The 461,373-nt window shown below is 66.7% G+C and carries 424 protein-coding genes, 6 tRNA genes, 5 pseudogenes and 1 riboswitch (2 of these 436 only partly in view); of the genes and pseudogenes, 138 read left to right on the top strand and 297 right to left on the bottom strand.

The features are described from left to right. The 4 genes in view from tal to pgl are tightly spaced (at most 19 nt apart) and all read left to right on the top strand, a layout consistent with a single transcriptional unit that may run on beyond the window. Positions 1–285 carry the 3' end of a transaldolase gene (gene tal / locus ERC79_RS22450; RefSeq protein ID WP_131580540.1) on the top strand. 849 nt of this gene lie to the left of the window's left edge, so only the last 285 of its 1,134 coding nucleotides appear in the window; its start codon lies beyond the left edge, outside the window; it ends in the stop codon at positions 283–285. 3 nt (positions 286–288) lie between these two features. Next, positions 289–1,830, top strand: a complete 1,542-nt coding sequence (zwf, locus tag ERC79_RS22445) for a glucose-6-phosphate dehydrogenase (protein ID WP_131580539.1) — start codon at positions 289–291, stop codon at positions 1,828–1,830. A 19-nt stretch (positions 1,831–1,849) separates the two neighbouring features. After that, entirely contained in the window at positions 1,850–2,758 is a 909-nt protein-coding gene (opcA, locus tag ERC79_RS22440) for a glucose-6-phosphate dehydrogenase assembly protein OpcA (protein WP_131580538.1), read from the top strand. Beyond that, positions 2,751–3,497 carry a 6-phosphogluconolactonase gene (gene pgl / locus ERC79_RS22435; RefSeq protein WP_131580537.1) on the top strand — a complete coding sequence of 249 codons (747 nt, stop codon included), beginning with the start codon at positions 2,751–2,753 and terminating at the stop codon, positions 3,495–3,497. Before opcA ends, pgl begins: the two co-directional genes overlap by 8 nt. Before the next feature lie 279 nt (positions 3,498–3,776). On the opposite strand, the gene ERC79_RS22430 is transcribed toward pgl, so the two are convergent. Continuing rightward, positions 3,777–4,649 carry an alpha/beta fold hydrolase gene (locus ERC79_RS22430; protein ID WP_131580536.1) on the bottom strand — a complete coding sequence of 291 codons (873 nt, stop codon included), beginning with the start codon at positions 4,647–4,649 and terminating at the stop codon, positions 3,777–3,779. Between the two features lie 80 nt (positions 4,650–4,729). Here ERC79_RS22430 and ERC79_RS22425 point away from each other — a divergent pair, with 80 nt between their 5' ends. Together ERC79_RS22425 and ERC79_RS22420 are read left to right on the top strand one after the other, a co-directional pair. Beyond that, positions 4,730–5,224: a MarR family transcriptional regulator gene (locus ERC79_RS22425; protein WP_242676688.1), complete on the top strand. Its 495-nt coding sequence runs from the start codon at positions 4,730–4,732 to the stop codon at positions 5,222–5,224. Between the two features lie 673 nt (positions 5,225–5,897). Next, complete coding sequence (locus tag ERC79_RS22420) at positions 5,898–8,012, top strand: LuxR C-terminal-related transcriptional regulator (RefSeq protein ID WP_165497191.1); 2,115 nt, start codon at positions 5,898–5,900, stop codon at positions 8,010–8,012. Between the two features lie 15 nt (positions 8,013–8,027). On the opposite strand, the gene ppc is transcribed toward ERC79_RS22420, so the two are convergent. The 4 genes from ppc to ERC79_RS22400 all read right to left on the bottom strand — a co-directional run bounded on the left by ppc (position 8,028) and on the right by ERC79_RS22400 (position 13,698). After that, positions 8,028–10,823 carry a phosphoenolpyruvate carboxylase gene (gene ppc, locus ERC79_RS22415; RefSeq protein ID WP_131580533.1) on the bottom strand — a complete coding sequence of 932 codons (2,796 nt, stop codon included), beginning with the start codon at positions 10,821–10,823 and terminating at the stop codon, positions 8,028–8,030. Between the two features lie 112 nt (positions 10,824–10,935). Next, entirely contained in the window at positions 10,936–11,169 is a 234-nt protein-coding gene (gene secG, locus ERC79_RS22410; protein ID WP_131580532.1) for a preprotein translocase subunit SecG, read from the bottom strand. A gap of 121 nt (positions 11,170–11,290) precedes the next feature. Then, positions 11,291–12,469 (bottom strand): hydroxylase, encoded by a 1,179-nt coding sequence (locus tag ERC79_RS22405; RefSeq protein WP_131580531.1) that lies wholly within the window; start codon positions 12,467–12,469, stop codon positions 11,291–11,293. A gap of 302 nt (positions 12,470–12,771) precedes the next feature. Further along, positions 12,772–13,698, bottom strand: a complete 927-nt coding sequence (locus ERC79_RS22400) for a LysR family transcriptional regulator (RefSeq protein ID WP_131580530.1) — start codon at positions 13,696–13,698, stop codon at positions 12,772–12,774. A 118-nt stretch (positions 13,699–13,816) separates the two neighbouring features. Here ERC79_RS22400 and ERC79_RS22395 point away from each other — a divergent pair, with 118 nt between their 5' ends. Continuing rightward, positions 13,817–14,935: an FAD-dependent oxidoreductase gene (locus ERC79_RS22395; RefSeq protein WP_131580529.1), complete on the top strand. Its 1,119-nt coding sequence runs from the start codon at positions 13,817–13,819 to the stop codon at positions 14,933–14,935. Positions 14,936–15,014: 79 nt separating this feature from the next. Then, complete coding sequence (locus tag ERC79_RS22390; RefSeq protein WP_131580528.1) at positions 15,015–16,175, top strand: NAD(P)-binding protein; 1,161 nt, start codon at positions 15,015–15,017, stop codon at positions 16,173–16,175. A 72-nt stretch (positions 16,176–16,247) separates the two neighbouring features. Here the strand turns inward: ERC79_RS22390 and tpiA are convergent, their stop codons facing one another. The 14 genes from tpiA to ERC79_RS22320 form a co-directional block, all read right to left on the bottom strand. After that, a complete protein-coding gene (gene tpiA, locus ERC79_RS22385) occupies positions 16,248–17,033 on the bottom strand; it encodes a triose-phosphate isomerase (protein WP_131580527.1) in 786 nt (261 codons plus the stop codon). Positions 17,034–17,036: 3 nt separating this feature from the next. Continuing rightward, on the bottom strand, positions 17,037–18,296 hold the full coding sequence (locus ERC79_RS22380; RefSeq protein ID WP_131580526.1) for a phosphoglycerate kinase: 1,260 nt from the start codon (positions 18,294–18,296) through the stop codon (positions 17,037–17,039). A 20-nt stretch (positions 18,297–18,316) separates the two neighbouring features. Then, positions 18,317–19,336, bottom strand: coding sequence for a type I glyceraldehyde-3-phosphate dehydrogenase (gene gap, locus ERC79_RS22375; protein WP_131580525.1), 1,020 nt, complete (start codon positions 19,334–19,336; stop codon positions 18,317–18,319). A gap of 210 nt (positions 19,337–19,546) precedes the next feature. After that, a complete protein-coding gene (whiA, locus tag ERC79_RS22370; protein WP_131580524.1) occupies positions 19,547–20,530 on the bottom strand; it encodes a DNA-binding protein WhiA in 984 nt (327 codons plus the stop codon). Continuing rightward, the gene (yvcK, locus tag ERC79_RS22365; protein WP_131580523.1) at positions 20,521–21,555 is read right to left on the bottom strand and encodes a uridine diphosphate-N-acetylglucosamine-binding protein YvcK; all 1,035 of its coding nucleotides are present in this window, start codon (positions 21,553–21,555) and stop codon (positions 20,521–20,523) included. Before yvcK ends, whiA begins: the two co-directional genes overlap by 10 nt. Next, positions 21,552–22,418, bottom strand: coding sequence for an RNase adapter RapZ (gene rapZ, locus ERC79_RS22360; protein ID WP_131581483.1), 867 nt, complete (start codon positions 22,416–22,418; stop codon positions 21,552–21,554). The genes yvcK and rapZ overlap by 4 nt, the downstream gene beginning before the upstream one ends. Before the next feature lie 29 nt (positions 22,419–22,447). Further along, positions 22,448–24,613, bottom strand: a complete 2,166-nt coding sequence (gene uvrC / locus ERC79_RS22355; RefSeq protein WP_131580522.1) for an excinuclease ABC subunit UvrC — start codon at positions 24,611–24,613, stop codon at positions 22,448–22,450. A 32-nt stretch (positions 24,614–24,645) separates the two neighbouring features. Then, positions 24,646–25,104 carry a PH domain-containing protein gene (locus tag ERC79_RS22350; protein ID WP_131580521.1) on the bottom strand — a complete coding sequence of 153 codons (459 nt, stop codon included), beginning with the start codon at positions 25,102–25,104 and terminating at the stop codon, positions 24,646–24,648. Continuing rightward, positions 25,101–25,598, bottom strand: a complete 498-nt coding sequence (ribH, locus tag ERC79_RS22345; RefSeq protein ID WP_131580520.1) for a 6,7-dimethyl-8-ribityllumazine synthase — start codon at positions 25,596–25,598, stop codon at positions 25,101–25,103. The genes ERC79_RS22350 and ribH overlap by 4 nt, the downstream gene beginning before the upstream one ends. Next, complete coding sequence (locus ERC79_RS22340; protein ID WP_131580519.1) at positions 25,595–26,842, bottom strand: bifunctional 3,4-dihydroxy-2-butanone-4-phosphate synthase/GTP cyclohydrolase II; 1,248 nt, start codon at positions 26,840–26,842, stop codon at positions 25,595–25,597. Before ERC79_RS22340 ends, ribH begins: the two co-directional genes overlap by 4 nt. A gap of 106 nt (positions 26,843–26,948) precedes the next feature. After that, complete coding sequence (locus ERC79_RS22335; protein ID WP_131580518.1) at positions 26,949–27,560, bottom strand: riboflavin synthase; 612 nt, start codon at positions 27,558–27,560, stop codon at positions 26,949–26,951. A gap of 56 nt (positions 27,561–27,616) precedes the next feature. After that, entirely contained in the window at positions 27,617–28,615 is a 999-nt protein-coding gene (gene ribD, locus ERC79_RS22330) for a bifunctional diaminohydroxyphosphoribosylaminopyrimidine deaminase/5-amino-6-(5-phosphoribosylamino)uracil reductase RibD (protein ID WP_131581481.1), read from the bottom strand. A gap of 37 nt (positions 28,616–28,652) precedes the next feature. Continuing rightward, positions 28,653–29,336, bottom strand: a complete 684-nt coding sequence (gene rpe, locus ERC79_RS22325) for a ribulose-phosphate 3-epimerase (RefSeq protein WP_131580517.1) — start codon at positions 29,334–29,336, stop codon at positions 28,653–28,655. Between the two features lie 102 nt (positions 29,337–29,438). Further along, positions 29,439–30,440 (bottom strand): zinc-binding alcohol dehydrogenase family protein, encoded by a 1,002-nt coding sequence (locus ERC79_RS22320; RefSeq protein WP_131581479.1) that lies wholly within the window; start codon positions 30,438–30,440, stop codon positions 29,439–29,441. Positions 30,441–30,731: 291 nt separating this feature from the next. On the opposite strand from ERC79_RS22320, the gene ERC79_RS22315 reads away from it, so the two are divergent. Next, positions 30,732–33,047, top strand: a complete 2,316-nt coding sequence (locus tag ERC79_RS22315) for a phosphoketolase family protein (protein ID WP_242676924.1) — start codon at positions 30,732–30,734, stop codon at positions 33,045–33,047. A gap of 24 nt (positions 33,048–33,071) precedes the next feature. Here the strand turns inward: ERC79_RS22315 and ERC79_RS22310 are convergent, their stop codons facing one another. Next, a complete protein-coding gene (locus ERC79_RS22310) occupies positions 33,072–34,529 on the bottom strand; it encodes a transcription antitermination factor NusB (RefSeq protein ID WP_131580515.1) in 1,458 nt (485 codons plus the stop codon). Beyond that, the gene (fmt, locus tag ERC79_RS22305; RefSeq protein ID WP_131580514.1) at positions 34,526–35,449 is read right to left on the bottom strand and encodes a methionyl-tRNA formyltransferase; all 924 of its coding nucleotides are present in this window, start codon (positions 35,447–35,449) and stop codon (positions 34,526–34,528) included. The genes ERC79_RS22310 and fmt overlap by 4 nt, the downstream gene beginning before the upstream one ends. Positions 35,450–35,773: 324 nt before the next feature. Between fmt and ERC79_RS22300 the strand changes: the two genes are divergently transcribed. After that, positions 35,774–35,980 carry a hypothetical protein gene (locus tag ERC79_RS22300; protein ID WP_131580513.1) on the top strand — a complete coding sequence of 69 codons (207 nt, stop codon included), beginning with the start codon at positions 35,774–35,776 and terminating at the stop codon, positions 35,978–35,980. Between the two features lie 8 nt (positions 35,981–35,988). On the opposite strand, the gene ERC79_RS22295 is transcribed toward ERC79_RS22300, so the two are convergent. Continuing rightward, complete coding sequence (locus ERC79_RS22295; protein WP_242676923.1) at positions 35,989–36,936, bottom strand: alpha/beta fold hydrolase; 948 nt, start codon at positions 36,934–36,936, stop codon at positions 35,989–35,991. Between the two features lie 390 nt (positions 36,937–37,326). Between ERC79_RS22295 and corA the strand changes: the two genes are divergently transcribed. Further along, on the top strand, positions 37,327–38,343 hold the full coding sequence (corA, locus tag ERC79_RS22290; protein ID WP_131580512.1) for a magnesium/cobalt transporter CorA: 1,017 nt from the start codon (positions 37,327–37,329) through the stop codon (positions 38,341–38,343). 25 nt (positions 38,344–38,368) lie between these two features. On the opposite strand, the gene ERC79_RS22285 is transcribed toward corA, so the two are convergent. From ERC79_RS22285 to ERC79_RS22205, 17 genes are all read right to left on the bottom strand, one after another. Further along, positions 38,369–39,283, bottom strand: coding sequence for an SMP-30/gluconolactonase/LRE family protein (locus ERC79_RS22285; protein ID WP_131580511.1), 915 nt, complete (start codon positions 39,281–39,283; stop codon positions 38,369–38,371). 413 nt (positions 39,284–39,696) lie between these two features. Continuing rightward, positions 39,697–41,718: a primosomal protein N' gene (locus tag ERC79_RS22280; protein ID WP_207390551.1), complete on the bottom strand. Its 2,022-nt coding sequence runs from the start codon at positions 41,716–41,718 to the stop codon at positions 39,697–39,699. A gap of 22 nt (positions 41,719–41,740) precedes the next feature. Then, positions 41,741–42,952, bottom strand: coding sequence for a methionine adenosyltransferase (metK, locus tag ERC79_RS22275; protein WP_131580510.1), 1,212 nt, complete (start codon positions 42,950–42,952; stop codon positions 41,741–41,743). A gap of 197 nt (positions 42,953–43,149) precedes the next feature. Next, positions 43,150–44,415 carry a bifunctional phosphopantothenoylcysteine decarboxylase/phosphopantothenate--cysteine ligase CoaBC gene (coaBC, locus tag ERC79_RS22270; RefSeq protein ID WP_242676687.1) on the bottom strand — a complete coding sequence of 422 codons (1,266 nt, stop codon included), beginning with the start codon at positions 44,413–44,415 and terminating at the stop codon, positions 43,150–43,152. Positions 44,416–44,429: 14 nt separating this feature from the next. After that, positions 44,430–44,735 carry a DNA-directed RNA polymerase subunit omega gene (rpoZ, locus tag ERC79_RS22265; RefSeq protein ID WP_131580508.1) on the bottom strand — a complete coding sequence of 102 codons (306 nt, stop codon included), beginning with the start codon at positions 44,733–44,735 and terminating at the stop codon, positions 44,430–44,432. A 65-nt stretch (positions 44,736–44,800) separates the two neighbouring features. Beyond that, positions 44,801–45,367 (bottom strand): guanylate kinase, encoded by a 567-nt coding sequence (gene gmk, locus ERC79_RS22260; RefSeq protein WP_131581473.1) that lies wholly within the window; start codon positions 45,365–45,367, stop codon positions 44,801–44,803. A 77-nt stretch (positions 45,368–45,444) separates the two neighbouring features. After that, the gene (gene mihF / locus ERC79_RS22255; protein WP_007535578.1) at positions 45,445–45,765 is read right to left on the bottom strand and encodes an integration host factor, actinobacterial type; all 321 of its coding nucleotides are present in this window, start codon (positions 45,763–45,765) and stop codon (positions 45,445–45,447) included. A 531-nt stretch (positions 45,766–46,296) separates the two neighbouring features. Further along, positions 46,297–47,133, bottom strand: a complete 837-nt coding sequence (gene pyrF / locus ERC79_RS22250) for an orotidine-5'-phosphate decarboxylase (protein ID WP_131580507.1) — start codon at positions 47,131–47,133, stop codon at positions 46,297–46,299. After that, positions 47,130–50,519, bottom strand: coding sequence for a carbamoyl-phosphate synthase large subunit (gene carB / locus ERC79_RS22245; protein ID WP_131580506.1), 3,390 nt, complete (start codon positions 50,517–50,519; stop codon positions 47,130–47,132). The genes pyrF and carB overlap by 4 nt, the downstream gene beginning before the upstream one ends. After that, positions 50,519–51,679 (bottom strand): glutamine-hydrolyzing carbamoyl-phosphate synthase small subunit, encoded by a 1,161-nt coding sequence (gene carA, locus ERC79_RS22240; protein ID WP_131580505.1) that lies wholly within the window; start codon positions 51,677–51,679, stop codon positions 50,519–50,521. Before carA ends, carB begins: the two co-directional genes overlap by 1 nt. Continuing rightward, on the bottom strand, positions 51,676–52,218 hold the full coding sequence (locus tag ERC79_RS22235) for a transporter (RefSeq protein WP_131580504.1): 543 nt from the start codon (positions 52,216–52,218) through the stop codon (positions 51,676–51,678). Before ERC79_RS22235 ends, carA begins: the two co-directional genes overlap by 4 nt. After that, positions 52,218–53,558: a dihydroorotase gene (locus tag ERC79_RS22230; protein WP_131581471.1), complete on the bottom strand. Its 1,341-nt coding sequence runs from the start codon at positions 53,556–53,558 to the stop codon at positions 52,218–52,220. Before ERC79_RS22230 ends, ERC79_RS22235 begins: the two co-directional genes overlap by 1 nt. A gap of 41 nt (positions 53,559–53,599) precedes the next feature. Next, a complete protein-coding gene (locus tag ERC79_RS22225; RefSeq protein ID WP_131580503.1) occupies positions 53,600–54,541 on the bottom strand; it encodes an aspartate carbamoyltransferase catalytic subunit in 942 nt (313 codons plus the stop codon). Further along, positions 54,538–55,179, bottom strand: coding sequence for a bifunctional pyr operon transcriptional regulator/uracil phosphoribosyltransferase PyrR (gene pyrR, locus ERC79_RS22220; RefSeq protein ID WP_131580502.1), 642 nt, complete (start codon positions 55,177–55,179; stop codon positions 54,538–54,540). Before pyrR ends, ERC79_RS22225 begins: the two co-directional genes overlap by 4 nt. A gap of 157 nt (positions 55,180–55,336) precedes the next feature. After that, positions 55,337–55,867 carry a transcription antitermination factor NusB gene (gene nusB / locus ERC79_RS22215; protein WP_131580501.1) on the bottom strand — a complete coding sequence of 177 codons (531 nt, stop codon included), beginning with the start codon at positions 55,865–55,867 and terminating at the stop codon, positions 55,337–55,339. Continuing rightward, positions 55,868–56,431: an elongation factor P gene (gene efp / locus ERC79_RS22210; RefSeq protein WP_131580500.1), complete on the bottom strand. Its 564-nt coding sequence runs from the start codon at positions 56,429–56,431 to the stop codon at positions 55,868–55,870. Positions 56,432–56,447: 16 nt separating this feature from the next. Beyond that, positions 56,448–57,548, bottom strand: a complete 1,101-nt coding sequence (locus ERC79_RS22205) for a Xaa-Pro peptidase family protein (protein ID WP_207390390.1) — start codon at positions 57,546–57,548, stop codon at positions 56,448–56,450. Positions 57,549–57,710: 162 nt separating this feature from the next. Between ERC79_RS22205 and ERC79_RS22200 the strand changes: the two genes are divergently transcribed. Continuing rightward, positions 57,711–58,346, top strand: coding sequence for a B-4DMT family transporter (locus ERC79_RS22200; protein ID WP_131580498.1), 636 nt, complete (start codon positions 57,711–57,713; stop codon positions 58,344–58,346). A 31-nt stretch (positions 58,347–58,377) separates the two neighbouring features. Here the strand turns inward: ERC79_RS22200 and aroQ are convergent, their stop codons facing one another. The 11 genes from aroQ to ERC79_RS22145 all read right to left on the bottom strand — a co-directional run bounded on the left by aroQ (position 58,378) and on the right by ERC79_RS22145 (position 70,456). After that, positions 58,378–58,806: a type II 3-dehydroquinate dehydratase gene (aroQ, locus tag ERC79_RS22195; RefSeq protein ID WP_131580497.1), complete on the bottom strand. Its 429-nt coding sequence runs from the start codon at positions 58,804–58,806 to the stop codon at positions 58,378–58,380. Continuing rightward, positions 58,803–59,912 (bottom strand): 3-dehydroquinate synthase, encoded by a 1,110-nt coding sequence (gene aroB / locus ERC79_RS22190; RefSeq protein WP_131580496.1) that lies wholly within the window; start codon positions 59,910–59,912, stop codon positions 58,803–58,805. Before aroB ends, aroQ begins: the two co-directional genes overlap by 4 nt. A gap of 4 nt (positions 59,913–59,916) precedes the next feature. Then, positions 59,917–60,480 carry a shikimate kinase gene (locus ERC79_RS22185; protein WP_131580495.1) on the bottom strand — a complete coding sequence of 188 codons (564 nt, stop codon included), beginning with the start codon at positions 60,478–60,480 and terminating at the stop codon, positions 59,917–59,919. Positions 60,481–60,484: 4 nt separating this feature from the next. After that, the gene (gene aroC, locus ERC79_RS22180) at positions 60,485–61,672 is read right to left on the bottom strand and encodes a chorismate synthase (protein ID WP_131581469.1); all 1,188 of its coding nucleotides are present in this window, start codon (positions 61,670–61,672) and stop codon (positions 60,485–60,487) included. Between the two features lie 61 nt (positions 61,673–61,733). Next, positions 61,734–62,324, bottom strand: coding sequence for an A24 family peptidase (locus tag ERC79_RS22175; protein WP_242676686.1), 591 nt, complete (start codon positions 62,322–62,324; stop codon positions 61,734–61,736). A gap of 93 nt (positions 62,325–62,417) precedes the next feature. Beyond that, complete coding sequence (locus ERC79_RS22170) at positions 62,418–63,233, bottom strand: shikimate dehydrogenase (protein WP_207390388.1); 816 nt, start codon at positions 63,231–63,233, stop codon at positions 62,418–62,420. Positions 63,234–63,238: 5 nt separating this feature from the next. Continuing rightward, positions 63,239–64,693: an endolytic transglycosylase MltG gene (gene mltG / locus ERC79_RS22165; RefSeq protein WP_242676685.1), complete on the bottom strand. Its 1,455-nt coding sequence runs from the start codon at positions 64,691–64,693 to the stop codon at positions 63,239–63,241. Beyond that, a complete protein-coding gene (gene ruvX / locus ERC79_RS22160; protein WP_165497190.1) occupies positions 64,690–65,226 on the bottom strand; it encodes a Holliday junction resolvase RuvX in 537 nt (178 codons plus the stop codon). Before ruvX ends, mltG begins: the two co-directional genes overlap by 4 nt. 2 nt (positions 65,227–65,228) lie before the next feature. After that, a complete protein-coding gene (gene alaS, locus ERC79_RS22155) occupies positions 65,229–67,901 on the bottom strand; it encodes an alanine--tRNA ligase (RefSeq protein ID WP_131580492.1) in 2,673 nt (890 codons plus the stop codon). A 140-nt stretch (positions 67,902–68,041) separates the two neighbouring features. Continuing rightward, the gene (locus ERC79_RS22150; RefSeq protein WP_131580491.1) at positions 68,042–69,451 is read right to left on the bottom strand and encodes a replication-associated recombination protein A; all 1,410 of its coding nucleotides are present in this window, start codon (positions 69,449–69,451) and stop codon (positions 68,042–68,044) included. A 324-nt stretch (positions 69,452–69,775) separates the two neighbouring features. After that, positions 69,776–70,456, bottom strand: a complete 681-nt coding sequence (locus tag ERC79_RS22145; protein WP_131580490.1) for a PIG-L deacetylase family protein — start codon at positions 70,454–70,456, stop codon at positions 69,776–69,778. Positions 70,457–70,519: 63 nt separating this feature from the next. Between ERC79_RS22145 and ERC79_RS22140 the strand changes: the two genes are divergently transcribed. Then, the gene (locus ERC79_RS22140) at positions 70,520–71,272 is read left to right on the top strand and encodes a TetR/AcrR family transcriptional regulator C-terminal domain-containing protein (protein WP_242676684.1); all 753 of its coding nucleotides are present in this window, start codon (positions 70,520–70,522) and stop codon (positions 71,270–71,272) included. Positions 71,273–71,284: 12 nt separating this feature from the next. On the opposite strand, the gene ERC79_RS22135 is transcribed toward ERC79_RS22140, so the two are convergent. Together ERC79_RS22135 and aspS are read right to left on the bottom strand one after the other, a co-directional pair. After that, complete coding sequence (locus tag ERC79_RS22135; protein WP_131580489.1) at positions 71,285–72,460, bottom strand: kinase; 1,176 nt, start codon at positions 72,458–72,460, stop codon at positions 71,285–71,287. Between the two features lie 209 nt (positions 72,461–72,669). Then, positions 72,670–74,451, bottom strand: coding sequence for an aspartate--tRNA ligase (gene aspS, locus ERC79_RS22130; protein ID WP_131580488.1), 1,782 nt, complete (start codon positions 74,449–74,451; stop codon positions 72,670–72,672). Between the two features lie 143 nt (positions 74,452–74,594). On the opposite strand from aspS, the gene ERC79_RS22125 reads away from it, so the two are divergent. After that, entirely contained in the window at positions 74,595–75,548 is a 954-nt protein-coding gene (locus ERC79_RS22125) for a neutral zinc metallopeptidase (RefSeq protein WP_131580487.1), read from the top strand. Between the two features lie 36 nt (positions 75,549–75,584). Here the strand turns inward: ERC79_RS22125 and ERC79_RS22120 are convergent, their stop codons facing one another. Continuing rightward, the gene (locus ERC79_RS22120) at positions 75,585–76,613 is read right to left on the bottom strand and encodes an Rv2578c family radical SAM protein (RefSeq protein ID WP_131580486.1); all 1,029 of its coding nucleotides are present in this window, start codon (positions 76,611–76,613) and stop codon (positions 75,585–75,587) included. A 108-nt stretch (positions 76,614–76,721) separates the two neighbouring features. On the opposite strand from ERC79_RS22120, the gene ERC79_RS22115 reads away from it, so the two are divergent. Further along, positions 76,722–77,087 (top strand): RidA family protein, encoded by a 366-nt coding sequence (locus tag ERC79_RS22115; protein WP_131580485.1) that lies wholly within the window; start codon positions 76,722–76,724, stop codon positions 77,085–77,087. Positions 77,088–77,165: 78 nt separating this feature from the next. On the opposite strand, the pseudogene ERC79_RS23665 reads toward ERC79_RS22115, so the two are convergent. From ERC79_RS23665 to ERC79_RS22090, 5 genes and pseudogenes are all read right to left on the bottom strand, one after another. Then, positions 77,166–77,549, bottom strand: a pseudogene (locus tag ERC79_RS23665) (M23 family metallopeptidase); the annotation flags it as partial. Positions 77,550–78,018: 469 nt separating this feature from the next. Next, positions 78,019–80,004, bottom strand: coding sequence for a 5-oxoprolinase/urea amidolyase family protein (locus ERC79_RS22105; protein ID WP_131580483.1), 1,986 nt, complete (start codon positions 80,002–80,004; stop codon positions 78,019–78,021). Continuing rightward, complete coding sequence (locus ERC79_RS22100; protein ID WP_242676683.1) at positions 80,001–80,675, bottom strand: urea amidolyase associated protein UAAP2; 675 nt, start codon at positions 80,673–80,675, stop codon at positions 80,001–80,003. Before ERC79_RS22100 ends, ERC79_RS22105 begins: the two co-directional genes overlap by 4 nt. Beyond that, positions 80,672–81,559, bottom strand: a complete 888-nt coding sequence (locus ERC79_RS22095; RefSeq protein ID WP_242676682.1) for an urea amidolyase associated protein UAAP1 — start codon at positions 81,557–81,559, stop codon at positions 80,672–80,674. The genes ERC79_RS22100 and ERC79_RS22095 overlap by 4 nt, the downstream gene beginning before the upstream one ends. A gap of 1 nt (position 81,560) precedes the next feature. Further along, positions 81,561–83,081: an amino acid permease gene (locus tag ERC79_RS22090; protein ID WP_131580482.1), complete on the bottom strand. Its 1,521-nt coding sequence runs from the start codon at positions 83,079–83,081 to the stop codon at positions 81,561–81,563. 246 nt (positions 83,082–83,327) lie between these two features. Between ERC79_RS22090 and ERC79_RS22085 the strand changes: the two genes are divergently transcribed. The 4 genes from ERC79_RS22085 to ERC79_RS22070 are packed head-to-tail and all read left to right on the top strand — an operon-like array spanning position 83,328 to position 87,213. Next, complete coding sequence (locus tag ERC79_RS22085; RefSeq protein ID WP_242676681.1) at positions 83,328–84,749, top strand: putative nucleotidyltransferase substrate binding domain-containing protein; 1,422 nt, start codon at positions 83,328–83,330, stop codon at positions 84,747–84,749. 10 nt (positions 84,750–84,759) lie between these two features. Continuing rightward, on the top strand, positions 84,760–85,458 hold the full coding sequence (locus ERC79_RS22080; protein ID WP_131580481.1) for a TetR/AcrR family transcriptional regulator: 699 nt from the start codon (positions 84,760–84,762) through the stop codon (positions 85,456–85,458). Positions 85,459–85,501: 43 nt separating this feature from the next. After that, positions 85,502–85,852: a type VII secretion target gene (locus ERC79_RS22075; RefSeq protein ID WP_242676680.1), complete on the top strand. Its 351-nt coding sequence runs from the start codon at positions 85,502–85,504 to the stop codon at positions 85,850–85,852. Further along, the gene (locus tag ERC79_RS22070; RefSeq protein ID WP_131580480.1) at positions 85,849–87,213 is read left to right on the top strand and encodes a hypothetical protein; all 1,365 of its coding nucleotides are present in this window, start codon (positions 85,849–85,851) and stop codon (positions 87,211–87,213) included. The genes ERC79_RS22075 and ERC79_RS22070 overlap by 4 nt, the downstream gene beginning before the upstream one ends. 64 nt (positions 87,214–87,277) lie before the next feature. Here ERC79_RS22070 and ERC79_RS22065 read toward each other — a convergent pair whose 3' ends face one another. The 4 genes from ERC79_RS22065 to ERC79_RS22050 form a co-directional block, all read right to left on the bottom strand. Next, a complete protein-coding gene (locus tag ERC79_RS22065; protein ID WP_131580479.1) occupies positions 87,278–89,881 on the bottom strand; it encodes a LuxR family transcriptional regulator in 2,604 nt (867 codons plus the stop codon). An 85-nt stretch (positions 89,882–89,966) separates the two neighbouring features. Next, positions 89,967–90,548 (bottom strand): hypothetical protein, encoded by a 582-nt coding sequence (locus ERC79_RS22060; protein ID WP_131581453.1) that lies wholly within the window; start codon positions 90,546–90,548, stop codon positions 89,967–89,969. Between the two features lie 34 nt (positions 90,549–90,582). Then, a complete protein-coding gene (hisS, locus tag ERC79_RS22055; RefSeq protein ID WP_131580478.1) occupies positions 90,583–91,863 on the bottom strand; it encodes a histidine--tRNA ligase in 1,281 nt (426 codons plus the stop codon). A gap of 15 nt (positions 91,864–91,878) precedes the next feature. Next, entirely contained in the window at positions 91,879–92,559 is a 681-nt protein-coding gene (locus ERC79_RS22050) for an MBL fold metallo-hydrolase (RefSeq protein WP_131580477.1), read from the bottom strand. Positions 92,560–92,719: 160 nt separating this feature from the next. On the opposite strand from ERC79_RS22050, the gene ERC79_RS22045 reads away from it, so the two are divergent. After that, the gene (locus ERC79_RS22045; RefSeq protein WP_131580476.1) at positions 92,720–93,583 is read left to right on the top strand and encodes a peptidylprolyl isomerase; all 864 of its coding nucleotides are present in this window, start codon (positions 92,720–92,722) and stop codon (positions 93,581–93,583) included. Continuing rightward, positions 93,583–94,377, top strand: coding sequence for a peptidylprolyl isomerase (locus ERC79_RS22040; protein WP_131580475.1), 795 nt, complete (start codon positions 93,583–93,585; stop codon positions 94,375–94,377). Before ERC79_RS22045 ends, ERC79_RS22040 begins: the two co-directional genes overlap by 1 nt. A 152-nt stretch (positions 94,378–94,529) precedes the next feature. Here the strand turns inward: ERC79_RS22040 and ERC79_RS22035 are convergent, their stop codons facing one another. The 10 genes from ERC79_RS22035 to ERC79_RS21990 all read right to left on the bottom strand — a co-directional run bounded on the left by ERC79_RS22035 (position 94,530) and on the right by ERC79_RS21990 (position 105,880). After that, positions 94,530–96,881: a RelA/SpoT family protein gene (locus ERC79_RS22035; protein ID WP_131580474.1), complete on the bottom strand. Its 2,352-nt coding sequence runs from the start codon at positions 96,879–96,881 to the stop codon at positions 94,530–94,532. A gap of 82 nt (positions 96,882–96,963) precedes the next feature. Next, positions 96,964–97,530, bottom strand: a complete 567-nt coding sequence (locus tag ERC79_RS22030) for an adenine phosphoribosyltransferase (RefSeq protein WP_131581451.1) — start codon at positions 97,528–97,530, stop codon at positions 96,964–96,966. A gap of 8 nt (positions 97,531–97,538) precedes the next feature. Next, on the bottom strand, positions 97,539–99,284 hold the full coding sequence (locus ERC79_RS22025) for an ABC transporter substrate-binding protein (protein WP_131580473.1): 1,746 nt from the start codon (positions 99,282–99,284) through the stop codon (positions 97,539–97,541). Position 99,285: 1 nt separating this feature from the next. Then, positions 99,286–100,473 carry a protein translocase subunit SecF gene (secF, locus tag ERC79_RS22020; protein ID WP_131580472.1) on the bottom strand — a complete coding sequence of 396 codons (1,188 nt, stop codon included), beginning with the start codon at positions 100,471–100,473 and terminating at the stop codon, positions 99,286–99,288. Between the two features lie 4 nt (positions 100,474–100,477). Then, positions 100,478–102,187, bottom strand: coding sequence for a protein translocase subunit SecD (gene secD / locus ERC79_RS22015; RefSeq protein ID WP_131580471.1), 1,710 nt, complete (start codon positions 102,185–102,187; stop codon positions 100,478–100,480). An 89-nt stretch (positions 102,188–102,276) separates the two neighbouring features. After that, positions 102,277–102,627, bottom strand: coding sequence for a preprotein translocase subunit YajC (gene yajC, locus ERC79_RS22010; RefSeq protein WP_131580470.1), 351 nt, complete (start codon positions 102,625–102,627; stop codon positions 102,277–102,279). A 127-nt stretch (positions 102,628–102,754) separates the two neighbouring features. Then, entirely contained in the window at positions 102,755–103,861 is a 1,107-nt protein-coding gene (gene ruvB / locus ERC79_RS22005; RefSeq protein ID WP_131580469.1) for a Holliday junction branch migration DNA helicase RuvB, read from the bottom strand. Beyond that, positions 103,858–104,460, bottom strand: coding sequence for a Holliday junction branch migration protein RuvA (gene ruvA, locus ERC79_RS22000; RefSeq protein WP_131580468.1), 603 nt, complete (start codon positions 104,458–104,460; stop codon positions 103,858–103,860). Before ruvA ends, ruvB begins: the two co-directional genes overlap by 4 nt. Further along, positions 104,457–105,032 (bottom strand): crossover junction endodeoxyribonuclease RuvC, encoded by a 576-nt coding sequence (gene ruvC / locus ERC79_RS21995; RefSeq protein WP_131580467.1) that lies wholly within the window; start codon positions 105,030–105,032, stop codon positions 104,457–104,459. Before ruvC ends, ruvA begins: the two co-directional genes overlap by 4 nt. 95 nt (positions 105,033–105,127) lie before the next feature. After that, entirely contained in the window at positions 105,128–105,880 is a 753-nt protein-coding gene (locus ERC79_RS21990; RefSeq protein ID WP_131580466.1) for a YebC/PmpR family DNA-binding transcriptional regulator, read from the bottom strand. A gap of 290 nt (positions 105,881–106,170) precedes the next feature. Here ERC79_RS21990 and ERC79_RS21985 point away from each other — a divergent pair, with 290 nt between their 5' ends. Beyond that, positions 106,171–107,151, top strand: coding sequence for an alpha/beta hydrolase family protein (locus ERC79_RS21985; protein WP_131580465.1), 981 nt, complete (start codon positions 106,171–106,173; stop codon positions 107,149–107,151). 27 nt (positions 107,152–107,178) lie between these two features. On the opposite strand, the gene pdxT is transcribed toward ERC79_RS21985, so the two are convergent. Further along, positions 107,179–107,784 (bottom strand): pyridoxal 5'-phosphate synthase glutaminase subunit PdxT, encoded by a 606-nt coding sequence (pdxT, locus tag ERC79_RS21980; RefSeq protein WP_131580464.1) that lies wholly within the window; start codon positions 107,782–107,784, stop codon positions 107,179–107,181. Between the two features lie 280 nt (positions 107,785–108,064). Between pdxT and ERC79_RS21975 the strand changes: the two genes are divergently transcribed. Beyond that, complete coding sequence (locus tag ERC79_RS21975; protein ID WP_131581449.1) at positions 108,065–109,858, top strand: APC family permease; 1,794 nt, start codon at positions 108,065–108,067, stop codon at positions 109,856–109,858. Here ERC79_RS21975 and ERC79_RS21970 read toward each other — a convergent pair. The 9 genes from ERC79_RS21970 to ERC79_RS21930 all read right to left on the bottom strand — a co-directional run bounded on the left by ERC79_RS21970 (position 109,751) and on the right by ERC79_RS21930 (position 118,711). Next, positions 109,751–110,569: an acyl-CoA thioesterase II gene (locus tag ERC79_RS21970; protein ID WP_131580463.1), complete on the bottom strand. Its 819-nt coding sequence runs from the start codon at positions 110,567–110,569 to the stop codon at positions 109,751–109,753. The two genes, ERC79_RS21975 and ERC79_RS21970, sit on opposite strands and share 108 nt — an antisense overlap. A gap of 112 nt (positions 110,570–110,681) precedes the next feature. Beyond that, a complete protein-coding gene (pdxS, locus tag ERC79_RS21965) occupies positions 110,682–111,530 on the bottom strand; it encodes a pyridoxal 5'-phosphate synthase lyase subunit PdxS (RefSeq protein WP_242676922.1) in 849 nt (282 codons plus the stop codon). Between the two features lie 233 nt (positions 111,531–111,763). After that, positions 111,764–112,780, bottom strand: a complete 1,017-nt coding sequence (locus tag ERC79_RS21960) for an NUDIX domain-containing protein (protein WP_131580461.1) — start codon at positions 112,778–112,780, stop codon at positions 111,764–111,766. After that, a complete protein-coding gene (locus ERC79_RS21955; protein WP_131580460.1) occupies positions 112,777–113,904 on the bottom strand; it encodes a glycosyltransferase family 4 protein in 1,128 nt (375 codons plus the stop codon). Before ERC79_RS21955 ends, ERC79_RS21960 begins: the two co-directional genes overlap by 4 nt. Further along, positions 113,901–114,836 carry a phosphatidylinositol mannoside acyltransferase gene (locus ERC79_RS21950; RefSeq protein ID WP_131580459.1) on the bottom strand — a complete coding sequence of 312 codons (936 nt, stop codon included), beginning with the start codon at positions 114,834–114,836 and terminating at the stop codon, positions 113,901–113,903. Before ERC79_RS21950 ends, ERC79_RS21955 begins: the two co-directional genes overlap by 4 nt. Beyond that, complete coding sequence (pgsA, locus tag ERC79_RS21945) at positions 114,833–115,480, bottom strand: phosphatidylinositol phosphate synthase (RefSeq protein ID WP_131580458.1); 648 nt, start codon at positions 115,478–115,480, stop codon at positions 114,833–114,835. The genes ERC79_RS21950 and pgsA (ERC79_RS21945) overlap by 4 nt, the downstream gene beginning before the upstream one ends. Before the next feature lie 85 nt (positions 115,481–115,565). After that, a complete protein-coding gene (locus ERC79_RS21940; RefSeq protein WP_131580457.1) occupies positions 115,566–116,126 on the bottom strand; it encodes an HIT domain-containing protein in 561 nt (186 codons plus the stop codon). Further along, positions 116,123–118,183: a threonine--tRNA ligase gene (gene thrS / locus ERC79_RS21935; RefSeq protein WP_131580456.1), complete on the bottom strand. Its 2,061-nt coding sequence runs from the start codon at positions 118,181–118,183 to the stop codon at positions 116,123–116,125. The genes ERC79_RS21940 and thrS overlap by 4 nt, the downstream gene beginning before the upstream one ends. A 117-nt stretch (positions 118,184–118,300) precedes the next feature. Next, positions 118,301–118,711, bottom strand: a complete 411-nt coding sequence (locus tag ERC79_RS21930) for a TIGR02611 family protein (protein WP_207390549.1) — start codon at positions 118,709–118,711, stop codon at positions 118,301–118,303. 222 nt (positions 118,712–118,933) lie between these two features. Between ERC79_RS21930 and ERC79_RS21925 the strand changes: the two genes are divergently transcribed. Next, positions 118,934–119,668: an SIMPL domain-containing protein gene (locus ERC79_RS21925; protein WP_131580455.1), complete on the top strand. Its 735-nt coding sequence runs from the start codon at positions 118,934–118,936 to the stop codon at positions 119,666–119,668. Between the two features lie 52 nt (positions 119,669–119,720). Here ERC79_RS21925 and ERC79_RS21920 read toward each other — a convergent pair. Continuing rightward, positions 119,721–119,792: transfer RNA gene (locus ERC79_RS21920), tRNA-Val, on the bottom strand. Positions 119,793–120,108: 316 nt separating this feature from the next. Between ERC79_RS21920 and ERC79_RS21915 the strand changes: the two genes are divergently transcribed. The 5 genes from ERC79_RS21915 (at position 120,109) to ERC79_RS21895 (ending at position 120,594) form a co-directional block, all read left to right on the top strand. Further along, positions 120,109–120,181 (top strand) — tRNA-Gly (locus ERC79_RS21915). A gap of 25 nt (positions 120,182–120,206) precedes the next feature. Next, positions 120,207–120,277: transfer RNA gene (locus ERC79_RS21910), tRNA-Cys, on the top strand. Position 120,278: 1 nt separating this feature from the next. Continuing rightward, a tRNA-Val gene (locus ERC79_RS21905) sits at positions 120,279–120,353 on the top strand. A 43-nt stretch (positions 120,354–120,396) separates the two neighbouring features. Then, positions 120,397–120,472 (top strand) — tRNA-Gly (locus ERC79_RS21900). Between the two features lie 50 nt (positions 120,473–120,522). Then, positions 120,523–120,594: transfer RNA gene (locus ERC79_RS21895), tRNA-Val, on the top strand. A gap of 183 nt (positions 120,595–120,777) precedes the next feature. On the opposite strand, the gene ERC79_RS21890 is transcribed toward ERC79_RS21895, so the two are convergent. After that, positions 120,778–122,172, bottom strand: coding sequence for a GH1 family beta-glucosidase (locus tag ERC79_RS21890; protein WP_131580454.1), 1,395 nt, complete (start codon positions 122,170–122,172; stop codon positions 120,778–120,780). A gap of 58 nt (positions 122,173–122,230) precedes the next feature. On the opposite strand from ERC79_RS21890, the gene ERC79_RS21885 reads away from it, so the two are divergent. Together ERC79_RS21885 and ERC79_RS21880 are read left to right on the top strand one after the other, a co-directional pair. After that, the gene (locus ERC79_RS21885) at positions 122,231–123,430 is read left to right on the top strand and encodes an MFS transporter (protein ID WP_242676679.1); all 1,200 of its coding nucleotides are present in this window, start codon (positions 122,231–122,233) and stop codon (positions 123,428–123,430) included. 64 nt (positions 123,431–123,494) lie between these two features. Next, positions 123,495–124,025, top strand: a complete 531-nt coding sequence (locus tag ERC79_RS21880) for a GNAT family N-acetyltransferase (protein ID WP_131580452.1) — start codon at positions 123,495–123,497, stop codon at positions 124,023–124,025. Positions 124,026–124,050: 25 nt separating this feature from the next. On the opposite strand, the gene zapE is transcribed toward ERC79_RS21880, so the two are convergent. Next, a complete protein-coding gene (gene zapE / locus ERC79_RS21875; RefSeq protein WP_131580451.1) occupies positions 124,051–125,064 on the bottom strand; it encodes a cell division protein ZapE in 1,014 nt (337 codons plus the stop codon). A gap of 34 nt (positions 125,065–125,098) precedes the next feature. Between zapE and ERC79_RS21870 the strand changes: the two genes are divergently transcribed. The 4 genes from ERC79_RS21870 to msrB are packed head-to-tail and all read left to right on the top strand — an operon-like array spanning position 125,099 to position 129,214. Next, positions 125,099–125,884 carry a pyrimidine reductase family protein gene (locus ERC79_RS21870; protein WP_131580450.1) on the top strand — a complete coding sequence of 262 codons (786 nt, stop codon included), beginning with the start codon at positions 125,099–125,101 and terminating at the stop codon, positions 125,882–125,884. Between the two features lie 22 nt (positions 125,885–125,906). After that, on the top strand, positions 125,907–127,451 hold the full coding sequence (locus ERC79_RS21865; protein WP_131580449.1) for an alpha/beta fold hydrolase: 1,545 nt from the start codon (positions 125,907–125,909) through the stop codon (positions 127,449–127,451). Then, positions 127,448–128,752, top strand: coding sequence for a glycosyltransferase family 87 protein (locus ERC79_RS21860; protein ID WP_131580448.1), 1,305 nt, complete (start codon positions 127,448–127,450; stop codon positions 128,750–128,752). Before ERC79_RS21865 ends, ERC79_RS21860 begins: the two co-directional genes overlap by 4 nt. Positions 128,753–128,773: 21 nt before the next feature. After that, positions 128,774–129,214, top strand: a complete 441-nt coding sequence (msrB, locus tag ERC79_RS21855; protein WP_131580447.1) for a peptide-methionine (R)-S-oxide reductase MsrB — start codon at positions 128,774–128,776, stop codon at positions 129,212–129,214. A 72-nt stretch (positions 129,215–129,286) separates the two neighbouring features. Here the strand turns inward: msrB and ERC79_RS21850 are convergent, their stop codons facing one another. From ERC79_RS21850 to hemE, 6 genes are all read right to left on the bottom strand, one after another. Beyond that, on the bottom strand, positions 129,287–130,294 hold the full coding sequence (locus ERC79_RS21850) for a DUF1648 domain-containing protein (RefSeq protein WP_131580446.1): 1,008 nt from the start codon (positions 130,292–130,294) through the stop codon (positions 129,287–129,289). Further along, positions 130,291–130,641 (bottom strand): GntR family transcriptional regulator, encoded by a 351-nt coding sequence (locus ERC79_RS21845; RefSeq protein WP_131580445.1) that lies wholly within the window; start codon positions 130,639–130,641, stop codon positions 130,291–130,293. Before ERC79_RS21845 ends, ERC79_RS21850 begins: the two co-directional genes overlap by 4 nt. A 37-nt stretch (positions 130,642–130,678) precedes the next feature. Next, positions 130,679–132,949, bottom strand: coding sequence for a molybdopterin-dependent oxidoreductase (locus ERC79_RS21840; RefSeq protein ID WP_131581445.1), 2,271 nt, complete (start codon positions 132,947–132,949; stop codon positions 130,679–130,681). A gap of 216 nt (positions 132,950–133,165) precedes the next feature. Then, the gene (hemQ, locus tag ERC79_RS21835) at positions 133,166–133,861 is read right to left on the bottom strand and encodes a hydrogen peroxide-dependent heme synthase (RefSeq protein WP_131580444.1); all 696 of its coding nucleotides are present in this window, start codon (positions 133,859–133,861) and stop codon (positions 133,166–133,168) included. A 5-nt stretch (positions 133,862–133,866) separates the two neighbouring features. Then, the gene (locus ERC79_RS21830) at positions 133,867–135,231 is read right to left on the bottom strand and encodes a protoporphyrinogen oxidase (RefSeq protein ID WP_131580443.1); all 1,365 of its coding nucleotides are present in this window, start codon (positions 135,229–135,231) and stop codon (positions 133,867–133,869) included. Beyond that, entirely contained in the window at positions 135,228–136,295 is a 1,068-nt protein-coding gene (gene hemE, locus ERC79_RS21825; RefSeq protein WP_207390548.1) for a uroporphyrinogen decarboxylase, read from the bottom strand. The genes ERC79_RS21830 and hemE overlap by 4 nt, the downstream gene beginning before the upstream one ends. Positions 136,296–136,413: 118 nt before the next feature. Between hemE and ERC79_RS21820 the strand changes: the two genes are divergently transcribed. Both ERC79_RS21820 and ERC79_RS21815 read left to right on the top strand, forming a co-directional pair. Then, on the top strand, positions 136,414–137,013 hold the full coding sequence (locus tag ERC79_RS21820) for a DUF3000 domain-containing protein (RefSeq protein WP_131580441.1): 600 nt from the start codon (positions 136,414–136,416) through the stop codon (positions 137,011–137,013). A 245-nt stretch (positions 137,014–137,258) separates the two neighbouring features. Then, the gene (locus ERC79_RS21815; RefSeq protein ID WP_131580440.1) at positions 137,259–139,025 is read left to right on the top strand and encodes an HNH endonuclease signature motif containing protein; all 1,767 of its coding nucleotides are present in this window, start codon (positions 137,259–137,261) and stop codon (positions 139,023–139,025) included. A gap of 3 nt (positions 139,026–139,028) precedes the next feature. On the opposite strand, the gene ERC79_RS21810 is transcribed toward ERC79_RS21815, so the two are convergent. Continuing rightward, positions 139,029–140,306 (bottom strand): alpha/beta hydrolase, encoded by a 1,278-nt coding sequence (locus ERC79_RS21810; protein WP_242676678.1) that lies wholly within the window; start codon positions 140,304–140,306, stop codon positions 139,029–139,031. A 69-nt stretch (positions 140,307–140,375) separates the two neighbouring features. Between ERC79_RS21810 and ERC79_RS21805 the strand changes: the two genes are divergently transcribed. Beyond that, positions 140,376–141,803, top strand: a complete 1,428-nt coding sequence (locus tag ERC79_RS21805; RefSeq protein WP_207390387.1) for a wax ester/triacylglycerol synthase family O-acyltransferase — start codon at positions 140,376–140,378, stop codon at positions 141,801–141,803. Here the strand turns inward: ERC79_RS21805 and ERC79_RS21800 are convergent. Further along, positions 141,748–142,599: an alpha/beta hydrolase gene (locus ERC79_RS21800; protein WP_131580439.1), complete on the bottom strand. Its 852-nt coding sequence runs from the start codon at positions 142,597–142,599 to the stop codon at positions 141,748–141,750. The two genes, ERC79_RS21805 and ERC79_RS21800, sit on opposite strands and share 56 nt — an antisense overlap. A 240-nt stretch (positions 142,600–142,839) precedes the next feature. Between ERC79_RS21800 and ERC79_RS21795 the strand changes: the two genes are divergently transcribed. The 3 genes from ERC79_RS21795 to ERC79_RS21785 all read left to right on the top strand — a co-directional run bounded on the left by ERC79_RS21795 (position 142,840) and on the right by ERC79_RS21785 (position 147,558). Further along, positions 142,840–144,072, top strand: coding sequence for a ribonuclease D (locus tag ERC79_RS21795; RefSeq protein ID WP_131580438.1), 1,233 nt, complete (start codon positions 142,840–142,842; stop codon positions 144,070–144,072). Positions 144,073–144,192: 120 nt separating this feature from the next. Next, entirely contained in the window at positions 144,193–145,419 is a 1,227-nt protein-coding gene (locus tag ERC79_RS21790) for a thiolase family protein (RefSeq protein WP_131580437.1), read from the top strand. Then, positions 145,420–147,558 (top strand): 3-hydroxyacyl-CoA dehydrogenase NAD-binding domain-containing protein, encoded by a 2,139-nt coding sequence (locus ERC79_RS21785; RefSeq protein ID WP_131580436.1) that lies wholly within the window; start codon positions 145,420–145,422, stop codon positions 147,556–147,558. A gap of 116 nt (positions 147,559–147,674) precedes the next feature. On the opposite strand, the gene ERC79_RS21780 is transcribed toward ERC79_RS21785, so the two are convergent. Further along, positions 147,675–148,484 (bottom strand): pentapeptide repeat-containing protein, encoded by an 810-nt coding sequence (locus ERC79_RS21780; protein WP_131580435.1) that lies wholly within the window; start codon positions 148,482–148,484, stop codon positions 147,675–147,677. A gap of 219 nt (positions 148,485–148,703) precedes the next feature. After that, entirely contained in the window at positions 148,704–150,635 is a 1,932-nt protein-coding gene (dxs, locus tag ERC79_RS21775) for a 1-deoxy-D-xylulose-5-phosphate synthase (protein WP_131581439.1), read from the bottom strand. A gap of 119 nt (positions 150,636–150,754) precedes the next feature. Here dxs and glsA point away from each other — a divergent pair, with 119 nt between their 5' ends. The 3 genes from glsA to ERC79_RS21760 all read left to right on the top strand — a co-directional run bounded on the left by glsA (position 150,755) and on the right by ERC79_RS21760 (position 154,533). Continuing rightward, on the top strand, positions 150,755–152,578 hold the full coding sequence (gene glsA, locus ERC79_RS21770) for a glutaminase A (protein ID WP_131580434.1): 1,824 nt from the start codon (positions 150,755–150,757) through the stop codon (positions 152,576–152,578). 138 nt (positions 152,579–152,716) lie between these two features. Continuing rightward, a complete protein-coding gene (locus ERC79_RS21765; RefSeq protein ID WP_131580433.1) occupies positions 152,717–153,706 on the top strand; it encodes an ATP-binding cassette domain-containing protein in 990 nt (329 codons plus the stop codon). Beyond that, positions 153,703–154,533, top strand: coding sequence for an ABC transporter permease (locus tag ERC79_RS21760; RefSeq protein WP_131580432.1), 831 nt, complete (start codon positions 153,703–153,705; stop codon positions 154,531–154,533). Before ERC79_RS21765 ends, ERC79_RS21760 begins: the two co-directional genes overlap by 4 nt. A gap of 18 nt (positions 154,534–154,551) precedes the next feature. Here the strand turns inward: ERC79_RS21760 and ERC79_RS21755 are convergent, their stop codons facing one another. The 3 genes from ERC79_RS21755 to ERC79_RS21745 all read right to left on the bottom strand — a co-directional run bounded on the left by ERC79_RS21755 (position 154,552) and on the right by ERC79_RS21745 (position 159,595). Further along, complete coding sequence (locus ERC79_RS21755; RefSeq protein ID WP_242676677.1) at positions 154,552–156,168, bottom strand: MDR family MFS transporter; 1,617 nt, start codon at positions 156,166–156,168, stop codon at positions 154,552–154,554. Between the two features lie 153 nt (positions 156,169–156,321). Continuing rightward, entirely contained in the window at positions 156,322–157,587 is a 1,266-nt protein-coding gene (locus tag ERC79_RS21750) for a TRAM domain-containing protein (protein ID WP_131580431.1), read from the bottom strand. Positions 157,588–157,600: 13 nt separating this feature from the next. Next, positions 157,601–159,595 carry an APC family permease gene (locus ERC79_RS21745; protein ID WP_131580430.1) on the bottom strand — a complete coding sequence of 665 codons (1,995 nt, stop codon included), beginning with the start codon at positions 159,593–159,595 and terminating at the stop codon, positions 157,601–157,603. Between the two features lie 183 nt (positions 159,596–159,778). On the opposite strand from ERC79_RS21745, the gene ERC79_RS21740 reads away from it, so the two are divergent. Together ERC79_RS21740 and ERC79_RS21735 are read left to right on the top strand one after the other, a co-directional pair. Further along, positions 159,779–160,444: a TrkA family potassium uptake protein gene (locus ERC79_RS21740; RefSeq protein WP_131580429.1), complete on the top strand. Its 666-nt coding sequence runs from the start codon at positions 159,779–159,781 to the stop codon at positions 160,442–160,444. A 57-nt stretch (positions 160,445–160,501) separates the two neighbouring features. Further along, positions 160,502–161,158, top strand: a complete 657-nt coding sequence (locus tag ERC79_RS21735) for a TrkA family potassium uptake protein (protein ID WP_131580428.1) — start codon at positions 160,502–160,504, stop codon at positions 161,156–161,158. Here ERC79_RS21735 and ERC79_RS21730 read toward each other — a convergent pair. Continuing rightward, positions 161,135–161,833 carry a DUF3159 domain-containing protein gene (locus ERC79_RS21730; protein WP_207390386.1) on the bottom strand — a complete coding sequence of 233 codons (699 nt, stop codon included), beginning with the start codon at positions 161,831–161,833 and terminating at the stop codon, positions 161,135–161,137. The genes ERC79_RS21735 and ERC79_RS21730 overlap by 24 nt on opposite strands. Positions 161,834–161,882: 49 nt before the next feature. Beyond that, on the bottom strand, positions 161,883–162,260 hold the full coding sequence (locus ERC79_RS21725) for an OB-fold nucleic acid binding domain-containing protein (RefSeq protein WP_131580426.1): 378 nt from the start codon (positions 162,258–162,260) through the stop codon (positions 161,883–161,885). A 137-nt stretch (positions 162,261–162,397) separates the two neighbouring features. Between ERC79_RS21725 and ERC79_RS21720 the strand changes: the two genes are divergently transcribed. Then, entirely contained in the window at positions 162,398–163,114 is a 717-nt protein-coding gene (locus ERC79_RS21720; protein ID WP_131580425.1) for an alpha/beta hydrolase, read from the top strand. On the opposite strand, the gene ERC79_RS21715 is transcribed toward ERC79_RS21720, so the two are convergent. Both ERC79_RS21715 and dut read right to left on the bottom strand, forming a co-directional pair. Beyond that, the gene (locus ERC79_RS21715; protein WP_131580424.1) at positions 163,111–163,932 is read right to left on the bottom strand and encodes a DUF3710 domain-containing protein; all 822 of its coding nucleotides are present in this window, start codon (positions 163,930–163,932) and stop codon (positions 163,111–163,113) included. The two genes, ERC79_RS21720 and ERC79_RS21715, sit on opposite strands and share 4 nt — an antisense overlap. A gap of 2 nt (positions 163,933–163,934) precedes the next feature. Next, positions 163,935–164,471, bottom strand: coding sequence for a dUTP diphosphatase (dut, locus tag ERC79_RS21710; protein ID WP_207390385.1), 537 nt, complete (start codon positions 164,469–164,471; stop codon positions 163,935–163,937). Positions 164,472–164,496: 25 nt separating this feature from the next. On the opposite strand from dut, the gene ERC79_RS21705 reads away from it, so the two are divergent. Further along, complete coding sequence (locus tag ERC79_RS21705) at positions 164,497–165,009, top strand: DUF3093 domain-containing protein (protein WP_131580422.1); 513 nt, start codon at positions 164,497–164,499, stop codon at positions 165,007–165,009. A gap of 25 nt (positions 165,010–165,034) precedes the next feature. Here the strand turns inward: ERC79_RS21705 and ERC79_RS21700 are convergent, their stop codons facing one another. Next, a complete protein-coding gene (locus tag ERC79_RS21700; protein ID WP_131580421.1) occupies positions 165,035–165,337 on the bottom strand; it encodes a DUF4193 domain-containing protein in 303 nt (100 codons plus the stop codon). Between the two features lie 473 nt (positions 165,338–165,810). On the opposite strand from ERC79_RS21700, the gene cei reads away from it, so the two are divergent. Then, positions 165,811–166,491, top strand: a complete 681-nt coding sequence (gene cei / locus ERC79_RS21695) for an envelope integrity protein Cei (protein ID WP_131580420.1) — start codon at positions 165,811–165,813, stop codon at positions 166,489–166,491. A gap of 38 nt (positions 166,492–166,529) precedes the next feature. Here the strand turns inward: cei and ERC79_RS21690 are convergent, their stop codons facing one another. After that, complete coding sequence (locus tag ERC79_RS21690; RefSeq protein ID WP_131580419.1) at positions 166,530–167,432, bottom strand: inositol monophosphatase family protein; 903 nt, start codon at positions 167,430–167,432, stop codon at positions 166,530–166,532. A 115-nt stretch (positions 167,433–167,547) separates the two neighbouring features. On the opposite strand from ERC79_RS21690, the gene ppgK reads away from it, so the two are divergent. Next, on the top strand, positions 167,548–168,300 hold the full coding sequence (gene ppgK / locus ERC79_RS21685) for a polyphosphate--glucose phosphotransferase (RefSeq protein WP_207390547.1): 753 nt from the start codon (positions 167,548–167,550) through the stop codon (positions 168,298–168,300). Between the two features lie 123 nt (positions 168,301–168,423). Beyond that, on the top strand, positions 168,424–169,800 hold the full coding sequence (locus ERC79_RS21680) for an RNA polymerase sigma factor (RefSeq protein WP_131580417.1): 1,377 nt from the start codon (positions 168,424–168,426) through the stop codon (positions 169,798–169,800). Between the two features lie 6 nt (positions 169,801–169,806). Here the strand turns inward: ERC79_RS21680 and ERC79_RS21675 are convergent, their stop codons facing one another. Genes ERC79_RS21675 through ERC79_RS21665 form a run of 3 tightly spaced genes read right to left on the bottom strand, consistent with a single transcriptional unit; the run spans position 169,807 to position 171,894 of the window. After that, the gene (locus ERC79_RS21675) at positions 169,807–171,012 is read right to left on the bottom strand and encodes a cation:proton antiporter (protein WP_131580416.1); all 1,206 of its coding nucleotides are present in this window, start codon (positions 171,010–171,012) and stop codon (positions 169,807–169,809) included. 24 nt (positions 171,013–171,036) lie between these two features. Continuing rightward, entirely contained in the window at positions 171,037–171,519 is a 483-nt protein-coding gene (locus tag ERC79_RS21670; RefSeq protein ID WP_131580415.1) for a cation:proton antiporter regulatory subunit, read from the bottom strand. Positions 171,520–171,540: 21 nt separating this feature from the next. After that, positions 171,541–171,894 (bottom strand): DUF952 domain-containing protein, encoded by a 354-nt coding sequence (locus ERC79_RS21665; RefSeq protein ID WP_131580414.1) that lies wholly within the window; start codon positions 171,892–171,894, stop codon positions 171,541–171,543. Between the two features lie 239 nt (positions 171,895–172,133). On the opposite strand from ERC79_RS21665, the gene ERC79_RS21660 reads away from it, so the two are divergent. Next, on the top strand, positions 172,134–172,337 hold the full coding sequence (locus ERC79_RS21660; RefSeq protein WP_131580413.1) for a hypothetical protein: 204 nt from the start codon (positions 172,134–172,136) through the stop codon (positions 172,335–172,337). Positions 172,338–172,441: 104 nt separating this feature from the next. On the opposite strand, the gene ERC79_RS21655 is transcribed toward ERC79_RS21660, so the two are convergent. Next, positions 172,442–174,175: a DEAD/DEAH box helicase gene (locus ERC79_RS21655; RefSeq protein WP_131580412.1), complete on the bottom strand. Its 1,734-nt coding sequence runs from the start codon at positions 174,173–174,175 to the stop codon at positions 172,442–172,444. Positions 174,176–174,417: 242 nt separating this feature from the next. Between ERC79_RS21655 and ERC79_RS21650 the strand changes: the two genes are divergently transcribed. Continuing rightward, positions 174,418–175,521: a YhjD/YihY/BrkB family envelope integrity protein gene (locus tag ERC79_RS21650; protein ID WP_131580411.1), complete on the top strand. Its 1,104-nt coding sequence runs from the start codon at positions 174,418–174,420 to the stop codon at positions 175,519–175,521. Here the strand turns inward: ERC79_RS21650 and ERC79_RS21645 are convergent. Further along, complete coding sequence (locus tag ERC79_RS21645) at positions 175,494–175,730, bottom strand: DUF3039 domain-containing protein (protein ID WP_131580410.1); 237 nt, start codon at positions 175,728–175,730, stop codon at positions 175,494–175,496. The two genes, ERC79_RS21650 and ERC79_RS21645, sit on opposite strands and share 28 nt — an antisense overlap. A gap of 59 nt (positions 175,731–175,789) precedes the next feature. Here ERC79_RS21645 and ERC79_RS21640 point away from each other — a divergent pair, with 59 nt between their 5' ends. The 3 genes from ERC79_RS21640 to ERC79_RS21630 all read left to right on the top strand — a co-directional run bounded on the left by ERC79_RS21640 (position 175,790) and on the right by ERC79_RS21630 (position 178,794). Then, positions 175,790–176,146 (top strand): DUF3099 domain-containing protein, encoded by a 357-nt coding sequence (locus ERC79_RS21640; protein WP_131580409.1) that lies wholly within the window; start codon positions 175,790–175,792, stop codon positions 176,144–176,146. A gap of 47 nt (positions 176,147–176,193) precedes the next feature. Further along, the gene (locus ERC79_RS21635; RefSeq protein WP_131580408.1) at positions 176,194–177,672 is read left to right on the top strand and encodes a methyltransferase; all 1,479 of its coding nucleotides are present in this window, start codon (positions 176,194–176,196) and stop codon (positions 177,670–177,672) included. 153 nt (positions 177,673–177,825) lie between these two features. Continuing rightward, on the top strand, positions 177,826–178,794 hold the full coding sequence (locus ERC79_RS21630) for a sigma-70 family RNA polymerase sigma factor (protein ID WP_114719924.1): 969 nt from the start codon (positions 177,826–177,828) through the stop codon (positions 178,792–178,794). Positions 178,795–178,885: 91 nt separating this feature from the next. Here ERC79_RS21630 and ERC79_RS21625 read toward each other — a convergent pair whose 3' ends face one another. Next, the gene (locus tag ERC79_RS21625; protein ID WP_242676676.1) at positions 178,886–181,570 is read right to left on the bottom strand and encodes a bifunctional GNAT family N-acetyltransferase/acetate--CoA ligase family protein; all 2,685 of its coding nucleotides are present in this window, start codon (positions 181,568–181,570) and stop codon (positions 178,886–178,888) included. Beyond that, the gene (locus tag ERC79_RS21620; RefSeq protein WP_131580406.1) at positions 181,563–182,837 is read right to left on the bottom strand and encodes an acetoin utilization protein AcuC; all 1,275 of its coding nucleotides are present in this window, start codon (positions 182,835–182,837) and stop codon (positions 181,563–181,565) included. Before ERC79_RS21620 ends, ERC79_RS21625 begins: the two co-directional genes overlap by 8 nt. A 111-nt stretch (positions 182,838–182,948) precedes the next feature. Between ERC79_RS21620 and ERC79_RS21615 the strand changes: the two genes are divergently transcribed. Further along, complete coding sequence (locus ERC79_RS21615; RefSeq protein WP_131580405.1) at positions 182,949–183,635, top strand: metal-dependent transcriptional regulator; 687 nt, start codon at positions 182,949–182,951, stop codon at positions 183,633–183,635. Positions 183,636–183,680: 45 nt separating this feature from the next. Then, entirely contained in the window at positions 183,681–184,676 is a 996-nt protein-coding gene (gene galE / locus ERC79_RS21610; protein WP_131580404.1) for a UDP-glucose 4-epimerase GalE, read from the top strand. Here galE and ERC79_RS21605 read toward each other — a convergent pair. Beyond that, positions 184,656–185,720 (bottom strand): DUF4192 domain-containing protein, encoded by a 1,065-nt coding sequence (locus ERC79_RS21605; RefSeq protein ID WP_242676675.1) that lies wholly within the window; start codon positions 185,718–185,720, stop codon positions 184,656–184,658. The two genes, galE and ERC79_RS21605, sit on opposite strands and share 21 nt — an antisense overlap. Before the next feature lie 238 nt (positions 185,721–185,958). Next, a complete protein-coding gene (locus tag ERC79_RS21600) occupies positions 185,959–186,651 on the bottom strand; it encodes a sensor domain-containing protein (RefSeq protein ID WP_242676674.1) in 693 nt (230 codons plus the stop codon). 297 nt (positions 186,652–186,948) lie between these two features. On the opposite strand from ERC79_RS21600, the gene ERC79_RS21595 reads away from it, so the two are divergent. From ERC79_RS21595 to ERC79_RS21580, 4 genes are all read left to right on the top strand, one after another. After that, entirely contained in the window at positions 186,949–187,899 is a 951-nt protein-coding gene (locus ERC79_RS21595; RefSeq protein WP_131580402.1) for a PAC2 family protein, read from the top strand. Between the two features lie 163 nt (positions 187,900–188,062). After that, positions 188,063–189,100 (top strand): alpha/beta hydrolase, encoded by a 1,038-nt coding sequence (locus ERC79_RS21590; RefSeq protein WP_131580401.1) that lies wholly within the window; start codon positions 188,063–188,065, stop codon positions 189,098–189,100. 48 nt (positions 189,101–189,148) lie between these two features. After that, positions 189,149–191,683: a DEAD/DEAH box helicase gene (locus ERC79_RS21585; protein ID WP_131580400.1), complete on the top strand. Its 2,535-nt coding sequence runs from the start codon at positions 189,149–189,151 to the stop codon at positions 191,681–191,683. Between the two features lie 93 nt (positions 191,684–191,776). Beyond that, entirely contained in the window at positions 191,777–192,415 is a 639-nt protein-coding gene (locus tag ERC79_RS21580; protein ID WP_131580399.1) for a DUF4203 domain-containing protein, read from the top strand. A gap of 81 nt (positions 192,416–192,496) precedes the next feature. Here ERC79_RS21580 and ERC79_RS21575 read toward each other — a convergent pair whose 3' ends face one another. Beyond that, on the bottom strand, positions 192,497–192,919 hold the full coding sequence (locus ERC79_RS21575; protein WP_131580398.1) for a DUF5997 family protein: 423 nt from the start codon (positions 192,917–192,919) through the stop codon (positions 192,497–192,499). A 62-nt stretch (positions 192,920–192,981) separates the two neighbouring features. On the opposite strand from ERC79_RS21575, the gene ERC79_RS21570 reads away from it, so the two are divergent. Beyond that, entirely contained in the window at positions 192,982–193,731 is a 750-nt protein-coding gene (locus tag ERC79_RS21570) for a LysR substrate-binding domain-containing protein (RefSeq protein WP_131580397.1), read from the top strand. Here the strand turns inward: ERC79_RS21570 and ERC79_RS21565 are convergent. Both ERC79_RS21565 and ERC79_RS21560 read right to left on the bottom strand, forming a co-directional pair. Then, positions 193,728–194,741, bottom strand: coding sequence for an alpha/beta hydrolase family protein (locus ERC79_RS21565; protein WP_242676920.1), 1,014 nt, complete (start codon positions 194,739–194,741; stop codon positions 193,728–193,730). The genes ERC79_RS21570 and ERC79_RS21565 overlap by 4 nt on opposite strands. A 132-nt stretch (positions 194,742–194,873) precedes the next feature. After that, positions 194,874–195,809, bottom strand: a complete 936-nt coding sequence (locus tag ERC79_RS21560) for a hydrogen peroxide-inducible genes activator (RefSeq protein WP_131580395.1) — start codon at positions 195,807–195,809, stop codon at positions 194,874–194,876. Positions 195,810–196,007: 198 nt separating this feature from the next. On the opposite strand from ERC79_RS21560, the gene ERC79_RS21555 reads away from it, so the two are divergent. Continuing rightward, entirely contained in the window at positions 196,008–196,595 is a 588-nt protein-coding gene (locus ERC79_RS21555; RefSeq protein WP_131580394.1) for a peroxiredoxin, read from the top strand. Positions 196,596–196,598: 3 nt separating this feature from the next. Then, positions 196,599–197,126 carry a carboxymuconolactone decarboxylase family protein gene (locus tag ERC79_RS21550; RefSeq protein ID WP_131580393.1) on the top strand — a complete coding sequence of 176 codons (528 nt, stop codon included), beginning with the start codon at positions 196,599–196,601 and terminating at the stop codon, positions 197,124–197,126. A gap of 206 nt (positions 197,127–197,332) precedes the next feature. Here the strand turns inward: ERC79_RS21550 and ERC79_RS21545 are convergent, their stop codons facing one another. Continuing rightward, positions 197,333–197,905: a transglycosylase family protein gene (locus ERC79_RS21545; RefSeq protein ID WP_131580392.1), complete on the bottom strand. Its 573-nt coding sequence runs from the start codon at positions 197,903–197,905 to the stop codon at positions 197,333–197,335. 351 nt (positions 197,906–198,256) lie between these two features. After that, positions 198,257–198,961 (bottom strand): hypothetical protein, encoded by a 705-nt coding sequence (locus ERC79_RS21540; RefSeq protein ID WP_131580391.1) that lies wholly within the window; start codon positions 198,959–198,961, stop codon positions 198,257–198,259. A gap of 17 nt (positions 198,962–198,978) precedes the next feature. On the opposite strand from ERC79_RS21540, the gene ERC79_RS21535 reads away from it, so the two are divergent. Then, complete coding sequence (locus tag ERC79_RS21535) at positions 198,979–199,233, top strand: hypothetical protein (RefSeq protein WP_131580390.1); 255 nt, start codon at positions 198,979–198,981, stop codon at positions 199,231–199,233. A gap of 9 nt (positions 199,234–199,242) precedes the next feature. On the opposite strand, the gene ERC79_RS21530 is transcribed toward ERC79_RS21535, so the two are convergent. Continuing rightward, positions 199,243–200,469 carry an aminotransferase class III-fold pyridoxal phosphate-dependent enzyme gene (locus ERC79_RS21530; protein WP_131580389.1) on the bottom strand — a complete coding sequence of 409 codons (1,227 nt, stop codon included), beginning with the start codon at positions 200,467–200,469 and terminating at the stop codon, positions 199,243–199,245. A gap of 153 nt (positions 200,470–200,622) precedes the next feature. Here ERC79_RS21530 and hrpA point away from each other — a divergent pair, with 153 nt between their 5' ends. Beyond that, positions 200,623–204,537, top strand: a complete 3,915-nt coding sequence (hrpA, locus tag ERC79_RS21525; protein WP_131580388.1) for an ATP-dependent RNA helicase HrpA — start codon at positions 200,623–200,625, stop codon at positions 204,535–204,537. Positions 204,538–204,588: 51 nt separating this feature from the next. On the opposite strand, the gene nrdR is transcribed toward hrpA, so the two are convergent. Next, a complete protein-coding gene (nrdR, locus tag ERC79_RS21520) occupies positions 204,589–205,080 on the bottom strand; it encodes a transcriptional regulator NrdR (protein ID WP_131581433.1) in 492 nt (163 codons plus the stop codon). 234 nt (positions 205,081–205,314) lie between these two features. Then, positions 205,315–205,833 carry a LysM peptidoglycan-binding domain-containing protein gene (locus tag ERC79_RS21515; RefSeq protein WP_242676673.1) on the bottom strand — a complete coding sequence of 173 codons (519 nt, stop codon included), beginning with the start codon at positions 205,831–205,833 and terminating at the stop codon, positions 205,315–205,317. 268 nt (positions 205,834–206,101) lie between these two features. Here ERC79_RS21515 and lexA point away from each other — a divergent pair, with 268 nt between their 5' ends. Further along, positions 206,102–206,896, top strand: coding sequence for a transcriptional repressor LexA (gene lexA, locus ERC79_RS21510; protein WP_131580386.1), 795 nt, complete (start codon positions 206,102–206,104; stop codon positions 206,894–206,896). Positions 206,897–206,991: 95 nt separating this feature from the next. Here lexA and ERC79_RS21505 read toward each other — a convergent pair whose 3' ends face one another. The 7 genes from ERC79_RS21505 to ERC79_RS21475 form a co-directional block, all read right to left on the bottom strand. Beyond that, positions 206,992–208,134: an acyl-CoA dehydrogenase family protein gene (locus ERC79_RS21505; RefSeq protein ID WP_131580385.1), complete on the bottom strand. Its 1,143-nt coding sequence runs from the start codon at positions 208,132–208,134 to the stop codon at positions 206,992–206,994. Positions 208,135–208,300: 166 nt separating this feature from the next. Then, positions 208,301–209,554, bottom strand: coding sequence for a solute carrier family 23 protein (locus tag ERC79_RS21500; RefSeq protein WP_131581431.1), 1,254 nt, complete (start codon positions 209,552–209,554; stop codon positions 208,301–208,303). Between the two features lie 166 nt (positions 209,555–209,720). Beyond that, complete coding sequence (locus ERC79_RS21495; protein WP_131580384.1) at positions 209,721–210,860, bottom strand: hypothetical protein; 1,140 nt, start codon at positions 210,858–210,860, stop codon at positions 209,721–209,723. Beyond that, positions 210,844–212,337, bottom strand: coding sequence for a GTPase HflX (gene hflX / locus ERC79_RS21490; RefSeq protein WP_131580383.1), 1,494 nt, complete (start codon positions 212,335–212,337; stop codon positions 210,844–210,846). Before hflX ends, ERC79_RS21495 begins: the two co-directional genes overlap by 17 nt. Positions 212,338–212,417: 80 nt before the next feature. Next, the gene (gene dapF, locus ERC79_RS21485) at positions 212,418–213,287 is read right to left on the bottom strand and encodes a diaminopimelate epimerase (protein WP_131580382.1); all 870 of its coding nucleotides are present in this window, start codon (positions 213,285–213,287) and stop codon (positions 212,418–212,420) included. A 5-nt stretch (positions 213,288–213,292) separates the two neighbouring features. Beyond that, positions 213,293–214,210, bottom strand: coding sequence for a tRNA (adenosine(37)-N6)-dimethylallyltransferase MiaA (gene miaA, locus ERC79_RS21480; RefSeq protein ID WP_207390546.1), 918 nt, complete (start codon positions 214,208–214,210; stop codon positions 213,293–213,295). Positions 214,211–214,221: 11 nt separating this feature from the next. Continuing rightward, positions 214,222–214,968: a hypothetical protein gene (locus tag ERC79_RS21475; RefSeq protein ID WP_131580381.1), complete on the bottom strand. Its 747-nt coding sequence runs from the start codon at positions 214,966–214,968 to the stop codon at positions 214,222–214,224. 155 nt (positions 214,969–215,123) lie between these two features. Here ERC79_RS21475 and ERC79_RS21470 point away from each other — a divergent pair, with 155 nt between their 5' ends. Beyond that, on the top strand, positions 215,124–216,464 hold the full coding sequence (locus ERC79_RS21470) for a DUF349 domain-containing protein (protein ID WP_131580380.1): 1,341 nt from the start codon (positions 215,124–215,126) through the stop codon (positions 216,462–216,464). Between the two features lie 86 nt (positions 216,465–216,550). Here ERC79_RS21470 and ERC79_RS21465 read toward each other — a convergent pair whose 3' ends face one another. After that, positions 216,551–217,159 carry a hypothetical protein gene (locus ERC79_RS21465; protein WP_131580379.1) on the bottom strand — a complete coding sequence of 203 codons (609 nt, stop codon included), beginning with the start codon at positions 217,157–217,159 and terminating at the stop codon, positions 216,551–216,553. Next, a complete protein-coding gene (gene miaB, locus ERC79_RS21460; RefSeq protein WP_131580378.1) occupies positions 217,156–218,673 on the bottom strand; it encodes a tRNA (N6-isopentenyl adenosine(37)-C2)-methylthiotransferase MiaB in 1,518 nt (505 codons plus the stop codon). The genes ERC79_RS21465 and miaB overlap by 4 nt, the downstream gene beginning before the upstream one ends. 187 nt (positions 218,674–218,860) lie before the next feature. Here miaB and ERC79_RS21455 point away from each other — a divergent pair, with 187 nt between their 5' ends. The 4 genes from ERC79_RS21455 to ERC79_RS21440 are packed head-to-tail and all read left to right on the top strand — an operon-like array spanning position 218,861 to position 222,071. Further along, on the top strand, positions 218,861–219,589 hold the full coding sequence (locus ERC79_RS21455) for an amino acid ABC transporter ATP-binding protein (protein ID WP_165497226.1): 729 nt from the start codon (positions 218,861–218,863) through the stop codon (positions 219,587–219,589). Positions 219,590–219,608: 19 nt separating this feature from the next. Next, entirely contained in the window at positions 219,609–220,454 is an 846-nt protein-coding gene (locus ERC79_RS21450) for a glutamate ABC transporter substrate-binding protein (RefSeq protein WP_131580376.1), read from the top strand. A gap of 16 nt (positions 220,455–220,470) precedes the next feature. Continuing rightward, a complete protein-coding gene (locus ERC79_RS21445; protein WP_131580375.1) occupies positions 220,471–221,154 on the top strand; it encodes an amino acid ABC transporter permease in 684 nt (227 codons plus the stop codon). Then, entirely contained in the window at positions 221,151–222,071 is a 921-nt protein-coding gene (locus ERC79_RS21440) for an amino acid ABC transporter permease (RefSeq protein ID WP_131580374.1), read from the top strand. The genes ERC79_RS21445 and ERC79_RS21440 overlap by 4 nt, the downstream gene beginning before the upstream one ends. Before the next feature lie 44 nt (positions 222,072–222,115). Here ERC79_RS21440 and recX read toward each other — a convergent pair whose 3' ends face one another. The 4 genes from recX to ERC79_RS21420 all read right to left on the bottom strand — a co-directional run bounded on the left by recX (position 222,116) and on the right by ERC79_RS21420 (position 225,425). After that, a complete protein-coding gene (gene recX / locus ERC79_RS21435; protein ID WP_207390545.1) occupies positions 222,116–222,643 on the bottom strand; it encodes a recombination regulator RecX in 528 nt (175 codons plus the stop codon). A gap of 166 nt (positions 222,644–222,809) precedes the next feature. After that, positions 222,810–223,847, bottom strand: coding sequence for a recombinase RecA (gene recA, locus ERC79_RS21430; RefSeq protein ID WP_131580372.1), 1,038 nt, complete (start codon positions 223,845–223,847; stop codon positions 222,810–222,812). A 194-nt stretch (positions 223,848–224,041) separates the two neighbouring features. After that, positions 224,042–224,236: a DUF3046 domain-containing protein gene (locus ERC79_RS21425; protein ID WP_131580371.1), complete on the bottom strand. Its 195-nt coding sequence runs from the start codon at positions 224,234–224,236 to the stop codon at positions 224,042–224,044. A 40-nt stretch (positions 224,237–224,276) separates the two neighbouring features. Continuing rightward, positions 224,277–225,425 (bottom strand): nucleotide disphospho-sugar-binding domain-containing protein, encoded by a 1,149-nt coding sequence (locus ERC79_RS21420; RefSeq protein ID WP_131580370.1) that lies wholly within the window; start codon positions 225,423–225,425, stop codon positions 224,277–224,279. A 324-nt stretch (positions 225,426–225,749) separates the two neighbouring features. Here ERC79_RS21420 and ERC79_RS21415 point away from each other — a divergent pair, with 324 nt between their 5' ends. The 3 genes from ERC79_RS21415 to ERC79_RS21405 all read left to right on the top strand — a co-directional run bounded on the left by ERC79_RS21415 (position 225,750) and on the right by ERC79_RS21405 (position 229,975). Then, the gene (locus ERC79_RS21415) at positions 225,750–226,838 is read left to right on the top strand and encodes a hypothetical protein (RefSeq protein WP_131580369.1); all 1,089 of its coding nucleotides are present in this window, start codon (positions 225,750–225,752) and stop codon (positions 226,836–226,838) included. Positions 226,839–227,957: 1,119 nt separating this feature from the next. Continuing rightward, positions 227,958–229,076, top strand: coding sequence for a helix-turn-helix domain-containing protein (locus tag ERC79_RS21410; protein ID WP_131580368.1), 1,119 nt, complete (start codon positions 227,958–227,960; stop codon positions 229,074–229,076). An 83-nt stretch (positions 229,077–229,159) separates the two neighbouring features. After that, positions 229,160–229,975, top strand: coding sequence for a mycofactocin-coupled SDR family oxidoreductase (locus tag ERC79_RS21405; RefSeq protein ID WP_131580367.1), 816 nt, complete (start codon positions 229,160–229,162; stop codon positions 229,973–229,975). Here ERC79_RS21405 and ERC79_RS21400 read toward each other — a convergent pair. Next, complete coding sequence (locus tag ERC79_RS21400; RefSeq protein ID WP_131580366.1) at positions 229,910–230,605, bottom strand: HAD family hydrolase; 696 nt, start codon at positions 230,603–230,605, stop codon at positions 229,910–229,912. The two genes, ERC79_RS21405 and ERC79_RS21400, sit on opposite strands and share 66 nt — an antisense overlap. Before the next feature lie 227 nt (positions 230,606–230,832). On the opposite strand from ERC79_RS21400, the gene ERC79_RS21395 reads away from it, so the two are divergent. Then, positions 230,833–231,516: a MaoC family dehydratase gene (locus tag ERC79_RS21395; RefSeq protein WP_207390384.1), complete on the top strand. Its 684-nt coding sequence runs from the start codon at positions 230,833–230,835 to the stop codon at positions 231,514–231,516. A gap of 8 nt (positions 231,517–231,524) precedes the next feature. On the opposite strand, the gene ERC79_RS21390 is transcribed toward ERC79_RS21395, so the two are convergent. After that, the gene (locus tag ERC79_RS21390) at positions 231,525–232,484 is read right to left on the bottom strand and encodes a GDP-L-fucose synthase (protein ID WP_207390383.1); all 960 of its coding nucleotides are present in this window, start codon (positions 232,482–232,484) and stop codon (positions 231,525–231,527) included. Beyond that, positions 232,475–233,734 carry an acyltransferase domain-containing protein gene (locus ERC79_RS21385; RefSeq protein ID WP_131580363.1) on the bottom strand — a complete coding sequence of 420 codons (1,260 nt, stop codon included), beginning with the start codon at positions 233,732–233,734 and terminating at the stop codon, positions 232,475–232,477. Before ERC79_RS21385 ends, ERC79_RS21390 begins: the two co-directional genes overlap by 10 nt. On the opposite strand from ERC79_RS21385, the gene ERC79_RS21380 reads away from it, so the two are divergent. Then, on the top strand, positions 233,720–234,433 hold the full coding sequence (locus ERC79_RS21380) for an AAA family ATPase (RefSeq protein WP_207390382.1): 714 nt from the start codon (positions 233,720–233,722) through the stop codon (positions 234,431–234,433). The two genes, ERC79_RS21385 and ERC79_RS21380, sit on opposite strands and share 15 nt — an antisense overlap. Positions 234,434–234,460: 27 nt before the next feature. Here the strand turns inward: ERC79_RS21380 and ERC79_RS21375 are convergent, their stop codons facing one another. The 17 genes from ERC79_RS21375 to ERC79_RS21295 all read right to left on the bottom strand — a co-directional run bounded on the left by ERC79_RS21375 (position 234,461) and on the right by ERC79_RS21295 (position 251,430). Beyond that, on the bottom strand, positions 234,461–235,576 hold the full coding sequence (locus ERC79_RS21375) for a hypothetical protein (protein WP_131580362.1): 1,116 nt from the start codon (positions 235,574–235,576) through the stop codon (positions 234,461–234,463). Further along, positions 235,569–236,831 (bottom strand): MFS transporter, encoded by a 1,263-nt coding sequence (locus tag ERC79_RS21370; protein WP_131580361.1) that lies wholly within the window; start codon positions 236,829–236,831, stop codon positions 235,569–235,571. Before ERC79_RS21370 ends, ERC79_RS21375 begins: the two co-directional genes overlap by 8 nt. A 52-nt stretch (positions 236,832–236,883) precedes the next feature. Continuing rightward, positions 236,884–237,975 carry an inositol-3-phosphate synthase gene (locus tag ERC79_RS21365; protein ID WP_131580360.1) on the bottom strand — a complete coding sequence of 364 codons (1,092 nt, stop codon included), beginning with the start codon at positions 237,973–237,975 and terminating at the stop codon, positions 236,884–236,886. Between the two features lie 59 nt (positions 237,976–238,034). Next, positions 238,035–239,018, bottom strand: a complete 984-nt coding sequence (locus ERC79_RS21360; RefSeq protein ID WP_131580359.1) for a Gfo/Idh/MocA family oxidoreductase — start codon at positions 239,016–239,018, stop codon at positions 238,035–238,037. Continuing rightward, on the bottom strand, positions 239,015–240,301 hold the full coding sequence (locus ERC79_RS21355) for a nucleotide disphospho-sugar-binding domain-containing protein (protein WP_131580358.1): 1,287 nt from the start codon (positions 240,299–240,301) through the stop codon (positions 239,015–239,017). Before ERC79_RS21355 ends, ERC79_RS21360 begins: the two co-directional genes overlap by 4 nt. 30 nt (positions 240,302–240,331) lie before the next feature. Beyond that, the gene (locus ERC79_RS21350; RefSeq protein WP_131580357.1) at positions 240,332–241,075 is read right to left on the bottom strand and encodes an SDR family NAD(P)-dependent oxidoreductase; all 744 of its coding nucleotides are present in this window, start codon (positions 241,073–241,075) and stop codon (positions 240,332–240,334) included. Then, complete coding sequence (locus ERC79_RS21345; RefSeq protein WP_131580356.1) at positions 241,072–242,112, bottom strand: hypothetical protein; 1,041 nt, start codon at positions 242,110–242,112, stop codon at positions 241,072–241,074. The genes ERC79_RS21350 and ERC79_RS21345 overlap by 4 nt, the downstream gene beginning before the upstream one ends. Beyond that, on the bottom strand, positions 242,109–242,405 hold the full coding sequence (locus tag ERC79_RS21340) for an acyl carrier protein (RefSeq protein ID WP_131580355.1): 297 nt from the start codon (positions 242,403–242,405) through the stop codon (positions 242,109–242,111). The genes ERC79_RS21345 and ERC79_RS21340 overlap by 4 nt, the downstream gene beginning before the upstream one ends. 13 nt (positions 242,406–242,418) lie before the next feature. Continuing rightward, positions 242,419–243,783: a class I adenylate-forming enzyme family protein gene (locus ERC79_RS21335; protein WP_207390381.1), complete on the bottom strand. Its 1,365-nt coding sequence runs from the start codon at positions 243,781–243,783 to the stop codon at positions 242,419–242,421. Next, positions 243,780–244,436 carry a hypothetical protein gene (locus ERC79_RS21330; RefSeq protein ID WP_207390380.1) on the bottom strand — a complete coding sequence of 219 codons (657 nt, stop codon included), beginning with the start codon at positions 244,434–244,436 and terminating at the stop codon, positions 243,780–243,782. The genes ERC79_RS21335 and ERC79_RS21330 overlap by 4 nt, the downstream gene beginning before the upstream one ends. 95 nt (positions 244,437–244,531) lie before the next feature. Then, complete coding sequence (locus tag ERC79_RS21325; protein WP_131580353.1) at positions 244,532–245,707, bottom strand: beta-ketoacyl synthase N-terminal-like domain-containing protein; 1,176 nt, start codon at positions 245,705–245,707, stop codon at positions 244,532–244,534. After that, positions 245,704–245,961: an acyl carrier protein gene (locus ERC79_RS21320; protein ID WP_131580352.1), complete on the bottom strand. Its 258-nt coding sequence runs from the start codon at positions 245,959–245,961 to the stop codon at positions 245,704–245,706. Before ERC79_RS21320 ends, ERC79_RS21325 begins: the two co-directional genes overlap by 4 nt. After that, positions 245,958–247,193, bottom strand: coding sequence for an aminotransferase class III-fold pyridoxal phosphate-dependent enzyme (locus tag ERC79_RS21315; RefSeq protein ID WP_131580351.1), 1,236 nt, complete (start codon positions 247,191–247,193; stop codon positions 245,958–245,960). The genes ERC79_RS21320 and ERC79_RS21315 overlap by 4 nt, the downstream gene beginning before the upstream one ends. 43 nt (positions 247,194–247,236) lie before the next feature. Further along, positions 247,237–248,979 (bottom strand): amidohydrolase family protein, encoded by a 1,743-nt coding sequence (locus ERC79_RS21310; RefSeq protein WP_131581423.1) that lies wholly within the window; start codon positions 248,977–248,979, stop codon positions 247,237–247,239. 2 nt (positions 248,980–248,981) lie between these two features. Further along, a complete protein-coding gene (locus ERC79_RS21305; protein ID WP_131580350.1) occupies positions 248,982–249,881 on the bottom strand; it encodes an FkbM family methyltransferase in 900 nt (299 codons plus the stop codon). Continuing rightward, entirely contained in the window at positions 249,878–250,867 is a 990-nt protein-coding gene (gene gmd / locus ERC79_RS21300) for a GDP-mannose 4,6-dehydratase (protein ID WP_131580349.1), read from the bottom strand. Before gmd ends, ERC79_RS21305 begins: the two co-directional genes overlap by 4 nt. A gap of 29 nt (positions 250,868–250,896) precedes the next feature. Next, positions 250,897–251,430 (bottom strand): hypothetical protein, encoded by a 534-nt coding sequence (locus tag ERC79_RS21295; RefSeq protein WP_131580348.1) that lies wholly within the window; start codon positions 251,428–251,430, stop codon positions 250,897–250,899. 1,054 nt (positions 251,431–252,484) lie between these two features. Here ERC79_RS21295 and ERC79_RS23225 point away from each other — a divergent pair. After that, a complete protein-coding gene (locus tag ERC79_RS23225) occupies positions 252,485–253,102 on the top strand; it encodes an AraC family transcriptional regulator (RefSeq protein WP_165497186.1) in 618 nt (205 codons plus the stop codon). Positions 253,103–253,675: 573 nt separating this feature from the next. Here the strand turns inward: ERC79_RS23225 and ERC79_RS21285 are convergent. Both ERC79_RS21285 and ERC79_RS21280 read right to left on the bottom strand, forming a co-directional pair. Continuing rightward, the gene (locus ERC79_RS21285; RefSeq protein ID WP_131580346.1) at positions 253,676–255,187 is read right to left on the bottom strand and encodes a glycerol-3-phosphate dehydrogenase/oxidase; all 1,512 of its coding nucleotides are present in this window, start codon (positions 255,185–255,187) and stop codon (positions 253,676–253,678) included. 26 nt (positions 255,188–255,213) lie between these two features. After that, on the bottom strand, positions 255,214–255,810 hold the full coding sequence (locus tag ERC79_RS21280; protein ID WP_131580345.1) for a TetR/AcrR family transcriptional regulator: 597 nt from the start codon (positions 255,808–255,810) through the stop codon (positions 255,214–255,216). Between the two features lie 20 nt (positions 255,811–255,830). Here ERC79_RS21280 and ERC79_RS21275 point away from each other — a divergent pair, with 20 nt between their 5' ends. Next, complete coding sequence (locus tag ERC79_RS21275) at positions 255,831–257,459, top strand: FAD-binding oxidoreductase (RefSeq protein ID WP_131580344.1); 1,629 nt, start codon at positions 255,831–255,833, stop codon at positions 257,457–257,459. Then, the gene (locus ERC79_RS21270; RefSeq protein ID WP_131580343.1) at positions 257,456–258,346 is read left to right on the top strand and encodes a diacylglycerol kinase; all 891 of its coding nucleotides are present in this window, start codon (positions 257,456–257,458) and stop codon (positions 258,344–258,346) included. Before ERC79_RS21275 ends, ERC79_RS21270 begins: the two co-directional genes overlap by 4 nt. Here the strand turns inward: ERC79_RS21270 and ERC79_RS21265 are convergent. Continuing rightward, on the bottom strand, positions 258,343–259,056 hold the full coding sequence (locus tag ERC79_RS21265; protein ID WP_131580342.1) for a PIG-L family deacetylase: 714 nt from the start codon (positions 259,054–259,056) through the stop codon (positions 258,343–258,345). The genes ERC79_RS21270 and ERC79_RS21265 overlap by 4 nt on opposite strands. Positions 259,057–259,277: 221 nt before the next feature. Between ERC79_RS21265 and ERC79_RS21260 the strand changes: the two genes are divergently transcribed. Continuing rightward, the gene (locus tag ERC79_RS21260) at positions 259,278–260,258 is read left to right on the top strand and encodes a DUF389 domain-containing protein (RefSeq protein ID WP_131580341.1); all 981 of its coding nucleotides are present in this window, start codon (positions 259,278–259,280) and stop codon (positions 260,256–260,258) included. A gap of 176 nt (positions 260,259–260,434) precedes the next feature. Here the strand turns inward: ERC79_RS21260 and ERC79_RS23220 are convergent, their stop codons facing one another. Then, positions 260,435–260,611 (bottom strand): hypothetical protein, encoded by a 177-nt coding sequence (locus ERC79_RS23220; protein ID WP_165497185.1) that lies wholly within the window; start codon positions 260,609–260,611, stop codon positions 260,435–260,437. Positions 260,612–260,846: 235 nt separating this feature from the next. Here ERC79_RS23220 and ERC79_RS21255 point away from each other — a divergent pair, with 235 nt between their 5' ends. The 3 genes from ERC79_RS21255 to ERC79_RS21245 are packed head-to-tail and all read left to right on the top strand — an operon-like array spanning position 260,847 to position 262,755. Then, complete coding sequence (locus ERC79_RS21255) at positions 260,847–261,458, top strand: biotin transporter BioY (protein ID WP_131580340.1); 612 nt, start codon at positions 260,847–260,849, stop codon at positions 261,456–261,458. Positions 261,459–261,472: 14 nt separating this feature from the next. Then, positions 261,473–262,153: an ABC transporter ATP-binding protein gene (locus ERC79_RS21250; protein WP_131580339.1), complete on the top strand. Its 681-nt coding sequence runs from the start codon at positions 261,473–261,475 to the stop codon at positions 262,151–262,153. Further along, positions 262,150–262,755 (top strand): energy-coupling factor transporter transmembrane protein EcfT, encoded by a 606-nt coding sequence (locus ERC79_RS21245; RefSeq protein WP_131580338.1) that lies wholly within the window; start codon positions 262,150–262,152, stop codon positions 262,753–262,755. The genes ERC79_RS21250 and ERC79_RS21245 overlap by 4 nt, the downstream gene beginning before the upstream one ends. A 19-nt stretch (positions 262,756–262,774) precedes the next feature. Here the strand turns inward: ERC79_RS21245 and ERC79_RS21240 are convergent, their stop codons facing one another. The 5 genes from ERC79_RS21240 to pgsA (ERC79_RS21220) all read right to left on the bottom strand — a co-directional run bounded on the left by ERC79_RS21240 (position 262,775) and on the right by pgsA (ERC79_RS21220) (position 266,160). After that, complete coding sequence (locus ERC79_RS21240; RefSeq protein ID WP_242676672.1) at positions 262,775–263,644, bottom strand: hypothetical protein; 870 nt, start codon at positions 263,642–263,644, stop codon at positions 262,775–262,777. Positions 263,645–263,674: 30 nt separating this feature from the next. Continuing rightward, entirely contained in the window at positions 263,675–264,499 is an 825-nt protein-coding gene (locus tag ERC79_RS21235) for a PspA/IM30 family protein (RefSeq protein ID WP_131580337.1), read from the bottom strand. Positions 264,500–264,677: 178 nt separating this feature from the next. After that, positions 264,678–265,019 carry a helix-turn-helix transcriptional regulator gene (locus tag ERC79_RS21230; RefSeq protein ID WP_131580336.1) on the bottom strand — a complete coding sequence of 114 codons (342 nt, stop codon included), beginning with the start codon at positions 265,017–265,019 and terminating at the stop codon, positions 264,678–264,680. A gap of 71 nt (positions 265,020–265,090) precedes the next feature. Next, positions 265,091–265,579, bottom strand: a complete 489-nt coding sequence (locus ERC79_RS21225) for a nicotinamide-nucleotide amidohydrolase family protein (RefSeq protein WP_131580335.1) — start codon at positions 265,577–265,579, stop codon at positions 265,091–265,093. After that, positions 265,576–266,160 (bottom strand): CDP-diacylglycerol--glycerol-3-phosphate 3-phosphatidyltransferase, encoded by a 585-nt coding sequence (pgsA, locus tag ERC79_RS21220; protein ID WP_242676919.1) that lies wholly within the window; start codon positions 266,158–266,160, stop codon positions 265,576–265,578. Before pgsA (ERC79_RS21220) ends, ERC79_RS21225 begins: the two co-directional genes overlap by 4 nt. A 225-nt stretch (positions 266,161–266,385) precedes the next feature. Here pgsA (ERC79_RS21220) and ERC79_RS21215 point away from each other — a divergent pair, with 225 nt between their 5' ends. Then, positions 266,386–266,874 (top strand): amino-acid N-acetyltransferase, encoded by a 489-nt coding sequence (locus ERC79_RS21215; protein ID WP_131581419.1) that lies wholly within the window; start codon positions 266,386–266,388, stop codon positions 266,872–266,874. A 56-nt stretch (positions 266,875–266,930) separates the two neighbouring features. After that, the gene (locus ERC79_RS21210; protein ID WP_131580333.1) at positions 266,931–267,215 is read left to right on the top strand and encodes a YciI family protein; all 285 of its coding nucleotides are present in this window, start codon (positions 266,931–266,933) and stop codon (positions 267,213–267,215) included. On the opposite strand, the gene ERC79_RS21205 is transcribed toward ERC79_RS21210, so the two are convergent. The 3 genes from ERC79_RS21205 to ERC79_RS21190 form a co-directional block, all read right to left on the bottom strand. Continuing rightward, positions 267,212–268,207, bottom strand: a complete 996-nt coding sequence (locus ERC79_RS21205) for a TerC family protein (protein WP_131580332.1) — start codon at positions 268,205–268,207, stop codon at positions 267,212–267,214. The two genes, ERC79_RS21210 and ERC79_RS21205, sit on opposite strands and share 4 nt — an antisense overlap. Before the next feature lie 211 nt (positions 268,208–268,418). Next, positions 268,419–271,133, bottom strand: a complete 2,715-nt coding sequence (locus ERC79_RS21200; protein ID WP_207390379.1) for a DNA translocase FtsK — start codon at positions 271,131–271,133, stop codon at positions 268,419–268,421. 92 nt (positions 271,134–271,225) lie between these two features. Then, on the bottom strand, positions 271,226–271,849 hold the full coding sequence (locus tag ERC79_RS21190; protein WP_131580331.1) for a TIGR03085 family metal-binding protein: 624 nt from the start codon (positions 271,847–271,849) through the stop codon (positions 271,226–271,228). A 96-nt stretch (positions 271,850–271,945) separates the two neighbouring features. Between ERC79_RS21190 and ERC79_RS21185 the strand changes: the two genes are divergently transcribed. Beyond that, complete coding sequence (locus ERC79_RS21185) at positions 271,946–272,377, top strand: pyridoxamine 5'-phosphate oxidase family protein (protein ID WP_131580330.1); 432 nt, start codon at positions 271,946–271,948, stop codon at positions 272,375–272,377. A 58-nt stretch (positions 272,378–272,435) separates the two neighbouring features. On the opposite strand, the gene ERC79_RS21180 is transcribed toward ERC79_RS21185, so the two are convergent. The 3 genes from ERC79_RS21180 to thyX all read right to left on the bottom strand — a co-directional run bounded on the left by ERC79_RS21180 (position 272,436) and on the right by thyX (position 276,058). After that, the gene (locus ERC79_RS21180) at positions 272,436–274,334 is read right to left on the bottom strand and encodes a ribonuclease J (protein ID WP_131580329.1); all 1,899 of its coding nucleotides are present in this window, start codon (positions 274,332–274,334) and stop codon (positions 272,436–272,438) included. Continuing rightward, the gene (gene dapA, locus ERC79_RS21175) at positions 274,331–275,239 is read right to left on the bottom strand and encodes a 4-hydroxy-tetrahydrodipicolinate synthase (RefSeq protein ID WP_131580328.1); all 909 of its coding nucleotides are present in this window, start codon (positions 275,237–275,239) and stop codon (positions 274,331–274,333) included. The genes ERC79_RS21180 and dapA overlap by 4 nt, the downstream gene beginning before the upstream one ends. Before the next feature lie 66 nt (positions 275,240–275,305). After that, entirely contained in the window at positions 275,306–276,058 is a 753-nt protein-coding gene (thyX, locus tag ERC79_RS21170) for an FAD-dependent thymidylate synthase (RefSeq protein ID WP_131580327.1), read from the bottom strand. Positions 276,059–276,210: 152 nt separating this feature from the next. Between thyX and ERC79_RS21165 the strand changes: the two genes are divergently transcribed. Continuing rightward, positions 276,211–276,672: a toxin-antitoxin system HicB family antitoxin gene (locus ERC79_RS21165; protein ID WP_131580326.1), complete on the top strand. Its 462-nt coding sequence runs from the start codon at positions 276,211–276,213 to the stop codon at positions 276,670–276,672. 106 nt (positions 276,673–276,778) lie between these two features. Further along, the gene (locus ERC79_RS21160; RefSeq protein WP_131580325.1) at positions 276,779–277,213 is read left to right on the top strand and encodes an SRPBCC family protein; all 435 of its coding nucleotides are present in this window, start codon (positions 276,779–276,781) and stop codon (positions 277,211–277,213) included. 68 nt (positions 277,214–277,281) lie between these two features. Here the strand turns inward: ERC79_RS21160 and ERC79_RS21155 are convergent, their stop codons facing one another. The 8 genes from ERC79_RS21155 to kdpF all read right to left on the bottom strand — a co-directional run bounded on the left by ERC79_RS21155 (position 277,282) and on the right by kdpF (position 285,053). Next, positions 277,282–277,767 (bottom strand): flavodoxin family protein, encoded by a 486-nt coding sequence (locus tag ERC79_RS21155; protein ID WP_131580324.1) that lies wholly within the window; start codon positions 277,765–277,767, stop codon positions 277,282–277,284. A 5-nt stretch (positions 277,768–277,772) separates the two neighbouring features. Beyond that, positions 277,773–278,240, bottom strand: coding sequence for a hypothetical protein (locus tag ERC79_RS21150; RefSeq protein WP_131580323.1), 468 nt, complete (start codon positions 278,238–278,240; stop codon positions 277,773–277,775). Then, positions 278,237–278,995 carry a 4-hydroxy-tetrahydrodipicolinate reductase gene (gene dapB, locus ERC79_RS21145; protein ID WP_131580322.1) on the bottom strand — a complete coding sequence of 253 codons (759 nt, stop codon included), beginning with the start codon at positions 278,993–278,995 and terminating at the stop codon, positions 278,237–278,239. Before dapB ends, ERC79_RS21150 begins: the two co-directional genes overlap by 4 nt. 124 nt (positions 278,996–279,119) lie before the next feature. Further along, positions 279,120–279,992 carry an SAM-dependent methyltransferase gene (locus tag ERC79_RS21140; RefSeq protein WP_131580321.1) on the bottom strand — a complete coding sequence of 291 codons (873 nt, stop codon included), beginning with the start codon at positions 279,990–279,992 and terminating at the stop codon, positions 279,120–279,122. Positions 279,993–280,206: 214 nt separating this feature from the next. Then, positions 280,207–281,142, bottom strand: a complete 936-nt coding sequence (locus ERC79_RS21135) for a potassium-transporting ATPase subunit C (protein ID WP_131580320.1) — start codon at positions 281,140–281,142, stop codon at positions 280,207–280,209. A 1-nt stretch (position 281,143) separates the two neighbouring features. Further along, complete coding sequence (gene kdpB, locus ERC79_RS21130) at positions 281,144–283,294, bottom strand: potassium-transporting ATPase subunit KdpB (RefSeq protein WP_131580319.1); 2,151 nt, start codon at positions 283,292–283,294, stop codon at positions 281,144–281,146. Then, positions 283,294–284,964 (bottom strand): potassium-transporting ATPase subunit KdpA, encoded by a 1,671-nt coding sequence (gene kdpA, locus ERC79_RS21125; protein ID WP_131580318.1) that lies wholly within the window; start codon positions 284,962–284,964, stop codon positions 283,294–283,296. Before kdpA ends, kdpB begins: the two co-directional genes overlap by 1 nt. Next, positions 284,961–285,053, bottom strand: coding sequence for a K(+)-transporting ATPase subunit F (gene kdpF, locus ERC79_RS23660; RefSeq protein WP_131580317.1), 93 nt, complete (start codon positions 285,051–285,053; stop codon positions 284,961–284,963). Before kdpF ends, kdpA begins: the two co-directional genes overlap by 4 nt. A 21-nt stretch (positions 285,054–285,074) precedes the next feature. Here kdpF and ERC79_RS23800 point away from each other — a divergent pair, with 21 nt between their 5' ends. Beyond that, positions 285,075–285,200, top strand: coding sequence for a hypothetical protein (locus ERC79_RS23800; RefSeq protein WP_278249714.1), 126 nt, complete (start codon positions 285,075–285,077; stop codon positions 285,198–285,200). Positions 285,201–285,254: 54 nt separating this feature from the next. On the opposite strand, the gene ERC79_RS21110 is transcribed toward ERC79_RS23800, so the two are convergent. The 5 genes from ERC79_RS21110 to ERC79_RS21090 form a co-directional block, all read right to left on the bottom strand. After that, a complete protein-coding gene (locus ERC79_RS21110) occupies positions 285,255–287,579 on the bottom strand; it encodes a universal stress protein (protein ID WP_165497184.1) in 2,325 nt (774 codons plus the stop codon). 125 nt (positions 287,580–287,704) lie between these two features. After that, complete coding sequence (locus ERC79_RS21105; protein WP_131580315.1) at positions 287,705–289,045, bottom strand: pitrilysin family protein; 1,341 nt, start codon at positions 289,043–289,045, stop codon at positions 287,705–287,707. Positions 289,046–289,201: 156 nt separating this feature from the next. Then, complete coding sequence (locus ERC79_RS21100) at positions 289,202–291,472, bottom strand: polyribonucleotide nucleotidyltransferase (RefSeq protein ID WP_131580314.1); 2,271 nt, start codon at positions 291,470–291,472, stop codon at positions 289,202–289,204. Between the two features lie 293 nt (positions 291,473–291,765). Then, positions 291,766–292,035: a 30S ribosomal protein S15 gene (rpsO, locus tag ERC79_RS21095; RefSeq protein WP_131580313.1), complete on the bottom strand. Its 270-nt coding sequence runs from the start codon at positions 292,033–292,035 to the stop codon at positions 291,766–291,768. A 134-nt stretch (positions 292,036–292,169) separates the two neighbouring features. Then, positions 292,170–293,141, bottom strand: a complete 972-nt coding sequence (locus ERC79_RS21090) for a bifunctional riboflavin kinase/FAD synthetase (protein ID WP_207390377.1) — start codon at positions 293,139–293,141, stop codon at positions 292,170–292,172. 145 nt (positions 293,142–293,286) lie between these two features. Between ERC79_RS21090 and ERC79_RS21085 the strand changes: the two genes are divergently transcribed. Then, complete coding sequence (locus ERC79_RS21085; protein WP_131580311.1) at positions 293,287–293,997, top strand: metal-dependent transcriptional regulator; 711 nt, start codon at positions 293,287–293,289, stop codon at positions 293,995–293,997. Between the two features lie 88 nt (positions 293,998–294,085). Here ERC79_RS21085 and truB read toward each other — a convergent pair whose 3' ends face one another. From truB to rimP, 11 genes are all read right to left on the bottom strand, one after another. Continuing rightward, on the bottom strand, positions 294,086–295,015 hold the full coding sequence (gene truB, locus ERC79_RS21080) for a tRNA pseudouridine(55) synthase TruB (protein ID WP_131580310.1): 930 nt from the start codon (positions 295,013–295,015) through the stop codon (positions 294,086–294,088). A gap of 25 nt (positions 295,016–295,040) precedes the next feature. Continuing rightward, positions 295,041–295,709 carry a 4'-phosphopantetheinyl transferase Npt gene (npt, locus tag ERC79_RS21075; RefSeq protein ID WP_131580309.1) on the bottom strand — a complete coding sequence of 223 codons (669 nt, stop codon included), beginning with the start codon at positions 295,707–295,709 and terminating at the stop codon, positions 295,041–295,043. Between the two features lie 47 nt (positions 295,710–295,756). Beyond that, positions 295,757–296,680 carry a metallophosphoesterase gene (locus tag ERC79_RS21070; protein WP_131580308.1) on the bottom strand — a complete coding sequence of 308 codons (924 nt, stop codon included), beginning with the start codon at positions 296,678–296,680 and terminating at the stop codon, positions 295,757–295,759. 4 nt (positions 296,681–296,684) lie between these two features. Next, on the bottom strand, positions 296,685–298,034 hold the full coding sequence (locus ERC79_RS21065) for an MATE family efflux transporter (protein WP_131581413.1): 1,350 nt from the start codon (positions 298,032–298,034) through the stop codon (positions 296,685–296,687). A gap of 25 nt (positions 298,035–298,059) precedes the next feature. Continuing rightward, on the bottom strand, positions 298,060–299,061 hold the full coding sequence (locus tag ERC79_RS21060) for a bifunctional oligoribonuclease/PAP phosphatase NrnA (protein ID WP_131580307.1): 1,002 nt from the start codon (positions 299,059–299,061) through the stop codon (positions 298,060–298,062). A 13-nt stretch (positions 299,062–299,074) separates the two neighbouring features. Beyond that, positions 299,075–299,560, bottom strand: a complete 486-nt coding sequence (gene rbfA, locus ERC79_RS21055) for a 30S ribosome-binding factor RbfA (protein WP_131580306.1) — start codon at positions 299,558–299,560, stop codon at positions 299,075–299,077. Between the two features lie 108 nt (positions 299,561–299,668). Next, a complete protein-coding gene (locus tag ERC79_RS21050; RefSeq protein ID WP_131580305.1) occupies positions 299,669–299,959 on the bottom strand; it encodes a DUF503 domain-containing protein in 291 nt (96 codons plus the stop codon). 96 nt (positions 299,960–300,055) lie between these two features. Continuing rightward, positions 300,056–302,947 (bottom strand): translation initiation factor IF-2, encoded by a 2,892-nt coding sequence (gene infB, locus ERC79_RS21045; protein ID WP_131580304.1) that lies wholly within the window; start codon positions 302,945–302,947, stop codon positions 300,056–300,058. Between the two features lie 206 nt (positions 302,948–303,153). Beyond that, complete coding sequence (locus ERC79_RS21040) at positions 303,154–303,489, bottom strand: YlxR family protein (protein WP_131580303.1); 336 nt, start codon at positions 303,487–303,489, stop codon at positions 303,154–303,156. A 44-nt stretch (positions 303,490–303,533) separates the two neighbouring features. After that, a complete protein-coding gene (gene nusA / locus ERC79_RS21035) occupies positions 303,534–304,565 on the bottom strand; it encodes a transcription termination factor NusA (RefSeq protein WP_131580302.1) in 1,032 nt (343 codons plus the stop codon). Continuing rightward, complete coding sequence (rimP, locus tag ERC79_RS21030; protein ID WP_131580301.1) at positions 304,562–305,125, bottom strand: ribosome maturation factor RimP; 564 nt, start codon at positions 305,123–305,125, stop codon at positions 304,562–304,564. The genes nusA and rimP overlap by 4 nt, the downstream gene beginning before the upstream one ends. A gap of 219 nt (positions 305,126–305,344) precedes the next feature. Here rimP and ERC79_RS21025 point away from each other — a divergent pair, with 219 nt between their 5' ends. The 3 genes from ERC79_RS21025 (at position 305,345) to ERC79_RS21015 (ending at position 306,864) form a co-directional block, all read left to right on the top strand. Continuing rightward, a complete protein-coding gene (locus ERC79_RS21025) occupies positions 305,345–305,845 on the top strand; it encodes a hypothetical protein (RefSeq protein ID WP_242676671.1) in 501 nt (166 codons plus the stop codon). Then, a complete protein-coding gene (locus ERC79_RS21020) occupies positions 305,842–306,288 on the top strand; it encodes a ferritin-like domain-containing protein (RefSeq protein ID WP_131580300.1) in 447 nt (148 codons plus the stop codon). Before ERC79_RS21025 ends, ERC79_RS21020 begins: the two co-directional genes overlap by 4 nt. Before the next feature lie 87 nt (positions 306,289–306,375). After that, positions 306,376–306,864 carry a nuclear transport factor 2 family protein gene (locus ERC79_RS21015; protein ID WP_131580299.1) on the top strand — a complete coding sequence of 163 codons (489 nt, stop codon included), beginning with the start codon at positions 306,376–306,378 and terminating at the stop codon, positions 306,862–306,864. 78 nt (positions 306,865–306,942) lie between these two features. Here ERC79_RS21015 and idi read toward each other — a convergent pair whose 3' ends face one another. From idi to ERC79_RS21000, 3 genes are read right to left on the bottom strand one after another with little or no spacing between them, the layout of a single operon-like run. Beyond that, on the bottom strand, positions 306,943–307,506 hold the full coding sequence (gene idi, locus ERC79_RS21010; RefSeq protein WP_347563577.1) for an isopentenyl-diphosphate Delta-isomerase: 564 nt from the start codon (positions 307,504–307,506) through the stop codon (positions 306,943–306,945). 34 nt (positions 307,507–307,540) lie between these two features. Further along, positions 307,541–308,458: a UbiA family prenyltransferase gene (locus tag ERC79_RS21005; RefSeq protein ID WP_131580298.1), complete on the bottom strand. Its 918-nt coding sequence runs from the start codon at positions 308,456–308,458 to the stop codon at positions 307,541–307,543. 3 nt (positions 308,459–308,461) lie between these two features. Next, entirely contained in the window at positions 308,462–309,895 is a 1,434-nt protein-coding gene (locus ERC79_RS21000) for a cytochrome P450 (protein WP_242676670.1), read from the bottom strand. Between the two features lie 628 nt (positions 309,896–310,523). Here ERC79_RS21000 and ERC79_RS20990 point away from each other — a divergent pair. The 3 genes from ERC79_RS20990 (at position 310,524) to ERC79_RS20980 (ending at position 313,359) form a co-directional block, all read left to right on the top strand. Then, a complete protein-coding gene (locus tag ERC79_RS20990; RefSeq protein ID WP_131580296.1) occupies positions 310,524–311,621 on the top strand; it encodes a helix-turn-helix domain-containing protein in 1,098 nt (365 codons plus the stop codon). Between the two features lie 52 nt (positions 311,622–311,673). Further along, the gene (clpX, locus tag ERC79_RS20985; RefSeq protein ID WP_131580295.1) at positions 311,674–312,966 is read left to right on the top strand and encodes an ATP-dependent Clp protease ATP-binding subunit ClpX; all 1,293 of its coding nucleotides are present in this window, start codon (positions 311,674–311,676) and stop codon (positions 312,964–312,966) included. A 180-nt stretch (positions 312,967–313,146) separates the two neighbouring features. After that, a complete protein-coding gene (locus ERC79_RS20980) occupies positions 313,147–313,359 on the top strand; it encodes a hypothetical protein (protein WP_131580294.1) in 213 nt (70 codons plus the stop codon). Positions 313,360–313,435: 76 nt separating this feature from the next. On the opposite strand, the gene nuoN is transcribed toward ERC79_RS20980, so the two are convergent. The 26 genes from nuoN to ERC79_RS20850 form a co-directional block, all read right to left on the bottom strand. After that, positions 313,436–315,055, bottom strand: coding sequence for an NADH-quinone oxidoreductase subunit NuoN (nuoN, locus tag ERC79_RS20975; RefSeq protein ID WP_131580293.1), 1,620 nt, complete (start codon positions 315,053–315,055; stop codon positions 313,436–313,438). Beyond that, on the bottom strand, positions 315,052–316,692 hold the full coding sequence (locus ERC79_RS20970; protein WP_131580292.1) for an NADH-quinone oxidoreductase subunit M: 1,641 nt from the start codon (positions 316,690–316,692) through the stop codon (positions 315,052–315,054). The genes nuoN and ERC79_RS20970 overlap by 4 nt, the downstream gene beginning before the upstream one ends. Next, positions 316,692–318,584, bottom strand: a complete 1,893-nt coding sequence (gene nuoL / locus ERC79_RS20965) for an NADH-quinone oxidoreductase subunit L (RefSeq protein WP_131580291.1) — start codon at positions 318,582–318,584, stop codon at positions 316,692–316,694. Before nuoL ends, ERC79_RS20970 begins: the two co-directional genes overlap by 1 nt. A 1-nt stretch (position 318,585) precedes the next feature. Further along, entirely contained in the window at positions 318,586–318,885 is a 300-nt protein-coding gene (gene nuoK / locus ERC79_RS20960) for an NADH-quinone oxidoreductase subunit NuoK (RefSeq protein ID WP_131580290.1), read from the bottom strand. After that, entirely contained in the window at positions 318,882–319,697 is an 816-nt protein-coding gene (locus ERC79_RS20955) for an NADH-quinone oxidoreductase subunit J (RefSeq protein ID WP_131581405.1), read from the bottom strand. Before ERC79_RS20955 ends, nuoK begins: the two co-directional genes overlap by 4 nt. Before the next feature lie 25 nt (positions 319,698–319,722). Then, positions 319,723–320,244 carry an NADH-quinone oxidoreductase subunit NuoI gene (gene nuoI, locus ERC79_RS20950; protein WP_131580289.1) on the bottom strand — a complete coding sequence of 174 codons (522 nt, stop codon included), beginning with the start codon at positions 320,242–320,244 and terminating at the stop codon, positions 319,723–319,725. Continuing rightward, the gene (gene nuoH, locus ERC79_RS20945) at positions 320,237–321,514 is read right to left on the bottom strand and encodes an NADH-quinone oxidoreductase subunit NuoH (RefSeq protein ID WP_131580288.1); all 1,278 of its coding nucleotides are present in this window, start codon (positions 321,512–321,514) and stop codon (positions 320,237–320,239) included. Before nuoH ends, nuoI begins: the two co-directional genes overlap by 8 nt. Continuing rightward, on the bottom strand, positions 321,511–323,955 hold the full coding sequence (locus ERC79_RS20940; protein WP_131580287.1) for an NADH-quinone oxidoreductase subunit G: 2,445 nt from the start codon (positions 323,953–323,955) through the stop codon (positions 321,511–321,513). Before ERC79_RS20940 ends, nuoH begins: the two co-directional genes overlap by 4 nt. Next, a complete protein-coding gene (gene nuoF, locus ERC79_RS20935) occupies positions 323,952–326,051 on the bottom strand; it encodes an NADH-quinone oxidoreductase subunit NuoF (RefSeq protein ID WP_131580286.1) in 2,100 nt (699 codons plus the stop codon). Before nuoF ends, ERC79_RS20940 begins: the two co-directional genes overlap by 4 nt. Continuing rightward, entirely contained in the window at positions 326,048–327,382 is a 1,335-nt protein-coding gene (nuoD, locus tag ERC79_RS20930) for an NADH dehydrogenase (quinone) subunit D (RefSeq protein WP_131581403.1), read from the bottom strand. The genes nuoF and nuoD overlap by 4 nt, the downstream gene beginning before the upstream one ends. Positions 327,383–327,390: 8 nt before the next feature. After that, positions 327,391–328,074 (bottom strand): NADH-quinone oxidoreductase subunit C, encoded by a 684-nt coding sequence (locus ERC79_RS20925; protein WP_242676918.1) that lies wholly within the window; start codon positions 328,072–328,074, stop codon positions 327,391–327,393. Positions 328,075–328,139: 65 nt separating this feature from the next. Further along, complete coding sequence (locus tag ERC79_RS20920) at positions 328,140–328,727, bottom strand: NADH-quinone oxidoreductase subunit B (protein WP_131580284.1); 588 nt, start codon at positions 328,725–328,727, stop codon at positions 328,140–328,142. Between the two features lie 25 nt (positions 328,728–328,752). Then, a complete protein-coding gene (locus tag ERC79_RS20915) occupies positions 328,753–329,136 on the bottom strand; it encodes an NADH-quinone oxidoreductase subunit A (RefSeq protein ID WP_131580283.1) in 384 nt (127 codons plus the stop codon). Positions 329,137–329,354: 218 nt separating this feature from the next. Then, positions 329,355–329,798: a response regulator transcription factor gene (locus tag ERC79_RS20910; RefSeq protein WP_131580282.1), complete on the bottom strand. Its 444-nt coding sequence runs from the start codon at positions 329,796–329,798 to the stop codon at positions 329,355–329,357. 64 nt (positions 329,799–329,862) lie between these two features. Continuing rightward, a complete protein-coding gene (locus ERC79_RS20905) occupies positions 329,863–330,873 on the bottom strand; it encodes a methyltransferase (protein ID WP_131580281.1) in 1,011 nt (336 codons plus the stop codon). 30 nt (positions 330,874–330,903) lie between these two features. Next, on the bottom strand, positions 330,904–331,776 hold the full coding sequence (locus ERC79_RS20900) for an alpha/beta hydrolase (protein WP_207390374.1): 873 nt from the start codon (positions 331,774–331,776) through the stop codon (positions 330,904–330,906). A gap of 28 nt (positions 331,777–331,804) precedes the next feature. Beyond that, positions 331,805–333,040: a cytochrome P450 gene (locus ERC79_RS20895; RefSeq protein ID WP_131580279.1), complete on the bottom strand. Its 1,236-nt coding sequence runs from the start codon at positions 333,038–333,040 to the stop codon at positions 331,805–331,807. A gap of 45 nt (positions 333,041–333,085) precedes the next feature. Beyond that, entirely contained in the window at positions 333,086–333,280 is a 195-nt protein-coding gene (locus ERC79_RS20890; RefSeq protein WP_131580278.1) for a rubredoxin, read from the bottom strand. Then, positions 333,277–334,116, bottom strand: coding sequence for an alpha/beta hydrolase (locus tag ERC79_RS20885; protein WP_131580277.1), 840 nt, complete (start codon positions 334,114–334,116; stop codon positions 333,277–333,279). The genes ERC79_RS20890 and ERC79_RS20885 overlap by 4 nt, the downstream gene beginning before the upstream one ends. Continuing rightward, entirely contained in the window at positions 334,113–335,150 is a 1,038-nt protein-coding gene (locus ERC79_RS20880) for a fatty acid desaturase (protein WP_242676669.1), read from the bottom strand. The genes ERC79_RS20885 and ERC79_RS20880 overlap by 4 nt, the downstream gene beginning before the upstream one ends. 75 nt (positions 335,151–335,225) lie before the next feature. Next, positions 335,226–335,516, bottom strand: a complete 291-nt coding sequence (locus tag ERC79_RS20875) for an acyl carrier protein (RefSeq protein ID WP_242676668.1) — start codon at positions 335,514–335,516, stop codon at positions 335,226–335,228. A gap of 11 nt (positions 335,517–335,527) precedes the next feature. Continuing rightward, complete coding sequence (locus ERC79_RS20870; protein ID WP_131580275.1) at positions 335,528–336,514, bottom strand: fatty acid desaturase; 987 nt, start codon at positions 336,512–336,514, stop codon at positions 335,528–335,530. An 8-nt stretch (positions 336,515–336,522) separates the two neighbouring features. Beyond that, on the bottom strand, positions 336,523–337,413 hold the full coding sequence (locus ERC79_RS20865) for an acyl-CoA desaturase (protein WP_131580274.1): 891 nt from the start codon (positions 337,411–337,413) through the stop codon (positions 336,523–336,525). Continuing rightward, a complete protein-coding gene (locus ERC79_RS20860) occupies positions 337,410–339,110 on the bottom strand; it encodes a fatty acyl-AMP ligase (RefSeq protein ID WP_131580273.1) in 1,701 nt (566 codons plus the stop codon). Before ERC79_RS20860 ends, ERC79_RS20865 begins: the two co-directional genes overlap by 4 nt. A 91-nt stretch (positions 339,111–339,201) precedes the next feature. Then, entirely contained in the window at positions 339,202–339,981 is a 780-nt protein-coding gene (locus ERC79_RS20855; protein WP_131580272.1) for a thioesterase family protein, read from the bottom strand. 175 nt (positions 339,982–340,156) lie between these two features. Next, positions 340,157–341,320 (bottom strand): steroid 3-ketoacyl-CoA thiolase, encoded by a 1,164-nt coding sequence (locus ERC79_RS20850; RefSeq protein ID WP_131580271.1) that lies wholly within the window; start codon positions 341,318–341,320, stop codon positions 340,157–340,159. A gap of 874 nt (positions 341,321–342,194) precedes the next feature. Between ERC79_RS20850 and ERC79_RS20840 the strand changes: the two genes are divergently transcribed. Then, positions 342,195–343,349 carry an acetyl-CoA C-acetyltransferase gene (locus ERC79_RS20840; RefSeq protein WP_131580270.1) on the top strand — a complete coding sequence of 385 codons (1,155 nt, stop codon included), beginning with the start codon at positions 342,195–342,197 and terminating at the stop codon, positions 343,347–343,349. Between the two features lie 127 nt (positions 343,350–343,476). Here the strand turns inward: ERC79_RS20840 and ERC79_RS20835 are convergent, their stop codons facing one another. After that, positions 343,477–344,646, bottom strand: coding sequence for a thiolase family protein (locus ERC79_RS20835; protein WP_131580269.1), 1,170 nt, complete (start codon positions 344,644–344,646; stop codon positions 343,477–343,479). A gap of 61 nt (positions 344,647–344,707) precedes the next feature. Further along, positions 344,708–346,171 carry an MFS transporter gene (locus tag ERC79_RS20830; RefSeq protein WP_131581399.1) on the bottom strand — a complete coding sequence of 488 codons (1,464 nt, stop codon included), beginning with the start codon at positions 346,169–346,171 and terminating at the stop codon, positions 344,708–344,710. Between the two features lie 53 nt (positions 346,172–346,224). On the opposite strand from ERC79_RS20830, the gene ERC79_RS20825 reads away from it, so the two are divergent. Then, a complete protein-coding gene (locus ERC79_RS20825; RefSeq protein WP_131580268.1) occupies positions 346,225–346,752 on the top strand; it encodes a helix-turn-helix domain-containing protein in 528 nt (175 codons plus the stop codon). Between the two features lie 183 nt (positions 346,753–346,935). On the opposite strand, the gene ERC79_RS20820 is transcribed toward ERC79_RS20825, so the two are convergent. Further along, the gene (locus ERC79_RS20820) at positions 346,936–348,660 is read right to left on the bottom strand and encodes an acyl-CoA dehydrogenase family protein (protein WP_131580267.1); all 1,725 of its coding nucleotides are present in this window, start codon (positions 348,658–348,660) and stop codon (positions 346,936–346,938) included. Positions 348,661–348,865: 205 nt separating this feature from the next. Here ERC79_RS20820 and ERC79_RS20815 point away from each other — a divergent pair, with 205 nt between their 5' ends. The 5 genes from ERC79_RS20815 to ERC79_RS20795 are packed head-to-tail and all read left to right on the top strand — an operon-like array spanning position 348,866 to position 354,167. Next, positions 348,866–349,801: an oxygenase MpaB family protein gene (locus ERC79_RS20815; RefSeq protein WP_131580266.1), complete on the top strand. Its 936-nt coding sequence runs from the start codon at positions 348,866–348,868 to the stop codon at positions 349,799–349,801. 8 nt (positions 349,802–349,809) lie between these two features. Next, positions 349,810–351,153, top strand: a complete 1,344-nt coding sequence (locus ERC79_RS20810; RefSeq protein WP_131580265.1) for a cytochrome P450 — start codon at positions 349,810–349,812, stop codon at positions 351,151–351,153. A gap of 21 nt (positions 351,154–351,174) precedes the next feature. Continuing rightward, the gene (locus tag ERC79_RS20805; protein WP_131580264.1) at positions 351,175–351,765 is read left to right on the top strand and encodes a TetR/AcrR family transcriptional regulator; all 591 of its coding nucleotides are present in this window, start codon (positions 351,175–351,177) and stop codon (positions 351,763–351,765) included. 28 nt (positions 351,766–351,793) lie between these two features. Then, on the top strand, positions 351,794–353,323 hold the full coding sequence (locus tag ERC79_RS20800; protein WP_131580263.1) for a succinic semialdehyde dehydrogenase: 1,530 nt from the start codon (positions 351,794–351,796) through the stop codon (positions 353,321–353,323). Between the two features lie 28 nt (positions 353,324–353,351). Beyond that, positions 353,352–354,167, top strand: coding sequence for an SDR family NAD(P)-dependent oxidoreductase (locus ERC79_RS20795; RefSeq protein WP_131580262.1), 816 nt, complete (start codon positions 353,352–353,354; stop codon positions 354,165–354,167). Between the two features lie 40 nt (positions 354,168–354,207). Here the strand turns inward: ERC79_RS20795 and ERC79_RS20790 are convergent, their stop codons facing one another. From ERC79_RS20790 to ERC79_RS20770, 5 genes are all read right to left on the bottom strand, one after another. Next, the gene (locus ERC79_RS20790) at positions 354,208–354,522 is read right to left on the bottom strand and encodes a hypothetical protein (RefSeq protein ID WP_131580261.1); all 315 of its coding nucleotides are present in this window, start codon (positions 354,520–354,522) and stop codon (positions 354,208–354,210) included. Positions 354,523–354,965: 443 nt separating this feature from the next. After that, entirely contained in the window at positions 354,966–356,207 is a 1,242-nt protein-coding gene (locus ERC79_RS20785) for a transposase family protein (protein ID WP_242676667.1), read from the bottom strand. Positions 356,208–356,540: 333 nt separating this feature from the next. Continuing rightward, positions 356,541–356,933, bottom strand: coding sequence for a hypothetical protein (locus ERC79_RS20780; protein WP_131580260.1), 393 nt, complete (start codon positions 356,931–356,933; stop codon positions 356,541–356,543). 46 nt (positions 356,934–356,979) lie between these two features. Then, positions 356,980–357,186: a hypothetical protein gene (locus tag ERC79_RS20775; protein ID WP_131580259.1), complete on the bottom strand. Its 207-nt coding sequence runs from the start codon at positions 357,184–357,186 to the stop codon at positions 356,980–356,982. A gap of 177 nt (positions 357,187–357,363) precedes the next feature. Next, entirely contained in the window at positions 357,364–357,864 is a 501-nt protein-coding gene (locus ERC79_RS20770) for a TetR/AcrR family transcriptional regulator (RefSeq protein ID WP_131580258.1), read from the bottom strand. A gap of 45 nt (positions 357,865–357,909) precedes the next feature. Here ERC79_RS20770 and ERC79_RS23795 point away from each other — a divergent pair, with 45 nt between their 5' ends. Further along, positions 357,910–358,035 carry a hypothetical protein gene (locus tag ERC79_RS23795; RefSeq protein WP_278249713.1) on the top strand — a complete coding sequence of 42 codons (126 nt, stop codon included), beginning with the start codon at positions 357,910–357,912 and terminating at the stop codon, positions 358,033–358,035. A 215-nt stretch (positions 358,036–358,250) separates the two neighbouring features. Here the strand turns inward: ERC79_RS23795 and ERC79_RS20765 are convergent, their stop codons facing one another. Further along, entirely contained in the window at positions 358,251–359,996 is a 1,746-nt protein-coding gene (locus ERC79_RS20765) for a proline--tRNA ligase (protein WP_131580257.1), read from the bottom strand. A 315-nt stretch (positions 359,997–360,311) separates the two neighbouring features. On the opposite strand from ERC79_RS20765, the gene ERC79_RS20755 reads away from it, so the two are divergent. From ERC79_RS20755 to yaaA, 3 genes are all read left to right on the top strand, one after another. Then, entirely contained in the window at positions 360,312–362,384 is a 2,073-nt protein-coding gene (locus tag ERC79_RS20755) for a hypothetical protein (RefSeq protein WP_165497014.1), read from the top strand. Positions 362,385–362,575: 191 nt separating this feature from the next. Continuing rightward, positions 362,576–363,496 carry a hypothetical protein gene (locus tag ERC79_RS20750; protein WP_131580254.1) on the top strand — a complete coding sequence of 307 codons (921 nt, stop codon included), beginning with the start codon at positions 362,576–362,578 and terminating at the stop codon, positions 363,494–363,496. A 149-nt stretch (positions 363,497–363,645) separates the two neighbouring features. Continuing rightward, positions 363,646–364,389 (top strand): peroxide stress protein YaaA, encoded by a 744-nt coding sequence (yaaA, locus tag ERC79_RS20745; RefSeq protein ID WP_131580253.1) that lies wholly within the window; start codon positions 363,646–363,648, stop codon positions 364,387–364,389. Between the two features lie 9 nt (positions 364,390–364,398). On the opposite strand, the gene ERC79_RS20740 is transcribed toward yaaA, so the two are convergent. From ERC79_RS20740 to mqo, 9 genes are all read right to left on the bottom strand, one after another. Continuing rightward, positions 364,399–366,927 carry a polynucleotide kinase-phosphatase gene (locus tag ERC79_RS20740; protein ID WP_131580252.1) on the bottom strand — a complete coding sequence of 843 codons (2,529 nt, stop codon included), beginning with the start codon at positions 366,925–366,927 and terminating at the stop codon, positions 364,399–364,401. After that, positions 366,928–368,364: a 3' terminal RNA ribose 2'-O-methyltransferase Hen1 gene (locus ERC79_RS20735; RefSeq protein ID WP_131580251.1), complete on the bottom strand. Its 1,437-nt coding sequence runs from the start codon at positions 368,362–368,364 to the stop codon at positions 366,928–366,930. Between the two features lie 17 nt (positions 368,365–368,381). Further along, positions 368,382–369,785, bottom strand: a complete 1,404-nt coding sequence (locus ERC79_RS20730) for a DHA2 family efflux MFS transporter permease subunit (protein ID WP_242676917.1) — start codon at positions 369,783–369,785, stop codon at positions 368,382–368,384. Between the two features lie 86 nt (positions 369,786–369,871). After that, positions 369,872–371,098 (bottom strand): uroporphyrinogen-III C-methyltransferase, encoded by a 1,227-nt coding sequence (gene cobA, locus ERC79_RS20725; protein ID WP_131580250.1) that lies wholly within the window; start codon positions 371,096–371,098, stop codon positions 369,872–369,874. A gap of 33 nt (positions 371,099–371,131) precedes the next feature. After that, positions 371,132–371,515 carry a cobalamin biosynthesis protein gene (locus ERC79_RS20720; RefSeq protein ID WP_242676666.1) on the bottom strand — a complete coding sequence of 128 codons (384 nt, stop codon included), beginning with the start codon at positions 371,513–371,515 and terminating at the stop codon, positions 371,132–371,134. Further along, a complete protein-coding gene (locus tag ERC79_RS20715) occupies positions 371,508–372,890 on the bottom strand; it encodes a cobyrinate a,c-diamide synthase (protein WP_242676665.1) in 1,383 nt (460 codons plus the stop codon). The genes ERC79_RS20720 and ERC79_RS20715 overlap by 8 nt, the downstream gene beginning before the upstream one ends. After that, positions 372,884–373,498, bottom strand: a complete 615-nt coding sequence (gene cobO / locus ERC79_RS20710; protein WP_131580249.1) for a cob(I)yrinic acid a,c-diamide adenosyltransferase — start codon at positions 373,496–373,498, stop codon at positions 372,884–372,886. The genes ERC79_RS20715 and cobO overlap by 7 nt, the downstream gene beginning before the upstream one ends. Positions 373,499–373,534: 36 nt before the next feature. Next, on the bottom strand, positions 373,535–375,445 hold the full coding sequence (locus ERC79_RS20705; protein ID WP_242676664.1) for a magnesium chelatase subunit D family protein: 1,911 nt from the start codon (positions 375,443–375,445) through the stop codon (positions 373,535–373,537). A gap of 60 nt (positions 375,446–375,505) precedes the next feature. After that, a riboswitch (cobalamin riboswitch) is annotated at positions 375,506–375,582 on the bottom strand. Between the two features lie 72 nt (positions 375,583–375,654). Then, complete coding sequence (mqo, locus tag ERC79_RS20700) at positions 375,655–377,127, bottom strand: malate dehydrogenase (quinone) (RefSeq protein ID WP_242676916.1); 1,473 nt, start codon at positions 377,125–377,127, stop codon at positions 375,655–375,657. Between the two features lie 232 nt (positions 377,128–377,359). Here mqo and ERC79_RS20695 point away from each other — a divergent pair, with 232 nt between their 5' ends. The 4 genes from ERC79_RS20695 to ERC79_RS23790 all read left to right on the top strand — a co-directional run bounded on the left by ERC79_RS20695 (position 377,360) and on the right by ERC79_RS23790 (position 380,648). After that, a complete protein-coding gene (locus ERC79_RS20695; RefSeq protein ID WP_131580247.1) occupies positions 377,360–378,382 on the top strand; it encodes an alpha/beta hydrolase in 1,023 nt (340 codons plus the stop codon). Next, positions 378,379–379,782: a mycothione reductase gene (gene mtr / locus ERC79_RS20690; RefSeq protein ID WP_131580246.1), complete on the top strand. Its 1,404-nt coding sequence runs from the start codon at positions 378,379–378,381 to the stop codon at positions 379,780–379,782. Before ERC79_RS20695 ends, mtr begins: the two co-directional genes overlap by 4 nt. Positions 379,783–380,183: 401 nt before the next feature. Continuing rightward, positions 380,184–380,426 (top strand): hypothetical protein, encoded by a 243-nt coding sequence (locus tag ERC79_RS23295; RefSeq protein ID WP_207390371.1) that lies wholly within the window; start codon positions 380,184–380,186, stop codon positions 380,424–380,426. A gap of 87 nt (positions 380,427–380,513) precedes the next feature. Beyond that, the gene (locus ERC79_RS23790) at positions 380,514–380,648 is read left to right on the top strand and encodes a hypothetical protein (RefSeq protein ID WP_278249712.1); all 135 of its coding nucleotides are present in this window, start codon (positions 380,514–380,516) and stop codon (positions 380,646–380,648) included. A gap of 217 nt (positions 380,649–380,865) precedes the next feature. Here the strand turns inward: ERC79_RS23790 and ERC79_RS20680 are convergent, their stop codons facing one another. The 10 genes from ERC79_RS20680 to map form a co-directional block, all read right to left on the bottom strand. Next, positions 380,866–381,276 carry a hypothetical protein gene (locus ERC79_RS20680; RefSeq protein ID WP_131580245.1) on the bottom strand — a complete coding sequence of 137 codons (411 nt, stop codon included), beginning with the start codon at positions 381,274–381,276 and terminating at the stop codon, positions 380,866–380,868. A gap of 155 nt (positions 381,277–381,431) precedes the next feature. Continuing rightward, positions 381,432–382,952, bottom strand: a complete 1,521-nt coding sequence (locus ERC79_RS20675; protein ID WP_242676663.1) for an HNH endonuclease signature motif containing protein — start codon at positions 382,950–382,952, stop codon at positions 381,432–381,434. Between the two features lie 249 nt (positions 382,953–383,201). Then, the gene (locus ERC79_RS20670) at positions 383,202–383,870 is read right to left on the bottom strand and encodes a methionine ABC transporter permease (RefSeq protein ID WP_131580243.1); all 669 of its coding nucleotides are present in this window, start codon (positions 383,868–383,870) and stop codon (positions 383,202–383,204) included. Further along, positions 383,867–384,886, bottom strand: coding sequence for a methionine ABC transporter ATP-binding protein (locus tag ERC79_RS20665; RefSeq protein ID WP_131580242.1), 1,020 nt, complete (start codon positions 384,884–384,886; stop codon positions 383,867–383,869). The genes ERC79_RS20670 and ERC79_RS20665 overlap by 4 nt, the downstream gene beginning before the upstream one ends. Then, positions 384,886–385,719, bottom strand: coding sequence for a MetQ/NlpA family ABC transporter substrate-binding protein (locus ERC79_RS20660; protein WP_131580241.1), 834 nt, complete (start codon positions 385,717–385,719; stop codon positions 384,886–384,888). Before ERC79_RS20660 ends, ERC79_RS20665 begins: the two co-directional genes overlap by 1 nt. Before the next feature lie 30 nt (positions 385,720–385,749). After that, positions 385,750–386,748 carry a 2-oxoglutarate and iron-dependent oxygenase domain-containing protein gene (locus ERC79_RS20655; RefSeq protein ID WP_131580240.1) on the bottom strand — a complete coding sequence of 333 codons (999 nt, stop codon included), beginning with the start codon at positions 386,746–386,748 and terminating at the stop codon, positions 385,750–385,752. Between the two features lie 354 nt (positions 386,749–387,102). Then, entirely contained in the window at positions 387,103–387,669 is a 567-nt protein-coding gene (locus ERC79_RS20650) for an alpha/beta hydrolase (RefSeq protein ID WP_131580239.1), read from the bottom strand. Between the two features lie 41 nt (positions 387,670–387,710). Continuing rightward, positions 387,711–388,958 (bottom strand): serine hydrolase domain-containing protein, encoded by a 1,248-nt coding sequence (locus ERC79_RS20645; protein WP_131580238.1) that lies wholly within the window; start codon positions 388,956–388,958, stop codon positions 387,711–387,713. A 112-nt stretch (positions 388,959–389,070) separates the two neighbouring features. Beyond that, entirely contained in the window at positions 389,071–390,591 is a 1,521-nt protein-coding gene (locus ERC79_RS20640) for a cobyric acid synthase (RefSeq protein ID WP_207390543.1), read from the bottom strand. A gap of 8 nt (positions 390,592–390,599) precedes the next feature. Next, positions 390,600–391,457, bottom strand: a complete 858-nt coding sequence (gene map, locus ERC79_RS20635) for a type I methionyl aminopeptidase (RefSeq protein ID WP_131580236.1) — start codon at positions 391,455–391,457, stop codon at positions 390,600–390,602. 104 nt (positions 391,458–391,561) lie between these two features. Here map and ERC79_RS20630 point away from each other — a divergent pair, with 104 nt between their 5' ends. After that, positions 391,562–392,620, top strand: a complete 1,059-nt coding sequence (locus ERC79_RS20630) for a helix-turn-helix domain-containing protein (RefSeq protein WP_131580235.1) — start codon at positions 391,562–391,564, stop codon at positions 392,618–392,620. Between the two features lie 82 nt (positions 392,621–392,702). Here ERC79_RS20630 and ERC79_RS20625 read toward each other — a convergent pair whose 3' ends face one another. The 8 genes from ERC79_RS20625 to ERC79_RS20590 form a co-directional block, all read right to left on the bottom strand. Next, positions 392,703–393,974 carry an MFS transporter gene (locus ERC79_RS20625; RefSeq protein ID WP_131580234.1) on the bottom strand — a complete coding sequence of 424 codons (1,272 nt, stop codon included), beginning with the start codon at positions 393,972–393,974 and terminating at the stop codon, positions 392,703–392,705. Between the two features lie 46 nt (positions 393,975–394,020). Continuing rightward, positions 394,021–395,139, bottom strand: a complete 1,119-nt coding sequence (locus ERC79_RS20620) for an NAD(P)-dependent alcohol dehydrogenase (protein WP_131580233.1) — start codon at positions 395,137–395,139, stop codon at positions 394,021–394,023. Between the two features lie 45 nt (positions 395,140–395,184). Next, positions 395,185–396,669 (bottom strand): aldehyde dehydrogenase, encoded by a 1,485-nt coding sequence (locus tag ERC79_RS20615; RefSeq protein WP_131580232.1) that lies wholly within the window; start codon positions 396,667–396,669, stop codon positions 395,185–395,187. Between the two features lie 35 nt (positions 396,670–396,704). After that, positions 396,705–397,745, bottom strand: a complete 1,041-nt coding sequence (locus ERC79_RS20610) for an alcohol dehydrogenase catalytic domain-containing protein (protein WP_131580231.1) — start codon at positions 397,743–397,745, stop codon at positions 396,705–396,707. Positions 397,746–397,768: 23 nt separating this feature from the next. Then, complete coding sequence (locus ERC79_RS20605; protein WP_131580230.1) at positions 397,769–399,190, bottom strand: NAD(P)/FAD-dependent oxidoreductase; 1,422 nt, start codon at positions 399,188–399,190, stop codon at positions 397,769–397,771. A gap of 40 nt (positions 399,191–399,230) precedes the next feature. Beyond that, the gene (locus tag ERC79_RS20600; protein ID WP_131580229.1) at positions 399,231–400,379 is read right to left on the bottom strand and encodes a serine hydrolase domain-containing protein; all 1,149 of its coding nucleotides are present in this window, start codon (positions 400,377–400,379) and stop codon (positions 399,231–399,233) included. A gap of 426 nt (positions 400,380–400,805) precedes the next feature. Continuing rightward, complete coding sequence (locus ERC79_RS20595; protein ID WP_131580228.1) at positions 400,806–401,315, bottom strand: hypothetical protein; 510 nt, start codon at positions 401,313–401,315, stop codon at positions 400,806–400,808. An 80-nt stretch (positions 401,316–401,395) separates the two neighbouring features. Beyond that, complete coding sequence (locus tag ERC79_RS20590) at positions 401,396–402,019, bottom strand: TetR/AcrR family transcriptional regulator (RefSeq protein ID WP_131580227.1); 624 nt, start codon at positions 402,017–402,019, stop codon at positions 401,396–401,398. 107 nt (positions 402,020–402,126) lie between these two features. Between ERC79_RS20590 and ERC79_RS20585 the strand changes: the two genes are divergently transcribed. Then, positions 402,127–403,008 carry an alpha/beta fold hydrolase gene (locus tag ERC79_RS20585; protein WP_131580226.1) on the top strand — a complete coding sequence of 294 codons (882 nt, stop codon included), beginning with the start codon at positions 402,127–402,129 and terminating at the stop codon, positions 403,006–403,008. A gap of 210 nt (positions 403,009–403,218) precedes the next feature. Then, a pseudogene (locus tag ERC79_RS23655) lies at positions 403,219–403,365 on the top strand (transposase); the annotation flags it as partial. Positions 403,366–403,643: 278 nt separating this feature from the next. Here the strand turns inward: ERC79_RS23655 and ERC79_RS20575 are convergent. Next, positions 403,644–404,000, bottom strand: a complete 357-nt coding sequence (locus tag ERC79_RS20575; RefSeq protein WP_131580224.1) for a hypothetical protein — start codon at positions 403,998–404,000, stop codon at positions 403,644–403,646. A 207-nt stretch (positions 404,001–404,207) separates the two neighbouring features. Here ERC79_RS20575 and ERC79_RS23650 point away from each other — a divergent pair. Further along, positions 404,208–404,309, top strand: a pseudogene (locus ERC79_RS23650) (ATP-dependent DNA ligase); the annotation flags it as partial. Positions 404,310–404,355: 46 nt separating this feature from the next. Next, a complete protein-coding gene (locus ERC79_RS20565) occupies positions 404,356–405,150 on the top strand; it encodes a transposase (protein ID WP_131580223.1) in 795 nt (264 codons plus the stop codon). Between the two features lie 32 nt (positions 405,151–405,182). Here ERC79_RS20565 and ERC79_RS20560 read toward each other — a convergent pair whose 3' ends face one another. From ERC79_RS20560 to ERC79_RS20540, 5 genes and pseudogenes are all read right to left on the bottom strand, one after another. Beyond that, positions 405,183–405,632 carry a hypothetical protein gene (locus ERC79_RS20560; protein ID WP_131580222.1) on the bottom strand — a complete coding sequence of 150 codons (450 nt, stop codon included), beginning with the start codon at positions 405,630–405,632 and terminating at the stop codon, positions 405,183–405,185. Positions 405,633–405,865: 233 nt separating this feature from the next. Further along, the gene (locus ERC79_RS20555) at positions 405,866–406,399 is read right to left on the bottom strand and encodes a DUF1109 domain-containing protein (RefSeq protein WP_242676662.1); all 534 of its coding nucleotides are present in this window, start codon (positions 406,397–406,399) and stop codon (positions 405,866–405,868) included. A 104-nt stretch (positions 406,400–406,503) separates the two neighbouring features. After that, positions 406,504–407,735 (bottom strand): annotated as a pseudogene (locus tag ERC79_RS20550) (IS110 family transposase). A 521-nt stretch (positions 407,736–408,256) separates the two neighbouring features. Continuing rightward, positions 408,257–408,757, bottom strand: a complete 501-nt coding sequence (locus ERC79_RS20545; protein ID WP_131580220.1) for a hypothetical protein — start codon at positions 408,755–408,757, stop codon at positions 408,257–408,259. A 200-nt stretch (positions 408,758–408,957) separates the two neighbouring features. Then, on the bottom strand, positions 408,958–409,335 hold the full coding sequence (locus ERC79_RS20540; protein WP_242676661.1) for a hypothetical protein: 378 nt from the start codon (positions 409,333–409,335) through the stop codon (positions 408,958–408,960). Positions 409,336–410,119: 784 nt separating this feature from the next. Between ERC79_RS20540 and ERC79_RS20535 the strand changes: the two genes are divergently transcribed. Then, a complete protein-coding gene (locus ERC79_RS20535) occupies positions 410,120–410,665 on the top strand; it encodes a flavodoxin domain-containing protein (protein ID WP_242676660.1) in 546 nt (181 codons plus the stop codon). A gap of 69 nt (positions 410,666–410,734) precedes the next feature. On the opposite strand, the gene ERC79_RS20530 is transcribed toward ERC79_RS20535, so the two are convergent. Both ERC79_RS20530 and ERC79_RS20525 read right to left on the bottom strand, forming a co-directional pair. Next, entirely contained in the window at positions 410,735–411,436 is a 702-nt protein-coding gene (locus tag ERC79_RS20530; RefSeq protein WP_131580218.1) for a GntR family transcriptional regulator, read from the bottom strand. Further along, positions 411,433–411,978 (bottom strand): HD family phosphohydrolase, encoded by a 546-nt coding sequence (locus tag ERC79_RS20525; protein WP_131580217.1) that lies wholly within the window; start codon positions 411,976–411,978, stop codon positions 411,433–411,435. Before ERC79_RS20525 ends, ERC79_RS20530 begins: the two co-directional genes overlap by 4 nt. Before the next feature lie 98 nt (positions 411,979–412,076). On the opposite strand from ERC79_RS20525, the gene ERC79_RS20520 reads away from it, so the two are divergent. From ERC79_RS20520 to ERC79_RS20485, 8 genes are all read left to right on the top strand, one after another. Further along, positions 412,077–413,204, top strand: a complete 1,128-nt coding sequence (locus ERC79_RS20520; RefSeq protein ID WP_131580216.1) for a TIGR03364 family FAD-dependent oxidoreductase — start codon at positions 412,077–412,079, stop codon at positions 413,202–413,204. A gap of 88 nt (positions 413,205–413,292) precedes the next feature. Next, complete coding sequence (locus ERC79_RS20515) at positions 413,293–413,946, top strand: phosphonatase-like hydrolase (protein WP_242676915.1); 654 nt, start codon at positions 413,293–413,295, stop codon at positions 413,944–413,946. Between the two features lie 40 nt (positions 413,947–413,986). Then, positions 413,987–415,048 carry a 2-aminoethylphosphonate ABC transporter substrate-binding protein gene (locus tag ERC79_RS20510; RefSeq protein ID WP_131580214.1) on the top strand — a complete coding sequence of 354 codons (1,062 nt, stop codon included), beginning with the start codon at positions 413,987–413,989 and terminating at the stop codon, positions 415,046–415,048. A gap of 1 nt (position 415,049) precedes the next feature. After that, positions 415,050–416,246, top strand: coding sequence for an ABC transporter ATP-binding protein (locus ERC79_RS20505; protein WP_131580213.1), 1,197 nt, complete (start codon positions 415,050–415,052; stop codon positions 416,244–416,246). Then, on the top strand, positions 416,243–417,148 hold the full coding sequence (locus tag ERC79_RS20500; protein ID WP_131580212.1) for a 2-aminoethylphosphonate ABC transporter permease subunit: 906 nt from the start codon (positions 416,243–416,245) through the stop codon (positions 417,146–417,148). Before ERC79_RS20505 ends, ERC79_RS20500 begins: the two co-directional genes overlap by 4 nt. Next, positions 417,123–417,920: an ABC transporter permease subunit gene (locus ERC79_RS20495; RefSeq protein ID WP_131580211.1), complete on the top strand. Its 798-nt coding sequence runs from the start codon at positions 417,123–417,125 to the stop codon at positions 417,918–417,920. Before ERC79_RS20500 ends, ERC79_RS20495 begins: the two co-directional genes overlap by 26 nt. A 313-nt stretch (positions 417,921–418,233) precedes the next feature. Beyond that, the gene (helR, locus tag ERC79_RS20490) at positions 418,234–420,438 is read left to right on the top strand and encodes an RNA polymerase recycling motor ATPase HelR (protein ID WP_131580210.1); all 2,205 of its coding nucleotides are present in this window, start codon (positions 418,234–418,236) and stop codon (positions 420,436–420,438) included. Positions 420,439–420,574: 136 nt separating this feature from the next. Next, positions 420,575–421,393 carry a dienelactone hydrolase family protein gene (locus tag ERC79_RS20485; protein WP_131580209.1) on the top strand — a complete coding sequence of 273 codons (819 nt, stop codon included), beginning with the start codon at positions 420,575–420,577 and terminating at the stop codon, positions 421,391–421,393. Between the two features lie 133 nt (positions 421,394–421,526). Here ERC79_RS20485 and ERC79_RS20480 read toward each other — a convergent pair whose 3' ends face one another. Next, positions 421,527–423,149, bottom strand: coding sequence for an AMP-binding protein (locus ERC79_RS20480; protein WP_131580208.1), 1,623 nt, complete (start codon positions 423,147–423,149; stop codon positions 421,527–421,529). Positions 423,150–423,245: 96 nt separating this feature from the next. Here ERC79_RS20480 and ERC79_RS20475 point away from each other — a divergent pair, with 96 nt between their 5' ends. Together ERC79_RS20475 and ERC79_RS20470 are read left to right on the top strand one after the other, a co-directional pair. Continuing rightward, on the top strand, positions 423,246–424,121 hold the full coding sequence (locus ERC79_RS20475; protein ID WP_131580207.1) for a LuxR C-terminal-related transcriptional regulator: 876 nt from the start codon (positions 423,246–423,248) through the stop codon (positions 424,119–424,121). A gap of 76 nt (positions 424,122–424,197) precedes the next feature. Then, on the top strand, positions 424,198–424,998 hold the full coding sequence (locus ERC79_RS20470) for a nuclear transport factor 2 family protein (RefSeq protein ID WP_131580206.1): 801 nt from the start codon (positions 424,198–424,200) through the stop codon (positions 424,996–424,998). A gap of 27 nt (positions 424,999–425,025) precedes the next feature. On the opposite strand, the gene ERC79_RS20465 is transcribed toward ERC79_RS20470, so the two are convergent. From ERC79_RS20465 to dxr, 5 genes are all read right to left on the bottom strand, one after another. After that, complete coding sequence (locus ERC79_RS20465) at positions 425,026–426,828, bottom strand: penicillin-binding transpeptidase domain-containing protein (protein WP_131580205.1); 1,803 nt, start codon at positions 426,826–426,828, stop codon at positions 425,026–425,028. 30 nt (positions 426,829–426,858) lie between these two features. Then, positions 426,859–427,695, bottom strand: a complete 837-nt coding sequence (locus tag ERC79_RS20460) for a GNAT family N-acetyltransferase (RefSeq protein ID WP_131580204.1) — start codon at positions 427,693–427,695, stop codon at positions 426,859–426,861. A 141-nt stretch (positions 427,696–427,836) separates the two neighbouring features. Further along, complete coding sequence (gene ispG, locus ERC79_RS20455; RefSeq protein WP_131580203.1) at positions 427,837–429,000, bottom strand: flavodoxin-dependent (E)-4-hydroxy-3-methylbut-2-enyl-diphosphate synthase; 1,164 nt, start codon at positions 428,998–429,000, stop codon at positions 427,837–427,839. Between the two features lie 77 nt (positions 429,001–429,077). Continuing rightward, the gene (locus tag ERC79_RS20450) at positions 429,078–430,295 is read right to left on the bottom strand and encodes a site-2 protease family protein (protein WP_131580202.1); all 1,218 of its coding nucleotides are present in this window, start codon (positions 430,293–430,295) and stop codon (positions 429,078–429,080) included. A 6-nt stretch (positions 430,296–430,301) separates the two neighbouring features. Next, positions 430,302–431,459 carry a 1-deoxy-D-xylulose-5-phosphate reductoisomerase gene (gene dxr / locus ERC79_RS20445; RefSeq protein ID WP_131580201.1) on the bottom strand — a complete coding sequence of 386 codons (1,158 nt, stop codon included), beginning with the start codon at positions 431,457–431,459 and terminating at the stop codon, positions 430,302–430,304. A 150-nt stretch (positions 431,460–431,609) separates the two neighbouring features. Between dxr and ERC79_RS20440 the strand changes: the two genes are divergently transcribed. Next, positions 431,610–431,879 carry a DUF2631 domain-containing protein gene (locus ERC79_RS20440; protein ID WP_131580200.1) on the top strand — a complete coding sequence of 90 codons (270 nt, stop codon included), beginning with the start codon at positions 431,610–431,612 and terminating at the stop codon, positions 431,877–431,879. Positions 431,880–432,085: 206 nt separating this feature from the next. Here ERC79_RS20440 and rlmN read toward each other — a convergent pair whose 3' ends face one another. Then, positions 432,086–433,195, bottom strand: a complete 1,110-nt coding sequence (gene rlmN / locus ERC79_RS20435; RefSeq protein WP_131580199.1) for a 23S rRNA (adenine(2503)-C(2))-methyltransferase RlmN — start codon at positions 433,193–433,195, stop codon at positions 432,086–432,088. 80 nt (positions 433,196–433,275) lie between these two features. Between rlmN and ERC79_RS20430 the strand changes: the two genes are divergently transcribed. Both ERC79_RS20430 and ERC79_RS20425 read left to right on the top strand, forming a co-directional pair. Beyond that, positions 433,276–433,656: a lipopolysaccharide assembly protein LapA domain-containing protein gene (locus ERC79_RS20430; protein WP_131580198.1), complete on the top strand. Its 381-nt coding sequence runs from the start codon at positions 433,276–433,278 to the stop codon at positions 433,654–433,656. A 74-nt stretch (positions 433,657–433,730) separates the two neighbouring features. Next, a complete protein-coding gene (locus ERC79_RS20425; protein ID WP_131580197.1) occupies positions 433,731–434,573 on the top strand; it encodes a CoA ester lyase in 843 nt (280 codons plus the stop codon). Positions 434,574–434,576: 3 nt separating this feature from the next. On the opposite strand, the gene ERC79_RS20420 is transcribed toward ERC79_RS20425, so the two are convergent. From ERC79_RS20420 to rpsB, 7 genes are all read right to left on the bottom strand, one after another. Beyond that, positions 434,577–435,860 (bottom strand): lipase family protein, encoded by a 1,284-nt coding sequence (locus tag ERC79_RS20420; RefSeq protein WP_131580196.1) that lies wholly within the window; start codon positions 435,858–435,860, stop codon positions 434,577–434,579. 51 nt (positions 435,861–435,911) lie between these two features. After that, a complete protein-coding gene (locus ERC79_RS20415; protein WP_131580195.1) occupies positions 435,912–436,649 on the bottom strand; it encodes a class I SAM-dependent methyltransferase in 738 nt (245 codons plus the stop codon). A gap of 13 nt (positions 436,650–436,662) precedes the next feature. Continuing rightward, positions 436,663–437,526: a phosphatidate cytidylyltransferase gene (locus ERC79_RS20410; RefSeq protein WP_242676659.1), complete on the bottom strand. Its 864-nt coding sequence runs from the start codon at positions 437,524–437,526 to the stop codon at positions 436,663–436,665. A gap of 2 nt (positions 437,527–437,528) precedes the next feature. After that, entirely contained in the window at positions 437,529–438,086 is a 558-nt protein-coding gene (gene frr, locus ERC79_RS20405) for a ribosome recycling factor (protein ID WP_131580193.1), read from the bottom strand. A 52-nt stretch (positions 438,087–438,138) separates the two neighbouring features. Further along, positions 438,139–438,867 (bottom strand): UMP kinase, encoded by a 729-nt coding sequence (pyrH, locus tag ERC79_RS20400; RefSeq protein ID WP_131580192.1) that lies wholly within the window; start codon positions 438,865–438,867, stop codon positions 438,139–438,141. A 280-nt stretch (positions 438,868–439,147) separates the two neighbouring features. Next, positions 439,148–439,972 (bottom strand): translation elongation factor Ts, encoded by an 825-nt coding sequence (tsf, locus tag ERC79_RS20395; protein WP_131580191.1) that lies wholly within the window; start codon positions 439,970–439,972, stop codon positions 439,148–439,150. Between the two features lie 119 nt (positions 439,973–440,091). Then, positions 440,092–440,955, bottom strand: a complete 864-nt coding sequence (rpsB, locus tag ERC79_RS20390) for a 30S ribosomal protein S2 (protein WP_131580190.1) — start codon at positions 440,953–440,955, stop codon at positions 440,092–440,094. A 302-nt stretch (positions 440,956–441,257) separates the two neighbouring features. On the opposite strand from rpsB, the pseudogene ERC79_RS20385 reads away from it, so the two are divergent. Then, positions 441,258–441,776: pseudogene (locus ERC79_RS20385) on the top strand (M23 family metallopeptidase); the annotation flags it as partial. Positions 441,777–441,830: 54 nt separating this feature from the next. Here the strand turns inward: ERC79_RS20385 and ERC79_RS20380 are convergent. Continuing rightward, positions 441,831–442,772 carry a tyrosine recombinase XerC gene (locus tag ERC79_RS20380; RefSeq protein WP_131580189.1) on the bottom strand — a complete coding sequence of 314 codons (942 nt, stop codon included), beginning with the start codon at positions 442,770–442,772 and terminating at the stop codon, positions 441,831–441,833. 85 nt (positions 442,773–442,857) lie between these two features. Here ERC79_RS20380 and ERC79_RS20375 point away from each other — a divergent pair, with 85 nt between their 5' ends. Continuing rightward, entirely contained in the window at positions 442,858–444,015 is a 1,158-nt protein-coding gene (locus tag ERC79_RS20375; RefSeq protein WP_131581384.1) for a multidrug effflux MFS transporter, read from the top strand. A gap of 77 nt (positions 444,016–444,092) precedes the next feature. Here the strand turns inward: ERC79_RS20375 and ERC79_RS20370 are convergent, their stop codons facing one another. After that, positions 444,093–445,226, bottom strand: a complete 1,134-nt coding sequence (locus ERC79_RS20370; protein WP_131580188.1) for a GIY-YIG nuclease family protein — start codon at positions 445,224–445,226, stop codon at positions 444,093–444,095. A gap of 171 nt (positions 445,227–445,397) precedes the next feature. Between ERC79_RS20370 and hadA the strand changes: the two genes are divergently transcribed. Next, a complete protein-coding gene (hadA, locus tag ERC79_RS20365) occupies positions 445,398–445,931 on the top strand; it encodes a (3R)-hydroxyacyl-ACP dehydratase subunit HadA (RefSeq protein ID WP_131580187.1) in 534 nt (177 codons plus the stop codon). 15 nt (positions 445,932–445,946) lie between these two features. Here the strand turns inward: hadA and dprA are convergent, their stop codons facing one another. Genes dprA through ERC79_RS20350 form a run of 3 tightly spaced genes read right to left on the bottom strand, consistent with a single transcriptional unit; the run spans position 445,947 to position 448,932 of the window. Then, positions 445,947–447,071, bottom strand: coding sequence for a DNA-processing protein DprA (dprA, locus tag ERC79_RS20360; protein WP_131580186.1), 1,125 nt, complete (start codon positions 447,069–447,071; stop codon positions 445,947–445,949). Further along, positions 447,068–448,576 (bottom strand): YifB family Mg chelatase-like AAA ATPase, encoded by a 1,509-nt coding sequence (locus ERC79_RS20355; RefSeq protein ID WP_131580185.1) that lies wholly within the window; start codon positions 448,574–448,576, stop codon positions 447,068–447,070. The genes dprA and ERC79_RS20355 overlap by 4 nt, the downstream gene beginning before the upstream one ends. Further along, positions 448,576–448,932 carry a YraN family protein gene (locus tag ERC79_RS20350; protein WP_131580184.1) on the bottom strand — a complete coding sequence of 119 codons (357 nt, stop codon included), beginning with the start codon at positions 448,930–448,932 and terminating at the stop codon, positions 448,576–448,578. The genes ERC79_RS20355 and ERC79_RS20350 overlap by 1 nt, the downstream gene beginning before the upstream one ends. Positions 448,933–449,161: 229 nt before the next feature. On the opposite strand from ERC79_RS20350, the gene ERC79_RS20345 reads away from it, so the two are divergent. Beyond that, positions 449,162–449,992: a MerR family transcriptional regulator gene (locus ERC79_RS20345; RefSeq protein WP_131580183.1), complete on the top strand. Its 831-nt coding sequence runs from the start codon at positions 449,162–449,164 to the stop codon at positions 449,990–449,992. Between the two features lie 81 nt (positions 449,993–450,073). Here ERC79_RS20345 and ERC79_RS20340 read toward each other — a convergent pair whose 3' ends face one another. The 12 genes from ERC79_RS20340 to rpsP all read right to left on the bottom strand — a co-directional run bounded on the left by ERC79_RS20340 (position 450,074) and on the right by rpsP (position 460,292). Beyond that, positions 450,074–450,391 (bottom strand): DUF2469 domain-containing protein, encoded by a 318-nt coding sequence (locus tag ERC79_RS20340; protein WP_131580182.1) that lies wholly within the window; start codon positions 450,389–450,391, stop codon positions 450,074–450,076. A 37-nt stretch (positions 450,392–450,428) separates the two neighbouring features. Next, complete coding sequence (locus ERC79_RS20335; RefSeq protein WP_131580181.1) at positions 450,429–451,133, bottom strand: ribonuclease HII; 705 nt, start codon at positions 451,131–451,133, stop codon at positions 450,429–450,431. Next, positions 451,130–451,888, bottom strand: coding sequence for a signal peptidase I (gene lepB / locus ERC79_RS20330; RefSeq protein WP_242676914.1), 759 nt, complete (start codon positions 451,886–451,888; stop codon positions 451,130–451,132). Before lepB ends, ERC79_RS20335 begins: the two co-directional genes overlap by 4 nt. A gap of 109 nt (positions 451,889–451,997) precedes the next feature. Beyond that, positions 451,998–452,339, bottom strand: a complete 342-nt coding sequence (gene rplS / locus ERC79_RS20325; RefSeq protein WP_131580179.1) for a 50S ribosomal protein L19 — start codon at positions 452,337–452,339, stop codon at positions 451,998–452,000. 75 nt (positions 452,340–452,414) lie between these two features. Then, positions 452,415–453,299: a hypothetical protein gene (locus ERC79_RS20320; protein WP_131580178.1), complete on the bottom strand. Its 885-nt coding sequence runs from the start codon at positions 453,297–453,299 to the stop codon at positions 452,415–452,417. Beyond that, entirely contained in the window at positions 453,292–454,272 is a 981-nt protein-coding gene (locus ERC79_RS20315) for a formylglycine-generating enzyme family protein (protein WP_131580177.1), read from the bottom strand. Before ERC79_RS20315 ends, ERC79_RS20320 begins: the two co-directional genes overlap by 8 nt. 191 nt (positions 454,273–454,463) lie before the next feature. Further along, entirely contained in the window at positions 454,464–456,812 is a 2,349-nt protein-coding gene (locus tag ERC79_RS20310; protein WP_242676658.1) for a Tex family protein, read from the bottom strand. Positions 456,813–456,862: 50 nt separating this feature from the next. After that, on the bottom strand, positions 456,863–458,248 hold the full coding sequence (locus tag ERC79_RS20305; protein WP_131580175.1) for an FAD-dependent oxidoreductase: 1,386 nt from the start codon (positions 458,246–458,248) through the stop codon (positions 456,863–456,865). 54 nt (positions 458,249–458,302) lie between these two features. After that, a complete protein-coding gene (gene trmD / locus ERC79_RS20300) occupies positions 458,303–459,001 on the bottom strand; it encodes a tRNA (guanosine(37)-N1)-methyltransferase TrmD (RefSeq protein WP_131580174.1) in 699 nt (232 codons plus the stop codon). Between the two features lie 10 nt (positions 459,002–459,011). Next, positions 459,012–459,578, bottom strand: a complete 567-nt coding sequence (rimM, locus tag ERC79_RS20295) for a ribosome maturation factor RimM (RefSeq protein ID WP_131580173.1) — start codon at positions 459,576–459,578, stop codon at positions 459,012–459,014. 7 nt (positions 459,579–459,585) lie between these two features. Beyond that, positions 459,586–459,828, bottom strand: coding sequence for an RNA-binding protein (locus tag ERC79_RS20290; RefSeq protein WP_003939023.1), 243 nt, complete (start codon positions 459,826–459,828; stop codon positions 459,586–459,588). Next, complete coding sequence (rpsP, locus tag ERC79_RS20285) at positions 459,828–460,292, bottom strand: 30S ribosomal protein S16 (RefSeq protein WP_131580172.1); 465 nt, start codon at positions 460,290–460,292, stop codon at positions 459,828–459,830. Before rpsP ends, ERC79_RS20290 begins: the two co-directional genes overlap by 1 nt. 333 nt (positions 460,293–460,625) lie before the next feature. Between rpsP and ERC79_RS20280 the strand changes: the two genes are divergently transcribed. Both ERC79_RS20280 and ERC79_RS20275 read left to right on the top strand, forming a co-directional pair. Continuing rightward, on the top strand, positions 460,626–461,039 hold the full coding sequence (locus ERC79_RS20280; protein ID WP_131581382.1) for a transcriptional regulator: 414 nt from the start codon (positions 460,626–460,628) through the stop codon (positions 461,037–461,039). Then, positions 461,036–461,373, top strand: the 5' portion of a protein-coding gene (locus ERC79_RS20275) for a DUF3817 domain-containing protein (RefSeq protein WP_131580171.1). It continues 22 nt past the right edge of the window; only the first 338 of its 360 coding nucleotides appear in the window; it begins with the start codon at positions 461,036–461,038; the stop codon falls past the right edge of the window. The genes ERC79_RS20280 and ERC79_RS20275 overlap by 4 nt, the downstream gene beginning before the upstream one ends.

Below are 461,373 nucleotides of genomic sequence, written 5' to 3'. Positions count from 1 at the left end.
TCCGACACGCTGTACGTCACCGACCTCGTCGCCCCGAACACCGTGAACACGATGCCGGAGAAGACGATGGAGGCCGTCGCCGATCACGGCATCGTCAACGGTGACACCATCTCGGGTACCGCCGAGGCGTCGCAGGCCGTCTTCGACCAGCTCGCGGCCGTCGGCATCGACATCCCCGCCGTCTTCGACAAGCTCGAGACCGAGGGCGTCGACAAGTTCGAGGTCTCTTGGATCGAGCTCCTCGAGGCGATCGCACAGCAGCTCGCCGCTGCTCGAGAGAGCTGATCCGTGAGCGGACCCGCGGCGGACGGTTGGATCAACCCACTTCGGGACCACAAGGACCGGCGACTGCCTCGCATCGCCGGCCCCTGCGGGCTGGTGATCTTCGGTGTCACCGGCGATTTGGCTCGTAAGAAGCTGATGCCCGCGGTGTACGACCTCGCCAACCGAGGTCTCCTGCCGCCCGGGTTCGCTCTGGTCGGGTTCGCCCGGCGTGACTGGGTAGACCAGGATTTCGCACAGGTCGTGCACGACGCCGTGCGCGAGCACGCCCGCACCCCGTTCAGTGAGGACGTGTGGGAGCAGCTCTCGAAGGGCATTCGCTTCGTGCAGGGCAGTTTCGACGATGACGATGCCTTCGCCGAGCTGTCGAACACCCTCGATGCGCTGGATCGTGAACGCGGCACCCGCGGCAATCACGCTTTCTACCTGTCGATTCCGCCCGCGCAATTCCCCACAGTGTGCGAGCAGCTGTCGAAGTCGGGACTGGCGAAGTCCGCGGACGGACAGTGGCGCCGGGTCGTCATCGAGAAGCCGTTCGGGCACGATCTCGAGAGCGCACAGGAACTCAATGCGGTGGTGAACAACGTGTTCCCCGAGGACACCGTGTTCCGCATCGACCACTACCTGGGTAAGGAGACGGTCCAGAACATCCTGGCGCTCCGTTTCGCCAACCAGTTGTTCGATCCGATCTGGAACGCACACTACGTCGACCACGTGCAGATCACGATGGCCGAGGACATCGGTCTCGGCGGCCGCGCCGGGTACTACGACGGTATCGGTGCCGCACGGGACGTCATCCAGAACCACCTGCTCCAGCTGTTGGCATTCACCGCGATGGAGGAGCCCATCAGCTTCGAACCGTCCGAGCTGCAGGCCGAGAAGATCAAGGTACTCTCGGCGACCCGGCTCGCGGAACCACTCGACGAGACCACCGCGCGCGGTCAGTACGCAGGCGGCTGGCAGGGCGGACGCAAGGTTGTCGGGCTACTCGACGAGGACGGGTTCGCACAGGACTCCACCACCGAGACCTACGCGGCGATCACACTCGAGGTGGACACGCGGCGCTGGGCCGGGGTGCCGTTCTATCTACGCACGGGAAAGCGGCTGGGTCGCAGGGTCACCGAGATCGCCGTCGTGTTCAAGCGGGCGCCGCATCTGCCGTTCGACGCGACCATGACCGAGGATCTCGGACAGAACGCCCTCGTGATCCGGGTCCAGCCCGACGAGGGCGTCACCATGCGATTCGGCTCCAAGGTTCCGGGATCGAGCATGGAAGTCCGGGACGTCAACATGGACTTCAGCTACGGGCAGGCGTTCACCGAGTCCTCCCCGGAGGCCTACGAGCGACTGATTCTCGACGTGCTGCTGGGTGAGCCGTCCCTGTTCCCCGTCAATGCCGAGGTCGAGCTGTCGTGGCGAATCCTCGATCCGGTCCTCGAACACTGGGCGAAGCAGGGCAGGCCCGAGCCGTACGAGGCCGGCACGTGGGGTCCGCCGTCCGCTCAGGAGATGTTGCGGCGCACCGGCCGTGAATGGAGAAGGCCGTGAAGAATTTGGAGACCCTCCAGTGATCATCGACCTGCCGGAGACCACCACCGGAGAGATCAACAAGCAGCTGGTCTTACTGCGCGAATCCGGTGGCGCCGTGACATTGGGCCGGGTCCTGACGCTCGTGGTGTGCACGCGGGACAGCAAGAACTCCGAGGTGGTGATCGACGCGGCAAACGAGGCCAGCCGCGAACATCCGTGCCGGGTGATAGTGGTTGCGCGCGGACCGCGGAGCGCCGAGCCGCGCCTCGACGCCGAGATCCGAGTCGGCGGCGACGCAGGCGCTTCCGAAGTGGTGGTACTCCGTCTGTCCGGCGAGCTGGCCGATCACGAAAGCAGTGTCGTCGTACCGTTCCTGCTGCCCGACACGCCCGTGGTCGCATGGTGGCCGGAGGACGCTCCCACCGTCCCCGCGCTGGATCCGGTGGGCCGGTTGGCGATCCGCCGCATCACCGACGCGACGGGCGCCGAAGATCCGACCGCAACGATCAAGAGCCGGCTCGGGTCGTACACCGCCGGGGACACCGACCTGGCATGGAGCCGGATCACGTACTGGCGCGCGCTGCTCACATCAGCACTCGATCAGCCGCCGCACGAGCCGATCGTCTCGGCGACGGTATCGGGGCTGGCGGACGAGCCGGCGCTGGACATCCTGGCAGGATGGCTGGCTAGCCGGATCGACGGCCCGGTGCGCCGCAAGACCGGCGGACTACACGTCGAGCTGCAGTTGACCGGCGACACCATCTCGATCAGCCGGCCCCAGACCGAGACCACCGCCACGCTGCGCCGGACCGGGCAGCCCGATGCCCTGGTCGCGCTGGCCCGGCGGGAAACCCGGGACTGTCTCGCCGAGGAACTTCGCCGGCTCGATCCGGACGAGATCTACGAGGCCGCATTGGCCGGACTGACGAAGGTGGAATATGTCTGACGTCGAGCTGCACCAGTATCCCGACACCGACGCGCTGGTCCAGGCGGCGGCAACCCGGTTCGTCGACGCGGTGGTCGCCGCCCAGCAGTCACGCGGTTCGGCATCGGTGGTCCTCACCGGCGGGGGCACCGGCATCGCACTGCTCGAGCACATCCGCCGAAACCCCGGTGCGATCGACTGGGCCGCGCTGGACGTCTTCTTCGGCGACGAACGCTTCCTGCCCGGTGGCGACCCCGAGCGTAACGAGGTACAGGCGCACCAGGCACTGCTCGACCATGTCGCGGTCGACCCGTCCCGCGTGCATGCCGTGGCGGCGTCGGACGGCGCCTACGGCAGCGACCCGGTGACCGCGGCCGCGGCCTACGCCGAGGTGCTGGCCGTGCACGGCGAATCCACCGCCGGCCCACTGTTCGACATCCACCTGCTCGGCATGGGCGGCGAAGGCCACGTCAATTCGCTGTTCCCCCACACCGATGCGGTCCGTGAGGAAGAACAGCTCGCCGTCGCGGTCACCGACTCCCCCAAGCCACCGGCGGTTCGCGTGACCCTGACGCTGCCCGCGCTGCGGTCGGCGCGCGAGGTGTGGCTGATCGTCTCCGGGGAGGCCAAGGCCAAGGCCGTCGCGGCAGCCGTCGGCGGTGCCCGTCCGGACGAGATCCCGGCGGCCGGCGCGCAGGGCCTCGAGCGAACCGTGTGGCTGCTCGACGACACCGCGGCGAGCGAACTGCCCCACGCCTGAATCAACCGGCCGTCGATTCGTCGTCATCACGCGGCCAGACCACGCGCGGGGGCGCGTCCGGGTCGGCGGCCACAAGCCGAGCTTGGCACACGACCGCCATCCGGATCCGTCCGTGATAGCAGTTCGGCCCCCGCAATCGACGACGCCAGGCCGCCGCACTGTTGACGCAGTACTCCATCGCCGCACACACCTTCCGCTCCGTGAACCCGCCATATTTCGCTTGTTCGAGAGGTATGACGTGAGCCGGGTCGGATCGGTTCCCCGGCTCGGCGGCTTCCGCTACCCCAACGCGTCCAGGACGATGCGGCCGAGGCCTGCCGGCGACGCCATCGGCAGCGTGTAGTGCGATTCACCGGGGAGGACAACCGTCCGGGCGCGTGGCATGAACGCATCGATCTTCCGACCCACCCGCTCGACGTCGTGCACCCGACTCCGCCCCGCGAGCACGACCGTCGTGTCGGTGCGGACGTCGAGCAGTTCCGGCCGTCGAGGACGCCTCGGAACGACCGTTTTCGAAGCCGGGAAATGCTCGGCACCGTATGCGGCGAGCGCGAGCCAGTCCGGATCCACTTGCAGCCCAGCAGATTCCCACTCCACCAGCGCCCGCAGCCGCGCACCCGTAGGCCGCACCAACAACGGCACCGCCCGGGCGAGATACCGCGAGCTCATTCCGGCGAAGCACGCGTTGGGGTCGAGCAGAACCAGTCGCTGAACCTGGCCGGGACGCCGGACCGCATAGGCGAGCGCGACCATCGCACCGTACGAGTGGCCGACGATCGCGGGGGCATCGAGTCCCAGTTCCGCGGCGACGATACCGAGCCACTCCATCAGATCATCGACGTCGCGGATTCCGGCGGTCCCGGTGCTGCACCCGACGTCGCCGAGGAGGTCCACCGCATGGACTCGGTGCCGCTCCGTCAATGAGGCGGCGAGGCCGAACCACACTGCGGACGTGGCGCCGCCTCCCGAAAGCAGAATTACCGGCGCCCCATCGACAGGCCCACAGATGTTGACGCGGGTGATGCCGTGCGGGCTCCGCACGTCGACCTTCTCGACCTTGACGGGCCATCTGCTCAGTACCCGGCCGTAGAGCTCGCGGAAGGTCTCTCCCGCCGATGTTTCGGAGAAATCGGACGCGGTCGTTCGATTCATGCGCTACCTCCGGTGTGCTGCCGTGGACAATTCCCTCGATAGTCGAGATACTAGACAGGCGAGCCAAATTCCGTCGAGCGTTGGAGTCCGAATTGCACGGGAACACCGGACACGAACAGAGCAGCGATGGGCTTCAGACGGTGCACCGACTGCGCGGGCTGACGGTAGAGCTGAACGTCTTCGCGGCCGAGTTCGCCCGACGGAACGGTCTGAACCCCACGGATCTGCGCGCGGTGATAGTCCTGCTCGACGCCCACCGCGCGGGTGCTCCGGCCACACCCGGACTGCTTGGTGAGCAACTCGGGATCAACTCGGCGTCGACCACAGCGTTGATCGATCGCCTGGAAAGGGCCGATCACATTCGGCGCGTCAGGGATTCGGTCGACCGACGGCGTGTGCTACTGGAGGTCACGCCGTCGACCGTCGATCTCGGATGGTCGTTCTTCGGTCCACTGATCGCATCCGCCGTCGATGCCCTCGAGAGCTTCTCACCGGCCGAACGGGACACGATCGAAGAATTTCTCCAGCGGATGCTCAGCGCCGTCACGGCGGTACGCGCCACTGCCGGGCAGTGACCGAACACCCTGATCATGCGGTGCCCTGCCGCCGAGAGGCTCCAGTCTCTCACCGATCGAGAGGACGGGCACACCACACCGACCGTCGTCGGCAGCCGAAGATTCCAGTCAGACCAGGCAGTGCCCTGATCGGGTTCGTGAGACGAAACGTCGATGAGGCAGAGACGCTAAGCGCTCCCGGACGGGCGGGGACTGGGATACGTTCGGGAACATGCGTGCACACGAGAACAGCCGGGTGCCGCCGATACCGGGATGTGTGCACTCCGATGACGGGCGGCCACGCCTGACCCGAGGACGCACCTCACTGCCTGCTCGAGCGCGGCTCCTCAACCGACTCGACGACCGGCACCGGCGGATCACCCTCATCCACGCCCCTCGCGGATTCAGTGCTGCGGATTTGCTCGCATCGTGGATACAGACTGTGGAATCCGCCGGGCACCGGGTACTGCACATACCGGATCCGTTCGCCCACACAGATCCTGAGAGCCAATGGCACAAGATGTTCGGAGCCGAATCGGCGGACAACGGTGACACTTCCCCGACCACGCTGGTACTCGATCATGTCGATACCGTTTCGCCTTCCACATTCAGACGAGGAGGAGAACGCGTTCGCCGACTTCTCGCGAACTGCCCCCACATCGATGTCGTATCGACGGTGCGCCACCGTGAATCCTTGCACTTTGCAACCGAACTCGGCCTCGATACCGAATGGATCTGTGCGCGGGAGCTGCTCTACACCCGCGACGAAGCGGAAATCCTGTTCGCCAGCGTCGGCGTCGAACTCCCGCCGATCGATCTCGACCATGTGCATCGACAGGTTGCGGGGATTCCGGATCTGATGGTCGTCGCGGCGTCGGTGGTCAAGTCCCTTCCCGAAGGATCCCGACATCGGGAGCAGATATCCCGGTCACTCGCGCGCGCAATGGACAGCCGCATGCGGACCAGAATGCTCGCCGGGGATGGCTCTGACGCAGCAGACTTCGCCCTCACCCTCTCCGCCGCATCAATCGTCACGCCGCCGATCGCACGCCTGCTGACCGGCGCCGAGGAGGTGCAGGAGAAGCTGTCGGCTCTCGAGGCCTCCGGACTCCTGGTCCGCACCACGGAATCCGAACGGTCAGCAGATCCAGAATGGGCGTTCGCACCGGCGGTCCGCGACGCGCTACTCGCCATCCGGGTCGCATCGGGGACTCGCCCCGCGCCCGCGATGGTCGCCCTCGCCCGCCATTGCCTGAGCACGCGCGACTACGCGGCTGCGGTCCGCTACGCCGTGGAGGCGAAGGCGTGGCCGCTCGCGATCGAACTCCTCGAGCAACACTGGGACCAACTCGTCCCGGACGACCTCGACCTACTTCGCGACACCGTGGCCGGCATCCCCACCGCCCTGCTCGACGGACACCCGGCACTCCAGGCTGCACGGGCGGTGTTCACCCAGCGCCCGTCCACTCCACCGCCGCTCCCCGACGACCCAGCAGAGTTACGAGCGCTCGGCGCGACGTCCGCCGCATGGAATCACCTCACCGTAGGAACCGCCAATGTCCTGATCCTTCGCACGATGGGTGACCGGCCCCGGGCGGCAGAGCTGGCACGTCAGCTGTCCTGCCTCGCGCAGGGCGCTCTCGATGGGCAACGCGCAGACATCCTGCGGCAGTTGCCGATCCTGCGCCTCACCTGGGGCGTCACCCACCTACTGGCCGGCGACTTCGTCGCGGCGCTCGCCGAGCTCCGGTGCGCGTACACCGAGGCCCTCCGGAAGGATTCCCACTTCGCGGCCCGCACTGCAGGGGCCCTCACGGCCATGACCTGGGCCGTCCTCGGCGGACGGGACCAGGTGGCGGAGTGGCTCGAACTCGACGCCACTGAGCAGGCCCCGGAGCAGCCTGTTCGTGGGCACGGATCCGTGTCGCATACCGCAACGCAGGTGGCAAGGGCGCTGACGGCGCTGGATCGACTCGACACCACGGCCGCACGCCGGACACTCGACGAGCTGGGCGAGGCGTCGGGGTCCGACGAACTGTGGGAGTTCGTCACCTACGCGCACGCTCGGTATGCCTCGATCATTGGCGACGCCTATGCCGGAATGGTCGTGTTGCAGCGAGCGACCTCCGGCCAACCACAGCACGCTGGGCGGCCGGGACACACCTGCTCGCTTCTGACTGCGGCCGAGATGGACCTGCGTCTCGCGCTCGGCGAAGGCACCCGGGCCTTGGCGCTGAGCGACTCAGCCCGCACGGGCGGACCCATGACCCTGGTATCCGCGGCGCGCGCACACTTGCTCACCGGATCCCCGGCACGGGCAATCGCGATGTGCCGCAGCATCAGCTGGAAAGCGGGGCCGTTCGCACGCGCGCACCTCGAGTCGATGCTGATCGAAACCGCGGCACACCGGACTCTCGGCGAGAACCGCGAAGCGGCACGCATCTGGTCGAGGGTGTGTGCCGCGGTCGACCGCACGGGCATGACTGCAGTGCTCGCAACGGTGCCACAGGACCTGGTCAAGATGCTCCACGCCGAGGGCAGGACGAACTCGCCCGCCGTCGCGGCCTTCCTCGCATCAGACGTGCGCGAGGTATTTCCACCTGCGGTGTCCTCCGCGGCGCTCACCAGGCGAGAGCGGGAGTTGCTGGTCGAGATCGTGCGTGGCCTGTCCTCCACCGAAATCGCGAAGAAACTGTTCGTCTCCCCCGACACCGTCAAGAGTCACCGCCGCAGCCTCTACCGGAAACTCGGAGCACACTCGCAGGACGAGGCCATCGCCGCGGCGCGACGACAGGGCCTGCTGAGCTGACCGGACGAAGCGGTATCACCCACTGTTACGCAGCGCAGTGGCGAGTCCGTTCATCGTCAACTGAATTCCACGCCGCACCGCGTCGGAGCCGTCGCCGGCACGATATCGGCGAAGCAGCTCCACCTGAAGGTGATTGAGCGGTTCCAGATACGGGAAGCGATTGTGCACCGACCGTTCGAGTGCCGGATTGTCCTCGAGCAGATTCTCGTGACCGGTGATCGCGCGGTACATCGCCATCGTGCGGTCATGTTCGGCGGAGATCTTGCCGAACACCTCCTCCCGCAGCGCTACGTCCGGGACCAGTTCGGCGTACCGGCGGGCCAGCCCCATATCGGACTTCGACATCACCATCGCCATGTTCGACAGCACCGTTCGGAAGAACGGCCACTTCTCGTACAGCGCCGTCAACGTCGAAAGGCGATCGTCATCGTCGGCGATCCATCGCTCGAACGCGGATCCGGTGCCGTACCACCCGGGCAGCATCACCCGGGACTGACTCCACGACAACACCCACGGGATCGCGCGCAGATCGGCGATCGACTCCGTCGGCTTCCGAGACGCCGGACGGCTGCCGATGTTGAGGGCCCCGATTTCCGCGACGGGGGTCGACGCCTTGAAATACTCGACGAAGCCGGGGGTGTCGTGCACGAGGTCCGCGTAGGCATCGCGGGCCAGTGCGGCGAGCTCGTCCAAGATCGAGTAGGCGGGTGCCGCATCGTCGCCGAGGCCCTCGACGTCGAGCAGAGTCGATTCCAATGTCGCGGCGAGCAGCGCCTCGAGGTTGCGCCGGGCAAGTCGCGGATCCGCGTACTTTGCTGCGATCACCTCACCCTGCTCGGTGATCCGTAGCGAACCCGCGACCGCGCCGGGCGGTTGTGCGAGGATCGCATCATAGCTGGGGCCACCTCCGCGACCGACGGTGCCACCACGACCGTGGAAGAGCCGCAACCGAATTCCCGTTTCGCGGGCGGCTCGCACCAGATCGAGCTCAGCCCGGTACAGCGCCCAGTTGGCCGCGAGGTAGCCGCCGTCCTTGTTCGAGTCGGAATAGCCGAGCATCACCTCTTGCCGGTGCCCGCGGGATGCGACGAGCGCCCGATACACCGGCACATCGAGCGTCGCCGAGAGCGTCGCGGCTCCGTTCTGCAGATCCTCGATTGTCTCGAAAAGCGGCACGATCCCGACCGGGCACGTCGGGCCGTCCACACCGTCCGGATCGAGCAAACCGACCTCGGCGAGCAGGATTGCCGCCTCGAGCATGTCGCTGACCGATGTGCACATGCTGATGATGTAGTTCGGCACGGATTCGGGCCCGATCCGGCCGACCACGTCCGCGGCAGCACGCAGGATTCCGAGCTCCTTCGTCGTCTGTTCGCCGAACGTGGCGTTCGGTGCGGCCAGCGGACGGCGATTGGTCAGCTCCCGGGAGAGCAACGCAACGCGTGCCTCCTCCGACAACGACCGGTAGTCCGGGTGCACACCGGACCACGCAAGGAGTTCCGCAACCACCGACTCATGGACATCGGAGTTCTGCCGCATGTCCAGCCCACAGAGATGGAATCCGAAGACCTCCACCGAATTCCGCAGCTGCGCTAGTCGGTCATCGGCGACCGCTGCATCCCCGTGAGAGCGGAGGGAACTGTCGATCACCTGCAGATCGGCGGCAAGTTCCCCGGGCCCCGCATAGCCCGGAAGGTCGCCGATCGCACGGTGCGCCGGCGGATGACCGAGAATCCGTTCAGCAGCGGCGGTCAGCCGAACCCGCATCCCCCGAACGGCTCGCCGATACGGTTCGTCCGCCCGGAAAGCGGAATCGTCACCCGACGCTTCCGCGAGCCGGTCCAGCCCAGCTGTGACGGTGACCAGTCGCGCCGACATCGACAGCTCCCGTTCGAGCACCTCCAGTTCGGACAGATGATGCTCGAGGGCGGTTTCCGCGGCGCGATGCGTCGCGCGATCGACCACCTCGGCCGTGACGAACGGATTCCCGTCCCGGTCGCCGCCGATCCACGAACCCGGGCGCAGCATCGGCTCCGGCAACAGGTCGACTCCGGGCCAGCGGCGGCGCAGCGAATCACGCAGTTCTGCGTTGAGCCGTGGTACCACCTCGAACAGCGAGGCGTCGTAATACCGCAGCCCGACCTCGATCTCGTCCTGAATCCGCAAGCGGGACAGGCGGATCAACGCGGTCTGCCATAGTGTGAGAATGTGCCGGCGCAGCCGGGAGTCGACATCCGCCGTCTCCAGCGCGTCCTCCCGGACGTGCTCGCGGTACCGCATCAGTTCCATGATCCGGTTCTGCGTCTCGAAGATCGTCCGCCGCCGCGTCTCGGTTGGGTGGGCCGTGATCACTGGAGCTACCAACGCACCGGCAAGAGCCGCCGCTGCAGTTTCGGAATCAGGCAGTGCCGCATCGAGTTTTACGTACGTGGCCGCGAGACTGCTGTCCTGAGGAGGCTCTCCCGCGCGAACGTGGATTGCGCGACGCCGCTCACGATGGATGTCCTCGGCCACATTGGCCAGCAGCGCGAAATGACTGAACGCCCGGATCACCGGAATCGCCTCGGCGGTATCGATTCTCGCGAACATCGCTGCCAGATCAGCGCGGTCTATCTCGGACCGGCGGACGCGGAACGACTCGACCCGGGCCTGCTCGACGAGTGCAAAGACGTCGTCGCCCGCCTGCTCCCGAACGATCTCCCCGAGAATGCCGCCGAGAAGCCGGATGTCCTCGCGCAGCGGTTCAGTGGCCGCGCGCGAGGACACCGATGCGGGCGAGGTCGCTGTCGAGGAATCCGAAATCCCGGTCATCACCCGATTATCGGCCGACCAGCCGAGACCCGCACGTCAAGCGCGGGAAGATGCTTCGATCAGCGCCGCCGCAGCATCAGGAATACAGGTGGACCGTGGTATCCGTGTGCATTCAGCTGAACTTGATCTCGAGTCCGATGCCGAGGATCGCAATCAGCCAAATTGCCGCGGTGAACACCGTCAATCGGTCGAGGTTCTTCTCGACGACGCTCGAGCCGGCGAGGCTCGACTGGACACCGCCACCGAAGAGACTGGACAGACCGCCGCCCTTACCGCGATGCAGCAGGACAAGCAGGATCAGCACCAGGCTGGTGATGACCAGCAGGATGTCCAGGAACAGTTCCATATCGGTATTCGCTGCCCTTCACACATGACGGATTCGGCCACTAGCGGGCCCAGCTTACCTGCTACCTGGGCGATCGGGGGCACACCGGCCCGTCGTGGCGCACTAATCGAGTAATCGAATCTCAGATCATCGCGCGGTGGATGCCCTTCGGCTCACCGCCGAGCTCGCTCAGCGAGGAAGCGTAGAAGATCGACCCGGGCACATGGATGGCGTGCACCAGGCCGGCGTGGGCGTCCCGCCAGAACCGCTGCATGGGCGTCTTCATCTGTAGAGCGCCGCCACCGGAGCGAGCGAAGATCTCGTCCACGGCACGCACCGCGCGCCAGGCGGACGCGGTCTGAGTGCGCCGGCCGACGGCCCGCTGTTCGAAGGTGACCTCCTGCCCCTTCTCGGTCATGTCCCAGAATCGATCCACGGTCGAGAGAAGCGCGGCCCGCGATGCGGCGATTTCGGCGGCCGCTTCGCCGATCGCGAACAGCACGTGCGGATCCTCCTTGATCGCGGTACCAGCGACCGTGATCCGGTTCCGCTGCGCCGCCAGGTGGCAGGCCAGTGCACCCTCGGCGATACCGATCAGGGAGGAGGTGATTCCCAGCGGGAAGATGCACGAGAACGGGAAGTTGTACAGCGTCTCGGTCCGGCCAGCCTCCTTCGGGGCCGTGCCGTCGAAGACCTTCGCGGCGTCGAGCGTCCGATATGTGGGAATGAAGGCGTTCTCGACGATCAGGTCCTTGCTGCCGGTGCCACGTAGTCCGACCACATCCCAGCTTTCGTGGTCGATCTCGTAGTCGCTGCGTGGCAGCAGCACGTGCAGGATCTTCGGCGGCATGATCCGGTTCCCGTCCCGGTCACCGACGGCAGCACCGATCATCACCCACTGGCAGTGGTCGGTACCCGAGGAGAACGACCAGCGGCCGCTGAGGATGTAGCCGCCGTCGGTCGGGGTCGCGACACCCATCGGTGCGTAGGGCGAGGCCATCCAGGTGTCGGGATCCTGACCCCACACTTCTTCCTGGGCCTGCGGGTCGAAGAACGCGAGCTCCCAGGAATGGACGCCGACGATGCCGCCGACCCAGCCGGTCGCGCCGTCCATCGCGCCGATCGACATCGCGGTCTCCGCGAACTCGCGCGGGTGCACCTCGAGCCCACCGTGGGTCTTGGGCTGCAGCATCCGGATGACACCGGCCTCCCGCAGTCGCTTTGCATTGGCGTCGGTCAAACGCATCAGTTTGTCACCCTCGACACCGTCCGCACGGATCTCGTCCGCGTACTGCTCGATCCGATCCAGGACCTGCCCCATGACTGCTCCTCGTCTCCGTCAGAGTTCCCACCTCGCCAATGCCCACAAAACTAGAACACGTTCATTCCAATTGCAATGGGGTTCTAGACGGCACTACGCGCGTTGAGGTGATCATGTCTTCGACCGCTCGGTAGCGGATCCAAGGAACTTGAATGCCGTCCAACAGGGCCTATATCGCAGTTCTCCCCCGCCGGCGATCGAGCTGAGCCGATCACAGGACCGGCGAACGACACCGAACACCGACGGGGTCTGCGGAACAAACTGTAACAAGTTGAACAGCTTCTAGATGGACGCGACGGGAACTATCCGTCCCCACGCAGGCGAGCAGTCGCACGCGTGGTGACCTCTGCGACTGCATCATCGAGCAGAGCGTGAAAGGCGACTGCCGCTGGACTCGGCGCGTGGTTCGCGCGACGCGCGAGGCTCACGGTCCGGTTCAGTTGCGGCTCCGTCAAGCGCGTGGTCCTGAGGCCGGGATAGTGCAAGGCCGCCATCACGGGCGCGACGCTCACCCCGATTCCGCAAGCGACGAATCGCAGAACCGCGTCCAGCTCGGCACCTTCCACGACCGTGTGCGTGTGCAGTCCGGCCGCAGCGAAGGCCTGATCGAGAGCGATGCGCAGATCGTAGTTGTCGTGGCACGCCACGAGATCCTCACTTGCGAGTTCCGCGAGCGTGATCGACCCGCGCCTGGTCAGCGGCGGCTTGTCCACCGAGGACACCACGACGAGCTCCTCACGCAACAGTGGCGTCAGGGACAGGCCTGTGCTGCCGTGGGTCCGTTCCGCCACCACCAATGCCAGGTCCAACTCGCCCTGATCGAGTTTGGTGACGAGGGTGCGTGATCCGGCTTCAGTCACATGCAACTCGACACCCGGATGGTCGGCGTGGAATCGGCTGAGGACGTCGGCCACGAGACTGATGCACAGACTCGGAGTAGCACCAAGCCTGAGCCGGCCTCTGGTCAACCCGTTCAGTTCGCCGACCTGGCGATACGCCGCCTCCCGGTCCTCGAGCATGCGAGTCGCGACAGGCAGCAGGGCCTCACCCGCATCGGTGAGGGTGATGGCTCCGGTCCCCCGGTCGAAAAGCCGGGCACCGACGTCCTTTTCGAGGGCAGCCACCTGACGGCTGAGCGACGGCTGAGCGATGCCGATCTCGTCGGCGGCCCGCGTGAAATGCCCGACTCTCGCGACAGCAACGAAGCACGCCAACTGATCCAATGTCACATCGATAGCATAAGTGCATTAGGTCGATGATTTGAATGCATTGGAGTTATCGAAACTTGCCCTCTAGCGTCGGCTGCCATCGGTGTTGTCGCAATCGACTCCGGAAGGGGTGGAGGACATGAATGCACATGTGGTCGTGGCCGGTGCCGGGTATGCGGGCGTCGTGGCCGCCAAACGCTTGCTGTCGAGGAAGCCGAGCCTGCGCGTGACAGTGGTCAACCCTCGTCCCGAATTCGTCGAGCGCATCCGCCTGCATCAGCTTGCTGCGGGGAACCACCCGGCGACCCAGCCCCTATCGGCGACTCTGCATCCACAGGCGCAGCTGGTGATCGGCGTGGTGGCATCGATCGATGCCCTGGGCCGAGCGGTCCGGGTGGCCGACGGAGACGCGATATCGTACGACTATCTGATCTACGCAGTCGGTAGTAATACCCGCCTCGATCACATAGCCGGCGCGGGAGAACACGCCTTCACTGTCGGCGAATACGGGTCCGCGCAGGCTTTGCGGCTGCGGGTGGCCGACCTGGCCGTCGGCACAGCGATCGTGGTGGTGGGCGGCGGGTTGACCGGTATCGAGACCGCCGCGGAACTGGCCGAGCAACTGCCAGAGCTCTCCCTCACGCTCGTTTCCAGCGGCCGGATCGCAGATGGGCTCCACGACAAGGCCCGCACGCGAATCCTGCGCGCACTCGCGGCCCACTCGGTCGATGTCGTCGAGGGTGGCCGGGTGATTCGAGTCGACCGGCGCACTGTCGAGCTCGCCGACGGACGGATCCTGGATTCCGCATGCACCATCGTCGCGACGGAATCGACAGCACCCGCGCTGGCACGAAGGAGTGGACTTCCGACGGACGAGAACGGTCGACTGCTGGTCGACGTCACGTTGACGTGCCCGGACTGGCCGAGCATCGTCGGCGCCGGGGACGCCATCGCGATCGACGGCAAGCCCCTGCGAATGAGCTGCCAAGCCGCCATCCCGCTGGGCGTACACGCGGCCGACACACTCCTTCGGCGCATCGAGGGCACGGCGCCCACGCCGGTCGATCCCACGTTCGTAGCCCGATGCGTCAGCCTCGGTCGCCGGGCCGGTGTCATCCAACGAACCGACGCCAGCGACAACCCGCGCAACACCGTGATCAGTGGCCGCATGGGCGCACTGATCAAGGAGCAGGTCTGCGCCTCCACCCTGAACTGGGGGGTCAACCCGCGTCGGCCGGTGCTGTCCACGTGGTCGTGACTTCATGGTTCCTCGATGCCCGGGGCACACGATGCCCGGAATCCACACCACAGGCGGAAACCACACACCGAGGAGTCGCATGTCCGAGCACATCAGCGTCATCGGCGGCGGAATCGCCGGCCTCACCGCGGCGATCGCCAGCGCCGAGGCCGGGAAATCCGTTCGCCTGTACGAGGCGCACCGCACACTGGGTGGCCGGGCCCGCGCGACACCCCCTCCCTATGTGGCACACGACGGGGCACACGTGTTCTACGCCGACGGACCGCACTATCCATGGCTGCGGCGGCGCGGCTTCGTGCGGGACCTGGGCTGGCCGTCGCCCACCGACCTGACCCGGATCGGCTTCCGCGTGGACGGCCGCATCAGGCACCTCCCACCCACCCCGATGCTGCGGGCGCAGACCCGACGATGGCTTACCGCGCCTGTCGATCTGGACTTCCGCACCTGGGCGGCCGGACGCTGGGGCGATATCGCCGCCGAGCAGATGGCGAATGCGATCAGCGTCACGACATACGACGCAGACACCGGTCGGCTGTCGGCCGCATTCGTATGGGAACTGTTCCAACGGGTGTTCGGTCCCCGCATCCCCGGCATCCGATGGGTTCGCGGAGGATGGCAGGCCGTGATCGACCGGATGGCTGCGCACGCGACGGAGCTGGGCATAGGCATCGAGACCGGCGCCCGGGTCGACGAACTGCCCTCGAACGGGCCGACGATTGTCGCCACAGACCTCGCATCTGCGCGCAGACTACTCGGTGACGAGTCGCTGACGGGGACCAGCGGCCACAGCATGCTGCTCGACATCGCGGTCGACTTTCGCCGCTGTGATCGCACCAGCACCTTCGACCTCGACGAGGGCGGCTTTCACGAGAGCTACACCATGCAGGACGCCACCGTCGCACCGTCCGGCGAATCGCTGTTCCAGCTTCAGATGCCGGTTCGCACAGGCGAATCTCACGACGACGCCGGCCGGCGCCTGGCCGACTTCGCGGAATCTGTCATCCCCGGGTGGCGGGTTCGCGCCACGTTCCGGCGGACCGCCGTCGCGAAGGGCCGGACCGGCGCGCTCGACCTGCCCGGCCACACGTGGCGGGACCGCCCCGCGATCGACCGCGGCAACGGAATCTACCTCGTCGGCGACATGGTCGCCGCACCCGGCATGCGCGGTGAGATCTCCGTCAACAGCGCTCTGGAGGCCGCACGATCCGCTGTCGCCGCGCTCTCCCCCACACACCGCTGACGGCAACGAAAAACGCTGGGCGCGTGACCAATTCGGTCACACGCCCAGCGTGGCTCCCGGAGTGCTACCGAATCACGGTAGCGGGCCGCCGGCCGCGATGGCCGACAGCGTCGCGAACTCGTCCGCCTTGAGCGAGGCTCCACCGACCAGGCCGCCGTCGACGTCGGGCTGAGCAATGAGCTCGCCGACGTTCTTGGCATTGACCGAGCCGCCGTAGAGCACCCGCACGGCCTGCGCGATCTCGGGCGAGGCCAGCTCGGCGATCGTGTCACGCACTGCCTTGCAGACTTCCTGCGCATCGGCGGCCGAGGCCACCTTGCCGGTGCCGATCGCCCACACGGGCTCGTACGCGACGACGATCTTGGAGATCTCGTCGGCCGACAGACCCGCGAGCGAACCCTTCAGCTGCGCGACGTTGTACGCCACGTGCTCGCCGGCCTCGCGGATGTTCAGGCCCTCGCCGATGCACACGATCGGGGTGAGCCCGTTCTCGAGCGCCGCCTTGGTCTTGGCCGACACGGTCTCGTCGGACTCCCCGTGCAGCGTGCGCCGCTCGGAGTGGCCGACGACGACGAACGTGCACCCGAGCTTGGCCAGCATGGATCCGCTGATCTCGCCGGTGTAGGCACCCGAATCGTGAGCGGAGACATCCTGCGCACCGTAGGTGAGCAGGAGCTTGTCGCCCTCGACCAGCGTCTGCACGCTGCGGATGTCGGTGAACGGCGGAATCACCGTCACGTCGACCTTCTCGAAGTACTTCGCGGGCAGCGAGAATGCAATCTTCTGCACCAGAGCGATGGCCTCGAGGTGATTGAGGTTCATCTTCCAGTTGCCCGCGATCAAGGGCTTACGTGCCATGCGTCAGCCCTCCAGCGTTTGGTCGTCGAGTGCACTGATGCCGGGCAGCGTCTTGCCCTCGAGGTATTCGAGGGACGCACCGCCGCCGGTCGAGATGTGCGAGAAGCCGTCCTCAGGGAGACCGAGCTGACGCACCGCCGCCGCGGAGTCGCCGCCGCCGACGACACTGAACGCGCCCTTGCCGGTGGCCTCGATGATCGCCTCGGCGACGCCCTTGGTACCGGCCGCGAACTTCGGGAACTCGAACACGCCCATCGGACCGTTCCAGAACACCGTCTTGGCACCCGAGAGAATCGCCGCGAAGCGCTTCACCGACTGCGGTCCGATATCCAGGCCCATCCAGCCGTCCGGAATCTCGAGGACGGAGACCGTCTTCGACTCGGCATCGGCCGAGAACGAATCCGCGATCACGACGTCCTGCGGGATGTGGATGACGTCCGCATACCGCTCGAGCAGTTCCTTGCAGGTGCCGATCATTTCTTCCTGGCACAACGAGTTACCGACCGAGATGCCCTGCGCCGCAAGGAACGTGTAGTACATGCCGCCACCGATGACAAGGGTGTCGACCTTGGGAGCCAACGCCTCGATCACCGCGAGCTTGTCCGACACCTTCGAGCCGCCGAGCACGACCGCGTACGGCCGCTCGGAGTCCTGCGTCAGCTTCTGCAGGACCTCCACCTCGGCCGCGACCAGGTTGCCCGCGTAGTGCGGGAGCAGCTTGGCCACGTCGTAGACCGACGCCTGCTTGCGGTGCACGACACCGAAGCCGTCGGAAACGAAGGCGCCGTCACCGTCGACCAGGTCGACGAGAGCCTTGGCGAGTGCCTCGCGCTCGGCATCGTCCTTGCTGGTCTCGCGCGGGTCGAAGCGAATGTTCTCCAGCAGGAGCACATCGCCGTCCGTCAGGCCCTCGGAGCGTGCGAGCGCGTCCTGACCGACGACGTCACCGGCGAGCTGGACATTGCGACCCAGCACCTCGCCGAGCTTCGCGGCAACCGGCGCGAGCGACAGCGCCGGATCCCAGTCGCCCGCAGGAGCGAAGCCTGCGGAGCGACCCGAATGCACGGGTCGGCCCAGGTGCGCCATCACGATGACCTTGGCACCCGCCTCGGCCAGCGCCGAGATGGTCGGCGCGGACGCGATGATGCGGCCCGGATCGGTGATGGTTCCGTTGTCCAGCGGGACGTTGAGGTCCGAGCGCACCAGCACGGTGCGGCCCTCGACCCCCTCGCCGAGCAGGTCCTCGAGAGTCTTGACAGCCATAGTGGTCGTCTGGCTCCCGATCAGAGGGACTTGGCGACGAGGCCGATGAGATCCGCGAGGCGGTTCGAGTAGCCCCACTCGTTGTCGTACCAGGAGACGACCTTGACCTGATCGTCGATCACCTTGGTCAGACCCGAGTCGAAGATCGACGAGTGCGGATCGGTGACGATGTCCGACGAGACGATCGGCGCATCGGTGTACTTGAGGATGCCCTTGAGGGGGCCCTCGGCAGCAGCCTTCATCGCGGCGTTGATGTCCGCGGCGGACGCCGACTTGCGCAGGTTCGCGGTGAGGTCGGTGACCGAGCCGGTCGGGATCGGCACGCGCAATGCGTAGCCGTCGAGCTTGCCGAGCAGCTGCGGAAGTACCAGGCCGATGGCCTTCGCGGCACCGGTGCCGGTCGGGACGATATTCAGGGCCGCGGCGCGCGCGCGACGCAGGTCGCTGTGCGGGGCGTCCTGCAGGTTCTGATCCTGGGTGTACGCATGGATCGTGGTCATCAGGCCCTTGACGATGCCGAACTCGTCGTCGAGCACCTTGGCGATCGGGCCGAGGCAGTTGGTGGTGCACGAGGCGTTGGAGATGATGTTCTGGGTGCCGTCGTACTTGTCGTCGTTGACGCCCATCACGATCGTGATGTCCTCGCCCTTGGCGGGCGCGGAGATGATGACCTTCTTGGCGCCGGCCTCGAGGTGGCCCTTGGCCTTGGCCGCGTCGGTGAAGATGCCGGTGGACTCGACGACGACGTCGACGCCCAGCTCGCCCCAGGGAAGTTCACTGAGGGGGCCGCGGTGCGCGAGCGCCTTGATCTTGGTATCGCCGACGACGATGGTGTCCTCGCCCTCGAGCGAGACGTCGTACGGCAGACGACCCAGGATCGAGTCGTACTTGAGCAGGTGAGCCAGCGTCGCATTGTCGGTGAGGTCGTTGACCGCCACGATCTCGATGTCGGTGGTGCCGAGCGCCTTCTGCGCATCGACCGCCCTGAAGAAGTTACGCCCGATACGACCGAAGCCGTTGATGCCTACCCGGACCGTCACAGTTAGCTCCTTTGCCCATCTACTCTGGTGTGCCAGTTTGCGCCCGCGAGAACTCCGCGAACATGTCGATACCCACGACGATCGAACCGAATCGCAGGACTCATCGGCCGATGTGCCTCCCACCCTAGTGCGCGCCCTCACCGAACCGCGCATCTGCCCCGGTCACCGGGATCGGAACCGGGCGCGCTCAGCGGAAGATCGCGTACCTCGTCACGCCTCGTCGAGAAGTTCAGCGGTGACAGCCGATTCGGTGTCCGGAATTCCGACGTCCTTGGCCTTCCGGTCGGCCATCGACAGCAGCCGACGAATCCGGCCGGCCACCGCATCCTTGGTCATCGGCGGATCCGCGAGCTGGCCGAGCTCCTCGAGCGAGGCCTGCCGGTGCTTGACCCGCAGGGTTCCCGCGGCGGCGAGATGGTCGGGTACATCCTCGCCGAGGATGTCTAGTGCCCGCTCCACCCGGGCTGCCGCCGCGACCGCCGCACGCGCGGACCGCCGCAGGTTCGCGTCGTCGAAGTTCGCCAGCCGGTTCGCAGTTGCCCGGACCTCGCGCCGCATCCGGCGTTCCTCCCAGGTGAGCCGGGTGTCCTGCGCGCCCATCCGGGTGAGCAGAGCGCCGATGGCCTCGCCGTCGCGCACCACGACACGGTCGGCACCCCGCACCTCGCGAGCCTTGGCCCCGATCCCGAGCCGACGCGCGGCGCCGACGAGCGCGAGCGCGGCCTCCGGGCCGGGGCAGCTGATCTCGAGGGCCGACGAGCGGCCGGGCTCCGTCAGCGAACCGTGCGCCAGGAACGCACCCCGCCATGCCGCCTCGGCGTCGCCGACACTGCCGCCGACCACCTGCGCTGGAAGCCCGCGGACGGGACGGCCGCGCATGTCGAGGAGCCCGGTCCGGCGAGCGAGCGCCTCACCCTCCTTGGCGACGCGGACGACGTAGCGGGAGCTCTTCCGCAGCCCACCTGCGCTGAGCACGTGCACGTCGGAGGTGTAGCCGTACAGGTCGAGGATCTCGCTCCGCAGCCGGCGCGCGATCGATCCGAGATCGACCTCGGCCTCGACGACCACCCGACCACCCACGATGTGCAGTCCGCCAGCGAACCGCAACAGCGCAGAAACCTCCGCCTTACGGCAGCTCACCTGCGTGATCGTGAGCCTGCTGAGCTCGTCCTTGACCTCGGCTGTCATCGCCACGTGGTGCTCTCCCTTCCCCCTGATGTCCGTTCGGCGGGCGCCGCGCCCGCCTGCTGCTCCGTGGCGAGTCGTTCCAGCACGGCCGCGAGCTTGCCCGCGTGGTGTTTGTGAGTTCCGTCCTCGGCAACGTCGGCGTAGACCACGTCCGCGCCGAGTTGCTTCGCGGCGCGGCACAAGTGGTCACGCTCCCGAGCGGATGGGACGGACGCCGAGTCGACCACGACGTGATCGACTCGGAATGCGGGTGCGTGTTGGCAGAGTACGTGCAAATGGCGCTCCGCGGAGAATCCCGCTGTCTCGCCGGGCTCGGGCGCGAGATTGAGCACCAGCACCTTTCGAGCCGATGCCCGTGACAACCCGTCGAGCAGTTCCGGAACGAGGACGTGAGGAATCACACTCGAGAACCAGGATCCGGGGCCGAGGACCACTAGGTCGGCGCCGTCGATCGCCTGCAGCGCGTCCGGACAGGCCGGCGGATTCGCAGGCAGCAGGCGCACCCGGCGTACCTTGCCGGGCGTCGTCGCGACCGCGACCTGACCGCGGATACAGCGGCTGACGCGGGGATCGCTCTCGAGTCCGACGACATCGGCTTCGATGTCGAGTGCGACCGGCGACATCGGCAGGACCCGTCCCTGGATCTCGAGGAGCCGGGCCACCACGTCGAGCGCCGCGACGGAGTCACCGAGCACCTCGGTCAGTCCCGCGAGGATCAGATTTCCCACCGAATGACCGGCGAGCGCACCCGTGCCGCCGAACCTGTGCTGCACGGTGTCGGTCCACGTCTGCACGTGCGGTTCGCGCGCCGCCAGCGCCGCGAGCGCCATGCGCAGGTCGCCGGGCGGGATCACGCCGAGTTCGCCCCGCAGCCGACCCGACGAGCCCCCGTCGTCGGCAACCGTCACCACCGCTGTGACGTCGGAACTCAGCCGTCGCGCCGCACTGAGCGTCGCGTACAGGCCGTGTCCGCCGCCGAGCGCGACGATCCTCGGCGCCCTGCCGTCTCCGCTGAGTAGATCGTCACTCATTCGCGCCCCACATCACGGTGCACGACGCGAACCGCAAGTCCGTCGTCGGTACGTAGCCGGACCGCGAGGGCCTCCGACATCGCCACGCTGCGGTGCTTGCCGCCGGTGCACCCGACCGCGATAGTCATGTACCGCTTTCCCTCCCGGCGGTATCCCGCCGTCGTCAGTTCCAGGAGCCGGACATAGGTGTCGAGGTACTCCTCGGCGCCGTCGCGGGACAGGACGAAGTTCCGCACCGCCTCCTCGAGGCCGGTGTGCTCGCGCAGCTCCGGAATCCAGTGCGGATTCGGCAGGAACCGGACGTCGCACACCATGTCCGCATCCATCGGCAGACCGTGCTTGAAGCCGAAGGACTGCACGGTCACCTGAATCGCACCACTGCTCTCACCGCCGAACGCCGTCTCGATCTTCTCGCGCAGTTCGCGCACCGCCAGTGACGACGTGTCGATGACCAGGTCCGCCGCCGCCTTCACCCGTGCCAGCTTCGAACGCTCGGACGCGATGCCCTCGGAGAGCGTGCCGTCCTTACTGTCGCTCTGCAGCGGATGGCTGCGGCGGACGTGCTCGAACCGGCGGATGAGGACCGAATCGGTGGCCTCGAGATACAGCACCCGGATCTCCACCGGCATCGCCTCGAGCGCCGCCACGACCCGGCCGAGATCGCCCGTGAACGGCCGGCTTCGCACGTCCATCACCACCGCGAGCCGGCGGATCGGCGGATCCGACTCGAGACCGAGATCGACCATGCGCGTGATCAACTCGGGCGGCAGGTTGTCCACCACGTACCACCCGAGATCCTCGAGCACCTTGGCTGCAGTGCCCAACCCGGCCCCGGACAAACCGGTGACGAGTGCAACCTCCATGGCATCCCGGCCCCGCACCTGCTGGTCGTTCACTCGCGACTCTGTCCTGTTCGTTCCGATGCAACCTGTTCGGATCTACCGATATCCGTCACATCATCCCCCACCGCGTGGTCTCCCGCAGTGGCATCGACGCCGGCGGGAGTGGCGGCCTCAGGCCCCGCCAGCGCCGACAGCACCGCCTTCGCCGTCGCCACGCCGATCCCGGGTACCGCGGTGATCTCCTCTACCGTCGCGTTGCGCAACCGGGCCACCGACCCGAAATGTGTGACCAGTGCCGTGCGCCGGGTCTCGCCGAGCCCCCGGACCGAGTCCAGAGCGGACGCCGTCATCCGTCGCGAGCGCTTGCTGCGGTGGAACGTGATCGCGAACCGGTGAGCCTCGTCCCGCACCCGCTGCAGCAGGTACAGCGACTCACTGGTCCGGGGCAGGATCACCGGATCGCTCTCCCCTGGCACCCACACCTCCTCGAGCCGCTTCGCGAGCCCGATCACCGCGACATCGGTGATACCGAGTTCGTCGAGAACCGCCGCCGCCGCCGTGACCTGCGGGGCACCTCCATCGACGACGTACAGGTTCGGTGGGTAAGCGAACCGGCGCGGGCGTCCGGTCTGCGGATCGAGGGCCGCCTCCGGCGCGAGATCGCCACCGTCACCGTCGTTGCGGTCGGCTCCCGCAGCCACATCCCGGTTGTGCCGCAGGAACCGGCGGCGGGTGACCTCCGCGATACTTGCCACGTCGTCGGAACGTCCTTCTCCCGCAGCCTCCTTGATGGAGTAGTGCCGGTAGTCCGACTTCCGGGGCAACCCGTCCTCGAACACCACGAGCGAAGCCACGACGTCGGTGCCCTGGACGTGGCTGATGTCGACGCACTCGATCCGCAGCGGAGCCGAATCCAGATCGAGCGCCTCCTGGATGCCCTGCAGCGCCGCGGACCGCGACGTGAAGTCGCCGGCGCGCTTGAGCTTGTGCTGGGCCAGCGCCTCCTTCGCGTTGCGCTGCACAGTCTCGGCGAGGTCCTTCTTGTCGCCCCGTTGCGGCACCCGGAGTGCCACGTTCGACCCGCGCAGACCGCTGAGCCATTGCTGCACTTCATCGGCATTGCGCGGCAGCACCGGTACCAGCACCTCGCGCGGGACGGCGTTGGCGGGCTGGTCTGCCGGCCCGCCACCCTCGGCCAGCGCGGCCTGCTCCCCGTAGAACTGGGTGAGGAACTGCTCCACCAGAATCGACAGTTCGGCGTCGGTGTCTGTCTCGCCCTCCCCCGCGGTGCCCTCGATGATCGCGTCCTCGATCACGGCGTCGCGTTCGATCGCGTCGCCCGCCTTCTCCACCACCCATCCGCGCTGGCCGCGGACGCGACCACCACGCACGTGGAAGACCTGCACCGCGACCTCGAGTTCGTCCGCGGCGAACGCAACCAGATCGGCGTCGGTGCCGTCGCCCAGCACGACAGCCTGCTTCTCGAGCGCCTTGCGCAGCGCGCCGACATCGTCGCGCAGCCGGGCCGCCGTCTCGAAGTCCAACTCCTCCGCCGCGTCCTGCATGCGTGCCTCGAGCTGGCGGACCAGCCGGTCGGTGCGACCGGACAGGAAGTCGCAGAAGTCCTCGACGATCTGCCGGTGTTCCGCCGAACTCACCCGGCCGACGCACGGTGCCGAACACTTGTCGATGTAGCCGAGCAGGCAGGGCCGGCCGATCTGATGGTGTCGCTTGAACACTCCCGCCGAACATGTGCGGGCCGGGAACACCCGGAGCAGCAGGTCCAGCGTCTCGCGGATGGCCCACGCGTGCGCATACGGGCCGAAGTAGCGAACACCCTTGCGGCGCGGACCGCGGTAGACGAACAGCCGCGGGAACTCCTCGTTCAACGTCACCGCCAGGACGGGGTACGTCTTGTCGTCCCGGTAGCGGACGTTGAACCGCGGATCGAACTCCTTGATCCAGTTGTACTCGAGCTGGAGCGCTTCGACCTCGGTGCTGACGACGGTCCACTCGACGCTGCCCGCCGTCGTCACCATCTGGCGGGTGCGCGGATGCAATGACGAAACGTCCGCGAAGTACGAGTTGAGCCGCGACCGCAGGCTCTTCGCCTTGCCGACGTAGATCACCCGGCCGTGCGGGTCTCGGAACTTGTAGACGCCCGGAGCCACCGGGATGGTTCCGGGCGCGGGACGATACGTCGAGGGATCGGGCACGTAACAAGGTTAGTCGGCGGTACCGACGGTACTCAGCGAGCCGCGGGGCTCGTGTACTTCGCTTCGAGCTCCCGGAACCTGCGCACCGCCTGCACCGCGTGCTCGCGGTCGTTCGCCTGGATCGCCATCACGGGCACGTACTCGTCGTCGGGCAGCTCGATCCGTGCCCAAGACGCTCCCTCCGGGAACGACATGCCCTGATCCAGATCCCACTCGACGATCCGCTCGCCGAGGACGTTGCGCACCCCGATCCCCTGCGGGCCGACGCGTAGGCGGGGACGAGTGAGCAGCAGCACACCTCCGGCAAGCAGACAGCCGATGCCCGCCATCGCGAACTGGTCGACGGTCCGGAAGTACACACCGGTTGCCGACGACCGCAGCAGCACCGCGAGGGTGACGTGCACCAGCACGAGCACCCCGGCCGCCATCATCGCGTACCGCGCAGACTTCTTGGAGCGGACCTCGAACTCCCAGTCGCCGTTGCCTGTCATCGGGATGCCGTCCCCGCCCGCTTGCGCCGCAGCTGTGCAAGAGTCACCGCAGTGTCGATAGCTGCGGCACACGCCTCACCGCCCTTGTCCTCGACCGACCCGGGCAGACCCGACCGGTCCAGCGCCTGCTGCTCGTTGTCCGTGGTGAGGACACCGTTGCCGACCGGCGTGTTCTCGTCCAGCGAGACCCGGGTCAGACCGGCGGTGACGGCATCACACACGTACTCGAAATGCGGTGTGCCACCACGGATCACGACACCGAGTGCCACGACAGCATCGTGCGACTTGGCAAGTTCCTGCGCGACGATGGGCAGTTCGATCGCACCCGCCACGCGAACCAGCGTCACATCTTCGATCTGCGCCTGCTTCGCGACCCGGCGGGCACCGGCAATCAGCGCCTCGCTGATCTCCGGATGCCACTGACCCGCCACGATCGCGAGCGTGAGGCTCTTGGCCATGCCCAGCTGCAGATCGGGGCGTCCCTCGCCGCTCACAGCGCGTCCCCGGCCTCGAACTCGTCGAGCCCGATCAGGTCGTGACCCATCCGGTCCCGCTTGGTGCGCAGATAGGTCAGATTCTCGGAATTCGCACGCAGCGGCATCGGCACGCGATCGGTGATCTGCAGGCCGTAGCCGTCCAGTCCCACCCGCTTGGCTGGGTTGTTCGTCAGCAACCGCATCGACTTGATACCGAGATCCACCAGAATCTGCGCGCCGATGCCGTAGTCCCGCGCATCGGCGGGCAAGCCCAGCTGGAGGTTGGCGTCGACGGTGTCCGAACCGGCGTCCTGCAATTGGTACGCCTGCAGCTTGTGCATCAGGCCGATGCCGCGACCCTCGTGCCCACGCATGTACAGGACCACACCACGGCCCTCCTGCGCGACCATGTCGAGTGCGGCGTCGAGCTGTGGGCCGCAGTCGCAGCGCAGCGAACCGAAAACGTCACCGGTGAGGCATTCGGAGTGCACCCGCACCAGCACATCGCTGCCGTCGTCCGCGCTGATATCGCCCTTGACGAGGGCAACGTGCTCGACGTCGTCGTAGATGCTGCGGAAGCCGACAGCAATGAAGTCGCCGTGGCGAGTGGGGATCCGGGCCTCGGCGACGCGCACCACATGCTTTTCGTGCTTGCGGCGCCATGCGATGAGATCGGCGATCGAGATCAGGGCCAGATCGTGGTCGTCGGCGAAGACGCGCAGTTCCTCGGTCTGGGCCATATGGCCCTCGTCCTTCTGACTGACGATCTCGCAGATCACGCCCGCCGGGCGCAGATCCGCCATCCGGGCGAGATCGACTGCGGCCTCGGTGTGTCCGGGGCGACGCAGTACGCCGCCCTCCTTCGCCCGCAACGGCACGACATGACCGGGACGCGTGAAGTCCTGGGCGCCACTGTCCGGATCTGCGAGCAGACGCATCGTCGCCGCGCGGTCGGAGGCCGAGATGCCCGTGCCGATGCCATCGCGCGCATCGACGGTGACCGTGTACGCGGTGCCGTGCTTGTCCTGATTGGTCGCGTACATCGGCGGCAGGCCGAGACGGTCGCAGTCCTCACCGTCGAGCGGGACACAAAGGTAGCCCGAGGTGTAGCGGACCATGAACGCCACCAGCTCGGGGGTGGCCTTCTCGGCGGCGAAGATGAGATCACCTTCGTTCTCACGGTCCTCGTCATCGACGACGACGACCGCCTTACCGGCGGCGATATCAGCGACTGCGCGCTCGATGCTGTCGAACCTGGTCACGTGCTTGGGCTCCAAAATCTTGAACTGCGTGCTCGAGTAAGTCCCGGCGCATCGGTTCGGATGCACCTCAACAGTACGACCCCGCGATACGAGGTCGTTATTCCGGCTAGCGGCCGGCGACGGTGTGCAATCGCTCGACGTACTTGGCGATCACATCGACCTCCAGATTGACCCGGGTGCCCGGTTCGGCCGAGCCGAGCGTGGTCAGCGCCAGGGTCGTCGGGATCAGCGAGATCTCGAAGTACTCGTCGCCCGGCTCCCCGCCCAGCGCGGAGACCGTGAGGGAGACACCGTCGACGGTGATAGAGCCCTTCTGCACGACGTAACGCGCAATGCTCGCCGGCAGCGAGATCCGCACGACGGTCCAATTCTCGGACGGCTCGCGGCAGATGACCGACCCGACAGTGTCGACATGGCCCTGGACGATGTGCCCGCCCAGTCGGCTGTTCACCGCGGCGGCGCGCTCCAGGTTGACCCGGCTACCGATGTCGAGCGCGCCCAGGCTCGAGCGAACCAGGGTCTCGCGCATGACGTCCGCAGTGAACGCCCCATCGTCGACCACGTCGACGACCGTCAGGCACACACCGTTGACCGCGATCGAGTCGCCGTGGCCCGCGTCGGAAGTGACGACGGGACCCCGCACGGTGAAGCGGGCGGCATCCGCCAGCTCCTCCTTGGCCACGATCTCGCCGAGCTCCTCGACGATTCCGGTGAACATGTCTCGCTCACTCCTTCGGATCCCGGAGGATCGGTTCAACGGTGATCCCCGCGGGATCACTCCACTGACGATCCCAGCGGGATCAGGTTCAACAACAGGTCTTCGCCGATCGGCTCGACGCTCTCCCGCCGAAACCGTAGCGCCTCGGCAATGGTGCGGACGCCGGCGTCTTCCACTGCGTGGGACCCCGCGCCGAGAACCACCGGTGCGAGGTACGCCTGTATCCGGTCGATCCGGCCCGCGGCCAGGAACGCCCCGGCAAGCCGCGGCCCACCCTCGACGAGAACATCGTCGCGGTCCGCCAGGGCCGCGAGGACCTCGTCGACGTCATGGGTGCGCAGGATCAGCGTCGGGGCCGCACCGTCCAGAACCCTTGCAGTGGAGGGGATCTCTCGGGTTCCGACCACGACACGCAGCGGCTGGTGCGCAGCGAGCGAGCCGTCGGGTAGCCGCGCGGTCAGCCACGGATCGTCCGCCAGGACCGTTCCCGTGCCGACGACGATCGCGTCGAGACGCGCACGGTCGGCATGCACCCGAGCCCGCGCCTGCGGCCCGGTGATCCACTGGCTGGTGCCGTCGGCGGCGGCACTGCGGCCGTCCAGCGTGGCGGCGAGCTTCCAGGTCACGTGCGGTCGCCCGGTCCGCTGCCGGTGCAGCCAGGCGCGCAGCGGCCCCTGTTCGACCTTGTCGGCAAGTACACCCGACGACACGTCCACCCCTGCCTTCCGCAGGGTGTCGGCGCCACCCGCCGCGGCGGCGTTCGGATCGACGACCGCGAAGTGCACCGCTGCGACGCCCGCCTCGATCAGCGCCTGCGCGCACGGGCCGGTTCGCCCCCGGTGGTTGCAGGGTTCGAGGGTCACCACCGCAGTGCCGCCGCGGGCCCGGTCGCCGGCCGCGGCGAGCGCGACCACCTCGGCATGCGCACCGCCGGGCGGCCGGGTCGCACCCACGCCGACCACCTCGCCGGACGCGTCCAGGATTACTGCACCGACAGGCGGATTGGGGCTGGTGGTGCCACGCACCCCGTGCGACGCATCGATCGCGAGCCGCATCGCGGGCTCGTAGGCAGACGTCGCCACGGCCGACTCGTCAGATCGCCAGCGTCAGGTGCGGCGACGCCTTGGCCGCCTGCTCGCGCAGCCCACGCACCGCGGCCGCGGGATCCGCGGCGCCGTACACAGCCGAACCAGCGACGAAACAGTCGATGCCGGCCTCGGCAGCCTGCTCGATGGTATCGACGTTGATGCCGCCGTCGATCTCGACGAGCAGTCGCAGCTCACCGGCGTCGACCAGCCTGCGCACAGCGCGGGCCTTGTCGAGGACGGAAGGAATGAACGACTGACCACCGAAGCCGGGCTCGACGCTCATGACGAGGAGGGTGTCGAAGTTCTTCAGGATCTCGAGGTACGGCTCGATCGGGGTGTTCGGCTTGATGCTCAGGCCCGCCTTGGCACCGGCCGCGCGGATGTCGCGGGCGACCCCGATCGGATCGTCGGTGGCCTCGGCGTGGAACGTGACATTGTGCGCGCCGGCCTCCGCGTACGGCGGCGCCCAGCGACCGGGATCGTCGATCATCAGATGGCAATCGAGTGGGATGGCGGTGGCCTTCAGCAGACTCTGCACGACCGGCAGGCCGAGCGTGAGGTTCGGCACGAAGTGGGCGTCCATGACGTCCACGTGCAGCCAGTCGGCGCCGGAGACCGCATCGGCCTCCTCGGCCAGGCGCGCGAAATCGGCGGAAAGAATGGACGGTGCGATCATCGGGGTTGCCACGCGGGCGAGTTTAGTCGGCGGGAATTCGCGACGCTCCGCTGCCGGGGCGCCGCCGTTCCCACCCCGTGGGCTGGGTGAACTCCACCTGGTCCACCGTTCGCGTCACGGCACCAGGACTGCTGCACCTCCGAACACGCCCCCTGCCAGATCCGCGAGCGCGCGGTCTGCGGCGTCGAGCGAATAGCGGTGCGCGGTGACCCGCAGCCGATGCTGCTGCGCGAATGCGAGGAACTCACGGGCGTCGCCCCGAGTGTTTGCTGTCACGCTGCGGATCTGCCTTTCCCGGAACAGGTGTCGCTGATAGTTCAGCGACGGAATGTCGCTCAGGTGAATACCCGCCAGTGCCAGCGTGCCACCCGCGTCCAGCGCTTCCAGCGCCGGCGGGACGAGGTCACCGATGGGAGCAAACAGGATCGCCGAGTCCAACGGCTCCGGCGGTGGATCGGTGGCGCCCTGCACCGATGTCGCGCCGAGGCTGAAGGCGAGCTCCCGCGCCTGTTCGCCACGGGTCATCACATGCACGCGGGCGCCGCGCGCCAGCGCCACCTGCGCGGTGAGGTGCGCGCTGCCGCCGAACCCGTAGATCCCGAGGCGGCCACCCTCCGGCAGGTCCGCACGCAGTAGTGAGCGGTATCCGATGATCCCCGCACACAGCAGTGGCGCGAGTTCGACGATCGGATAGCCCGTGGGGAGTTCGAGTGCATAGTCGACGGGCACGGTCGTGTATTCGGCATACCCGCCGTCCGCATCCCATCCCGTGTAGCTCGAGTACGGACACAGATTCTCGTCGCCACGGATGCAGTACCGGCAATGCCCACAGGTCCCGCGCAGCCACGCGACACCGACCCGCTGTCCTATCTCGAACCGATGGCCTGCGTCCGCACCTGCCCCGACGACCTCACCGATCACCTCATGGCCGGGAATCACATTGAGCCGGTGCGGCGGCAACTCGCCCTCCACGACATGCAGATCAGTGCGGCACACTCCACACGCGAGGACCTTGACGAGCAGCTCCGACCGCGTCGGACGCGGCAGCAGTTCCCGGCCCATCTGGAGTGGGCGATCGGACAGCGGGCCGGGTCTGGTCGTCCGCCAGGCACGCATCGTGGTGGTCGGCATCGTGATTCGTGTCGTCTCGGTCCGCATGGCCTCGGTCCGCAATATCGTCATCGTCGGCGCCGGCTGCAACCGGGGCGCCGTGCCCGCCGAGGTGAAATGGGGCGCCTCCTCCAGCATGCCTGGTTCGCCACGCTCGCAACAGGGGGGCAACGGCTGGCTCTGGTCAACCGGGCGGCCAACCGTCAGGATGGAGGCACCCTTCGCTGCAACGGCAGGAGTCGCCCGGTGGAAGACAGCTCGACGAACGACGACCTCGATCTGCTCAACCGATACTGGATGGCAGCCAACTACCTCACTGTCGCGCAGATCTATCTCCGGGACAACGTCCTGCTGCACCGCCCGCTCGTGCCGACCGACATCAAACCCCGACTTCTCGGGCACTGGGGCACCAGCCCGGGGCTCTCGCTCGTCTACGCGCATCTGAACCGGTTGATCACCCGCACCGGCGCGAACGTGATGTTCGTGGCCGGGCCCGGCCACGGCGGACCGGCGGTCGTGGCCAACGCATATCTCGAGGGAACATATTCGGAGCTGTATCCGGAGGTGACCCCGGACGAGGCGGGTCTGCGACGGCTGGCCCGCCAGTTCTCGACCCCCGGCGGCATTCCCAGCCACTCCGGAGTCGAGACACCCGGCTCGATCAACGAGGGCGGTGAACTCGGTTACTCGCTCGCACACGCGGCCGGCGCGGCGATGGACAATCCGGATCTCATCGTGGCATGCGTCGTCGGCGACGGCGAGGCCGAAACCGGGCCGCTGGCGGCGTCGTGGAAGGCGCCGTTCTTCCTCGACCCGGCACACGACGGTGCCGTTCTGCCGATCCTGCACCTCAACGGATACAAAATATCCGGACCGACGGTTCTCGGCCGCCGCTCCGACGACGAGGTCGCGAGTCTGCTGCGCGCGCATGGCTGGGATCCGACAGTGGTCGCCGGTGACGATCCGACCCAGGTGCACCGGGACCTCGCCGAGGCTCTCGACCGCGCGAACTCCACCATCACCGCGATCCGGCGCAGCGCCCGCGAGTCGGGTCTCGCCGAGCGGCCGCAGTGGCCGGCGATCATCCTGCGCACACCCAAAGGCTGGACCGGACCGGACCAGGTCGACGGCGTCCAGGTGGAGGGCACGTTCCGGGCACACCAGGTGCCGATTGCCGACGTGCGCAACGATCCCACGCACCTGCGGATGCTCGAGCAGTGGATGCGGTCCTACCGGCCGGAGGAGCAGTTCGACCCGCAAGGTCGTCTGGTTCCCGAGCTCGCCGCGCTGGCGCCGACCGGGGACCAGCGCATCGGATCGAACCCGCATGCCAATGGCGGCAAGCTCCTCCGCCCACTGAAGCTTCCCGGTGTGCAGAACTACGCGGTGACGGTCACGAGCCCCGGTGGGGTCCACCACGAGACGACCCGTCCGCTCGGAGACCTGTTGCGCGACGTCTACTCCGCCAATCCCAGCACCTTCCGCCTGTTCTCCCCGGACGAGACCAACAGCAACCGGCTCGGCGCAGTGTTCGAGGTGACCGACCGCGGCTTCATGGGCACGATCCTCCCCGGCGACGATCACGTCGACCATCACGGACGTGTGATGGAAGTACTCTCCGAGCACCTGTGCCAGGGCTGGCTCGAGGGCTACCTCCTCACCGGCCGGCACGGACTGTTCGCGACCTACGAGGCATTCGCCATGGTGAGCGCGTCGATGACGATCCAGCACACCAAGTGGCTCGAGCGGTCCCGCTCCCTCGACTGGCGGGCTCCGGTGGCGAGCCTGAACATCTTGCTCACCTCGACGTGCTGGCGCAACGACCACAACGGGTTCTCCCACCAGGGCCCCGGGCTGATCGACACGATGCTGTCGCTGTCCGGCGGTGTCACGCGGGTGTACCTGCCGCCGGACGCGAACTCGCTGCTGATGGTCGCCGAGCACGTGTTCGCGACCCGTGACTGCGTCAATCTGCTGGTCGTCGACAAGCAATCGCATCCGCAGTACCTGACGCTCGAGCAGGCGCGGGCCCATGTCGGCGCGGGCGCCTCGGTATGGGACTGGGCCGGCACGGAGAACGGCGCCGCGCGCGAACCCGACATCGTGCTCGCGTGCGTCGGAGACGTTCCCACCGAGGAGACCCTCGCCGCGGCGGCCCTGCTCCGCGGCCACGTACCCGACCTGTGCGTCCGGGTGGTCAACGTCGTCGATCTGATGTCGCTCGCGCCACCGGACGTGCACCCCCACGGAATGCCCCACGAGCGATTCGCCGCATTGTTCACCGAGAACGTCGACGTCGTCGTCGCATGGCACGGTTACGCACGAGCGTTCCATCAACTCCTGCACGGGCGGGTGCACCCGGACCGATTCCACGTCCGCGGGTACACCGAGCAGGGATCGACGACAACGCCGTTCGACATGGTGGTGCTCAACCGGATGAGCCGCTACCACCTCGCGGCGGAAGCGCTGAACCGCAGCCGCCGCGAGTACCCGGGCGCAGCAGAACTCGCCGGATACTGCGAGCGCATGCTCGACCGGCACCACGGCTACGTGCGCGAACACCTCGAGGATATGCCCGAGATTCGCAACTGGGCCTGGCCGGAGCCGGTCTAGGCCCCGCCCAGGCCCCGCCCCAAGTCAGGCGTCCAGCGGCCGTCGCAATGCCGCCATGAACATGGCATCGGTGCCGTGCCGATGCGGCCACAACTGCACCCCCGGACCGTCGCCCAGGTCAGCAACGCCGGGCACCAGCTCGCGGGTGTCGAGCGGGACCGCACCGTAGCGACGCACCGCATCGGCGACCACTCCGACGGTCTCCGACACGTGCGGTGAACAGGTCGAATACAGCACGACGCCACCGGGGCGCACGAGCTCGAGCGCCGATGCGAGTAGCTCACGCTGCAACTTGACCAGTCCGGCCACATCCGACGGCTGCCGCCGCCAACGTGCCTCCGGCCGGCGGCGCAACGCCCCCAGACCGGTGCACGGCGCATCGACGAGGATGCGGTCGTAGCCGCCGTCGAGTCCGGGATCACGACCGTCCGCGACATGCACGTCAACCGGTAGCCCGCGGGTGGTCTTGCGGATCAGTTCGGCCCGGTGCTCCACGGGTTCGACCGCGTCGAGACGACCGCCTTCGATTCCGGCGAGCGCGCCGAGCAACGCGGCCTTGCCACCCGGTCCCGCGCACAGGTCCAGCCACCGTCCGGAGTCGGGGCCGTCGAGCGGAGCCAGTGTGAGGGCGCGCGCCACCAGCTGACTGCCCTCGTCCTGCACACCCGCGAGCCCCTCGCGGACCGCGTCGAGCAACCCCGGATCGCCGCCGTCGAGGTGCACCGCGTACGGCGAGTACGGACCTACCTCGCCGCCGGTGATGAGCGCGAGCTCCTCCGCAGAGATCTCACCGGGCCGGGCCACCAGATGCACTGCCGGACGAGAGTCATCTGCGATGAGTACATCCTGCAGCTCCGCTGCGTCGGCGCCGAGCGCGTCCGCGAACGCCTGCGCGATCCACGTGGGGTGCGCGTACTTGAACGCGAGATGACCCACCGGATCCTTGTCGGTGTCGGGCGCGAGCTGGGCCACCCACTGATCCTCGGTCTGTTCCGACACCCGGCGCAGGACCGCATTCACGAAACCGGCCTTGCCGGAACCGAACTCCGCACGCACCAGATCGACCGACGTCGCGACGGCCGCGTGCGGGGCGACGCGAGTGCGCAGCAGCTGATAGGCGCCCAGCTGCAGCACGTCGAGCAGCGGACCATCGATGTCCTCGATCGGCCGTCCCGCGCACGACGCGATCACCGCGTCGAGCAGACCGCGCGCACGAGCGGTGCCGTACGCAAGTTCTGTCGCCAGGGCCGCATCGCGGCCGTCGAGCCGACGCTCCCGGAGCAGTCCCGGCAGAACGAGATTGGCGTAGGCGTCGCGTTCCCGGACTGCGCGCAGCACGTCCCGGGCAGCACGGCGCGGCTGATCGATCGACGCCTGCGCCGGATCGGGTCGCTTGGCCTGCCGCGGCTTGTTGTTGCTGCGTTCCCCTGCCCCACCCGGCCGCCGACCGGAACCGCGTGCCGGACGCCTCGACTCGCTCACTGTGCTCGCACCTCTCCGTCGAGGCGCGCACCGCGCGCCCAGTCCACTGCTGCCATCTGTTTCTTGCCCTGCGGCTGCACCTGATCGAGCCGCACAGCAGTCGTCGACGTCCCGATGTAGAAGCCGTCCTTGCGAATCTCGATCCGTCCGGGTGGCAGCGTGTCCTGCGCGAGCGTGACGGGACCGACCTTGACGCGGAGGTCGCCGATCATCGTCCACGCGCCGGGTGCCGGAGTCACCGAGCGGACGTGCCGGTGCACGGCCAGCGCCGGCTGGTCCCAGCGAATCCGAGCGGACTCGACGGACACCTTCGGTGCGTGCGAGACGCCCTCGGCCGGCTGCGGCACAGCGTGAACCGCACCGTCCTCCACCCCGTCGAGCACCGACTCCAGCAACAGAGCACCACTTTCGGCGAGCCGGCTCAGTAGGGCCCCCGCGGTGTCGGTGTTGCGGATGGTCTCGGTGACGACTCCGTAGACCGGTCCGGTGTCCATGCCCTCGTCGAGCGCGAAGACGGTGGCGCCGGTCATCTCGTCGCCGGCGTTGATCGCCGCCTGAACCGGTGCGGCACCGCGCCACGCCGGAAGCAGCGAGAAGTGCAGGTTCATCCAGCCGTACTTCGGCACGTCCAGTATCGGACGCGGCAGCAGCGCACCATAGGCAACCACCGGGCAGGCGTCGGGTTCGAACTCGGCCAGCCGAGCCAGGAATTCGGGATCCGACGCCGAGGGCGGCGTGAGCACCTCGATTCCGTGCTCGTCCGCGAGCTCACCTATCGGCGACCGCGCGAGCTTTCGCCCGCGGCCCGCCATCGCATCCGGCCGGGTGACGACGGCGACGACCTCGTGCCGCTCGGACGCGATCAGACGCCGCAGCGACGGCACTGCCGGTTCGGGAGTTCCCGCGAAGACGATGCGCATCAGCGTAGGACCTCCGGGCAGATGGGTCGGCTGGGCGAGTGGTACACGAGGGCGGCTCCCGGAGCATCGAATCCCGGCGGTGCCGGAAGAGGGTTCACCAGGGATTCTACGGAGCACGCCGGCATCGGCTCAGCGCCGCCCGGAACCGGACCTCGGCGCAGGCAAAGCTGAGGCCTTGACTGGACAAACCCGGACATACGACGTGACAGCGCGACGGATCCACCCCGAACCCTCACGGAGACGACCACCCATGCGCTCTACTTCGGAGGGGCGCCCTCGCTGCGCTCCACCACTGCATCCGCAGAGAATCGATCGGAGGTAGAAATGTCCGGCATCGCACACAAATTCGACAAGGCATTCGAGTCTCGTTCAGTCGACGACCTGGCCGACGCACCCGTCTCGGCGCTACAGGGTGTCAGTGATTCGGACGCCGAACATCTCGAGGCCGCCTTCAACATCAAGACGGTCCGTGACCTCGGCACCAACAAGTTCTTCCTGTGGGCACAGGCGGTCGCCAAGCTCGCCGAATAGCCGGCCGTTCAGGGTGATCCGTCGTCGAGAATCGCCCGAAACGGCCGGGAATGACTCTGAACGATCATCTCCGGGATCCCGGTACCGAGCGGCACCTCACGACAGATCGGCGCCGGCGCTCCCGGGTCGAGCGCGCGCACCACCAGCCCCAGGGCGAACGGGTCGTAGACCATGTTGAAGTGCCCGCCCTCGTTCGCGGGGCACAGGTCCTGGATCACGATGTTCTCCGCGCCCGTGCCGCGCAACGCGACATTCGTGTACGGCTGGATCATCTCGTCGTAGCGGGAGCCGATCGTGGTGTACCGCACGCCGGGAACCGTGTCACCACCCGCGTTGAGCGCACGGAGGAACGATGACCCCTGCATCTGCTGGCTGACTGCCTTCGACGTGAGCTCCTCGGCCACCGCGTCCGAGTCCAGGTTGGGCAATGATCTGATCAGCGGCACCAAACCGAACATCACCCCGCCGTAGGTCGGTGAGGCCAAGCCGATCCATCGGTCGACCACGTCGGCGCCGCCGAGCCGGTTGACGAAGTACCTGTTGACCGTCGCGCCCTGCGAGTAACCGATCAAGTCGACCCTTGCGGCGCCTGTCGCACCGCGGACCCGCGTGACGAAGTCCGACACCGCACGGGCGCTGTCGGCGATGTCGCCACGGGCATACTTCCCCGGCGTGCCGTCTCCGCCATAGTTGAGTGCAAACACACAGAATCCACGTCCGGCAAGGTCGGGAGACAGCGCCGCCCAGTCGGTGTACGAGTCCGAATCGCTGCCGTGCACGAGAACCACCGGATTCGGATGCGAGCCGCCGGGTCGGCAATGGAAATCGTTCGCCCCCAACGGCGCCGAGTCCGGGTACCGCTCGGCATAGGCAGCGGCGCCGGCATGACGGACCTGGACCGGTCCCGATGTCGTGGGCACGGTCGACGTCCCCGTCCGGCCGGCTTCCGCGGGGATGGCCGCGGCAGAAGCCGTGACCACCAGGGCCAACGCGAAGGCACCGAGCCCGCTCACGACCACACCTGAGAAACGACCCACTGCGCACCTCCGTTGGTGTGCGGAACCTTTCGCAGTGTCTATCAAGATCACCGCGAGTTCTCAGCGGGAGTGGGCCGACAGGGACATAACGATCGCGGAACGATAGCGAGCAGGACGCGACCCGCGAACACAGATCGATTCCGATGCCGGCCGTCCGTCCAGACACCATCGGCGGAAGCGAAGGTGCCAATGCCGCCCGGGAAGCCGACTACATGATCCAATGAGGCGTCTCCTCGACCATACGAGTCCGACCGCACGAGTCCGACCGCACGAGTCCGACCGCAGGAGGCCGGACAGAACGGGGCCGGAATGACCATCGTGGACAACGCCGTCTATGTCGAAGGCAAGCGCGTCGACAATCCCGAGAACCTCGACAGCACCTACGAGACGATGCGCCGCTTGCAAGGTATGGCATGGATCGGTCTCTACCGCCCGGACACCGACGAGGTTCAATCGGTGGCACGCGAATTCGACCTCCACCACCTTGCAGTCGACGACACCGTTGCCGCACACCAGCGCCCGAAGCTCGAAAGGTACGACCAGACCCTGTTCGTCGTCCTGCGACCGGCGCGCTACCTCGACGACGTGGAGAAGGTGGAGTTCGGTGAGGTACACGTGTTCGTGGGCCCCGACTTCGTGGTCACCATCCGCCATGCGGAGTCGCCGGATCTGGGACGGGTCCGTCGACGGCTCGAGGACTCGCCCGAGTTGCTCCGGCTCGGCCCTGAAGCAGTGTTGTACGCAATCCTCGACCAGGTGGTCGACGAGTACCTACCGGTCGCGGCGGGACTGGAGAACGACATCGACGAGATCGAGGACCAGGTGTTCACCGGGGACCCCGCCGTGGCCCGGCGAATCTACGACCTGACGGGCGAGGTCATCGACTTCCAGAGGGCGACGCATCCCCTCCAGTCGATCCTCGAGGCACTCGAACGGGGATCCGACAAGTATCACGTCGATCTCGAGCTGCGCCGCCATCTGCGCGACGTCCTCGATCACACGATTCGAATAATCGAACGGGCCGACTCGTCGCGGGCGCACCTGCAGACGGCACTCTCCGTGCACGCCACATTGGTGGCTCAGCAGCAGAACGAGGAGATGCGCCGCCTGACATTGACGAGCCTCGCGCAGAACGAGGAGGTCAAGAAGGTCTCAGCCTGGGCCGCAATACTTTTCGCGCCCACTCTCGTCGGGACCATCTACGGGATGAACTTCGAGAACATGCCTGAACTGAACTGGACTTTCGGCTACCCGATGGCCCTCTTGCTCATGGTGGCGACCTCGGTGACGCTGTTCTTCGTCTTCAAACGCCAGCACTGGTTGTGACACCAGTACGCGAGCCCTGCCGAGGTCAATGACTCCGAACCGGAGCGAGATCGACGCCGGCCGGAGGCACCACGCGGCGCAGAGTGCCATCGAAGGCAGTGACATAGAGCGCCCAGCCGTCGCCGTCCGGGCCGATGCGCACCGAACTCGGCCCGGTCCACCCGCTCGACAGACCCGACGCGATGACGCATGCCGCTCCGGTATCCGGGTCGACGCGGTAGATCGCACCCTCGAGGTGGGCGGCGACATAGAGCGCTCCGGCCCGCGACATGGTCAGATCGTCGGGCCCGGGGACCATGCCAGGCAGTCTCGCAACGACCGTCCATTGGTCGGGATGCTCCAGCGGGACTCGGAGAATCTCGCCGGTGAACAGGTCGTCCGTGTACACGGCGCGGTGGTCCGGGCTGAGCGCCAGCCCCTCCGAACGCGGAACCATCGACCAGTTGGGCGCGACAACTCCGGCTTCATGGAGGTAGCGCGACAGCCCCTTCGACGGACCACCCTCCGTTCCGACCCAGGTTGTCAGCAGATCGCCGTCCGGCAGACGCAGCAAGCCGTTGCCCGCGAAGGACGCCCGTGAGGTCAGCTGGCCAGTCGTGGTATCCAGTTGCCACAATGTGCTGTCCTGCCGGGTGAGGAAGGACAGGGTCGAACCGTCGAGCTGCAAGCCACCCGGGGCAGCCATCCGATCGAGCACCGTGCGAACCTGTTCCGCGGCGTCGACGTGATAGACCTTCGACTCCCCGGACAGGTAGAACCCGCCCTTGCCGTCGGGTTCGAGATTCTCGAGCTGCTCCAACCCCTGCACGACCGTCTCCACCTGCCAGTCGCTGCACCCGGACGGAGCCGCAGCCTGAGCGGGCGCCGCCGCAGTGGTGGTTCCTGCCGCAATCGCGACGGCGACCAGCAACGCTCGGGTTCGATTGCTCAGCGTCTTCATCCCGCACAACCTACGTCAATCGCCGCGTCATTTGCCGCGTTTACGAGCCTGCGATGCTCCGAAGTTGCCGGGGTGATTCGATACCCCGAACTTGTCGTACCTCCGAACCAGCATGGAAACATACGTTCGAAAGAAGGTGGAGCAGCGCAAGGGCAGGTGAGCACACATCTGACCGACCTCGACGACGCCCTCCGCCAGCTCGAAACCGCAGTCCGGACAGCTGCCTCCCGAACGGATCCTCGCCGAATCGGCCCGCCACGCCACGCCCCGGGACGTCACCAAAGCCGGCGTCGAACTCCTGGCCCGACTCGAGCCCGACGGCAACCTCACCGACGCCGCCGCACGCACACGCAACCACTCAGACGTGGACGACGATGTGCCCTAGCGGTTGATGCACCAGCAGCTCACAACTTCTAGCCGATCCGGATCGGATCGATCTGCACCCGCACCGGATGCCCGGACCTGCGGGCGCTGCGGACGGCCTGCGCCTCGGCGAGGGCCTGCGCCATCGGCCGACCGGCGCTGCGCGGCACACGAATCAACATGCGCTCCACCTCTTCCGGTTCGGCACCATCGCCGGAGAAGGGCAACCGCTCCCCCGGCGGAAGCGGCACCGGACCGAGGATCTCGGCGGACTCCGGCAGACCGGCAAGCTCCAGTAGTTCGACGATCGAAGCACCGGTGCCGTCCACGGCTGCCAGGTGCACGGCCGGAGGAAAACCGACCTCTCGTCGCTCGTCGAGCTGAGCCTGCGCGTGCCACAACGGATCCCATCGGACCAGTGCCTGCACGGTGGGGATCCCGGAATCGGCGACCACCACGACCTCCCCTCCGTCGCGATGTGATCGCACCATTGCGGACGCCGTCATCCACCGCCGCAGTGTCTCCTCCGCCGCCCGCAGGTCCGCGCGACCGAGCAGTGCCCAGCCGTCCAGCAACAGCGCGGCGCCGTATCCCCCGGGCATCACCGGTTCGGCCCCGACGGTGGCGACCACCAACCTGGCACCTGGTTCGACCTGCGCCTTGACCTCGGTGCCGCCCGACGTCTGGATCGGGACGCCGGGGAAGGCCCGGCCCAGCTCTTCAGCCGTGCGGCCCGCCCCCACGACCACGGCGCGCAGCGCCCGCGCGCCGCACGCATGACAGCGATGCGCGGCATCCGCGACACCGCACCACCGGCAGGTCGGGGTGCCCGCGCCGTCCGGACCTGCAGCCGCCGGCAACGACAACGGGCCGTTGCAGCGACGGCACCGTGCCGGGGCGCGACACTTCCCACACGCCAGCGACGGCACATAGCCACGGCGCGGAACCTGAACCAGCACACCACGTCCCGCGGCGAGAGACTGCCGGGCAGCGGCGAACGCTATTGCGGGCAGGCGGGCCGCTCGAGCTCCTGGATCGCGGGCGAGGGCGTGGTCGCTGTCTGCCAGAGCGGTCACCTTGGGGGCTCGGGCTCGGACGACCTCACGCGCGGCGACCAGATCGTGGGCCCAACCGGATTCGACGAGCGACTGCCCCTCCGCGGTCCGCGAGTGGCCTGCTATCACCAGACCGCAGCCGGTGCCGTGTGCCCGGAGGAGGGCCACCTCGCGCGCGTGCGGATAGGGCGAACGTGGTTCGGAGAGACTGTCGTCGCCGTCGTCCCACACAATGGCCAAGCCCAGATCCGGCGTCGGCGCGAAGACCGCAGCACGAGTCCCGGCCACGACGCGGGCCGTCCCCCGCAGCGCGGCGAGCCAGCGCCGATAACGCGCAGATGGACCGAGCCCGGCGGCCAGCCCGACGACGTGATCGGCGCCGATCACCTTCTCGCAGGCGGCGACGACCCGGTCCAGGTCCCGTTGGTCGGGCACCACCAGCACGACGCCGCGCCCCGATGCCGCGACGACGCCCGCGAGCTCCGCCAGCCGCACGGGCCAGTTCTCACCGGGGAGCGCCTGCCACACTGCCCGGGGGTTGCGTCCCGACCCGAGTGCCTCGACGAAGTGCGTGCCGTGCACATAGGCCGACCACGCCTCGAGGTCTATCTCGGGAGCCGGCGGCGCCGCATGCTCCGCGGCCTTCTCGGACTCGACCTTTGCGTGTCGGGGCGGTATCGCCAGACGCAGGACATCCGCGCGCGTACCTGCGTACCGCTGCGCGACGGCATCCACGAGATCCCGCACATCCGGGGTCAACACACGCTCGTCCGAGACGACACGATCGAGCCAGCCGAGTTTGCCGGTGTGATCGCTGGTATCGGCACGCTCGAGCAGGAAACCGTCCACGAGCCGCCCAGCGAACCGGACTCGGACCCGGACACCCGGCTGAGCCGCTTCGTCGAGATCCGCCGGGACCAGGTAGTCGAACTCCCGGTCCAGGTGCGCGAGAGGAAGCAACGGCAGCACCCGCGCCACAGGCGCGTGTGCTGCCGCCGTCTTGTCGGTGCCGGTCAGCGAACTGACTTCTCGGTGACGGTCAGAGACCGGCCGCCGCGCGAAGCTTCTCGGCGCGGTCGGTGCGTTCCCACGGCAGGTCGACGTCGGTCCGTCCGAAGTGACCGTACGCTGCCGTCTGCCCGTAGATCGGGCGCAGCAGATCCAGATCGCGGATGATCGCGCCTGGACGCAGGTCGAAGACCTCACTGATCGCGGTCTGAATCTTCACGGGATCGGTCTTCTCGGTGCCGAAGGTCTCGACGAACAGACCCACCGGGGCAGCCTTGCCGATCGCGTACGCGACCTGGACCTCGATGCGGTCGGCGAGGCCGGCCGCGACAGCATTCTTGGCGACCCACCGCATCGCATAGGCCGCGGACCGGTCCACCTTCGACGGATCCTTGCCGGAGAACGCGCCGCCACCGTGGCGGGCCATGCCGCCGTACGTGTCGACGATGATCTTCCGGCCGGTCAGACCGGCGTCGCCCATCGGACCACCGAGGACGAACTTGCCGGTCGGGTTGACCAGCAAGCGCACGTCCTCCGTGTCGAGCGGGATGTCGATATCGGCGAGGACTGCACCGAGGACCTTCTCACGCAGATCCGGGGTGAGCAGGTTGTCGAGGTCGATGTCGGCAGCGTGCTGGGTCGAAATGACGACGGTGTCGAGGCGGACCGGACGGTCGCGGTTGTACTCGATGGTGACCTGGGTCTTTCCGTCCGGGCGCAGATAGGGCAGCACGCCCGTCTTGCGAACCGCGGTCAGGCGGCGCGAGAGACGGTGCGCGAGAGCGATGGGCAGCGGCATCAGTTCCGGGGTGTCGGTGCACGCGTAGCCGAACATCAGGCCCTGGTCGCCCGCTCCCTGACGATCGATCTCATCGTCGGAGACACCGTCGACGCGCGCCTCGTGCGAATGGTCGATGCCCTGGGCAATCTCGGGTGACTGCGCACCGATTGCGATGTTGACACCGCACGAGTTGCCGTCGAATCCCTTCGCCGACGAGTCGTAGCCGATCTCGAGGACCTTGTCACGGACGATCTTCGGGATATCGACGTAGGCGGAAGTGGTCACCTCGCCGGCAACGTGGACCTGTCCGGTCGTCACCAGCGTCTCGACCGCGACGCGGCTGTACGGATCCTTCGAAAGCATCGCGTCGAGGATGGAGTCGCTGATCGCATCACAGATCTTGTCCGGATGACCTTCGGTCACGGACTCACTGGTGAATAGCCGCTTGCCGGACGTGCTCACAGATCTCCCTCTCGACGTTCTGTCCAAGGGCCGACGTCCCTCGAAATCCGAGTTGGACGAAATCGTGTGGCCCCGCTACGACACCTGAGCTGTAACTTCGTACTTCTATTCAATACCGCCGACGACCCTAGTACCAGAAACCCGGCCCCGGTGGGTGACCCGCTCGAGCAAATATCGCCCTTGCGGGAAGAACCCGGTCAGTCCTGCGTGAGCAGAGCCGACAGCGCGTCGAGCACCCGACTCGCCATCAATGACTTCGATCCCGGCTCGATCGCCGATTCCGCGCCATCGGCACCGAGAAGCCAACCGTCGTTGTGGTCGACTTCGAACGCCTTGCCGTCACCGACTGCATTGACCACCAGCAGGTCGCATCCCTTGCGCGCCAACTTCGCGCGCGCATGATCGAGCACGCTGCCGTCGGCATCGCCGGTCTCGGCCGCGAATCCGACAATCGCGGTCGACGGGTCGATGGTGCCGTCCCGCCGAGCCTGGACCAGTCCCGCAAGAATGTCATCGTTTCGGATCAACGGAATCGAATCGGGTTCGTCCGCGCCCTTCTTGATCTTGCTCGTCGCCACGGTTGCCGGACGGAAGTCCGCCACTGCGGCCGACATGATGACCGCGTCCGCACCGGGGGCATGCTTCATGACGGCCTCCCGCATCTGCTCTGCGGTCCGCACATGTACGACATCGACGGCAGCCGGATCAGCCAGCTCGGCGGTCGCGCCGGCGATCAGCGTAACCTCGGCGCCCCGCTGGACAGCGAGACGTGCGATCGCATAGCCCTGCTTGCCGGAACTCCGGTTGCCCAGGAAGCGAACCGGATCGAGCGGCTCACGGGTGCCTCCAGCGGAGACCACGACGCGCCGGCCCTCGAGGTCCCGCGGCAGTGCGTCCGAGCGCTCCAACAGCATCGACGCCAACGCGACGATCTCGTCAGGCTCCGGCAGCCGACCGGCACCGGTGTCCTTACCCGTCAGCCGGCCGGACGCCGGTTCGATGACGATGGATCCGCGCTGGCGCAACATGGTCACATTCGCCACCGTGGCGGGATGTTCCCACATCTCGGTGTGCATAGCGGGGGCGAACACCACGGGACAGCGGGCTGTCAACAACGTGGCGGTCAACAGGTCGTCGGCGCGGCCGGCGACGGCGCGGGCCATGAGATCCGCGGTCGCCGGTGCGATCACGACAAGCTCTGCATCCTGCCCCAGGCGGACGTGCGGCACCTGCGGCACATCGGTGAACACGCCGGTGTGCACCGGATTGCCCGACAGCGCCTCGAAGGTGGCGCGACCGACGAACTCCAGCGCCGACTCGGTCGGAATCACGCGCACATGATGACCGGCCTCCGTGAAGGCACGCACGATCGCACAGCTCTTGTAGGCGGCGATACCGCCACCGACACCGACGACGATGCGCTTCGGTCCCCGGATTGCCGAGCCCTCTTCCTGCTCAGCCACGGGCGTCTCTCCGCTCACTCGCCTTCGGTGTGCTCGAGCAGATCGGCGTGGATCTCGCGCAGTGCGATGGAGAGGGGCTTCTCTTGGAGACCGGGCTCGACCAGGGGTCCGACGTACTCGAGGATGCCGTCACCGAGCTGGTTGTAGTAGTCGTTGATCTGCCGGGCCCGCTTGGCCGAGTAGATGACCAACGCGTACTTCGACGAGGTGCGCTCGAGCAACTCGTCGATCGGCGGGTTGGTGATGCCGAGCGGGGTGTCGTATGCAGGCAGGGCGCCACGACCGGCGGTGTCGGACACTACTGCGTCAATGCTGCTCACTCGGATTCTCCTGAAACTGGGCTGGATAGTGCGAAATTGAATGTCGGAATTAGGGATGACTGCAACTAGAACCGTCGTCCAGCCAACAAGGATACCAACTCATCGCAGGACTGGCTGACATCGTGGTTCACAATGACGGCGTCGAACTCCTCCTGCGCTGCCAGTTCCACCCTCGCTGTTTGCAGGCGTCGCTCCACCACGTCTGCCGGTTCGGTACCGCGGCCAGTCAGCCGGGACACCAGCACCTCCCAGCTGGGCGGTGCCATGAAGGCCAGCAAAGCCTCCGGCATCGCGGCTCGTACCGACCGCGCACCGGCCAGATCCACCTCGAGGAGCACCGGCCGCCCCTCTGCCAGCGCCCGACGGACGGGTGCGGCCGGGGTGCCCGAGCGCTGCAGGCCACCGTGGATCTCTGCCCACTCGAGCAGTTCCCCGCGCGCAACCATGCCGTCGAATTCGTCGCGGGAGATGAAGTGGTAGTCCTGCCCGTCCACCTCACCGGGCCGCGGATCACGAGTCGTCACCGAGACACTGAAGACCACCTCGGGCGCGCGTTCACGGAGCAGGCGCACCACACTCGACTTACCCACGGCCGAGGGGCCGGCCAGTACTACCAGCCGGCCCCTCCGCACTGCGCTACTGCCGTCGGCTGACGCCGTGGTGGCCTTGCTCTCTGACACCAGTTCTGCGTCAGCACTCACTTTTGCGCTCAGGCCTCGAAATCGAACCTGGCGAGCAGGGCCTTACGCTGCCGATCACCGAGGCCACGAAGGCGACGGGTCGGAGCGATCTCGAGCTCGGTCATGATCTCCTGCGCCTTGACCTTGCCCACCTTCGGCAGGGCCTCGAGCAACGCCGAAACCTTCATCTTGCCGAGGATCTCGTCCTCTTCGGCGTCCTTGAGGACCTGCTTCAGGTCCGTGCCGCCGCGCTTGAGGCGCTCCTTGAGCTCAGCCCGGGCCTTGCGGGCAGCAGCCGCCTTCTCCAAAGCAGCAGCACGCTGCTCGTCGGTCAACTGGGGAAGGGCCACGGTTCCTCCGTCTCGTCGTGTGCAAATGGTCTACAACCCCCGGATAACCAGGGGCGATAGCGACCGTACTCACGCCGAGCGCCGATTGCTAACCCACCCCCCGCCATCACTGTCCGATTCGAGTGGGTTATGCACTCATTCGACGGTGCGTTCGAGTGGCGCCCGCGCGGTCGACGGGATCGGTGCACATCCCCGAAACAGACCGAGTGAAATTCGACATACTCCCTGGTAGGAGCCAATTTTCGAACAACGGGACCAAGGGCACTCCGACAATCCGACGTGGCGTGGCGCACAGTTGGCACAGCCGAGCGCACCCCCGCGGAAAAATTCGCGAAATCTTCCCTCCGGCAGCGCGTGTCGCGGGCGAAGACAGATACGTGAGCGCCCTGAACACGACGGCACAAGGCCGGGCTCGGGTCCATGAACCCGAGCCCGGCCTTGCCGGATCCTGCACAGCAACGACGCTCGAACGCCGAATGCAGCGCGATCTCCCAGAGCAACAGCGGCACCGCGAATCAGCGCTGAAGCGAGCTACGCCCGCAGGAACGCGAACGACTCGACAGAACGCCCCAGCGCCTCCTGGAGGGCCCGCACCGACGGTCCGGCACGCAGAACCTCCCGCGAGACGCTGGGCACCACGGATCGCAGGCAGCCGTCCGCCAGCCTCCGCACGTCGTCCGCAGTACCACCCTGATGACCCACACCGGGCATCAGGATGGGCCCGTGCAGCGCGCTCAGGTCGGGCGCGTCGGTCAGGGTCGCGCCCACAACCACACCGACCGAGCCGAGGACGTCGGCGCCGGCGTTGCGCGCCGCCGCCTCGTCGACCATCACCTGACTGAGCTTCCGCCCGTCCCCCGAGGTCGCCAGCTGAACCTGGGCACCCTCGGGGTTCGACGTCGCCGCCAGCACGAACACACCCCCGCCGCTGCGCTCGGCCAGGCCCAGCACCGGATCCAGCGAACCGAAGCCGAGATACGGCGAGACCGTCACAGCGTCCGACTCGAGCGGCGAACCCGCACCGAGCCAGGCCCGCGCGTACGCGCTCATGGTCGAGCCGATGTCGCCTCGCTTGGCGTCCGCCAGAACCAGCGTTCCGGCCTCCCGCAAGACCGTGACGGTCCGTTCCAGGACCGCCAGGCCGCCGGAGCCGTACGCCTCGAAGAACGCGACCTGCGGCTTCACCAGCGCCACGCGACCGACAAATGCCTCGACACAGATCTCACTGAACTGTTCGAGACCCTCGACGCTGTCGGGCAGACCCCACGCCTCGAGCAACTCGGGGTGCGGGTCCACACCGACACACAGCGGACCGTGATGGCCCAGCGCCGTGTGGAGCCGCGAACCGAACGTCTCCCGCGATGTCACTGCCGCGAGTCCCCGGAATCACGCAGGCGCGAGTGCAGCTCCTGCAACGACTGGACACCGATGTCACCACGGATGACCGACTCGATGCCCTGCACGGCGGCGGACGCACCCTGCACCGTGGTGATGCACGGGATGTTCTTCGACACCGCGGCGCTGCGGATCTCGTAGCCGTCGACACGCGGGCCGGAATTGCCGTACGGGGTGTTGATCACCATGTCGACATCGCCGGCCCTGATCTGCTCGACGATCGTCCGCGCTCCCTCGGGCAAGTCCTCACCGGACTGCTTGTACACCTGCTCGCAGGTGATGCCGTTACGGCGCAGAACATCGGCGGTGCCCTCGGTCGCCAGGATCCGGAAACCGAGGTCCGCGAGACGCTTGACCGGGAAGATCAACGAGCGCTTGTCCTTGTTGGCCACAGACACGAACACCGAACCGCTGGTCGGCAGCGAACCGTACGCGGCGGTCTGGCTCTTGGCGAACGCGGTACCGAAGTCCGCGTCGATGCCCATGACCTCGCCGGTGGACTTCATCTCGGGGCTCAGTAGCGTGTCGACGCCGGTGCCGTCGGCGCGACGGAACCGGTTGAACGGCAGCACAGCTTCCTTGACCGCCACGGGCGCGTCCATCGAGACGGTTCCACCGTCGCCCTCCGCGGGCAGCAGGCCCTTGGTGCGCAGCTCGGCGATCGACTCGCCCAGCATCACCCGCGCACAAGCCTTCGCCAGCTGCACCGCGGTGGCCTTCGAAACGAACGGCACCGTCCGGGAGGCGCGCGGGTTGGCCTCGAGAACGTACAGGATGTCATCCTTGAGCGCGTACTGCACGTTGAGCAGGCCCTTTACGCCGATGCCCTTCGCGAGCGCCTCCGTCGACCGGCGGACGTTCTCGAGGTCGGCGCGGCCGAGGGTGATCGGCGGCAGCGCGCACGCGGAGTCACCGGAGTGGATACCGGCCTCCTCGATGTGTTCCATCACGCCGCCGAGGTACACCTCGGTGCCGTCGCACAGCGCGTCGACATCGATCTCCACCGCGTCCTCCAGGAAGCGGTCGACCAGCACCGGCCGGTCGTCGGAGATCTCCGTGGCGCGGGAAATGTAGCTCTCGAGCGACTTCTCGTCGTACACGATCTCCATGCCGCGTCCGCCGAGGACGTACGACGGACGCACCAGCACCGGATAACCGATGCCGGACGCGATGTCGCGCGCACCCTCGAACGTGGTGGCGGTACCGAACTTCGGCGCGGGCAGACCGGCCTCGGTCAGCACGCGACCGAACTCGCCGCGGTCCTCCGCGAGGTCGATGGCCTCGGGGCTGGTGCCGACGATCGGCACCCCGGCAGCCTTGAGCCGCTTTGCCAGACCCAGCGGCGTCTGGCCACCGAGCTGGACGATGACGCCCGTGACGGTGCCGGACTCCGACTCGGCACGGTACACCTCGAGCACATCCTCGAAGGTCAGCGGCTCGAAGTACAGGCGGTCGGCGGTGTCGTAGTCCGTCGAGACGGTCTCGGGGTTGCAGTTGACCATGACCGTCTCATAGCCGGCCTCGGACAGCGTCTGGGCGGCGTGCACACATGAGTAGTCGAACTCGATGCCCTGACCGATGCGGTTGGGACCGGAACCCAGGATCAGCACCTTCGGACGCTCCGTCTGCGGCGCCACCTCGGTCTCGGCCTCAGGATCGAGCTCGTACGTCGAGTAGTGGTACGGGGTCTTCGCCTCGAACTCGGCGGCGCAGGTGTCGACGGTCTTGTAGACCGGGCGCACCTTCAGCTCGTCACGCAGAGCACGGACCGCATCCTCGCCCTCGCGACTGTCGCCACCGAGCTCGGGGCGCAGTGCCGCGATCTGACGATCCGACAGGCCGTGATACTTGGCCTGACGCAGCAGCTGCTCGTCGAACTTCTCCGCCGCACGGATCTGCTCACCCAGCTCGTGGATCTGTTGCATCTGATCCAGGAACCATGGGTCGATCGCGGTCGCGTCGAACAGTTGCTCGATGGTCGCGCCCAGTGCGAAGGCCTTCTCGATGCCGTACATCCGGCCGTCATGCGGGACCTTCAGCTCCTCGAGCAGCGTCTCCAGGTCGGTCGCCGCCACAGCGCCGTCCCCCGTCGCTCCACTCGTCCATTCGGGGCCCGTCCAGTAACCGGCCCGCTTGGTCTCGAGCGAGCGCATGACCTTGCCGAACGCCTCGGTGAAGTTGCGGCCGATGGACATCGCCTCACCGACCGACTTCATCGTGGTGGTCAGCGTGCCGTCGGCGCCCGGGAACTTCTCGAACGCGAACCGCGGCGCCTTGACGACGACGTAGTCGAGCGTCGGCTCGAAGCAGGCGGGGGTCTCGCCGGTGATGTCGTTGACGATCTCGTCGAGCGTGTAGCCGATCGCCAGTTTCGCCGCCATCTTGGCGATCGGGTATCCGGTCGCTTTGGACGCCAGCGCCGACGAGCGGGACACGCGCGGGTTCATCTCGATCACGACGAGGCGACCGTCGGTCGGGTCCATCGCGAACTGGATGTTGCAGCCGCCGGTGTCGACGCCGACCTCGCGCAGGATGTCGATCGAGAGGTCGCGCATCTTCTGATACTCGCGGTCGGTGAGCGTCATGGCCGGGGCCACCGTCACCGAGTCACCGGTGTGCACACCGACCGGGTCGACGTTCTCGATGGAGCAGATGATCACGACGTTGTCGCGACCGTCCCGCATCAGCTCGAGCTCGTATTCCTTCCAGCCGAGGATGGACTCCTCGATGAGGACGTTCGCGGTCGGTGAGGCCGCCAGGCCGCCGCCGGCGATGCGCTCGAGATCCGCCTCGTCGTACGCCATTCCGGAGCCCAGACCGCCCATCGTGAACGACGGGCGCACCACGACGGGGTAGCCGAGCTCGGCTACCGTGGCCTTGACCTCGTCCATCGTGTAGCAGACGCGCGAGCGTGCCGACTCGCCGCCGACCTTCTCGACGATGTCCTTGAACTTCTGGCGATCCTCGCCGCGCTGGATGGCGTCGAAGTCGGCGCCGATCAGCTCGACGTCGTACTTCTCCAGAATTCCCTGCTCGTGGAGCGCGACCGCGGTGTTGAGGGCGGTCTGGCCCCCGAGGGTCGCCAGCACGGCATCGATCTTGTGGCCTTTCTCCGCCTCCCGGGCGATGACCTTCTCGACGAACTCGGCCGTGATCGGCTCGACGTAGGTGGAGTCCGCGAACTCGGGGTCGGTCATGATCGTGGCCGGGTTGGAGTTCACGAGGGAGACGCGCAGGCCCTCCTCTCGGAGAACCCGGCAGGCCTGGGTGCCCGAGTAGTCGAACTCGCAGGCCTGTCCGATGACGATCGGCCCGGAGCCGATCACCAGGATGTGCTCGAGATCTGTACGACGTGGCATTACTTCTTGACTCCCTCGAGCAGGTTGGCGAAACGGTCGAACAGGTACGCGGCGTCATGCGGGCCGGCCGCGGCCTCGGGGTGGTACTGCACCGAGAACGCGGAGTCGTCGAGCAACCGGACGCCCTCGACGGCGCCGTCGTTGGCGCACGTGTGGCTCACGACCGCGCGGCCGAACGGAGTGTCGAACTCCTGACCGGCCTCGCCCTCGAGCGCGAAGCCGTGATTCTGTGCCGTGATCGCGATGCGGCCGGTCTCGTGCTCGATGACCGGGATGTTGATTCCGCGGTGGCCGAACTTCATCTTGTAGGTGCTCAGGCCCAGCGCGCGGCCCAGGATCTGGTTGCCGAAGCAGATGCCGAACAGCGGCAGCCCCTGGCCCAGCACCTCTTTGGTCAGGTGCACCGCACCATCCGCAGTGGCCGGGTCTCCCGGACCATTGGACAGGAACACGCCGTCGGCCTTCAGATCCAGAATGTCGTGCAGCGTCGCCGTGGACGGCAGTACGTGCACCCGGATCCCGCGCTCGGCGAACATGCGCGGGGTGTTGGTCTTGATGCCGAGGTCGATGGCCGCGACGGTGTATCGGGCCTCGCCGCCGGTCGGCTCGACGATGTAACCGTTGGGGGTGGACACCTCACCGGCCAGGTCGGCGCCGAGCATCGTCGGCTGGCTCTTGACCCGCTCGAGCAGGACATCCACGTCGGCCAGCGCATCGCCCGAGAAGACACCGGCGCGCATCGAGCCGCGAGTGCGCAGGTGCCGGACCAGAGCGCGGGTATCGATCCCGGCGATACCGACGACGCCCTGGCGGACGAGCTCGTCCTGCAGCGAACCGGTGGCACGCCAGCTCGACGTCCGGCGCGAGGGATCGCGCACGACATAGCCCGCGACCCAGATCTTCGCCTCGGAGGACTTGCCCGTCGGTCCGACGGACTCGTTGTCCTCGTCATTCCAGCCGGTGTTGCCGATCTGCGGTGCCGTCGACACCACGATCTGACGGTGGTAGCTGGGATCGGTCAGCGTCTCCTGGTAACCGGTCATACCGGTGCTGAAGACTGCCTCGCCGAGGGTCTGTCCCTTGGCACCGAACGTGGTCCCACGGAAGAACCTGCCGTCCTCGAGAACCAGAACCGCCGTATTGGTATCAAAGTCGCTCATGCGTCTTCTCCGTTCTGCTCGACCTCACCAGAGCCCGCCGCATTAGCTGTGTCATCACTGTCTGCTTCGCGTACCCACTCCGGGTACACCGTCTTGTCGTCTGCACGGAAGCCCGTGTCGATCTCGGTGCCGGTGGGCAACTCCCACCTGATCACCAGGACCCCGTCCTTCGTCATCACCTTTCCGGCCAGTCCGCGTTCGGTGCGGATCGCCCGAATGGATCCCTCGGGAATCCAGATGGCCGACGCGCCGTCCCGCTCGAGCAGGACGCCGCCCGTCCAGCGGCTGATCTCGCCTGTCGCCCGGTGGCCGATGTCGCCGACCGCGACGCGGTCCTGCCAGCTCGGGGCGAGGGTGCTACCGACGTACAGTCCGGTGCTGGGGGCGATCAGCTGCGTACCGAGATCCGACGGCACCTTCGGCAGTTCGCCGATCCGCTCGGCCTGACGCCGCGCCCGGCCCTTCCAGCCGCGGTACATCAGGAAGACCGCCAGACCCCAGACGGCGATGCAGCCGACGACCCACAGAATGCGCTCCATCAGTACACCTCTCCGCGCGGCCGGACCGTGCCGTGGCGGGCAGTGACGCGACCGCGCAGCACTGTCGTCGTCACCTTCGCGGGCAGAGTCATCGACTCGTAGGGCGTATTACTCGCGACACTCGCGAGGTCCGGGCCGTGCACGGTCCATTCGGTATCGGGGTCCACGAGCACGAGGTTCGCCGGCTCCCCCACCTCGATCGGCCGACCCTGATCGTCGAGGCCGACGATCTCGGCGGGCCGCTCGCTCATCACGCGGGCCACGCCGCGCCAGTCCAGCAACCCCGGGCGCACCATCGTCTCCACGACGATCGACAGCGCCGTCTCGAGCCCGAGCATGCCCGGGCGTGCCTGCGAGAACTCACAGCACTTGTCCTGCTCGGCGTGCGGCGCGTGATCGGTGGCCACGCAATCGATGATCCCCTCGGCGAGACCCTTGCGCAGCGCGGCGACATCCGACGCTTCACGCAGCGGCGGGTTCACCTTGTTGACCGCGTCGTACGTCTCGAGACGAGAGTCGTCGAGCAGCAGGTGGTGCGGGGTCACCTCGGCCGTGATCGAGATGCCCTGGCCGCGTGCCCACTTGACGAGCTCGACGGAGCCCGCCGTGGAGGCGTGGCAGATGTGCACGCGGGCACCGGCGTCGCGGGCCAGTAGTGCGTCGCGGGCAACGATCGACTCCTCGGCAGCGCGCGGCCAGCCGGTCAGGCCCAGCCGGGCGGCGGTGGGGCCCTCGTGCGCCACCGAACCCTCGGTGAGCCGCGGCTCCTCCGCGTGCTGCGCGATGAGTACGCCGAGCGAGCTCGAGTACTCCAGCGCGCGACGCATGATCAGCGGATCGGCAACACAATGACCGTCGTCGGAGAACATCTTGACCCGGCCGACACCGGCGGCCATGGTCGCCATCTCGGCGAGCTGCTTGCCGGCGAGACCGACGGTGACAGCGCCCACCGGATGCACGTCGACGAGGCCGACCTCCTGGCCACGCCGCCACACGTGATCGGTGATGACGACCGAATCGGCGACCGGGCTGGTGTTCGCCATCGCAAACACCGCGGTGTACCCGCCGAGCGCGGCAGCTGCCGAACCGGAGTCGATGGTCTCGGTGTCCTCGCGGCCGGGCTCGCGCAGATGCGTGTGCATGTCGACGAAGCCGGGCAGCAGGATCTGTCCCGCACCGTCGATCACCTCGGCGCCGTCGGCTGCCTCGAGTCCAGGGCCGATCACGAGGATCTGACCGTCACCGAGCAACAGATCGGTGGGCTCGCCCTCGCCGTACACGAGAACGTTCCTGATCAACACGTTCCTGCTCGACCCTGCGCTCTCACTGCCGACGGACATCTGCGGCGCCACCTTCTCGTATCTCGTTGTATTCAGGTCGCTCACGCGACCTCTTCCGTACCCACCAACAGCCGGAACAGCACCGCCATCCGAACATGGACACCGTTCGTGACCTGCTGCAGCACAGCCGCTTTCGGCGAATCGGCGACCGAGGACGCAATCTCCATACCGCGCAGCATCGGACCCGGGTGCAGCACCACCGCGTGATCGGCGAGCAGTCCCAGACGCTTCTCGGAGAGCCCGTAGGTGATCGAGTACTCGCGCGGCGACGGGAAGAACCCGCCGTTCATCCGCTCGGCCTGCACTCGCAGCATCAGGACCGCGTCGAGCCCGGGCAGTTCCGCGTCCAGCGAGTGCGACACCCGCACCGGCCAGGTTTGCACGCCCACCGGAAGCAGTGTCGGCGGCGCCACCAGGACCACCTCTGCGCCGAGCATCGACAGCAGCAGCGCGTTCGAGCGAGCGACCCGGCTGTGCAGGATGTCACCGACGATCGCGATGCGGCGACCAGCGATATCGCCTAGGCGCTGACGCAGCGTCAACGCATCGAGCAGCGCCTGCGTCGGATGTTCGTGGGTTCCATCGCCCGCATTGATCACGGCCGGTCCGCCGTCGTCCGCGGCACCGGTCCAGGCCGCGATCTGGTGCGCGGCGCCGGACGCCGGATGCCGCACGATCAGCGCGTCGGCGCCCGCCGCGCGCAGTGTCATCGCGGTGTCGCGGAGCGACTCGCCCTTGGACACCGACGAGCTGGACGCGCTGACGTTGATGACATCGGCGCTCATCCACTTGCCGGCGACCTCGAACGACACCCGGGTGCGGGTGGAGTTCTCGAAGAACACGGTCATTACGGTGCGTCCGCGCAGTGTCGGCAGCTTCTTGACCTCGCGGCCGAGCAGCGCCTGCTCGAAACGCTCGGCTTCGTCGAGTAGCTCGGTCGCGGAGTCGGAGTTCAGGTCCGCGATGGAGAGCAGGTGCTTCACTTCTCGTTCCCCCCGGCGACATCGGTGTGACCGCTCGACAGCACGACACCGTCGCGGCCATCGTGCTCAGCGAGCAGGACCGCGACATCCTCCGTACGGGCGGTGGGCACGTTCTTACCGACATAGTCGGCGCGCAGCGGCAGTTCGCGATGACCGCGGTCGACCAGGACCGCCAGCTGAACGGCCCGCGGGCGGCCGAGGTCGCGCAGCGCGTCGAGGGCGGAGCGGACCGTTCGGCCGGAGAAGAGGACGTCGTCGACGAGGACGACAAGCGAGTTGTCGACGCCGCCCTCGGGGACCGACGTGCGCTCGAGCGGGCGGTGCGGTTTGGTCCGCAGATCATCGCGGTAGAGGGTGATGTCGAGGGAGCCGACCGGCGGCCGAACGCCCGTGAACTCTTCGATCTTGTCGGCGAGGCGTGCGGCGAGCGTGGTGCCGCGGGTCGGGATGCCGATCAACACGACACGCGGCGCGGAGCCGGCGACGGCGGTGCCGTCAGTTACTTCGGTGGCGTCGAGTGCGGTCTTCTCGATGATCTGATGCGCGATCCGCGCGATGGTCCTACCGACATCAGCCGGGGACAGCAGCTCGCGAGCGTTCGCGGGGGAACCTGATGAGGGCCCTTCGGGCATACGCATACAGCGACCTCCTTCTCCGCCTCTCTGGACGGATCGTTAAAGGATGTCTGACGCGGGTCAGCGTATCAGCGGCCGGCGCCGCGCCAGATTCCGGGTAGGCCGAGGTCCGAAGCGCTTTCCGTCCGGCCCTCGAGGACCGGACGGAAAGCGACTGGTTTCAGGACTCGGAATCGGTGCCGCCGGCAGTGCCGGCAGGCGCGTCGGTGTCGTCGGCCCGCTTGCGCTGCGACGTTGCTGCGGCCGCGGCCCGCACCTGCGGCGCCACCAGCACGACCTGGCCGAGCACGCCGTTGACGAACGACGGCGAATCGTCGGTGGAAAGCTCCTTGGCGAGCTCGACGGCCTCGTCGACTGCCACCACCGGTGGCACATCCGTCGCATGGAACAGCTCCCACACCGCGATCCGCAGGATCGCCCGGTCCACCGCAGGCAGACGATCCAGCGTCCAATCCTGCAGATGCGACTCGATCACCTGATCGAGCCGGTCCAGGTTCTCCGCGACGCCCTCGACAACCGTGACGGTATAGGGCGCGACCGGCGCCACCGAATCGTCCCGGGTGGCGAGCTGGGCACGGTCAGCGGCGAGGTCGACCGGATCGACGTCCCGCGCCTCGGCCTCGAACAGGAAGTCCACGGCCCGCTTACGGGCCTTGTGACGTGCTCCGAGTTTCTTATGGGTGCCCGACACTCAGGAATTCACACGCCCGAGGTAGTTGCCGTCACGAGAGTCGACCTTGAGCCTGTCACCGGTGTTGATGAACAGCGGGACCTGAATCTCGGCGCCGGTCTCGAGCGTCGCCGGCTTGGTGCCACCGGTCGAACGGTCGCCCTGCAGACCGGGATCGGTGTGCTTGACCTCGAGCTCGACCGTGACCGGGAGCTCGACGAACAGCGGGGAATCCTCGTGGGTGGCGACCTGGACCTGCATGTTCTCGAGCAGGAAGCGCGCGCCGTCGCCGACGGTCGCCTCACTGATCGGGACCTGGTCGTAGGTCTCGCCATCCATGAAGATGTAGTCGCTACCGTCGTGGTACAGATACGTCATGTCACGACGGTCAACCGTGGCGGTCTCGACCTTCACGCCGGCGTTCCAGGTCTTGTCGATCGTCTTGCCGGAGAGCACGTTCTTGATCTTCGTACGTACGAAGGCCGGACCCTTGCCGGGCTTGACGTGCTGGAACTCGAGGATCTGCCACAGCTGGCCCTCGATCTTCAGCACGAGCCCGTTCTTGAAATCACTAGTGTCTGCCACTTACTTCGCGTCTCCTTCAGACGATTGCGAAATCCTTGCTGGTGAGAGTGAGAAGCTCCGGCCCCTGCTCACGAACCACGAGTGTGTCCTCGATCCTGACGCCTCCACGCCCGGAGAAGTACACACCGGGCTCGACGGTCACCGCCGCACCGCAGAGAAGTGTACCGGCCCCGAGCTTGCCGATTCCCGGTGCTTCATGGATCTCGAGCCCCACACCATGCCCGAGCCCGTGCAGGAACAGGTCCCCGTGGCCGGCATCCTCGATCACGCTGCGCGCAGCCGCATCCACAGCTGCAACCTCGGCACCGGGCACGAGCGCATCACGACCGGCGGCCTGAGCCCGGGCGACGAGGTCGTAGATGTCGCGCTGCCACTGCGACGCCGACTCGAGGACGTACGTGCGGGTCATGTCGGAGTGGTATCCGCCGATCTGCGCGCCGAAGTCGAGCTTGACGAAATCTCCGGATTGCAGCACCGCCGACGTCGGGCGGTGGTGCGGCACCGCCGAGTTGGCTCCGGTCGCGACGATCGTCTCGAATGAAATGCCGTCCGCACCGTGATCGAGCATCAACGACTCGAGTTCGCGACCGACCTCGCGCTCGGTGCGACCGGGGCGCAATCCCCCGCCAGCGATCAGCGCAGCGAGGGCATCGTCCGCGGCCGCGCACGCCCGGCGGAGCAACTCGATCTCACCCTCGTCCTTGACCATCCGCAACTGCTCGACCAGACCGGGCGCGCGAACCAACTCGATCGTCGGGGCCGATACCTCCCATGCGGCGTGCTGGTCGAACGTGACGACGTGGCTCTCGAATCCGAGCTTCGCAGCGCCCCACGCGGCCGCCAGTTCCACCAGTCGCGCCGCGCTGGCACGCGCGATCTCGGCCCGCAGATCCGGGACCTGCTCGGCGACCTGGATCAGGTACCGGCCGTCGGTGCAGACGATGGTGCGGTCCTCCGCGCCGTCGTCATCTGCGTGCACGACGAGCGCCGCGTTCGAACCGGTGAATCCGGTGAGATACCGAACGTTGAGCAGATCGGTGACCAAGAGCGCGTCGAGGCCGCTCTCTCGCATGCAGACGCGCAGCCGCGCGCGCCGAGCGGCCGTAGATGTGGGCATCTGATCCTGTGACATTCCCCGAACGTACCGCGCGAAACGGTCACGCTGTGGGTACGCACCGTGTCGAACGACCCGTGCGACCAATCGTGTCCGAGGACTCTTTCGAACCCTTTGTGTGGGTTAGGACACAAGCAGCGGACCTCGGTGGTTACCCTGTGTCACATGAATGGGTGGGTCGTACGCGGTCTCGGTCTGGCATTGGTGCACGTCGTCGTGCGAACTCTTCTGGGAGCGGCTGTCGCACAGTGGCCCCAGCAGGGTGGCCTGATGCGATGGTTCTCGCTGGTCGTCGTGATCATCGCGGCGCTCCTCTGGGGCGGCTTCGACGGCATTCGCGATCGGCGCGCACATCGCGATCCCGAAGACGGTGCGGATCTGACGATGATGTGGCTGAAGGCTGCTCTGCTCGGCGGCGTCCTCGCGGGGGCGGTCGCGTGGCTGGTCGGCTTGATCCTCGACATCACGGTCACCGACGGAAGCCTGCTCTTCGAGGTCACCTCGGGCGCGGCGTTCACCGTCCTGCTGATCTTCATCCCGGCGATGATCGCGGTGGCGCTCGGACGCTTCCTCGTGGGGCGCGAATCGGAACAAGCCCACGACCATTCTGGGGCGTACGCGCACAACGCAGATCTGCAGGCGGAAGAGGATGCCGCGGAGAACTACGAGGGCGCCGAATGGTCGTATGAACACGGCGCCGGGCGCGATCAGGCGAACCCGGAGGCGGACAACACCGAGACCGAGGTGTTCGCACCGGTGGATCCCGACGGGCAGCGCGGGGGCACGCACCGCTCCGAGTGACCGGCGAGCAATTGAGTTCCGGTGCCGGGTATCAGCCGCGTTCGGCGAGAAACCGCAACGCGAGCGGGTACCCGGCCACGCCGAGGCCGACGATGCAGCCCGTCGCGACAGCACTGAGGTACGAGTGGTGCCGGAACTCCTCGCGCGCGTGGACATTCGAGATGTGCAGTTCCACCAGGCCCGCGGTGAGTTCCGCACACGCGTCCCGCAGGATCACCGACGTGTGCGTCAGGCCACCAGCGTTGAGCACGACGGGTTCCCGCGCGTCGGCGGCCTCGTGGATCCAGCCGAGCAGCTCCGCCTCGCTGTCGCTCTGCCGGACCACGACCTCGATCCCGAGGTCGGCGGCGGCCCGCTCACACAGCGTCACGACGTCGTCGTGGGAGGTGGACCCGTAGACCTCGGGCTGACGCTTGCCGAGCCGTCCCAGGTTCGGCCCGTTGATCACCTGGACCCTCACAGCAGCACCGCCCCACCGCTGGGCGTCTCATCGCGCGCGATGGCCGAGTAGGCGGCCACCAGCAGCGACGGATCCGGGCCTTCGAGCCGGCCAGGCTTCGCGAGACCGTCGAGGACGACGAAGCGCAGCAGGCCCGCGCGGTTCTTCTTGTCGGTCTGCATGCCCTCGAGCAACTGTCCGAACGCGTCCCCGTCGTACGTGGTGGGCAGACCGACCAGCTGCAGGATCGAGCGGTGCCGATCCGCGGTGGCATCGTCGAGGCGGCCGGCCAACCGGCCCAGCTCGGCCGCGAACACGAGGCCGACGGCCACAGCGGCGCCGTGGCGCCAGCGATAACGCTCGCGGCGCTCGATCGCGTGACCAAGTGTGTGCCCGTAGTTGAGGATCTCGCGTAGGTTCGACTCGCGCAGGTCCGCGGCCACCACCTTCGCCTTGACCTCGACAGACCGCCGGATCAGTTCCGGCAGCACGGTACCGGTCGGATCAAGCGCTGCTTCCGGGTCGGTCTCGATGAGGTCGAGGATCACCGGGTCGGCGATGAAACCGGTCTTGATGACCTCCGCCATGCCGGCCACGAGCTCGTTGCGCGGCACGGTCTCGAGTGTCGCCAGGTCGATCAGCACCGCCGACGGCTCGTGGAAGGCACCGACGAGGTTCTTGCCGGCCTCAGTGTTGATGCCGGTCTTACCGCCCACTGCGGCGTCGACCATGGCCAGCAGCGTGGTGGGCACGTGCACGATCCGCACGCCGCGCATCCAGGTCGCGGCTACGAAACCGGCGAGGTCGGTGGCGGCGCCGCCGCCGAGGCTGACGATCGCATCGCTGCGGGTGAGACCGATCCGGCCGAGCACCTCCCAGCAGAAGCCGGCGACCGCAAGATCCTTGCCGTCCTCGGCGTCCGGGATCTCGATCCGGTGCGCATCGATCCCCTTCTCGGCCAGCGCGGCCCGCACTGCCTCGGCCGTCTCCGCAAGCGGCGGCTGGTGGAAGATCGCCACGGTGCGGGTGCCCGCGAGCTCGTCGACGAGCTCGCCGAGCAGTCCCCGCCCGATGATCACCGGGTAGGGATCGGCAGTGGCCACCTGGACGCGTACCGGTTCGGTCACTTCTCTACTGCTCCGCTTCTGTGTTGTGGGGAACGGATCGGTCCGAGCTGTCCGGCACCGCCCCGTCGGTCAGTTTCGCGACCAACTGCTGCACTACTCGGGATGGACTACGAGCGTCCGTCCGTACCCGAATCGTCGCGACCTGCCGGTACAGCGGCCGGCGCCGGCGCATCAGCGCGTGGTACTTGGCCTTGGGGTCGGCGCCCGCCAGCAATGGCCGGCCACTGGAGGCGCCCGTCCGCTTGAGCCCCTCGGCGACACTGATCTCCAGGTACACCACCGTATGCCCCGCCAACCGAGACCGGGTCCGTTCGGAGAGGATCGCGCCGCCGCCGAGGGACAGGATCCCGTCGTGCGACTCGAGTGCCTCGCCGACGACCCGCTCCTCGATCTCACGGAAGTACGACTCGCCGTCAGTGGCGAAGATGTCCGGAATCGTCCGGCCAGTCTCGCGCTCGATCTCTGCGTCGGTGTCGAGCAGGTCGAGTTCGAGCGCCTGTGCCAGGCGACGACCGATCGTCGACTTCCCGGCGCCCGGTGGCCCGACGAGGACGGCACGTGGCGTCATCGGATCACCGGGGCGGACGAGCCGCGATGCCGTCGACGTAGCGCTGGAAGTTCGAGCGTGTCTCGGCGATCGAATCGCCACCGAACTTGTCCAGAGCTGCCTGGGCCACGACGAGAGCAACCATCGCCTCGGCCACCACGCCGGCGGCAGGGACGGCGCACACGTCGGAGCGCTGATGGATGGCCACCGCTTCCTCACCCGTCGACATGTCGACGGTGGACAGTGCCCGCGGGACAGTGGAGATCGGCTTCATCGCGGCTCGTACGCGCAGTGCCTCGCCGTTGGTCATGCCGCCCTCGAGCCCGCCCGCGCGGTTGGTCGAGCGGAGGATGCCGTCCGGACCGGGACGCATCTCGTCGTGCGCGGCGCTGCCCCGGCGGCGGGCGGTCTCGAAGCCATCGCCGACCTCGACCCCCTTGATGGCCTGAATACCCATCAACGCGGCGGCGAGTTTCGAATCGAGTCGATCGGCGCCGCTGATGAACGAGCCGAGACCGACGGGGAGACCGTGGATGATCACCTCGACGATGCCACCCAAGGTGTCGCCATCCTTCTTCGCGGCCTCGATCTCGGCGATCATCGACTTCTCGGCGGCTTCATCGAATGCCCGCACCGGGCTCGCGTCGATCGCGTCGAGATCGGCAGCCTCCGGGGCCGGACCGACATACGGATCGGAGGCGCCGATGGAGATGACGTGCGAGACGACCTCGACACCGAACAGCTGACGCAGGAATTGACGAGCGACCGTACCGGCCGCGACGCGGGCTGCGGTCTCCCGGGCGCTGGCGCGCTCGAGCACAGGGCGAGCGTCGTCGAAACCGTACTTGAGCATGCCCGAGTAATCGGCATGCCCGGGGCGCGGACGGGTCAGCGGCGCATTACGCGCCTGACCGGCAAGCTCCGCCGCGTCCACCGGGTCGGCGGACATGATGGTCTCCCACTTCGGCCACTCGGTGTTTCCCACCTCGACCGCGATCGGACCGCCCATCGTGAGACCGTGCCGGACGCCACCGATGATCGTGACCTTGTCGGCCTCGAACTTCATCCGGGCTCCGCGACCGTAGCCGAGGCGGCGGCGCGCAAGCTGCGCCGCGATATCGCCGGACGTCACCTCGACGCCGGCGACCATCCCCTCGAGCATGGCGACGAGAGCGGGACCATGGGACTCTCCAGCAGTTATCCAGCGCAACACATCCAGCATCTTTCCACGACCGGGCGGCCCGGTACGACATCGGGCCGCCCGGTCGCTCCCGTCACACCGGCCACAGGACCAACCCGGTGGCGGCACACATGGACGGCCCGTGGGCGATCGCAGTGTTCGTCCGCCCCCTCACCAGCCCGGCCACGGCGGTCAGCAGCGGCGCCAGCGCGGCCGCAACCAGCCACGGCTGCGCCCCCGCGAGCCCAGCGGCAGCGCCCACACCGAGCGCGAGTTTGACGTCTCCCGCACCCATCGCCGCAGGCAAGACCAGGTGCGGCACCAGGTACAGGGCCGCCAGCATCACGCCGCCGACGAGCGCGGCCCGCAGTTGACCAGTCATTGCCGCGTACCCGACCACCACCGCCGCCCCTGGAACACTCAGTAGATTCGGCAGCCGGCGAACCCGCAGGTCCACGACGCTCACCGCGAAGCACCACCACACGAAGGCGAGCGCGGGCACCAGGGTGGCGGTCCAGCCGAACCGCAGTGCCACGGCCGCGAATCCGATCGCGCATGCGCTCTCACACCACCGACGCGGGATCGGCGACTCCGGAACGAATCCGTCGAGGACCGGACGCGAGCAGGCACCGACGACAACCCCGACCACTGCGCTCAGTACGCCCAGGACACCCATCCACCACATGGGCCCACAATGCCGTCGGCGGCCGACGCAACCGTCACCCCGACCTGGCCCGAGAACTCGTCTGTGGACGGAACAGAGGCTGTGGACTACTACTTACTGCTGCAGCGCGGCCGCCATCGCCGCACGCGGCGCCGGCATACCGGTGAACTGTTCGACTTGGCCGAACGCCTGATTGAGAAGCATTGCCAGTCCCCCGACGACGGTGCCGCCCGCCTGCTCGACCGCGGCGGCGAGCGGCGTCGGCCACGGATCATAAATAGCGTCGAGCACGAACGGAGCGCGCCCCACCGACGCGGCGTAGGGCGCGACCGCTACGGCCGGAACCGTGCTCACCAGTACCGCAGACGCCGCGCACACGTCGGCGAGCCGGTCATCATCGAACGTCATGTACGTCACACCCAAGCCCACCTTCTCGGCGCAGTCGAGCGTGCTGCGGGCCCGGTCGGCGTCGCGGGCGACGACGGTCACCGAGCGCACCCCCAGATCGGCCAGCGCCACCAGCGCGGGACGCGCGGTACCACCGGCGCCTACGACGACGGCCGCCGTGCCCGCGAGGTCGCCGACCCCGCCCTCGACCAACGCGCCGCGGACGCCGTCGACATCGGTGCAGTCGGCCCGCCACCCGTCCACAGTCCGGACAAGCGTGTTGGCCGACCCGATGGTGACGGCGCGTGCGGTGCGCTCGGTCGCGAACTCGAGCGCGGCCACCTTGCCTGGCATGGTCACCGACAGTCCCACCCATTCCGGGCCGAGACCGGAGACGAGACCGGGCAGCTGCTCGCCGGTGCACTCGATCCGCTCGTACGTCCAGTCGGTCAGCCCCAGCGCGCGGTACGCGGCGAGGTGCAGCTGCGGAGACTTCGAATGCGAGATCGGACTGCCCAGAACTGCGGCCTTACGCGCAGGCACGTGGATCACCTTCCACTGTCGAGAATGCCACTCTTGCGAGCCAATTCGATGTTCGCGAGGTGTTCGTCGTAGCTGCGGGTGAAGAGCGTGCTGCCCTTCTTGTCGATAGTGACGAAGTACAGATAGTCACCCGGGGCTGGGTTCTCCACCGCGCGAAGCGCATTGATGCTCGGTGATGCGATCGGGGTCGCGGGCAGGCCGGACATTGCATACGTGTTCCACGGCGTGACCCGGGCCCGGTCGGCGTCGGTCGTCGCGACCTCGGTCTCGTCCAGGGAGTAGTTCACGGTCGAGTCGAACTGCAGCGGCTGGTCGACCGCGAGCCGGTTGAGGACCACCCTGGCGACCTTGTCGAAGTCCGCAGGCAGCGCCTCGCGCTCGACCAGCGATGCCACGATCAGCATCTGGTAGGGGTCGAGGCCGACATTGGCGCCGGCGGTCTTGATGCCTGTCGCCTCATAGTTCTCCGCGCTCGAGCTGACAAGGTGACGGAGGATCTCCACGGGCGGATCAGTGGGATCGAAGTCCCAGCTCCCGGCCGCAATCAGTCCTTCGAGCTGGCGGTCGCGGTCGGGGACGTTCGCGACCCGGGCCGACGCCCAGTCCGGCACGCCGAGTGCGGCGAGGTTCGATCCCGAGCCGGCCTTGTCGAGTTCGTCATAGGTGATGCACTTCTGCGCGCCGACCGGACCCAGGCAGCTGGCCTCGGAAATAAGCGTGTAGATCCCCTTCTTGACCGCGCCGGTCTGCACATCGCGAGTGTCGTGGAGCTGACGCCCCTCGGAAATCACGATCGCACCGACCCGTGAGGACGGCGAGACCAGCGTCGAGACCGCTTCGGACGCAGGGATTCTCGTCGCGACGGCGTAGAAGCCAGGCTGGACCGCACTCATCGAGTCGTTGCGCAGGGCCGCCTTGTAGAAGGCGGACTCGCTGGCGACCACGTCCTTCGCAGCCATCGCGGTGGCGATCTGTTCGGCCGTGTCGCCGGCGTGGACCTCCACGACCACCTCGGGGCCGCCGGGTCCCGCATAGTCTGCGGACGAGCCTCCGCTGAGCTGGTCGTACACGGCGATCGCCGCGGCACCGATTCCGCCGAGCAGTACCGCCCCGGCAAGCACGCCGATGATCCGGCCACGACGCTTACGGCGCGCCGCCTCGCGGATTCGCCGAGCGTCGCCGCGACTCAGGCGTGGTACACCGACCGCAGTCGGCATCGCACGCGGACCGGACTCGTCGTGACGCCCGTAGCTGTCGTACTCCGGTTCATAGCCGAAATCCGACTCCTGCCGGTACTCGGACCGATGGCCGTCGCCCCGGTCGGCGTAGTAGCCGGCATCACGGTACGGGTCCGAGCGGTCACTGCGATAGCCGTAGTCGGGCTGCGTGTAGAGATGCTCGTCGTAGTCGGAGATCGAATCCGGTTCACGACTGCCCGGTGGCCGCCGATCCTCGGTCACCGCTCGTGCTCCGCCGGTCGGGCGCTGCCGTCTGCGTCCGCTGCTCTCACCGCTGTGCTCCGCTCGTCCAACCATCCCTGCAAGATCGCCACCGCTGCGGCCTGATCGATCATCGGGCGCTGTCCCCTCGCACTGACACCGCTTTCGCGGAGCGCCCGGGAGGCAGTAACCGTCGTGAGTCGTTCGTCGGCCATCCGCACGGGGAGCGGATCCAGGCTGCGCCGCAGGCGCTGCGCAAACGCAGACGCGAGGGACGCGGCCTTGCCACGCTCGCCGCGCAGAGTCTGCGGCAGACCGACGATAACCTCGACAGCCTCGTACTCCTCGACAAGCGCGACAATCCGCCGGATATCCGGCGCGTCGGGTCCCTTCTCCTTCGACCGGGGAACCGTCTCGACCGGAGTGGCGAGGATGCAGTCGGGGTCACACGAGGCGACCCCGATCCGCACGCTCCCCACATCGATGCCGATGCGGCGACCGCGTCCGGGGTCGTCGATACCGGGTCGATCGGGACCCGGCTGGACAGCGGGCACCGCTAGGAGTTCCCGGCCAGTTCGGCAACCCGCCCCCGGACGCCCTCGAGCGCCGCCGAAATCCCCGACACATCGGAACCAGCACCCTGCGCCATATCGGCCTTGCCGCCGCCGCGGCCACCGATCTGCGGGCCGAAGCTCGACACCAGCTCACCGGCCTTGATACCGAGATCCTGCGCGGCCTTGGTGGCGGCCACCACGAACGGCACCTTGCCATCGGCGCTGCCGAGCAGCACCACCACGGCGGGCTGCGTCCCGAAGCGGCCGCGGATGTCGGTGACCAGGCCGCGCAGGTCGTTGCCCGCGACGCCGTCGGGCGCCTGCTCGGCGACCAGCAGCACCTCACCGAAACGGCGGGCCTTGTCGACGAACGTGCCCGCGGACGCGAGGACCGCGGCCGCCTTGGTGGCCTCGAGCTCCTTCTCGGCGGCCTTCAGGCGCTCGACGAGCGCCTCGACCCGGGCCGGGACCTCCTCCGACGGCACCTTCAGCGACGACGCGACACCGGCGAGCAGCGCGCGCTCCTTGGCCAGGTAGCGGTACGAGTCGAGGCCGACGAACGCCTCGACGCGGCGGACACCGGAACCGACCGAGGACTCGCCGAGCAGCGTGACCGGACCGATCTGCGCCGAGGTCTGCACGTGCGTGCCGCCGCACAGCTCCATCGAGAACGGCCCACCGATCTCGACGACCCGTACCTCGTCGCCGTAGTTCTCGCCGAAGAGCGCCATCGCGCCCATCTGCTTCGCGCGATCGAGATCGGTGACGAAGGTGTTGACGGGATGGTTCGCAGCAACGGCCTCGTTGGTGACAGATTCGATGTCCTGCTTCTGCGCCTCCGACAGCTGGCCCTGCCAGTTGAAGTCGAAGCGCAGGTAGCCCGGCTTGTTGAGGGATCCGGCCTGAACCGCGTTGGGGCCCAGCACCTGTCGTAGCGCGGCGTGCACCATGTGGGTGCCCGAGTGCCCCTGCGTGGCACCCTTGCGCCACTCGGGGTCGACCTGCACGAGGACGACGTCGCCCTCGGTGATCTGGCCCTCCTTGACGGTGACCTTGTGTACCCACAGCTTCTTGGCGATCTTCTGCACATCGTTGACCTGCACCCGGAGGCCAGTGGCGGTGATGGTGCCGAGGTCCGCGATCTGGCCGCCGGCCTCCGCGTACAGCGGGCTGCGGTCCAGAATGACCTCGACCGCCTCGCCCGCTTTCGCGGTGGGCACCCGGACGCCGTTGGAGACGAGCGCCAGGACGTGCGCCTCCGAGACCAGCTCATTGAAGCCGGTGAACTCGGTGGGACCGCGGTCCAGGAACTCCTTGTAGATCGTCAGGTCGGCGTGCGCGTGCTTGCGTGCCTGCGCGTCGTCCTTGGCACGCTGACGCTGCTCGGCCATGAGCGAGCGGAAGCCCTCCTCGTCGACGCTCAGTCCAGCCTCGGCGGCCATCTCGAGGGTGAGATCGATCGGGAAGCCGTAGGTGTCGTGCAGCGCGAAGGCCTCGCTGCCGCCGATCGTGTTCCGGCCCGACGACTTCACCTCGTCCGCCGCGACCTCGAACCGCTTGGAACCGGAGTCGAGGGTGCGCAGGAACGCGGTCTCCTCGCCGACCGCAACGGTGGAGATGCGGTCGAAGTCGGTGTCCAGCTCCGGATAGGACGGCGCCATGGTGTCGCGGACGACCGCCATGAACTCTCCCATCGACGGCTTCTCGGCGCCCAGCAGGCGAGCCGAGCGGACGATGCGGCGCAGCAGACGACGCAGCACGTAGCCGCGACCGTCGTTGCCGGGATTGACACCGTCGGCGATGAGCATCGCGGCGGTGCGCGCGTGGTCGGCGATCACGCGGAAGCGCACATCGTCCTCGTGGTTCTTGCCGTACGCGCGGCCGCTGAGCTCCTCGGCCCTGGAGATGACCGGGCGGACCAGGTCGGTCTCGTACACGTTATCGACGCCCTGCAGCAGGAACGCGACCCGCTCGACGCCCATGCCGGTGTCGATGTTCTGCTTCGGCAGCGGGCCGAGAATCTCGAAGCTGTCCTTGCCGGAGCCTTCGCCCCGCTCGTTCTGCATGAACACGAGGTTCCAGATCTCGAGGTAGCGGTCCTCGTCGGCCTCGGGCCCACCCTCGGCGCCGTACTCGGGGCCACGGTCGTAGTAGATCTCCGAGCACGGGCCGCACGGTCCGGGGACACCCATCGACCAGTAGTTGTCGGCCATACCGCGGCGCTGAATGCGCTCGTCCGGGATGCCGGCCTCTTCCTTCCAGATGTCGCGGGCCTCGTCGTCGTCGAGGTAAACGGTGACCCACAGCCGCTCGGGATCGAAGCCGTAGCCACCGTCCTCGACACTGTTCGTCAGCAGCGCCCACGCATGCTTGATCGCACCGCGCTTGAAGTAGTCACCGAAACTGAAGTTCCCGGCCATCTGAAAGAAGGTGTTGTGGCGGGTGGTGACGCCGACGTTCTCGATGTCGCCGGTGCGCACGCACTTCTGCACGCTGGTCGCGGTCTCGTAGGACGGCGTTTGCTGACCGAGAAAGAACGGCTTGAACTGCACCATGCCTGCGTTGACGAACAGCAGGTTCGGATCGTCGAGAATCAGCGAGGCGCTGGGCACCTCGGTGTGGCCCGCCTTGACGAAATGGTCGAGGAAGCGCCTGCGGATCTCGTGGGTCTGCACCTGAGTTCGTCCTTCACATATCACAGTGTTCGGCCGCCAATATCGCCTCCGAAGTGCGAATCAGCCATTGGCAAGCTTAACGCCCTCGGGCGAGCCCGTTACTCGGGTCGCCCTCCTCGACCGATCCGCGCACCGGCGGCTCAGCTCCCCCGGACGATCCGCCGCAGCTTCGGCACCCGGCCGGCCAGCTCACGCTCGGCTCCATGAGTGGTCGGCTCGTAGTAGTCCACGCCGACCAACTCGTCCGGCGCGTACTGCTGCGGCAGTACCCCGTCCGGGTGGTCGTGCGGGTACCGGTAGCCGACGGCGTTGCCGAGCTGGGTGGCGCCCGCGTAGTGGCCGTCACGCAGGTGCGGCGGCACCAACCCGGACTTGCCTGCCGCGACGTCGGCCATCGCGGCCCCGAGGGCGGCGATCACCGCACCGGACTTCGGCGCGGTCGCAAGGTGGATCGTCGCCTGTGCCAGCGCCAGCCGGGCCTCGGGCATGCCGATCAGCTGCACCGCCTGTGCGGCCGCGGTCGCGGTCTGCAGCGCCGTCGGGTCCGCCATGCCGATGTCCTCGCTGGCGTGGACGACCAGGCGGCGGGCGATGAACCGTGGATCCTCCCCCGCGGTGAGCATGCGGGCCAGGTAGTGCAGTGCGGCATCGACATCGGAACCGCGGATCGACTTGATGAACGCGCTGATGACGTCGTAGTGCTGATCACCGTCGCGGTCGTAGCGGACCGCAGCCTTGTCGACACTGGCCTCCACGGTCTCGAGGTCCAGCACGGCGGGCCGCTCGTCCGTCTTGTCGAGCGCGGTTCCGGCGGCCGCCTCCAACGCAGTCAAAGCTCGACGGGCATCACCGGCAGCAAGACGGACCAGATGCTCGAGCGCCTCGTCGGTGAGTTCGACGTCACCGCCGAGTCCCCGTTCATCGGCACGCGCCCGCTCGATCACAACGCGGATGTCGTCCGCAGTGAGCGACTGCAGTTGCAGCACCAGCGAACGCGACAGCAGCGGCGACACCACCGAGAAGGATGGATTCTCCGTGGTGGCTCCGACCAGCAACACGATCCGGTTCTCTACTGCGGCCAGCAGCGCATCCTGCTGGGTCTTGGAGAATCGGTGCACCTCGTCGATGAAGAGCACGGTCTGCTCGCCCTGCAGGAGGCGTCGACGCGCGAGCTCGATGACGCCGCGCACCTCCTTGACACCGGCAGAGAGCGCGGAGAGCGCCTCGAACCTGCGGCCGGTCGCACCCGAGATCAGCGATGCGAGTGTGGTCTTGCCGGTGCCGGGCGGGCCGTAGAGCAGAACTGACGACGCTCCGGATCCCTCCACGAGACGCCGCAATGGCGCTCCCGGCCCGAGCAGATGTTGCTGACCGACCACCTCGGACAAAGCGGCCGGACGCATCCTGACCGCCAGCGGCGCGCCCGGGTTCGAGGCAACAGGGCGACGCGGTACCGATGTCAGCGGTTCCGCCTCGGACGAAGCGGGCGGAGCCTCGAACAGCCCCGTAGCTCCGTCCGCCTCATCCGTGTCGCCGAAGAAATCAGTCACGTCTCGACGCTACTAGTCGCCGCCGACGCCGGGCGATCACTCGGCGGTCAGCGGTCAGCGACCGAACAGCGACTTGAAGAACCCCGGCTTCGCCGGCTTCTCGCACTTGCAGCGCTCTGCAGAGGGCACCGAACGCATGACGCTGTCAACATGCTGGCCGCAGCCTCCCCACGTGGTCTTGGCACAGGTTCGGCAGGTGACGGGGTAGCACACGATGATCTCCTCGAGGATGGGCTTGCAATTCCCATCACGATACCCCCTGGGGTATGTACGGCAATGTGCCGATCCCCACACCATCGAGACGCGGAGCGAAACAGCCGGGCCCTACCCTCCGGGTCGACGCAACCGGATGCGATCGACGGGCCCGGAGATCTCGAGCCGGCGAACTAGCACCGGATTGTCGGTGGACTGACTCTCATGACAGGCAATCGCCTCCAACTGCACTGTGCGATCGACCTCAATGTCGCTCGCCGAGTCGCCCGTCAACCCGGCGAAAGTGGTGCCGAGTTCGGCGTTCAGCACCTCCGCAACCGCCGGAGAGACGCCCCATTCGAGTACGTGCAGACCCTGGTCCATCGCCACCCGCAGTGCTGCTGCCGTCGCCGCACGATGGTCCGGATGGCCGGTGACGCCGTCGGCGTCGAACCCGATCAGCGTCGCCGCCGAACCGAGGACGTCGAGCACGACGCCGTCCAGGACCGCGGGATCGATCGCGTCGAGTCCGCCGTCGGGAAAGTCGTGCAGAACCACATCGCTGACGCCCAGGCGCTCCGCCGCAGTGGCGAGTTCGTCACGCCGCACCGCGGCGAGATCCTTCGTTGCACCGAGCGTGCTCGCCTCGCCATGCGTCAGGCAGAGCACCCGGACATCGACACCGGAACGGGTCAAGGCAGCGAGCACACCCCCCAGACCGAAGCTCTCGTCATCGGGGTGGGCAACCACCACCAGGGCCGAACCGAGCGATGCCACCTCGTCCAGCACGGAGCCACGATCGATCTCAGCCATGCCCACTCCCCTTACGTTGTATAGTCGTCTGAACTGGAACTATACAGCGTAAGGAGAGGATCGGTGGCTCCCATCGCCGGGCGCAGCGATGCGGCAAGGACCATGGCACTGCTGTGGGAACCGCCCACGGCCCGATCGGATTCGGACACGGGGCTGACGCTCGACGCCATCCTCGGGGCGGCAACCACGATCGCCGACGAACGCGGCGACGCGGCGGTACCCCTGCGTGCGATCGCCGAACGACTCGGATGCACCGCAATGGCCCTGTACACATACGTGGGCGGCAAAGCCGAACTCCTCGATCTCATGTACGACCGCGCTTACGCGGGCTTCGCGGCAAGGCGTCCGACCGTGGTGACCGAGTGGACCGAGCGGCTGCTCGAACTGTATGTGGCACATCCGTGGATGCTCGACCTGGCACATGCGCGTCCTGTCCTGGGCCCGCACCAGCAGGACGCGTTCGAATCCCTGCTCGGCACACTTCGGCCCGCCGGCTTCCACCATCGCGATGTGGTCGCGATCGCGTCGTCCGCCTTCTCGCTCGCCGCGGCAGCAGCCCGCACCATCGTCGATGCCCGCCGGGCACCGACCGTCACCGGCGAGGACGACGGGACACGGTGGGCCGAACGAATGGACGCACTGGCCACGGCCGCCCCGGACTTCGCCGACCGATTCCCACTCGCGACCGCACTGATGCACAGCGAAGGTCACGGCGCTCCGCAGAACGACCCGATCCCCGTCATGGAGCGCGCAGCGCGGGACAATCTGCGGCGGGCCGTCGAACTCCTGCTGGCGGGTGCGGCCGATTCCCTCTAGGGACGAGAGGGGCTACTGAGCCCGATCACGCAGCCGCGCCAGTACCGCCGACGCATGCTGGGCGACGGCGTCGCTGCCGGACTTCTCGGCGAACCGCGCGAGACTCTCCCAGCGGGCCGACAGTGCGTCGGCACGCGGCGCAGACAGCTGATGTCCACGCACTGCAGCGATTCGTGCGTAATCCTCCGGCAGGAACAGGGAGGTACTCAGCCACACCCACACCAGCTGAGCGTCGAGCACCCGCTCGGTGAGGAAGTCGTCGTCGGCGAATACTGGCCACATTCCGACGACCTCGGCACGCCATGCCTCGGTCATCGCGCGCGCACGCTCGTAGGACAGCTCGACGCTGCACAAGCACGCGGGGAACGACACCAGCGCATACGCCAGGTCCAGCGTCGCGTCCCGGAAGCCACCCCACTCGTAATCCAGGAAGCGCACGCCCTCGTCGTTGACGATGATGTTGTCCGGGCACAGGTCCGACGGGCTGAAGGCGCGGAACCGACCGCCGCCGAACAGCCTCTCCGCGCGTGCAGCGACCTCGAGCACCTCGGACGAAACCTCGATCCCGAGATGCTCGGCGAGCATCGACGGGACGGTCTCGAGCGACGCCGCGGCCTGCTCGGCGACGACGTCGCCACAGTGCGCCACCTCGGCCCGCCGCAACAGCGCAGTGAAGTCATCCTCGCGGCCGACGGTGGCGGCATGCATCCGGCCGAGCGCTTGCGCCATGGCCATGAGCGAGTTGGTCACCGTGTCCGGATCGGGATTCTTGAGTAGCGACGCGAACGGTGTCGAGTCGCCGAGGTCACCCAGCACCAGCAGGCGCGCATCGAAGTCGTAGGCCAGCAGATCCGCTCCGGGCCGGTTCTCCGTTGCCAGCGCAGTCGCGAACTGGTAGGAGACAGCCTCCCGCAAGAACGCCACATCGACGTTCGCGACCTCGGGCACGTCGAACTCGATGCGCCGAGCATCAGACTTGCGGGAGGATTCACGAACCTGCTTGATCACCAGCGTCCGTGGAAGCGAAAATTGGTTCTCGGCCACTCGGACCCGGAGAACGATGGTGCGGCCGCTTCCCCCGAGATCGACCGGATCGACGAGTCGGACCGGTGCCCCGATCCGGCGGGTGAGCAGTTTCTCGGCTGCGGCAACTACCTCGGAGAGGGGTTCCGCCAATGTTGCGGTCATCGCTCCCCAACCTACCTGGCCGTACCGACGACGGCCCGCCAATAATCTGGTCCGAGGCACAATCGAGCCCTGTGAACTGGGTAAATCACGAAATGGGACTCGATTACGACCGCAATTGTCAGGATCGCGAGAGATGCACTCTCGTCCGAGCACGGCGCCGATGGGAGCGGCGGGTACCAGCGCCCCGCCGCTCCCGAGAGTCGGCGGGACTACTTGGACTCGGCCGAAACGAACTCCGGCTTGACGTCGATGCCCGCCTCCTTGCGCTGTAGCGCGGTGATCGGCGCCGGGGCATCGGTCAGCGGATCGACGCCACCGCCGGACTTCGGGAACGCGATGACCTCACGGATGGAGTCCACACCCGCGAGCAGCGCGGTGATTCGGTCCCAGCCGAAGGCGATGCCGCCGTGCGGCGGGGCGCCGAACGCGAAGGCGTCGAGCAGGAAGCCGAACTTCTCCTCCGCCTCCTCCTGCGAGATACCCATCACCTTGAAGACACGTTCCTGAACGTCCTTGCGGTGGATACGAATGGAGCCGCCACCGATCTCGTTGCCGTTGCAGACGATGTCGTATGCATAGGCCAGGGCCGAGCCCGGATCGGTGTCGAACGTGTCGATCGACTCCGGCTTCGGTGACGTGAACGCGTGGTGCACGGCAGTCCAGGCGCTGTAGCCGAGAGCGACGTCGCCGCTGGCGGTGGCGTCGGCAGTGGGCTCGAACATCGGGGCATCGACCACCCACACGAAAGCCCACGCGTTCGGGTCGATGAGGTTCTGCTTACGCGCGATCTCACCGCGGGCAGCGCCGAGCAGCGCCCGCATCGGCTTGGTCGCACCGGCGGCGAAGAAGATACAGTCGCCCGGCTTGGCACCGACGTGCGCGGCCAGACCGTCACGCTCGGCGTCGGTGAGGTTCTTGGCGACTGGGCCGCCGAGAGTGCCGTCCTCGTTGACCAGCACGTACGCCAGACCCGGCGCGCCCCGCTGCTTGGCCCACTCCTGCCACGCATCGAGCTGCTTACGCGGCTGGCTCGCGCCGCCCGGCATCACGACCGCGCCGACGTACTCGGCCTGGAACACCCGGAACGTGGTGTCCGTGAAGAAGTCCATGCACTCGACGAGCTCGATGTCGAAGCGCAGGTCCGGCTTGTCGGATCCGAAGCGGCGCATCGCCTCGGCGTAGGTCATCCGCGCGATCGGCGTGGTGATCTCGTGCCCGATCAGCTTCCACACCGCGTGGAGGATCTCCTCGGCCAGCAGGATGACATCCTCCTGAGTCACGAAGCTCATCTCGATGTCGAGCTGCGTGAACTCCGGCTGGCGGTCGGCGCGGAAGTCCTCATCGCGGTAACAGCGCGCGATCTGGTAGTACCGCTCGATGCCTCCGACCATGAGCAGCTGCTTGAACAGCTGCGGGCTCTGCGGCAGTGCGTAGAAGCTGCCCGGCTGCAGACGTGCCGGCACCAGGAAATCACGGGCGCCCTCGGGAGTGGACCGGGTCAGGGTCGGGGTCTCGACCTCCACGAACTCGTGGTGCGCCAGGACGGAACGGGCCGCGGCGTTCGCCTTCGAGCGTAACCGGATCGCGTGGCCCGGCCCCTCACGGCGCAGGTCGAGGTAGCGATACTTGAGACGCGCTTCCTCACCGGCCTGGTCGTCGAGCTGGAACGGCAACGGAGCACTCTCGTTGAGCACCTCGAGTTCGGTCGCGTTGACCTCGATGGCTCCGGTGGGGATCTCGAAGTTCTGGTTACCCTCGGGCCGCACCTCGATGACGCCGGTGACCTTGACGCAGTACTCGGCGCGCAGCCGGTGCGCCTGCTCGAGTACGTTGCCGGCGCGGAAGACCACCTGGGATACTCCCGAGGCGTCGCGCAGGTCGATGAAGATCACCCCGCCGTGGTCGCGCCGCCGAGCCACCCAACCGGTGAGAGTGACGGTCTGCTCAGCGTGCTCGGGTCGAAGCGAGCCGGCCAGGTGGGTGCGCAGCACGGGATTCCTTTCACAAACTTCCAGCACAATGTGTCGTTGGCTGAGATCCTACGGAGGCACGCCGCCGTACCGGAAACGCACACCCTCATCACCGGATTGCTGGATCGACCAGCACAGTCGGTTTCTGACCTGGAGGGAACACCATGACCTTCGACGACGGAGCCCATGTCGACGTCGGCCGGGTGTCTGTCGGCAGTGGCCCAGGCGGAGGCCCAGGTGGAGGCCCAGGTGGAAAGTTCATGCTCGGCGGTGGCGCCGGAGGCCTGATCGTGTTGATCCTCGCGCTCCTACTGGGCGGCGATCCAGGATCCGTGTTGGGCGGCCTGAGCGGGGCAACGGGCACTCCGCTCGACTCCGGAACCAGCGCGGTCGACACCTCGCTCGCCGAGAGATGCAAGAGTGGCGCTGACGCAAACCGTGACGTCGGATGTCGGGTCACCTACACCGTGGGAAGCCTCGACCAGGTGTGGGGCGCCCAGCTCCCCGCACAGACCGGCGTCGAGTACGCCGCACCGAGGGTGCGCCTTTTCTCGGGTGCCGTGAACACCGGCTGCGGCAACGCCACCAGCGACGTCGGGCCGTTCTACTGCCCAGCCGACTCCACAGCCTATTTCGACACCAGCTTCTTCCAGCTGCTCGTCGACCAGTTCGGCGCCAGCACCGGCCCGCTCGCACAGGAGTACGTCGTGGCGCACGAGTTCGGGCACCACATTCAGAATCAGCTCGGCGACATCAGCCGCGGGCAGCAGGATCCGCGCGGCGCAACGTCCCAAGCGGTGCGGACCGAACTGCAGGCCGACTGCTACGCCGGCATCTGGGCGCACTACGCCTCCACTCAACCGGGACCGGACGGGGCGGCACCCCTGCTCGAGCCGCTCACCGCGAACGATGTCCGCGATGCGCTCTCTGCTGCCGCCGCGGTGGGCGACGACCGGATCCAGCGGTCGGCGGGCGCGAAGATCAACCCGGAGGGTTGGACACACGGCTCGTCCGAGCAGCGGCAGAAGTGGTTCCTGACCGGCTACCGCACCGGGCAGATCGAGGCTTGCGATACCTACTCGGCCCGCGATCTGAGCAATCCTCCGATGCTGCGCTGAACACGCCAGCTCAGCCCTGCCGGCAGACGCATCGGCTCAGAACAGCATCAGCGCCGGCGCCGCCCCCGCGCTCACTAGCTCACGTGGCGGCGCAGCAGCAGCCTGCATATCCCGGACGGATTCGCCCCCGAGCGAGTACTTCTCGACCATCGGCTCGACCCGCGCCTTGAGCCAAGCCTTGTACTCGGGCGTGACGTAGGCGCCACGACCGTAGAGTTGCCGGTACCGCCGCACCAGTGCGGGATGCTCCGAGGCGAGCCAGTTCAGAAACCAGCCGCGCGTGCTGCCCCGCAGGTGCATCGGAAAGATGGTGACTCCGGTCGCGCCGGACTCAGCGATCGCCGACAGCAGCCCATCCAGGTGCGCCGCGGAATCAGTGAGGAATGGGATCACGGGAGCCACCATCACAGTGCAGGGCAGCCCGGAATCGGCAACGGCCCTGATCAGGTCCAGCCGGGCACGTGGCGACGGTGTACCGGGCTCGACAGCCTTCTGTAGTTCGGGGTCGTGGATCGCCAGCGACACACCGATGCTCACCGGAACCCGTTCGGCCGCGTGCCGCAGCAGCGGCAGGTCACGGCGCAGCAGCGTGCCCTTGGTGAGGATCGAGAACGGCGTACCCGACTCCGCGAGGGCCCCGATAATGCCTGGCATCAATCGGTACCGCCCTTCGGCCCGCTGATACGGGTCGGTGTTGGTGCCGAGTGCGACGTGTTCGCGTTTCCATGACCTGCGCGCCAATTCCTTCCGCAGGACGGCGGCGATGTTCATCTTCACCACTACCTGCGTGTCGAAATCGCGGCCGGCATCGAGATCCAGGTACTCGTGCGTGGGTCGCGCGAAACAATAACGGCACGCGTGGCTGCATCCGCGGAAAGCGTTGACGGTGAAGCCGAACGGCAACGATCCTCCGTCCGGCACCTTGTTCAGGGCGCTCTTGCACAGCACCTCGTGAAAGGTGATGCCCTCGAACTCCGGCGTCTGGACACTGCGGACGAGACCCGCCCGCTCCAGTCCCGGGAGTGCGCCGTCGTCCGCGTCGAGCGTCTGACCCTGCCACCTCATGAACCCAGTCGAACATGCGTACTAACCCATGTCAACAGGAGAATCGAAATTTCGTTCGAACACCTCGCCTGACAACCAAGGGGTGGACAGCTGACAGAATCTGTGCCCATGACCAGAAAGAACATCACGTCCGGGTCCGATTGGGAGCCGAAGATCGGCTACTCGCGCGCCGTGCGCATCGGAAACCAGATCGCCGTATCCGGTACCACTTGTCCCGGCGCCACGCTGGAGGAGCAGACGCGCGGGGCGCTGCGCACCATCGCCGCCTCGCTCAGCGAGGCCGGCGCGTCACTGTCCGACGTCATCCGTACCCGCATGTACCTCACGGACATATCGCAATGGGAGCAGGCCGCGCTGGCACACGGCGAGATCTTTGGCGAGATCCGTCCCGCCAGCACGATGGTGGAGGTCAACGCGCTCATCGATGCGGAACTGCTGATCGAGATCGAAGCGGACGCCGTCGTCACCGAGTGACCGAGCCGCACCGACGGCAGCCGGGCCGCACCACGAGACACCTCAGGTGCGGTCCGAAAGCGCCGATCAGAACAGCACCTACATGAACACGCCCCGTGCGCGGAGCCATCCGAGGGGGTCGACCTTGATACCGCCGGGCGCATCGACCTCGAAGTGCAGGTGCGGACCGGTCGAGTTACCGCGGCTGCCTACGTTCGCGATGCGCTGACCGGCAGTCACCTGCTGCCCGACCGAGACGAAGTTGACGTCGTTGTGGCCGTACGTGGTGACGAAACCACCGTTGTGACGGATCCGGATCCACAGACCGAATCCCTGCGCCGGGCCCGCATTGATCACGACACCGTCCGCCACCGCCCGGATGGGCGCGCCCCTGTTTGCCGCGATGTCGATGCCCATGTGGCCACCGCCGAAATAGGTGGTGATCGGACCCGACGCGGGCGAGACGACGCCGCCCAGACCCAGGCTGCCCAACGGCAGTCCCGAGCTCGAACCCAAGTCGAGGTTTTGCAGCATCCCGGCAGCGGTCGAAACGGCGGACGTCGCATCCCGGAGGAGTTGGGTGGCCTCAGCCGATCCGATCGGTAAGGGTGGCAGCGAAGGTGCCGCCGAGGCCGTGGAGCCGGAGCCGACCACGAGTGCGGCCGCGAGGCCCGCCGCTGACACGACGCCGGCGATCAACCGCCGCACTCGCCTCCCCTGCTTCGCACGTCCCATGCCTGAACCTTCCGTCGGGTATTCAACATCACATCTGGAGATTGGGGGACGGTAGCAAATGCTGGGGTCCACAATGCAAGATTCGTGCCACACACTCGGGAACAGCGGGGAAAGAGAGGGGAAATCCCCCTATGTGAAGGAGGGCGACGGGCACAGGTGGCACCGGCGCGCGGCAGGCCCGGGGCGCTGCGTATGCCGAGCGTCGCGGGCCAACACGTCAGGTCCGCTGGAACTCACCCGCATCCGCCCACCGCCCCCGCTCCGCCCCGAATGCGACGGACTGCGCTGCCCGGAACCTCGTGATGGACTCGTCGTTCGCAGCGAGAAAGGCCTGGTGGTCGGCGAGCGAGAAGGTGCCACCGGCGATCTCGATACCACCGCCGCTACGTCCGGCAGCCAGGTCGGCGCGCAGGTCCAGCAGTTCCTCAGGATCGACCGGGTACCAGGAGATCCGATCGAAGAAGCGCAGCAGCCACGGTGTCCCTTCCTCGAACGGCCCCGACGACTGCGGGTGCCGGTGATTCCACACCTGAGTGGTGCGGCCGACGAACTGGTAGCCGCCGGGCCCCTCCATCCCGTAGATGCACAGGTACGCGCCGCCGATGCCCACCGCATTCTCCGGCGTCCATGTGCGCGCCGGGTTGTACTTGGTGGTCACCAGCCGATGCCGCGGATCGAGCGGGGTGGCGACCGGCGCACCGAGGTACACATCACCCAGCCCCAGCACCATGTACTCCGCACCGAACACGGTGTCGAACACGTCGCCGACCGAGTCCAGTCCGTTCACCCGGCGGATGAACTCGATGTTCCATGGGCACCATGGCGCGTCCGCACGGACACCGTGCATGTACCGCGCGATGGCCTCACGCGTTGCCGGGTCGTCCCAGGACAGCGGCATCCGCACCGTCCGGCTCGGCACCACCAGTTCGTTTGCGGCGGGAATCGTGTCCTCCACCTCGGCCAGCAGCCCCAGCAGGGTCGACGCGGGCAGCACGTCCGGGTCGATCCGAACCTGCAGCGACCGGATTCCCGGTGTCAGGTCCAGCAAGCCCGCCGGCCGATCCTGTTCGAGCCGTTGGTGCAGCGCGTGTACACGCGCCCGCAGCCCGAGATCCAGCGACATGTCGCCGTACTCGACCAGGACGTTGTCGTCACCGGACCGGCGGTAGGTGACCTCGGTGTCACCGTCGCGGCGGGCGATGACGCCGTCGTCGCCGTCCCCGCCCGTCGAGAGAACGGTGGGCAGGGACGCCCGCCTGCCGACCCCGAGTTCGCGGGCCGACGCCGCGTGGGCGGTCCGGACCGGCACGAACCGCACCGTGTTGCCGGGCGCGAGCTGGCCGAGCTTCCACCGGTCCGCCGCGACCGCCGTCACCGGACACACGAACCCGCCCAGGCTCGGTCCGTCCGGTCCGAGCAGGATCGGGGTGTCGCCGGTGAAGTCGAGGGAACCGACCGAGTACGCGTTGTCGTGGATGTTCGACGGGTGCAGCCCCGCCTCGCCGCCGTCGGTTCGTGCCCACTGCGGCCGCGGTCCGGTAAGCCGGACACCGGTGCGATCGGAGTTGAAGTGCACCTCGTAGTCGGTGCGGTAAAGCGTGTCGATATCGGTGCGGGTGAAGAACTCCGGTGCCCCGTGTGGGCCCTCGGTGACCGCGATCTCCCACCGCACCGACAGCGCCGGCACGGACTCCGACGGAACCGGACGCGATGGACCGGCCGGCGCGTCGCCGAGCGCCAGAGCGTCTCCCTCACGCAGGGCCCGCCCCTCGTGCCCGCCGAAGCGGCCGAGGGTGAACGTCGATGCGCTGCCGAGGAACTCGGGTACATCCAGGCCTCCTGCGACCAGGACGTAGATGCGCATTCCAGGGCCGGCGACCACGCCGACGTCGAGCACTCCTCCGGCCGGTACCCGCACCGGACGCCACTGCGGCACGATGGCTCCGTCGACGGTCACCCGCGTCGGCGCACCCGTCACGCACACCTCGGTGGCCTCGTCGAAGCACAGGGCAGGACCGGCCATGACGGCCTCGAATCCCGCTGCCCCCTCTGGATTTCCGAGGGCGACATTGCCCAGCCGAAACGACAGGTCGTCCATCGGTCCCGACGGCGGGACCCCGATCTGCCAGTAGCCGGTACGTCCCGGGTAGTCCTGGACCGTCGTCCCCATTCCGGGCCGCAGTACGGTGCACTTGACGGTCACGGCCGCACCTCCGTGGTTCGGGTGGGCCGAGTCACGATCATCCGGACCGCGGTGGGATCGAAGCCGTTGCACGGGTTGTTGATCTGCGGGCAGTTCGAGACGAGCACCAGGACGTCGACGTCGGCCCGGAGCGCTAGCCGCTTGCCCGGCGCGGACAGCCCGTCGACGATGCCGAGGGCACCGTCGGGATCGACCGGGACATTCATGAAGAAGTTGATGTTCGAGACGAGGTCACGTTTGCCGAGACCCCACCGCGCACCCTCGATCAGGAAGTTCTCGACGCACGCGTGCTGATGCCGGGTGTGATGGCCGTACCGCAGGGTGTTCGACTCCTGCGAGCATGCGCCGGCGACCGTATCGTGATTGCCCACCTCGTCGGCGACGATCGTCATCAGCGCGCCGCCGTCGTCGGCGCGTAGCACGGTACCCGTGGTGAGAAACAGATTGCGCTGTGCGGCAACAGTGACCGCGGCCGAGTACCTGCGGGCGTGGTCGGCGGCGTCGTAGATCAGAGTGTCGACGGCCTGATTGCCGTGCAGGTCGACGATCGTCAGGGTGTCGCCCGATGCGACGACGGTCGACCACGGCGCACGCGGGTCGACGATCTCGTCCAGCACGACCGTCCCAGGAAACAGCGCCGACGAGTCGGCGGTCGGTGTGGGGATCATCATGAGTCCTTTCCGGGGTTCAGCGCGACGCCAGGGTTCAGTGCGACGCCAGGGTTCAGTGCCCCCCAGGCGTCGTCGGTGTTCAGGACCGCCCGGTGGTGTTCGGGATCGGCGCTCGGCAGCGAATCGAGGTTCTCGGCGGCAGACCACGCGAGCACTTCGAGCGCGGATGTCGAGAATTCAGGGGCGGGATCGAGCGGATGGGCGGTGTTGGCGATCAGCACGATCAGCGGCAGATGCAGGAGCAGTTCCACGTAGGCTCCGGCAGCGGCACCACCGATACTCGTCAGCGCTCCGTCGGACTCCACTCGGACACCGTGGAAGAACGACACCGACGCGGGCAGATCCCGCGGTTCGAGTCCATGCTTCGCGGCGGCCAGCGTGAACAGTTCCCGCCCGGCCGGCGACGCCGAGTGCACTGCTCCGGCGCCGTACTTCGCGGTGTTTGCGGCGATGTTGGTGGTCCCGCACAGCGCATCGTGTCGGCCGGAGGTGTCGGCCACGACGGTCGCGAGAACGCGTCCGGCGTCGGAGAGCAGCGGGTGCCCAGCGCCGATGTACGCCTGCCACGGCACCTTGACGGTGTCCGCGACGTTGATCCGCTCCCACGGCGCGTCCGCCCGGTAGAGCAGCAGGTTCGCGCAGGCGGCGCCGTCGATGTCCCGCAGCCGGATCCGGGTGCCGCGCGCGAGCACCTTCGAGGTGTACCGGCCGCCGGGAACCGTCTCGGCCCAGGTCAGGCGATCGGATGCGACCCCTTCCGGCGGTGTGGGCCACGCCGACGCCGGCAGGACCGGCATCGAGTCGGTACGAGTGCCCGCCTGGGCACGCGCGTGGGCACGGGCTCCGGACGTGCTCGAGGTGGTGGAGTGGTCGGTGGTGGTCACATCAGGCTCCGATCGTGACGGGGTTGGGAACGGCCTTGCCGCGGGGGTAACAGAGGGCTCCGACGACCACCGCGGCCACCACGGTGATCGGTGCGGCCCACTGCAGGATCGGGAATTCCCCGGTGGGGTTGAAGATTTCGGCACGAGGCCAGGACAGGTTGACGACCATCGCGATGCCGTACGCCACCGCGGCGATGTTCACCGGGATCGCGAAGATGCCGAGCGAGAACAGCTTTCGTCCTTCGGCGTCGACCTGCGGACCACCGTTCGGCCAGCCCTTCAGGCGTCGCACCAGCAGCGGTACGGTCACCATCAGGTACGCGAGGTAGATCAGCACGATGCATACGCTGGACAGGGTCGTGAAGATCGCGGAGTTGCCCACGTTGACCGCGAGAACCGCGACACACAGCACTCCGATCAGCACCGACGGCGCGATGGGGGTGCCGGTGCGGCCGTTGACCTTCGACAGCACCCGGCTGGCGGGGAGCCGGCCGTCGCGGGCCATCGAGAACATCAGGCGTGAGGCGGCGGTCTGGATCGCAAGGGTGCAGACGAACACCGCGATCGCGACATCCACCAGTAGCAACGTTCCCCACGGCGAACTCAGGATCGAGGTGAGGACGTAAGGCAGTCCCTCGACGGCAAGGTGTCCGTCGGTGAGGCTAGGCGCCGCCATCAGCGCGCCGACGATCATCAGACCGCCGCCGAGCGCCGACACCGACAGCGCCAACCGGATCGTGCGCGGCGCGACGCGGCGTGGGTTGCGGGTCTCCTCGGCGAGTTCACCGGCCGACCCGAAACCGACCATGACATATGCGGCCATGAGGCCCGAGACGATCCACGCCCAGATGTAGCCGGGTTGGGTGCCCGCGACGCCGGTATCGAACACGACGTCCGGACCTCGCTGCGCATGGGTGAAGAACATGCCCACCACCGCGATGACCCCGATGATCTCGCAGGTCACGCCGATGTTGTTGATCCGCGACATCCAATTCACGCCGACGCAGTTGATCGTGGTCGTGAGCACCAGCAGAACGGAACCGAGCAGGACGGCGTTCGCGGCGCCGCTCGGCGACGTCAGCGCCGGATCGTCTCCGACGATCTGGAAGCCGCTCCAGATGGACGGGAGCACCACCTGTAGTGCGATTGCCGCGGCCGACGCCGTCACGATCTGCGCCAGGATCATGAACCAGCCGGAGAACCAGCCGACGATCTCGCCGCCCATGCGCCGTGACCACTGGTACACCGCACCCGAAATCGGATAGCGCGCAGCGAGTTCGGCGAAGCAGAGCGCCACCATGAACTGGCCGAGGAAGACCACCGGCCAGGTCCAGAAGAAGGCCGGTCCGGCGAATCCGAAGCCCAGGCCGAAGAGCTGAAAGATCGTGGTGAGAATCGAGACGAACGAGAAGCCCGCCGCGAACGAGGCGAACTTCCCCAAGGAACGATGCAACTGCTGTTCGTAGCCGAACTCGGCCAGGTCGCCCTGGTCGGTCGACGGTGTCGTCACGGTGGTCGTCATGAGCTCTCCTGCAAGCGGCGGAAGCGGCACCGTCCGGCTGCCCCGGGATCCGGTTTCTGTCGATTGACAGTTTTCCGGCGGAGATCGCGCTGCCGATGTCGTGCACGTTGCCAACGTGAGTCCAACCAGCCGCTTCCGATTTCGTGCCCGTGTCGTTCGTTACGGCGTCATCACCGACGACTCACACCCCCTGGTCCCGGGCCCGGCACACGCCCGTCCCGGTCCGACGCTGGCAGGATGAACACCATGAACGGACCCCGGATCACGCCCCCGGCACGGGTGGTGCAGGATCCGTCGATGCGCCCCGTGGGCGACCTTCTTCGCGGTCCCACCCCCATGTGCCCGGCCCATGCCACCGTCCGTGACACCGCCGAGACCATGGCCAGCTCACGCCGCCGGTCCGTTCTGATCCCGCTCGGCGACGGAACGCATGGGATCGTCACCCAAGGCGATCTGACGCGGCGGGTACTTGCCGCAGGTCGCGGTCCCACGACGCCGGTCGGCGCGGTGATGACCGCTCCGGTACGGACCTGCCGCGCCGACCGACTCGGCGCCGACGCTCTGATGGACATGCTCGAGCACGGAGTCCGGCAGCTACCGGTGCTGTCGGCACGCGGAGAGTTGCTCGGTGTGGTCGAGGATGCCGACCTGCTCGGGACCGCTGCACGCGGAGGATTCCTGTTGCGTGGCAACATCTCCCGTGCCACGGATACCGATGAGCTGGTTACGGTGGCGACACGGATCCCCGCACTCGTTCTGGGGCTGCGGCAAACGCGAATGGCTCCGCTCGACGTGAGCGCAATCCTGTCCGTCATCATCGATGCCACCGTCACGCGGGCACTCGACCTCGTCACCGAGGCGGCCGACTTCACCTGGCTGAGTCTCGGCAGTGTCGCTCGTCGCGAGGCGCTGCCCGCATCGGACCTCGACACGGCGATGATCCGCCCCGACCGATCGGACTTCGCGGAGTTTGCCGAACTCGCCCAGCGACCACATGCACTGCTTGTTCGCTGCGGGCTGCGATCGGACGCCAACGGAGCGGTCGCCACCCGGCGACGGTTCTCCCGCACCCAGGACGAGTGGATTCGGGCCACGGAAGCGTGGATTCGAGACCCGTTCCACGATCGCGGCTTGGTCATGCTCTCCTTGCTGCTCGACAGCCGAGCGGTGGGCGGCGACGCGGATCGATCGCTCACCGAAGCCGTCGCGGAGAAGCTGCGCGCGCATCCGCGAGCGATGCGCCTGCTGCTCCGAGAGGCGGTAGCCGAACCGGCCCGCCCGCACCCGCTGCGCCAGATCCTGTCGCGGCGCAGCGGACCGGTCGACCTCAAGGCACACGGCGCAATGCCGGTCATGAACATCGCACGGTGGGCCGGCATCTGTGCCGGGGTCACGGACCGGTCGACCATCGTCCGTTTGCAAGCGGCCGCCGGCACCGGTCTACTGCTCGACGACGACGCGCGGGTGCTGTCGGAGTCGTTCGACGTCGTGCAGCAGATCCGCCTGCGCCACCAGTGCGAACAGCTCGAGCAGGGACTCCCGATCACCGACGAGGTCGATGTGGACACCCTCACACCGCTGTACCGCAGCCTTCTGTCCGAAGCGGTCCGCGAGATCGCCGGAGTCGGGCGCCGGCTCTCCTACGCGGAATCAGCCGGCGCCTGGTAGTGATGGACACATGACGACAACGGGAGCCGGACGCCCGAGACTGTCGACGCGAAAGCGCCCGGGAGCCACCGCACGGGACGAGATCCTCGACGCAGCGGCCGAGTTGTTCACCACCCGCGGATTCACCGGGACCTCGACGAGGACGATCGCCGACGCTGTCGGCATCCGGCAGGCGTCGATGTATCACCACTTCGCGACCAAGGACGACATCCTTGCCGCGCTCCTGATCGGGACGGTCTCGGCACCAGCCGCGTGCGCCGATCTGCTCCGCGAGCGATGCGACGATCCCTTCGTCCGCATCTACGCGCTCATCCTGTTCGACGCCGGACAACTGGCCCGTTCCCATTGGAATCTCGGTGCGCTGTACCTGATGCCCGAGGTGCGCACCGAGCGGTTCGCCTCGTTTCGAACGCAACGCGGGGATCTGATGCAGCGCTACGCCGACTTCGCCCGCGATGCACTCGCCGCAGTCGGAGCGTCCGACGTCAGTTCCGGTGTCCTGGAACTGCCCTTCCGGCTGGCCGAGTCGATGATCAGTGCGCGCTCCGACGCCACGGCAACGTCGTCTGTTCCGGCGCTGACCCCGACCGCCATCGCGGACGCGGCGTTGCGAATCCTCGGGTGGACGTCGCCCACGGCAGAGATCGCCGACCGCGCGAATGCCCTGCTCGCAGAGCTGCAAGAGAGTTGTCCACAGCCCGGAACGTGACCATGTCGAGCCTGACCGCCATTGGGCTACAGTGGAATCCGAGTTGACTGATTGGGGGGTCATCATGGACGGGTTTTCAGCCGTACCCGATGAGATTCGCACGTACGGGGACATCGCAACCGAGGCTGCCGGACAGATCGCGGCCGCAGGAGGATTGGATATCGCGACGAGCGTCGCCGCGCTGACACCGGTGTTCGGCGCGATCGGCGCCGACTTCCTGACCACGTCAGCGGCCACGCAGACGGCACACGTGCAGTCCGTTGCCGCGCTGGCGAACGTGTACGCCGGAACCGGTTCGGTGGCACATGCCGTCGCCGCCGCATACGACACGGCCGAGCACGGAACCGGCTCGATTCTCAGTGCCGCACGGAATGCATTGGGGGGCAATGTATGACAACATCACCGACCGATTCCGGCGAAACCGATCGGCCGACGGTTCTGGATCTGCTCCAGGCCTCACCTGTCGGGCCGGTACTCGATATGCCGGTGCCGCGCACACCCATGGAGGCGCTCCAGAACTCGGCTCTCGGCCCGATACTGGAGACACCGTTCACCGAGATCGCGGCGGGCGCCCTACCATCCCTTCCCGACCTACCACCCCTTCCCGCGCTACCACCCCTTCCCGCGCTGCCTCCGCTCCCGGGTATCGAACAATTGCTGCAGCCGATTTCCGACCTCGCGAGCGCCTTCGGCACCGGCACAATCGGCGGGTTCGATCCCACATCGCTTCTCCAGCAATCGTCCTCCATCATCGACACGGCGCTCTCGATGAGTGTGGCGGGCCTGAACGCCCTCGATCAGGCGTGGCAGGGACAGGCGGCGATCGCCGCACAGTCACAGGGCCGGCAGGCCCAGGTCAGCGGCGAACAGCTCAGTCAGCGCGGCCGGGACATCGCGGCCGTCACCCAGGACGCGGCCGGTTCGGTCTCGCGCGGGAACGCCAAACTGGCGGCGGTCGCCGAATCGTTTGCGGCGACGGTGGTCGCCGCTGCCCCGGTGGCACTGACACCGCCCGGTCAGACCCTGCTCATCGCGGCGGCGGCCGATCACCTGCAACGCGCCCTCACCGTGGTGGCCGAGACCCGGGCAGAGCTCGCCGGACACACGTCCGCAATGGCCGCACTCGGCGCGGAGATACCCCTTCCGATCGCACCGAGTCCGGCGGCGGGACTCGCCCCGACCGGACCGCCCGCACCGATCTCGGTCGCGAGTGCACTGCTCGAGTCCGTCGGCAAACCGCTGATCGCCTCGGTCACACAGGGATTGAGCGATACGGTCCCGGACCAGACCCGGGCCGCTGGAGCGTCAGGATTCGCCGCCGGAGCCGCGGACCTCGGGTCTACCGTTCCCGCAGTCCACCCGGGTGGTGGCGCTGGAGCGGCCGGCACCGGTTCCGCACTACCCGGTTTCCTCGCAGGCGCGGGTGGCATGGCCGTCGCGGCGGATTCCCCGAAGGCGTCGTCGGCATCGCAGCCATCCGTCGGCGGAACAACCACGCCAACACCCCTCACCTCGCCGAACGCCTCGGGCACAGCCACAGCGACAACGGGACCTTCGGGGCTCGGTCCCGGCGCGATGACGGGCTCCGGTTCGCGCGGCGGGTACGACGACAACGTCGACCGCGCCGCGCCGGACTACCTCCTCAGCACGACGGCGACCAACGCGGTGGTCGGCGACCTGCCGTTCGTCGCGCCAGCGGTGATCGGCGGCCTCGAACCCGACGAGTTCGACGACACGGACTTCACGAGCCGCTGATCTGCGCGGTCGTGACGAATTCGGCTGCCGGAACAGGGGCTTCGTCACGATCGGTCCGTCGCAGTCACACCTGGATCAGTTTCGCCAGTTCGCTCCGGTGGCTGAGGGCAAGCTTCTCGCACGCCCGGTAGATATGGCCCTCGACGGTGCGTACCGACAGCACCAGCCGGCGCGCGATGTCCTTGTTCGACAGCCCGCGGCCCACCAGAGTTGCGACCTCACGCTCGCGGTCGGTGAGAGGCAGCGGACGTGCGGCCTTCGCGAGCGCGGGCGTCGCCGCTCCGTCACAGCGCGACGACAGCCAATGCGCCTTCGCAGCGGCAACGAGTTCGCCGCGGCGATCGTTCGACCGCGAGTACGCGGTTGCTGCCTGTGCGTACATATCGGCCGAGGCGAGCAGAGCCCCCACCCGCTCGAACTCTGACGCCAACCGGTCGAGCGCCGGCCCGTCGGCCTTCGCGAGCGCCCGCGCTCGACGCGCGGCCACCCTCGAGAAGGGCCCGTCGACGAGGGTGGCGAGTTCGTCGAGACGGGCGATCGTCGAGTAGTCGCCGAACGTGGTCGCGACGTCGAGGGCGATGGCCTCGACTGCGAACTGCCCCGATTGGGCCGCGAGATCCGCCGCCCGGCGGGCCGCGTGAACGGCTGCCGACACCTCCCCCTCGGCTCCAGCCACCCAGGCGCGCGCGACGTCGAGCAGGGGATCGAAGAAGGCGAGTTCGGGTCCTGCCTGCCGCTCCGCGATAGTCAGGGCGTCGGCTGCCTCAGCGGCCTTGCCCTGTGCCGCACGGACCTGACACAGGCTCACCGCGGCAAGCAGCATCCATTCCGAACGCGTCTCGCGATCGAGGACCGCCAACGCCTCGGTGAGGTGTTCCGCAGCGTCGTCGAGCCGTCCACTGGTCAGCTCGACCACCCCGGAGGCGACATCCGCGAGGGCGGCGCTGTTCGGTTGTCCGGCGGCGAGCGTGCGATACCGATCCGCGGTGGCCTGTGCCACATGGATCCGCCCGACCAGTGTCAGTGCCAGTACCTCGAAGTAGCCAATATGGAAACGCAGCAGACCGTCACCGTGCGAGATCGCCTCCCACGCTGACGCCGCGAGCGCTGCAACCTCGTATCCTCGCCCCGACACTGTCAGCGCCGCGACTCCGGCGAACACACCACTCGCCCTCGCCCACGGGTGCGCCTCCGGAGCGGCCTCGACCTGACGGGCCAGCGAGATCGCCTGGACCGGTTGCCGGTCGTACAGGCGCAAAACGGCGTCGAGCGCCACCACCGAGACCGCGAGCACCGAATCGGTGATCCGTCCTCGCTCGCGCTCGAACAACTCGACAGCCTCCCGCGGGCGGCCCGCCTCCAGGTACAGGCTCGCGACGCGGGTCAGCAGCCAGCGCGCCACGTCGTACTCGCACAGATCGTCGGGGTCGACGGCGTCGAACACCTCCTCGGCCTCGTCGCCGCGGCCCTGCCACATCAGTGCCCGCCCCAGCGCGAACGACGCGTCGAATCCGCCGCCCAACCGGACAGCTGCGCCCGCGAGCCGCGCGCCCAGTTCGAGACTGGCCATCGCAATCGCGTCCTCTGCGCCGCGCACCAACAGTTCCGGATCGGGCTCGATGCCCGACTCGATCGCGAGCTCAGCGATTCGCATCGACGTCACTACCCCCGGATCCGGCGATTCCCGCAACACCTCGACCAGCCGACGCTTGATGCGCTGCGCCGCGAGCACCCCGGCACGGTCGCGGATCACCTCGCCGAACAGCGGGTGCGCGAGGCGAACCACGTGCGCATTGCCGACATCCCGGATCCGAACCAGATCCATACGCTCGGCTTCCTCGATCGAGCGGCGGCTCACCAACTCGCTCAGCGCCTCGAGCTCGAGCGGCTCACAGAACGCCAGGTAGTCGACCACCTCGAGCGCATCCGGCGGGGTGCGTGCAAACCTCGTCTCGAGGAGCGATGCCAGGGCAGGTGACACCGCAGGTCTCCCCCGCAGCTGCCAGATTCCGCCGGACTGCCGGAGCGTTCCGCCGTCGAGCGCACCCTCGACGAGATGGCGCAGGAACAGCGGGTTGCCCTCCGACGCCTCCCAGATGGCGTCGGCGCTGAAACGTTCGACCGGTGCGCCGAGCACCGCGCCCAGCTCGTCGTCCATCTCCGCGCGGGTGAACGGCTGTACGACGACAGGAGTGAGATGACCGTCCTTCCAGAGTGCTTCGATCGCACTCGGGACCGCCGCCCCACTGCGCACTGTGACGACCAACCGCGCGTCGCGGCCGACCGCCAGTTGATGGACCAGCCCAGCCGAGAACTCGTCGAGCAGATGCGCATCGTCCACCCCGACGATGCCGACGCCGCCGTCGGCGGCGACGCCGTCCGCGGCCAGCACCTCCCGCACCGCCCGCAAGGCGACAACCGGGTCGCGTGATGTCGTGCGCGCCAGATGCGGCGCGAACGCACCGAGGGGGATGCCCTGCGTGGACTCGGTGCCGACGATCCACCGCGCATCGCCGGCGAGTGACCCCACCAGCTCCCGGGCCATCGTCGTCTTCCCGACGCCCGCCGCACCGACGAGCACCACTCCGCACGACGTGCCGTCACGGAGCAGTTTCTCTGCGTCCTCGAACGCAGCCTTACGGTCCAGGACGGGCCAGAGACCGACCATACTTCGAACGATAATCCTGCAACCGGGCGCTGCGAAGGGAACAGCCGAAGCCGCAACCGGGGAGTTACCGCACGGTCAGTCCGTGTCAGGTCGTCAGTGACGCGACTTCCTGATCCGTGAGCGTGGTCTGCGGCACCCGACCCGCATCCCGCGCCAACTCGACCGCCCGGTACAGCGGGCGCTCGACGCGTCCCGCACCGCGCGCCTCGGCGCGGAGCTGTTCGATCAGCACCGAGGCCGCCGCTGCCGCAGGAACCAGCTCACTCGCGGACAGGGCATCGGCCAGCTTCCGCAGCCCGAGCACCTCGATCTCACGCCCACCGCCGTCCGTGTACAGCGCCAGAGGCACCGTCACCGACTTCCGCCCGTCGCCGATGCGGATCGCGACCTGGCTGATTCGAGCCGACCGCACCGCCAGCTCGACAGTGGCCGCCTCGGCAACCTCCACCGCTCTGTGACGGATCCCGTTCGACGCGTGGATCCGGGTGCCGTCCAGCCAGATTCGACGACGCGTGGCAAGCATCGCCGACACTGCGGTCGGCAGGCCGATCACCGCACCTACCACCACGGCGATCGACGGAGCGGCGAACAGCGCCACCACGCCGCCGACCACAACGCCGAGCAGGATCGAAACCACTGCAATCCTGCGCATACGAGGCGCCAGCATCGAGGCTGGGATCAGGTCGATAGCGTACTCGCCCTCACTCGCTGGCAAGAATCGAACCGATCTGCGCGACAACACCTTCCATGGACATCGACTGCTGCTCTCCGTTCCGGAGGTCCTTCACTGCGATGGTTCCCGCAGCGAGGTCCTCGTCGCCGAGCACGAGGGCGAGCACGGCACCCGAGCGGTCGGCCGCCTTCATCGAGCCCTTGATGCCGCGATCGCCGTACACCATGTCGACGCGGATACCCGCAGTACGCAGCTGGTGCGCGAGCTTCACCATCTCGGCCTTCGCGGTCTCGCCCAGCGGCACCCCGAAGACCTCGCAGCGCGCCGGGTTTCCGGCCGTCTTACCCTCGGCCGCCAGCGCGAGCACCGTCCGGTCCACACCGAGACCGAATCCGATCCCCGACAGCGGCTGACCGCCGAGCTGCGCCATGAGGCCGTCGAAGCGTCCTCCGCCGCCGATGCCGGATTGGGCACCGAGGCCGTCGTGCACGAACTCGAACGTGGTCTTGGTGTAGTAGTCCAGGCCGCGCACCATGCGCGGGTTGATGACGTACGGCACACCGAGCGCGTCGAGGTGCGCGAGCACCTGGTCGAAGTGCACCTTGGCGCTCTCGGAGAGGTGGTCGAGCATGAGCGGCGCGTCAGCCGTCATCTCCTTGATGTGCGGACGCTTGTCGTCGAGCACGCGCAGCGGATTGATCTCTGCGCGGCGACGGGTGTCCTCGTCCAGATCGAGCCCGAACAGGAACTCCTGCAGGCGCTCCCGATACTGCGGACGGCAGGTGTCGTCGCCGAGCGAGGTGATTTCGAGGCGGAATCCGTCGAGTCCGAGTCCGCGGAAACCGGCGTCGGCGATGGCGATCACCTCGGCGTCCAGTGCCGGATCGTCCACGCCGATCGCCTCGACACCCACCTGCTGCAGCTGCCGGTAACGACCCGCCTGCGGGCGCTCGTAGCGGAAGAACGGGCCGGCGTAGCTGAGCTTGACCGGAAGCTGGCCGCGGTCGAGGCCGTGCTCGATGACCGCGCGCATCACACCGGCGGTGCCCTCGGGACGAAGCGTCACCGAACGGTCACCCCGGTCGGCAAACGTGTACATCTCCTTCGAGACGACGTCGGTGGACTCGCCGACACCGCGGGCGAACAGCCCGGTGTCCTCGAAGATCGGCAGCTCGATATGCCCGTAGCCTGCCAGACGCGCCGCGCGGGTCAGCCCGTCGCGCACGGCGACGAACTCCGCGGACTGCGGTGGAACGTAGTCGGGAATGCCCTTGGGGGCCGAGAAGGTGCTGACGCCTGACTTACTCACGATGCTTACTTTTCCTTACTGGGAGGCGGTCAGTCCAACGAGGAACGGGTTGGCGGCCCGTTCCTGACCGATCGAACTCGAACCACCGTGCCCGGGCAGAACCGCGGTCCTGTCGTCGAGCACGAGCAGCTTGCGCGCGATCGAGCTCAACAACTGCTCATGGTTTCCGCCGGGGAGATCACTGCGACCGATCGACCCCTGGAACAGCGTGTCCCCGGTGAGCGCCACCTGTAGCGGGCCGTCATCGGTGAGAAGTTCGGTGCGGAACACGACCGAACCCTGGGTGTGGCCAGGGGTGTGGTCGACGACGAATTCGATTCCGGCGACCTCGAACTCGTCACTGTCCGCGAGCTCGATCACACTGCTCGGCTCGCGGAACTGCATGCCGGCAATGAACTGATTCATCTGCGGGCCGATGCCACGGCTGGGGTCGCTCAGCATGTACCGGTCCTCAGGGTGGATGTAGGCCGGGATCGCGTACCGCTCGCACACGGGCTCCACCGACCACGTGTGGTCGAGATGGCCGTGCGTGAGCAGCACCGCCTTCGGCTCGAGCTCGGACTCCGCGAGGAACTGCGCGAGCGGTTCCGCCGCGTCCTGGCCGGGATCGACGACAACGCACTCTTTCAAGTCGTCCTGAGCGAGGATGTAACAGTTGGTCTGGAACATCCCTGCCGGGAATCCGGTGACGAGCACGGCGACAGCTCCTAAAGTACGGGTCCTTACGGGTCAATACAGCCTAGGCTGCCGTCCCGCCAGGATGTTCTCAGGTTGGAGTGGCAGACTCGAGCCGGCTCACCGGCGGTGACGGGCGCCACTGAACGCAGCGATCGAAACATACGGGAGGACGACTGCAGTGCCGAGCAATGAGCAGCGCCGTGAGGCGGCTAAACGAAAGCTGGAACGCCAGCTCGAACGGCGCGCCGCACGCGCTCGCAAGCGCAAGCAACTGACGATCGCCGGGTCCATCGTCGGTGTCATCGTCGTTGTGGCCGTCGGAGCGGTCGTGGTGACCCTCAGCGGCAAGGACGACACCAGCTCCACCGAGAACACCGCGGCATCCGAGACACCGCAGCCGGGCGTCCTGCCAGCGGGCCGCGCAGAACCGCTGCCGAACCTCGTCAACTGCACATACACGCCCGGCGGCGACCCGGCTCGCCCCAACACACCGCCGCGCACCGAAGGCATCGACACCACCGTCGCCACGGTCAGCGCCAGTGTCGAGACCACTCAGGGCAACATCGGGCTGACGCTGGACAACGCCGCCGCGCCCTGCACGGTCAACAGCTTCGTCAGCCTCGCATCCCAGGGCTACTTCGACAACACCCCCTGCCACCGGCTCGTCACCAGCCAGGGCCTGCAGGTCCTGCAGTGCGGCGACCCCAGCGCCACCGGCGCCGGCGGCCCCGGCTACCAGTTCGCGAACGAGTTCCCCACCGACCAGTACGCGCCGGGCGATCCGGCCGCCCAGATGCCGGTCACGTACCCGCGCGGCACCATCGCGATGGCCAACGCCGGCCCCGACACCAACGGCAGCCAGTTCTTCCTCGTCTACGGCGACTCGCAGCTGCCACCGCAGTACACCGTCTTCGGCACCATCGACGAGACCGGCCTGCAGACCATCGAGAAGGTGGCCGCAGCCGGAGACGACGGATCCGTTTCCGCAGGCGGCGGCAAGCCGAACCTGCCCATCGACATCAAGAGTGTGAGGCTCGACTGATGAAGCGCACAACACTGGCAATCACCGGCCTCGCTCTCGGCGCGGCACTCGTGCTGACGGGCTGCTCGAGCGACAACGAAAGCTCCGAATCGGCGAGCACGAGCTCGTCGAGCATGTGGACCACTCCGGCCGCGCCCAAGATCGACATGTCGCAGTACGCGGCACTGCCCGCCGTCCCCACACCGGCGTCGCCGACGGTCGACTGCGGCTACGCACCCGCAGGCCAGGGCGCGAAGACGGTGAACGTCCCGAACGCGACCGGAGTCTCCGACGAGGGCACCGTGAACGTCGCCCTCACCACCACGGCGGGACCGATCGGGCTCACGCTCAATCGCGTCGCGGCCCCCTGCACCGTCAACAGCTTCGTGAGCCTTACCGAACAGGGCTACTTCGACAACACCCCCTGCCACCGGCTCGTCACCGGCCAGGGCCTGCACCTCCTGCAGTGCGGCGATCCGACCGGTCGCGGCAGCGGCGGGCCGGGGTACCAGTTCGCCAACGAGTACCCCACCAATCAGTTCGCCCCCGGTGAACCCGCCGCGCAGAGCGCAATGGTCTACCCGCGCGGCACCGTCGCGATGGCCAACGCCGGCCCGGACACCAACGGCAGCCAGTTTTTCCTCGTCTACGAGGACTCGGTGCTACCCCCGCAGTACACGGTCTTCGGCACCATCTCCGACGAGGGCCTGGCCACCATCGGGAAGGTCGCCGCGGCTGGTGACGACGGATCTATGCCGGCGGGCGGCGGCGCCCCCAACATGGCAGTGAACATCGAGACCGCCAAGGTCGGCTGACACACCACGAAAGCTGAAGGTGCCCTTGATGCGCGCACAGCGCATGAAGGGCACCTTCAACCGTTCTCGGGAACGGCGGCTCCACAAGCTACGCCGCTGGCCGAACGGCGGCTCCGCAAGCTACGCCGCTGGCCGAACGGCGGCTCCGCAAGCTACGCCGCTGACGTCACGCGGTAGACGTCGTAGACGCCCTCGACGTTGCGCACCACGTTCAGCACATGACCCAGATGCTTCGGGTCTCCCATCTCGAACGTGAACTTGCTGACCGCAACCCGGTCGCCCGATGTCGTCACCGACGCCGACAGGATGTTCACCTTCTCGTCGGCGAGTGCCTTCGTCACGTCCGACAACAGCCGGTGCCGATCCAGTGCCTCGATCTGGATGGCAACCAGGAACACCGACGACGGCGAAGGCGCCCACTGGACATCGATGATCCGCTCCGACTGCTGCCGTAGCGAGCCCGCATTGGTGCAATCCGTGCGGTGCACGCTCACCGCGCCTCCGCGGGTCACGAAGCCCATGATCTCGTCGCCCGGAACCGGGGTGCAACACTTCGCGAGCTTGGCGACCGTACCCGGCGCACCGGGCACCAAGATGCCTGCGTCACCGGAACCAGCGCGGGGCCGAGTCGGGATGGTCGACGGGGTCGACCGCTCCGCCAGCTCCTCCTCGACGTCGCCCACACCACCGAGGTGCGCGACCAGCCGCTGCACCACATGTTGCGCCGAAGCGTTGTGCTCACCCACCGCGGTGTAGAGCGCCGAGACGTCTGCATAACGCAACTCGAGCGCAATCGAGGACATCGACTCGGCATTCATCAAGCGCTGCAAGGGAAGACCGCCGCGGCGAACCTCTTTGGCGATGGCATCCTTGCCGGCCTCGAGTGCCTCCTCGCGGCGCTCCTTGGCGAACCACTGGCGGATCTTGGTCTTCGCCCGCGGCGAGACCACGAAGGTCTGCCAGTCGCGGCTCGGTCCGGCATTGGCTGCCTTCGAGGTGAACACCTCGACGACCTCACCGTTCTCGAGTGTGCGTTCCAGCGCGACCAGCCGGCCGTTCACCCGGGCACCGATGCACCGGTGTCCCACCTCCGTGTGCACCGCGTACGCGAAGTCGACCGGGGTCGATCCCGCCGGCAACGTCACCACATCCCCCTTCGGGGTGAAGACAAAGATCTCCTTGACCGCCAGGTCGTAGCGCAGCGACTCGAGGAACTCCCCCGGATCCGCGGCTTCTCGCTGCCAGTCGAGCAGCTGGCGCATCCACGCCATGTCGTCGACCTCGGCCGAATCCTGCTTGGCCGAGTTCTTTCCGCGGAGCTCCTTGTACCGCCAGTGTGCGGCGATGCCGAACTCCGCGGTGCGGTGCATGTCCCGCGTGCGGATCTGGACCTCGAGCGGCTTGCCCTCGGGACCGATGACCGTGGTGTGCAGGGATTGATACACCCCGTAGCGCGGCTGCGCGATGTAGTCCTTGAACCGCCCCGCCATCGGCTGCCAGAGGGAGTGCACGACGCCGACGGCGGCGTAACAATCGCGGATCTCGTCGCACAGGATCCGCACCCCGACCAGGTCGTGGATGTCGTCGAAGTCGCGGCCCTTGACGATCATCTTCTGGTAAATGGACCAGTAGTGCTTGGGCCGGCCCTCCACGACCGCGCTGATCCGCGATGCCGCCAGCGTCGCGTTGATCTCCGCCCGCACCTTCGCAAGGTAGATGTCCCGCGACGGCGCGCGATCGGCGACCAGGCGGACGATCTCGTCGTACTTCTTCGGATGCAGGATCGCGAACGAGAGATCCTCGAGCTCCCATTTGACCGTCGCCATGCCGAGGCGATGGGCCAGCGGCGCAATCACTTCCAGTGTCTCGCGGGCCTTGCGGGCCTGCTTCTCCGGCGGCAGGAAACGCATCGTGCGCATGTTGTGCAGCCGGTCTGCCACCTTGATCACCAGGACGCGCGGATCGCGCGCCATCGCGATGATCATCTTGCGGATCGTCTCGCCCTCAGCGGCCGAGCCGAGGACGACCTTGTCGAGCTTGGTGACGCCGTCGACGAGGTGCGCCACCTCGTCACCGAACTCGTCGGTGAGCTCCGCGAGCGAATACCCGGTGTCCTCGACGGTGTCGTGCAGCAGCGCTGCCACCAGTGTCGTGGTGTCCATTCCGAGTTCGGCAAGGATGCTCGCCACCGCAAGTGGGTGCGTGATGTACGGATCGCCGGACTTGCGGAACTGGGTCGCGTGTCGCTGCTCGGCGACGTCGTACGCGCGCTGCAGCAGTGTGAGATCCGCCTTCGGGTACAGCTCCCGATGAACCGTCACCAGAGGTTCGAGAACCGGACGAATAGGCGTGTTGCGCTGACCGGTGATCCGGCGCGCCAGCCGGGCACGCACCCGTCGCGATGCCGATGTCGGTACCGACGCGGGCGCAGACTTCTCGACAGGAGGCGTCGCACCTGTTTCCGTCGCACCTGTGTTCTGGGACCGGTCAAGATGCTGGGTCAAGCCGTCACCTCCTGCCGCCGCGATGCGGGCGGTCCCTCGGGACCCGGTGGCACTGCAGCACCACCAGGCACAACTCTAGTCCTCAGACCCGCACGAGCGATGTCAGCGGGTACCGGTCGAACCGGGCGCGACCGCCCAGCTCCTCGATCTCGAGCACGACGGCGACACCGACGACCTCAGCCCCGGCACGAGTCAGCAAATCTGCCGCCGCGAGCAGTGTCCCACCGGTCGCGAGTACATCGTCGATCACGAAGACCCGTCGGCCCGCGAGGTCGGGCGCATCGCACGGGATCTCCAACGTCGCGGCACCGTACTCGAGTGAGTAGCTCTCCGAGTGCACCGGCGGCGGCAACTTGCCGGCCTTGCGGACCGCAAGAACGCCGCAACCCAACTCGAGCGCCGCACCGCCACCGAGCAGAAATCCCCGGGCATCGACGCCGGCGACGACGTCAGCCCCGGTCCCGGCCGCGGCCAGGCCATCGATGACGGCCCGGTAACCCGCACTGTCCGCGAACACCGGGGTGAGGTCGGCAAACCGGACACCGGACGTCGGGAAATCCTCGCACCACCGGGTTAGCCGGGACACGGCCTCACCGGCCCTGTCCAACGCTGCAGCAAGCTCCGGTGTCGACACCCCTGGCGTATCCATCCGCGAAATCACCTGAGCAGTATCCACCTGTCCATGTTCCATCCCGCACCGGACCTCGTCGGATTGGGCACCACTGCGTGCATACCGCTTGTGTGGGCCGTCGTCCGCGGCTGGTCGAACAGCGGCACGGTGGGCATGTCGTCCCACAGGATCGCCTCTGCTTCTCCGGACAGCGACATCCGCGCCGAGAGTGACGCGTCGACCGCCAGCTGGTCGATGATCCGGTCGAGGCGGCCGTTGGCAAAGCCCCCGAAATTGGTGCCGTTACCCGAGTGCAGCGCGTACGCGGCGTCCGTCTCCGCCGCCGTGCCCGCGGTACCGGCCGCCGATGCCGTTCCCGCGAGCACCGCGTCCACCTGCCCGGCACCGAGTGCCGTCGGGGAGAAAATCGGCGAGCTCGCGTCCTCGACCGTGATGCCGGCCGGGGCGCAGGACGCAGCGATCATCTGAACGGTCCGTGCCCGGCGGTCATCCGGCCCGAGATAGCCGACGCGCACTGTCAGGTTCGGTTGTCCCGCGCGTTCACGTGCAGCGACGGCGCCGGGGATGTCGGGGTCGGTGTAGATCCCGCCTTCCGCGGCGACCGCGGACGTATAGAAGAGGGTGTCCGGCGCCGTCATCCGAGAATCGACGACACCCGATCCGAGGCCGACGGGTCGGTCGAATCCCGGGTGACCCAGCTCGTCGAACAATTGCTGCCGTGGCAGGCACAGCGCGAGCGCACGGCGGGCGTCGACGGAGCCGAGTGTGCCGCGGGTCGCCAACACGAGCTGCTCCAGGCTGCGCGACGGCTCGTCCGTCACCTCGAAGCCGCCGAGGTCGAGCCCGCCGATCGAGCCTGCACCGATGTCGACAACCTCGACATCGCCGTCGGCGATGCGGGACTGGACGTCAGTACCCTTGGGCCACACGACAATCCGGGAAGTGGCTGGCTTGTTTCCCCACCAGCGCTCGTTCTCGACGAGCACCAGACCATCGTCCTCGGTGTAGGAGTCGATCCGGTACGGACCCGACGACGGGAACCGCGCGAGATCGAGCTCCCCGGGTGTGAGACTCCAGCCCGAGTTCCAGAAGTCCGCGATCCGGGCGACCGCATCGCCGTCGCCGGATCGGACCGCGCCGACCAGGTCCGGCACGCCCGCAGCCTGCGCAGCCACATGTGCCGGCATGACCTCGGTGGCGCCGAACAGCGACCGCCAGTCGAGGAATCCGCGCCCCGGTTTGAACACCACGGTGGCGTCCTTGGACCCGGGCTGGCAGTCGACCCGGTCGATGTCGGCATAGCCGGCACGCGTGGCGGATGCGAACAACGAAACGGGCGCCCCGCCGTCACCCGGACGAGTGAAACGCCCACTACCCGCGGCCCACGCCAGCACCAGATCATCGCAGGATACGGGCACCCCGTCCGAGTAAACCGCCGAAGGATTGAGACGGTATTGCACGGTGAACACATCGCCGGGCAGCACACTCGCGGTCCCGAAATCGGTGTCCGCGACGGGGCTGCCCGACGGTCCTGTGTAGCTCATACCCGTCAGCACCCGGCCCAGCGCCTGCACCGCGCCGGTGGCCGCACCGTCAACGGTGTTGCCGTTGTACGTGGTGACCACGTTGTCGATCGCATAGCCGAGGGACGGAACCTGATCGGCACTGTTGCCGCATGCTGCGGTCGCACCCACCGCTGCCGTGGCGGTCAGGGCGACGAGCGATCTGACGGCACGGCTGCGGTTCCGGCGGGGCGTCTTCGCTTCCGGCATGTCAGTGCCTCTTCTTGTTGCGCTTTCCGGTCGGCGCGGCGCCCGGCGCCGGTGCCTTGCCTGCGGACGGCCGAGTCCTCGCCTCCACTAGCTCTCCAACTCCGCCGTTCGACCCTGACGCTGCTGCCCGCTTGGCCAACACCTTCTTGGTGTGCGCGGCCACCGGCCCCCAGCGCTCCTTGATGCTGACGAGCATCGGTGTCGCCGTGAAGATCGAGGAATACGCGCCGACCACGATGCCGACGAGCTGCACGAGCGCCAGGTCCTTGAGGGTGCCGACACCGAGCAACCACACCGCGACCACCATCAGGGCCACCACCGGCAGGATCGAGATCACCATGGTGTTGATCGAGCGCATCAGAGTCTGGTTGACGGCCAGGTTGGCCTGCTCGGCGTAGGTTCGCCGGTTCAAGTGCAGGATTCCCCGGGTGTTCTCATCGACCTTGTCGAAGACCACGACCGTGTCGTACAGCGAGAAGCCGAGAATCGTGAGCAGACCGATCACCGTCGCCGGTGTGACCTCGAATCCGACGAGCGCGTAGATGCCTGCCGTAATGATGATGCCGAAGAACAGCGACACGATCGCGGCCACCGCCATGTCCCGTTCGAACCGTATCGCGATGTAGATACTGACGATGACCAGGAACACCAACAGCGCGATCAGCGCCTTCTCGGTGATCTGACCACCCCACGTCTCGCTGACGTTCGCGACACTGATCGCGTTTATCGAAGGTATGCCGTTGCTGTCCTCGGGATGGAAGGTGTCGAACAGTGCGTTCTGCAGCGTCCTGACCTGTCCGGGATCGAGCGCCTCCGAACGGATGTCCATCGACGACCCGGCGCCCGACCCGACCGCCTGGACCGACACCGGCGCGGAGCCGAGACTGTCCGAGTACACCGTCTCGACCTGCTCGGTAGTGACGCCCGCCGAAGCCGGGAACTGGATTCGAGTACCGCCCTCGAACTCGATTCCGAGGCTGAAGCCGCGCACCAACATGCTCAGCAGCGACAGCACCACGAATGCACCGGTCAGCAGGTAGCAGAACCGCCGCCGGCCGATGATGTCGAATCCTCCGGTTCCCGTGTACAGGCGCTGCAGCCAGCTGCGATGCGGCATCAGCGCCTGGTTGACACCGGCGTCCGTGGTAGCTGCACCCTTGTCGACTGCGGAAGTGTTCGATTCGCTCATTGCTTTATGCCTCCATGTCGGACGATGCCGAGGTCGACGCGGCGACGGTCCTGCGTTCCCGAGCGATCTGCTGGACCGCACCGAATCCGTTGACGCTGGGCTTCGCCCAGAAGCGGGACTTCGAGGCCATGTAGACGAGCGGCCACGTCACCAGGAACACCACGACCACGTTGAGGATCGTCGACAGGCCGAGAGTGAAGGCGAAACCGCGCACCTGGCCGACTGCGAGGACATACAGGACGGCGGCGGCGATGAAACTGACCGCGTTACCGGTCAGGATGGTGCGGCGCGCACGGGCCCAACCGCGGGGCACGGCAGACCTGAAGCTTCGGCCTTCACGTATCTCGTCCTTGATCCGCTCGAAGAACAACACGAACGAATCCGCGGTCATACCGATACCGATGATCAGACCGGCGATTCCCGCCAGGTCCAGAGTGAAGCCGATGTACCTGCCGAGTAGCACCATCACCGCGTAAACCATGATTCCCGACAACACCAGCGACAGCGCGGTCAGCACACCCAGCATCCGGTAGTACACGAGGCAGTAGATGAGGACCAGCACCAGGCCGACGGCGCCGGCGATCAGGCCGGCCTCGAGGGAGGCGAGCCCCAGGGTCGCGGACACCGTCTCGGCCTCCGACGCCTGGAACGACAGCGGCAGCGAGCCGTACTTGAGGGTGTTCGCGAGCTCCTGGGCCTGCGTCTGGGTGAACTGGCCGGTGATCGACGTCGAACTTCCGACCGGCGTCGCGCCCTGCACGACCGGTGCGCTGACCACCTGCGAGTCCAGCGTGAACGCCGCCTGCTTGCCGATGTTCGACGACGTGAACTGCGCCCACGTGGAGCTGCCGCTGGACTTGAAGCTCAGGCTCACCTCGTGGCGAGACTGCTGGCTGTTGAATCCGGACGACGCGTCGGAGATCTCCTGCCCGTCGATGATGGTCGGTGCCAGGAGGTAGACAGTGGTGCCGTCAGTGGAGCACGCCACCAGCGGCAGCGCCGGATCGTCGTTGCCCTGGAGCGGGTCGGGCGCCGAACAGTCGAGCGTGGCCATCGCCTGTTGCTGAACCGCGGGATCCTCGCTTTGACGGGTGGCCTTGGCCTTCGCAATCTCGGCGGCCGCGGCCTCGGGCGAGCCGGGAGCCGGCTCACCCGACGGCGCGGGCGCGGCAGGCTCCGGCGTGGGCGTCGGAGAGGGCACCAGAGAGGGCTCAGACGGGTCTTGCGCCGGAAACGGACGCTCCTGCACCTGAGGTGTCGCGGCAGGTTCCGACGGCACCGGCGCCTGAGTGCTCGGCGCCTCGACGGGAGCCTGTGCCGCCCCCGGCGCGGCCGCGGCCTGCGAACCGATCACCGGACGGATGTACAGACGCGCGGTCTGGCCCAGCGAACGGGCCTGCGCGCTGTCGTCACCGGGCACCGTGATGACCAGGTTGTCGCCGTCGATGACGACCTCGGAGCCGGACACACCCAGGCCGTTGACACGTGTCTCGATGATCTGCTGCGCCTGTCGCAGGCTTTCCTGGCTCGGCGTGCTGCCGTCGGGAGTCCTAGCGGTGAGGGTGACTCGTGTCCCACCTTGCAGGTCGATCCCCAACTCGGGTGTAGGGGACTTGTCTCCGGTGAAGAAGACCAACGCATACAGCACGCCCACGATCACCGCGAACACGGTGAGCGAGCGCAGCGGATGCACCGATCCTGTCGAAGGTGTCACGATCTGTCTGTCTCCTCAGTACGTGCGGATCAGGTGATGACGTATGGGTGATGACCCAGCGGTGATACGGCGGGCGGGAACTCGCGCCGCTACTCGCCGTTCAGACGGCGCTGGGTGTCATCAGGGGTCTCGTCCGTGCCGTCGACGACATCACCCTCGGCATCAGCACCGGCACCGTCAGATTCTTCGTCAACGATGTGCTCGCGGATGACCAGGCGCGACCAGGTGGTCACGACACCGGGCGCAATCTCGAGATCGACGGTCGTCTCTGCGAGACTTGCGACGGTCGCATGCAGCCCCGCGGTAGTCATGACGCGGTCACCGACCGCCAGCGAGTCCTGGAGTGCGGTGGTCTTCGCCACCTCTTTCTTCTGGCGCCGAATGCCGAGGAACATCGGCACGAGAAGAGCAAGAATCAGAAGTGGAAACAGGAATTCCATCGGGAAGTCAGTCCTCGGGTTGGTCACATAGAGCGTTACACAGAGCTACGCGCACGGAGCCAGGTCGGTGCCGCGCTGCTCCCAGTGTGCCATTAGCTCAGCGATCGACGTGGCAATCCTCGCCGAGTCAAATTTCGTCCTCGGCGAACAAGCCCGGATCTAACGGCACGATCGCCTCCCGTGCCCGGACCTCGATCCCGCCGGCGACGGCGTCAGGTGGGGGCGTCAGACCGAGCTGCGCCCATGCCGCCGCTGTCGCGACACGGCCTCGCGGCGTGCGCGCAATCATGCCGGCGCGCACCAGGAACGGCTCGCACACCTCTTCGACCGTTGCGGGCTCCTCACCCACCGCGACGGCGAGGGTCGAGACTCCCACTGGTCCGCCGCCGAAGCTACGCACGAGGGCGCCCAGCACCGCACGGTCGAGGCGGTCCAGCCCGAGAGCATCGACGTCGTACACCGCCAGGGCCGCGTTGGCGATGTCCCGCGTCACCACACCGTCGGCGCGGACCTCTGCATAATCTCGTACGCGGCGCAGGAGGCGATTGGCAATGCGTGGCGTGCCACGCGAGCGCCCGGCGATCTCGGCACCGGCGTCCTCCCGGAGCTCGACACCGAGAATGCCCGCCGATCGGAGCAGAATCTGCTGCAGCTCTTCCGGTTCGTAGAAGTCCATGTGCGCGGTGAATCCGAATCGGTCCCGCAACGGTCCGGTCAGGGCCCCGGAGCGAGTCGTCGCACCAACCAACGTGAAGGGCGCGACATCGAGTGGAATCGACGTGGCGCCCGGCCCCTTACCGACGACGACATCGACCCGGAAGTCCTCCATCGCCAGGTAGAGCATCTCTTCGGCCGGCCGTGCCATCCGATGGATCTCATCGATGAAAAGCACATCGCCCTCGACCAGATTGCTCAGCATCGCGGCGAGGTCCCCGGCTCGTTCGAGCGCAGGGCCCGAGGTCAGCCGAAGCGACGTGCCGAGCTCTGTCGCGATGATCATCGCCATGCTCGTCTTACCGAGTCCGGGCGGGCCGGACAGCAGGACATGGTCCGGCGTGCTGCCGCGCAACTTCGCTCCGGTGAGCACCAGCTGGAGCTGTTCACGCACGCGTGGTTGACCAACGAAATCGGCGAGGCTCCTCGGCCGCAGACTGGCCTCGATATCGCCGTCGGAACCAACGAAGTTCGCGGTTACCGCAGACTCGTCTCCGGCCTCGTCCGGCTCGCCGATCATCGGTTCTTACCGAGCAGCGCCAACGCGGAACGCAGCACCACTGAAGTCGTGGCCGCAGGATCGGCAGCCACCACCGCATCGGTCGCCTGTTCGGCCTGCTTGATCGGGAAGCCGAGTCCTGTGAGCGCTCCGACAACATCCTCCCGCACCACTGCGGCCGGCGACGCCACCACACCCGGCAGACCCGCCGCCAGGGGAACCGACTCCACCTTGTCGCGCAACTCGACGACCATGCGCTCGGCACCACGCTTGCCGATCCCCGGTACCTGGGTCAGCGCAGTCACATTTCCCTCCGCGAGCGCCTTACGCAGCGCTTCCGGCTCGAGCACCGCGAGGGTCGCCATGGCCAGCCGCGGACCCACTCCAGATACCGTCTGCAACAGTCCGAACAGATCGCGCGACTCTGCGTCGGCAAAGCCGTACAGCGTCATCGAGTCTTCGCGCACGATCATCGCAGTGACCAACCGGGCATCGTTCCCCCGATGAAGCGTCGCGAGTGTCGCCGGGGTGGCATTGACGCGATAGCCGACACCCGCCGCCTCGATCACCGCATGGTCGAGTCCGATCTCGAGAACCTCGCCTCGCACCGATGCGATCACCGTGCACCCGCCTTTCCGGCCGCAATCTCCCTCAGCCGTATCTCGTATCGCCGCTTCTGCTCGGCCGCGGCGGCTTCCGCGACAGCCATTCGCTCGAGCATCGGTGCGCGCCAACAATGGCAGATCGCGAGCGCAAGGGCATCGGCGGCATCGGCGGGTTTGGGCGCGGCGGCCAGCCCGAGGATCTTGGTGACCATCCCGGTCACCTGCTTCTTGTCGGCATTACCACTCCCCGTGACTGCAGCCTTGACCTGACTCGGAGTGTGGAAACACACTGGAATCCCCCGTTTGGCCGCGGCGAGCGCGACGACGCCACCGGCCTGCGCGGTACCCATCGCAGTCCGCACATTGTGCTGCGAGAACACCCGCTCGACGGCTACGACGGTCGGCTGGTATTCGTCCAGCCACCGGTCTGCCGCCTCGGATATGCCCAGCAGCCGCGACGCGAGATCCATGTCGGGTGGCGTCCGGACGACATCCACCGCGACCGGCGTCACTGTGCGCCCGCGGCCGGAATCCACGACACCGAACCCGCACCGCGTCAGACCGGGGTCGACTCCCAGAACACGCACGCGCCCACCTCTCGCAATAACCCGAACAGCTGTTCGAGCATAGCGGGAGATGGGCGCAAGTGGTGCAGCGACACGCAGCCGAGGCTGGGCCGCGATCAGGCGTCGAGCTCCGCGAGGATCTCGTCCGAGATATCGATGTTGGTGTAGACGTTCTGGACGTCGTCGGACTCCTCGAGGGCGTCGACGAGCTTGAAGACCTTGCGCGCGCCCTCGACATCGACCGGAACCTCGACCGAGGCACGGAAGTCCGGATCGGCGGACTCGTAGTCCACCCCCGCCTCGACCAGCGCGGTACGCACGGGGATCAGATCGCCTGCCTCGCAGACGATCTCGAACTCCTCACCGAGATCATTGATCTCCTCGGCACCCGCTTCGAGCACGATCTCGAGCAGATCGTCTTCGGTTCGCCCGTTCTTCTCGAGCACCACGACGCCCTTGCGGGAGAACAGGTACGAGACAGATCCCGGATCCGCCATGTTGCCGCCGTTGCGGGTCATCGCGGTGCGAACCTCGCCGGCTGCACGATTGCGGTTGTCGGTGAGGCATTCGATCAAGACCGCGACGCCATTGGGCCCGTAACCCTCGTACATGATGGTCTGCCAGTCCGCGCCGCCCGCTTCCTCGCCGGCACCACGCTTGCGCGCACGCTCGATGTTGTCGTTCGGGACCGAGGTCTTCTTGGCCTTCTGGATCGCGTCGTGCAGCGTCGGGTTGCCCGTAGGATCGCCGCCACCGATACGAGCCGCCACCTCGATATTCTTGACCAGCTTCGCGAAGGCTTTGCCGCGCTTGGCGTCGATCACAGCCTTCTTGTGCTTGGTGGTGGCCCATTTGGAGTGGCCGCTCATGTGTGGGAGCCCCTTCCTGCAGCCTGCCACGGGTAGATGGGGGCAAATCCCAGGCGAATCGGCTGCACAACTGTCGGATCGTCGATGCTACCTGTACACCGCCCCCAGTACACGCATCCAGTACACCGGACTCCCCGGAAAGGTCACGATCCGATAGATGTTGCCGCATTCGGCGGACACTCCGTCTGCGGCAATGGACCCTTCCTAGAACATCGACGACGACGTGACGGCACAGTGCGCGGGGGCGCTACAGGAACGATGCCGCATCGTTGGGGGAAAGAGGCGAACCTATGCGGATCCATCGGCCGAGGCTGTCGAAGCGACTCAAGCAACGACTGGCCGGTATCGCCGTGGCGGCGCTCACGCTGCCCATGTTCGGCACGTTCGCCGGGACCACGGCCGCATCGGCAGCGCCCGCCGGCGGCTACGAGGAGGTCTTCGTCACGTCCAGCATGGGGCCGATCAAGGTCCAGATCCAGTGGGCGGCACGCGGTGGCAACGCAGCGCTGTACCTGCTCGACGGACTACGCGCCCGCAACGACCGCAACGCCTGGTCGTTCGAGACCAATGCACTGGAGCAGTTCCGCAACGACGACATCACCCTGGTGATGCCGGTCGGCGGGCAGTCCAGCTTCTACTCGGACTGGTACGCGCCCAGTAACTTCAACGGTCAGCAGGTCACCTACAAGTGGGAGACGTTCCTGACCCAGGAACTCCCCGCCTACCTCGCGACGCGCGGCGTGTCCCGCACCAACAACGCGGTGACCGGCCTGTCGATGGGCGGCTCGGCGGCACTGACCCTCGCCGCGTACCACCGGGACCAGTTCAGATATGCGGGCTCGTTCTCCGGTTACCTCAACATCTCGGCGCCCGGCATGCGCGAGGCGATCCGCATCGCGATGATCGACGCGGGTGGTTTCAACGTCGACTCGATGTGGGGTCCGCCGTGGAGCAAGGCGTGGCTGCGCAACGACCCGTTCGTATTCGCCCCGCAGCTACGCGGGCTCTCGCTCTACATCTCTTCAGGGAACGGACTGCTGGGCGAGTTCGACCGACCGGTCGGCTCTGTCGGCTCGTTCAACACCTCCAACGCGATGGGGCTCGAGGCGCTTGCACTGGCGAACACGCGGGCGTTCCAGCTACGGCTGAACTCCCTCGGAATCCCCGCGACGTTCGATTTCACCAACGCCGGAACCCACTCGTGGGCCTACTGGTCCGAGGAGCTGTGGAAGTCCCGGCCGCAGATCCTGGACGCGCTCAACGCGTGGTGACGCTCGACAACCCTTCGCAGTGCGAGGTCAGTTCCGCCGCACCATGTCCACGAACAACCCGTGTACGCGTCGGTCACCGGTGACCTCCGGGTGGAACGAGGTGGCCAGAACAGGTCCTTGCCGCACGCCGACGATGTGTCCGGCAGCGGGGCCTTCCGGCACCCGGGCAAGAACCTCCACGTCGTCACCGACGCGTTCGACCCACGGCGCGCGAATGAACACGGCCCGCACCGGGCCGCCCTCGATACCCGCGAACTCCAGGTCCGATTCGAACGAATCGACCTGACGACCGAATGCGTTGCGGCGCACAGTGATATCGAGTCCGTCGAGATGTTGCGCATCCGGGCGGGTATCGAGGATCTCGCTCGCCAGAAGGATCATGCCCGCACACGAACCGTACGCGGGCATGCCGGCCTTCAAACGGGCCCGCAACGGCTCGAGCAGATCGAACACGGAGAGCAGGCGGCTCATCGTCGTCGACTCCCCGCCCGGAATGACCAGGCCGTCCACAGATTCGAGTTCCGACAGCCTGCGCACACCGATCCCCCGAGCCCCACTGGATTCGAGCGCTGCGAGATGTTCACGAACGTCGCCCTGCAGTGCGAGCACGCCGATTGTCGGTTGATTTGCCACGAGTGAGAATCCTGCACTGTTCGACGGTGTTGAATTCGCAAAACGCTATCAGCTGCCGATCCGGCGACCCCTGCCGCATCGGCTCCGTTCCGGAACCGTATGGACATTCCGAATCGGCGTCAACGACTCGTCAACGGTATCGACCCGATGCCACCGCACTACCGACGATAGCGCCGTGACCACTACCGATCCCCTTCCGAACCTGGTGTCGGCCGACCGCCGATCCATCAAGCAGAAACTGACTGTGGCCACTGGCCTCTCCGGTCTGTCGCTCGACGCCATGGCGTCGGTGTCGTACGGTCCGGAGGCCGTGGTCCTTGTCCTCGCCGCCGCCGGAAGTGCGGGCTTGGGCTTCACGGTCCCCGTCACCATCGCGATCGCCGTCCTGCTCGCGTTCCTCGTCGCCTCCTATCGGCAACTCATTGCCGCCTTCCCCCAGGGCGGCGGCGCATACGCTGTCGCCAAGGCGCGGCTCGGGCACCGCGCCGGTCTCACCGCCGCGGCGTCCCTCGTCGTCGACTACATCCTCAACGTCGCGGTCTCGATCGCCGCCGGCGTCGCTGCGCTCACATCGGCTGTCCCGGAACTGCTGCCGTACACGACCTGGATCTGCATCGGCATCCTCGCCGGGGTGACCGTGCTGAACCTGTACGGCATCTCCTACAGTGCCAGGGCGTTCATGCTGCCGACCGTGATCTTCGTGCTGAGTATCGCCACGGTGATCGTCGCCGGACTCCTGCGTTCCGAGCCGCTCACGATCGCCCAGGGCGACGCGATTGCCGCCAACACCACCACAGTGGGAGTTCTGCTGCTGCTCAAGGCCTTCTCGAGCGGGTGCGCGGCCCTCACCGGCGTCGAGGCGATCGCGAACGCGGTACCGAGTTTCCGGAATCCCGTCCGAACCGCACAGCGCACCGAGGTCACGCTCGGCGTGCTACTCGGCACCATGCTGCTCGGCCTCGCCGTGCTCATCGAGAAGTTCGACATCCACCCGGTCGAGGGCAGCACGGTGCTCTCCCAACTGGCCGAGGCCTCGCTGGGCAGTGGGATCCCCTTCTATGTAGTGCAATTCGCGACGGTGGTGCTGCTCGCACTCGCGGCGAACACATCGTTCGGCGGACTGCCGACGCTGCTGCGCCTCCTGGCAGATGACGACTGCCTGCCGCACCGTTTCGCGGCGCGCTCACCACGTGAGGTCTACCGGTTCGGAGTCCTCACGCTCGCCGTCTTCGCGGCCATCCTGCTGGTCGGCGCCGGCGGCAGTATGAACGCCCTGGTGCCCTTGTTCGCAATCGGCGTCTTCGTTGGATTCACGCTCGCGCAGTTCGGGCTCGTGCGTCACTGGCGCGCAATCCGGTCACCCGGTTGGCGCCTGCGCACCGCGCTCAACGGCTTCGGCGGCGTCCTCACCGCTGTCGCAGCCGTCGTCACGGCATCGATGAAGTTCACCGAGGGAGCCTGGCTGATCGTCGTCGCGCTTCCGCTGCTCGTGCTGATGATGGAGCGTGTCCGGATGGACTACCGCCGCGGCGACGACCTGCGCCGGCGCGGAACGACACCCCCGCAGCCGACATCACAGGACACGGTCGTGATTGTGCCCGTGTCGGAGGTTTCCGAACTCAGCCGCGAGGCACTCGGCGCCGCGATCTCGATGGGACGTAACCTGGTCGCCGTCCACGTCTGCGGAGAGGGCGACTCCGCACGCGCCTTCGCAAAGGCATGGGACGCATGGCATCCGGATGTGGCCTTGGTGATGCTCGAGGGACCGGACCATTCGGTGGGACGCACGATCGCGGATTGGATCCGCAGGCGGTACACGGACCATCGAGTCGTGGTGGTCATCGGGGCGCTGGATCCGCTGGCCGCATGGCAACGCGTCCTACCCGGACGTCGGGGTACGGATCTGGACCGGATCCTCACCCGCGAGACCGATGCTGTCGTGTGTCACGTCCGCCTGCGCAGGCAATCAGTGCCGAAGCTGCCTGGTGAGGCCCTCCTGCACGACTGCGGCGACAAGGTCGCCGCGCCGGTTGAAGATCCTGCCCTGGGTGAGCGCGCGCCCGAACCCCGCTGACGGCGAGGACTGATCGTAGAGCAACCAGTCGTCAGCTCGGAACGGACGCATGAACCACAGCGCGTGATCGAGCGAGGCGCTCTGAAGCGGGGTATCCGGGTGAATCGTGCTGGCCGACGCAAGCAACGTCATGTCGCTCATGTACGCAAGGGTGCAGATGTGGAAGACAGGATCGTCGGGAAGAGCCTCCCGAGACCGGAACCACACCTGCTGCTGCACCGGGACACCCCGGCGCCGCGGGATCTGCGCTGCCGGCACGTAGCGCAGATCCCAGTCGGCCCACTCCCGGAACTCCCACGACTGTTCCTCCGAGGCGAGCGCCGACGCGTCCGGCAACTCGTCGGGATCCGGAACCGGCGGCATCTCGTCCTGGTGCTCGATTCCTTGGTCGAGGACGTGGAAGGATGCGGACATCGTGAAGATCGCCTGGCCGTCCTGGACAGCCGTGACCCGCCGGGTGACGAACGAGCGGCCGTCCCGGACCCGGTCCACCAGGTACACGATCGGCATCACCGGAATGCCCGGGCGCAGGAAGTATCCGTGCAGCGAATGGACGTGGAACCGTTCATCGACTGTCCGCACCGCAGACACCAGAGCCTGGCCGGCCACTTGGCCACCGAATGTTCGCGGAAGCATCGTCTCGGTTGCGATGCCCCGAAAGATGTCCCTCTCGAGTCGCTCGAGTTCCAGAATCTGCTCGATCTTTGCCATGACTGTCCCTTTCACCGATGGCTCAGGCTAGCAACGGGAGGGCAAATGAAGACGCGGTGAGGGCCGCATCGGGTCCTCACCGCGTCAGGGGTCTCAGTCGACCGGGTTCAGCTCACCAGCCACGCTCGGCGAGACGGTGCGGCTGCGGGATGTCGTCGACGTTGATACCGACCATGGCCTCGCCGAGTCCGCGGGAGACCTTCGCGAGCACGTCCGGGTCGTCGTGGAAGGTGGTGGCCTTGACGATCGCGGCGGCACGCTCGGCCGGGTTGCCGGACTTGAAGATGCCGGAGCCGACGAACACGCCCTCCGCGCCGAGCTGCATCATCATGGCGGCGTCGGCCGGGGTGGCGATGCCACCCGCGGTGAACAGGGTGACGGGCAGCTTGCCCGCCTTGGCGACCTCGACGACGAGATCGTACGGGGCCTGCAGCTCCTTGGCGGCGACGTACAGCTCGTCCTCGGGCAACGAGGTCAGGCGGCGGATCTCCTGGCGGATCTTGCGCATGTGGGTGGTGGCGTTGGAGACGTCACCGGTGCCGGCCTCGCCCTTGGAGCGAATCATCGCCGCGCCCTCGTTGATACGGCGCAGTGCCTCACCGAGGTTGGTGGCGCCACACACGAACGGAACCGTGAACGAGAACTTGTCGATGTGGTTCTCGTAGTCGGCCGGGGTCAGAACCTCGGACTCGTCGATGTAGTCGACACCGAGGGACTGCAGGATCTGCGCCTCGACGAAGTGGCCGATGCGGGCCTTCGCCATGACCGGGATCGACACGGCCTCGATGATGCTGTCGATCATGTCGGGATCCGACATACGAGAAACGCCACCCTGGGCGCGGATGTCGGCCGGGACGCGCTCGAGCGCCATGACAGCGACGGCGCCGGAATCCTCGGCGATCTTGGCCTGCTCAGCGGTGACCACGTCCATGATGACGCCGCCCTTGAGCATCTCGGCCATGCCCCGCTTGACGCGCGCCGTGCCGACCTGGGCGAGCGAAGCGACGGGGGACGATCCCGTGGGGGTGGTGTCGGGGGTGCTCACAGCAAACTCCTGGGTTCTGGCCGGCTTCGGGTGAATGTCTGATGCATGCGGGCCTCGTGGCGTCGCAGCACACGGGCAATTCTATGACGCCGACACCTCATCGCCGATAGCCAATGTCCGATAGCTGGCCTTCTGTGGCGACCGTCATATCAGCGGATCGCGCGGACCTCGGGATCCTGCACACGGACCACTGCGAGATTGGCCTCCTCGAGCAGATCGGCGAGATCCTGCGGATATACCGCCTCACCGCTCTCCTGAATCGCGCGGATCTCCGGTCCGGTGCACCAGCGATGCTCGGTGATGGTGCGCTGTTCGAGCTCGGTGAATCCGCCGCCGTGTGGCACGAACTCCTCCGTCTGCATCGCGAAGAACAGTTCCTCGGAACGGATCAGTTCCCCCGCGAATGGGAAGATCGCGACCCGGCGCCACAGTGGCCCGCGCAAGTCATTCGGTGCGACCGTGCGACCGGTCTCCTCCGCGATCTCTCTGACCGCGGCGGAGCGCAGGTTCTCCCCCGTCTCGACGGCGCCGCCGATGGTGAACCAGAACGACACGTCCGGAACCGCCGGATCTTGGCCGCGCACCAGCAGGACCCGTCCGCGCTGGTCGAGCATCACCACCCGGGCCGATGTCCGCATCTCGTCGAGTTCCAGACCGGACGGGTCCGAACGCTCCGCGATTTCGAAGTAGGTGGGCAGCGGTGCGGTACCGCCGAGGTGCAGCCACCGCACCGGGCGCCGGGTCCGCAGCGCGAGAGTGTCCCGGACGGCGTCGTTGTGGAACCGCCGAGCGATGAGAACTCGCGCCTCGGCATCGGCGAGCTCCGCGACCAGCTGAGGCGGTAGCCGGTCCAGGTCCAGGGCACTCAGCGCCCCGGACAGCGCATTCTCGGCCCGCTCCCGCTGCCCGCGCTCGGCGCGTTCCGCTTGGGCGGCCAGCTGAGTCAGCCGACGTCCGTCCACCGATGTCGACGTCAGCGACGATGCGATGGCCCGCACCACGACCGCACGCCGGGCCAGCGCCGAATCGAGCGCAAGCCACGACAGGTCCGAGCGCACGTGCAGGCGGTCCAGCCGATTGGCCGTTCCGTAAGCCCAGGCCCCGGTCACGGCGATCACCGCGGCGACGAGCGCGAGAATCAGGATCGTCATCGCGGAGAAGGTCACGAGCGAACCCCGCTCACTCCGGAGCCGCCGACAGTGACGGTTTCGTAGACTCGGAGGATCTGCTCGGCGACCACCGGCCAGTCGTACTCGGCGACAACGATGCTCGCCGCATCGGTCAGCGCCCGCCGACGGCCGACGTCCCCGAGGACTCCGTCGAGGGCCGCGGCAAGGGCAACCGAATCTCCGACAGGCACCAACAGTCCGGCTGTCCCGTCGCGCAGCACCCTCCGGAATGCGTCGAGCTCGCTGGCGACGACCGGGGTCCCGGCCGCCATCGCCTCGACGAGCACGATGCCGAAACTCTCGCCGCCGAGATTCGGCGCGCAGTACACATCGGCACTACGCAGGGCCGACGCCTTCTCGGCGTCACTTACCTGTCCGAGCAGCCGCAGATGCTCGGCGTAGCGGCCGGCATCTTTTCGGAGCCTGTCCTCGTCACCGCGGCCCACCACGAGGATCTCGAGGTCGGGGTACTTCTCGGCCAGCGTGGGTAGCGCGCCGAGCAGTACTGCCATGCCCTTGCGCGACTCGTCGTAGCGCCCCAGAAACAGCACGGTCTTGCCCGGGCGCGGATATCCGGGTAGCGGTTCGGCATTCGCGAATGCCGGCACGTCGACGCCATTCGGGATCTCCACCGCATCGGAGCCGAGCGACTCGACCTGCCACCGACGGGCCAGCTCGGACACCGCGATCCGCCCGCTGATCTTCTCCAGGTATGGCTGCAGGACCCCTTGGAAGGTGCTGAGCACCAAGGATTTCGTCGTCGACGTGTGGAAAGTGGCGACGATGGGCCCCTCGGCGATCTTCATCGCAAGCATCGACAGGCTCGGCGCGTTGGGCTCGTGAATGTGCAGGACGTCGAAGTCGTTGTCGGCAATCCAGCGGCGCACCCGAGCGTAGGAGACCGGACCGAAGGTCAGGCGAGCCACCGAACCGTTGTAGGGGATCGCAACCGCACGCCCCGCCGAGACCACGAAGCCGGGCAACTCGGTACCCTCCGACGCCGGCGCGAGCACACTCACCTTGTGGCCTCGCTCGATCAGCACCTCGGCAAGTTCGACGACGTGCGCCTGTACACCCCCGGGCACATCGAACGAGTACGGGCAGACCATGCCGATCTTCATTGCGACTCCATCCGGGCCCGACGAGCCTCGGACAAGTCGTCCATCCACAAAGGCTGCAGCATGTGCCAGTCCGCCGGGTGCGCCGCGATGTTCGCCGCGTACCGGTCGGCCAACGCCTGCGTCGCGGCGTCGAGCCCGACCGACACGTCGATCGGCGGGCCGACCGAGAAACCCCAACCGCCGTCGGTGAACCAGCAGTGCGCGGGCAACAGCTCCGCACCGGTCTCGATCGCGAGCTTGGCCGGACCGGCCGGCATCCGCGTCGGCTCGCCGAAGAACGTGACCGGCACGCCCTTCGCCGCCAGGTCTCGTTCGCCCAGCAGACAGACGATTTTGTTCTCGCGCAAGCGCTTCGCCAGTTCGGCGAACGGCGGCTGCTCACCGCCGCTGAGTGGGAAGATCTCGAAGCCGAGGCTTTCGCGGTACTCCACGAACCGGCGATACAAGGACTCGGGCTTGAGGCGTTCGTTGACCGTCGAGAGCCCACCCCAGTTCTGGGTACACCACACACCGGCCATGTCCCAGTTGCCACTGTGCGGCAGCGCGATCACGGCGCCCCGGCCACGGGCCATCGCGGCCTCGAGATACTGCTGGCCTTCCACGCTCGCGTCGAGCGCGGCCGCGGTGGCCGCCAGATCCATCGACGGCAGCCGGAACGCCTCGCGCCAGTACCGGGCATAGGACCGGAGGGAATCTCGGACCAGATGGGCCGGCACATCCTCGGTCGGCACGCCCAGCACACGGGCCAGATTGCGGCGCAGCTGCTGCGGCCCACCGCCCCGCGAGGCGGCCAGGTCGGCCCCAGCGTCGAACAGCGCGGTGGCTACGCGATCGGGCAGCGCGCGCACCAGTCGCCAGCCCGCCGCGTAACCCTGGTCCGTCGCCCACTCCGACACGTTCCAGTCGGAGAACCTCCAACCCCGAAGATTCACTGGGCCTCGCCCAGCAGGTCACGCGCGCCGGCCGAGCTGCGGACGGCCAGTACCCGCTGAAACACTGTGATGATGCTCGCGACCGCGAGAATCCACATGGCGACGTACACCGCCCAGTGCAGCCACCCGATGCCGAAATGCCCTGCGATGCCGGTCAAACCGGAGCCGACGAGCACGATGACGAGGCGGTCCGGACGCTCGATCAGTCCGCCGTCGGCAGACAGTCCACTCGCCTCCGCCCGCGCCTTGGCATACGAGATCACCTGCGAGCTGACCAGGCAGATCAACGTCGCGATCAGCAGGCTTTTGCTTCCCTCGTGATAGATCGCCCACCACGCAAGTCCGGCGAAGATCGCGCCGTCTGCAATCCTGTCGCAGGTCGCATCCAGCACTGCGCCGTATCGCGTTCCGCCGCCACGCGCCCGCGCCATCGCGCCGTCGAGCATGTCGAACATGACGAAGAACCAGATGAAGACAGTTCCCCAGAACAAATGACCGGACGGGAACAGGGTCAGGGCACCGGCAATGCTCGCGACAGTCCCGATCACGGTGACCGCGTCGGGGGTCAGTCCCGTTTTCACCAGTGCGCGGCCCATCGGCGCCGTCACCTTGGATACAGATGCGCGACCGAAGAAGCTCAGCATCCCACTCCCCCCTCCCTTCCCTCATGGAAGATGCAGATCGCAGTCGACCCGGTTCCAGATACTGCCATGACGCGTCCTCGGCAGATCACTCGTTCCAGGCCCCAGCGAGCAGCGACCGCGTCTCGCGGAGCAGCTGCGGCATCACCTTCACACCCCCGAGGATGGTGATGAAGTTCGCGTCACCGCCCCAGCGCGGAACGACATGCTGGTGCAGGTGCTCTGACAGTGAACCACCGGCTGGCGCGCCGAGGTTGAGCCCGACATTGAACCCATCGGGCTGCGAGACCCGCTTGATCACCCGGATCGACTGCTGCGTGAACGCCATCAGCTCGGCGCCCTCCTCCGGTGTCAGATCCTCGAGCGCCGCCACCCGCCGGTACGGCACCACCATGAGGTGCCCCGGGTTGTACGGATACAGGTTGAGGACCGCGTACACGAACTCACCGCGAGCGACGATCAGGCCTTCCTCGTCGCTCATCTTCGGAATCTCGCTGAACGGACCCTCGCTCGACTTCGACGCCTTGGGCGCCTCGGCGATGTACGACATCCGGTGCGGCGACCACAGCCGCTGCAATCGATCGGGATCCCCGGGGCCGGTGTCGACGAGCGCACCGACGTCGTTGTTGCCGCCCGGCTGCTCGGTCACTGCGCACCGCCGAAGAGTTCGGCTGTGGGCGAGGCATTCTCGCGCCGCGCAATCCACTCACCGATCAGCCGGATCGCATTCTGGACCGGCACACCGTTGACCTGCGTGCCGTCGCGGAAGCGGAAGCTCACCGCGCCGGCCTCGACGTCACGCTCCCCCGCGAGCAGCATGAACGGCACCTTCTGGGTGGTGTGGTTGCGGATCTTCTTCTGCATGCGGTCGTCGCTGGCATCGACCTCGGCCCGCACGCCGGCCGCCTTGAGCTGCTTGACGACGTCGAACAGGTGATCCTCGAAGGCCTCGGCGACCGGGATCCCCACCACCTGAACGGGTGCGAGCCACGCCGGGAACGCACCCGCGTAGTGCTCGGTGAGGACGCCGAAGAACCGCTCGATCGAGCCGAACAGCGCGCGGTGAATCATCACCGGCCGCTGCTTGGTGCCATCCGAACCGGTGAACTCGAGGTCGAACCGCTCGGGCAGGTTGAAGTCGAGCTGGATCGTCGACATCTGCCAACTACGACCCAGTGCATCCTGAACCTGGACGGAGATCTTCGGGCCGTAGAAGGCAGCTCCGCCCGGATCCGGCACCAGATCCAGCCCGGACGCAACGCCGACCTCGCGCAGCGTCGCGGTAGCTTCCTCCCACAGCGCGTCGTCGCCGACGAACTTGTCGGGGTTCTTCGTCGACAGCTCGAGGTAGTAGTCGTCGAGGCCGTAGTCCCCGAGCAGGCCAAGCACGAAGTTCAGCGCGGTGGTCAGCTCATCGCGCATCTGCTCCTTGGTGCAGTAGATGTGCGCGTCGTCCTGCGTCATGCCGCGGACGCGCGTCAGTCCGTGCACGACGCCGGACTTCTCGTACCTGTACACCGAGCCGAACTCGAACAGGCGCAGCGGCAACTCCCGGTACGAGCGGCCGCGTGAGCCGAAGACCAGGTTGTGCATCGGGCAGTTCATCGGCTTGAGGTAGTAGTCCTGGCCCGGCTTGCGGACCGTGCCGTCCTCGTTGAGTTCCTCGTCGATATGCATCGCCGGGAACATGCCGTCCTTGTACCAGTCGAGGTGACCGGAAACCTCGTACAGATGCCCCTTGGTGATGTGCGGGGAGTAGACGAACTCGTAGCCCTCCTGCACGTGACGCTGACGGGAGTAGTTCTCCATCTCCTGCCGGATGATGCCGCCCTTGGGGTGGAACACCGGCAGGCCCGAGCCCAGCTCGTCGGGGAACGAGAACAGATCGAGTTCGGCACCGAGCTTGCGGTGGTCGCGGCGCTCGGCCTCCGCCAGCAGCTCGAGGTGCCTTTCGAGCGCCTCGGTCGACTCCCACGCGGTGCCGTAGATGCGCTGCAGGTCCTCACGACTCTGATCGCCGCGCCAGTAGGCCGCTGAGCTGCGGGTGATCTTGAACGCCGGAATGTACTTGGTGGTCGGGATGTGCGGACCGCGGCACAGGTCCTTCCAGATCACCTCGCCGGTGCGCGGGTTGAGGTTGTCGTAGATCGTCAGCTCGCCTCCGCCGACCTCCATGACCTCGGGATCGTCAGATAGCGACTTGTCTGCTTTGTCGCTGATGAGTTCGAGTTTGAACGGCTCGTTCGCGAGTTCGGTGCGAGCGTCCTCGAGATCGTCGACGACGCGGCGCGAGAAGCGCTGCGCATCCTTGACGATCTTCTTCATCCGCTTCTCGAGCTTCGCGAGGTCCTCCGGTGTGAACGGGCGCTCCACTCGGAAGTCGTAGTAGAAGCCATCCTTGATCGGTGGGCCGATACCCAGCTTCGCCTCGGGGAACTCCTGCTGGACGGCCTGAGCCAGGACGTGTGCAGCCGAGTGCCGGATGACGCTGCGACCCTCCTCGGTGTCGGCGGCTACCGCCTCGACCTCGACGTCGACGTCGGGGATCCAGGTCAGATCCTTGAGCTGGCCTTCGGCGTCCCGGACGACGACGATGGCGTCGGGCCCCTTGCCGGACAGGCCGGCCTCGCGCACCGCCGTGCCCGCAGTCGTCCCGGCGGGCACCAGGACACGTGCGGCTGGGGTAACGGATGCGGGCGTGGTCACGGCGATGCGCTCCTAGATATGTGGGTGTGCGGCGCCACGGGGGACGCGGGGCGCTCTCATGCTATCGGCACCGCTCGCGCACCCGTGGATCCGTCCCGCCGACGGAGCAACTGCCGGCTACAGCGGGCTCTCCAGCCAGGGCTGCTCGAGGCCCACCCACGTCCCGATCAGACCGAAGGTGCCGAGAAACCACAGAGTGGCAATCACCACGATCGCCGTGAACACCACTCCGATGGACTTCACAGCCGCGGACTGCCGCGAGAACCACACCATGAAACTGTCATACCTCGCACGGACGCGATGCAACAGTCGGTGTGCCCACCCGAACTCCGACGCGAGGATCCCCAGACCGGCAAACACGATCAGCCATCCCGGGCCGGGATACGGAATCGTGACGATCCCCGCCGCAAGGACGAGCGCTCCGACGGCCCCGACCCCGATGCGATACGCGAGGTTCAGAGACGGATTCGCCGCGATGCGGGCCCGCCTGCGACGCCACCGGTTCTCAGCTTCCTCGAGCGCCTCGATCGGATGGAACCCGTCCTCGGCCTTGTCACCGGCGAGATCGCCGTCGTTTCCGGTTGTTCGACCACTCACAGATTCGATTCCCCTGTCGTGTCGAGGTTCCACACCGATTGAATTGCCGCCAGTCCCAGAGTACCGACGCCCCACCCGTCGGGGCTGACCCGAACGCGAAAGGATCCGGACGATCCGGGCACACGAGCCGCCCCGCTGCCTCATAGTGACCTGATGCACCTACCACGAACGAACCGACTGCTCGGCGCGATCGGCGCCTCCACTCTTTGCGTACTCACACTCGTGGGCTGCTCGTCATCGGACGCCCCGGCCAGCACCACAGACAGCACCGGCATCACCACTCGCGGCGTCGGCAAGGTGACCGGAACGCCCGACACCCTCACCGTCGTCCTCGGAGTCGAGACTCGGGGGCCGGAGGCGAACGGCACACTGGCGGCGAATGCCGAGAAGGCCAGCGCTCTGATCGAGACCCTGAAGGGACGCGGTGTCGCGCCAGAGGATATCCAGACGAGCGGACTGTCGGTCCAGCCGACGTATGAGTCCGGGTCCGGCCGAATCAACGGTTACCAGGTGACCAACCAGGTCACCGCAACGCTCCACGACCTCGGTGGGGCCGGCAGCCTCATCGATGCGGCGGCATCCGCGGCCGGCGACGCCGTACGGGTACAGCAGACGACCTTCTCGATCGACGACGACAGCGATCTGCGCGCGCAGGCCCGGGCCGCCGCGGTGCAGCAGGCCCAGGCTCAGGCAAAGCAGATCGCGGACGCGGGCGGGGTGAAGCTGGGCAGCATCCGGTCGATCACCGAAGTGCCGCCGAACCAGATCCAGCCCGACCCCTTCATGCGGACACCGTCGCCCAACATGGCGTTCGACATGGCCACGCCGGTGGCGGCGGGCAGCCAGGAGCTGTCGGTGAACGTCGCGGTCGTCTACGACATCGACTGAGAAGAACCAGAAGAGGCCCTGCCCGAATGAACGGGCAGGGCCTCTTTCTCTGTGGTCCCGGCTGGGATCGAACCAGCGACCTCCCCGGTGTGAACGGGACGCTCTTCCACTGAGCCACGGGACCGAACCGCGCTGACTACTCGCGGTCGAACGAGACGAAACACTAACATGGCCTTACTGCGAACACGAATCCCCTGGTTGTCATTCGTTTCGGGTGCGGACCGGCCTCGCCGTACACCGGACCCACGTCCCTCCCGAGGGGATACCGATTCGTCCGCAACACACCTCCGTTGCACGCCTCCGGGGCTGGCTTCAGCACCTGGTCGATCGCCCGCTCATATCCCCCGTCTTACCCCTGACCTGGTGATTTGTGCCTTTCTCAGATGGTCCGCTAATGTTCTCACCGCACCAGGGAGAACAAGCACTGCCCCGGTGCGAATGCGGATGTAGCGCAGTTGGTAGCGCATCACCTTGCCAAGGTGAGGGTCGCGGGTTCGAATCCCGTCATCCGCTCGAGAGGTTGGACTCGACCTTTCATGGTGGAGTGGCCGAGTGGTGAGGCAACGGCCTGCAAAGCCGTGCACACGGGTTCGATTCCCGTCTCCACCTCGCGCGATTAGCTCAGCGGGAGAGCGCTTCCCTGACACGGAAGAGGTCACTGGTTCAATCCCAGTATCGCGCACCAAGTTTCGAGGCAACACGCTGAGTGTCTCGAGACTTTTGCACATGCGGATGTAGCGCAGTTGGTAGCGCATCACCTTGCCAAGGTGAGGGTCGCGGGTTCGAATCCCGTCATCCGCTCCACGGTCGATGTCACCGTCGATCAGGAACTCTCGGGTTCCGCCTCCACACCCGCGCGATTAGCTCAGCGGGAGAGCGCTTCCCTGACACGGAAGAGGTCACTGGTTCAATCCCAGTATCGCGCACCGAACAGAAGTGGCACCTCCCATACCCGGGAGGTGCCACTTCTGCGTTCCCGAACAGGTTCGCAACGATTCGAACCTGAGTAAATCCTCATGTATTGTCGTCCCTACCATCCCCCCCGATGGTGCCGAGCCCCAGCCATGACCCCCCATCCACGGCTGGGGCTCTCCCATCCCCGCACGCGATCAGCGCACCTGCGTTTCCCGCCGCGCCGCAAGTACGTTGCGCAGCCAGTGATACGAGTCCTTCGGGGTGCGCTTCAGAGTCCGATAGTCGACGTGGACCAGGCCGAAACGCTCCCGGTAGCCGGCCGCCCACTCGAAGTTGTCGAGGATCGACCACACGAAGTAGCCCCGCACGTCGACCCCGGCATCCATCGCCTCCCGCACCGCCACCAGGTGATCGGCGTGATAGGCGATGCGGCGCTCGTCCCGGACGCGGCCACCGGAATCCGGATCGGGATCGTGGAACGAACACCCGCTCTCCGTGATGTAGATCGGTGGCAACGCTGAGCCGAATCGGTCCCGGAAGATCGTCAGAATCTCACGAAGACCGTCCGGAACGATCGGCCAGCCGAAGTCGGTGGTCTCGACCCCCTCGAACGGCACCGGGGCAAACGGCATCCCTGGCGGAAGGTCCACCTCGAGAACCCCCGCCGTACCCTCGCCAGCCTGGGGTGCAGAGATCCTCGTCGGCTCGTAGTAGTTGATCCCGAACCAGTCCAGCGGTTGCGCAATCACCGCAAGGTCATCGTCGATCGGACCGGTCAGCAGGGCTGAAAGTTCAGCTGCGGGGTACTTGCCCAGCAAGATCGGATCGGCGAACGTCCAGTTGACGATGTGGTCGTAGATGTCGGCCGCCAAGGAATCCGCCTCGGCGTCGCTCGCCGGGTGCACCGGAGCATGGTTGGACGCGATACCGATGTTGCCGCACCCCACCGCACGCAACGCCTGCACCGACAAACCGTGGCCGAGAAGCTGGTGATGGGCCGCCTGCAGCGCCCCGAAACCGAGTGACAGCCCGGGCGCGTGCACCCCGAGCGCATGCCCGTAGAGCGTGTGCACGACAGGCTCGTTCAGCGGCATCCACATGCCGACACGGTCGCCGAGCCGCTCCCCCACGATTGCCGTGTACTCGGCCAAGCGAAACGAAGTCTCCCGGTTGAGCCATCCTCCCCCATCCTGTAGCGCCTGCGGCAGATCCCAATGGAACAACGTGACGGCCGGCGAGATCCCCGCGGAGCACAGTTCGTCGACAAGTCGGTCGTAGAAATCCAGACCCGCTGCGTTGACCGCGCCGCTCCCGTCCGGCTGAATCCGACTCCAGGACACCGACAGCCGGTAGGAGTCGATGCCGAGATCCCGCATCAGCCGCACGTCGTCGCGGTAGCGGTGATAGTGATCGACGGCAATCTCGCCGGTCTCGCCGCGCGCGATCGCACCCGGGACGGCGCAGAACTCGTCCCAGATCGATCGGCCTCGGCCGCCCTCGGCCACGGCGCCCTCGATCTGGTACGCCGCTGCCGCGACGCCGAAGGCGAAGTCATCGGGAAACTCGGGAACTGTTCGATATGCAGCCATGATGAGCAGTGAAGCAGAGAACCGCACGAAACCGAGCAGAACGTTGGACACTCGTCCGGTGAATCGAAACACGAAAACCCTCAGCACTGCCCGACTCTCGGCCGCGGTCGCATTCGGGCTCCAGGGTTTCATGCTGGCGGTGCTGCTCACCCAGCTTCCTCAGTTCAAGGAGAACCTCGGGTTCAGTGACAGCTTGGTGGCCACGACAGTTGTCGGCGTATCCGTCGTCGCGGGCGTCGGGAGCGTCATCGCCGAACAACTTGCCAAGGCAACGTCGAGCCGGACGACGCTGCGCATTGGCCTGTTGGTCATCGCGATCGGCGCCGCGAGCATCGCCCTCACGACTTCTACTCCCGCCTTCCTGGCGGCGTTTGCGCTCTACGGGATCGGGCTCGGTATCGTCGATGCCTCGGCCAACATGCAGGCCGTGTCCATCCAGCACGCGTTCGGTCGTGTCATCCTGTCGTCGTTCCATGCGGCGTGGAGCATCGGCGCAATTGCCGGCGCCGGATTCGTCGCGGTCTTCTCGGCACTGGAACTGTCCGTGATGACATCCGTCCTCATCGCGGCCGCGCTGGTGGCAGCGATCTGCGCATGGATCGGGCCGCGACTACTGCGTACCGGTCACGAACGCTCGGCACTCACCACACCCGTCCCGCTCGCGGTGCCGCTGCGGCCGTTCCTGGCGCTCGGAATCGCGATGATGCTGTTCTATGCGATCGATTTCGGGGTGGGCACCTACTCCCCGCTGTATCTCAAAGAGGTACTGCTGTCCGACGCCGGGACCGCGGCCCTCGCGATGGGCGCATACCAAGTGACGGCGCTGATCTCGCGCCTGACCGGCGACTACTGGGTGCGCCGGTTCGGCGAGATCGCGGTCGTCCGAGTGGGCGCTGCGATCAGTGTGATCGGCCTTCTGGTGGCTGTCCTCGCGCAGGCCCCGGCGGTCGCGATCGCCGGGTTCTTCATCGTCGGCCTCGGCGCCCCAGTCATCGCACCGCTGTCCTTCAGCGCGGCTGGACGGCTGGCGCCGCCGGAACAGACCGATGCGGTGATCGCCCGAATCAACTTGTTCAACTATGCCGGCACGGTGATCGCGGGCGGAGTGATCGGCGGCATCGCAGCACTGTCCGACCTGCGTATCGGATTTGTGGTCCCACTCCTGTTCGCAGTCGTATTGTTCCTGCTGGCGCCCGCTTTTTCGCCGCGGAAGGTCGCGAGCGATGCGCCGACGGAATCCGCCTCCACCGGTGCGTAGCCGTCGACCTGCCCGGAAGTGATGTACTTGTCGGGACGGATGACGACGTACTCGAGGTGAAGCCGTGACGATTACCGTGGACAGGGCCGGACTCTGGGATGCCGAGGCGCTCGCCGATGTCGCAGCGGTGACATTTCCGCTTGCATGCCCGCCGCACGCATCCAAAGAGGACATTGAGGCCTTCATCGACGACGTACTCTCCGCCGAGCGGTTCAGCGAATACCTCACCGATCCCGCGCGGACGGTACTCAAAGCCACCAGCAACGGAGAAATCGTCGGCTATGTGATGCTCGTCGACGGCGCGCCGGAGGACGATGCAGTTCAGTCCGCCGTGTCGCTGCACCCGGCGACGGAGATCAGCAAGCTGTACGTCCTGCCGGGCAGCCACGGGACCGGCGTGTCGGCGGCGCTGATGGATGCCGCGGTGGAACACGCCCGGTCTTCGAATTGCGCTGGTGTGTGGCTCGGGGTCAATCAGGAGAACGAGCGGGCACAGCGCTTCTACATCAAGAACGGATTCGAACGTGTCGGCACGAAGACATTCAAGGTCGGCGCGCAGACGCACCGCGACTTCGTGATGCAGCGCAGCCTCTGACGACTGCGCCGCATTCACGAGTCGATCAGGCTGCAACCTCGAAGCGCGACAGCGCGAGCAGGCGCGACGTCGCGCGCAGGTACTTCTTCCGGTAGCCACCGGCGAGCATCTCGGGGGTGAAGATCTCGTCGAGCTTCGCGCCGGACACGGTGACCGGGATGCTGGCGTCGTACAACCGGTCGGCGAGAACCACCAGGCGCAACGCAACCGACTGGTCGGCGGCCGGATGCACACCCTTGATGAACACGGCCGGGATGCCCTCGATGAGCTTGCCGTACCGGGACGGGTGCAGGGTGCTCAGATGAGCGCACAATGCGTCGAAGTCGTCCAGCGTCGCGCCGTCGACCGCGTCGGCGCGCTCGACCAGGTCGGCGTCGTCGGTGGGCTCCGGGGCCGGCGGCAGGTCACGGTGGCGGTAGTCGGGACCGTCGACACGGATGGTCTCGAAGATCGACCCCAGCTTCTTGATCTCACGCAGGAAGTCCTGCGCCGCGAAGCGGCCCTCACCGAGCTGGCCGGGCAGGGTGTTCGAGGTGGCCACAATGGAGACACCACGAGCCGAAAGCTCCGTCAGCAAGCGGGAGACGAGCATGGTGTCGCCCGGATCGTCGAGTTCGAACTCGTCGATGCACAGAACGCTGTGCGACGACAGCTCCTCGACAGCCTTGTTGAAGCCGAGGGCGCCGACGACGTGGGTGAGCTCGACGAATGTGCCGAATGCCTTGGGCGACGGCGAGCTGTGGAAGATCGAGGCGAGCAGGTGGGTCTTGCCGACACCGAATCCGCCGTCGAGATACAGCCCGGCGCCGGTGGCAGGCGCCTTCTTCCCGAACAGGCCCCGGCGTCCGCCGCCGCGGATCTTGGCGACCTTGCCCGAGAACTCCTCGGCCTTGTGCACTGCCGCGGCCTGGCTCGGCTCCTTCGGATCGGGAATGTAGGACGCGAAGCTGACCTCGTCGAACATTGCCGGGGGCACCATCTGAGCAACCAATTGATCGGCCGGCACCACCGGATTGCGATCGACAAGACGTGCATGCATGCATTGAGCGTATCGACGTGCTGTTATCGAACCTGTGCACCGTCTGGATATTGCGACCTACTTCACACAGAACGCCGACGGCGAGCGTTCACCGTCAGAGCTGACCGACGACGACCTGCGTTCACTCTACGGCTACCCGAGTTCACTCGACAGCCCATGGGTGCGCGTCAATTTCGTCTCCAGCATCGACGGAGCCGTGACCGCCGACGGCGCCAGCGCGGGGCTCGGCACCCCCGCCGACAAGCGGCTGTTCGCGGTGCTGCGCGAACTGGCCGACGTCATCGTGGTCGGGGCTGGGACCGTGCGCGCAGAGAACTACGGCGGTGCCCGCACCGACGGCGTCATGGCCGCGCGCCGAACCCGTGCGGGGCTGTCGGCAATCCCGCCGATCGCGGTCGTGACCGCGAGCGCGGCACTCGATCCCGAGTCACGACTGTTCACCGACACCGAGGTGCCCCCACTCGTCCTGACGTCGGCTGCAGCCGACCGGGACCGGCTGGCCCGGCTCCGCGAAGCCGGTGCCGACATCGACATCGTCGCAGAGCACACCGTGACGGGCCCCGCCATTCTCGCCGCGCTCGCAGTGCGTGGGCTCCGCCGCATCCTCTGCGAGGGCGGACCCGGCTTGTTCGGCACCCTCCTGCGCGACGGCACGGTCGACGAACTGTGCCTGACGACGTCGCCACAGCTCCTGGCTGGCGGGGCGGGCCGCATCGCGGTCTCCCCCACCGCGAACCCCACCCCGATGAGCCGCGCGCACATCCTCGGCGATGCCGACGGCACGCTACTCACCCGATGGGTACGCGCACCCAGGGACTGACATACCTGGCAGGCTGTCCGGCATGCGCAGAATCGGGGTCCTCGCAATCGTTCTCGCCGTCTGCACAGCCTGCGGCGCGGGCCCGTCCGAACGTCCGGATGTCGCCGTTGTCGAACAGGGTGGCGATCCCGCCCCGACGAGTGATGGGCCACCGGCGATCGCGAGCCTGCAGGCCCCGGTGCGGGATCTGGTGTGGAAGGACTGCAAGGCCGCCACCCTCGACCGCCTCGAACTCGGACCGGGGCCCGGCGGGCTGTCGCTCGAATGCTCGAGTTTCGTCGCCCCGGTCGACGCCACCAGCACGGCCGCCGGCTCGCTCGAGGTGGGAGTGCTGCGGGCCCGGTTACCGCAGACACCGACCGACGCTGCCCCGCTCGTCCTGACCTCGGGATCGGATCTGGCGTCGTCGAGCACACTCGCAGCCCTCGCCACCGGACCGATCTCGGCGCTGCTCGCTACCCGGCCGATCGTGGCGGTCGATCGTCGCGGGATCGGCACATCGACGGCGATCGACTGTGTCCCGACCCCGGACCGCCGCGTGCTGGCCGATCTGGGGGAGTTCGGCCCAGCGGACATACCGGATGCCAGCAAGGTCGCCGCGGCGAGCCGGGCAGCGACGATCGCATGCACGGACGATCTCGCCCCCGACGCGCTCGCGTTCGACACCGCCCACGCGGCGGACGATCTCGAACAGCTTCGCCGCATCTGGCAGGTGGATTCGCTCGGGTTGCTCGGCTCCGGTAACGGGGCGGCCGTTGCACTCGCCTATGCCGCGCGGCACCCCGCGCAGGTCGGCCGCCTGGTCCTCGATTCCCCCGCCGCGACTACCGCAGACGCATCGACCGCCGCGGAGTACCGGGTGCAGGGTGCGCAGGCGGCCGTCGCCGCGTTCAGCCGCCGATGCGCGGCACTGAGCTGCTCACTCGGCCCTGATCCCGCGGCCGCGATCACCGACCTGCACGGCCGCGCCGCCGCGGGCGAACTTGCACCGGTCTCATCGAACGCGTTGCTGACCGCCGTGTCAGCATTCCTCGGTTCCCCACGAGGAGATCAGTCGAGCCGTGTGCGGGAACTGTCGGACATCCTCGCGGCCGCCGGACGCGGCGACAAGGCGCCGCTTCTGGATCTGATCGGCGCGACCGAGGCCGCGGTCGGCAGCGACGGCCAGTTCGTCGCCCGCTGCAGCGACGGACAGCAGTGGCCGGGGCCGGGCCAGGCCGGCGAACTCGCCCAGGCGTGGTCGCAGCGGTATCCACTTTTCGGCTCCGACGCGGCAATTGCGCTGATGAGCTGCTCGGCGTGGCCGACCATGGCGCCGCCACCGCTGCCCAGCAAGATCCCCGCCCCGACTCTGGTGCTCAGTGGCGTCGCCGACCCGATCGTCGGCGACGGCGGACTCTCCACCGTGACCGGCACGCTCGCAGCTGCGGGGACCGTATGGTCGAGCGTGTCGTGGGAGGGCTCGGGACACCCCGTCACGACGCATTCCGACTGCGCTCAGCAGGCCCTGATCCGCTACATCGATGCAGGCACGCTGCCGCCGAACGGAGGTGCCTGCCCCGCATGACTCGCGGAGAGGAGAAAGCACCCGCCGCGTTTGCGGTGTACCGTGCCGTGGTGTTCCTTCGACGATTCGAGCCGCGTACCGGCCGCACCGCCGCCGAGGTCATCAAGTTCGCCCTGTGGCCCATTGCGATCATGACCGTGCTCCAGCGAGTGCTGGTCAAGGCCGTCAACGGGTTCCGGACGGACGACTTCGCCCCGGTCTACCAGGCTGCCCTGGCGTTCCTCAATCGCCGTGAGGTCTACACGGCCAACTTCAACTCGGTGGACCCGCACTACCTGTACCCGCCAAGCGGCACCCTGTTGATCTCGCCGATCGCAATAATCGACCCCGAACGCTCCCGCTGGCTGTTCATCCTCATCAACGCGATCGCCGTGATCGTCGCGCTGTATCTGTTGTTGCGGATGTTCAATCTGGCGCTCGATTCGATCGCCGCCCCGATCCTGCTGCTTGCGGCGTTCTCGACGGAAACCGTCGTGAACACACTCGTATTCACCAACATCAACGGGCTGGTGCTGCTCGGCGAGGTCGCCTTCCTGCTTCTGCTATTGAGGCGGCGAGACTACTGGTCCGGGGCCGCGATCGGCCTCACCCTTGCCGTGAAGCCGATCCTCGCACCACTATTGCTGCTGCCGCTGGTACGCGGGCAGTGGAAGGTGTTCGTCACCGCTGTCGGTATCCCGGTGGTGCTGATGGCCGTGGCCTGGCCGTTGTCCGCAGATCCGATGGAGTTCGTGCACCACACTCTGCCGTACCTGCTGGACTCGCGGGACTACTTCAACAGCTCGATCCTCGGCAACGGCACGTACTACGGCCTACCGGTCGCGCTGATCTGGGCACTGCGGATCGCTTTCGCGGGCATGGTCGCGGTGTCGCTGTGGTTGCTGTACCGCTACTACCGCAACGACGAGCTGTTCTTCGTCTGCACCGCCACCGGCGTGCTGCTCACGGCGTCGTTCCTGATCGGCTCGCTCGGCCAGATGTACTACTCGATGATGCTGTTCCCACTGCTGATGACGGTGGTGCTGAAGAACTCCGTGATGCGGAACTGGCCGGCGTGGCTGGCCGCGTACGGGTTCCTGACCCTCGACAACTGGGAATCGTTGCGGTTCGTCGAGGCGGGGCGCACGGCCGAGTACCTCAAGACCACGCTCGGCTGGAGTCTGCTGCTGATCGTCATTTTCGCTGTGCTGACGAACCGCTACTTGACCGCCAAGCGCGAGGGCCGTCTTGAGTCCGGGATCGACCCGGCGTTCCTCGCGGCGTCCTGCTCGGCACCGGAGCCGGCACCGGCGAAGGTCTGACGAACGTACTAGCGTGGTCCCATGAGTTCCGCACAGGATTCCGGTCTACCCGCTCCCAAGTTCGAGCGCAGTGACGCCGAATGGCGCGCGCATCTGACTCCGGCCGAGTACCAGGTGCTGCGCGAGGCGGGCACCGAGCGCCCGCATGTCGGCGAGTACACCGACACCAAGACCGAGGGCGTGTACTCGTGCCGTGCATGCGGCGCGGAATTGTTTCGCAGCACCGAGAAGTTCGACTCCCACTGCGGGTGGCCGTCATTCTTCGATCCTGCAGATTCGGATGCCGTCATCCTGCGCGAGGACAGCTCGCTGGGCATGCGCCGCGTCGAGGTGCTGTGCAGCAGCTGCCACAGCCATCTCGGACACGTCTTCGAGGGCGAGGGCTACCCGACGCCCACCGACAAGCGGTATTGCATCAACAGCATCTCGCTCACGCTGCGGCCGACCGACGGGAACGCATAGCCGTCCCGCGCGCACATCGGCGTCCCGCGCGCACGATTGCGCGCGCGGGACGCCGTTCTGCGCTCGGCGTTGCTACTTGACGATGCGTCCCCGCGCCGCGAGTGAGTTGAGCACGGCCGCAGCCTGATCCGCGCCGTCAACGGAGACGGTGAACTTGGAACCGTCACCGCGCGTGACGCGCAGAGCTGCGCCGGGGCGCACCAGCAGGCCGACGCCGTCGGGGCCGACGCGGTAGCCGATGCCGCCGTAGCGGTTGATCAGGCCGATCGACACCGCGTCGGCGCGGGCGATCTCGTCGAGCGGAATCCGGCGGCGGCCACCGGTGAGTACATACCGCGTCTCGAGGCCGCGTCCGTCGACGACGACGTGGACCGGCGCGAGGGCGAGGCCCATCAGCAGCGCCCCGACGACCGCCGCGACGAGCAGCATCGGCGCCGCGTCCTCGGACGCCATCCAGACGGCCGACACGACTATGACGATCGGTACGAAGGCGAACACCATTGCGAGCCAGCGGGGCATCGCGGCCGTGCCCGTCCACACAACAGTCTCCGTGTCGGTCAGGGCCAGCCGCGCTGCGTCCGACGGCGGCGCGACCGTCACCACCCCGGCCGGGTCGGGCCGCCCGACCAGGGCGGACCCGGCGATCGCCGCGAGGATGCCGACGAGAACCACCGGGACCAGCCACCAGCCGGCGAACGAGGCGTCGGCCGCGTCCGAGACTCCGCGCTGGGCGGCAAGGATGCCCACCGGCAGGACCGCGACAGCTGTACCGGTCCCGGATGCGATCGCGGCCCCCAACCGTGCCGCACGCACGTCGCGTCGCGTCAGCAGCAACAGGATTCCGCCGAGCAGCACCGCGAAGGCGAGACCCAGCAGTGGCATCCACTGCGCCGCAGCCCGTGACGTGAAACCGTCCGCGGCCCCACCAGGCCCGAAGTGGACGGCGGTCGGGTCGGGCAGGTCGTCGGTCCACGCCGTCAGCACCCCGATCGAACCCGCCGCCGCGACGACCGGGATGAGCACCGTGCCGGCGAGGCCACGCAACCACGAAACCCTTTGCCCCTGAATCGAGTCGGTCATGCCATCTCCTTCTTCACCAGATCGAGCAGGTCTGCCGCGCTCATGCCGTGACGCTTCGCCTCCGCGACGAGGCCCCGAACCGCTTCCTGTAACCGGCCCCGAATCGAGGCGTCCTCCGCCACCACGGCCCCGCGACCACGACGGAGTTCGATGAGCCCCTCGTCGCGCAGCAGTTGGTATCCGCGGAGGACGGTGTGGATGTTGAGGTCGAGGGAGGACGCCAGATCTCGCGCGGACGGCAGCCGCTCCCCCGGCACGACCGCCCCCTCGGCAATCGCGCCGCGCACGGACGCGGCGAACTGCTCGTAGAGCGGAACGGCCGACGACTGATCTATACGGATGAGCACGAGCACCACTTTATTGTTCTAGATCAAATAGAACAAGTTAGATCGGTGGGTCGAACGCCTTCACCCGCGGCAACGGCCCGTCGAAGCGCTCCACCTGAACCAGCACATGCTGACCGGTACATCCGTGTGACAGCCGGGAACTGCCCACGTCGGCGGTCAGGACGTTGGGATTGCCGTGCACGCACATCGAATCGGGGTCGGCCGGATCGAGCGGGTCGTACCAAGCGCCGGTCGCGAGCTGCACCACCCCGGCGAGCATCCCGTCGTCGAGCACGACGCCGGCGAGGCAGGCGCCGCGGTCATTGAACACACGCACCACCTCACCCGCGTCGATCCCCCGCGTCACCGCATCGGCCGGGTGCATCCGGATCGGCTCCCGCCCCTGGACTTTCGACGCCTGACTCGCGACCCCGTGGTCGAGCTGGCCGTGCAGCCGCGTCTTCGGCTGATTCGCGATGAGGTGCAGCGGAAACCGCTGCGCGCGATCGCCTCCCAGCCACTCCTGCGGCTCGTACCAGCGTGGGTGTCCGGCGCAGTCGTCGTAGCCGAAGCCGTCGATGTCGGCGGAGAAGATCTCGATCCGACCGCTCGGTGTGGTCAATGGGTTCCGCTGCGGATCGGTTCGGAACTCGGAGAAAAGGGTCAGCCCGTCCTCCGCCCGCATCCGCACATGCCCGCGGCGCCAGAACTCGCCGAACGCGGGCGCCTCGAGGTGCTCCGGATCCCCCACCACGAACCCCCGCCACTGCTCGTAGAGGTGCTCGATCCACTGCTGCGCGGTGCGCCCCTCGGTGAACTGCTCACCGAAGCCCAACCGATGCGCGAGCGCGGAGAACGTGTCGTAGTCGTCGCGCGCATCGGCGTACCGGGGAACCGCCTGGTGCATCGCCACAAGTAGCGGATCGTTGCGGGTACAGGCCAGGTCCGCCCGCTCGAGCGACGTCGTCGACGGCACCACGATGTCGGCGTGCCGGGCCATCGGCGTCCAGTACGGCTCGTGCACGACGATCGTGTCCGGCCGGCCCAGAGCGCGCCGCAGCCGGGCGATCTCCTGGTGATGGTGGAACGGATTGCCGCCGACCCAGTACACGAGGCGGATGTCCGGGTACGTGAGGCGTCGGCCGTCGTAGTCGAACTCCTCCCCCGGGTGCAGCAGCAGGTCCGCGATCGCGGCCACCGGGATGTGATCGGAGACCGGGTTGGTGCCCTGGAACAGGGTCGGTAACGGATAGGGCACGGGCGCGAGCCCCGGCTCGTTCATCGACCCGTAGCCGTGGCCGAATCCACCTCCGGGAAAACCGATCTGGCCGAGCATCGCGGCCAGGGTCACCCCCATCCAGGGAGCCTGCTCCCCGTGCCGGACGCGCTGCAACGACCATGTGACGGTCACCATCGTGCGCCCGGCAGCCATCCGTCGAGCCAGCGACACGAGAGTCTGCGCCGGGACACCGGACAGCGCCGACGCCCACTCCGGAGCCTTGGGCACTCCGTCGGAGCGCCCCAGCAGGTAGTCCTCGAAACGCTCGTATCCCACACAGTGCGTCGAGAGGAAGTCCTTGTCGTGCAGACCCTCCGACGCCAGCACATACGCGAGCGCGAGCATGATCGCGACATCCGATCCCGGGATCGGCGCGATCCACTCGCATCGCCCGTGCATATCGTCGCGCAGCGGGCTGATCGAGATCACCTCGCCGCCGCGCTCCCGCAATCGATCCAGCGCGCCGCGGGTCGGATGTGCACTCGTGCCACCACTGTTGACGGCGGTGTTCTTGAGTGGCACCCCACCGAAACACACCATCAGATCCGTGTGGTCGGCGATCACGTCCCAATTGGTCGAGCGGGCGAACAACTTCCAGTGGGTGCCCACGACGCGCGGCATGATGACGCCGGTGGCCCCGAGCGAGTAGCTGTGCACCGAGCGGGTGTAGCCGCCGAGCATGTTGAGGAACCTGTGCACCTGACTCTGCGCGTGGTGGAACCGGCCGGCGCTGGCCCAGCCGTAGGAACCGCCGAAGATAGCTCGGTTGCCGTGGACGTCGACGACGCGCCGCAGTTCGTGCGCGAGCAGATCGACGAGTTCGTCCCACGACACGGCGACGAACTCGTCGGAGCCGCGGGCCTCGGACGGTCCCGGTCCATTCTCGAGCCAGCCTCGGCGCACCGCCGGGCCGGCGATCCGGGACCGGTGGCGCACCGAACCCGGCAGGTTGCCCAGGATCGGCGAGGGATCCGAATCTCCGGAGTAGGGATGCACCGCGCTCACGTCTCCGCCGGCCACCGCGACCTCGAACATGCCCCAGTGCGCCATGTGCTGGTACCGCGCCGCCGAACTCACGGTCCTCAGTCTGCCAGCGGGGCTCAGGGCACCACGAAGACGCCTGTTCCATCCACATCGCATGCCCCTCTCGTGGGCCCGCTGATGCGCTCAGGATACGAGAACCGACCCGCCGCCCCACGCCGAGGTACGCAGGAAACACCCCGCACCTGTCAGGTGCGGGGTGCGGTCACATCGGGTCAGGTCAGATCAGGGCAGGGAGTTGACGAGCTGCTCGACGCTCACTCGCGGACCGGTGAAGAACGGCGTCTCCTCGCGCACGTGCATGCGGGCCTCGGTGGCGCGCAGGTCGCGCATCAGGTCGACGATGCGGTCGAGTTCGGGAGCCTCGAACGCGAGGATCCACTCGTAGTCGCCGAGCGCGAACGCCGGGATCGTGTTGGCGCGGACGTCGGGGTAGGTGCGGCCGGCCATGCCGTGATCGGCGAGCATCTTGCGGCGGTCGGCATCGGGCAGCAGATACCACTCGTAGGAGCGGACGAACGGGTACACACAGATGTAGTCGCCCGGATCCTCACCGGCGATGAACGCCGGAACGTGGCTCTTGTTGAACTCGGCGGGACGGTGCAGCGCGACATTCGACCACACCGGGTCGCTGACCTGACCGAGGTCGGTGGTGCGGCGGAAGTCCTGGTACAGCTTCTGCAGATCCTCGAGGCGCTCCGCGTGCGTCCAGATCATGAAGTCGGCATCGGCGCGGACGCCTGCGACGTCGTAGATGCCGCGCACGACGACATCGGTGTCCTCGAACGAATCGAAGAACGCCTGTGCCTGCTTCACGGCCGCGGCACGGTCGTCACCGAGGACGCCGGGCTGCACCTGGAAGACGGAGAACATCGCGTAGCGGAGGGTGGAATTGAGCTTGTCGAAATCGAGGCGTGCCATGCCGCTCATCCTGCCACTTGCGCCGCGAGCCGTGTCGCCGCCATCGTCGCGGACGCCACGCACGCCGGGACGCCGACTCCGCGCAGGTAGGCGCCCGCGACCTCGAGCCCGACGATGCCCGATGCCGCGCCCTCGATCGCGCCGACCCGGTCCAGGTGACCGGGAGCGTACTGCGGCAGGCCGCCGCGCCAGCGCTGGACGAACGCGTCCACCGGTTCGGTCGACACGCCCGCCACCGTCGCGAGGTCGGCGCGGGCCATCTGGATCAGCTGTTCGTCAGTGCGGTCCACGACGGCCGCATCCCGGTACCGCCCGTACGACGCCCGCACCAGCGTGACGTTCCGCTCGGCCAGGTGCGGCCACTTGCGGCTCGACAGCGTGAACGCCTTCGCGCCCAACGACTCTCCCGTCGCGACCAGGATGCCTGAGTTGTCCGGGACCCCGGCGTCGGTCGGCAGCGCCATCGCGACGACCGCCGATGACGCCAGTTCGATATCGCGAGCAGCGGCGGCGAGCTCCGGAGCTACCTCCGCCACGAGGTGCACCATGTCCGGCGCGGGCAGGGCGAGCAGGGCGCCGTCGAGCGCGCCGACCGGATCGAGCCACCAGCCCGCACCCTCGCGGCGCAGCCCCGTCGCCGTCGCCTCGAGAACCGTGTCGGCACGGGCCGCCCTGCGCAGCGCGTCGAGCAGGACGCCGTAGCCGTCACGCAGGGTCCCGAACACGGGGCCCGGAGTGGGCGTCGGCAACGCCTTCATGACGGCCTCGGTGAGACTCGCCGCACCGGCATCCAGAGCCGCCGCGAGCGACGGCAGGGCGGCCCGGACACCGATCGAGTCGGACAGGCCCGAATACACGCCGCCGAGCAGAGGATCGACCGAACGCCGCACCACCTGCTCGCCGAAACGGGACCCGACGAGGGTCGCGACGTCGATGTCGGACGCCCGGTCCCACTGCAGCGGGATCTCGGGTTCGCCGGCGATGCGTGCGAGGGTCCGATCGTCGACCAGCCCGGCCACGGACCGCGGATCCGACGGGATGCCCATCAGCGTCCGTGCCGGCAGCGGATGGAGTGAGCCATCCGACCAGATGAGCGGCTGCTTCCCCGCCGGATGCACCAGCTGATCGCCTAGCCCGAGTTCGACGATCAGGTCGGCGACCTCGGGCCGCCGGGCGATGAACGCCTCGGCACCCACGTCGACCGGTGCACCGGCGAGGTCCACGGTCCGCAGCTTGCCGCCGGTCCGCGACCCCGCCTCGACGACGGTGATCCGGGCGTCGTCACCGAGCTGCTGACGCAGACGGTACGCCGCAACCAGGCCGGTGACGCCGCCACCGACGACCGCTACCGAGACCCGCCGACCGGTCACAACGAATGCACCAGCTCCACGACATCGGTGAGCACACTCGGATCGGTGTCCGGCAGCACGCCGTGTCCGAGATTGAAGATATGACCGGTCGCGCCCGCAGCCAGTGCGGCGTCGGCCTCCGCGGCAATGCGGCGCACCTGCTTTTCGATCGCCGGCCAGCCCGCGAACAGCACGGCGGGATCGAGGTTGCCCTGCAGCGCCTTCCCCGGACCGACCCGGCGCGCGGCCACATCGAGTGGAATGCGCCAGTCGACGCCGACCACGTCAGCGCCGGCCTCACCCATCGCGCCGAGTAGCTCACCGGTGCCGACACCGAAGTGGATGCGCGGAACGTGTGCGGACTCGACCTCGGCGAACACCCGCTCCGAGTGCGGCAGGACGAACTCGCGGTACTCGGCGAGCGATAGCGCACCGGCCCACGAATCGAACAACTGGATCGCGTCGACCCCGGCGTGCAGCTGTGCCTGTAGGAACGCGATGGTGGTGTCTGCGATGGTGCCGAGCAGCAAATGCCATGTCTTGGGGTCGGCGTGCATGAGCGCCTTGGTGCGCTCGTGATTGCGACTCGGGCCGCCCTCGACGAGGTACGAGGCGAGCGTGAAGGGCGCGCCGGCGAAACCGATCAGCGGGGTGGAGCCCAACTCCTCGGTGAGCAGCCGGACCGCCTGCGTGACCGCGCCTACCTCCTCCGGGACCAGCCGGGGCAGCGCCACGACATCGGCAACCGACCGCACCGGGTTCGCCACCACCGGACCGACACCGGCCACGATGTCGAGGTCGATGCCCGCTGCCTTCAACGGAACCACGATGTCGGAGAACAGGATCGCTGCGTCCACCTTGTGCCGGCGCACCGGCTGCATGGTGATCTCACAGACCAGCTCCGGGTCGAAGCAGGACTCGAGCATCCCGATTCCGGCCCGGATCTCCCGGTACTCCGGCAACGAGCGTCCGGCCTGACGCATGAACCACACGGGTCGATGCGTCACCGGACGGCCGGTAGCCGCCGCCAACAACGGTGCGTCACCCAGTACCCGTCGAGACGGGTACTCGGCACGCCCGGTCATACCTGCATTCGTATCTTCCAAGCCGCTCATCGGGGTCCATGCTGCCATGGCTCGGCGCCCGCGCGGAATCGGCGCGCCTCCGACGCGCTCCCAGGTGAGGCGTCTAACGTCCGCTGGTGTGACGACCCCGGGATTACCCAGCGAACCCGCCCAGTTCCGCGCCGCAATCGACGCGATGAACTCGGCCGAGGTTCACCCGGAAATCGAGATCGGTCCGATCCGTCCGCCGCAGCGGCTCGCGCCCTACAGCTACGCCATCGGGGCGGAGGTGCGGCACTCCGAGAGCGGCGATGTCGCAGGGCAGTCCGAGGGCGACGCATTCGGTCGTCTCATCCTGCTCTACGACCCGGATGGGGACGAAGCCTGGAACGGCACCATGCGTCTGGTCGCATACATCCAGGCCGACCTCGATGCCGCGCTCGCCGCCGATCCGCTGCTGCCTGAGGTCGCCTGGAGCTGGCTCGTCGACTCCCTCGAGGCCCGTTGCGAGGAGATCGTGGCTCTGGGTGGCACCGTCACAGCCACCAGCTCGGTGCGATACGGCGACATCGCCGGGCCGCCACACGCCCACCAACTCGAGTTACGGGCCTCGTGGACAGCGACGTCCACCGCGCTCGGCTCGCACGTCGAAGCCTTCTGCGAGGTCCTGGCCTACGCCGCCGGATTGCCCCCCGCCGGGATCGCGAGTCTCGGCCGCGGGCCCCGGAACTTCACGTAGTCCGCAGATCCCAGAGCGAACCGGCGGCAGAGATGCCCTCCCGCGATTCGGCAGATGCCGTGAGACGGCGGCGCCCCGGCCGAACGGTCATGCGGGCATTGCGGATACCGGGCGCTCCGGCAATGGTCCTTCGCTGTCGGCAGCGAACACAACGAGCGATGCGCTGATCTTCCGCGCGCCTGTTCGCTCTCGATTCCTTCTGTGTTTGTCCGTGTTTGTCGGTGGGGTTCGAACAAATCGAAACTATGTTCGATATCGGGGGTGGGGTCGGTGCGGCGCTGGCGGATGCGGTCGTGGGGGACGCGGCGCGGTTCGTGGAGTTGTCTGTGTTGGCGCGGGTGGAGAACGTGTGTGCGGCGCGGAAGGTGTTGTTGGCGGGTGAGTTGACGTTGTCGGCGCTCGAGCGGGACGTGCGGTTGCGGGGTGGGGATGTGCGTGACTGCGGTAACGAGGCGATCGCGGAGGTGTCGACGCGGTTGGGGTGTTCGCACACGATGGCGTCGCATTTCTGTGATCTGGGGGTGGATCTGCGGTTACGTCTGCCGGTGACGCGGGCGGCGTTCCTGGCGGGGGATGTCGATTATGCGCGGGTGTGGCGGATTCATTGTGAGACGACGGGGTTGTCGGCGGAGACGGTGGCGTTGTTGGAGGCGGAGATCGTGGCGGCGGCGCGGGGGTTGGCGCCGGCGGCGTTGGGGCGGGAGATTCGGGCGTTGATCGTGCGGGCGAGTCCGCAGGAGGCGGCGTCGGATCGGGAGGTCGCGGAAGCGGAGTGCCGGGTGCGGGTGCGTCCGGTGGGGCCGTTGTCGGAGTTCACGGCGGTGTTGTCGGCGGAACAGGGTCGGGCGGCGTGGCAGTTGGTGTGTGAGATGGCTGAGACGGTGTGCGGTAAGGATCGGCGGGGGCGGCAGGCGTTGCTGGTGGATGCGTTCGTGGCGTTGCTGCATGGGGAGGGCGGGTTGGCGTGCACGTGCGAGACCGAGGGGTGTCCGAGGGTGGGTGGGGTGTCGATGCCGTCGCGGCGGAAGTCGTTGGTGCAGATCACGGTTGATGTGGCGACGTTGTTGGGGTTGACGGCGTCACCGGCATTCTTGGAGGGTCATGGTCCGGTGGATCCGGGGTTGGCGCGGATGCTGGCCGAGGACGGTACGTGGCAGGCGATGCTCACGGAGTTGCTCGACCTGGCGACGGAACTGGGACTGACACCCACCGGCCCCGGCGCCGACACCGGCCCCGGCGCCGACACCGACACTGGCGCCGACACCGAGACCGGCGTCGGCGTCGGCGTCGGCGGGTCGGGTGAGCTGGACGTTGGTGGCAGCGAACTGGACGATCCGTCCGGGTGGTTGCCGCGGCGGCCGGGGCTGCAGGTGTTCCGTGGTCGGGGTGCCCGGCATCGTGCGGGCCGGTTGCCGCAGCCGTTGTTCCCGTCGTCGTGGTGGGATCGGCGACGACCGCGGCCCGGGCTGCCGCCGGTCGGGGCGGGTACCGCGATCGGTGATGTCCTGCGCGCGCTCGACGCCGATCCGGTGTTGCGGGGTGGGCAGTTCCCGGACGGGCACGGCGGACTACCGCGCCCGCCGGGCGGGGCGTTGAGTTATCGTCCGGACGCGTCGACGGCGAGGATGGTCCGGACCCGTGACGGGCGGTGCCGGTTCCCGGGCTGCTCGATGCCCGCAGCCCGGTGCCAACTCGACCACATCGTGCCGTTCTCGCACCGTGACCCGATCGCGGGTGGGTGGACGATCACCTCGAATCTGCAGTGCCTGTGCCAGTTCCACCACAACCTGAAAACGATGGGCCGTACCACCGCGGTGATGCTCGCCGGTGGGATCGTGGTGTGGTCGAGTAGTTACGGCACCACCACGATCAGTCTGCCCGGCGGGGTCGCGATGACCGACCTCGACCCCGACACCCTCGTCCCCCACATCCCACGACGCAGACACCGCCTACCCCGAAACGGCACTCACGCCGACACCACAGACGATATCGACGAACCCCCACCGTTCTGACAGCTAGCTGACCACGCCCGTCGCTGCACCAGTGGTATCCACCGAAGCAACAGCCGATTTCTGCCGGGCATGCGCCCAGTCGAGGAAATCGGCAACACCCTGCGCCACTCGGAAACTCCGGATCGACGGGAAAATATCGAATGCATGCTGGGCGCCCCGCAACTCGGCGTATGCCACAGGATTCGCCGACACCTCACGCAGCCGGTCGACGAACTCGCGGGCCTCGGCAACGGGAATGAACGAGTCGCTGGTTCCGTGCACCACGAAGAACGGCGGCGCATCCTCGCGCAGGTGCGCACGCGGCGACGCCGCGAGATAGTCCTGCGGGAACTGCGCCTTCTTCCCAAGCACCATCGGCATCAGCCCTGACTCGACCCGCTGCCGTGTCGCTTTGATCCCCGTCTCCCCCGCGAAGTCGTACACACCATAGTGTGGCGCGCACGCCTGGATCGAGGTATCCGCGTCCTCGAAACCGGGCTGCAGGCTCGTGTCGCCACTCGTCAGCGCCAGCATCGCCGCCAGGTGCCCGCCGGCCGAACCTCCGGTCACCGCAATGAATCCGGGATCGCCGCCGAACCGCCCGACATTGCCGCGCAGCCAAGCAACGGCACGCTTGATGGCAATCAGATGAGCCGGCCATACAGCCTTCGGCGACAACGGATAGTTGATCGCCGCACACACCCAACCGCGCGACGCCATCTCCAGCATCAGCGGGATTCCCTGGTGATCCTTGCTTCCGATCACCCACCCTCCGCCGTGGATCTGCAGCAGGACAGGCGCATTCGCGGGGATGTCCCGACGATGATAGATATCGATCTTGAATCGGCTGCCGCCCGGCGAGTAGTCGAGATCCCGCACGCGGACCACATCTGGCCGACGCATCCGGAAGGGGAAGGCAAGCTGACGCCACGGCACCCGCGGTATCGGACGCGCCGCGTCCCCGATGGATCGGAAGTCCGGTCCGAGAGCAGACTCGAGCGCTGACTCGACCTCACCCTGCGCCCCCCGACCGGCCGCGATCACGGCCCCCAGACCGGCAACCGACACGCCCGCCGCAGCCAGCCCGACGACATCGCCGCGGTCCCGGACGCCGTGGCGCACCACATGGACGGCGGCATCGACAACGGTGGCCGCGAGCAACTGCGGTGCCAGCTCCGTTGCCAGCCAGCCGGAGACGAATGTCGGTACCGATGCCGGCATACCCGGCAGTGGGCGCAGCGCATTCGCTGTCAATCCGGCAGTAACCAACTGCCTCAACAGGAACCTGTTACTGATCCTCATGAACGTATTCAACCATGAGGTTTGTCACATCGCACACGGCAATATAGAACAGGTTCTACCGTTAGCTGCATGGAGAGACTCAGTGGAATGGACGCCAGCTTCCTGTACCTCGAAACCCCGACACAGATGCTTCATGTGTGCGGCCTGATCATTCTCGACGGGTCCACCATCCCGGGTGGCTATTCTTTCGCAAAGCTGCGCGACGAGCTGGCCATTCGGGTGAAGTCGATGCCGAGCTTCAAACGTCGACTCAAGGACACGCGCTTCAACCTCGACCACCCAGTGTGGGTCGACGACACCGACTTCGACATCGACCGCCACTTCCACCGGATCGCTGTCCCCGCGCCCGGCGGCCGCGACGAACTCTCCGAACTGTGCAGCTCGATCGCCAGCCAGCCGATGGACCGCACGCGGCCACTCTGGGAGATGTTCGTCATCGAGGGCCTCGAGGACGGATCCGTCGCGGTGATGTCGAAGATGCACCACGCCAACGTCGATGGTGTCACGGGCTCCAACCTCATGTCGCAGCTGTGCGGAGTCGAGCCCGACGCCCCGCGACCCGACTTCGAGCAGCTCCCCGAAGGCGCGGGTCGGGCCAGCTCGCTCGACATTGCCGTCAACGGTCTGCTGTCGTTCGCAACACGACCGATGAAGATGGTGAAACTGATTCCGGACAGCGTCACGCTGCTGCCACGCTGGATCGGCCGGGCCCGCAAGGGTGAGGCGATGCCGACACCGTTCTCCGCGCCGCGCACCTCCTTCAACGGAGCGATCACCGGCCGCCGGACCATCGCGTACACCGAGCTCAACCTCGACGACGTCAAGCTCGTCAAGAATGCCTTCGGGGTCAAGGTCAACGACGTCGTACTCACGATGTGCGCCGGCGCACTCCGCAAGTACCTCGAGGACCGCAACGAACTCCCCGACAGCTCGCTGGTCGCCACGGTGCCGGTTTCCGTCCATGACAAGTCGGATCGTCCTGGCACGAACCAGATCTCGGTCATGTTCACCCAGCTCGGCACCGATATCGCCGATCCGGTCGAACGGCTGCACTTCATCTCCGAACACAACGCCATCAACAAGGACCATCACAACGAGGCGCTGGGCGCAACGCTCCTACAGGACTGGGCACAGTTCGCGGCGCCTGCCACATTCGGCAACGCGATGCGGGTGTACGCCAAGTTGAAGCTGGCCGAGCGTCACCCCGTGGTGCACAACCTCGTGGTCTCGAATGTCCCCGGCCCACCGGTTCCGCTGTACTTCCTGGGCGCGCGCATCAAGCAGATGTACCCGCTCGGCCCGGTCTTCCACGGCGCTGGCCTCAATGTGACGGTGATGTCCCTCGCGGGCCGACTCGACGTGGGCTTGGTGTCCTGCAAGGAACTCGCGCCACACCTGTGGAATCTGGCCGACGCCTTCCCCACGGCGCTGGCGGAGCTCGTCAAGGCCGCGCGCGCGCAAGCACGGAAGAAGAAGCAGCCAGCAGCCCAGCAGTGAACGGTCCCGCATTCATGACGCAGGACGAGTGACCGCACTCCACCTCATATGTTGCGGCGCCGGCGATCTGGCGAGCGAGCCAGCGCTGGCGCCGCGGCGGAATGATCAGATCCTTCGTCGGCACCACGACGGCGGTTGGCACATCTATGTCGCCCACCCACGCGGTCGAGTCGAACTTGCCGATCTCCGCGGTGGCCCGGCCGATCGCGCCGTAACTGGTCTCGCGAAACTGGGCGTAGGCCCACACTCGGTCTCCGCCGAACCTCGGACCACCTACCGGCACCGGCCCCGGCCGGGGCTTGAGCGTTCCCAATCCGCGGCTGAGCGATTCCAGCGCCACCCGTTCGCGCGAGTTCCGCTTGAAATGGGCCGCGCCCGCGCACAACACGAGCCCCGCGACGCGGTCGCGATGACGCCTCCAGGTGAGCTGCGACACGAGTGAGCCCATCGAATATCCCACCGGCACGATGCGATCGAGTTCGAGCACGTCCGCGAGGGCCGCGACGTCGTCGGCGCAGTCTTCGAGCGTGAATCGATCGGATCGGATACCGCGGCCGTGCCAGCGCTGGTCGAGAACCACGACCCGCGCCTTCTCTGCGAGCTTCTCGATCGCCGGATACCACGTCAGGGTTCCGGTGCAGGCGAGGGCGTGCAACAGGACGAGCGTCGGCTTGTCGGCATTGTCCGCCGTCGCGCCGGTGTCGACGACGTACGTGCTTCCCCGGCCGGGCAATTCCACCATCGATCCAGCCGGCATCGCCCCGACGGGCGCGACGGCTGCTGCAAGGTTGAGCATCGATCAGCCTTTCTAGGTCCGACGGGAAACCCCCGCGGCACAGAACTAGAACTCGTTCTACCTTATGGACTACGTCACCCGCGAGCGATCCCGACAATTCGCTCGAACGACCCGACGGCGACGCCGATCACACCCACTCGACGATGTGCTCTTGGTCATATGTCCAAGATCGTTAGAATTATCGGGAAAGGCCCGGATGTCACCGTGAAACAAACCCCGCGCCACGTAGAGTTGCCCCCTATGCCAGATACCTCGGAGTCCACCTCCGCCCCCGTGCCGCTGCTGGCCCCGGCCGAGGGCGTGCCGCCGGTAGTGCAGAGCGTCGACGGCGTCCGCGACGCCGCCGCACGCCTCGCGGGCGGCACCGGACCACTCGCGGTGGACGCCGAGCGCGCCTCTGGCTTCCGGTACTCCTCACGCGCCTACCTGATCCAGCTTCGTCGTGCGGGCGCCGGGACCGTACTGCTCGATCCCATCCCCGTCAGCGAGGATCTCGGGCCGCTGCGCGATGCGATCAACGACCTCGAATGGGTGCTGCACTCGGCCGACCAGGACCTACCGTGCCTCGCCGAACTCGGCCTCGCACCTGCGCGCATGTTCGACACCGAACTTGCCGGGCGCCTCGCCGGTTTCGAGCGCGTGGGCCTGGCCGCCATCGTCGAGCGCACACTCGGGCTCGAGCTCCGCAAGGGCCACGGTGCCGCCGACTGGTCCTCTCGCCCACTGCCCGACGCATGGCTCAACTACGCAGCGCTCGACGTCGAAGTCCTGCTCGAGCTCCGGGACGCAATGGCGAAAGAGCTGGCATCCCAGGACAAGACCGAGTGGGCGCGGCAGGAGTTCGAACATGTGCGGCTCGCCGGACCGCCGCGGCCGAAGCCCGACCGATGGCGGCGGACATCCCAGATTCACAGCCTCAAGAGTCCCCGGCAGCTCGCCGCGGTCCGCGAGCTGTGGACCGCCCGAGACGAGATCGCCAGCAAACGCGATATCTCCCCGAGCCGCATCCTGCCGGATTCGGCGATCGTCGCGGCGGCGAGCGCCGACCCCAGGTCGGTCGACGCACTGCGGGCACTGCAGGTTTTCGGCGGTCCACGCCAGCGCCGGTCTTCGCGGCTGTGGCTCGCTGCACTCGAGCGTGCACGGGCACTCCCGCCGACCGAGCTACCACCGATCAACCAGCCGTTCACCGGTCCTCCCCCACCCAGTCGGTGGGCCAAGCGCGACCCCGCGGCGGCCGCACGCCTGAATGCCGCGAAGACCGGAATGACAGAACTCAGCGAGCGCGTGAAGGTGCCTGTCGAGAACCTCCTCAGCCCAGATCTGGTCCGCCGCGTGTGCTGGGAACCGCCGGCCGCCGAACTCGATCAGCCCACAGCGATCGATGCGGCACTCGCGGCCGGCGGCGCCCGGCCGTGGCAGCGGGAACTGACCGTTCCGGTCCTCGTCGAGGCGGTCCGAGCAGAGCCCTGATCTGCGGAGACGGGGCCAACGCCGCCCCGCATGTTACTGGCGGGTAATTAGCGCTACAGTGGTGCTTGGCGGGCCTTCGACTCGCCGTGACCGCTCCACTCCCGCCAGGAGGAATCCAGCGTGGCTGCATCCGCTACCCAGAGAAACGTCGTCTTCGTCGACGGCATCCGCACGCCGTTCGGCAAGGCCGGGCCGAAGGGCATCTACGCCGAGACCCGCGCCGACGACCTGGTCGTCAAGGCCATCCGCGAGCTGCTGCGCCGCAATCCTCAGCTCGATCCTTCCCGAATCGACGAGGTCGCGATCGCCGCGACGACGCAGACCGGCGACCAGGGCCTGACCATCGGCCGCACGTCCGCGATCCTCGCCGGCTTGCCCGAGACGGTCCCCGGGTTCGCGATCGATCGCATGTGCGCCGGCGCGATGACCGCCGTCACCACCACCGCGTCGGGCATCGGCTTCGGCCAGTACGACGTCGTCGTCGCCGGCGGTGTCGAGCACATGGGCCGGCACCCGATGGGTGAGGGCGCCGACCCGAACCCCCGCTTCCTCGCTGACCGGTTGGTCGACCCCAGCGCGCTGGTGATGGGCAACACCGCCGAGAACCTGCACGATCGGTTCCCGACCATCACCAAGGAGCGCACCGACGCGTACGCCGTCGCGTCGCAGAACAAGTACGAGGCCGCCAAGAAGGCCGGCTTCATCGCCGACACCCTGGTGCCTGTGGCCACCCGTTCGGCCGCGGGCTGGGGCCTGGCCACCGAGGACGAGCCCCCGCGCCCGGGCACCACGCTCGAGGATCTCGCGGGACTCAAGACGCCGTTCCGCCCGGCCGGGCGCGTCACCGCCGGTAACGCCGCGGGTCTCAACGACGGCGCCACCGCCGCGATCCTCGCCGGCGAGGACACCGCCCACGAGCTGGGCCTGCCGATCGGCATGCGCATGGTCGGCTTCGCCTTCCAGGGCGTCGACCCCGCCGTCATGGGCATCGGCCCGGTCCCCGCGACCGAGAAGCTGCTCGCCCGCACCGGCATGAAGATCGAGGACATCGGCCTATTCGAGATCAACGAGGCATTCGCGGTGCAGGTGCTCGCGTTCCTCGAGCACTTCGGTATCGCCGACGACGACCCGCGGGTCAACCAGTGGGGCGGCGCCATCGCGTGCGGCCACCCGCTCGCCTCCTCCGGTGTCCGCCTGATGACGCAGCTGTCGCGCCAGTTCGCTCAGAACCCGGACGTCCGCTACGGCCTGACCACGATGTGCATCGGCCTCGGCATGGGCGGAACCGTCATCTGGGAGAACCCGAATCACAAGGACTACGCAGCACACGAAGCGGGAGCCAAGTAAATGACCGACATCGCTAACGGGGCGAGCGAAGCGACGGGGATCATCGGCGCAGCTTTCGCCGACGAGATCGTGACGAACGCCCACACCAAGCTCGTCTCGGTGCCCGGTATCGAGGGCCCTGTCGCGCTGATCACGCTCGACAACGGCTTCGACCACACCAAACCGAACTCCTTCGGCCCGGCCGGTCTACTGGCGTTCGACAAGGCACTCGACGAGGCCTTCGCCGCCAACCCGGCCGCGATCGCCGTGACCGGTAAGCCGTTCATCTTCGCGGCCGGCGCCGACCTCAAGGGTGTTCCGAGCATCACCACCCGCGAGCAGGGCGTCGAGCTCGGGCAGCTGGGTCACCGCGTGTTCCGCCGCCTGCGCGAATCGTCCGTTCCGACGTTCGCGTTCGTGAACGGTGTCGCGCTCGGCGGCGGCCTGGAGGTGGGTCTGCACTGTCACTACCGCACCTTCGCCGACAACGTCGGCGCCCTCGGCCTGCCCGAGGCCATGCTGGGCCTGGTGCCGGGCTGGGGCGGAACCCAGTTGCTGCCCAACCTGATCGGGCCGTCGAACGCGGTCACCGTCGCTATCGAGAACCCGCTCAACAACGGCAAGGTCATCAACTCGAAGAAGGCGCTCGAACTCGGCATCGCCGACGTCGTGCTCGGCTCGGCCGACTTCATCGAGCAGTCCCTCGCGTGGGCCGCCCAGGTCATCGCCGGCGACATCACCCCGGCCCGCCCGGAGATCGATCGCGGCGCCGGCTGGGACGAGGCCATCGCCCGCGCCAAGGCGATCGTCGACGGCAAGACCAAGAACAACGCGCCGGGCGCGGTGCGCACGGTCGAGCTGCTCGAGCTGGCCCGCACCACCGACCTCACCGACCCGAAGTCCCTCGACGCAGGATTCGCGGCCGAGGACAACGCGCTCGCCGATCTGCTCATGACCGACGAGTTGCGCGCCGGACTGTACGCGTTCGACCTGGTGAACAAGCGGGCCAAGCGTCCCGCCGGCGCACCCGACAAGTCGTTGGCGCGCAAGATCACCGGTGTCGGCATCGTAGGTGCCGGACTGATGGCGAGCCAGCTCGCGATGCTGTTCGTCAAGCAGCTCAAGGTGCCGGTGATCCTCACCGACATCGACTCCGAGCGCATCGACAAGGGCGTCGGCTACGTCCACGGCGAGATCGACAAGCTCCTCGCCAAGGGCCGGCTGTCCCCGGACGGCGCGAACCGTCTCAAGGCACTCGTGACCGGTTCGCTCGACAAGGCCGCGTTCGCCAAGACCGACTTCGTCATCGAGGCCGTCTTCGAGAACATGGACGTCAAGAAGAAGGTGTTCGCCGAGCTCGAGGAGCACATCTCCCCCGAGACGGTCCTCGCAACCAACACCTCGTCGCTGTCGATCACCGAGATGGCTGCCGGGCTCGAGCATCCCGAGCGGGTCGTCGGCTTCCACTTCTTCAACCCCGTCGCAGTGCTGCCGCTGCTCGAGGTCGTCAAGGGCGAGAAGACGGACGATGCCACGCTCGCAACGGCGTTCGCCACCGCGAAGGCACTCCGTAAGTCGGCCGTCGGCTCCGCCGACCTGCCGGGCTTCGTGTTCAACCGCCTGCTCATCCGCGCGCTCGGCGAGGTCATGAACGCGGTCGACGAGGGCACCCCGTTCGACGTCGCAGACAACGCGATCGCCGAACTCGGCATGCCGATGACGCCGTTCACTCTGCTCGCGCTCGTCGGCCCGGCGATCGCGCTGCACACCGGCGAGACCCTCAACGCGGCCTACCCCGAGCGGTTCAAGCCGTCGCCCGGCCTCGAGGCAATCGTCGAGGCGCGCAAGCCCGGTGTGTGGACCTGGACCGACAAGGGCCAGGTCGTCGACCCCGAGGTTGCCGCGCTGTGGCACCAGGGCGACAACCCGTCCACGTCCGAGGAAGTGCTCGAGCGCACCCGCCGTGCATTCGCCGAGGAGATCCGGATCATGCTCGAGGAGGGCGTCGTCGCGGCACCCGAGGACATCGATCTGTGCCTGATCCTCGGTGGCGGCTTCGGCTTCTGGAACGGCGGCATCACGCCGTATCTGGACCGCACCGGCACGTCGGAGGCCGTGAACGGCAAGACCTTCCTGGCGAAGGGTGTCGCGAGCGTCTGAGCCGAACCTCGGTTCGACGAAGAGGAGCGCGTCCCTGTGGCGCGCTCCTCTCGCGTCGCGGCCTCCGCCGCAATGTGTTTCCATTCGGCAACAGCAGGAGTGACGAGGACCGACAGCTACCAGTGGGCAGGCCGTGTCAGTGCCGACGGAAGCGTCGTTGCAGCGTCACCCTTCGCCGCGTTGATCTGGAACTGGGTCAGAAACAACGCTCCCGCGAGACCGGCGCCTCGCACGTCCGCGCCGCGGAAGTCCGCACCGATCACGTCCGCGGCACGCAAATCCGCCCGGCGCAGATCCGCCCCGATCAGGTAGGCGCCGCGCAGGTTCGTACCCTTCAGGTCCGCGCCGACAAGCTTCGCGCCCATCAGGTCGGCACCCCGACGATCCTTCCGTCGACCCGCAACCGTGGCACGGACCAGTTCACTCGTCTGCAGCAACAAGGCGTTGACGCGCTCCCGGTGTGCGCCGACGTCGAGTGCCACCAGGTCGTCGGCCGAGCCGTCGGCGAGTTCCGCCGTCTCGCGATACATCCCCGTGAGGTCACCGTGGATCGATCGAGTCTGCGACAGCGATCGTGCCTCGGCGAGGTACCACAGCATCTCGTGCAACTGGCGCACGACCGGAAAGACGTCGAACATCTGCGGGGCGGTATCGGGGGCAGCTCGCCAACTGCGTCCGCCGAAGGTCCCCTGCGACACCTTCTGACCGGCGCCGAAGCACTCGTACACTGTGCAGCCCGCGAACCCCGACTCCCGCAGCCCTGCATGGATCCCGCACCGGAAATCGTCCAGCAGATTGCGGCATGGCGTCCCGCCATCCTTGTCGATCGCGAAGTCCGCAGACCGCGCGAACGGCAGAGCCACACAGCACAACGCGAAACAATGCGCGCAGTCGGCTGAGAGTTCACCGGTTTCCGGCGCTGTCACCGAGACCTCCTGGCAGCGTTGGTAGCACCCATCGTGCACGCCTGACCTGCATCGGCGCCACCGAATTCCACACAGCCCGAGTTGCGGGCGCAATCCAGTTGTCTTTCAACAAGATCCGGCTCCACGCCCCCACGATCACCGACCGCGGGGGTCGTGCTGATCCGGTCGAAGACAGCGTCAGCGCTGCCCGATTCCGCGCTCGGGTAACGGGTAGGCCCGCTATCCGACGCTCGGATTGGACTTGTCGAGCCCACTGTGAGTGTCCGCACGGTCGAGGCCGACGACCCAGCCGGTGACCTGCCTGCTGACGTCCTGAGGGGTGAGCCCCAACTCACGGTGAATCTGATCGCGTGATGCGTGGTCGAGGAACTGTTGCGGCACACCGAGATCCCGACACGGGACATCGACGCCGGAGGCACGCAGTGCCGCCGACACGGTGGCGCCGATCCCACCGTGCAGGCCGCTGTCCTCGAGAGTGACGACCATGCGAAAGCGCTCCGCCAGCTTGATCACGGACCCGGGCACCGGAAGCACCCACCGCGGGTCGATCACGGCTGCCGTGATGCCGTGCTGGCGCAAACGCTCGGTCGCCTCGAGCGCCAGCCCGGCGAAGGAACCAACTGCAATGAAAAGGACATCGCCACCATCTCCGTCAGGCATCTGCAGCACATCCACGACGCCGTCCAGGCGGCGCACCGCGGGGATGTCGTCGCCGACAGCACCCTTGGGGAAACGGATGACGGTCGGACCGTCGTCGACCGCGAGCGCCTCCTGCAACTCCTCCCGCAGCGTCGCGGCATCGCGAGGCGCGGCGACCCGGATGCCCGGGATGATGCCGAGCAGCGACAGATCCCACATGCCGTTGTGACTCGCGCCGTCGACACCGGTGACGCCCGAACGGTCCAGCACGATCGTGACCGGCTGTTTCAACAGCGCGACGTCCATCAACAGCTGGTCGAACGCACGGTTGAGGAATGTCGAGTAGATCGCGACCACGGGATGCATGCCACCGAGCGCGAGGCCGGCGGCCGAGGTGACCGCGTGCTGTTCGGCGATACCGACGTCGAACATCCGCTCTGGGAAACGCTCGCCGAACACGGCGAGGCCGGTAGGCCCCGGCATCGCGGCCGTGATCGCGACAATGTCAGCGCGCTGCTCGGCCTGCTCGATCAACTCGGTCGAGAATACCGATGTCCAGTCCGGCGCCGACGTGCCCCGGGACAGGCCGGTGAGGGGATCGATGACACCGGTCGCATGCATCTGATCGGCGACGTGGTTCTCGGCGGGCGCATATCCCATGCCTTTGCGGGTCACGGCGTGCACGATCACCGGTCCACCGAACGCCTTGGCCCGGCGCAGCGCCGACTCCATCGCGGCCTCGTCATGCCCGTCGACCGGACCGAGATACTTGATGCCGAGATCGGTGAACATCACCTGCGGGCTCACAGCGTCCTTGAGGCCGGCTTTCATGCCGTGCAGCAGCTGGTACGCCGCCCGGCCGACCCACGGCATCTTCTTCACCATGCGGCGACCGTTGTCGAGGAGACGCTCGTAGCCCGGTTGCAGACTCAGCGCGGCCAGGTGATCGGCGAGCCCGCCGATCGTCGGGGCATAGGAGCGGCCGTTGTCGTTGACGACGATGACGACCGATCGATCCCTGCCCGCGGCGATGTTGTTGAGCGCCTCCCAGCACATGCCGCCGGTGAGGGCGCCATCGCCCACGACCGCGACCACGTGCCGGTCGTGCTGGCCGGACAGATCGAACGCCTTTGCCAGGCCGTCCGCATAGGACAACGCGGCCGATGCATGCGAAGACTCCACCCAGTCGTGCTCGCTCTCGGCGCGCGACGGGTACCCGGACAGTCCACCCTGCTTGCGCAGCGAATCGAACTCGTCCTTGCGTCCGGTGAGGATCTTGTGGACGTAGGCCTGATGACCGGTGTCGAAGATGATGGGATCCGAAGGCGAATCGAACACCCGGTGCAACGCCAGCGTCAGCTCGACGACACCGAGGTTGGGGCCGAGATGACCACCGGTCGCCGAGACCTTCTGCACCAGGAACTCGCGGATCTCCGCGGCAAGCTCCTTCATCTCCTCAGAGCTGAGCTGACGCAGATCGTCAGGCGTCTGGATGCGGGCAAGGACACCCAACGAGATCTCTCCCTCCGGCTGGTTGACGAACTGTCCCATGACAGTCCACCAGTCTACGGAGCCACCGAACCGGCGATGGTTCGGTACCCGAGACTTGTCGATCATCCTACTGTTGCTGCATGGGCAACGTGGTCGACGATTTCATTGCGCGGGTGTACGAAGTCTGCCGGGACAATCGCGCCGGCGACGTGGCGGACTACATTCCGGAGCTGGCAGAGGTGGTGCCGGACGCCTTCGGGATCGCGATCGCCACGTGCGACGGCCACGTGTATGAAATCGGCGACACCGACATCGACTTCACGATTCAGTCCATTTCGAAGCCCTTCACGTATGCCCTCGCGCTCGCCGATCGCGGTGTCGACGAAGTCGGCCGGAAGATCGACGTCGAACCGTCCGGGGAAGCATTCAACGAGATCAGCCTCGACCCCGACACCGAGCGGCCGCGCAATCCGATGATCAATGCTGGGGCGATCACATCCACCTCGCTGGTCGCCGGCGCGACACCGGCCGAACGGTTCGAACGGATCCGGACCCTCTACTCGCGGTGCGCGGGACGACCGCTCTCGCTCGACGAGGCCGTGTATGCCTCGGAGCGCCGGACCGGACACCGCAATCGAGCGATCGGATACATGCTGCGCTCGTTCGAGGTGATCACCGATGATCCGGACGACGTCGTCGACGTCTACTTCCGCCAATGCTCGATCGCCGTGACGTGCCGGGACCTGGCGCTGATGGCGGCGACGATGGCAAACAACGGCGTCAACCCGCTCACTCGCGATCGAGTGCTCAACCCGGCGCTCGTCGAGCGGGTGCTCAGCGTCATGACGACATGCGGAATGTACGATTCCGCCGGCGAATGGGTCACCGAGGTGGGCCTGCCCGCGAAGAGCGGCGTCGGCGGCGGCGTGCTCGCCGTTCTTCCTGGCCAGCTCGGCATCGCCGTCTACTCCCCCCGTCTCGACCGGCACGGCAACAGCGTCCGCGGCGAGCACGCGTGCCGCGAGCTCTCCCGTGACCTCGAACTCCACTTCCTGCACGTCCCCCGGGCTGCCCGCTCCGCGATCCGGGCCCGGTACAGCGTCGCATCGGCCCCATCGCGCACCCGTCGCACGGACGCCGAACGCGATGCCCTCGACACGTACGGCGAGCGTGGACGAATTTACGAGCTGCACGGCGACCTGTTGTTCAGCGGCGCTGAGACCGCGGTCCGGGAGATCGACGGCGAACGCGCCGACCTCGAGGCTGTCGTCGTCGACGTGCGACGCGTCGACGACGCCAGCGGCATCGCCCGGCGCATGATCGAGTCGCTGCGTGCCGATCTCGCCGACACCGGCTGCCGCACCGCACTCGTCGACCCTGCCGGGCTCTTCGGCCACACGACGTCGAGCCTTGCGCCCGAGGACCCCGGTGGACGTGTGTTCGCCGATCTCGACGCGGCGACCCAGTGGTGTGAAGAAGTTCTGCTCAGCCGGCACTGCGTTGCAGGAAGACAACCCGTGTCGATCGAACTCGAGCAGCACCCACTGCTCACCGACCTCACCCCGGCCCAGTTCTCCCGCTTCGTCGACGCACTCGAGCTGCGGACCATCGCGCGGGGAGAGACGATCGTGCGACGCGGCGATCCGGCCGCGGGAATCTTCCTCATCCTGTCCGGCCAGGCCAGCACGACCGTCACGCCAGGCAACGGGCCGACCCACCGGATCACGACGCTGTCCGCCGGAATGAGTTTCGGCGAGATGCCGATGCTCCTCGATTCCAAGTTCCTCAACGACGTCCGCGCGGACACAGTGGTGACCGTCGCCGTGCTGCCACCGGACCGGTTCGCACGGCTCACCGCCGAGGCGCCGGAGATCAAGTCGGCGCTCCTCGAACGCCTCGCCACCATCGCCTACGCGCAGCTGGACATGCTTCTGCGCTCCATCGAGCCACACGGAAGGCTGTAGCGCCGCCACTCGAAGGAGTAAATTCCGATTGCTTCACCTGCCGGTATCCGACAGTCTGTACCGGGGCAGCTTCGCCGCAGGCATTCGGGCCGGACGGGGACCAGATGACGACGGGGACCAGATGACGACGGGGACCAGATGACACTGAATCTCGAACTTGCGATAGAGACCCATGGTCTGATCAAACGATTCGGCTCCAATGTCGCGGTCGCCGGCGTCGACCTGGCCGTGCCGACCGGCGGCGTCTATGGCGTCCTCGGCCCCAACGGTGCCGGCAAGACGACGACGATCCGGATGCTCGCGACTCTTCTGCCTCTCGACGGCGGATCCGCCCGCGTCCTCGGACACGACGTGAGCAGCGAGGCGGAGACCGTCCGCAGCAAGGTCTCGCTCACGGGCCAGTTCGCCTCGCTCGACGAGGACCTCACGGGCGCCGAGAATCTGATCCTCCTCGGACGGCTCTACGGATACTCGCGGGCCGCCGCGCGTTCGCGGTGCGATCAGCTTCTCGAGGCATTCGGGCTGAGCGAGGCCGGGAACCGTCAGGTCAAGACGTACTCGGGCGGTATGCGACGGCGCATCGACATCGCGGCGAGCATCATCGTCACCCCCGAACTGATCTTTCTCGACGAGCCGACCACCGGGCTCGACCCCCGCAGCCGGAACCAGGTGTGGGAGATCGTGCGGGCGCTGGTTGCGGGTGGGACATCCGTCCTGCTCACGACCCAGTACCTGGACGAGGCGGATCAGCTCGCCGATCGCATCGCCGTGATCGACCAGGGCAAGGTCATCGCGGAGGGGACCACCGGCGAACTCAAGGCGTCGGTGGGATCCGGTGCCCTGCACGTGCGGGTCGCGGAGCCGATCCGGCGGCCCGAGGCCGCCGCAATCCTCGAACCGGTCCTGGGGGTTCCGGTGAGCCTTGAAACGGACCCCGCGGCGTTGACAGCCCGAATCGACGACCCGCGACGCGTAGCGCAGGCGCTCGCGGCGCTCGACGACGCGAACCTCGCCGTCACCACCTTCGCTCTCGGCCAACCCAGCCTCGACGAGGTGTTCCTGGCCCTGACGGGCCATGGCGCCGAAGGGGCGACCGACTCCGACACCCTCGAGGAGAGCGCGTCATGACCGACACCATCACCACCTCGGCGCAGGCAGTCGGCAACGTCCTGCAGATGCCGGGGCCGCGGCCGCCGCGGCCCAACGCCCTGTCCACATCGATGTCGTTCGGATGGCGGGCACTGCTCAAGATCAAGCACGTCCCGGAGCAACTGTTCGACGTGACCATGTTCCCGATCATGTTCACGCTGATGTTCACGTTCCTGTTCGGCGGCGCCCTCGCAGGTTCGACCGGCGCCTACGTCCAGTTCCTCATCCCGGGCATCCTCGTGCAGACCGTCGTGATGATCACGATGTACACGGGACTGACCCTGAACAAGGACATCGAGAAGGGCGTCTTCGACCGCTTCCGGTCCTTGCCGATCTGGCGGCCGTCACCTCTGGTCGGCGCGCTGTTCGGCGATATCGTCCGCTACACGATCGCATCCGTGATCGTGCTGATCCTGGGCCTGATCCTCGGGTTCCGGCCGGCTGGCGGCGTGGTCGGAGTGGTGCTGTCGGTCCTGCTGTTGCTGCTGTTCTCGTTCAGCCTGTCGTGGGTGTGGACGATGTTCGCGATGCTGATGCGCACCGAGCAGGCGGTCATGGGCGTGTCGATGTTCATCCTGTTCCCGCTCACGTTCGCCAGCAACATCTTCGTCGACCCGTCGACGATGCCGGGTTGGCTGCAGGCGTTCGTCGACGTCAACCCGATCAGTCACCTCGTCACGACGCTGCGGGCGCTGTGCGAGGGCTCGTTCGAGTTCGGCCAGATGTCCGTCGTACTGGTCTGGTGTGCCGGGTTCATCGCGATCTTCGGGCCGCTGACCATGCGTCTGTACAACCGCAAGACGTAGCTGCAGCTCCGGGGCGGGTCATGCCTGGACGTCCACGTCCACGTGTACCTTCCCCGGCGCCGGCGTCTCTTCCGATTCGGCCGGCTTCTCGATATCGATGGTGCGCCGCAGCGGGGTGTTCGGGATCACGATCGCGCACGCGAGGGTGATGAGTGCGACCACGGCCGCCACCAGGAACAGCCGTCCCGTCGCATCGCCGTACGCGGTGCGGATGACGGCCGCGATCGGTGCCGGCAGGGCGTTGATGTCGAGGTTGCCGCCACTACCCGCCGCGTGGGTGTCGATACCGAGCTTCGCAAAGCCCTCGGCGGACAGGGTCGTGACACGGGTGGCGAGTATCGAGCCCAGCACCGACACGCCGATCGCGCCGCCGAACGTCCGGAAGAACGCGACCGAGCTACTGGCTACACCGATGTTCTTGACGCTGACGGTGTTCTGCACCGCGAGCACCAGGTTCTGCATCAGGCTGCCGACACCGACACCGACGATGGCGATGTAGACGCCGATCAGCCACAGACTGGTCGCGTGATCGATCGTCGACAGCAGACCGAACCCGACCACGAGCAACGCGGCGCCACCGACGATGAACGGCTTCCACTTTCCGAGCCGGGTGATGAGCTGGCCCGAGACGACCGACGAGACGAGCATGCCCATCACCATCGGAATCGTCAGGACACCGGCGATCGTCGGGCTGTGACCGCGAGCGGTCTGGAAGTACTGACCGAGGAAGGTGGTGGCACCGAAAATGCCGACGCCCACCGCAACGGACGCGATGATCGCCAGACCCGTCGTCTTCTCGGTGATGATCTTCAGCGGGATGATCGGCGACTTCACCTTCGATTCGACGATCACGGTGACGATGAGCAGCAGTATGCCGACGCCGACGTAGATCGCGGACTCCAAGGAGAACCAGTCGTAGTAGCCGACCTTGCCCGCGAACGACACCCAGATCAGCAGCACGCTGACGCCCGCGGTGAGCAGCATCGCACCCCACCAGTCGATGGAGACGTCGTCCTTGCGCTCGGTCGCAATGTGCAGTGTGCGCTGCAGCAGCAGCAATGCGATGACCGCCAGCGGGACGCACACGAAGAAAGTCCAGCGCCATCCGAGCGGGCTGTCGACGATGACACCTCCGAGGATCGGTCCGCCGGACATCGATACCGCCATCGCGGCACCCATGTAGCCCGAGTATCGCCCACGGTCACGCGGCGGGATGATGCTGCCGATGATCGCGACCACCAGCGCCGTCAAGCCGCCCATGCCGATGCCCTGCACGACGCGGGCCGCCAGCAGAATGGGCACGTTGTGTGCGAAACCCGCGATGATCGACCCGATCACGAAGATCACGATCGATGACTGAACCAGGATCTTCTTGTTGAACAGGTCCGCGAGCTTGCCCCAGATCGGGGTCGACGCCGCGTTCGCGAGCAGCGCGGTCGTGATGACCCACGCGTACTGGGTCTGTGTTCCCTGCAGGTCACCGATGATCGTCGGTAGCGCCGTCGAGACGATGGTCGTACTGAGCAGCGCCGTGAAGAGCGCCGCGATGAGGCCCGTGAGGACCTCGAGAATCTGCTTGTGGGTCATCGGCTCGGTGGCAGCGCCGACCTGAGTCTCCCCCGCTGGTGTCGTCATCGAAATGCTCTCCGCATCATCAATTGCAAATTGCAACTATAAATGTAGTTACGTACGCCAAGCAACGAGTCCGCGAATGGGACATATCGCACTTGAAGGCCCTGATCTGCAACTACACCGAGTGCACACCCGGCGAAATGTGACCTGAACCACTCACCGAGTCAGCAGAGCGAGGCTCTCCACATGGTGGGTGAGCGGGAAGGCGTCGAACGCCCGTATCTGCACCAACCGGAATCCGTGCTCGCGATAGAGCGCGACGTCACGGGCGAAGGATGCCGGGTCGCACCCGATGTGCACGACACGTTCGGGGCCGGCATCCGCGACGGCCGCGACCACCGCTCGGCCCGCACCCGCCCGCGGCGGATCGAGAACGACAACGTCCGGGGCGGAAAGCTCGCGCAACGCCCGCTCCACGCGCGCGGCATGCAGCCGCACCTGCGGCAGGTCCGCCAGTGCTGCCGAGCCGTCCGCCACCGCCTGCCTGGAGAACTCGACCGACTCGACGTGGCCGGCTTCGCCCACCTGCTCGGCCAGGACAGCGGCGAACACACCCACGCCGCCGTACAGATCCCACACCGTCGCCCCCGTCGATGCCTGCGCCCACTCTCCCACCACCGAGGAGTACGTCTGCGCAGCTCCGCGGTGGGCCTGCCAGAAACCGGTCGCGGACAGCGTCCACTCCCGGTGTCCGACTCGTTCGACGGGCCGCCCGCTGCCAATGATCACGTGTTCGTCGCGTGGGCCCCCGACCGCGGCTCGCCGGGCCATCGAACCCCGGCGGCCAGGACTGCGACGGCCGGTCCGTGACACCTTCGCCGGAGCCATCTCGACAACGTGACGGGAGCCGTCCGCGTCGAGCACCACCTGGAGCTCGGCGCCCGGCTGCCACGAGCGCTCGGCGAGACCCACATAGCCGGACGGGTCGATCTGCGGGCAGGCGAGGAATGTTTCGAGGGCGAGGCTGCGGTATCGGTGGAACCCGGGTCGCCCGGCAGCATCCACGGCCAGCCGCACCCTCGAACGCCAACCCGTGCCGAGTCCGGTGCCGGGGAGTTCCTCGACCAGAACAGGCGTATCGACACCCGCAATGCGTCGTAACTGTTCCCCGAGCACCGATGCCTTCATGGACCGCTGAGCGTCGAGTGTCGCATGCGAATAGTCACAGCAACCGGAGCCACCGGGCCCGGATATCGGGCACAGCGGGGCGATCCGGTCGGGCGACGGCTCGACGACCTCGACCGCGTCTGCGCGACAGAACGATCCACCCCGATCCTCGGTGACCAGCGCCACCACCCGCTCGCCCGGCAGACCGTGCCGCACGAACAGCACTCGCCCCTCGTGGCGGGCTACACAGAATCCGCCGTGGCCGGGACTGCCCAACTCGACCTCGAGTCGTTGCCCGGTCCAACTCTCACTCACCGCGCACCGCCCGTCACTTTCCGTCCGTATCGAGTCCTCGGCGAATTGCGCCCGGGGCGTTGCCCAGCCGCTCCCGCTTGACCTTCTCCGACGAGCTCAACTGCCACGGCACACTGGTGACCATCACTCCAGGCTGGAACAGCAGGCGGCTCTTGAGTCGCAACGCGCTCTGGTTGTGCAGGATCTGCTCCCACCAGTGACCGACCACGTACTCCGGGATGAACACCGTCACGACGTCACGCGGCGAGTCCCGTCGGACCCGGCGCACATAGTCGAGAACCGGCTTGGTGATCTCACGGTAGGGCGACTCGACGACCTTGAGCGGCACTGTGATGTCGCTCTGCTCCCATTCGCGGACGAGCGCGCGGGTATCGGGCTCGTCCACGTTGACGGTCACCGCTTCGAGGGTGTCCGGCCGGGTGGCCCTCGCATAGGCGAGCGCACGCATGGTCGGCATGTGCAGCTTGGACACGAGCACAATCGAATGTGTGCGGCTCGGCAGCACGCCGTCCCATTCTTGTTCGTCGAGCTCTGCAGCGACGCCATCGTAGTGCCGCCGAATGGACTTCATCACGGCGAAGATGGCAATCATCGCCACGATCGCGATCCATGCCCCCGCGACGAACTTGGTGATCAGCACGATCACCAGCACGGTGGCGGTCATGGCGAGACCCACCGAGTTCACCACCCGGGAACGCTGCATGCGCCGGCGCTGCGTCGGATCGGTCTCCGCGCTGAGGTGCCGTGTCCAGTGCCGGATCATGCCGGTCTGACTGAGGACGAACGAGACGAACACGCCGACGATGTACAGCTGGATGAGCTTCGTGACATCGGCCCCGAACACCACCACGAACGCAATCGCGGCACCTGACAGGAACAGGATCCCATTGCTGAACGCGAGCCGGTCACCGCGAGTATGCAGCTGACGCGGCAGGTACCGATCCTGCGCCAGAACGGAACCGAGCACGGGGAAGCCGTTGAACGCCGTATTCGCGGCGAGTACGAGAATGAGCGCCGTGACGATGGCGATGAAGAAGAACCCGACCGGGAACCCGGCGAAGACTGCCTCGGCGAGCTGCGCGATCAACGTCTTCTGTTGATACCCCTCGGGGGCGCCGATCAGCTGCGCCGCCGGATCGTGTGCATAGACGATCCCGATCTTCTGCGCCAGCATGATGATGCCCATCAGCAGGACGATGGCGAACGTACCGAGCAGCAGCAGCGTCGTGGCGGCGTTGCGGGACTTCGGTTTGCGGAACGCCGGAACGCCGTTACTGATCGCCTCTACACCGGTGAGTGCAGCACAGCCCGATGAGAAGGCCCGCGCCAGAAGGAACGCGAAAGCGATGCCGTACAGATGCGAATCTTCAGCTTGCAGATCGAATCCCGCGGACTCGGCCTGCACGTCCTCACCGAAGATGTAGATGCGCGCAAAACCCCATCCGAGCATGATCAGCATGCCGACGATGAACGCGTAGGTAGGGATCGCGAAGGCTGTTCCCGATTCGCGCAGTCCCCGCAGGTTCATTGCGGTCAGCAGCGCGATCGCGGCAATCGCGAACAACACCTTGTGCTGCGCGACGAACGGGACCGCCGACCCGATGTTCGACGCTGCCGACGAGATCGACACGGCCACCGTGAGCACGTAGTCCACCATCAACGCGCTGCCGACGGTCAGGCCCGCGGTGGGCCCCAGATTGGTGGTCGCCACTTCGTAGTCGCCGCCGCCGGATGGGTACGCGTGGACGTTCTGCCGATAGCTGGCGACGACGACCGCCATCACGAGAGCAACCGCGAGGCCAATCCATGGGGTGTACGCGTACGCCGAAATGCCCGCGACCGACAGCACCAGGAAGATCTCCTCCGGTGCGTAGGCGACCGAGGACATCGCGTCCGAGGCGAACACGGGTAGCGCGATACGTTTAGGCAGAAGCGTGTGCCCGAGCTTGTCGCTCCGGAACGGCCGGCCCAGTAGCAGCCGCTTCGCAGCGGTGGAAACCTTCGACACCGCCAAAGCGTAAGCCGTCCCGCAGAACGCAGCACGCGCAGGCGGCAAAGTCGGAGCCTGACAAGGCGGCGGCTTGCTCTTGCGCGTGGGCGCTGTACGGTTCGACTCGACGACGTCGGCACGGATCTGTGGCGCACGTCGACCGAAGAGCTGAAGAGCTGAGCCGATGAACGGAGTACACGAGTGTATGTAGTCGTCATGGGATGTGGCCGTGTCGGCTCGTCCCTCGCTACCGCACTGGTTCGGATCGGTCATGAGGTGGCCGTGATCGACCGCGACGAGAGCGCATTCCTGCGCCTGGGTCGCGGCTTCACGGGACACAAGGTGATCGGAATGGGATTCGACCGCGACGTGCTCGTCCGCGCCGGAATCGAACGCGCCGAAGCGTTCGCCGCCGTGTCCTCCGGCGACAACTCGAACATCATCTCGGCCCGGGTCGCGCGGGAGACTTTCGGCGTCGAACGCGTCGTCGCCCGCATCTACGACGCCAAGCGCGCAGCGGTGTACGAGCGCTTGGGTATCCCGACCGTTGCCACGGTTCCGTGGACCACCGACCGCTTCCTGCACACGCTCACCCAGGACAGCCAGATTGCGAAGTGGCGCGACCCTTCCGGAACCGTCGCCGTCACCGAACTGTCCCTGCACGAGGACTGGGTGGGCAGGTCCATCACCGAACTCGAGTCGGCAACCACCTCGCGAGTCGCGTTCATCATCCGCTTAGGTACCGGAATCCTCCCGGACCGTAAGACGGTCATCCAGTCCCAGGACCAGGTGTACGTCGCCGCGGTATCCGGAACCGTCGCCGAGGCCGTCGCGCTCGCGGGCAATCCCCCGCCCTCGGACAACTGACCAGCCGAGGCCCGTCATGACCCCCTTCTCGATCGACTACCCGATTGGATGCCTCCGATGAGAGTGGCCATCGCAGGAGCCGGCGCCGTAGGCCGCTCCATCGCCCGCGAACTCGTCCGTAGCGAACACCACGTCATGCTGCTCGAGCGCAAGCTCGAGCATGTCGAACCCGAGTCCGTACCTCAGGCCGAGTGGGTACACGCCGACGCATGCGAGCTGAGCCTGCTCGAGGGCGCCCAGCTCGAGACGTACGAGGTCGTGATCGCAGCAACAGGCGACGACAAGGCCAACATCGTGCTCAGCCTGCTGGCGAAGACCGAGTTCGGAGTACGACGGGTCGTGGCCCGAGTCAACGATCCCCGTAACGAATGGTTGTTCGACGAGTCGTGGGGCGTGGATGTCGCAGTGTCGACACCGCGCATGCTCGCATCGCTCGTCGAAGAGGCCGTCACCGTCGGCGACCTGGTCCGGCTGATGACACTGCGGCAGGGTCAGGCAAATCTCGTCGAGATCACGTTGCCCGCCGATACGCCCCTGGCCGGCAAGGCGGTCCGCACGATCCAGCTACCACGTGACGCGGCCCTGGTGACGATCCTGCGCGGCGGTCGCGTGATAGTCCCCCAGCCCGACGATCCGGTAGAGGGCGGCGACGAGCTGCTGTTCGTCGCCGCCGTCGAGGTCGAGGACGAACTACGCGCCGCGATCAGCATCTGAATCGGCGGCATCGTCCTTTACGTGGTCCTTTGCGCCGTCCTTCACAGCATCCTCGGTGACATCCACCGGCGGCGGCTCGACCAACCGGTCTGCGCGACGCACCGCCCAGATCGTCACGAGCAACACCAGGCCGGTGAGCGGCCAGCCCATGCCGATACGTGAGACGGCGAGCCACCCCGTCTGGTCGGCGTCGTACAACTCGGACTGCACGAGATAGCGAGCACCGAACACGAGGGCCCACGCGACCGTTGCGATGTCGTATGCGCGGACCGCGCCCTTGTGCGCGCGCCACGCGTTGCGGTGCCCGTTGAGATAGCCCCAGACCACACCGACCAGCGGCCACCGCACCAGGATCGAGACGAGGAAGACAGCCGCGTACAGCAGGCTGGTGTAGATGCCGAACAGGAAGTAGCCCTTGGCATCACCGGTGCGGTAGGCGATGAAGGCACAGACACCGACACCCAGGAAGCCCGAGATCGCCGGCTGAATGGGATCTCGGCGGATCAGGCGCCACACGAGAACCGCCGCGGCGGCACCGAGCGCGATCCATACGGCCGGACCCAGCCCCCACAAGCTGTTCGCCGGCACAAACAGCATGATCGGCAGCGTCGAATACACCAGCCCGCTGAGCCCACCGAGCTGTTCGAGGATCGTCTGCTGCTTGCTTTCGGTCACGCGACGAGACTGCCACATCTCGACGGCGAGCCGTCAATACCAGTCGATGTCAGTGCTCGCCGCGAAGTTCGTAGTACGGATTGAAGATCACTTTCTGCCCATCGCGGTCGCCGATGCGACCACGCACCATCAGGGTCTTTCCCGGTTCTATCCCGGGAATGCGCCGGCGACCGATCCAGACGAGGGTGACGGGGTCGGTTCCGTCGAAGAACTCGGCCTGGACACTCGGATTCGCCGACTTCGGACAAGCCTCCACACTGCGGAGCCGACCGAAGATCGTCACCTCTTCACCACGCTCACAATCGCAGACGCGCTTGGCACCCGTGGCGCGTGCCGTTTCAACCATTTCCTCGGCGTCCAGCTGCTCGAGATCCTCGGTGAGTCTGCGAGTGAGCCGGCGAAAGTAACCTGCCGCGGCGGGGGCCATAGCGCGCTCCTGGAGCAAATGGCGGCGCATGGTGCGTCGCACGAGAAGGGCTGTACGTGGGCCACTGTAACCCCAATGCCACCCCACAACCACAGCCGTCCGAAACTCGGCTGAAACCAACAGTGCAAGATCGACTCATGCAACAGCAGAAGTGGTCCTCGGTGGCCGTGGTACTCCCTGGGACCGGCTCGGACGCCGACTTCGCCGACCGGGCCTTCAATGCGCCGTTGGCGCAGGTGGGGGTGCAGACGATCGCAGTCGAGCCTGATCCTCGACGGGTCGTCGACAGCTATCGGGAGGCGATGGAACGCGCCGCGCGAACCCACGGCCGCATCCTCGTCGGCGGGGTCTCGATCGGCGCTGCGGTCGCCCTATCCTGGGCTGCGGAGAACCCGGACCGCGTCGGCGCGGTGATGGCGGCACTGCCGCCCTGGACGGGGTCGCCGCGGGATGCTCCCGCCGCGGCCAGTGCGAGGTTCACCGCGACCCAGCTGCGCGCACACGGCCTCGACGCGGTGACCTCTGACATGACAGCGTCCAGTCCCGCGTGGCTCGCCGACGAGCTGAGCCGGTCGTGGCGCTCACAATGGCCCGATCTACCGGCCGCGCTGGACGAGGCAGCGGGCTACCACGCACTCGATGAGGCGGCCCTCGCCCGCATCCGGACGCCAGTGGGCATCGCGGCCGCGGTCGACGACGCCGTCCACCCCATAACGGTTGCCGAACAGTGGGCGGCAATGCTGCCGAACGCCGAACTGTCCACACTGGAGCTGCGGGAGATCGGTGCCGATCCGGGCGTACTCGGGCGGGCGTGCCTGGCCGCCCTGGATCGGCTGCGGGGACCTCGGCCCTAGAGGCCGAGCTGCTGCATCGCGGAGCCGGACTCGCCGCGGCGGGGCGGCTGGGGCTCCGAACCTGTCGGCGCCGGGCCCTCCGACGCCTGCCGATCGGCCTGCTGCTGTGCGTCGAACTGCGCCTGCTGTTGCGCCGCGAGTTGCTGCTGGTGGGCGGCGACGAGCTGTTCGGCGAGCACCTGTGGCAGCACCACGGGCAGCGGAGTTCGCACCGGATGCGGATCGTTGCCCCGGTTGACTACGGTGTCGCGGACGACCGCACGCGCGACCTCGACCAGCGATGCGTCCGCGTCCACGGCACCACTCGGGCCGGCCACGACGCAGCGGATCATCCAGCGGGGGCCGTCGACGCCGACGAAGCGGAGATCGGCGTTGGGAGTGACCCCGACCACCTCACGGCCCCACGGACCACTCTCGATACTGACGTTCGCATTGTCTGCGCGCAGCGACTCGGCAAGCTCCGACGCCACCTCCCGCCACTGTCCGGGCGACTTGGGCGCGGCATACGCCGCGACCGTGATGCGGCCCAGCTCCGTGACCAGGTGCACCGCCTGCGGCGCCCCCTCCGGCGACATCTCGACTTGCAGCTGAGCGCCGTTCGGCATCGGCAGCAGCACCGATCCGAGATCGAGACGCGTCGCGGCGGGGTCGTCGCCCTCCGGCAGTTCGGTCACGTCGTACGGCCCGCCCTCGACAGCGCCGACCGGCACATCCACGTCCGTCTCGACGGCCTCGGCATCCGTCTCCGCCTCGATGTCCGCAGGCTCGGTGGCCTCCGCACTCCGGTCGGTCTCGTTCTTCTTACGACGTCCGAACATGATCAGGCCCCTTCCCTCGGCAGCCGCGTCAACTCGTGCGGGCGGCCTTCCGTACCGTCGATATCCTGATCGGCATTGTGCGCCACGAGACTGGCGTGTCCACCACTGGATCCGTATCCGCCTGCGCCGCGGACGGTTTCGTCGAGAGAATCGACCTCTACGAAGGACACGAGTTCAACCCTCTGGACCACCAGTTGCGCGATGCGATCGCCGCGGCGCAGTTCGATCGGTGCCTCCGGGTCGTGGTTGATCAGGCAGACCTTGATCTCGCCGCGGTAGCCGGCATCGACAGTCCCCGGGGTGTTGACCACGGACAGGCCGGTCTTGGCGGCGAGTCCGGAGCGCGGATGGATCAGGCCGACGGTGCCGATCGGCAGCGCGACCGCGATACCGGTTCCGACCAGAACTCGACGTCCCGGTTCGATCGTCACATCGATGGTCGTGCACAGGTCGACCCCGGCGTCACCGTCGTGGGCCCGCTCCGGAAGCGGGATGCCTGGGTCGAGTCGCCGCAGCGCGATGGCAGGAAGATCGCTCACGTGCACCGAGACTACTCTGGAACACGTGCCCGAATCGTCTCAGCCCGCAGCAACCACTCCAGACAACGCCCGAGCCCCGATCTATTCGGAGCGGCTGTGGGTTCCGCTGTGGTGGTGGCCCGCCGGATTGTTCATCGCAGGCCTGCTCGCCGCGGAGATCCACATGGGTTCGCCGGGCGTCCGCGCCTGGCTCCCGTACGTCTTGCTGTTCCCGTTCCCCGTGTGGGCCCTGCTGTGGCTCTCGCGGCTGCGAATCGAGGTGTTCGGTGGGCCCGACGGCCACCTGCGGGTCGGGCGGGCCAATCTGCCGCTGTCGGTCATCTCACGCACGGCCACGATTCCGCCGTCGGCGAAAAGCGCAGCGCTCGGCCGCCAGCTCGATCCGGCGGCGTACGTTCAGAATCGTTCGTGGGTGAGGCAGACGGCCCTGATCGTTCTCGACGATCCCGAGGATCCGACGCCGTACTGGTTGGTCAGCACGAGGCGGCCAGCCGAACTACTGGCCGCCATCGGCCGCGGGACTGATCTCGAGGACTAGTCCTGTACTACTCCGGCGGGTGATCTCAGGCGGCGCAGTCCATACAGATCATGACGCCGCCCTCATCGCTCGCGAGCCGGCTGCGGTGGTGCACCAGGAAGCAGCTCGAGCAGGTGAACTCGTCCGCCTGCTTGGGCACCACCCGGACCGACAGTTCCTCGCCGGACAGGTCCGCGCCGGGGAGTTCGAACGACTCTGCGGTATCTGACTCGTCGACGTCGACGACAGCCGACTGTGCCTCGTTCCGTCGTGCCTTCAGCTCTTCGAGCGAATCCTCCGAAACCTCATCGGTTTCCGAACGCCTCGGTGCGTCGTAATCGGTTGCCATTTCCTATTCCCCTCGTCCTCTTGCGTGTATCCCCGGTGCCCAGGCCGCCCTACCCGGCTGGGTAGGGCACGCCCGAGAAAACCATCAGTTGTGTAGATCTCGTCCTGCGGTTGCAAGAACGAGTCGGCCGGTCCGCGAGTGCCCGAAACACCCACCGGAAGACATGACCTACACCTCACTTTTCGTTTCTCGACGGGCCCTCTCGAATCGTGTGTTCTCACGACTGGGGCCGCCAGACAATAGCCGACGGGCCCGGAAAAGTGGCAACCGAACCGGACATCGCCGAAAACTGTCCACCAATCGTCATCAACCCCTGAGCAAGCCGAGACATTCCTGCACCGGGTATGTGCCGGACGGTTTCGCTTCGAAGTTCTACAGTGGGCACCGGGACAGGACCGGCCCCGAGGTGGTGGCCGGAACCACATTCAGCGGATTTCCACCCGCTCGCTTCTGAGGAGAGGTCGACCCACACCGTGGTTTCACTGATCACCGATGGCAGTTCGACCGACGATCAGGGTCGCCCGTTCCGCCGTCGCCGCGCACTCCCCGTCATCTCACTGATCTCGGTCCTCGCCCTCGTGTGCATGGTGGTGTGGATCCGCGTACTCACCGAGCCCGAGGTCCTCGCGACGACGGTGCACTGCAATCCGCCGGTCAAGTCGTCAGCGCCGGATGCTCCGCCCGCGCAGCCCCTCGGCGAGGTCGTCTCCGGCGATACGTTGCGCGACGTCGAGCCGGCGGCGCTGTCGTCCACACAAGTGCGGGTGTTCAACGGGAACGGTGAACGCGGGCAGGCCGCGCACGTGGCGGCTCAGCTGAGTGACTACGGATTCGCGAGTGCGCCCGACGTCCAGGCCGGCAACGACCCCGTGTACATCGACCAGAACTTGAGATGCCAGGGGCAGATTCGCTTCGGACCGAACGGGCTGTCCGCTGCGAGCTCGGTGTGGCTGCTTGCGCCGTGCGCGGAGCTAGTCCAGGACGAACGTACCGACCGCACCGTCGATTTCGCGCTCGGCACGTACTTCAAGGAAATCGCACCGAACTCCGACGCGGAGGAGGTGCTGCGGTCGCTGAAGGATCCGCTGCCGGGCGCCGAGCCGGCTCCCCTCGACATGCAACTCCTCGACGCCGCCCGCACGGCCCGCTGCTGAGCCGGTTCGGATAGCCGGTCGGCAGAGCGGTCGACCCGTCAGGAGATCGAGTCGAACACGCCTGCGGCCCGAAAGACGGCCTCCAGCTCGTCGGCGATTCCCGGAGCCATGGCGATCACCACCTCGCCGGCGGCACTCCGAGTGTCCGGCGCGGGAACATGGATCCGGGCCCCGGCCTCTTCCGCGATGAGTGAGCCCGCCGCCCAGTCCCATGGGTTCAGGCCGTGCTCGAAGTGCGCGTCGACCCGCCCCGACGCAACCATGCACAGATCCAGCGCGGCGGACCCGATCCTGCGGATGTCGCGCACGTGCGGCAGCACCTCACCGATGAGCCGTCCTTGCGCCCTGCGCCGTTCCGCCCCATACCCGAATCCGGTCGCCAGCAAGGTGAAGGACGCGTCCGTCACCGGGTTGCAGGACAGCCTCCCACGGTTGCCGTCCGAGTCGGCGAACATCGCACCGCCGCCCTTGACCGCCGAGTAGGTCACGCCACCCGCGACGTCGACGACCGCTCCCGCAACCGACTCGCCGTCGATCTGCGCGGCGACTGACACCGAATACGCGGGAATGCCATAGAGAAAGTTGACGGTGCCGTCGATCGGATCGAGCACCCACCGGATCCCGGCGACACCGTGCTCCTCCCCTCCGCCTTCCTCGCCGAGGACGGAATCGTGCGGTCGCAGCTGCGCCAGTCGCGCACGGATCACCTGTTCGGCCTCGGTGTCGACGATCGTCACCGGATCCGTCGGAGTGCTCTTGGCCTGCACCGACCCGCCCTCATCCGCGGACACCTCTGCACCCATCACTCCGAAGACCTCCGGCCGACGCGCACGCACGTGCGCCGCAGCCGCCTCGGCGACGGTAATCGCGACACCCAGGAGAACCCGGGGATCGGAGGACGTGGATTCGTGGGCCGTGGGGCTGCTGTCGGTGGTGCGCATGTGTGTATCGCACCACAGCCGGGACTCAGCTCACCACCCGCATCCGGGAGCCGAATACACCCGGACCAACTACTGTTTCGAGCGCAGGCGGTTTTCTCGGCGGGAGGGAGCGATGGTGGGCACTCGCGGGTTCGGAGTGGACGTCGGCGGCAGCGGCATCAAGGGCGCCGCGGTCGATCTCGAGACCGGCGAGTTGATCGGCGACAGACTCAAGATCGAAACACCCCATCCCGCAACTCCGGAAGCCATCGCCGCCACCGTCGCGGAGATCGTCCGGCTGGCGGAGTGGAAGGACCCGGTCGGCATCACCCTGCCGAGCGTCGTGACCTCCGGCATCGCGCGCACCGCGGCCAACATCGACAGGTCCTGGATCGGCACCGACGCCCGCCGGCTGTTCTCCACCGCGCTCGGGGGCCGCACCGTCACGGTTCTCAACGACGCCGATGCGGCGGGCCTCGCCGAGGACCGCTACGGGGCCGGAAAGGGCGTCGACGGCGTCGTGATCCTGTTGACCTTCGGTACCGGCATCGGATCGGCAATCTTGCACCGTGGCTCACTGCTTCCCAACACCGAGTTCGGGCACATGGAGGTCGACGGCATGGAGGCCGAGCACCGGGCGGCGTCGTCGGTCAAGGACACCAGGGGCCTCTCGTACAAGGAGTGGGCCGAGGAAGTCAGCCGAGTGCTGACCCGTTTCGAGGACTTACTGTGGCCTGATCTGTTCATCGCTGGCGGCGGGATCAGCCGCAAGCATGAGAAGTGGATTCCCCGACTGACCAACCGCACCCCGGTCGTCCCGGCCGCGTTACTCAACACCGCGGGCATCGTCGGCGCCGCGTGGGCTGCAGAAAGTGGCATCGCTCCGTAACAATTTCGAAGCTGTCGTTACAATGGATGGCGGCCGACTGTGAGTCGGCTAAACCCGACAGACCTCTCCGCCGGAATTCCACTCTGGCGTGACGCCGCACGACACCGTCACGAAAGGGCGTACGTGGCAGCCACCGATACGCGTCAGACCGCCGATTCCACAACCGAATCAGCGACCACTGCATCCACTGCCGAGACCACTACCGGTAGCGCGCCCGCCGCCAAGAAGGCTACTGCGAAGAAGGCCGCCGCCAAGAAGGCACCGGCCAAGAAGGCACCCGCGAAAAAGGCGCCCGCGAAGAAGGCCGCCGCCAAGAAGACGGCAGCCAAGAAGGCCACCAAGAAGGCGTCCACCAAGGCCGCCAATGGCGATGACATCGACGAGGACGTCGACATCGCCGATCTCGATGTCGCCGACGGCGAGCTCGTCGAAGAAGAGGTCGAGGACGTCGTCGTCGTCGAGGAGGACGAGGAGGAATCCGCCGAGCCGACCGAGAAGGACAAGGCTTCCGGCGATTTCGTCTGGGACGAGGAAGAGTCCGAGGCGCTGCGGCAGGCCCGTAAGGATGCCGAGCTCACCGCGTCGGCCGACTCGGTCCGCGCGTACCTCAAGCAGATCGGCAAGGTCGCGCTCCTCAACGCAGAGGAGGAGGTCGAGCTCGCCAAGCGGATCGAGGCCGGCCTGTTCGCGACCGAGAAGATGCGTGAGTTCGCCGAGAAGGGCGAGAAGCTGCCCGTCGCCCAGCGCCGGGACATGAACTGGATCTGCCGCGACGGCAACCGGGCAAAGAACCACTTGCTCGAGGCGAACCTGCGTCTCGTGGTGTCTCTGGCCAAGCGCTACACGGGCCGCGGCATGGCGTTCCTGGATCTGATCCAGGAAGGCAACCTTGGCCTGATCCGCGCGGTCGAGAAGTTCGACTACACCAAGGGCTACAAGTTCTCGACATACGCCACGTGGTGGATCCGTCAGGCCATCACCCGCGCGATGGCCGACCAAGCCCGCACCATCCGTATCCCGGTGCACATGGTCGAGGTCATCAACAAGCTCGGTCGAATCCAGCGTGAGCTACTCCAGGATCTGGGCCGTGAGCCCACCCCGGAGGAACTCGCCAAGGAAATGGACATCACGCCGGAGAAGGTGCTGGAGATCCAGCAGTACGCGCGCGAGCCCATCTCCCTCGACCAGACCATCGGCGACGAGGGCGACAGCCAGCTCGGTGACTTCATCGAGGACTCCGAAGCCGTCGTGGCCGTCGACGCGGTCAGCTTCACCCTGCTGCAAGATCAGTTGCAGTCGGTGCTCGAAACCCTGTCCGAGCGTGAGGCCGGCGTCGTCCGTCTGCGCTTCGGCCTCACCGACGGACAGCCTCGCACTTTAGACGAGATCGGCCAGGTCTACGGTGTCACCCGCGAGCGGATCCGCCAGATCGAATCGAAGACGATGTCCAAGCTGCGCCACCCGTCGCGTTCGCAGGTGCTGCGCGACTACCTGGACTAGCGGAAATCAGTTCGTGAGGAAGGGGTCCTTCGGGGCCCCTTCCTCGTTTGGCGCGGGTCGCTGCCACAGCCGGACAATCGGCTCGGCCACGCGCGCGCCGATCGGCCCCAGGACGGCCATCAGCAGCACGTAGGCCGTCGCGAGCGCCGCGAGCTCACCCTCGACTGCACCGGCGGTCACCGCGAGCCCGGCAATGACGATCGAGAACTCGCCGCGGGCTATGAGGGCGGTACCCGCACGGGCCCGGCCCATCACGCCGATACCCTGCCGCCCGGCCGCCCACCATCCGGTCGCGATCTTGGTCGCGGTGGTGACGACCGCCAGGCCGATCGCCGGCAGCAGCACCGGCGGAATGGTCGTCGGATCGGTATTGAGCCCGAAGACGACGAAGAACATCGCTGCGAACAGGTCCCGCAGCGGCTCGAGCAGTCGCGTCGCATTATGCGCGGTAGACCCGGATATCGCGATGCCCAGCAGAAACGCGCCGACCGCAGCGGACACTTGCAGCGAGGATGCCAGCCCGGCCACCAGGAGCGCCGCCCCCAGCAGCTTGAGCAGAAACACTTCCCGGTCGGAACTGTCGACGATCGCGGAAACGATGTGACCGTAGCGGAGCGCGACCACCAGCACCACGGTGATGACGGCAAACGAGATCCCCACCGCCTGCAGCCCGCCGAGGAAACTCACGCCCGCAAGCACCGCGGTGAGGATCGGCAGGTACACCGCCATGGCGAGGTCCTCGAACACCAGGATCGACAGGACCACGGGGGTCTCACGGTTGCCCAGCCGGCCTAGGTCACCGAGGACCTTGGCGACGATGCCCGACGACGAGATGTAGGTGACGCCGCCGAGCGTCAATGCCCCGACCGGACCCCATCCGAGCATGAACGCCATCACCGCCCCGGGAGCGGCGTTGAGGACGAGATCGACGACACCGGCAAACCAGGACCGTTTGAGTCCCGTGACGAGCTCGGACGCCGTGTACTCGAGGCCCAGCAGCAACAGCAGGAGGACGACGCCGATCTCGCTCGCGAGATGGCTGAACTCACCGATGTCGCCGAGCTGGATGAATCCGCCCTCCCCGAAACACAACCCACCGATCAGATACAGCGGGATCGGCGACATCCCGATGCGGCCGGCGAGCCTGCCGAGTACGCCGAGGACGAAGAAGACGGCACCCAATTCGATGAGTGGCAGCGCGGTACTGGACATCAGGATTGGATCCGCGAACCTGGGTCAGCCGTGCGTGAGGATCTTGGCTGCGTGCTCGAGGGCATCGCGGGTGCCGACCGCGACCAGGAGGTCACCCTCGGTGAATGTGAAGTCAGGATTGGGCGACGGCGCGACCTGCCCGGCCCGCATGACCGCGACAACCGACACACCGGTACGGGTGCGCAACGCGGTCTCCCCCAGCGTACGGCCGTCCCATGGCGAGTTCTCGGCGATCGGCAACTGCCGGGTGCTGATGCCCGGCAGATCGCGTTGCTCCTCCTGCAGCTGCGCGACGAGCTGCGGCGCGCCCAGCAGGTTGGCCAGGACAGATGCCTCCTCCGAGCCCAGCGGAATCGACGCCATGCAGGCGTCCGGGTCGTCGAGCTTCGACACGATCAGATCGGTGCGGCCGTCGCGGTGGGTGACCACCCCGATGCGCCGTCCCGTCGCGAGCGCGAAATCCTTGCGAACACCGATCCCGGGCAACGGCGTCACTTCCACATTCATGGCTCAACGGTAGCGCCACAGCTACGCCAGCGGCGCGAACATCCCGTCGGCGCCTGGGAGATACCCGGCCACCGTCACCACCGCCGCGGCCGGAATCGGGCCGTAGAGGTGCGGGAACTTCATCGACTCCGGGTCGGACGGCACACCGGGCTCCCACCGGACCTCGGCCTCCAGTAGAGCCGGATCAAGGTGCAGCAGCACCAGGTCACGGCGACCGGAATACAGCCGGTTCGCCGGCAGGTGCACCTGCCACGGCGTCGACAGGTGCACGAAGCCGTCGGCTGCGAACCCGTCCGGCACACGCACCCCGTCCCGCTCCGCCGCCGCCCACTCCGCCCGCGAGCACATGTGGACCAGCACCTCGCCCTCCGGCATCTGCACCCCTTCCCTGCCCAGTGAACCGCGAACCGCGAGGGTATCGGTCAGCTGTGAGCGAACAACGCAATCGCATCGTACGAGTTCAGGCCACGTGCTGTTAGAGAGGACACACCGAAAGCCGTTCGGGAACAACCCGATCATGCTGAACGTCTGACAGAGTGGACCCACCGCGTCACCCCGATGCGGCGGAAGGCCCCAGGCACCGGGTGCGAGCCCGTAGCCAGTTCGGAGGAGTCATGCCCGGAACCCTGACCAGCCCCCCGTTGACTGCTGCCGACCGGTGCGACCGGTGCAGCGCAGGAGCACGCGTGCGCGCGGTGCTCGCTAGCGGAGGAGAACTTCTCTTCTGCCAGCATCACGCCAACGAGCACGCGGATCGGCTTCGCGAGATGAACGCGACCATCGAGTCCGAGATCGAGACCGCAGGAGTAGCGGTCTAGAGCGTCAGCCGTCCGGGCGGACGCTCGTCTGCCCACACTCACCGGAGCGGGTGATCACCAATGGTGGTCACCCGCTCCGTCTTGCTACCACTTGCCACCACTGGCTACCACTGACGCAGCATCGCGATCCGGTCGGTGAGCTGGTCCACCGTGGCGATCGCGGTCGGGGGCCCGCCGCACAGTCGACGCAACTCACCGTGGATGGTGCCGTGTGGCTTGCCGGTCCGGTGGTGATGCATGGCGACCAGCGAATTCAATTCGCGGCGCAGGTTGGCCAGCTGCCCCGCCGCCGCGGCCCGCTCCGCGACCTGGACAGGTGGGGCGGGCGGAGGCGTCGGCTCGGCCGCGGGCTTGTCCAGCTGAGTCTGCTGACGCTGCCGCAGCAGGGCCCGCATCTGATCGGCGTCGAGCAGCCCGGGCAACCCGAGATAATCGGCCTCCTCATCGGACCCGGAGAAGATGGCCGTACCGAACGAGGAACCGTCATAGATGACCTGGTCGAGCTCGGCGTCGGCACCGAGCGAGGTGAACGCCTTCTCCTCCTCGCCGAGCTCGTCCTTCTGCTTGTTCGCATCGGCGAGCAGGTCGTCGTCGAACCCGTCCTTCTCGCGATGCGGCTTGCCCAGGACGTGGTCGCGCTGCGCCTCCAACTGGCTCGCCAGATCCAGCAACACGGGCACGGACGGCAGGAAGACGCTCGCGGTCTCACCCTTCGCCCGGGATCGCACGAAACGGCCGATAGCCTGCGCAAAGAACAGTGGAGTCGAGGCACTCGTGGCGTAAACGCCGACCGCGAGCCGGGGGACGTCGACGCCCTCGGACACCATGCGGACCGCAACCATCCAGGCCTTCGTGCTCGACGCGAACTCGGCGATCCTCTTGGATGCGGTCGGGTCGTCCGAGAGGACCAGCGCGGGCGCCTCCCCCGCGATCGCCTCGAGCGTCTTGGCGTACGCCCGTGCCACCGTCTGGTCGGTCGCGATGATCAGTCCGCCCGCATCAGGCATGCCGCCGGCACGCAACTGTCCGAGACGGGTATTCGCAGCGGTCAGGACCGACGGAATCCAGTCTCCGGCGGGATCGAGCGCCGTGCGCCACGCCCGGGCGGTCTGCTCGGCGCTGAGCGGCTCACCGAGCCGGGCTGCAAACTCCTCGCCGGCACTGTTGCGCCACCGCGCCTCGCCCGAATAAGCGAGGAATACGACAGGACGGACGACGCCGTCGGCGAGCGCGTCGGAGTATCCGTACGAATGGTCGGCCTTGGACCGCATCAGGCCATCGCGGTCCGGCTCGTACACCACGAACGGGATGGCGCTGTCGTCGCTTCGGAACGGGGTACCCGTGAGCGCGAGGCGGCGCGTGGCATCGCCGTACGCCTCTCGGATCGCTTCGCCCCAGCTCTTCGCGTCACCACCGTGATGGATCTCGTCGAGGATCACCAGCGTCCGCCGAGCCTCGGTGCGGACGCGATGCTTGAACGGATGGGAGGCCACCTGTGCATACGTGACGACCACGCCGTGATAGTCGGCCGACGTCTGCCCGGTCGAGTTCGAGAAGTTCGAATCGAGTGCGATGCCGTTGCGCGCAGCCGCCTCCGCCCACTGATGCTTGAGATGCTCGGTGGGCGCGACCACGGTGATCTGATCCACGGTGCGATCGCGCAGCAATTCGGATGCGACGCGCAGCGCGAACGTGGTCTTACCGGCACCCGGCGTCGCCACCGCCAGAAAGTCCCGCGGCCCTTTGGCCAAGTACTTCGTGAGCGCTCGACGCTGCCAGGCTCGGAGAGAGCCAGTGGGAGCAGGTGCAGCTTCGATACTTCCGGGTTCAGTGCTCACATCACACCTCGCCACAGGATTCGCACAGTCGTTCCCACTCCTTGTTCACCGATCGGCGGTCTCCGAACCGTCAGGTCCGCCCAGGAGCCTAGCGCCCGGGACCGACCGACTCCGCATCCGCGGCACGGCCACGACAGCGTCCTGCGACGACCAGACCGGCGGACGTGGTGGCAGAATCGTGTGCGACACGGCAGCAGTCCCACCGAGCATCCCGGCGTGTAGTCAGGAATCCTTGAACCATCATGAGTGAGACGCCGATCGCCGCGAAACGCCGCCCACTGCGCCGGTGCGCCCAAGTGATCGGTCGGACCGCTAGCAAGGCTTGGAACGACTCGATCTTCGGCAAGTCCGCGACCGCCGCGTTCTGGCAGACGCTCTCGCTGCCACCGCTGCTGCTGGGAGTGCTCGGCAGCCTCGGTTACGTGGGCGGATGGTTCGGCCCGAACACCGTCGAGATCATCCAGTCGAAGATCATCACATTCAGCCGGACCGCGTTCAGCGAGAACGTCGTCGACCAGATCATCCAACCCACGGTCACCGACGTTCTCAGCCGCGGGCGCCCGGAGATCATCTCGGCCGGCTTCCTGCTGTCCCTGTGGGCCGGATCGTCGGCAATCTCCACATTCGTCGACTCGATCGTGGAAGCGCACGGTCAGCAGGACGCCCGTCATCCCGTGTGGCAGCGGGTGTTCGCCCTACTGCTGTACGTCGCCCTGCTCGTGCTGGCTGTGTTCACACTGCCCCTGGTCGCGCTCGGACCGACGATCATCGGGCGTGTGCTGCCGGCATCATGGCACACGGTCGGCACCGAGGTGGTGGACACGTTCTACTACCCCGCCGTCGGTCTGCTGCTGATCATCGGACTCACCACGCTGTACAAGGTGGCGTTGCCGAAGTCGCTGCCCTGGCACCGCCTACTCGGTGGCGCGCTGCTCGCCGGGGTGTTCTTCATGGCAGCCAGTACGGTGCTGCGCTGGTACCTCGCGTGGGTGACCAGCACGGGATACACCTACGGCGCGCTGGCCACACCGATCGCGTTCCTGTTGTTCACGTTCTTCCTGGGATTCGCGGTCGTGCTGGGCGCGGAGTTCAACGCCACCATCCAGGAGTTCTGGCCGGCGCGGGCCACCCGGATCGAACAGATGCGGGACTGGATCGCGGCACAGGCAGCCGTCGATGCGTCCACCACAGCAGGTCCGGTCGGCAGCCTCACCCGCCGACTCGCGACCGGGCCGATCCGCTTCGGTGGGGACCGCTCGACGAACCCGGAATCCGAGAACGCGCCGACAGACGACGCGCCCCCGTCCGCGACACCGGCTCACTCGCCCTTGCGCAACCCGTCATAGACCTTCTTGCACTCGGGGCACACCGGCGAACCGGGCTTAGCCGATTTCGTGACCGGAAACACCTCCCCGCACAGCGCGACGACGTGGGTGCCCATGACCGCGCTCTCCGCGATCTTGTTCTTCTTCACATAGTGGAAGAATTTGGGCGTGTCGTCGTCGGTCGTCTCGTCGGTCGTGGTGTCGGGACGTTCCTTCGTCAATGTGGTCACAACTCAATAATGCCGCACTCGCATGTGCAATCACCGCGCGAGAGTGCAACAGTGGATACATGGCAAGAACATCGGGGTTCGGCGAGTCCGCCGAAAGCGGCACACCCCGCAATCCGGCACTGATCACCGAGGCTGCACAGTCCATCGAGGATCAGCACCGGGCGCGTGTCCGGAAGTACCTGACCATCATGTCCTTCCGTGTACCGGCGTTGATCCTCGCCGCCATCGCATACGGGGTCTGGGCCAATCCCTGGATCTCGGTGGGCATCATCGCCCTGTCAGTGCCGCTGCCGTGGATCGCCGTCCTGATCGCCAACGACCGGCCGCCCCGTTCCAAGGACGAGCCCAGTCGTTACGACCACCGTGATGCGTCCCGCGCTCTCGAGGCCCGGGACCACCGCACCATCGAAGGCTGACCTCGACGTCGGCAGGCCGCCGACGATTTAGCTGCAAGAATGCTCCGGTGACCCGTGACCTTCTGCTCTCCATCTGTGGCCCGCTGCGCCAGGCACTGACCCGCGGCCGGTACGACACCGACGCGATCCTCGACCTGCTCGGCGCCGACGCCCACGCTGCGCTCGGGCGGCACGAGCCGGTGCCTGTGCGCCGCGCTACCGCGGGTGGAGGCGATCTCGGCACACTCGTGCGCCTGTTCCTCGTCGGCGACGATTGCGACGCCGACGCCGTCGCCGCGGCGCTGAGTCCACTACCTCTCGACGACGCCGTCGCCGCGGGTCTACTCTCGCGCGACGGCGAAACCGTGCGGGCCGAACTGGATCTGCGCCCGCTCGATCTGGGTGAGGGCACCCGCTGGGTGCTCGCGGATCTCGACGGCTCGATGTGGCCGCGGCCCACCGCCGAGGACCACGTCATCGGCGTGGGACACGCGTCACTCTCGCTGTTGCAGGGCACGCCCACCCGCCCCGTGGACACCGTTCTCGATCTGGGTACCGGTTGCGGCGTCCAGGCTCTACGGGCCGCGGGGTATGCGGGCACCGTCACCGCCACCGACGTCAACGCCCGCGCCCTGGACTTGACCGCCGCGACCGCGGCCCTCAACGGACTCGAGTTCGAGCTACTCGAGGGCTCGTGGTTCGAGCCTGTCGAGGGCAGGAGATTCGATCAGGTGGTGGCCAATCCACCGTTCGTCGTCGGTGCCGGTCAGGTCGTCGACAGCTACCGAGATTCGGGCCTGGACCTGGACGGCGCGAGCAAGCTGATGATCTCGAATTCGGTCGACTACCTGAACCCGGGAGGCACCGCGGCACTTCTCGCGTCATGGCTGCACGTCGACGGTGAGGACTGGCGCCACCGCATCGCGTCGTGGCTACCGGCCCACGGCGTCGACGCCTGGATCGTCCAGCGTGACGTCGCCGATCCAGCGCTCTATGTCGGCACATGGCTGCGGGACGGCGGGTCGGACCTGAGAGATCCGGCCGTTCAGATCCGCGCGCAGGCCTGGCTCGATCATTTCGAGCAAGCTGACGTCGACGGCATCGGATTCGGTTTCGTGTACCTCAGGCGTACCGATGCGCCGTCGGACATCCTCTGTGAGGACCTACGGCACGGATTCAGTGATCCGCTCGGTCAGGAAGCGCTCGCATACTTCGACCGGGTGGCATGGCTGCGGGAGCATGACGTCCTCGAAGCCCGGTTCACGGTCCGCGACGACACCGCACTCGAGCGGGTGTACCTGCCGGACGAGGAGGGCTGGCGACAGGTTGTCGCTCGGGTGCACCGCGGCAGCGGGCCGCAGTGGCAGCACGAGGTCGACGATCTCGCCGCCGCACTGCTCGCGGGAATGCGCGGCGACGGGCTGACGTTGGAAGAACTCGTCGCGCTACTGGCGTTCGCGCACGGCGCCGATGAAGAGTCGCTGACGGCGACCGCGGTCCCGTTGGTGCATTCGCTCGTGCGGCACGGTCTGATCGAACCCGCCTGACAGGCGTTCCCACGCGGGCACCTTCTCAGGAACTTCTCAGGGGAACGCACCGGAAACCCCAGTTCACGGCCATTGCGACGTATGGGACCCGGGAACTTTCCCAGGCCGCCGGAGCGTTGAGGCATATGAGACACCCCGACGAGGAGGCACGTCATGACAAGCCCCAGCACCACTCGACCCCGCACCGCCGATTCCGATCTGGACAGCCAGAGCCCGGCTGCGGATCTCGTTCGCGTCTACCTGAACGGGATCGGCCGGACGGCACTGCTGACCGCTGCAGACGAAGTCGACCTGGCGCGGCGGATCGAAGCTGGGCTCTATGCCAAGCACGTGCTGGAGACCAAGAAACGCCTCACGGCCGTCAAGAAGCGAGACCTCGCGACGATCGTTCGCGACGGCGAGGCCGCCCGCCGCCACCTCCTCGAGGCGAACCTGCGCCTCGTGGTGTCGCTGGCGAAGCGATACACCGGACGCGGCATGCCGTTACTGGACCTCATTCAGGAGGGCAACCTCGGCCTGATCCGCGCGATGGAGAAGTTCGACTACGCGAAGGGCTTCAAGTTCTCGACGTACGCGACATGGTGGATACGTCAGGCCATCACCCGCGGCATGGCGGATCAGAGCCGCACCATCCGCCTGCCCGTCCACCTCGTGGAACAGGTCAACAAGCTGGCCCGGATCAAGCGTGAACTGCACCAGCAGCTGGGCCGCGAGGCGACCGACGAGGAGCTGTCGCAGGAGTCGGGCATCCCAGAGCACAAGATCGCAGATCTGCTCGACCACAGCCGCGACCCGGTGAGCCTGGACATGCCCGTCGGCAATGACGAGGAGGCCCCGCTCGGCGATTTCATCGAGGACTCCGAGGCTACCTCCGCGGAGAACGCCGTCATCGCCGGTCTGCTGCACAGCGATGTACGCAGCGTCCTCGCGACGCTCGACGAGCGCGAGCAGCAGGTGATCCGTCTGCGCTACGGCCTCGACGACGGCCAGCCCCGCACCCTGGACCAGATCGGCAAGTTGTTCGGGCTCTCCCGCGAGCGGGTGCGCCAGATCGAGCGCGAGGTGATGGGCAAGCTGCGTCAGGGTGAGCGCGCCGATCGACTACGCTCCTACGCCAGCTAGAACCGACTCGCTGTACCGCGGCCCCCGGCCGGTCGTGTCCCATCTCCCTCAGGGTCACGACCGGCCGGGTTCGTTTGCGTCCCGACCCGGCTCACCACTCGCGCAGCCGGCGCGGGCCCAGGTCCGCAATGCTCGGTTCGGGACCGATCCGTACCCGGGCATCGGTGATCTCGGCACCGGACGCTGACGCGAGCACCGGTTCACACGCGAGTTCGCGAACCTCGGGCAAGTCGTCGGCCAGGGCCGAGACCCGCTGCACCAGATCCACCAGCGCCTGCTTGTTGACCGGGACCGCACTCCGGTAGCCGGAGAGCAACGGCGCGGCCTTGGGCGCATCGATGAGCTCGGCCGCCTCGTCCTCCGTCAGCGGCAGTACCCGGTACGCACGGTCTCCGAGCAGATCCGAGATGACGCCGGCGAGTCCGAACGAGATGAGCGAACCGAACGACGGGTCGTCCTGGACGCCGACGACGCAGCCGATGCCCTTGGTGGCCATCTTCTGCACGTGCAACAGTGGTTCACCCGACGCGGCCGCCAGGTCGCGGTACGCCATCCGGACCGAGTCGGGGCCGGCCAGATCCAGCCGCACACCGCCGAGGTCGGGCCGGTGACGCCACTGCTCACCGGTGGCCTTCACCGCGACCGGGTAGCCCAGATCATCGGCAGCCGCGACTGCCTCGGCCTCGGTGGTGGCCGCACGGAACTCGACCACCTGAACGCCATAGCACTCCAGCAGCTGCGCCGCCTCGAAGTCCGACAGCCAACGCCCCTGCGACGCTGCGAGCCACCCGTCGATCAGCCGCTTCGCTCGATCCGGGTGGATCCCATTGGGACGCACCACCTTCGACACCGGCCGCCCCCGCCATGCGGCATAACGCCACGCGCGCGCCAGCGCAAGGGCAGCACGTTCCGGGCCGGGAAACGAGGGCACCGAACCGCGGGTGGGGTGGCCGTCGGCCCCGCGGACCGCGAGGACGTCGGGAATACCCTCGGCCGCCAGGAAGGTGGTGAGGATCGGCTTGTCGGCGTCGACAACGGCCTCGCGTAGCGCCTGCGCGTACGGCTCGACGGCGATCGCGACCGGCGGCGCGAACACCGCGATCACGGCGTCGATGTCGAACGACGCGAGCGCAGTGGAGACAGCCCCGGCGAACACCTCGGGGGTCGCCTGGGCGCCGAGGTCGACCGGCTCCCCCACTTGCAGCCCCTCCCGACGAGCCGCGTCGGCAGCGAGGACGCCCAAGGCGGTCGAGTTGCCGACCACCGCGACCCGAGGCCCGGCCGGCAGCGGTTGGTAGCCGAACAACATCGCGCAGTCGAACAACTGCGAGATGGAACCGACCTGGACCACGCCGGCCTGCTCGAACAGGTCCCGCACGATCGAGTCGTCCATCTCGACGCCGGTCGCGGCGAGCGCCGGCCGCACGGCGTGGCGCCCGCTCTTGACCGCGACGATCGGTTTGTTCCGGGCCACCCGGCGGGCGATCCGGGAGAACTTCCGGGGGTTACCGAAGCTCTCGAGATACAGCAGCACCACCTCGGTGTCCGGATCGGTGTCCCAGTACTGCAGAAGGTCATTGCCGGAGACGTCGGCGCGGTTACCGGCCGAGACGAAGGTCGACAGTCCCAGCTTCCGTTTGGCCGCCTGATCGAGGATCGCAATGCCCAGGGCACCCGACTGGCAGAAGAAGCCCACCTTGCCGGGAAGGGGCAGGACTGGCGCGAGCGTCGCATTCAGGGAGACGGCACTGTCATTGTTGGCGACACCGAGCGCATTGGGGCCGACGAGCCGCATCCCGTGTGCCCGGGCCGCATGCACCAGCCGACGCTCCGAGTGCCGGCCGTCCGGTCCGGTCTCGCTGAACCCGGACGAGACGACGACGAGCGCCTTGACCCCCTTGGCGAGGCAGTCGTCGAGAACCGCGTCGATGGACTCGGCCGGTACCGCGACGACCGCGAGGTCCACGTCGTCGGGGATGTCGCGAACGGTCGGGTAGGCGCGCACCCCGCGCACCGACCGATGCTCGGCGTTCACCGGGTAAACCGGGCCGGAGAAATTTCCGCGCAAGAGATTCACCAGCACCGCGTTGCCGACCTTCGAGCTGTCCGTGGACGCACCGATGACCGCGACCGAACGTGGGCTGAGCACGTTCCGCACACTGCGTGCCTCCGCCGCCCGCTCTCGAGAGTTCCGCACCGACAGCAGCGCCTCGGTCGGATCGATCGCGAACTCGAGCCTCAGCACGCCGCCGTCGAAGCTGCGGCTCACCTGGTACCCGGCTTCCCGGAACACCGTCACCATGTTGCGGTTCTCCGCGAGGACCTCGGCGACGAACATGTTCAGGCCGTTCTCGGCCGCGGCGCCCGCGAGATGCTCGAGCAGAATCGGCCCGAGTCCCCGGCCCTGGTGGGCGTCGGCGACGACGAACGCAACCTCCGCCGACCGGCCGTCGCCGACGTCGAGCAGTCTCTCGTATCTGCCGACGGCAATGATCTCGTCGCCGAGCATCGCCACCAGGGCGACACGGTTGTGGTGGTCGACGGTGGTGAAGTTGACGATGTCGCGATTGGACATCGTCGGGTACGGACCGAAGTACCGGAGGTAGCGCGTGCGCTCGGACAGCTTTCCATGGAAGGCTACGAGTTTGTCCGCGTCCTCGGGAACGATCGGCTGAAGATGCACGACGCCACCGTCCGAAGCGAGCACGTCGGCCAGCCAATGGCGCGGGAAGTGGCGCGCGCGTTCGAGATCGACCTCGTCGGGGGTACTAGTCACGGGGATCCTCCGGGTCGAGTCCGAGCAACGGGAACGTGGCGCGGCGGGTCGCGATGATGGCCGAGTCGATGCGGGTCAGCGCCCGGTCGACGGAGGCGACACCGGTTTCCGGGGTCCCTCCGGGACCGTCCCATCGCAGGAACGCGGTGTCACCGCCCTCCCCCATCGTCGTCGGTAACTCGACGCTCGGGGCGACCGTACGCGCCTTCTCCTGCCACGACACAGGCACCGCGGTACCCGGGTCGATCTCACGGTCCAGTGCGGCCGCAATGAGGTGCGTCCACGACCGCGGCACCACCCGGATCAACCCGTACCCGCCGCCACCGACCGCGAGCCAGCGCCCCTCCGCGAACCGATCGGCGAGGTCCCGCATCGCAAGATATGCCGCACGCTGGCCGTCGACGGTGAGCGCAAGATCTGCTAAAGGGTCCTCGCGGTGATTGTCGGCACCGCATTGACTGATCACGATCTGCGGCCTGAACGATGCGACTGCCGCCGGCACCACGGAATGAAATGCCCTCAACCACAACGCATCACCGGTTCCCGGCAGGACCGGAAGATTGATCGCAGTGCCCTCGGCAGCGCCCGATCCCACCTCGCTGGACCAACCTGTGTTGGGCCACAGAGTCGCCGGGTGTTGGTGGATCGACACCGTGAGCACCCGAGGATCGCCGAGAAATGCGTGCTGCACACCGTCCCCATGATGGGCGTCGATGTCGATGTACGCGATCCGGTCGAACCCGTTGTCCAGCAACCAGGAGATGGCAATCGCGGCATCGTTGTAGACACAGAAGCCCGACGCCCAGTCGGCCATCGCATGGTGCATACCGCCGCCAATACTCACCGCCCGGCGGGCTCTGCCCGCGGCGATCTCCTTCGCCGCTGTCAGCGACCCCCCGGCGAGAATCGCACTCGCCTCGTGCATCCGGGGGAAGATCGGATTGTCATCGTTGCCGAGCCCGTGCCGCGTCTCGATCTCCGGGGGCAACACGCCGTTCTCCGAGTGCCCAGCCTGCTTCACGGCTTCGATGTACGCCGGGGTGTGGATTCGCAACAGATCGGCGTCGGTCGCAGCCTGCGGGCATACCATCTCGGCACCCTCGATCAGCCCCAGCCCGTGAGCCAGATCCATCGTCAGTTCGAGCCGCGTCGGATTCATCGGGTGCTGCGGGCTCCAGCGGTAGCTGAGGTAGTCCGGACTCCACACCACGACGCGGTCGGATCCGGAAGGTGAGATGCCCCCGACGGGACCAGTCGACGCGGTCATGGACTCAAGCTACTTGGCCCCTCGGTTCGAATGCGAGACGCGCCTGGTTCCACAGCGGAACCGGGATGGTGATTTGCCCGGTAGGATCACCCCAGACGAAGGGGTGTGAGAGTGAAGGATCTGGTCGACACCACGGAGATGTATCTCCGGACGATCTACGACTTGGAAGAAGAGGGCGTCGTCCCACTCCGTGCACGGATCGCCGAACGGCTCGAGCAGAGTGGTCCGACAGTGAGCCAGACCGTCGCACGAATGGAACGCGACGGACTGCTACAGGTAGCGGGCGACCGCCATCTCGAGCTCACCGAGAAGGGCCGCGGTCTCGCGGTCGCGGTGATGCGCAAGCATCGCCTCGCCGAGCGGCTACTCGTCGACATCATCGGGCTCGACTGGGACCAGGTGCACGCCGAGGCGTGCCGCTGGGAGCACGTCATGAGCGAGGACGTCGAGCGACGCCTCGTCGAGGTACTGAACAATCCGACCACCTCGCCGTACGGCAACCCGATCCCCGGCCTCGCCGACCTCGGGCTCGACCGTCCGGTCGGCAAAGCGGAGACACTGATCCGGCTCACCGATGTGCCCCAGGGCAAGCCGACAGCCGTGGTGGTTCGCCGACTCGCCGAGCACGTGCAGTCCGATCCCGAGCTGATCGGGCAACTTCGTGAGGCGGGCGTCGTGCCCGACGCTCGGGTTACAGTCGAGACCAGGCCCGGTACGGTAACCATCACCGTCTCCGGTCATGACGGATTCGACCTTCCCGAAGAAATGGCTCACGCCGTACAGGTGAAGCAGGTCTAGCAGCCAGCTTCACCGGATCGGTCCGGCTGAGCGAGGAGACAAACGGTGAGACTTCTGGTTACCGGCGGTGCCGGCTACGTCGGCAGCGTGTGCAGCACAGTACTGCTCGAGCGCGGTCACGAGGTGGTTGTTGTCGACGATCTCTCGACCGGAAACGTCGACGCGGTGCCCGAAGGTGCCGAGTTCATCGAAGGGGATATCGCCGCTGTTGCCGGATCCGTCCTCGGATCCGGCGACAGCGCGCCTCGATTCGACGGAGTTCTTCACTTCGCAGCGCAATCGCTGGTGGGTGAATCCGTCGAGCGACCCGCGCAGTACTGGCAAGGCAATGTCGTCACCACTCTCGCTCTACTCGAGGCGATCCGGGTGTCCGGCACCCCGCGGCTGGTCTTCTCGTCTACCGCTGCCACCTACGGCGAGCCCGAGCGCACGCCGATCACCGAAAGCGACCCGACCCGGCCGACCAACCCGTACGGCGCCACCAAACTAGCGATCGATCACGCGATCACCTCGTATGCGAACGCGCACGAGCTCGCTGCAACCAGCCTGCGTTACTTCAATGTTGCCGGCGCCTACCGTGGAGCAGGCGAGAACCGGGTTGTGGAAACCCATCTCATCCCCCTCGTGTTGCAGGTCGCGCTTGGCCAGCGCGACAAGATCTCCGTGTTCGGCACGGACTGGCCGACCAAGGACGGTACGGCTGTACGCGACTACATTCACGTGCTCGATCTGGCCGAGGCACACTTGCTCGCACTCGAGTCGTCGGTGGCCGGTAGCCACCGCATCTACAACCTCGGCAGCGGCGCGGGATTCACCGTGCGCGAGGTCATCTCGGCATGCCGTCGGGTCACCGGGCTGCCCATTGCAGCCGAAGACGCGCCTCGTCGGGCCGGCGACCCTGCTGTGTTGATCGCGTCCAGCGAGCGGGCCATCGACGAGCTCGGCTGGAGTCCGGCACACACCGACCTCGACGAGATCGTCGCCGACGCGTGGAGCTACCTACAGGCGCTCGGCGATCGCTCACACGCCGCCCGGCGGTAGCGGCTCCGGGTTCGGCAGCGATACGCCGAGCGCGGCGGCGACACCGAACCCGACGTCGGCCAGATCGCGCAGGGCAGTCGGCCGGACGCCCGTCTGCAGCGCGTCGTCGAGCAGGTTGGCCAGGCCGTGACACGGATCGGCGGCGAGAGCTGCACACAACGCAACACCGGCCATCGGCCCGTCACCGCGTAGGTATGCACTGAACCCCAACAGCGCCAACGCTTCCGCACATTCAGGTTCCGGCAATGACCTGCCGAGCAGGATCCACATCTGATCCGCCGCGTCGGCGTGTGACCCCACCGACAGAGCCAGCAACGCGTCACGGACCGTCGGGTTCTCGAGGGCAAGCGCGAGTTCGGCATATTCGTGCGCCGACAGCTCGTCGCCGGACTCAACCTGCGCTATCCGGCAGAGAACGCCCTCGAGCGCCGCACGGTCGGAGCCCACAGGGTCCACCGCAGCCACGCGGAGGCGTCCGCGGGCTCCGGTCTCCCTTGCCTCGTCGATCAGCTCCGCAACCAAGGCCCGTTCATGTTCGGCACACGGTTCGAGGACCGCCTCGAGCTCTTCCCGTGAGCCACGGATCGCGCGGCCACCGAACACGTGCGCCGCCGCAACTTCGGACGCGGCCGGGTCGGGCAGCACACCACGGTCGCCGCGCTCGAGCGCGAACCACTCGAGCCCGGCCGCCACCGCCGGGGCGATGTGCGCTCCTGCCAGCTCAATCCCGGCCGCGCCCAACCGCATCCGGAATCGCGCGACAAGGTCTCGATGCCGAGGCAGATCGACCGCAGCCGCGCCGGGACCGATCCGGTCATCGAGCATCACGACCAGCACACGGTTGGCGCCGTCACGGGCGCACACCGCCGCGAACCTCTCGATCACCAGCTCCATCAGACCCGGATCCTCGAGGACGAGGTCGTGGCGCATCACCGCGCCCACACTGGTGCCGGTGAGACAGATCGCGACGAGCGAGCGGCGTGGATGGAAGCCGAGCAGAGCCGGGACCGCGCTGATCAGGTCGCCGGGATCAGCGATCCGCACAGCGCGATGGGATCCAGGTTCGCTACCCCAGGGCCCAGTTGCGTCGTGGGGAGACGGTGAATCATGAGAAGAGGCCGGTGTCGTCATGCCCTGACACTGCACTCCCGCGCTGCTGCGCGCAGACGCGCAACCTGCGGCTTCAGCGGGACTGTGGATGGTTCTGACGGTTGTGCAGAACCGGACCGTACCCGCGGGATCGAGGCGCCGCGCGTCGGATTCTCCTGCTAACGTCGCCGGCTCACCCGGCGCGCACCTTCTGCACCACCGCGGTGAACACCGCGTCGAGGGCGGACGGATCGGCGACGTCCCCGAAGGACATGTGAGTGACCTGGATCCGAACCCCGTCGATCTGTGTGATCAGGGTGCGCATCGACTGGATGACGGTCTTGCCGAGCCGCCCCGAGGTCACCGAACGCCGCAACGCGACGGTCGTATCGGCATCGACCGATGCCGGCGGCCGCGTCAGGTCGGTCCGGACCACGGAGTCGACCGCGTTGAGTGTCACTGTCACTTCCGGGCATTGCGCGATCTGCGCCTCGAGCTCGGCCAGCGGCGCCGTCGCCCGGATCAGCTCGACCGTAAGGGTGGATCGGTCTGCGTTGTCCGTACCCACCACCATGGCAGTGCCGTCGGGTCCATAGTCCTGTGCGGACGGCTTGCAACCTGCCGGATGAACCTTGGCATTCGGGGGGATCCCAGTCAGGTCCGGCGCGGCCTGCGCGACCGCCTGCGGCGGGAGTATCACAGCCTGGTACCGCGGCGGGAACGCTTCGGGCTCGAGAAGGAGCTCACCAAGCGTCCTCGACGACGTCCCGGAAGCCGACGAACCCATCTCGGGCCGCGCGGTGCCCGAAACCTCCGTCGAACACCCGGCCGCAAGCAGCGCCGCGGAAGCGACGACGATCGCGACCACCCGCACATGCTGCGACACGCTCGACCCTCCCTCGTCCGGCCACCCGTATGCCCGCCTCGCTCAGACTCGCAGCGACAGCCTGTCACACACGAGGATCACCGGACGCCGCCCACCCACGGCAGAAATTTCCCGGTGCCGGGAATCAACCGGCCCCCATGTGATGTTGGTCCTCCGAAAGTGGTGTCCGATGATCTTGGATCAGAATGATCCGGCGATTCCAGTCCCCGTCCGCCGTGGTGGCAGCCGCGCCGAATTCCGGCTGCGGGAGCCGGTGAGGGACACTGGAACCAGACGTTCGAATGAAAGGGAGCCGTCATGGACGAGCAGTCGAAGATGTACGAGCTGGAATTCCCGGCGCCGCATCTGTCCTCCGCCGACGGCCAGGGCCCCGTATTGGTGCATGGCCTCGAGGGGTTCTCGGATGCCGGGCACGCGGTGAAGCTGGCAACCACGCACCTGCGCGAGAGCCTGGAAACAGAACTGGTGGCCTCGTTCGATGTCGACGAACTGATCGACTACCGGTCGCGCCGGCCGACCATGACCTTCAAATCCGACCATTTCTCGGACTTCGAGCAGCCACAACTGAATCTGTACGCGCTGCGCGATACATCGGGAACGCCGTTCCTGCTTCTGGCAGGGATGGAGCCTGACCTGCGCTGGGAGCGCTTCACGACGGCGGTCCGGCTGCTCGCGGAGCAGCTCGGCGTGCGACAGACCATCGGCATCAACGCAATTCCGATGGCAATCCCGCACACGCGTCCGCTCGGCGTGACCGCGCATTCGACGAACAAGGAATTGATCAAGGACCACCACCGTTGGTCGGGTGAACTACAGGTCCCGGGCAGCGCATCCTCGCTGCTGGAGCTGCGGATGAGCCAGCACGGACACGAATCGGTCGGGTTCTCGGTTCACGTGCCGCACTATCTGGCACAAACGGACTACCCGGCGGCGGCCGAGACGCTACTCGAGAACGTCAGCGAGATCACCGGACTCGAGTTGCCGCTGGTGGCCCTCGGCGAGGCGTCGGCGCGGGTGCGCGAGCAGATCGACGAGCACATCGCCGGAAACGAGGAAGTCCAGTCGGTGGTCCGTGCGCTCGAGAACCAGTACGACACCTACGTCACTGCTCAAGAGCAGCAGTCCACGCTGCTCGCGAGCGACGAGGACCTGCCGAGCGGCGACGAACTGGGCGCGGAATTCGAGAAGTTCCTCGCCGAGCACGCGCGCCGCGACGAGGAAACGCCGAAAGACGACAATCAGGGCTGACCGTCTGGGCGTTCGTTCAGGTACCGTGAACGGCGAAACCTCTCCGTTATCCGAAGTCACACTCACGACTCATGGGCGACCTACCCTCTCGGAGCACGGATATACTCGGACGATCAACAACTGAGCGGCGCCCGCCTGTCGGGTCACGGCTTCAGGAGGCGATATGAGCGACTCTCGCACCCGCATGCTCCGACCGGTGCCGGACACCGAGCCCCGACTCGTCTTCAGGACGATCCACGGGTACCGCCGCGCATTCCGGATGGCGGGAGAGGGGCCTGCCGTACTGCTGCTCCACGGGATCGGCGACAACTCGTCGACCTGGAACGAGATCATCCCGCACCTGGCCCAGAACTACACCGTGATCGCACCCGACCTCCTCGGACACGGGCGTTCCGACAAGCCACGCGCCGACTACTCGGTGGCGGCCTATGCGAACGGGATGCGGGACCTGCTGTCAGTGCTCGGCATCGACAAGGTCACGGTCGTCGGGCACTCTCTCGGCGGCGGCGTCGCGATGCAGTTCGCGTACCAATTCCCGCACATGGTCGACCGCCTTGCGCTGGTCTCGACGGGCGGCGTCACCAAGGACGTGCACCCGCTGCTGCGGCTGATCTCGATGCCGGTGGTGAACGAGGCGCTCAAACTGCTCCGGATTCCCGGCGCGATCACCACGGTACGAGTAGTCGGCGAGGTGATCTCGCGCCTGCACGGCTCGCCGCTGCGCCCCGGCGCGATCCTGCACGACACCCCCGATCTGGTCCGCGTGCTGGGGGCACTCCCCGACCCGACCGCGTACGAGGCCTACCTGCGGACACTCCGGTCAGTCGTGGACTGGCGCGGTCAGGTCGTCACCATGCTCGACCGGTGCTACCTGACCGAAAACCTCCCGGTGCAACTCATCTGGGGCGATCGTGACTCGGTGATCCCGATCAGCCACGGCCACCTCGCGCATTCCGCGATGCCCGGATCGCGTCTCGAGATCTTCGAGGGCGCGGGCCACTTCCCCTTCCGGGACGATCCGCTGCGTTTCCTGTCCGTCGTCGAGGACTTCCTCCAGTCCACCGCTCCGCTCGAATTCGACGAGACACGGTGGCGCAACCTGCTGATGAACGGCGTCGGGGAGGCAACCATCTCGGGCGCACCACAGACCCGCATGGCGGTCCTGGACGCGATGGGCTCGGACGAGCGAAGCGCCACATAACGACCGCGCCTGGTCGGTATCGTTCCGGGCAGCCTCTAGCCTGTAACCGTGCTGCTTACCGAACTTCTCCCCGAATCCGTCGACCCCGATGGCACCGATGCCGATGCGCTGTTCGACGTGTTCACCTCGTGGACCACCGATCGCGGTCTGCAGCTCTACCCCGCACAGGAAGAAGCGCTCATGGAGCTGGTCTCCGGGGCGAACGTGATCCTGGCAACGCCCACCGGGTCGGGGAAGTCGATGGTCGCGATAGGCGCCCACTTCTTTGCCCTCGCGGCACGGTCGAGCGGCGGGGGCCGCCGCACCTTCTACACGGCCCCGATCAAGGCCCTGGTCAGCGAGAAGTTCTTCGCACTGTGCGAGGTGTTCGGCGCCGACAAGGTCGGCATGATGACCGGTGACGCATCGGTGAACTCGTCGGCGCCGATCATCTGTGCCACCGCGGAGATCGTCGCCAATCTTGCGCTGCGCGAGGGCGCGGGCTCCGACATCGGCCAGGTCGTGATGGACGAGTTCCACTTCTACTCCGAACCGGACCGCGGCTGGGCCTGGCAGGTTCCGCTCATCGAGCTGCCGCAGGCCCAGTTCCTGCTGATGTCGGCGACGCTCGGCGACGTGACGCATCTGCGCGACGATCTCACCCGGCGCACCGGACGCTCGACAACGGAGGTCTCCGGCTCCGAACGCCCCGTGCCACTGCACTTCTCGTACTCCCAGACGCCGATCGGTGAGGAGATCGAGGAACTGGTCACCACACACCAGGCACCGGTGTACGTGGTGCACTTCACGCAGGCTGCGGCGCTCGAACGGGCGCAGGCACTCACGAGCGTCAACCTGTGCACCCGCGCCGAGAAGGACGCGATCGCCGAGGCCATCGGCGCATTCCGGTTCACCACCGGCTTCGGCAAGACCCTCTCACGCCTGGTCCGTCACGGTATCGGTGTTCACCACGCAGGCATGCTGCCGAAGTACCGCCGGCTCATCGAACGGCTCGCACAGGAAGGACTACTCAAGGTCATCTGCGGCACAGACACCCTCGGCGTCGGCATCAACGTCCCGATCCGCACAGTGCTGCTCACCGGCCTCACCAAGTACGACGGCGTTCGCACCCGGCAGTTGCGGGCGCGGGAGTTCCACCAGATCGCCGGGCGCGCCGGACGGGCGGGCTACGACACGATGGGCACCGTCGTGGTGCAGGCGCCCGAGTACGAGATCGAGAACGTGCGTGCCTTGGCGAAGGCAGGCGACGACCCGAAGAAGCGGCGCAAGGTGCAGCGCAAGAAGGCACCGGAAGGATTCGTCTCCTGGGGCGAGGGCACGTTCGACAAGTTGATCACCGCGACACCCGAGCCGCTCAGTTCACGCTTCTCCGTGAGCAATTCGATGCTGCTCAACGTGATCGCACGTCCGGGAAACTGCTTCCAGGCGATGCGGCATCTACTCGAGGACAACCACGAGTCGCGTCCGGCGCAGCGCAAACACATCCTCAAGGCCATCTCGCTGTACCGGGGCCTGCTGCAGGCCGGGATCGTCCAGCAGTTGGACGAGCCCGACGAGTACGGCCGGATGGCGCGTCTGACAGTGGATCTGCAGCGCGACTTCGCCCTGAACCAGCCGCTGTCGCCGTTCGCACTCGCTTCGCTGGAACTGCTCGACGTCGAATCACACACCTACGCACTCGATGTCGTCTCGATCATCGAGTCGACACTCGACGACCCACGTCAAATCCTCATGGCGCAGCAGCACGCCGCCCGCGGCGCGGCCGTCGCAGAGATGAAGGCTGACGGCATCGAGTACGAGGAGCGCATGGAGCTCCTCGAGGAGATCACCTGGCCGAAGCCGTTGGCGGACCTGCTCTTCCCGGCGTTCGAGACCTACCGTGCCGGCCATCCGTGGATGAGCGAGTTTGCACTCTCGCCGAAGTCGGTGGTCCGTGACATGGTGGAGCGGGCGATGACGTTCGCCGAGCTGGTCAGCCACTACGGTCTCGCCCGCTCCGAGGGACTGGTACTGAGATACCTCGCAGACGCGTACCGCGCGTTACGGCAGACGGTTCCGGCCGAGGCACGCACGGAGGAGCTCGAGGACCTCACCGAGTGGCTTGGCGAGCTGATCCGCCAGGTGGATTCGAGCCTGCTCGACGAGTGGGAACAGCTCACCAACCCGGGGGCCGAGTCCGACGACCAGCAGGTCGCATTCGGTGCCGACATCCCGCGCCCCATCTCCGCGAACACCCGCGCATTCAAGGTGATGGTTCGCAACGCAATGTTCCGCCGCGTCGAACTCGCGTCCCGGCAGCGCTGGGACGAGCTCGCCGAACTCGGCGACGGGCTCGACGCCGACGACTGGGTCGATCTGCTCGAGCTGTACTTCGACGAGTACGACGAGATCGGGACTGGGCCTTCTGCACGTGGACCGCTGCTGTTCCAGGTCACCGTCGAGCCCACCCTGTGGCGGGTCCGGCAGGTCCTCGAGGACCCGCAGGGCGACCACGGGTGGGCCCTGCTCGCCGAGGTGAATCTCGCCGAATCCGACGCCGCCGGCGAGGTGGTGTTCGACGAGTTCGAGGTGGCCGAGGGCTGAGCAGGTGATCATCCGGCGGTTGCTGCGACATCGGTCGAATGACGCGCGCAGCAACCGCCGGTCGAAACAGGCTGCAGCGGGTACGGTTCCGGCATGGCTGATGTCGTGATCGGGACCCTGGCAATAGTCGTCGGCGCGGTGTTCTGTTTCCGCGGTGTGCCGACGATGCGCTTCGTCATTGCACTGTGGGGTGCGTTCGCCGGCCTGAACCTGGGTGCCGGTCTGGTCTCGGCAATCACCGGCGACGGCTTCCTCGCGACCGCACTCGGGTGGATTGTCGGCATCTTGGTGGCGGTCGTCTTCTCCGTCCTGGCCTACCTGTACTACGCGGTGGCTGTGACGTTGACCATGGCGTCCGTCGGATTCGCCATAGGCGCGGCCGCGATGGCCGCGATCGGTGTGACGTGGAACTGGGTGGTGGTCATAGTGGGCGCACTGACCGGCGTAGCGCTGGCGGTCCTCACACTTGCGGTGAACCTGCCGGCGGTGCTGCTCGTGGTGGTCAGCGTCCTCGGCGGCGCGGTCGCGGTCATCGGCGGCACGATGCTGCTCGTCGGAACCCTCGACACCGCAGAGTTCGACGAGGGAACACTCACCGCAAACATCACACCTGCCTGGTGGTGGTATGCCCTGTACCTCGCACTTGTGATCGCCGGCACGGTCGCACAAACCCGGGCACTCGGGCGCGAGCGGTCGCTGCGTGACCAGTGGCGAACTGCCCCCGTTCGATAGCGACGACGTCGGGCTGTTGCTGCGACATCCGCCGAGAGGCGATCACAGCAACAGCCCGATGACACGTTCAGCCCGCGGGGCTCACTGGAAAGGGCGAGCCGTCCGGGGCTTGCGGTTGGACTCCTCGCGGCGAGCCGCCTGGAGTTCCTTGATGCGCTTGTCCTCCTTGTGAACCTCGACGAGGTTGGCGCGCTCGGCGACCAGCCAGGCGGGTTGGTCGGCCAGTAGGGCCTCGATCTGCTCCGTGGTGAGCGCGTCCTCGATCCCGCCTCTGCCGAGTCCGGAAATCGACACTCCCAGCTTGGCCGCGACGACCTGCCGGGGATGCGGGCCGGTCAGGCGCAGCTCGGTGAGCCATGCGGGCGGATTGGCCTGCCACTCGACAAGTTCATCGCGCGTGACCACACCGTCCTGAAACTCGGCGGGGGTGGCCTGGAGGTAAACACCCAGCTTCTTTGCCGCGGTGGCGGGCTTCATCGTCTGGGGGGTCTTCTGCGACGTCATACGCCAAGGGTAACGAGCACGCGACGTACAGCCGCAATCGCGCCTGCGGGTAGCCTGACCGGGTGACAGAGCCGACTGCTCCCCGCCCCTTCCGGCTCGCGTACGTTCCAGGCGTGACCCCCACCAAGTGGGTACGGATCTGGAACGAACGCATCACCGATGCACGTCTGGATCTGGTCGCCCTTCCTGCTGCCGACGCGGTCGGGTCTCTGCACGCCGACGACACCGACGCCGCACTACTGCGCCTGCCCATCGACCGCGAGGGTCTGAGCATCATTCCGCTGTACGCCGAGACGCCCGTCGTGGTGGTTCCGAAGGACCATGTGTTCACCGCGGCCGACGAGATATCGCTGGCAGACCTTGCCGACGAACTGGTGCTCGACCCCCTCGACACCCCGATCGTCTGGGCAGCGCTTCCCGGCCGGCCGGCCCTCGACCGGCCGGCCACCACCGCTGACGCCGTCGAACTCGTCGCGGCGGGCGTCGGCGTGCTGGTCGTACCGCAGTCCCTCGCGCGCCTGCACCACCGCAAGGACCTGACGTACCGTCCGGTCGCCGGGGCGCCCGAGTCGGAAGTCGCCCTCGCCTGGGCCGTCGAACGAACGACCGACCTGGTCGAGGAGTTCGTGGGCATCGTTCGCGGTCGCACTGCCAACAGTTCACGAAGACGCGACCAGGCCGACGTACCGAAGGTGTCCAAGGTGAAGGCCGCGAAAGCCAAGGCCGCGAAGATTGCGGCGGCCAAGGCGTCCGGCAAGGCCACCGGCCCCCGCCACACCGGCAAGCCGGGTGGCCGCAGGCGGCGCTCCTAGAGGCCGAGTGCCTTTCGCAGGGTCGGCCACGACTTGGGCAGCTGATCATCCCAGTAGGCCCAGGCGTGCACCCCTTGCGGCTCGTAGGTCACGGTAGCCGGAATCCTCAGCATCTCGAGGCGGGCGTCGAGTACCTCGGTGCAAACCTTGGATCCGGCCTCGAGCGCGGCACCGACCAGCAGGGTCTGTGCATCCGTATCGGTCTCGGAGGCACCGGGCACGCCATTGCCCACCGACAGGTAGATCTCCTTGCCGCGCAGTTTCTCCGCGTTGAGCAGAGTGTCGTGTGCCTTCCACTGCGGGCCGTTGGGCGCGGACCACATGTTCGCCGGGTCGCCGCCCTGCGAGGTCACCGTGGTCTGCACGGTCAGTCGGCCGAGAGTGTCATTGGTGGAGAAGCAGCCGCTGTAAGCCGCGATGCCGGAGTACAGCTCGGGGTGCCGGTGCGCCAACATCACTGCAGCCTGCGCGCCCATCGAGTTACCCGCGATGGCGTTGACACCGTTGGCACCGAGCTTCGCGTCGATCAGCGGCGGCAGCTCCTCGGTGATGAAGGTCTCCCACTTGTTCCAGCCCAGCTTGGGGTCGGTCCGGTCCCAATCGGCGTACATGCTGCCGCGGCCACCATTGATCAGCACCACATTGACGTCCTTGTCGGAGAAGAACTCCGGCGCCCGTCCGAGGGTCATCCAGCCGCTGTTGTTCGGGCGCGCACTGACGCCGTCGAGCATGTACAGGACTGGGCGCGGCTCGGACCTGTCGGCGGGGAGAAGGACCTGGACGGTGACCTCGCGCCGGAGCGCGGGTGACTCGATGGTCAGCTGGCGCACCTGCGCGGACGGCGACGTCTCCGCGACAACGGCCGGGGTCACGATGTCGTCGCGGAGAACCGGCACCGGCCCCGGATCCTCCTGTAGCGGACCGGGAATCGACGACCCCGATCCGACGCTCCCAGTTGCGAGGCTTCCCACATCGAGGCTGCCGGCCGCCTGCGCAACACCGCCGTTCATCACCGCCGCCGCAGTCGCAACAGCAACGCCCGCGACACCGAACCGGCGCGAGAGCCGACGACTGCGGCGCCCAGCCGCGTTCACAACAGCATTCGACATCGATACACCCCACCAAGAGAAAACGAACCAAGATCAGTCAAGGACGCTATCACCGGTCGAGACAGGCGCAACGGACTTCACGATCTCACCCAACCGGCCGAACTTCTCCGCGCGGCCACTCGACGCCCTGAACACCAATCCGATGGTGCGTCCCGGAGCGGGCGAGGCGAATCGGGCCGTCGCCAGGTCGCCGCGTGCGGTTTCGACCGCGACCGCAGATTCCGGCACCAACGTCACGCCGAGTCCGCCTGCCACGCACTGCACGACCGTGGTGAGTGAGGTCGCCCGGGTGTCGCCGGAGGCTGGATGCGCATCCACCGACCGACACAGATCCAACGTTTGGTCGCGCAGACAGTGCCCCTCGTCCAATAGCAGTAACGGCAGATCGTCGAGCACCCGCGGGCGCAGATCGGTGCGTCCAGCCAGCGCGTGCTCCCGTGGCACAACCAAGACGAAATCCTCTGTATAGAGTGGAATCTCGATCATCCCGGTCGCCTCCGACGGCAAAGCGAGCACCGCGACGTCGAGCACCCCTCCGCGTAGCGCCTCGAGCAGTCGGGCGGTCTGGTCCTCGACTACCTGCGGTGTCACCGCAGGTAGTTCGCGGCGGAGCGCGGGCAGCAACGCCGGCAGCACGTACGGGGCAACCGTGGGGATCAACCCGATTCGCAGCGCCCCGGCAAGGGCGTCGCCGACACCTGCCGCGGTCGCGACAAATCCGTCAGCGGCCTCGAGGATCGCCTTCGCCTGAGTCAAGAGGGCCGAGCCCGCCGGAGTGACCAGGACCCGCCGGGTACTGCGCTCTATCAACTGGACCCCGAGGCCGTTCTCGAGCGCCGCGAGCGCCTGCGAAAGTGTGGGCTGGCTCACATTCAAACGTGCAGCGGCCGTGCCGAAGTGGCGATACTCGGCCACCGCCACGAAGGCACGCAGCTGCGGCAGTGTGGGTTGGTAGATTCCATCAGCCATACCTATCAGTGTAGTTCTACCTATCACCTTTACCTTTCGACGGGTTTCGGGCACTATGGGGCATACCGAAAAAGTGCAGGGCATGGAACCTGCGAGATGCAGACTTCCGCACTGCCCTGCTCCCGGTAGCGCCCACCACCACCAGCGGTGCGTGACTGCGCGAGAAAGATGTTCACAAATCAAGCAGGAGGACGACACATGGCTCTGCTGACCATCGGCGACCAGTTCCCGGCATACAACCTGACCGCCGTGATCGGCGGCGACCTGTCCAAGGTCGACGCCAAGCAACCCGACGACTACTTCACCACGGTCACCAGCGATGACTACGCCGGTAAGTGGCGCATCGTTTTCTTCTGGCCCAAGGACTTCACCTTCGTGTGCCCCACCGAGATTGCCGCCTTCGGCAAGCTCAACGACGAATTCGCGGACCGCGACGCCCAGGTGCTCGGCGCCTCGGTCGACAACGAGTTCGTGCACTTCCAGTGGCGTGCACAGCACGAGGATCTCAAGACCCTCCCCTTCCCGATGCTCTCGGACCTCAAGCGTGAGCTGGCCGAGGCGACCGGCGTCCTGAACGCCGACGGCGTCGCGGACCGCGCCACCTTCATCATCGACCCGAACAACGAAATCCAGTTCGTGTCTGTCACGGCCGGTTCCGTGGGCCGCAATGTCGACGAGGTCCTGCGCGTCCTCGACGCCCTGCAGTCCGACGAGCTGTGCGCCTGCAACTGGAAGAAGGGCGACCCGACGATCAACGCCGGCGAGCTCATGTCCGAGGGCATCTGACCCATGTCGGTCGAGAACCTCAAGAACTCGCTTCCCGAGTACGCGAAGGACCTCAAGCTCAACCTCAGCTCCCTTGCGCGTTCGACGGAACTGAACGAACAACAGCTGTGGGGCACCTTCCTCGCCGCCGCGGCCGCCACCAAGTCGGCGACCGTACTGCGGGAGATTTCGGAAGAGGCCGCTGACAACCTCTCCGCAGAGGCGTACAACGCCGCCCTCGGCGCGGCGTCGATCATGGGCATGAACAATGTGTCCTACCGCGCAAAGAGCTACCTCGGTGATGACTTCGCACAGGTGCGCATGGGCCTGCGGATGAACATCATCGGCAGCCCCGGCGTCGAGAAGGCCGACTTCGAGCTGTGGTCGCTCGCGGTGTCCACCATCAACGGCTGCCACGATTGCACGGCCGCCCACGATGCCGTGGTCCGCAAGGAGGGCCTCACCAAGGAACAGGTCTGGGAGGCCGTCAAGATCGCGGCGACCCTCCAGGGTGTTGCCCAGGCCGTCTTCGCGAACGAGACGCTCGCCTGATCGGCTCCCGTTCGACGCGAAGGTCCTCTCCTGGAAAGGAGAGGACCTTCGTTCATTTCAGCGAAGCATCGGCACCCTCGCGGCAGCAATCGGAGCCCTCGAGGTTCGACCAGCTCGACGCGGGTGGCGCCGGGAGGTGACACAGCCCCGCCAGTGGAGGGGGTCATCGGCGGGGCTGTGCGCGCCGTTCGGTAGCGAGAACCGAATCAGACGGACAAGGCCTGTCCGGGGAAGATGAGATCGGGATTGGACACCTGGCTCGCCAGGTTCGCCAGCGAGACGCCGTGCGTCGCGGCGATCTGAGAGAGGGTGTCACCGAGCTGCACGACGTAGGTGCCGACGCCGGCACTGACGGTCGGTGCCCACTCGGGAACCTGCTGCTGCACAACCGGAGCCGACTCGACGACAGGCTGTGCCACCGAAGCAACTGCGCCCGGGGTGCTTCCGCTCTCGAGGTACTGGCCGCACACCGGCCACGCGCCGACACCCTGACCCTCGAGAACGTTCTCGGCGACGCGGATCTGCTCGGCCTTGCTCGCGTTGTGCGCGCTGCCGGATCCACCGTAGGCCTCCCACGTGCTCTGGGTGAACTGGAGGCCGCCGTAGAAGCCGTTGCCGGTATTGGCCGCCCAGTTGCCGGACGATTCGCACTCCGCGACGCCGGACCAGTCGTGGCCCGCCGCCGAAGCCGTGCCCGTGCTGATCGCCAGTGGGATCGCGACGACAGATCCGGCGGCCACTACGGCCCCGAGGGCGCGCTTGAAGGTGAAGTTGGTCATTCGGTAGATCCTCTCCACTCCTGCCGGAGAGACGGCGCTCGCACACGGACCGTCGGTCGAGCCTGATGCCCGTCTCACCCCTGCCCCTCGAAGGATTCGGGTGTCCGGGCCGCGGGGCAGGTTCTCGCAGTAGCGGGCCGGCGTGGCCCAATTGTCTCGGGCCGATTACGACCGTAGGCGATGGTCACGGAAAGGTCACGAAGCCGAATTTCGGTACGATCGTCCGAATAGTGGGATGATCGATCGGTATTTCCGCAGGCAGATTCGGCGTGTCGCACATTTGACGAACCAGTCGTTATCCATTCGTTATGTGATGACCATCACATTTCGGCTGGGTCGCTGGCCGCGCTCTCATGGCTCGACGGCCCTGCCCGCGCCCTTTCCGGCTGCCACATCCGCGTCGCTGAGCAAGACCGCGATCTCGGCGCCGAGCATCACTCCGGGCGCCAGTGGGAGTCTGTCGCCGCTCCAGAATCGGCCGGGGTCGTACCAGTTGGTCCGGCGCTCCGCAGTGAGCAGCCCCATCGCCTCGTACGTCGAGGCAACCACCTCGGCGCAGTACGCGGACTCCAGGCCGGCACGTTCGGCCCGCCCCCTGCCGCGGCGTCGGCGCATCGGGAGGCGTCCGCCGAACCAGCGGGACGCCAGGCGCGCGGTCGACGGGAATGGCGTCCCGTCGAGACGTGCAATAGTCCGCAGCAGCGCGTCCTCCTGTTCACGGGTGACGGGTTCAGCCAGCTGACGGAGCCAGCCGCGCTGCCCGTAGCGCGCGCCCCACACCTGGACCGCACCCCGCAGATCGTGCAACTGCACCCCGCGCTGGAACTTCCCGGTCCACATGTCCTGCAGAGAATGACCGAGCTCGGCGTGCCACATCAGCGGCGGCATGTCATCGAGCACCACCGACATCCCCACATGGTTGACGGGGCTGTTCGTCAGGGTCTGGATGGCGCGATCCGCGCCGGACTGTCCACGGAAGATCCAGATGTCGCCGGTACGGGTCGCGTCGACCGCCGCGTCGAGGCTTATCTGGGATGGATGCGTCGGCCGAGTCATCCGCCTAGCCTAGAGCGATGCGAGTCGACGGCAGACGTGTGTGGAAGGTGATCGGACTGGCGGGCGCGGTGGGCGTCGCCGCGAGCGGGGTCCTCGCAGCGCGCGCCGAACGGCAGCGCCGCGCGTATACCCCGGACGAGATCCGCGACCGATTGCATACCCGGTTCGCTCAGGCATCAGCCGCCGCCGACCGCACGGTGGTCGACCTCGTCGAGGTGAAACCCACCGTGCGGCAGCGCCTATCGGCCTGGCGGCGGCGATTCCGCCGCTAGCCGGTCACATCAGCCGAGAGCCTTGGCGACTCCGGCCGCCATCTCGGCGACCTGCTCGTCGGTCATCACGAATGATGGCGAGAACTGCATCGCTCCCTGGCCGGCGGCGCGGCCGGAGATCCCGAACTCGCGGAGCGTCTTCACGAACGGCAGCGCCGCCGCGGGATCGGCCAGCTGAACGGCCGCCACCGCCCCGAGCCCGCTGCGCACCTCCGCGACCCGCTCATGCTCGGCAAGCGGAGCGAGGTGCTCATGCAAGGACGCCTCGAGTCGCTTCGACTCGCCCAGCAGGTTCTCCCGCTCGACGATGTCCAAGTTCGCCATGGCCGCGGCCGCAGCACCGGCATGGCCGCCGTAGGTGTAGCCGTGGCGCCACCACACGCCACCGCTGAAGAACGGCTCAGCGACGTTCGGTGCGACGAAAACCGCGCCCATCGGAACGTAACCGGAGGTGAGCCCCTTCGCAGTGGTGATCATGTCCGGTTGCAGGTCGAAGCGGCTGGACGCAAACCACGATCCACCGATCCGCCCGAAACCAGTGACGACCTCGTCGACGACGAACAGAATCTCGTGCTCGCGACAGATCTCGCGGACCTCCGACAGGTAGCCCTCGGGTGGCAGGTAGATGCCGCCGGCGCCGATGATCGGTTCGCAGAAGAAGGCCGCGATGGCGTCGGCGCCTTCACGCTCGATCAGTTCGAGCAGGCCCTTCGCGTCATCCCAGTCGACGGTGCGCGCGTCGGCCATCAGTTCGCCGTAGCCCTCCCGGTTGACCGGGATGCCGGCGAGCGCGGTGCCGGCGACGTGCATGCCGTGGTACGCCTTCTGCCGTCCGACGATCAGCTTCTTAGACGGCCGGCCCACTTCCGTCCAGTACCGGCGAGCGAGCTTTGCAGCGGAGTCGACCGAGTCGGAACCACCCGACGTGAAGAACACCTTGGATCCGGGCACCGGCGCGATCGCCGCAAGCCGCTCCGCGAGCGCCACGGTGGTGTCGGACGTGAAGTCTCCGAAGTTCGAGAAGTGCGCCACCTTCGACAGCTGCGCCGCAACCGCGTCCGCGATCTCGGTGCGCCCGTGCCCGACGTTCGTGAACCACAGGCCTGCCGTGGCGTCGAGGTACCGGGTGCCGGTGTCGTCCCAGATGTAGGCGCCTTCACCGCGGGTGACGACGAACGCACCGTCGCGATGCACCGCCCCCATATCTGCGAACCCGTGCCACAGTGCTCCAGCCATGCAAGCCGTCCTTTGCTTCTTCGTCGCGTACGTCTTCCCGCGACTATGCCACGGAAACCGGGCCGCCTCCCTGCCGTCACCGCCGCACGTTCGCACACCGCCAAGTGTTCCAGCAGCGAGCGCCGTCGAACACTTCGATAGGCTGTGCGGAGCATGTCGACCACACCTTCTGCAGCCGAACCCGGTATCGATCGCCGCCAGGCGAAGAAGCGACTCGGTGCGCTCACTCTGCGCGACGAACACCGGCTACGCCGCCGGCTCGATCGTGCCAAGTCCCCGTCCGCGCTTGCCGCGCTGAACGCGGAGATAGCCGCCGCCGAATTCCGGATCGCCGAACGCCAGGCCCAGGTACCAGCGATCACGTACCCGGATTCGCTGCCGGTGACACAGCGCCGCGACGATATCGCGGCGGCCATCGCATCCCACCAGGTCGTGATCGTGGCCGGCGAGACCGGTTCCGGTAAGACCACCCAGATCCCGAAGATCTGTCTCGAGCTCGGCCGCGGCATCCGCGGCATGATCGGGCACACCCAGCCTCGCCGGCTGGCCGCGCGGACGGTCGCCGAACGCATCGCCGAGGAGCTGGGGCGCGAGCTCGGCGACACCGTCGGCTACACCGTCCGGTTCACCGATCACGTCTCCGACTCGACACTCGTCAAACTCATGACCGACGGCATCCTCCTCGCCGAGATCCAGCGTGACCGGATGCTGCGCCGCTACGACACCCTGATCATCGACGAGGCCCACGAACGCAGCCTCAACATCGATTTCATCCTCGGCTACCTCAAGGAACTGCTGCCTCGCCGACCCGACCTCAAGGTGATCATCACCTCGGCCACGATCGACCCGGAGCGCTTTGCCGAGCACTTTTCGGTAGACGGCGTCGCGGCCCCCATCGTCGAGGTCTCGGGCCGCACCTTCCCCGTCGAGATGCGATACCGGCCACTCACCATCGAGGTGGGCGAGCAGACCTTCGACCGCGACCCCGTCGATGCGGTGTGCGAGGCCGTCGACGAGCTGTGCGCAGAAGGAGACGGCGACATCCTGGTGTTCCTCTCGGGCGAACGAGAGATCCGCGACACCGCTGATGCACTGCGCGACCGCAAGCTCCGGCACACCGAGATCGTGCCGCTGTATGCGCGTCTGTCGGCCGCCGAACAGCACAAGGTGTTCTCCCCGCACACCGGACGACGAGTGGTGTTGTCCACCAACGTCGCCGAAACATCGCTGACGGTGCCCGGTATCCGCTACGTGATCGACCCTGGCACCGCCCGCATCTCCCGCTATTCGGTCCGCACCAAGGTCCAGCGGCTGCCGATCGAACCGATCTCGCAGGCGTCCGCGCGTCAGCGTTCCGGCCGGTGCGGTCGTGTCGCGGACGGCATCTGCATACGGCTGTACTCGGAAGAGGATTTCGAGTCTCGGCCGCAGTTCACCGAACCGGAGATCCTGCGTACCAACCTCGCGTCCGTCGTGCTGCAGATGACGGCCCTCGGACTCGGCGACATCGGCGCATTCCCATTCGTCGAACCGCCGGACCCGCGTGCGATCCGCGACGGCATCGCGCTGCTCGAGGAACTCGGCGCCATCACCGCCGGGGCGAAGACCAACGGACCTGAGCTCACCGGCACCGGACGCGAACTCGCCCAGCTCCCCGTCGATCCGCGGATGGCGCGAATGCTCGTCGAGGCGCACAAGAACGGCTGCCTGCGCGAGATGCTCGTCATCGTCTCGGCGATGTCCATCCAGGACGTCCGCGAGCGCCCCGCCGAGTTCCAGCAGGCCGCCGACAGCAAGCACGCTCGGTTCAACGTCGAGAACTCCGACTTCCTCGCCTACCTGAAGCTGTGGGAATACCTGCATGATCAGCGGAAGGAGCTCAGCTCCAACCAGTTCCGCAAAATGTGCCGCACCGAGTTCCTGCATTGGCTGCGCATCCGCGAGTGGCAGGACCTGCACGGCCAGCTCCGCCAAATCACACGTGGACTCGGTTGGGAGACATCCGATTCCGGCTCCGCAGCGGCGGAGACCGCGATCCACCAGTCACTGCTCGCCGGCCTGCTTTCGCACATCGGCCTGCGAGAGGGCGACAAGCGGGACTTCCTCGGCGCCCGCGGCAGCCGCTTCGCCATCTTCCCCGGGTCCGGCCTGTTCAAGAAGCCCCCGCGGTGGGTGATGGCCGCCGAACTGGTGGAGACCTCACGCCTGTGGGCGCGAATGACGGCCCGCATCGAACCGGAGTGGGCAGAAAAGCTCGCCCCGCACCTGGTCAAACGAACCTACTCCGAACCGCACTGGTCCACGAAGCAGGCATGCGCGATGGCCTACGAGCGGGTGACGCTCTACGGCGTGCCCCTCGTCACCGGCCGGCCGGTGACCTACAGCTCCATCGACCCGGAAGCATCGCGGGAGCTGTTCATCAGGCATGCGCTGGTGCAGGGTGAATGGCAGACCCAGCACAAGTTCTTCCACGCCAACCGCGCGCTGCTCGACGACGTCGAGGAGCTCGAGCATCGGGCCCGCCGCCGCGACATCCTCGTCGACGACGAGACCCTCTTCCAGTTCTACGACGAACGGGTCGGCGCGGAGGCGGTGTCCGGCAGGCACTTCGACACGTGGTGGAAGAAGACCCGCCGCGACGATCCGAACCTGCTGACCTTCACCACCTCAACGGTCGTCAACGCCGATTCGGCAGCAGTGCTCGAGGGCGAGTACCCCGATGCGTGGCGCCAGGGCGACATGCAGTTCCCGCTCACCTACCAGTTCGAGCCCGGAACCGAGGAGGACGGCGTCACCGCCCGTATTCCCGTCGCACTTCTCGCCGGACTGCGGCCGGTCGGCTTCGACTGGCTGGTTCCGGGATTGCGCACCGAACTCGTCACCGCACTGATCAAGACTCTGCCGAAGAACATTCGACGCCAGGTGGTTCCGGCACCCGATTTCGCGGCGGCGGCGCTCGCGTCGGTGAAGCCGCGGTCGGAGCCGCTGGTCCATGCCATGGCACGTGAACTCTCCAGGCTCGGCTCGTGCCGGATCGACCCCACGGACTTCGACGTGGTCTCGCTGCCACCGCACCTACGAATGACGTTCGCAGCGGTCGATGAGAAGGGCACGGTCCTCGGCCGGGACAAGAGCTTGGCGGCGTTGCGTCGTTCGCTCGCGCCACGCGTGAAGGTGGAAGTCGCCAAGGCTACGTCCAGCACGGAACGGGCACCGGCACCGGTGTGGACTGCGCAGACTCTCGGCACGCTGCCCGCCACGGTCACCCGGACGCTCGGTGGCCAGCAGGTCACCGGCTATCCGGCGCTGGTGCCGGAAGAATCGGGCGTCGCGGTTCGGGTGCTCACTACAGCGGCCGCGCAACGTGCCGCGATGCGATCTGGAACCCGGCAGCTCCTGCTCAATGCGATTCCCACGCAGGCCAGATCGGCAACCGCCGGAATGAGCAATAGCGAACGACTGGCACTCGGCCAGAACCCGGACGGCTCGTTCGACGCCCTGCTCGAGGATGCGCGCGCATGCGCTGTCGACGAACTGATCGCCGAAAACGGTGGCCCCGTACTCGATCCCGCCGCATTCGACGCCCTCACCACCAAGGTGCGTGCACAGCTTCCGACCCGCGTCGCGGCATTGCTGCGGCTACTGCTGCCGGCGCTCGCCGAATCGCACCGCCTCGCGGTGGTTCTCGACCGCGCCGGTGGCGAAGCGGCCGACGACGTACGTGAACAGAAGGAATCGTTACTGTTCCCCGGTTTCGTGGCAGAACTCGGGACCCGGCGGCTCCGGGATCTGCCCCGCTATCTGACGGCCGCGGTCCAGCGACTCGAGGCGCTGCCCGGCAGTGCGCAGCGCGACCGCGTCGGAATGGACGCCCTGGACCGTGTGTACGCCGCATACGACCGCATGCTGTCGGCGCTACCCGAGGAGCGACATGGCGCCGAGGACGTCACCGAGATTCTGTGGATGATTGAGGAACTGCGTGTGAGCCTGTTCGCACAGACTCTCGGCACCGCGATTCCGGTGTCGGAGAAGCGGGTGCTCAAGGCAATCGACCGCATCCGACGGTAGTCCGGGCTGGGCAGGACCCTTCGGACTGCTATCCGGCACCCTTCGGGCGATCTATCCGGCGTTCGGTTCGGCCCCGGACAGCTCGGCGCCGCGGTTCTCCCGATGAGTGCGGAGATCCTTGATCTCCCGCTCGAAATCCTCTGCCGAACTGAAAGACCGGTACACCGACGCGAAACGCAGGTAGGCGACCTCGTCGAGATCGCGCAGCGGACCGAGAATGGCCAGTCCCACCTCGTGGCTCGGAATCTCTGGGGATCCGGACGCCCGGACGGCGTCCTCCACCTGCTGCGCAAGCAAATTCAGTGCATCGTTGTCCACCTGTCGGCCTTGGCAGGCCCGGCGGACGCCCTGGACCACCTTCTCCCGACTGAACGGCTCGGTGACGCCGCTCCGCTTGACCACTGCAAGGACCGCGGTCTCCACAGTTGTGAAGCGGCGACCGCACTCGGGGCAGGACCGTCGGCGCCGGATCGCCGCGCCCTCGTCGGCCTCACGAGAATCGACCACGCGTGAATCAGGGTGCCGACAGAACGGGCAGTGCATGGCGAATCCTTCGTAGCCGTCGTGGCCGCAGCGCCGCTTCCCGATCGACGCCGGGTCCATGAGGACCGACTCACGTAGAGGAGGCGCGATATCGACGCGACCACGCGATGTGGTGTTACTGACAGGATCCGAGGATACCCGCACCTCCCCGAGGACCAGCGACTCCCGGGTGCCCAAGAGGTCCGGGATCGACCCACGCCACGATGACGTCATGACCGCACGTCTCCTTCGGAATCAGCGCACGAGCGCAACAGGTGCAATCAGCGTCTGCCCGGCCCGCACACCAGCACTCGACATGTCGTTCAACTGCATGATCCTGTCGACCACTTTCGCCACCGGCGCGTCCGGAGCCACCCGTGCCGCGACATCGCTCAGCGATTCGCCGCCCCGCACATGCACCGCCCCGGTCTCCGCCGGAACACCGTCGGATACTCCGACACTCAGATTGGCCAGTGCATCCAAGCCGACCACGATGCTCGCGGTGATCACCATGGTGGCCACGACACCGCCGAAACCGGAGGTCTTCCTGCGCTGGGGGTGCACCGCACGGGACACGCCGTTCGACGTCGTGCCGTAGCGCACCAACCCCGGCGTCGGGCGCCGCGGATCGTGCCTGCCGGACCGGCGGCGTCGCACCGCATCGTATTCACGCGCCGTGCGCAGCGACTCACGCTCCACGCAGGACGAGCCGGGTCGCCGCCGCGGCGACTGCGCCACCTCGACAGGTGCCGATCCATTCCCCGAAAGTGCCATGACCATCCGAACCCTCCCAGCGCGTCCAGACCGCCCATCGGTGTGCGATCAGAGTGACGATTGTTGTGCCGTTCCACGTGTTCGACCACGCGTTCGAAAGAACGCATGTTCGATTTCTACCACGAGCATCCGACAATGTCAGTAGTTTCGGCGACACGGCTCGAACAGATGTTTGATGTCAAGGCGTTGTCGGGCTAGATTCGTGGCAGAACGCACAGTCCACGAACCGCTGCGGGAGCGGTTGAGCCCGCGTAGGAGGCCACCAGCCATGAAGGACGACAGCTCGAGCCCTTCCGGCGAGTCCGGGACTCACGGGTCGCACACGAAGTCGCCCGTGGAGACCCCCACTGGGTCCACAAGTAGTTCCACGACGAGATCCACCGATTCACCCACCGAGGTACGCATCGGTGGAGCGGCAGGCGCCAAGCTCACCGACCGCCAGCGCAAGGTACTCGAGGTGATCCGGGCGTCGGTCGCCGAGCGCGGCTACCCACCCAGCATCCGGGAGATCGGGGATGCGGTCGGGCTTGCCTCCACGTCCTCGGTGGCGCACCAGCTGCGCACTCTCGAGCACAAGGGGTTCCTGCGTCGCGATGCCAATCGCCCACGAGCGGTGGACGTCCGCGGATTCGACGACGCGCAGACCGGAAGCGGCGGAACGGCCACGGTCGATGCCGATCAGCTCCCGGCGCCGGCGTTCGTGCCGGTGCTCGGCCGGATCGCCGCTGGTGGGCCGATTCTCGCGGAGGAAGCCGTCGAGGATGTCTTCCCGTTGCCGCGCGAACTGGTCGGCCAGGGTTCACTGTTCCTGCTCAAGGTCGTCGGCGAGTCGATGATCGATGCCGCCATCTGCGACGGTGACTGGGTCGTGGTCCGTCAGCAGAGCGTCGCCGAGAACGGCGACATCGTCGCGGCGATGATCGACGGCGAGGCGACCGTCAAGACATTCAAACGCACCGGCAAGGACGTGTGGCTCATGCCGCACAATGCGCTGTTCGACCCCATCCCGGGCAACGACGCCGCCATCCTCGGCAAGGTTGTCACCGTGATGCGCAAGATCTGATCACTTGGCGTCTGATACCCGATGCAGAAGCGGGCCGCGGCAGGAGTTCCTGCCGCGGCCCGTTTGTCATCGCCGGAGGGTTCCGTCGGCAACCGTCAGAGGTTGAGCCCGCGGCCGATGATTTCCTTCATGATCTCGGTAGTGCCGCCGTAGATCGTCTGGACGCGGGAATCCATGTAAGCCTTGGCGATCGGGTACTCACGCATGTAGCCGTAGCCACCATGCAGTTGCAGACACCGGTCGATCAGCTTGACCTGGGCCTCGGTAGTCCACCACTTCGCCATCGCGGCTTCCTGGACCGTGAGCTTGCCGGCATTGAGCTGCTCGATGAACTTGTCGACCAGGATCCGGACCGCAGTGGTCTCGGTTGCCAGTTCGGCGAGCACGAATCGGGTGTTCTGGAAGCTGCCGATCGACTTGCCGAATGCCTTGCGATCACGGCAGTACTGGATGGTGGACTCGAGGGCGGACTCCATCGCGGCCGCGGCAACCACCGCGATCGACAACCGCTCCTGTGGCAGGTTCTGCATCAGGTAGATGAAGCCCATGCCCTCCTCGCCCAGGAGATTGGCAGCTGGCACGCGCACATCCGTGAAGCTGAGTTCGGCGGTGTCCTGGGCCTTGAGGCCGATCTTGTCCAGGTTGCGTCCGCGCTCGAAGCCTTCCATGCCGCGCTCCACGACGAGCAGGGAGAAGCCCTGCGCACCCTTGTCGGGGTCTGTGCAGGCCACCACGATCACGATATCCGCGTTGATGCCGTTCGTGATGAAGGTCTTGGAGCCGTTGAGGATCCAGTGGTCACCGTCCTTGACGGCGCGAGTCTTGATGTTCTGCAGGTCGCTGCCGGTGCCCGGCTCGGTCATCGCGATCGCGGTGATGAGCTCGCCGGAGCAGAAACCCGGCAGCCACCGCTGCTTCTGATCCTCGTTGGCCAGCTTGATCAGATACGGAGCGACGACGTCGTTGTGCAGCATGAATCCGACACCGCTGTACCCACCGCGAGTCGTCTCCTCAGTGATGACGGCGTTGTAGCGGAAGTCCTCGACTCCCCCGCCGCCGTACTCCTCCGGCACCGCCATCCCGAGAAATCCCTGCTTGCCGGCCTCGATCCAGACCGCGCGGTCGACAATGTTCTGCTCCTCCCACTGGTCATGGAAGGGCGCGACATGCTGATCGAGGAACTTGCGGTAGGACTCCCGGAACAGCTCGTGCTCCGGTTCGAATAGGGTGCGCTCCACTACGTCTCCTCAGGTCGAAAATGCCGGCGTGCGAGCACGCAACGGCGGACATGCTTCCTCGAATTGACCGTAAGGCGAACACCGACCGCGATCCATGACCGAGGCGAGCGCGATTCGTGACCGGGGGGTATCGCGACAAGTCGCCCCCTCGGCGAGGAGTAGACGATCAGCGGCGCAGCGTCGCGAGCCAGCGCATCAGTGGGTACGCGATCAGGATGCCGACCGAGCCCCAGGCAATGCCGCCGAGTTCGACGGAACCCACCATCAGCGTCAGATTTCCGATACCCGCGACCAGAGCGGTCGCGGCGACAGTGAGGTTCACCGGATCTGTGAAGTCCACCTTCGCGTCCATCCAGATCCGCACACCAAGGACGCCGATCAGACCGTACAGCACCATCGTGGCGCCTCCGATGACGCCGTCGGGCACCGTGAAGACCAGTGCGCCGAACTTGGGCGAGAACGACAGGACGACCGCGGTGACGGCCGCGACCCAGTACGCCGCGGTCGAGTAGACGCGCGTCGCCGCCATTACCCCGATGTTCTCGGCATATGTGGTGGTACCCGAGCCGCCGCCCGCACCGGCGAGCGTCGTCGCCAGGCCGTCGGCGAAGAGCGCGTTGCCGGCCAGGTCGTCGAGCGACCGTCCCGTCATCGCCGCGACCGCTTTCACGTGACCGACGTTCTCGGCGACGAGGACGATGACGACCGGGAGCGCGAGCAGAATTACCGACAGCTCGAATGACGGACCGCGCAGGTGCGGCACGCCGAACCAGGCCGCTTCCCGCAGCGCGGCGACGCGCTCGTCAGCGAGTCCGCCGGTGACCGCGGCGAACACCCAGCCGATCACCACGCCGATCAGAATTCCGAGGCGGCCGATGATGCCTGGGCCGAGGACCGTCGCCAACAGGATGCCGGCCAGCGTGACCGCCGCGACGAGAGGTTGCGCCTGGAACGAACCGGCTGCTGTCGGCGCCAGATTGAGGCCGATCAAGGCAACCACCGCACCGGTCACGACGGGTGGCATGACCGCGTCGATGACGCGTGCGCCGATCAATTTGACGGCGGCACCGACGAGCATGAGGGCCACACCCGCGGCCACGACGCCGCCGAGCTGTGCGGCGGGACCGTCACCGGCCGACGCACTGAGCGGCGCTATGAACGCGAACGACGAACCGAGGTAGCTGGGGATGCGGCCGCGCGTGATGATCAGGAACAGCGCCGTGCCGATTCCCGAGAACAGCAGCGTGGTCGTGACCGGGAAGCCGGTGATGGTCGGAACCAACAACGTGGCGCCGAACATCGCGATGACATGCTGCATGCCGATCCCGATGGTGCGCGGCCACGACAGCCGCTCATGGGGCGCGACAACCGCGCCGTTGCTGATCCGTCGTCCGTCGCCGTGCACCGTCCACCCGAACATTCCGGAGGCTGCTGCCTGCTCGGGCACATGTCCGGCGCTGGCCTCGTTACTCGTCACAGTTGGCCAATAGTAGGGCTATGTGCGGGGAGGATCCTCGACTGCATCCCCGCAGTGACCTAGCCGGACGACACCGCAAGACGAATACCGGACAACTGGTACCCGGCAACTACTGGCGGGCCCGCGTCCGACGTCGCACCAGCATGAACGTGGCAAGCCCCACGATGAGCGCGCCGACGCCGAGAGTGGGAGTGGACCAGGTGGCCGCGCCAGGCCCTTCGGTCGTCCCTCCCGCCGCCTGGGTGGCGGTCGACTCGGCCGCCGCAGACGCAGACGGCGACACCGATCCCCCCGACCATGCCGTCTGCTGCGCCAGTTCGGTTGCGCCCCGCAGAATCTCAATCTGAGGCAGCGGTCCGCCCGCTGCCTCAGATCCGGCGATCAGGTCGCCATCCCGGGTGATTGCGACTACCTCGCCCTGCGGCTGGTTCGGCAGCGCTACCCGCACAGGAGTGGTCGTGGTGAGCGCGCGCGCCAGATCACCGTCCGGCGCCGAATACAAATACACATCGGTGTATGTACGCAGCGCAGCGACGGTACCGTCGGCGCTCACCGCACCCCCGGTGACGAGCATCGAGCTACCGACGGGAACGAGACCACCCGGAGTGTCGGTCGGCCCCAGCCGAACAGATCCGACCCGTTCGAGCTGCGTGGGGCCTGGTTCGGTCAGATCACGCAGCTCGGTGGGGCCGACCGGACGGTAGATTCCGCTGGCGGCGAGGACTTCCTTCGTGACGATCAGTGGGACGCCGTTGCGCTGGATCAGCAGCGACTCTCCGTCGTGCGGACCATCGGGGTACGTCAGCCGGTGCAACTGCCCCCGGCCGGTGGCAGGATCCAGGCCGATCAGCGCCACGGTCGAGCGCATGCGCTGGTTGTCGCCGATATCGGCCAGCCAGAGCCGGCCGTCAGACCCGACGCCCATGTCCTCGACATCGTACGGATCGATCGGCACGGTAATCGAGTTCACGACGGTGCACCCGTCCTCCATCACCACGACTGCATCGTCGGATCCGCTGTCACCGATGCCGTAGGTCTTCCCGTCGAGGATCGCCAACCCGGAAAGCTCCTCGAGTGCCCGATCGGTCGGTGTGCACACCGGCTCGAAGTGCGCCCCCGCCACCAGCACCCCGGGGCCGGTGTTTTGCGCGACAGCGGGCGCCGCGATCAACGCCAACGGCGCGAGTGTGAGGGCGACACCGGCGAGCGAGAGCCGAACCGCTGAGCGGACGCTACCCACGTCCGGCATAGTCGACGAGGGCCGACGCCAGCGCCTCTGGCACGAGCACGCGCATCCGCGTGCCGTCCTCCTCGTGCGTCGAGTCGAGGATCTGGCCGTCGGAATGGATCCGGGCAACCAGGTCACCCCGAGAGTAGGGGACCAGGACATTCACTTCGACTTCCGGCCTGCGGACGATATCGCCGAGGCACGCCCGAAGCTCATCGATCCCCTCACCCGTCCGTGCGGATACGAACACCGCACCGGGCAGGAGACCACGCAACTGAGTCAAGACCACCGGGTCCGCCGCGTCGATCTTGTTCACCACGATCAACTCCGGCGGCGCGGGTGTGTCGTTCTCGCGGAGCACCTCGGTGATCACCTCACGCACGGCCTTGATCTGGTCGGTCGGCAGCGGATCGGAGCCATCGACAACGTGTAGCAGCAGATCCGCGTCGGTGACCTCTTCGAGGGTCGAGCGGAATGCCTCGACCAGCTGCGTCGGCAGGTGCCGGACGAATCCCACGGTATCGGTGAGAACGTATTCGCGACCGTCCTCGAACGACGCCTTCCGTGTCGTCGGATCCAACGTCGCGAACAGCGCGTCCTGCACCAGCACCCCGGAGCCGGTGAGCGCGTTGAGCAGGCTCGACTTGCCAGCGTTGGTGTAACCCACGATCGCCACGGACGGGACCTCGTTGCGCAGCCGGCTGCTGCGCTTGGTGTCACGAGCCGACTTCATGTCCTTGATCTCACGTCGCAGCTTGGCCATCCGCTCGCGGATGCGACGGCGATCCGTCTCGATCTTGGTCTCGCCGGGTCCGCGCAGACCCACGCCGCCGTTGCTGCCGGCACGTCCGCCGGCCTGCCGCGACATCGACTCGCCCCAACCTCGCAGTCGCGGCAGCATGTATTCCATCTGTGCCAGAGCGACCTGCGCCTTGCCCTCCCGAGAGGTCGCGTGCTGGGCGAAGATGTCGAGGATCAGCGCGGTCCGGTCGATGACCTTGACCTTGACGACCTTCTCCAGTGCGGTGAGCTGCGCGGGCGTGAGCTCACCGTCGCAGATGACCGTGTCAGCGCCGGTGGCGAGGACCACCTGACGCAGTTCCTCGGCCTTACCGGACCCGATGTAAGTGGCCGCGTCAGGCTTGTCTCGGCGCTGGACCAGCCCCTCGAGGACCTCGGACCCCGCGGTCTCGGCTAGGGCGGCCAGCTCGGCCATGCTCGCGTCGGCCTGAGCGGCTGTGCCGCTGGTCCACACACCAACCAGCACGACCCGTTCGAGCCGAAGCTGCCGGTACTCGACCTCGGTGACATCGGTGAGCTCGGTGGACAGTCCCGCGACGCGGCGCAGAGCGGTGCGCTCGTCGAGCTGCATCTCGCCCACGGACGGCGTCGAGGACTCGGAGAATGCTGCCGAATCTGCTCCGGAACCAGCCGAATCGGCGGCGGAGGTGGATTCGTCCGCAGAGGACGAGGACTTGTTGTGATGTGAGTTCGTCATACCCGTCCATCGTCCCACGAAGCGCGGCCGGCCCGCACCTGGATTAACGCCCGATTTCGAGCGCCCGGGCGAGCCCGGCGTCAACCCAGATCAGTCCACCAGCGCGTGTCGACCACGCCCGACGCCACCAACACCGACGGCCCTCGCAGGGCAGCACGCCCGCCTGATATCTCCACCTCGACCCGGCCGCCGGGCACCCGGACCTCGACGGTGCCATTCGACTCCCCGCTGTAGCGCAGCGCTGCCACCGCCGCGGCAACGGTTCCGGTGCCGCACGAACGAGTCTCCCCCACGCCGCGTTCGTACACCCGCATCTCGACCGCACCCTCGGCGAGCGGGGTCGAGATCTCGATGTTCACGCCCTCCGGGAAGAAGCTTGGATCGAACTCCGGAGCCACGGTGAGGTCCAGCCCGGCGAGGGATGCCGGCGTCAGATCCGGATCCACGCATGCGAGATGCGGATTACCGACGTCGATGCCGACGCCGCCGAGGACGCGGCCGCCCACGGTCGCCGCCGAGGTTCCGAGCTCACGCACCACGCCCATGTCGACGGTGACATCGCCGTAGACGGCATCGGCCGCGTGAACGGTGACGGGGCGCGCACCCGCGCGACTGCCGACCACGAACTCGTCGCGCCATTCGAGCCCGGTCGCACGCAGATAGTGCGCGAACACCCGGACACCGTTGCCACACATCTCGGCGATCGACCCGTCGCCGTTGCGGTAATCCATGAACCAGTCGTCGGGACCGACGCCCTCCGGCAAGGTCGCCAGCACGCCGACTGCGGCGAGTGCTCCCGCGCGCACCACCCGCAGTACGCCGTCAGCGCCCAGACCGCGACGGCGATCGCACAGCGCGGCGATCCGGTGCGCCGGCAACGCGAGGGCGGCGTCCGGATCCGGCAGGATCACGAAATCGTTCTCGGTGCCGTGGCCCTTGCTGAATTCCATGGAACTCAGCTTAGCGACCGATCCGCATGCCTCAGTGCGGCCTCGACGAGGTCCGGATCGGCACCGTCCAGCCAGTGCACCCGCGGGTCCCGCCGGAACCACGAACGCTGACGACGGACGTAGCGCCGAGTGCCGATGAATGTTCGTTCGAGAGCCTCCGTGCGGTCGTACTCGCCATCGAACATCGCAAGCACCTGCGCGTATCCGATCGCTCGCTGCGCAGTGACGCCCTCGCGGAGACCGGCATCGACGAGGCCCCGAACCTCGTCGACGAGGCCCCTGCCGAACATCAGCTCGGTGCGCAGGCGGATCCGGGCGTCGAGTGCCTCGGTGTCCCGGTCCACGCCGATGATGACAGTCCCCCACCGCGGTTGGCCGATCGTGGGGGCCGAGGCGGCGAACGGCCGACCGGTCAGCTGGACGACCTCGAGCGCACGCACGATCCGTCGACCGTCGGTCGGCAGGATCGACGCCGCGGCATCGGGGTCCACGCGCGCAAGCTCTGCATGTACGGCGCCCACTCCACGCTCGGCCAGCACGGACTCCCAGTGGCCGCGGATCTGCGGATCCGTGGCGGGGAACGACCACTCGTCGAGCAGTGACTGCACATACATCATCGAACCGCCGACGATGATCGGGACGGCGCCGCGGGCTCGGATGTCCTCGATGTCACGGGTCGCGGACTCCTGATAGCGCGCAACAGTCGCAGTCTCCGTGACGTCGAGCACATCGAGTTGGTGGTGCGCGATGCCGCGCCGCTCGTCGACCGTGAGCTTGGCGGTGCCGACATCCATGCCGCGGTAGAGCTGCATCGCATCGATGTTGACGATCTCGCCGCCGAGTCGCTCGGCGAGCCCGAGCCCGAGATCGGACTTGCCCGTCGCGGTCGGTCCGACCACAGCGATCGGAGTCGGCGCATCCAACGAATCCACTGTCACGCCATCCACATCCCGACGTGATAGCCGACGCCGAAAGGTGCACCCGTGTACAACGTCTCGGACTTGCGCGGACCCCCGCACCCGCCACCGAAGGCCGCCGACAGCGTCTGCCATGCGGCCCGTCCGGACAGACCCAGCTCTGCACACAGGTCGGCGTCCAGAGCCTCGATCGCCGCGCAGTCCCCGGCCTCCAACGCCTCGTCCACCGCAGACTGCACAGCACCCGAACGCGAATCGAACGCGCCAGGAGCCTTGTCCGTCAAGGTGTTCGCGCCGTCCGCGACGACGAGCAGACCCTGCGGCAGGGCCCGCGAATCCAGCTCAGCGCGTAGCTCCGCACCGATGCGAGCACAGTCGGCGGGCGGGGTGTCAGCTGTGAGGAGCAACACGCGCGCCCGCGCCGCCGGCGCGCCCGCGCCGCGCAACCAGCCTGCGATCAGTGCCGCCAGCGGCATGGACCGGTCTGCCTCTGCGTCGTCGTCCCCGGAAAGACCCGGATCCAGGCGGACTCTCACGTCCACGCCGAAACCCGCGAAAGTCCCCGACGACGCGGCCGGCAGCCACCCACCGGGCGAACCCGGTTCTGCGACGCCGATCACCGTCCACTCGTCGCACGCGCCGCCGAGACGCGCAGACACCTCCAGCGCCGCTTGGCGGAACCGGTCGGTTTCTGTGGCTGCGGCGCCGGCCAGTTCGGGAACCAGCAACGGCGGCGAGGGCACGAGAGCGGCAGCGGTCAGCACCTGCGCCACGGTAGTCGACCCGAGGTGACGCCTTCGGAGGGTCATACCTGTTTGAATAGTCCTGGACAGTTACTGAAGGCTCGCACCGGGTACCGGATTCGCGGGAGCCGACAGGGCGATAAGGCAGCCGTGACGCGCGGCAGAGACGAGGAACAATGACCGAGAGCAACGCACCCAAGCCGGGTACCCCGAAGCCTGGCCCTCCCAAGCCCGGCGCAGCGAAATCGAGCTCACCCAGGCCCGGTCCGGCCCCTGCCCACGTGACTCCCGTGGCGGCGGCCAGCGATCCCAGTCTCTTCGGCCGCGTCGACGACGACGGCACCGCGTGGGTCAAGACAGCCGACGGCGAACGTCAGATCGGTTCCTGGCAGGCCGGTGACGCAGCGGAAGGGCTCGCGCACTTCGGTCGGCGCTACGACGATCTCGCCACCGAGGTCGGACTGCTCGAGGCACGCCTCGCTTCTGGGGCAGGCGACGCCAAGAAGACCCGCGCCGCAGCCGAGGCACTGGCCGCCTCGCTGCCCACGGCATCCGTCATCGGCGACATCGACGCCCTGTCTGCCCGCCTGAATTCGATCATCGAGGGCTCCGAGCAGGCCGCTGCGCAAGCGAAGCAGGAGAAGGAACAGTCCCGCCACGAGCACACCTCCCGTAAGGAGGCGCTTGCCGCCGAGGCCGAACAGATCGGCGCCGAATCGACGCAGTGGAAGGTTGCGGGCGACCGGCTCCGCGAGATCCTCGACGAGTGGAAGACAATCCGCGGCCTCGACCGGAAGGTCGACGACGCCCTGTGGAAGCGCTATTCCAAGGCGCGTGAGGCGTTCAACCGACGGCGCGGGGCGCACTTCGCCGACCTCGACCGTGAACGCGCAGCGGCCAAGACCCGCAAGGAGGAACTCGTCGAGCAAGCGGAGGCCCTCTCCGGTTCCACCGACTGGGGTCCGACGGCCGTCGAGTTCCGTGACCTGCTCACCGAGTGGAAGGCTGCAGGTCGCGCGCCCCGCGAAGCCGACGACGTCCTGTGGCGCCGCTTCAAGGAAGCCCAGGACGTGTTCTTCGCGGCCCGCAATGCAGCCACATCCGAGCGCGACGCCGAGTTCGAGCAGAATGCAGTCGCGAAGGAGGCGCTGCTCGCGAGCGCCGAGGGCATCGATCCCGACAAGGACATCGATGCTGCCCGCGCTGCCCTGCGCGACCTGCAGGAGAAGTGGGATGCACTCGGCAAGGTCCCGCGCGAGCGCATGCACGATCTCGAGGGCAGGCTCCGCGCGATCGAGAAGCGCGTCCGCGACGCCGCCGACTCCGAGTGGCGCCGTACCGATCCCGAGGCGCTGGCGCGGGCGGCTCAGTTCCGTGAGCGCGTGGCCCAGTTCGAGGAGCAGGCGGCCAAGGCGGATGCGGCCGGCAAGAAGAAGGACGCCGAGAAGGCTCTAGCGCAGGCGCAGCAGTGGCGCGAGTGGGCCGCTGCGGCCGAGGGCGCGGTCAACGGGCGCTGAGACCCGCAGAAGGTGAGGGGTGCAGTGCCGGTCGGCACTGCACCCCTCATTCGTTGATCGGGATCCGGTCGCGATCCCCTCTCGGATCAGACGTTCCAGTCGCCGCGCTGATCTGTCTCGCTGGCGGCCCGGCGGCGCTCCTCCTCCGCGGCGAGCTGCATCGCGGTTCGGCTCCACACGACCTTGATCCAGTGGAAGGTCAACACCATCACCGTGATCCAGCCGAGGATCAGGCCGATACCCGGCCCCGCGCCGGACGCATCGGCCACCGGAAGCGTCTGCCGCGACCAGATGGCCAGCATGCCGAACACCGCAGACACCGCGGTGCCCGCGAGCGCTATCCACGCGACGACCCACCGGCGGGTCACCAGCGCCAGGATCGAGAAGACGCCGCCGAACACGAGGGCGAGCCATACGAAGATGCGCGACGGCAGCTTGATGTGCTCGGCAATCGCGTCCTGGTCGCCGACGAGCACGTCCCAGCCGTTTGCTGATCCGGTGTGCGGCAGCGTGAACGAGAGCAGCAGCACGAGAACGCCGATCGCGACGACGACGGCACGCATACCGGGATCGATCTCACCCGCGACCTTCTTCTCGGCGGCGTCGAAGTCCCTCTGGTACTCCCCCATCGGATCCGGCGCGTCACCCGGCAGGTTCTCGCTACCGGAAGCGTCTCCGCTGTCGGAGCTACTCATGCGTCACATCCCATCTGTGTTGGCAACGGCTCGGGGACACCGATCTGCGGCAATCCGAGTCCGACGCCGATCGGCGGGGTCTTCGGAGTGACCCCTCGTTCGAACGAGTCGCCGGCGCGGGTCCGCCGGTGGGTGCGCACGAGATCGTCGGCAACCAGGTGGTGCGGGGCCGCCGCGGTCACCGTCGTGGCAATCACGTCACCGGGGCGCACGTCACCGTCGAGGTTGCCCTCCGGCCGGAAGTGCACGAGCCGACCGTCGCGCGCACGACCGCTCATCCGTGCGGTCGCCGCGTTCTTGCGCCCGTCATCGGCGGTCACCAGCAGCTCGACCTCTGTGCCGACGAGCTTGCGGTTCTCCTCGAGCGTGATCTCCTCCTGTAGCGCGATCAACCGCTCGTAGCGTTCCTGCACAACGGCTTTCGGAAGCTGACCTTCCATCTCCGCAGCCGGCGTGCCGGGCCGCTTGGAGTACTGGAACGTGAACGCACTGGTGAATCGCGCCTGCCGGACCACGTCCAGCGTGGCCTGGAAATCCTCCTCGGTCTCACCGGGGAAGCCGACGATGATGTCGGTGGTGATCGCGGCGTGCGGCATCGTGGCGCGCACCTTCTCGATGATGCCCAGGAACTTCGCACTGCGGTAGGAGCGGCGCATCGCCTTGAGGACCCGGTCGGAACCGGACTGGAGCGGCATGTGCAGCTGCGGGCACACGTTCGGGGTGGACGCCATCGCCTCGATCACGTCGTCGGTGAACTCCGCCGGATGCGGGGACGTGAACCGGACCCGCTCGAGCCCCTCGATCTGCCCGCACGCACTCAGCAGCTTCGCGAACGCGCCGCGGTCACGCGGCAGCTCCGGATCGGCGAACGAGACGCCATAGGAATTGACGTTCTGCCCGAGTAACGTCACCTCGAGCACGCCCTCGTTCACGAGCGCCTGAACCTCGGCGAGGATGTCGCCGGGTCGCCGGTCCACCTCCTTGCCGCGCAGCGACGGCACGATGCAGAACGTGCAGGTGTTGTTGCAGCCGACGGAGATCGACACCCAGCCCGCATACGCGGACTCGCGCTTGGCCGGCAAGGTCGACGGGAACGCCTCGAGCGACTCGAGGATCTCGACCTGAGCCTCCTCATTGTGCCGGGCGCGCTCGAGCAGGGCCGGAAGCGAGCCGATGTTGTGGGTGCCGAACACAACATCCACCCACGGCGCCTTCTTCACGACCGTGTCGCGGTCCTTCTGCGCGAGGCAGCCGCCGACCGCGATCTGCATGCCGGGACGCTCCTGCTTGACCGGCGCCAGGTGGCTGAGATTGCCGTACAGCTTGTTGTCGGCGTTCTCCCGAACGGCGCAGGTGTTGAAGACCACCAAGTCCGCCTGGCTGCCGGGCTCTGCTTTGAAGTATCCAGCGTCCTCGAGCAGGCCCGAGAGCCGCTCCGAGTCGTGCACGTTCATTTGGCAGCCGTACGTGCGGACCTCGTAGCTGCGCCCGGCGTCATGGTCGATCGTCTCCACACATCCCAGCGTACGGCCCCGACATCGGCCACTCGTCGGGGCCACAAGGGAGTCCTCGCGTACGCCGGCGGGATTCGATCGATCGAGCTGCGCGATTGCTAGACCAGCAGGTACGCAGACATGCGATATAGGGTTACCCGTTATGACGCAGCCTGTGACACCCGAACCGGCTCCCAGCGCCCCGTCGATGATCTCCATGAAGGGAGTCGACAAGCACTTCGGCGACTTACATGTGCTTCGAAACATCGAGCTGGAGATTCCGGCCGGTCAGGTCGTCGTGATGCTCGGCCCGTCGGGCTCGGGGAAGTCGACCCTGTGCCGCACCATCAATCGTCTCGAACCGATCGACAACGGCTCCATCACCATCGACGGCGTCGCGGTTCCCGCCGAGGGTAAGGCCCTGGCGCGACTGCGGTCCGATGTGGGCATGGTGTTCCAGAGCTTCAACCTGTTCGCCCACAAGACGGTGCTCGAGAACGTGATGCTCGCGCCGATCAAGGTTCGCGGGATCGGCAAGGCCGAGGCGAAGGAGCGGGCATTGGCCCTCCTCGAGCGCGTCGGTATCCAGTCGCAGGCCGACAAGTACCCCGCTCAGCTCTCCGGTGGACAGCAGCAGCGGGTGGCCATTGCCCGCTCGCTCGCCATGGATCCCAAGGTGATGCTGTTCGATGAGCCGACGTCGGCGCTCGATCCCGAGATGGTCAACGAGGTCCTCGAGGTCATGGTGAACCTTGCGAAGGAGGGCATGACGATGATCGTCGTCACCCACGAGATGGGATTCGCGCGCAAGGCCGCCGACCGGATCGTCTTCATGGCCGACGGCGTCATCGTCGAGGACACCGACCCCGACACCTTCTTCACCGCACCGAAGTCGGACCGCGCCAAGGACTTCCTCGGCAAGATCCTCGGCCACTGAGCCGGACGGGATTCTCATCATGAATCGCATGCACATCAGAGCGCCACGCGTCGTCGCACTGATCGCAGCGCTGACCGCGGTGGTGCTCACCGCGTCGGCCTGCGGCAGCAGCGAGCCCCGGGACGTGCTGGCGGACGCCGCCGACGGCCACCTGACCATCGGCACCAAGTTCGATCAGCCCGGCCTGGCGCTGCGCGAGCCGAACAAGACCATGACCGGGTTCGACGTCGAGGTCGCGAAGTACGTCGCGAACTACCTCGGCGTCCCGACGGACCGCATCACGTGGCGCGAGGCGCCGTCCTCCCAGCGCGAGACACTCATCAAGAACGGCGAGGTCGACTTCGTGGTCGGGACCTACTCGATCACCGACAACCGCAAGAAGGTCATCGACTTCGCCGGACCGTACTACGTGGCGGGACAGTCATTGCTGGTGCGCGCCGACGACGATTCGATCACCGGCGCGGAGTCGCTGCAGAGCGGAAAGAAACTGTGCTCGGTGTCCGGTTCCACGCCCGCGCAGAAGATCGAGAAATCGTATCCGGGTGTGCAGCTGCAGCAGTTCGACAGCTACTCCTCCTGCGTGGAGGCCCTGCACCGCGGAAAGGTCGACGCGCTCACCACCGACGACATCATCCTGGCCGGGTACTCGGCGCAGTACCCGGGTGAGTTCAAGCTCGCGGGCCAGCCGTTCACCACCGAGTTGTACGGCATCGGCCTGCCCAAGGGCGAGACCGAGGCCCGCACGAAGATCAACGACGCGATCGAGGACATGATCGCGACCGGCGCCTGGGCGAAGGCGCTCGAAGCCACCATGGGCGAGTCCGGGTACGCGCTGCCGGCTCCCCCGGCCGTCGACCGGTACTGATGCGGAGGAGGTGACAATGGAACTGTTCGATACCTACGGCAGCCAGCTGATCAGCGCGTTCTGGACGACGGTGCAGCTGACGGTCTGGTCGGCGATCGGCGCCCTGATCTGGGGCACGCTGCTCGCCGCCATGCGGGCGTCCCCCGTACCCATCCTGAGGATCTTCGCGACCTGGTATGTCAACATCTTCCGTAACACGCCGCTGACGCTGATCATCGTGTTCTGCTCGGTCGGCCTCTACCAGAACCTCGGCGTGCACTTCGCGCCGGAGGGTTCCTCGAAGTTCATCGACCAGAACAACTTCCGGCTCGCGGTCCTGGGCTTCGTCGTCTACACCAGCGCGTTCGTGTGCGAGTCGCTGCGCTCGGGGATCAACACGGTCCCGATCGGACAGGCGGAGGCCGCCCGCTCGCTGGGCCTGACGTTCAGCCAGGGCATCCGGTTGATCGTGCTCCCGCAGGCGTTCCGCGCCGTCATCGCACCGCTGGGCAGTGTGCTCATCGCGTTGACCAAGAACACCACGATCGCGTCGGCGATCGGTGTCGCGGAGGCGTCACTGCTGATGAAGACCATGATCGAGAACGAATCCGACAAGCTGTTCCTGGTCTTCGGCATCTTCGCGATCGGATTCATGGTTCTGACGCTGCCGGTCGGTTTCCTGTTCGGCTACCTCGGCAAGCGTATGGCGGTGAAGCGATGACCCAGCAGGCGAGCGTTCTCTACGACATCCCCGGCCCCCGTGCCCGGGTTCGCAACCGGCTCATCGCGATTGCTTTCGGTGTCGTGCTGGTCGCGATAGCGCTGTATGTCCTCAACGTCCTTGCGGACAACGGGCAGCTCGAGGCGGACAAGTGGTCGCCGTTCCTGGACCACTTCACCTGGACCACCTATCTGTTGCCGGGTCTCAAGGGCACCCTGCTCGCAGCGGCGCTGTCGATCGTGTTCGCGCTGATCCTCGGCGCGATCCTGGGCATCGGACGCCTGTCCGACCATCGCTCGGTCCGCTGGATCAGCGGCGCAATCGTCGAGTTCTTCCGCGCCATTCCGGTGCTGATCCTGATGATCTTCGCCTACCAGGCGTTCGCACAATACGGCGTGTTTCCGTCGAACCAGCTGGCACTGGCTGCAGTTGTGGTGGGCCTGACACTCTACAACGGCTCGGTGATTGCCGAGATCCTGCGCGCTGGCATCCTGTCACTGCCGAAGGGTCAGACCGAGGCCGCGTCCGCGCTCGGAATGCGCAAGAGCCAGATGATGCGGTTGATCCTGCTCCCACAGGCGATCACGACGATGCTGCCGGCCCTGGTCTCGCAGATGGTGGTGGCGTTGAAGGACTCGGCGCTGGGCTACCAGATCGGCTATATCGAACTGATCCGCAGCGGGCAGCAGGCGGCCTCGTACTACCGCAACTTCTTTGCCGCACTGGTCATCGTGGGCGTGATCATGGTGGTCATCAACTTCGCGCTCACGACATTCGCGACATGGCTCGAGAAGCGTCTGCGTACCGGTGGACCGGGCGGACGCAAGATCGCGACTCCGATCGACACCAACGAGATCGACGGTGTCCCCGGCATCGACGACTTCAGTGATGCCGGATCCCCCAAGAACCCTCGCTGATCCCAGACGCCGCTGGTTCGAAGCACCTCAGCTCGCGGGGAACCTCAGTCCTCCGCGAGCTCGTCCACTTCGGCGCCCAGGTCTGCGAGTTCCGACTTGACCACCGCGAACGACATCGACGACTGGTATCCGCGCCGGGCGAGCATCCCGACCAGGCGTCGCATCATCCGCTCCCGGTCAGCCGAGTCCGCGATGTCCCCCGGGGACACTCGCACGAGCTTCTTGCGCACCAGCTCACGAGCACGGTCGTATTCGTCGTCGGAACTGATCTGCGCGAGCGCCTCGGTGGAGGTTTGCTCGTCGATTCCCTTGCGGCGCAACTCCGTCGCGAGTGCTCGTCGGCCACGACCGGAGTAGGTGTGGCGGGAATGCACCCACTGCTCGGCGAACGCTGCGTCGTCGACCAAGCCCACGTCCGCAAGCCTGCCGAGGACTTCATCGATCACCGACTGCGGGTACCCCTTCTGTACAAGCTTCTGCTCGAGCTCGTTACGGCTACGCGCCCGGTCGGTCAGCAAGCGCAGGCATACGTCCTTCGCACGCGCCGCAAGGGCTTCCGGGGAGCCCTGCAATTCCAGCGGCTTTCCGTCCGGATCGAGGCCGCGCCCCTGCGTGCGCCGGCCACGTCGACGCCCTCCGTCGGCGCCATCCTCTGTCCCGACATGATTCTCTGTCACGGCATCGCTCCCGCCCGCCCGGTCGGCGGCGCCATCCGGGCGGGACACGAACCTCACGAGGCTAGAAGTCGGTCGGTTCGGCGTCCTCGGCGGTGAGAACCGCGCCGATACCGAGCTTCTCCTTGATCTTCTTCTCGATCTCGTCGCGGACGTCGGTGTTCTCGAGCATGAACTTGCGAGCGTTCTCCTTGCCCTGGCCGAGTTGGTCGCCTTCGTACGTGTACCAGGAACCGGACTTGCGGATGAACCCGTGCTCGACACCCATGTCGATCAGCGAGCCTTCCTTGCTGATGCCCTGACCGTAGAGGATGTCGAACTCAGCCTGCTTGAACGGCGGCGACACCTTGTTCTTGACGACCTTGACGCGGGTGCGGTTACCGACCGCGTCAGTGCCGTCCTTGAGGGTCTCGATGCGTCGAACGTCGAGGCGGACCGAGGAGTAGAACTTGAGCGCCTTACCGCCGGTCGTGGTCTCGGGGGAACCGAACATCACGCCGATCTTCTCGCGTAGCTGGTTGATGAAGATCGCGGTGGTTCCCGAGTTGTTGAGCGCACCGGTCATCTTTCGCAGTGCCTGGCTCATCAGACGAGCCTGCAGGCCGACGTGACTGTCTCCCATCTCGCCCTCGATCTCGGCGCGCGGTACGAGCGCGGCCACCGAGTCGATCACGATGATATCGAGCGCTCCCGAGCGGATCAGCATGTCGGCAATCTCGAGTGCCTGCTCACCAGTATCGGGCTGCGAGACCAGCAGCGCGTCGGTGTCGACGCCCAGCTTGCGGGCATACTCGGGATCCAGCGCGTGCTCGGCGTCGATGAACGCTGCAATACCGCCCGCGGCCTGCGCATTCGCGACCGCGTGCAACGCCACAGTCGTCTTGCCGGAGGACTCCGGGCCGTAGATCTCGACGACGCGGCCGCGCGGCAGGCCGCCGATGCCGAGCGCCACGTCCAGCGCGATAGATCCGGTGGGGATTACGGCGATCGGCTGATGGGCTTCCTCACCCAGGCGCATCACCGAGCCCTTGCCGAAGCTCTTGTCGATCTGCGCCAGCGCCAGCTCGAGCGCCTTGTCCCGATCGTGTGCCTGTGGTGCCATCGTGGTCCCCTTCTCGAAGTCTCGTCCAGCGATCTGACGGATACGTTAGAGCCCGGTACCGACAACTTCGCCGGCACGAACAGTTCGAACTGACGCGCTCACGGATGATCCCAGCATAGGGGAACATCTGTTCGAGTCAACACCGGCGCCGCGGCTCGGGGGCAGAGGCCGAGGCCCGCAATCTGCACCGCGCGCTATCTACGCTGCGGGGGGACGTCGAACTCGTCGCACAGCGCGCGCCACACGACACGCGGGTCGAATCCATCCTCGATCGCATCCGCGGCGGTCTTCGCGCCCAGGCTGAGGATCACATGGTCGACGAGCAGGGAGTCGCCACGTATCTGCCCGAACTCTTCCCGGACGAGGTCATGGAACTCGGTCAGTCGCACATTTGCCACCGTAGCGGAACCGCGGCCGCCGACCGTCGGCTCACCGCAGTGCCGCACGGCAGACTTCGACCGGGTCTTCGACCTGGGTCGAGCCGTCCGCTGCCCGTCGCGCCGCGGCGGTGAACTCCGGTTCGCCCAGCACCGTCCGAACCGCAGCCCGCAGGGCCTGGGCCCCGAGGGGGCGAACCACCAGCCCGCTACCCAGCCGGGCCGCACGGTTGGCGAGCTCCCACTGGTCTCCGCCGCCGGGGACCGTCACCACCGGCACCCCTGCGATCAGGCCTTTCGCGAGCAGGCCATGCCCGGCTCCGCACACCAGGACCGACGCGTTCCGCAACATCTCGTCCTGCCGTCCGAACCCGGCCCGCACCCAGCCGGGCAGTCCGTCCGGCGGGGCATCGAACATCGATGCGACCATCCGCACGCCCGTGCCGTCGAGCGCCTGGATCGCGACCTCGAGCAGGCCACCGGCGCCGGTGGACGCGGTCGAAGGCGCCACCATCACGAGCGGCCCGTCCCCGGGCGGGAGTTCGAGCACAGTCTCGGTGGGCTCCCACAGCAGCGGGCCGACAACATGCGCGTTCTCCGGCCAGTCCGGTCGTGACACCTCGAGTGCCGGCAGCGTCGCGATCAACCGGGCCACCGGGCCTGGGTCGTGGGCGGGCAGCCCGACACTCACCCGTGCCGCGCCACGCTGGGCGTGGCCCTGACGGATCGAACGGGCGGTCGCGGCGCGCAGCAACGTGTCCCGCAGCCGACCTCGTAGCCCGGCGCCCGGCGCCAGCCCGGATCCGATGGGCGGCAACCCCTTCGACGGCAGGTACAACGGATGCGGGGACAGCTCGATCCACGGCAATCCGAGCCGCTCGGCCGCCATGCCGCCGCCGACGGTGATGACGTCGGACACCACCAGATCGAGATTCAGCGCACGCAGGTCCGGGAGTATCTCGGTGGAGATGTGCGCGGCCCGTCCGTGGATCTTGGCGCCGGAGTCGGAGTCGTCGTCGGTCGCACGTGGTGCGAGCCCGCCCAGCTTTCGCGTCGCGATCCCGGCGTCGCGCGCGACGTCGAGCCACCGCCCCGCCGTGAACACCACCGGATCATCGCCCGCAGCAATGAGTTTCCGACACAACGCAAGGGCCGGGACGGCATGACCAGCCTCCGGACCGGCGACTACGGCTACTCGCATCCGCCCAGCGTGCCACACACGCCGGCGCCCTGATCCGCAGGCGCCGCTCCGGAACTCACCACGCCGCTCCCCCGATCGGGCGCGCGGCGCACCCGAAAGCGGAGCGGCACCCGGGCCGGACTCCCGCCCTGGCCGATCGGCCTCTCTTGTCTCCCGACGATCCTTGACGACATCCACCTCGAGAATCAGCACCCACCCACCAGTCTCGAAAGTGACTTGCATCACATCCGCTGTCGATGTGCACCGATTCCGTGTCGTCTTGTTGATCAGATGTTCTGCACAGCGGACCGGCGATGCGACGATGGGGGCGCACGGTGCAAAAACATGGGGGTTGAACGGCGGCTGGTTGTCGAGGGCGGTCCATCGCAGGCCGCGGTGGCCTTTCCCGTCGAGCCGGTCGCGCTGCGCGACCTCGCTCAACGCGCTGGACTCGGCTTCGCCGATGTCGTGGCATTGGCCGATATCCCATCGACAACCCTCAACCGACTGTGGAAGGACCCCGACTGGACTACCCGATCAACCGGCACGGCGTTGCAACAACTGGTGGACGTTGTGCCTGTTCTGTCGACCTACCTGGAGGGTCGGGGGTTCACCTCGAGAGTTGAGCACTGTTTGCGGATAATCGAAGCGGCCGGGATTGTCGTTCGACTGCCGCAACGCGTCGATCGCGCACAACTTGCCGCATTGAGCAATGCACTCGGTGTTGCGGCAGCAATTGCCAGTGGCCGCACAGCGGACCTGACGCGGCGTTTGTCGTTGGGTTGGAGTCTTGGACACGATCAGTTTATCGATGCGGTTTTCGCAACCGGCCCGGACAGTCTGTTCAGTGACGACGGTTCAATGCTGGCCGGCGTATCCGGGATGTGGCTGGCCGCTCCACGCGCGACCTCCGTGTCGGACATGGTCGGCAACGGTGTCCTGGCCCACAAGACCGCGAAATATGGTGCGGCCGAGAAGGACTTGTCGCCGGACTCACCGCAGGACATTCGCGATATACGTTCGGCGTTCGTCCGTCGCAGCCTGACCATCGGCGGCATGCTTCGTGACGGCGACCTCGAGATTGTGAAGCGCTACCAGCGTGAAGTCGAGACCAATCCTGTGGTCGCTCGCAACGAAAGCTGGTCGCTGCTGACCTTCGGCAGCGGCCAGAGGTTGCCCGTCGACTTCTCGCTGCCCACAGTGACGCCACGCGTCTACGCGGGAGTAGTTCGAGACGTCGCTACCCTCAATGACGCGTACCTCCTCTACCTCGTCACCACCGCGCTGCCCACACTCTGGGCGGCGACTGGACTGCCGCCTGCATCCCTGCGCCGGCGGCTGGCTACAGCTCTCGACGATCGCTTGTTTTCCGGGGTGGCAGACCGACGGCTGCGAGGCGAGGTTTTCGCGCTGCTCCGAGCCCTCGAGGACTGATTCCGCGAAAGCCGTCGCCGCCGCATACGGGGGCACCGGAGCACCTTGCAGCGGCGGCCCCCGCACTTCGGGCTGCCGAATGCGGGTGTGCCGGCGCCCGCCGGCCACGGATGACGCCATCGAATGCCCGACAGTTGATCACCAGCCAAGTCGGACAAACTTCCCTTCCTGCTCGCAGAGGCCAGGATCGACCGAGGGAATTAACACCAGATCGTCGGCCCGAATGCAATGGGTTCTTCCGATATCGGATGCAACCCTGATGTACCTTGGATCAGCGTCGGCAGAATCGCTCCCACCTGGCACTATGCCATTGCGGCAACAAATGGGGCGGGTCAACGCTACAACAAGGGGCGGGTTTAAGTAAAACAAGGGGTGGATTTGAGTAAAAAAAAAGTAAAGACCGTAGTGGACTATGCGGGCACCTTATCGCTGATCGGCGAAGGCCTCGACCACGCCAGGAAACGGCGTAGTTGCGATCCCAACGTCTTCCGGCGCAGATACTGCATCCATCCGAGTCGATATTAGGTACCGTCCACAAGGTTCCTAGGGCGCGAGCTGTTCATTCATCAATTCAAAGCAGCTTCCGTAACCATGCGGCAGGCTTCGCCTTGGCCGAGGACTGGTCTTAGTCAAGTCCGTGCCGCCATTTCCGAAGCCAGGTCCATGAGCCGATGCGGCACGACTGAATGCGCTCGTCCTCCCCCCACGAGAGCGTAAGGGGGCTGAGCCTGGCGCTGGCGGGCCGCCCAGTCATGGCCGAGCTGGTGGAGCGGGCAATCGGCACCGACTAGCACGACTTCTTCGGCGCATTCGAACCTCGAGCGGCTCAATCCGAGACTGGCAGGCTCAGCGCTGTCTCCTAGCTGGATGACGACCATGCTGCATCGCGATCCCGATGCCACCGCGTTCGATCTTCGGAAGCAAATGGCGTGTGCCGTCTGCGCGGGCGGATTCCACAGCCGGGTCGAGCTATCTCGCCGAGGATTGAACAGGAACGCCATTTGGGGTTGATCGTCGAATCAATCCGCTGTCCGGGCGGTCGATAAGCGTCTCCAGCACCGGACGAATACGTCCGCACCAAATGAATTCGACTCATTTGTTCTCTCCCGTGGAGGTTGAATGATGGTAGAAGTAGGTACGGTCGACGCCGGGAGGGCGCTGCGTCGATTTCGGCAGAAGGCCGGTCTCTCCTTAGCCCGACTCGCCGAACTCACCCACTACAACAAGGGGTATCTGTCCAAGGTGGAAAACGGCAGGAAACCCATGACGGTGGAATTGGCTCAAGCCTGCGATCGGGTTCTCGACAGCTGCGGGGAATTGGTCGAACTCGTCACAGCCGCAACATCCGCGACCCGCGCCAAGGAACTGCTGGTGGCACAGTTGCCCGCAGCGCCTCGCCAGGTATTCGGCCGAAGGCGCGCCCTGGAACAGCTGGAACAGCTGCTGGTAGGTGAGAGCGCGACGGGCGGTGTGCCGGTCGTCTGCGTCGATGGTCCGGCCGGTATCGGGAAGACAACCTTGGCGCTGCGCTGCGCACATGCGATCTCGCACAGGTTCGGCGATGGCACCCTCTACGCGGACCTCGGTGGCCGTGCCTGGACCGAGGAACCCGAGGCCCCAGTCGACGTGCTGGGCGGATTCCTGCGCGCGCTCGGCGCTCCGTGCGACGGCCTTCCCGACACCGAAGCCGAGCGGGCGGCCGCCTACCGTTCGCTGCTGGTGGGCCGTTCGGTTCTGGTGGTGCTGGACAACGCCGCAACATCCGCACAGGTGGGACCACTGGTCCCCGGTACCACGGGATGTGCCGTAGTGGTAACCAGTCGTAAGCCCCTAACCGGCCTGTTGATGGCGCCAGCACCCGCGACACGGCTGCCCGTGAACCCGCTGACGCTCGACGCGGCAACCGATCTCATCCGCTCTGTGATCGGCGACCGCCGAGCGGACGCCGAGCCCGACGCATTGGCCCACGTCGCTCGGCGTTACGGCTACCTTCCGTTCGCTCTACGCGCCATCGCGGTATGGCTGGCTGCACACCCACACGTAACCATCGCAGAGTCGGACGGATACCTGCCGATGGACGAGTCCGTGCTGAGCTGGCTCTCGATGGGTGACAGCGACTACGAGGTCCCCGTGAAAACCCTGGCGCCGGACCGGGCCATCGGCCACCCCACCCCAGGTCCGGGGATCGCGGACGCCAACGAACCACAGCTCATCGAACTCATCAAGGCGATGGGCTGATTGGCAGCCAGCCCAGCATTGCTCTTCCCACACCGATCCGCTCGTCGGACGCGGAGCAGTTCGTGTCCGGAAAGGACGTTCAGATGACTCTGCTCATGCAGAACAAGGTGGCTCTGATCACCGGTGCCGCACGTGGACAGGGGCGCGCACATGCACTGCGGCTGGCGGGCGAGGGTGCCGACATCATCGCCGTCGATCTGTGCGATACGCTGCCCGGCGTCTCCTATCGATCGCCCGAACCGACCGACCTCGACACCACCGCTGACCTGGCTCGTGAAGCCGGCTCGAAAGTGATCACCGCAATCTCCGACGTCCGTGATCTCGCAGGTCTGCGTGCCACTGTGGACAAGGCGGTCGCCGAGCTGGGGCGCCTCGATGTCGTCGTGGCAAATGCAGGCATCTGTATCCCGCGGGCATGGGACAAGGTCACCGAGCAGGACTTCGATGACACCATGACTGTCAATGTGCGCGGCACCTGGAATACGGTAATGGCGGCGGCGCCGCACCTGGTCGAAGCGGGTGGCGGTTCGATCGTGCTCATAAGCTCCTCGGCTGGCCTCAAAGCACAGCCGTTCATGATTCCTTACACCACAAGCAAATTCGCCGTGCGGGGAATGGCCAAGGGTTTCGCCGCCGAATTGGCACGCTTCGGCATCCGGGTCAACAGCGTGCATCCGACCGGCGTGGACACCGAGATGGGCGGCCGCGCCATGCTGGCTCAGTTGTCCGAGGCCAGCCTGGCCGACCCCCGGCTGCGCAGCATGCTGGTGAACATGCAGCCCGTGCCGGGAATCTCCGTCGATGATGTGGCCGAGACGGTGTTGTTCCTGGCCTCAGATGCCTCGCGACACATCACTGCCCACGCCATGGCCATCGATGCCGGCGTCAGCGAGTTCTGACCGACGTGGTGAGCCTTCGACAGTCGAAAGCAGTTGGGAGCGCAGCATTGCGGGGGTTCGGACATGAAGCGCCGACATCCCCAAGGTTCGGGCGACATCGATCACCTCGGCACGATCGTCGATCATCAACGATTCCCGCGCCTGCGCCTCACAGTGGTCAAGGACTGTGGTGAAGTACTCGGCCGACGGCTTGACCTGGCCCATGCGCCACGACGAGCACAGTCGGTCGAAGTGCCTGTAGTGGCCGAAGTGGGCGTTCTTCAACTCGTCCCAGTGCTCAGCCTCGTTGTTGGCCAGGACCACCGTCAATCCGGAATGCGCCCGGACGACCTCGGCCAGCGCAGCAACGTTGTCGTCATAGCAGTGCACACTGGCGAGATAGAGCTGGTCGGCCCAGTAAGCGTCGAACTCGTGGGCTCGGGCCGCGCCCGCCGCTGTCAGAGTGTCGTACAGGACGCCGTGCACATGCCCCGCACCGCTCTCGTAGTGATGCGCCGAACTCTTCATTTCCGTCAGGAGGCGGTCCGGGTCCGCGTCGTAACGTCGCGCGAGATCCCGGACGAAACACGTCTCCTCGAGGATGTTGTTGAACAGGACTCCGCCCGCATCGACCAACAGCGTCTTGATCATCACCAATACCGTCCTCTCGTTTGCGAAAATACAGTTTCGAAAACTATCGAAAAGGCTGGATACTCATGGCTCTACGGCACGATCTGGTCGGCCGAAGTTGGGATTCCGGAACACGGAATTGGACATTCTCCGATACCGCGCTCTATGCGATCGGAGTGGGCGCTGGCGCGGATGATCCCGGCACCGAATTACAATTCACCACCGATAATTCGACCGACCATCCGCCGATGGTACTACCCACCTTCGCCACGACATTGCTCGCCCGAGAGAGGCAGCCGCCGTTCGGTGATTTCGACCCAGCCCATCTACTGCACAGCCATCAGTCGCTGACCCTGCACGGTCCGTTGCCGACCACCGGCACCGCCACGTCGACCTCACGACTGACCGCGCTCTACGATCGGGGGCACAATGCCCTCGCGGTCATCGATTCGACCTGTGTCGACCCGAGAACGGGAGGACCGCTGGCCGAACTGCGCACCGGACTGACAATCCGGCGCGAGGGCGGCTTCGGCGGTGAACCCGGGCGCGACGACCCGTGGGATCGTCCGGACAGCGAGCCCGACCGGGTAATCGATTACTGCACAGCCCCGAACCAGGCCTTGCTCTACCGACTGAGCGGCGACCTGAATCCGCTGCACTCGGATCCGAACGTCGCAGCCCGGCTCGGCCTGCGTAGTCCGCTGCTGCACGGTCTGTGCACGTTCGGGTTCGCCGGGCGTGCCTTGCTGCACGCGCTGTGCGGCGGTGATCCGGCTCGGTTCGGGACCATATCCGCTCGATTTACCGCACCAGTGTTCCCCGGACAGACGCTGTCGGTGCGGATCTGGGAGCGCGGCGAGGACGCGCTGTTCCAGGTGCACACCAATCGCGGAATCGTGATGGACGCAGGTCAGTTCACCCAGCCTGGGTGACCGGCCGCTCACGATGCCCCGACCGAATCGGCGTACCACCGCGCGGTATCGCGCAGTCCGTCGACCAGGTCGATGGCGGGCTTCCACCCGATACCGGCGAGGCGGGAGGTGTCGAGCAACTTGCGCGGGGTTCCGTCCGGTTTGCTTACATCCCACGTGATTCGACCGGTGAATCCGACGGCATCGGCGACCAGGGAAGCGAGCTGAGCGATGCTCACGTCCGTCCCGCACCCGACATTGACCGGTTCGGGATCGTCGTAGTGGTCGAGCAGATGCAGGCAGGCCGCCGCGAGGTCGTCGACGTGGATGAATTCCCTGCGCGGTGTTCCGGTGCCCCAGACGACGACCTCCTCCGCACCCGATTCGACCGCCTCGTGGAAGCGCCGGATCAGCGCAGGCAGCACGTGCGAGCGTGTCGGGTGGAAGCTGTCCCCGGGGCCGTAGACGTTGGTCGGCATCGCCGAGATCCACCGCCTGCCGTACTGCCTGCGATAAGACCGCACCGCGATCACGCCCGCGATCTTGGCGATTGCATAGGCGTCGTTGGTCTCCTCCAGCGGGCCGGTCAGCAGCGCCGATTCGGGAATGGGTTGCGGACTGTACTTGGGATAGATACACGACGAACCGAGGAAAAGCAGTCGATCGACACCGACCGCGTGCGCAGCGGTGAACAGGTTGGTCTGGATGCGCAGGTTGTCGTTGAGGAATTCGACAGGTTCGCTGTTGTTGGCGTCGATCCCGCCCACCCGGGCGGCGGCATCCACGACCACCGCGGGCCGGATCGAGTCGAAGTACTCCGTGGTGGCCGCGGGATCGGTCAGGTCCACGTCGGCGGTGTGCGCCCCGACGACCGATGTGAATCCCTGCTCGTGCAGATGGCGGATGACGACCGAGCCGACGAGTCCCGTCGAGCCGGCCACCAGCACCGTCGCTGAACGGTCGAGGGGGACAGTCTTGGTCATGTCCATGTCAGTCCTTGGTAGGTAGGAACCGGGACGTTCGCACCACGGCAGTAGAGGGCGCCCAGCGCACGCAGCAGCGAGACGGACTCGGGCGTGCCGCGGTGGCCGGAGGCGGTCAGCAGGGGTTCGTCGACACCGTCCGCGTGCAAGGTGTCACGTAGTGGCTTGAGTAGTACCGGATGTGGGCCAATCTCCAAGAACGCCCGGATGCCGCGGCCGGCCAGCGTGCTTACCGCCTCGGTGAACCGCACCGGTTGCCGTAGGTTACGGGCCCAATAGTCGGCGTCGGCGAGGGGTGGCGAGCCGGGGTTGACGGTGGACAGCCAGGCGGTGTGTGTCAGCGCAGGAGCGAGGTCCGCGAGTTCGGCACGCAGTTCGGGTAGCACACTGTCGACCCGCGGACCGTGTGATGCCGCGGTGATGCGGATCATCCTGCAGCGCACGCCTTCCGACTGCAGGTTCTCGATCAGGGCTGCAGTGGCCTGCTCGTCACCCGTGATCACCGTCTCCTGCGGCGCCGAGTGGGCTGCGACAACCACGGTGCCTCCGACGGCCGCGGCGCACCGGTCCGCCGTAGTCTCGCGGTCCAATCCGACGGTGGCCATCGCGCCGCCATCGCCCACGGAGTTCAACAGCCGACTGCGGGTCGACACCACCCGCGCCGCCTCGGTCAGGCTGAGCGCGCCGGAAACATGTGCGGCCGCGACCTCGCCGAGGCTGTGTCCGATCACCGCAGCAGGCCGAAGACCCGACGCCCACAACCAGCGTGCGGTGGCAACCTGAATCGCGAAGATGAGGGGCTGCGTCGCGGCCGGAGTGTCCTGTGATGCTTCCATCTGCCCGGTCAGCGGCCCGAGAACACCGCCTGGCAACAGGTCATCCAGCTCGTTGAGCACGTCAGCGGCCTCGGGCGACCAGTCCAGCAGCGCGCGCCCCATGCCTGGCCACTGGCTACCGTGCCCGCCGAAACACCACGCGACACGTGCGGCGGCACTGTCGGCCTGTCCTGCGACCCAGCGTGGGCTGGCCAGGCCGTCGGCGAAGAAGGTGAGTCCTTCGACGAGCCCATCTCGGTCCCCGGCCGCAACAGCCAGCCGACATCGCCCGGGCGCCCGGTGGCCGGCCGCCGCGGGATCGTTGCCCTCGCCGAGAGATTTCGCATCCGCCCGCGCCGCATCGGCCAATCCCGCGTGATCGGCGGCTGAATAGAGCAACAACCATGGTGGCGCCGCCGATGTCGCGTGGGTAATGAGCATAGTCGCCTCCTTGCGTTCTGGTCGGAAATCGTGCTATTTCTATCATTGCATGATCAATTAAGAGACGGGTTGAATCGGAGCAGGGTTCGACATTCTCCGTTCGACGAAAACCGTCTGAAATTCGAAGAGATGGGATATCGGAGAAACATGCCAGAAGATTCCTTTCAGGGTACGGTCGTCGATTCCGTCCCAGCCTCGGCCGTATTCCTCGTGATCGGGATTCCGGGCTCCGGTAAAAGCTCGGTATCCGACGAATTGGCGCGCCGGTTCCCGCTCGGCGCGCATATCGAGGGCGACCACCTGCAGGACCTGATTGTTTCCGGCGGACATCTGCCCTCCCCGGAGGAGGACCGCGAGGCCGACCGGCAGCTTCTGCTGCGGGCCCGCAACGCGTCGGTGCTGGCCCGCAGCTTCCACGCCGCCGGTGTCGTGCCGGTCATCGACGACGTGGTGGTGCGGCGCGCACATCTGGAGTTCTATCAAGAGCACATGAAGGACCTCCCGCTCCGACTGATTGTGCTGGCACCGACTCCCGAGACTGCGGGGAACCGGATCGCCGCCCGCGACAAGAAACTGGCCGATGACTGGTCGTTCCTCGACGAGGCCCTGCGGTCCGAACTCGACGGTGAGGGGACCTGGATCGACAGCACCGAACTGACGTTGACTGAAACCGTGGACAAGATCCTCGGCAACTGCTGAGCTCTGGATCCATTGCGCGCCACCGCATCAGCCTCCCTGGATTGTGCGGATGGCGCGCAACCACGTCCGCATGTGATGGGCACTGCGGTGCAGGAACGCCCGTGTCTCCGGCGTGTACGCGCGACCAGTCGCCTGTTCGGCGAAGTCCTGCAAGCCGTAGCTGAGCGACTCGTACGCCTGGGTGTAGTCAGAGCCCTCGAGATGGAATCCGGTGAGCCAGTCCAGCAGTTCGTCCATGAACCTGATCGCGGGCAGTTCGATAGCCAGATCGTCGAGCAGGTCGTGCACGTTGCGTTCATGATCGACCAGCGGGCCGCCAAAACGGACCGCGTGGCCGAGATGTTTGGCGCAGGCCGCGACGAAGTAGCCGCTGAAGATGTCACCAAACCGCTCCACCGGTGCGCCACCGATTGGCTGCCCCATCCGCAGGAAGTAATACGCGGGCAGGGAGTCGTGATGAATGGCGGTGTTCTGGGAGTTGATCGGGCACCAGGTGTCTCGTGCCAGAACCGCGGTCTCGCGGCCGTAGCCGGTCACTCGCGGCCGGATCGCCAACCGGGTGACCGCATCCACATCCGGATCGTCCAGCCACAACCCGGCGTTGACCCGGACATCCGCGATCGACTCGGACGTGGTCACCTGCGTCTCCGTCTCCCTCGGCCCATAAGGGAATCCGCGCGGGAACACCCGACACGGTTCCACCGTCAATAGATCGCAGGCGTTGTACCACCCGGTGTCGGTCGACACGACCCGATGGGTCGTCGGACCCTGCAGCACAACTTTGTGCTCGTCCAGGAAGGGCCGGTCGACGGGAAGGTTGTCGTCATCCATCGACACCGCGAAGGAGCTGTAGTCAAGATAGGACAACAGGTATCCGATGTTGCGCCGGTTGTCGGAGTCGTACGGAATCAGCTCCGGTACCCCGAGTTTGGCCAGCAGTCGATCCTGTTCGTCTATATCCGGTGACACGATCGTGGCCCCGCGACCGCGGGCCCGCTCGACCGCATCGAGGAACGCGGACGGGGTCTTGCGGTCCGGGATGACGACGAGCCGGACGCCGGTCTCGGCCAGAGTGTCGGTGAACCGTTCCAGGAACTCCCCGGAACCTATGGTGGTGATGACGATATCTATCGTGTCAGTCATGTGCCTTCTCCAATTCGGGGATGTCTCGCCACGTGTGTAGCCGTGAGGTTGCGGTGATGAGCGGGGCGCTGAGCCACACGACCATCACGATTGCCAGCCCGATCCGAGGACCGAACAAACTGCCCAGCCCGCCGCCGACCAGACCACCGACGAACAACATGCCGCGGCTGATGAACCGGACGCAGGCGACGGTGCGCGGCAATAGTTGATCCGGGGTCAGCATCTGCACCAGGGTGGCCTGGCCCACCGTGAAGACCGCGTACCCGGCGTGGAACAGCACCGCCCCGGCGACGAACAGGAACAGGCCGGATCCCTTGTGGGTGAACGGAAGCAGCAAGCCGGCGGGAGCGAGGACCGCGGCCGGTATCCATACTGCCCGCGCGGTGCCGAGCCACCGGCTGACCCGGCCTGCGGTGAATGCGCCGATCAGCGCGCCGATCCCGACCGCCCCCAGCAACAGGCCCAGGGTGCCCGGGGCAACCCCGACATCCTTCGCCAGGAAAACCACGACCAGAGCCTCGTAAGCGGCGAAACAGCAGTTGCCGACCGCGGAGGCCGCGGTCGAGGCCAGAATGACCGGTCTCCCGAAGACGAACCGGATCGCCTCGCCCAGGTCGGCGAGGACACCGCGACCAGCGGTCTGCGGTGCCGACGCCTCGATGCGCGACCGCATGAGCAGGTTGCAGATCACCGATACGGTGAATCCCACCGTATTGACCAGCGGAGCGACCTGCGGGCCGACCACCTGCACGGTGATTCCGGCCAGTGCCGGCCCGAAGGCCAGCGACACCGCGCGCGCGACCTGCAGCCGGATGTTCCCATAAATCAGTTTTTCCCGGGGCAGCATCTTTGGCGGCATGGATAGATACACGATCTCGTAGAAGACCGTCGCGCAGCTCACCAGCACGTTCGACAGGTACAGATGCCACAGCGCCAGATGTCCGGTGGCCGCCAGCACCGGCACCATCGCGACGATGATCGCGCGACTCACGTCTGCGGTCGCCAGCACGACCCGCGGACGTAGCCGCCCGGCATACACGCCCGCAGGCAGGGTCAGCAGCAACCACGGCAGATATCCCGCCGCAGTGATGAGGCCCACCTCGCCGACACTCGCACCGAGTCTGTCGGCGGCGAGCAACGGGAAGGCGAGAACCGTCGCCATGCCACAGAGCTGGCTGAATCCGGAACCGATCCAAAGCAAGCGAAAGTCCCGTTCGAGCGTCTGCTCCGGAATCGCGGTTACTGGTGCCGCCATGTGCGAATTTCATCCCTTTGCGTCGGACCGATGCGGGCACTCCCCCTCCCACTCATCGCTGTGTCGAGACATCCGAATCGCCCTTGATGAACGCCTCGAGCGCATCCCGTGCTTCTGAGTCGCGGTACTGCACCGGCGGTGACTTCATCAAGTACGACGACGGGGCCTCGAGCGGGCCACCGATACCACGGTCAAGCGCCAGCTTGGCCGCGCGCACCGCGTCGATGATGACGCCTGCTGAGTTGGGCGAGTCCCACACCTCGAGCTTGTACTCGAGCGCGAGCGGGACGTCACCGAATGCCCGGCCCTCCAACCGGACGTAGGCCCACTTCCGATCGTCGAGCCACGCAACATGATCCGACGGTCCGATATGCACGTCCTGCTTGGCCAGCGTCCGCTCGACCTGGGAGGTCACCGACTGTGTCTTCGACACCCGCTTCGAGGTCAGTCGCTCGGGCTCGAGCATGTTTCGGAAGTCCATGTTGCCGCCGACATTGAGCTGCATGGTCCGTTCCAAGTGCACCCCGCGGTCCTCGAACAATCGGGCCAGCACCCGATGTGTAATCGTCGCACCCACTTGGGACTTGATGTCGTCTCCGATGATCGGCACGCCCGCCTCGGCGAACTTCGCCGCCCAGACCGGATCCGAGGCGATGAAGACCGGCAGCGCGTTGATGAAGGCGGCACCCGCGTCGATGGCACACTGCGCGTAGTACCGGTCGGCCACTTCACTCCCCACGGGCAAGTAGGAGATCACCACGTCGACCTTCGCGGCGCGCAACGCCGCGACCACATCGACGGGATTCTCGTCGGACTCGACGATGGTCTCCCGGTAGTAGCGGCCCAGTCCGTCGAGGGTCGGCCCGCGTTGGACGACGACACCTGTGGGAGGCACGTCGCAGATCGCGATCGTGTTGTTCTCCGACTCGGTAATCGCCGCGGCCAAATCTTGCCCAACCTTCTTTGCATCGACGTCGAAGGCCGCCACGAAGCGCAGATCGCGCACGTGATATCCGCCGAAGTCCACATGCATCAGGCCTGGGACGCGGGTCGCAGGATCGGCGTCGCGGTAGTAGTGCACGCCTTGGACGAGGGACGCGGCACAGTTGCCCACTCCCACGATGGCAACACAGATCTCGCTCATGATTTCCTTTCGCCGGGTTCTCGATTGAGACGGGCCCGGCATCGCACCGGCCCGTCCGGTCATGGAGCCATAGGTGTCGTTCCGGCCCGCGCGGACCGCTCGGCGGCCAACGCGCAACGCAGGGCGGCGTGCGAATCACGCCAACCGCCCGCAGCCGGATGGTGCGTTCCGCCGGCCACCTCGACCAGGAATGCGTCCACCTGGGCCCGGTAGGCGGTCGCGAATCGATCCCAATACCCGCGGTGGTGCGGGGTGATCTGAGCACCGAGTTCCTGCGCCTGATCGGCGCCCGCGAGCAGATTCCCCTGCTCGCCCAGGATCTCGGCACGCACGTCGTAGCCCAGCGGCTGCCAGCGGCCCGCAGTGAGCACAGCCAGCGTCCCGTCGTCGAGGCGGAGCATGGCGATGGCGGTGTCGAAGTCGTCGATCTCGGCCAGTTCCGGTCGCGACAGCGCGCCGCCGTCCGCACTCACCTGCTCGACCGAACGACCAGTGAGCCACCGGGCCAGGTCGAAGTCGTGCAGCATCAGGTCAGTGAAGATCGTGCCGCTCTCGTGCAACCGCGCGGTCGGCGGCGGGACCATGTCGTGGGAGACCAAGCGCAACAAATGCACTCGCCCCAGCTGCCCTGCTGCCGTCCGCGCGCGCAGGTCGGCGAAGCCGGGATCGAAATGCCGCTGGAACCCGACCCACACCGGGACTTCACGCTCCTCGGCGAGGGTACCGAGCCGCTCGGTCTCGTCGAGATCGGTGGCGAGTGGCTTCTCGCACAGTACCGGTATATCTGCCTCCACCAGCGCCTCCACCAGAGCGGGGTGACTCGAGGTCGCCGAGGTTACCAAGGCCGCATCGCAGCCGCGGTCAATCAGCTCCTCGACCGTTCCCGCTACGGTGGCTTTGGTGGCCGAGCGAGCCAATTTCTCCGCTCGTTCGAGATCGATGTCGACGCAGACCAGGTGGTATGGGCCGAGGGCGTCGAGGTGGTCGGCGTACATGGCGCCGATCTGGCCGCAGCCGACGATTCCGATGACAAGCCCGCTCACCGCGTTACCCCCGCCGAGATCGCCGAATACGTCAGTGCCACGATGTCATTTCTCGACCCGAGTTCGCGCAAGCGGACGCCCCACTGCCGAGCGGCCGCGGTGAATGCCTGGTCGCCGAGCACCTCCGCGATGCCCTGTCGAATGTCGAAGGCTCCGACCTGCGACTGGTCGGCCGGGCCGGAATACCGGTCAGTGAAGGCCAAACGACCGTGCGAGGTGGTCGTGCTGGTGCGCAGCAGCACACCCGCGCCGCTGTCGGCGACCAAACGCCGGCCGTTCATCTCCTGCTCCGACATGAACGGCATGATCACCGAGGGCTTGCCGTGCAGGAGCGTGGCCAGCACCGTCGCGGATCCGCCGTGGCTGAGTACGACATCCGCCCAAGCCAATGGCGTGTCCAGGCCGGTGAATCCGGCGAGGTGGACGTTGTCCGGGATGGTCAGGTCGGTCAGGTCGGCGAAACCACCTGACACATAGACCGTCCACGGCTGCCCGGCGCAAGCATCGAAGATATTGCCCAACGCCCGCTTTCCCGCAGTGCCGCCGCTACCAATGGTGACGTAGACCCTCGACAGGTCGGTATCCGGTGGCGGATCGCCAACCGGCCGAGGCGGATTCCAGTACATGGGGCCGACGTAGTGCAGCTCACCGCGGTGCGGCGGCCCGCCGAGTGGTTCCAAGTCGGGATGGCTGGAGATCAGTGTGACGTCGCCCCACAGTAGATGTTCGGCACGCTCGACCGGACCCAGGCCCAACTCGCTCGACATCATGTCCCACACCGGCAGGCTCGACGGATGCGGGAGCAGGTCCCGCGGAGCCACCGTCGACCACGGCATCCAGCCATTGGCGCACGGAGTGACGAAATCGGCGTCGGCCAGCGAGATCACGGGCAAACCCGCTGCCCGCGCGGCCAGCGCCGCGGTGGGCGACATGTCGATGACCACCGCGGTCGGCTGAGACCGCTCGATCAGCTCCGCGTCGGCGGCGATCCGCGCCCGGACCCGATCCTCGCGATGAAAGCTCGCCGCCACCGCGAAGACCCGTTCCACATCGGCGAAGGGCAAGTAAGGGGGAACCGAGTGCCGGTTGCTCGGCCGGGGTGCCTCGGCTGCGGATTCGAGTACCGGGAATCCGGCCTCGCGCACCATTGCACTCAGCCCGGAGTCGGCGAAGATCACCTCGTCACCGGCCTCGGCCAGCGCTGCAGCCAGCACCAGACATCGGCCTGTATAGGCTGCCCCACCACCGAAGCCCCAGGGGAAGAACAAAACTCGCTCGCTCACGGATCTCCCATCATCGGTCGTCATCCACGATCAGCTCGTCATCCCGCCATCGACCGCGATCACTTGGCCGGATACGTAGGAGGCCGCCGGCGAGCACAGGAACGCCACCACCTCGGCGACCTCCTCGACCCGGCCCGGCCGGCCGAGCGGGGTCCGTTCGACCACCGAGTTCCGCACCTGCTCGGAGAGCCCGGCGTGTGCGGGTGTGCCCTCCATCAGTCCAGGGGCAACGCAGTTACAGGTGATCCCGAACCGGCCGTATTCGCGGGCAGCCGTCCACGTCAATCCATGCAAACCCGATTTGCTGGCCGCGTACACCGCCTGCCCCGGCTGTCCGCGCAACCCGGCGACTGAGGACACCAGCACTAACCTCCCGCTCGACCGTCGGGTCATTACCCGCAGCGCCGCCCGCACGCTGCGGAACGTGCCCGCGAGATTGGTGTCGATCTGCTCGTCCCATTCCGCGTCGGAGGCGGCGACGAGCGGCCGGTCACGATGCACGCCGTGGTTGACCACGAGCGCGTCGAGCCCGCCGAGTTCGGCAACGACCTGATCGACCAGCCGCGCAGGCGCGGTACGCTCGGCGAGATCAGCAAGCACGACAGTGGACTTCGCGCCCACCGCGCGCACCCGGTCGGCCGCCGCTTCCGCGGCGCCGGCGTCATGGTGGGCGTGCACGGCCACCGCCGCGTATCCGGATCGGGCCAGCGCATGCGCTATCGCACCACCCAACGGTCCGGAGCCGCCGGTCACGAGAGCCACGGTCGGGGTCACGTCGCCGCATCCTCGGAGACCGGGAAGCAACTTCGCTCGATGTGGGCGAAGCGCTCCCGCAATCGGGGCAGCGCCTCGGGGTCTTGCGGCCCCTGCGCGCCACCCGCAGCGACCAGGGCCACTCCCAATCGATCCAGAGCGGTCCGCAGCGGGCGGGCGAGTTCGAGCACCCTCGGATACACCGCTTGCGGTTCGGAGTTCTCGTGCGCCGCGATCAGGGCGGTCCCCAAACGCTTGGCACACACCCGGGACGCCAAGGCAGCGGCCCGCACCTCGGCCACCTCCGGCGGCAGCGCGTCGTCCTCAGTCACGGCGAGCGAATGCCCGTAGATGAACAGCAGCGGCTGGATGTCGCCGAGGACCAGAACGTGTAGTGCTCGGGCGGTCACCAAACCCAAACCCGCATCAGTCAATTCATCGATGAGCGCACCGAGTGCGGCGGCTCCCGTGATCAGCAGGGGTGTATCGCCGGCCACCCGCGCGGCGAAGTAGTCCTCGCCCCTACGGTTGTCCGGTTTCGCAGTCAGCTCAACTGTGCCGACCCATGTGAACAGCTGATGCTCTGCCTCGGTGATTTCCCAGAGCCGCCGGAATCCGTTCTCGGGATCGGCATCGGTGTCCAGGACCGTCATCTCGCTACGCTCCGGAGAGAACTCCACCGCCAGCACCGCGTGATCGTGGAAGTGATACCGGCCCTCGTAAACGTCGCCGGGAAGATGGAATCGGTCCGGTAGCACCATCACCGGCTCGCCCGCGCCGAGCCGATCCAGCACGAAGGGGACATTTCGGTTGCCTTCACCGAAGGCGGTGCGGTAGTGCACCCGGCATCCGTCGAAGTCCTTCGCGAGGTCGCGGCCGACGGGATCCAACGCTCCGTTGAGAGCACGGGCCACCTCGAGCGCTTCCAGCCCCCGGAACCGCAATACCGACTCGACGCAACGCAATATGCAGTTCAGCCCGTCCAGTGCGCGGTCACGCCACCCGAGGGCGCCCTGCTGATCGAATGTGGGCAGACGGGGGTGGACCGTCGCGGTCATTGCAGCTCCCGACCCGCCGCACGCGCCCGGGCGACCAGCGTATCGGCCAGCGCACCCAGGGTTTCGAAGACGGTCCAGTCCGTCTCCTCCTCGCTGTAAGGCACGCCCCAGCGCTCTTCGAAACGCGAGAAGACGACGATCAGATCGAGCGAGTCCATGCCGATCTCATGCAGGGTGGTCGTCGCGTCGAGCGACTTAGGAAGGTGCGGGCGCTCGGACAGTACCGTGGTGATGAGCTCCATGACGATGTCTCGCTCACTGTCGGTCCGGGCGGTGTTGATGTTCTCGGTCATGTGTTGCTCCTTCTCAGCTCTCGTCCTCGATCAGCAGGCTTCGGCGCAGCTTCCCGCTGCCAGTCCTGGGCAGTGCGTCGACTCGGCGAATCACCGCGGGCACCTTGAACGACGTCAGCAGGTCGCCCGCCCGGCGACGCAACGCCGCGCCGTCGAAGTTGTCAACCCCTGCCTCGACGAACGCCCAAACCTGGCTTTTCCCATCCGGTCCAGGACGGCCCACGACGGCGCAATCCTGAACGCCAGGCAGCGAGCGAATGACCTCTTCGACCTCGACCGGGGAGACCTTGTTGCCACCGATGTTGATGACCATGTCGCTGCGCCCGGTCAGTCGCAGCCCGCCGCGCTCGAGTACGCCGAGGTCACCGGTGGTGACCCAACCTTCGGCGTCGGCCAGTGGAACTGCCTGGCCGGCCTCGAACCGCACCGGGAAGAGTCCGGGGAAGCGAGCCACGACCGGGCCGGGACCACCGTCACCGGCGCGCAGCTGCACCTCGGGAAGAGGTTGTCCCACAACACCCGTCAGGGATCCCCCCTCCGGATCCAGCGTGAGTTGGCCCAACTCCGAGTTGCCGTAGTGGTCGAAGACTGGAACGCCCTCGGCGCGCCACCATGCGGCAGCCGGGGCGGGCAGTGTGTCGCCCGCGCTGACACACTTGCGCCACGCCGCCGCCCGGGCGATACCACCACGCCCCCACCAGTCGAGGACGATCGGGACGGTCTGCAGAATTGACGGCCGATGCTGCTGGATCAGCACCCGCGCCTGAGCTGGACTCAGGGGCCCCTCGGGTATGAGCTGGCACGCTCCGGCAGAGAACACCGCGAGAGTGCCGGCCTCGATGGCGTAGCTGTGGCCGAGAGGGCTCGTGGTGAGCACGATGTCGCCGGCCTCGATACCGAAAGTCTGCGCAAATATCTCCGAGTTCTGTAGCGTGCCATACCATTCCCGAGCGATTACCTTCGGCCGTCCGGTGGTGCCCGAACTGGTCATCGCGAAGGTCGGATCGTCGCAAGACCGCGTCGCGGGTTTCAGCCGCTCGACCCCATCCGGCCCGATCAACATGGCGGCGTCGAAATCAGCCAACGCCGCGGTGCGTTCGCCCGCAGCCATCCGTTCCTGCAGAACAAGGATGGCCGCGTGCACAGCGTTGGCGGCGGCGAACTCAACTATGGACTCGACCCGGGAGGTCATCACGATGCCGATCGGAGTACCCGGTTTCACACCGTCCGCCCGGAACCCGCGCGCGCGTTCTTCCACGGCCCGCGCCAGCTCAGCGTAAGTGGTTGTCCCGCGCGAGTCGATGACGGCCGGCCGATCTCCGCGGCCCTCACGGACGTGGCGAGTAAGGACGTCGAGCAGCGTGTTGTTCGTCTTCATGCCGCGGCCCTCACCGTGCATCGATAGATGTGTCTTCTACCCATCGCGACCGCGGTCACCGGATCCACCAACGGAGTCCGAAGAGTCAGTGCCGCCGCTATATCCGCGATGGGGGCGGTTGCCCGGACATCGGAGGCCGGCCCACTCGCCGCCGGTCCCACCTCCACGGAACCGATCTCGGCCAGCACCTCGGCACCACGAACGCGAGCCGAATCTGCGGTCTCGAGTAACAAGAATGCCGCCCAACCATTCGTGAGGTCGCTACCCAGCGCTGCCGCGGCGGCTGGGCTCAGTAACTCGTACCCGCCACACAACAATGCCTGACACCCGCCCATCTGCATCCTGCGTAGCGAGACCCCCAGTGCCTGCATGCCTGCGCCCACGCCGAGAACCGTTGTGCTGAAACCCCTGAGCTGATGGCGCAGACACAGCATCGACGTGACGCCGTGGGCGTTGAAGTAAACAAAGGACTCCGGCGCCAGTGAAGACCGCGCCCCCGCGTCGAGCCGCGCCCGAATAGTCTCCGCGACGTGACCTGATCCGTAGACCGAACCCAAGACGCAACCGGTGCGATCCGGATCCGGCCCGTTCTCCAGTGCCGTGCCCGCGATCTCGGCGATTCGCTCCGGAAGCTCACCGGTCAGGGTGTTCACTTCCCGCCTGCCATCCGCCCCGGCAGCATGCGCTCGCCACAGGCTACTAGTGTCCACCGGACCCGAGGTCGCGGCGGTGATCACGACCGAGTCGTTCACAATGGCCTCCGAATGACGAGTGCCGTGTTCATGCCACCGAGCCCGCACGAGATGGTGACGGCAGTGCGGAGTCCCCGAACCGGCCGCGGCGTTGTCCCGACGACGAGGTCGAGGTCCGAGTACGACGGGTCCACAGGCTCGGCGCCCCAAGTGGGTGTGATTGTCTGATGGGCGAGCGACAGCACACAGGCGAGCGCCTCCACCGAACCCGCCCCACCCTGCAGGTGCCAGAGCACGCCTTTGACGCTGTTGATCGGAATCGAACCCAGCCGCGAGCCGAATACCGCACGTAGCGCAGCGATTTCGGCATCATCACCGCGACGAGTACCGGGACCGTGGGTATTGACGAAATCGATGTCCTCGGGCACCAACCCCGCATCGGCCAGCGCAAGTCGCACCGACAGTTCGATCCCATCCGAACCGGGGGCGGCCAGATGCCCGGTCGCGTTGGTCAGCCCGCACCCCGCCAGCACAGCCTTCGGAGACTCGGACCCGCCACGGGAAACGTCGAGCGGTTCCAGCCGTAGCACGGCAGCACCCTCGGACAGCCCGATACCCCGGCGCTGGGAACTGAACGGCTTGCACCCTTCAGGGCCGAGCGTGCGTAGCGAGTTCAGCCCGAGGAACGCCATATCAGTCACCGCATCCGCACCGCCCGCGACGACGGCGGATGCGGCACCGGACGCGATCAGATCGCGCGCAACACCGATGGCCGTCGCGCCGGCGGCGGATGCGCTGGCGACGGTGATCGCCTCACCACCCAGACCGACCCGCTCCGCACACGCAGCAGCCAGATCACCCGCCAGGTGTCCCGCCCGTGGCGGCACAACACCGGGGTCGGTCGTACCCAGCACGAGCGCGGTCCGCTCCAGCAAGGAGCCGTCCATGCCCGCAATCGATTCTCGCACCGCAGTTTCGGCAAGGTCGAGAACCCGCCAGCCATTCACCTCGACCGCGTGTCCGGGTACCCGGCCCGCGCAACGCACCGTCGCACCCGCCACGTCGAACTCGGTGATATGCGGCCGATGCGACTCGCCACGAGACAGCGCCTCCCACAGCGCCGGCACCCCGATCCCGCCCGGGCTGCACGCACCCAGGCCGGTGATCGCAACCGCGTTCGGCGCGGTGTCCTGCGCCGCCCGTACCGGGTCGGCCTGCGTTGTCACACTCATGATCGCTCCCCCTGACTCAGCACGGCCGCGAGCGAACCGATGCTCGCCGCCTCCAGCACCGCATCGTCGCCAAGCGCGACACCCAGTTCCTGCTCCAGCTCACTGACCACTCCTATGAGCAGCACCGAATCCACTCCGGCCTCGGCCAGTGGCTCTGTGTCGCTCAGCCAGGACAGCGCCTCGTCCTCGCCCAGCCGTCGAGCCAGGCGGGCCCGTACCAGCGCGAGGATTTCCAGGTCGGTGCCGGTACTCATGCCACACCAGCCGCGAGTCGCATTGCCTCGTCGCCGACCGCAAGCACGTACTCGATATCGGCGTCGGTAGTAGCCGCGCACACGAACCAATGGTGCGTCGGATGCAGCAGCACACCGCGTCGCGTAGTCTCCGCGAAGAACGTGTCCTGTAGCAGGCGCGAGCGGTCTGCGTCGGGATGGGTGAAGGCCAAGAACGGCATCTGCGGTACTCCACGCACTTCGGCGGGGACCCCGTGCTTGCGCACCAGAGCCGCCAGCCCGTCCTGCAAGCGCGCGCCCATCACCTTCACCCGGGCCAGTGCCGTCCCGTCGGCGAGCTGATCGATCGTGGCCACCGCCGCGGCCATCGATACGGTGTTGGAGTAGAACGTGGACGAGATGTGGGTTCTCCCCACCATCGCCATCACATCGGCGCGACCGGTCAGGGCAGACACCGCCCACCCGTTGGCCATCGCCTTGCTGAAGGTCGCCAAGTCGGCTTGCACGCCGAACAATTCCTGTGCCCCACCCAGCGCGACGCGGAATCCCGAGCGCATCTCGTCGAACACCACCAGTGCACCGTGCTCGTGTGCCAGATCGATCGCACCCTGTAGGAAGCCCGGTGCTGGGCAATCGAGTTCGAACGGCATCAGCAGCAGGCAGGCGATCTCGCCGGGGTGACTGCGGAACACCTGGCGCAGACTGTCCAGGTCGTTGTACTGGAATGTTGCCACCTGACTGCGCACCATCTCCGGAATGCCACCCGGGCGCTGTGCCGCCCAGTCATGCCAGCCGTTGTAACCCCAGCGCACCACTCGATCGCGACCTGTGTACGCGCGCGCCAGACGCACTGCGGCGCTGGTGGCATCCGACCCGGTCTTGAGAATGAAGACCCGCTCGGCGCCGGGGATAGTCTGCACCAGCCGCTCAGCCAGCTCGACGTGAATCTGCTTGCGCAGCGAGATCGAGAACCCCTCCTCGATCTCCCGCTGCGCAGCCTTCGTGACGACCGGATCGACGTGCCCGAGGATGATCGTGCCGTAGGCGAGGATGAAGTCGAGATACTCGTTCCCGTCGACATCCCACACCCGGGCGCCGCGCGCACGTTCCCCGTACACCGGGTAGGCGCCGTCGACGAGCCGGTCCCTCTCGATCACGTAGTCCTCTTCGGACAGGGTGGCATCGACCAACCTGCCCCGCGTCAGCAACTCCTTCGACCCGTCGAGGCTGAGCTTCCCGACAACATTGGTCATGGTGCAGTCCTCTCCCGCAGTAGTGTTGTCTCGTCCGACGCGTTCACAGCACCACCGGGCCGGATTTGGGGCCGCGCACCAGCTGGCCCGGCAGCGCACCGCTCGGCCGCCCGTCGCGGTAGGTGATCTCGCCCGCGACCACGGTTGCGGTGTAGCCGTCCGCCTTCTGGATGAGCCGACCGCCACCTGCGGGAAGGTCGAACACGAACTCCGGCGCGTGCAGGCTCAACCTCTCCAGATCGATCACGTTGATGTCGGCCCGGTATCCCGGCCGCAGCAGCCCGCGGTCACGCAAGCCGTAGAGGCGCGCGGTATCCCAGGTCTGTTTACGGACGACGAACTCCAACGGCAGTCGCTCTCCGCGATCCCGGTCGCGTACCCAGTGCGTGAGCATCGACGTGGGCGTACTCGAATCGCAGATCAACCGGCAGTGCGCCCCCGCGTCGCTGAGTCCCAGAACCGCCTGCGGGTGCAGCAGCATCTCGCGAATCGGGTCGAGGGTGAATTCCGAATACCCCAGCAGCGGACGGAAGATCATGCCGCTTGTGTCCTCGGAAGCGAGGAAGTCGTAGATGAGCGCCTCTGGATTCGCGCCGGTGCGCCGTGCCAGAGCATCGAATGACTGATCCGCTGCAGGCTCGTAGTTCGGCGAGGTGGTGGTCATCGGGAAGTGTCGCTCGTAGCCCTGCGGGAACAGGGCCGATCGTGGGTCGGAACCGACGGGCCGCTCGCGCAGAATCCGTTCACGCAGAGCCGAATCGCGCATCGCGGCACGCCGCCGCGCGGCGGGCAGATGCGCGATCTTCCTGTACGACGGGCGCTTGTGGAATGGATGGGTGGAGTCGAGGCTGACGATGACGCTGAACGGTCGACCCGCTACCTGCGGATGCAGATCCGCCCCGCCCGCCACCGCGTCCTCCGCGATCTGCAACAGCTCGCGCCAACCGTCGGGGTCGTTATCGTTCTGGAACAGGCCGAATGTGATCGGCCGGCCGACCGCCGCGGACAACTTGCGCATCCACTTGATCTCGCCCAACGGGTCGTCGACCTTCTCACCGCCCGCACCCAGCGGCACGAGCTGGAACACTCCGGTGCCGACCTCGCCGAGCACACCGCCCAACGCGAACAGTTCTTCCTCGGCGGCAAAGGTGCCCGGCACCGGATCGCCGGTGATCGCCAGGTGAGTCAGGGTCCGCGAGGTGGAGAAACCTATCGCACCCGCGTGCAGGCCTTCCCGAACCAGCCTGCACATCTGCTCCAGGTCATCCTCAGTTGGCGGTTCGTTCGCCGCGCCGCGCTCGCCCATCACATACGCACGCAGCGCACCATGCGGCACCTGTGCGGCTACGTCCATGGACCGGGGCACCTTCGCCACCGCGTCGAGGTACTCGGGAAAGGTCTCCCACTCCCAGGTAATTCCTTCCGACAGTGACGCCCCGGGGATGTCCTCGACACCCTCCATCAGGCCGATCAGCCAGTCGTGCCGGTCGGGCTGGGCGGGCGCGAAGCCGACGCCACAATTGCCCATCACCACGCTGGTCACGCCGTGCCAGCAGCTGGGGGTCAGCTGCGGATCCCAGCTCACCTGTCCGTCGAAATGAGTGTGGATATCGACGAAGCCGGGAGTGACAAGCTGACCCTCAGCATCGATCTCGGTGCGGCCTCGGTCGCCACCCACGCGGCCGACCTTGGTGATGATGCCGTTGTCCACGGCGACATCTGCGACCCGGGTGGGTATACCCGAACCGTCACACACCGTTCCGTTTCGAATTACCAAGTCGTGCACGGTCATCCATCCTTCCGGCCCGCGGGCGTGAAGATCAGGTTCTGGTAGCCGTAGACGGCAAGGGGAACATGCGGAACTGGCTGGCCACGCCGCAGCTCCCAGGCCCGATATCCAGCCGCCAGCACCGTGTCGACCAGCTCTCGGCTACGGGGAGCGCCCGCGACGTCGAGGTCGCCGACCTCCAGGGAAAGGGTCGGTCGCTGAATCGCGAGCATCCCACGCATCCCTGAAAGCACATGCGCTTCGGCGCTTTCAGCGTCGATCTTGACGAAATCGGCGACGAGCCCGTGCTCGCGCACATAGTCGTCCAGGCACACCGCCTCGACTTTCAGCTCGTTGGAGGGTAGCCGCACACGCACGGCCTCCGGCAGCCGCGCCTGGAACGCGGAATTATAGGCGCTGTACCCCAATCCGTGATCGTGGAAAACCAGCTCGTCACGCTCGGACCACACAGCGGCGGGAACGACCGTGGTGTTCGGGCGGCGGGCCGCATTCTCGCGCAACACCGACAGGGTCGAAGGTGTCGGCTCGAACGAGACCACCGTCCCCTGCGGCCCGACCAGCGCACTGGCCAGCATCGTGTAGTAGCCGATGTGCGCACCAACGTCGAGAACCGTTGCACCCGAAGGCAAATGATCCAGAAGATATGCGGTGAGATCGTAGTCGACAAAGCCGTGTCGGTGTATGGAGATCGATACCTCCTCGGGCAACGCGATCGTCATCCGCTGGCCCCAGAAAGTTAGGGCCGTGGAGCTTCCGCCGATACCGCGATGGCGGCGCGCTCGCAGGTTGCCCGTCGTAGGGAAGGAGGTCCGCACGGGATGCCGCAACCGCTCCCGCACGCCGCCGCGGGCCCGACGATCCAGGGCCGTCCGCCATGTGGTGTGTGCGTCGGCTGTCATCGCGCCCACGCCGCCTCGGGAAGTTGGAGCTCGGCATCGACCATGATTCGGGCCAGTTCCTCGGTCGAGGTCCGAGCCTTCCAGCCGAAGGCAGTCCGCGCCTTGCCGGCATCGCCGATCAGTGCCTCGACTTCTGCAGGCCGCAGGTACGCCTCGTCGCGGTGAACGTATTCGCGCCAGTCGAGCCCGACGTGCGCGAAACACTGATCTGCGAATTCGCGTACCGTGGTCCCAATGCCCGTCGCCAACACATAGTCGTCGGGTTCGTCCAGTTGCATCATCTGCCACATCCCTTCGACGTACTCCGGTGCGTAACCCCAATCCCGAATCGCGTCGAGGTTGCCCAGATAGACTCGGGACTGCAGACCCGCCTTGATTCGCGCAGCGGCTTTGGCGATCTTGCGGGTTACGAATGTCTCGCCACGCCTGGGAGATTCATGATTGAAGAGAATCCCGTTGACCGCGTAGATCCCGTGCGCCTCGCGATAATTTCGGGTCATCCAATAGCTGTATAATTTCGCGGCGCCATAGGGGCTGCGAGGACAGAAGGTCGTCTCTTCGTTCTGCGGCGGCAGAGCAGATCCGAACATCTCTGACGACGAGGCCTGATAGAAGCGGGTGTTCACATTTGAAATCAGAATTGCTTCGAGCAGTCGGGTGGTACCGATTCCAGTGACATCGCCGGTATTCTCTGGCTCGTCGAAACTGACGCGCACATGCGATTGCGCCGCAAGATTGTAGACCTCATCCGGATTAATTCGCGCCAGCAGCGTCACGAGCCTGCTCGCATCGCTGACGTCACCGTAGTGCAGAATCAGACGCCGACCTGATTCATGTGGATCACGATAGATGTGATCGAGTCGTCGCGTATTGAACGACGAACTCCGCCGCACGACACCGTGCACCTCGTAACCTTTGGCTAGCAGCAGGTCAGCCAGATAAGAACCATCCTGCCCCGTAATACCGGTAATCAGTGCTCTTTTCATGCGGCACCGCCTCCTTATAGCAGGAAGAATTACAGTGGAATGAATTGAGGATTGAACCTCTCGTGGACATACACGCGGCCCGCGGGGCGGCAGTCTATGACGTAGGTCTTGCTTCCGCACTCCATTCCGTCCACAGGCCAGATATCCCGTGCGGCTGCGAGTGGCTTCCGTTGCATCACTAGGCCGATATTGCGGAGATGCGGGCCAAGCAATTCTCCATCGGCCGGAACGAGTGAGTCTCGATCCGGCCCGGCGATAATCACTCGGTTTACGCTGATGACATCGTGATCGGCCGTCAAAATTCGGGATTTCCGGTCTACCACCATCGCCGAAGGTGCGGCACCCAGCAGACCGCAGCCGATGTCCGGGAAATCGTCAGCGCGTACCAGGATCTGCTGTTCGACTTGCACCTTCAATCGGTCGACAACCAGCGCTTCGAGCAACACCGTTGTCGAACTGTCCGCATAGAGCAGCATTCGTGTCTGCGGCGGCGCCGAAGAAAACTCTAGCAGCGAACCGCACGAGGCATGACGGCCTTCGCCTTCGGGAGCGAACGAGTGCATGTGAACTCCATCGGTTGATTTACCGGGCCCGAAACAGAGATTCAATCGCCGGGCAAGCGAAGGGGAATACTGCTCGATCGCGGAAGCTTGACGGGGAATTCAAATACCAATATTGACCTCAACAGAAGATTCGATAAATCGCAGTACGAACTTCTCAAGGTTTCAGTCTGTGGCGACCAAGACCACCTACAGCATCGCCGCTACGGCAGCCTCCGGCAAGGGGTTGCCCGGTTGCCTTCTCAAAAGTCAACCGCTCAACCTTTGCTGTTCCGTAATGCCTCAGTGATGGGCTGCGGGACGGTACCGCGAGCGAGATCGAAGGTTGTCGCAGTGCCGTCGAGCACGGTCTGACAGCGGTGGGATGATCAGAGCAAGGACGCCGCGGACAACCACTTGGTTGCCCGTGACGGCTGGCGGATCATCGGCCACTTAGCCCCACTCAGCCCGGATCAATCGGCTACCTGACAGTCCCAGTCGACGAACACGAGCTGTTAGGTGTGCCGCACGCGGAATTGCTGCACTACGCCTTCATGCAGTGCCACGCCCGCCAGGAAGGCTCGGAACCCATCTTCAAGCCGGGACTCTACTGTTGCGGAGAACGTCGGCCCCCAGTCGTGGGATGATGAAGATCGCTGCTGAGGGTGAGCGATTCCCCCGGTGTGCGAGAGTGACCATCTTCTGTAGCGTATTTGCGAGGGGGTGACGAATGGGCTGTGCTGTAAGGGTTCACAACACAGATGTGGATCCGTGTGACAGGTTCGATGTGTGGCGGGATCGAGTTCAACAGCTACTTCATCCCTTGGACGTGTACCCTGTCAAATCTGTTGGCGACGATTTTCGGGCCGACTTTCAGTGTATTCGGGCACGAAGTGCGGGGGCGGCGATCGGGAGTATGTCTCCAGTTCAAACGACAGTCCGGCGCCATCATGTCACCAGTGCTGATCCTGGCAAGCTTCAACTGTTTGTCGGTCTGTGTGGCGGCGGCATGCACTCTGCCCGCGGCCGCACCAGCGACCTGCTACCGGGTTCGTTGCTAGTCGAGTGCCCCGATGAGGTGCGCTCGTTCACTCGCACGAGTGATAGCCGATTTGCGCTTCTCGACGTTGACCTCGAACGGCTTTCGCTGCCGGCCTCGCTTTTGCGGCGAATGGCATTCACCCCGATTGTCTTGTCGTCGCATTTGCAGACCTTGTTCGTCGGATCGGTTCGTCACGCTGTGACGCTTCCTTCCGATCAAACCGAAGGCGCGGACATGTACCTGACAGGACTCGCTGATGTTGTGCTTCGAGCTGCGCTCGGACGGGAGATCGACCACAGTGACACTGCCGAAATGAGGCGTGTCCAGGCAATCCGGTACATGGAACGGCACCTGTCCGAATCCTCGCTCGATGCAGACACCGTCGCTGGAGCTCTGATGATGTCGCGGCGAACACTCTTTGCAGCCTTCGCAGCGTCCGAGCACGGCGACACGCCGATGGTGTATTTGCGGCGCTTGCGGATGGACCAGGCAATGCGACTCCTAACAGGAGGTCCTGCCACGATCCGCGAGATAGCTCATGCTTGCGGGTTTGTCAGCAACGCACATTTCACCCGTACGTTCGTCAAGCACGCCGGACAGACTCCGACGGAGTTTCGGCTGGCAAATAGGCCATCCAGACGTGCGCGGCACTGACAGTCCGAGCACGCCTGGACGAAGCTTCTGCTAACTACACCCGACGTACTGAACGGAGTCTTTCGGCATAAAGCCGATTCCCCCACCGCCGAGGTAAACCTTTGTCCAACTAGCGCCGGTGCCCCCGGTCGGACCGGTGACACGATCACCCTGACTCTTGGTGTACAGCAAGTGCGCAGAGTCGCGAATTGCCGCACTGTAGACGCCGGCAGTGCCCCAAGTCACGGTGAAGACGCTCGTGGTGCAGCTTGCTGTTTGCATAGGTGCGGCCTGGGCCAGGCCCCCGGTGCCGAGAACCAAAGCTGCTGAGGCAATGGCGCCGACAGCAAAACGATTGACACGCTTCATGATGTCTCCGCTCATAACGTGAGTGAATCCTCAATGGAATATCAATGACATCTGAACGATATTTCTTCCGTCCAGTTGTCGTCGTGAAGAAGCACGAAGAGTCAAATAGATGGCACTACAAGGGGGTGTAGGGCCGGATGAACTGGTGGCGGGTGCCGGCGAGCGCGCGGGCGAGCACCTACCGACTTGCCCTTACCGCGTCACCAACCTCATGAACCACAACGGCTAGTCGCGGGCCAGAGCCTTCTGCGCAGCCGGGAGTGCCCGCTCCCGATCCGCAGGCACCAACCCGACCCGGGTGCGCCGATCCAGCAGATCGTCGACGTCGAGAGCGCCCTCGTGACTGACCGCGAACGCGAACTCCGCGTGGGTGACATCGATACCGTCGGCGATCGGGGTCAGTTCACCAGCCGCGGCCACCAGTGCGGCCTCACTGCCGTAGCGTGCGATCAGCGATACAGGCAGGTTCCGGGGGGCCGGACCCGTCGCCCCGACCGCGGGCAGATCCCGGGTCATGCAAGCGCGCGCGGTGAGGCCACCGGCGGTAACCGCGGCATCGACGGCGTCCTCCGCCATCTTCCGATAGGTGGTGAGTTTGCCGCCAACCACGCTGATCACCCCGTTCGACGAGTGCAGCACCGCATGATTGCGGGACAGATCCGCCGTCTTGCCCTCCCCGGTATCGAGGAGCGGACGCAGCCCCGCGAACGTGCCGAGGACATCGGCGCGGGTGAGCGGCGTCGCGAGCGCGGTGTTCACAGTGTCGAGCAAGAAGTCGATCTCACCGTCCGATGCGGTCGGCACATCCGGAACCGCCCCGTCGACAGCCTCGTCGGTCAGCCCCAGATACACGCGGCCCAGCTGCGCCGGCAGCGCGAACACGAAGCGATTGGTCTCCCCAGGGATGGGCACAGTCAACGCGGCGGTGGGATTGCCGAGTCGTTCCGCGGGCAGCACCAGATGGGTGCCGCGGCTGGGCTTGAGCCGGATGTCCGGATCGACCTGACCGGCCCACACACCGGCCGCGTTGACCACCGCACGGGCGCGGATCGTCAGTTCCTCACCGGTGAGTTCGTCGCGTAGCCGAGCGGACTCTCCTGTCACGTCGTAGGCACCGACCCGGGTCAGGACCGTCGCGCCGTGGGCCGCGGCCGTGCGGGCAAGGGTGACCACGAGGCGAGCGTCGTCGACCAGCTGACCGTCGAATGCCAGCAGGCCGCCGCGCAACCCCTCCCGGCGCACCGCGGGCGCCAGCTGCGCCGACCGCTCGCTGCCGATATGTCGCGACCGCGGCAACACCGATGCCGGAGTACGGGCGGTGATTCGCAGGACATCGCCAGCCAGGAATCCGGTACGGACCAGGGTCTTCTCGAAGAAGCTCACCGACGGCAGCAGCGGCACGAGCTGAGGCAGTGCACGGACGAGGTGCGGCGCCGTCCGAGTCATGAGGATGCCGCGCTCCACGGCACTCTCCCGCGCGATTCCGACATTGCCCGACGCCAGGTAGCGCAGTCCCCCGTGTGCCAGTTTGGAGCTCCACCGGCTGGTCCCGAACGCAAGGTCGTGCCGATCGACGAGCACCACCCGCAGCCCCCGAGACGCCGCATCGAGCGCAGTTCCGACACCGGTGATGCCGCCGCCGATCACCAGCACGTCGACCACACCTCCGTCGCCGAGGGCTGACAGGTCGCGGCTGCGCCGGTCGGCGTCGAGTGCCGACTGCGGATTCTGCTGCACGGTTCCTCCTGGGAGTGAGTCGGACGTCAGGGAGTCGGTCGGGGTGCGAGGAAGGAATCGACCGCGATCCGCAACTGCGCGGCGAGCGCGGGTGCGGGCAGCAGCTCGGCCACCATCTCGCCCGATTGGACCGCAGACTGCGCAGTGAGCAGCACCATGGCCGCCATCTGTACGGGATCACCGGACCGGATCGAGCCGTCACACTGACCGGCGACGATCGCCTGTGACACACGCTCGACGATCGCGCGCTGACTCGTACCGAGCCGCTCGACGACGTAGGTCATGAGCATGTCGGGATCCGAGCGGAGAATCTTGACGAAGAGTGGATGCCCGCGCATCTCGGCCGCGACATCGACAACGGCGCGCACGAGCTGCGACCGCGCGGGGTCACTGCCGTTCATGTCGGGGATCGCGATGCGAATCTCGCGGGTCAGCAGGTCGGCAACGACGGAGCGGGTGTCCGGCCAGCGCCGGTAGACGGTAGGACGGCTGACGCCGGCGCGGCGTGCCACCTCGGCGAGGGTCGTCCGGCGCAGCCCGAACTCGAGCACGCAGGAGCGCGTCGCGTCGAGGATCAGATCGTCGACCGTCGGTGGCGCAGAAACATCGTTACAAATAGACATCTTATGTAACACTGTAACGCATGTCCGATGCCTTCGCGCCCGAGTTCCCCGTCACCGAGGCCCCCTCCATGGAGTGGGACGCCTGGGGTGTCGCCGAGTCCCGCCGACACCTGTCTGCTCAGGTCCAGGGCCTGCTGCAGCAGGCTCTCGGTGTCTCCGCCGAGCAGTCGCCGCCGCCCACCGAATCCGACACCGCGGTGCGCGATTGCACTCTGTCCGCCGGCCGCCTGGCCGCACTGGCAGACCTCGTCGGACCCGACCACATCCACACCGACACCTCGACCCGCCTGCGCCACGCCGGAGGCAAGAGCACTCCGGACCTGTTGCGCCGCAGGGAGACCCAACTGCAGGATGCGCCTGACGCGGTGCTACTCCCCGGCTCACACGACGAAGTCATGGCCGTGCTGCGGTTCTGCGCGGGCGACGCGGTCGCTGTGGTCCCGTTCGGCGGCGGCACCAGCGTCGTCGGCGGCGTCGACCCGGCCCGCGGCCGCTTCGATTCCGTCATCGCGCTCGATCTCCGGCGTCTGAACGCACTGACGGACCTCGATCCGATCTCCGGCGTCGCGACGCTGCAGGCAGGCGTGACCGGTCCACAGGCCGAGCAGCTACTCGGCGAACACGGGTTCTCGCTCGGCCACTTCCCCCAGAGCTTCCAGTTCGCGACCATCGGAGGATTCGCCGCCACTCGTTCCTCGGGTCAGGCATCCGCCGGGTACGGCCGCTTCGACGACATGATCGAGTGGCTCAAGGTCGCAACGCCCTCCGGCACCCTGGAACTCGGCCGTGCCCCCGCGTCCGCGGCGGGCCCGGACCTGCGCGAGCTGTTCATCGGCTCGGAGGGCACGCTCGGGATCATCACCGAGGTAGGCCTGCGAGTGCACCCGGTGCCCGAACGCACCGCCTATCAGGCCTGGTCGTTCCCGGACTTCGAAACCGGAGCGGCGGCACTGCGCACGGTCATCCAGTCCGGATCGGCACCCACCGTCATGCGCCTGTCCGACGAAGCCGAGACCGGCATCAACCTTGCTCTCTCGGGCGATATCGGCGGCGACAGCCCCACTGCGGGCTGCCTCGCTATCACGACATTCGAGGGCACTGATGCCCACGTCGAGGCACGTTACGCCGAGGCAACCGCCCTGCTCGCGGCGGCCGGCGGAAACGCTCTCGGCGAAGCACCCGCGCAGGCGTGGGAACACGGCAGGTTCGACGCTCCTTATCTACGCGATGCACTGCTCAGCGCGGGTGCAATCGCCGAGACGCTCGAAACCGCAACGCGCTGGTCCAATCTCGCGAACCTTCGGTCCGCGGTGACCACAGCCCTCACCGAATCGCTTGCTGCGCAGGGAACTCCGCCGCTCGTGATGTGCCATATCTCGCACACCTACCCCACGGGTGCGTCGCTCTACTTCACGGTCGTGTGCGCGCAGACCGCCGACCCACTGAGCCAGTGGGCAACTGCCAAGCGGGCGGCGGGGGACGCGATCATGGCCGCGGGCGGCACCATCACCCACCACCACGCTGTCGGGCGCGACCACCGGCCGTGGATGGAGACCGAGGTCGGTGCCCTCGGCGCCCGGGTCCTGCGCGCAGCGAAGGACGCGATCGACCCCTCCGGAATCCTCAACCCTGGCAAGCTGATTCCATGACGAGTTCGGTCACGGTCCTGACGAATCCCACGGCAGGCAACGGGAACGCCCCGTGGGCGGCCGCTGCCGCCGTCGCACGACTGCGGGAACGCGGGGTGACGGTCACCGAGATCGAGGGTCGCACACCGCAAGAGGCGCTGGCACTGGCGCGGAAGGCCGTCACCGCCGGCACCGACGCGCTGGTCGCCGCCGGCGGTGACGGGCTCATCAGCATCGCCTGGCAGGCCCTGGCGCAGACGGGAACGCCGCTCGGCATCATCCCCGGGGGTACCGGCAACGACCACGCCCGGCTGTTCCACATACCGGTCGACGATCCGCTTGCCGCCGCCGACATCGTCGCGAGCGGCGAGATCGCGACGATCGACCTGGGCCTGGCCGGCGACCGCTGGTTCGGCACGGTCCTCGCGAGCGGGTTCGACTCGCTCGTCACCGACCGCGCCAATCGGATGCGGTGGCCCAAGGGGCCGATGCGCTACAACCTGGCGATGCTTGCCGAACTTGCTCAGCTGAAACCGATTCCGTATCGAATCGTGCTCGACGACCGGACCGTCGAGGTCGACGCGACGATGGTCTCGGTCGGTAACGGGACCTCGTACGGCGGCGGCATGCTCATCACGCCCGGCGCCGTCCTCGACGACGGACTACTCGACGTCACGGTGGTCGCATCGGGCAGCCGCTTTCGCCTGGTGCGGCTGTTCCCCACCGTCTACAAGGGCACGCACGTCGAACTCGAAGAGGTCCAGACGTACCGGTCCCACAAGATCCGACTGGAAACCGGCACGCCCGTGACCGCCTACGCCGACGGCGAGCCGATCGCACCGCTGCCGATCGATATCACAGCGGTGCCTGGCGCCGGCCGGGTGATCATCGGGGCTCCGCTGAGCTAGCCGCCGAAGACGAACAACTCGAATCCGACCGCACGCTCGGCGTCGAATCCCGGCTTGGGCCCGGTGGACATCTCGATCTGGCGGGCCGCCTGATCCAGCACGGGCTCATCGCTGAGCGCCTCGAGGTAGGCGCGGTGCTCACACAGCGACTCGACCGCGCGCTCGACCGTCGACGTGACATCGACGGCGTGAGTGGTGCCGACCATCGCGTTCACCGCGGCCCACCGGACGCCGGTCCACGCCGGCTCGGTGAGCTCGGGGAAGATCCACTCGTTGGCGGCGTCGGCGACGGCGTCGAGCACGGCCAGGCCGACCGCCCGGTGGTCGGCGCTGTTCAGGAATCCCGGGCCCCACGTCTCACGGTGATTCATGGTGACGACCATTTCGGGGCGGTGCACTCGGATGACCCGGGCGAGATCCCGGCGCAAATCCAGGCCGTATTCGAGTCGACCGTCGGGGTAGCCGAGGAACTCTACATGCGAGACCCCGACGATCGCCGCCGACCGGCGTTCCTCCTCCTCGCGAAGCGGCCCCGAGTGTTTCGGGTGCAGCCCCGCGATCCCGGCCTCACCACTGGTGGCGAGCACGTACCGAATGTCCTTGCCCTGGTCGGTCCAGTGGGCGACGGCGGCCGCCGCCCCGTACTCGATGTCGTCCGGGTGGGCGACGATCACCAACCCACGCTGCCAGTCCTCAGGAATCGGTTCCATTCCCTCAGCATGCCCCAGACTCGGCGAACACGAGGGTTCCTGCGTCTGCTGTCAACACCGAGAGCGTTCGAAGACCCGCATCGGTTGTCCTTTCTCACCCGGCGCCCTCCCCACTTGGCGCAGGTCGTGAAGTCAAGGTCGCCAGGCGGCCCCGCTACGATTGCTGACGATGAACTGGCCGTCGCTCGGTCACACCACCGCCGGCCGGAGGGGGCAATACTGTGCTGCATCTGCGCGTCATCTCGTCGAGCAACCGCTCCGCAGCAGTCCTGCGCACGCTGGCCGCCGAACCCGGCGTCACCCATGTGACGCTCGCACTCGGTGCCGCCATCGATCCGCCCGGTGATGTGATCGAGGCGGATGTGGCGCGTGCCTGCGCGAATGATGTCCTTGCGGCGTTGGCCGCTCTGGATCTGGTGCGGACGGGCGGTATTTCCTTCGAGCCGGCGGGGACCGTACTCTCCCGCGCCGGGGAGCGGGCGGAAGCTGCGACTCCTACACGCCGGGAAGAAGCTGTCGTGTGGGAGCAGTTGCTCGGTCAGGTGCGCGAGGGGGCCCGACTGACGCCTACGTTCCTGGTGTTTCTGTCGATCGCGTTCCTGTTGTCGGCGGTAGGTGTTGCGACGGCCTCTCCGCTTACCCTGGTTGGCGCGATGGTGGTTGGGCCCGAGTTCCGACCGCTGGCGGCGCTTTCAGTCGGCCTGGTTCGCAGAGACTTCGGGCTCATACGGAGTTCGGCACGCACCCTGGCCATCTCGTTTCCGGTCGCGATGGTGGTCACGGCGCTGGCCACACTGCTGTGGATTCGTCTCGGCTGGATCGGGACCGGTGATGTCGAGAACGCCCGCGTCTTCGACTTCATCTACGAGGTGGGGCCATTCTCACTAGTGGTGGCGCTGCTGGCGGGGGCGGCAGGCATGCTGGCATTGGTCACCTACGCCTCCACTGTTCTGGTGGGCGTGTTCATCTCGGTAACGACAGTGCCAGCTGCGGGATTGGCCGTCGTCGCGGTGTTCGCGGGGAAATGGAGTGTCATGCTGAGCTCGCTCGGGCAACTTGGTGTCAATCTGATCGGCATCGTGCTCGCTGGGGTGGCTGTGCTGCTGGTGTTGCAACGTGCCGGTCGCACCGGCGGGTCGGTCATTTCCGGAAGCGCCGTCCACCCCATCCCCGGTGTGGACGAGGACAAGAGCCAGAACTAGGCGGACTCGGGTGGTAGGCATATCCGTCGCGGACGGGGTAACGCTGTCAGCTATCCCCCACGGTCACCTACGGCACGCTACGACCCGTCGGTTCGAACACGACGCCGCTCCGACACACAAGTCGGTACATCCGGGCCCGCCGGATCGACCGCGCCCTCGCCAGCATCGCGCCCGCGCTAGAGCTTGGTGACGTCCGACGTGTCGCCGCTTCCCGACACGGCCTTGTAGAGCACGTACAACCCGAACACCACGGCACTGACCGCCAGTATCCAGAACAGGCCCTTGACCACAGCTCCGATCAACGCGAACGCGATCCAGACCAGTGCCACGATGCCGACAATCTTCCAGAACACGATGTGCCTCCTGCTTGGGTGTTCACCGTCGATCCTACGATCCCGGCACGTTGATCGTCGCATGGTCCCAACCGGAAAGCTCCAGGTCACAGCGAAGATCAGGGAAAGATCAGGGTTCACCCTGAGAGTTCGAAACCGGGCTGGGCTGCTACCGACGACGCTCGTTGGCATAAGCTCGGCAGGTTCGAACCTGATCCGTCCTGTTCGCGAATTCCACCAGGAGCAGTCGATAGCCGTGTCGCAGACATCCCCCACGGGCACCCCCCGCAACACCGCTCGCGATCTCGCGCAGATCGCCGTCTTCGCAGCGCTCATCATCGCGCTCGGCCTACCGGGCACCATCAACATCGGCGGGTCGGCCGTGCCGATCACACTGCAGACGCTCGGTGTCATGCTCGCCGGAGCCCTCCTCGGACCGCGCAAGGGCACGCTCGCGGTGCTCACGGTGATCGTGCTCGGGCTGGCGCTGCCGGTGCTGGCAGGCGGCCGCACATCACTCATGTCGCTGTCGAGTCCCACGGCCGGCTTCCTGATCGGCTGGCTGCCGGCCGCCGCGGTCATCGGCTGGCTCAGCTATCGGATGCTGCCCAGGTACAACGTGTTCGGGGGCATCGCGATCAATCTGGTCGGCGGGATCGTCGTACTGTACGCGTTCGGCATTCCCGGCATGCTCCTCAAGACCGATCTCACAGTCCCAGCGGCCTTTGCCGCCAATCTCGCCTACCTGCCCGGCGACGTCCTCAAGGCTGTCGTCGCGGCTGCCGTCGCCGCCCAGGTACACCGTGCCTACCCCGCCCTGGCCGCTCGCAATCTGCCCGTCACAGCGGCGCGCGCGGACGCGGTCTAGCCGATTACTGCACGATGAGCGAGATCCGGTTCGACGCGGTCCACCACGCCTACGGTGAGCGTAGGGTGCTCGACGGCATCAGCCTCACCCTCACCGAGGCACGGATCGGAATCATCGGCGCCAACGGCAGCGGCAAGTCCACGCTGGCTCGCATGATCAACGGCCTCGTGACCCCCACTTCCGGCGCGGTCAGTGTCGACGGTCTGGACACCGCCCGCAAGGGACGCCAGGTGCGGAAGAAGGTCGGTTTCGTGTTCACCGATCCTGACCACCAGATCATCATGCCGACGGTCGCCGAGGACATCGGATTCTCGCTGCGGCGCAGTTCACTGAGCAAGGCGGAGCGCGCCGACCGGGTCACCCAGGTGCTGACCGGCTTCGGGTTGGCCGGGCACGCGGACCACCCGACGCACCTCCTGTCGGGCGGCCAGAAACAGTTGCTCGCACTCGCCGCAGTGATGGTGACCGACCCCGACGTACTGGTTGCCGACGAGCCGACGACGCTGCTCGATCTGCGCAACGCCCGTTTGATGCGGAGAACGCTGGCAGGCCTGCAGCAGCAGCTCGTCGTGGTCACCCACCATCTGGACCTGCTCGACGACTTCGACCGCGTGATCGTGATCGACCAGGGCCGGGTCGCCGCGGACGGCGCGCCAGCTGACTCCGTCGCGTTCTATCGCGCGCTGATCGGATGACCACGCTCGGCTTGTATTCCCCCGGCTCGTCGATCCTGCACCGGATGCCCGCCGGACCGAAGCTCATCGCGATGGTCATGGCGATTCTCGCGATCACGGTTCTGATACGGCAGCCGTGGCAACTCGTACCTGCCGCCGCCGTCGTCGCAGCCGGCTATCTGATCGCGGGAATCCCCATCAGAACGGCCCTTTCACAGCTCCGCCCGCTGATGTGGGCGATGTTGTTCATCGGAGCCTTCCAAGTGATCTTCACCGGCTGGGCGCGCGCGGCGATCGTCTGCGGCACCATCGCTCTCGCCGTCGCGCTCGCGGCACTGGTCACCCTCACCACCCGGGTCAGCGACATGCTCGACACGATCGGCCGCGGGTTGCGTCCGCTGCGCCGTGTGGGCGTCAATCCGGATCGCGCCGGCCTCGTCCTCGCAATGACTTTGCGGTGCATTCCGCTGCTCACTGGGATCGTGCAACAGGTCACCGATGCGCGAAAGGCGCGCGGCCTCGGATTCTCGCTACGCGCCCTCGCCGTACCGACCGTGGTGTCCGCGCTGCTGACCGCGGAAGCGATGGGCGAGGCCCTCGCCGCGCGCGGTGTGGACGACTGAGCCGTCGCCGGCCGACTCTCTAGCGCCGGAACCGACGGTCGATCTCGTCGAGTTCCCCCAGCGCCGCCGCCCAGCCCTCGAGCAGATCCGAGGCCGACAACAGATCCTGCCGCTGCCGATCCAGTGCAACGTACGACGACGTCTGCGCTGGGGCCGTCATCTTCGCCGCCGCGGTGACGAGATCCTCGAACTGGTCGACGCCGACCCCCAACTGGTCCGCGGCTGCCCGGACGGACTGGCCGAGGTGCTCGGCGGCGGCGGCAGAACTGCGCCCGGCATTTTCCATCGCGACGATGTCCGCTGCGACGGCTCGCAGAGTGGCCGCCGCCGATCGCGCGGTCTCACCAGTGTGATCGAGTTCGTCTGCATCGACACTCGCGGACCGGCCCAACACGCCGAGCAGCTGGTACAAGCTGTTCTCGGCCCGTGCCAGACGCTCCATCGGCATCCGGGCGGCCGAACCGGACGGCGGCAGCACCAGCCGTGACTGCGTCACCGGCGGCAGCGGCTTCGCGGTCAGCCGACGGTATGTCCCGACCGCGACGACGGCCGGCACTGCGAACAGGGCCGCGGCTCCGCCCGTTGCGACGACCGTCCAGTCCGGGGCGGACGCAACTGCGAGCGAAACTGCCCCCACGGCGCTCCCACCGGATGTGATGGCGAAACGGGTGGCGCGCTTACGCGCCCGACGCCGCTTGCGCAGCATGCGTTCCCGCGGGTCGGACCAGCGGCGCACCGACTCGGCGACGTTGCCACCGACCTCCCGCAGCACATTGTGCGCACTGCCGACCGCCGACACGGCGCTGGAGGCGAGGGTCGCACCCTCGCTGAAGACGGAGGAGGCCGGCCGGGAGTTCTTCCCGGACCGGCCACCTCGGTTGTTACTCATCGAACCGACTTCTCGTTCGCTGTCAGTTGCCTACTGCGCGGAGGTCTCGCCGTTGGCGGACGCCGCGGGTGGCTCCGGTGCCGCGGCGGGCTTCGCCGGCGCGGCCGCAGTACCACCGGACGGAAGAGCGTCGCCCTTCATCGAGGCGCGGATCTGCTCGAGACGGCTATGGCCGGCCAGCTGAACACTCGCCTGCTGAACGTCCATCATCCGACCCTGCACCGAGTTCTGAGCCAGCTCCGCCGAGCCGAGTGCGTCGGCATACCGGCGCTCGATCTTGTCGCGAACCGCGTCGAGGCTGGGAGTGTTGCCCGGCGCGGTCAGCGTGCTGTCCATCGACCGCAACGATTCGCTGACGCGCTCCTGCATCTTGGCCTGTTCGAGCTGGCTGAGCAGCTTGGTGCGCTCGGCGACCTTGGCCTGCAGAGTCATGGCGTTCTGCTCCACGGCTTTCTTGGCCTGCGTCGCGGCCTGCAGGGACTGATCATGCAGCGCCTTGAGGTCCTCGACACCCTGCTCCGCCGTCACGAGCTGGGCCGCAAACGCCTCGGCTGCGTTGGTGTACTGGATTGCCTTCTCATTGTCGCCCGCGGCCGCGGCCTGATCGGCGAGAGTAACGGCCTGCCGCGCGTTCGCGTTGAGCTTCTCCACCTCGTCGAGCTGGCGGCTGAGCTTCATCTCGAGCTGCCGCTGGTTGCCGATCACCGACGCGGCCTGCTGCGACAGGGCCTGATGTTGACGCTGCGCGTCCTCGATCGCCTGCTGAATCTGCACCTTGGGGTCGGCCTTCTCATCAATCTTGGAATTGAAGAGCGCCATCAGGTACTTCCATCCCTTGACGAAAGGATTAGCCATGGGTTGATCCCGCCTCCATCTGCTGCGCCGCGCGGTACGCGACCCGATGCGCGACCGTCACGCATCGAACTTGGGCACTGCCCTACTGCTCGCCTTGTCAATCACCAGCAATCACTACGGGCAATTGCGCCCGGCAGTCACTGATGAATCTATCGGTTTCCGAAGCGTGACGGCACGGCTATGCCGCCGCCAGCGTCCTCGCTGTCGGTGCGGGAATCACGACCCGGGTGTCCTGTGCGATGCGGCCGGTCACCGATGCACGATCGGCGGCGACCTTCTCGCGCGGTGCAACCGCCAGGATCTCACTGACATCGACGAGGACCTCGGATAGCGGAACCTCGAGCGCGTCACAGATCGCGGCCAGCAGCTCGCTCGACGCCTCCTTGCGGCCCCGCTCGATCTCGGACAGGTAGCCGAGACTGACCCGCGCGCTGTTGGACACCTCGCGCAGGGTCCGGCTCTGCGAAACGCGGGTGCGCCGAAGACTGTCACCGATTGCCTCACGCAATAGCAGCGCCATCTCGCTCCTCCTTAATCCGACACCTCACTCGTCAATACAAACGCACGAGTGCACGCGATTGGTTCCCGACCCTATCGTGACAATCGTTCGAGCAGATTCGACACCGCCGCACAAACGGTGCCGAACCGGATTTCCCACCGGTCACCACCAAGTCGCAACGCCGCCACCTCGGTGCCGTCCGGCCCAGAGACCCCGACGAACACCGTGCCTGGCGCATGGCCGTCTTGCGGGTCCGGTCCGGCCACACCGGTCACTCCGATGCCCCAGTCGGCGCCGCAGCGGCGCGCAGCGCCCTCCGCAAGCTCCGCGGCGGTCCGGCGGGCAACCGGCCCGTCGTGCGCCAGGACGTTCGCGTCGACGCCGGCGAGACTGCACTTGAGGTCGGTCGCGTAGACAATCAGCCCGCCGCGCAGAACGGCGCTCGCACCGGGCACACCGGCAACGGTCGCGGCAAGTAGTCCAGCGGTGAGTGATTCTGCGGTCGCCATTGTCTGCCCTCGACGTGCCAGCACCGCCACCAGCTCGTTCGCCGGAACCTCGTCGACGAGTGGGTCGGTCATGTGCGGCCGGGGCGCCGGGCACCGGCACGTAGCCGGACCGCCTGGACGACGTAGTCGAGTCCGGTGATGACGGTCAACGCCACCGCGAGGCCCATCAGCGTGGCGCTCAGGGGCGCGAAGGCACCGGGCAGCGGAAACAGGTAGAGGCCGATGGCGACCGTCTGCACCAGGGTCTTCAGTTTGCCGCCGCGGCCAGCCGGGATCACGCCGTGACGCAGGACCGCGAATCGCAGCAAAGTGATGCCGAGCTCGCGCGCGGCAATGATGCCGGTCACCCACCACGACAAATCGCCGAGCACAGACAGTCCGATCAGCGCTGCACCGATCAGCGCCTTGTCGGCGATCGGGTCGGCGAGCTTGCCGAAGTCCGTGACCAGGCCGTGCTTGCGGGCCAGCTGGCCGTCGATGCGATCGGTTACGGCCGCGATCACGAAGATGGCGGTCGCAATGATCCGCCACAACGTCGAATGCCCATCGCCGACGAACAGCGCAACCAGGAACACCGGCACGAGCGCAATACGCAGCACGGTAAGGATATTGGCGATATTGACCACGGGAACGGGGGTGTGAGGTGAGGGCACAGTGTCGGAGGACGGCGCATCCGACGCGGGCGCCGCTTCCCGCCGCGGCGGGCTCACCAAGGCGCCGATCCGACGGATCGCCCAGGCACACCCGAGTCGAACGGGACGTGGCTTGGGGCGATGGATCGGGGCAGCACACCGCCCACAATATCCGTTGCCGCTATGACTACTGTTCACCCCATGACATCTGGGACGCCGGCAGCTGGAACGAACGAGGCTGATGGGATGCTGGTGCGCCGCGCCCGCACCTCCGACGTACCAGAGATCAAGCGCCTCATCGACATCTATGCGGGCCGGATCCTGCTGGAGAAGAACCTGGTCACGCTGTACGAAGCGGTTCAAGAGTTCTGGGTCGTCGAGGAGGCCGGCACCGTCGTCGGGTGCGGCGCGATGCACGTGCTGTGGTCCGATCTGGGCGAGGTCCGCACCGTCGCCGTCGATCCTCGGGTGAAGGGCCGGGGTGCCGGACATCTCGTGGTCGCGAAGCTGGTGGAGGTGGCGCGCGAACTCGAACTCGAGCGGCTGTTCGTCCTCACATTCGAGGTGAGCTTCTTCGCCAAGCACGGTTTCGCCGAGATCGAGGGAACACCGGTGACCGCCGAGGTCTACTCCGAGATGTGCCGGTCGTACGACACCGGCGTCGCCGAGTTCCTCGACCTGAGTTACGTCAAGCCGAATACGCTGGGCAATACCCGCATGTTGCTGACTCTCTGAGCCTGACGAGACCTGACGCCCACGAGACCGGGCACTCAAGAGACCGAGGACGACCTATGCCACTCTTTGCCGTTCAGTACACCTATGCTCCCGAGAAGTCCGCGCAGCGCGACGACCATCGGACCGACCACCGAGCCTGGCTCGCGGATCTGGTCCGCCGCGGCATCGTCCACTCCTCCGGCCCGTTCGCCGACGGCAGCGGCGCCCTGATGATGGTCGAAGGCACGGATTCCGCCGAGGTCCGCGCCCTCTTCGACCAGGATCCATTCGCGAGGGCCCACCTGGTCGAGCGGGCCGAGATCCGCGAATGGATCCCGGTGTTCGGAGTGTTCGCCGACTAGCTGCGTGCGGCGGTGTCGTCGGTCTTGTTGCGGGTCTTGATGAGGCTGGCGACAGCCGTCACCACCAGGACGCCGAGGATGACACTCAGCGACATCACCGTGGAGATCTCGGGCACCGAGACCTGGTTACCGTCATTGATGAACGGCAGGGTGTTCTCGTGCAGTGCATGCAGGACAAGCTTCACACCGATGAACGCCAGAATCAGCGACAGCCCGTAAGACAGGTATACGAGACGCTCGAGCAGTCCGCCGATGAGGAAGTACAGCTGGCGCAGACCCATCAGCGCGAAGGCGTTCGCGGTGAACACCAAGTACGGCTCCTGGGTGAGGCCGTAGATCGCGGGAATCGAGTCGAGCGCGAACAGCACGTCGGTGAAGCCGATGACGACCAGGGCGAGCATGAGCGGCGTCACGACCCGCTTGCCGTCGATCCGGGTGACCAGCTTGTCGCCGTCGTACTCCTCGGTGGTCGGCAGGAACCGCTTGGCAAGGGTGATGACCTTGCTCTCGCGTTCCTGCTCGGCCGCGGCCTCGTGGCCGGCGTCCTTGATCAGCTTGAACGCGGTGTAGATCAGGAACGCACCGAACAGATAGAAGACCCAGCTGTAGGTGTTGATCGCCGCAGCACCGACCGCAATGAAGATGCCGCGCATGACCAGCGCCATCACGATGCCGATGAGCAGTACCTTCTGCTGGTACTCACGTGGCACCGCGAACGTCGACATGATGATCACGAATACGAAGAGGTTGTCCACTGACAACGCCTTCTCCGTGACGTAGCCGGCAAAGTACTCGCCGCCGAACGTCGTGCCCCATTGCGCCATGACGATGAGGCCGAAGATCACCGCGATACCGATGTAGACCGCGGACCAGAAGGCCGACTCGCGGAAACTCGGCGCGTGCGGGGTACGCACGTGGGCGAAGAAGTCGAAGACGAAGAGTCCGAGAATCACCACGCAGGTGATAATCCAGACGAGCGGGGAGACGTGCATCAGAGATAGCCCTCCGGTAGGCAGGTTTTACCACCGGAGGTCTCTCCCGCAGATCCACCGGTGAGACCGGGGCGGATCAGCCGACAGAACCGGACCGGCAACGGTGCCGATCGTGTTGACGATTCTGCCGCAGGAATGGGGATACTCCCCTCCAAAAGTGATTCCTATTCAATCACAACCTCGCGACTGCGGCCGAACCCGGACAGGGAGGTCAGTCTGCTTCCACGTCGGCGCCCTCAGGATCTCCCCCACGGATCGACCACAACAGACCCTCCAGTTCGTCGGGCTTGATCAGCACCTCGCGTGCCTTGGAACCCTCGCTGGGCCCGACGACTCCGCGTGTCTCCATCAGGTCCATCAACCGACCCGCCTTGGCGAAGCCCACCCGGAGCTTGCGCTGCAGCATCGAGGTCGAACCGAACTGGCTCGACACCACCAGTTCGACGGCCTGCAGCAGCACGTCCATATCGTCACCGATATCGGGGTCGACATCCTTCTTCTCGCCTGCCTTGGCAACGGTGACGCCCTCCGTGTACTCCGGCTCGGCCTGGTTCCGGGCATAGGACACGATCGCGGCAATTTCGTCATCCGTGATGAACGCGCCCTGCATCCGAATCGGCTTGCCCGCACCCATCGGAAGGAACAAGCCGTCACCCATACCGATCAGCTTCTCGGCGCCCGGCTGGTCCAGGATGACGCGCGAGTCCGTGAGCGACGAAGTGGCGAACGCCAGACGCGACGGCACGTTGGTCTTGATCAGACCCGTCACCACGTCCACGGACGGACGCTGGGTCGCCAGCACCAGGTGGATTCCCGCGGCGCGCGCCTTCTGCGTGATCCGGACGATAGCCTCCTCGACGTCCCGCGGCGCGGTCATCATCAGATCCGCGAGTTCGTCGACGATCGCGAGGATGTACGGGTACGGGCGGTACACCCGCTCGCTGCCGAGAGGTGTCGTGATGTCGCCGGACTTGACCTTGCTGTTGAAGTCGTCGATATGCCGGACCTTGCTGGCCTGCATGTCCTGGTATCGCTGCTCCATCTCCTCCACCAGCCATGCCAACGCCGCCGCAGCCTTCTTCGGCTGGGTGATGATCGGCGTGATCAGGTGCGGAATGCCCTCGTACGGGGTGAGCTCCACCATCTTCGGGTCGATCAGAATCATCCGGACCTCGTCGGGCGTCGCCCGGGTGAGGAGCGACACCAGCATCGAGTTGACGAAACTGGACTTTCCGGATCCAGTCGAACCGGCCACGAGAAGGTGTGGCATCTTCGCCAGGTTCGCACTGACGAAATCGCCCTCGATGTCCTTGCCGAGACCGATCACGAGCGGGTGGCGATCCTTGCGCGTAGCCGGCGCGGTAAGCACGTCCGCCAGGCGCACCAACTCGCGGTCCGAATTCGGTACCTCGATGCCGACGGCGGATTTGCCGGGAATCGGGGCAAGCAGCCGGACGTTGTCCGTCGCCACCGCGTACGCGATGTTGCGGGCCAGCGCAGTGATCTTCTCGACCTTGACGCCCGGACCCAGCTCCACCTCATAGCGGGTGACCGTCGGGCCGCGGGTGTATCCGGTGACCGCGGCGTCGATCTTGAACTGCTCGAGCACCTCGGTGATGGCTTCGATCATCGCCTCGTTGGCCTTGCTGCCCCTCTTCGGGGGATCACCGTCGATCAGCAGCGAGGTCGGCGGCAGCACGTAGTCACCCTCGGCCACCCGGTCGGGTACGAGGGCCTCGTACTCCGGTTCGGGTTCCGGCTGCGGCGCTGGAACGGTGCGGGCCCTCGGCTTCGGCTTCGGCTTCGGTTTCGGCGCTGCCTCCGGCTCCGGCTCTGGTGCCAGTGGGGCCGGTTCGGGGCTCGGAGTGTCGGCGACCGCCGGATTCCACAGACCGATCACCTCGGTCTCGGCATCGTCCGGGGAGAACTCATCCGTCGGGTAGTTCAGCTCGGGAGTGCTGCGGCGCCGCGGGGTACGCCGGGCCGGGCGCTCCTCTGGGTAGCCGTCCGGATCGAACCGGGACGGGTCGTAGTCGTCTGCGCCGTCACTCTCGTCCCGGAAATCGGGGTCGTCGGTCTGGTCGTACTCGCCGTACTCGTCATCGTGGCCTCCGGTCCCGAAGTACGTCCGCAGCCGACCCGGCACCTCACGCACCGTGGTGCCGGTGATCAGCAACACCCCGAAGACCATCGCCATCAGCAGCAGCGGCGCCGACAGCCAGACCGTCACGCCGTCGGTGAGCGGTCCACCGACGGCGTAGCCGACGAAACCTGCACCGCTGGAACGTCCGTCCGCCGTCCGCGGAGATCCTGACGCGATGTGCCACAGGCCGACGGCTGGGAGCCCGATCAACAGGGATCCGAGGATCAACCGCGGGCGGATCTCCGGCTTCGGTTCGGTCCGCATGAGGATCACGGCGATCGCGATGCCGAGGATAGGCAGGATCGCTGCCACCGCACCGACTATGGCGCGGACACCGATCTCGATCCACTCCCCCACCGGTCCACCGGCCGAGAACCACATACCGCCCGCGATGACGACGCTGACCGCGATCAGTCCGAGAGCGATCCCGTCCCGGCGGTGGCCGTGCTCGATCTCGGTGGCCTTGCCCATCGTGCGCGTGGTGGCCCCGACGCCCTTGGCCACCATCGACCACCCGGCTCCGATACCGCGCCCGACCGAGCCGAGGACTCCCGCTCCACGCGACGGCGCGGCCTTGGTCCTGGGTGCCGGGCGGCGCGTGCCGGTTCCACCGCGGGGTGACGCCTGCTTACGCGTCGACGTGGACTTCCGTGCCGCCGAGGACGCGCCCTCGCCCCGGCTCGACGTGCGGGTCACCGGCGCGGACGAGGCCGACGAGCGCGCGCGGGACCGCGAGGTGGATGCCGTCGAACTCGATCCGCGGGCGCTTGTCTTCCCTGCCATACAGGCCAGGCTAGTCGCTACGGCACCTTCTGGACCATCCGCAACACCCGCCACACCCGTTCACGTGGGCGGACGGGGATCGCGCGGCGCGGTCAGAAACTGCGGTCGAGGGTCGCGACGACCTCGACATCGGCGGGGGCGCCATCGAACTCCACTCGCACCTGGTCCCGCCCGAAGGCGTGGAGCAACAGTTCCGACGGCTCGCCGCGGAGCGTCACCGTGGCCGCACCTGCCGATCGCACGGTGGCCCGACGACCGTCCGGACATTCGAGCACGACACCGACCGGGGAGCGGCGGTACCCGAGCTTTCCGATCCGGGCAGCCAATGCCCACAGCCGGTTCGGCAATCCGGCCGGCAGCGCGCGGACCTGCCAATCGTCCTGCGCTCGGCGCACGTCTTCGTGGTGCACGAACATCTCGCCGAGGTTGGCCTGCTCGTCCACGAGCCGGAACGGAGACCACAGCGGCGGTCCCGAGTCGACCTTCTCCAGCAGCACGTCCCACTCCCACCGCGCGATGCCCCGCTGCACACGATCGGTGTAGCCCGACAGCGCCCCGACCACGATTCCGGGCGCGGCATCGAGGCGGCGCTCGCGCAGCACCAAGTGCGCGGCGAGATCACGGGCGGTCCAATCACCGCACAGTGTGGGGGCGCTGGGGCCCACCTCGCGCATCGTCTGGACCAGGCAGTGGCGTTCGTCACGGGCGTAGGGCACACCACACGGTAACCGTAGATCCACTGATCCGGGCGGACATGTCGACGGGAGCCCTTACCGTGGGAGGAGTCCGGTCTCCCGTGAGAGGAGCGACACATGTCCAGCACCACCATGTCCGAGAGTGAACGCGAGCAGTTCCTCGCAGGCATCCACATCGGGGTGATCGCGGCCGAACGCCCCGGCAGGGCGCCTCTCGCGGTCCCCGTCTGGTACCACTACTCCCCCGGCGGAGACGTCGTCGTCTGGACCGAGAAGGGCACGGTCAAGGAGCGGCTGATCCGCGCCAGCGGGCGGTTGAGCCTGTGCGCGCAGGTCGAGTCGGCGCCGTACCGGTATGTCAGCGTCGAGGGTCAGGCAACATTCCAGGATTCCGTGACACCCGAGGAAGTGCGTCCCCTCGTGCGCCGCTATCTGCCCGAGGCTGAGGCCGAGGCGTTCGTGGACCAGTCCTTCAACGACAAGGCCGTACTGATCCGTATGCGTCCCGAGCGCTGGTTCACCGTCGACTACGGCAAGCTCGAGTCCTGAACCGGCAGTATGCGACGAGCTTCTTGTTCGTCGCATACTGCCGAGCGCGGCGGTCGAGCTACGGCACGCCGATGACGGTGGGCACGATCATCGGCCGGCGACGGTACTTGTCCGCCACCCAGCGTCCGACGACGCGACGAACCGCCTGCGCGATCCGATGGGTATCGGTGATGCCCTCACCGGCCAGTCGCACGAGCTCCGACTCGACCAGCGTCGCAGCCTCCTTGAGTGCCGCCGGGTCGTCGGAGAAGCCGCGCCCGGACACCTCGGGAGTGCTCACGGCACGACCCGTCGCGGAGTCCACGGCCAGCGAGATCGAGATGAAGCCGCCCTCGCCGAGGACCAGTCGATCCGACAGAGTCGAGTCACCGACGTCGCCGACCGAGTTGCCGTCGACGTACACGTACCCGACCGGGACGCGTCCGACGATCTCCGCGAGCCCGTCGACCATATCGACGACCACGCCGTCCTCGGCGAGCACGATGCGCTCCTCCGGGACACCGGTTGCCTTGGCCAGCGCGGCGTTGGCGCGCAGGTGACGCCATTCGCCGTGCACGGGCATCGCATTGGTCGGGCGCACCGCGTTGTACAGGTACAGCAACTCGCCCGCCGAGGCGTGCCCGGAGACGTGCACCTTGGCGTTCTGCTGTGTAACCACGGTGGCGCCGCGCTTCGCCAGACCGTTGACGACCGCGAACACCGAGTTCTCGTTGCCGGGAATCAGCGACGAGGCGAGCACGACGAGGTCGTTGGCCCGGATGTTGATCTGGCGGTGCTCGCCACGGGCCATGCGTGAGAGCGCCGACAGCGGCTCGCCCTGCGAACCTGTCGAGACGAGCACGAGCTTGTCATCGGGCAGGTTCGCGGCAGTGTCGATGTCGACGACCAAACCGTCCGGAACCGACAGGTAGCCGAGATCCTGCGCGATCTGCATGTTGCGGACCATCGAACGACCCACGAACGCGACTCGGCGGTTGTACCGCTTCGCGACATCGACGACCTGCTGGATGCGGTGCACGTGGCTGGCGAACGACGCGACGATCACACGCTGAGTGGCCTTGCCGATGACGTTGTCCAGTACGCCGCCGATCTCGCGTTCCGGCGTGACGAAGCCGGGCACCTCGGCATTGGTGGAGTCGACCAGGAACAGGTCGACACCCTCGTCACCCAACCGAGAGAATCCGGCCAGGTCGGTGAGGCGGCCGTCCAGCGGCAACTGGTCGAGTTTGATGTCGCCCGTGTGCAGCACGACACCGGCCGACGTGCGGATCGCGACGGCGATCGCATCGGGGATCGAATGGTTGACCGCAAAGTACTCGCACTCGAACGGGCCGTGGGTGGTCCGCTCGCCCTCGGTGACCTCGACGAGGCTGGGGCGCTGCCGGTGCTCGCGACACTTGGCCGCCACCAGCGCGAGCGTGAACTTGGAGCCGACGATCTTGATGTCGGGGCGCAGGCGCAGTAGGAACGGGATCGCGCCGATGTGGTCCTCGTGACCGTGTGTGAGGACGACGGCTTCGACATCCTCCATCCGGTCCTCGATGTACCGGAAGTCGGGCAGGATCAGGTCGACGCCGGGCTGCTGGTCCTCGGGGAACAGGACACCGCAGTCGACGATCAGCAGCTTGCCCTGGTGCTCGAAAACCGTCATGTTGCGACCGATTTCGCCGATACCGCCGAGCGCAACGACGCGCAGGCCGTTCTTGGGGGCCTTCGGCGGCAGTCCGAGACGATCGGTGGGGTCGGCGGCCACGGGTACCGGGGCCTTGGACCGCTGGGCTCTCTTGGCAGGCGACTTCCGGGCGGCGGCCTTCTTCGGAGCGGCCTGCTCGGGAGCCGGATCGTTCGCCACCTTGTCGGCGGCTTCGGGCGCAGGCGCGGCTGCGGCCTGTTCGGTCGCCGGGCTCGGCGGACCTGCGTGACGGCTGGCGCTACGACGGCGAGTGGGACGGGTCATGCGAGCACCCCCGCTGCGTGCAAGTCTGCTGCGAGAGTTTCGATCTGCTCTGCGGTGGGGGCGATCTGCGGCAGGCGCGGTTCACCGACATCCATGCCGAGCAGGCGTAGTCCTGCCTTCGACGCGCTGACACCGCCGAGTCGAGCAACGGAACGGTTGACCGGCACCAGACTGAGGTTGATCTCTCGGGCACGGGCGATGTCGCCTGCCAGGAACGCCGTGTGCAGCTCGCGCAGACGCCCGGGCACGAGATGCCCGATCACGCTGACGAAGCCGACCGCACCGACGGACATCCAGGGAAGGTTCAGTGGATCGTCTCCGGAGAAGAAGTCCAGATCGGTGGTGCCGATGAGTTCGGCGCCCGCGTTGAGATCCCCCTTGGCGTCCTTCACTGCGAGGATCCGGGGGTGGTCCGCGAGGCGGCGGATCGTCTCGGTCTCGATCGGCACCACGGAGCGAGGTGGAATGTCGTAGAGCATCACCGGCAGATCGGTGGCGTCGGCCACCGCGGTGAAATGCGCGTAAAGACCCGCCTGCGGCGGGCGAGAGTAGTACGGGGTGACGACGAGGAGTCCATGGGCGCCTGCGCGGGCGGCGTCGCGGGCCAGCTCGACGCTGTGCGCGGTGTCGTTGCTTCCCGCCCCGGCGACGATCTTGGCCCGGTCCCCCACCGCCTCGACGACTGCGCGGAGCAGCTCGAGCTTCTCGTTCTCGGTGGTGGTGGGCGATTCTCCGGTGGTTCCGGCGAGAACCAAACCGTCGCAGCCGGCCTCGACGAGATGGGTCGCCAGCCGCACGCCGGCGTCTACGTCCAGCTTTCCGTCCTTGGTGAACGGGGTCACCATCGCAGTGAGGACGGTGCCGAACGGACGCTCGACGGAAGCAGCTGAATCACCGTAGGTCATGGTCAGAAGGCTACCCGGTGGGAGTTACGGTGTTGCACCCCACGGCACCCCCGATCGGTGGACCACTCAGTCAACGCCGGCGAACTCGCTCGTCGCGACCTCGGAACCGTCGGCGAGCGCGAGGATCTCGAAGTCCCCGAAAACGTTCGGCGCAGCGTGTTGCAGCTGGCGGAGGCACTCTACGGCCACCCGGCGAATCTCCACATCAGCGTGCTCGGTGGCCCGCATTGCGACGAAATGCCGCCACGCGCGGTAATTCCCGGTGACCACGACACGGGTCTCGGTGGCGTTGGGCAGCACCGAGCGCGCGGCCTGCCGCGCCTGTTTGCCGCGTACCGGCCCGTTGGGCACGTCCGTGAGCTTGTCCTCGAGCGCTGCGAGCAACTTCGAGTACGCCTCCCGGCTGGCCTCGGTCGCCTGTTCGAACAGCGCCTCGAGCCGTGCGTCGCCGGCGATCGCCGGAGGGATGACGACGTTGGCCTCGTTCTCGCGAACGAAACGCTGGGAGAGCTGCGAGTACGAGAAGTGACGGTGCCGGATCAGCTCGTGCGTGCACGAGCGGGAGATCCCGCTGATGTAGAAGCTGACGCTGCCGTGCTCGAGGACCGACAGGTGCCCCACCTCGAGCAGGTGCCGCAGATATCCGGCGTTCGTCGCGGTGCGGGGGTTGGGCTTGGACCAGCTCTGGTAGCACGCGCGGCCGGCAAACTCGGCCAGCGCCTCGCCACCGTCGGCGTCGGTCTCCCACGGCACGTCGACGGGCGGAACGAACTCCGTCTTCGCGATCAGCTGGACCTTCAAGGACACCGCATGCCGCACTGAAATCCTCCCGGGAATCGTGTCGCACCCTCAACATCCGCACCCTATCCCTGAGGTACGTGACGTACCGCACGACTCACCCTCGCGGCACGACGTCAGTATGACGTCACACTTCCCTTGAAATGACGCCACTTTGGCGTCACAATGGCGTCATGGAACTGACCGAATACACGGCCCGATTGCGCGACGATCTCGCGGCGGCCGCCGCCCTCGGCGGCGAGGACACCCAGCGGATCGCGCACGCACTCGCGGGGGCGGTGGAACGTTCGGCACAGCTGATGCTCGTCTCGGCACTGTCCGACTTCGCCCGCGAGGCATCGGAGGAGTTGGGCGACCGCGCCCTGCACGTGCAGTTCGACGGCACCCAGGCGACCGTCGAGGCCACCCGGCGCCGCCCCACCGGCGACAGCACCACCGGCCCCGGCGAGTACCGCACGATCGAGGACGTCACCGGCGACATCAGTCGGGTCACGCTGCGTCTGGTCGACCAGATCAAGGCCCGCGCCGAGGAGGCGGCGACCGAGGACGGGATGTCCCTCAATTCGTGGGTCTCGCAAGCGGTTCAGGGCGCGCTGCGCGATCAGATGCGCAAGAACCGCCCCGACGACGCCTGACGTCGGCAGTCCCGCTTGGCGGCACAGGATGTCGGCCTGCCGGAATCCCGGCTCGGGTGATGGTCTAATTGCGTCTCATCGTTCACGGGGTAGAGGAGTGGAAAACATGGCTGTATCCGGCGCCAAGGAATTCGATGTCAAGGCTGTACCGGCCGAAGTCATGCTGGCAATCGCCGCCGTGGACCGGCTCCCCGAATGGTCCTCCGCCCACAAGAAGGTCGTGATCGAGAGCACTCATCCCGACGGTCGTGCCAACCGCGTCCGGATGACCGTGTCGATCATGGGCATCACCGACGAGCAGGTGGTCGACTACTCCTGGAATGGCGACAGCAGCATGTCCTGGACTCTCGTCGAGAGCACACAGCAGAACAGCCAGGATGGCGCGTACACCCTGATCGCAAACGGCACGGGTACGCGGGTGAAGTTCGAATTGAGCATCGACCCGAAGATCCCGCTGCCCGGCTTCCTGGTGAAGAAGGCGCAGAAGGCCGCGATCGAGACCGCCAGCAAGGGCCTGACGCAGTTCGTCGACGGCAAATAGTCCGGCAGCAGCGGCCGGCGTCACCCGGCACGAGGTCCGATGAACCGAGACCGACGAATCGAGCGGCGTTACGTCTCGCCCGCAACGGTCACCGCGACCGTCGCGCCGAGCTCGTAGCAGCGCTCGCGCACCTGTACGTCGATCGGACCGGTGATCTCGACGATCTGCGCCGACTGGACCAATTCCATTCCGGTCACGATCTTCTGGACCGATTTCACCGCACCCGCGGTGTCGTTGTTGCCGTGCACCCACAGCCCGTACGGGCGGCCGGCGACGGCGTCCAGGCACGGGTAGTAGACGGTGTCGAAGAAATGTTTGAGCGCACCCGACATGTACCCGAAGTTCGCGGACGTACCGAACAGAAAGCCGTCCGCGGCAAGTACATCCACCGCAGTCGCACTCAGTGCCGGTACCGACCGCACCGTCACCCCGGAGATCTCGGGGTCGTGCGCACCCGCGAGCACCGCCTCGAGTAACTCACGCGTGGCCGGAGACGAGGTGTGATGGACGACGAGCAGTGTTTTCTCGGCCTTCTCCGGCGGCACTTCCGACATAGCGATCAGCTCTCGCGTTCGAGCTTTTCGAGGCGCACGGCGCGACGCATCGTCTCACGCGCCCGGCCGCGGTCACCGGCATAATCATAGGCCCGGGCCAGCCGATAGGAGTTGCGCCAGTTGTCCGGATCCGCCTCCCACTCCTGCTTGACCTGGGCGAACAGCGCGTCCGCCGCGTCACGCTCGATGCGGCCCGACGGACGGCGTGGCAGGTCGTCGACGTCCAGCTCCAGGCCCTGGTCATGGATTCGGCGGGCCAGGTGCTGGTGGGCGAGCCCGGACCTGATGGTCGCGACGACCATCCACACGCCCAGCAGCGGAAGCACCAGCACGGCGAGGCCGAGAACGACCGGAACTGCGCGTCCATCCTGGATCAGCGCGACGCCGCGCTGACCGAGCAGGACGAAGTAGAACGAGAGCGCGACGACGATCGCCGCGATCGCGACAACGACACGGGTGGACTGGTTCTTCACAGGTCGAGCAGCGGGTCGATGCCGACGGTGAGACCGGGACGCGTGCCGATCTCCCGAACTCCGAGCAACACGCCGGGCGCGAAGGAGTTCCGGTCGATCGAATCGTGCCGAATGGTGAGCGTCTCGCCCTGTGTCCCCAGCAGCACCTCCTGGTGCGCGACGAGGCCGGCCAGACGCACCGAGTGCACTCGCACTCCGTCGACGTCGGCGCCGCGGGCACCCTCGAGCTCGGCCGTCGTGGCGTCAGGACTCGGGCCGCGGCCAGCCTTCGCGCGGGCCTCGGCGATGAGCGCCGCGGTCCGGTAGGCGGTGCCGGACGGCGCGTCCGCCTTGTTCGGGTGGTGCAGCTCGATGACCTCGACCGAGTCGAAGAATCGCGCCGCGGCGGCCGCGAAACGCATCGACAGCACCGCGCCGATCGCGAAGTTCGGGGCGATCAGCACGCCGACCTCCGGCCGCGCATCGAGCCAGGACTGCACCTTCGCGAGGCGCGCGTCGTCGAATCCGGTGGTGCCGACGACGGCGTGGATCCCGTTCGCGATCAGGAACTCGAGGTTGCCCATCACGACATCGGGGTGGGTGAAATCGATGACGACCTGCGCGCCCTGATCGACCAGATGCTCGATCCGCTCGCCCTGGTCGACGCCGGCCACCAGTTCGAGGTCGTCGGCCTGCTCGACGGCCTCGCACATCGCACGGCCGACCTTGCCCTTCGCACCGAGAACTCCGACCCTGATAGGTGCTGCTGAAGTCACGTCCACGCTCCGTCCGAATCCTGTTCCAGATCACCGCTCTGCTTCCCGGAAAGCCTACGGTGTGGCCCCGGACGGCGATCAGCGGCCGGTGGCCGTGTTCGGTGCCGGCCGGTCCTGGCCTCTGTCACCGTCGGACGGCGGTGATGAACACACTCGAACGCATCGGATCGTCGCCGGGATTCTCGAGGGAGCGCCCGAGACGCTCGGCCACCTCCGCCGAGCGCACGACGTCGACGTCCCACCCGTGCTCGCCGAGCCATTCCGCGGGCCCGAAATCCTCCTCGTCCGGCCAGAGGGCTGCCATGTCGATCCCGAATCGCGTACTCATGTCGTGAAACTGCGCTTCCTGCAACATGCCGCGGACGTCGTCGACGTGTTCGACGCAGATCCGACTTCGCGGCGCCGCCAACTCGGTGACCGATCGGAACAGGCGTTCCTTGGCCGCGTTCGGAAGGAATGGCAGCAAGCCCTCCGCGAGCCATGCGGAGGGACGAGAATCGTCGAACCCCTTCTGCTGCAAGGGAACCGTCCATTCCTCACGCAGATCGACTGGAACAATCCGGCGATCGGCCCGCGGCCGCGCCTTCTGATCCTCGAGCACGCCGTCCTTGAAGGCGAGGACCTTCGGCGCATCGAGTTCGTACACGGTGGTACCCGGTCGCCAGTCCAGTCGGTGGGCGCGCACGTCCAGGCCCGCCGCAAGCAGCACTACCTGATCGATGCCGACCTCGCCTGCGGCGCCGAAGTAGTCGTCGAAGAACCGGGACCGCACACCCATGTAGTTCGCCATCGACTCCCACGGGATCCCGAGATCCTCGGCCGCACCGAGCCGGGTCGGCAGCGGCACCGGGGGCGCAGCAGCCTCGACGAATGCCTCCGCGTACGGATCGGAGACCAACCCGCCCTCTCGATGTGTCTCGATCGCCCGGCCCGCCGCGACACCGAGCGCAGTGATGCCCACGCCGGTGACAATGTCCCATTCCGCCAGTTCATTCATCGTTCGTCAGCCCCGTTCATCGCATCGCCCTGCGCGCATCGGCCCCGCGGTACCTCATCGCGGCTGACCGACCGGTGTGAACCCTTGCTGTCCAATATGTTCCGGATGTTCCGGCACCGATCGCATCATCGGCAATGAGCGGATCGAACACTTGACCGTCCCGACCGGCGTAACTTCAGGCTACGCCCGCCGTAGCGCGCCTACCGTCCCGTTGTCATCGCGGAACCGGATACGCGGCGTCGAGTTCGATGTTCAACTCCACGACGTTCACGCGCGGCTCGCCGATGAACCCCAGCGTCCGTCCCTGACGATTGTCCGCGATGAGCCGATCGACCTGATCGACACCGATTCCGCGTGCCGCAGCTACCCGAGCGGCCTGCAGGTCTGCGTACTGCGGCGAGATGTGCGGATCGAGCCCGCTGCCACTGCTGGTGACGGCATCAGCAGGAACCGCCGGGTGCCGCGGGGCGTCACCGCGGATCGGCACCAATCGACCGTTCGAATAGTCCGCCCCGAACTCGGCGCATTCGACTGAGACTCCCTCATACTCACGAATGAAGGGCGTGGTGGGTCGGGCCGGGTCCACCGAGCAACTTTCGTTGATACTGACGACCCGGTCCGGATCGACGACATTGCCCTCCGAATCCCGCGGGCCGATCACCGAGAGCACCGCGCCGACACCGTCCGGGGTGCAGAACGGACGAGAACCGTCCACCCCCTCCCGCCGTCCGACCACCAGGCTCTCGGCACATACCGTGCTGAGCAGGCTCGCCCGGAATCCTGCGTCGTGGGGTGACCTGCCCTGCGCCAGGAGCGCCGGATCGGCCGGGGTGTCCCGGACGCTCTCAGGGCCGAGGTTGCTCGCGCCCGACGCCAGCGCGTCGTAACCGATTCCGGCCGCCGACGGTCGGCCCTGGAAGTACTGCGCGAGCGGCTTGCCGTCCGAATCGACGAACTGCTGACCGATGAGCGCACTGGCCACCGGGCGTCCGCCGGACTCGACGATCGAACCGTTCGCCTTGTCGTGCAGGCCAGGCAGCATCGCCACCGCCCAGACCGCCAGCGGGTAGGCGAGTCCGGTGATCACGGTCAACACCAGCAGCGCCCGCACCGCCGCGAGATGTGTCCGTATCCAAGTCGGCAGGCGCATGTCAGGACATCCCCGGCAGCAGCTGAACGACGAGGTCTATCAGCTTGATCCCGGCAAACGGTGCGATGACGCCCCCGAGCCCATAGACATAGAGGTTGCGGCTGAGCAGCGCGGAGGCATTGCTCGGGCGGTATCTGACACCGCGAAGCGACAACGGGATCAGCGCCACAATGATGGTCGCGTTGAAGATGACGGCGGAGAGGATCGCCGATTGCGGGCTGTGCAGGCGCATGACATTGAGGAGGCCGAGGCCCGGAAACAGCCCCACGAACAGTGCCGGGATGATCGCGAAATACTTCGCGATGTCGTTGGCGATCGAAAAGGTCGTCAGGGCCCCGCGGGTGATGAGAAGCTGCTTACCGATCTCCACGATCTCGATGAGCTTCGTCGGGTCGGAGTCCAGATCGACCATGTTGCCGGCCTCCTTCGCTGCCGAGGTCCCGGTGTTCATCGCGACACCGACATCGGCCTGTGCGAGCGCGGGAGCGTCATTCGTCCCGTCCCCGGTCATTGCGACCAGGTTGCCTGTCGCCTGTTCGCGTTTGATCAGCTCCAGCTTGTCCTCCGGGGTCGCCTCGGCGAGAAAATCGTCGACGCCCGCCTCCTCCGCGATCGCCTTCGCGGTCAGCGGATTGTCCCCGGTGATCATCACCGTACGGATCCCCATGCGCCGCATCGCGTCGAAACGTTCTCTCATGCCCTGTTTGACCACATCCTTGAGGTGGATCGCGCCCAGAACCCTGGCGCGGCCGTCGATCACCTCGCCGACGACGAGCGGCGTTCCGCCTGACGCCGAGATCTCCTCGACGATCTGCCCGAGTTGTTCGGGCACGGTGCCGTCGCGAGCGCGAACCCAGTCCACGACCGCACCGGCAGCCCCCTTCCGTAGCTGATGTCCGTCACCGAGATCGACACCCGACATGCGCGTCTGTGCGGAGAACTCGACCCAGTTCGCATGCGCGAGCTCGCCTTCCGCGCGTTCACGCAGACCGTGCACCCGCTTCGCATACACCACGATCGATCGGCCCTCCGGGGTTTCGTCGGCGAGGCTGGACATCTGCGCCGCATCCGCGAGTTCATCGGCGGTGACTCCAGGCACCGGCTGGAAATCCGAAGCCTGCCGGTTCCCGAGCGTGATCGTGCCGGTCTTGTCCAGCAGCAGCGTGTTGACATCGCCCGCCGCTTCGACCGCCCGGCCGGACATGGCCAGCACGTTGCGCTGCACCAGCCGATCCATGCCCGCAATGCCGATGGCGGACAGCAGAGCTCCGATCGTCGTCGGGATCAGGCATACGAGCAACGACACCATGACGATGCCACTCACCCCGTCGACGCCCAATGCCGCGGTATCGGGCACACCGGGATTGTCCGCCTTGGAATAGATCGCCAGCGGCTGCAGCGTCGCCACCGCGAACACGAATATGAGTGTCAACGCCGCCAGTAGGATGTCGAGCGCAATCTCGTTGGGGGTCTTCTGCCGATTCGCGCCCTCCACCAGTGCGATCATTCGGTCCATGAAGCTCTGGCCAGGGCTCTGGGTGATCCTGACGACGATCCGGTCGGAGAGCACATACGTCCCACCGGTGACCGCCGATCGGTCGCCGCCGGATTCCCTTATGACAGGGGCCGATTCGCCCGTGATCGCCGATTCGTCCACCGACGCGATACCTTCGACTACGTCGCCGTCACCGGGGATGATGTCGCCCGCCTCGACGACAACGATGTCGCCTCGCTGGAGTTGCGTCGCGGAAACCTCGTCCTCGGCAACATCTGTTGCCCCACTGTGCCACCCCTCGAGCCGGCGAGCGACCGCATCGGTCTTGGCCCTGCGGAGCGTGTCGGCCTGGGCCTTGCCCCGGCCCTCGGCAACCGCTTCGGCCAGGTTTGCCGCGACTACCGTGAACCACAACCAGAACACGACGGACCAGGCAAACCATGATGAATCCCGTACGGCCAGAACGGTACTCCAGATCGCCCCGATCTCGACTATGAACATGACCGGGTTGTGCCACAGCGTGCGGGGGTCGAGCTTACGTACGGCGCCAGGCAGGGATGCAAGCACCATCCGCGGCTCCAGGAGACCGCCTCGAACCCGCCCCGGCTTGGCCGGGGTCGAGGTACCGGAGGTGGCCGCGGAGGGATCGGCTGACATCAGTGAATTCCCTCCGCCAGTGGGCCGAGCGCGAGAACCGGCAGGAATGTCAAGGCCACCAGGATCAGCGTCACCCCCGCAACCATGCCGACGAATTGTGGCCGGTACGTCGGCAGCGTGCCCACCGAGACAGGTGTGGAGCCCTGCTCGGCCAGCGCGCCCGCCAAAGCGAGTACCAGGATGATCGGCAGGAATCGCCCGAACGCCATCGCGAGGCCGAGTGCAGTGTTGTACCACTCGGTGTTCGCGGAAAGTCCGGCGAACGCGGACCCGTTGTTGTTCGCGGCGGATGTGAAGGCATAGAGCACCTCCGACAGCCCATGCGGTCCCGTGTTGAGCATCGCGTCCCGCGCACCCGGAAGCGCCATCGCAACTGCGGTCCCGACCAGGATGATCAGCGGGGTCACGAGGAAGTAAGCCGCAGCGAGCTTGATCTCACGCGGGGTGATCTTCTTCGACAGGTACTCCGGCGTTCTGCCGACCATGAGTCCGGCGATGAACACCGTGATGACCGCGAGAATGAGCATGCCGTACAAGCCGGATCCCGCCCCTCCCGGGGCGACCTCACCGAGTTGCATGTTGAACATTGTCATCATCCCGCCCAGGCTCGTGTAGGAGTCGTGTGCGGAGTTGGTGGCGCCGGTCGACGTCAGCGTCGTCGCAGTCGCAAAGGTTGCCGAATCCGCCACCCCGAACCGCTGTTCGACGCCTTCGGTCGCCGCCGCAACGGCGGTCGGCGCGGTGCCGTGCTGCTGAAGCTGGACGAGTGTGGTGATCGTGACACTCATGACCGCCAGGATCGCCATGACCGCCGTGATTGCGTATCCCTGTCTCTTGCTGCCAACCATGCGGCCGAACGTGCGGGGCAGGGAGAAGGCGATCATCATCAGCAGAAGTACTGCGATCCAGTTGGTCCAGGCTGTCGGGTTCTCGAACGGATGCGCGGCATTGGCGTTGAAGAAGCCACCGCCGTTGGTCCCGAGCAGCGCAACCGCCTGCTGGCTGGCGACCGGGCCACCCGGGATGGTCTGCTGGGCGCCGGCGACGGTATCGACCACCTGGTCGTGCACGCGAAAATTCTGGATGGCCCCGCCCGCCACCATGACAACGGCCGCGACGAACGCGATCGGCAGCAGGATGCGCAGCACACCGCGCACCAGGTCGACCCAGAAGTTTCCGAGCTCACCGGTGCGTTGACCGGCGAAGCCACGCACCAGGGCCATCGACACGGCCAGGCCGACGGCGGCGGACGAGAAGTTCTGCACAGCCAGCCCCGACATCTGCGCCAGATGACCCATCGTGGACTCGCCTGCATACGCTTGCCAGTTCGTGTTCGTCACGAAGCTGATCGCGGTGTTCCAGGCAAGGTCCGGCGTCATCTCGGTACCGGACTGGGGCAGGTGCAACGGCAGACGCTGTTGCAGCAGCAGGAAGGCGAACAGGAACAGGGTACTCACCGCCGCAAAGGCCAGGACGCTTCGCGCGTATGCCGGCCACGCCTGTTTGGCTGCCGGATCGGCACCGATCAGCCGATAGATCGTCCGTTCGACGCGCGAGTGACGGGACCCGCTGTAGACGCGATACATGTAGTCGCCCAACGGTTTATGAACGACTACGAGCACGAAAACAAGGGATCCGGTGAACGCGATTCCAGCGATGACGGGACTCATTGGAATCGCTCCGGGAACAGCAGAGCCAGCGCGAGGAAGACGGTGAGCGCCACCGCCAGAATCAGCCCGACGATATTGTCGACGCTCACAAGCGCTCCACCGCACGTTGTATGACGGCGAGCAGCGCGAAGACTGCCGCGGTCAGCACGATGAACAGCAAGACGGACATCATCCGCTTCCTTCGTTCGATTGCTCTGCATCCATGGTGCACCCGGGAGATGTTCGAGGACCGGTGAATTGCGAATCGGGACCGTGCCGGTCGCGTCACCTCAGCATCTCGTGGGTAGCGGTCACACGCCTCCGGCTCCGCGCAGGCTGACCACAACCGTTGGCTGCTCTCCGGACGGTTCCTCCACTACCAGCGTGCCGCTGACGGCTTCGACGAGGTCGCGGGCCATGCTGATCACGAATGCACCCTCCCCGGAATCGTCCGGGATGCGCGCCGGCTCAGACACTGGCCGCATCCGCCGAAAACGGATCTCCACCCGTCCCGCCCCGGAAGCTCTCGCAGCGATCCCGGGTACCGTGCCAGGACGGCTTCGTCTCAGGGCATCGGCCGCCAGAGCAGCAATGACTCGGCTGAGCAGGGCAGCGTCGGCGATGACCTCCGGCAGGTCGTCCGGGACGCGGACATCCAGGGCATGTGGGCCAGGACCCAAGTCGTCGAGTGCCGACATGACAACCTCGGCGACATCCACCTGCCGCAAATGCACGTTCGAGGCGAACTCCCGCATGCCGGCAAGATCCGTGAGAGCCTGCACCAGATCGCCGATCCGATCCACCTCGTGTTCGGCTGCTTCGAGCAGGGTCTGTTCCTCTGGGCGGGATCGGAGCTGTGTCCCGAGTGTGTGCAATGCGAGCTTTGCCGAGGCGACCGGACCGGCGAACACCCGACCGGCAGTAGCTGCCAGCGCCGCGCGCTGGTGCTCACGGTCTGCGTACTGCTCCGCACCCGCCGCACGCTCGGCAAGGTGTCGCACCCGGTCCATCTCCGCGATCTGAATCGCACATGCGGTGAAGATCTCCCGATCTGCGGGCAGGAGGTCCGGGCCCCGGCCGGCGAGAATCGAGGCGGGACTCAACTCGGCCCGAACGGTTGCCTCGCCGGGCCGTTCCGGCGGGCGGTCCCCGCAGCTACCGGAAATGAACCAGCTGTCCGCGCCCGAGGGTGCTCCGGATGGGCGCTCCAGCAGGCTCACAGCCTCGAGCCCGAACGTCTCCCGCACCAGCTCCAGCATCCGTGGCAGCTCACCCCGGCCCCGCAACACGGCACTCGCCATCGACGTCACTGCGGCAGCTTCGGCACATGCCCGTGTCGCGGACCGGCGCCCCCGGGCAGTCGACTCGGCCAGCCAACCCGCCAGCAATGCTGTGGGCACGCCCACCGACAGGTACAGAACCAGTTCCGACTGCGCGCCGGTCAGTGCCACAGCAACGGCCGGAACCAGCAGGAACAGCAGGACGATCGCCAACGTTCGGCCGCGAGGACCGAAGCGTGGCCACTGGGGGCGCGGCAGTGGGATCCGTCTGCCGCCCTTCTCCTCGCTGACAATGTGTACGTCGAGCCCGTTCCCGGCGCGGCTCACCTCCCGGACAACATCTTCACGTCCGCTGACCCAAGCCCGCACACCCCCTCGACCGCTGGCACCGACCACGAGCTGGGTGGCGTTCTCATAACGTGCGAATCTCCCCAGAGCGTCACCCACTCGGGTTCCGACAACCTGGTGCCAACTGCCGCCCAGCGACTCCACCAGCGTCCGGCAACGGTTCACCGCGAGCTGATCGGCGCCACGCCGACCATCGCTCCGAACGACGTACACCGCCATCAGCTCACTACCCGGTGTCCGCGCCGCCATACGAGCGGCCCGGCGGATGAGAGCCTCACTGTCCGGGCCCCCCGATACTCCCGCGACGATTCGCTCTCGCGTCTCCCATGCGGCGGTGATGCCGTGCTCCGCCCGATAGCGCTGCAAACCCTCATCGACCCGGTCGGCCAACCACAACAACGCCAACTCCCGCAAGGCGGTGAGATTGCCCGGCCGGAAGTAATGAGACAGTGCGGCGTCGATCCGGTTCGGGGGATAGATATCGCCGGCCACCATGCGGCGCCGCAGCGACTCCGGCGAGAGGTCCACCAGCTCCAGCTCGTCGGCCTTCCGCGCCACCCAGTCCGGCACACTTTCACGCTGCCGCACGCCGGTCACCTGTGCCACCACATCGCCCAGCGACTCCAGGTGCTGGACGTTGAGGGTCGTCACGACGTCGATGCCCGCCTCGAGTAGCTCCTCCACGTCTTCCCACCGCTTGAGATGTCGCGAACCCGGGGCGTTGGAATGGGCCAGCTCGTCGACGAGCACCACCTGCGGCCGACGCGCCAGCACCGCGTCCAGGTCCATCTCCGACTGTTCGAGGCCCCGATAGGACACGCAGCGACGAGGCACGGTCGGTAGGCCCTCAGCCATCGCCGCGGTGGCGCGTCTGCCGTGGGGTTCGACCACACCGATCACACAATTTGCGCCCTGATCGGCTCGCCGGTGGCCCTCCCGGAGCATCTCGTAGGTCTTGCCGACCCCGGGCGCCGCACCGAGGTAGATGCGCAGCCGTCCGCGCGCCATGGGCACCTCCTGTGGAGCTCCGAATCGCTGCTCGCGCATCGGGCTCGACTACCAGGCTAGAGCCGGGCGCCCCCCGTGTCTCGGCTGACGACGTTCCGCGGCCCCGGCCGGATCTGGAGCCCGAGCTACTTCACGATCCCCCGGACCGACGCGGGCAGATCCCGCTTCCGGCGGTACGGACCCACCACCGCCGCCGCGAACGGGCGCGCCAGCAGCGTACTGGCCACCTCCCGCACCTCGTCCGTGGTGACCTCGTCGATACGCGTGAGGGTCTCCGACACCGACTGATGGTTTCCGTAGTTCAGCTCGCTCCGCCCGATGCGAGTCATCCGGGAACCCGAATCCTCCAGCCCCAGAACGAGAGAACCCCTCAGCGAGCCCTTCGCGCGGGCACATTCGGCATCGGTGATGCCGTCGGAAGCTACGTTCGCGAGAACCTCACGGATCAGCGTGGCGACCTCGCCGAGGTTCTCCGGCTGGCACCCCGCATAGACGGAGAACGCGCCCGTGTCGGCGAAGGTGTCCACACCCGAGTACACCGAGTACGCCAGCCCGCGTTCCTCCCGAATTTCTTGGAACAAGCGGGAACTCAGACCACCGCCGACTGCGGCATTGAGCACCGACAGCGGCCACCGATGTCCCTCGTGCCGGCCGAATGCTCGCACCCCGAGCGCGAGATGGGCCTGTTCACCGCCCCCCTTGGTCAAGCTCAGCGTCGGCGCCGTGCGCAATCGGATCGCGCCCTCGCGCCTCGGCGCGGGTTGCGCTGCTCGGTCCAGGTGTCCCTCGAAGGCGCGCCGGACCAGTTCGACGGTGTGCTCGTGTTCGATGTTGCCGGCGACCGCGACCACCATACGGTCGGGCGTGTATCGGCGTACGTGGAAGGAATGCAGTTGGGTCCGGGTCATCGCCTCGATCGATTCGACGCTACCGATCACCGGTCGGCCGACCGGGTGGTCACCGAACAGGGCGGTCAGGAACGCATCACCGAGGAGGTCCTCGGGATCGTCGTCGCGCATCGAGATCTCCTCGAGTACCACCTGCCGCTCGACGTCGACATCGACCGACCGGCAGCGCCCGCGCAACACGACATCACTGACCAGGTCCACCGCGAGCGGAAGATCGTCGTCGAGCACGTGTGCGTAGAAGCAGGTGTGCTCCTTCGAAGTGAACGCGTTGAGTTCGCCGCCGACACCGTCCACCACCTGCGCGATGTCGAGGGCAGAGCGAGTGGGGGTCGATTTGAACAGCAAATGTTCGAGGAAATGTGCGGCGCCCGCGACCGTCGGCTGCTCGTCGCGCGAGCCGACACCGACCCAGACACCGACCGAGGCCGACCGTACCCCCGGCACATGCTCGGTGACGACACGGAGTCCGCCGGGGAGCACGGTGCGCTCCACGCCGGTGCGGGGATGGTTGTCGAGAGCGGAGCCGCGGTGAGGCTTCTCGCGAAGGGATTGAGCCATATGGCGGTTCGTTTTTCCTTATGTCCCGAAAGAATCCCGAAAAAAATCCGGAAAGATCCCGAAGGCTGGTGAGCGTCGATCCACGATACACCGGGCAACCGGCTCGGCCCCGCACGGACGAACCGTGCGGGGCCGGGAACGGTAGTGCTGGCCGAATTACTCGGCAGCGGTCTCGGAGCCCGCCGCCGGTGCGGCCGACTCGTCACTGCTCTCTTCGACAGGGATCAGCGAGATCTTGCCGCGGTTGTCGATGTCGGCGATCTCGACGCGGAGCTTGGAGCCCACGTTGACGACGTCCTCGACCTTGGCGATCCGCTTGCCGTTGCCCAGCTTGGAGATGTGCACCAGTCCGTCGCGGCCCGGGAGCAGCGAGACGAACGCGCCGAAGGCGGTGGTCTTGACGACCGTGCCGAGGAAGCGCTCGCCCACCTTGGGCAGCTGCGGGTTGGCGATGGCGTTGATCATGTCGATCGCAGCCTGCGCGGACGGGCCGTCCGCGGCACCGACGTAGACCGTGCCGTCATCCTCGATGGAGACGTTGGCACCGGTCTGTTCGGTGATCGAGTTGATCATCTTGCCCTTGGGGCCGATGACCTCGCCGATCTTGTCCACCGGCACCTTGATGGTGGTGATGCGCGGCGCGAAGGGGCTCATCTCGTCCGGGGTGTCGATGGCCTCAGCCATGACCTCGAGGATCGTGGTGCGAGCGTCGTGCGCCTGCGACAGCGCGCCGGCCAGCACCTTCGAAGGGATGCCGTCGAGTTTGGTGTCGAGCTGCAGGGCGGTGACGAAGTTCTTGGTGCCCGCGACCTTGAAGTCCATATCGCCGAAGGCATCCTCGGCGCCGAGGATGTCGGTGAGCGCCACGTAGCGGGTCTCGCCGTCAACCTCGTCGGAGACCAGGCCCATCGCGATGCCGGCAACCGGGGCCTTGAGCGGCACACCGGCGTTGAGCAGCGACAGCGTCGAGGCACAGACCGAGCCCATCGAGGTGGAGCCGTTGGAGCTCAGCGCCTCGGAGACCTGCCGGATCGCGTACGGGAACTCTTCCTGGCTGGGCAGCACCGGCATGAGCGCGCGCTCCGCGAGAGCGCCGTGGCCGATCTCGCGACGCTTCGGCGAGCCCACGCGACCGGTTTCACCGGTCGAGTACGGCGGGAAGTTGTAGTGGTGCATGTAGCGCTTGCTGGTCTCGGGACCCAGCGAGTCGACCTGCTGCGCCATCTTGACCATGTCGAGAGTGGTGACGCCCATGATCTGGGTCTCGCCACGCTCGAACAACGCGCTGCCGTGCGCACGCGGGATCACCGCGACCTCGGCGGACAGCGACCGGATATCGGTGATGCCACGGCCATCGATGCGGAACTGATCGCGCAGGATGCGCTGGCGCACAAGCTTCTTCGTCAGCGAGCGGAACGCCGCGCCGATCTCCTTCTCGCGGCCCTCGAACTGCGGAGCCACCTGCTCGAGCACGGCGACCTTGACCTCGTCGGTCTTGTCGTCGCGCTCCTGCTTGCCGGCGATGGACAGCGCATCGGTCAGCGAAGCGGCCGCAGCCTTCTCCACTGCGGCGAAGACATCGTCCTGGTAGGCCGGGAACAGCGGGAACTCACCGGTCGGCTTCGCAGCCTTCTCGGCCAACTGCTGCTGGGCCTGGCACAGGCGGGCGATGAAAGGCTTCGCGGCCTCGAGGCCCTCGGCCACGATCGCCTCGGTGGGCGCCTGCGCACCACCGTCGATGAGCTCGATGACGTTCTCGGTGGCCTCGGCCTCGACCATCATGATGGCGACGTCACCGGACTCGACGACGCGGCCGGCGACGACCATGTCGAACACTGCGGTCTCGAGCTGCTCGACCGTCGGGAACGCGACCCACTGGCCCTTCTTGTCGTCCTCGGACGTGATGAGCGCGACACGCACGCCACCGACGGGGCCGGAGAACGGCAAGCCGGCGATCTGGGTGGACGCGGATGCGGCATTGATCGCGACAACGTCGTACAGGTCGGCTGGATTGAGGCTCAGGACCGTCACGACAACCTGGATCTCGTTGCGGAGACCGTCGACGAACGACGGTCGCAGCGGCCGGTCGATCAGGCGGCAGGTGAGGATCGCGTCGGTGGAGGGGCGGCCCTCACGACGGAAGAACGAGCCGGGGATGCGACCCGCGGCATACATGCGCTCCTCGACGTCCACCGTCAGCGGGAAGAAGTCGAAGTGCTCCTTGGGCTGCTTGCTGGCCGTGGTGGCCGACAACAGCATGGTCTCGTCGTCCAGGTAGGCGACGACGGCGCCGGCTGCCTGCTGCGCGAGGCGGCCGGTCTCGAAACGAATGGTGCGGGTGCCGTAGCTCCCGTTGTCGATGACGGCGGTGGACTCGAACACGCCCTCCTCGACCTCGATTGCGGAGTTCGCGGAATTGTCTGTCATTGCTTTTCTTCTCTTCCCTCTCGTCTTTTGCCGTATCCGCATGGGCGCCGCGACCCTCCTGGTCGCGGCTGCGCTCCCTCACAGCGCGGAGGCGGCCGTCGATTGAAGCCTGCCGGATGGAATCCGGAGGGCCACTACCGAAGACCGACGCCACGGCTGTGGGCGCGGACGGCAGTCGTACACACACTGCTGGTGCAAACACCGATAGCCAACGAGACTCAGTCTAAGCATCGACTATGCAAGCCTCGCTGGCTATCGGTGAGGTCGGCGAGGCGACTCGCCGTGAGCGCGTTTTATCGGCGCAGGCCGAGACGCTCGATCAACGAGCGGTAACGCGCGATGTCGACCTTCTGGATGTACTTGAGCAGACGACGACGGCGCCCGACCAGCAGCAGGAGGCCGCGGCGGGAATGGTGGTCGTGCTTGTGCATCTTCAGGTGCTCGGTGAGATCGACGATGCGCTTGGTGAGCATGGCCACCTGCGCCTCCGGCGAACCGGTGTCGGTCTCGTGCAGTCCATACTCGCCGAGGATCTGCTTTTTCTGCTCGGTGGTCAATGCCACTTTGTGCACTCCTGTAACTGACGTCCGCGTGAAAGGAATCGCAGACCGGGCTCACACCCGGACCTCCGACGGGTGCAGCCGCCGCGAACCGCAGCACACACCAACGCAAGAGATTACCAGGCGCGTTACCCGCTTCAGCCGGCGGCTGCGGCGGTGAGGATCTGCCGTGCCCTGTCGGAGTCGCGGCCCATCTCCTCGATCAGCGCATCCACCGAGTCGAACTTCTCCATACCGCGGACCCGTTCGACGAAGTCGACAGCCACATGCTGGCCGTACAGGTCTGCTTCCCGGTCGAGCACGAATGCCTCGACAGTGCGGGTGCGACCGGAGAAGGTGGGGTTGGTGCCCACCGAGACCGCGGCCTGGTACCGCTGCCCCGGTTCGACGGTGCCGGCGACCGGACCTGAACCGAGGACGGTGAACCACGCGGCGTAGACGCCGTCGGCCGGAATGGCCGAGTACATCGGCGGAGCGATATTGGCGGTCGGGAACCCGAGGCCGCGCCCACGGCCGTCACCGTGGACCACGACGCCCTCGACGCGATGCGGACGACCGAGCGCCTCGGCAGCGGCAGCGACGTCACCGGCATCGACACACGAACGGATGTAGGTCGACGAGAAGGTCACTGCATGCTCGGCGAGCAAGCTGACGCCGTCCACCGCGAAACCGAAGCGAGCACCGGTCTCCCGGAGCAGGTCCACGTTTCCGGCCGCCTTGCGCCCGAACGTGAAGTTCTCGCCGACGACCACCTCCGCGACGTGGAGCCGCTCGACGAGGATCTCGTGCACGTAGCGCTCCGGCGAGAGCTTCATGAACTCGGTCGTGAACGGCATGACGCAGAAGACATCGACGCCGAGTTCCTCGACGAGTTCCGCCCGCCGGGGCAACGTCGTCAGCTGCGCCGGATGACTGCCCGGGCGAACCACCTCTGCGGGATGTGGATCGAAAGTCATGAGAATGCTGGCTGTTCCGCGTTCGCGGGCCGCGTCGACCGCCCGCGTGATCAGCTGCGCATGCCCACGGTGCACGCCGTCGAAAACGCCTATCGTCAGGACACAACGCCCCCAGTCCGCCGGCACATCGTCCAGACCTCGCCATCTCTGCACAGGTGGCAGCCTACGGCCACGACCCACGTCGGTCACCTTCGGATCGACCGTCCGCCACGAATCCGCAGATGATGTGACGTGACTGCGCGGCGGCGCGCCGGGTGTTGATGTGTGTCCGCGATGACGGTTGCCTAAGCTCGTAACCGTGGCCACGCAGAAGACAGACGTAACCGCCCCGGGTGAGGCGGCCCGCCCGGACACCTTGTCATCGGTCGCGCAGGACTACCTCAAGGTCATCTGGACCGTGCAGGAGTGGTCGCGCGAACGGGTATCGACCAAACTGCTGTCGGAACGGATCGGGGTGTCGGCGTCGACGGTGTCGGAGGCCATCCGCAAGCTGTCCGACCAGGGACTGGTCGATCATGCCCGCTACGGCTCGATCGCGTTGACCGACGCCGGCCGATCGGCGGCCGTGTCGATGGTGCGCCGGCACCGCCTCATCGAGACATTCCTGGTCAACGAACTCGGATACGGATGGGACGAGGTCCACGACGAGGCCGAGGTGCTCGAACACGCGGTCTCGGACCGCATGATCGACCGCATGGATGCCAAGCTCGGCTTCCCTGAACGTGACCCCCACGGTGATCCGATCCCGGCGGCCGACGGCACCATCCCCACCCCGCCCGCTCGTCAGCTGAGCGACTTCGAGAACGGAGACACCGGCCGGGTCGCCCGAATCTCGGACGCCGATCCGGCAATGCTGCGGTACTTCGACTCGGTCGGAATCGCCCTCGACACCGAGATCGCCGTCGTCGAGCGTCGCGACTTCGCGGGCACCGTCTCGATTCGCCTGGGCTCGGAACCCGACACCGTGGACCTCGGCAACCCTGCCGCACAAGCCATCTGGCTGGTCTAGGCCGCGCCTGACCGACGCCCGGGCAGGGCACCGAGCGAGTCGCCCACCCGGGACTCATCCCGGGCCTCTGAAGCCTCCCAGCAACCGCCTAGCGCAGCGTCGCGGGCCGGACGACCATCACCGAACTGGCCCGCTTGCCGCGCTCCTGGATCAGCGCAATCGTGTGTCCGCTCGGGTCGATCGCCGCATAGATCTCCTTGAGCCCGATCGGCTCGAGCCAGCGGCCCTGGCTGATCGCCTCGGCCTCCGCGGCATTGATCTGCCGATGCGGGAAGGCGGTCTGCGCGGCCTGATCGATGTCCAGGCTGACCGCGGGATCGTCCGCGAGCTGCTCGAGGGTGCGGGAGTGTTCCAGCGTGAACGGACCGACCTTGGTGCGCCGCAACGCCGTCAGATGACCGCCGACGCCCAACGCGGCACCCAGGTCACGGGCGAGCGCCCGGATATAGGTGCCCGACGAGCAGTCCACATCCACATCGAGGTCGACGTACGCTCCGCCACCGACGCCCGGTACGTCGCGCCGTGCCAGAACCTCGAATCGGGAGACGGTGACGGGACGAGCCGCGAGGGTGACTTCCTCGCCCGCGCGGATCAGTGCGTGGGCACGCTGGCCGTCCACCTTGATCGCGCTGACGCTCGCCGGGACCTGCTGAATGTCGCCGGTGAGCCGCTCGACCTCGGCCGCGATCTCCTCGTCGGTGATTGGGGCAGCGTCGGCGGTCGAGCGCACCTCACCCTCCGCGTCATCGGTGGACGTGCTCTGCCCCAGTCGGATGGTCGCGCGGTACGACTTGGTCGTCAATGCGAGCAGTCCCAGAAGTTTGGTCGCGCGTTCAACCCCGAGAACCAACACACCCGTCGCCATCGGGTCGAGGGTGCCGGCGTGCCCTACCTTGCGGGTGCCGAGCAGCTTGCGGCACTTCGCGACGACGTCGTGACTGGTCAACCCCGCATCCTTGTCGACAATCAGCAGTCCGGCGCCGACGAGGCCGGAGGACGGTTTTTCAGACTTGGACACGTGGTCCGATTCTGCCAGCCGCCGGTCAGGTCACCGAGATCGAGGTGACGATCAGCCCGTCGGAGACGATCCAACGACCGTCGAAACTCGCCAGCGGCGGCCCGTCGAGGGTTCCGCCGGGCACGAGCAGTCGCGAGTGGAAGGAACCCATGGTCCCGTCGGCCCCGTCGGCGTCACTCGTGAAGGTGATGTGCGCGTCCTCGAACCCGAGCCAGCGACCGGTCAGCGGGAACCACGCCTTGTACGTGGTCTCCTTGGCGCAGAACAGCAGCCGGTCCCAATGCACGACGGACGAGTCGACAGTGGCGAGCCATGCCCGCTCTTCCGGCCGGCTCACCGCGTCCAGCACGCCGTTCGGGAGCGGCCCGTTCGGTTCGGCGTCGATCCCGAGTGCACGCACCTGCATCGCGTGGCCGAGCACCGCCGCGCGGTAGCCGTCGCAGTGTGTCAGGCTGCCGACGATGCCGCGCGGCCACACGGGAGAGCCCTTGTCGCCCCGCAGGATCGGGGCCGGATCGACCCCGAGGTCGGCCATCGCGAGGCGTGCGCAGTGACGGGCCCCGATGAATTCGCGACGACGCTTCTCGACCGCCCTCGCGATCAACGACTCCTCCTGCGGGTGCGGTTGCAGCCCGGGCGGGTCCTCGAAGAGCTCCGACGACGCGATACCGGCAGGCAGGATGCGCTCGATCAACCCAGTTTCTCCCTCAACCCAGTTTCTCCCTCAACCCAGTGTCTCCCTCACCGCTGTGCTCTCATTCGCTCGTACTCGGCTTCTTGTTCTGCGGTGATCGTGAAGTGACCACCGAACTTGTTCAGTGTGCCCGGCGCGTACTCGGGCACCGGCAGGATCTGCCGCAGCAGCTTCGCCGGCAGGCCACGACGCTGCCACTCACGCGGGTAACCCACCGACACCTCCTCGAACCGGACTCCGTCGTAGTACGTGGTGCGCGGAATGTGGAGGTGTCCGTACACACAGCACAGCGCGTTGTAACGGGTGTGCCAGTCCTTGGTCGCCTCGGTGCCGCACCACAGCGCGAACTCCGGGTAGAACAGCACCTCGGTGGGCTGACGCACGAGCGGGAAGTGATTGATCAGGATCGTCGAGATCGCCGGATCCAGCGCATCCAGGCGGGCACGAGTCTCCTCGAGCCGCGCGTGGCACCACGCGTCGCGCGTCGCGTACGGCTCGGACGACAGCAGGAACTCGTCGGTCGCGACGACGTTCTTGTCCCGCGCGATCCGCAGACCGTCCGCCTTGTCGGTGGCTCCGTCCGGCAGGAACGTGTAGTCGTACAGCAGGAACATCGGCACGATCGTCACCGGCCCGCCATCGCCCTCCCACACCGGGTACGGATCCTCGGGCGTGATGACGCCGATCTCGCGGCACATCGCGACGAGGTGGTCGTAGCGCGCCTTCCCGTGCATCTGGACCGGGTCCTTCGCGGTGGTCCACAGCTCGTGGTTCCCCGGCACCCAGATCACCTTCGCGAACCGGCTCCGCAGCAGCGTCAGAGCCCAACGGATGTCATCGGTCTTCTCGGAGACGTCTCCTGCAACGATCAGCCAATCGTCGGGTGAGTCCGGGAAGATCTCCTCGGTGATCGGCCGGTTACCCCGGTGCCCGACGTGCGTGTCACTCACCGCCATCAGCTTGCCTGCCACACCCCTACCCTTTCGACGTCTGCGCTTGCAGATCCGCACCCGCGACCGCCCAGCGGCCCGACGCTGTGCGCCACACCACCGCGACCATCCGCAGCACGATGAACACCGTAAGCCCCGCCCAGATTCCGGCGAGCCCCCAGTCCCACACTAGTGACGACCAGATCAGCGGCAGGAATCCGAGCAACGCGCACGTCAGCGTCGCAGTCCTCAGGAATCGGGCGTCGCCGGCGCCGAGCAGGACGCCGTCGAGTGCGAAGACGACACCGGCGACGGGCATGATGCACACGAAGAACCACCACGCCAGGGAGGTCTGGTAAAGCACCTCGGAATCGCGAGTGAACAACGCCGGAATCTGCGTGTGCCCCGCCGCGAACACCAACGCCAGCACGGTCGCGAACACCGTCGACCAGCGCGTCAGACGCCACGCCAACCGGGTGGCGCCACGTACCTGGCCACGGCCCAGCGCAGCGCCGACCAGCGCCTGCGCCGCGATCGCCAGCGAGTCAAGGGTGAGCGCCACGAAGTTCCACAACTGCAGCACCACGTGGTGGGCGGCGACGGACGCGGCACCGAACCGGGACGCGACGGCCGCCGCCGACAGGAAACACGCCTGGAACGCCATGCTCCGCAGGATGAGGTCACGACCGAGGACCAGCTGAGCAGTCATGACGGTCCATCGTGGGCGCAGCGGCACCCCGGCACGCACCAACGCCGCACCGAACAGCAGCGCCGATGCCGTCTGGCCGGCCACGTTCGCGACGGCCGAACCCACGAGCCCGAGCTGTGGTGCGCCCGCCAGCCCATGAACGAGCAGTACGCAGAGCACCGCGGAGATCGCCTGGCCGACGAGCACGAACCGCAACGGTCGCATGGCGTCCTGGACGCCGCGCATCCAGCCGTTGCCCGCCATCGCCACCAAGATCAATGGCGCCCCGAGCACCGCGATTCGCAGCCACTGCTCGGCCTCGGCGGCGATGTCGCCGGAACCGGCGATGAGTGCGGTGATCGGGCCCGCGAGCAACTGGACCGTCGCGACCAGCACCACGCCGATCGCGAGTGCGAGCCACGTTGCCTGGACGCCCTCCCCCACCGCGTCCCGCTCCCGACCGGCGCCGTGCATGCGCGATGCGCGGGCCGTCGTGCCATACGACAGGAAAGTCAGCTGTGTGCTGACCTGGGCGAGGACGAGTCCGCCGACGGCCAGGCCCGCGAGTGCGAGGGCGCCGGCGTACCCGACGACGGCGATGTCGAGCAGCAGGTAGAGCGGTTCCGCGGCGAGCACCCCGAGCGCGGGCAAGGCGAGGGCAAGGATTGTGCGGGGCCCGGCCTCCGCGGGCTCGGGAACCGCGGTCACCGGGTCCGCCGTGGTCTCGGTCAAATCAGTCGAGTGCCTCGCGTAACGCGGCGACGACCGATTCGCCGGAGCCGGACGCGGTGTAGCCTGCCGCGAACCGATGCCCACCGCCGCCGAGACGCTCGGCGACAGCCGAGACGTCCACCGACTCCTTCGAGCGCAGCGACACCGACCAGGACTCGGGCGCGCTCTCCTTGAAGACTGCGGCGACCTCGGCCTCGGAGGTGGTGCGCACGATGTCGATGACGCTCTCCACCTCCTCGGATCGCAGTCCCGCCGAATCGGCGCAGCGGATCAGCGCGTACACGAGTCCGGCACCGTGTGCGGCATCGGTGACAAGGGTGGCCGAGCCGAGCACCGAGGAGAGCATCGGCAGCCATCCGAACGGATGGGTGTCGAGAAGGCGCCGGGCAATGCCGGCACCGTCGATGCCGGTGTCGAGGAGGCGCTTGGCCAGCAGGTGACTGTCCGGCTGCACCCACCGGAACGACCCGGTGTCGGTAACCAGCCCGGCGTACAGGCAGTGGGCGATGTCGGCGTCGATCGTCACGCCCCACAGGTCGAACAGTCGCGCCAGTATCGCGGTGGTGGACTCGGCCGACTCGTCGATCAGATTGAGCATGGCGAACCTCGTGTTGGAGCGGTGATGATCGACGACCAGCGTCCGACGGGCCCCGTCCAACCGACTCCTGAGGGAGCCCAGTCGGCCGGCGCTCCCACAGTCGACGGTGACCAGAAGATCAACCTCGTCCGCGACCGCGTCGGGCGCGACCATCAGGTGAGTCCCGGGAAGCTCACGCATCGAGGCGGGCAGCTCGACCGGCGCCGCAAACGACACCTGAACAGGAATACCCTTGCGCTCGAAAGCGATTCCGAGGGCGAGACCACTACCGATCGTATCGGCGTCGGGGTGGACGTGGCACAGGATCGTTACCGATGTCGCCGACGCCAGCACCTCCACCGCCTGCAGTGGCTGCAGCAACTGCGGTGCGAGGGCCGGTGGCGCGGTGTCCGGACTGTAGGTCATGGGCGGCCTCGGGTCAGTCGTCCTCGGGTGAGGACGCGTCCCCGCCGGCCGGTTCGCCATCGCCCGCGGTACGCGGCTCCTTGTACGGATCGGCATCACCGGCGGGCTTCGCGCCGGCCCGAGCCTGCGCGACGGCATCGTCCGCGGCCCGCGCCCGCGCGAGCAGCTCCTCCATGTGCCGAGCTGTGTCCGGAACCGTGTCCGCGACGAAGGTCAGCGTCGGGGTGAACCGCACGCCGGTACCGGCGCCGACTTTCGAGCGCAGCACGCCCTTGGCCTTCTCGAGCCCCGCCGCCGCGGCTGCCACGTCGGGCTCGGAGTCCAGGTCCTCGCCCATCACGGTGTAGTAGATGGTGGCGTCGTGCAGGTCCGCGGTCACTTTCGCGTCGGTAATGGTCACGAACGCCAGCCGCGGATCCTTGATCTCGTGGTCGATCGCCGTCGCAACGATGGTGTTGATTCGCTTCGCGAGCCGGCGTGCCCGTGCAGGATCAGCCATGGCAACCAGTCTCCTCTCCCTGACAGCCCGTGGCCGATGGCCCGGGGCATCCGAACAATGATGATTCCTGCCGGTTCGCGAGCGACCCGGCATCGGTTCGTGACAGTGTCAGTCTTCCGGACCGAAAATCCTCCGCCGTACCGCCAGTAACTGCAATTCGGGTCGACCCGCAACGTGCCGCTCACACTGGTCGAGCACGTCGTGGACGTGATCCACCGTCGAGCTGGCCATCGCGATTCCGAGCAGGGCCCTCCGGTAGCGGTCCTGTTCTCCGGTCTCCGCAGCGGACACCGCGAATCGGCGCAGCTCGGTCAGGATGGGCCGCACCAGCGACCGCTTCTCCTTCAGCGACCGAACATCCCCGAACAGGATGTCCATCTCGAGCGCACCGAGATACACCAGGCCTCCTCCGGTGAGCCGTGTCGATTCCCGGGACCGCCAACGTGTCCCTCCCCGGCGACTCACGCCGCCGGGGAGGGACACGTTACAGCGTTACTAGTCCCGCGGCTTCTCGCGAAGCTCGTAGGCCTCGATCACGTCGCCGACCTTGATGTCGGAGTACGTGACGGTCAGACCACACTCGTAGCCTTCGCGAGCCTCGGTCACATCGTCCTTCTCCCGCTTGAGCGAGGAGATGGTGACGGTCTCGGCGATCACCTTGTTGTCGCGCAGCAGACGTGCCTTCGCATTGCGACGGATGAAGCCCGAGGTGACGAGGCAACCAGCGATGTTTCCGATCTTCGAGGAACGGAACATCGCGCGGATCTCGGCCTTACCGAGCTCCACCTCTTCGTAGATCGGCTTGAGCATGCCCTTGAGCGCCATCTCGATCTCGTCGATGGCCTGGTAGATCACCGAGTAGTACCGGATGTCGACGCCTTCGCGGTTCGCCAGCTCCGTCGCCTTGCCTTCGGCACGGACGTTGAAGCCGATGATGATCGCGTTGGAGGCCGACGCCAGGTTGACGTTGGTCTCGGTGATTCCACCGACACCGCGATCGATGACCCGCAGCTGTACCTCGTCGTCGATCTGGATCCCCATGAGGGCCTCTTCAAGCGCCTCCACGGTGCCGGAGTTGTCACCCTTGAGGATGAGGTTGAGCTCGCTCGTCTCCTTGAGCGCCGCATCCAGATCCTCGAGGCTGATGCGCTTGCGGCTGCGTGCCGCGAGCGCGTTGCGCTTGCGTGCATTGCGGCGATCCGCGATCTGCCGGGCGATCCGGTCCTCGTCGACCACGAGCAGGTTGTCGCCTGCACCGGGAACCGACGTGAAGCCGATGACCTGGACGGGCCGCGACGGCAGCGCCTCCACGACATCCTCGCCGTGCTCGTCGACCATGCGCCGAACGCGGCCGTAAGCGTCGCCCGCGACGATCGAGTCGCCGACCCGCAGAGTGCCGCGCTGGATGAGCACGGTGGACACCGGGCCACGGCCACGGTCGAGGTGAGCCTCGATCGCGACACCCTGGGCATCCATGTCCGGGTTCGCGCGCAGATCCAGGGAGGCGTCCGCGGTCAACAGCACAGCTTCCAGGAGGGCATCGATGTTGGTGCCCTGCTTGGCCGAGATGTCGACGAACATGGTGTCGCCGCCGTACTCCTCGGTGACGAGGCCGTACTCGGTGAGCTGCTGGCGGATCTTGTCGGGGTTGGCCCCCTCCTTGTCGATCTTGTTCACCGCGACCACGATCGGCACGTCGGCCGCCTGGGCGTGGTTGATCGCCTCCACCGTCTGCGGCATGACGCCATCGTCGGCCGCGACCACGAGAATCGCGATGTCGGTGGCCTTGGCACCACGTGCACGCATTGCGGTGAACGCCTCGTGACCCGGGGTATCGATGAACGTCACCAGACGCTCGTTGCCGTCCAGCTCGGTCAGCACCTGGTAGGCACCGATGTGCTGGGTGATGCCACCGGCCTCGCCCTCGCGGACATTGGCCTTACGGATCGTATCGAGTAGGCGAGTCTTGCCATGGTCGACGTGACCCATGACGGTGACCACCGGCGGACGAGACATGAGGTCCTCTTCGTCGCCCGCGTCCTCCCCGTAGGTGAGATCGAACGATTCGAGCAGCTCGCGGTCCTCGTCCTCGGGGCTCACGACCTGGACGACGTAGTTCATCTCGCCGCCGAGCAGCTCGAGGGTCTCGTCGTTCACCGACTGAGTGGCTGTGACCATCTCGCCGAGGTTGAACAGCGCCTGGACCAATGCTGCCGGATTCGCGTCGATCTTCTCGGCGAAGTCGGACAGGGAAGCGCCGCGGGCGAGACGGATGGTCTCGCCGTTACCGCGGGGCAACCGCACGCCGCCGACGGCGGGCGCCTGCATGGAATCGTATTCCTGCCGCTTCTGCCGCTTCGACTTACGACCGCGACGCGGAGCACCGCCGGGACGACCGAACGCGCCCGCTGCACCGCCACGACCACCCGGGCGACCGCCACCGCCACCGGGACGACCGCGGAAACCACCGGGTGCACCTGCACCTGCACCAGCACCTGCGCCGGGAGCACCGGCACCGGGAGCACCGCCACCGCGGTAGCCGCCACCACCGCCGCCACCGGGACGACCACCGGGAGCGCCGGGACGGCCGCCACCGGGACGGCCGGCGCCGGGTGCCGGTCGAGCCGAGCGAGCCGGCATGGCGCCAGGGCTGGGCCGAGGAGGCATGGAGCCGGGGCTGGGACGGGGTCCGCCCTGTGCCGCGGGGCGGGGGCCGCCGGGGCCGGAGGCCGGACGCGGCGCACCGGGGCGCGGCGCTCCACCCTGCGGACCGGGCCGCGGGGCACCGGGACGCGGGGCCCCGGGAGCCGGACGCGGAGCCGGACGTTCTGCCGGAGCCGAGGAGTACGGGTTGTTACCCACACGCGGCGGCTTGGGACCGGGGCGCGGGCCACCCGGCTTGGGCCCGGGAGCTGCCGGAGCAGCGGGGGCCTGTGGTGCCGAGGCTGCCGGAGTAGCCGGGGCCTGCGGCGCGGGAGCCGGCGCCGCGGGGGCCTGGGGAGCCGGCTTGGCGGCCGGAGCCGCAGCCGGGCCCGGACGCGGTGCGGGCGTCTGCGCTGCCGGAGCAGCCGACGCGGCGGGAACGCTGGGGGTTTCCACTACCGGAGCTGCGGGAGCAGCCGGAGCGGGTTTGGGACCGGGGCGCGGGCCACCGGGCTTGGGCGCGGGGGCGCCTGGCTTCGCGGCCGTTCGCGGGGCGCTGTCCGATCCCTCGGACTTCGACTTTGCGGACGGGAACGATTCCCGTAGACGTCGGGCGACGGGGGCCTCCACCGTGGAGGACGCCGACTTCACGAACTCGCCCTGCTCCTTGAGCCGTGCGAGTAGTTCCTTACTTGTGACACCGAGTTCTTTCGCCAACTCGTGCACGCGGGCTTTGCCTGCCACTGCTCTCCTCTACTGAGAGGCCGAGCGGCTGGTTGCCCGCACGACCTCGGTTTATCTCCGATGGACGTTCATCGCTGGTGCTTCACGGTGTGCTCATGAGTGCTTGTGCCTGTTCTCTTCGAGGTACTTCTCGACATTCCCGAGCCGGTACTGCCATCTCGAGGGGTCTCGAGTACTAAACGTCCTGCGTGGCCACTGTCCCATCTTCACAGGCCCGAGTGACCCGCCTCCGATAACTCGACTGCCCCGACCAGATGGTCGAGTTCCGAGGAATCCAGACTTCCGGACACCCGCAGTGCTCTGCCGAATGCTCGGCGCCGTGCCGCTTCGCTCAGACACTTGGGGTCAGGGTGCAGCCACGCACCTCGCCCTGGGAGCCTGCGCTTCGGATCGGGAACGAGAGCGAACCCTTCGGATTCGGCCTCCCGAGCCACGACCCTGAGCAGATCGGCGGCCAGCCCTTTCTGTCTGCATCCGACACATGTCCGGACCGGTTCACCGGCTCGGGCACGCGTCGACACAGACAGTTCACGCTGAACCATCGACCACTCTACCGCTGTCTTGCCCTGATCTCCGCATTCCGTTCCTAAGCACCTGTCGTTTCGCGACCGACCTGTGACTCGGGTCCCGGTACGGCATCACTGCGGATGTCGATGCGCCACCCGGTCAACCGTGCAGCCAGACGTGCATTTTGTCCCTCTTTGCCGATCGCCAGCGAGAGCTGGAAGTCGGGAACGACGACCCTCGCCGCACGCGCCTCGGGGTCGACGACAGTGACGGACACCACTTTGGATGGCGACAGCGCGTTCCCGACGAACCTCGCCGGATCCTCGTCGTAGTCGATGATGTCGATCTTCTCGCCAGCGAGTTCGCTCATCACATTGCGGACACGCTGACCCATCGGGCCGATGCATGCGCCCTTCGCATTGAGACCCTGCACGCGGGAATGAACGGCGATCTTCGACCTGTGCCCGGACTCACGGGCGACGGCAACGATGTCGACGGAACCATCTGCGATCTCGGGCACCTCGAGTGCGAACAGCTTGCGCACCAGATTCGGGTGCGTCCGGGACAACGTGATCTGAGGGCCGCGCTGACCGCGGGAGACCCCGACCACATAGCACTTGATTCGCTCGCCGTGCTCGTAGGTCTCCCCGGGAACCTGCTCCGCCGGCGGGATCAGTCCCTCAGCGCCGTTCGCCTCGCTACCGATCCGCACCACGACCATGCCGCGGGCGTTCGCGCGGTTGTCTCGCTGGATGACGCCACCGACGATCTCACCTTCGTGAGTGGCGAACTCGCCGAAGCTGCGCTCGTGTTCCGCATCCCGAAGCCGCTGGAGAATCACCTGGCGTGCAGTGGTGGCCGCAATCCGCCCGAATCCCTCGGGGGTGTCGTCCCACTCCTCGCCAACCCTGTTGCCGTCCATGTCGACCTCGTGCGCCATCACGCGAACGATGCCGGACTTGGTGTCGACGTCGATGCGGGCATGGGGCTGGTGGCCCTCGGTATGACGATAGGCGGTGAGCAGTGCGGTTTCGATCGCCGAAATGATCGTGCCCGCCGAAATACCCTTGTCCGCCTCGATAGCCCGCAGCGCGGCGATATCGATATTCACTTGTCCGACTCCTCTACCTCGTATGACGCTTCAGCGTCCGCAGGCGCGACACGACCTTCCGGGATCCCTCCCGCTAGCTCGAGTTCCCTCGCATCGGGACGCGAGAACTCCACCTGCACAACAGCTTTCCTGACATCTTTCAGTTCCACCCGGCGCACCGCCGGACCACCCTTACCACCCACGACGACATCGACGGCACCGTCGCCCAGCTGACCGATCCGACCGGTCACCGACTCCGATTCGAGCTCGATCAGAGCCTTGCGACCGCGAGCGCGCCGCCAGTGCCGGTCCTCGGTGAGGGGGCGATCGATCCCCGGCGACGTCACTTCCAGCGTGTACGGCGACTCCCCGAAGTCGGAGACTGCGTCGAAAACCTCGGAGATGACATGGCTCAGCCGAGCGACCTCGTCGAGCTCGAGCCCGGAGTCACTGTCGACCATGACGCGCACGGAACTGTGTCGGCCGGCGAGAGTGACCGCGACGTCCTCGAGGTCGTAGCCCTCGCGCTGGATCGGATCGGCGAGAAGCTCGATCACCCTCTCCTTTGACGGCACCGGCATCTCGGACGCTCCTCGCTTCAGTTGTGGTCATGACTGACGTGTGGCGGCGCCGACCCTGAGGTCGCTTCATCGTGGCAAGACGGCACACACCACAGGCGGACTGTGGAGTTATCAGGGTATCGCGGTTTCAGACTGGTCGTGACCAGCCGTCCGGACCCGGCTCTCCGGTGCGACCTGCTCGGTATCAGGGATCATTCCGACTCCTGGCACGATGATCGAGTGCGAACGCCCTTCCTCACCTCCCCAACCTCCACACTGTCGCGGCGCAGTGCCCTGCGCGTCGCCGGCAGTACCGCACTCGGTTCCGCCGTGATCTCCCTGACTGCGAGCTGCTCGGACCCCGGGGCGTCCGACAGTCCGGCCGCGATCGATGCGCTCTCCACCCAGGCCGAGCTGGCCCGGCGCGACGCGGTGAACGCGACCACTGCGATTGCGGCCAATCCCGGCCTGGCGGGCGCACTGGGCATCGTCGCGGCAGAGCGCACCGCACACGCTGACGCACTCGACGCCGAGATAGCCCGGGCCGCCGCGTCGACGACCTCGGCGACCACGACACCGCCGGTCGCGGCGCCGCCCACCCTCGCTCAGCTGCGTGCAGACCTCGCGTCCGTGCAACGGGACGCCGCGCAGCTCGCCCGCACCCAGTCCGGCTACCGTGCGGGGCTCCTCGGTTCGATCAGCGCCGCGTGCGCCGCCCAGCAGGCGGTGTTGCTGCCATGAGTACACGAGGCCTCGGACCGGAGCAGCAGGCCCTGATCGACGCGCTCAACGCCGAGTACGCGGCGATCTTCGCGTACGGACTGGTGGCGGCATTCTCCAACGCCAACCGCACGGATCTGGTGGCCGCGAACACCGCAGCTCACCGGGCGCGGCGCAATGCCACTCGCGACGCCCTGATCGCGGCCAGCGTCGACGCGCCCGAACCGCAGGCCGGGTACGCGGTGCCGTTCCCGGTTACCGACCCCATCTCCGCCGCGCAACTCGCCGCACAGGTCGAGGCGGACACGGCCGTCGCCTGGCGTTCGGTGATCGAACGCAGCCAGTCCGAGCACACCCGCGAAGTCGCCATCGTCGCACTCACCGAAGCCACTCTGCGCGTGGCGAATTGGCGTTCGATCCTCGGGATCACACCTCCGACCGTGGCGTTCCCCGGTCAACCGTGATTGTCCCCCGCCGCCGCAAAACACGCCGCGAATCGCGTTGCAGCACCTAGGTTGCAGGACAGTATCCCGCGACCGAGAGGAACCGCAGTGACGGAACGTTCGATCGAGCAGCGCCTGGCCGACCTGGAACGGATCGAGGCGATCAAGACCCTCAAGTACCGCTACCTGCGGGCCTGTGATGCCAAGGACCCGGAGACCTTTCGGGCATGTTTCGTCGATCACGGCGCAGTGATCGACTACGGCCCGTTGGGAACCTTCGACGACGCCGGTCCGATCGCGGAGATCTTCCGGACGGTTGCCCTGCGGAAGGTCGACGATCGGCATGTCATCCTCGACATGCACCACGCTCTCCACCCGGAGATCACACTCCTCGGAGACGCCCTCGCCGCCGGGAAGTGGACGCTGCACTTCCGCCAGGTGAACCTGATCGACCACACCGAGACCGTCCGCTCCATCGAGTACGTCGACGAGTACGTGATCGAGAATGGCGAGTGGAAAATCTCTAAGTGCCAATCGATCACGCTGTGGTCGATGGTGCGGCCGCTGACCGAGGGCACAGTGGTCACCGAGGGCTGATCGTCCTCAGCGGTCGATCAGATCGCGATCGACGACGGAGGTGTACTGACGAATCCCGTCGACATGGTGATCACCGCTCTACTGGGCCATTTTCGGTGGAACCGACCTCGAACCGGTGCCATACAGCTCGATCTGCGAGATCTGCTCGACGAACCACGGGCTGAACGCGAAAGGCGCGCAGTGCGTCGCCGCTGCTATGTCGGAAGCCGAGACCCAGCTCCACTCCTGTACCTCGGCGGGATTAGCGGTGGGCTCATCCGCCGTCGTCGCCGCGTACACGGGACAGATCTCGTTCTCCACGATTCCCGAGGAGTCCACGGCTCGGTATCGGTACATCGGCAACAGCGGGCGGATGTCGGTCAGCGTGATTCCGAGTTCCCACTGCCCGCGTCGAGTGATCGCGTCATGGTCCGACTCGTCAGGCAGAGGATGACCACAGAACGAGTTGGTCCATACTCCCGGCCAGGTGAGTTTCGTCAGCGCCCGACGCGTGACCAGCAAGCGTCCGTCAGGGGCGAAAACGTGACAGGAGAATGCCCGGTGCAGTGGCGTATTCTCAGTGTGCACAGCGGCTTTGGGAGCCTTTCCGATCGGGATGCCCGAGTCATCCAGCAGGATGACCATCTCTTCTGTCGTTCGCACTAGTCCTCATCTCTTGCTGTGATCAGTGCCCATTTCAACCGACCGCGAATACGGCGCTGACGAGCGTGATGCAGTACCAGTAGGTGTACATCATGTAGGTCGTATTGTCGGATCGCCGGTCTCGCAGACGGATCACTCGGTACGCGATCGAAAGTGAGATGATCGCCGCGGCCCCTCCGATGTACTGAGCTGCCGTCGGCGCGCCACGATAAAGGGCCAGGTATGTCAGCACGGGATAGACGGCGAACGCCAGGCAGAAGAACCTCCGAGAATTCTCCTCCCCCATGACCATCACCGCGGTCCTTCGACCTATCGCGGCGTCGCCGGCAAGATCGCGCAGGTCTTGGAGGGAGACAAGGGCTCCCAGTGGGATCGCGATCGTCAGGATCCAGGTCCACGCGGTATCGCTCAGCGGCGTGACGATCTGCCAGGCGGCCGCGAGTTGGGCGATCGTTCCTGCGACCATTGCGGCGTTCTTGCCCCACGCGGTCCGCGCCCACCCGAGATGGTTGTGCAGGGCCCAAGCAGCTATCCACAGACACGTCCAGACCAGTACCCCGAACAGCGTGCCGACGATCAAGAACGCCGCGGTCGCGACCATCAGGCGTCGGCGCGCGCCTGTGGGCGTGATCAGCCCCGTGACCAGGGGCCGGTGCGGCTTGTTGATCCGGTCCTCGTCGATGCCGATGAGCTGGTTCGACAAGTTGAAGGTGTAGATGTACAGCCAGAAGTACACCAGACACTTCGCGACGACAACGAGGATGGACTGCGCCGGCAGGTCCGTGCTGTTCCAGGCGGCGATGGCGAACATCGTTGCGGGGAGCACCGTCGCTGACAGGTCGCCCCAGGTGAACGACCAGCACACCCGGGCCTCGTGCAGCAGTGCACGCACGAGGCGGTTCATTCGTGAGTCTGCCTGTTTGGTGTGGGCAGGTTTGATGCTGATGGTCATGGGTCACCGCACCGGCTGTTCCGCAATTCCCGGAGCGCCCTCGACTGTGATCCGACTCGTGAGCCGCATCATCAGATTGCGCGGGGCCGGAAGGTGTTTCAGCGAGGGCGAGACGGGACGGTCAGTCAACGCTGCCAGTTGCCAGCGCGCGGCAATGGTGGCGAGCGCGAGTCCGGCCTCGGTCAGCGCAAACTGGTCACCGATGCACTTCCGGGCGCCGGCGCCGAAAGGGATGTACGTCGTTCGGTCTGGTTTGGCATCTTCCCAGCGGGAAGGGACGAACTCGTTTGCGCGCTCGTAGATGTCCTCGCGTCGATGGATGATGTGCGGGCTGACCGCCACTGTCGTGTCAGCCGGCAGCCGTATCCCACCCAACTCGGTCTCCCGCGCGACCACTCGGGTCAGCAGCCAACCCGCCGGATACATGCGCAGTGTCTCGGTCAGCATCCGGTTCAGGGTCGGCAGGTTCCCGAGATCGTCGAACACCGCTGTTCTGTCAGTCAGCACATGGTCGACCTCGGCGTGAACGGCCTGCTCGACGTCGGGCGCACGGCCGAGCATGTAGAGACTCCAGGCGAGCGTGCTTGCCGTGGTTTCGGCGCCAGCCAGGAAGAAGGTGAATATCTGGTCGGAAAGCTCGATATCGGTCATCGACGCGCTGTCGGCCCCGGCTTCAGGATCGCGCGCGCTCAGCAGCGAGGACAGCAGATCACCTCGATCGCGATCGTCGGAGCGCCTTTCTGCGATCAGCTGTGCGCCGATTCGTCGAAGTCGGTCCTTGGCCTGGTAGTAGCGGCGGGTGCCAGGTGTCGGCAGGCGGTTGACCAGAGGTGGCATCACCATCCGACGGAACACGCCCTCGGCGATCACGCCGAAGTCATCCGAGACCTGCTGGACGGTCGACTCGGGCAATGATGTGGAGAACATCGTCCGCACCGCTACCCGGACAGTGAGCTTCGACATCTCGGAGCTCAGGTCGATGACCTGTCCGTCGCGCCAGGACCGAGTGACATCTTCGACCGCCGTGGCCATCACCTTCGCGTAGCCCGGGAAGCGATCGAGACGGAACGTCGGTTGACACAGCCTGCGCTGACGCCGGTGGGTGGCGTAGGTGCATGTCCCAAGCCCTTCGCCGGCACCCTCCCGGGACCTGTCGTACAGCGGACCACCTCTGTCGAAGGTCCGGTCGTCGAGAAGAACCTCTCGAGTCAGCTGCGGGTCGCAGACGACGATGACCGTCATCGGTCCCATCTTGACGCGGACGAGCTTGCCCATGGAGGGGAGGGAGGAGACGAAACCGAGCGGGTCCCGGAGAAGGGACGCACCATGCCCGAGGAGCGGAAGGTGACCCTTGGCGAGGGGAACGGCGTCGATGGTGTCCATGAGATTGTGGTCCTCCGATGCTGAGGATCTAGGCTGCGGACGGTCGGTTTGCAACGGCGTCCCGGGGCGAGGAACGCGCGGAGTAGCCAGACGACAATGGGCGGTGACTTCTTCCGATTGTCGAGGTCGGAGAAAACGGGCTTGGCGTCACGGTGGAGTCACCCCAGATCCCGAGTATGTCGTCGGTCAGTTGGTAGGCGATTCCGATGTCGCGGCCGAACTGCGCCAGGAGCGACGCCGTCGCGCGGTCTGCCCCGGCTGCAGTTGCGCCTATTTCGCATGCACACGCGAGTAGAGATGCAGTCTTGCCTTCGATCATGGACATGCAGTCACTGATCTCGACAGTCGAACGAGTTTCGAAATCGAGACCGTCCGGCTGGCCAGCGCACAGTGACACGAGAGCCTGAGCCCGAGCAGTGCGCGAGCATCAGCAAGGACATCGTCGACAGACTTCGATGATTTCGATGCACGGGTCGGGTGCCCGACAGTTGCGCTCCCCACGTTCTGCCCCCTCGGCCCCCTCAGCGCAGGCACCCCCGCGCATCGCTGATCATTCGGCGGAGCGTTCCGGCCATCCCCCCCCCGGAGAGCACCCCCGTGTAGCATTCGGATGGTAGCAACATTCAGATGATGCCCGCATTCCAAATGGGATGAACCAGAGGTAAGCGGAGGAAACGGACCGATGGCGCGGCTGACGAGGCTCCAGCAGCGAGAGCTCAATCGGCGCAGGGTGCTCACCGCGGCCCGGGCCGAGTTCTCCGAGCGAGGCTTCCGCAGGGCAACGGTCGACGACATCGCCATCCGCGCCGACCTCACCCGCGGAGCCGTGTATTCCAACTTCCCCGGCAAACGCGCCCTCTACCTCGCGGTCCTCGCCGAGGAGGCCGAGAATGCCAGCGAGGTCCTGCACACTCACGCAGATACCCCAGCGGGGGCACTCGGGGTCTTCGCGGGCACGTGGGTGGATCGACTTCCCCGGACCAGTGACTACGAGTACCAGGGATCTGTGCAACTCACCTCGCCGGTGCTCGGTCTCGATCTCATCCCCGAGATCCTGACCGAGGAGCAATTCCAGCGGCCGTTCGCCCAGCTGCTGAAACTCGACGCCATACTTCTCGGGCTGGCACTCGAGCGCATGCAACAGCATCGCCCCTGCGCAGCCGAGCGCATGGTCGCCGTCGCCGAATCGGTGCTCACCATTCTGTACGGGGCAAGCCAATTATCTTTCGTTGCACCTGATTTCGTGAATCCGGCCACGGTGGTAGCGACCTGCCGGCACGCTATCGGCATCGAGATCGAGGATCGATGGACTCCCCCGCACATCGATGACGTCACCACCGAGGAGACTGACGAAGAGTGGACCTTCCCGCGGGCGACCGACGTTGTTCGCGGGAAGACTGCGACGATCGGCGACGGGATCCTTGCCCTGGTGGGCATGAACCGGCTCGAACACATCGAGCACCTGGTCCGTGCCGTGCCCACCGATACCCCCGTCACAGCTGTCATCGTCACCGCTGATCCTGCCGAGCTCGCTCCACTCGCCCGGTTGGCACTGTCGGACCTGTGCCGGTCACTCCGCCAGGCGTTCCCCTCCCATACGTGGCCGCAGATCCAGCTCGTTGTCGATGCCAACGGGGAGATCGCCGCGGCAAGTGGAGCGGACACCGTCGACGACGACACCGAACTCGCCGTGGCCATCCACGAGGGACGCATCGTCTCGCGCAGCAGGGGCCGGGGCGCCTGCCTGCGCGTCGACGCCCTGGGCTCCGCCCGAAACTGACGGGCCCTTCATCACCCCGACCATCGCATCACCCATTGACGAGGAGTGAGACATGGCACAGATCAGCGAAAGAGTTGACCTGCTGAAATGCTCGTTCTGTGGCAAGAATCAGAAGCAGGTTCGGAAGCTGATCGCCGGACGCAGTGTCTACGTATGCGACGAGTGCATCGACCTGTGCAACGACATTCTCGACGAAGAGCGGGTACACCCCGGTGTCAGTGAACGCGAACGGATACCTACGCCGGCTGAAATCTGCGATCACCTGGACGAGTACGTCATCGGTCAGCAGGCTGCCAAGCGATCGCTCGCTGTCGCCGTCTACAACCACTACAAGCGAATCCGTTCTGCGAACGAGGGTGCCACGACGGGTGGGGAGGCCGTCGAGATCACGAAATCGAACATCCTGATGCTCGGCCCTACCGGCTGCGGGAAGACCTACCTCGCCCAAACACTCGCCCGAATACTCGACGTCCCCTTCGCCATCGCCGACGCGACGACGCTCACCGAGGCGGGCTATGTCGGGGAGGACGTCGAGAACGTTCTTCTCAAACTGATCCAAGCCGCCGACTTCGACATCCAACGGGCCCAGACCGGAATCATCTACATCGACGAGATCGACAAGGTCGCCCGAAGGAGTGAGAACCCGTCGATCACGCGCGATATCTCGGGCGAAGGCGTCCAACAAGCGCTCCTGAAGATCCTCGAGGGGACCCACGCGAGCGTCCCCCCGCGGGGCGGTCGCAAACACCCCCACCAGGATTTCATTCAACTCGACACCACCCACATCCTTTTCATCGTCTCCGGGGTATTCGAGGGACTCGAGAAGATGGTCGCCAACCGTGTCGGCCACCACGGAACAGGGTTCGGCGCCGAAATCCGCTCGAAAGACACCGACATCCGTGACCACCTCGGCAAGGTCATGCCGGAGGACCTGCACAAGTTCGGCCTCATCCCCGAATTCATCGGCCGCATACCGATCGTGACTGCGCTTGATCCCCTCGACGAAGCTGTCCTTGTCAGGATCCTCTCCGAACCGAAGAATGCGCTCGTCAAGCAGTACGCCCGGCTGTTCGACATCGACGGCGTCGAGCTCACCTTCACTCCCGCTGCCCTCGACGCAATTGCATCCGAGGCGCTCGTCCGGGAAACCGGCGCTCGAGGACTACGGGCCATCCTGGAGGAGGTGCTCCAACCCTTCATGTACGACATCCCCAGCCGTGACGACATCACCGAACTGGTCATCGACGAGGGCACCGTCCATGCCAACACCAACCCATCCATCGCCGAGCGTCGCCGAAAACGAAACCACGCCTGTCCCGGCGACACCGGCCGCGAAGCGGGCTGAACCGCAGAGGTACTCACCCATACTCAGGATCGGCTCACAGCCCCATGAGCGGCAGCGCACCTCAACCAACACCGCACGGGGCCAGCGTTCGCGCTACCGCGGTCGCTGCCATGCCCCATCCGCAAGCCGGGGCCATCCCATCCGATCTCCGGGTGCCCGACAAGTCCAGAGAATTTGGAGATGACAGTGTCTGAACTCCCACGCCGAACACCGCGCCGGATCGTGAGCGCGGCAGCGCTCAGGATCGGATGGCTCGCGTGCATCGTCGCGATCCTCGTCATTCCGGGAATGATCGCTCTCATGTCCGGAATGCCTGCCACCACAGCAGGACTGGTCACCCTGTTCACCACCACATGCGTCGCGATCGCGGCGCTGCTGGTGAACTTCCGCTGACAAGCACGCCTTTGGTTCGCAGATCGCAGTCCCAGATCCGGCGACGCGCACACTCTCACCGTCGGCGCGCCAGCCGTCACTGCAGGAAGCTCGCCGCCCGGTCCGCCAGGTCCAGCATCGGCTGCGGCAGGATTCCCAGCACCACCGTCACCGCCGCCGCAACGGAAATCACCACGACCGTCGCCGCCCCCGGTACCACCACCCGTGGCGGATCGGCAGGTGGTGCGGCGAAGAACATCAGCACGATCACCCGCACATAGAACAGAGCCGCGATCGCGCTGCACAGGACGCCGACGATGACGAGCAGAGAGGCTCCGCTCGCGGCCGCGGCCTGAAAAACCGCGAACTTACCGACGAAACCACTGGTCAGCGGAATGCCCGCGAGGGCCAGCAACAGCAGTGCGAATACACCCGCGATCACCGGCGACGTCCGGCCCAGACCGGCCCACCGGCCGATCTCGGGCGCCTCGGCACCGTCCCCGGACGTGCTGCGGACTACGCCGACCACGGCGAACGCCCCGACCGTCGTGAAACCGTAGACCAGCAGGTAGAACATCGTGGACGACAACCCCGCCGTGTCGTCGGCGACGACGCCGGTGAGCAGGAAGCCGGTGTGCGCAACCGACGAGTACGCGAGCATGCGCTTGATGTCGGTCTGCGTCACCGCGAGCACCGCGCCAACCACCATCGTCAGGATCGAGACCACCCACAACACTGGCCGCCAGTCCCAGTCCAGTCCCGGTACCGCAACGTACAGAACGCGAAGCAGCGCGCCGAAAGCAGCGATCTTGGTGGCCGACGCCATGAAGGCGGTGATCGGCGTCGGTGCACCCTGATAGACGTCGGGAATCCACGAATGGAACGGCACCGCGCCGACTTTGAACAGCAGCCCCACCGCAACAAGTCCGACACCGATCTGCGCGAGCACCTCGCCACCGGGCGCGGTGCTCACGCCCTCGCCGGCGACAGCGTCCGCGATGCCCGTCAGGGACACAGTCCCGGAGTAGCCGTACAGCAACGCGACTCCGAACAGGAAGAACGCCGAGGAGAAGGCTCCGAGCAGGAAGTACTTGAGCGCGGCCTCCTGGGACAGCAGGCGTCGACGCCGGGCCAGCCCGCACAGCAGGTACAGCGGCAGCGACAACACCTCGAGTGCGACGAACATCGTGAGAAGATCACCGGATGCCGGGAACAGCAACATCCCACCGCCCGCGAGGAGCGTGAGCGGAAAGACCTCGGTCTGCATCACCCCTCTCCGAGTGGCCTCCCGCTCGGCGACACTGCCAGGAACCGCGGAGGCGCGGGGGGTGAAAGCGTCCACGCCCCCACCGCTCGTGTCCACGCCCCCATCCGTGCCACCGGCACCACGCTCGGCGACGAGGAGAACTGCGAGCATCGCCATGAGCAGGATGGTGCCCTGCAGGAACAGCGTCGGACCGTCGATCACCACCGCCCCCATCACGGCAGTCCGACCGGATCCCGACGAATCCGACTGTGTCGCAAGAACGATGACCGCAACGAAGGCCGCGGTGAGACCACCGAGGCTGAGCACCAGGTGGGTCGCGTAACGGGCGCGGCGCGGCGCGAACGCCTCGATGAGCACGCCGGCGACACCGACACCGAACACGATGAGCATCGGCGCGAGCAGGCCGTACTCGATACTCGGCGCGATCAGCACCGACTCCGACGGTCTCATCGGGGTTCACCTCCGTCTCGCTCGGCCACTGCCGGTGCAGGATCCTGCCGGTCGATCGTGCTGAGCGTGTGCCCGACGGCGGGGTCGATCATGTCCAGGATCGGTTTCGGATAGACGCCGAGAACGAGCAGCAGCGCGAGCAGCGGCGCCACCACCGCGAGCTCGCGGCGCCCGAGGTCACGGATGCACTCGTTCCCGGGTCGCACCGGTCCGTTCATCATCCGCTGGTACATCCACAGGATGTACAGGGCCGCGAGTACGAGGGCGAGCGTCGCGAATACCGCGGCGACCGGGTACCGGGGGAACGTGCCGATGAGCACCAGGAACTCGCTCACGAACGGCCCCAGCCCCGGCAGGGACAACGTCGCGAGCCCGGCGACGAGGAACGTGCCGGCCATGAGCGGGGCGACGGTCTGCACCCCGCCGTAGTCGGCGATGGCCCGGCTGCCCCGCCGCGAGACCAGGAACCCGGCCACCAGCATCAGCGCCGCGGTCGAGATGCCGTGATTGACCATGTAGAGCGTCGAACCGGTCTGGCCCTGGCTCGTCATCGCGAAGACTCCGAGGACGATGAACCCGAAATGGGAGATGGACGTATACGCGATCAGGCGCATCACATCGGTCTGACCGATCGCCAGCAGCGCTCCGTACACGATGCTGATCACCGCGAGCACCACTATCAGCGGTGTGAAGGTCTCCGCGGCATCGGGGAACAACTGCAGGCAGAAACGCAGCATCGCGAACGTCCCGACCTTGTCGACGACGGCCATCATCAGCACCGCCGTCGCCGGTGTCGACGCGACTGCAGCATCCGGCAGCCACGTATGCAGCGGCCACAGCGGTGCCTTGACCGCGAACGCGAACATGAAGCCGAGGAAAAGCGCGTTCGCGACCGGGGCGTCGATCACCAGCGTGCCCGACGAGACCGCATCGGCGATCGCCCGGAAGTCGAATGTGCCGGTGGCAAGCGGACTGTCAGCTCCCGCGGTCACGACGTACAGCCCGATCACCGCGGCCAGCATTATCAGGCCGCCGAAGAGGTTGTACAGCAGGAACTTCACCGCCGCGGGTCCCGAACCCCGGTTGCCGGATGCGCCAGCCCCGGTCGCTCCGCCGGCTCCGCTCCCGCCAGCCCTGGTCGCTCCGCCGGCTCCGCTCCCGCCGATCAGGAAGTACAGCGGAATGAGCATCGCCTCGAAGAACACATAGAACAGCAGGATGTCGAGCGCGAGGAACGACACCATCACCATCGCCTCGACCACGAGCATCAGCGCGACGTAGGTGTGCACCGGACGCCCGCGCGGATCGTCGGGCGCGACATCGCGCCACCCGGCCAGCAGTAGCAGCGGCAGCAGCACCGCGGTCAGTAGCACCAGTGCCAGTCCGATGCCGTCGAGTCCCAGCGTGTACCGAGTACCGAACGCCGGTATCCACGTATGGGATTCGACGAACTGGTAGCGTTCGCCGTCCGGCTCGAAGCCCACTGCCAGCCCGACAGCTACCGCGAGCGTCGACAACGACACGGCGAGGGCGACCCATTTGGCAAGTCGCCGCCCCGCGGCGGGCACCAGCAGAACCGCGCCGGCCCCGGCCAACGGCAGCAGCCACAGCGTTGTCAGCCACGGGAAGTCACTCATCATGCCCTCCCTGCCAGCACTGCCGCGAGCACAAGGGCGGCGCCGGCCAGCATGTACAGGGCGTACGACCGGACGAACCCAGTCTGCAGTCGCCGCAGCCATGTCGACATCCTGCCGAGGAGCGCGGGAATCCCGGTAACGAACCCGTCGATTCCCTTGTCGTCGAGGACATTCAGGACGCTCACCGCCTCTCCGCCCGGCCTCATGAACACCGCCTCGTTGACCGCATCGCCGTACAGGTCCCGTCGTGCGGCGACGGTCAGCGCACCGACATCGGTCGGCGCGGCCTCAGGGATGTCGTGACCGGCGTACTGCCGGTAGGCGACCGCGACGCCGGCAAGCACGACGACCAGGGTTCCTGCGGTGATCACCCACACCGGCACCCCCAGTTCGCCATGGTGCTCCCCCACGATCGGCGCGAGCCAGTTCTGCAGCGCCCCACCGAAGGCCAGCGCCCCGCCCGACACCACCGAGCCGACCGCGATGAGCATCATCGGCCAGGTCATCACCGCCGGCGACTCGTGCGGGTGCGCGTCCAGCCGCCACCGTCTCACTCCGAAGAACGTCATGAGCATCACGCGGGTCATGTAGAACGCGGTGATACCGGCCCCGATCAGCGCCGCCGATCCGACCACCATGCCCTGGGCGCCGCCGGATCCGAATGCGGCCTCGATGATCCGGTCCTTGGAGAAGTAGCCGGCGAACGGCGGGATTCCGATGATCGCGAGGTAGCCGATCCCGAAGGTCACGAAAGTGATCGGCATGAGCGTGCGCAACCCGCCGAAGCGTCGCATGTCGGTCTCATCGTTCATCCCGTGCATCACCGAACCGGCGCCGAGGAACAGTCCCGCCTTGAAGAACCCGTGAGTGAGCAGGTGCATGATCGCGAACGCATATCCGGCGGGACCGAGGCCCGCGGCGAGCACCATGTACCCGATCTGGCTCATCGTCGAGGCCGCGAGCGCCTTCTTGATGTCGTCCTTGGCGCAACCGATGATCGCCCCGAACAGCAGGGTGACGGTACCGACGATCACCACCGCGACCCGCGCGGCCGGCGTCAGGTCGAAGATCGGACCGGACCGGACGACGAGGTAGACGCCAGCGGTGACCATCGTGGCAGCGTGGATGAGCGCCGAGACCGGCGTCGGCCCCTCCATCGCATCGCCGAGCCACGACTGCAGCGGTACCTGCGCCGACTTCCCGCAAGCGGCCAGCAGCAGCATGAGGCCGATCGCGGTCAGCACTCCCTCGCCCGCGTCGGGTGCGCCGGCGAAGACAACGTCGAATCCAACCGAACCGAAGGTCGCGAACATGATCATCATGGCGACCACCAGTCCCATGTCCCCGACGCGATTGACCACGAACGCCTTCTTCGCCGCCGTCGCCGCGGCCGGTTTGAACTGCCAGAACCCGATCAGCAGGTACGACGCGAGGCCCACTCCCTCCCAGCCCAGGTACAGGCCGAGGTAGTTGTCCGCGAGCACCAGCAGCAGCATCGCCGCGAGAAAGAGGTTCAGGTACGCGAAGAACCGTCTGCGCCCGGGGTCGGACCTCATGTACCCGACCGAGTAGATGTGGATCAGCGACCCGACGCCGGTGATCAGCAGTACGAAGCACATCGACAGCTGATCGAGCCGGAGTCCGAAGTCCACCTGAAGATCTGCGACCGGAACCCAGCTGAACAGGTGCTGCTGGAATGTGCGATCGGAGCTCTCGCGACCCACCATGTCGGTGAACAGCGCGATGCCGAGGACGAACGAAGCCAGCGCTGCAGCACAACCGAGCCAATGGCCCCAACGGTCGGCTCGGCGCCCCGTGAGCAGCAGCACCGCGGCACCGAGCAGCGGCAGCGCCGGCAGCAACCAGACGGTCGACACGATCCCCCCTCCCATGTCAGTACTTCAGCAGGTCTGCGTCGTCGACCGAGGTCGAATGCCGAGCACGGAAGATGGTCATGATGATCGCCAGACCGACGACGACCTCGGCAGCGGCGACCACCATCGTGAAGAACGCGAAGACCTGGCCGTCGAGGTTGCCGTGCATTCGCGCGAAGGTCACGAAGGCAAGATTGGCAGCGTTGAGCATCAGTTCGATGCACATGAAGACGACGATCGCACTGCGGCGCAACAGAACCCCGGCCGCGCCGATCGTGAACAGCAACGCCGACAGGTACAGGTAGTTCTCGGGATTCATCGCTGTGCCTCCCCGTCCCGCGGGTCGGATACATGCGGGCCCGACTCCGGCGGCGTGTGCGCCCGCGGCCAGAGGGTTCCGCTGACCGACTCCCGCGAGTACGAGCCGTCCGGCAGCAAGGCGGGAATGTCGACCGCATTGTGCCGCGCGTAAACACCGGGACTGGGCATGGGTGTGGCGCGACCGCCGTTCCGGAACCGAGCCTGGGACAGCTCACGCTGACTACTGCGGCGCCCGAAGCGTTCGCGGTGCGCGAGCACCATCGCTCCCACGGTCGCAGTGATCAGCAGCGCACCGGTCAGCTCGAAGGCCCACAGGTAGCGGACGAAGATCAGATCCGCGAGGCCCTCGACGTTGCCCCCCGCATTCGCATCCTGCAGCCCCACGAACTGAGGGCTCGGCGACACCGCAAATGCGCGACCGATCCCCCCGATCAGCAGGAGGCCGAAGCCGAGACCCGACACAGCGGCCGCGACCCGCTGCCCGCGCAGGGTTTCCACCAGGGAATCGGCGGAGGCGACGCCCACCAGCATGAGTACGAACAGGAACAGCATCATCACCGCGCCGGTGTAGACGACCACCTGCACGACGCCGAGGAACAGTGCGCCCTGCGCGATGTAGAACACCGCCAGGATGATCATCGTCATGGCGAGAAAGATGGCCGAGTAGACGGCCTTGGTCGCACACACCGTACCCAGCGCGCCGATCACCGCGACGGTACCGAGGACCCAGAACTGAACGCCCTCGCCCGTCGACGTCCGGGCGAGTGGTTCCGCCGCCAGCAGGGCCTCGGATGCCAACGACGCCATCATGTTCACCACTGCAACTTCCCCTTCCTCAGGCGTTGTCGGTCGGCACTGACACGGCGCCGCGGTAGTAGTCCTCGTCTGTCGCGCCGGGCGCCATCGGATGGGGCGGGGCAACCATGCCGGGGTCGAGCGGCGCGAGAAGACGATCCTTCTCGTAGATGAGGGCGGCGCGGTTGTCGTCGGCCATCTCGTAGTCGCTGGTCATCGTCAACGCCCTTGTCGGGCAGGCCTCGACGCACAGCCCGCAGCCGATACACCGCAAATAGTTGATCTGGTAGACGCGGCCGTACCGCTCTCCCGGGGAGTAGCGCTCCGAGTCGGTGTTGTCCGCGCCCTCGACGTAGATCGCGTCCGCCGGGCACGCCCACGCGCACAGCTCGCACCCGATGCACTTCTCGAGGCCGTCGCCGTACCGATTGAGCTGATGCCGACCGTGATAGCCAGGCGCGGTCGGCGTCTTCTGCTCCGGATAGAACTCGGTGACGGGCTTCTTGAACATCGTCGAGAAGGTCACACCGAAACCGGCTATGGGGTCGAGGAATTCAGGCATCGCTGCCCTCCTTGGTGGTCGAGGACACCGGCGGAACCTGGCCGGGCAGGGGCGGGACGGGGAATCCGCCGGCCATTGCATCGAACGGCTCCACCAGCGAAGCGCCGGGTGCCAGCTGCTGCCGCGCACCCCGTAGGCGTGGCCACAGCAAGGCGAGAACGGCCAGTGCGATGACGACCCCTAGCGCGAAGAGTGCGATCACCCGGCCGTCGTACCCCTCGATGCGCAGCGCTCGGACCGTCGCGACGATCATCACCCACGCCAGCGAGATCGGGATCAGCACCTTCCATCCCAGGTTCATGAACTGGTCGTAGCGCAGCCGAGGCAGAGTGCCCCGCAACCAGATGAACACGAACAGAAAGCCCCAGACCTTGATCGTGAACCACAGCAGCGGCCACCAGCCGGAGTTGGCGCCGTCCCACATGTTGAGCGGCCAAGGCGCGTGCCAGCCACCGAGGAACAGCGTGGCGGCCAGCGCCGAGACAGTGACCATGTTCACGTACTCGGCGAGCATGAACATCGCGAACCGCAGCGACGAGTACTCGGTGTGGAATCCGCCGACCAACTCCCCCTCGGCCTCGGGCAGGTCGAACGGGGCGCGATTGGTCTCGCCGACCATCGATGTCACGTAGATGAGGAACGACGGCAGCAGCAGGAAGATGTACCAGGTGCCCTCCTGCGCGGCGACGATGCCCGACGTCGACATCGTGCCCGCGTCCAGGAAGACCGCGGCGAACGACAGCGCCATTGCGACCTCGTACGAAATGACCTGCGCGGTAGAACGAATGCCGCCCAGAAGCGGATACGTCGAGCCCGACGACCACCCGGCGAGCACGATGCCGTAGACACCGACCGAGGTGACCGCGAGAACATAGAGGACGGCCACCGGCAGATCGGTCAGCTGCAGTGGCGTGCGGTGCCCGAGGATCGACACCACCGGGCCGAACGGAATCACGGCGAATGCCATGAACGCCGGCACCGTAGCGATGATCGGGGCGAGCAGATAGATCGGCTTGTCGACACCGGCGGGAACGATGCCCTCCTTGAGCGCAAGTTTGATTCCGTCGGCGAGGGTCTGCAGGATGCCGCCCGGCCCCACCCGGTTCGGGCCCACCCGCATCTGCATCCAGGCGAGGATCTTTCGCTCGGCGAGGATCGCGATCAGAGTTGTCAGCACCAGGAACGCGAAGATGGACACGGCCTTGACGACCACGAGCCACCACGGATCGTGGCCGAACATCGACAGGTCGGCGTAAGCGGATCCGCTCATCGGATCGCCTCCCCCGACGCCGCCCGCACGCGGACGACACGTCCGACCGCTGTCCCGAGCCGACGGTGCACCTCGGAGCCTGGCGAGTCGAGCGGCAGCCACACCACGCGATCGGGCAGGTCGGTGATCGTCAGCGGCAGCGTGATCTCACCCCGGTCGGTGCCGACTGTGACGGGGTCGCCGTCCCCGGCGCCGATCTCGGCGGCCGTCGCAGCCGACAGCCGCGCCACCGGCGGCCGGGCCGTGCCCGCCAGATGTTCCTCGCCGTCCTGCATCCGGCCGGCGTCGAGCAGCATCCGCCAGCTTGCGAGCACTGCCTCGCCCGGACCGGGCCAGGGAGCAGCGGTCGGGTCGACGTCCGGCGGCGGCGGGGCGACGCCGTCCCAGACACCGAGGCCGGCAAGCTCGCGGCGCACGGCGTCGACATCCCCGAGCCCGAGGGGCACGCCCATCGCACCAGCCAGCGCATCGAGGACACGATGGTCGGGCAGCGCGTCGGAGCCGCGCAGCGCCGCGGCAAAGGACCGTTCCCGCCCCTCCCAATCCAGAAATGTTCCGGGCTTCTCGGCCACCGCCGCCACCGGGAACACCACGTCGGCACGGTCGGTGAGCGCGCTGCGACGTAACTCCAGGCTCACGACAAATCCCGCCGCCTCCACCGCCCCCCGCGCGGCGCGCGGATCGGGCAGGTCGTCGAGGTCGACCCCGCCGGTCAGCAGCGCCCCGAGCGCACCGGCGCGGGCGGCGGCAACAATCTCCGCGGTATCGCGGCCCCGGCTCACCGGCAGGTCGGCGCCCCACACAACGGCGGTCTGACGCCGGGCCTCGGGATCGCCGACCGGCCGGCCACCGGGCAGCAGATCAGGTAGTGCCCCGGCCTCGAGTGCCCCACGCTCGCCGGCCCTCCGCGGTACCCACGCCAGACGCGCCCCGGTCTCTGCCGCGAGTCGGCCCGCGGCAGACAGCCCGCCGGGCACCGCTGCGAGCCTCTCCCCGACGACGATCACGGACCCGGGCCGACGCAGCAGATCCGATCCACGGAGCGCACCCAGCACGCCGGGCTCGCCGCCGGGCCCGGCCTGCAGCAGCTTCGCCGACATCTTCTCCAGGCCGCGGGTGGCGAATGGGGCGACGGCGTGAACTTCGGTCCGGCCGGCGCGGACCGCCTTACGCAGCCGCAGGAACACGATCGGCGACTCCTCCTCGGGTTCGAGCCCGACGAGCAGCACAACCGGGGCGTGCTCGAGGTCGTCGTACGTGACCGTCATCGGTCGCCCCGCGATCCGGGCGGCGAGGAACTGCGCCTCCTCACCGGAATGATCGCGGGCACGGAAGTCGATGTCGTTGGTGTGCAGCACGATCCGTGCGAACTTCGCGTACGCGTACGCGTCCTCGTACGTCGCCCGGCCACCGACGAGGACACCCACCCCACCCGGCGCGGCGGCAAGTCCGCCAGCCGCGATCGACAGCGCCTCAGGCCACGACGCGGCTGTCAGGTTGCCGTCACAGTCCCGGATCAGGGGGGTGGTGAGGCGATCGGGCTCGGTGGCATAGGCGAACGCCCAGCGCCCCTTGTCGCAGTTCCATTCCTCGTTGACCTGCGGGTCGTCGCCCGCCATCCGCCGCAACACCACGCCGCGCCGGTGGTCTGTCCGCTGGGCGCAGCCGCTCGCACAGTGCTCACACACGCTGGGGCTCGACACGAGGTCGAATGGGCGGGCTCTGAACCGATAGGCGGCCCCGGTGAGGGCACCGACCGGACAGATCTGCACCGTGTTTCCGGAGAAGTAGGAGTCGAACGGCTCCCCCTCCTGGATCCCTACCTGTTGCAGTGCACCGCGTTCGAGCAGCTCGATGAACGGGTCGCCGGCGATCTGCCGCGAGAATCGGGTGCATCGGGCGCACAAGACGCACCGCTCACGGTCGAGTAACACCTCGGTGGACAGTGGAATCGGTTTCGGGAACGTGCGTTTGACGCCACCGAATCGCGACTCGGCACGCCCGTTGGACATCGCCTGGTTCTGCAGCGGGCACTCGCCGCCCTTGTCGCACACGGGGCAGTCCAGCGGGTGGTTGATCAGCAGCAGCTCCATCACTCCCCGCTGCGCCTTGTCGGCAATGGCCGACGTCAGCTGTGTGTGGACCGCCATGCCGTCGGTGACGACAGTGGTGCACGACGCGAGCGGCTTGCGCTGGCGGACCGGTGCATCGCCCGCCGACTGGCCCGGCAGATCGACCTCGACGAGACACTGGCGGCACGCACCGACCGGCTCGAGCAAGGGATGGTCGCAGAACCGCGGGATCTGGATACCGATCAGTTCCGCGGCACGGATGACCAGGGTGCCTTTGGGGACGCTCACCTCGACGCCGTCGATGGTGAGCGTGACCCGGCCCGACGGCACAGGTAGCCCCGTCGCGTCGCTGTTGGTGTCCACCGTCATCGCGCGTAGCTCCCCTCCGTGAGGGCGGACCGATCCGGATCGAACGGACAGCCGCCGTGAGTGAGGTGCGCGACGTACTCGTCGCGGAAGTGCTGCAGCGACGACATGATCGGGCTCGCCGCACCATCCCCGAGCGCACAGAACGACTTTCCGAGAAGCGTGTCGGAGATGTCGAGGAGCTTCGTCAGATCCTCCGCAGTGCCCTCGCCCGCCTCCAGCCGCTGCAGGATCTGCACCAGCCAATAGGTACCTTCCCGGCAGGGTGTGCACTTGCCGCACGATTCGTGCGCGTAGAACTCGGTCCACCGCAGGACAACCCGCACCACGCAGGTGGTCTCGTCGAAAATCTGGAGCGCCTTGGTGCCGAGCATTGAGCCAGCGGCTGCGACACCCTCGTAGTCGAGCGGCACGTCGAGGTCCGCATCCGTGAGGATCGGTGTCGACGATCCTCCGGGCGTCCAGAACTTGAGCCGGTGCCCGTCCCGGATACCTCCCGCGTACCGAAGCAGTTCGCGCAGCGTGATCCCCAGCGGTGCCTCGTACTGGCCGGGACTGCGGATGTGACCTGAGAGCGAGTACAGCGTGAAGCCCGGCGACTTCTCACTGCCCAAGGTCCGGAAGGACTCGGCGCCGCCCAGAATGATCGGCGGCACACTCGCGATCGACTCGACGTTGTTGACTACCGTGGGGCACGAGTACAAGCCGGCGACGGCCGGGAATGGCGGGCGCAAACGCGGCTGGCCCCGGCGGCCCTCCAACGAGTCGAGCAGCGCGGTCTCCTCACCGCAGATGTAGGCGCCGGCGCCCGCATGGACCACCAGCTCGAGGTCATATCCGGAACCGAGGATGTCCCGGCCGAGGTACCCCGCGGCATAGGCCTCCGCGACCGCCGCCTGTAGCCGACGCAGCACCGGCACCACCTCACCGCGCAGGTAGATGAATGCCCAGTCGGCGCGGATCGCATAAGCCGCGATGATCGCACCCTCGACGAGAGCGTGCGGGGTGGCCAGCATGAGTGGAATGTCCTTGCAGGTGCCCGGTTCCGACTCGTCGGCGTTCACCACCAGGTAGTGCGGGCGATCGTCCCCCTGCGGAATGAACGACCACTTGATGCCGGTCGGGAACCCCGCGCCACCGCGCCCGCGCAACCCGGAATCCTTGACGGTCTGGATCACCTCGTCCGGGTGCATGTGGAGTGCCTTGTCCAGAGCCGTGTAACCGTCGTGCAGACGGTAGGTGTCCAGCGTCCAGGATCGGGGCGCATCCCAGTACCGACTCAGTACCGGAGTCAGCGGATGTTCCGGCTCGGCCCCACCGTCGGTGGGGTCCGGTCCGGCGGCGTCCGCCGATGCCTCGCGATCCCGGACAACCCTGAGCCCCGCGAGCGTGGCACCGCCCGCGCCGCCGCCGGCGTCCACCGCACCGAGGCGCCGGTCCGGGAAGCCGGCGAGGAGACGGGCAGCATCACGGAACGACTGCAGCGGCGCGCCGCGCGTGGGGTCGGGCGCAGTGCCCGCGCGGAGCCCGCCCACCAAGTCTTCCGCCGACTGCGGCGTCTGGTTGTCGTAGAACTCCCAGTCGACCATCACGACCGGGGCGTAGTCACAGGCCGCGTTGCATTCGATGTGTTCGAGTGTGATCGCCCCGTCCGGGGTCGTCTCGCCATGACCGATGCCGAGACGGCTGCTGAGCGCGGCGAAGATCGCATCGCCGCCCATCACCGCGCACAGGCTGTTGGTGCACACGCCCACGTGGTGTTCGCCGGTAGGCCGGCTTCGGTACATCGTGTAGAACGAGGCCACCGCAGCCACCTCCGCACCGGTGAGGTCGAGTTGCTGTGCACAGAAGCCGATTCCGGCAGGTGTGATCCAGCCGTCCTCGGCCTGTACGAGATGCAGGAGCGGTAGCAGCGCCGAACGAGCGGCGCCCGCGGGATACCGCCGGAGGATCTCTACCGCGTCGGCGGACAGTCGCTCGGCAACCTCGGGCGGATAGGTCGGCCGGGCGCCGGGAGACCCGAGGACGCGGTCATCCTCCGGCCGTGGCCCCAGTTCCAGGAACACCCGCTTCGCGGCGTCGTCGCGTCGCTGCGTCATCGGTCGACTCCCCCCATCACGGGGTCGATGCTGGCGACCGAGGCGATGACGTCGGCGACCATGCCGCCTTCGCACATCGCGGCCACTGCCTGCAGATTCGTAAACGACGGGTCCCGGTAGTGCACCCGGTACGGGCGTGTGCCGCCGTCGCTGACCAGGTGCGCACCGAGTTCGCCACGGGGTGATTCGACGGGCACATAGACCTGACCGGGCGGAACCCTGAATCCCTCGGTCACGAGCTTGAAGTGGTGGATCAGCGACTCCATCGACGTGCCCATGATCCGCTGCACATGCTCGTGCGAGTTGCCGATCCCGTCGCGACCCACGCCCAGGTCCGCAGGCCACGCGATCTTCTTGTCCTCCAGCATGACCGGGCCGGGGCGCAGGCGGTCGAGGCACTGCTCGACGATCCTGAGCGACTCGGCCATCTCCTTCACCCGGATCCGATAGCGGCCGTAACAGTCGCACCCGGTCTCCGTGACGACGTCGAACTCGTAGGTCTCGTATCCGCAGTACGGATCGCTCTTGCGGACGTCGTGCGGCAGGCCCGTCGCTCGCAGGATCGGCCCGGTGACCCCGAGCGCCATACAGCCAGCAAGATCGAGGTAGCCCACGCCCTGTGTGCGGGCCTTCCAGATCGGGTTGTCGTCGAGCAGATCCGACATGTCCTTCAGCCGGCGGGGCATGAGATCGAGCAGCGCGCGAACCTGGTCCACCGCGCCGGGCGGCAGGTCCTGCGCCAGGCCGCCGGGCCGGATGTACGCATGATTCATGCGCAGTCCGGTGATGGTCTCGAACACGTCGAGTACCAGTTCACGCTCCCGGAAACCGAAGAGCATCGGGGTGATCGCGCCGAGTTCCATACCGCCGGTGGCCAGCGCGACGAGGTGCGAGGAGATGCGGTTGAGCTCCATGAGCAAGACCCGCACGACGCTGGCTCGTTCGGGGACCTGCTCGGTGATGTCGAGTAGCTTCTCGACGCCCAAGCAGTAGGCGGTCTCATTGAAAAAGGGCGCGAGGTAGTCCATGCGAGTGACGAAAGTGACACCCTGAGTCCAGTTGCGGTACTCGAGATTCTTCTCGATTCCGGTGTGTAGGTAGCCGATCCCGCACCGCGCCTCGGTAACGGTTTCACCCTCGATCTCCAGAATCAGCCGGAGCACACCGTGGGTGGACGGGTGCTGGGGACCCATGTTGACGACGATCCGCTCCTCACCAGCCTCCGTGGATGCCCGGGCGGCGCCGACGATCTCGTCCCAGTCCTGGCCGGCGACCGTGAACGTCGTCTTCGGACGCGCCCCAGGCTCCGGCTCGGTCGCCTCACGTGTCATGTCGCTCATCAGCTGTATGTCCTCCGCTCTTCCGGCGGTGCCACCCTCGCGCCCTTGTACTCGACGGGGATGCCGCCGAGCGGATAGTCCTTGCGTTGCGGATGGCCCTGCCAGTCGTCGGGCATCTCGATGCGAGTCAGCGACGGATGCCCGTCGAAGACGATGCCGAAGAAGTCGTACGTCTCCCGTTCGTGCCAGTCGGTGGTCGGATACACCCCGTAGAGCGACGGGATGTGCGGATCGGCGTCCGGCACCGAGACCTCGAGCCGGACTCGACGGCCCCACGTGATCGACATCAGCGGATAGACCGCGTGCAGTTCACGCCCGGCGTCCTCCGGGTAATGCACGCCACTGACACCCAGGCACAGCTCGAAGCGCAGACCGGGCGCGTCCCGCAGTCTGCCGGCGACCTGCTGTAGGTGTTCACGCCGGACATGGAACGTCAACTGATCTCGGTACACGACCGCCTTGCCGATCGCGTCCGCGTAGTCGATGCCGACGCCCGCCAGCTCTGTTGCGAGGACGTCCGCCACATCGTCGAAGTACCCACCGTAGGGTCGGGGTGTGCTGCCCGGCGACGTCACCGGACGGACCAGCCGCCCGTATCCGGAAGTATCACCGCTGCCGGCGGCCCCGAACATGCCGTGCCGAACACCGATCAGCTCGGTGCCGACCGCAGATTCCGGCGGCACGGTGCCCTCCGGGCCCGCGGTCGCCCCCGGATCGGGGCCACCGATGTGGTTGACGGGCTCCTTCGTCACTTCGACATCCCCCCGGAAGCAGAGCCGGCGGCGCGGGCAGCCAATCCGAGTTCGAGCGTGGTGGGCGACGAGAGCGCGGCCTGCTCCGCGGCCCGCACCGCCTCCTCACGGTTGACACCGAGAGGCATGTCCTGAATCTTCTGGTGCAACATCAGAATCGCGTTGATCAACATTTCCGGCCGCGGTGGGCACCCCGGCAGGTAGATGTCGACGGGCACTACATGGTCGACGCCCTGAACGATCGCGTAATTGTTGAACATCCCGCCGGACGATGCGCACACCCCCATTGCCAGCACCCATTTCGGCTCCACCATCTGGTCGTAGACCTGGCGCAGTACCGGCGCCATCTTTTGGCTCACCCGGCCGGCCACGATCATCAGGTCGGCCTGTCGCGGCGACGCACGAAACGCCTCCATCCCGAAGCGCGCAATATCGAAGCGCCCGGACGTGGTCGCCATCATTTCGATTGCGCAACAGGCGAGTCCGAAGGTGGCAGGCCACAGTGAACCCTTGCGGGCGTATCCGGCCAGGCCCTCGACCGTGGTCAGCAGAAATCCACTCGGCAGCTTCTCTTCGAGACCCATGATCGACTCGCTTCCGACTAGGTGCCTAATCCCAACTGAGACCGCCCCGCCGCCACTCGTACACATAGGCGACGGAGACGTTGAAGATGAAGACGGCCATCGCGGCGAGGCCGAAGAGTCCGAGCACGTCGAAATGGACGGCCCACGGGTAGAGAAAGACGATCTCGATATCGAAGATGATGAACAGCATCGCCGTCAGGTAGTACTTCACCGGGATTCGCTGCCCGATCGCGCCGCGGATACCGCTGCCGCCCAGCGCCTGCGGAGTCGGCTCGATGCCGCACTCGTACGCTTCGAGCTTGGCGCGGTTGTACCGTCTGGGACCAACGACGGACGCGACAATCACGGAGAAGACCGCAAATGCGACTGCGATAGCGCCCAGCACGAGAATCGGCACGTAGACGTTCATTGCGTCCGTGCTCCTCTCCACGCGAGCCTGGCCGCCCGATGCCGGACGGTCGTTCGGAGCTTGCGCGTGGTCGTCAGTACTCGATTCGACACCTTCCGACTGCCGCGCGAGCCCGTACCGCGATCACACCGAAGTGTGATCCAGACCTCAGCCTACCGGGACAGTCCCCGCCCTTGGCTCGTGTTTTACCCGCGAACTTTCCCGGCTTCGAGAACATCTCAGGAAGGGCGCGGATTGTCACGACCGCGTAGCAGCGTCACCACCGACGTGGCCAGCTCGATCGGATCGATCGGATGTGGGACCACCGCCTCAGCTCGGGACCAGTCGGCCAGCCAGGCATCGTCAGCGCGGCCCGTGAGCACCACGATGGGCGGGCAGGAGTCGAGCTCGTCCTTCAACTGCTTCGCGATCCCCATCCCACCGGCCGGAGCGGCCTCGCCGTCGAGGACTGCCAGATCGATCCCCCCGGAGTCCATGCGTCGAATCACGACCGGCTCCGTCGCCACTTCAATGCACTCGAGCTCCGGCAGATCCGGATGCGGCCGCGTACCGAGCGCGCGCACGACCTGTGCGCGGGTGTTCGCGTCACTGCTGTAGACGAGCACGTGCAGGACACTCGTAGGGCCTGTCGATCGGCTGGGTCGGGCGGTCGCGTCGGTCACGGACCGATGCTACGACCGCGCAGCGACGCACACCGGGAGGCGGGTCCGTCGGGCCGCCTCGTGCCTACGCGGGAGTCGCTTCCAATCGCGTGAAACCCAGGTCCCCCAGAGGGCCGGTAGCCGTGTCGAGGGTGAAGCCCGCCGACTCGAACAACGCGCGGTACTCGGTCACTGTGCGTTCCTTACCGCCGGTGAGGACGAGCATCAGAAGATCCGCTAGCAGCGCTCGGCGATGCTCGGCGGTGACGACCTCAGGGACAGCCCGCTCGAAGACCAACAGACGGCCCTCGGGGGCGATGGCCTGACGAACGTTCTCGAGAATCCGCAGGCACCGGTCATCGTCCCAGTCATGGAGGACCAGCTTGAGCACGTAGGCATCGGCGCCACTGGGGACCGACGCGAAGAAGCTCCCGTCGACGACGTCGGCTCGATCGGCCACGCCAGCTGCTCCCAGCGTGGCAGCCGCGTCGGTCACCCCTGTCGGCATGTCGAACACGATGCCCTTGCTGTCCTTTGCTGAACGCAGGATTTCGGCGAGGAACGTTCCGTTGCCGCCGCCGACATCGACGATCGTCGAGAATTGCGAGAAGTCATATCCGGCAATGATTCCAGCGGCGGTCTCACCCGTCATACGACCCATTGCACCGTTGAGTTTCGCGGCCTCCTCGGGATGCTGACCGAGGTACTCGAACGCCTGCATCCCGTAGTTGTGCTCGAAGGCTGTCTCCCCCGTGCGGAGGCTGTGGAGCGAGTCCCCCCACGAGCTCCACGCACCCTCGGAGCAGAGGAACCGGACTACGTCGCGGACAGTATCGGGCGCATCCTTGCGAAGTTGTGCGCCGAGGTCGGTCAGTGCGAATCGGTCCGCGTCGCACTGCTCGAGGACCCCGAGGGCGGTGAGAGCCCGCAGCAGACGGCGCAGCGACGGCGCATGAGTCCCGGTCGCAGCAGCCAGCTCGATACTCGACTGTGCACCGTGGGCGAGTCTGTCGGCAATCTCGAGTTCGGCCGCATCGTTCAGAATCTGTGCCGACATGTAGTTCCATGCAACGTCGGCAAGTGGTGAACGTTTCATCGCAGTGCCTTTCGCGGTGTGTGGCTCGGGTCAGGAGAAGAATGCGGCGAAGGCGGACACGACCGCGGCGGGCTGCTCTTCGACGAGATAGTTGCGGCTGTCGGAGATCTGTTCGACACGCACGTCGACCCCTTGCCTGGGCAGCGCCTTCGCCATGTAGTCGAAGAATCCGCCGTACGCCAGTCCCAGCATCGGCACGGAGACGGGGTCGTAGGAGTTGAAGTCGTCGATGTCCTGCTGATACGTCTGGAACCACCCCGTCGCTGCACGAATCGCGCCGGGCGCGTTGTACGCCTGGGCGTACACCTCACGGTCGAACTCGGAGATGGCATCGGGATTGACGAGGCTGATGCCGAACATGTAGTCGACCAGATGTCGAGCTCGGCCGGCCAGCAGTTGCTCAGGCAGTTCGCGGACCTGATTGAACGCAAGCCACCAGCGGTGAGGTGGCGCATCGCCGGGACGGGGAACCATGGGGAACTCGTAATAGCTGTTGTCGATGTGTGTGGTGTTGAGGATCGCAACCTTCTCGACCACCTCCGGATGATTCGCCGCGCAAGCGAACGCGACCATCGCCCCGATGCCGTGGCCGGCAAGGTTCGCCCTCTCGTACCCCAGGGCGTGGACGAGCTCCTTGATGTCGTTCGCCATCGACTTCTTCGAGTACCCGGAATCCGGTTTGTCCGAGCTGCCCATGCCTCGGATATCGACCGCGAAGACGCGATGTTCGGTCGCCAGAGCCGGCATCAGCTTCCGGTATTCCCACCACGTCTCCGGCCATCCGGGCAGGAGGATCAGCGGCGTGCCGGACCCGCCGGTGACGTAGTGCAAACGGATACCGTTCACCTCCGCGTACTCACTGGTGAAGTCGCCGAGGGATGCAGCGAGGTCGGCATCGGTCATGGCAACGGTCGGTAGCATGTTCGGCCCCTTACTTCAGCGTGATGAGAAGGGTGGCGTGGCCACGTTGGACGATCTGGTTTCGGAAGGTGGGCGCCCCGGCAATCGTCAGGTCGGGGAATCGAGTGATCAATTTCGGCAGGACTGCCTGAACCGACATCCGCGCCAGTGCTGCGCCGAGGCAGTAGTGACTCCCACCGCTGAGCGTCAGTGGTTGGTTCTCGGTTCGTGTGGGTACGAACGAGGCGGGGTTGTCGTACCGGCGTGGGTCCCGGTTGGCGGCAGCGATCAGCAAGGTGAGAGGAGTACCCGCTGCAACCGGGTGGCCGAAGAAGTCGAAGTCTCGGGTAGCAACCCGATTCAGTGCCTGCACTGCTGGATCGAACCGGAAGGACTCCTCGATGAACCCTGCGGTGAAATCCGGATCCGTCTTGATCCGATCGTGGAACTCCGGATGCTCGATCGCAAGCCGGATGGTATTGCTCAACAGATCCTGCGGGGCTTCCGTAGCTGCGACGACCAGCAGCATCAGATTGGCGACGAGCTCTTCCTCAGTGATGTCACCGCCGTTGTCGAGCGCTTTGATCCACCCGCTCGTCATGTCGGTTCCTGGATTCGCCCGCAAACGAGCGACCAACCCGTAGAAGTACTCGGCGAACCGATCCATGGCAACATCACCCGGATCGAGCATCGACATGTCGGTGATGGGGTCGAGTGCGATCGTGATGGCACCGATTCCATGTCGCATCCCCGGCTGATCTTCCGAAGGCACACCGATGAGTTCACCGATGACCGAGATCGCGAAACGGTAGGAGAAGTGCTCGACGAGATCGACAGTCCGGCCATCCGCGCCTTCACGCGCCAGATGGTCCACGACGTCGTCGGAGAGCCGGTCGATCATGTCTGCGAGGGCAAGAACCCTCTGGGCCGAGAACGCGTTGCCGAAGAACCGGCGCAATCGCTCATGTCGTGGGTTGTTGCTGAACAGCATGTTCTTCGTCAGCCATACCCACGAGGAGTGGTCTCTCCAACCTGGTAGCCGCCGATCCTGGACCGCGTCATCCGTCGAGGCTAGAAGCTCGGGCTCCCTTAGCGCCCAGGAGCATTCACGATAGCCGGTGACGAAGAAGTGAGCACCCTGAACGTCAACAACCGGGCCGTGCGCCCGCATCTGTTCGTAAAGGGGGTACGGATTCTGTTTCCCGTCGAAAGACAGCAATTCCGCCATGATCTCGAGCGGGCTTCGCACTGTCGATGTGGTACTCATCTGGTCTCCTCTGCCGCCTATCGATTTGAAAAAGTCTGGTGAGAATCACAATTCGGTCATCACGAAGTCCTCTTTACGTGCGCCGCAGTCTGGGCAGATCCAGTCGTCGGGAATGTCTTCCCAGCGTGTACCCGGTTCGATTCCGTCCTCGGGAGATCCGAGTTCCTCGTAGTAGACCCACCCGCACACCAGGCACAGCCACGCCTTCGTATCCCTGCGTTCCTTAGCTCGAACTCTCACAGGCGATCCCCCTCACGGTGCCCTACTGCTGAGGCGAGCGCTGCTTTGACCAGCGGACTTCGGAGAATGCCGTGGTGGCCAGTGCCGGCGACATCGCGAAGCGGGATCTGCGGGTATGCCTCGAGGATCTGCTGCGCGTCGCTAGCCGGAATCCAGTCATCGTCCGGGTCACGCAGGACTACGGCCTCGAGGTCCTGCGGCAGGCCGAGCGTCCGGATGTCCCAGTGGGATACCGGGACACCGTTCCGTCTCTGTAGCTCACGGTACATCTCCGCGACCAGGCCATTCGGCAGGTTTCGCTCGTCGGCCCACCGTTCGAGTGTTCCTGCCAAGGTGCATGCGGGGGCAAGCATGATCAGCGACCTCACGACGCCGACGGTTGCGATAGCGGAAACCGCAGCAATACAGCCCAGCGAGTGGCAGACGACAGTGCGGATCGTCGGAAACCGCCGGAGAACTTCCACGGTTGCCATCGCATACTCGGACATCGTCGCCTGGCCCCCCGGAGACACGCCGTGGCCAGGGGCATCGAAGCAGACGACCGATTCCCCAAGCGCCGCAGCGGTCTCGACGATTCCCATCATGCTTGTGCTGTCGGTACCCCACCCGTGCAGAACCAACACAGTCGGATCGGCGTCACCCCACACATAGGCCGCTTTGACTCTGTGGACGTCGGCCAACGGCACGCGGCGCGCCCCGATCGGGCACACATCATCGGGGAAGGTACCCAGCCTGCGAGTCGTGCTGTAAATCGACGTGAAGTAATATCCGGCAATCCGGGGCATCCACCGGTAGTTCTTGGCAAGGGTGTCGCTGAGGACAGGGTGAGCGATCACGCTGACTCCTTCATGTCAGCGTCGCCGATCTTCGCCATCGGCGTCGTCGAGTACAGTCCCGAGACGGGGTCGTAGAAGCGACATTTACGCAGGACGGTCCACACCCGGCGAAGGCTGGCAGGCTCCTCGCGGACCATTCCCGGATAGGTCTGTTTCAGTGCAGCCTGGGCCTTCGGCAGGTTGTAGAACGGGACAACCGGAGCGACATGGTGTGCAGTGTGAATCGAGATGTTGTGAGTGACAAACAACAGCCACCGCGGGTACCGGAAATCGGTGGTCACGAGCAGTCGGCTGGCATTTCGGGTCCAGTAGCGCTCCGGCAGATAGGGAATGTCCTCGGCACTGTGGTGCATCAGCGTCGTGATGCTGAACCAGGCGTGAATCGCGAACCACGGTGCCACGAAGTACAGCAGAAGACCCTGCCACCCCGTGAAATAGGTCAACGTCGCAAGGTAGGCACCACCGATGATGATCACGAAGATGATCGAGCGCCGGACATCGCGGCGCATGTCCTTCTTCGGGAAGTACGAAGGGCGGAATCCCGAGACGACCCAGTAGTTGATGGTGCCGGCCCAGGCCGCCCAGGTCCTCGTGCTGATGTACACGACCCGGTCACGGAGCGGCATTCGCCGGTAGATGTCCTCAGAAATGGGCCTCCAGTCCGTGTCGAGTTCGAGGCTGTTCGTGTGGCCGTGATGGAGGTTGTGCACGTGTCGCCACGCGTGGAATGGGTAGAGCAGAGGCATCAACGACAGATGTCCGATGAAGAAGTTGAGCTTCCGATTCCGCGAGAACGAACCGTGTCCGCAATCGTGGGCAATGCAATGCAACCCCCAGCCGCCCAGTCCAGCCGTCACCAGCAGGAACGGATAGACGTACCAGTGGTGGAAGACTGCCATGCCCACGATGGAGCCGATGTACAAGGCCCAACTGAGGGCGAATCCCATCATTCCGCGGGCCAGCGAAGGCTCCATCAGCTCACGCGGGATGGCTGCCGTCAGCTTCTCACCGCTGATTGCATCGCTCTTCGCCATGAACTCACGAAAGCGCGGATCAGGATCTGTTGGTATCACGTGGGTCATGAGAATTCCCTCCCGGATCAGTAGACCTCACGAACTGATGCGCAGCTCACGGGTCAAGTAGTCGGTCAGATCGCTGATCGTCTTGTGCTCGAACAGGATTCCAGGGGACAGTCGGCGCTCGACGACCTTCTCCAGCTGTCCGGAAACTTGTACCGCTGCGCGCGAATCGAGACCGTAGGCCTCGAACGGCTTGTTGGTGTCGATGCTGGACTCGGCACTTTGCGTGCGCCGCGCCAGTTCGGCGACGAGCCACCCTTCCAACGCGTCGCGCGTAAGGGGCCCGGATACTGTCGACGTACGATTTCGCTTGAACATCATGTGCCTTCCGTCTAATTCGAGAGAGCAGTTGCAGAGTTGCGCCGCAGACGATCGTTGATGGCGTTGCGGTCGGGCATTCGTAGGTCCCAGACGATCCGCATCTTCCCCAGGACAGTGAGTACGCGTCCACTCAAATCCGGTTCCCACCAGCGCATTCCATGCTTGTATGCCCCTGGGAACGCGTGATGATTGTTCTGCAGTCCCTCACCGAAGGTGGCTATCGCTACGGGCCAGTTGTTGGCGCTGTCGTCCTTGGTAACGAAGGGCCGGGAACCGATCATGTGACTGACCGACCCCACACACCACGCGGCTTGGTTCGCAAGGAACACTCGAGCAAGTCCACCGAAGATGAACCCGGAGAATGCCGCCGACCACGTGCCGCCGATCAGGAGACCAGCGAGCGCCGGCAGAACGAGGCCGATCAATGCCCACAGGAAGTAGGTGCGGTTGTAGAAGAACAGGCGGCGATCGCGGAGGATATCCGGAGCGAAGACGTCGACCCGCGATTCCTGGGTGCTGAACATCCACGGGATGTGGGCATACCACAGGCCTCTGAGCTTCCCACCCAGACCTGATCCACTGAGATTCGGAGAGTGCGGGTCTCCCAGTTCGTCGGCGAATCGATGGTGTCGGCGATGGGTGATGACCCAGAACAGCAGGGGGCCTTCCATTGCCATCGATCCCGCGATCATCAAGATCCCCTCGAACGTACGAGAGGTCTTGAACGACTTGTGCGCGGCATAGCGATGGAATCCGATTGTGATTCCGAACATCTGGATTGCGTAGAACACTGCGAACAGGATGTAGTCCAGCCCGGTCGCCCGGCCCGTGAGCACCAGATAGCAGGCCACGACGAAGCCGACCCCGGGGATACCGATCGTCACGGCAGCAACGATTCGCTTGGCCCGTGCGCTCTGCGGATTGAGTTGGACGATCGCGCGTGCAACCGACTCGCGCTTGTCGACCGATACTGACGAATCTCCTACTGTTTCAGTCATGTTGCCCCCTATCGACGTGTCGATGTGTCGACATATTTGACGTTACTGACCAGCCGGAGACGACTGAGGATCCGGATGAAGTCACCAGCGATATCGAGTTGCCACCAGTGCCGTCTCGTGAGCGCGAGCACCGGTCGGGCGTGGTGATTGTTGTGCCAGGACCCGCCGACCGTCGGCGGTGCAAGCAGACCGATGTTGCGGCTCCCGTCGCGGGTGTTGAACTCACGGGCTCCCCAGGTGTGCCCGATCGAGTTGACGGCCCATGTCGCGTGATCGAGAGCGAAGATCCGTGCGAATCCGCCCCATAGGACGCCACCGATGAGCCCGTGCACGCTCATGGTGACCAACCACCCGACGAGCCCCGGAAGCAGGATGCCGAGGAGTACGAGTGTGAAGTAGTGCTGGTTGATCTTCATGACCCGTCGGTCGCTGAGCCAATCGCGGCAGTGCCGGCTCCAGTCGGTCGTCTTGACTTCGAACAGCCACCCCATGTGCCCGTGCCACAGACCCTTGATGCGCCCTCGGAGCCCTGGGCCGAGAGGTCTCGGTGAATGCGGATCCCGCTCGGTGTCTGCGTAAGCGTGATGGAGTCGGTGGTTCGCGACCCAGAACACGATCGGCCCCTGTGCCGCCATCGATCCAGCGACTCCGAGGAAGACCTTCACCGGTTCGGTGGCGGTGAAGGACCGATGCGTGAAGTACCGGTGCAAGCCGGCTTCGACGCCGAGTGCCGTGGTCAGGTACATCACCAGGAACAGGGCGATATCGGTGACAGTGATTCCGTAGAAGGCCGAATAGACAACTGCCGCGACAGTCCCGACGGTCGGTAGTCCGACCGTCGCGAATGCCAGACGTGATGCGAGGGCATCACGTGTCGCCGTATCGGCGCCGGCCGTCACTGCGCCACCTCGAGCACAGGTGACGCCGCAAGCTCGTACGTCGGCAGCTCACCGCTCAACAGCAGGGCCTTGGCCTGCTGGCGCCGGACCTTGCCGCTGGTCGTCGTCGGTACCGTCCCCCGTGGACCGACGTGAATGACCTTCGGCGCGATACCGAGTTCCGCGATGACCGACGCACGGACCCGTTCGATGGTCTCCGCATGCAACTCGGCGGTCATCTCGCGAAGCCGCGACTCGACGATGACACCGAGTCCTTCGGTGTCATGCCCGGGTACCGAGACCGCAGCTACATGCCGCACTTCCGGGACACCGCGCAGCAGATTCGACTCGACATCTTGGGGGTAGATGTTGCGGGCGTTGACGATGATCACATCCTTGATGCGACCAGTGACGTAGAGCTCGCTATCGAGCGTGAAGCCGAGGTCCCCCGTCCGCAGATACTGCTGGCCGTCGTCGGCGACATGCGCGTGGAAGACCGTCGACGTCAGTTCGCCCATCCCGAGGTAGCCCTCGGTAACGTTGGGACCGGCAACCCAGATTTCGCCGATCTCGCCGGGCGCGACAACGCTACCCGAGTCGGGGTCGACGATCCTGACGATGTGATCGCTGTCGACAACACCGCAGCTGACGTGGGTGGTATCGCCCGTGATCCCCGGCTTGGACATGACCTGGTAGCGGGTACCGGCGGGCTTTCCCGCGACGAAGAGAGTCGCCTCGGCCATTCCGTAGCAGGGAATGAACGAGGCAGCATCGAAGCCGCATACTCCGAACTTGTCCTCGAACGCCGTCAACGTCGCATGCCGGATCGGCTCTGCGCCGCAGTAGAACTCACGGAGGCTGCCGAGTTCGAGTCCAGACAGTTCGGCATCATCGATCGAGGACGTGCACAGGTCGAGGGAGAAGTTGGGGCCGACGGTGATGGTTACCCCATAGTCGCTGATCGCCCGAAGCCACCGATACGGCTCTTGGATGAAGTGAACGGGTGACATCATCACGAGCGGCCATCCGTGATAGGCGGACAAGATGATCGTGCCCATCAATCCCATGTCGTGATAGGGCGGAAGCCAGGACAGGCCGATCCGGTTCGGGTCGAATCCCATACTGCGCCCGAGGGATTCGCAATTGCTGACCAAGTTCGCATGTGTCACGCAGACGCCCTTGGGAGACCCGGTCGACCCCGACGTGTACTGAATCAACGCCAGAGCGTCGGGACGCGGCCGGTGCTCGTTACCATCGATGACCGATGATGAGGAGGTCCCCTCCATGCCCGGCTGGATCACCTTGGCATCGATACCCCGCTCCGCCAGGCGCTTGCTGACGCTACCCATCGGTTCGCGATACATCGCATCGATGATGACTGCGGCGGGCCGGGAGTCCAGGGCTGAGAGTACGAACCTGTCGAGCTCCTTCGGCCTGATGGGCGGGAACGAGGGGACGGCCACCGCTCCGATCTGCATGATCGCGTACAGCGCAGCGATGTAATCCAAGCTTGGATTCAGAGCCAGCACAACGCGATCGCCGGCACGAACCCCTTCCATTTTCATGCGTTCGGCAAACACACCGGACACCGAAGCGACTTCACGGTACGTCCAGCGCGTCTCGCTGTCCGCGGTCCCGTCCGAGAGGAAGATGTACGCAAGCTCATCGGACTGCGATCTCGCGTGGAGGGCGTCGACTATCGTCGCGAATTTTGACATAGCTGTTCCCCTGCATCATTGGTCGGATCGGCCGCGCCCCATCGAGCGGCCGTGAGTGTGATGAAACGTTCCCGGGGTTCGTTCCCCGCGGTCAGCGGACCACGCGCAGTTGGTCGCTCGTTATGAGGTGGACTCCGTCTTCGGTCCACACATCGATGACCTCTCGGACCCAGCCGTCTCGCCCCGCCATCGTCGTTCTGGCGCGAACGAGCACCCAATCGAAGTCGACGGCCGGCACTTGCTCCGACATCGTCGCCGACATCGCGACGGTGGGCACCATTCTCAGTTCCGAGAGCACCGCCGAGAACGATGGCGCCAGTGCATCAGCGAGGAGTAGTACCCGCTCGTCGTTGTTCGCCAGGGAGTCCTTGAGACGGATCCATGCGCAGAGTTCCGGAGTGTCCGAGCCGCTGTAAGGGAGCGTGTCCGTCGCCGGTCGAATCTCCATTCGCTGCGAAATCGGCACGAACTCCGCGGGGATCTCGAACAGTTGAGCGTCGCTTCTTCCGACGATTGTGTCCGGCATGCTGGGTGTCAGCGGCGCGGCTCCAGTCCTGCTGGCAAGAACGAAGATCGAGGTCGCTTCGATCGCCAACTCGGCCCCGCTGATCGCGCTCCCCTTCACGATCGAGGCCTTCGAACCCGCTTTGACCAACTCCGAACTGAGGAGAAGAGGCCCGTCGGCAGGCCGAAGAAAGTTCGCGGTCATCCGAGCGAGTCTGCTGCCGGACGGCGCGTGCTGGCGCATCTCGCGCAGCAACATGGCCGCCGACAACCCGCCATGCAACCCACTGAAACCATGAAATGCACTGAGATCCAGCGCATCTGACATCATATCCGAGTCCATGAACTCGGCAATGGAAGTTACCACCTACATCCCCCCCTAGCGTCCCCATCCCTCCCTGCCTACGCAATAGCATAGCTAGATTTGGGTGAACTTGGGGCGAAATGTTCGAATAACTTGGCGTTACAGTTCTATTGCCACTCGATGACGCGATGGATGTAGCTGAAGTCCCCTCATGTCCCACGCCGCGAAGCGGTTGAGACTAGAGACGTTCGATGACGGTTCCGGTGGCCAACGCCCCGCCACAGCACATCGCAATCAGCGCGGTCGTTGCGTCGCGACGTTCGAGCTCGTGTAGTGCCGTGGTGATCAGACGAGAGCCGGTGCTGCCCACAGGGTGACCAAGAGCGATTGCGCCGCCATTGACATTGACCTTGTCCCAGTCTGCCTTGACGACGGCCTGCCATGACATCACGACGGACGCAAAGGCTTCATTCACTTCGAAAAGGTCGATGTCGTGAATCGACATCGATGCACGCTCGAGCACCCGCTCGGTGGCGGCACTCGGACCGTCCAGGTGGTAGTAGGGTTCCGCTCCAACCAATGCTTGGGAGACGATGCGTGCTCGGGGCTTCATCCCCAGTTCCGCGGCACGGTCGGAGTCCATCAGGAGGATCGCAGACGCGCCGTCGGAGATCTGAGACGAGCTGCCCGCGGTGTGCATGCCGCCCTCGATCACAGGCACGAGTCGCGCCAGCCCTTCAATCGAACTCTCCCTCGGACCTTGATCTCTGTGCACCACGTCCGTTTCGCCGGTGGGTGCCCCGCTGACCATCACGGGCGCCTTGACGGGAACGACCTCTCGATCGAATCGACCCTCCGACCAGGCCGTTAGCGCCTTCTGCTGAGAATGAAGAGCGAAGGCGTCGGTGTCGATGCGAGAGAACCCACGGCGGTGGGCAATACGTTCGGCCGCCTCGAACTGGGTCGGCATGTCGATCGTCCATGAGCTGGGCCGCGGGGAACCGAACTCTCCGTTTCCACGATTCGCCCCGAGGGGAACTCGGCTCATCGACTCCACCCCGCATGCGATACCCGCCGCGATCACGCCCGTCTCGATCAGGGCCGAGATGAGACCTGTTGCCTGCTGCGCGGATCCGCATTGCGAGTCGATCGTCGTCGCGCCCGCCCCCTGCGGTAACCCTGCATGCAGCCACGCGGTCCGGGTGATGTTCCCGGCCTGCTCGCCGGCCTGAGTCACATTGCCACCGATCACCTGCTCGACAAGCGCCGGATCGAGCGCTGACCGCTCGAGTAGCGCGGAAACCGTGCTGCCCAGAATCTCGGCTGGATGCAGGCCCGACAGCCAACCCCCACGCTTGCCGATTGGGCTACGAACGGCATCGACGATGACGGGAGTGCCCATGATGTGCTCCTCGGATGCGAGGCTCGGAAGACGAATGAGCCGACATGACGACAATGATCACTTCGCGTAAGCGAAACTAGAACATGTTCGACTCCCCTGGCAACCATCCTCCGAGAATTGCCTGCACTGCAAAGTAATTCGAAGGATTCGAACGCACATGGCGACGGTGAGTTCACCCCCCCGATCCGCGTGTGCCGGGGCTGAACCCTGACGGATTCTGCACTCGTCGGATCGACGTCGCAGTCGCACCTGCTACAACGCGCGACCACCTCGATCTGCTGCCCGCAGCCGTGCTCAACGATGACCGGCGGCTGGCCCACCAGCCACCGGTCGCGCCATAGTCGAGGTGCGGCCAACGCTGCATACAGGTCGCGTCCGGCGTCGGACAGGTGGTACTCATGCCGAATTGGACGTTGCAGGTATGCCTGGCGGTAAAGAACTCCAGATTGCTCGAGGGCACGCAGCCTGGTGGTGCGAACATCGCGGGTGCGCCTGTGTTGGCGGCAATCTCCCCGAATCGGTGGTGACCGAGGCTGATCTCCCGGATCGCGAGCAGTGACCATTGCTCACCAATCACCTTCAAGGCGTCAGCTATCGAGCATCGTCGGCGTGGCGTGCTCGCAGGCCGCCGCACGGGAACAGGGCCTGTTTCACTCTTCGCATTGGCCATACCTCGTATGGTTGCCATATCAAACTCACTCACGCTACGCTCCCGCCACTGCGGTTTGATGGTCCAACTGCAATGGCGTCCGACGGTGCCGATCACTTCCATGAACTTGGGCGTCAACAACTTTCAGGAAAAGCAACACACCCGGCAGGCCGGCAGATTTTGCACGGCGCCGTAGGTGCTTCCGATTCGAAAAGGGAGTGACCCATGACCTCCAGCGCATACGTGCTCGACGCGGTACGGACCCCCGTTGGCCGACGCGGCGGATCGCTCAGCGATGTGCATGCCGCAGATCTCGGAGCACACGTCCTGAAGGCCGTCCTCACGCGGGCTGACGTCGATCCAGCACTCGTCGAAGACGTCATCATGGGTTGTTGCGACACTCTAGGACCCCAATCGGGAAACATCGGTCGAACCAGCTGGCTCGCAGCGGGACTGCCCGATCACGTCCCTGGTGTCACCGTTGACCGTCAGTGCGGTTCGAGTCAGCAGGCCATCCACTTCGCGGTGCAAGGGGTGATGTCCGAAACTGCTGACCTCCTTGTGGCCGCTGGCGTGCAGAACATGAGCCAGATACCGATGAGCTCGGCAATGCTCGCCGGCCGGCAGTACGGCCACAGCGACCCATTCTCGGGTTCTCGAGGATGGCGAACTCGGTACGGTCACGCCGACGTCTCACAGTTCCGCAGCGCCGACATGATCGCCGACAAATGGTCGCAATCCCGCAGCGAGATGGAGCAATACGCCCTCGCCAGCAACGAAAAGGCTATTGAAGCAATCGATTCCGGGAGATTCGACGACGAAATCACACCACTACACGGCCTCGAGCGCGACGAATGCCCGCGGCGAGGAACCACCCTCGAGAAGATGGCGAAACTGCCCGCGCTCAGCGAAGGCTCGAAGATCACCGCGGCGCTCGCCAGCCAGAACGGCGATGGGGCAAGTGCGGTCATTCTCGCATCAGAGCGGTTCGTCGAAGCCCACGACCTACGGCCGCGAGCCACGATCCGCCACATCTCGGTACGCGCGGACGATCCCATCTGGATGCTCACGGGCCCGATTGCCGCGACACAACATGCTTTGACGAAGACTGGCCTGACAATCGAGGACATTGATCTGTTCGAGGTCAACGAAGCCTTCGCGAGTGTTGCGATGGCGTGGCTGGCCGAAACGGGTGCAGACCCGTCGAAGGTGAATGTCAATGGCGGCGGCATAGCGCTCGGCCACCCTCTCGGCGCGACCGGTGCCAAGCTCTTCACCACGCTGCTCCACGAACTCGAACGCCGAGGCGCACGCTACGGGCTGCAGACAATGTGTGAGGGCGGCGGAACAGCCAACGTTCTCATCGTCGAACGGCTCTGACAGCAGCCTCATCGTATGGACGCGCGCTGCCGGTCCTGCCGCACGGGCACCCTCGCCGAGCCGGGTGAAGGCCGTGCCGCTGTGGGTGACATTCGGCACCGACAGCGGCACGGCATCGCCGAGTGAGTTACAGCCGCTCGATGATGGTCGCGTTGGACAGACCGCCCGCTTCACACATCGTCTGCAAGGCGAATCTTCCCTCGCGCTCACGAAGTGCGTGAACCATCGTCGTCATCAGTCTGGCCCCGCTGGCGCCGAGGGGGTGGCCGAGTGCGATCGCACCACCGTGGACGTTGACCTTGCTCAGATCTGCACCGGTCTCTTCCGCCCAGGCCAGGACCACCGATGCGAACGCTTCGTTGACTTCGAAGAGGTCGATGTCGGAGATGGAGAGTCCGGCACGGGCAAGGACCTTCTGGGTCGCCGGGATTACCGCAGTCAGCATGTAGAGCGGGTCGTCGCCGGCGACCGCGAAACTGTGAAGCCGCGCTAGCGGGGTGAGTCCGAGCTGCCCAGCGCGCTCGCTGGTGGTGATCATCACGGCCGCGCTGCCGTCGTTGATCTGGCTTGCACTGCCGGCGGTAACGTTCCATCCGATCTGGGGGAACCGTCGTGCCATCGCCTCGTCGTAGTACGCCGACCGGAGCCCGGCCATTGTGTCGAGCGTGCTTCCCACCCGGATGCCTTCATCGCTGCTCAATCCGGCCACCGGACTGAGCTCGGCGTCGAACAGTCCGTTCTTGGTGGCTTCAGCGGCCTTGGCATGGCTTCCCAGCGCGAACTCGTCCATCTGGGTGCGAGTGAGACCCCATCGTGCGGCGATGAGTTCGGCGCTGATGCCCTGAGGAACCAGACCCTCCGGGTACCTCTCCGCGAAGGCGACGCCTGCAGGGTCGGTTGTACCGACCAGATTTGCGCCCATGGGGACCCTGCTCATGGACTCGACGCCAGTTGCGACCACGACATCGTAGGCGCCGGAGATGACTCCCTGGGCGGCGAAGTGGATCGCTTGCTGGCTGCTACCGCACTGGCGATCAACGGTGGTGGCGGGAACCGATTCGGGGAATCCGGCTGCCAATGTGGCTCGCCGTGTGAGGTTGGACCCCTGCTCACCGACTGCAGTGACGACGCCACCGATGACGTCATCGACAAGTGCGGCGTCGATCCCTGTTCGCTCGATGATCGTTCGGAGACTGTGTGCCATCAGGTCGACTGGATGAACGCTGTGCAGGGCCCCTGTTGCCTTTCCACGGCCGAGCGGGGTGCGGACAGCGTCGACGATTACGGCATCTCTCATGGTCTTCCTTCTTCCAGGTTCAGGGTTGAGTCGATCGGGTCCAGCGCGCCGGCGCTGGGGGTCAGTTGGTTGTCACCGAGGGGGTGTTCTCTGCTTCGGTCGATCCGGGAACGGGAGATGGGGCGACGGAACTGCGAGGGGTCAGCCCGAAAGCGACGACGGCGCTCAGCAGTCCTGTCGCTGCGACTGCCCACCAGGCTCGCTGAAAGGCCTCGTGCGCCGCGTCGAAGCCGATCGGACTGCCGATGAGGGCGATGAGTCCGCTGATACCGAGAACGGTGCCGATCTGGCGCGTCATGTTCACCACTGCACTACCGGTTGCAGCGCTGGTAGGCGGCAGCTGCGCGGTAGCGGACGACAGGATGGTCGGCAAGGTCAGGCCGACGCCGATACCGCTGAGGAGCCATCCTGGGAGCACCGCTGTGACATAGTCCGGCTGGGAATCGACGGACAGCAGGATCAGTACTGTCCCGGCTGCCCAGAGCACGCTGCCCGCGAAAGCGAGCGTGGAGGCCTTGAAGCGCTTGGTTAGGGCCTGTCCGACCATCGCGAAGATCGGCACCATGATCGGTCCTGGGGTGATCGCGAGTCCGGTCCTCACTGCGGAGTAATCCCACACTGTTTGCAGCCAGAGAACCAGGCCGAGGAGTCCTGCGGCAAAGCTCGCGCTGAACACCAGTGCACCAATGTTCGACCAGGTGAAGGTCCTCAACCTGAACAGGCTCGGATCTACCAGCGGCGATCGCCTGCGAGAGTTGTTGAGGAGGAATCCGATCGAAGCAACCACCGCGACGACGAAGGCTGCGATCACGCCGGAGCTGGTCCACCCCCAGTCGTGGCCCTGCACAATCGCGGTGGTCAGTGCGCCGATGCCGACCGCGAGCAACACTGCGCCGAACAGATCGAGTTTCGAATCCGCCCGCAGGGTTCGGCATTCGGCGAGAACACGCGTCCCGGCGATGAGAAGAACGATACCGAAAGGGATGTTGATCAAGAAGATCCACCGCCAGCTCACCTCGACGAGCAATCCGCCGACAACCGGACCGAATGCGGCAGCGGCGGCACCGCTGACCGCGGCCCAGATTCGAACGGAGATTGCGCGCTTCTCCAATGGCACGGAGTTGAGCAGCAAACCCAGACTTGTGGGGGTAAGAGCTGCGGCTCCGACTGCCTGTAGGAGGCGGAAGCCCACGAGCGCCCACAGCCCAGGGCTGACCGCGGCGGCAGCGCTCGCGACGGTGAACACCGCCAGACCCATCAGGAACACTCGCTTGTGTCCGACATTGTCCGCCCACCGACCGAGCGGGATCAACAGGGCTGCATAGACGATGGCGTAGCCGCTGAGTACCCAGCTCATGTCGGCGAGTGAGTGGCCCGGAAAGCTCGTGCCGATCTGATCGAAAGCGACATTTACGACGAACAGGTCGAGGCTCGCGAGAAACGGTGCGCCACAGAGGATTGTGAGCGTGGCCGCCGCAGAAGGTGGCCGTCTGGGCGTGACATCACTCTGACTATTAATGACCATATTCAGCACGTTAGGGGCTGGCTTCACTGTTGGCAAGTCAGTAGGCTGTAGGAATGGTGATGAAATTGGAAGGGGCGCTATCGGACCGCGAAGCTTGGGAAACTGGCGACCACTGTTCGATCGGCCGCGCCATGGAGGTCGTCGGTACACGTTCGGCGATTCTTCTGTTGCGTGAGGCCTACTACGGCACTACGCGATTCGACGATTTCGCGCATCGGGTCGGCATAACCGACGCCGTCGCCTCGGCGCGTCTCAAGGACCTGGTGCAGGCAGGACTGCTGACCAAGAGTCCGTACCGCGTACCAGGGCAACGCACCCGGTACGAGTATGTGCTGACTGAAATGGGTCGTGATCTACTTCCCGCGGTGATCGCCTTGATGCAGTGGGGTGACAAGTACTTGCACGATGACGGTGGCCCGCTACGCATCGTCGAGGAAGCTACTGGGGCGCCGGTCCGCGTCCAGTTGGTGAGCGAATCGGGTGCCGAAGTCGGCCTCGACGGACTTCGGGTACGCCTGAACCGAGATTCGGTCAAGGCAGGGATCGACTCACGGTCACGGAGGGGCAAGCGCGCCCCGTGAATGCGCTCCGGCGAGGACCACCCACAGTGATCTGATGTGAGTCGGGCGTGCCCGCCGCACGAATCGATTCACCGGTATGAATTCTCTCGCCGGCTCGGTGCCGACCGGGAGCACCTCTCACTGATCGCGGAGCGGGTGCCATTTCCAAGGACGAGTACCCTCTCCCCCGCCGGCTGCGGTCTACTAGGGCCGCATCTCGTAGGCACCGTCGTACGCGACGACCTGCTCCCAGACCCGCCCGAAGCGACCGGCGTCGACGGCGGGCTTACGGATCGCGGCCATCGCCCACTCCTGCTGCGCCGGCGTCGACGATGGCTTGCCGTACAGCGCAACCGCATGCGCCGAGAAGTCGCGGATCTGGAAGTCGAAGATCTGCTCGAGTAGATCCCGGTCCAGGCCCGCGATGTCGGCCTGCTCGAGGATCAACTGGCCATAGATCACCAGCTCGAACAGGTGCCCGATCGTGAGCAGGAAGTCCAGATCCTCACGTTGAGCCTCGTCCGGACCGGCGGTGGCGATCAGCTCCCGTAACGCGAGGGCCTGCTCGAGGAACCGCGCGACGTTCAGGACATCGGCGAACGCCTCATATGCCCGCGTCCAGTCGTGAAACTGCACCTTCCCCGCACCACGAGTTGGGCCTTGTGCCCAGAAGAACTCGTCGTCGGTGGGATCGGTGCGAGTCCCGACGTCCGGATACGACGCCGGATTGAACAGATAGTTCGGCATGAACTTCAGGATCAACCCGACGTTGACGTGCACAGTGCCCTCGAGTTTCGGCAACGTGCCGATCATCTCCGCCGCTTCCCTGAAATACGTGTCCTTCTCGTAGCCTTTGGCGGCGATCACATCGTGCAGCAGCGTCACCACGGCCTCCCCCTCCGAGGTGACCTTGGCCTTCGTCATCGGGTTGAACAGCAGGTAGCGGCGATCCTCCGGGCCTGCACTGCGAAAGTAGTCCACTGCGCGGGCGCTGAACAGTTTCATCGCGACCAGCCGGGAGTAGGCGTCGACGAAAGCAGCCCGCACATGCGGGAATTCGGTGACCCGCTTGCCGTACAGAACCCTGTTGTGCGCGTGGGTGATCGCTTCGTAGAAAGCGTGCTCGCAGATGCCGATCGAGGCGGTGCACAGGTTGAACTTCCCGACGTTGACCGTATTGAGCGCCGCCGAGAACGCGTCCGGCCCGGTGTGCAGGATGTCCCGGTCTCGGACCGGATAATCCCGCAACGCGAACGTGCTCACATACATCTGACCGTGCACGACGTTGTCGAGCAGGCGGTAGTGCAGGTTGCGGCTGTCCGCGACGAAGAACACGTACCCGTCGGCCCCCTCGACGTCGGTGCGGCGTCCGAACACCGACACCATGCCCGCCACGTTGCCGTTTCCGATGTAGTACTTGGTTCCGTTCGCCCGGAACGCCACACCACCGTCCTGCACGGAGGTGAGCAGCATGTCGGTGGAGTACACGTCCGCGCCGTGCTCCCGCTCGGATAGCCCGAATGCCATCACCCCGCCGGCCTCGAGTTGCTCGGCGGCGTGCCGGCGGGCGCTCGCGTTCTCGCTCATCCAGATCGGGCCGAGCCCCAGCACCGTGACCTGCCACAGATACCAGTACGCGAGGCCGTAGAAGCCGAGAATCTCGCTGAGTGCGGCGTTGCGGGCAGCATCCCAACGCTTGTTCGGATCCCCGCCAGACTCTGCGGCCGGGGTCAGGAACGTGGCGAACAGTTTCTCCCGTCCGACGAAGTCGAGGAAGTCACCCGCCCAGACCGCATGCAGGTCGTCCTGAAGCAGCCGGCGTTTACCGCGATTCTCGAACCAGTCGACGGTCGCGCGCAGCAGCCGCCGCGTGTTCGGATCGAGGTCCTTCGGGTCGTAGTCGTGCGGATTCAAGAGCAGCTCGCCCACCGTGATCACCCTCCGCGGAATGGATCCAGCACCCTGACAGGGGCATGTAGTCCACTCTCCCCGAGACCAGCCCCGCGCGCGGACTTTCTCGACAAGCAACTTGCCACGGGGCGCGCCCGGCCTTGTGTCGCAGGTCACTCGGCGCTAACGTTTGGGACAGAGAGACAGTTTTGTTCCACCGTCCCAAGGCAGACAGGAACGATCGATGCCGCTCGATTTCGACGCCGCCATCCGCGAGGCGGTCCCCATGCCCGTCGAAGCAGTCGCCACCTCTGAGGGGCCGCGGCTGGGCCCCGATTCGCTGATCTGGAAGTACTACGGCGACGTGCGCGGCCTGCTCGGCTTCCAGCGCCTGGCCGGCACCGAGAACTGCATCGAGCAGCTCGGGAAAGCAGTCGAGGACCACTCGGTGATCTTCTCGGACACGCTCGGCCGGGCACGCCGCAGCGGGCCGCCGATCATGAAGACCGTCTACAGCGACGACCCACAACAGTGGGGGCGCACGGTCCGCGACTTCCACAACCCGATCAAGGGCACGATCAGCGACGGCTCGCGGTACCACGCGCTCAACCCGGAGCTCTTCTACTGGGCGCACGCCACCTTCGTCGACCAGGTCCTCTACGTCACCGACACCTTCATCCGACGACTTTCGTACGAGGAGAAGGCGCGGATCTTCGAAGAGAGCAAAATCTGGTTCCAGCTCTACGGGGTGAGTGATCGGAGTCAGCCGCAGACCTACGAGGACTTCCTCGACTACTGGGCGCAGATGCTCGACCGGTTCGTGCCGACTCCGACAATCCTCTACGCCACCGGATACATCCGCCAGGGCGTGCCCGGCCCGCGGGCGATTCCGCGTCCGGTGTGGAACGTGCTGTCCGCTCCGATCAACGCCTTCATGCGCACCGTCGTCGTCGGCACGCTGCCTCCGCAGATGCGTGAAGTGTGCGGTCTCGAATGGAATCCGAAGAAGGAGAGCCGGTTCCAGCGCTTCGCCGCCTTCTCGCGTCGCATCAACCCGCTCGTCAACCGGCTTCCACTTCGCGTGCTGTACCTGCCCTGGGCATACCACGCCTGGCGCCGGGTCGGGATCGATCCCCGACCACTGATGAACTGCCTGGGCTCATCCGCCCCCGCTCGCTAGGAGATACCGTGCGTACCAAGCAGTTGGCACCACCACCGGCCGGCAGCGGCCTCCGCCCGATCCACGGCACTGGAGATCCGGGAGTCCTCGAACTCCTGCGGTTCTTCCGCAACCCGATCCGGCTGGTGGCCCAGCGTCGGGAGGCCTTCGGGGACATGACCTACATCAATGCGTTCGGACAGAAGTTCGCGGTCCCGCTCACCGCCGACGGCACCGAGTCGGTCGCCGCGAACCGGCAGAAAGCGCTGGCCGCCGAGCCTGCGTGGGGGTTCCTGATCGGGCCGTTCTTCCGCCGCGGGATCCTGTTGATGGACTTCGAGGAACATCGACACCACCGGCTGATCCTGCAGCAGGCCTTCAACAACAAGCACCTGCGCGGCTACCTCGACGACATGCAGCCGATGCTGCGCGACGGCGTCCGGAGCCTGCCCGTCGGCGAGAACATCCTGATCCTGGACCGGTTCAAGGAACTGACCCTCGATCTGGCGCTGGAGATCTTCATGGGGCTGGATCTGCCGCGCGCGGAGGCGGATCGGATCAACAAGGCATTCATCGACTGTGTCAACGCCGGGATGTCCCTCGTCCGCAGGAACATCCCCGGAACCAAGTGGTCCCGCGGCCTGGCCGGACGGGCCGTGCTCGAGGAGTTCTTCCGCGAGCAACTACCAGCCAAGCGCGCCACCGAGACCCCGGACCTGTTCTCCGTGCTGTGCCGGGCGCGGTCCGAGGAGGGTCACACCTTCTCCGACGAGGACGTGGTGAACCACATGATCTTCGTCCTGATGGCGGCACACGACACCTCCACCATCACTCTCACCACGATGGCGTACTACCTTGCCCTGCACCCGGAGTGGCAGGAGAGGGCCCGCGCCCAGTCCCGCGAGCTGCCGCGTGACATCACCTACGACAACCTGGCCGAGTTCACGGTGCTCGACGCCGTCATAAAGGAATCGCTGCGGCTGAACTCGCCGGTGCCCGGCCTCGCCCGACGAGCCCTGGAGGACACCGAGATCGACGGCCACTTCGTCCCGAAGGGCACCTATGTCAGTGCGATCGGCATGGTCAACCACCACAACCCCGCGTTGTGGACGGATCCTGAACGCTTCGACCCGGACCGCTTCTCCCCCGCACGCGCCGAGGACAGGTCACACCGATACGCGTGGATGCCGTTCGGCGGCGGGGTGCACAAGTGCATCGGCCTCTACTTCGCCCAGATGGAGATCAAGACGATCATGCACAATCTCCTGCTCGAGTACGAGTGGTCCGTGCCCGACGGCTACACCTGGAGGCTCGACAACACCACACTGCCGGTTCCCAAGGACCATCTCCCGGTGACGCTGCGAGCGATCTGACGATGGATATGCTGACCGGTGATGACCACGCGCCGCGCTCCCACCACACTGCCCGCCACCACCGCGGAGCAGACGATGCTCGACGCCGCGCGGGACGAGTTCGAGCGCTACGGGATTCGGCGCACCAACATGGACGACATCGCGAAGCGAGCGGGGATCAGCCGCAGCACCCTTTACCGACGGTTCCCGAACAAGGACGCACTGGTCGAGGTGCTCATCCTGCGCGAGGCGGGGCTGTTCTTCGATCAACTCGACGCCCTGGCCCAGGACCTCGACCCGGCGCAGGCCGTCGTCGAGTGCTTTACCCGGGGAATCCAACTGACCCACGAGATCCCGCTGATCGGGCGGATCCTCGAGAGCGAGCCGGAGCTGATGGTCGCAGTGACCGCGCGCACCGACGGCGCACCGATCGCCGTCACCGCCGCCCGGGTTGCCGCCGCGCTGCGACACAGCGGTGCCTCGATGCCGGAGGACGATCTGCTTGCGGCGTCCGAAATCCTCATCCGCATCGCGATGTCGCTGATGCTGCACCCGCACGGGCAGTTGGACACGACCGATCCCGCCGCGGCACGCCGCTACGCCGAGAGATACCTCACCCGACTGGTGTGGTGACCTCGTTCCGCACGAGCGCGGGTGCGCCGTGCTGAGCGCCCTGCATGAAGAGCTGCTGGCGCAGCTCCCCGCATCCGACGAGTTCTCTTGCGCTACGGCGCCCTTCACCGGCGAACCGCTCCCCTCCGTTCCGCAGACCTCTGCCGAGGCGGTCGCCGCCGTGGCCGCAGCCGGGCGGTCCGCGCAGCCCGCCTGGGCGGCGCGGCCGGTCCGGGACCGGGAAGCTGTCGTGGCCCGCTTCGCCAGGCTGCTCGTCGACCACCACGACCGCCTGTGCGACTTCATGCAGTGGGAGACCGGCAAGGCCCGCGTGCATGCCGCTGTCGAAGTGCAGGGCGTCGTCGCCACCGCCCTGCACTACGCCGCCCACAGCGCCCGCTATCTGCGCGAATGTCGTGTCCGGGGCGCGGTGCCGGGACTGGTCTCGGCCCGCGTCGGCTACCGGCCGAAGGGCCTGGTCGGGGTGATCGCACCGTGGAACTACCCGCTCTTCCTGGCCGTCGGCGACGTGATCCCGGCCGTGCTCGCCGGTAATGCGGTACTCAGCAAGGCCGACTCGCAGACCCCGCTCACGCTGCTCTACGCCCGCCACCTGGCAGTGCGGGCCGGAATACCAGACGCATTGTGGCAGGTAGTGACTGGGCCCGGCAGCCGGATCGGACCCGCGGTCGTGGACGCGGTGGATTACCTGAGCTTCACTGGTTCCACGAGGACCGGCCGTGAGATCTCGCGGCGCTGCGCGGACAGACTGATTGGAGCCTCGCTCGAATTGGGTGGGAAGAACCCGATGATCGTCTGCGCCGACGCAGACATCAGGGCGGCCACTCGCGGCGCCGTACAGGCGGTATTCTCGAATGCCGGGCAGATGTGCATCGGCATCGAGCGGATCTATGTGCACGAGAGCATATTCGACCGATTCGTGCGCGAACTTGTCACCCGCACCGAGCAGCTTCGGGTCGGCGCCGGGTACGGCTACGACGTCGACATGGGATCGCTGACTTCCCGCCGGCAGCTCGAGACTACAGAGAAGCACATCGCGGACGCTCTGGCGAGAGGCGCCACCGCCATGACCGGGGGCCGGGCGCGTCCAGATCTGGGGCCGCTGTTCCACGAACCGACCGTGCTCACCGGCGTGACCGCAGAGATGGCAATCTATGCCGAGGAGACCTTCGGTCCGGTGGTCTCCGTCTACCGGGTGGCCTCCGACGCGGAGGCGGTACGCCGGGCCAACGAGGGCGAGTACGGCCTGAGTGCGAGCGTGTGGACCCGGGATCTGCGCCGCGGACGCCGGATCGCCGCCGAGGTGGTGGCGGGTTCGGTGAACGTCAACGACGGCTACCTGTCCGCGATCGCGTCTCTGGGAGCCCCGATGGGCGGCATGAGGTCGAGCGGCACCGGGCGCCGGCACGGCCGCGAGGGAATCCTCCGCTACACCGAACCCCAGACGGTCACCACCCAACGGATTCCGACCGCCTATCCCGACCGACTTCGCGGCACCCTGCTGGCCGCGATGAACGCCGGCACCCGCGCGCTACTCGGAGCGCGGCACCGATCCTGAGGGGGGCTGTTCCAGAGGAGAGCCAACAGTGAGAAGAATCGACATCACAGGTCGCGTCGTCGTGGTAACCGGCGGGGCGCGGGGCATCGGCCGGGCGACCGCCGCCGCCCTACGCGACTCCGGCGCTCTCGTCGCGATCGGCGACATCGACGAGACCGAGGTGCGCCGCACAGCCGACGCCATCGGAGTTTTCGGCACGGTCCTCGACGTCACCGATCCTCGGTCGGTCGAATCCTTCCTGACGGGTGTCCAAGCGGCTCTCGGCACGCCGTGGGGCTGGATCAACAACGCCGGCGTCATGCCGCTCGGTCCACTGCTCGAGCAGGACGATGCGACGATCGACACCGTGGTGGACGTCAACCTGCGCGGAGTGCTGCACGGAACCCGCGCAGCTGGACGGGTGATGATGGCATCCGGCGGCGGCCGGATCGTCAACATCGCATCCATAGCAGGGTGTGTCGCGGTGCCGGGCATGGCCGTCTACAACGCCACCAAGGCCGGGGTCCTGTGTTTCGGAGACGCGGCCGACGCCGAATTGGCGGCCCATGGGGTAAGAGTCAGCACTGTGCTGCCGACGTTCACAAGCACTGGACTGCTCGCCGGCACCCATCCCGGACCGTTGATCGCGCCGATCACGCCGGAGCAAGTAGCGCATACCGTGGTGCAGATCCTGCGGACAGGTCGACGCCGGGCGGTCGTGCCGAGGCGCCTGTCCGGGACGCTGCTGTGGCCGCTGTTCCCCCGACCAGTCGCCCGCCTGCTACGTCGAACAACCGGTCTCGATCGGGTGTTCCTGGACGTCGACGCCGGACGCGCCGACTACGACGCCCGGATCCAGCGCTGACCCGACCGGACCCGTCAGCGCGGCAAGTGAATTGGCGAAATCACCCGCGCGCTGTTCGCCGGTGCAACAAGGTCACGATAAGACTCGGCAAGCCGTTGACCAGTGCGAGCACTGCCACAACCACGGCGATGCTCACACCCGGCGATGTCGACATCGCATCGCCGAAGGCCAGCGCGCCGATGATGCTCAGTATCCATCCCGCAGTCTGCAAGCCGCGCGTCCACTGAGACAGCCACGCAGCGAATCGGCCACTGGCAGCCGACATTGAATGGCGGTCGTTCTGACGGGCCGAAACCCACGCGCCCAGAAGATGAAACGCGACGCCGAGCAGTACCGCGCACGCTCCGATCAGCACGATGCCCCCTTCGGTTGTCAGCCAACTGAATGTATACGAGCGCGCGGTTTTGGTCTCGGATCTTCTGTCCTTCCGGGACGGCCGCAGCGATCGGTCCTGAACGACCTCGGGAGATCGGTCTCGCAGGTTCCGTCAATTCGAGGAGTTCGCGTCGAGAACGTCTCGATGGTTCAAAGGGGAAGGGAGAGGAACGATCACCTTCGCGATCATCCCTACGGCGTCGCAGGCGCCGGCACCGGGCTTACCACCGATGGTGATTCCGATCGACACTGCTGACGCTGTCTCGGTGACTGCTGGCCGCGCTCCATTCCGGCAGCCCCGACATAACTGTGACAGCAACGGTGCGATCATCGAGGACTTCGTACCCTTCCCATACAACCGCATAGGGGGAATCGAGGTCGTCGCGGAGATCAAGGGCGTGCTTCGGACCCTGTTGCCTCATGTCAAGATGCCCGCGAAGCGTGATTCGTTGCCTCATTTGTGGATGTCCGCGAGGGAGTGGTGGCGGATCCGGGCTTCTTCGTCGGTGTTCGTTTACTGGTGGCGAGGGTGATCAACTCGGCGGTAAGGGCCTGGATCTGTCGTTGGACCGCCGCGGGATTGACGCTCGCGTAGGCCGCATCGAGAGCGTCCTTCGTGTCGGCGGTCACCGCGGGGTGAGCGCTCGCACGCCGGTGTGGAGTGGTCGCGGTGTCGTACTTCTTGGTCACCTTCGCGCCGTCCCGAACCTTGGAGATCAGCTTCTGCTGCGGCGAGAAGAAGTTCGTCATATTCGATTGCAGAACCCAAATCTTGTTGAGTAACAAAAGTTCCGCAGGAGTGTCGTAGCGAAGATAGCCGACAACGGTACGCACGATGGCCCAGTTCTTCTGCTCGACGTGCGCACCATCATTCGAGTTCCCCGGCCGCGAGCGGGTGAACGTGATCTCCCGCCGTTCACACCACGCCAGCAGATGATGGTCGATGAACTCGCTGCCGTTGTCGGAGTCCACACCGAGCAGCGGGAACGGCAACACCCCGGCGATCTCGTCGAGCGCCGCGACCACCCACTTGAGGGCCTTGTTCGGCACCGACCGGTTCTCCGTCCACCCGGTGGCGATATCGGTCACCGTCAACGTGTACGCATGCTCACCGACCGCGTTCCCGCCCTCGTGACCGACCAGATCGATCTCCACGAACCCCGGCACCGCATCGTCCCACTGCGCCCACGTCCGGATCGGTATCTGCGACTTGAGCAGCGATCCCGGCTTCGTGTGCGAGCGACCCTTGAGTTCGAGCGACTTGCGCTGCGGGGCCAGCCGCCGATCCACGGTCGCCGCCGACATCCGCACCAGCAACGCCGCGGTGTCGTCGTCGATGTCGAGTTCCCCGAACCGCCGCAACACCGGAACCAGCTCCGGCAGGATCGGGACAAGACGCTTCCCTGCCGGCATGCCGAGCACCGCCCAACAGAATGTCAGTGCTGCAACAACTTCCGAACCATACTTGACCGGACATGGAGCCCGCGGACGCACCACCCGCGGCATCAGAGCAGACCGCAACATCCTGCGGGCATGATCACGATGCCACCCCGTCGTCGCGCACAACTCGTCGAGAATCCGGGACTTCCCCGACCTGTCGGCCCGGGCATATCGGGTCGCGATCGCCCTCGTCACAGACTTACGTTCCGCCATAGACAGTCCCATCACCCGGCCCTACCGCCCCCACCGGCATCGACCGGACCGACACGCCGCTACGCGGGCATTCTCGGATGAGTCAACGATGGGACCTACGCGGGCATCTTTGATGAGTCAACGCGCGGACTTGACGAAGTCGCTTCCCCGGAGGATAGGATGACCGTGGCCGGCTCGAATGGCGCATTCCCGCATGCTGCGAGGGCTGTCACGGCCATCACGATCCACACCGAGTGCGCCCGACGGATCACCTCGCACCGCCACGTTGCTTCGGGTGAACTTCGGCGATCAGTGGCGCGAATGCCGAAACATCGCCTTCCCCGCATCCACCGGAAGTCGTTGCACTCATTCGTTTCTCGCGTCGAGGGCCGCGTCGACCAGATCGACAGCAGCCTTCAGCCCGAGACCTGGGTGTCGTTCCCTCACCGCCCTTATCGCCGAAACCCTGTTCGGAGTCGAAGCGATCGCAGCTTCCACGTCTGCAGTTGAGACCGTGTCCGGCGCCACGACCGGCAGAGCCGGTGTGCCCACGCGTCGGCGGATCACGTTCACGCATTGCCAGCTAGTGCCGATCACGACGAACACCCACAGCCCCAGCGAGAACCAGTTCCACGCAGATGGCGTCATCACGACAACGTTGACGAACTGTCCGCCCAGATAGAGCCACAGCGCCAACATGACGAACGGAGCCCCCGCCTCCAGCTTCGACGCCGCGCCGTGCCACCACATCGACCTCATGGAACCGCCCCCTCTACCGGCGCCAGGAACACCGTGCACACGTATGTCACCACAGCACACACCACCGAGATCCCAGGAACCCACTGCCACCCGCTGAGAACGACGCCCCGGGCATCGCGGAAGCCAGCACGCTCCACACGAAGAACCCCGCCACCAACGTCGCTCCGCCAAGCTCGGCACGCACGCTCTCGACCCCCGCCGCGGCAGCGCCTACTCCGGACGCAATACCGATCTCCCGCGTAGCCCACCCCATACATGCAGCTGAACACACCCACAGCCCGACAGGATGCAGGGGGCACGTCGCGAGAGATGCGGGCGTCCGGCGGGCTTCATCTCACGGGACAGCAGGCAACGAGGCCGTCCGCCTGCATCAGTGGGTCAGGACTCATCTCGCTCCGATGCGCGTGCGGGCTGATGCAGTAACCGGCCCCTACTGCTGCGCGGCCGGCGAGAATCGATCAATGACCCGCTGTGGGTCGACCTCGTGAGCCGGGAGTCGCCGAAGCAGCGCGTCGAGCACCATTCCGTCCAGCGCGGTTACGAGCCCGGAAGCATCGGTGTGCGCAAAGCCGCGTTCGCACAGAACGGCAACGAGGTGGTCCCGGCCGCGAACCAGTTCGGCAGCGAGCTCGGCGTCGTGGAATGACGCGACAACGAGTTCGTAGCGCGCCCTGGTTCTTCCTGCCTCGTCGCCGAGCCACCGTGCAATCTGCTGATGTGGAGTCTCGCCCACGGCGGGGATGTCTCCATCGAGTAGGTGTCGGACCATCGCCAGGACCAGACCGCGCTGGTTCGTGAAGTGATGACGTGCGCTGCCGTGAGGGACGCCGGCCTCGTCTTCGACACCTCGCATCGACCAGCCCCGGAACCCGACTCTGCCGAGCAGTTCCAACCCGGCGTCGAGCAGCGAATCTCGCGTGGACTTCTCCATGTGGAGAGTCTATCGTGATGCAGTCCTCTCCACGCGGAGAAATTCTTGGGATCGGAGCATCCGATGGTGGTCTTCTTCGACATTCTTCTCGCGCTATGCGTAGCCATGACGCTCTGGTTCTTCGGCTACGCCATCTATCGCTCGGTGTTCGAGGAATCCGATCGTCGATAGGCCGCCTACCAGGAGCGGGGTAGGCGGCGGGAGCTCCGGCGAACGCCCGCCGCTCCCACCGAACCGAACTCCTGACAGACCGGCTCGATCGCAAGAATGCGAATCAGTGGCCGCCCACCCCGTCTGGTGTAGACGCCCACTGATCACATCTGCCGGGTTCTCGCAGCCCATCGTCGCTATGGCGTGACATCCGCGCGGCAGCGCGCGGTTCGGTGTCAGCCCCGAATCGCGGTGAGGATCTCGGCGAGCGCGCTCTCGACGGCGACCTCACGGGATTCGCCGGTGAACCGATCGCGCAACTCCACCTTGCCGTCGGCGAAGCCGCGGCCCACAACGACGACGAGCGGGATGCCGATCAGCTCGGAGTCCTTGAACTTCACACCGGGTGACGCCTTGCGATCGTCGAACAGGACCTCAACGCGGGACTTGTCCAGCTCGGCGGCCAGGGCCTCGGCGCCTTCACGGGCGGCGTCGTCCTTGTTCGCGACCACGAGGTGCACATCGAATGGGGTGACCTCGGCGGGCCAGCGCAGCCCCTTGTCGTCGTGGTGCTGCTCGGCGATGACCGCGACCAGACGCGAGATGCCGATGCCGTACGAGCCCATGGTCGGGCGGACCGGCTTGCCGTTCTCGCCGAGCACGTCGACGCCGAAGACGTCGGTGTATTTGCGGCCCAGCTGGAATACGTGCCCGACCTCGATGCCGCGGGCGGCAACGAGAGCTCCGGCTCCGTCGGGCGACGGGTCGCCGTCGCGCACCTCGGCGGCCTCGATGGTGCCGTCCGGGGTGAAGTCGCGTCCGGCGACCAGGCCCACGAAGTGCTTACCTTCTTCGTCGGCGCCGGTGATCCAGCTAGTGCCGTCCACGACGCGTGGGTCGACGAGGTAGCGGACGCCGTTCTCCTGCAGCGCCTTCGGACCGATATAACCCTTGACGAGGAAAGGATTGTTCTTGAAGTCCGTCTCTGTGATGAGCACGTACTCGGCCGGCTCGAGTGCGGCCTCGAGGCGCTTCTCGTCGACTTCGCGGTCACCGGGGATGCCGATCGCGAGCAGCTCCCATTCGCCACCGGGCACGCGGGACTTGACCATGATGTTCTTCAGGGTGTCCGCGGCGGTCACCGTCCGGCCCAGGTCTGCGCCGTTGGCCCACTCGACGAGGGTGTCGATGGTCTCGGTGCCGGGGGTGTCGTGCACCTTCGCCTCGGGCAGACCGTCAAACGGAATCGGCTCGGGGGCAAGGGTTTTGACAGCTTCAACGTTGGCGGCATAGCCGGACTCGAGGCAGCGGACGTAGGTATCCTCGCCGATTGCGCTCTCGGCGAGGAACTCCTCCGAGGCACTGCCGCCCATCGCACCCGAGGTCGCCGAGACAATGACGTACTTGACGCCGAGCCGGGCCAGGATCCGCTCGTAGGTGTCGCGGTGCGCCTGATAGGACGCCGCCAGGCCCTCGTCGGTGAGGTCGAACGAATACGAGTCCTTCATCACGAACTCGCGGCCGCGCAGGATGCCAGCGCGCGGACGCTCCTCGTCGCGATACTTCGTCTGCACCTGATAAAGGGTGACCGGGAAGTCCTTGTAGGAGTTGTACTCACCCTTGACGGTGAGCGCGAAGAGCTCCTCGTGTGTGGGGCCGAGCATGTAGTCGTTGCCCTTGCGATCCTTGAGGCGGAACAGGCTGGCGCCATACTCGGTCCAGCGGTTCGACGTCTCGTAGGGATCGCGCGGCAGCAGCGCGGGGAGCAGGATCTCCTGCCCACCCATCGCATTCATCTCCTCGCGGACCACACGCTCCACCTCACGCAGCACGCGCAGACCCAGCGGCAGCCACGAGTACACGCCTGGGGCGATGCGCCTCACGTAGCCGGCGCGGACCAGCAGCTTGTGACTGGCGACCTCGGCGTCGGCCGGGTCGTCGCGGAGGGTGCGGAGGAACAGGTGCGACATACGGGTGATCACGAATTAGCAGCCTAGTCGGTTGAGCTTGCGAAACCGATCGAGGGCACAGCGGTTGAGCTTGCGAAACCGATCGAGGGCACAGCGGTTGAGCTTGCGAAACCGATCGACGGCACAGCGGTTGACCGTCATGCAAGCGAGGGATCTGCGGCTCCCCACGTCGAGTCGACCAGCCGCACTCCAGGCGACGGGCACGGTCTCCGAAATGTCGGGCACACCAGATTCGACGAAGGTGCGGTAACTTAGGTTTGCTTTAGTTACCCTAGGCTCACCTAATTAGAGGTGCCGCTATTGCGGCCGTAACCAGGAAGAAGGAAGATGCGCGCGTTGACCAGGGCTGCTTTCGCGACCATCGCGGTCGCCATGGCAGTGACGACGCCGATGGGCCTCGCCATTGCCGCCCCCGATACCTCAGGTGACAGTGGCGCCACCCAAACCGCTTCCAGTACGCCGGTCACAACAGTGTCCAAGAAGACCGGCCTGAAGGACGGTGACAAGATCGACATCTCGGGCACCGGGTTCTCGGGCGCCGGCGCCGGCATCTACGTCGGCCTCGTCCAGGACGACAAGTTCTCGACCACTGACGGCAGCGTCTGGATTACCCAGGCGTGGATCAGGGCGGCCGAAATCAAGAGCGGCTCCTGGACTACCCGCGTCGATGTCGTGGCCATCAAGGACTCGTTCGACTGCATCGAGAATGCGTGCTCGATCTACACCGTCGCAGCGCACGGCTCACCGGACCGAACCCAGGACACCAAGACCCCGGTGACATTCGCGGCGCACCCGACCACCACCACCACCAAACCACCGACCACCACCGCACCGACCACCACCATTCCACCGACCACCACCACGCCGACCACCACCACGCCGACCACCACCAAACCGCCGACCACCACCACGCCGACCACCACCAAACCGCCGACCACCACCACCAAACCGCCGACCACATCTCAGACAACCGGCGGCGGACCCCGTGTCGACACCGACAAGACCAGCGGACTCAATGCGGCGGGGGACTCGATCACCGTGCGCGGCAGCGGTTTCTCGACCGCAGGCATGGGCATCTATGTCGGTATCGCCCAGACGAACCGGTACTCGTCGACCGACGCCTCGGCTTTCTACGGTACGAAGTACATCAAGCCGTCCGACATGCCGGGCGGTTCCTTCTCGACCAAGATCGACGTCCTTGGCGCGTTTCCCGGCGGCGACTGCATCAACAACACTTGCGCCCTCTACACGCTCGCAGCACACGGCTCGAGCGACCGCAGCCAGGACACCAAGACCCCGATCAGCTTCGTCGGCACCGCGCCACCGCTCACCGGTGGCGGCGAGACCAGCGCGGGCGGAGCCACAACCGGTCCCGGCGCGGCCGGCGCGGCTCCCGGCACCACGTTCACGGCCAACAGCAACCTGGCGGTGTCGCTGTCGAAGGCGAGCGGCATCAACCCGTCCGGTGAGACGGTCACTGTCTCCGGTTCCGGCTTCTCCGGCGCCGCGCCTGGCCTCTACGTCGGCCTCGTTCAGGACAACGTGTTCTCCGCAGCCGACGCCTCTGTGTGGATGACTTCGGCATTCATCAAGCCGGAGCAGATCTCCGGTGGTCATTGGTCACTGCCCGTGGAACTGATCGCGAACCAGGGTGCCTTCGACTGCATCAAGAATGCGTGTTCGATCTACACCGTCATGGCCCACGGTTCTTCGGACCGCAGCCAGGACACCAAGACCCCGGTGAGCTTCGTCGGCAGCGTCGCACCGGGCACCGTCACCGCCCCGCCCGTGCTGAATGCCGCCGGCGGTCCCGGCATCGCAAAGACTGCGGCCGTTACACTCTCGAAGGCCAAGGGCCTGAAGATCGAAGGCGACCAGATCACGATCGCGGGCACCGGATTCTCAGGTGCACCTCCCGGCATCTACGTCGGACTGATCCAGGAGAACAAGTTCACCACCACCGATGCCGGCGCTTGGATGACCACGGCGTTCATCACGCCGAGCGGGATCAAGAACGGCGCATGGTCGACCACCATGAAGGTGCAGGCCGTCAAGGGCGACTCGGACTGCACCAAGAATCCGTGCTCGATCTACACGATCGCAGCGCACGGTTCGAGCGACCGCAGCCAGGACACCCAGACGCCCGTCAGCTTCGGTGACGACCCCAACGCACCCAATGCCGACAAGGCTGCATCAGCAGCACTGACGGCGGCCGACGGCGGCTCGAACGGTGACGGCAACGCCTCGTCGGACGACGCGAACGCCGCTTCCCCTGCGATCCGCAATCTTGCCGACGCGTTGACCGACGTCACCGCGTGGATCCTTCCGCTGCTCATCGGCGGAGTCGTCGGAGCCGGAATCGCAGTAGCGGCAACCTTCGCACTACGCCGCCGAACCTAGCACTGCCTGCCACCTAGCCCGAGGGGCGTCCGGTCCGGACGCCCCTCACAGAATTATGCACTGAACTGGTCTTTTAGGACACATCGCACCTCTGGACCCGCATGCTTCTACCCCTTTACCGAAGATCAAATTAAGTCTAGCCTTACCTAAGTATTCGCCATCTCGGCGGACCCACCTCAGAAAGAAGGACAATGCGCGCGTTCACAAAGTCCGCGATCGTGGCCGTCGCCGGCACGCTCGCCTGCACGATGTCTCTGGGAGTCGCAGCAGCGCAGACCAGCCCGCTCGGCTCACTGGGCAGCCTCGGCTCCAGCGCTCCAGGACCGGAAGAACCCGAAGAGGCAACGCCACTGGTGTCGCTGTCGAAGGCCACCGGCATCGCGGCCGCCGGTGAGACCATCACCGTCGCGGGCAGCGGCTTCTCCGGCGCCGGCGCCGGCATCTACGTCGGTCTCGTCCAGGACGACAAGTACTCCGCCACCGACTCCACCGCCTGGATGACGACCAAGTGGCTCGAGGCAACCGACATCGTGAGCGGCGCATGGACCGCCGACATCGACGTCGCCGCGATCAAGGGCGACTCGAACTGCCTCGAGAACGCCTGCTCCATCTACACCGTCTCCGCGCACGGCTCGCCCGACCGCACCCAGGACACCAAGACCCCGGTGAGCTTTGCGCCGTCCGTCGTCGTGCCGACCGGGCCCGCTGTGACCGCGTCCAAGACCGCGAACATCGCGGCCGCCGGTGAGGACATCACCATCTCCGGCACCGGATTCGAAGGTGCCGCCGCAAGCACCGGCCTCTACGTCGGCGTCATCCAGGACAACAAGTGGTCCCCCACCGACGCAACTGCCTGGGGCGCACAAACCTTCGTCCGGCCCAGCGCCATCTCCGGCGGCGCATGGAGCACCACCCTCAACATCAAGGCCGTCCAGGGCGGCGCGGACTGCCTCGCCAACGCGTGCTCGATCTACACCGTCATGGCTCACGGCTCCGCCGACCGTAGCCAGGACACCACGACACCGATCACCTTCGCGGCGCCCGCTGCCGGAGTGGTCGTCGACGCTTCCGAGATCCGGAACGTCGCCGGCCTACAATTCGACGCCGGGTAGAGCACCTGAACTGACCCGCGGAACAACCGAAGTCTGGCCTTCGCTCTTTGCAGCGGAGGCCAGACCTGATTCCTGTGCCCAGCCAGCCGCGACGCAGATCCACACGCCGAGGGCGCCGGCGCCGCAGCCGCGCGGTAGCGTTGGCGATCGTGCTTGTCCTGCTTCCCCCTTCCGAAACCAAATCCGACGGCGGCAAGGGCGCGCCCCTCGACCTGGGCGAGCTGTCGATGCCACAGTTGAGCGAGACCCGCGAGATGCTGGTGCAGGCGCTCGTCGACCTGTCGGCGGACACCGAGGCGTCGAATGTGGCATTGGGACTGGGCCTGAAGCAGGCCGACGAGATCGAACGCAACGCCAAGCTGTGGGCCTCCCCCACCCGGCCCGCGCTCGAACGCTACACGGGCGTGCTGTTCGACGCGCTCGACGCGAAGTCGTTCACAAAGGTCCAGCGGGAGAAGGCATATCGTCGGCTCGGGATGGGCTCGGCACTGTTCGGTGCCATCCGGGCCGGAGACCCGATTCCCGCGTACCGGCTCTCCGGCGGGTCCAAGCTGCCCGGCTTCGGCACCCTGCAGTCACTGTGGAAGCCGGAACTGTCCGACGCCCTCGTCGCGGAGGCCGACGGCGGACTGGTGGTCGACCTGCGGTCGGGCACCTACCAGCAGCTGGGCCCGGTGCCCGGCGCGATCATCGCAACCGTCCTCACCGAGCAGACCGACGGCTCCCGGAAGGTGGTGAGTCACTTCAACAAGCACCACAAGGGTCTACTCGCGCGGGCACTGACCGTCTCTCGCGCCGAGCCGACCGACATCAGGGGCGTCGCGCGGGTCGCGTCGAAGGCCGGTCTCACCGTCGAGACCGCCTCCGACGGCGAACTGATCATCCTGACGTGAGGCAGCTGCCTACAACCGCGGGTCCACCGGCTCCGACTCGAGCGCGAGGACAGCGAACACGGCCTGGTGGATCCTCCACAGCGGCTCCACCTTGATCAGCCGGTCGATCGCCTCCATCCCGAGCGCGTGCTCGCGCAGCGCCATCGACTGCTTGTGGCCCAGACTCCGGTTCCGCAACCGGGCCAGGTTCTCCGGCTCGGTGTAGTGCGGACCGTAGATCAGCCGCAGGTACTCACGTCCACGTACCTTGATTCCCAGCTGCACTCGTCCGCCACCGCGGTGGTTATGGAACGGCTTGACCACCATTCCCTCGCCGCCTGCCCCGGTCAGCTCCTCCCACCATGCGACGCCCGACGCCTCCGACTCGGGCACCCTCGTGTCCACGAGCACTCGCCGCGTCGTCGTGAACAGCGTCGGCGCAACGTCCGCGAGTCGATCCGCAACCTCGAGGTGCCAACCGTGGTCGCGGTCACCATAGCTCACCCCCTCGGTCGCCAGCACCTGGAACGGCGCGAGCCGCACCCCGACGAGCCCTTCCGTCGGCCACACGTATCTCCGGTACGCCTCGATGTAGCTCTCGACGTCGTCGGCTCGGGACCTGTTCCCCGCCAACAACACACCGACGTCGAGCCCCCGCCCGGACGCAGCATCGAGCACCGCCGTGCGCGCGGACAAGTCCGCGGACGCCGCCGCACCGACGGCCGCGTATTGCGATCGCAGCAGCGCCTCCGACTTCGCCGACCAGGGCAGCAGTTCGGTGTCGAGCAGCACCCAGTCAGTGCCGAGTTCGTCCCACAGCCCAGCCGCCCCGACCGCATCCGCGACGTTGGCGACCAACAACTCGGTCAGCGTATCCCCGAACATGCGCCGGCCGGTCCGGGTGTGCACCATCCCCGAGAGCCCGTCACCGACACCGAAGCGCTCTGCAGCCACGGCCGCGTCGCGGCACACCAACACCACAGCGCGCGAACCCATATGCTTCTCTTCACAGATCACCTCGTCCACCTTCGCCTTTCGATAGGCATCGAAGGCTTCGGCAGGATGCTCGAGAAGTCCCGGGAGTGCCGAGGTCGCGCACGGCGACATCGTCGGCGGAAGATAGTTGAGCCATCGCGGATCAACCGCGTAGCGACTCATCACCTCGAGTGCGCCCGCCGCGTTTTCCGGACGAACCGAGATCCGCCCGCGAGTCGAAGTCTCCACTCCCCCCACCCGAAGAATGTCGTCGATGTCGAGGGCCTGCGGATCCGACGCGGGCTGGTGCAGAGGCTTGACCGGTCGATACCACTGCCGCTCGGCGGGCACCGACACCACCTCGCGTTCCGGGTATCGCATTGCGGTGAGCGCGCCGCCGAAGACGCACCCGGTGTCGAGGCAAGCGGTGCGGTTGATCCAGCGCACGTCGGGCACGGGTGTGTGCCCGTACAGCACAATGGCCTCACCCCGGTAGTCCTCAGCCCAGGGATAGCGCACGGGAAAACCGAACTCGTCTGTCTCCCCAGTGGTCTCGCCGTACAGCGCGAAGCTGCGCACCCGACCCGACGCGCGGTTGTGGTATTCCTCCTTGAGCCCGGCGTGTGCGACGACCAGCCGTCCCCCGTCGAGGACGAGGTGCGCGACGAGTCCGTCGCAGAAGTCCGCGACCTGTCTGCGAAAATCCTCGGACTCACCGGCCAGCTGCTCGAGGGTGTACCCGAGACCGTGCGTGACACTGACCTTCTTGCCGCGCAGCGCCTTGACCAGTTTGTTCTCGTGGTTTCCAGGAACGCCGAGGGCGTGGCCAGCGGCGACCATCCCCATCACCAATCGGAGCACACCGGGCGAGTCGGGCCCCCGGTCGACGTAGTCGCCCACGAAGACCGCGGTCCGACCGGCTGGCGGAACCGCGTCCACCGCCCGACCCAGCTCATCGCGAAGCACGGTGTATCCCATTATGCCCAGCAGTGTTTCGAGCTCACTGAGGCACCCGTGGATGTCACCGATCACGTCGAAGGGTCCGGTCAGGTCGCGCCGATCGCTACGCAGAGGCTGCCGGACAATCCGAGCCGACTCGACGGCGTCGACGCCGTCCAGCACGTGCACAGCCCGGAACCCCTCCCGGGAGAGCCCGCGCATCGAACGGCTCAGTTGCTGGTGCTGACGGCGCAGCACGGCGCGATCGAAAGCGCGGTCGCCGCGGGCCGCGTTGCGCTCGGCACACACCGGCTCCGGAATGTCCAGGACGATCGCCACAGGAAGCGCATCGTGGCTGCGGGCGAGATCGATCAGCTTCTTCCGTGCCGCCGGCTGGACGCTGGTGGCGTCGACGACGGTCAGCCTTCCCGCCCGTAGTCGCTTGGCCGCGATGAACTCGAGTACTTCGAATGCGTCGGCCGTCGCGGCCTGCGCGTTCGGGTCGTCACTGACGAGCCCCCGGCAGTGATCGCTCGAGATCACCTCATAGGAGCCGAAATGCTGAGCAGCGAAGGAAGACTTGCCGGATCCGCTGATCCCGACGAGCACGACCAAGGACGGTTCGGGAATCTCGACGACACTCATCTACGTGTCCTCCTTTCGGGTGAAAACAGCCATCTGGGTGGGCGTGCCGTGGGTCTCGTCGAGCTCGCCGATCCCGGAGAAACTCACGTCGTAGCCATGTGTTACTGCGAGGCCCGCCGCCCAGATCTCGAATTGTGTTCGGGTGTATTCGAAACGGTGATCCGGATGTCGGAATGCGCCCGCCCCGAGGTTCGGGTAGAGCGCGTTGTACTCCGCGTTGGGCGTCGTCACCAGTACCACCCGCGGCCGCATGTCACCGAAGACCGACTGCACGAGGGCGGGCAGGCGCGACTCGTCGACGTGCTCGACGACCTCCATCAGCACCACCGCGTCGAAGCCACGAAGCCGCGCGTCGCGGTAGGTGGCCGAGGACTGCAACACCGCGACACGGTCCCGCTGACCGTCCGGCAGCTCGTCGACGCCGAGCCTGCGCTCGGCCCTGCGGAGTGCGCTGTCGCTGACATCGACGCCGACGATCCTGGTGAACGAGGGCCGGGCCAACATGGCTCCCAGCAATCGACCTTCCCCGCAGCCCAGATCCACCACTCGTGCCGCACCCAGCTTCTCCAGGGTCGTCAGCACCGCATCCTGGCGTAGTTGCGCGAGGCTCGTGTCGGGCGTGGGCGCATCGGCATTTTGGTCTACAGGATCGTCGGTCAATCGATCGACTACCGACGACACCAGTTCCCGACGGTGTGCCAGGTACCGCGACGCGATCAGCCCGGTCTCGGGATGGCCGGCCAGCCATTCACCGGCCATCCGCACCAGCTTGTCCACCTCTTCCTCGCCCACCCAGTAGTGCTTGACATCGTCGAGCACCGGAAGCAGCACGTACAGGTGACGCAGCGCCGCCGACAGTGTTGTGGTTCCCGACAGCTCGAGGCGCACGTAATCCGCGTCACCCCACTGCGGAATGGTCTCGTCGAGGGGCAGCGGGACCGCAGTCACGTCCCAGCCGAGCGGGCCGAAGAGTCGGCCGGGGAGATCTGCGCCGCCGCGGGCCGGCATCGCCGGGATCTTGATTTGCAGTGGCATCGCGACGTCGACAAGGTCCGGATGTGTCTTGCAGACGCCGGCCAACGCCGACTTGAACACCCGAGACAGGGCGACCGCCAGCATCGACGACCCGGCATACGGCCGATCGTTCACATACTGGCCGAGTGCGAATCCGTCACTGCCGCGGCGGAACTTGCTGCGCGCGAGTTCGATGGGATCGACGTCGAGGAGTAGCGCCGCAGTACACCGCGCACGAGTCGACTCCGGATAGAGCACGGTCGCGGTGCCGACGGACAACTCGAACGTCTGCACCCGATCCGGATGCTTGTGCAGCAGGTAGCCGAGGTCCGAGGCGTCCGGGACTTCGTCTGTGGCGGTAGCAGTCAGTGTGAGCAGCACCGAGTGCACGTTACGGCCCAGCTGATCGTTCAGCCAGGACATTTCGGGCGCGGCACCACCTATGCCTCCTGCGCCGCCTTCTCCGCGGCCTGGGCCTGTGCCACCTGCCCGGGCGAGAACCGGATGAACAGCGCGGTCAGCGCCGCCAGGAGCGCGAAGATCGCGCAACCCAGGAGAGCGAACATGTAGCCCTCGCTGAGCGCGGACAACTGGTCCGGCGTCATGTCCTTGGCCACGCCCGAGATTCCGCCGAGCGACAGCGTCTTCGACGTGGCCATCGCACCGACGATCGCGAGCCCCACCGGCCCGAACAGCGTCTGTGCCACCTGCGCGATCGCGGCCAGCGGACCTATCTCGTGCGGCCCGACGCCGGCGATCGCACACAGCGGCAGCGGCACCACGGCGAGGCCGACACCGAAGCCGACACCGACTACGAGCAGGAACAGGTTCCCGACGTACGTCGCGGAAGCGTCGAGCGTGGAGCCGTACAGCAGGCCGACAAAGGTGATGACCATGCCTGTCACGACGAGCCACCGGGCCTGGACCTTCACCGCGAGCTTGGAGGCGACGAAGGCCGCGGCACCGAGGCCGAACGCGAACGGCACGAAAGCGAGGCCCGCGCGCAACGGCGTGTAGCCGAGGATGTCCTGAACGAACAGCGCGACGAACGGCGCCAGCGAGAACATCACCATGCCGACGAGGGCGAGGGCGATGAACGTCGCGACCCGGCTGCGATTGCGGAACAGCGAAAACGGCAGTAGCGGGTTCTCAGCGCGGCGCTCGACCGCGAGGAACGCGCCCAGCAGTGCCAACCCGCCGATCAACCCTGCGAGCACGAGGGGGCTGCCCCAACCCATCTCCGGGCCCTCGGTGAAACCGAATACGACGGCGGCACAGCCCAGGGTTGCGAGGATGGCTCCAGGCACGTCCAGCTTGAGCCGCTCGGCTCCGGTCTCCTCGAGTGCGCGGAATGCGAACACCAGGATCACCAGGCCGATCGGCACGTTGATCAGGAAGATCCACCGCCACGACAACTCGGTGAGTGCGCCACCGATGATCAGACCGGCCACCGAGCCGACACCCGTCATGGCCGCGAAGATCGCCACGGCCTGGTTCCGCACCGGACCGGGCGCGAATGTGGTCGCAACGAGCGCGAGCGCGGTCGGTGAGGCGATCGCCGCGCCCACACCCTGTAACGCCCGGGCCACCACGAGCGTGGCCTCGTTGACCGCCAACCCGCACAGCAACGACGTGATCGTGAAGAGCGCCACGCCGCCGGTGAAGACGCGCTTACGCCCGAACGAGTCGCCCAGTCTGCCGCCCAGCAGCATCAGGCCACCGTAGGTGAGGGCATACGACGTGATCACCCAGTTGCGCCCGGAATCACTGAGCCCCAGGTCTTCCTGAATCTTGGCGAGCGCGAGCGAGGCGACGGTTCCGTCGAGCACCATCATCAGCTGCATGCCGCTGAGGACGATGATCGCGAGGCCGAACGCACGCGTGGTCACGGGGTACTTCACGGCGGTGGAGTCAGACACAAGAGTTCACGTTACCGAGCGTCCGCGGAAAACCCGGCGACCGGACCGACCACGACGATCGCGGGCGGACGGATGTTCTCCTCCCTGACCCGGGCAGCGACCGTCGCCAGGTCCGCCCGCAGCACGCGCTGGGTGCGCAACGTGCCCTCCTGGATGACGGTGACCGGGGTGTCCGACGGACGTCCACCGTCGACGAGGACGGACGCGAACTGCTCGATCCGCTCGACAGCCATGAGCAACACAATGGTGCCGCGCAACTTCGCGAGCGCGGCCCAGTCGACGAGCGAGTCCGGGTGGTCGGGCGCGACGTGACCGCTCACGACCACGAACTCGTGGGTGACGCCGCGGTGTGTGACGGGGATACCCGCCGCGGACGGCACGGAGATCGCGCTCGTGATGCCGGGGACGACGGTGACCGGGACACCGGCGGCCGCACACGCCTCGAGTTCCTCGAAGCCGCGGCCGAACACGTACGGATCGCCGCCCTTGAGGCGGACCACGAATTTGCCGGCCTTCGCGCCCTCGATGAGCGCTGTGTTGATCGCCTCCTGCGCCATCGCGCGGCCGTACGGGATCTTCGCGGCGTCGATCACCTCGACATGCGGGCCGAGTTCGGCCAGTAACTCCGGCGGGGCCAGGCGGTCGGCGACGACGACGTCGGCGCGGGCGAGCAGGCGGCGGCCCCGGACGGTGATGAGGTCCGGGTCACCGGGTCCGCCCCCGACGAGCGCGACGCCGGGCGCGGGCGTCTCGTCGGTGTCGGTGACGGCGCCGGACTGCAGGGCCTCGAGCAATGCGGTACGGACGGCGGCCGAGCGCCGGTGTGCGCCTCCGGCGAGGACGCCGATGCTCAGCCCGTCGAACACGCCCGTCGCTGGGGTAACGGCCGTTCCCTCACGGGCGTTGTCGGCGCGCACGCAGAACACGCGGCGTGCCTCGGCCTCCGCGACGATCGCGGCGTTGGTCTCGGGCTCGTCGGTGCATGCGATGGCGTACCAGGCACCGTCGAGGTCGCCGTCGGCGTAGTCGCGCAGTTCGAGCGTGATCTGCCCGGCGGTCGCCATGCCCTCGACCGCGGGCGTGACCTCGCGGCTGACGAGATGCACGCGGGCCCCGGACGCGATCAGCAGACCGAGGCGGCGCTGTGCGACGGTGCCGCCACCGACCACCACGACACGACGGTCCGTCAGGTTGAGTCCGACCAGGTAGCTGGTCTCGTCACCGGCGGAAGCAGACACTCGTCTCCCCGTTCTCCACATCGAAGCGGATGTTCACTCGACAGATTTCGAAACACTACGGCTCACCGCGACCGTGACGCCATTCGTGACGTGCTTGGTCACAGTGAGCCCTCCCCCGCCGCTCGCGAGGATCGCGGCCGCTTCCGCGACACTCGGCGTACCCACCGCGCCGTATACCGTCTCGGCAGCGTGCGGCACCGACACCGCGGAGAGTTGTTCCGGTGGATACCCCGCGAGGCGGGCACCGAGGGCCGCTGCCGCGTCGACGAAGGGCGCCTGCCCAGCCTTTCTGTCGAGCGTGGCCAGCACCGCGACCGCCTCATCACCGCAGACCTCGAGAACCGCGCTCACGATGTCCGCGACGCCGACCCGACTGCCCGCGCCCACCCCGACGCACAGTCCGCCCAGATCAGCCACGAGCGGCCTCGACGAACCGCCGGACCGCGGCGGGGTTTCCGGCGGGATGGGTGTGCAGGTAAGACGCGTGCACTGCTCCCGCGGCGCCGGCAACGAAGCCCTCCCGAGTGGCCCCGGAGTCCCAGGCGCGCCATCCCCACGCCGGTCCCGCGTCGCCGGCGGTCTCGGTGGCCAGCACCGTACGGTGGAACTCGTGGCCGCTCACGCGGGTGCCGGCGTCGAACAGCACCGAGTCGGTAAGCGCGACGGCCTCCCGGTACCCGAGCGTCAAGCGCATGCCGAACCGGGCGTCGACCTCGATCACCCCTGCCATCGGATGCCCATCAAGACTGCGAGCAAGGTACAACAGTCCTGCGCACTCGGCGTGGATCGGCGCACCGTCCGCCGCGAGTTGCCGTACCTGGTGCAGCAGCGCAGCATTCGACGACAGTGCCACCGCATGCTCTTCGGGGAACCCGCCCGGAAGCACCAGACCTGCTGTGCCCGAGGGTAGTTCGTCGTACAACGGATCGAACGTGAAGACCTCGGCTCCGGCCGCCTCGAGCAGCTCCCGATGCTCGGCGTAACCGAAGGTGAATGCAACACCACCGGCAAGGGCGATCACCGGGCGCGCCTCGGCCGCAACGGGTCCGACCTCGACAGCCGGGTCCCAGGCGGGCGTGTCGACCGATGAGCGTGCGAGCGACCGGATGGCATCGAGGTCCAGGTGCGCCGCAGCCAGCTCCGTCATCGCGGCCACCGCAGCCAGCGCGGCCTCACCGTGTTCCACCGCCGGCACCAGCCCGAGATGACGAGACGGCACCTCGAGTTCCGCCAGCCGGGGCATCGACCCGAGAACCGGCAGGCCCACCCGTTCGCACGCCTGCCGCAACACCTGCTCGTGGCGGGCGCTGCCGACGCGATTGAGGATCACCCCACCGATCCGGACGGCGGCGTCGAACGTCGAGAAGCCGTGCAGTACAGCCGCCAGGCTCTGGCTGTGTCCGCGCGCGTCGATCACCAAGACCACCGGCGCGCCCAGCGCCGCGGCCACCTGCGCCGTGGAACCTTCGGCCGACGGTGCTGCCGAACCCGGATCGATCTTGCCGTCGAACAGGCCCATCACACCCTCGACGACGGCGATGTCGCAGTCGGCACTGCCGTGGCGGAAGAGCGGGCCGATGCGGTCCGCGCCGACGAGCACGGTATCGAGGTTGCGGCCGGGGCGTCCGGCAGCGAGCCCGTGGTAGCCGGGATCGATGTAGTCCGGTCCCACTTTGAACGGCGCGACCCGGTCGCCCGATGCCCGCAGCGCACCCACGAGGCCGGTCGCGACGGTCGTCTTGCCGCTTCCGGAAGCCGGCGCCGCAATCACCACCGCAGGAGCACTCACCACTCGATACCGCGCTGGCCCTTGCGGCCCGCGTCCATCGGGTGCTTGATCTTGGTCATCTCGGTGACGAGATCGGCGGCGTCGATCAGCGCCTGCGGGGCGTCACGCCCGGTGATCACCACATGCTGATTGCCCGGACGGCTCTGCAGCACCTCGACGACCTCGTCAAGATCCACCCATCCCCATTTGAGCGGGTAGGTGAACTCGTCGAGCACGTAGAAGCGATGGGTCTCGTCCGCGAGTCGGCGTGCGATCTCCTGCCAACCCTCGGCGGCTGCCGCCGCATGGTCCTCCTCGGACCCCTGCTTGCGAGTCCAGGACCACCCCTCGCCCATCTTGTGCCACTCGACGGCGCCACCGGCACCGCTGCTCTCGTGCAGGTCGCCGAGCGCACGGAAGGCGGCTTCCTCACCCACCTTCCACTTCGCGCTCTTGACGAACTGGAAGACGCCGATGTCGAAGCCCTGGTTCCAGGCACGCAGCGCCATACCGAAGGCGGCGGTCGACTTGCCCTTGCCGGCGCCAGTGTGCACCGCCAGGACGGGCTGGTTGCGGCGCTGCCGGGTAGTGAGCCCGTCGGCCGGCACGTTCTCGGGTACGCCCTTCGGCATATCGGGATCCCTTCTCGGACTGTGTTTTCAGGCGGTTCAGGCAGCGGCGCGAACGACGCCGGCGACCTGCTGCGCCGACAGTTCCGTGAGGCGGACGTGACCGCCGCGCAGGTCCCGCGCCAGTTCCGCAGCCAGGCCGAGGCGGACCATGCCGGTCTCGCAGTCCACGACGATCGACGCGACGGACGCAGCGGCGAGCATCGCAGCGGCACGCTTGGCGCGCGGCAGGGCATCCTTGCTACCGGTGGCGCGGCCGTCGGTGAGGGCCACCACCAGCGCGCGGCGCTTGGGATCGCGGACGCGTTCACGCAGCACCACCTCACGAGCCCGCAGAAAGCCCTCGGCGAGCGGGGTCCGGCCACCGGTCTTCATGGCCCGCAGGCGGCGCACCGCGACCTCCACCGACGACGTCGGCGGCAGCACCAGTTCGGCGCCCGTCCCGCGGACGGTGATCACCGCGACCTTGTCGCGGCGCTGATACGCATCCCGCAGCAACGACACGATCGCGCCGGTGACCGCCGACAGCCGGTCGCGGGCGGCCATCGAACCGGATGCGTCGACGACGAACAGAACCAGGTTGCCCTCACGCCCCTCTCGGAGTGAACCGCGAACATCGTTGGCCGCCAGCAGTATCGGACCATTGGTCCGGCCACGGGTGACCTGGTGTTCCGCGGCCGCGAACAGGGTGCCGACCAGGTGCAGCCCGTGGCCGGGCTCCGTCGTCGTCCGCACGGACCGGCCGCGCGTCGAGCGGGACCGCGAGCGGCGGCCGGGGCTGCCGTCGCCGACGCCGGGGATCTCCAGCATGCGGGTCCGGAACTGCGGCCCGGGTGCACCGACACGGCGCTCGCCCTCCGGACCCGAACCGGACGAACCCTGTTCGGGCGATTCGTTCTTCGACTCACCGGACGGATACTCCGGAGGCGCCTCACCGGCGCCGGGGCCGTCGGGGTCAGGGTCGGGCTCGGGCTCGTCGTGTGCCCGCGCGTCGGCATCGGCCTGCTCCAATGCATCATCGAGTTGCTGCTCGTCGAGACCAGGCTCGTCGAAGGGGTCACGCCGACGACGGTGCGGCAAGGTCAATTCCGCGGCAACCCGGACATCCTCCTCGGTGACCGCGTCGGCGCCGCGCCACGCCGCGTGCGCGGTCGCGGTACGGGCCAGGACCAGATCGGCTCGCATCCCCTCGACATCGAAGGACGCGCACAGCGAGGCGATCCGGCGCAGTTCCGTGTCCGACAGTTCCACCGCGGCGACGGCGTCGCGGGCCGCGGAGATCTGGCGGGCCAATTCGGCGTCCTGCTCGGCATAGCGAGCGGCAAACGTGTCGGGATCGCGCTCGTAATCGAGGCGCCGACGTACCACCTGCATACGGACGTCGACGTCTCGGGAGGCGGCAACGTCGACCGCGAGACCGAAACGGTCCAACAGCTGCGGACGTAGCTCGCCTTCCTCCGGATTCATGGTCCCGACCAGGACGAACCGGGCCGGATGGGAGTGCGAGACGCCGTCGCGTTCGATATGGACGCGGCCCATGGCGGAGGCGTCGAGCAGGACGTCCACCAGGTGGTCGTGCAGGAGGTTGACCTCGTCCACGTACAACACACCCTGATGGGCCTCGGCGAGCAGCCCGGGCTGAAAGGCCCGCTCGCCGTCGCGCAGTACCTTCTCGAGGTCGAGGGAGCCGACGACGCGGTCCTCGGTTGCGCCGACAGGCAGTTCCACGAGGCGGGCGCGACGGCCCACCGCTACCTCGGGTAGCAGAGCGGTGAGTGCGCGCACGACGGTGGACTTCGCGGTGCCCTTCTCGCCGCGCACCAGCACACCGCCGATGCCAGGGTGGACTGCGCACAGGATCAGGGCCAGGCGCAGCCGATCCTGACCGACGATCGCACTGAACGGAAATCCGGCAGGCTCGTGAGCGGCCAGGTCATGGTTGTGACGCAACGATCGAATCCCTTCACTTCTCGGTTTCCTCGCCGAGAGCTTGGCGGTGCGAAACGTTGCGGCATTCTGGCTCCGGGTGGTTCGCGTGGAACACCCTCACAGTGGCGGGACCGCGCCTGATTCTCACAGGACTTCCCCACAAACGTTTCTCTGCTGCGCACCCTACCGCGACTCGGGATCGTCCCCGCGCCGCGGTAGGTGCGTGATCGTCACACGGACGCGGACTCGGCTACCCGGTCGGCGGCCGGAGCGGCGTCGGTACCGAGCTGCAGCGAACGCGTACTCCAGTCCCAAACCTGGTTGAACAGGTCGACATTGTCGGTCAGCTTCTGCCCCAGTGACGGGACCATCTGCGTCAGCTTCGGCTTCCACGCGTCGAACTCGCGAGGGAAGCAGCGTTCCAGGACGTCGAGCATTGCGGGAACCGCAGTGGACGCACCGGGTGAAGCGCCGAGCAGGCCGGCGATGGTGCCGTCCGCTGCGCTGACGACGGCGGTGCCGAACTCGAGCACGCCACCCTTACCCTTCTTGCGAATCACCTGGACTCGCTGCCCGGCGGTGATGAGCTCCCAGTCCTTGCCGACGGCCTTCGGCACGAACTCACCGAGGGTGCCGATGCGGTCGGCGGGCGACTGCATGAGCTCACCGATGAGGTACTTGGTGAGGCTCAATTCGGTGACGCCGACGCCGAGCATCGACATCAGGTTGTTGGGCTTGACCGAGCCGGGCAGGTCGGTGATCTTGCCCTGCTTGAGGAACTTGGGCGACCAGCCGGCGTAGGGGCCGAACAGCAGGCCAGGCTTACCGCCGATGACGCGGGTGTCGAGGTGCGGCACCGACATCGGGGGCGCCCCGACAGCGGCCTTGCCGTACACCTTGGCGCGGTGCTGATCGATCAGCTCGGGGTTGGTGCAGCGCAGGAACTGGCCGCTGACCGGGAATCCACCGAAGCCCTTGGCCTCCTTGATGCCCGACTTCTGCAGCAGGTGCAGCGCGCCGCCACCGGCACCGACGAACACGAACTTGGCGTTGACGACCTTCTTGGCGCCGGTGCGCAGATTCTCGACCTTGACGGTCCAGCTGCCGTCGGACTTCTTGGTGAGGTTGCGGACCTCGTGACCGAAATGCACCGTGCCGCCCGAGGACGCGACGTAGTTCAGCAACTGCTTGGTGAGCGCGCCGAAGTCGATGTCTGTACCGGCCTCTGTCCAGTTGAGGGCCACCGGATCGGAGAAGTCGCGACCCTTCGCCATCAGCGGTAGACGCTCGGTGAAGAACTGCTCGCTCTCGGAATACTCCATGCCGGCGAACAAGGGATGGCGCGCCAGTGCCTCATAGCGCGCGCGCAGGTACTTCACATTGTCGGCCCCGTGTACGAAACTCACGTGCGGGATCGGGTTGACGAACTCCTTGGGATCGGTGAGGAGACCGTTGTCGACCGCGTACGACCAGAACTGGCGCGAGACCTGGAACTGCTCGTTGACATTGACAGCCTTGGTGATGTCGACGGTGCCGTCGGACTTGGCCGGGGTGTAGTTGAGCTCACACAGTGCGGAGTGGCCGGTACCGGCGTTGTTCCACGGGTCGGAGCTCTCGGCCGCAGCCGCATCGAGTCGTTCGAAGGCGGTGATCGACCAGTCGGGCTGCAACTGACGCAGGATCGCGCCGAGCGTCGCGCTCATGATGCCCGCTCCCACGAGCACTACATCGGTCTTCGCCTCTACCACGTTCTGGTCTGACACTGGAGAATCGACTTCCTTGTCTGTTCACACGCAGCCTGTCGGTACGCATCCGCATGCACAGCCCGCCTTTCGCGCGCCTGTGGCGCTTAGGTTACCTGTGCGTATCTACCCGAATCACCTCCCCCAATTGTGCCCCTCGCAAACAACTCCATCCGACCAATAGAGTGTGATCGTGACTACTTGGGCCCCCGACGTTCTCGGCGACGGATACCAGCAGCTGACCATCCCGCTCGGGACCGACCCTGACGGCGAGGGCGAGCTCGAGGCCACGCTGGTCCGCTACCAGCCGGCGTCGACGTCCACGAGCCGCGCCGTGCTGTACGTCCACGGGTTCACCGACTACTTCTTCCAGCAACACCTAGCCGAGCACTTCGCCGCGCAGGGATATGCATTCTTCGCGCTTGACCTGCGCAAATGCGGCCGTTCGCTGCGACCGGGGCAGACGCCGCACTTCGTGACCGACCTTCGGGCGTACGACGTCGAGCTGAACGCGGCGCTGCAGCTGGTGCGCGAGCAGATCGGTACCGGCGGCGATGTGCTGCTGGTCGCCCACTCCACCGGCGGGCTCATCGTGCCGTTGTGGCTCGACCGGCTCCAACGCCGGCCGCAGGGTACCGCCGGGGCCGGTGTGGCGGGCCTGGTCCTCAACAGTCCGTGGTTCGACCTGCAGGGTCCGGCACTGCTGCGCAGCGCGGGCACGACTGCCGCGATCGACGCGCTCGGACGGCTGTCGGGAAAGACGCCCGTCCCCGGACAGAAGCTCGACACGTACGGCTCGAGCCTGCATGTGAGCTCCAACGGCGAGTGGCATTACAACCTGGACTGGAAGCCGCTGAGCGGGTTCCCGGTGACGTTCGGCTGGCTGCGCGCGGTCAGACGCGGTCATGCGCAGCTGCACCGCGGGCTCGACATCGGGGTGCCGTCACTGATCCTGCGTTCGAAGTCGACGGTGTTCGCATCCCGCTACAACCCCACCGTCGACGGCGCCGACGCCGTCCTCGACGTCGACCAGATCGCGAAGTGGGCCGGCTGCCTCGGCAACCGCACCACGATTGTGCCGATCGAGGGCGCCCGCCATGACGTGTTCCTGTCCACCGAGAAGCCGCTGGCAACGGCGTTCGCCGAACTAGACCTGTGGTTGACATGGCTCGACGCCCACACCACGACAGCACGCAGAACGGGAGCCGGCGCATGACCCACTTCGATCTGGCGATCATCGGCACCGGATCGGGTAACTCGATTCTCGACGAGCGATACGACGGCATGAAGGTCGCGCTGCTCGAGAAGAGCACGTTCGGCGGCACCTGCCTCAACGTCGGCTGCATCCCCACCAAGATGTACGTGTACGCCGCGGAAGTGGCCCGTACCATCACCGGATCGTCGAAACTCGGCATCGACGCGACGCTCGACGACGTGCGCTGGCATGACATCGTCAAACGCGTATTCGGCCGGATCGACCCGATTGCAGCGGGCGGCGAGCGCTATCGTGCCGAGGACTGCGACAACGTCACCGTCTTCCGCGGTCACGCCCGCTTCGTCGGCCCCCGGACAATCGATACCGGGACCGGCGATGTCATCACTGCCGACCAGGTCGTGATCGCGGCGGGCTCGCGTCCGGTGATCCCACGCGAAGTCCTCGACGGCGGTGTGCGATTCCATACCAACGACGACATCATGCGGCTGCCGGAACTACCCGAACGATTGGTGATCCTCGGCTCGGGTTTCGTAGCCGCCGAGTTCGCGCACGTGTTCTCCGCGCTCGGAGTGCAGGTGTCCATCATCGGCCGTAGCGAACGCCTGCTGCGCCACCTCGACAAGGAGGTCTCGGAATGGTTCACCGAACTGGCGAACCGCAAATGGGATGTGCACCTAGGTAATCCGATGGTCGCGGCCCGACCGTCGGGCTCTGCAGGAGTTGCCGGCTCAGCCGGCGGCGGCATCGAGATCGAACTCTCGGACGGCACCGTCGTTGCCGGTGACGAACTACTCGTCGCGGTCGGACGGACACCCAACGGCGACCAGCTCGACGCGTCGCACGGCGGCATCGCCGTAGACGAGTCCGGACGCGTCATCGTCGACGAATTCCAGCGCACCACGGCGGAGGGTGTGTTCGCACTCGGCGACGTGTCGTCGCCGTACCAGCTCAAGCACGTTGCGAACCACGAGATGCGGGTGGTGCGAGAGAACCTGTTGCGAGACGCGTGGACGTCCACCGACGGCCTACGGCGCAGTGATCACCGCTTCGTGCCGGCCGCAGTGTTCACCGACCCGCAGATCGCGGATGTCGGTATGACGGAGGAGCAGGCCCGCGAGGCAGGCCTGGACATCACGGTCAAGGTGCAGAACTACGGCGACGTCGCATACGGGTGGGCGATGGAGGACGACGAGGGGTTCTGCAAGGTGATCGCCGAGCGCGGCACTGGCCGCCTGCTGGGTGCACACGTCATCGGCGCGCAGGCGCCGACGGTGATCCAGCCGCTGATCCAGGCGATGAGTTTCGGGTTGTCTGCGCAGGACATGGCGCACGGGCAGTACTGGATTCACCCCGCGCTGCCCGAGGTGGTCGAGAACGCGCTACTCGGTCTGGAGATCTGAGCCGATCGGTTCCACCGAACCACCTCGAAGATCGTTGGCGCTGAGCTAGGTTCGGCGAATGATGGGTTCCCGGATGGGCCGCCGGATCGTCACCGCGATCGCCGTCGCGCTCGTCGCGGGCGCCGCAGATCCTCGCTCCCACAGCATCGGTCGTCCCACCCGTCGCACCCGCCCTCGGCGCACCTGGAACGGTCCTCGAGTCCGACCCACTGCCCCCGTCGCTCCGGCTGCCGGGCACCGGCGCCGGCCCGCGGATACGCCGTCGCGGCCACCGACTACATCTGCCTGGGCACTCCCGGCGTCCCGCCCTACCTCCACGGGAAGTCTGCGACGGACAGCGTCGTCGATTCGGTGCGGGCAGCCCGCGCCGAATCGACGGCGCCGTCTCGACGCGTTAGGCGGTGGCCGGGCTGGCAGAGGGCGGGCAGGCCGCGGTGTTCACTGCACACGCCGCCACCGAGTACGCGCCTAGACTGGACTACCGCGGCGCGGTCGCCACCGGAGTGCCGTCGAACATCGAGACACTCGCCCCGTTCGCCGGGCCGAATTTCCCGCCGCAGGGCCTCGCGGGGCTGACCAGCTTCATGACCTTCGTGATCGCGGGACTCCGTGACGTCCACCCCGAACTCGACATCGACAGCTGACTGGCCCCGATCGGACGCTCGTCGACGCGGCGCCGGAACTCCCCTACCTCCAATTTGCAGCTCGCCGCGAATATCTCGGTAGCACAGATGCTCTCGCGATCGCTCAACGAACCGGCGCTCATGGCGGCACTGCGCGACTATCTGCGGGTGCCGACGTCAGGTTACGACCGGCCGCTGATGATCGCGCAGGGGCCGAGGACCCGACAGTGCCGCTTCCGTTGACAGTCAAGCTGATCACGGAAATGAACCTTGCCCGGCACCCGTCCGGACTTCAGGATCTATCCGGCCGACCACATCGGCAGCCTGTGTGCCAACGAGGCGGACGCGGCCACGTTCATCGCAACGGTGTTTGCCTGCGAGAGCAACTCCGAGGACCCCGAGTGCGCCCCTGCTTCCGGAGGCTCCCTCGGGTCCCACAGCTCGGCCGGGTCGCTCGGGTCTAGCTGAGCGCGTCGAGTCTGTCGGGCAGCCAGGAGTGCCCCAGCGCCAGAGCCACTGCCAGCACGGCCGCCGGGACGAAGAAGCCGAACACACTCAGCGGCGCGGACGCGAAGAGTGTCCCGAACGAGCCCACGACAAGGGTTCCCGCGACCAGTCCCGCAAGCAAGCGCTCCGGGAACGCCGCGGGGAGCAGACAGAGCACCGCGGGGATCGCCAGCACGGCGACGATCGGCGGCCCGTAGGTCCGCACGATCGACTGCTCGCATTCGCCACCGGGCATGATCCCTGCGTCCGGATATCCCAGTTCACATGCGGTGATCTGCATCATCGAACTGGTCGCGGCGAGGATCGCCAGCCCCGCACAGACCCACGCCAGCAGAAACCACCCCACCCGAACGGCATTCAGCATGCCCACTCCCCTCGATCCTCACCCACGACCGTACGAGGGCCCGGCGCGCCGGATTCCGGGGGATCCCTCGGATCTCTCGGTTCCCTCAGCTCGCTGGGATCTCTCGGGCAGAACAACTAGATCGAGAGAGTGGCACAGATGACTACCGACCGCAGTCAGAAGGGCGGGTCGTCCTCGCCGAAGTCGACGACGAGGACCGGTTCTCGCCGCTTGTCGGGATGCCGCGGCAGGTAACCACGGCGTCGACTTTGCCGGTAGGCGGCCTGCTGCGCCGGTGGGACGTGCAGGTCGATGAGAAGCCCGAGTTCCTGCTCGACGGGTGACCGGTTCAGCTTCGCGAGCGTGCGGGTGTCGAGCCGGGCACGAACATGCTCGGGCACGCCGGCGTAGAGGCCGTCGAGAGTGAACGGGCCTTCGGGCCGGGTGGTGATGGTGTGGCCGGCCGGGTCGGTCCAGTCGAGGCGTCCACCCTCGGACTGGCAGACCGACCAGTACCCGATCGTCTTGAGCCGGTGATGTTTCCGGCACAGGCACGCGAGATTGTTCTCGACGGTGAGGCCGCCCGCGCCGGGACTGTCGTGGTCGAACGGGACCGTGTGGTCGAGATCGCAGGCCGCGGCCGGAACGGTGCAGTTCGGGAACCGGCACACCCCGTCCCGGACCCGGATGGTGGCCGCGAGCGCGTCCGACGGCGTGTAGGTGGTCTCCCGGTACCGGGCGGCCGCCCGGGTGGGTGGGAGCATCGGCGCGGGCCCGGCACGTCCGATCCCGGCGACCGCCCCGGGTGTTCCAGCTGTCGGGTTCGCGGTGAGCCGCTCCCGGTCTTTGTCGCTGATCGTGAGGACCTGCTTCCAGGTGCCGTCGGCGGCCAGATCGCGGACCAGGTCGGCGTCAATGGGTCCGTGGCCGAACAGGAATCCGGGGGCGTCGTCGAAGCCCAACAGAGTCGCGGCACTGACGCCGACGAGGATCTGCACCTGCACATTCGCGGTCATCTTCCCGACCTGACGTGCGGTGCAGTCGGCGCGACCGCACGCGCAGTCCAGGCAAGTGTGCCCGGACGCAAGCGCGACCAACGCGTCCGCGCGGCGCTGCGCCATCGTCCGCGGATCCTGACCGCACACATTCTGGCTCATGGCTCGCAATCTTCCGGATACGATCCGACCTCCGACAGCGGCCAGGATTCCGTCGAGATCGGTCAGTCCGTCGTCGCGGGCCAGAACCCGCACATCCCGGCCCGCTTCCGCAGTCGTCCGGCGTTCCGCGACCCCGTCGGGGTCCAGGTTGGCGATCAGTCGGCGGGCCCGAGCCTTCAACTTCGTCGTGGAGACCCGATCCGCGCCCTCCAGCAGGCGTTCCTCGACCGCATCCAACAGTTCGTCGGCGACGTTCGCGAGTACCTCGTTGAAGGCATGGGCTTTCGCCAGATCGATCCGGCCCGACTTGAACTCCTCCCGAACCCGATGCAGCCGCACACGCAACTCGTAGCCCAGCCCGATCATCCGCTGCGCCGCCCACTCCGTCAGCCCCAGAATCCCCGCAACCTCGACGTGCGCGAACTCGCCTTCACGGGACTCGTTCCGGCCAGCCCGCCTGTCTTCCGCGCACCGAGCCTCGAACAGGTCCGTCACCGCATCGACTTCCAGGAACTGTTCCCGAGCGATCCGCGCATGCATGCCGCGCAAACATCGGCCGTGTCGAGAGCAACCCCCATTTCGAACATACATTCGAGTATAGCTTTCAGTGGCACCGATGTCAGCGCTTTCGCGAACCGAATTCGATCAGAAGACAGAGACATCGAGAACAAGAAGCTTCGCCGTTCCGCTCACAGGTCCGCACGTGAACTCAATGCGGATGTCCGCGACTGGACACTCGAATCGTCCTGACCCGCGACCAGCTCGACACCCACCCTCCACGATCGAGTCCTACCTGCGGTGCTCGAGCGCCCGGACGACGCGATCGCCGATCGACTGCAGAATCTGCACGACGACGATGAGGACGACGACCGCGACCAAGAGGACCGGTGTGTTGAACCGTTGGTAGCCGTACACGATTGCGAAATCGCCCAGACCACCGCCACCGATGGCCCCAGCCATGGCCGAGTACCCGACCAGCAGCACCGCAGTCAGCGTCGCGCCGGCCACCAAAGACGAAACCGATTCCGGTAGAAGCACTTTTCGAACGATTTGCAGGTTGGTCGCCCCCATCGCCTGCCCCGCCTCGATACGACCGACGGGCACCTCCCGCAACGCGGCCTCCACGACACGCGCGTAGAACGGGATGGCACCGATGGTCAACGGAACGATCGCCGCCTCCGGGCCGATCGCGGTGCCGACGATCAGCCGGGTGACACCGATGAGCGCGATCATCAGGATCAGGAACGGCAACGAGCGAAAGACGTTGACGATCGCGCCGAGCACGGCGTTGACGGCGCGCTGCGGCCACAGTCCGCCGGGCGATGTCACGTACAGTACGACGCCTAGCAGGATGCCGCCGAGCACGGTGAGGACGAACGAGATCGAGACCATGTAGAGGGTCTCCCGCGTAGCGTCCCACACCTCGGGGAACGAGTCGTACCAAGTCAGCTTGTTCATGCGATTCGTCCTTCGATCCGGGACTCCGGGCCCCACGACAGCGTCGTGCCGGGCTGCGATTCCACGAACGTCTCGACATCCGCCCGGTTCACGTCGGACCCGAACCGCAGACGCAAGCGCCCGACGGTGACTCCGGCAACCTGCTCGACGCGGCCACCGACCACCGAGATGTCGATATCCAGCTTCCGGACGAGTTGCGCAAGCCACGGCCCGTGCGCCTCGTCACCGATCGTGGTGACGAGCGCGGTGTCGGCGCGGTCCCCCGCGGACGGATCGTCGCCGACCGGGACGATCGCCGCACCGAGTACCGAACCGGGTTCGGCGACCAGGTCCAGGATCCGTCCGGTCTCGGCAATCCGGCCGTCCTCGAGCCTCGCTGCCGACGTGCAGATCCGCCGGAGCACGCCGAGCTCATGCGTGATGAGTACGACCGTGACCCCGATCTTGCGATTGAGTTCCGCAAGTAGGTCCAGCACCTGGTTGGTGGTGTCGGGGTCGAGAGCGCTGGTCGCCTCGTCACACAGCAGCACGTCCGGTTCGGACGCCAGCGCGCGGGCGATGCCCACGCGCTGTAGCTGCCCACCCGAGAGCTGCGACGGGAACGCCTTCTCCTTGCCCGCGAGTCCCACGAGCGCGATCAACTCGTCGGCCCGGGCCCGGCGCTGCTTACGGTCCATACCGGACAGCTCGAGCGGGAACTCGACGTTGGCCCGCACGGTCCGCGAGTGCAGCAGGTTGAACTGCTGGAACACGGTTCCGATGCGCCGACGTGCCTGACGCAGGCCCGCACCGGTGAGCTGCGACAGGTCGTCGCCACGCAGCACGATGCTGCCGCTGGTGGGCTGCTCGAGCAGGTTCAGGCACCGCATCAGCGTGGACTTGCCCGCGCCGGACGGACCGACGATGCCGAAGATCTCGCCCTCGGCGATCTCGAGGTCGATGCCGCGCAGGGCGGCGACCGGGTCCGCTCCGGCGGCGGCGGGGAAGGTCTTGACCAGGTTCCGGACCGCGATCATCAGCTGGCCGCGTGGACCGGGACGACGGAACCGGAGTAGTTCTCCTGGATCCAGGTGGCGGTCTCCGGCGACTCGAGGGCCTCGGCGAGCGCCTGGATACCGGGATCGCTCTGGTCGGCGGCGCGAACGACGAGCAGGTTCGCGAACGGGTTGTTCTCGACCTTCTCCGACAGCAGCGCGTCCTTCGCCGGCGTCAGGCCGGCCTCGATCGCGTAGTTGGAGTTGATGACCGCGGCGGTGATCTGCGGATCCCCGAGGTTACGGGCGAGCTGTGACCGCTCGATCTCGACGAACTTCAGGTTCTTCGGGTTGGCCTTGATGTTCTTCTGCATGACGATGGACAGGTCGGCATCGGCGAACGGGACGTCCATCTGGATCAGTCCGGCCGACTCCAGGAGGTAGAGCCCGCGCGCGAAGTTGGTGGTGTCCTTGGGCAGCGCGATGGTCGAACCGTCGGCGAGCTGATCGACGGCGGTGATCTTCTCCGAGTACAGGCCCATCGGCTCGAGGTGCACGTCGGCGACGGCGACGAGATCGCTCACGCCCTTCTGCTTCTGCCAGTCGGCGAGATACGGCGCGTGCTGGAAGTAGTTGGCCTGCACGTCGCCCGCGACGAGCAGCTCGTTGGGGTCGATCTCGCCGGTGACCGGCTTGACGTCGAGTTTGACGTCACCCATTGCACCCGAGTTTGCGATGTGCTCGAGGATCTCGACATGCGGGGTGCTGGACGCGGAGATCACCAAAGTCTCCCCGTCACCGCCCGAGGAGCAGGCGGCTAGACCCACGGTGAACAGAGCGGCAGCGGAAAGAACAGCGGTGCGGCGCAAAAACATTGGGGGTACCTTCCGGTGGTGTGGAGCTGGTCAGCCGCGCAGGGCGGGCAGGTCGAGCAGGTCGCGGTGGTACCGCTCGGTGACATTGGGGTGAGCGCGCAGACGCGACTTGAGGGCGTTGAGACCGTAGCGGGCGTGCAGGGTGCCGCCGTGCTGGTCCGGGCCGACGCCGACAGCCTCGGCCGCGAGTTCGGGCGACAGCGGGATGGCCGGCAGCGCCTGGTCGTACCCGGGGTTGAGGAAGAAGGGCAGCGACACCCGATCCTTGCCGGCCGGCGGCGGCAGCACCCGGTGCACCGTCGCCTTGAGGTAGCCGCCGGTAGCGACCTCCAGCAGTTCCCCGATGTTCACCAGCAGGTGTCCGGGCAGCGGCGCGACGTCGAGCCAGCCGCCATCTGTTTCCACCTGGAAACCGGTGCTGTCGGGCTCCGGGTAGAGCAGGGTCAGCGCTCCCACGTCCTTGTGGCTGCCCACGCCCTGGTCGGTGACCGAGCCGTCGTGGCCCGGGTAGCGCGCGATCTTGAGCAGCGGATCGGGATCGGCGAACGCGGTGTCGAAGAAGTCGGCCGGCGCATCGAGGGACTGCGCCCAGCCGCGGATCAGCCGCAGGCCGGCGTCCTGGGCCTGGAGCGACCACCCGAGCGCGAGTTCGCGCAGGCGCGGGACGGCGGTAGGCCACAGGTTGGGGCCGTGCAGCACGTCCCACGGGCGCGACGGGTCGATCGGATCGACCGCGTCCCGCTCGGGTCCGATGTCGAGCTGCTCGCGCCAGTCGATGTAGCCCTGCGTGCGCTCGCCGCCGACCCGGGTGTATCCGCGAAAGTGCGGCGAGTTGCTGTTCTCGATCTCGAGTTTGTCGGCCTCGGGCAGCGCGAAGAACTCCCGCGCCGTGGCGATCAGGGCATCGGTGAGCTGCTGGTCGATGCCGTGACCGGTCAGATAGAAGAAGCCGATCTCGTGCGTGACGGTGCGCAGCGCGTCGACGTCGAGATGCTCCAGGTCGATGATCGGGAGTGAATGGGCGGACATGGAACGGGTCCTTTCCCCACGGGCACCGGCGGACTATTCACGCTGCGACGATGTCGGTGCCCGGCGGGAAGAATGTGCACGGGGATGCGGGACGGCGTTCGAGTACCGTCGCGCGGGGATCTCGTCTCAGCTCACGCGCATGCAGCGACAACACGCGCGACGCATTCGCATCGCGGTGGCGGTGGCTGCAGTGCCGCGCATCGAGGTCCTTCCAGGACAAGACGGGGAACCGGCACGCCATATTCGGCGGGCCCGTGCGGCGAGGCTAACGCGCCCGCCGGCCACCAGACAAATCGAACGTCCACGCACCGCGGCGAACGGTTGCAATCATCCGACGAGCGGTCCGGCGGGCGGCTACCAGGAGCTGGTTCGGAGCACCACCTCGGTTGCCAGCTCGGGAGCAGCCGATACCGGGATGTTCTCGACCCCGTCGAGCTGGACGACGCGGAAGTCGGAGTAGGCAAACCGGCCGCTGGCGTCCGCGCATGCCCGCCCGAGCGAACTGCCCACGACAACAGTGGTGGGCAGTTCCACGGCCGGACACGTCGCGTCCCGCACAACACCGTCGGCGCCAGGCACTGCCGGGTGGCCGCGGTCGGCAACGACCAGGCTCGCGAACCGGCCGAACGTTCGGGAAGCGAGTGACCACGCGAGTTCGGCACCGAGGCCGGAGCCCACCAGGTTCACCCACGGCAGCTTCAACTCGTCCAGTAGCGCGATGATCGACGACTCGTCCAGGCCCTCGATGCTCTCGGGGACGACCGTCCGCAGATCCGAGTCGTGCAGCCGCGCACAGACAGCGTCGTAGACGTCCGCCGGGTCACCCGCGTCCGGAAGAAGCAGCACCGTGTGCCGGCTCTCGGGCCCACCTATCCGGACTCTGCAGGTCCCGTTTACCACCTCAACGCGCGTCGACTCCATGGCTGAAAACGGTACGCGATCGCCACGGACCGATCGGACGCCTATGCGGGATAGATCTTGCCGATGATCTGCCTGGCCATGGCGGTCGCCGGATCCTGCCCGTTCGCGGCCGGTGCCAGGTTGGTCCACACCACCAGGGTCACCTCGTTGTCGGGATCGTGTCCCATGAACGAATTGAACCCGGGCAGCTCACCGGTGTGGCCGAACATCGGCCCCATTTTCGCCATGCCCCAACCGTATTGAGCAGATCCTTCGTCCGGGCCGGTCGGCTGCACGCTGGCGAGGCGCTGTTCCTGCAGTTCGGCATCGAGCAGCTTCCCGCCAACCAGCGCCTGCACCCACGTGACGAGGTCGTCGGCAGTCGAAATGCCGGCACCGGCCGCCCATGCCCAAGACGGGTTGACGCCGGTGACATCGTTGGGCAGCAGGGTTCCGTCCTTCGCCGCGGTCTGCATCGCCTCGGGCAAGGCCGGGTCGGTCAACGTGTCCATGTTCGTCCCGTAGACGTAGCCCTGCGGGTGGGGCGCCGGGAGCGAGCTGTCGGCGATACCGGGGAACGAAGTACCGGTCAGGCCGAGCGGGCCGAAGAGCCGCGACTGGAAGATTTGGGGCAGCGGCTTGCTGTCCAGATTCTCGGCTATGAGTCCGAGCAGCACGGTGTTGGTATTGGAGTAGTGGTAGCCCTGTCCGGGCGGGAAGTACGGCGGATTCGCGAACGCGAGCGCCAGCAGTTCGTCGGGCTTCCACTGCTTCTGCGGCTCGTTGTCGAGAGCCTCGTTGAGTTGCGGGGTCTCTGTGTAGTTGAAGAGTCCGCTGCGCATGTTCAGCAGCTGCTCGATCGTGATGTTGTCGCCATTGGGCACATCGGGCCGGAACTTCGAGACCGGGTCCGTCAGCGCAATCTTGCCCTCCTGGGTGAGCTGCAAGATCACTGTGCCGGTCATGGTTTTGGTGTTGGAGCCGATACGTACGTGCTCGACAGTGTCGACCGGTGAGTTCTGTCCACGGGTCCCGGTGCCGTACTTGACCATCAGGTTGCCATCAGGGGTCTCGAGGATGGCAACGGCACCTGGAATTTGAAGGTCCTGCGCCACGCCTGCCACGATGTCGTTCAGTGCGGCGTCGTCGATCTTCTGCAACATCGCCGTCGTGGACGCGGCGCTGGTCGTGGCCGACGCGGACGACCCGGTATCGGAATCGTCGGACGAGCATCCCGTGATCACCAGCGCAGCTACCGCCGCTACGCCGATCAGTCGGACGGTCGAGCTTCTCCCCAGGGCAGTACGCACGTCGCCTCCTCGATGTCGGCGGTCGCCGTCGTCGCTAGGGATCCTAGGGCGGGGAGTCCAGGACGCGCGCGGAAGCCGCAAAACAGCTTTCCCGGCAGTGCGTCCGAACTGGCTATCGCAGCGACGCACCGATCGTGGGCACACCCGCCAATGCCCCGTTCCCGAGGACCGCGAGGACCGCATCGATGTCGAGATGCCGCTCGACGAGGTCCGCGAGCAAATCCAGCTGAGCCTCCCGAACCCTCCCGACGTCGGTGTCGGTCGCGACGACGAAGCCGCTACGGGCTGCGCCCTGCGCCACCTCGGCGAGGAACCGGCGCCGGTACTCGTCGTTCTCGAGCAGCCCGTGCCAGTGAGTGCCACGCACACTGCCACGCACACTGCCCTCCTTGGACCCGTCCGCCGCGCTCAGCAGCGGCGGATCGCCATTGCGCCGAACGCGCCCATGATGGATCTCATACCCGCGCAACGGAATTCCATCCGCATGGCCGCCCACCGCCGCGAGCACCTTCTCGACTGCGAACTCGATCTCGAGGTCCAACAGCCCCAGCCCGGGCACCGCACCGGCGCCGGACTCGACGCCGTCGTCGATCACCGCGCCGAGCATCTGGTAACCGCCGCAGATTCCCAGGATCGCCCCACCGGCCTGCGCTCGCCGGATCAGCGCGTCACCGATACCACTGCGCCGCAACCACTCCAGGTCGGCGACGGTGGACTTGCTGCCGGGCACGACGACGAGGTCGGCGTCGGCCAGGCGCGAGGGCTCGCTCACCCAGTGCACCGAGACGCCGGGCTCGCACGCGAGCGCCTCGACGTCCGTGGAGTTGGAGATCCGCGGGAGCCGGATCGCGGCCACCCGCAACCACTCATCGCCGACCGGCGGCGCGGGCCGGCCGACGGGCGCGTCACCCACGACACCGAGCGAGTCCTCGGCGTCGAGCCACAGGTTCTCGGCGAACGGGATCACCCCGAACGTCGGGCGGCCGGTAAGGGTCCGAAGCTGCTCGAGCCCGGGTTCGAGCAGACTCACATCGCCCCGGAACTTGTTGATCACGAACCCGGCGATCAGCGCCTGGTCCTCGGGCGAGAGGACGGCAACGGTCCCGAACAGGTGAGCCAGCACTCCCCCGCGGTCGATGTCGCCGACCACGATCACCGGCAGCTGCGCGGCCTGAGCCAGGCCCATGTTCGCCAGATCGGTGGCCCGCAGGTTGATCTCGGCGGGCGATCCCGCGCCCTCGCAGATCACGACATCGAACTCGGCGCGCAGCGAGGCCAGCTCGTCGGCGACGATCCCGCGCAGCCACTCACGGTGGGTGATGTAGTCGCGGGCACCGACCGTGGTGACGGCCTTGCCGCGGACGACGAGCTGCGACGTCCGGTCACTGCCAGGCTTGAGTAGCACTGGGTTGAACCGCACACTCGGGTCGAGCCCACACGCCCGTGCCTGCAATGCCTGAGCGCGGCCGATCTCCCCACCGTCGAGCGTCACCACGGAATTGTTCGACATGTTCTGCGCCTTGAACGGTGCCACCCGCACCCCTCGCCGCGCGAGCATCCGGCACAGCCCGGCGACCAGCACACTCTTCCCGGCGTCAGACGTCGTGCCCGCCACCAGCAACGCACCGCTCAGCGCCGATGTCACGGCAGCGTGAGGATCTCGTTGCCCTCGTCGGTGACCACGATGGTGTGCTCGAACTGGGCGGTCCACTTGCGGTCCTTGGTGACGACCGTCCAGCCGTCCTCCCAGATGTCGTAGTCGACGGTGCCGAGGTTGATCATCGGCTCGATCGTGAACACCATGCCGGGCTCGATGATCGTGTCGACGTTCGGCTGGTCGTAGTGGAGGATCACCAGGCCGTTGTGGAAGGTCTCGCCGATGCCGTGCCCGGTGAAATCGCGCACCACGCCGTAGCCGAAACGGTTGGCATACGCCTCGATCACGCGGCCTATGACGTTGAGTTCGCGACCTGGCTTGACGGCCTTGATCGCGCGCATAGTCGCCTCGCGAGTCCGCTCGACCAGCAGGCGGTTCTCCTCCGAGACATCACCGGCAAGAAATGTGGCGTTGGTGTCTCCGTGAACACCACCGATATAGGCGGTGACGTCGATGTTGACTATGTCGCCGTCCTGAATCACCGTCGAGTCGGGAATACCGTGGCAGATCACCTCATTGAGTGACGTGCAGCACGACTTCGGGAAACCGCGGTACCCGAGGGTCGACGGGTAGGCGCCGTGATCGCACATGTACTCGTGCGCAATGCGGTCCAGCTCGTCCGTGGTCACTCCGGGCGCGACGGCCTTGCCGGCCTCCTGCAGGGCCCGCGCTGCGATCTTGCTCGCAATCCGCATGGCCTCGATGGTCTCGGGGGTCTGCACCCACGGCTCGCTGCCCTCCTGAACCGTCGCCTTCCACGCATATTCCGGACGTTCGATGTCCTTCGGGACGGCAAGGGTGGGCGAGACGGTTCCAGGAACGAGCGCGGTGCGAACAGACATGGGTTCAGGGTAGACCGGCCGGCCGCGACGACTCGCGACTGCCGAGATGCCCGGCTCGGAGACAGCGGGTCGAAACGATCAGCCGGTTCCGGCTCACACAATCCATGATCAAATCTGTATTGTTCACAACGAGCCGTCCCTTCGGTACTGTCTCACGCGGAGGTACCGCCATGCTGAATAGAATCCTGGAATCGGCTGCCGGAGACGTTGACACCATCGATGTCGTCGGAGTCAACGATTGGCGAAGAGCCGTGTCCGGAGTTTTCGTCCCCCTCCAGGTTCGGAGCGAAAATCCTGATCTCTTCCGGGGCAGGATTCGGAGCCGAATTCTCGGCGGAATCAACATATCCGAGGTTTCCGCTTCGGAACAGGTGGCTCAACGTACCGCTCCACTGACCGGGGAAAAGGCGACACTCCGATACATGCTATGCCTCCAATTGGAGGGAACCGGAATCGTGATGCAGGACAATCGCGAAGCGGTTCTGAAGCCGGGAGATATTTCGGTCTACGACATGGACCGGCCGTACTCGTTGGTCTTCGAAGATCGGTTCAGCTGCCTCGCCGTGATGCTGCCACGGGAACTACTCGGTGTCCCACCGCGCATGGTTGCCGAGCTCACTGCCGCGAGATTCGCTGGAGACGATGGCGTGGCACGGGTAGTGAGTCCATTTCTCGTCAGCCTCGGCGGGAACCTGACCAGGCTGCCCCGCGAATACGGAACACGACTCGTCGCCAATGCCGTCGATATGGTGGCAACAGTATTTCTGAGTCAACTCGGAACCTCCGAACGCGAGGCACCAAATTCCCATCGCCGAGATCTACTGCACGAAATTCTCGCCTATATAGACAACAACCTGGCAGATCCCGAACTCAATCCCGCGCGAATTGCTGCGGCACATTTCATCTCAACCCGCCACCTATACGATATTTTCAGCGAACAGGAATTGACCGTCGCGGGTTGGATCCGGACGCGCAGGCTAGAGCAATGCAAACGTGACCTGTCCGACCAGCTTCGCATCGAAGAGTCGATCGCCACAATCGCAGCAAGGGCAGGATTCCTCAGCCCGTCGCATTTCAGCCAGGCATTTCGGCGTTCATTCGGGGAATCCGCAAGCGAGTTCAGAAGTCGTACTGTCGGCACTTCGGGCCAATTTCGGAACTGACAAGTCCGCCAACGTCCCGTCAGCAACGTGCGAAGTAGCCCCGCAGGTGGCGGTCGATCCGCCAACCTGCGGGGCCGTTCCGTCACACCGGCAGTTGCTCAGCCGCCGATTCGTCCGCCTTCGGGGAGCGTCGAGCACTCCGGGTTTCGACGAGTGCGATCGACACGACGGCCACCACAACGTACGAGATTGCCGCCACGAGCATGACGACGGAGAGCCCATACCGGTCGGCCAAAGCCCCGGCACCACCGACAGCGAAGGACCCGAGCAGCTCCCCGATGCCCATGATGAGGGCACCAGCCGTTGCCATGATTCCCACCGGCACGCTCTCGACAGGAATGATGCTGACGAACAGCGCTGTCATGGTCATGATGACGCCGCCGATCGCGACGTACACCACCAGGCTCAGGCCGCTCTGTGGGAACAGCAGCAGCATTGCCGGTGTCAGCGCCGCGAGCAGCGCGTACCCGATCATTGCCGGCTTGCGACCGATCCGATCGGATGAGTACGGGAGGAACACCTGCCACAGAATGGAGACGACGCCGAACAGTGACATCACCACTCCCATCGTCGCGATCGGCAACTCGCTGACCTCGGTGAGATACAGGGGAAGGAACGAGTTGAAGGTCCACAGCCCACCCATGGCGAAGATGCTGATCGCGACACACACGAGGATGTTCCGGTTCGCCAGCCCGGCCAGTAGTGCAGCGCGATCGGATGCACCGGTCCGCTCCCCCACCGGGGCAGCGTCCACAGTGGGGGCAGGCTCCTCGATGAAGGCCCACACGAGCAGTGCAGCGACAAACGTCGGCACACTGATCATGACGAACGTCATCTTCCAAGTTGACATTTCGGCAATCTGCGTCACCACGACGGGACCGAGGCTAGCCGCGATCACCGCGGCGCCGGCGTAGACGAATCCGACGTTACGGCCGAACCGTTGAGGCGCGGAAGTCGATGCGACGATTGCGATGGCGATCGGAAGGATGATTCCCTCACTGGCACCCAGCAACGAACGAACGATCAACAGCGCGCCGAACGAGTTGGCCGACATCGTGACCGCGGTAAGCACCGCGGTCGCCAGGATTCCGAAAAGCAGGATCGGCTTACGACGACCGAACCGATCCGCCGCGAACGCAAAAATGGGAGCGGACAACGCATAGCCGATCGTCTGCCACATGTTGATCTGACCCACTTGGCTTTTCGTCAAGTTGATGTCGTCGTCGATCAGCGGCATCAGGATCGAAAGCGCCTGACGATCGAGGAAGACGAGGCCCCAGGTCAGGAAGAAGATCAGAACCGTACGGCCCTCGAGTGGCCATGAATTTTGAGATGCACTGCGAGATTGAGACATCGGGAGCCTTTCTGGTCCACGGGAGGTCGAGCACTGCCGTAGTCGGCTACGGCTGCCCTGGCATCCGCAGGACCGGCTTGACGACGGCGGCCGCCCGTGCGTCCTGGGCGGCGGTGTTGATGTCAGCGAAGTCGTAGTGGGTGACGAGCCTGTCCAAGGGCATGCGTCCCTGGCGGACCAGGTCAACCAGTACGGGCAGGAACAGCGGCGGGTTCGAGTCGCCTTCCGTGATGCCGGTGATCCGCCGCCCGTTGAGCAGGAAGTTGACGTCGACGGGAACTGTCGTGCCCGGCGACGGGGCACCCATCACACCGACCTCTCCGAGCGGGGCGAGCGCCTCGATCGCCGTGCGTAGAACCCCGGGATTGCCGGTGCACTCGAGCGCGTGCGTCACACCGAATCCGGCCGTGAGTTCGCGCAGCGCCTCTGCCGGGTCGACATTGGAGGGGTTGATCACGTCGGTTGCCCCCAACTGGGTGGCCAGCTCGAGCCTGGATTCGGCCAGGTCGACGACGATGATGCGCGTTGCCGGGGAGAGAGCGGCAGCCATCACCGCCGCGAGTCCCACGGCGCCCGCCCCGAAGATCGCCAGTGTGCTGCCTGGTTGCGGGCGCAGCACATTGAGGACCGCACCTGCACCTGTTTGAATTCCGCAGCCCAGCGGAGCCAGCAGCGACAGATCGGCGTCCGGATCCACCCGGGTGAGGCCACGCTCGTCAGCGAGAACATGCGTGGCAAAGGATGACTGGGCGAAGAAGTGTCCGTGCAGGTCCGTCCCAGCCTGACGGATGGTGGCACTGCCATCCGCCCGCTCGCCACCGAGCAGGTTCCGGTGCAGGAAGTCGGCGCAGTATGCGGGATGGCTGGCCGTGCAATTGGGGCAGTCGCCGCAACTGGTGAATGTCAGCAGAACGTGATCCCCGGGCCGGACCCGGGTGACCGCGCTGCCGACCTCTTCCACTATCCCGGCACCCTCGTGTCCGAGCACCCCGGGCAGGGGAAAGGGTATGTGGCCGGCCGCGACCCCGAGATCCGTGCCGCACACGCCGCTCGCGACGATGCGCACGAGAACCTCGTCGGGGCGCGGGTCGTCCAGAGTGACCTGTTCGAGCGTGAAATCCTCGTGGAGTCCACGGAGGACCGCTGCCGTTGCTGTCTTGGTCATGAAATCACCTCATCTTCTGTCGATATCGATGCACGCACGGTCGCGTCAGATCGGATAGTGGCGCTCGCCGGATTGCACAGTTATCCACCGTGTTTCGGTGAACTCCTCAAGTGCAGCGCGGGAACCGAAGCGGCCGTATCCGCTGTCGTGCACACCACCGAAGGGCATCTGCGCCTCGTCGTGCACGGTGGCACCGTTGATGTGGCAGATTCCGGCCTTGATCCTCCTGGCCAGCTCGAGACCCCGACCGACATCGCCCGTGAACAGTGCGCTCGACAGTCCGTAGTCCGTATCGTTGGCTACTCGCAGCGCCTCCTCCGGGCCGTCGACCTCGATGATCGACGCGACCGGCCCGAATGCCTCTTCGCTGTAGAGGCGCATCTGCGCGGTCACGCCCCGCAGCACGGTCGGCGGATAGAACAACCCATCGCCCTCACCACCACCGGCAATGACATGTGCGCCGTGCTCGGAGGCGTCGGACACCAGCGAGGCAACATGGCGGCAGGCCTGCTCGTGCACCATCGGACCGATCTGGGTCGACGGGTCGGCGGGATCGCCGACCCGAAGTGCAGCTGCGCGCTCGGCAATCTTCGATGCAAACTCGTCGGCCACTTCGCGGTCGATCACGATGCGTTCGGTCGACATGCAGATCTGGCCCTGGTTCATGAACGCACCGAAGATGGCCGCGTCCACCGCCGCATCGATATCGGCGTCCGCCAGCACGATCATCGGCGCCTTTCCACCGAGCTCGAGCACCACTCGCTTGAGGTGCTTACCTGCCTTCTCCGCGATGATCCGCCCTACCTTCGTAGAGCCGGTGAAGTTGAGCCGCCGAACCGCGGGGTGGGCGATCAGACTGTCCACGACTGCGGGCGCGTCTTCCGGCGCATTGGTGATCAGATTGATCGCACCGGCCGGGATCCCGGCATCATGGAGTGCTTCGACGATTGCCGCATGGGTGCACGGTGTCTCCTCGGACGCTTTGAGCACGACGGTATTTCCGTAGGCGAGGGGCATGGCCACCGCACGCACTCCGAGAATCAGCGGCGCGTTCCACGGCGCGATGCCGACGACAACTCCGGCTGGTTCCCGGACGGCGAGTGCCGTCAGTCCCGGAACGTCCGACGGAATGACCTCGCCGATCATCGAATACGTCTGGGCAGCTGCTTCGCGGAGCATTCCGACCGCGACATGAACGTTGAAATTGCACCAACCGAGTGCTGCACCCATCTCGGCACTCATGACCGCACTGATCTGCGCGCTGCGCTCGGCCAGTAGGTCCGCTGCACGCTGCAGGACCTCACGTCGGCGAGCCGGCGATGCGGTGCCCCAGGTGGCGGATGCGGCTTCCGCGGAGTCGACAGCGCGCCGAACGTCGGCGACGGATGCTGCCACGACCGTGGCCACGTGTTCACCAGTGAGGCGGCAGATCTCAGTCGTCGAAGAGCCGGACTCGGAGGGCGTCCACTCACCGTCGATCAGTAGTTGGACGGTGCGGCCGGTGGCGAGGGCATTCATGGATGAACTCATCTCCTTCGGTGGATGGATAGGGTCGGCTGCCGCCCTCACGGCAGGGTGATCAGCGTCTTGACGACGCCCGGCGCCTGGTCGGCCACCTCGGCATACGCCTGTTCGATGGCGTCGAACGAGTACTGGCGGGTGAACATCGGCGACGGATCGAGTCGCCCGGCGGCGATGAGCTCGAGCAGTTCGTCCATGTGAGTGAGGTCGCCGAGGCCCGTCCACACCGAGACGTTCTTGAACAGCAGCCCAGCCAGATCCAGTTCGACGGGGGCCGAGTGGATGCCGACGATCCCGATATGTCCGCCCAGCGCCACACAGGCCACTGCGGTAGCCAGGGCAGCGGGGGATCCTGCGGCTTCGATGATCGAATCCACGCCACGTCCACCAGTGAGCTCGATGATCGAGTCGGCCACGGTGGCGTCAGCGACGAACGTGTGGGTGGCGCCGAGTCTCTCGGCCAGAGCCAGCCGTTCCGGCACCGTGTCCACGGCGATGATCTGGCGAGCGCCGTGCAGACCGGCGGTGTGGACGGCCGACAGTCCGACCGGTCCACAACCGAGTACGAGAACGACACCGCCGGGCGCGTGAACGGTGTTCCGGACTGCGGTCCATCCGGTCGGCAACACGTCGCCGACTGCCAGCGCCTGCGCGTCGGTGACGGTGGGCGGAACCTTGGACAACACGTGATCGGCCCAGGGCACCCGCAGGTACTCGGCCTGCGCTCCCCCCAGGTCTCCCCACGCCTCCCCGGAACCGAACACCCCACCGCGGGAACACCGCTGAGTCTGGCCACTCCGGCAGGTCGGGCAGCTCGAGCACCACGGAGCAGCGGGGCCGACCACCCGGTCTCCGACCTCGAGCAAGGTCACCGCATCGCCGAGTTCCTTTACTGTGCCGACATATTCGTGCCCCACAGTGAATCCCCACGGCGTGGGGATATGACCCTCGACGAGGTGAACGTCACTGCCGCAGATCGTTGTTGCGGTGATTTCGAGAATGACATCGGTTGGTGCGAGAATCTCGGGATCAGCGACTCGAGTCAGCCGCACCGAACCTTCGGCATCGCAGAACATTGCGCGCATCGATTTGCCCTCTCTTGACGTTCTCAGGCGGATTTCGCGGAGTCGACCGGACGGACGAGCTGTTCGGCGTAGAACTCCGTATCGGACTGGCTGGGAATCACGACGCCGTAGGTCTCGGCTAGTTCGCCGAGCACATTGCGGAGCATCATCAGATCCGCCTGGTTCGCGTTGCGGCGGACATCGAGAAACGGAAAATCTGCCTTCAAGTCGGGGCGGTACTCGTCCCGGATCCGCCGGATGTTGTCCGCGTTCTCCCCCGTCAGCACCGCATTCGCATCGGCTGCGGCCAACTGGAAGAGCTGATCGAAGATGGCCCACGCGTCCGCAGCGCTGGGATGGATGATGCCGATACCGTAGAGGCCGGATGCGCCATCGACGAACGTGCCCAGATGGAACACCGGGTGACCGTCCACGAACGGGACCACACCATCAGCGAGCCAGGGGATTTCAATGTCGTAACCGGTCGCCATCACGATCACGTCGACGTCCTCGACCGAGCCGTCGACGAACTCCACAGTCGAGCCGGAGATGCGCCGGACATCCGACTTCGAAGTGAGCAGTCCGTGCGCGAAGCAGTGAAGCACGAGGTTGCTGACGATGGCCTGCGTCGATCCGACGGGGTGTTCGGGAACCGGCAATCCATAGCGGCTGAGGTCACCCACGGTGGCCAGAACGAGGTCGAGCTGCTGCTGCGGGTCGAGCGCTCCGAGCATCGGCAACTCGGGCAGAGGAACCTTGCCGTTCAGCAGGTCCGGCGTCGGGATACCGAAAATCTGCTTGGGGAAGAAGTGATACGCGCGGCGCGTCGACAGGAACGCCTTCTCGGCGTGGTTAGCGGCGTCGACCGCAATGTCCACACCACTGTTTCCGGCACCGATCACCAGGACACGCTTGCCTTCGAACTCGCTGATCGAGCGGTAGTCCTTCGAATGGATGGCGCGGCCGGTGAAGGACTCGAGGCCAGGCACGTCAGGGATGAACGGATGCCACTGCTGACCACCGGCATAGATGACGCCGCGATAGTCACGCACCTCGCCCGAATCCAGCGTGACCTTCCAGTAGGTGCCCGCCTCGGTCTCCACCGGACGTGCGTCGGTCACCTCGGTTCCGAAGGTGATCAGCTGATCCAGCCCGTAGTCGACCGCCATGTTCTCGATGTACTCGTGCACCTGTCGCCAGGACGGGTAGTCGGGGTACGCCGAAGGCATCGGATAGCCGATGAAACCCCCGTACTCCTTGCTGGTGATGAAGTGGCAGGTCTCGTACATCGGAGACCCCGGATTCTCGATGTCCCAGATCCCACCGACACGGGTGTTGCGTTCGATGAGTTCGACATCGATGCCGTACCGCCGGAAGGCGCGGGCGGCAATCAGCCCCAGAGGACCAGCACCGACGACGCAGTACGTGGTGGGCAGAGAAGCGGAATCGAGAGTGGAGTTGCTCATGTTGGTGGTCTTTCGTTGAGGGACCGCAAGCGGCCGTTGTTCATGCCGAGTGAGTGAGGCAATGCCGTAGCGCTGCCAGGAGGAGGAGTGCTTGATCGCTCACGCCGACAACGGCAGGCGACAGGTTCGTGGTGAACGCCATCGAGATGCCACGCTCGGCATCGGCACACACCAGCGATCCACCCGCCCCCTGATGTCCGAAGGATCGATCCCCCAGAAGCGGGAGGTGCGTGTGTGCGAGCTCGATTCCCGAGCCGAAATGCGTTTCGTAACCGAGCATTCGGTCTGGCCCGATGGATTGGGTTTCGGTCATCTGCGCGACCGCGGCGCCGTCGAGGAGTCGCGTTCCGTCGACATCGCCGATGGCGGCGGCGAAGATCCTGGCAAGATCGCGCGCAGAGCTCACGCCCGACATTGCGGGCCAGCCGGCCTGGACGACCGCGGGGTTGTTGAAGAACCCTGCAATGTCAGCGTGGATCTCGACGAAACTCCCGTCCGGAATGAAGCTCGGATCCGAGAATCCTTGAGCCTGAGCAGGGGTGAGTACAGGCTCGCCGAACTCGACGGGCACGAGTCGAGCGAGCTGATCCGTCGGAGCGCCGAACCAGAACTCCGCGCCGAGGGGCCCGGCGACACGGCGCTGCACGAACGACGCCACGTCTTCTCCGGCTGCGTGCGTGAAGACACCGTTCATCAAGGCACCGAAAGTGAATGCGGCGTAGCCATGGGCGGTTCCCGGTTCCCAATATGGCTCCTGCCGAACGACGGCCGCGTCCAGACCGCCGGCCAGAAGATCATCGAGCGTAAGCGGATCCGCGACCGCAGACAGCCCGGCGCGGTGACCGAGGATCATCCGCGCGGTGATCTTCTCGGTCGACGCTCGGCGGAACTCGGGCCAGTACTGCGCCACCGGGGCGTCGAGGTCGATCAGGCCTTCGGCGTGCGCGATCGCCGCGGCGATCGCCACGATGCCCTTCGATACCGAGAAGACCTGTTGCAGAGAGTCGGTCTCGTATGCCCCTCCGACGAGGTCTACGACTGCCTCGCCGTCCTGGTAGATGCACAGTGCGGCTCCGCCTCCCCTCTGACGAGCAACCGTGCGCGCGAAGACGTCCGCGACCTGCTCGAACGGCGGACGTACGGCGCCCGAAACGGGCACGACAGCGGGTGGTGCTTGATCGGTCTTCATTCCAAATCTCTTTCCTGCGTATCGGATTCGACTCTCCGTAGAGCCGCCGAACCGGGTCGGTCCCGCCCGGAATGCGCGATGCTCCGGGTACCGTATGCGCTGTGACGCCGATCTCAGTTTCGTTACCGTGCAGGGCGCTGTCGTATCCGTGCACGGTCGTAGCGGGCCTGTTCGGATTCGCGTCGACGCACGCCTGCAGACGTGCCCTGCCCGGCGTCTGCCGAGTGCAGTCCTCGATCAACGCTGGAGGAACTCGAGGACGGACCGGACGCAACCCACCACATAGCCCGAGGCGAAGATCCGGACGTGAACCTGCCCGAGTTCTCGCCCGACGCGCCCGAGCACCAGACCGATACAACCTGGCAAAGAGACCGCATCTACACGAAGGCCTTCGGCATGGAGCACGAGTAGAAAGTGGTTCGGGTCCTATACCGCGAAGTAGGTGGCGAGTCCTTCGTGTCCTGCGGGTGTGAGTTCAAGGCTGCGTGAGCGGTCGACGGGGCGGATCCAGTCCCGGGACAACAGGCCGGTCATTACGACGGCACCGAGTGCGCCGCCCAGGTGGGCGCGATCGTGGCTCCAGTCCGGACACAGGAACGCGAGTTTGCGGCGCGGTGGAAGCGATGTCATGCCCACGCCGAGGGAGATGACGGCCGGTTCGGCGTTCGGTCCGAGCTGCACCTCGTAGTGGACAGCAATCGGTTGCAGAACACCCGTTTGTGCGGACACAGTCGGTCCGGCAGGTGGCGCGGCGCACCCACCGAGCTGGTCGAAGAAGATGAGATTGAACTGGCGACGATGTTCGATCGCCCAGACGCGGTAAGCAAGTGGCCCAGCGGCGAGGCGCTGTTCGAGACCCGACCCCGCCGAGACGCCGAATGCTGTAGTGATGCTGTCTTCGAGCGATTTGTAACTCTGGACGATCAACTCGAGCATCAACGCGCCCAGGGCGACTCGAGCGGATCTCGGGTCGTAGCGGTCGCGGGCTGATCGCTCTCCGGTGACATGTCTGCCGACTACGGATTGGACTGAGGATTCCTTGACCCGAGTACGCGGTCGAGAAGGCGCTCGACGAGCTGGAGAGCCAGTTCCGCCGTGCCGTAGCCAGGAAGCATCCCCTGGGCGAGCCCGCCCGTAGCTGCCAGAATCAGTTCCGCATCGAGGTCAGGATCCATTGACGGCATGACCGCGTCCCGATCGGTCACTCGCTGAAGCTGGCCGGAGATGAGCGCTGTCAACTCACTTGGGGCAGTTAGGGTTTCCTCGGCGGCGATTCCCTGTCCGGTCAGCGCGGCAGTATGGAAGGCACCGAGAACGATTGCTTCGTCGCGACGCTGTTGATCGAGCGGGAGCATGGCGACCAGGAACGCGGTAATGATCTCGCGGGGAGTCGCTTCCGGACCCACGACGGACAACTCCTGCATTAGACGAGCACCTGCGTCCTGACGCACGGCCTGATGTGTCGCGAGAAGGAACTCCCGCTTCGTACCGAAGTAGTACTGCACGAGCCGAACCGAGATCCCAGCCTCGGCAGCAACGGACTGAAACGTCACCGCCGCGAGCCCACCGTCGACGATCACTCGCCGCACCGCATCGGTGATCTCCCGTCGCCTCACTTCATGGTCGACCAGTCGCGGCATAGGGCCGCCTCCCTTTCGCACGGATGACGTTTGCCCATTGATGGTACGCACATACCGCATTAGTGGTACCGTCATACCAACAACCAAGTGCAGCGAGAGGGAGGCTCATGCCGAAGATCGGACGATTCAAGAACGACGCATCGAAGCTGTCATACGACCGCGTCTACCAGGCATTGGAAGGCACATGGCCGGTTCCGTCGACACAGTTGGACATCCCAACATCGTTCGGAACCACCCATGTCCGTAAGTCGGGGTCCGGCACGGAGACGCCGATCGTCCTGGTGCACTCTCTCGGGGCTAACTGTCTGCAATGGCACATCGTCATCGAGGATCTGTGCCGAGACCGCGTCGTGTACGCACTGGACACGATCGGCACTCCGGGGCGCAGCGTCCAGACCGCCCCGATCACCGGAGAATCCGACTTCGCCACCTGGGTCGACGAGGTATTGAACAAACTCGGGGTCGACCGTGTCCACCTGGTCGGCTACTCGCAGGGTGCATGGCACGCCGTTCTCGTAGCACTCCATTCTCCTGAACGAGTGGCGAGTGTGACGCTCATCGAGCCGGGAGGAGTCTTCGACAAGCCATCGTGGGGTGTGCTGCTGAAGATGATCCGGGCCGGGATGCGCCGCACCGACGAAAGTATCCGCAAGCTCAACGATTGGCTGTCTCCGGGGTACGTCCTCGGCGACCTCGAGTTCACCCTCGCCAAAGAAGCCCTGAACTACCGCCCTGGGATTGGATGGGCTCGAATGCTCAAGGATGCAGAAGTGCAGTCGATCACGGTTCCGATGCTGGTGATCTACGGCGCCGAGACGGTGGTCTCCAATCCCGAGCGGGTGGCAGCGCGACTGGCTGATCTTCTACCTGCAGCGGAAGTCGAGATTTTCGCCGGCACTGGCCACGGAATCCTCGGACACATCCCCAATCAGGTGATTCCCCGACTCATGACTTTCGTCCGCAATCACGACGACGCGAAGCGCAAATGACCGGCGGCCGATCTCGACCGACTGAACCGCAGACCCAAACCCAGCCTGCCTGATGCCGGATGATGTGCGCCCCACCCGACGCTGTTTCCGACTGGGTACAACAGTCGGGCCGGGCTAGGCCCTCGGCCCGCATCTCGTAATGTGAGGTTCCCCTCGGGCAGCGGAGACCGAGATAGCGGGGATAGGAGATCTCGCTGGAAGGATGTTCGCATGTCACGTACCCGCAGGTCATTCACGACCGAGTACAAGGTCGAGGCCTCTCATCGGGTGATCGATTCGGGCCGCACGATCGCCGAGGTCGCCCGCGAGCTCGGGTTGAACGAGAAGCTGCTCGGGCGCTGGGTCGCAGACGAACGCCGTCGCGTCGAGGCCGCGGCTGCGCAGGGTGATCAGCCGCTCGACGGTGCCGAGCGCCGGGTCCTCGCTCGCGCGACCCGGAACCGCGCGCACCCTTTCCGGTGACGATGAACCGCCCCCACTGCCCGCGATCCCAGTGCGCGTCCCCGATCCGCACCGCGCACAGTTCTTTCGCCCGGACACCAGAGATGCAGGCGACCTTCGCCATCGCGTAGTCACGCACCGCGATGGGGTACTTACGCGAGCGCGGTAGGTCATCCCGCCAGGCGGCGCGAAACTCAGTCATGGCCCGCTTCGAGAGCGGTATGCGCAAGGTGAAGTCGCCCCGATGGTTGGGTCGAGTGATGGCGTTTGCCGGGACCGGCGAAATACTGGTCGAACTGTCGCGAAGTGAGTCTCCAAGGGACGCAGTCGAAATTGTCGCACAACTCGAGAACAGGCTTGAGGAGTGTCTGCAAGGTGGATGGGGCCAGCCCCGCAACGTCACGGGCCCACCCGTACTCAGCGATCGTCTCGTGAAAGAAGGCCGTCTCGTCGATCGGATCGGCTGATTCCGTGATCCGCCGCTGCAGAGTCGCCACGTCAGCCAATTCGGTTGCGATGCCAAGCGAAGCGGCGGCTTCGGCGAGCTTCATCGCACGGCGGGTTCGGAAACCCGCCACGAGTCGGTACTTCGTGGCAACAACTCGCATAATTCGAGAGTTATCACGAACTTTCGGTTCTTCCGATTCGCACGGGAGAAGCGGTCTGAGCTCAGGCAATGCGGCACCCAGCGCAAGTGCGCCCGAACGAACCCACCCGAACTCCAGTGGGTCGACGGCAGCGGCACCGCACGCTACGGAGTCGGATCCCTGTTGCTCGGCGCGTAAGACGACGGCGGGGTCTTGAAGTACATCGGGCACGTCGGCACCGGGTTCACCACTGCGCTCCGCCGATCGCTCCGCGCTGGGCGGTGGAGAACGCTTCTGGACTCGGTCATCACCTCACGCAGTGGCTGATCGGCCGCGGCGAAGCGGTCGTCGATATCCCGTCGACCGCGACAGCGCGAGTGCGGGAACTCTCCAGTGGTGGCCGGCGCGCGATTTCCGGCCGGTCGCCCCGGAAGGCCACACCGACGTCCTGCGGATTCTCGACGAACACCGGGTCGACCTGGTCAAACAGAACGGCCGGCTCGTCAACCAGCTCCACGCCCTGCTGCGCGAGCTGTTCCCCGGAGGCATGGAACGGGACTTCGACACCGAGGACGCCGCCGGTCAGCTCAAAGCGTTCTCGCCGGAGACGACTGCGGATGCGATGCGCAAGAACGTGGCCCTCGACATTGTCGGGGACCTGCGGCGGGCCCGGTTCCAGATCGAGGACATCACCGCCCGAATCAAGACCGATCTCGCTGCCAGCGGCACCAAGCTGCTGAAGATCCCGGGCGTCAGCATCGTCACCGCAGCCCGGATCCTCGCCCGCACCGGCGATCCCACCAGGTTCGTGAACGAGGCGGCGTTCGCGAACTACAGCGGCACGGCGCCGATCGAGGTCGCCAGCGCCGACAAGCAGCGCCATCGACTGTCCAGGTCCGGTGACCGCACCCTGAACTCGGCGATCCACATCGTCGCCGTCACCCAAGCTAGGACACCCAGCAGCGACGGATACGCCTACCACCAGCGCAAGATGGCCGAAGGGAAGACTTCACGAGAGGCGATGCGGTGCCTCAAACGGCAAGTCGCGAAACGCCTCTGGCGCACCATGCTTCACGACTTTCGCGAGCGTCTTGATGTGCCGCTAACCGCATGATCTGCAGCCGCGATACGTCCATCACGACTGCTTCAACGAAGATTGTCGGGATGAGATGGTCGACCTCGTCCGATCCAGTGAATGCCGTTCTCATCGGGTAGATAAGGATCCGGCAGGTAGCAGGGGTAGAACTCACCTGTGTGCCATGCGCCAGCGACTCGCTCGGGATCATCGGGCGTGAATCCCGAGCGCACCGTCGGCAGATGCTCACGCCAACCGACCAGCCCCGAACGGTCGCGACCCCAGACACGGACAACCAACGTCATGATCGAATCTGCCCAGTCCAGCCGCTCGATCTCGTAGACGCCGGTATCCCAAGGCCGTGCCGAAAGCTGGCGTGTCAGTGCAGATAAGAAGCGCATATCCCAGTCGGCCTGGGCGAAGTTGCCATGCCGTTGGGTCGGCTCCTCGTCGTCAAGGTTGGCGTCGGCGTTGTACGTCTGTCGACTGGACTCACTGTCCGTGTGATGGCGACGTTCCATAAAGAAAGTCTGCCAGCTGGACTGCTTGTACAGCCGGATCGCCTATGGCGGGCAGAAAGCGGCCTTGATTGCGACGCGAAACGGTGTGGGTCGACGCTTCCCTCGTCGACCCACACCGAGATCACGGGGCCGGTGTTCGAACGCTCCTGGGGTCGACAGCACACACAGACATCTCAGTTAGTTAAGACGCAAGCGGAGCGTCTGCAGTAGCTCGCTCGATGGGGCCATCAGGTTCACCACACGGCGGTGAACTCGTACCAAGGTCCACCAATGTGGGTTGACGAGAAGTCGTCGAAGCCCGCGGGATTCCCCGCCGGGGAATAGACCCACCCACTAATGGTGCTGCTCGCGAGTATTGGAGCTTCGGTGAAGAAGACAGCACCGCCTGGATCCTTCCTCACAGAGATGATGTCGAACGGACCGATCTCCACATTCGCGCGAATGCGTTCTGTGCTGGCAAGCAAGTCCTTTGCCGTCTGCTCGAACTGGGGACGCATCGCGTCGAAGTCCGGCGGAGGCAGCAGTAGGCCGATCGCCAGCACGCCGACCACGGCGAGCGGGGCAGGCAGGATCCACCACGACCATCGACGGTCCTGCCCCACGACGTAGAGCGTGCGGATCGCCCAGACCAGCCCCGCCACTGCGAGTATCAGCAATGCAACTCCACCGAAAAGGAGTGGGTCCGCCCACTGCCTATTGCCGAACCGTGACGGCCACCAGTCGTAATTGATGCAGACCAGCACGAGCAGTGCGAAGACGGTGATCATCAGGAGACGCGGACCAGGCGGCTTATTTCGCGTCACTTCACCTGCAGGTTTCGGCTCCGACTCACGCATTCCGACAATCTAGCGGGGGCTTCTTGCCGTAACCGTCAAGCGGCCAACGATGGAGCACCGGGGAACGCGCGTAGCTCGTCGTAGACCTGCCGTGTTCGTAGGCAGGTATGGAGCTGGCCGAGGAGTTTTCCGAACAAGTGGCGTTGGGCTTGGCGGCTCCAGTCACCGGCAGCCCGTCTGCGGTCGAAGTGTGCTCGTGCGCCGGGCGAGTTCTGGATCGCGACGAGGGTCCAAAACGATCCGACAGAGGCCAGGCGGTTGTTCTTGATCTGCCGGTGCATCACAACGGTTCTCTTCCCGCTGGCTCGGGTGACGGGTGAAGCGCCGGCATACGCTTTCAACCCGCGTGCGTCGGCGAATCGTATACGGTCGTCACCGATCTCGGCGAGCAGCCGGGCGCCACTGACCGCGGCGAGTCCGGGGAAGCTGTTGATGATCATCGCGTCCGGATGCCGCTCGAAGTGCTCAGTTGTCGCCACAGTCAGCGTCGCGACCGCGTCGCAGGCTGCATCGAGACGCTGCACGAGCGTTTACAGCTGGATGCCCATCGCGCGCTCCACCAACTTGGGTTGATGCAGCTGCTCGGTGCGAAGAGCCTTCCGGATCCGGGCTGCGTCTGCGTCGACATTTCGTTGCCGGCCAGCTTTCCTCAGCAACGAACGCAACCGTGCTGGGGTCAGCCCTGCTGCGGATTCAGGCGTCGGTGCTGAGGCAAGAACCGTGCGGGCATCTGCGCGCGTGATGCCGCCACCGCTGAGTCCGTCGAACGCAGTCAGTGCTGCCGGGAAGTAGTCCTTGAGCAGCGATCGGATCTGGTTACCGAGCGCAGTGCGTGCCCACACGGCGTCCTGTTGCGCACGGCGAGGACCTTGATCGAGCGAGCCAGGTCGGTGTCGCACGGGATGGGCCGGTGTGACGAGCGATCTATGCGCAGAATGTTGGCGAGCATCACTGCGTCCGCGGCATCCGATTTCGCTCCGGACACGGTGCGCTGACTGCGATACCGCGAGGCAGACAGCGGGTTGATCGCATACACCACCCGCCCGCTCGCCCGCAGAGTCGCAACCCACAAACCACGGTCGGTTTCGATCGCGACCGGAATCGGATCCTCCGGGCGGTCGCCGACGTCGGCGAGGACCTCGAGTTGGCGGGCAAACCCGTCGGCGTCGTTGCTCACCCATTCTTTCACCAGGACGGTGCCGGTGTCGTCGATGACGGCGATGTCGTGATGGTCGTCGGCCCAGTCGATCCCACAGAATCTGTCCACCTGCACTCCCTGTATGTCGAGGAACACGGTCGGTCGAACCGAAGTGGAGTCACACGACGCCCTAATTGCAGGACTCAGCAGCGATGATGGTCCGTCATCTCATCAGTCGTGTCGTGACGCCAGCACACCGCAGGGGCCTCGATCTATCGAAGAGCTCGCAGCTCGTGAACACCATGCGAGAGGTTGATCCCTGCGGCCGGCTCGCACCACGAGCAGGACACCACCGAAACCCTCTACGCCGGGTGAGCCGCGCCGTTCTCTGCGTGAAGGCGTCCCGCAAGAGCGGCCACCAGGAACCCATGAGCGTCACACCCACCAGCGCGGAGGGCCCGGCTGCACGGGCTTCGGGCCCGCGTAGGAATCAATTAGGAACCCTCGTTCCACGGGCTCTTACAAGGGCAACAGAGCCACCACGGCGATCCACAGGGTGTCGTGCGGCCGGTGCTGGGCCGGTGATCGCGGTGAACGATTGTTGGCAGCTGGACTCGCTGGTTCGGGAGCGCGACTCCCGCTCAGGCCTGTCATTGCAGCGTCACCAACAGCGCATACGCGACGACGGAGTAGCCGTCGGGAATCGGGCCGTCTCGGTGCACAGTCCGCGGCCCCTGGTGTTCGACGCTGTACAAGCCCGCATATCCGGTCAGGGTCCTCACGGCCCGCTGGATGACCGGGCGCCGGTCGGTGACCAGGACACGGCCTGCGGGTTGGGTGCGGTAGCTCGTCCACAGGTATCGGTCCCAGAACAGGCAGCCGGTCAACGTCGTGTTACCGGTGATGTCGAGACCGGGAGGAAGTAACGTGGAGAATCCGTGATCGAGGTGGGCCCTGCGCTCGACACCCGCATCGGTCTCGATCTCCTCCACCCGCGCCGAGATCGTACGCACCAGTTCGGCGGGCAGATCCATCGTGTTGGGTGTGATCCATTGCGTGGTGGGTTCACACACCTGGCCGACGTCCGGCTCGTCCGGCCACGGTTCGAGGTCTTCGATCATCCACAGTGTCGTCGTTTCGGTCCTGCCCATACGAGAAGTCTCCAGTCGATGACATCGACTCTAGACGACGACACGCTCAACGGCCTCCGTCTCGGGTGGGGTTCAGTCGGCGCCATTTGCGCACAAGCAACATTCCGCAGGACCGAACTCGTCCGGCGATCCGACGAAGTCTCAAATATTCTGTCGTACTTGCTGACCGTCAACGGGACGCGATGCGATAGGAAGAGCAGTCACACCTGGATAGCCCGCACTGCGAGCAGGAGACCGGACTCCATATCCTCGTCATAGCTGATTCTCAGCTGGTGGCCATTCGGTGCGGTAGCTACGTACACCTGCTCGCTGCGTTCGAGATTCGGTCTCCGTACCTCTTCGCGGAACGGACCGTCGTCGATACTCACATTCCATCGGTCAAGCTCCTCGCTCACACCGGACCACTCCAGCAAGGCATCTCGCGTAGCGTGTGACGCGGTACGCACCATGACAGTTCCGGAGGAGTCCGGGAAGCTCGAGTGCCATTCGCAGGAGACGACATCATCGTCGCCGGACAGATGCAGTCCCAGCTCGGACGCGAAGGAGAGAGCGGAATCGCAAGGGTCATTATGAGACACCCGAGGAATGGTGGACATACCCGCGAGGAGGAGAGCAACCACTATTGCCCCACATGTGGGCCACAACCACACGTTACCGATCTGCGAGCCCCGAGTCTTCAACCGATCACGCATCCATCACACCGTACGGACACTCAAGGACCATGAATCGGGCCGAGGCCACAGGAATGAGCCTGGATGCCACGTCGACCGACTCGACGGGGACCGAGAGCGGGCACCCATAAAGGGCGATGGTGAACTCTTCGCGGCTGAGCAGGCATTGCTGGTGCGGCAGTGGTCCGCACGAGCCCGATAGTCGAGAAGCGATGGCACGTCCTCCGAGACCGCCATCGCGGCAAAAACGAACTGGAGCCCGTCCAATCCGGACGTCACCGCCGAAATCCAACTGGCTATCCCATTGTCGTTGCCCGTCGAAACGAGAGACGGTGACACGCATACCTCGAGGTTGGGGCCAGAGAACCCGCGGCACCGATGGTACTTCGTCATCTGATTTCCTCACCTCGAGGTATGCGCCCGAATGAATGCCGATCCTATGCGGCCGTCAGGAGGGTGAGGCGAATCGGATTGATTTCGATCCCTTTTCGATGTTGACTACCACACACGGCGGGCACGACGATTGTCAGATGGGAGCGGGCGGCGAAGCGGAGCCGATCGATCAGGTCATGGCGGGTCTGGTGACGCGGAATCCGTCTCAATTGCCTGTCCCCATCGTGTCGGGACTTTCATGCATCCCGAAGACCCGTACCCGAACCCGGCGACAGAGCCGGATCGGTCTGATAGTTCGATGACAGGGGGTTCCGCTGTGAAGGTTCTCGTCGCATACGCAAGCCGGCATGGCGCCACCACCGGGATCGCGGAGCGCATCACCGAAGTGATCCGGTCCGGCGGACACACGGCGGATCTCGTGGAACTACCGGTCTCGATGTCGCTGGAGGGCTACGACGCCTGCGTCATCGGTAGTTCCGTGTATATGAGGCACTGGGAGAAGGCGGCGAGTTCGTTCGTCCACGACCACCGCGACGGCCTTGTCGCGCGTCCCGTCTGGCTGTTCACCAGCGGTCCCCTCGGGGATTCCGAGGTCGACGAGCAGGGGAACAACGTACGCGACGCCGCGACGCCGCAGGAACTGCAGGACCTCACGGATGCCATCGCACCCCGCGAGCATCACATGTTCTTCGGCGCCTTGGACCCGAAGACCCTCGGCGTGGGAGCTCGTTTGATGCGCAAGCTGCCCGCCGGACGAAAGCTCCTACCCGAAGGCGACTTCCGGGATTGGCCGGAAATCGAGAACTGGGCCAAGGCCATCACTCGGACGCTGGACTCGATGTGACGCAACACCGTTTTCCACCGCGCGAGCGCCGCCTCCGACCACAGCGGTTCGGCAGGGTCTGCAGCGAGATCAGCGAAGCTCGGTAACGAACGCCATCCGGTCACCGCGATACAGCGACCGGACACGCTCGATCGGCACGCCATCGGCATCCCGGGAGACACGGTGCAGCTTGATCATCGGCATCGCTGTGCTCGACTCCACCAGTGCCGCCTCCCTCGGCGTGGGCAACGCGGTTTCGATACGTTCAGTCGCCGTCGTGAACGCTACGCCGCGCGCCCTGATCCACGCATACAGCGAAGTACCCGGGTCGAAGGTCTCAGCGAGATCCGGAAAACGCCGGCGCGGCAAGTACGTGCTCTCCAGACCGATGCGCTCACCGTCGGCGAGCAGCACGCGCTCCAGATGAATCACCATGTCCCCCAGGCCGATCTCGAGGATCTCCGCTAGCTTCGCGTGCGCGTCGATCTCCTCCCACCGCACCAGGAAACGCCCCGGCACCCGACCCTGACTCAGTGTCCCCTCGGTGTACGAGCCGAGCGACAACGGCTGCACCAGCTTAGGGCGCGCCACGACGGTGCCGCGGCCACGACGCTCGACACGCCCCGCCACCAGCAACTCCTGTAGGGCCTGTCGGACCGTCTCGCGCGAGACGCCGTAGCGGGCAGCGAGTTCCCGCTCAGCCGGCACTGCGTCCCCCTCCGACAGGTCGGCAAGCAGGTCCTCCACCTGAGTCCGCACCAGGTAGTGCTTGGGGAGACTCTCGACTGTCATCCCGCCGCCGCGATCCCACCAGAGCGCACTCGACGGGCCACCGCTACGACGTCGTCAATCGTGGGCGCCTGCGCCCCAGGTACTTTCGCGCGGTCGTCGTAGCGGCGCAGCTGCAGCGCGGCCGGCCACCAGGGATGCGACGACCATTCCTCATCCACCGCCGGCCCGCCCTGTGCCCTCAGTGTCGCAACGGATTCCGCAGACAGTGTGTCGCCGTAGCCGGGTTCGGTGGCCACGAGATACCGCTTGGCCGCGACGTGCGCGCCAGCGAGCCAACCCACCCGATCGCCGAACCGCGGCGTCAGCCAGTCCCGCGCGAACCGGTCGTGCGCGACATCGCGGGGCAGACCCAGCAGCGGACTACGCGCGAGGTCGTGCAGCGCGCTCGCGAGCACCAACTCGTCGTCGGCGCCGTCGGCCATCGCATGCCCAGCCGCCTGCAAGGCATGATCGAGTTGGTCGACCGCCTCACCATCGAACACTTCACGCAGCGAATCCAGCAGCACAGCAGTCTCTTCGAGCACGATCGCGTCGTCGTTCATGGGCCCAAGAATACACAATTTCGGTCTATACCAATTGTTCATCTGGAGTTTCCCAAACATCCCCCAGTTGGTCTAGACCAATGCGCATGCTGAGTCTCATGCGAATTGCAATTGTGGGCGGAGGAATCCTCGGAACGGCGCATGCCGACGAGGCGATCCGTCGAGGACATGACGTCATCCATCTCGAACGCGAACTCGAGGCGCGCGGTGCCACCGTACGCAACTTCGGATTGGTGTGGGTATCCGGCCGAGCCGAGCACGAGCTGGAGGCGTCGCTGCGCTCCCGCGAGCTGTGGGCCGATCTGGCCCGCCGCGTTCCGGAGATCGGTTTCCGCGCGGCCGGGTCGATGACGCTGCTGCGCACGCCTGAAGAGCTCGCGGTCGCGGAGGACATGGTGGCCCGCGCCGACGCCGACGCCCGCGGTTTCGCACTGCTCGAGCCCGATGCGGTGCGCGCGGTGAACCCGGCATTGCGCGGCAAGTTCCTCGCAGGCCTGCACTGCACCCGAGACGGCGCTGTCGAGTCCCGCATCGCGCTGCCCGCGATTCGCCGCCACCTCGAGGCAACCGGCCGCTACACCTTCCACGCCGGCACCGAGGCTCGTGAGATCAGCACCAGCGAGGTGGGCGTGCGGATCCGAGACGATCACGACCGCACGTTCGATGCCGACCTGGTGATCGTGTGCCCCGGCGCAACGCTGGGCGGACTGGCCCGCGACCTGGCCGGCGAGCTTCCGCTGCGCCGCGTGCGCCTGCAGATGATGCAGACCGCACCGCTCGGTGAGGCACTCACCACCGCGATCGCCGACGGCGACAGCATGCGCTACTACCCGGCGTTCGCCGGCTCGGCCCTCGACGCGCTGCGAGGCGCTCAGCCGCAGGATCCGATTGCCGCGGAGCACCGCATGCAGATGCTCTGCGTCCAGCGCCTGCACGGCGGACTCACCATCGGCGACACCCACGAGTACGACGAGCCCTTCGACTTCGACGTGGACGAGGCGCCGTACCAGCACCTGACCAGCGTGGTCGAGGAGCTGCTGGGCCGCAACCTGCCGCAGATCGTCAAGCGCTGGGCCGGTGTCTACAGCCAGTGCCTGGACCCGAAGCAGTTGGTGCACCGCGCACAGCCGACCGACGGCGTGTGGGTGGTCGCCGGACCGGGCGGGCGCGGCATGACCCTCGGCCCTGCCCTTGCCGAACAGACCGCCGACCAACTGGGCCTCTAGTCCCGATCACCCGGTAGCTCCATTCAGCCCAGTAGCCCCGATTACCCCAGGAGATAACGTGACCACCATCAAGCTCGCCGTACTCGACATGGCCGGCACCACTGTCGCCGACGACGGCCTCGTGCTGCGCGCCTTCGACGCGGCCGGTACCGCCGCGGGGCTCGCGCCGACCGGCCCCGAGGCCGATGCCGCCCGCCAGTACGTGCTCGACACCATGGGACAGTCCAAGATCGTCGTCTTCCGTGCACTGTTCGGCGACGAGGACCGCGCCCAGGCCGCGAACCGTGCATTCGAGGCCGCATACGACCGTCTCGTCGACGAAGGCGGCGCAACCGCCATTCCCGGTGCCGCCGAGTCGATCACCGCGCTACGCGAGGCCGGCGTCAAGGTTGCGCTGACGACCGGGTTCAGCCGAACCACGCAGGACAAGCTGCTGGCCGCGCTCGGCTGGCAGACGCTACCCGACCTCACGCTCTCCCCCGCAGAGGCCGGCCGCGGGCGCCCCTACCCCGATCTGGTCCTCACCGCCCTCATGCGCCTGGGCATCGATGACGTGAAAGATGTTGCAGTGTTGGGTGATACAGCGAACGACATCACGAGCGGCCGGAGGGCGGGAGCCTCGATCGTCGCGGGCACGCTGACCGGCGCCCACAACGAGGAGCAGTTGCGCTCCGCCGGACCGACCCATGTCGTGCCGTCGGTCCGCGAGTTCACCGAGCTCGTTCTCTCGCACGACAACTGACTCCTTCCACCTTTCGAATACCCGAAGACAGGACCTCCGAATGAGCAGGAACACCAAGCTCTTCCGTATCGGGATAGCGGCGATCGCGATGACCACCGCTGCTCTCACGCTGACCGCCTGCGGCGGCACCGGTACCGCCGCAAGCGGTGACGGCGGCACCGTCACCGTCTACAGTGCCGACGGCCTCGCAGGCTGGTACAAGACCCAGTTCGCAGCGTTCACCGAGGAGACCGGCATCGCCGTCAACCTCGTCGAGGCCGGCTCCGGTGAGGTCGTCTCGCGCGTCGGCAAGGAGCAGTCCAACCCGCAGGCCGACGTCGTCGTCACACTGCCGCCGTTCATCCAGAAGGCCGATGCGCAGGGCCTGCTCGAGCCGAGCGGCATCGACACTTCCGCGGTCCCCGCGGACGTACAGGACCCGGCCGGCAAGTACGTCCCGGTCGTCGACAACTACCTGTCGTTCATCGCGAACCCCGGCGCCAACCCTGCCCCGGCGACATGGGACGACCTGCTCACCGAGCAGTTCAAGGGCAAGCTGCAATACTCCACCCCCGGCCAGGCCGGCGACGGCACCGCCGTCCTGCTACTGCTGCAGCACCTCAAGGGCAAGGAGGGTGCACTCGACTACCTCGCGAAGCTGCAGACCAACAATGTGGGCCCGTCGTCGTCCACGGGCAAACTGCAGCCGAAGGTCAGCAACGGTGAGCTGCTCGTCGCGAACGGTGACGTCCAGATGAACCTCGCGTCCATCAAGGACGACGGCTCGAAGTTCAACATCTTCTTCCCCGCCGAGACCGACGGGAAGCGCACCACCATCGCGCTCCCCTACGTGATGGGACTGGCCAAGGGCGCACCGCACTCCGACGAGGCGAAGAAACTGATGGAGTACCTGCTCTCGGAGAAGGCACAGAAGACGGTTGCGACCGACGCTCGGGGTGTCTCGGTGCGCACCGATGTCCGTCAGGCAGCCGGCACGTCGACCGACAAGTCGACCCCGACCGGACTCGTGAACGGCGTCGAGGTGTGGACGCCGAATTGGACCGACGTCCTCGCCTCGCTGGACGCCGATATCGCCGCCTACCAGAAGGCCACCGGTAACTGACATGCCCCGATTCGAGCCCGGGCGGTCCCCCGGCACCACCGCCCCCGGAAAGCACGGCGCAGGAACGGAAGGCGCCACCGGGTACTCCGCTCCCGCCATCACGTTCGATCGCGTGACCGTTGCCTACGGGCGCGGACGCGGGGCCACCCGGGCCCTGGTCGACTTCAACCTGCGCGTCGCTCGCGGCGAAACCGTCGCCCTACTCGGCCCCAGCGGCTCGGGCAAGTCCACCGCACTCAAGGCTCTGGCCGGTTTCACCCGGCCCACCGCTGGGACAGTGCGGCTGGCAGGCGAGGACGTCACCGACCTGCCGCCCGCCAAGCGCGGTATCGGTGTCGTCGTCCAGTCCTACGCCCTGTTCCCGCACATGCGCGTTGCCGAGAACGTCGCTTTCGGTCTTCGGGCGCAACGAGTTCCGCGGTCCGAGATCGCGGGCAGGGTATCCGACGCCCTCGCGATGGTGGGCATGTCGGCGTACGGCAAGCGGCTGCCGCGCGAGCTGTCGGGCGGGCAGCAGCAGCGCGTCGCGATCGCCCGCGCGCTCGCGATCCGCCCCAAGGTCCTGTTGCTCGACGAACCGCTCGCGGCCCTCGACGCGCAGCTGCGCCAGAGCATGCTCACCGAACTGCAGGAACTGCGGGCGGCGCTGCCCGACACCGCGATGCTGTACGTCACGCACGACCAGTCCGAGGCCCTGGCCCTCGCCGACCGCATCGCCGTCATGCGGGATGCCAGACTGGTGGATATCGACACTGCCGAAAACCTGTGGAAGCGTCCGCCGAGCAGCTTCACCGCGGCATTCCTGGGTGGTGCGAACCTGTTGCCCTGCAGGGTGACCCGCGTTATCGGTACCTCGGCCCTGGTATCGGTCGGGGGCGCTCCCGTGACTGCGCACGCACCGCAGCCCGACATCGGCCGCACCGAATGGAAGTCCGACGCGGGGGCCCTGCTGTGCCTGCGTCCGCATGCGATCACGCTCACCTCGCCCGTCGAGCGCGGCGCGCTGCCCGCCCGCATCGTCGCAAGCGTGTGGCGTGGATCGTCGACCCGAGTGACCATCGCGTTGCCGGAGCTGCCGGAGACCCCGATCGACGTCGACGTCCCCGGCCACGACGAGCGCCCGATCGGCACCGAGGTGGGCATGCGGTTCCCGGAAAGCGGAGCCGTCCTCGTGCCGGCTCCGGAGGCCGTGTCGTGACCACCGTCCTCGACTCACCGATCATCGCCACCCCACCGGAACGGCCCGAGCTGTCCCGCTGGCGGTCTGGGCTGTGGGTACTGCCGCCACTGCTACTCGTACTCGGTTTTGCGGTGTATCCGATGGCTCGGGTGCTGGCCGAGTCCACCGTCACCCCCACCGGACGCGGCTGGTCCACCTGGACCGAGGTCCTCGGCTCGTCCTCCTTCCGGAAGGCGTTGTGGCGCACCGTGGAAGTCGCGGTCGCGTCGACACTCGGCTGTCTGGTGCTTGGCACGTTCCTCGCCCTGGTGCTCGCGTTCGTTCCGTTCCCGGGCTCCAAGGTGGTGGGACGGCTGATCGACACCATCCTGTCGCTGCCGTCGTTCCTGATCACGCTCGCCTTCACCTTCCTCTACGGCACGGCGGGCGCCGTGAACGCTCTCATCACCCGGATCAGCGGGGCCGAGCAGGGTCCGCTGAACTTCCTCAACACCCCGTTCGGTGTGATCGCCGCCGAGATCACGTTCTTCACCCCGTTCGTCGTCCGTCCGCTGCTGGCCGCGTTCACCCAGATGCCGCGTGAGCAGCTCGACGTCGCCGCGAGCCTCGGTGCCTCGCCCCTGCGGGTGCTGCGCACCGTCGTGCTGCCCGAGGCGTGGCCGGCGATGATGGCCGGCGGCTCACTGGTACTGCTGTTGACCCTCAACGAGTTCGGCATCGTCCTGTTCACCGGTGCCAAAGACGTCATGACACTGCCGGTGCTGATCTACACGCACGGCATCGTGACGTTCGATCTGCCGGGCGCCGCCGTGATCGCGACGGTCCAGGTGGCGCTGTCGCTCGCGCTGTACGGCGGGTACCGCTTCGTCTTCACCCGACTGATGGGAGGTAGCCGTGCTGCTGTGGACCCGACACGCTAGGTATCTGACGCTGGCCATTTTCGCAGCGGTGGTGACGGTGGTGTTCGTCGCTCCGATCGCGACCGTGATCGCGGCCGCCCTTGCGGGGGCCTGGAACGGGCCGCTGCCGTCGAATCTGGGCACGAAGAACCTGTCGACGGCGCTGTCCGATGACAATCTCGCCAGCATGGTCGTGAGTCTGCAGACCGCGATCATCGCCGGCGGCCTCGCCCTGTTCGTCGGAACGTGGGCCGCGCTCGCGGCGCGGGAGGCACCGGCGTGGCTGCGCAAGATCACCGACGCGGTGTTCCACCTGCCGGTGGCACTGCCGTCGGTCGCGATCGGGCTGGGTCTGCTGATCGCATTCAACGAGCGCCCCCTGCTGCTGGGCGGCACCAAGTGGATCGTCATCCTCGCCCACGCGGTGCTCGTGCTGGCGTTCGCCTTCAGTTCTGTCTCCGCCGCGCTGGATCGACTCGACCCCGCCTACCGGCAGGCCGCCGAATCCCTGGGCGCCGGACCGGTCCGCGTCCTGCTACGGATCACCCTGCCGCTCCTGGTTCCCGCCCTCGGCGCCGCGGCCGGTCTGTCCGTCGCGCTGTCGATGGGCGAACTGGGTGCCACGATCATGGTGTACCCCGCGACGTGGAAAACGTTGCCGGTGGCCATCTTCGGACTCACCGACCGAGGTCAGGTGTTCCAGGCTGCCGCCAACACCACCCTGCTGCTCACCGTCACGCTTGTCGCTCTGCTCGTTCTGGGTCGCATTCGGGGGCGCGGCGCACCGCGCTGACACAGAAGGCGCACACTCCGCGAGCGTCCGATCCACATCAGCGCCCTGCCGCAACCGATCGTGTTGCGGCAGGGCGCTAGTGCTTTTCGAGCCCGAACACCGCGGTAGACACAAGCCATTCCGACATATCCGTACAGGAGTCGCCGCCGAATATGCCCGCTCCGCGGCCGTGTGAAGAGATCGTCGAGAGCATCAGAACCACGCTCCCTTCCACTTTCAACTTATAGCTCACCGGGGGGCTTGCGGCAAGGCCCGGGTGGCGCCGCAGAATGGCTGGCCCACGCCAGAACCAACCGAATTGGGTGACGCGAAAATGCATATGCAGTCAAGTGCGTTCGACCTACCCGGCCACCTGACCGCCAAGGCCGATCCGGCACTGATCGCCGACGACGAACGGCACTTCGCGGCCATCGCGGTAAGCCTCGAGCAGTCCATCTCCGGCCTGTCGGCCCGCCTCGACGCCAGACGCAGGTCGCCCGGCGGCAGTGGCCAGGCCGCGATGGAGCGCGACATGGAGATCCACCAACTCGACGCTCAGCTGCGCACCCTGCGCCGTTTCGGCTTGGATCTGTGCCTCGGACACATCGTCGGCGTAGACGGCGCGGAGCCCGTGTACATCGGAAGGCAGGGACTCCTCGACAGCGCGGGCCATCAGCTGCTGGTGGACTGGCGCTCTCCAGCGGCCGAGCCGTTCTTCGGAGCGACTCACGCCAACCCGATGGGCCTGGTGCGGCGTCGGCGATATCGCTGGCGCCTGCGACCGTCGAGCGGGGCGCGGATCAGCGACTACTGGGACGAGGTGTTCACCCCGGACGGGTTGGCCCATGACGTCGCGCTCGACGACCAGTCCGCCTTCATCGCCAGCCTCGGCAGCTACCGTTCACCCCGGATGCGCGACGTGCTCAGCACAATCCAGGCCGACCAGGACGCCATCATCCGTGCGGGATCAGCTGGCGCCCTCGTCATCGACGGCGGCCCCGGTACCGGTAAGACAGTCGTCGCGCTGCACCGCGCCGCGTATCTGCTCTACGCCGACCCCCGCCTCCGCCACGGCGTACTGTTCGTCGGCCCGCACGAGCCCTACCTGGCATACGTCGCCGACGTCCTGCCCAGCCTCGGCGAGGACTGCGTGCAGCTGTGCACCCTGCGGGACCTCGTCGCCGAGGGCGCCGACGCGCGGCCGGAAACCGACCCGGACGTCGCCCGTCTGAAGTCGTCGGCCGACCTCGTCAAGGCGATCGAAGCCGCCGTCAGGTTCTACGAGCAGCCGCCGACCGAGGGGATGACGGTCACGATCGAGTGGTCCGAAATCTGGCTGAGCCCCGACGACTGGGCCGAGGCATTCCGAGCACCGGAGCCCGGGACTCCGCACAACGAAGCGCGCGAACAGATCTGGGAGCTGCTTCTCACGATTCTGATGGGCAAATACGAGGACATGCAGGCTCTGCGAGCCTCGCCCGGTGACACTCCGGCAGCCCACGTCCGACAGTCGCTGCGGCAGAACGACGAACTACGGATGACCCTCGACAACGCATGGACACTGATCGAAGCCGCCGACCTTGTCGCAGACCTGTGGTCGGTACCCGCCTACCTGCGCAGGTGCGCGCCGTGGCTGCGTCCCGACCACGTTCGGAAGCTGCAACGTGCGAACGCCCAGGCCTGGACCGTGTCCGACCTGCCGCTGCTGGACGCGGCTCGGCAGCGGCTCGGCGACCCGGAGGCGTCCCGCCGTCAGCGCCGGCACAACGCCTCCGTGGCTGCCGAACGCGCGCGGATGAGCAGAGTAGTCGACGACCTGATCGCAGCCGACGACTCCGAACTGCTCGTGATGTCGATGCTGCGCGGACAGGACCTGCAGGATTCCCTGGTCGACGAGACCGCGAGGCCGCGCATCGATCCCACTGGCGCCACCCGGAACGTGCTCGCCGGACCGTTCGCGCACATCGTGGTCGACGAGGCGCAGGAACTCACGGACGCGGAGTGGCAGATGCTGTTGCTGCGCTGCCCGTCCCGCAGCTTCACCATTGTCGGAGACCGCGCCCAGGCCCGGAATGGCTTCACGGAGTCGTGGCGGGACCGGCTCGAACGGATCGGGTTGAGCAGGATCGAGCTGGCTTCGCTGAGCATCAACTACCGGACGCCGCAAGAGGTCATGGCGGAGGCCGAGCCGGTCATCCGGGCCGCGCTTCCGGACGCCAACGTGCCGACGTCCGTCCGCAGCATCGGCGTTCCCGTCGTACACGGACGCACGCCGGATCTGGACTCGATCCTCGACGCCTGGCTTGCCGAGCATGCCGAGGGAATCGCCTGCGTCATCGGAGCTGATGGCGTCGACCAGAGGACGCTCCGCACGGGGTCCCGCGTCCGCTCGCTGACGCCGGAGCTTGCGAAGGGACTCGAGTTCGACCTGGTCGTTCTCGTCAGCCCGGAGTCGCTCGGCTCGGGCATCGAGGGAGCCGTCGACCGCTATGTGGCCATGACCCGTGCGACCCAGCAGTTGGTGATCCTGACGAGCTGATGGCTAACTCCGATTTCGCAGGGTTGGCGGAATCGACACGAATCATGGCTGTTTCGCCCCTCCTCGGCAGGGGTTTCCAAGGAGAGAATCGATCTGCTTGCACGAGCACCCGCTTCGATGACCAGGAGAGCGACCGATGCCGACCCGCGATATGACCGTGAACGATCCGCTCGAGGACTTCAACACCCGCACGATCACCCTCGAGGGTGCCTCCAAGATCGTTCAGGTCTCGGGTACGGGTCCGGCGGTGATCGTGATGCCCGAGATGCCCGGAATCAGTCCGCAGGTCGCACGTTTCGCACGATGGGTGCGCGACGCCGGCTTCACGGTCTACCTGCCGTCTCTGTTCGGGACGGACGGTGCGGTGCCGACCGTCGAGGAGGGCACCGCCGTCATGCAACGCGCTTGTGTCAGCGCCGAGTTCCGTGCCTTCGGAGCGAACCGGACGAGTCCCGTCACTCAATGGCTTCGGTCGCTGGCGAGATTGGCACATCAGGAGTGCCAGGGTCCCGGAGTCGGCGCCATCGGAATGTGTTTCACCGGGAACTTCGCGCTGACCATGACGCTCGAGCAGTCGGTACTCGCCCCTGTCCTCTGCCAGCCGTCGTTGCCGCTCGACGATCCTGCCGGACTCGAGATTGCACCGGACGACCTCCAGGAGGTTCGCGAGCGCCTCCAGCGCGACGACGTCACCGTGATGGGTTACCGCTTCGCGGGCGATACCTGGTGTCGGGCAGAGCGTTTCGCCGCCTACACCGCGGCACTCGGCGACCGTTTCGTCGGACGGGTGCTGCCGGACTCCGCGGCAAACCCCGAGCCGCCGCCGTTCTTCGAGACCGTGGTGGCGAGCCCGCACAGTGTGGTGACGGCACACCTGATCGACGACGCCGGCGAGCCGACTATTGCCGCCCGCGACGAGATCGTGGCGTTCTTCACCGAGCGGCTCACCCGATGACCCGCAACGGCGACCTCGTGCACTGCGTGCCGATCCCGACCTCGTGCGAATTCTGGCCGAGGCCGGCGTCAGGTCACCCGACTTCCCGTATCTGAAGACTCCGGCGGAGGGACGCCTCTGCTCGAGAGACGGCTCACCCCTGGCGCAGGATGTACCGCTGCACCTTGCCGCTGGGGGTCTTGGGCAGGTGCGGCACGAAGTGCACGGTCCGCGGGTAGGCATGAGCGGCGAACTTCTTCTTCACCAGCTGCTGCAGATCCTTCTCCAGCTCGTCAGTGCCCTCGATGCCGCCACGCAACACGACGAACGCCTCGAGCACCTCGCCGCGCAGCTGGTCCGGCATGCCGACGACGGCCGCCTCGACGACGTCCTCGTGCATCACCAGCACGCTCTCGACGTCGAACGGCCCGATGCGGTAACCCGCCATGATGATCACGTCGTCGTCGCGGGAAGAGAAGAAGAAGCGTCCCTGCTCGTCGACCTGTCCGGCGTCACCGGTGATGTACCAGCGGCCGTCCTCGGTGAAGCGGGCCGCAGTCTTCTCCGGCGCATCGCTGTACCCGGTGAACCACATGAGCGGGCTGTGCTGCGTATCGATCGCGACCCGGCCCGGGGTGTTCGGCGGCGCGAGCTCGTCGGACTCATCGGCCAGTACGGCGCACGTCCAGCCGGGTAGCGGGCGACCCATCGAACCGGCGACAACGTCCTCGCGCAGACCGTCCGCCCACGCGTTGATGATGAACATCCCGTGTTCGGTCTGCCCGTAGTGGTCGCGCACGGTCACCCCGAGGTTGGCCTCCGACCACGCGATGACGTCGGGGGTGAGAGGCTCGCCAGCGGATGACGCCCGGCGCAGCGTCACCGATTCCGGCACCGGCGTCTCGTCGGCGCGCAGGCTGCGGTAGACGGTGGGCGCCGCAGCGAAATTCGTGACACCGAAACGCTCCATGACCTGCCAAGTGAGGGGCGCGGAGAACCCGGCATGCAGCAGGAGGCTGCGGATTCCGGACGTCATCGGACCGAGCAGCGCGTAGTACAGCCCGTACGCCCAGCCCGGGTCCGCGGCGTTCCAGAAGACGTCGTCCTCGCGCACGTCCAGGCCGAACTCCATGTAGGACTGGAACGACGCCAGTGCCCGGATCGGCACGGGGACGCCCTTCGGGGTTCCGGTGGTGCCGCTCGTGAACAGGCGCACCAGCGGGGCGTCGCCGCCCATCGTCACCGCCGCGCCGAGGGGGTCGTCGGCGGCGTGCTCGGCTATCAGATCCTCGAACCGCAGGGCGTCGCTCGCCGGCGAACCCGCGACGACGACACGCCACGACGGATCGGCAGGCATGTCCTCGCCCGGAGCGAGCTTGCCGAGCTGATCGGCGTCCGAGATCACGACACGGGCGCCGCTGGCCTCGAGCCGGAACTCGATGGCCGGCGGCGCGAACGCCGTGAACAACGGGACGTGGACGGCGCCGCGCCGCCAGATGCCGAGCAGGGCCACGACGAGGTCAGCAGACTTGCCCATCAGGGTCGCCACGCAGTCCCCCGGCTCGACACCGAGGCCGGCCAGCGCGGCGGCAAAGCGGGTGGACTGCTCCCGCAGGTGTCCATAGGTGAGATCGGTCGACGACAGATCACTCTCGACGACGGTGAACGCGACCGCATCGGCCGGGTGCCGGTCACACAGCAACTCCGCGGCGCACGCCTGCGGGCTGTCGTACTGATCCGCGAGTTCGCGAAGTCGGGCGGTGGTGTCGACGGTCATCGTCACTCCTCGTCGTCGGGGCCCAGTCACCGCAGGGCCGTCGTGCGACCTATGATCCGAGTCACAGCCTCGAACTGCTACCCCCGGAAAGGGGTGATGAGGGTGCCGAACCATTCCCCGGCCCTACTCCGTCCACGTGACCGCGACGCGCTGCGCACCGAGCTCCGGAACGTGGCCGCTACCGGCATCGTCCCGGTCGTGTTCGGCGGTGAGGTCTTCCACGGAACTCTGCACCTGGGCGAGTTCGTCGGCACACACACCAACGGCCTCCGCGGCCTGGTGGTGTCGGAGAGTTCAGGACTCGGCGGACGGGTGATGGCGCGACGAAACCCTGCTGCGGTTCACGACTACGGCCGCGCCCGCACCATCACGCATCACTACGACGGCCCGGTCCTGGCCGAGGGGCTCTGTTCGGTACTGGCGGTGCCCGTCATCGTCCGCGGACGCTCCCGCGCCGTGATGTATGCCGCGATCCGAGAGCGCGTGCCGATCGGCGATCGTCTGACCGACGTCATGATGCAGGCCGGTCGCCGCCTCGCGAACGAGATCGCGATTCGCGACGAAGTGGATCGACGTGTCGAGTTGCTCGACGCGGCTGCGGCCGAGCGCACCGTACCGAGCGCGGTGGACACCGAGGAGATCCGGGACGTGCACGCCGAGCTCCGCAGCCTCGCGCAGACTGTTGACGACCCCGCGCTACAGGAACAGCTGCGGGCGCTGTCGAGCCGACTCGCCGGCGTCGGGTCGACAGCGGATCCGAATCGCAGCACCCCGACGGTCGTGCTGTCGCCTCGAGAGTTGGATGTCCTCAGCCACGCAGCGCTCGGATGCTCGAATGTGGTTATCGCCGAACGACTGTCGGTCAAGCCCGAAACAGTCAAGAGCTACCTGCGCAGCGCCATGAGCAAGCTCGACGCGCATTCCCGGCGCGAGGCTGTCGTGGCGGCGCGGAGATTGGGTCTGCTTCCGTAACCCGCCAGGGAGCGGCCACGCCCGGGCAGCATCCAGTTTCTGGAACACGTTCCACCTCTGTGCAATACTCGCGGCCATGTCAGCGACACCGATCGAACCCGCCACGATCACCCGCGCCACGACGGCACAGGAAATCCTCGATCTGGCGCGACAGTCACCCACCGCCGTCGCGGAACACGACAAGACGGCCTGGCTCGGTCTGTTCGCGGATCGCCATGTGGTCGAGGATCCGGTCGGCGGCCGCCCGGTACTGGGCGGCCTGTTCGACCGGCGCACCGGCCGGCGCGGAGGCGATCCGCTCGCGCGATTCTGGGATACCTTCATCGCTCCCAACGAGATTCGCTTCCATGTCGAGCACGACGATATCGTCAGCGGGCTCAACGTGGTCCGCGACGTGACCATCGAGACGGGTCTCGGCGGCGGCGTCGTCGCCAAGGCGCCCATGCACCTGCTGTACGAGACAACGCTCGACGAGGGTGCGCCGCGGATCCGCCGTATTGCCGCGCATTGGGAAGTGGCGCCGATGTTTGCGCAGGTGGCCGGTGTGGACGCCGCAAAACTCCGTGTTGCCGCCGGTATGAGCGCACGAATGCTCCGACTGCAGGGCCTCGGCGGCGCACTGGCGTTCGGGCTCGCAGTGCGCAGCGTCGGTGAACGGGGCAAGCAGGCGGTGCGCCGACTCGTCGAGTCCGCGCAGCGCGGCGACCGTGCGGCGCTCGAGATGCTCGGTGGGCGGCCCGTCAGCGACGTCACCAAGATGATCGCAGCGGGCGACACCGTGACCGCGTCATGCACGGCCGACGGCGCCCATGCGGTGCTGTTCTGCTATCTGAATCGGAAGGACCTGCAAGTCACGAGCGCGGTCGTGTACACCTGAGTCCTCGTCGTCGAGGCCCAGTCGCTTTCAGAATTCAGGGGGCAGGGCCGCGAGCATGTCCCGGGTAACCGCGACCGCGTGGTCCGAGCTGCCGCCGCGGACCACGAGTGTCGCGAATGCCAGGTCGCCGCGATAGCCGACGAACCAGGCGTGCGACCCGCCGATCACCTCGGCCTCCCCGGTCTTGCCGAACACCTCGCCCTGATCCGCGATCCGGGTGGCGGTGCCCGCGGTGACCACCGAACGCATCATCGGACGGAGCCCGTCCACGATCTTCGGATCGATCTCGCGTCGCTCGCCGTGGACCTTCGTCTCGCGGCCCGAGATGAGCTGCGGCACCGGGGTAGTGCCATGTGCGATCGTCGCGGCCGCCATCACCATTCCGAATGCACTGACCAGCACCCGGCCCTGACCGAAGCCGTCCTCTGTCCGCTGGACCATCGCCGTCGCCGCCGGAACGGAACCGGTCTCGGTCGGCAGCCCCTCGATGTCGTAGTCGGCACCGATTCCGAACTGCGACGCCGTGACCGTGAGCGCGTCGGAGTCCATCTCACTCGCCAGCTTGGCGAACGTCGTATTGCAGGAACGAGCGAATGCGGTGCTCATCGGGACCTCGCCGAGGGCGAAGTCGTTGTAGTTCGGCACCACTCGTTGTCCGATCACGATCCGCCCCGGGCAGTCCACCAGTGTCTCCGCGGTAGCCAGTCCACCGGCGATCGCGGCTCCCGCCGTCACCATCTTGAACGTCGACCCCGGCGGGTACAGGCCGGTGAGCGCGATCGGCCCCTCTCGATCCGCGGCCGCATTCTGCGCAACCGCAAGGACGGCCCCGGACGATGGCTGGATCACCACCATCATCGACTGCTCGGCCCGCCCGGCCACCGCGGCCTGCGCGGCCTCCTGCACACGGCGGTCGAGGGTGATCGTCAGCGACGGGACCGGTTGCGGCGCAGTCTCGGTCAGCACCCCGGTGTCGATGCCGTTGCGGTTGACCGCGACCACGCTCCAGCCGGCCGTCCCGTCGACCTCACCGACCACCGCGTCGCGGACCCGTCCGATGAGATCAGGCGCGAAGCCGCGGTCCGTCGGGACCAGATCCGCCTCGTCGACGTCCGATACTCCAGGAATGTCGGCGAGCGCAGACTCCACGTCCTCGAATTCCTCGCCGCGGAGCGTGATCACGGGGTAGGCGCTGCCCCGCGTGGTCGCGGACTCCGCGATGGACTGAGCGGTGAGTCCGGGCACAAATCGAGCCAGCACCGCCGATAGCGCCTGTGCGGATCCGATCACGTCCGGTGTGCCCGCGGCATCGAACGTGATCCGGTGGACGACACCGGGAATCAGGACGTCAGTACCCGAGCGCTCGTTGACCCGGGCCTTCGGCGCCGCGTTTGCACGCAACTCCATTGTCTGCGTCTCCCCCAGCTGCGGATGGACGTTCGTATTCGACCATCGCACCGCCCACTCCCCGCCCCGACGGCCCATCTGAAGTTCCCCGGTGTACGTCCACACCCGGCCCTTCGGCAGGTGCCACGTATACGTGTATTGGACCGTCCCTGTGTCGCCGTGCGCCCGCACCGCCCCGGTCTCCGCCTCGAGCGACTCGGCCTGGAGCGTGGCCCATACCTGTCCCAGCGCATCTCCCGCCACGCCGGGACGGTCCGACTCACCCGCCGCGCGCTCGAAATCTCTGTCCGCGAACGCATTCAGGAACGCCTGTGCTGTCGCCTCCGGCCCACTGGGTCGGGGCGTGCACCCGCCACCGAACACAACCGCAGCTACCAGGAACACGGCGCTGGTAGCGATGAGACGGGAACGGCGAGACTTCATCGCCGCCATGGTAGTTCGGTTCGGCTGCAATCAGTCCAGCAACACGGTCGCGAACGTCGCAACCTGCCTGAATCCGACGCGCGCGTAAGCCCTCCGCGCCCGTTCGTTGTAACTGTTGACGTACAGGCTTGCGGTGCGCCCTCGTGCTGTCACCGCGGCGGCAACCGCAGCCGTACCCGCCGTGCCCAGGCCCTCACCGCGGCGCATCGGATTCACCCAGACGCCCTGGATCTGCCCAACGCTGGCCGACATCGATCCGATCTCGGCCTTGTAGAGGACCTCACCGTCCTCGAACCGGGCCCACGCCCGGCCCGACGCGATCAGGTTCGCAACCCTCCGCCGATAGCTACGACCACCGTCCGCCGCCTGTGGGTCCATACCGACCTCCTCGATGAACATGGCCACCGCGGCCGGAAGGTAAGTCTCTATTTCGTCCATCCGTACCTGGCGCACTCCTGCGTCGGGACGTAGCAACGGTTGCCCGGAGAGCGCGAGCAACGGCTGCTCCGACCGGATCTCGCGGGCCGGTCCCCAATCCGATTCGAGCATCCCCCACAGCGGCAATGTCAGCTCCGCACGCCCCACCAGCGACGAACACAGCCGGGGCACGCGGCAGGCCCGATCGGCGAAAGCACGCAGGTCGTCGATCTCCCCGCGCAACGGCACGAGATTCGCTCCGGCAAAACACAACGATTCGACCGGGCCACCCCGACTCCACACCTCCCCCTGCAGCGCGCGCGGATCGAGTCCTGTCTGCTGAACGCGCGCGGCAACCATGCACGACGCCACGGGATCGGACTCGAGCACACGCAGCACCTGGGCGGTGTCCCGATCACCCAGCTGCCTCGCTCCGAGGACCTTGAGCACTACCGCACCCCTTCCTGCTGCGCCACCGTGCCGTGTCACCAGGCTGTGGGGCCACTTCGCCGCGCACTGTCAGCGCCCCGCGCCGTCAGTGCCCAATCTTTGCGACCACATTGCCATGAACGCACGCTCAGATGGTCACATTCAGCTCACGGTGACGACCGGCGCGCCCGCAGTCTCTCCGCCCTCCATCTCCTCCGCAATCCGCATTGCCTCTTCGATGAGGGTCTCGACAATCTGCGCCTCGGGCACGGTCTTGATGACCTTGCCCTTCACGAAGATCTGGCCCTTGCCGTTGCCGGACGCGACACCGAGATCGGCCTCGCGGGCCTCACCCGGACCGTTGACGACGCAGCCCATGACCGCGACGCGCAGCGGCACCTCCATGCCCTCGAGCCCGGCACTCACCTCGTTCGCCAGCGTGTAGACGTCGACCTGCGCGCGACCGCAGGACGGGCAGGACACGATCTCGAGCTTGCGGGGACGAAGATTGAGCGACTGCAGGATCTGAGCGCCGACCTTGATCTCCTCCGCCGGCGGCGCGGACAACGAGACGCGGATGGTGTCGCCGATGCCCTCGGACAGCAGGGCCCCGAACGCGACGGCCGACTTGACGGTGCCCTGGAACGCCGGCCCCGCCTCGGTCACCCCGAGGTGCAGCGGGTAGTCGCACTGCGCCGCGAGCTGCCGGTAGGCCTCGACCATGATCACCGGATCGTTGTGCTTGACCGAGATCTTGATGTCGCCGTAGCCGTGCTCCTCGAACAGGCCCGCCTCCCACAGCGCCGACTCGACGAGCGCCTCCGGGGTCGCCTTGCCGTACTTCTGCATCAGACGCGGATCGAGGGAACCCGCGTTGACGCCGATGCGAATCGGGATACCGGCGTCGCCGGCCGCTTTGGCGACCTCCTTGACGCGGCCGTCGAACTCCTTGATGTTGCCGGGGTTGACGCGGACCGCGGCGCAGCCTGCGTCGATCGCGGCGAAGATGTACCGCGGCTGGAAGTGGATGTCCGCGATCACCGGGATCTGGCTCTTCCTCGCGATCGTCGCGAGCGCGTCGGCGTCCTCCTGCCGCGGGCACGCGACGCGGACGATATCGCAGCCGGAGGCCGTCAGTTCGGCGATCTGTTGCAACGTCGCATTGATGTCATGGGTCTTGGTGGTGCACATCGACTGCACCGATACCGGGTAGTCGCTCCCCACTCCGACGCCGCCCACCATCAACTGGCGCGTCTTGCGGCGGGGTGCGAGAACGGGGGTTTCGCTGGGAGCACCGGGCATGCCCAAACCGACGGGGCTGGTCACGATTCGCCTTCTTTCGTTGCTACTGGGCAAGTCTATCGTTCGAGAACCGGCGCAACCGGGTCCACGCGCTTGTCGGATCAGGGGAAGAGTTGGATCGGGTTCACGATGTCCGCGGTCAGGGTCAGCAGCATGAAGGCGCCGCCGATGACCACGAACACCCAGGTGATCGGCATCAGCTTCATGTAGTCGACGGGGGCGCCCGCTGCCATGCCGCGCAACCGACGGATCGAATTCCTGATCTTCTCGTAGATCGTCACCGCGATATGCCCGCCGTCGAGCGGGAGCAGCGGGAGCAGGTTGAACATGCCGAGGAAGAAGTTCAGGCTTGCCAGCAGCACGATGAACACTTCCCAGAGCCCACGTTCGGCCACCTGGCCGCCGATGACAGAGGCGCCGACGACGCTGATCGGGGTGTCCTCGTCGCGCTCCCCGCCGGTCACCGAGTGCCACAGGTCGTTCACCTTGCTCGGCATCTGCACCAGACGTTCCGCAGTCATCACGAACATGTCACTCGTGAACGCAACCGACGCGGGGATCGCCGACAGCGCGTTGTATTGCACCGGCTCGTAGAAGTCCTGGCCGACACCGATTGCACCGACCGTGCGCTCCGTCTTCTGCCCGGTCACCGAATCCGTCACGTTCCGCTGCACCTGCTGCGGAACAACAGTCACGGTCATCTCGACGCCGCCCCGCTCGATCGTGAACTCCGTCGGGCCTGTCTGCGCCTGCGTCTGCGCCTGAAACTGGTCCCAGGTGGCTACCGGCACACCACCGACCGCAGTCACCACGTCGCCGCGCTGCAGCCCGGCCTGCTGGGCCGGCCCCTCGCCGTCACACGGCACGCCGGTGCCGTCGGCGTTCTGCGCAGCCGGAGTGCAACTCATCAGCCCAAGCGCTGTCTCGGGCGGCCGGTTCAGATTCGGCAAGCCCCACCCGACCGCCAGGATGAACACCAGCACCAATCCGAGTGCGAAGTTCATCGCGATGCCACCGGACATCACGACGATCCGCTTCCACGCCTTCTGCTTGTACATCGCCCGATCGACCTCGTCGGGCGCGAGCTCGTCGATCGCGGTCATGCCGGCGATGTCGCAGAACCCGCCCGCAGGGATCGCCTTGAGGCCGAACTCGGTCTCGCCGCGGCGGAACGAGAAGATCTTGGGCCCGAAGCCGATGTAGTACCGCCGCACCTTCATACCGAGCGCCTTGGCGGTCCACATGTGACCGGCCTCGTGCAGCGCGATCGACAATGTGATTCCCAGCGCGAAGGCCACCACACCGATAACGAACACCATGGCGCTCTAGCCCTCCTGTTTCACAAGCTCGTGTGCGCGCGCCCGTGCCCACCCGTCCGCAGCCAGTACATCGTCCACGGTAGCCGGAGGAGCGGCCCATTCGCCGCCGGTTGACAGCACCCGCTCGACGGTACGCACGATCGCGGGGAAGCGCAGTCGCCTGTCGAGGAACGCCTGGGCCGCGACCTCGTTGGCGGCGTTGTACACGGCGGTCATACAGCCGCCAGCCTTACCGGCGTGCCGTGCCAGATCCACCGCGGGGAACACCGCCGAATCCAGCGGCTCGAACGTCCATGAGGACGCCTGCGAAAAATCACACGGCGCGGCCGCACCCGGTACCCGGTCCGGCCAGCCGAGCGCCAGCGCAATCGGCAGTTTCATGTCCGGCGGACTCGCCTGCGCCAACGTCGACCCGTCGGTGAACGTGACCATCGAATGCACGATCGACTGCGGGTGGACGGTGACGTCGATGCGGTCGTAGTCGACGCCGAACAGCAGGTGCGTCTCGATCAGTTCGAGACCCTTGTTCACCAGAGAAGCCGAGTTGAGAGTGTTCATCGGGCCCATCGACCACGTCGGGTGCGCGCCGGCCTGCTCGGGCGTGACATCTTCGAGCGCTGCCGACGCCCAGCCGCGGAACGGCCCGCCGGACGCTGTCAGCACCAGTCGGTCAACCTCTGCGGCCCGCCCGCCGCGCAGACACTGCGCGAGCGCGGAGTGCTCGGAATCGACGGGAACGATCTGGCCGGGTGCCGCAGCGGCAGTGACGAGCGGGCCGCCCGCGACGAGAGACTCCTTGTTCGCCAGCGCGAGCCGCGCGCCCGACGCGAGTGCCGCCAGCGTCGGCTCCAGCCCGAGCGAGCCGACGAGCGCGTTGAGAACCACATCGGCCGCGGTCTCGCGAACCAGTTCGGTCACCGAGCCGGGGCCGCTCAGCACGCCGGGTAGATCGAGTCGCGCCGCTGCGCCCGGGTCGGCGACCGCAACCCGTGTCACCCCGGTATCGCGGATCTGGCTCGCCAGCAGGTCGATGTTGCCACCACCCGCGGCGAGACCCACCACCTCGAACTTGCCGGGGTTGGCGGCGATGACCTCGAGGGCCTGAGTGCCGATGGAGCCGGTGCTGCCCAGCAGCAGAACGCGAGTCGGTTGGGTGTCAGCCACGGGTCCATTGTTCCTGACGGAAGCTGAGAACTTTCCACAGCGGTGACCTCCCCATCGGCGACACCCGCTGGGACCCCGCTTCGTACGACGCTCGGTCGTATGCCACGATATGCAGGAAAGGCGCTTTCGTATGATCAGGAGGATCGAGCCGTGGCCGGTACCCAGTTGGACCCCACTTCCAACGACCCCGTCGTCGCCGCGCATGTCGACACCGCCGAGGTCCCCTCGGCCGCGTGGGGCTGGAGTGGCGAGGCTCCTCGACTGTTCCGATTCGCCGGCTGGTTCTTCGCCGCGTTCCTGCTGCTGATGATGATCGGCAACCACAGTGGCAAGGTCGAGGACCTGTTCCTGATCGGCTTCGCCGGTTCGATCGTCTTCATCCTCGTCCGGGACATGATCGTGCGCCGAAAGCCGCGGTAGCCCGCACACACCAAACGAGAAGGATCCGCACCCATTCGGTGCGGATCCTTCTCGTTTCTGCGTGTCCGGGCTGCCCGCCGGGTATCGCGATACGCGAGTGCGGCGACGAGCTGCCGAAATCAGAAGGCGCCCGGCAGGCGATGGCCCGCCTGTTCCGGTTCCGCCCCGCCGAACTGCGCTACGAACAGCCTGGGTAGCGGGCCCGCTCAGTTCTCGGCGGCCAGCTGGCCGCACGCCGCGGCGATCTCCTGACCGCGGGTGTCGCGGACCGTGCACGACACGCCCTGCGCCTGAACACGTCGGACGAACTCCCGTTCCACCGGCTTGGGGCTGGCATCCCACTCACTGCCCGGTGTCGGATTCAGCGGAATCAAGTTGACATGTACCAGCGGCCCGAGCGCCTTGTGCAGCTTCTTGCCGAGCATGTCCGCGCGCCACGGCTGGTCATTGACGTCCCGGATCAACGCATACTCGATCGACACACGCCGACCCGACTTGTCGGCGTAGTAGCGCGCGGCATCGAGCACCTCGGCCACCGACCAGCGGTTGTTGACCGGCACGAGGGTGTCGCGCAGTTCGTCGTCAGGCGTGTGCAGCGAAACCGCCAGACGCACCGACATGTCCTCGTCCGCGAGCTTGCGGATCGCGGGGGCCAGCCCGACGGTGGAAACGGTAACCGCCCGCTGGGAGATCCCCAGTCCGTCGGGCGCAGGCGACGTGATCCGGCGCACCGCTGCAACCACCCGCTTGTAGTTCGCCAACGGTTCGCCCATACCCATGAAGACGATGTTCGACAGCCGACCCGGGCCGCCCTCGACCTCGCCGTCCCGCAGGGCCGCCGCGGCCGCCCGCACCTGATCGACGATCTCCGCTGTCGAGAGGTTGCGCTGCAGGCCACCCTGACCGGTCGCACAGAACGGGCAGGCCATGCCGCAGCCGGCCTGGCTCGAGATACACAGCGTCGCCCGGTCCGGATATCGCATCAGGACACTCTCGAGGAGTGTGCCGTCTCCCGCCTTCCACAGCGTCTTGCGGGTCAGGCCGGCGTCGCAGGCGACGTGCTTGACCGCAGTGAGCAGCGGGGGGAACAGCGCCGTCCCGACCTTCTCCCGCATCCCTGCAGGCAGGTCCGTCATCTTCTCGGGATCCGCCTCGAGCCGGCCGTAGTACTGGCGCGCGAGCTGATCCGCCCGGAATCCGGGCAGACCCAGCTCCTTCACCGCCTCCCTGCGCTCGGCCGCGTCGAGGTCGGCGAGGTGCCGCGGCGGCATTCCGCGGCGCGGTGCGGTGAAGACGAGAGGAAGCGAAGCAGCCATAGTGGTTGCCATTGTCCCATTACCGGCCCTGCGAAACTGATGCGCGTGCGCAAAGCCATACTGTGGGCGATGATCGACATATGACCGAGACACCGGGAAACGAATCCGAAGCGGTCCCCGACAAGCCCCGGATCCCACCCCAGTCGGTGGGCGCACACGAGGCCACCGGTCCACAGCCCGCCCACGAAGCCGAGAAGATCGGGCGTACCCGGGCAGCATCGACGTGGACCGGACTCGTCATCGGGATCCTCGTGCTGATCCTGCTGCTCATCTTCATCCTCCAGAACCTCGGCTCTGTGACCTTCAACATGTTCGTCTGGGAGTTCACACTCCCCGCCGGTGTCAGTCTCTTGCTGGCCGCTATCGCGGGAGCGCTGATCATGGCCCTCGCGGGCGGCGTGCGGATCGTCCAGATCCGCCGGATCGCGAAGCGGGCAGGCGCCGGCACCGATCACGGCTGACCGCAGTCGGGTAGCTGGCTCGACGACGTGGGAGCACGATGGACATACCGACTTCCACATGAGGAGCAAGATCTGTGACGAGCCGCACTCAGCAACCGCAGCGCACCACCGTCCGGCCCGATCTCGCCCGGTCCTGGCTGCTGGTGGCGGGCAGCAGGCCGGATGCGTTCGACCGCCCACCGACCGTCGATGCGATGATCCTCGACCTCGAGGACGCGGTCGCGCCGGACAACAAGCCCGCGGCGCGCGCCGCGGTGGTCGACTGGCTGAGCCGGCACGGCACAGCATGGGTGCGTGTCAACGACGCCACCACTCCGCACTGGGCCGACGACCTCGCCGCGGTGTCCGACCTGCCGGGCCTCAGCGGCGTGATGCTTGCGAAGACCGAGAGCGGCGGGCAGATCGATGCCACTGCCGAACAACTGGCACCGGGAACACCGATCCTGGCGTTGATCGAATCCGCCGTCGGCCTCGAGGCAGCTCCGGAGATCGCGCGCGCGGACGGCACCTTCCGCCTCGCGTTCGGCAGCGGCGACTTCCGGCGGGACACCGGGATGAGCGACGACGTGATGGCGATGTCGTACCCGCGGTCGCGCCTGGTAGTCGCGAGCCGGGCCGCACGACTTCCGGGTGGACCGATCGATGGGCCGACGATCTCCGCGAACGAGACCATCCTGCAGCGGGATTGCGACGCGACGGTGTCGCTCGGACTGACCGGCAAACTGTGCCTGCATGCCGATCAGGCCGCCACAGTCAACCGAGCCCTGAGTCCGAGCGCCCACGACGTCGCCTGGGCCCGTGAGGTGATCGCAGACCTCGGCGCGGACGGTGAACGTGTCCGCGCCGGCAGTGACCTCCCGCAGCTCGCGAAGGCCAAGAAGGTCACCGATCTGGCCAAGGCGTTCGGACTGGACTAGCTGTCACCCAGCACAGGTCGACGGCGCCGGGACACCGTTGAAGCGGTCCACCATCCAATCGAGCCCCACCGTCAGGCCGGACACCATCGGTAGTCCGTGTCCGACGACGAACCCCGGTGCGATCGGCGGGAGCTCAGCGGTCCAGAGCTGCACCGTCGCGCCCCGATCGCACCAATCGGTCGCGAGTTGCTGCGCCTGCGCGTAAGGGATCAGGTCGTCGTTGCGCCCCTGCACGATCAGGACCGGGCCGTTCGGAGTCGAACGTCCGATCCGCTGCTCGTCCACCGCCGCCCGCACCGCAGGCAGGTCGTCGATCAGGTCGGCGATCGATCGACCGTCCCGGGTCCAGTCCGATGTGCTGCGCAGCCCATATCGCGCAATAGTCTCCGGGACGCACTGGTTCGCAATGTCGTCGAACGCCTGCCGCCCCGCTGGAGTCAGAACGCCGTCGATCTCGGCCCGAGTCTCCGGGTAGCCCGCGTAGATGCTGTTGATCGCGTAACCGAGAAGCCCAACTGCCAGACCGCCACCGTCGAGGGCGGCGGCGACGGACCGTAGATCGGCCGGCGGTCCGCCGGCCATCGTCGCGCGGACATTCAGCTCGGGCGCGTACGTGCCCTGCATCTCGGCCGCAGCGGCCGCCGCTCCCCCGCCCTGCGAGTACCCCCACAAGCCGATCGGGCTGTCGTCACCGATTCGTTTGCCGGGCAGCGCCTTCACCGCGCGGGCAGCGTCCAGCACGGCGTGGGCCTGAGCGCGCCGATCCACGTAGCTGTGCATGCCGTCGGTGCCCAAACCCTGATAGTCGATCACCACCACATCCATTCCACGCGAGAGCAACGCATACGCCTGCAGGATCTCGTAACCGACGGCGAGATCGAGCGGGTAGTTGTAGTGAACGATCTGGGTGAAGAGCTTCGACGGCGCGCACTGGTCACCCTGCCCTTGAGTCCCCGGTGCGAGAACGACGAGCGGGCGCGCACCGGCACCCGTCCACGGCAGGCTCGCATCGAAGTACGTCGCGGTCGCGGCTACGCCGGATCCGTGGGCATCGGTGCTGCGATACATGATCCGCTGGGCGCCCGATGGCCACGGGCCCTCCTGGTTCGGAATGGACAGTGCCGGCGGATACGGCTCGGCCTTGACCACATCACCGGCCTTGCCCGGCATCGAGGCGGGCGCACGATAGAAGTCCGTCGGTGCGGCCTCAGCCATACCCGCGGTAACCACGGCAAGGCACAAGCCCGACAGCACTGCTACCCAACGAGTCCACCGCGGAGAGGTCATGTGGCTCACCTCACACGAGGACGGCGCTCGTTGTCAATACTCCGAGTACCACTAACCCGATCCGAGGACGAGCCCGTTCGGCGCCGATCTCGTATGAATGCGATATCCGACTTCCAGCCCGAGGCCGGGGGTTTCGGCGAACGCGCGAGCTGCGGTCCGCGCGGTGAACTCGATGCCCAGCACGGACCGCAGGGCGTCCCGGTCGGCGAACTCCCAGCGGGTGAGCACCCGCTGCATCGCGAAGCCCTGCGCTTCGAAGAACGCCTCGACCGCGGCCGGATCGTACTGCGGTAGATCTGCACGCATCCATCGTCCGTACGGACCGACAGTCGCGTCGAGATCGACGACGGCCAGCACTCCTCCGGGACGCAGCACCCGCATCGTCTCGAGAATCCCCGGGCCGCAGCCCGGGCCGAAGAAGTACGCGGTGCGCGCATGCACAACGTCGACACTGCCGTCCGGTATCGGGATCGCCTCGGCGGAGCCCTCGAGAACGGTGATCGACGGCCAGTCTGCAACGCGGGCCCGGGCGGCGACGACGAGCGGCGGGTGCGGTTCGACGCCGATCACCGACCGCGCCGTCGACCCAAACACCGGGAGGTGAAACCCGGCGCCGCACCCGAGGTCGAGAACGTCGCGGCCGCGCCAGTCCGCGAGTTCGGTAAGAACATCGAAGACGGCGCCGCCGACGTCCTGGGCGTGGTTCTCGATTTCGTAGACATCCGGCCAGTGCCAGATGTTCGGGCTCGGAATTGTTCCGCGAGCCCCCCGCCCACCCCGACGACTCATGCCCGCACGCGTCTCAGACCAGGACGGTGAGAACGAGCCAGGTGACGAACGACGACGGCAGCAGCGAGTCGAGACGGTCCATGATTCCGCCGTGACCGGGCAGCAAAGTGCCCATGTCCTTGATGCCGAGCTCACGCTTGATCTGCGATTCGATGAGGTCACCGAGCGTCGCGGTGAACACCAGCGCCACGCCGAGGAGCACACCGATCAGCGGATTCGCGTCCAGGATGAATGTGACGGCCAGGACGCCGCCGATCACGCAGAAGAGGAGCGATCCGGCGAATCCCTCCCACGACTTCTTCGGGCTGATCGCCGGGACCATCGGGCGCTTACCGAAAAGCACCCCGGCCACGTAGCCGCCCACATCGGAGCCCACGACCACAATCATCAGGCAGAACACGCGGCCGGCGCCGTCGTCCTGCAACACCATCAGTGTCGCGAACGACGCCAGCAGGGGGATCCACGCCGCCACGAACACGGTGACTGCGGTGTCCCGGAGGTAGTTGCGTGGTGTGGCCTTGAGCCCGTGGTCGAACAGGCGCCACACCATGCACACCAGTGCCGTGCCCGCGAATGCCGCGAGGACCCCCTCGGTCCCGTAGGGCCAGCTGAGCCAGATGATCGCTTGTCCACCCAGTATCAGCGGAATCAGCGGCACGCTGATGTCGGCCTCGCGCAGCCGCCGAGCAACCTCCCACGTCGCAATGGCCATCGCCACCGTGACGACGCCGAACCACACCATCGGCACATAGATCAGGATCAGGATCAGCGCGGCCCCGAGGCCGCCACCGACGCCGATTGCGGCGGGCAGATTGCGCCCTGCTCTGGACGCCGGGGCGGTCGACGCCGCGGAGGCGCCGTCAGCTTTCCCCCCCACCGCTAAACCTCCAGCAATTCGGCTTCCTTGTGCTTCACCAGCTCATCGATCTGGCTGACATAGCGCGCGGTGGTCTTGTCCAGCTCCTTCTCGGCCCGACCGACCTCGTCCTCACCGGCCTCGCCGTCCTTCTCGATTCGCGAGAGTTCGTCCATTGCCTTGCGTCGGACGTTGCGGATGGCAACCTTCGCGTCCTCGCCCTTGCCCTTCGCCTGCTTCACGAATTCGCGGCGCCGCTCCTCCGTGAGCTGCGGGACGGAGATGCGAATAATGCTGCCGTCGTTGCTGGGGTTGAGACCAAGGTCCGAGTTGCGGATCGCGTTCTCGATCGGCCCGAGCTGAGCGGCCTCGTACGGCTTGATGATGACCATCCGAGCCTCGGGCACATTGATGCTCGCGAGCTGCGTGATCGGTGTGATGGAGCCGTAGTACTCGACGACGATCCGGTTGAACATGCCGGGGTTCGCCCGGCCGGTCCGGATCGAACCAAGGTCCTCCTTCGCAACCGTGATGGCCTTCTCCATCTTCTCCTCGGCTTCGAAGAGAGCTTCATCAATCACGGCTGTTCCTCCATGTCGTATCCGTCCCGAATCATGATCACGATGCACGGCATCATGACTTGACCAGTGTTCCGATCTTCTCACCGGACACCGCACGCGCGATGTTCCCCTGGGTCAACAGGTTGAACACCATGATCGGCATCTGGTTGTCCATGCACAGACTGAATGCGGTCGCGTCGGCAACCTTGAGACCCTTCTCGATCACCTCACGGTGTGTGATCTCGGTGTACATCGCCGCATCCGGGTCGAGACGCGGGTCGGCGGAGTACACGCCGTCGACCGACTTGGCCATCAGAACCACCTCGGCGCCGATCTCGAGCGCGCGCTGCGCGGCAGTGGTGTCGGTCGAGAAATAGGGCATGCCCATGCCCGCGCCGAAAATCACGACGCGTCCCTTTTCGAGGTGGCGGCGAGCTCGCAGCGGCAGGTACGGCTCGGCGACCTGGCCCATCGTGATCGCGGTCTGCACTCGGGTATCCACGCCCTGCTTCTCCAGGAAGTCCTGCAGGGCAAGGCAGTTCATGACGGTGCCGAGCATGCCCATGTAGTCCGACCGGGCGCGATCGAGTCCACGCTGCTGCAGTTCGGCACCGCGGAAGAAGTTGCCACCGCCGATCACGACGGCGACCTGAACGCCGGAGCGGACCACCTCCGCGATCTGCGCGGCCACCGTGGTGACCACATCCGGGTCGAGACCGACCTTGCCGCCACCGAACATTTCACCGCCGAGCTTCAGAAGAACACGTCGAAATCCTGGACGTTCGTCGGCCGATGCGGTCATAACTCTCCCTCGGTTCTGCAGGTCATGCGGTTCTAGAAGTATTGCGGGTCTTCGGCCAGCGAGTCCGGAGACTGGCCGGTTCGGCCGCGAAGTTCCGTCCGGCGAATCCGTCAGGACGGCCTTCTCATCCTGCCCTATCGGCGCCCGAACGTCCCAGTTGCCCCCGGCCCCCATGCACATCGGCCCCGCACGGACCGAATGGGCGGTACGTCTGCTCGAACTACTCGAACCGACGACTGAGCCCACCCGGCCGACGGGGCCGATGTGTGGGAAGTGCGACCTAGCTGGCGCCGACCTCGAACCGCGCGAAGCGGGTGATCGTGACGCCGGCCTCGTCCAGGATGGCCTTGACGGTCTTCTTGGAGTCGGTGACCGAAGACTGCTCGGTCAGGACGACGTCCTTGTAGTAGCCGTTGACGCGACCCTCGACGATCTTGGGGAGCGCAGCCTCGGGCTTGCCCTCCTCCTTCGCCGTCTGCTCGGCGATACGGCGCTCAGCCTCGACGACGTCGGCGGGGACCTCGTCGCGAGTGACGTACTTGGCCTTGAGCGCGGCAACCTGCATCGCGGCGGCGCGGGCGGCGTCAGCGGCGACGTCACCCTCACCCGTGTACTCGACCAGGACGCCAACGGCGGGGGGCAGGTCCGAGCTGCGCTTGTGCAGGTAGATCGCAACCGGGCCGTCGAGGGAGACGACGCGACGGAGCTCGAGCTTCTCGCCGATCTTGGCGGAGAGGGCCGCGACGGCCTCCTCCACGGTGCCACCATCGACCGCAACGGCCTTCAGTGCCTCGAGGTCAGCCGGCTTCGCCGTGGCAGCAGCCCCGACAACCTTCTCGGCCAGTGCCTGGAACTCGGCGTTCTTGGCGACGAAGTCGGTCTCGCAGTTGATCTCGACCATGACGCCGTCCTTGGCGGCAACCAGACCCTCGGCCGTGGTGCGCTCGGCGCGCTTGCCCACATCCTTGGCGCCCTTGATGCGGAGCAGCTCGACGGCCTTGTCGAAATCGCCGTCGGTCTCCGTGAGCGCGTTCTTGCAGTCCATCATTCCGGAGCCAGTGAGCTCACGGAGCCGCTTGACGTCAGCGGCGGTGTAGTTCGCCATTGGGGGCGATCCTCCTCGGATGAGTTTCGGGAGCCTGGCTCACGAAGCGCGAACTGTGGGCCAGGTAGAAGCAGGTGAGTGAAACGGCCCCGACCAGGATGTGGTCGGGGCCGAATCGACTAGGACTGCTGCGCGTCCGCGGCGGGCGCCTCAGCAACAGGTGCCTCAGCAGCAGGCACCTCAGCAGCAGGCACCTCGGCGGCCGGAGCCGCCTGCGAGAGGAGCTCCTGCTCCCACTCGGCGAGCGGCTCGCCCGCGCCGGCCTCAGGCTTGGCGTCCTTGTCGGCGCTCAGCCCGGCGCGGGCCTGCACACCCTCGGCCACCGCGGAGGCGACAACCTTGGTCAGCAGGGCGGCACTGCGGATCGCATCGTCGTTGCCCGGGATCGGGTAGTCGACGACGTCGGGGTCGCAGTTGGTATCCAGGACGGCAATGACCGGGATGTTCAGCTTGCGCGCCTCGCCGACGGCGATGTGCTCCTTGTTGGTGTCGATGACCCAGATGGCCGACGGAACCTTGGCCATGTCCCGGATACCACCGAGGGTGCGATCCAGCTTGGTCATCTCACGCGTGAGCATGAGGATTTCCTTCTTGGTACGACCCTCGAAGCCACCGGTCTGCTCCATGGCCTCGAGCTCCTTGAGGCGCTGCAGGCGCTTGTGGACGGTGGAGAAGTTGGTGAGCATGCCGCCGAGCCAACGCTGGTTGACGTACGGCATCCCGACGCGAGTCGCCTCCGCCGCGATGGACTCCTGGGCCTGCTTCTTGGTACCGACGAACAGGACGGTGCCGCCGTGAGCGACAGTCTCCTTGACGAACTCGTACGCCTGGTCGATGTACGTCAGGGTCTGCTGCAGGTCGATGATGTAGATGCCGTTGCGGTCGGTCAGGATGAACCGCTTCATCTTCGGGTTCCAACGGCGGGTCTGGTGCCCGAAGTGTGCGCCGCTGTCGAGCAGCTGCCTCATGGTCACAACAGCCATGGCTGTGTACCTCTTTCTCATGTGCCGGTTACTGCAGTGGTCGGGTGACCTCTGCCCTGGCGCCCGCCTGGACGTCGGACCTGTACAGAGACAGGACCAGCCGACGGCCGGAATCATCGCGGGCGCGCGAAGTCGGACTGTGCGAACACAGACCGCTCAGCAAGTGTACGGCCTCACTCCCCCCCTCTCATAACCTGCCGCTCACCGCACCCGCCGCGACCGAACTGTGGATAGCCGGACGGTGTCTCCACAACCCGCCTGCGCGGCCCCCACCACGGCCCCTGCTGCGCGACAGTCGTGTCATGGGTCTTCCGAATGCGCTGTCACGGCTGACGGTCGTCGCCGCGATCTGCGCCGCGCTGCTCGTCTCCGGTCACCCTGCCCCCGCGGCAGGACCTGCGCACATCTCCGCGACCACCCGGTACGACTGGCCGCTGCGTCCGCGTCCCCAGGTGATTCGCAGCTTCGACAGGCCCGAGCAGAACTGGCTGCCGGGGCACCGCGGAGTCGACCTCGCCGCATTGCCCGGACAGCACGTCCTCGCCGCCGGGGCCGGTGTCGTGGTGTTCGCCGGAATGGTCGCGGGCCGACCGGTGGTCTCCGTCGACCACCCCTCCGGGGTGCGGACCACGTACGAACCCGTGGAGCCGGTCGTCGCTGCGGGCCGTCGCGTCGAACGCGGCGCGGTGCTCGGGACGGTCGTCGTGGGCCATCCCGAATGTGCGGCGGTCGCATGCCTGCATTGGGGTCTGCGCCGCGACCGGGAGTACCTCGACCCGCGGCCTCTCGTGCGGGCCGTGCCAATCCGGTTGCTTCCAGTCGGCAATGGTCGTGCTCGTCCGGCCTGGCCGGTCACGCCCACCCGGCGTGGCCGGTCAAGCTCGCGGATGCGCCTGGTCGTGCACGGCGCGCAGGCGGGCCACCGATACGTGGGTGTAGAGCTGGGTCGTGGCGAGGCTTGCATGCCCGAGCAGTTCCTGTACCACCCGCAGGTCGGCGCCACCCTCGAGAAGATGGGTGGCGGCCGAGTGCCGCAAACCGTGCGGAGCCAGGTCGGGCGCTCCCGGCACGGCCTGGACGACATCGTGCACGACGCTGCGGGCCTGACGCTGGTCGAGGCGTCCCCCGCGGGCGCCGAGTAGCAGCGCATTCCCCGATCTGTCGGTGGCGAGCTCGGGTCGTCCGGCACGAAGCCATGCCTCGATCGCAGCCTCGGCGGGGCGCCCGTACGGGACTGCCCGCTCCTTGTTGCCCTTGCCGACAACCCGCAGGATTCGCCGCTCGTGATCGATGTCATCGACGTCGAGCCCGCACAGTTCCCCTACCCGGATGCCCGTCGAGTAGAGCAGTTCCACGATCAACCGGTCCCGAAGCGGAATCGGGTCCTGCTGCGCGGCACCGGATTCCGCAGCGGCCATCGCCTCGGCCGCGTGGTCCTGCCGCAGCACCTGCGGCAATGTACGGTGCGCTTTGGGCGCCACCAGGCGCACGCCCGGGTCCACCGCTATCCTTCCGGTGCGCTGCGCCCACGCGGTAAAACCCTTGGCCGACGACGTCCGCCGCGCCAGTGTGGTGCGCGCGACGCCGTCGGCGGATTGCTCGGCGAGCCAGCCACGCAGGATCCGCAGGTCAAGGTCCTCCGCTCGGGCGTCCGACCGATTCCGCGACAGGTAGCCGAGGAGGCTCGCGACGTCGGCGAGATAGGCCCGGACGGTATGCGGAGAGCGCCCCCGTTCGAGGCGCAGATGCTCGTCGTAGTCGTCGAGATGCACCTGCAGGGCCGGCGAGAGGTGCGTGCGTGACGATGCGGAGCCCATGCGCACTACGGTCGCCGCCGCCACCGGTTTTCGCAACTGGCCGCGCCGGTAGGGTTCTCGCGTGACACGCGCGATTCCGATTCCGATGCTGTGTGTTCTAGCGCTCCTCTCAGCGATCGCGCCGCTCGCCACGGACATGTACCTGCCCGGCCTGCCGACGATGGCGGAGGGTCTCGACACCTCTGCTTCCACCATCCAGCTGACCCTGACGACCTTCATGGCCGGGCTGGGTATCGGCCAGCTGATCATCGGACCGCTGTCCGACGGTTGGGGTCGACGACGGCTACTCATCGCCGGAACCATGCTGTGCGCAGTGAGCGGTGTCCTGTGTGCGATCGCCCCCACCGTGGAGGTCCTGATTGCTGCCCGCCTACTGCAAGGCTTCAGTGGTGGGGCCGGAATCGTTCTGGCTCGCGCTGTGATCGCCGACCGGGCCCGCGGCGACGCGGCCGCGCGCGTGTTCAGCATCATGATGATCATCGGAGGTGTCGCGCCCGTGATCGCGCCGCTCATGGGTGGCGCACTACTGGGTCCGATCGGCTGGCGCGGGATCTTCTGGGTCCTGGCGGGCGCATCGATCGCAATGCTGGCCGGCGTCCTCACCCTTGTACCGGAGACACTCCCGCCCGAGCGCCGCCACGGCGGCGGCCTGGCCGCACTGACCCGCAACCTCCGCTATGTCGTGAGAAACCGCGTCTACCTCGGCTACACATTCGCATTCGCATTCGGATTCGGCGCCCTGTTCTCGTACATCTCAGCGTCGCCGTTCATCGCAGAGCACGTGCTCCGACTCTCGCCCGGCCAGTTCTCGATCGTCTTCGCCGTCAATTCGGTGGGCATCGTGGCGGCCAGCATCGTCAACACCAGGCTGATCGGTACCTTCGACGCCCGCCAGCTGCTCACATTCGGTGTCAGCGTGCTCGTCGCGTCCGGCGCGCTCCTGGTGCTCGCGACGACGATCGGCGGTACCCGCATCTGGCTGGTGTTGCCCTTGCTGTTCGGGGTGGTGTCGAGCATCGGCTTCATCATGGGCAACGCGACGGCCCTGTCACAGGGGCAGGTTCCCGACGCGGCAGGCACCGGATCCGCGCTGATGGGTGCGAGCCAGTTCGGTCTGGCCGCGCTGGTGTCCCCGCTGGTAGGCATCGCGGGCCCCGGTACCGCAGTGCCGATGGCAATAGCGATTCTCGCATCCGGGGCGGTGGCGATGACGGCCCTGAAGGTCCTGGCCCGCACCGGCTAGGCACGGGCCAGGGCCTGCCGGACCGCGGCCACGATCGACATTCGCACCGGAGACGTCCGACGACCCGGCCCCGCGAACTACCGCCCGTGCGGCCGGGCCAACGTCAGCCGCTGCACCCACCCGTGCGCGGGCCACGCCTTGAGTCCAGCCCGGTCGGGCGTGACACGGGTCCCGACGTAGCGAGCTTCGAGCTCCGGATCCACCTCACCGGTAAACCGCCACTGCTGATCCCCGACGGGACCGACGCCGTCCCACGACCGCGCCCGATACACCGCGCGGATGATGTTGTCGGAGAAGACGATCACGGGAAGATCCACCACGCCGCGGGCCGCCGCACCGGCGCGCCAGGGACCACGAGCCAGTGCGGCACGCTCGTCGTCCGACAGCGACGGATCGGCCGACGAGCCCACGCGGACCAGGGCGCTCGGCACCGGCAGTTCGGGTGCCGGCTCCGCGGCGTACTGGACCACCAACTCCTCGACCCGCATCGCGCGGCGACCCGCGTCCGCAGATTCGCCGGCCAGATTCGTCAGCACCGGAAGATCCGGGCGTGCCTCGAGTAGCCGCAACGCGTCGACCAGGACGTGTTCGGTGTCACGAGCGGCGCCGACAGCATCTGCAGGGGCCTGCACGCCGTGGCGGAGGATGAAGTGCTCGACGGTGTACCCGGCGGCATAGATGTCACGGATTCGCTGCACGCGCGCCGCGCGGATCTCCTCGGTGTCCGGATCGCCCACTTCCTCGGCGTCGAGCCTGCCCGCCTCACCCAGCGCATCCCACACGTGCGAGTACACGCGATTGCCGCGACCCACGCCGATGTGGAAGATCGTCCGGTTGCGCGGATCCCGCAGCGCATACAGATAGATGCCGAGGTTGTCGACCACCCGTGCGGACAGCGGATTCGGCGCAGCCTTGCGTTCGCGGGGCTCGGCGGTGAGCACCCGCATGACGGCCAGCCGCAACGCATCAGATACGACAACACCGCCCGTCGCCGTCGCGTCGAACAGGACGTCCGCCGCATCCCGAACCGAGGTGAAAGTCCGTCCCGTGTTGTTCTCGAGCGAACGGTGCACGGCGGTGAATTCGGCCAGACGCACCCTGGGGTCGCTCGCTACACCCCGGCCTTCGTCGTCCGTCAGGAAATCGCGGATACCCGGCGCTGCCAGCAGTGCGCGGGTGATGTTCTCGGGGACGGTCCAGACGGTAGCCATGACGCGACTGTAGGCGATCGCCGGACCGATCGTGTCCGAGCCGCACGGGCGTGGACCACCAGTGCTGTTTACGTTCGGAAACAGTACTGGCGAAACCGGGCCCCCGGGCTGCCCACCGCAATCTCACGGCGATATCGGCCACAGCGGGCAAATGTGCGCGACACTCGCTGTGTGACCCGATCAGCGGAATCGACCGAAGACCGTGCCGCACGAGCCGAGCGGTTGGTGGGCTACAGCTACCGCATGCCCGACTACTACGAGGTCGGCCGGGAAAAAGTCCGCGAGTACGCGATCGCGGTGCAGAACGATCATCCTGCACACTTCGACGAACAGGCCGCCTTCGAGCTCGGCCATACCGCACTGGTCGCTCCGCTCACCTTCGTGTCCGTCATCGGCATCATCGCCCAGAAGTATCTGCTCGAACAGATCCTCACCGGCTTCGACCTGAGTCAGATCCTCCAAACGGATCAGAAGCTGATCTTCCACCGGCCGATGTATGCCGGAGACCGGCTGACCGTCGATGTCTCGCTCGAGTCGTTTCGCCAGACCGCCGGAAGCGACATCATCGTGACGAAGAACGTGGTCCTCGACGAGACCGGCGAACCCGTCACCACGACGTTGACCACTCTGGTCGGCCGGACCGGCGGTGAGCCGGATCCAGAGAGACTCGCACGCATCAAGGACGTGATGATGCGCGAGGCCTGAGCCAGCGTTCGTGCCTCACCTCCGGAACCACCCTGTCTCGTCCGAGCCGACGAAGCCGTCGAGTTCGAGCACCGGTAGCAACGCCCGAACCCGGGCAATCGGCACCCCCGATTCCACGGACAGCTCCCGCGTCCCCCGGGAACCGGAACCGGGTAGCGCGTCATAGACCTGTAGCGACTCCCCCGACAGTGCGTCGAGATCCCGCGCCAGCGAAACCCCGTCCTGCTCCCCGTCCACGCCCATCGGCCCCGCCTCCTCGACGACGTCCTTCGCGCTCGCCACCAGGCGCGCCTCCCCCTCCCGAATCATCCGATGGCACCCAGTCGACGCCGCCGACGTCACCGGCCCCGGCACCGCCAGCACCGGACGCCCCAATCGACGCGCCCACGACGCAGTGTTCCGCGCCCCGCTACGCCACCCCGCCTCAACCACCACCACACCGTCGGACAAGCCCGCCACCAACCGATTTCGCGCCAGGAACCGATACCGCGCCGGCGTGGTACCGGGCGGGTACTCACTGATCACGGCACCGGTGCCCGCGATCTGCTGGAGCAACCGACCGTGTCCGGCCGGATACGCGCGATCCACCCCACATGCCAGCACCGCCACCGTCAATCCACCCACTCCCAGCGCCGCCCGGTGCGCAGCACCATCGATCCCGAACGCCGCCCCGGACACGATCGTCCATCCCTCTACAGCCAGATCGCCCGCCAGCTCCGCAGTCACATGCTCGCCGTATCCGGTCGCTGCGCGGGTGCCGACAATGCCGATCGCCCGGGCCGTGAGGTCGTCGATCCGGCGCTGCCCCAGCACCCACAACGCCAGCGGACCGGCGTCGTCACGACCCGCACCGAGGCCGTCGAACGCGAGCAACCGCCACCGCGGCCACTCCTCGTCGTCCGGCGTGACCAGACGGCCGCCCAGTGCCTCGACCAGATCCAGATCCCTGGCCGCCGTGTCCAGATGTGCCCGTGCCGAGGTCCGCCGGTCCAGGAAGCTCGACAGGTCCCGCTCCCGAACGGCACGGGCCGCATCTTCCGGCCCCACCGCGGAAATCAGTTGCGCCAGCGGCGGACACGACCCCAGCACCACCTTCGACAGATACGCCCACGCCAACAGCCTCCGATCGTGGGCACTCATGAGGCGCCCTGATCCCGGAACCCCAGCGCGGTTGTCACCTGATCCGCCCCCGGCGCGTCCATCCCACCCAGGTCGGCGAGTGTCCACGCCACCCGCAGCGCCCGGTCGGCACCGCGCGCGGTGATCTGTCCACGGCGCAAAGACCTTTCGAGCGGCCCGAGCGCCAGCCGGGAGAGCCGGAATCGCTGACGCAATGCCGGTCCGGGTACCTCGGCATTGGTGCGCCAGCCATAGGGCCGCCACCGTTCGGCCGCAGCGGCACGGGCCGCGACCACCCGGCCGCGAACCTGCTCGGTACTCTCTCCCACCTCGTCGATCAGCGCGCCGGTCGCCACCGCCTGCATGCGAATCCGCAGATCTACCCTGTCCAGTAGCGGCCCCGACAGCCGGCCCAGGTACCGCCTCCGGGCCGTCGGAGCGCACACACAATCCGCCTCGCGCGCGGGAGCGCATGGGCAGGGATTCGCCGCGAGCACCAGCTGGAACCTCGCGGGATACCGCGCCACCCCGTCCCGGCGCGCGATGCGCACCTCTCCGTCTTCGAGCGGAGTCCGCAATGCCTCGAGCGCCTTGGTGCCCATCTCGGCACACTCGTCGAGGAAGAGAATCCCGCGATGTGCACGGCTGACCGCGCCCGGCCGGGCCATCCCGCTGCCACCGCCCACCAATGCGCTCACCGACGACGTGTGGTGCGGTGCAATGAACGGCGGCTCGGTGATGAGCGGATGCTCCGACGTGAGCAGCCCCGCCACACTGTGGATCGCGGTCACCTCCAACGCCTCCGGTTCGGTCAGCGGCGGCAGCACACTCGGCAGTCGCTGGGCGAGCATCGTCTTCCCGATTCCGGGTGGGCCGGTGAGCATGAGGTGGTGGGCTCCCGCTGCGGCAACCTCGATGGCCCACCGTGCCTCCTCTTGGCCGACGACCTCGCTGAGATCACCGCGCACCGCGGACTTCTCACCGTCGAAGGGCGGCGGCTGAGGCAATGTCGTCTTGCCCTGCAGCCACTCCACCACCGTCCCGAGTCGGTCAGCGCCCAGGACCTCGATGCCGTCGACCAGCCCCGCCTCTGCGAGCGCCGCCGCCGGCACCACAACTGTGGACCAGCCGGCGTACTTGGCTGCCAGCACCGCCGGGAGCACACCCCGCACGCTACGGAGCCGGCCGTCGAGGGCCAGCTCGCCGAGGAGCACGGTTTTCTCGAGCCGCGTGCGGGGCACCTGACGGGCCGCATCCAGAACTGCACAGGCAAGTGCGAGATCGTAGACACTGCCGACCTTCGGTAGCGTCGCCGGCGACAATGCGAGTGTCACGCGCGATTCGGGCCACTTCTCGCCCGAGTTGGTGACGGCCGCGCGGACCCGATCCCGCGATTCCTGGAGCGCAGTGTCCGGCAGCCCCACCAGATGCACACCAGGCAGACCCCGGCCGATATCCGCCTCGATCTCCACGATCTGACCGTCCACCCCGCTCACCGCCACCGAGTGGGCCCGGCCCAGCGCCATCAGAACACCGCCCGCAGATGCGTGACGTCCGGCTCACGGTGCCGGTCGACCAACACCGACACGACATCGAACCGGACCTGTGGCCAGTGCCTCTCCGACTCTGCGAGCCACTGCTGCGCCAACCGCCGAATCCGCCGCTGCTTGGCATGCGTCACCGCCTCCGCCGGACTGCCGTAGCCGAGACCCGAACGAGTCTTGACCTCGACGAACACCACAGTGTCGCCGTCCGCCGCCACCACATCCAACTCCCCGTGGCGGCATCGCCAATTTCGGTCCAAGATCTGCAAACCCACCTCTGTCAGCCGACAGACTGCGAGCTCTTCCCCCATCGCGCCCAACGCGAGATTGCGTCTCATCGTCCGGCCACCTCCCCTCGGTCCGGCAGGAAGTCTCCGGCCGGTCGGTGCCACTGTGCCCGCGCCGACCGACACCGGCGGTCGGCTGACGTGGGGGGACAGATTGCCCTGTGGATGAGCAAGGAGCTGTGGACAACGGGTCGAGCGAGTTCAGGATCGGGCAGTGTGTCCCAACCCTGTCGGGACCCGAACTTGACTATGACGTTGCGTCATAGTCGATCCTGGACTCATGCGCATCAGCGATCTCGCTCAGGCAGCTGGCACCACTCCTCGCACCATCCGCCACTATCACCGGCTCGGGCTACTCGACGAGCCTCGACGCTTGACCAACGGCTACCGCGAGTACGAACTCGCCGATCTGGTGCGGTTGATGCGAGTGCGCTGGTTGGCCAGGGCCGGCGTCCCGCTGGGGTCGGTCTCTTCGATCCTGACCGCCGCGTCCGACGACGCCGCCGCTGACGACCTCGAGGCGGACCTGGTCTCGCTGATCGACACCGTCGAAGCCGAGCGGCGCACCCTGGCGGCGCGGAGCGCGCGATTGCGACAGATGCTCGAAACGCACCGAGCGGGCCGTCCGATGTCGCCGCTGCCACCACAGCTGGCGCTCGCGTTCACCGATCTCATCACCGGCGAAGCCGACCCCGCGGTGCGGCGAGAGTTCGAACGCGAGCGCGACGCATGGGAACTGGTGGCCATCTCCGGTTCGGCACCCGAAGAGTTCTTCGATTCCACGGCCCTGCTGCTCACCGATCCGCAATCGAGGCGGGAGATCGTACGGCTGTACCGGCGCTTCGCTGCCGTGCTCGACCAGGATCCGGAACTGATAGCGGCAGAGATCGACTCCGTGGCAGAGGCGTTGGAATCGTCCGTTCGAATCGTCCTGAGCGAATCAGGGCTCCTCGAGATGTGGCAGGCCGACATGCTCACCGGCGCGAACGGCACGATGCCCCTGCGGGATCTGGTACCCGACGATGCACAACGAGCAGTCATGACCCGTCTGCTGGACCGCCTGGGACTGCTGCCGAGCAGCACCGGCCAAAAGGGCACCGCACCGTCGTAATCCCTGGCTCAGATCACTCGGCCGGTCCCGTTCGACAGTTCGACCACCCCACTGCCGGAACCGGCGACGACGGGGGGATCGCTAGCCCAGACCGTTGTCCGGCAGCCGCAAGTCGGACTTCTCCAACTCCTCGATGTTGACGTCCTTGAAGGTGATGACCCGCACGTACTTCACGAACCGGGCCGGGCGGTACATGTCCCACACCCAGGCGTCGGACATCCGCACCTCGAAGTAGATCTCGCCGTCCGCACTGTGCGGCAGCAACTCCACGGAGTTCGCGAGATAGAACCGCCGCTCGGTCTCCACGACATACGCGAACTGACCGACGATGTCCCGGTACTCGCGGTAGAGAGACAGTTCCATCTCGGTTTCGTACTTCTCGAGATCCTCGGCACTCATCGGCCTCGACGTCCTCCTGCGTTGTTGTGAACGTTCATCATCGCGCACCGACGGCCGCGGCATCGAATCCACGGCCCGCCGCCACTTCGTACGCGCGGGCCGCGGCGGCCACGTTCGCGTAGGACATCCGGTGTTCGCGACTCGGCCCGAGTTCGCTCAGCGCCGCAGTGTGCGCGGCCGTGCTGTACCCCTTGTGCCCCGCGAACCCGTAGCCGGGAAACTCATGGTCCATCTTCACCATCGTCCGGTCGCGGCTGACCTTCGCAAGGATGCTCGCCGCGGCGATGCAGGCTGCGGCGGCGTCCCCACCGATCACAGGCAGCGACGGCGCCGGAAGCCCGGGCACCCGGAATCCATCGGTGAGAACGTATCCCGGAGCCACCGAAAGCCTGGCTACGGCGCGGCGCATGCCCTCGATGTTCGCTACATGGACGCCGATTCGATCGACCTCGGCGGCAGAAATCTCCACCACGCTCCAGGCCAGCGCGAGCCGGCGAATCACCGGGTACAGCTCATCGCGGGCCCGCTCCGTCAGCTTCTTCGAATCGTCGAGGCCGGCGAGCGCCGTATGAGGCTTGGGCCCGAGGACGCACGCGGCTACCACCAGCGGTCCAGCACAAGCGCCGCGCCCGGCCTCGTCGACGCCGGCGACCGGCCCCAGCCCACAGCGGACCAATGCCGACTCCATGGTCCGCAGGCCGGCGGCCCTGCGAATGACGGTTCTCGGTGGCCAGGTACTCACTGCTGCTGGATGTCGGGGGACGAGATTGTGCCCCAGCGCGACGGCGGCAACACGATGAACGTCGCCTTGCCGATCACGTTGTCGACCGGGACGGTGCCCTGAAGTTCGTCGGATACGTGGAATCGCGAATCCGACGAGTTGCTGCGGTTGTCGCCCATGACCCACAGGTTGCCCTCCGGCACGGTGACCGGACCGAAGCAGCGCCCCGACCTGACCGCGGTGTCACAGGTCTGCGCGCCGGGAACGAACGGGAAGTCCATCGTCACGTACGGTTCGTCGAGCGGCTTGCCGTCGACCAGGATCCGTCCCTGATCGTCGCAGCACTCGACCGTCTGGCCGCCGGTCGCGATGACGCGTTTGACAAGGTCGTTCTCGTCCGGTGGAACGAGTCCGACGAGGGAACCGACTTCCTGGAAGCCACGAATGACGACATTGGAGGATCGAGTCGAATCCCAGTTCTCCGACCACGATGCCGGTCCACGGAAGACCACGACGTCGCCGGGCTCCGGATCACCGAAGCGATAGCTGATCTTCTCGACCACGATGCGGTCACCGGTACATCCCGGGCAGCCGTGGAGGGTGGGCTCCATCGATTCCGAGGGGATCAGATAGACCCGAGCGATGAACGTCTGCAGCAGAAAGCTCAGGACCAGCGCTACGAGTATGAGGATCGGGATCTCACGCCAGAACGATCGGGATTTCTTGCCCCTACTCTTTCCGGCATCGTCTCCGGCATTGGGGCCTTCCGACGTCACGGCCGGGTCCTGCGGTGCATCTGCCACTGAGACAGATTAGCCCGACACCGCACGAATGCGGTGCCGGGCCAATCAGAGAAGCTCAGAAATAGCTCAGCGGAGCTCGAGCTCAGCGCTTTTCCTTGATCTTCGCAGCCTTGCCGCGCAGGTCGCGCAGGTAGTACAGCTTCGCGCGACGGACATCGCCGCGGGTGACGACCTCGACCTGAGCCAGGTTGGGGCTGTGAACCGGGAAGGTGCGCTCGACGCCGACGCCGAACGAGACCTTACGGACGGTGAAGGTCTCGCGGATGCCACCGCCCTGGCGACGGATCACGACGCCCTTGAAGATCTGCACGCGCTCCTTCGAGCCCTCGATGACCTTGACGTGCACGTTCAGGGTGTCACCGGCGCGGAACTCCGGAATATCGTTTCGGAGGGACTTGGCGTCCAGGAAATCCAAGGTGTTCATCGGTCGTTCCATCCTTGCGTTTTTCGCAGGAGCAGAGGAACCGAGCGGCCGCAGCTCGACTGGTTCGTGCTCAGATCAGGTTGAGTCGCCTTCGCCAGGCAACCTGACCATTGTGCCAGATGCCGCACCACGCGCGGAAATCGGTGCCGGCGCGGCCTGCACCGTGCGCTCGAGCTCCTCCTCCGTCGCGGTCAGCGCATGCTCGACGCTCGGTTTACCGGCGACGAGGTCCTGGACATAGATCTTCGCCCGGATCATCGGCCGACGGTAGCGCTTCTCCCGCTCGATCGAGCGTTTCATCTTCCGCGGCTTGGCGACATACCGCCACCGCGCCCACGGCGCGCCGGGACGACTGAGCCGGATCGCACCGACGAGCAGGAGCGGCAACACGAACAAACCGACCAGCCCTGTCCAGATCTTGCCCTTGGCGATGACGATCGCTGCCAATCCGAGATTGGCGATGGCGAGCGCGACGATCGCAGCCCGCACCGCGAAGTGCGAATTCTCCCGGAACTCCGTGATGTCCATCAGTTCGAGCGGCTGAAAGCCGAGCAGCAACAACCCCGTGACGGCAAACGCCACGAACACCGCATCCACCGATGCGCGCCCCTGATCGGACCAGTACACGTCCCTGAGGTAGAAGATCAGCGCGAACTCGTCGAGGACGAGGGCCGCACCGATTCCGAAGCATGTGGCCAGCAGCGCACCGGTGGTCTGCGTCGCGTGTTCGTACACCGCGATCAGCCCCACCCCCGATGCGAACATCATCACGACACCGAACACGACGTGGTGCACGTGCTGGCCGCCGGGCGTGATGTTGCCGGGCCACCAGCGCACCTTCGCGCGGATCATCCGCACGCTGATACGGATGAACACGAACGCCACGAAGAACCCGATCAGAAAGAACAGCAGTGGCAGGCGCCCGTTGGCAATGATCTCCCTGTCGAGCCAATCACGCATCCGGACGTGCTCCAACCCGGACGACGCAGCGGAAACCTATGTGGCAGGTGGAGGTCTCTTCCGTCTCCCCCTGGCGCGCGGCCGGACGATAACGCAGGCAGTAGTTGGGTGCGCACAGGTGCGAACCGCCCTTGATCACCCGGCGCGGGTAGGCCTCGCCGTCCCGCGCCTCCCCGACCTCCACCCGCGGATTGCGCGGAATACAGCACGACGACGCCGGTGCGACGTCCTTGCCCGACGCACTGTGGTCGGGGGTGTGGAAGTCGGTCGTCCATTCCCACACGTTGCCTGCCATGTCCTCGAGCCCGTAGCCGTTGGGGCGGAAGCTGCCGACCGGAGAGGTCCCGGAAAAACCGTCCTCCAGCAGGTTCTGCCACGGAAACTGCCCCTGCCAGGTGTTGGCTTGATGTTTGCCGCCCGGAGTGAACTCGTCGCCCCACGCATAGGTCTTACGGTCCAGTCCCCCACGCCCGGCGAACTCCCACTCGGCCTCGGTTGCCAGTTCCTTGCCGGCCCATCCCGCGTATGCGAGCGCGTCGGTGTACGAGACGTGTGTGACGGGGTGCCGCTCGCGGCCGCCGACATTGCTGTCGGGGCCTTCCGGATGACGCCAGTCCGCGCCCGGAACCCACGACCACCACTGCTGGTAGTCGTCGAGCGAGACCGGATGGGCTGGCGGGGTGAATACCAGCGAACCGGGAACGAGCAACGCGAGGTCAGCGTCGGGGTAGTCAGCCGGATCGGGTGCGATCTCGGCGGTGGTGACGTGGCCGGTGGCCTTCACGAAGCGCCTGAACTCGGCGACCGTCACCTGATGGGTGTCCATCCAGAAGCCGTCGACGGTCACCTGGTGGACCGGACGCTCCTCCGGGTAGAAGTCCTCCGACCCCATCCAGAACGTCCCGCCCGGGACCCACATCATGTTCTTGGGCGCGCGGGACGAGGCAGTGTGCGCGGACGCGATCGGCTGCATGGTTCACGAGCATTCCACCTGGGCGGGCACCGCGAAAGCCGGAGCGATCTCCGGCGATTCACCGCCCCGGGTTGTGTTCGGGTAGCGCCGTCCCACCACGACGGCCGTCGCTACCGTCCGTCCTCGAGCCCCGGACACCCGGAGTGTCCAGGGCTCGAGGACGCAGCTGCGCCGACCCAGTCGGCCCTCGATTACCTGCCGAACCCGGCCTTTCGAAGCGCATCGGCCATCGATCCACCGGCCGGCGTCTGCTCGGATCGTCTGTCCCGACCCTGCCCCTGGCCGCGCTGACCCTGACCGCGCTGACCCTGACCTGCATTACCCTGACCTGCATTGCCCTGACCGCGCTGGCGGGATCCGCGCCCGCGGGTGTCCTGAGCACGGCCACCACCGACCTCATCGTCCAGACGCAGCGTCAGCCCGATGCGCTGGCGCTCTACATCGACCTCGAGCACCTTGACCTTGACGACGTCACCGGATTTGACGACCTCACGCGGATCCTTGACGAAGTTGTGCGACAGGGCCGAGACGTGCACGAGCCCGTCCTGATGGACGCCGATGTCGACGAACGCACCGAATGCCGCCACATTCGTCACCACCCCCTCGAGCGTCATACCCGGCACCAGGTCGGCGACCTTCTCGATCCCGGCGGCGAACGTCGCGGTCTTGAACTCCGGCCGCGGGTCCCGCCCCGGTTTGTCGAGCTCGGCAATGATGTCGGTGACCGTCGGCAGTCCGAAGCGCTCATCGGCGAAATCTGCGGGATTCAGTTTCCGCAGCACCGCGGTGTTGCCGATCAGCTCACGGACATCGGAACCCGACGATCCGACGATCCGGCGCACCACCGGGTACGCCTCCGGATGCACGCTGGACGCGTCGAGCGGATCGTCGCCACCTTGGATGCGCAGGAATCCAGCGCACTGTTCGAACGCCTTCGGCCCAAGCCGCGGCACGTCCTTGAGACCCTTACGGCTGCGGAACGGGCCGTTCTGGTCGCGGTGCGCGACGATGCTGTCGGCGAGCGAACCGGAGATGCCTGACACACGCGCCAACAGTGGTACCGACGCCGTATTGACGTCCACGCCCACGGCATTCACCGCATCCTCGACGACAGCACCCAACGAGCGCGCGAGCATCGTCTCGGAAACATCGTGCTGGTACTGGCCGACGCCGATCGACTTCGGATCGATCTTGACCAGTTCGGCCAGGGGATCCTGCAGGCGCCGCGCGATCGATACGGCACCGCGGATCGACACGTCCAGATCGGGCAGCTCCTGCGAGCCGTACGCCGACGCCGAGTACACCGACGCGCCCGCCTCGGAGACCACGATCTTCGTCAGTCCCGCCTCCGGGAACTTCGAGATGAGCTCGGTTGCAAGCGAATCCGTTTCACGCGAGGCAGTGCCATTGCCGATCGCGATCAGTTCGACCTTGTGCTTGGCTGCGAGAGCCGCCAACGTCGCGAGCGACTGGTCCCACTTGGCCTGCGGCTTGTGCGGGTAGATGGTGTCGTGCGCGACCACCTTGCCGGTCGCGTCCACGACAGCCACCTTGGTGCCGGTGCGGAAGCCCGGATCAAGACCCATCGTGGCGCGGGTACCGGCCGGGGCCGCGAGCAGCAGGTCCTTGAGGTTGGCCGCGAACACGTCGACGGCGTCCTTCTCCGCCGACTGCCGCAACCGCATCCGGGTGTCGATCCCCAGGGTGATCAGCATCTTCGTCTTCCACGCCCAGCGCACGGTGTCGAGTAGCCAGCGATCGGCCGGACGACCGCGATCGGCGATGTCGAAGCGATGCGCGATCCGGCCCTCGTAGACGCTCGTCTCACCCGGTTCTAGCGGTTCCCGATCCGGCGCGAGCGTCAGCGAGAGAACCTCCTCCTTCTCGCCTCGGAACATGGCGAGGATGCGGTGCGAGGGCAGCTTCTCGAACGGCTCGGAGAACTCGAAGTAGTCCGCGAACTTCGCGCCCTCGGTCTCTTTGCCCTTGCGGACCGTGGACTCCACCTGGCCGCGGCTCCACATCAGTTCACGCAGCTCCCCGACCAGATCGGCGTCCTCGGCGAACCGCTCGACGAGGATCGCCCGGGCGCCCTCGAGTTGCTCGGCATCGTACTGCGCAGGGTCCTGCATCGGATCGGTCAACAGCGCGTCGGCCACGGGTTCGTGACCGGCCTCGCGGGCGATCTGCGCCTTGGTACGCCGCTTCGGCTTGAACGGCAGGTAGATGTCCTCGAGGCGAGCCTTGGTGTCGGCGAGCATGATCTGCTGTTCGAGCTGAGTATCGAGCTTGTCCTGGGAACGGATCGACTCGAGCACCGCCAGTCGACGCTCGTCGAGCTCTCGCAGGTACCGCAGCCGCTCCTCGAGTTGACGCAGCTGGGCGTCGTCGAGGGTGCCCGTCACTTCCTTGCGGTAGCGGGCAATGAACGGAACCGTCGCGCCGCCGTCCAGGAGGTCGACGGCCGCGGCGACCTGACCCTCCCGTACGTCGAGCTCTTCGGCGATGCGCTGGTTCACGGATTTCAGAGCAGTCGTCACGGCGATCGACCCTACCGCTAGCCGGCCGCCGGCGTCGGCCGTGAGCCTGTTCATCGCCTGTCTGCGACGGCGCCGGCTCCCACGAAGTGATCGGCCGCGACCACCTCGCGCGCGGCACGCTCCCCCGACCGGACCGCCCCGTCGATCCACCCGCACATCACCGACGACGTTTCGGTGCCAGCCCAGTGAATCCGCCCACAAGGCTCGCGCAATGCGCTACCGAACTCGGTGAGCACCCCGGTCGGCGCATGGCTGAGCATGCCGCCGCCCGAATACTCCTCAGTGGTCCAGTTCTGCTCGACATAGTCGATCGGCGCCGCGGCCCGCTTCCCGAATCGTTCGGCGAGCGCACCGACGACGGCCGCGCGACGATCGCCGTCGGCCATCGAAGCAAGTGCCCGGGCCGGCGGCCCCTCGACGATGATGCACATGACACCGGGGGCCGGCACATCGGTACCGGCGTCGATCGTGACCATCGCCGGCGATCCCGGCGCCGCCGATTGGCCCGAGAGACCGTCGGCCCGCCAGAACGGCTCGTCGTAGAGGGCGGCGATCTTGAGGATCGAGCCGCTGGGCATCCGCTGGTGCAGAAGCGACCGATCGACGGGGAGCATCGGTTCGTAGTGGATCTGGCTCGCGATCGCGATCGGGACGGCGACGACGGCACGGCGCGCCCGCACCTTCAGTTGCGCGGTCCGCAACGTCACCCCATCGTCGTCCTGCTCGATACTCCGGACCGGCTGCGACAGATGGATCGAGCGACCCAGTTCGGCGGCCATCGCCCGATAGATCGCTCCCATACCGCCCACCGGACGGGCGTCCTGCGCCGCGCCCTCGACCCCGAGCACAAATCCGGGACCGCCACCGGACGCCATCTGATAGAGCACGAACAGGAACGAGACCTCCGACGCTGCAGATGTGTAGCATCCCGCGATGGCCATCTCGAGCAGCTCACGGGCCGGCCTCGACACGACATTGTCGTCCAGCCACTTCGCGAGGCTGATGCGATCCCACTCGGCGGCCCGCTTCGCCTCCCACGGGGCATCGAGCGGGATCGTCTTGCACAACTCTCCGAGTTCGAGGAACACCGCGCCCAGATTCGCCACGGCCCAGGTGCTCATCGTCATCGGGATCGTGCCCCGATAGCGGTACTGCTTGCCGTCGACCACCATCATCGCGTCACCGTCGGTGTACTGCTGGTAGGTCGGGATCCCGAACTCGTCCATCAACGCGTAGATACGGTCCTGCCCGGGCCCCACCCAGGCGCCGCCGCGATCGATCCAGACTCCGTCGTCGCGGGTCTCGGTGAAGGTACGCCCGCCGAGCCGGTCACGCGCCTCGAGCAGGGCCACCGACCGGCCCGACTGTTTGAGGCGGAGCGCCGCGCTCAACCCCGCAAATCCTGCCCCCACGACGCAATAGTCGACATCCGTCATCGCGTGTCACCTCGAGTTCATGCCTACTCGCGGGACCATGGGGGGGTCAAGGGATCAGCCGAGCAGGTCCGGTCGCCGCTCCGTGGTCCGTGCCAGCGCCTGCTCGCGACGCCAAGCCGCAACCTTGGCGTGATCGCCGGACAGCAGAACGGGCGGGACGTCGAGTCCGCGCCAGCTGACCGGACGCGTGTAGCTGGGCCCCTCCAGCAGGCCGTCGGAGAACGAATCCTCTTGGTGCGACTGCTGATTGCCGAGCACGCCGGGCAGCAGCCGGACGACGGCCTCGACCATGACGAGGACTGCGGCCTCGCCGCCGATGAGGACGTAGTCGCCGATCGAGACCTCCTCGACGCGCACCCGCCGCGCAGCGTCGTCGAACACGCGCTGGTCGATGCCCTCGTACCGTCCGCACGCGAACACGAGGTGCTTCTCCTCGGCCCAGCGGTGCGCGGTTGCCTGTGTGAAGGGCACACCGGCTGGGGTCGGAACGACGAGCAGCGCCTCGGAATCGAGCTCACCGTGCTCGTCGGTGAGCACCTCGTCGAGTGCGTCGCCCCACACCGTCGGTCTCATGACCATGCCCGGCCCGCCGCCGTATGGGGAGTCGTCGACGGCCTTGTGCACGTCGTGGGTCCAGCGCCGGAGATCGTGGACGCCGACGGAGATGAGCCCCTTGTCGATGGCCTTGCCGAGCAGTGCCGCATGCAACGGCTCGAGGTACTCGGGAAAGATCGTGACTACGTCGAGACGCACGGCGGTTCGGTCACTCCTCGTTTCGGCTGTCGCCGAATTCGGGATCGAGCAGCCCCTCCGGCGGGTCGATCTCGATCACACGGTCGGCGATCGACACCGACGTCACGATCGCGGCCACGAACGGGACCAGAAGTTCACCGGACGTCTGCCCCTCGGGGCGAATGGAAAGCAACTCTCCTGCCGCAGAGTGCAGGACCTCGATCACCGAGCCGACTTGCGTGCCTGCGTCAGGTCGGCCGGCGGCCATCCGCACAGACAGGCCCTCGAGCTCGTGATCGTAGAACTCGTCCGGATCCTCGGATGGCGTCAGCTCCGCCGTATCGATCACGAACATCGTGCCGCGCAGTTCGTCGGCGGCGCCACGATCGCCGATCCCGTGCAGGCGCAGCAGAAGCCGCCCGGAATGCTCCCGGGCGGCTTCCACCGTGTACGTGCGCAGCTTCTGCTCGCGCGGCTTGCGTCCACGCAACTCGGTACCGACGGCGAACCGCTCGTCGGGTTCGTCGGTGCGAACCTCGACGACCAGCTCTCCCTTGATGCCGTGTGCCTTGGCAACGCGGCCTACAACGAGCTCCACTGCCGTCCTACTGGTCGGTGTCGACGACGTCGACGCGAATTCCGCGGCCACCGATACCGGAGACCAGGGTCCGCAGGGCGGTCGCGGTGCGACCACCGCGACCGATCACCTTACCGAGATCGTCGGGGTGCACATGTACCTCGACGGTGCGCCCCCGACGTCCGGTGATCAGCTCGACGCGAACGTCGTCGGGGTTGGCGACGATCCCACGGACGAGATGCTCGACGGCATCGGCGACGACGGCGCTCATTACTCGGCAGCCTCGGTGGACTCGGCGCCAGCCTGCGAAGCATCTGCAGCCTCAGTTGCTGCAGCCTCTTCCTTGGCGGCCTTCTTCTTCTTGGGCGTGATGGCCTCGGCAACCGGCTCGTTCTCAGCCTGAGCCAGCGCAGCCTGGAACAGCTCCAGCTTGGACGGCTTGGCTTCCTTGGTCTTGAGGGTGCCCTCGGCGCCCGGCAGGCCCTTGAACTTCTGCCAGTCACCGGTGATCTTCAGCAGGTTCTCGACCGGCTCGGTGGGCTGCGCGCCGACACCCAGCCAGTACTGAGCGCGCTCGGAATCGATCTCGATCAGCGAGGGCTCTTCCTTGGGGTGGTACTTGCCGATGGTCTCGATCGCGCGGCCGTTACGGCGGGTGCGAGAGTCGGCGATGATGATCCGGTACTGGGGATTGCGGATCTTGCCGAGGCGGGTGAGCTTGATCTTGACAGCCATGTGCTGTGTATCTCCTTCAGTGCGCACAGCAGTGCACACGTGTCACGTGCAATTCAGCGACGCGCCAGGATGGCGGTCCGGTTTTGCCTCTCTCCTGTGACCGTCGCGCGGTACGTAACCGGATGCGACGAACAGCCGTTGATTCTGCCAGACGATCTGCGACGGACGAAACGCAGGTCGACGTCCGCTGCCCTCCCGCGCGCATCCTCGCGTCCGGCGCGCCCGATCGCTCGCGCGGCACGCCAGTCTGCGCGCGGCACCGGGAGCCGACTCGTGATCGGTACCACCCGGCGCACCTTCGGGGACTACTCCCACCTCAGGTACCGTCGATATGTGGCCAAGTCCAGTCGAACTCGACGTCCCGCACTGATCGCTCTGGTGCTGGTCGCAGCTGTCGGTTGCCTGGCGCTCGGCTGGTGGCAGTGGACGCGCTTCGAAGCTGTCGGTGGCAACGGACAGAACCTGGGCTACGCCTTCCAGTGGCCGCTGTTCGCCGCATTCGTCGTCTACGCGTACCGGCGATTCGTCCAGCTCGAGGACGGCAGCACGGACGACAGCACCGCAGGGAGTGCAGGGAGTTCGGCCGCGGCCGAACCCACCGATGTGCCCGAGGGATTGCTTCCCCCACGCCCGAAGACGACGACCGCCGACGAGGATCTCGACGACCCCGAGGCCCGGCAGATGCTCGAGTACAACGAATACCTCGCGGAGCTCTCCGCTCGCGAGCCCGATGGGAGAGACAAGTGAGCGCCGCCCAGGAACAGACCACTTCGACACCGATCAGTCGGGACAACAAGAAGATCGCCTCGGCGCTGCTGCGCTACCGAGTGCTCGCTTACGCGACCGGCATCTGGCTGCTCGTGCTCACCGCCGAGATGGTGGCGAAGTACATCTTCAGCGTCGACAATCTGCCCACCTGGATCGCGATCGTGCACGGCTGGGTGTACTTCGTGTACCTGATTCTCACCATGGACCTCGCGGTGAAGGTCCGCTGGCCCGCGGGCCGCACGATCGGCACACTGCTCGCCGGCACCGTCCCATTCCTGTCGTTCTTCGTCGAACACTGGCGCACCGTGCAGGT

It is taken from the genome of Rhodococcus sp. ABRD24, assembly GCF_004328705.1.
Classification (GTDB): Bacteria; Actinomycetota; Actinomycetes; order Mycobacteriales; family Mycobacteriaceae; genus Prescottella.
This window is presented reverse-complemented; position numbering and strand designations above follow the sequence as displayed.

What these genes read in the sequence shown, in the direction of transcription:
- ERC79_RS22200 (WP_131580498.1), top strand. Translation starts at nt 57,711, where the DNA reads ATGAATGGGTGGGTCGTACGCGGTCTCGGTCTGGCATTGGTGCACGTC.
- ERC79_RS21210 (WP_131580333.1), top strand. Translation starts at nt 266,931, where the DNA reads ATGCCACTCTTTGCCGTTCAGTACACCTATGCTCCCGAGAAGTCCGCG.
- ERC79_RS21230 (WP_131580336.1), bottom strand. Translation starts at nt 265,019, where the DNA reads ATGGCGCTGCTATTGCGTGAGGCAATCGGTGACAGTCTTCGGCGCACC.
- lexA (WP_131580386.1), top strand. Translation starts at nt 206,102, where the DNA reads ATGAAGGACGACAGCTCGAGCCCTTCCGGCGAGTCCGGGACTCACGGG.
- ERC79_RS20880 (WP_242676669.1), bottom strand. Translation starts at nt 335,150, where the DNA reads ATGGCGAAGAGCGATGCAATCAGCGGTGAGAAGCTGACGGCAGCCATC.
- rbfA (WP_131580306.1), bottom strand. Translation starts at nt 299,560, where the DNA reads ATGGCTGATCCTGCACGGGCACGCCGGCTCGCGAAGCGAATCAACACC.
- ERC79_RS22100 (WP_242676683.1), bottom strand. Translation starts at nt 80,675, where the DNA reads ATGATGATCCCCACACCGACCGCCGACTCGTCGGCGCTGTTTCCTGGG.
- ERC79_RS21580 (WP_131580399.1), top strand. Translation starts at nt 191,777, where the DNA reads ATGGCTGATGTCGTGATCGGGACCCTGGCAATAGTCGTCGGCGCGGTG.
- ruvB (WP_131580469.1), bottom strand. Translation starts at nt 103,861, where the DNA reads ATGATCGGCGAGCCGGACGAGGCCGGAGACGAGTCTGCGGTAACCGCG.
- ERC79_RS20750 (WP_131580254.1), top strand. Translation starts at nt 362,576, where the DNA reads ATGCGCGCGTTCACAAAGTCCGCGATCGTGGCCGTCGCCGGCACGCTC.
- ERC79_RS23790 (WP_278249712.1), top strand. Translation starts at nt 380,514, where the DNA reads ATGCTCTCGCGATCGCTCAACGAACCGGCGCTCATGGCGGCACTGCGC.
- ribD (WP_131581481.1), bottom strand. Translation starts at nt 28,615, where the DNA reads ATGCGGCTCGCGATCGATGCGTCGCACGGGGTGCGTGGCACCACCAGC.
- ERC79_RS21415 (WP_131580369.1), top strand. Translation starts at nt 225,750, where the DNA reads ATGGGGGTTGAACGGCGGCTGGTTGTCGAGGGCGGTCCATCGCAGGCC.
- ERC79_RS21105 (WP_131580315.1), bottom strand. Translation starts at nt 289,045, where the DNA reads ATGGCTCAATCCCTTCGCGAGAAGCCTCACCGCGGCTCCGCTCTCGAC.
- ERC79_RS20290 (WP_003939023.1), bottom strand. Translation starts at nt 459,828, where the DNA reads ATGAGCGCCGTCGTCGCCGATGCCGTCGAGCATCTCGTCCGTGGGATC.
- pyrR (WP_131580502.1), bottom strand. Translation starts at nt 55,179, where the DNA reads ATGCGTATGCCCGAAGGGCCCTCATCAGGTTCCCCCGCGAACGCTCGC.
- ERC79_RS21890 (WP_131580454.1), bottom strand. Translation starts at nt 122,172, where the DNA reads ATGGCTGCATATCGAACAGTTCCCGAGTTTCCCGATGACTTCGCCTTC.
- ERC79_RS21410 (WP_131580368.1), top strand. Translation starts at nt 227,958, where the DNA reads ATGATGGTAGAAGTAGGTACGGTCGACGCCGGGAGGGCGCTGCGTCGA.
- fmt (WP_131580514.1), bottom strand. Translation starts at nt 35,449, where the DNA reads ATGCGCATCGTCTTCGCGGGAACTCCCGAACCGGCAGTGCCGTCGCTG.
- ERC79_RS20605 (WP_131580230.1), bottom strand. Translation starts at nt 399,190, where the DNA reads ATGAGCAACTCCACTCTCGATTCCGCTTCTCTGCCCACCACGTACTGC.
- ERC79_RS21405 (WP_131580367.1), top strand. Translation starts at nt 229,160, where the DNA reads ATGACTCTGCTCATGCAGAACAAGGTGGCTCTGATCACCGGTGCCGCA.
- glsA (WP_131580434.1), top strand. Translation starts at nt 150,755, where the DNA reads ATGGGCAACGTGGTCGACGATTTCATTGCGCGGGTGTACGAAGTCTGC.
- ERC79_RS20850 (WP_131580271.1), bottom strand. Translation starts at nt 341,320, where the DNA reads ATGGGCACTCCCGTCATCGTCGATGCCGTTCGTAGCCCAATCGGCAAG.
- nuoL (WP_131580291.1), bottom strand. Translation starts at nt 318,584, where the DNA reads ATGGGAGGGGGGATCGTGTCGACCGTCTGGTTGCTGCCGGCGCTGCCG.
- ERC79_RS20805 (WP_131580264.1), top strand. Translation starts at nt 351,175, where the DNA reads ATGACCACGCGCCGCGCTCCCACCACACTGCCCGCCACCACCGCGGAG.
- ERC79_RS21760 (WP_131580432.1), top strand. Translation starts at nt 153,703, where the DNA reads ATGACCGACACCATCACCACCTCGGCGCAGGCAGTCGGCAACGTCCTG.
- ERC79_RS20610 (WP_131580231.1), bottom strand. Translation starts at nt 397,745, where the DNA reads ATGCGCGCAATGTTCTGCGATGCCGAAGGTTCGGTGCGGCTGACTCGA.
- ERC79_RS22030 (WP_131581451.1), bottom strand. Translation starts at nt 97,530, where the DNA reads ATGGATACGCCAGGGGTGTCGACACCGGAGCTTGCTGCAGCGTTGGAC.
- ERC79_RS21440 (WP_131580374.1), top strand. Translation starts at nt 221,151, where the DNA reads ATGACCCAGCAGGCGAGCGTTCTCTACGACATCCCCGGCCCCCGTGCC.
- ERC79_RS22405 (WP_131580531.1), bottom strand. Translation starts at nt 12,469, where the DNA reads ATGGGGCAGGTCCTGGATCGGATCGAGCAGTACGCGGACGAGATCCGT.
- ERC79_RS21800 (WP_131580439.1), bottom strand. Translation starts at nt 142,599, where the DNA reads ATGCTCAACCTTGCAGCAGCCGTCGCGCCCGTCGGGGCGATGCCGGCT.
- ERC79_RS21225 (WP_131580335.1), bottom strand. Translation starts at nt 265,579, where the DNA reads ATGACCGACCCACTCGTCGACGAGGTTCCGGCGAACGAGCTGGTGGCG.
- rapZ (WP_131581483.1), bottom strand. Translation starts at nt 22,418, where the DNA reads ATGGAGGTTGCACTCGTCACCGGTTTGTCCGGGGCCGGGTTGGGCACT.
- ERC79_RS22395 (WP_131580529.1), top strand. Translation starts at nt 13,817, where the DNA reads ATGAATGCACATGTGGTCGTGGCCGGTGCCGGGTATGCGGGCGTCGTG.
- ERC79_RS21690 (WP_131580419.1), bottom strand. Translation starts at nt 167,432, where the DNA reads ATGCGCACCACCGACAGCAGCCCCACGGCCCACGAATCCACGTCCTCC.
- ERC79_RS20375 (WP_131581384.1), top strand. Translation starts at nt 442,858, where the DNA reads ATGCTGTGTGTTCTAGCGCTCCTCTCAGCGATCGCGCCGCTCGCCACG.
- ERC79_RS21630 (WP_114719924.1), top strand. Translation starts at nt 177,826, where the DNA reads ATGACAAGCCCCAGCACCACTCGACCCCGCACCGCCGATTCCGATCTG.
- rpsP (WP_131580172.1), bottom strand. Translation starts at nt 460,292, where the DNA reads ATGGCTGTCAAGATCAAGCTCACCCGCCTCGGCAAGATCCGCAATCCC.
- ERC79_RS20505 (WP_131580213.1), top strand. Translation starts at nt 415,050, where the DNA reads ATGCCCCGATTCGAGCCCGGGCGGTCCCCCGGCACCACCGCCCCCGGA.
- ERC79_RS20755 (WP_165497014.1), top strand. Translation starts at nt 360,312, where the DNA reads ATGCGCGCGTTGACCAGGGCTGCTTTCGCGACCATCGCGGTCGCCATG.
- ERC79_RS21860 (WP_131580448.1), top strand. Translation starts at nt 127,448, where the DNA reads ATGACTCGCGGAGAGGAGAAAGCACCCGCCGCGTTTGCGGTGTACCGT.
- ERC79_RS20345 (WP_131580183.1), top strand. Translation starts at nt 449,162, where the DNA reads ATGCGCATCAGCGATCTCGCTCAGGCAGCTGGCACCACTCCTCGCACC.
- ERC79_RS20600 (WP_131580229.1), bottom strand. Translation starts at nt 400,379, where the DNA reads ATGAAGACCGATCAAGCACCACCCGCTGTCGTGCCCGTTTCGGGCGCC.
- ERC79_RS21340 (WP_131580355.1), bottom strand. Translation starts at nt 242,405, where the DNA reads ATGACCGAGAACATCAACACCGCCCGGACCGACAGTGAGCGAGACATC.
- rimP (WP_131580301.1), bottom strand. Translation starts at nt 305,125, where the DNA reads ATGCCGGTGCCGTCAAAGGAGAGGGTGATCGAGCTTCTCGCCGATCCG.
- ERC79_RS21185 (WP_131580330.1), top strand. Translation starts at nt 271,946, where the DNA reads ATGTCCAGCACCACCATGTCCGAGAGTGAACGCGAGCAGTTCCTCGCA.
- ERC79_RS20665 (WP_131580242.1), bottom strand. Translation starts at nt 384,886, where the DNA reads ATGATCGCGGTCCGGAACCTGGTCAAGACCTTCCCCGCCGCCGCCGGA.
- ERC79_RS20655 (WP_131580240.1), bottom strand. Translation starts at nt 386,748, where the DNA reads ATGTCCGCCCATTCACTCCCGATCATCGACCTGGAGCATCTCGACGTC.
- ERC79_RS20415 (WP_131580195.1), bottom strand. Translation starts at nt 436,649, where the DNA reads ATGAGTCGTCGGGGTGGGCGGGGGGCTCGCGGAACAATTCCGAGCCCG.
- ERC79_RS21975 (WP_131581449.1), top strand. Translation starts at nt 108,065, where the DNA reads ATGGCGTCGGTGTCGTACGGTCCGGAGGCCGTGGTCCTTGTCCTCGCC.
- ERC79_RS20350 (WP_131580184.1), bottom strand. Translation starts at nt 448,932, where the DNA reads ATGAGACGCAATCTCGCGTTGGGCGCGATGGGGGAAGAGCTCGCAGTC.
- ERC79_RS20775 (WP_131580259.1), bottom strand. Translation starts at nt 357,186, where the DNA reads ATGGGGTGGGCTACGCGGGAGATCGGTATTGCGTCCGGAGTAGGCGCT.
- ERC79_RS22235 (WP_131580504.1), bottom strand. Translation starts at nt 52,218, where the DNA reads ATGGAGCGCATTCTGTGGGTCGTCGGCTGCATCGCCGTCTGGGGTCTG.
- ERC79_RS20475 (WP_131580207.1), top strand. Translation starts at nt 423,246, where the DNA reads ATGAGGGTGCCGAACCATTCCCCGGCCCTACTCCGTCCACGTGACCGC.
- ERC79_RS21785 (WP_131580436.1), top strand. Translation starts at nt 145,420, where the DNA reads ATGACCGACATCGCTAACGGGGCGAGCGAAGCGACGGGGATCATCGGC.
- ERC79_RS23800 (WP_278249714.1), top strand. Translation starts at nt 285,075, where the DNA reads ATGACGGCGAGCAGCGCGAAGACTGCCGCGGTCAGCACGATGAACAGC.
- ERC79_RS21620 (WP_131580406.1), bottom strand. Translation starts at nt 182,837, where the DNA reads ATGACCGCGTCGACTGGTCCCGTCGGGGGCATCTCACCTTCCGGATCC.
- hemQ (WP_131580444.1), bottom strand. Translation starts at nt 133,861, where the DNA reads ATGGCACGCCTCGATTTCGACAAGCTCAATTCCACCCTCCGCTACGCG.
- ERC79_RS21840 (WP_131581445.1), bottom strand. Translation starts at nt 132,949, where the DNA reads ATGGCGCACTGGGGCATGTTCGAGGTCGCGGTGGCCGGCGGAGACGTG.
- ERC79_RS21715 (WP_131580424.1), bottom strand. Translation starts at nt 163,932, where the DNA reads ATGTTCGGACGTCGTAAGAAGAACGAGACCGACCGGAGTGCGGAGGCC.
- ERC79_RS21265 (WP_131580342.1), bottom strand. Translation starts at nt 259,056, where the DNA reads ATGGAACCGATTCCTGAGGACTGGCAGCGTGGGTTGGTGATCGTCGCC.
- ERC79_RS22135 (WP_131580489.1), bottom strand. Translation starts at nt 72,460, where the DNA reads ATGACCGCAACATTGGCGGAACCCCTCTCCGAGGTAGTTGCCGCAGCC.
- ERC79_RS20875 (WP_242676668.1), bottom strand. Translation starts at nt 335,516, where the DNA reads ATGATGTTCAAGCGAAATCGTACGTCGACAGTATCCGGGCCCCTTACG.
- ERC79_RS20870 (WP_131580275.1), bottom strand. Translation starts at nt 336,514, where the DNA reads ATGACTGAAACAGTAGGAGATTCGTCAGTATCGGTCGACAAGCGCGAG.
- ERC79_RS21540 (WP_131580391.1), bottom strand. Translation starts at nt 198,961, where the DNA reads ATGACTCGGCCGACGCATCCATCCCAGATAAGCCTCGACGCGGCGGTC.
- ERC79_RS21985 (WP_131580465.1), top strand. Translation starts at nt 106,171, where the DNA reads ATGCGGATCCATCGGCCGAGGCTGTCGAAGCGACTCAAGCAACGACTG.
- ERC79_RS21550 (WP_131580393.1), top strand. Translation starts at nt 196,599, where the DNA reads ATGTCGGTCGAGAACCTCAAGAACTCGCTTCCCGAGTACGCGAAGGAC.
- ERC79_RS22300 (WP_131580513.1), top strand. Translation starts at nt 35,774, where the DNA reads ATGTCCGGCATCGCACACAAATTCGACAAGGCATTCGAGTCTCGTTCA.
- ERC79_RS21640 (WP_131580409.1), top strand. Translation starts at nt 175,790, where the DNA reads ATGGCAAGAACATCGGGGTTCGGCGAGTCCGCCGAAAGCGGCACACCC.
- ERC79_RS20620 (WP_131580233.1), bottom strand. Translation starts at nt 395,139, where the DNA reads ATGACCAAGACAGCAACGGCAGCGGTCCTCCGTGGACTCCACGAGGAT.
- corA (WP_131580512.1), top strand. Translation starts at nt 37,327, where the DNA reads ATGACCATCGTGGACAACGCCGTCTATGTCGAAGGCAAGCGCGTCGAC.
- ERC79_RS21040 (WP_131580303.1), bottom strand. Translation starts at nt 303,489, where the DNA reads ATGGTTCAGCGTGAACTGTCTGTGTCGACGCGTGCCCGAGCCGGTGAA.
- ERC79_RS21535 (WP_131580390.1), top strand. Translation starts at nt 198,979, where the DNA reads ATGCGAGTCGACGGCAGACGTGTGTGGAAGGTGATCGGACTGGCGGGC.
- ERC79_RS21370 (WP_131580361.1), bottom strand. Translation starts at nt 236,831, where the DNA reads ATGGCGGCACCAGTAACCGCGATTCCGGAGCAGACGCTCGAACGGGAC.
- ERC79_RS20575 (WP_131580224.1), bottom strand. Translation starts at nt 404,000, where the DNA reads ATGAAGCTCGCCGAAGCCGCCGCTTCGCTTGGCATCGCAACCGAATTG.
- ERC79_RS22230 (WP_131581471.1), bottom strand. Translation starts at nt 53,558, where the DNA reads ATGTCCGTCGGCAGTGAGAGCGCAGGGTCGAGCAGGAACGTGTTGATC.
- ERC79_RS20320 (WP_131580178.1), bottom strand. Translation starts at nt 453,299, where the DNA reads ATGCGTGATTGGCTCGACAGGGAGATCATTGCCAACGGGCGCCTGCCA.
- ERC79_RS20740 (WP_131580252.1), bottom strand. Translation starts at nt 366,927, where the DNA reads ATGAGTGTCGTCGAGATTCCCGAACCGTCCTTGGTCGTGCTCGTCGGG.
- ERC79_RS21270 (WP_131580343.1), top strand. Translation starts at nt 257,456, where the DNA reads ATGACGAGTTCGGTCACGGTCCTGACGAATCCCACGGCAGGCAACGGG.
- ERC79_RS20940 (WP_131580287.1), bottom strand. Translation starts at nt 323,955, where the DNA reads ATGACGGTGGACACCAACAGCGACGCGACGGGGCTACCTGTGCCGTCG.
- ERC79_RS20825 (WP_131580268.1), top strand. Translation starts at nt 346,225, where the DNA reads ATGGTGATGAAATTGGAAGGGGCGCTATCGGACCGCGAAGCTTGGGAA.
- ERC79_RS20970 (WP_131580292.1), bottom strand. Translation starts at nt 316,692, where the DNA reads ATGAGTGACTTCCCGTGGCTGACAACGCTGTGGCTGCTGCCGTTGGCC.
- ERC79_RS20815 (WP_131580266.1), top strand. Translation starts at nt 348,866, where the DNA reads ATGCCGCTCGATTTCGACGCCGCCATCCGCGAGGCGGTCCCCATGCCC.
- ERC79_RS21165 (WP_131580326.1), top strand. Translation starts at nt 276,211, where the DNA reads ATGGAACTGACCGAATACACGGCCCGATTGCGCGACGATCTCGCGGCG.
- ERC79_RS21345 (WP_131580356.1), bottom strand. Translation starts at nt 242,112, where the DNA reads ATGACCGCGACGGTCCACCCCCGTCTGCCCACATTCGATCAGCAGGGC.
- ERC79_RS21675 (WP_131580416.1), bottom strand. Translation starts at nt 171,012, where the DNA reads ATGTCCAGTACCGCGCTGCCACTCATCGAATTGGGTGCCGTCTTCTTC.
- ERC79_RS20530 (WP_131580218.1), bottom strand. Translation starts at nt 411,436, where the DNA reads ATGACAGTCGAGAGTCTCCCCAAGCACTACCTGGTGCGGACTCAGGTG.
- ERC79_RS22390 (WP_131580528.1), top strand. Translation starts at nt 15,015, where the DNA reads ATGTCCGAGCACATCAGCGTCATCGGCGGCGGAATCGCCGGCCTCACC.
- ERC79_RS20450 (WP_131580202.1), bottom strand. Translation starts at nt 430,295, where the DNA reads ATGGTGTTCGTTATCGGTGTGGTGGCCTTCGCGCTGGGAATCACATTG.
- ERC79_RS20525 (WP_131580217.1), bottom strand. Translation starts at nt 411,978, where the DNA reads ATGAACGACGACGCGATCGTGCTCGAAGAGACTGCTGTGCTGCTGGAT.
- secG (WP_131580532.1), bottom strand. Translation starts at nt 11,169, where the DNA reads ATGGAACTGTTCCTGGACATCCTGCTGGTCATCACCAGCCTGGTGCTG.
- ERC79_RS21400 (WP_131580366.1), bottom strand. Translation starts at nt 230,605, where the DNA reads ATGATCAAGACGCTGTTGGTCGATGCGGGCGGAGTCCTGTTCAACAAC.
- ERC79_RS21650 (WP_131580411.1), top strand. Translation starts at nt 174,418, where the DNA reads ATGAGTGAGACGCCGATCGCCGCGAAACGCCGCCCACTGCGCCGGTGC.
- ERC79_RS20670 (WP_131580243.1), bottom strand. Translation starts at nt 383,870, where the DNA reads ATGAACAAGCTGACTTGGTACGACTCGTTCCCCGAGGTGTGGGACGCT.
- ERC79_RS21455 (WP_165497226.1), top strand. Translation starts at nt 218,861, where the DNA reads ATGATCTCCATGAAGGGAGTCGACAAGCACTTCGGCGACTTACATGTG.
- ERC79_RS20980 (WP_131580294.1), top strand. Translation starts at nt 313,147, where the DNA reads ATGACAGTGTCTGAACTCCCACGCCGAACACCGCGCCGGATCGTGAGC.
- ERC79_RS20590 (WP_131580227.1), bottom strand. Translation starts at nt 402,019, where the DNA reads ATGCCGCGACTGGTCGACCATGAAGTGAGGCGACGGGAGATCACCGAT.
- ERC79_RS21110 (WP_165497184.1), bottom strand. Translation starts at nt 287,579, where the DNA reads ATGGCGCGCGGACGGCTGCGCATCTACCTCGGTGCGGCGCCCGGGGTC.
- ERC79_RS20380 (WP_131580189.1), bottom strand. Translation starts at nt 442,772, where the DNA reads ATGGGCTCCGCATCGTCACGCACGCACCTCTCGCCGGCCCTGCAGGTG.
- ERC79_RS20470 (WP_131580206.1), top strand. Translation starts at nt 424,198, where the DNA reads ATGTCAGCGACACCGATCGAACCCGCCACGATCACCCGCGCCACGACG.
- nuoH (WP_131580288.1), bottom strand. Translation starts at nt 321,514, where the DNA reads ATGAGCGGATCCGCTTACGCCGACCTGTCGATGTTCGGCCACGATCCG.
- kdpA (WP_131580318.1), bottom strand. Translation starts at nt 284,964, where the DNA reads ATGAGTCCCGTCATCGCTGGAATCGCGTTCACCGGATCCCTTGTTTTC.
- ERC79_RS20520 (WP_131580216.1), top strand. Translation starts at nt 412,077, where the DNA reads ATGCGAATTGCAATTGTGGGCGGAGGAATCCTCGGAACGGCGCATGCC.
- ERC79_RS20625 (WP_131580234.1), bottom strand. Translation starts at nt 393,974, where the DNA reads ATGTCTCAATCTCGCAGTGCATCTCAAAATTCATGGCCACTCGAGGGC.
- hemE (WP_207390548.1), bottom strand. Translation starts at nt 136,295, where the DNA reads ATGACCGGGCGTGCCGAGTACCCGTCTCGACGGGTACTGGGTGACGCA.
- ERC79_RS21325 (WP_131580353.1), bottom strand. Translation starts at nt 245,707, where the DNA reads ATGAGTGTGACAACGCAGGCCGACCCGGTACGGGCGGCGCAGGACACC.
- carB (WP_131580506.1), bottom strand. Translation starts at nt 50,519, where the DNA reads ATGCCACGTCGTACAGATCTCGAGCACATCCTGGTGATCGGCTCCGGG.
- tpiA (WP_131580527.1), bottom strand. Translation starts at nt 17,033, where the DNA reads ATGGCACGTAAGCCCTTGATCGCGGGCAACTGGAAGATGAACCTCAAT.
- ERC79_RS21665 (WP_131580414.1), bottom strand. Translation starts at nt 171,894, where the DNA reads ATGCCGGAGGGCGAGGTGCTGGTCCACATGTGCTCGCGGGCGGAGTGG.
- ERC79_RS21160 (WP_131580325.1), top strand. Translation starts at nt 276,779, where the DNA reads ATGGCTGTATCCGGCGCCAAGGAATTCGATGTCAAGGCTGTACCGGCC.
- ERC79_RS20830 (WP_131581399.1), bottom strand. Translation starts at nt 346,171, where the DNA reads ATGGTCATTAATAGTCAGAGTGATGTCACGCCCAGACGGCCACCTTCT.
- ERC79_RS21815 (WP_131580440.1), top strand. Translation starts at nt 137,259, where the DNA reads ATGTTCGATATCGGGGGTGGGGTCGGTGCGGCGCTGGCGGATGCGGTC.
- clpX (WP_131580295.1), top strand. Translation starts at nt 311,674, where the DNA reads ATGGCACAGATCAGCGAAAGAGTTGACCTGCTGAAATGCTCGTTCTGT.
- ERC79_RS21140 (WP_131580321.1), bottom strand. Translation starts at nt 279,992, where the DNA reads ATGAATGAACTGGCGGAATGGGACATTGTCACCGGCGTGGGCATCACT.
- ERC79_RS20675 (WP_242676663.1), bottom strand. Translation starts at nt 382,952, where the DNA reads ATGCATGCGCGGATCGCTCGGGAACAGTTCCTGGAAGTCGATGCGGTG.
- ERC79_RS21970 (WP_131580463.1), bottom strand. Translation starts at nt 110,569, where the DNA reads ATGGCAAAGATCGAGCAGATTCTGGAACTCGAGCGACTCGAGAGGGAC.
- ERC79_RS20615 (WP_131580232.1), bottom strand. Translation starts at nt 396,669, where the DNA reads ATGAGTTCATCCATGAATGCCCTCGCCACCGGCCGCACCGTCCAACTA.
- ERC79_RS21305 (WP_131580350.1), bottom strand. Translation starts at nt 249,881, where the DNA reads ATGACAGCCGACGCACACACCACATGGCGGACGGCCCTGGATCGTCGG.
- ERC79_RS21180 (WP_131580329.1), bottom strand. Translation starts at nt 274,334, where the DNA reads ATGACCCGTCCCACTCGCCGTCGTAGCGCCAGCCGTCACGCAGGTCCG.
- pyrH (WP_131580192.1), bottom strand. Translation starts at nt 438,867, where the DNA reads ATGACCGCATCGGCCGACGAACGTCCAGGATTTCGACGTGTTCTTCTG.
- nuoN (WP_131580293.1), bottom strand. Translation starts at nt 315,055, where the DNA reads ATGAGACCGTCGGAGTCGGTGCTGATCGCGCCGAGTATCGAGTACGGC.
- ERC79_RS21385 (WP_131580363.1), bottom strand. Translation starts at nt 233,734, where the DNA reads ATGCTCATTACCCACGCGACATCGGCGGCGCCACCATGGTTGTTGCTC.
- ERC79_RS21795 (WP_131580438.1), top strand. Translation starts at nt 142,840, where the DNA reads ATGCCAGATACCTCGGAGTCCACCTCCGCCCCCGTGCCGCTGCTGGCC.
- ERC79_RS21335 (WP_207390381.1), bottom strand. Translation starts at nt 243,783, where the DNA reads ATGAAGACGAACAACACGCTGCTCGACGTCCTTACTCGCCACGTCCGT.
- ERC79_RS21100 (WP_131580314.1), bottom strand. Translation starts at nt 291,472, where the DNA reads ATGACAGACAATTCCGCGAACTCCGCAATCGAGGTCGAGGAGGGCGTG.
- ERC79_RS21060 (WP_131580307.1), bottom strand. Translation starts at nt 299,061, where the DNA reads ATGACCTACAGTCCGGACACCGCGCCACCGGCCCTCGCACCGCAGTTG.
- helR (WP_131580210.1), top strand. Translation starts at nt 418,234, where the DNA reads ATGCATATGCAGTCAAGTGCGTTCGACCTACCCGGCCACCTGACCGCC.
- ERC79_RS21725 (WP_131580426.1), bottom strand. Translation starts at nt 162,260, where the DNA reads ATGGCCCCCGCCGCGGCAGGTTACTTTCGCCGGCTCACTCGCAGACTC.
- ERC79_RS20485 (WP_131580209.1), top strand. Translation starts at nt 420,575, where the DNA reads ATGCCGACCCGCGATATGACCGTGAACGATCCGCTCGAGGACTTCAAC.
- ERC79_RS22335 (WP_131580518.1), bottom strand. Translation starts at nt 27,560, where the DNA reads ATGTTCACCGGAATCGTCGAGGAGCTCGGCGAGATCGTGGCCAAGGAG.
- ERC79_RS20430 (WP_131580198.1), top strand. Translation starts at nt 433,276, where the DNA reads ATGACCGAGACACCGGGAAACGAATCCGAAGCGGTCCCCGACAAGCCC.
- ERC79_RS21990 (WP_131580466.1), bottom strand. Translation starts at nt 105,880, where the DNA reads ATGAGCGGCCACTCCAAATGGGCCACCACCAAGCACAAGAAGGCTGTG.
- ERC79_RS21700 (WP_131580421.1), bottom strand. Translation starts at nt 165,337, where the DNA reads ATGGCAACCGATTACGACGCACCGAGGCGTTCGGAAACCGATGAGGTT.
- ERC79_RS21765 (WP_131580433.1), top strand. Translation starts at nt 152,717, where the DNA reads ATGACACTGAATCTCGAACTTGCGATAGAGACCCATGGTCTGATCAAA.
- ERC79_RS20835 (WP_131580269.1), bottom strand. Translation starts at nt 344,646, where the DNA reads ATGAGAGATGCCGTAATCGTCGACGCTGTCCGCACCCCGCTCGGCCGT.
- ERC79_RS22080 (WP_131580481.1), top strand. Translation starts at nt 84,760, where the DNA reads ATGACGACAACGGGAGCCGGACGCCCGAGACTGTCGACGCGAAAGCGC.
- nrdR (WP_131581433.1), bottom strand. Translation starts at nt 205,080, where the DNA reads ATGCACTGCCCGTTCTGTCGGCACCCTGATTCACGCGTGGTCGATTCT.
- ERC79_RS20735 (WP_131580251.1), bottom strand. Translation starts at nt 368,364, where the DNA reads ATGTCCTGGCTGAACGATCAGCTGGGCCGTAACGTGCACTCGGTGCTG.
- ERC79_RS21390 (WP_207390383.1), bottom strand. Translation starts at nt 232,484, where the DNA reads ATGGACATGACCAAGACTGTCCCCCTCGACCGTTCAGCGACGGTGCTG.
- ERC79_RS21555 (WP_131580394.1), top strand. Translation starts at nt 196,008, where the DNA reads ATGGCTCTGCTGACCATCGGCGACCAGTTCCCGGCATACAACCTGACC.
- ERC79_RS21595 (WP_131580402.1), top strand. Translation starts at nt 186,949, where the DNA reads ATGGACGAGCAGTCGAAGATGTACGAGCTGGAATTCCCGGCGCCGCAT.
- dapF (WP_131580382.1), bottom strand. Translation starts at nt 213,287, where the DNA reads ATGGAATTCAGCAAGGGCCACGGCACCGAGAACGATTTCGTGATCCTG.
- ERC79_RS22025 (WP_131580473.1), bottom strand. Translation starts at nt 99,284, where the DNA reads ATGCCGGAAGCGAAGACGCCCCGCCGGAACCGCAGCCGTGCCGTCAGA.
- ERC79_RS21515 (WP_242676673.1), bottom strand. Translation starts at nt 205,833, where the DNA reads ATGGCACTTTCGGGGAATGGATCGGCACCTGTCGAGGTGGCGCAGTCG.
- ERC79_RS20510 (WP_131580214.1), top strand. Translation starts at nt 413,987, where the DNA reads ATGAGCAGGAACACCAAGCTCTTCCGTATCGGGATAGCGGCGATCGCG.
- ERC79_RS22380 (WP_131580526.1), bottom strand. Translation starts at nt 18,296, where the DNA reads ATGGCTGTCAAGACTCTCGAGGACCTGCTCGGCGAGGGGGTCGAGGGC.
- tsf (WP_131580191.1), bottom strand. Translation starts at nt 439,972, where the DNA reads ATGGCGAACTACACCGCCGCTGACGTCAAGCGGCTCCGTGAGCTCACT.
- ERC79_RS20730 (WP_242676917.1), bottom strand. Translation starts at nt 369,785, where the DNA reads ATGCAGCTGATGATGGTGCTCGACGGAACCGTCGCCTCGCTCGCGCTC.
- pgsA (WP_131580458.1), bottom strand. Translation starts at nt 115,480, where the DNA reads ATGCTGAGCTTCTTCGGTCGCGCATCTGTATCCAAGGTGACGGCGCCG.
- dprA (WP_131580186.1), bottom strand. Translation starts at nt 447,071, where the DNA reads ATGAGTGCCCACGATCGGAGGCTGTTGGCGTGGGCGTATCTGTCGAAG.
- kdpB (WP_131580319.1), bottom strand. Translation starts at nt 283,294, where the DNA reads ATGTCAGCCGATCCCTCCGCGGCCACCTCCGGTACCTCGACCCCGGCC.
- rplS (WP_131580179.1), bottom strand. Translation starts at nt 452,339, where the DNA reads ATGAACACCTTGGATTTCCTGGACGCCAAGTCCCTCCGAAACGATATT.
- ERC79_RS20895 (WP_131580279.1), bottom strand. Translation starts at nt 333,040, where the DNA reads ATGAGTACCACATCGACAGTGCGAAGCCCGCTCGAGATCATGGCGGAA.
- zapE (WP_131580451.1), bottom strand. Translation starts at nt 125,064, where the DNA reads ATGCATGCACGTCTTGTCGATCGCAATCCGGTGGTGCCGGCCGATCAA.
- ERC79_RS20595 (WP_131580228.1), bottom strand. Translation starts at nt 401,315, where the DNA reads ATGCTCGAGTTGATCGTCCAGAGTTACAAATCGCTCGAAGACAGCATC.
- ERC79_RS22115 (WP_131580485.1), top strand. Translation starts at nt 76,722, where the DNA reads ATGACCAGAAAGAACATCACGTCCGGGTCCGATTGGGAGCCGAAGATC.
- ERC79_RS22040 (WP_131580475.1), top strand. Translation starts at nt 93,583, where the DNA reads ATGAAGCGCACAACACTGGCAATCACCGGCCTCGCTCTCGGCGCGGCA.
- ERC79_RS22315 (WP_242676924.1), top strand. Translation starts at nt 30,732, where the DNA reads ATGGCAGCCAACTACCTCACTGTCGCGCAGATCTATCTCCGGGACAAC.
- ERC79_RS20955 (WP_131581405.1), bottom strand. Translation starts at nt 319,697, where the DNA reads ATGATGGCGTCGTTGGCATCCGAGGCCCTGCTGGCGGCGGAACCACTC.
- ERC79_RS21275 (WP_131580344.1), top strand. Translation starts at nt 255,831, where the DNA reads ATGTCCGATGCCTTCGCGCCCGAGTTCCCCGTCACCGAGGCCCCCTCC.
- ERC79_RS21925 (WP_131580455.1), top strand. Translation starts at nt 118,934, where the DNA reads ATGCACCTACCACGAACGAACCGACTGCTCGGCGCGATCGGCGCCTCC.
- ERC79_RS21020 (WP_131580300.1), top strand. Translation starts at nt 305,842, where the DNA reads ATGAGTACACGAGGCCTCGGACCGGAGCAGCAGGCCCTGATCGACGCG.
- cobO (WP_131580249.1), bottom strand. Translation starts at nt 373,498, where the DNA reads ATGCCGAAGGGCGTACCCGAGAACGTGCCGGCCGACGGGCTCACTACC.
- ERC79_RS20545 (WP_131580220.1), bottom strand. Translation starts at nt 408,757, where the DNA reads ATGGGCAGGACCGAAACGACGACACTGTGGATGATCGAAGACCTCGAA.
- dapA (WP_131580328.1), bottom strand. Translation starts at nt 275,239, where the DNA reads ATGACCTACGGTGATTCAGCTGCTTCCGTCGAGCGTCCGTTCGGCACC.
- ERC79_RS20680 (WP_131580245.1), bottom strand. Translation starts at nt 381,276, where the DNA reads ATGCTGAATGCCGTTCGGGTGGGGTGGTTTCTGCTGGCGTGGGTCTGT.
- ERC79_RS21375 (WP_131580362.1), bottom strand. Translation starts at nt 235,576, where the DNA reads ATGACTGACACGATAGATATCGTCATCACCACCATAGGTTCCGGGGAG.
- ERC79_RS21215 (WP_131581419.1), top strand. Translation starts at nt 266,386, where the DNA reads ATGCTGGTGCGCCGCGCCCGCACCTCCGACGTACCAGAGATCAAGCGC.
- ERC79_RS20305 (WP_131580175.1), bottom strand. Translation starts at nt 458,248, where the DNA reads ATGACGGATGTCGACTATTGCGTCGTGGGGGCAGGATTTGCGGGGTTG.
- rpsB (WP_131580190.1), bottom strand. Translation starts at nt 440,955, where the DNA reads ATGGCTGTTGTGACCATGAGGCAGCTGCTCGACAGCGGCGCACACTTC.
- hflX (WP_131580383.1), bottom strand. Translation starts at nt 212,337, where the DNA reads ATGACGAACTCACATCACAACAAGTCCTCGTCCTCTGCGGACGAATCC.
- ERC79_RS21235 (WP_131580337.1), bottom strand. Translation starts at nt 264,499, where the DNA reads ATGGCTAATCCTTTCGTCAAGGGATGGAAGTACCTGATGGCGCTCTTC.
- ERC79_RS21155 (WP_131580324.1), bottom strand. Translation starts at nt 277,767, where the DNA reads ATGTCGGAAGTGCCGCCGGAGAAGGCCGAGAAAACACTGCTCGTCGTC.
- ERC79_RS20920 (WP_131580284.1), bottom strand. Translation starts at nt 328,727, where the DNA reads ATGGGTCTCGAAGAGAAGCTGCCGAGTGGATTTCTGCTGACCACGGTC.
- gmd (WP_131580349.1), bottom strand. Translation starts at nt 250,867, where the DNA reads ATGAAAAGAGCACTGATTACCGGTATTACGGGGCAGGATGGTTCTTAT.
- ERC79_RS21850 (WP_131580446.1), bottom strand. Translation starts at nt 130,294, where the DNA reads ATGACCGACTCGATTCAGGGGCAAAGGGTTTCGTGGTTGCGTGGCCTC.
- ERC79_RS21420 (WP_131580370.1), bottom strand. Translation starts at nt 225,425, where the DNA reads ATGCGAGTAGCCGTAGTCGCCGGTCCGGAGGCTGGTCATGCCGTCCCG.
- mtr (WP_131580246.1), top strand. Translation starts at nt 378,379, where the DNA reads ATGACCCACTTCGATCTGGCGATCATCGGCACCGGATCGGGTAACTCG.
- ERC79_RS21315 (WP_131580351.1), bottom strand. Translation starts at nt 247,193, where the DNA reads ATGACCAATGTTGTCGGGAAGCTCAGCCTCGACGGGTCGAAGGAGTTG.
- ERC79_RS21565 (WP_242676920.1), bottom strand. Translation starts at nt 194,741, where the DNA reads ATGAACGGCGGTGTTGCGCAGGCGGCCGGCAGCCTCGATGTGGGAAGC.
- yvcK (WP_131580523.1), bottom strand. Translation starts at nt 21,555, where the DNA reads ATGAGTGACGATCTACTCAGCGGAGACGGCAGGGCGCCGAGGATCGTC.
- ERC79_RS20555 (WP_242676662.1), bottom strand. Translation starts at nt 406,399, where the DNA reads ATGATCACCGTCTTCGCACTGCTCGTGCTGGTCTGCATCAATTACGAC.
- ERC79_RS21005 (WP_131580298.1), bottom strand. Translation starts at nt 308,458, where the DNA reads ATGACCATCAGCATCAAACCTGCCCACACCAAACAGGCAGACTCACGA.
- ERC79_RS20840 (WP_131580270.1), top strand. Translation starts at nt 342,195, where the DNA reads ATGACCTCCAGCGCATACGTGCTCGACGCGGTACGGACCCCCGTTGGC.
- ERC79_RS21450 (WP_131580376.1), top strand. Translation starts at nt 219,609, where the DNA reads ATGAATCGCATGCACATCAGAGCGCCACGCGTCGTCGCACTGATCGCA.
- ERC79_RS21720 (WP_131580425.1), top strand. Translation starts at nt 162,398, where the DNA reads ATGCAACAGCAGAAGTGGTCCTCGGTGGCCGTGGTACTCCCTGGGACC.
- ERC79_RS22175 (WP_242676686.1), bottom strand. Translation starts at nt 62,324, where the DNA reads ATGTGGTGGATGGGTGTCCTGGGCGTACTGAGCGCAGTGGTCGGGGTT.
- ERC79_RS21545 (WP_131580392.1), bottom strand. Translation starts at nt 197,905, where the DNA reads ATGACCAACTTCACCTTCAAGCGCGCCCTCGGGGCCGTAGTGGCCGCC.
- ERC79_RS21395 (WP_207390384.1), top strand. Translation starts at nt 230,833, where the DNA reads ATGGTACTACCCACCTTCGCCACGACATTGCTCGCCCGAGAGAGGCAG.
- ERC79_RS22205 (WP_207390390.1), bottom strand. Translation starts at nt 57,548, where the DNA reads ATGCCCACATCTACGGCCGCTCGGCGCGCGCGGCTGCGCGTCTGCATG.
- secF (WP_131580472.1), bottom strand. Translation starts at nt 100,473, where the DNA reads ATGAGCGAATCGAACACTTCCGCAGTCGACAAGGGTGCAGCTACCACG.
- pgl (WP_131580537.1), top strand. Translation starts at nt 2,751, where the DNA reads ATGTCTGACGTCGAGCTGCACCAGTATCCCGACACCGACGCGCTGGTC.
- msrB (WP_131580447.1), top strand. Translation starts at nt 128,774, where the DNA reads ATGAGTTCCGCACAGGATTCCGGTCTACCCGCTCCCAAGTTCGAGCGC.
- ERC79_RS22065 (WP_131580479.1), bottom strand. Translation starts at nt 89,881, where the DNA reads ATGGTCGGTCTCTGGCCCGTCCTGGACCGTAAGGCTGCGTTCGAGGAC.
- ERC79_RS21240 (WP_242676672.1), bottom strand. Translation starts at nt 263,644, where the DNA reads ATGAGTAACAACCGAGGTGGCCGGTCCGGGAAGAACTCCCGGCCGGCC.
- nuoD (WP_131581403.1), bottom strand. Translation starts at nt 327,382, where the DNA reads ATGACACGTGAGGCGACCGAGCCGGAGCCTGGGGCGCGTCCGAAGACG.
- ERC79_RS21365 (WP_131580360.1), bottom strand. Translation starts at nt 237,975, where the DNA reads ATGAGCGAGATCTGTGTTGCCATCGTGGGAGTGGGCAACTGTGCCGCG.
- yajC (WP_131580470.1), bottom strand. Translation starts at nt 102,627, where the DNA reads ATGGAATTCCTGTTTCCACTTCTGATTCTTGCTCTTCTCGTGCCGATG.
- ppc (WP_131580533.1), bottom strand. Translation starts at nt 10,823, where the DNA reads ATGACCGGGATTTCGGATTCCTCGACAGCGACCTCGCCCGCATCGGTG.
- hrpA (WP_131580388.1), top strand. Translation starts at nt 200,623, where the DNA reads ATGTCGACCACACCTTCTGCAGCCGAACCCGGTATCGATCGCCGCCAG.
- ERC79_RS21590 (WP_131580401.1), top strand. Translation starts at nt 188,063, where the DNA reads ATGAGCGACTCTCGCACCCGCATGCTCCGACCGGTGCCGGACACCGAG.
- ERC79_RS20315 (WP_131580177.1), bottom strand. Translation starts at nt 454,272, where the DNA reads ATGCAGCCGATCGCGTCCGCGCACACTGCCTCGTCCCGCGCGCCCAAG.
- ERC79_RS21560 (WP_131580395.1), bottom strand. Translation starts at nt 195,809, where the DNA reads ATGGCTGATGGAATCTACCAACCCACACTGCCGCAGCTGCGTGCCTTC.
- ERC79_RS22320 (WP_131581479.1), bottom strand. Translation starts at nt 30,440, where the DNA reads ATGCGTGCCTGGCGGACGACCAGACCCGGCCCGCTGTCCGATCGCCCA.
- ERC79_RS21660 (WP_131580413.1), top strand. Translation starts at nt 172,134, where the DNA reads ATGCCCGGAACCCTGACCAGCCCCCCGTTGACTGCTGCCGACCGGTGC.
- ERC79_RS21200 (WP_207390379.1), bottom strand. Translation starts at nt 271,133, where the DNA reads ATGGCAGGGAAGACAAGCGCCCGCGGATCGAGTTCGACGGCATCCACC.
- ERC79_RS21530 (WP_131580389.1), bottom strand. Translation starts at nt 200,469, where the DNA reads ATGGCTGGAGCACTGTGGCACGGGTTCGCAGATATGGGGGCGGTGCAT.
- ERC79_RS21670 (WP_131580415.1), bottom strand. Translation starts at nt 171,519, where the DNA reads ATGAATGTGGAAGTGACGCCGTTGCCCGGGATCGGTGTTCGCAAGGAT.
- ERC79_RS21295 (WP_131580348.1), bottom strand. Translation starts at nt 251,430, where the DNA reads ATGCACTCGTTCGCTCCCGAAGGCGAAGGCCGTCATGCCTCGTGCGGT.
- ERC79_RS22085 (WP_242676681.1), top strand. Translation starts at nt 83,328, where the DNA reads ATGAACGGACCCCGGATCACGCCCCCGGCACGGGTGGTGCAGGATCCG.
- ERC79_RS20785 (WP_242676667.1), bottom strand. Translation starts at nt 356,207, where the DNA reads ATGGGACTGTCTATGGCGGAACGTAAGTCTGTGACGAGGGCGATCGCG.
- nuoI (WP_131580289.1), bottom strand. Translation starts at nt 320,244, where the DNA reads ATGCCTGAATTCCTCGACCCCATAGCCGGTTTCGGTGTGACCTTCTCG.
- ERC79_RS22185 (WP_131580495.1), bottom strand. Translation starts at nt 60,480, where the DNA reads ATGACGCCACGTGCCGTCCTCGTCGGGCCACCGGGCGCCGGGAAGTCG.
- ERC79_RS20560 (WP_131580222.1), bottom strand. Translation starts at nt 405,632, where the DNA reads ATGGAACGTCGCCATCACACGGACAGTGAGTCCAGTCGACAGACGTAC.
- ERC79_RS21575 (WP_131580398.1), bottom strand. Translation starts at nt 192,919, where the DNA reads ATGACGTCGCAGAAGACCCCCCAGACGATGAAGCCCGCCACCGCGGCA.
- ERC79_RS20515 (WP_242676915.1), top strand. Translation starts at nt 413,293, where the DNA reads ATGGCCGGCACCACTGTCGCCGACGACGGCCTCGTGCTGCGCGCCTTC.
- ERC79_RS21135 (WP_131580320.1), bottom strand. Translation starts at nt 281,142, where the DNA reads ATGCGCCTGCCGACTTGGATACGGACACATCTCGCGGCGGTGCGGGCG.
- ERC79_RS21735 (WP_131580428.1), top strand. Translation starts at nt 160,502, where the DNA reads ATGAGAGTGGCCATCGCAGGAGCCGGCGCCGTAGGCCGCTCCATCGCC.
- map (WP_131580236.1), bottom strand. Translation starts at nt 391,457, where the DNA reads ATGTCTGTTCGCACCGCGCTCGTTCCTGGAACCGTCTCGCCCACCCTT.
- ERC79_RS21955 (WP_131580460.1), bottom strand. Translation starts at nt 113,904, where the DNA reads ATGAAGATCGGCATGGTCTGCCCGTACTCGTTCGATGTGCCCGGGGGT.
- ERC79_RS20990 (WP_131580296.1), top strand. Translation starts at nt 310,524, where the DNA reads ATGGCGCGGCTGACGAGGCTCCAGCAGCGAGAGCTCAATCGGCGCAGG.
- ERC79_RS22090 (WP_131580482.1), bottom strand. Translation starts at nt 83,081, where the DNA reads ATGACGACCACCGTGACGACACCGTCGACCGACCAGGGCGACCTGGCC.
- ERC79_RS20535 (WP_242676660.1), top strand. Translation starts at nt 410,120, where the DNA reads ATGACAGGGGGTTCCGCTGTGAAGGTTCTCGTCGCATACGCAAGCCGG.
- ERC79_RS22285 (WP_131580511.1), bottom strand. Translation starts at nt 39,283, where the DNA reads ATGAAGACGCTGAGCAATCGAACCCGAGCGTTGCTGGTCGCCGTCGCG.
- nuoF (WP_131580286.1), bottom strand. Translation starts at nt 326,051, where the DNA reads ATGACGCAGCGACGCGACGACGCCGCGAAGCGGGTGTTCCTGGAACTG.
- ERC79_RS20465 (WP_131580205.1), bottom strand. Translation starts at nt 426,828, where the DNA reads ATGAAGTCTCGCCGTTCCCGTCTCATCGCTACCAGCGCCGTGTTCCTG.
- carA (WP_131580505.1), bottom strand. Translation starts at nt 51,679, where the DNA reads ATGAGCGACTTTGATACCAATACGGCGGTTCTGGTTCTCGAGGACGGC.
- rlmN (WP_131580199.1), bottom strand. Translation starts at nt 433,195, where the DNA reads ATGGCTGCTTCGCTTCCTCTCGTCTTCACCGCACCGCGCCGCGGAATG.
- ERC79_RS20650 (WP_131580239.1), bottom strand. Translation starts at nt 387,669, where the DNA reads ATGGAGTCGACGCGCGTTGAGGTGGTAAACGGGACCTGCAGAGTCCGG.
- ERC79_RS20860 (WP_131580273.1), bottom strand. Translation starts at nt 339,110, where the DNA reads ATGTCAAAATTCGCGACGATAGTCGACGCCCTCCACGCGAGATCGCAG.
- ERC79_RS21445 (WP_131580375.1), top strand. Translation starts at nt 220,471, where the DNA reads ATGGAACTGTTCGATACCTACGGCAGCCAGCTGATCAGCGCGTTCTGG.
- ERC79_RS22350 (WP_131580521.1), bottom strand. Translation starts at nt 25,104, where the DNA reads ATGACAGGCAACGGCGACTGGGAGTTCGAGGTCCGCTCCAAGAAGTCT.
- ERC79_RS20420 (WP_131580196.1), bottom strand. Translation starts at nt 435,860, where the DNA reads ATGACCTCTCCGCGGTGGACTCGTTGGGTAGCAGTGCTGTCGGGCTTG.
- ERC79_RS22120 (WP_131580486.1), bottom strand. Translation starts at nt 76,613, where the DNA reads ATGAGGTGGCAGGGTCAGACGCTCGACGCGGACGACGGCGCACTCCCG.
- ERC79_RS20780 (WP_131580260.1), bottom strand. Translation starts at nt 356,933, where the DNA reads ATGAGGTCGATGTGGTGGCACGGCGCGGCGTCGAAGCTGGAGGCGGGG.
- ERC79_RS20915 (WP_131580283.1), bottom strand. Translation starts at nt 329,136, where the DNA reads ATGAACGTCTACGTGCCGATTCTCGTGCTGGGCGCTATCGCAGTCGCA.
- ERC79_RS22430 (WP_131580536.1), bottom strand. Translation starts at nt 4,649, where the DNA reads ATGAATCGAACGACCGCGTCCGATTTCTCCGAAACATCGGCGGGAGAG.
- ERC79_RS21805 (WP_207390387.1), top strand. Translation starts at nt 140,376, where the DNA reads ATGGAGAGACTCAGTGGAATGGACGCCAGCTTCCTGTACCTCGAAACC.
- ERC79_RS21320 (WP_131580352.1), bottom strand. Translation starts at nt 245,961, where the DNA reads ATGAGTACCGGCACCGACCTGGAAATCCTCGCGCTGGTACGGGCCCGC.
- ERC79_RS22060 (WP_131581453.1), bottom strand. Translation starts at nt 90,548, where the DNA reads ATGCTGGCGCCTCGTATGCGCAGGATTGCAGTGGTTTCGATCCTGCTC.
- ERC79_RS22070 (WP_131580480.1), top strand. Translation starts at nt 85,849, where the DNA reads ATGACAACATCACCGACCGATTCCGGCGAAACCGATCGGCCGACGGTT.
- recA (WP_131580372.1), bottom strand. Translation starts at nt 223,847, where the DNA reads ATGGCACCACAGGCACACGATCGGGACAAGGCGCTCGAGCTGGCGCTG.
- ERC79_RS20900 (WP_207390374.1), bottom strand. Translation starts at nt 331,776, where the DNA reads ATGACCGATGCCGACCTCGCTGCATCCCTCGGCGACTTCACCAGTGAG.
- ERC79_RS21810 (WP_242676678.1), bottom strand. Translation starts at nt 140,306, where the DNA reads ATGAGGATCAGTAACAGGTTCCTGTTGAGGCAGTTGGTTACTGCCGGA.
- ERC79_RS21470 (WP_131580380.1), top strand. Translation starts at nt 215,124, where the DNA reads ATGACCGAGAGCAACGCACCCAAGCCGGGTACCCCGAAGCCTGGCCCT.
- ERC79_RS20630 (WP_131580235.1), top strand. Translation starts at nt 391,562, where the DNA reads ATGATCAAATCTGTATTGTTCACAACGAGCCGTCCCTTCGGTACTGTC.
- ERC79_RS22145 (WP_131580490.1), bottom strand. Translation starts at nt 70,456, where the DNA reads ATGGCTGAGATCGATCGTGGCTCCGTGCTGGACGAGGTGGCATCGCTC.
- pdxS (WP_242676922.1), bottom strand. Translation starts at nt 111,530, where the DNA reads ATGGCCGAGATGCTCAAGGGCGGCGTCATCATGGACGTGGTCACCGCT.
- ERC79_RS21250 (WP_131580339.1), top strand. Translation starts at nt 261,473, where the DNA reads ATGAGCGAGATCCGGTTCGACGCGGTCCACCACGCCTACGGTGAGCGT.
- nuoK (WP_131580290.1), bottom strand. Translation starts at nt 318,885, where the DNA reads ATGAATCCCGAGAACTACCTGTACCTGTCGGCGTTGCTGTTCACGATC.
- ERC79_RS21465 (WP_131580379.1), bottom strand. Translation starts at nt 217,159, where the DNA reads ATGAGTAGCTCCGACAGCGGAGACGCTTCCGGTAGCGAGAACCTGCCG.
- ERC79_RS21755 (WP_242676677.1), bottom strand. Translation starts at nt 156,168, where the DNA reads ATGACGACACCAGCGGGGGAGACTCAGGTCGGCGCTGCCACCGAGCCG.
- ERC79_RS20340 (WP_131580182.1), bottom strand. Translation starts at nt 450,391, where the DNA reads ATGAGTGCCGAGGATCTCGAGAAGTACGAAACCGAGATGGAACTGTCT.
- ERC79_RS21245 (WP_131580338.1), top strand. Translation starts at nt 262,150, where the DNA reads ATGACCACGCTCGGCTTGTATTCCCCCGGCTCGTCGATCCTGCACCGG.
- ERC79_RS20480 (WP_131580208.1), bottom strand. Translation starts at nt 423,149, where the DNA reads ATGACCGTCGACACCACCGCCCGACTTCGCGAACTCGCGGATCAGTAC.
- ERC79_RS20660 (WP_131580241.1), bottom strand. Translation starts at nt 385,719, where the DNA reads ATGTTTTTGCGCCGCACCGCTGTTCTTTCCGCTGCCGCTCTGTTCACC.
- ERC79_RS20355 (WP_131580185.1), bottom strand. Translation starts at nt 448,576, where the DNA reads ATGGCGCTGGGCCGGGCCCACTCGGTGGCGGTGAGCGGGGTGGACGGT.
- ERC79_RS21865 (WP_131580449.1), top strand. Translation starts at nt 125,907, where the DNA reads ATGCGCAGAATCGGGGTCCTCGCAATCGTTCTCGCCGTCTGCACAGCC.
- ERC79_RS21495 (WP_131580384.1), bottom strand. Translation starts at nt 210,860, where the DNA reads ATGCCGGACGTGGGTAGCGTCCGCTCAGCGGTTCGGCTCTCGCTCGCC.
- ERC79_RS22125 (WP_131580487.1), top strand. Translation starts at nt 74,595, where the DNA reads ATGACCTTCGACGACGGAGCCCATGTCGACGTCGGCCGGGTGTCTGTC.
- ERC79_RS20370 (WP_131580188.1), bottom strand. Translation starts at nt 445,226, where the DNA reads ATGGCTACCGTCTGGACCGTCCCCGAGAACATCACCCGCGCACTGCTG.
- ERC79_RS20905 (WP_131580281.1), bottom strand. Translation starts at nt 330,873, where the DNA reads ATGAAACGTTCACCACTTGCCGACGTTGCATGGAACTACATGTCGGCA.
- ERC79_RS20770 (WP_131580258.1), bottom strand. Translation starts at nt 357,864, where the DNA reads ATGGAGAAGTCCACGCGAGATTCGCTGCTCGACGCCGGGTTGGAACTG.
- mqo (WP_242676916.1), bottom strand. Translation starts at nt 377,127, where the DNA reads ATGAGCGCGACGCTCGGCGCGATCCTGCGTCAGTTGCAGCCCGACTGG.
- ERC79_RS21205 (WP_131580332.1), bottom strand. Translation starts at nt 268,207, where the DNA reads ATGCACGTCTCCCCGCTCGTCTGGATTATCACCTGCGTGGTGATTCTC.
- ERC79_RS20585 (WP_131580226.1), top strand. Translation starts at nt 402,127, where the DNA reads ATGCCGAAGATCGGACGATTCAAGAACGACGCATCGAAGCTGTCATAC.
- ERC79_RS21280 (WP_131580345.1), bottom strand. Translation starts at nt 255,810, where the DNA reads ATGTCTATTTGTAACGATGTTTCTGCGCCACCGACGGTCGACGATCTG.
- ERC79_RS21500 (WP_131581431.1), bottom strand. Translation starts at nt 209,554, where the DNA reads ATGTTCGGGTGGACGGTGCACGGCGACGGACGACGGATCAGCAACGGC.